Raw genomic sequence first — 461373 nt, forward strand, 5'->3', positions numbered from 1 at the left:
AAGATGCTCTTGAAGAGAACGGTAAAATTGAATGGGCACTTGCTGAATCTTTAGCATTCGCTTCTATTTTACAAGAAGGTACGCCAATTCGTTTAACTGGTCAAGATTCACAGCGTGGTACGTTCGCACATCGTCATATCGTATTACATGATACAGAAACAAACGAAACATATTCACCATTACATCGCCTGCCGAATATTAACGCATCATTCTCTGTTCATAACAGTCCGTTATCAGAGGCTGCTGTTGTCGGCTACGAATATGGTTACAATGTATTCGCTCCAGAAACTCTTGTTATGTGGGAAGCACAATACGGTGACTTCTCAAATACTGCACAAGCATTATTTGATCAATATATTTCAGCAGGAAGAGCAAAATGGGGACAAAAATCAGGCCTAGTTCTTCTATTACCTCACGGTTACGAAGGTCAAGGACCGGAGCACTCTAGTGCACGTCCAGAACGTTTCCTACAATTAGCTGCAGAAAACAACTGGACTGTTGCAAACTTAACAAGCGCGGCACAATACTTCCATATTTTACGCCGTCAAGCATCAATCCTTGGTACAGAAGCAGTTCGTCCATTAGTCATTATGACGCCAAAAAGCTTATTACGTCATCCACTTACAGCTTCATCAGGTGACAAACTAAGTGAAGGACGCTTCCAACCTGCTTTAGAACAAGAAAATCTTGGTACAAAACCAAGCAAAGTAAAACGCCTTGTTTTAACGACAGGTAAAGTAGCAATTGATTTAGCAGCAGAAATCGAATCTGGTAAACACGAGTACAATTTAGATGAACTTCATATCGTTCGTATTGAGCAGTTGTACCCATTCCCTGCTGAAAAAGTTCAATCTATTATGAAACGCTTTAAAAACTTAGAAGAAATCATTTGGGTACAAGAAGAACCACGTAATATGGGTGCATGGCATTACATGGCTCCAATTCTGTTTGAACTTGCTGGAGATAAAGTGAAAACAGGATACATCGGACGCCCAGATCGTTCTAGCCCATCAGGTGGCGATCCATTTGCACACAAAGCTGAGCAAGAACTAATTGTTGCACATGCATTAGATATAAAGTATAACTTTCGACAAGATAAACAAGAAATAGAAGTTTTTAGCAACTAACAACGAAAGTGATGTGCTCTAGCTCATGCGGGCAGAGTTCCTTACAGCTCAATCTGTAAAGAATTTCTGCCCAATCAAGCTGGAAACTTTGAGATTACCGAAGAAAAAAAGACAAAACACACCGTTAGGCAAATAAGGGGAGGACATTTAAAATGATCGAAATTAAAGTACCTGAGCTTGCAGAATCTATTTCAGAAGGAACTATCTCACAATGGCTTATCAATGTAGGCGACAAAGTTGAGAAAGGTGGCAGCGTTGTTGAGCTTGAAACGGATAAAGTCAATGTAGAAATCATTGCAGAAGATTCAGGTATTGTATCACAACTACTAGGAGAGCCTGGAGATACAGTTGAAGTTGGCGACATCATTGCAATTTTAGATGCAAACGGCGCTGCAGTAAGTACACCTGCTCCAGCAGCAGCTCCAGAACAACCAAAACAAGAAGTTACTGAAGCACCAAAAGCTGAGGCTCCAAAAACAGCTTTACAAGGTCTTCCAAATACAGATCGCCCTATCGCATCACCTGCTGCTAGAAAAATGGCACGTGAATTAGGAATCGACTTAAATGAAGTACGCAGCACTGATCCACTTGGCCGTGTAAGACCACACGATGTACAAGCACATGCTGCTGCACCAAAAGCAGAGCCAAAACAAGAAAAAACAAGTCCAAAACCAGCAGCAAAAACTGAATTTGAAAAACCAGTTGAGCGCGTAAAAATGTCCCGCCGCCGTCAAACAATTGCAAAACGTCTTGTAGAAGTTCAACAAACATCTGCAATGTTAACAACATTTAACGAAGTTGATATGACTGCAATCATGGAATTACGTAAAGAACGTAAAGATTCATTCGAGAAAAAACATGATGTTCGTCTTGGCTTTATGTCATTCTTCACAAAAGCAGTTGTTGCAGCGTTAAAACAATTCCCATTGTTAAATGCTGAAATCCAAGGTGACGAGCTTATCATTAAAAAATTCTATGATATCGGAATCGCTGTAGCAGCTCCAGATGGATTAGTTGTTCCAGTTGTACGCGATGCAAACCAATTGAACTTTGCTGAAATCGAAAGCGAAATTCGTGAACTAGGTAAAAAAGCACGCGATAACAAGCTTACATTAAAAGAACTACAAGGTGGTACATTTACAATTACAAACGGTGGTGTGTTCGGCTCCCTTATGTCAACACCAATCCTAAACAGCCCACAAGTAGGTATTCTTGGAATGCATAAAATTCAAGTAAGACCAGTTGCAATCGATGCAGAACGTATGGAAAACCGTCCGATGATGTACATTGCTCTATCTTACGACCACCGCATCGTCGATGGTAAAGAAGCAGTTAGCTTCCTTGTTGCTGTTAAAGAAATGCTTGAAGATCCAAAATCATTATTATTAGAAGGTTGATAGCCTTTCGAAATACAAAAGGCTGTATGAAAGTATCGATTTATTCGATCTTTCATGCAGCCTTTTTTTATCATTTTAACCGAGAACCCCCCACCTCAAGCTCTTGTAGAGGTAAGTGGGGGTAGTTCAATAAGACTCTAAAACAATCGTAATTTTTTTGAGTTCATAAGGGACAACTCACAATACATACAATGATAATGTATGTCTAGAACAAATTTACTGATAAGGAGGAATACAATGAGTACTTTCACAGCTTCCACAAAACTAAAAATGAACAAGGATACCTTTTTCCTCCCCGACTCAAACGGGGGTGTCTATTTTCGAAACAACTCCAGTTCATTCCGAATGCAAGGTAATGGTATCTATGAATGGATTGAAAAATTAATGCCTATGTTTAATGGAGAACATACTTTGGAAGAACTAACAAGCGGACTCCCCCTCCCTTATCAAAATAGAGTTTTTGAACTTGGAGAACTTTTGCACCAAAATGGTTTTGTACGTGATGTAAGTCAAGATTCTCCTCATCAGTTAGAGAATGCCTTACTTGAGAGATACGCATCGCAAATTGAATTTTTAGAGGCCTACTCTCACTCGGGTGCCCTAAAATTTCAAATGTATCGACAAGCTAAAGTCCTAGCAATTGGATCTGGATCTATTTTCACTTCATTAATTTCTTCTTTACTTGAATCTGGTTTACCTGAGTTTCACTGTCTTATTACCGACTCTACCGCAACAAATCGCTCTCGATTAATTGAGATTGTACAAAAAGCCCACGATGCTGATCAAAATGTACTTGTTCAAGAAATAGATACAACGATAGATCGTTCCTTGCAGGAAATTTTTCAACATTTTGATTGGATTCTATATGTATCTCAAAATGGAAATATTGAAAAATTAAGAGCGATCCATGCGATTTGTAGAGAAGAAAAGAAAAACTTTCTTCCTGCTTTATGTTTGGAGCAAGTAGGCTTAGCTGGTCCTGTCATTACTACAGAATCTGAAGAATGCTGGGAATCTGCATGGCGACGCGTACATGAGACTGCCCTTCAAAAAGATCAACTATTAGAGCCTTTCTCTCCAATCGCTGGGGCTATGTTAGCAAACATTGTCGTTTTTGAGTTATTCAAAAATATTACAGGCTCTTCAAATAGAGAGCAAAATAAACAATTCTTTTTACTAAATTTTGAAACGCTAGAAGGCAGCTGGCACACTTCCATCAAACACCCGCTTATAACAACAAAAAACTTTACAATAGAAACGATACAAGACATTGATGAAACTCTCAAAAGACATTCAAACCAAAGCCCTTCGAATGAACTTTTTCGTTTTTTTGACCAATTAACTTCAAGAACCTCTGGAATTTTTCACATATGGGATGAACAAAATCTAAAGCAATTACCGTTGTCTCAATGCTATATCCAAGTTGCAAATCCATTATCAGAAGGACCTACTACGCTCCTGCCTACTATAATTTGCGGTGGATTAACGCATGACGAAGCACGCCGCGAAGCAGGTTTAACCGGAATTGAAACATATGTAACTCAAATGGTTCATTTCCTTATTCCTGAACAAGATGAATTCATTGGAATTGGGGCTGGGGAAACAATGGTAGAGGGCGTGTACCGTGCACTACAAAATCATTTAACACACACATTACAAACGAGGCAGTTGACCAAAACAGAAGAAATTACACAACTACAATTAACAGAGATTCACGACAAACACTGCCAATTTTATTTACGTGCACTCTCCGCGATACATGGGGAACCAATGGTAGGAATTGGTGAAGAGGTGCTAGGTTTTCCTGTTGTTTGGATCGGTGTACACAACCAGTGGTACGGTAGTACTGATTTAAATATAACATTAGCACTAAGAAATGCATTACAACAAGCACTACTTCATGTCCAAAATCAAGAAGTTCCCTATAAATCCAATATATTATTGGACTCCTCTATCCTTTTACACAGTGCAGAATCGTTTAGGGCTGAAATACAAAAAGAAGAAGAAATGCCACAATTAGAATCCTTGCAATTAGCCTTACAGAATTTAAAAGAACATAATCTTCATCCCTTCGTCCTCGACCTAGCAATTGAACCATTTTTAAAAGAAGGATTAGGCGGTGTAGTTGGTGTGGTAATCAAAGAGGAGGTAGAATGATGAGTCGGAAAATATTAATTGTAGGAGATGGCCTACTAGCAAACTATGTAAATCAGCAATTATCTGTTCACTACCCTATCATTCATCAAAATACAATTGAAGAGCCACTCCCTGAAAATATTCATCTTGCTCTCGTATTACACGATGGTTCTCCTTCCTCTATCCATCATGAAGCTGAAGAAATATTTCGCTCCGCTAACATTCCATGGCTTCGGGGCTTTACTTCATTTGGTGAGGGTATCATTGGTCCTTATGTTCAGCCAAATACAGCAGGATGTTCCCTTTGTGCTGATGCAAGACGTTTTATAGCTGGCTTTGACCAAAAAGAAATGTGGGAGCTACAGCGGAAATATTCCTTAAAAAAGGATGATGCCATACAACGAGATGTATGCGCAACCCAAACTGGATTACTACAAATGTGTCAGCTTATTCATGCTGAAACAGAAAGGATTTTAACAGAAGGGCATACCTCTTTAGCTGAGGAACTCATTTTACTTAACATGCAAACCTTTCAATGTTCACGCCATTCATTTCTTCCTGATCCTCTATGTCCAATGTGTAGTACAATACCTGACGATACTGAAGCTGCTGCTTGCCTTTCCCTACAACCGAGCTTTAAAACGAACGCTGAAAGTTATCGATGTCGTTCTATTGAAGATTTAAATACATTTTTGACTAAAGATTACCTAGATTATCGGACTGGACTTTTAAATGGGAAAATGCAACATTCCTTATTACCATTCGCTGATGTCATTGTAAATATGCCGTTACTTTTAGGGAATGAAGGAGTTGCGGGCCGAACACATTCATTCAGGGCGAGTGAAGCAACTGCTATCTTAGAAGGATTAGAGAGATACTGCGGAATGACCCCTCGCGGGAAACGGACAAATGTTCATGGTAGTTACCGAGAGTTAGAAGATACAGCCATCAATCCTCTCACAATCGGTGTACATACAGATGAACATTATAAAAAAACAGATTTCCCATTTAAACCGTTTGATCCTGATTATCCTCAAGACTGGGTATGGGGTTATTCTTTATCACAAAACCGTCCCGTCTTAGTTCCAGAATCGATTGCATATTATAGTCTAGGACACAGGGACGCTTTTGTTTATGAAACTTCAAACGGCTGTGCAATTGGAGGGAGTTTAGAAGAAGCGATTTTCCATGGCATTTTAGAAATAGTCGAACGCGATGCTTTCTTGCTAACTTGGTATGCACAATTACCACTTCCCCGCCTGGATTTAGCTTCTGCGGACGATGTGGAATTACAATTGATGATTGAACGAATGCGCACGATTACAGGCTATGATTTACATGTTTTTGATGCAACGATGGAGCATGGTATTCCAAGTATATGGGCCATTGCAAAAAATACAAAACAAGATGGAATGAATCTCGTCTGTGCAGGTGGTGCCCACATGGAACCACTACGAGCTGTTAAAAGTGCTATCCATGAATTAGCAGGTATGTTACTTACTATGGATGAAAAACTTGAAGCAAACAAGCAAAAATACGAACAATGTTTACGCGATCCCTATCTTGTCACCCAAATGGATGATCATAGCATGTTATACGGATTACCAGAAACCGAAGAACGCCTTCAATTTTTATTGAATGATAGTCGACCTGTACAATCATTTAAACAAATGAATCAGTTAAGATCTATCGATAAGGATTTAACTTCAGACCTTCGCCATCTCTTAGATCAACTACATCATTCAGGCCTTGAAGTCATCGTCATTGACCAAACGGTTCCTCTCATACAAAAAAACGGATTATCTTGTGTAAAAGTACTGATCCCTGGTATGTTACCAATGACATTTGGCCATCAACTTACTCGCACAACAGGACTACAGAGAGTATTTACCGTACCAATGGAACTTGGATATATTAATAAGCCACTTACATTTGAACAACTTAATCCACATCCGCATCCATTTCCATAAGTCACAATAAGGAGGTAGATTGATGCAACTAGAAACATTTCTACACCATTTACATTTTTCTATCGATGAAATTATGCTCCAAAATAAAGAAGTCGACTGGGCTGATGCCCCCCTTCCCTATAAACTATACCGTAATCTACCTGTCATTCCTCTTTCTCTAGAGGTACCGCTAACATTGCGAGATCAAAATCTGTCTAAAGAACCTACTCTCGAGCAAATCGGACATTGTCTCTGGTATACATTTGGCCTAACTCAATTGTGCCAGCCTTCCCTCGGCTTAGAAGAACAAAATACAACAAATATATACCGAAGATTTATTCCTTCTGGAGGAGCTCTATATCCAAATGAATTATATTTGTATTTAAAAATGAATCATTGTCCACAGGGAATCTATCATTATGACGCAGCACATCATCGTCTCGTATTACTACGTGAAGGAAATTTTGACTCTTATCTCACAGAGGCACTTGGAAATCGCTGCAATCTATCTGCTTGCTTTGGCACCGCCTTTGTATCAACAATGTTTTGGAAAAATTTCTTTAAATATAATAACTTTTCCTACCGTCTCCAAGGTCTAGATACTGGTGTCCTCATCGGCCAATTACTAGAAGTCTCTAAACAATTCGGCTATACATCTGGTGTATATTTTCAATTTCTTGATAGAGCCATTAATCATTTACTCGGACTATCGGAGCAAGAAGAAAGCGTGTATGCAGTTATCCCATTATCTAACCACCCTGCAGAAGAATGGTTTCATCCAAATAATACAGGCGCAAACGTTACTTCTTATGAACTCTCACAGCGGCTTCCCGTTTTAGAGCATGAACACTTTGTTCGATCAAAGAACTTTACTGATCACCCTCTAATAACAAGAATGAATGCAGCATCTATGCTAGATTCAACTGAACAATTTCGAACTGTGACGGAAGAGGCAACTGTTCCACATCACACACAAACTTTGACACTCCCCAGAGTAGAGCGATTATCATACGATTTCGCAACAGCTTTTCAAAAACGTTATTCACCTGATTTAGATTTTGTCTTAAGGAAAATAAGCGATACGCAACTAGCTACTTTGCTTCAAGAAGCAACTCTTTCCTTTCCTTATCAAAATGATTTAGACGGAACACATATAAAGACAAAATCACGTGTCTTACTATACGGATGCTTTTATAACGTAGACGGTTTGCCAAATGGTGCCTATTCCTACGACAGTAATGCTCATACATTAGAAAAAATTCAATTAGGAGATCTCCGCTATCCTTTACAATCCGGTATGACAATGGACAATGTGAATCTCTTTCAAGTACCACTCTGTTTACATGTAATAGGAAATAAAGATTATTTAAAAAACGATTTAGGTTATAGAGGATATCGAATTCAACAAATGGAAGCTGGAATGCTCGTCCAAAAACTCGTCTTAGCAACCTCAGCTATGGATATGGGAGGTCACCCGCTCTTAGGATTTGATGCAAACTTATGTGACAAACTTTATGAAATTGATACAAAAAGAAAAACGACCCTTATTCAAATTCCCGTTGGTCCCTATCGCCATCGCACTTGGTTAAAAGGATATTTGCATAGCTAAAAACACGCCCTGCGCTTAGTACACTGTGCTAGCAAAGGGCGTGTTTTTGAAGGAATTTTAATTACCTAAATCGAATATACAAATTTAGGTAATTAATATATAAATCCATTTTGATTTTTCAACATGTAAATTGCTGCTACGAAGAACAAAAGGTACCTTACATTCGCTTTCTCCCTCTGTTTTCACTTGGCATGGGGCAGGAAAAGGATCTGACCGCTTCTATGCATGGCTGGATGTTCTCTCCTACCTAAAAAGAAGGGGTTTTGTCGTTTTTTAATTTGGATTTATATAAGACCTGCTTTCACTACTAAATTACTTTAAAGATACTCTTAATCTGTCTTGCAAACAACCAATTCTTCGTTCCGCAGTTATCATTTAAACTATCTAGCATAATAGAATTTCCATTAGAGAACTTCAACTCTAATGTTGTATTTTTATCATTTGTTTTTAGGCTTATATCTGTAATATTCTCATACTTTAATTTTTCAACTTTAATATACTCTTCTTGCACCTGACCAATGACAACATGATCTTGGAAAAAGAAGAACACTTCCGCTTTTTTTCCAAAGCAAAATACATTTTTCGGGTAAATTAAAGTAGCGTTATCAATCGCAACACATAGCTCTTTTATTTCTTGGACAATTTCTCCAAAGTCCTCCTCATGTCTTGCATTTGACTCCGCAATCCACTCTTCTACTGTTCTCATATTTATTGCCATTTCTTATCCTCCAGCATCATTCATTACTATCTTGTCTCTATCGTATTTTTATGTATGAAAAAATAAGTACTATATGAAAATATAATAGATACGTACTACACTTTTCAAGGACAAATATGATTTTATATATTTTTTTATAATTCGGCGTTTTCAAAATAAAAAATAGTACTTCTATAAGAAGTACTATTCCGCTCGCCGCGCTGCTTGTTGAACTGGATCCCAAACACTGTTATATGGCGGTGCATAACTTAAATCGACATCTTCTAAATCATGAATGCTCATTTTATGAAAGAGCGCCATTGCAATAACATCGATTCGTTTATCCACGCCTTCTTCTCCGATAACTTGTCCGCCTAATAGTTGTTTTGTATCAGAACGATACAACAATTTCACATAAAGTGCTGTTGCATTTGGATAATATCCAGCCATACTTGTTGTATCTACTTTCACCGTTTTATATGGTATTTTCAATCCACTTGCTTCTTTTTCACTTAAACCCGTTCTCGCTAAAGTGAGTCCCATAAATTTAATAATGCTCGTACCAAGAGTGCCTTTAAATGCTCTTCGTTTATCAACCATATTCAATCCTGCAAGACGCCCTTGCTTATTTGCAGTTGTACCGATTGGAATATGATCATGCGTTTCTTTTATGATGTGATAATGCGTTGCACAATCTCCTGCTGCATAGATATCTTCCACATTCGTTTGCATATAAGCATTTACTTCTATAGCCCCTTTTTTGTTCGTGCGAATCGCTGTTCCGTTAACAAACTCTGTGTTTGGCTGCACGCCAACTGATACTAGAACGAGATCCGTTTTATACGTTCCTTTATCTGTTTCAACAAATTCAACTTTCTCTTTCCCCTTAAATGCTTTTACATTTTCATTTATTAAAATTTCAATATTATATTTTGCTGCTTCTTCATGTATATATGCTGCCATATCAGCATCATAAATTGTGCCAACATGTTCATTTCGCTCAATCATTCGCACCTTTTTCCCAAGCTCTACAAATGTTTCAGCCATTTCAAGGCCAATTGCCCCGCCGCCAATAATTGTTACTTGCTCAACATTCTGTTCCTGTAACGTCTCCAATATTCTATGAGCATCCGGAATTGTTTTTAAAAGATGGACACCTTGCAGGTTGTTTCCTTCCCAGTCCGGCATAACAGGTCTAACTCCTGTCGCAATTAGCAAGCGATCATATTTATATTGAAATGCCTCGTTTTCACTTGTATGTATACCATGCACAATTTTGTTTTCAGTATCAATTTTCGTTACTTTATGGTATGTTTTCGCATCAATTCCATACTTATCACGAAATGTGCTAATGTCTCGTGCAATTAATTTTTTAGTAGAAGCAATTATACCGCTAATAACGTACGGAAGTCCACACTGCGCATATGAATATATTTCACCTTTTTCTAACGTTACAACTTTTGCTTCTTTATCATTTCTAATAATTTGCATTGCTGCACTCATGCCAGCTGCATCTCCGCCAATGATTACATAGTTCACTAAACCACTCCTTTGTACAGTCTCTATCGTTTACATTCTCCAGATTCACTGTAAATAAATCCTTTTTTCTATAAGTAGCTTATACAAAGTATATGTTTTCTCCATCTTGTTTACAAATAAAACCATTCCGTCCAAACATAACAACGCATACCTTTGTATATACATTTTGATTTTCCAACATATAAGTCGCGGCTATGCATACAAAAAGAGCCTTGCACTCATTTTCTCCCTTTGTCTTCACTTGGCATGGAGCTCAAAAAGGATCTGACCGCTTCTATGCTTGGCCCGACGCTCTCTCCCACCTAAAAAGAATGGTTTTCTGTCAGTTTTTCAATTTGTATTCATATATTTTTAAACACCCTTTGAACACTATAGGTAAAGCGTCGTGTCCCATAAACCTAATTATTAATATGCTATAACAATCGCAATGGAAAGTAGGTGAAAAGAATCAATGTGCAGTAATTTTCTTATCTCTACTCCTGCTGAACCAAAAGTTGTCCAACCACTGGAACAGGAATTCAGTATTAGTGCAACACTTTACGGTGCACAGGCTTGGTCGGCTGATAGCGATACCTTTTTTCAAGAAATTTGGAAATCTACCCTGTTTGCATCCACCTCTCAGCCTGACGATGCTGTCTATCCACTTGGTATTCTAAAGATTATCAACCTCTCTTACGACACAATAACAGTTGTAACATCAAAAAAATTAAACAGTAGACTGGAGATTACAGTTCCACCGAATTCGGAAGCCATACTTTCTTCCAGTTCTTTATCCGATGTCCAGGCTAGTACAACTGGCAGAGCAAGTACAGTCAACTTTCTCTTTCATATCTTTTTTTCTCGCGAACCAGCTAGAACTTCCCTCATGCCATTACAGAAATAACAAAAAGGTAATCTTCCCTTTAAATTCTTCTATATTTTTCAACCAGAATAAGGTAATCATTACCATGACACATAAAAGGATTTGTTACATGAAATGCAAACACATAAAGTGAAACTTTAATCAGTGAGGGTTTTCTTCATCCCCCACTGATTATTAGCCCTCACCAATCGGGCTTTTACGGGCAGTTAGTCCCCCACCTATCTTCCTCGTTTCTCTCTAAATCTTGAGGTGGGGGTCTTACTGCCGCGAATAGCGGGATAAATAAAAAAGGTACACCACCATGATTGTTGATGTACCTTTCATCTCTACAACATAAAAAGTGATAATGCCTACTCCTTTGACTTTATAAGCTCAACATTATACGTCTCCACATCATTCAACTCTCCTGTATAATATGGATTTTCACGATACCACGACTGCTTTAAAAAGTATGATTGTATATCTTTCGTTTGAAAAACATGCCCATGCCGAGCATATATTTCATTTCTCGCGATCCGCAATTGTTCTTTTGTTAGGGACTGCAGCTCTACATTTGTTAACTTACGAATATGACTATCAGGAAAGAAAAATCCGTTATATACATATTTTGTTGTCACAGTTGATGGAGAAGAAGATGTTTCTTGTTTTTCAGGCTTCTTCTGAAACGAAAGTGTATAATATTGACTTGTCGCTATATTTTCCACCTTTGTTTGTTCTTTTCCATTTGCACCTTCTTTTTCTAAATAAATAGAGACGCTTCCATCTGTAGCTACTGGTCCCCACTTAAATTCTTCTCCCACCAATGTCGTAATCGATTTCTGATTGGCATATAATGTTGCTCCCGCTACATTTGTTTGAATGGTAATGTAGTGACCTTTTAACGATAAGTCAACTGTTACATTATTTTGATTTTGTTTCATAAGTACAACCTTTTCTTCACGCGCTAGCTTCACATAATCGTTTTTAAACTCTGATTGAAACGTTTGAATACCTGGGAAAAATGGTCCATATTGCTTTTCAAACATTTTATCAGTTGTCTTATCTAAATCTTTTCCATTTATTTTTAACAATGCATCTTTTTCATTCGTAAGGAGCGTTGCATAATAGGTTTTTGCTTTCAATTTATATCGATCAAATAGAAAGAGGTATTTTCCATCCTTCGTTAATACAAAATCTACTTTTTCTACATCATTTTGCTTCTTCTTTTGCTGTTGTATAGAAGCTTTTAAATCATTAACATAGGACGGATATTCTTTTATATACGAAAACAACGGTCTTACACTCTCTTTATCTACTACAAATTGTGGGTCATCTGTTGTAACAATATCAATTAGTTTTTCCGTATCTCTGTCTTGTAAAATCGTAACCATTCTATCAATTTGTGCTTGTGCAGAATAATACTTTGTTCCATACAGGTATGCTCCGCCAAAACCAACAATAAAAAGAATGACAACCCCAATCCATATTTTCTTCCCCTTGCTTATTTTCTTTCGTATCTGTGGTTCCTTTTCGTTCCCTACTCGCCGATGCTCATCCCTTCTAGCCCCACACCTTTGACAAAATCCTACGCCATCCATTAACTGTGAACCACATTTTGCACAAACGTTCATCCATTCATCCACCTTTTCATTAGAAGTTTGTTAAACCTCCAGTTAAGGTATCAAGTATTGTTTTTATATAAGACCAAAGCACAATCCAGCTCGCAATTGAAATCAAAATATTTGCGATAATAAGTGTATATACTGGATCTAATCCACCTCTGTCTAACTTTAATATTGAAACAATTGTGCAAACACTCATACATATCACAGCAAGGCTTATAAATAACGGTAGTAGAAAAATTAATAAAAAACTAAATAAGAGTGCAATAACAAGGACAGCGACAGCTGGTGTCGATACTGTCCCCCACACCCCTAGCGTTTCTAAAAAAGAAAAAGATGATTTCATGAGTTTTCCACTTACAAAAATGATAAATCCAATAAAAAGAAATAAAATTAAGAAATAGAAAAAGACTTTAACAGATTCTCCAAAAAAAGAAGGGGTTGCTTCAGGTGCAAATCCAGCGCCTCCTATAATACCCGTTGCAATTAATGCAGTCGCACTCATCATCCGATAAAACATACAAGCAAATAAAAAACAAATGAGAACAAGACTTGTAATCCCATTCCTTACCTCAATATGTCCACTTTTCATAATTGCGGCCGGAGATTTTAATGCATTCTTAAAAAACTGAAAATATCCACTCGCAAATTGTTTCGCCTGCTCTACCGTTTCATTCGAACGATTCTCCTGGACAGGTGCTGGTTGAGACAACTGCTGTTCCCCTTGTTCTGCATGATGTTCTACAACTTGCTCTGTAAGTGAATGCCCACAATTACCACAAAATTTCGCTTCACTTGTATGCTCAGCTTTGCACTCTGGACATGTCATCCTATCATCTCCCTTGCATGTATCTTCTAAGCCGTTACAGATTCAATATATGTACGAGGAGAGGAAACATGACTACAAGAAAAAGTTATATATTCTATACTTTTCCACCATATATATTCTGGTAATCTGCTAACAAAATGTTATTATAAAAAATACCGAAAACCTAAATTGATAAAGTGAAACTTTAATTAGTGGGGGTTTTCTTCATTCCCCACTGATTATTAGTTGAACGCATCGGGCTTTTACGGGATAAAATAAATAGATTGGACGAAGATTATGGAACTAGCATACTCAATTTTTCATATACTCCTTACAAGTTTGATACAATTATTTTCTTTAATCGGTATCATCATTTTGGTTGGTTTTGTATTAGGTTATTTAGAATCTCTTACACGAACATATTGGATGAGAGCTTTTGGTAGAAAAGGTTTCCTTTTAACAGCGTGGATTGGTGTTCCTATTCATGAATTTGGGCACGCTTTTATGTGTTTATTATTCAGGCATCAGATTATAGCAATCCAACTGTTCCCAACCAATACAAATAACGGCTATTTGGGGTATGTAAGGCACCAATATAATCAAAGAAGTATATATCAAAGAATAGGGAATTTTTTCATCGGAATTGCTCCTATTTTTTCAGGAATGATTACATTAGTAATCTCTATGTATTATTTCGTACCACAGTCTTATTCCTTATTTATAAATGCTCTTAAAACAAATGCTCAAGCTGCTTCTATCAATATCGACACGCTGCAAAATATTTTCTTATCATCCATACTTTTATTAAAAAGCCTTTTTACAGTTAGCAACTTATTTAATCCTTTGTTTTGGCTTTTTCTTTTCATCGCAATTTGTATCTCTACACATATTGCCTTGAGCAAACCAGATATAGAGGGCTCATTAGATGGAATCATCACTATGTTCATTCTCCTATTTCTGTTTAATAGCATAGCAAGGCTTTTTCATTATGACAGTAATCAGCTAATAGGAAATGTAGTGAAATACAATACGTACTTACTCGCTTTCTCTAGCATAGCCATACTATTTTCATGTATCGCTGTATTCATCAGCTTTATTTGCTACAAAATTAAAACAGCTAGTTCGAAATGAACTAGCTGTTTTAATTAATTCTTCGTCTTATAATTGCAATGCTCCACAGGAACACGTGCATGTCCCTCTTCATCCGTACACCAAGACTGCGATTGAAACGCAAGAAAAATTCCTGCCCATTGCTGCTTTTTCTCAAAGTGGATTAATATCCCACCGTCTTGCCATGTACCATCATCATTCTTCCATTTCTCCACATTTCCTTGATTCATATGAATATCATGTATGCCGTTACCAGGTTTAAAATGAAAATATCGATCAGGCGCATTATCTTCCGGTCCCCATCGTTCTCCAAACGCATAAATAATTGCCTTTTCCTCTATTGCTCGTTTTATATAGTGTTCCATTTTTTCATTTAAATCATTATCCTGTCCTGACTTTTCAGGTGGCAGAGGGATCATCTCCTTCGAATCGAATAATTGTCCTCGCACATAATCTAACGCAATTCTCGGCTCATTATTTTTTATTTCCGTAAAACCAAATGGTAATGTCGGTAAAATTGTAATTGCTTCCGATCTAATATTTTCACTTGCAAAATATAAAACTTCTGATGGATAACTTTGTGATTTTACATTGATTGCGATCCGATACTCTACTTCAGCCTCCCCTTGCAAATGAACTTGATAATGAGGTGTCTTCCCTTTTCCAATCATAGATTGTAGTGCTGTACCTTTTAGGACTCCGTAGTTTTTTAAGGGCATGGGATCATCTCCTATTCATTGACTTAAAGCTCTTACTACTTTACAAATTACCCTAAAGCAAAAGAAAATCCTTCTAGAATAGAGGATTTTCTTTCAAACTTCTCATTGTAATACATACCACCCGGCAACCTCCACCACCACAATCAACACCGCTCCAAAAATCATAAGCGTTGTCTTCTTTAACAATTCATTCTCACGATACCGGATATTACATAAATAGGCCCCGAGTGTAATCCGTGATGGGCAAGCAATTGTCGCTACAGAAGAAGCTGTATTTTGAAGGGTTGTAACATATTGCCACGGAAGTCCTACATTCTGCGCTGTCTGCATTTGTAGTTTAATAAACATCGCATTTGATCCTGCGTTACTTCCCGTCAGAAAGCCACCAATTCCACCGATGAAAGGTGCTACAAAGACAAATAATGTTCCAAATGTTTGCCCTGCTGCGTCCGCTAATAATGTGTGCATACCCGCTGCACCCATTAATTCTGAAATCGCAATAAACATTGTCGTTGTAATTGCAAACGGTATCCATTGTTTGATCGTTTGAGATAAAGATTGTTTTATTATAGTAGATGGAATTCGAAAGAAAATGATGGCAAATAAACACGTAACACCAAGCCAAAAACCTGGTGAATACAATAGTTCTAGTTTGTAAGAATATGATGGTAAGTCGAGAACTGCATAAGATTGTAGCGTATGATGTAGAGACGGAATGAGACGAGATAGTAAGATACAAACCGTTAAAAATAAATAAGGACTTATAATTTTTAAAATAGAGGCTTCTCGTTCTACAGTTGCCGCATGTTCTGATAACATCTCCTTCCCTTGCCTCGTTGTTATTTTAATGATAAGAAAGCCAAATGTAATTGTTACAATCGAACTTAAAATCCCAGCTAGTTCAACACTTACGTATGCATTAGAAAGATAGATTGATATAGAAAATAAGAGAAAAAAACCGAACCCTTCCTTCCATTTTCCCTTCACTGCTTGCCAGCCGCCAACTACATACAAAGAAAGTATGACAAAGTATGCGAATATCGGAATACTTAATAATGCTGTACGAGATCCTAAGTTTACTAATGGCATGTTGATAAGCTGTGATCCAATAATCGTTCCTGTTGCCATTGCTCCCCAGGAACTCGCCAATAAACCGATAAACGATAATAAAACTGCTTGAAATGGCTTATAACCTAGCGAGAGAAAAATAGGAGCCGCTACCATAAAACCAATTCCAAATCCGCTCACTGATTCGATAAGTGGACAAATCCCAAAACACATCAAGAGCATTTGTAATAATCGATCATGTGTAACTTGTTCCATAAATCGCGCGACTTGATTGATATACCCCATTTTGTTCATCAGGTGAAATAAAAAAATACCAAAAAACAAAACATAGCCTACAATAAAACAAATTAGTCCGCCCTTAAATGTCGCATGCATCACCTCACCTATTTGCAAGCGAAATATCGGTGTTAGTAAAACGATTCCACCGCATACAATATAGGAAATTAACGATGCTTTAAGTGATGTTTGCTTAAATACAAATAAACAAATAAAAATCATCATAATCGGAATAAGGGCTAACAATACAGCCATACCATCATCTCGTTTCTTATAAGATACAATTGTAACTATTATATAACAGTTGACGGAATATTCAATTCATTTCACAACAGTTTTTTACTATTCTTTATCAAGTAAATGATCGAAAAAACGATACACTACAAGAAATACTATATTTCTCAAAAGGGGTTTTAGATATGAACAAAGAACAATTTTGGCAGCTGATTTCAGAAATGAATCAAAGAGAGGAAACGAGCGAATCGAATGAAGAGTATGTTTGCGTATGAGAAGATGACAAATGCAATTCTCAGTCGTGCAGATAAAATGGGCGTGGCTGTCTTTCAAGTGAATCCCGCCTACACTTCGATTGCAGGGAAAATGAAGTATATGCGGAAATTCGGTATCTCTATTCATCAATCCGCAGCTTTCACGATTGGACGCCGAGGGTTAGGATATAAAGAGAAAGTGCCCCAGGTGCTGCAGTCTTATATTCCAAAGAAAGAGGCGCACCACTGGAGCCATTGGCATCAATTAAACAATCGATTGGATATTCGTACGCCTCATTTCTATCAGTTATATGATGTGAATCAACCGAAAGAAGCGTTACAAATCGAGTGATTAGACTTATTTGAAAGTGAGAAGAAAAAACTAGCAAAATGATTTACATAAAGAAAAAAGAGCACCTTGTCCCAGTCTCTTACGCTTATTACCAGAGCAGATAACAAGTCTAGGAACTGGATGCATGACAAGGTGTTCTACGCCTCGATATAAGAACAAAGTAGCTATACCTATTTTGTTTTCCTAGGAAGACCGAATGGGTCGTCTCAGGGACACTACGGAACTTCTATATCGTTGTATCCTCTTTGTTGAACGAGGGGAACTGTTTTTGCTAGGGCCGAAACAGGAGAATCCCCCACCTCAAAGCTCGTGTAGAGGTAGGTGGAGGTAGTTCAATGTGCCACGGCTTGTTTGTTTTTTTTCATAGTTCTCATGGATTCTGCTACTTTAACCATCACGGAACATTCTACTCTCTTACGGAAGATGTCACAGCTAAAATCGTAGATTCCATTGATGGAGCCGGTTGCGTGCAATGCGTTGGCAGGGCAACCACCACTGCAGTAAAGTTTCGCCCAGCAGTCCTGACATTCTGGCTTCGAGTAGCAACTGCTCTCTTTAAATTGACATTGCATCTCTTGTTTTGTAATCCCATCCCAAATGTTTCCCATACTGTATTCGTTATCCCCGATGAACTGGTGGCAAGGGAAGAACTCGCCCCATGGTGTGACAGCGAAATATTCGGTTCCTGAGCCGCAGCCAGAAATTCTCTTTTGGATGCAAGGGCCTTCTGAGAGGTCAAGCATGTAATGGTAGAAAGTGAATCCATTACCTTCTTCCTCACGCTTTAGCATTTCCTGGGCGAGAATTTCGTACTGGTTGTAAATATCTGGAAGGTCCTTTTCGGTGAGTGCATATGGTTCCCGCGGATTACAGATGACCGGTTCCATCGAGAGCTTGTCAAAACCAAGATCTGCGATATGAAAAATGTCATTGGTGAAGTCAACGTTGTTATGAGTATAGGTTCCACGCACATAGTATTCTTTATCTCCACGCTTTTTGACGAATTCTTGGAACTTCGGAACGATATAATCATAGCTCCCCTTTCCAGTTACTGTTTTACGAAGGTGATCGTGGACTTCTTTTCTTCCATCAAGGCTCAATACGACATTGTACATTTCTTTATTCAAAAAATCAGTGATTTCATCGTTTAGCAACATGCCATTTGTAGTAAAGGTAAAGCGAAACGTTTTTTTGTACTCTTTTTCTTTACTTCTTGCGTAAGCGACAATCCGTTTTACAACTTTCCAGGCCATGAGCGGCTCTCCCCCGAAGAAGTCGATGTCGAGATTTCGGTGATGACCGGAGTTTTCCAATAGGTAATCGATAGCTCTTTTGCCAACTTCATAACTCATAATCGCTCTGCTTCCATTATATTTTCCTTGGCTGGCGAAGCAGTATTCGCATGATAAGTTACATGTATGTGCAACATTGAGGCAGAGGGCCTTTACATAAGTTTGGCGATTTCTTAAATCAATTGAGAGACTCTTATATTCATCCTCAGCAAAGAGTTTCCCATCATTTTTTAGCTCTTCGATATCTGCAATGGTTTCTCGAATGTCCTTCTCAGAGATATCGGAATCATGTACGTATTTTTCTAGCATCATTGTTATGATTTCTTCTGCAGCAGTAGTCTCATAAAGCGTGATGATTTCATAAGCGAGGTCGTCAACAACATGTACTGATCCACTGTAGGTATCGAGTACGATGTTGTATCCGTTTAATTTATATTGATGAATCATATTTAATAATCAAACTCCTTTTATCTATAAAGTAAAGCTTCCGTTAATGGGGCTTTTACTTCTTGTTCATGCGGGATAAAAATGGCCGCCCATCTGGGAAGCAGTTGGGCGGTACGTTTCTCATTTCCTATCTGTTCATTATGTTTTCACATTTTTGATTTGCAACTCCGCAAGACGTCTTGCAAGCTGATTGGCAAGATGTTTGACATGCACCACAACCACCATGTTTTACTGTATCTGTCAGTTTACGAGTACTTAGTGTTACGATTCTTTTCATGACGTATAACTCCTTTTAAAAATATTTTTAAGAAACAACCTCAACATTTGTGAAGTATTTCACATTAAAAACTACAATTTGTGAAATACTTCACATTAATTCCAGTAACAATTTTAACAACACCTTTGGTTTACGTCAATCATTCTTGATGTTTTCATATTAGTTTGGGAATCAACTGTCCGTAAAAGCCAATTCGCTCAACTAATAATTAGTGGGAGATGAAGAACCCCCCCACTGATGTGAAAGGCCTTAATGGTTTGAAACTTGCTCATATAATATAGAGGCCCCTTAACAGGCAGCCTCTTCTTCTTATTTCACTGCAGCAATCAGTTCACAAATTTCCTCTTCTTTTTCTTTTTCTAACAACTCAATTACCTTACTTCCCACAACCACTCCATCACATACAGTAATCATCTCTTCTATTTGATTAGTTGTTGATATTCCAAATCCAGCAACTACTGGAAGATGTACATGTGCTTTTACTTTTTCTAAGTAACTATGAATTTCTTGCTTAAAGTCACGTCTAACCCCAGTGACCCCCGCTACCGTTACCGCATAGACAAACCCTTGCGATTCACTCGTAATTTTTTCAATCCGTTCAACCGGACTCGTTACGGTAACAAGTGGAATAAGAGCAATATTTGCATCCCGAAGGAGGGGTGCAATAATATTCTGTTCTTCATACGGCAAGTCTGGAACGATAATGCCATCAACACCAGCTTCCAGACAACTTTGGGTAAACCGTTCTTTGCCAAATGCTAAAATTGGATTTAAGTAGGTCATAAGTACAAATGGAATGGTTACTTCTTGTCTTACTTCCGCTAATGCTTGAAAGATTCCTCCGAGCGTTGTTCCACTATCTAATGCTCGTTTTCCTGCCCTTTGAATTGTTGGTCCATCTGCAACTGGATCAGAAAAAGGGATACCAATTTCAACAATACTCGCTCCTGCTTCATCTAGAAAACGAATTTGCTCTTTTAACTTTTGTAAGCCGCCATCTCCCGCCATTATATAAGGGATAAATGCTTTTTTTCCATTTTGAAATGCCGCTGTAATTCTTTCTACTCCCATCGTTTACACCTCTTCCATATAACGTTTTATACTTTCCACATCTTTATCACCACGACCTGATAAACAAATAACAAGCCCTTCATCTTGCTTCATTGTAGGTGCGAGTTTTAATGCATACGCCACTGCATGGGAACTTTCTAATGCTGGAATAATTCCTTCTTTTTTCGTTAGTAACTGAAATGCAGCCAGCGCTTCGTCATCTGTAATTGAGTGGTAGGAAACACGGCCAATATCTTTTAGCAAGCTATGTTCTGGTCCAACTCCAGGATAATCGAGCCCTGCTGAAATGGAGTGTGCCTCTTGAATTTGCCCTTCTTCATTTTGAAGGAGATACATCATAGAGCCATGTAAGACGCCAACGCTTCCTTTCGTTAATGTTGCTGCGTGCTTCTCTGTATGAACCCCTTTACCTGCTGCTTCTACGCCGTAAAGAGAAACTTCTTCATCGTGTACAAACGGATAAAACATGCCCATCGCATTGCTACCGCCGCCGATGCAAGCAACAACCGCTTCTGGTAATTTCCCTTCTAACGCTTCATATTGCTTCTTCGTTTCTTTCCCGATTACACTTTGGAAATCACGTACAATTTGCGGGAATGGATGCGGTCCAAGGACAGATCCCATCACATAGTGCGTATCGTGCACATGTGCAACCCAGTAGCGAAGCGCTTCGTTTACTGCATCTTTTAACGTTCCACTACCTGCTGCAACGCTTTCCACTTTCGCTCCTAATAGTTCCATTCTGAAGACGTTTAACTTTTGACGTTTTACATCTTCTTCTCCCATAAAAATGACGCACTCTAAACCGAGTAAGGCACATACCGTCGCCGTTGCAACCCCGTGCTGTCCAGCTCCTGTTTCAGCTACAACCTTTTTCTTACCCATTCGTACTGCAAGAAGCGCTTGCCCAATTGTATTATTAATTTTATGGGCTCCTGTATGGTTTAAATCTTCACGCTTTAAATAAATTTTTGCTCCTTTGCAATACTTTGTGAGATTTTCAGCAAAATAAAGCGGTGTCTCCCTTCCAACATACGTTTGTAAATAATGCTCTAATTCTTGTTGAAATGCTTCATCTTGCATCGCTTCTTTATATGCTTCCTCTAATTCTAAAACGGACTGCATAAGTGTTTCTGGAACGTAACGTCCTCCGTATATACCGTAGTGACCTTTTTCATCTGGATATGCATATTGCATATTTAACACTCCTTCGCTTTTATAATAAATTGTTTTATTTTTTCGCTATCTTTCTTTCCATCCGTTTCCACTCCACTGCTGACATCCACCATATATGGCTTAACAGTTTCAATTGCTTCTGTAATATTTCCAAGATGTAATCCACCAGCTAATATGCACTTTTTACGAACTGTATTTGGCATACGCTCTAGTAACTGCCATGAAAATGTTTTTCCGTTTCCACCATGAAATTTGTCTTTCGGACTATCAAATAAGATAAAATCAGCTTCATAATTTGTTGCTTGTTTTATATCTTCGCTCGAATGTACACCAATCGCTTTTATAGACGGAATATTCAATCTTCTAATGTGATGATTTCCTTCATCCCCATGCAGTTGTACATGTGTTAAACCACAATCATTTACGATTTTCTGAATGACCTCTACCGATTCATTTACAAAAACACCAACTTTCATTACATCAGCTGGAAGCTCACCAATAATCTGTCTTGCCTTTTCAGGCGCAATTTCCCTTTTGCTTTTCGTAAACACAAATCCAATCGCATCTGCGCCATATTCACACGCTTTCTTTGCTGTTTCTACATCGGTAATGCCGCAAATCTTCACTTTCATGTTATCACCTTCAGCGATTGGAAGAAGTCTCTAACAGAAGGTGCAGTCATCAGCGCTTCCCCAACAAGAATTCCTTTTGCACCAGCCTGCTTCACACGTACGATATCTTCTTCCGTATGAATACCACTCTCACTAATCCAAAGCATATTTTCTTCATTCAATCGTTTCCCTAGATTTTCTGTCGTACTCAAATCCACTTCAAAAGTTTTCAAATTGCGATTGTTTATTCCTATCACATGAGGGTTTAGTGCTAACGCTACCTCTAATTCTGCCTCATTGTGGACTTCTACAATTGCCTCTAATCCTACTTTTTGCACGTATGCATATAACTCTTGTAACTTTTGCTCTGGTAGTGCAGCAACGATAAGTAAAATGAGATCCGCTCCCGCTTCGTACGCCCGGTCAATTTGAATCGTATCGATAATAAAATCTTTACATAGAAGTGGAATATTACTATTTGCTCGTGCTGTTTCTAAATCTTGAAAAGATCCTTTAAAAAACTGTTCATCCGTTAAAACAGAAACTGCTCCGGCACCACACTCTTCATACATTTTTACTTGCTTTGGTACGTCTACATGTAAATGAATATCTCCTTTAGATGGTGAAGCTCGCTTCACTTCAGCAATGACAGTGAAGTTTTGCAGTGCCTCTACAAGAGAGTGTGACTTCCGTTGTTTCTTCACCGGCGTATATGTTTCGTGCAGCGCTTCTACCTCTTTTTTCTTCTGCTCAACAATCTTGTCTAAAATGGTTTCCACTTAGTTCACCTTCTCCAATCTTTTATTACTTGCACTAATTAATAGATTCAATTTCGATAACGCTTTTCCAGAATCTATGCTTTGAGCCGCAATATGAATTCCTTCTTGCATTGTCCCTGCTTTTCCACTTGCAAAAAGTGCAAGACCTGCATTGAGTAGAACCGTATCACGGTATACACTCTTTTTCCCCTCTAGTACTTGCAGTGTAATATTCGCATTTTCTTTTGCATTCCCGCCTCGTATTTCTTCATTGCTCACACGAGAAAATCCATATTCTTCGGGAATAATACTCTCTTCTATAATTTTGTTATCTTTTAAAATCACTACATGATTTTCCCCTTGCAGAGATGCTTCATCTAAAAATCCACTTCCATTTACAACGAGCGCTTGTTTTCTACCAAGCTTTCGCAATACCTCTGCTACTGGCAACAACATATCTCGTTTGTATATACCAACAAACTGCGTTTCTAAATCAATCGGATTTGTAAGAGGGCCAATTAGATTAAAAATGGTCGGTACATTTAGCTCTTTTCTTATTTTCATAATGCGTTTAAGTGCTGGATGCATAGCTGGTGCAAATAGAAAAGCAATGCCGACTTTTTCTAATAAATAATCAATTTCTTTTGGTGTACATGCAATATTGACACCAAGTTCTTCTAATAAATCCGCACTCCCTGTTTTACTAGAAACCGCGCGATTCCCATGTTTCGCCACCTTTACGCCAGCCCCGGCAAGTACGAAAGCAGATGTTGTACTAATGTTGAATGTTTGTGCACCGTCTCCGCCGGTTCCACAATTGTCCATTGCTCCTTTTATATGACTTGCAAATGGTAATGCCTTTTCCCGAAGAGCACGAACGAGACCATATATTTCATTCGAAGTTTCGCCCTTTGCCTTTAACAATGCTAAAAAAGCTGCAATTTCACTTTCTAATATATCTTCACTTAAGAGTGCAAGGCCTGCTTCATACATTTCCTGTTCCGTTAAATCTTGTCCTTCAACTAATTTCCGAAGATAACTATTCATACTCGCTCCTCCTCTTTCACACTGGATAAAAATGCACGGATTAATTTCCCGCCCTCTTCCGTCGCAATTGACTCTGGATGAAACTGCAATCCGAAGAGTGGATAATAGTTATGGCGAACCGCCATGATTTCCCCATCATCCATCGCTGTTGCTAATACATCAAAACATTTTGGAATCGTATGCTTCGCCGCTACGAGTGAATGATAGCGCATCGCAGTGAACGGCTGTGTGACATATGAAAATATTGACGTACCATTATGTTTTACACGTGATGTTTTTCCGTGTTTAATGTGCTTCGCCCCCACAATTTCCCCGCCAAATGCTGAAACAATCGCTTGGTGTCCGAGGCAAATGCCAAGAATCGGAATTTGTTTATAAAAATGTTGAATTACCTGGATGCAAATCCCTGCATCCTCTGGTTTTCCAGGTCCTGGCGAAAGAATAATTGCTTTTGGTTTCATTTCTTCGAGTTCTTGAATCGTCACTTTATCATTTCGCAGGACAACAATCTCTTCCTCATATGCCCCTAACAATTGATACAAGTTATAAGTGAATGAGTCATAGTTATCGATGAGTACAATCATTTCATTACCTCCAAAAGCGCCTTCGCTTTATTTAACGTCTCCTCATATTCAGCAATTGGATCTGAATCATAGACAATGCCAGCTCCCGCCTGCACATATGCTTTCTGGTCTTTGACAACCATTGTGCGAATCGCAAGCGCCATATCAAGGTTTCCAGAAAAAGCTATATATCCTACCGCACCGGCGTACACATTTCTTTTTTCAGTTTCTAATCCATTTATAATTTCCATCGCCCTAATTTTCGGTGCTCCAGATACAGTACCAGCCGGCAAACAATACGCTAATGCGTCAAAACAATCCATTCGTTTTCGCAATGTTCCGTAAACTTCAGATACAATATGCATCACATGTGAGTACTTCTCTACTTGCATATACTTATCTAGCCCCACGGAGCCGACTTCGCTCACCCACCCGATATCATTTCGCCCTAAATCTACAAGCATCATATGTTCTGCACGCTCTTTTTCATTTGCTAAGAGTTCTTTCGCTATCTCTTCATCCTCTCCTTTTGTTTTTCCACGTGGTCTTGTTCCTGCGATTGGATTTGTCATCACTTTTTCATCTCGTACAGAAAGTAAACTTTCCGGTGAGGAACCAAGTACAACATAATCTTGGAAATCAATATAAAACATATACGGTGATGGATTTGCAATCCGAAGTTTGCGATATAGTTCAAATGAATCGCCTATAAATTCACTTTGCAGACGCTGAGATAACACAACTTGAAAAATATCACCAGCTCGAATGTATTCTTTTGCCTTCTCCACCATGTTGCAAAACTTTTCTTCTGTTATAGAAGAAGTAAAGGATAAGGAAGGCTGCATTTCTGTCACTTGTTCTTCTTTTCCATGTAAGACGTCTTGTTTATATGCCTGTAATCTCTCATACACTTCTTCAAAAGAGTCTGTATCATCTTCTCTGTATACATATACAAACGATAATTTTTGACGTAAATGATCGTATACAATAAACGCGCGGTACAGTAATACATGAACTTCTGGAATATTTATCGGGTCGAACAGTTCTCCTCCAATATCTTCATATTGCCGAATCACATCATAACCAATATATCCAACTGCTCCTCCGCAAAATGGAAATGGACTTTCCACCCCCGATGGCGCAAGGGTCTTTTTCAATACTTGTAATACATTTTCTTCTATCTTTTCAGTCCTACCATTTATCGTAATCTCTACCGCCGCGCCTACACTTTTGATTTCTCCGTATGGATCACATCCTAAATAAGAATAACGTCCCTTATCTTGATGAAGCTGCGAGCTTTCGAGTAAAAATTTTTTCTCACCTTTCATCTGGCGATATAAAGCAATTGGCGTTACACTATCTCCTTCTTCTTCATCAATTACCAAAAAGGATTTTCCTTGTCTCTTTTGCATATTAAATTGTTCTTTCGTTATCATGTCTGTCACCTCACTATTGGAAATAAAAAAAGTCCTCTACATATCGAAATATGTAGAGGACGATAAATTCACCGTGGTACCACCTCTTATTGGATGCAGAAGCATCCCGCTTTATTCAGGTACAAATATATACCTTATCCTTGTAACGGCGGAACCCGGGTTGCCTACTTCTTTCGGTTCAGCATACCTCTCGTAAGCCCATTCCGCATATGGTACCGCACCGGGCTCCCACCTATCCCCGGCTCTCTGGAACGTCTCCAATATACGTACTCTTCTTACTTAAACGATTTAGTTTATTCAGCTCATTTATTTTTATACACAAAAAGGGAGTACTCATCCTATAGAAAGGACGGGTACTCCCGTGGTGCCACCTTAATTCGTTACAAATGTAACGCACTTTAACGTATCAAAATATAATACGTGTCTCTTGTATCGATGAGATCATGTCGCCAAAGCCTACTTCTTTCGGTTCGGTTTGGAAGCTCCGAAGGCCATTCCATATTAATTCCATACTGATTCGCACCAACCATCAGCTCTCTGACATGTTCATAATACGTACTCTTCTTCATCAACGCTTGCATTTTTTAAGTTGAAATCATTATATTCCTTTCCTTTTTCATAAGTCAATACTTTTTTAAAATTTTTATTTATCTCTCCATTCAATATTATATTGACAAAACAACCTGTTTCTATGTAAATATAATAAATACTCTATTAAAATTAAGGTTTTTTGTCAGAAAATTATATATTCTAAAAATAAAACATTGTCAAAAAACGCTTACATTTCAGAAAATTCGTATTTGTATATGGATTTTCTGAAATAATCATGATAGATTATAATTATGCAAAGTTCATCAAAAGACATTACAAAAGGAAGGGGAACTACATGAATTCGCAGATATTAGTTTTAATTTCTATCTCTATTTACATGCTCGGGATGTTAGTCATCGGCTATTTTGCTTATAAACGAACATCCAACTTAACAGATTATATGCTTGGCGGGCGTACACTAGGCCCCGCAGTAACAGCATTAAGTGCTGGAGCATCTGATATGAGCGGTTGGCTCTTAATGGGCTTACCAGGTGCGATGTTTAGCGTTGGATTAAGTAGTAGCTGGATTGCGATTGGCCTAACACTCGGCGCCTACGCAAACTGGGTCTATGTCGCACCTCGCTTACGTACCTACTCTGAGATTGCAAACAACTCTATTACGATTCCAGAATTTTTAGAGCATCGTTTCCATGATGCATCTCATATGCTACGTCTTGTTTCTGGACTTGTTATTATGATCTTTTTCACATTTTATGTAGCTTCAGGATTAGTTTCAGGCGCTGTATTATTCCAAAATTCATTTGGCATGAATTATCATGTTGGATTATTCATTGTCGCAGCAGTTGTTGTAGCCTATACATTATTTGGTGGCTTCTTAGCTGTGAGCTGGACAGACTTCGTTCAAGGAATCATTATGGTAGTTGCTCTTATTCTTGTTCCAGTCGTAACAATTATGAATGTAAATGGTCTTGGACCAGCATTTGATACGATCAAATCAATTGATCCAACATTTTTAAATATTTTTAAGGGGACCTCTGTATTAGGTATTATCTCATTATTCGCTTGGGGCCTTGGTTATGTTGGACAACCTCATATTATCGTTCGCTTTATGGCCATCTCTTCTGTCAAAGAAATCAAAAGCGCACGCCGAATTGGTATGAGCTGGATGATTTTCTCTGTGGTAGGAGCTATGTTTACTGGTCTTATCGGTATTGCTTACTATTCAAAAGAAGGATTAAAGCTATCGAATCCAGAAACAATCTTCCTAGAACTAGGGAAAATTTTATTCCACCCACTCATTACTGGATTTTTATTAGCAGCTATTTTAGCAGCGATTATGAGTACAATTTCATCTCAGCTTCTTGTTACATCAAGTGCGGTAACAGAAGACTTATATCGAACATTCTTTAAACGTTCTGCATCTGATCGCGAGCTTGTATTTGTCGGTCGTATGGCTGTTCTTGGCATTGCACTTATTGGATGTGCATTAGCATTTAAACAAAACGACACAATCCTAGCGCTTGTTGGCTATGCTTGGGCTGGATTTGGTTCTTCATTTGGTCCTGTCGTTTTACTAAGCTTATACTGGAAACGTATGACAAAATGGGGCGCGCTAGCTGGTATGCTTGCTGGTGCTGCAACTGTTATCACGTGGACACAATTTAAGTTTTTAAAAGATTTCCTATATGAAATGATTCCAGGTTTCACAGCAAGTTTACTAGCAATTGTTATTGTTAGTTTACTAACAAAACCTTCAAAAGAAGTTGAAAAGCAGTTCGAGGAATTTGAGAAAATTGCATAATATTTTTAGACTAGGGAACCTCCGCTTTCATCATAACAGCGGAGGTTCCTTTCTTTTACTCACCTTTCGACAATTTCCTCTTTGAATTTAACAATTTCTTTATATTTCGTTAAATTTATCATAACACTACTTCGTTATAGTATGAGTATCGACACTCATACAGAAAGGGGAATAACGATTGATGGCATCACTAAGACACCAAAATACAAAAAACTTTTCACCTATCACAAATACTTCTTGTCCAAACATACAATCAAATTCACCTCAAATCTCACTTGCTCCTTCTGTTGTATCTGTAATTGGTGTGCATATACAAAAAAACAAACTAAAAATAAAAGTAGGACAAAACGCTGAATTATCTGTCTTTGTACTCCCAATTCAAGCAACAAACCAAGAGCTTATATGGAAAAATATGAATCATGACGTCATAGCAGTTTATGCAGATGATAACAAAGCAATCATAACTGGAATGAATCCTGGGCGAGCTGTCGTAATCGTAACAACTGCCGAAGGAAAATTTCGTGATTTATGTATCGTTCATGTTTATCCTTTTATAACAAATCCAAAATAAAATCCCTTGCTAACACGTTTATCAAGACCTAATTTTATAAAATGTTTTAATATAAATCTCTTCAACATATTATATATGTCTAATATGTTGGGGGATTTTATTATTTACATTCGTTCTTCGTTATATGGGGTCCCACCACATTGCTATCAAGCTAAGGTTGCGCCAGGGAAACTTCAGAAGAAAAGCTCACTCCTTATATAAAAATAGATAAGGAGTGAGCTTTTTTTGGCTATCGATAATGATAGGTTAATTTTACATGTATACGAGATTTATCATTATTCATCATGAATTTTTATTGATGGTATTTTTATATATATTTACTCATAAGAATGGAACTAGCTTAGTATTTACTGGGGGGATTAAGAATGAATAGGGATGAAACCTCATTACATCCTGATACGGGTGTTACGTCTGTAATGTTTGTTGAACGATCATTAAATGAAATTCGTTTTTGGTCTAGAATTATGAAGGAGCATTCTTTTTTTCTCCGATTGGGGTTTAGATGTGAGGATACTCAATTAATCCAAGAGGCTAATCAATTTTATCGATTGTTTGAACATATCGAACAAATAGCGTATTCCTATACAAATCAAACAGATCCTGAGCAAATAAAAAGATTTAATTCAGAAGTACAACAAGCTGCAACTAATATTTTTGGATTTAAACGAAAAATTCTAGGATTAATTCTCACATGTAAATTGCCAGGACAAAATAATTTCCCACTGTTAGTTGACCATACAAGTAGGGAAGCTAATTATTTTAGAAAACGTTTAATTGAATTAAATGAAGGTAAATTAGATGCCCTTCCTGATGCTATTATTAAAGAAAATGTGTTCTTTTTAAGGATTATGGCAGACCATGCTAAATTTATTGGTCATCTTCTTGATCCATCGGAAAGAAAGCTTGTAGATACAGCCCGGAATTTTAGCAATGATTTTGATGAATTGATGTATCAAGCAATTGACTTAGAATCTATGAAACCACAATCCCAAACAGTTCCTCTTTTAGATCAATTTTTAGATCAAAATCGTGTGTCAGTTACATCTCTTCGGGATTTTAAGAAAACGGCACGTGATTTAATTGAGCAATGTAAAATAAAGAGTATCATTCATCCATTATTAGCAGATCATGTTTTCCGTGAAGCTGATAGATTTCTTGAAATAATTGATATGTTTGATGCTCATCTTACAAATATTAAATCACAATCTAGATAGTAGAAGATAAGGAAAGATACTATTTTTCCTTAAGCTGAGAAGTTAACAATTTATTGTTAGCTTCTTTTCCTTGTGATAGATTCATACATTATTTTATTAAATATTCCCAAAGGGATTTTTAACCCCTTTGTTTATAGTCTTTTGAATGTATAATTTCTTTTTATAAATTGAGGATATTAGGAGAATTGACGGGAAGGCAATGGTTTCGGGAATTTGAAAGTAAACTAATATTCAAAAGTTTACATTCGTATTTATAATAAATAAAAAGCACTTTTTAATGTTTTAAAAGTGCTTTTAACTTGATGTTGATGTGAGGAAACTTCAAGTATGTAGAAATTAAAAAAAGTCCCTTCATAATGCTAAAGGGACTTTGCTCACACAAATGATCTGCAAATCAATTCATCTTTGATATACAGATCATTTGTATGATAATTTTTATAAATAATTGCGGGATAATGAACTTACATTACTGCTTTTAAAAGCTCTCCTACTAATGGGATGATTCCACCTAAGAATGATAAAACTGCCATTGCGATTGCCATATTATTTCCTCCTCTTATTTCGTATTAAGATATGATAATTTTTATAAATAATTGCTAAATAATGTACTTACATAAATGCTTTTAAAAGTTCTTGAACGAATGGAAGTGCTCCACCTACAAATTTTAAAACTGTCATTGCAATTGTCATATTATTTCCTCCTCTGTTGTTGATGCTAAGATGTGATTTATCTTTATGCTTTTATTATAGTAAGCGCTTACATTTATATCAATATATTTTTATATGTAATATTGCATATGAGGGTAAGGTCACGAAATATCATATTTTCGCATTAGGAGTAGGACACACATTTTAACGTTTTTATACGCTAAGGGATTCTCAAAACTCCATAACACGAGTTGAATTGAGAATTTGATTTAAAGATGAGTTTTGAGACACTATTTAAGCTCTTTTCAGCACCTTTTACATTGAAGTGCATTTGTCTCAAATACCTACTGGTGATATCGCTTAGAGTAGTAAAATCAACGTTTTCTCATGTCGAATTTTGCTTAGCGTATATTTTCGTTAAAATGTTGGCGGTACGCCATTAAGACATGTATTGGAAATTAATTGTTTCCTTGGGTCCTACCACATCGCTATCAAGCTAAAGTTTTGAAGTATCCCCAAAACGAAAATTTTGTGGCTTTTATAACAAAAAAATTTATTTATATCGTTTTTGGGAAGGTTATTCTGATTGGGTTGGTGGGCATAGGGTACTATTCCTAAAAGACTGCAAAACTTGATAATCTGTTTGCATAAAAGCTCCTTTTTTTATGAAATATACAATATACCATCAATCTGTGATTTTAAAAACACAAATAAATTTAAAATATTTTTTATTTTATTTAATTATATATTGAATAATTTTTAGGTTGAGTTTAATATTATTAAAGCAAGGGGGTGTTTTTTTATGGAAAGAGAAGAAATCCCTTCATGGGTTCTCTCGTTAGATAAAGAGTCTTTAGAATTTATTAGAAAGTTTATATTGAATTCTGGCTCTTTAAAAAATATGTCTAACTTGTATGATGTTTCTTATCCAACAGTACGTGCCAAATTAGATAGGTTAATCAAAAAGATTGAAGTACATAGTAAAGAAGATGATGTAGAGTTTGTAAATATGATTAAGGGATTTGTTATTGATGAACGAATTAGTCTAGACATCGCTAAAATCATCATAGAAAAATATAAAAAAGAAAGGGATGTTTAATTATGAGTCCTGTAGTTGGAATACTAGTTATTATTGTTATTATAGTTACTCAAATCTTTTTATCATCTCGAAAAAACCCTTATTTAGGTGGAATTCTTCCTGTAGCATACATAGGTTTTATTAGCTTCTTTTTTAATAAACTACTAATAGCTAAAGGTGATTATTTTTCTACATGGATAATGATAATAGCTGGTTTATGCGGATTTTTAAGTATATGGGCTTCAGGAAGAAAACGTTTTAAAAAAAAGAGACAAAAAGAATTAGATCTAATTGAGTTACAGAATCTCTAATTTTAAGAGATCTTTTTGTTAAGGTCTCTTTTTCGTTTTATAAAGCAACATGAGATATTATCACATTATCAGAAAACCTAATGTAAATTAGTATCCATACAACAAAAAAAACGCCATCCTTTCTGTATATTTCTACAAAAAGAATAGCGTTTTTGAGGTCAAATTAATATGAATTTATATTGGTTTAATAATATTTTTTAAATAAATCTTCTTGTAAAGTTTAATTTTTGAGAAAGGCATTATAATTTATAAGGGTTATTTTTTGTTAAACTTTCCAATTCATTTTTGAGGGAAAGCTTAAGACTTTTCTTTTTCTTTTCAATGGATGTAATCTTATGAAAAGTCAAGAAAGATAACATAGAGAATAACTTATAATATATTTCTGTAGATCCGTTCTTATTATTTGAAATAATTTGCTCCATAGTATAGAATCTCCTTTTTTAATACAGTCCTGTTTCTAATTTCAATACTTGGTTATTATTTTACCGATTTTATTTGAAAGCTTCTACATTACTAATTATTAATTCTTGATAATTTGCACTCTAATTCTATATTTACCTTTGACAGTACAATTTTTTTCGTTTGGGGGATACTTCAAAATGTTAAGTTGATGGGCATGGGGCGGGCCCCCGTTAAGACTTAAAAAACTAACTTCCTGTAAGTGTTTTAAAAGGTAAAAAACAGCTATTTTCAGCACAAAAATAGTGCTATTTCCAAGAGGGATTTTTTACTTCTCTTTAGGATAGCACTACACTACATTAAATAACTTTATTGTCATTTTATACGTCTTTCGTTTTTCTTTTAGAACAATGCTTTAATAAAAATGTTTTATAAATTTACGCATATTTAGGGGTTAGCCCCTTGCTTCGCTCCCCCAATCTTTGCCTCACACCCAAAAATAAGGGAGCAGATCCTACTTTCGTCGATTCATGGTAACCCAAGTGGCTGTAAACAATATCATTAATAGTATTACAATGATATACAATCCGGTTTGAGGTATCATGATACCAATCATTACGCCCATTAATCCTCCCATTGCTCCTGCTACAATCCCGTTTAATATGAGGATCATATCTTGAAATGGAAAACTGATAATACCACTAACAAAAACACCAATCAGGAGTCCTAAAACATAGGCCGTACTTAGATGGTGACTCATAATGGCTCCAATAACTACACAAACTGTCATTGTAGAAACCATTCCTAAGGACATCGGAAGTGAATGGACGATTATATTAGATTGTTCATTGAATTTGTATAAACGATTTCGTTGCTTCCAGAGTGTAAAAATAATATGACAAATGAGCAGTGCACAAATAAATAAGATAACAACGGCAAAGAGCCACGATATACCCACAGTATTCATATGGTTCATTTCATGTCCCAATTATATTTCCCTCCCACTTGGTATTTCAGGCAATATTCGGGTTTTTTTGAGGTCCTTTCTGCCCTATTAAATATATATGTAAAACATTTTCGGGAACTGCTTTACAATTGCAATCGTTATTGTGTCCGCCATTTGTAAGGCTTCTGCTTCAATTTTGTCAAATACAGTAATACTGGATTTAAAATCACCTTGGAGCATAAGTACTGCCTCCGTTTTAGTAAGTGTCAGATGCTCGAAAAACATTTTTTGGAATCCCTCTCTTGAAATAAAAGGATTTATTCTATTTAGAAATTGGGAAATTTCAGCTCCATTTACGTACCACTTTCTCTCGGCAGCCGTTGCAGTCTCTTGATTGCCGGCTTTTGCAGCTTTGACAAGTTCCGCAGCAATTACCAGGTGTTCCCTTATTAAGTTGTTGTACATTGTTGCTATTTCATTTCCATAATAAGGTTTTAGCAAATCCCCCATATCTACAGCATTGCGAAGTAGACGAGCGGTAACAACGTCTATATCTGGTAAACCAAAAGCTATGCTAATGATTGTCATCCTAGTCCAATATACATGTTGTTCCCAAACTGAACGCATAGAATTACTTAAATTAACTTTCTGTTGCGTATAAACAAGGTTGCCTCCCCCATGACATTGATGGTTATGGTCACACCTACAATTTTCTCCACACTGACAATAGGGATTCAAACAAGCTGAATTGGAACAATTACGTTGATAATAAGGATAACCACCGGAATATCCTTGTTCATTTTGCCACATCTTTATCCCCCCGAAAAACTTTAATTTCCATAAAAATATAGGTATTTATAGTCATCATCAAATGTAATTTTTAGCTGATTTAGAATTGCAAGAAGAAGATAAAACGGTGTTGAAAGAAATCAGGGGAATGTAGATTTAGGATGTTCAGATATTGGTATGAGTCTTAGGAGACATTATATTGATATCTTAAAGTCCATGCAAGAGTAGATAAAATTCAGAGAAAATATAGCTTATCCAGACCTAAATTGAAAAAAGATAGATAAAAGACATAACATATTGGTCGTATAAAATATGTTATGTCCTTTCTTTTTCAGCTTATCCCCCTGTTAACTTAATAAAAAAACATTAAATCTTTTCTAAAATTGATTTAACGAAAGCAGTTTTCTCTTCTACGTATTTATTTTTATTATTTTTATTTAACTTTGCTAAATTAAGTTTGAGCTGTTCATAATCAATTCTTGCTTCATCGTCAGGGTTACTAGTTTCAGAGATAATGAATTTATGATTCGCGACAGCGTGAGAAATCCTCGGCGTTTCAAGAATACCAGTTAAATAATAATGAATGTTTAAAATAATTTTGGATCTCGCTATAAGTTCATTTCTGAGAATTCCCCATACATTGCTTTTAAAAATAATATTTAAATCTGGTGCAAGCTTTTTTAACTGATCAAAAACTGCTTTACGGCGCTCATTCATAGCACCGATAAATAATACATCAACGTCTTCAGAGATAGGCTTTATAAAAGTATCTGTTTTAAGTTTGCACCACCGATAAAGTTGGCTTCAATTTTTTGTCCCAATGGAAAGATTGTGAGACACCGCTCTGGTATCCACTGGAGCGGTGCTACTAATTAAATCTGGACGTATTCAGAAATTAAAATACTTCGATATACCCTTCTGTTCCATGCACGCGAATTCGTTGCCCATCTTTTATCAGTTTGGTAGCATTTTCCACTCCGACAACTGCTGGTAAGCCATATTCACGTGCGATAACTGCTCCATGGGTCATCAGTCCACCAACTTCGGTGACTAGGCCTTTTATGGATACAAACAATGGTGTCCAGCTAGGGTCAGTAAAGGAGGTGACTAATATATCTCCATCTTCTAGAACAGCATCTTCCATGTTTAAGATGACACGTGCTCGTCCCTCTATAACTCCGGAAGAAACAGGTAGACCTACAATCGCTTCGGCTGGGAGATTTTCTCGTTTGTACTCACCTACAATGATTTCACCATCAGACGTGATAACACGTGGTGGAGTTAGTTTTTCATATAATTTGTACTCGTCTTTTCGTTTGCTGATGATCTGGTAATCTAGTTTATTTGTGCGTACGACTTCGTGAAGTTCTTCAAAAGTGAGATAGTATATATCTTCTTTTTCATGAATAACGTTGGCTTGTACGAGTTGTTCGGCTTCTTTCAGTAAAGCCTGCTTATAAACGAAGTAGCGATTAACCATGCCGTATTTTGGATATTCCCGATAACCGATAAAATTCCGGATTAGGTCGATCATTCGTTTTGTTTCTTTGGCTTTTTGTTCACCATCCGGTAATTGCTTCAATCGATCTAATAACTCTTGTTCTTTTTTCAAAGCTTTCTGTCGCCCTTGCTCAAATTTCCGATTGCTAGCATTCGGCTCAAAGTTTTTGATATTACCAAGAATCATGGGGACAAGTGTAGTTGGTTTTTCGCTCCAACGAGTTTTAGTAATATCGATTTCTCCGGTACATCGCATTCCGTATTTGCTGAGATAATCATAGATAGCGTCTTGGGTTTCCTGTCCACCATCAAACTTAACCAGTTCATCCAAAAAGTCATCATCTTTTACTTGTTGTAAATAATCAATTACTTCTAGATAAGGACGAATCACATCTGCGACATCCAATAGCGCCAGACCCATTTCCGAAGTAATATTGTTTGGTACAGATTGAGAAAGCGTATCTGCTACGTTTTTTTCACCTAACCACTTGTTCATTTTTTCATTGATCCATGTTGAAGCATCCATAGCAGCCATAATCACACCCAAACTTTGTGGGTCAAATAAAATCTTCTTTAATTGCTGGATATCTTCTAGAATAAAATCAAATAAATCTGATCCTGATTTCGTTTGGATGTTTTGTTTTAACTCTTCTATCGATGTTTGACTACTCTTAATCAAATTAGAAACGATTGTCGGATCGTTTTCGATTTGTGCTTGAAAACCCGAAGATGATATACCTTTATTGCTTTTACTGGGACTCGGTACTTTTTTACCATCTGGTGACGATTTTATAAAATCTTCTCGCTCTATTATAGTCATGAGTGCGTCTTTTATGAGCGGATCGGATTGTCCCAATGTATCTATTATCGTTTTTCTGCTGACAGGTGAAGCCAGATTATGCGTGATATCAACAAATAACCTTCCACCAGCTTTAAACCTGGGTCCAAAAGATGTTAACTGGAATAAAGACATTCCCAATGGTTTCAAGGGGTCGGTCATCATTTGTTGATGACCAACAGATACATAGACGTGATTTTCTTGATCATTCACTTCAGGGATGGGGTATAAAGTAGTGATTGGACGACTCTGGACAATATAAAATGTATCATCAACCAAACACCATTCGATATCTTGTGGGCAACCAAAATAAGCTTCGATCTGTCTTCCTATGCGTGCTAGTTGTAATATCTGTTGTTCAGTAAGTGTTTGAGTCTTTTGCTGATCAGGATCAATTTGCCGCGCTTCTGTTCCGCCTTCTTTTCGTGCATAGATAGCCAATTTTTTGGTTGCTATCATCTTATCGACGATTTTATCTTCCTGTACTTTATAACAATCGGCAGATACCAAGCCAGAGACCAGTGCTTCTCCAAGTCCAAAACTGGCATCGATTGATAGCAGCTTTCGGTTAGAAGTAATCGGATCAGCGGTAAATAAAATCCCTGAAGCCTGTGGAAAAACCATCCTTTGGACGATAACGGATAAATAAACTTGACTGTGGTCAAATCTGTTTTGCATTCGGTATATTACCGCTCGATCCGTAAATAGGGAAGCCCAACATTTGCTGATATGCTGCAAGATTGCTTCTTTTCCGATGATATTTAAATAAGTGTCTTGTTGACCAGCAAAAGAGGCATGTGGCAAATCTTCAGCGGTCGCACTAGAACGCACTGCATAAGCATGTTCATCGCCAAACTGGGAGAGATAGTCAGCAACTGCTTTCACAACATCGGAAGGAATTTCTACTTCCATAATAATTTGTCGAATCTTCCTACTGATTTCACTAATTTGATTACGATCCTCTACTTTTAGCATTGTTATTTGATCCAACAATGCTTGAAACGTTTCGTTTTGTTCGATGGCTTTTTGATATCCTACTGTTGTAATACAAAATCCTTCTGGTACTTGTATTCCTTGAATTTTTGATAATTTCCCTAAATTTAACCCTTTTCCGCCAACGAGCAAAAGCTGTGTTTCTTCTATCTCCTGAAAACCGAGAACCAAAGGACTCATTCTACATCTCTCCTAACCATTAATGTTCTATTGATTTTAGCAGTAGTAAATGAGAATAAAAAGTCTATATTAACCATTTTTTAAATGCTATAATTAAATTAGGAAGAGTTCAAAAAACAGCTAAACCTTACCATACAGTGGTAAACTGATGCCTCGGTTCATCCAATCGAAAGTAGCTCATATGCCTTTTAGCCCACAATGGATATGGTTAAAATCAACTTTTTTCAATTTAATCTGTTTATTTTCCCTAAAATATCTTATATTAATATGAGATATCACGTTCTTAATAAACTAACCTGCCCGCTGGCATAAGTACAGTTCTTCACAATCTCCATTTTCCTTATAAAGAGTTATTCAACAATCTGGCCCTTTTACGCAAAAGAGCACTACCCTTTTTCAAGGATAGCGCCCGATAGTTGAAGAATGAAATTAAAACTTTTCCCTAGGTGATCCGTTCTCAAATTCAAATTTAGCTATCTGTGCAAAATTTAAACCCTTAGCGAACCACGAAAACCCCTGGCGGCATAATAGGATTCTGCTCCATTGTGATACACAAAGACGTGCCCGAAGCGACAATCGCAAAAAAGGGCACCGCCGAGTTCTCTAATATCAGAGGGTGTTTGCACCCAACTCGACGTTTTCATATCGAAATTTTCAAGTTTTTGCAACGCCCGATATTGTTCTTCCGTTAATAGTTCAACGCCCATGGCAGTTGCCATATCAATAGCGTTATTTTCTGGTTTATGTTTTTTTCTTGACTCTAGCCCTTCACGATCATAACAAACACTTCTGCGACCTTTAGGACTTTCCGCTGAACAATCATAAAAAATGTATTCGCCCTTCTCTTTATCATGACCAACAACATCCGGTTCACCGCCAGTTCTTTCCATTTCATTGAGCGACCACAGTTTTTCAGTATTAGCATCCAGCTTTGCTTGGACTTTAGCCCATTCAAGACCTTTATGGCGGTTCATGTTTTTCTCAAAACGGGCTTTCAATGCTCTGAGTAATTCTTCACGTTGTTCTAGTAACAACTCCTTTTCATTGTTGATTTTACTTCTCTTCGTCATGTTAGTTCCCCCCTTATTGTTTTTACTCATAATGGTTTAAGTATATATAAATATTTGTTTTATAATAAATCGTTTAAATAATTGTGTGGATTCAGTTTACAATAAATTATATGATTTAGTAAATCCATTTCTCCACAATCTGGCCCTTTAATGGCATAACATGACTGACGTCTTTAAACATCTTTATTGTAAATGTAACGATTTTATTTGTAAGTAAACAATTTTATTGTTACTCAACAAAAAGGAGATCTTCACTCGTTTTCTCTCTTTGATTCCACTTGGCATGAGGCTAAAAAAGGAACTGACCGCTTCTATACAAGGCCGGATCCTCTCTTCCACCCAAAAAGAAAGGTTTTTATATCATTTTTTCAATTTATGTAGAAAAAAGCTGCTAGGATTGCCCCTAACAGCCTACTAATTATCTATAAACACACTACAGCTCTTGCGTAAATGCTGCACTTTGTACTGGTTCCTTCTGCACACGTTTTTGCTGTTGCAACAAGAAAATAAACACACCACATAATACGAGAACGCTACCAATAACTTGCATACTATTCAGCTTCTCACCTAGTAAGAAGAATGCTAGAATTGATGCCCCAACAGGTTCTCCTAAAATACTCATTGAAATTGTTGTCGCATTCACATAATTTAATAACCAGTTATTAATCATATGTGAAGCAGTTGGTACAATCGCAAGCAAAATGAAAATCCACCAGTCCCATGTAGAATATCCTGTAAAAGGCACATTCATTACTACGTTATAAATAGCGATGAATATCCCGGCAAATGCAAACACGGTAAAACTATAAATCCAGTGCGAAACTTTTTTTACTGTTGTTTGCCCAATAAATAAATAACCAACAACTGCAATTACACTTAAAAAGGATAAAATATCCCCGAATATCGCTTCTCTGCTTAACCCTAAATCGCCCCATCCAATGCACATTACACCAAGGATAGCAATCCCCATTGTAGCAATCGCTGAATAAGTCGTTCTTTCTTTAAACAGAAAAAAACCTCCAACTAGCGATACGATTGGCTGGAGCGCTAAAATAATGGTTGAGCTGGCAACAGTTGTAAATTTCAAAGATGCAAACCATAAAAGAAAATGCAGTGCTAAAAAGAAGCCTGATCCTATTAAGAAATACCAGTCTCGCTTTTGAATTCCGCGAAATTCTTCACGCTTTTTCCAAACAATCGGAAGCATAAAGATTACAATAATCCATAACCGATACATGCTTAAAATTGAAAATGGTGCTGAGGACATCTTAACGAAAACAGCTGCAAATGAAATAGCTATAATGGAAACTGCTAACGGTAGTGCAATTGATTTTTCTTGTTTCAAAGTTATTTTACCCCTCTCTCTGTAAAAATCCCCACTTCATTATATATAAACCCAATTTAATCTTTCAACATATAAAGTGAAACTTTAATCAGTGGGAGGGTTCTCCATCAAAAGTCCTCGCCAATCTGGCTTTTGATGGAGAACTCCTTTTTTTAGGTTTTCACATATAAATCACGACTATGAAGAAAAAAGAGGCGCTGCTCTCATTTTCCCCCTTTGTTTTAACTTGGCATGGGGCTAAAAAAAGAACTGACCGCTTCTATGTATCGGCGGACCCTCTCTCCCATCTAAAAAGAAAGCTTTTATATCAATTTTTCTTTTATCATATAAATACTAATTTTTTAGATTCTTCTTACCATTATGGTAAAATAGAAAATGAGAAGCACAGTAGTAGATGCATCCTTACATCTTCACTACCTGCGCTACCCTCACAGGGCAACTACAGCATATTTTTATTTAGGGGGATCATATATGAATCAAGCAACAGGGAGAATAGAAGAACTTTCATTTTACAGTACATCACTTCAAGAAGACGTTACGCTTCTTGTCTATTTACCAGTTAATTATACGCCGCTGCACAAGCACACCGTTGTCATTGCACAAGATGGCAGAGATTATTTTCAGCTTGGTAAAGCGCACCGCGTAATTGAACGTCTTCGTGAAAATGAAGAAATTGACCGAACAATTATTGTCGGTATTCCATATAAAAATGTACATGATCGTAAAGAAACATACTTTCCAAACGATGTAAAGAATGCAGCATATATTCGCTTTCTTGCTCACGAACTCGTTCCATATATTGATGAAAATTATCCAACCTATCAAATGGGAAAAGGACGTGTATTAATCGGTGATTCCCTTGGCGGTACAGTGTCCGTTATGACAGCACTTATGTATCCGCATACATTCGGTAAAGTCGTTATGCAATCCCCGTTTGTCGATGAAACAGTACTTAGCCTTGCAAAAGATTTTAAAGAAACGCAGGCATTAGAAATTTATCATGTAATTGGGACGGAAGAAACCGCTGTAAAAAGAACGGATGGACAAGTTTCTGATTTTGTAGAGCCAAATCGCGAGCTGCATGCATTACTTACAGAAAGAAACTTCATCACACATTACGAAGAATTCGAAGGAAATCATACATGGAAATATTGGCAAAATGATTTACCAAAAGCATTTTCTTATATTCTATCAATGAAATAATAGGAAGCAGTGTTCAGAATTATTTGATATAATAGAAAAAGAGATTTATTTTCTCGAAATCTAACTAGACTTACAAAGGGAGGAATATAAAGATGAAACTAGGCATTGTAATTTTTCCATCAAAAATGATTCAAGATAAAGCAAACGGATTGCGTAAGCGTTACGATCCGCATTATGCATTGGTTCCACCACATATCACATTAAAAACACCCTTTGAGGCACCAGATGAACAATTAGAAGCGATTGTACAAGAACTACATGCAATTGCAAACAAAACAAATCCGTTTACCCTTCATGTTGGAAAGGTAAGCTCATTTGCACCTGTTAATAATGTTATTTATTTTAAAGTAGAAAAAACACCTGAACTCACATTCTTAAACGAAGAAATGCATAAAGGATTCTTCACACAAGAACGCGAGTACGCTTTTGTACCACACTTAACAATTGGACAACACTTATCAGATGCAGAGCATGCTGATGTATTAGGTCGCTTACGTATGAAAGACTTTTATTACGAGCAACCAATCGACCGTTTCCACCTTCTATACCAATTAGACAATGAAACATGGACAGTTCACGAAACATTCCACCTTGGAAAGGGGAATAGCTAAGTTGCAAGCACAAATCGTACAAACAGACGAACAACTAAGAGACGCATTCTCTGTACGTAAACAAGTATTTGTCGAAGAACAACATGTGTCTGCCGAAGAAGAATACGATGAATTTGAAGAAACTTCTAAACACATCGTTATATATGATGAGGATATTCCAGTTGGGGCAGGTCGCTTTCGCATCGCCCAAGGCTTCGGGAAAATGGAACGGATATGCGTTCTCGCTTCCCATCGCAAAAAGGGAGTCGGAAAAATCATTATGGACTCACTCGAGGCGTATGCCAAAGAGGAGTCGCTACCAAAATTGAAGCTTCATGCTCAAACGCAGGCGGAATCCTTTTATAAGAAACTCGGATATCAAACTGTTTCTGATGTATTTATAGAGGCTGATATACCACATGTTGTGATGATAAAAGAATTATGATTTTCTAAACAGGAGGTACCCCCTCCTGTTTTTTACATTGCTATTTTCTTTTTCTTCCGCTAAAGTTAAAAGTTGATGCTATAGTTTTGAAGGTGAATATATGACTCAAGAAAAATTTTCACAAAAATCATTAACACACGCTAACGTTCCGCAAGCAACATATCATATTCCAAAAACTTCTGCCAATTTAATTGTAGAGAAAGATAACGATGCGGCTTATTTTCGCGCCCTAGAACAGCAAGGTGTGTATTTAAATGAAAAACAATTAGAAGCTGTGCGAACGACAGAAGGTCCTGTTCTTACACTAGCCGGAGCTGGAAGCGGGAAAACATCTGTTTTAACAACGCGCGTTGGCTATTTAATCAATGTAAAAAATGTCCACCCACGCAACATTTTACTGCTTACGTTTACACAAAAAGCTGCTGAAGAAATACGAAGCCGCGTGGCAAACTTACCTGGTATGAATCATGCTGCAAGCCGCTATGTTGTCGCAGGTACATTCCATTCCGTCTTTTTAAAATTACTTCGTAGCCAAGGATACAACCAGCAGATTTTAGCAAATGAAAAACATAAACAAATTATGATAAAGAAAATTTTGAAAGAATTGCGCTTAAAAGATGATTATGACGCTGAAACGATGCTCGCAATGATTTCACTCGAAAAAAACAAATTAAATCGTCCAAAAGATGTACAAGCAAAAACACCCGTTGAACAAGAATTCCGTGAAGTATATGAACGCTATGAAGATGTAAAACAAAGATACGGATATATAGACTTTGATGATATCTTACTAGAAACATTCTATATGCTTGAAAATAACGCACCTTTATTAACACAATTACAAAATAGATTCCATTACATTGAAGTCGATGAATTTCAAGATACGTCGTATGCGCAATATGAGATTGTAAAACTGTTAGCTTCGCCGCGAAATAATTTATTTATCGCGGGAGATGACGATCAAGCGATATATGGCTGGCGCGGTGCAAGCCATCAAATTATTTTATCCTTTCCAAAAGAATTTGATGATACAACCATTATTGCGTTAAATACAAATTATCGTTCTAATCCATTTATCGTTGGACTTGGAAACGAAGTCATTAAACTGAATCAAGAACGCTTTAAAAAAGAATTATATTCTGTTCATGAAGAAGGTATACAGCCATTTTATGCACGCCCTGCAACTACTCTTGATGAGGCAAATCAAATTCTGCAACTCATTCAAGATAAAGTAGCGAGCGGCGAACGAGAATACAAAGACTTTTGCTTATTGTATCGTACACATTCTGTCAGCCGTTCTTTACTCGATCAACTGACGATTCATAAAGTCCCGTTTATCAAACACGGTGCAATCCAATCGTTCTATGAGCATTCTTTAATTAAGCCAGTACTCGATCATCTACGTCTCGCATATGAACCGTTTCGAATCGAATCGCTCTCAAGTATATTACCAACGATGTATATTGGCCGTGATGAATGCATCTCATTTATTGAACGTGAACAATGGAAATACGGTGAAGGAAGATTCCCTTCCCTTCTTCATTTTCTATTGCTAAACCCGAGTTTAAAACCATTTCAAGTCAAAAAAATAAACGACCGGATTGACTTCATTAAATTCATAAAAGAATTAGAACCAAAGAAGGCACTAAAAGAAATTATTAAAGGTAAAGGCAAATACTTAGAGTACTTACAAAGCAATGACCGTTCTTCCTTTACGATGCATAAAGACATACAAGAAGAAATGCTCGAAGAATTAATGGAATCGGCTACTCGATTTACCGATATCCCTTCCTATTTAGAATTTGTAAGCACGGCGATTCAAAGCCAAAAAGAAATGGAAGCATTAAAAACAATGCAACAAAAAGATGCTGTGTCCCTTATGTCTATTCACAATGCAAAAGGACTGGAATTTCCATGTGTCTTTTTACTTGGAGCAAGCGACGGCATACTGCCTCATTCGTCTTCTTTAAAAGATGCGAATGACCGTGTAACTGATACTTCTGAGGCGTTAGAAGAAGAAAGAAGGCTCATGTATGTCGCCATCACGCGCGCAAAAGAAGAACTATACATTTCCTCTCCGCAATTTTTTAGAGGGAAAAAATTAGATGTATCGAGATTTTTATATATTGCTCGAAAAGATTTACCGAAAAAATCAGCGCCTTAACATGTGGTGCTGGCTTTTTCTATTTTCTTATGAATAACAACACCCTAATTGTTGTTATTCATAAGAAAATATCAATTGCCTTAACAGAAATCAGCTTTGTCTCCCGTAATATCGACTCGTCTTGACTCATATTCTAATAGTGTGAACTTGAGAAATAAGGAGTGAACAATATGAGTCGCAATTGCAACAACGGGCACGATACATACTTTGATGAAAGCTGTGTATGTAATGTCGTCAAATTCATATATGAATTACAAGAATGTGTACCCACTGCTTATTCATCACAATATAATGCCCCATTCCTCGGTCGGCACTATGTCGCAAAAGCAGCAAACACACGTCCATTTATTTTATTCACAAAGTCAGGAAACCCATTCGAAATATATGTTCCTTCTACAAATAAATATTGCCTTTCACCTATTTTCCGTGTAGAAAGTGTAGATGAAGATTGCTTTGCCGTACTTCGAGCGTTAATCGTTGTTGTAGGCAAAAAACCTGACACTAGTCCAAATCCTGTGTGTACTTACTTAACTATCCCTCATGCTGAATTACATGCAACACCGTCTTGTATCACTGTTGATTTAACTTGTTTTTGTGGTATTCAATGTTTGCGTGATACGTTTGTTGGAAACTGCTGAATTCCGATGATTATTAGCAATCGTTTCTCAATATATCTTCAAAATGGGTACAATTATGTGCAACTGAAGAATGATTTTGAATATAATTAGTTGCCTTTTCCTCACCTCTCCTCTTCCAATCACATCGTATGTTAGGACAAAATACAACTTGCTAGTACATTTCTCATATACCCCATAACGATAAAAGAAATCACTCTAACCATCCGAAGCCATTATAGCTTCATCTTCTTCCCTGCAAATATTTGTATACAAAAAACACTCACAGTAACATGAGTGTTTTTTCAACCTTGGTTTTGCTGATCAGAAATGTTCTTTTTCTTACCGCCACAGTTACAATTTTTCTTTTTCACATATCCTTGTTGCTCTAATAACTGTTGTTGCTGCAGTTGCTGTTGTGCTTGTTGATTCTTCATATGTTGCTGCATTTGATGCCAATATTGAAGGTTATGATACGGATTAGGTTGCTGATAATTTGCCATCGCATACATCTCCTCTATTTTTACGCTCGATTTACTATATGAACAATCCCTATGTTTCGTTCTCTTATTCCTTATTCTTCCACCAATCGACTAACAATTGTCTCAATAATCGCCGCAACTCCTGCAACTGTTAATAATAATATAATTGGTTCCATTATTTTTGGAATCCAATTATGACCTAACAATAAAAAGGCGCTCGCCCATACCCCTGTACACCAATAACAGCTTAACAATTCCCCTATCCATTTTCTCAATCCCGTTCCTTTTATCTTCATATAGGTGGAAATATTACCATCAGGTTCTGTGATTTGTACCTCTTCAATAAAAGGCGCCCGTAAAAATGCTGTGATTTTATCATAGACAATAAGCCTCGTTAACCGGAAAGCCGCACATGCAAAAATAAAAAACATAAGCCAACTTGTAAATAACATTTCCCTCTCCTGCCTTTTCATTACTTCTACCCATATAAAAAAAACTCTGTAAGAGGAGTAACCGATTCAATCCCACTTCAATATTCTATTAATGTAAATCAAAACTTAATGATAAGGAGTGTATATAATGAGTTGCAAAGATGACAAAAAGCATAGTCACGATACTAATTGTGTATGTGACGTCGTGAATTTTATTAACGAACTACAAGACGTACAACATGATAATTTCTGCCCAACTGGTTGCGAGAATCCAATTCTAGGCGCAAACTGTGGCGGTACTTCTCCACTAGCTAATACTCGACCTTTCGTACTGTTTGATAAAAAAGGTGGAATTTTCCTACCAGCAAGCTGCTTTAACATTATTAATCCGGGATCTATGACATCCGATGCTTTTGAGCTGCCTATCCCAGTTCCTTCTCCGTTTTTACGAGTGGAAGACGTAGATTGTGATTGCTGTGCAGTTCTTAGAGTACTAGTACCAGATGTTTCAAACCTTAGCTCTGGTGCCTTAGATGATCTTATAAGAGAGCTTTCACTGTTCTTGCCAACTACAAACCACCCATCAACACAAGCCGATTTCCAAGCAATCGCAAGAACCTTAATTTGTAAATATCAAAATGGTATCACTTTCAGAGACACTGGAGGAGGTTCAGGAGTCTCGCCTAGACTTACTACAGAATTCTTCGGTCTAGCATCTACTAACTTCTGTATTACAGTTGACTTGCAATGTTTCTGTGCAATTCAATGTTTGCGTGACACTTTCATTGGAAGAGTGTAATTTTATTGTAAAACTAAAAAACTATGAGGTGACAGAGTATCTGTCACCTTTCTATATTTATTCCTATAAACCCATCATTTTAATGTGAACGATATCTTCGAATTTAACTTTAATTTCTTTTGTTTTCTCCATCATTTTGATTGCTACATATCCTTTTTCATAAGAAAGTACATATCCATTCAACTTCTCCTCTAATGTTATGATTTGACATTTTACTTTCGGAATATATTTAGGCCGGTGTATTAAAAAATTAAGTTTTTCTTCATTATTCATATCTTTGAAGGGCTTTCTTTTCTGCACTCCTTTAGATAGACCCTCTTCAACTACTTCATTCTTTTTTGCAGCCATTCCCCTTGTTTCAGGTTGTTCACCTTCAGCTTGTAGCTCTTTTGTAAATTCCCCCTCCGCCTTTACTTCTTCAATGACTTCAGCTTCTGCTATTACAGCCTCTTCTTCTCTGGTATTTATTCCCTCTCCTTCGATAGTTATTTCCTTTTCCTCTTCAACTACTTCATTCTTTTTTGCAGCCATTCCCCTTACTTCAGGTTGTTCATCTTCAGCTTGCAGCTCTTTTGTAAATTCCTCCTCTGCCTTTACTTCTTCAATGACTTCAGCTTCTGCTATTATAGCCTCTCCTTCGATAGTTATTTCCTTTTCCTCCTCCGATACAAATTCTACTTTTTTTTCCGGCTTTATAACAAACGTCTTTTGCATGTTCAAATTACCCTCATTAAATGTAGGTTGTGCAATATATATTATCGATTGCTTATCTTTATCCTTGCTCTGCTTCCGTTTCAAGTCACTTCCCTCCTATTCTTACAAACTCCCACTGTTAGATGTATATTCACGTGATACGGAAATTTGCTTTATTTTTTATATGCAGACATGCGATTTCATGTATCTTATCATCTGATACAATATGAATTGATTATCAGCTTCCCTTATTCCCTTCACCTATCATGAGTTCTGAGATTATAAATCTTAAAGCATTGGACTACATCGCTATCATTAAACAACTACTGCTTTAAAGATTCTGCTTTTATTATTCTTTACATATCCGGCAGCCTTGCCATGAGAAAAAACAGTCATAATCAAATTCAATATTGTATAAAGAAAATGTGCTTATATATGAAATAGATAACGATATATCTATACATCCTCAAGTTTTTCATAACTTTATCTTTTAATATCTGCTCAAATGTCCTGTCTCAAATTAAGCTGAATTTTCGGGATGAACTATAGGAGATCGGACGCCCTTATCATAAAAAATAGGAATTTGTCCATTTCAAATCTACTCCTGTTTGCATTAAATATAATGTACTAAATAAGAAAAGAAGGTGAAAATATGTTTGATTGTTGTGGATCACATCATCATGGTTCCCATTTTAAGAAAGCTGTTTCATGTCCTACCCCTGGCACTATCTCTGTTCCTTTTCCAACTAATCTTTGTCCTCCTTGTGTTGCTGGGTTTTTAGCTAGAACCGCAGCTTTAAATACTGACCTAGAGAGAATTGTTACTACTGGATCAGTTGTGGATATTCCACTAGATGCAGCTAGTATTGGAAATGGTATTGGTTTTAACGCCGGTACCGGTAAACTTGTAATTCTAACAAGCGGATTCTATAACTTATTTTACCAATTTAAAGCTTTTTCTAGAGGAGGAAATCTTGACGCTGCATCAACTCAACTGACTGCCGGCGGAATCGCTATTCCTGGCTCTCAAGCTACAGCGGTCCTTAGCCTCATGGGTAACCCTAAAACAGTTGAAGTCCCATTCGCTCAGCGACCACCTGCACCTGTCTTTTTAGCTGCGGGAACTGAAATCGGAATTCAGCTTTTTGGCATTGTTACTCCTGGCAATTCGCCAGACTTGCTTACTATTACGACTGCAGTATTAACAATTGAGTCCGCTATTTAATGAAAAAGCAATGTATAGAGGATTTTCTATACATTGCTTTCTTTTTCATCTCCCAATATAACATTTGAAGACTACATAAACGTTCTCACCTATAATGCCTCTCTATACTAATCCTATATACTATCATTCTCCATTCAACGCTTTTTCAAGAAAAAACTATGCCAAGCAATTCTAAGATTCTATGTGAAAAAGTATGTTCATTTTGGACTCTATTTAGAGCTCTTGACGCTATCATTTTTCTTTCTTGTTCATTTTCTAGATAATATTCTATCTTTTCTATGAGTTCCTTAGGTGTATGATATGTGTCAATATCATAGCCAGGTTTATAAAATTCACTTAAATCCGGACGAATATCAGTTAGTTGAAAAACTCCGCAAGCAGATATTTCGAATGTTCTTGGATTAAGAGATAAAGCTTCTATCTTTTCACTATTTTTATTAATAGTCAGGTCATCATGTGAACGATGTAGGTTAAGCACAACTTTCGCTCCATTGTAGTAATTCGCTGTCTCTTCAGGAGATAACCAATGATTGGCATTGATTCTTTGCTGTAGTAAATGATAATTCTTTAAACTTTTCCAACCGACACCAGAAATCAGTGTATTTTTACTTGCCAAATAGCCAGCAATTTCATCAAAAATTTTTACACGATTTGAAAATGCAACCCCGATAAACAAAATATCTGTTTTATATTTTTCATCAACATCTTTCGGATAAAATACGTTAGGATCTGCAGCAAGCGGTAAATGATAAACATTTTGACAACCTATCGATTTATAAAAAGAAATACAATTGATTTCTTGTGTAAAAACAAAATCATAATAAGGAGCAATTTTTTTACTTTGGTCTATCACATATGGATCATCCGTCATCCATACAGCTGTTTTTATACCAATACTCTTTAGCATTTCGACCTGGTAGTAAGGTAACTTGAATCCGCTAAAGACAAGGACAAGATCTGGTTTTACTTTTTGGGAAACTCGCAGTAAATCTTGCTTTGGTGATACTACATGTAGTTCTCGAACCACCTTTTTTAGGCTATCAATAATTCCCTGCTCTAATGGCCAATATGGTACATCGTATTCAGAGGATACGAATATGATGATGAGATTTTTGAATTTATCCTGCGAGGGGAGATTAGGAACATTTCCAGAAGAATCTCCGGAAAAATATTGGTATTCATTGGCATCTTTCATATATTTCTATACACTCCTTCCCCAGCACATCAAAGTTATAAAATTAGCTTTCACATGAAACTTAACAGAGTACATTTCATTACTTTAGTGATCTTACTACAAATTTCATTTTTTATTTATTATTACACTAATTTATTTAAACCGTTATAACGAACATAATTCTTTGGACTAACTGCTCCTAATTATCCTAACCTATGTCATTGTATTCGATGAACGTTTGTCGTAGAACTAAAATTATTATTTACTATATAAGTGAAGCTTCCATCAGTGGAGATTTGATTGCTCCAAAGTAGCGGGATAAATTGAAAGATTCCTTGAAAGTAATGATTAATCCATTGCATATTCTCAGTCTTCATTATTCAGAAAATTACAAAATTAATCTTTCAACCTAGTATTAGTAAAAATCAACTATCCCTTTATACATTCAAACAAGAATAAAATCTTATTATGAAAATTAAACAATATAAAAACATGTTTATGAGGATATTTTATTCCTTACTTAAATCACAAATTTTATAACAAAATTAATCTAATTATTAAAATATGATTATAAGAAATGTATAGAGCTTGCCGCAAAATGTATCTCGATATAAAAATACACATAAAAATTTCAAAAAAACGATGATGAACTATCCTCGTATAATTTGCAACATGCTCCAATACCTGATAAATTTAATTATATTTACTCTTGATATTTTAATAAATAGCATAAAAGAATTCAGCCTCACTATAGTATAAAATCTTTATACTTTTCAATAAATATTTTTCTATCTTTTTCGTACCCGGAATCATTTGTAATACCCGTATCATGTAAACACCAAGGTCCTCTTTGTTTAGGAACACCCACCTCATATCCAGCTTTTATAAACTCTAAACATTGAGAAATATCATAAAAGTGCCATCCTTGAAATATATCTTCTCTCCATTCCAAATCATACTGGGTCATCATGATTAATCCATCAATTGCCAATATCTTTTCATAATCGTTCCTTACACTACTATATGACATCAAGTCTATGTTACCTTTACCTGCAAGTGTATGATACACAGTACCATATAAATTTAAACTTTGCCACCATATCCCTTTTGGTAATGTCTTTGAACCTATGACTCCAAGCATCCCTAATTTAGGATACACCTCAAATAATCTGATTATTTCGTATATAAAGTTTACATTCAAAATATAAGTATCCTGATGAAGATAGACCTTGTATTTCGCATCACTTTTGTTCATTGCTTCATTATATCCAGATGTAAGACTGTTAGCTTTTTCAATAGCTATCGTTTCAATTTCATACCCATAAGGAACCCTCAAGTTATTAATATAACGTAACGCTGTATTATACTCTTCAAAATTATTAACACAAGATATAAAGCTTAATTTTTTATTATTCATCTAACTTTCTCCTATAAATTCAGAATTAAAGTTATTTTCTATGCTGATTTTTCACATTTTAAGCTCCTTTCTTTAAATTATGCAGCAAGTTCCTCTTGGTTGATTAAACTGGAAAACTTCTTTATAATTTTATTTAAAATAACGATATTCCTTTAATATAGCTAAAACATTATTTCATCGAGATGAGGAACGATAGACATTTATGAGAAATGATAATTCTTAAATATGAGGGTAAACATTTTAAAGGTAAGAAAAGCTGACATTAAATCAGCTCTTCTTACCTTAATGAACCAATCTTTTTATTTCCGCCAATATACTGAGTGATTATCAATCGGAACAAGTGAGGCCTGAATACCACATTTTCTATGGAAATCTGTAACAGCTGCTTTACACGGAGGTAAGAAATAATCATCTACAATGATAAAGCCTCCATCTGAGACCTTATTGTATAGATTGGTTAGACTATCCATTGTAGATTCATAAAGATCCCCATCAAGGCGCAAGATCGCTAACTTTTCAATCGGTGCGGTAGGTAATGTATCCTTAAACCACCCCTTTAAAAATCGAACATTTTCATCCAACAAGTCATATTTTCTAAAATTATTCTGTACTTCTTCTAAGGATACACATAAATAATCAATTGTGTGTAGCCAATTCAGTAATCTATCACTTGGATACTTTTCTTCATTTGAAGCTGGCAGCCCCTGAAACGAATCTGCTAGCCATACTTTGCGGTTTTCAATTTCGTGTACCTTTAGGAAGCCACGCATAAAGATACATGAGCCTCCTCGCCATACACCTGTTTCAATAAAATCCCCCTCTATATTATCTTTTAAAACCGTCTCCATACACATCTGTAAATTATCCATACGTACATGGCCAATCATACTGTGAGCAAATTTCGGCCAAATTTCTCCCATTCTATGTTTTTCAGGATCTACTGCCCTATTCTTGACAGGATATTTCTGTAGATCCGAAACAAGATCTTGTTCATATTCTTGCCAAATTTCAAACAAAATTGTCTTCTTCAGTAACTCAAGATACATTTCTCTTCCTCGTTCTATATACACTCTATCCTCTCCCTTATAAGATATTCTATATAGAACTATACTTATTTCTACAATTTCCCCCATTATTACAACACTACCGTCGTGTAACCCCCCTCTTAATTAATTCCTTTTATATCCCTCCAATATATTCAAAAAAAAATCAATAATTACTTTAATATTTCTAAAATTAAAAATATAACAATGAATATAAACTAACTAAATCTTCTCATTCACTAAAAAATATAGTAATTTAAGTTACATATTTTTTAATGTACCTTGTATAAAAAACCTTTAGGATGGAAAGTTACAAAAAATTTATGTTTACTCTCATCTATGATAAACTCATTATTTTCCTTCAAAAATTCTGTTAGTGCCTCCATTGGCCCTGGCCCCCAATTTGGTAATACAGGATGACCATTTATGTTTGTATCTTCTACAACTAAATAGCTTCCTATAGTAACTACCTTACTATATAGTCTTAATTCATTTAATACATGATTTTTGCTGTGATCAGAGTCTAAAATTACCATTACTACATCTCTAGGATTAATCATGCTTTGCACTTTTTCCATAGCTTCAAGGGAGGTTGAAGATGCCTGTAAATAAGTCAATCGGGGGTGAGTAGGAAGATTGGGTTGAGGTGCTATATCAATAGAAAGAACTTGCCCCTTTTGAATTAAATCCAACATTGATGAAAAAAATAACGCACTTCCTCCACTATGTGTCCCACATTCAATAATAAGATCAGGCTTAATTTGATAAATTATTTCTTGATATAAAAATAAATCCAAAGGACATTTGTAAATTGGAGTACCCAGCCATTCGGTGTTTTCAGCCCATACTAAGCTATCATAGTAATGTTTATGAAACGCTTGAATAAAATCACTCATATAAAACACCCCTTTTAAAGGATTTAGCGTAACATCTATCTGTTTTCAATTAATATATGGCCTATAATTCTGAACGAAAATCTTTCTATTTTCTTCATAACCATCCCAGTTTATAATACCCGTATCATGAAGGCACCAAGGATTTTCTTGTTTCACAACTCCAACCCCATATCCCGCTATCCCAAATTCTAAACTTTGGGAAACATCATAGAAATGCCACCCTTGAAATAAGTCTTCTCTCCACAAAAGATCATACTGAGTAATCATGATTACACCGTCAATAGCTAATACATCCTCATAATCTCTTACTACATTACGAGCTAGCGTTAATTCTATATTACCTTTCCCTTTAAGCGTATGGTACATCCCCCCATATATGCGCGGACTATGAAACATGCATCCATTTGGTAATGATTTCGCACCTGTTATTCCCAGCATTCCTAATTTAGGGTATTTCTCAAATAACGTAATCACATCGGATATAAAATTTTCATTTAGGATATAAGCATCCTGATGAAGATAAACTTTATACTTCGCATCACTTTTTTTCATAGCCTCATTATATCCAGATGTAATACTAGCAGCTTTTTCAATCGCTATCGTTTCAATTTCATAGCCATGAGGAACCTTCAAATTATGAATATGACGTAATGCTGTATTGTACTCTTCAAAATCATTGACACAAGATATGAAGCTTATTTTTTTATTATTCATCTAACTTTCTCCTATAAATTCAAAATTATTTGCCATTCTGATTTTTTCACATCTTTAAGCGCCCTTCTTTAAATTATGCGACCAGCTTTTTTTGGTTATCAAAATGATAAATTCCTTTATAATATATGAATTATATCTATGATAATGGAATTTTCACGGATATTTATCTTTACCAACAAGATAATACTAAAGATCCGTTCCTCCGTTCTCCCCATGTGATGTTTCGTTAAATAGCTAATCGCGATCATATCTTTCCTTTTATATTGAGAAGAACTATTGTCCTTCGCTCCTAAAACTACCGTTAGAAGTTAGCATTATTTTTAGTGCAGCATGCTTTCGGAGCTACGCAAATAACAACTTCACAGTCTACTCGTTCCCCTTTCTTTCAAATATTCCCCCAACCCATCCTTCCAAGATTTCATTAATCCAAATCCATTCAACCTCAGCGCACAATGCTCCATCACCGAATAAACAGGACGCGGTGCCCCTGCACCAAACGCCTTCGTAGAAATAGGTGTTGTATTGACATTAATATCACATAAAGAAAATATCTCTTTAGCAAACTCATACCACGTACAAGCTCCAGTATTAGATACATGATACGTTCCATATAGTTCGGTTTCCATTAATTCTTGCACACATTGCACTAAATCCTTTATATGGGTTGGAGATCCTGTTTGATCATTTACTACTTTAATTCCAAGCTGACTTTTTGCAAGCTTCAACATCGTTTCAACAAAGTTATTTCCATACTTTCCATACAGCCAAGAGGTACGCACAATAAAATAACGTGAATGAAAGCTCTTAACAAAATTTTCTCCTGCATATTTAGAAGCTCCATACACATTTATCGGGTTAGGAGTATCAAACTCATCATAGCCAGTTTCTTTTTTTCCATCGAACACATAATCCGTACTAATATAAACAAGTTTAGTCGAAATCTTATCCGCTACAACAGCAACATTTCTTGTTCCAAGAGCATTTACAAGAAACGCTTGCTCTCTTTCCTTTTCAGCTACATCTACCTTTGTATAAGCAGCACAATGAATAATAATATTAGGGTTTATTTTTCTTAAAACCAAATCAACCCTTGAAAAATCCGTTATATCCATCTCTTCCCGGCTTAAAGCACAAACTCGATAACCTAAATCATGTAAATCCTCCGCAAACTGTCTACCTAATTGTCCATTCGCTCCGGTAATCGCTATTACTTTCTTCATAACTCTCTCCCTCTGCTAAGGTGTACCGTATTTTAAAGGACTCCACCAATTTTCATTATGGATATACCAATGAATGGTTTCTTGAAGACCGATTTCAAACGTATATACTGGCTTCCATCCAAGCTCTTTTTTTATCTTTTCAGCATCAATAGCGTATCGCCAATCGTGTCCTAACCTATCTTTTACAAAGGAAATTTTCTCTTTAGAGGTATCTAACTGTTCAATAATGAGCTCTACAATTTCAATATTGCGCTTCTCATTGTTTCCTCCAATATTATATATTTCTCCTTTTCTTCCTTTATGCAATACTAAATCAATAGCGGTACAATGATCATATACATGAAGCCACTCTCGAATATTTCTACCTGTTCCGTATACAGGTAAAGTTTTATTCTCCAAGGCATTTGTAATCATAAGAGGAATCAATTTTTCCGGATATTGATAAGGACCATAGTTATTTGAACAGCGTGTAATATTTACATGTAAATTGTATGTTTTACAGTAAGCCAATGCGATCAAATCAGCACTCGCTTTACTAGAGGAGTAAGGACTGTTAGGATTCAAAGGCGTATCCTCTACGAAGAATCCCGTTTCTCCCAATGAACCATACACTTCATCAGTAGAAATCTGAACAAATTTTTCAATCTGATTTTTCTTCGCAGCTTCTAATAACGTTGTTGTTCCTAATATATTTGTAGAATAAAAAATTTGTGGGTTTTCAATACTACGATCAACATGTGATTCTGCGGCAAAGTTAACAATACTGTTAATTTTGTATTGATTTATTACATAATGAAGCAATTCTTTATTTTGAATATCCCCTTTGATAAACATATAATTCTTTCTGTCTTCTATCTCTTCTAAATTCAATAAGTTTCCGCAATAAGTTAATACATCATAATTAATAATGTTATAGTACGGGTATTTCTTTACTAAAAATCTTATAAAATTACTGCCTATAAAACCAGCTCCACCTGTTACTAAAATATTCATGTGCGTTTCTCCCTAAAATAAAAATTATGATTGCCATCTTGCAAAGACGGTAATGACTGGTCCTTGTCGGATAAAATCGGATATTTAACTGGCCAATCAATTTGTATTTCTTCGTCATCCCAGCGTATTCCGCTATCATGTTGAAAATCGTAATGTTCATCGACCTTATACATGACAATTGTGTTAGGGACTAATGTACAAAATCCATGTGCGTACCCTTTTGGGACAAGCAACTGTCGGTGATTATATTCACTCAAAATAAAACCTTGCCATTTCTTATATGTGGGAGACCCCTTTCGTAAGTCTACGATAACATCAAATATAACTCCTTGTATCACTTGTACGAGCTTCGTTTGAGCTTTAGGATTTATTTGAAAATGCAAGCCTCTTATTGTCCCTGCTTCCACCGATTTTGATATATTGTCCTGAACGAATTGATATGGCACTTGTAATTGTCCAAAGACTTTTTTGTTATAACTTTCTTTAAAGAATCCTCTATAATCCTTATATACGTCTGGCTCTACAATGTTTACATTATCAAATACAGTTTCAATTACGTTCATTTTCGCCATCACCTCCATTATTCAGTTTTTGCATCAAATTCCTTCCCGAATCGGATTTCTTTTGCAAGCGTATTGGCACGATAAAGAGATTCATGAGTCCCTGCATCACTCCACCAGCCTTGCAATATATCGTAAGTCAATGTTCCTCTCCGGAGATACTCGTTATTTAAATCGGTTATTTCCAATTCACCACGCGCAGAAGGATTCAACTTGTTAACAATATGAAACACATCAGAATCATACATATATATTCCAGTCACTGCGTAAGAGCTTTTAGGATTGTGAGGTTTTTCTTCAATTCTAATGATACGTCCATCCTTTAATTCAGGAACACCAAACCTTTTAGGATCAGCAACTTCTTGTAAAAGAAGTTTGGCTCCTTCTCCTTGCTGTTTATACTTTTCTACATAAGGTTTTAACGTATCGGAAAATACATTATCTCCTAAAATTACAACTATACCACTGGTTCTCACCAAAGGTTCACATAACCCTAAAGCCTGCGCAATTCCTCCCGCCTTTTCCTGCACCCGATAGGTAAATGAGACGCCAAATTCCTCTCCACTCCCTAAAAAATTCACGACATCTCCCATATGTTCTTTTCCCGTTACAATAATAATATCTGTAATATCGCATTCTTTTAGCCTATACACTGCATGATAAATCATTGGGTATCTTCCCACAGGAAGTAAATGTTTGTTTGTTACTTTCGTAATGGGATATAGACGTGATCCTGTACCGCCAGCGAGAATAACTCCCTTCATCTAATCCCCTCCTTCTTGTAAAAAGAAACTTTAATTTATAGTAGATAATTCCCTACGAATAGCAGTATGCACATACCTCTTTATCCATTTTACTTTTTAAGTATGATATATATACCGCCTATAGTGATACTGTACTAGCTGAATCCTGTACAAATTACATATTTATAAAGTAGACAACTGATTCTATTTGTTGTCCTCCATGCAACATAAATTGTTCCTCGTTAAGCTTCAACTTAGCATGCCACGCACAAAAAAACAGCCAGCTGTTTCCAGCCGGCTGCTTCCTCTTTAATTTAAATATATGAAATGTATTACCCTAAAATATGATACCCAGAATCCACATGAATGTTCTCACCAGTAACTCCGCTTGCTAGATCACTGAATAAGAATAACGCTGTGTTACCAACTTCTTCTTGCGTTACGTTACGACGAAGTGGTGCGCGTTCTTCGATTTGTTTTAGGATGCTGTTGAAGTCGCCAACACCTTTTGCTGATAGTGTACGGATTGGACCTGCTGATACAGAGTTTACGCGGATGTTGTGTTGTCCTAGGTCGTTTGCTAAGTATCTTACGCTTGCGTCTAGTGATGCTTTTGCAACACCCATTACGTTGTAGTTAGATACAACGCGCTCGCCGCCAAGGTATGTTAATGTTACGATGCTGCCGCCTTCTGTCATTAATGGCTTCGCCGCTCTTGCTACAGCTGTTAATGAGAATGAGCTAATGTTTTGCGCTAGTAAGAATCCGTCGCGAGATGTATCAACGAATTCACCTTTTAAGTCATCACGGTTTGCGAATGCGATGCAATGTGCTAATCCGTGAACAACTCCAACTTCTTCTTTAATAGACTGGAAGCAACGCGCGATATCTTCATCGTTTGTTACGTCACATGGTAAAACAAGTGATTGTTGTCCTTCTAATGATTCTGCTAGATCGCGTACGTTTTTTTCTAGACGTTCACCTGCATATGTGAAAATTAAGTTTGCTCCTGCCTCATGTAATGAACGAGCAATTCCCCAAGCGATGCTTCGTTGGTTCGCAACACCCATGACAATAATGTTTTTTCCTTTTAAGTTGAGAAGATTCATTTATTTATCCCCCTAAATTCATTAAGTAATATCAGTTATTAGTACCTGGTAATATATTTATATCATATCACAAATTCAAAATAAGGCAAAACAAAATTATTAGTATAACTGGTTCTTTACTTCTCTTTTGCTCTTTCACTTTCCTGCTACTACGAAAGTTCAATCTTTATTTCCTCTATTTAAAAGTACTTGCTGGATAAATCACGGCTATGAAGAATAAAAGGGAACCGCTCTCACTTTCTCTCTTTGTTTTAACATGGCATGGGGCTAAAATAGGCCCTGACCGCTTCTACCCATGGACGGATCCTCTCTCCCATCCCAAAAGAGTGGTTTTTTATTTTGTATTTATGTAAAATCACACTTTTCGGCTTTCGTATCTAAATTACTGCTATGAAAACCCAAAGAGATCTACTCTCACTTCCTCCCTTTGTTTTAAACTTGGCATGGGGCTAAAATAGGCCCTAACCGCTTCTACACACGGACGGATCCTCTCTTCCATCCAAAAAGAGTGGTTTTTTATTTGTATTTATACAAAGTCACACTTCCATCACCAATCATACTTTTCGGGTTTCACATATAAATTACTACTATGAAAACTCAAGCTGACCTACTCTCACTTCCTCCCTTTGTTTTAAACTTGGCACGGGGCTAAAATAGGCACTGACCGCTTCTATGCATGGTCGGACACTCCCTCCCATCTAAAAAAGAAAGGTTTTATCTCAGTTCTTCAATTTATATTTATATAATCTAACATCTCACACTCAAAATCCAAACAACATATTTGCAAACAGTCCAAAATCCGCTAATATGGTAATAGCGTCTTTTTTTTATTACGCAAAGAGCAATAGAAAGGACTACGTACGTTGAAAGATAAGAATTCTCAATATCGAATAGATTACATATTAATCCTGATTGTACTCGTAATCGGGGCTGTGAGTTGTTTTGCTATCGCAAGTGCACAACCATCTTTACCACCGGCTTTACAACAGGTAAACTTTGTTGCGAAACAAATTCAATGGTATGTCATTGGGGCCATCGCAATTTTTGCGATTATGGTGATTGATTTTGATCGATATAAACAAATCGCTTGGTACTTGTATGGATTTGCGATGATTTTACTTATTGGGCTTGAATTAAAAATCCCTGGAGCAGTAACTATTAAAGGGGCTACTGCTTGGTATAGCTTGCCGGGTCTTGGTAACTTCCAACCTTCTGAGATTATGAAGTTATTTTTAATCATTGTCGTTGGTCGCATTATCGTCAATCATAATGAAAAATATCCGTTTCGGACGCCGCGTGAAGATTTAATTTTACTTGGTAAAATATTTGGTGCAAGTTTACCACCACTACTTTTAATTGCGAAAGAACCAGACTTAGGAAATACGATGGTTATTTCAGCGATGCTCGCAGCGATGATTTTAGTTTCAGGTATACGCTGGCGCTTTATTTTCGGTTTAGCTACACTTGTTATAGCGGCTGGTTCTGCGTTAACGTACACTTACTTTGCGCATACAGCATTCTTTAAAGAACATATTTTAAAAGAATATCAATTAGATCGTTTCTACGGCTGGTTAGCACCTTATGAATATGAAACGCAAGGATATCAGTTAAGGCAAGCTGTTTTAGCAACCGGATCAGGTGAATTACACGGTAAAGGATGGGAGAATGGGCAAGTATATTTCCCAGAACCGCATACCGATTTTATTTTCACAAACATCGCTGAGCAATTTGGATTTTTAGGAGCAAGCGTTGTTATTTCACTGTTCTTCCTATTAATTTATCGTATGATTCATATCGCTTTAGAAAGTAATGATCCATTCGGTAGCTATTTATGTGCAGGAACGATTGGAATGTTTACATTCCAAGTATTCCAAAATATTGGGATGACAATTGGATTACTTCCGATTACAGGGATTACCCTTCCTCTTATGAGTTATGGCGGTAGTTCCTTACTGACATATATGATTGCGATTGGCTTTGTACTGAACGTACGATCGCGAACAAAAACGTTTATGTTTGATTAGACCATATCCAGCGGGTATGGTTTTTTCTATATCCAATTTAGGTATACTAAGTAAAAATAAGATGGAGGTTGTGAAATGAAGTACGATATTATCGGAGATATCCACGGCTGTTTAGAAGAGTTTCAAACATTAACAGCGCAGCTCGGTTATAACTGGGATAGCGGTCTTCCTGTCCATCCAGAGAAGAGACAACTTGCTTTTGTCGGAGATATTACTGACCGTGGTCCAGCATCCCTTCGCATGATTGAAATTGTATGGGAGCTTGTAATAAATAAAAAAGAAGCTTATTACGCTCCGGGAAATCATTGTAATAAGTTGTACCGATTTTTCATCGGACGTAACGTAACAATCGCACACGGATTAGAAACAACCGTCGCTGAATATGAAGCCCTTCAAACTCGCGAACAAAAAATAGTACAGAAAAAATTTATCGATCTTTACGAACAGTCACCTCTCTATCATGTGCTTGATAACAAAAAACTCATCGTCTGTCACGCTGGTATTCGCCAAGATTATATCGGAAGAAGTGATAAGAAAGTCCAAACTTTCGTATTATATGGGGACATTACTGGAGAAAAACAACCTGATGGTTCACCTGTCCGCCGTGATTGGGCGAAATATTATGAAGGAGAAGCTTGGATTGTATACGGACATACCCCTGTGGCAGAACCCCGTTTTGTCAATCATACGGTAAATATTGATACAGGAGCTGTATTTGGCGGGAAGCTAACAGCCCTTCGGTACCCTGAAATGGAGACCGTTTCTGTACCTTCTTCGATGCCGTTTGTGCCTGAGAAATTTCGTCCAATTACATAACTAAAAAATAAAGCTGCCCTCATGCGAAGGCAGCTTATTTTAATAATTCTTCCATATCTTCTGGCACATCCGCATGAAAGGTCATCTGTTTTTCTAAAATAGGATGATAGAAGGTTAAACTCGTACTATGGAGCGCTTGTCGTTTCATCTGCGACTTACTCCCCCCATACAAGTCATCCCCTAATAGCGGATGGCCTAAATATGCCATATGTACACGAATTTGATGTGTTCTTCCTGTTTCTAACTGCAGTGAGACTCTTGTTTTATCAGGAAATCTCTCTATCACCTGAAAATGCGTAACTGCTTTTTGACCGTCTTCACATACCATTCGTTCAATAATGCTATCGCCTTTTCTTCCAATTGGCGCATCAATCGTTCCCGACTCTTCTAGCAATTCTCCATGAACAATGGCTTCATATGTTCGTTTCACTTGTTTTTGCTGATGCTGTTTTGATAAAAGATGATGAATGAAACGGTTTTTCGCAATCAGCATAAGTCCTGACGTATCACGGTCCAGTCTCGTTACAATATGCACCGTACTTGCAAGATTCTGCCTGTCATAATGATAAAGAAGCGCATTCGCAACACTTCCTGCCGGATGTTCCCTTGACGGAATGGTTGACATGTATGGTTCTTTATTGATTACCAGTACGGATTCATCCTCATACAGGACAGTCAGCGGAATATTTTCAGCCAGCATTCCTTCACTTCTCTCCTCAACCGGAAAAAACACTTGCAATTCTTCCTCGGCCTGTAATACGTGCCGAACCGTCGCATGCTTACCGTCAACTTCAATTGCCCCACCTTGAAACTTTATATCTGTCAAAGCAGCTTTAGAAATCCCTTTCGTTTTTAGAAATTCCCGAATGAGCATTCCCTTCTCTGCTTCTGTCATACACCATTTTAATGTAAATCTTCTCAAATACATAAATCCTCTCTATTCACCCGCAACGAACGAATCGCGAACACGTTTCCAAAATGGGAATGGGCGAAAACGAACGAATCTCACCTTCTCGTTTGCAACGCGGTATTGAATTGACTTTACGTCTTGATGAACCATCGTTAAATGATCGACCGTAATTTGTAAATTCATTCCTGCCGATGGCTTTAAAACACATGTATGGTGCTTCGGTAAAACAAGCGGTGAACCGACTGTACGGAACACACGGTTATTAATCGAAGCCATTTCCGCAATTTGTATCGCTTCAATCGAAGGATGAATGATTGCTCCGCCTAGCGCTTTATTATAGGCTGTACTTCCAGAAGGAGTAGAAATACAAAGACCGTCCCCGCGGAACGTTTCAAAATATTCTCCGCGAATTTCCACCTCTGTTACTAATGTTCCTTCTGCGCTTTTTACTGTCGCTTCATTCATTGCTAAATACTGCGATTCCTTACTTCCATTCACATAGCGAATAATGACTTCTAAAAGCGGATATTCCACCACTTGAAACGGTGTTTTCGCAATTGCAATCACAAGTTTTTCTACTTCTGTTGGCAACCAATCTGCATAGAACCCTAAATGTCCCGTATGTACACCAACAAAAGCTGTCTCATCTAATCGATTATAGTAACGATGAAACGCGTATAAGAGCGTCCCATCCCCCCCAACAGAAATTACAATATCGGGTTCCGCCTCATCCATTGTAAACCCAAAATCTTGCAAGTAATCTGTCATTGTACTTGCAAGTGCGTTTGATGATTGATCTCCCTTTGACATAATTGCAAATTTCATCGCCCAACACCCTTTAGTTTATGATTCGGATTCTTTCGCTTCTTGTTTGCGCGAAAAAACCTTTTGTGCTTCTTGAATTTCAAGACGAATCGAAGACATTTCTTCATCTAATAAAAATGCTGCTTCTGCCGCACGCTGAAGGCGCACTTTAATATCTTCTGGAAAACGCCCACTATATTTGTAATTTAAAGAATGCTCAATTGTTGCCCAAAAATTCATTGCTAATGTTCGAATTTGAATTTCAACTAATACTTTTTTCTCTCCACAAATCGTTTGAACAGGATAACTAATTACAACGTGATACGAACGATAACCACTTTCTTTCTTTTGCGTCACATAATCTCGTTCTTCCACAATTTCAAAGTCATTTCGTTTTCGAAGATATTCGACAACAGGCTTAATCTCATCAACAAATTGACACATCATCCGAAGACCAGCGATGTCCTGCATTTCTTCTCCGAGTCGGTCAAGCGGTACATTTCTCTTTTCCGCCTTATCAATAATACTTGCAACCGACTTTACCCGACCTGTTACAAACTCGATCGGAGAGTGTTCTGTTAACATTGTAAACTGAGAACGCATTCCTTTTAATTTCACTTTTAGCTCTGCCACCGCTTGGTGGTACGGCGCTAAAAATTCTTCCCAATTACGATTCATTTCAACCACCACCAAAGTCAATCCATTTGCTTATAGAAATACTTTTTCTACAGCCGTTACCAGTTCTTCTCCGTAATTTGCATTACCTTCAATATTTTCAATTAAATATTCTACTTCTTCTTTCAATTGCTCTAACTCAATTTCAATATTGTTTACGCGAACGAACATTGCTTTATCACTCTTCATTGCACCGTTCATTGCTTCCCAGTATGTATGCGGAATGCTTACATAAATGAAAGCTGATTCGTTTTCTAAAATATATAAAAATGATAAATGATCTGAGTCTACAAGTACGTGATTACGCGCCTTTAACTCCTCCACTTGTATTTCAATATTTTCCGCACAAAAAATAAGAGCATTCTCTCTTTCTTCTACGCTCTTAACTTGGATTTTATTTTGCATGCTCTAACTCCTCCATATCAACTTCCTGTCTTACTTCACACTATTATTGTATCATAACATGGACGCAAACAAATAAAACATTGAACCAAATTTGCGAAAAAGCGATAATGTCTAAAGAATTACTCTTAAGAAGGAGCTTATACAATGACACAAGAAATTGAAATTGAATTTAAAAATATGGTCACAGAAGAAGAATTTCAAGCATTATGCGATGTGTTTTCTATCGAATCATTTACAAAACAAGTGAATCATTATTTTGAAACACCTCATTTTTCTTTAAAAGCAGCAGGCTCTGCTCTTCGTATTCGTCATAAAGACGGAGCTTATACATTAACTTTAAAACAACCAGCTGAAATTGGGTTACTGGAAACTCATCAACCTTTAACAGCACGAGAAGCACAACTAATGATGGAAACAAACGGGCTCATTCCAGGCCCTGTAGCAGATCAACTACATGCCCTGCAAATCCCTGTTTCTACTTTAGCTTATATGGGAAGCTTAACAACAGAACGAGCAGAAACTACATTTAAGGGCGGCACACTTGTATTTGATCATAGTTTCTATTACAATCACGATGATTATGAACTTGAATATGAAGTACAAGATGAAGCAGCGGGCAAAGCTGATTTCCTCAATTTATTGAACAAACACCATATACCTGTTCGCCATACAAAAAATAAAGTGCAACGCTTTTTTCTTGCCAAACAAAACAAAGCACGCTAAAGTGAAACTTCCATTAGTAGAAGTTTTTTCTCACTGACCGTAAGAGCCCTCACCAATCGGGCTCTTACGGTCAGTCCTTCCCTCTTTGTTTTTTCTTCTTTGAAAAGGAAGGTTACTGATTGTGAGTAGCGGGGTAAAATGAAACTTCCATCAGTAGGTGCTTTTCCTACTAATGGTTCACCTTTACCAATGTTGCACGTATATTTAGCTTTATCTTAAGGAAAAAATGGGCAAAGGATTACACGAGAGCTGTTTAGTTGCTCTTCGTGACAATCCATTGCTACAATAGATATACATTTGATGGAAAAAGGAGTTTATACAGGATGAACAAGCAACCGATGACACCATTTGAAGCAATTGGCGGTGAACAAGGCATTGCAGCATTAGTCGATACGTTTTATTCCTATGTCAGTAAACACCCTGACTTATCTCCCATCTTCCCAGACGATTTGACAGAAACAGCCAGGAAGCAGAAGCAATTTCTAACGCAGTATTTAGGTGGACCGAATTTGTATACAGAGGAACATGGTCACCCTATGCTAAGAGCACGCCATCTCCCTTTTGAGATTACACCAAAGCGCGCGAAAGCCTGGTTAGCATGTATGGAGAAAGCAATGGAAGATACAGGAGTACAAGGGCAGATTCGAGAATTTGTTTTTGAACGTTTAGCATTAACTGCTCAGCATATGGTCAACACTCCAAACGAAACAGGTGAAGCGTAATGGATAAACAGGAAGCAAAGCATATGCGCATTCCTTCTCTTTCCAAGTGCGAACATAAATCTGTGGAAGCCTATTTGTTTATTGATCCACTTTGCAAAGATTGCTGGGAAATCGAACCAGTCATCATTAAATTATGGCTCGAATACGGAAAATATTTTTCGATTCGGCACATATTAACCGGAAAAGTGGAAGGGGCAATCGCCTCCCCACACAAATGGAATAAACCTGCTAATATTCGATTTGTGTGGGAAAAGACAACAAGTTTGCACGGCTTTTCATGCGATGGAAAAGTACATATGCAGGACGCCTCATCTACACCGTATTTAGTTTCTATGGCAATTAAAGCAGCCGAGTTGCAAGGTCGAAAAGCAGGTTCGAAATTTTTACGGAAACTTCAAGAATACATTTTTCTTGAAAATGTATCAAAACCAGATTTGGAATCACTACTTGCATGCGCACAGCAAAGCGGTATTGATGTAGAGGAATTTAAAAAAGATTTGCATTCGATTAGTGCAAAAAAAGCATTCCAATGCGATTTAAAATTCACAAATGAAATGCACATCACCGAAATCCCTTCTCTCGTATTCTTTCATGCAAATTCAGATGAGGAAGGCATTAAAATTACAGGAATTTATTCATATGATGTATACGTACAACTCTTAAAAGAAATTGTAAAATGTGATATCGAGCCTGCTCCGTTGCCACCACTAGAGGGATTACTAGAAATGGTCCAATTTATGTCATCAAAAGAAATTGCATTTATTTATAACTGCTCAGAGCAAGAAATAGAACGAGAACTAAAAAAATTGTCATTGAAAAGAAAAGTACGAATGATTGAAGTGAAATGCGAACGTTATTGGAAATGGATTACAAAAGAAAAAGACCTGGTGTAAACACCAGGTCTTTTTCTTTACGGCTTATAAAAATATTAAAGGGGATGGGAGAAATTTTCACGTTCAAACAAAGGGGTATATGTTTGTATGTGAATTCGTTCACGCTTATTATATTACAAGATTCGACGTCAGATGACAACCCTTTTTGTCGAATTTCACACTTTTGTCACATTCTAAACGTTTTCATTACTGAATAAGCTTTAAAAAGAAGCTTTTTAGGAGGGATTTTATGAAAAAAACACATATCTTCTTTCTACTATTTGGCATTTGTATTTCTTTTTTTCTGTACATTCTTTCACTATTACAAGCATTTCCAAAGATGATTGCCTTGCCTCTTTTATTCGCAATCATTGTAATTAGCCTCTCGTATTTCAATCATAGGAACCATTTCAAAGGCTTCTAAAAAGAAAACTATGTTAAATTTCTCTATTGATATTCGAAAACAACGAACGATTGCTCTGCACACAAAAAGTACGAGAGCGCGTTGTTTCGAATGGCACTGAAGGAAATCATCTAAGAAATTAGAAAGTTAAGCACAGCAGATCAATACGGTCTGAAAGAGTTCTTTGACCAAACCAGGCCTCGAAATGACGACACAACAGTCAGTATAATGATGGTTGAAAACTGTCTGTTCTCAAAGAAAGCGACGTATGATAAACTTAAATTGTCAGAATTCACAAAACAATAATCGTTTAGTATTCCGTTAAAGGCAGTTTAATGGAATACAACGTTTGTAGGACTAGCAATATAGGATTTCAATTGTTAAACATTATTAAAAGTGGGTGGAAGGATTGAATTTTAGTAAAATGGGATTTGAAATGATAGACCTTGAAGAAAGCTTAGATTTTGGATTTGAAGATATAGTAGATTTATCCAGGAGATGTAAGTTTTCTGATTGCACACATACAAACGAGCCACACTGTGCAGTTAAAAAAGCCATTTCTGACGGTACTCTTTGTGAAGATACATTTAATGGCTATTATAGAAATAAAAACGAGGCAGAATATGTTTCTAAACAAAAGAATAAAACGAAGGCTGTTGACTATATGAAACAACTGAAACTCTTTCAAAAATCTTAGTTAAGATGAAATTGATAAAGTGAAACTTTAATCAGTGGGGGTTTTACGGCAGTTGATCCCCCCACCTACCTTCCTTGTTTCTCTCTGAATCTTGAGGTGGAGGTCTTACTGCCCGCGAATAGCGGAATAAATAATCAACACGATAGTTTAACATCGCCTTTGACTGATTTTTTTATTTAATAATCGGGGGCTTTAACGAAAAAAGGGAACTCCATAAATAGGTGTTCCCTTACTTTTTACTGAAATCAACAATATTATTTAACATAGCTAAAAAGAAAGAAGACGAGAATCTCCACTCCCGCCTTCCCTCTTTCGCTATTATTTACCTTCAAATAATAGCGCTTCTAATTCATTTAACTTCTCTTCAAATACTTGTAATGCCTCTTTAACAGGCTCTGGTGATGCCATATCTACTCCTGCTTTTTTCAATACTTCAATTGGATAGTCGGAGCTTCCAGCTTTTAAGAATTCGTTAATATAACGCTCTACGGCTGGTTTTCCTTCTTCTAAAATTTGTTTTGATAAAGCTGTTGCCGCACTAAATCCTGTTGCGTATTGATATACATAATAATTGTAATAGAAGTGTGGAATACGAGACCACTCTAAACCAATTTCTTTATCGATGACTAAAGCATCTCCAAAGTATTTTTTATTTAAATCATAGTAAATTTCCGTTAACATATCTGGCGTTACTGCATGACCTTCTTGTACCTTTTTATGAATGATGTGCTCAAATTCTGCAAACATTGTTTGACGGAATACTGTACCGCGGAATCCTTCTAAATAATGATTTAATAAATACAAACGTTCTTTCTTATCTTCTGTCGTTTTTAATAAGTAATCATTTAAAATTGCTTCGTTACAAGTTGATGCAACTTCCGCAACGAATATGGAATAGTCACCATATACATGTGGCTGTGTTTTTCTTGTATAGTAGCTATGCACAGAATGACCAAACTCATGTGCAAGTGTAAATAAATTATTTACATTATCATGCCAGTTCATTAAAATATACGGATTTGTTCCATATGCACCCGATGAATACGCACCGCTTCGTTTTCCTTTGTTTTCATATACATCTACCCAGCGGTTTTCATATGCTTCTTTCAAAATCTCAACATACTCATCACCAAGGACGTTTAATGATTTTAATAAAATTTCTTGCGCTTCTTCGTATTTCACATTCATTTTCACTTCTGGTACAAGTGGTGTATATAGATCGTACATATGTAATTCCTCTAGACCTAATGCACGTTTACGAATATCAATATAACGGTGCAATAAATGTAAGTTATCATTTACTGTCTCAACAAGTTGGTCATATACTGTTTCAGGAATATTATTATTGCTTAACGCAGCTTGGCGTGCAGAATCATATTTACGAACACGCGCGTTGAAATTATTACGTTTCACTGCACCATTAAGTGTGCTTGCAAATGTATTTTTATATTTTCCATACGTTTCGAAAACAGCTTGGAATGCATCATGACGAACACGACGATCATCACTTTCTAAAAATTGAATATAACGGCCGTGCGTTACTTCTACTTCCTCACCATTTTCATCTTTAATAGATGGGAATTTTAAATCTGCATTATTAAGCATACCAAATGTACTACTTGATGCACTCATGACTTCAGATGCTTCTGCTAACAATGCTTCTTCCGCCTCTGACAGTACATGCGGACGCTGACGTGTAATTTCTTCTAACGCATGTTCATATACGCTTAATTCTTTATTTTCTTGTAAGAACGACTGTAATTGTTCTTCTGAAATTGTTAAAATTTCAGGAACGATATACGCCATGCTGCTGGACGCTTGAGAATATAAGTTTGTTGCTCGATCATTCAGCGCTTGATAAGCAGAATTTGTTGTATCTTGGTCGTAACGCATATGAGCATATGTATATAATTTTCCTAATCTCATTGAGACTTCATCTTCATATTGTAAAGCTTCTAATAATGAATCAGCAGAATCACCAAGTTTCCCCTTAAATTCAGTTAACTTTGGTAGTAATTCTTTTACTGCTTGAAATTCTTTTTCCCATTCTTCATCAGTTTGGAAAACATCTTCCAAACGCCATGTGTTCATTTCTTCAATCTCACTGCGGTCTGGCAATGTTTTTGCTGTTTTTTGATTAGACATCAATAAAAACCTCCTTTTAATCTCTACTAGTACAATTCGATTCTGCTTATGTAATTCCTTCAGGATACTCCTTTATTATATCCGCTTTTCCTTTTCCCATGTTGTACTTTGTTTCGAATAAAGATAGCGCATGCGACAAACAAATCGCATCGTATTCTTTGATTTCTCCTTCTGTTTTCGGCATCATAAATTGCCTTATTTTTCGGTACTTATGCACATCCACCTTTTCAATCATTCCCGCTTTACATAAAAACGTTACATACTCTACGATTGCGAATTGCCATACATTTTGCGAAAAATACGGTAACGTGCGCCTCTGAATACTACGCTTTTTATTTACATAGTAAAAAACAGCATGTAATGAAAAATATTCTCCAATTTTAAATTTGCCAATAAAGTCTATACAAAGAAAAGCCTGCCATACAAAAGGATGCGTTTGAAATGCAAATGCATATGGAAGAGGAACACCAATTTCAGATGGAAAACAAGAGGGAGAAAGGTGATATTGATATAGAAGATGTAAAAGTGATTTATGACTATAATTCCATATTGGAAGGACATTCGTTCGAAAGTAGGTCTTTTTATTCTGCCATTCCCGCTCCAATCGTTCTTTCGTAATTGGTGCTTGGCAAAAGAGTTTCTCAAAAGTGATGGTACGTACCGGGCAATAAATGATCTGTGATAAATAAACCTTTGCAGAAAACGGGGTAAGAAGTTCGCATTTCAGAAATGATTTTTCATTTGGACAAAAAAAGAGAAGTGAAGGCTGAGGATAAGATTGTATGCAGAGAAAATGAAACGAGGATAATGAGATCCAATAAGCAGAGTGCCTTTTCAGTTGATTTCCACCTAATATCCAAATGATTTGTATCCCTATTTCCCAATAGGAACGCGTTCGTTTTAATAACTGCTCAGTGGATAAAGAGGCACATTGATATTCAATTGCAATCTGTCTTCCTTTCATTTCAATAAACAGATCGGGTCTTTGGCGAATCTCTGGGAGGTAATGTTCGATTTTTACATGAAATCCTTGCGACTTGAGCCATCTATATAACTGTTCCTTCCCGCGCATATGATAAGCGGATTCAGGCTCAGATGAAACGAGGCACTGATTTAATTTTTTATGAGCAAAATGCCATCTCTTTTGCTTCCCTAACTTGAGCTGCACCTCTCGCCTGCAAATCGGGCAAAAAAAGCGTTCCTTCTTTCGCATTGCAAGTAGCTCCTTTTCATTGCAGCTTTCAAGAAGGTGAACTTTCCCTCCATTTTCTCTCCTTGCAACAAACATAATACCACATCCTTTCTATACCGCTTTGTATTCTACAATTCATTACAAATTCCTTTTTAGACAAAAAGAGGACGTCCTTGTAAGAACATCCTCCTCATAATAAAGGTGATAATAAACGATATGCCGATTCTACAATTCGCTTATGAAGGCGGCGTTTATGAAAATGATCCACATGAATTTCACTGGATTCTTGCAAATCCTCTTCAAAATCCTTAACAAGCTTTCGAATACTATCTGTATCATATAAAAAGGCATTCACCTCAAAGTTTAAATGAAAGCTTCTCATATCCATATTCGCTGTCCCAATTGATGCTAAATCAGAATCGACAATGACAATTTTACTGTGAAGGAAACCTTTTTCATATTCGTATACCTTTACCCCTGCATCTAATAACTCCGGAAAATAAGACCTTGATGCATAAAACACCGTTCGTTTATCCGGTTTACTCGGCATTAATAAACGGACATCAATGCCCGCAAGAGCTGCTACTTTTAATGCAGATAAAATATCATCATCTGGAATAAAATAAGGTGTAGCAATCCATATAGACTTCCTTGCCGAAGCGATCATCGCAAAATAAAGATGCTTAATTGTCTCCCATTTATTATCTGGCCCACCTGCGACAAGTTGGACACCGCCCCAATGATCGCCATCCACTGCTTCCACCTGTAAATACTCAGGTGCTAATACTGCTTCCCCTGTCATATAGAACCAGTCTTGTACGAATATGAGTTGCAGGCTTTGAACGGCCTCACCTCGTAAATACAAATGTGTATCTCGCCAAAATCCAAAATATTTATTTTTCCCTAAATACTCATCACCAATATTCAGTCCGCCCACAAAACCTTCATTCCCATCAATGACAACGATTTTTCGGTGATTTCGATAATTAATTTTATCGTTCAAAATCGGAAAACGCACTGGAAAGAAAGGAATCATCTCGACACCTGCATCGTTTAATTCATCGATATAAGCATTTGACAGCTTAAAACTTCCAACCGCATCATATAAAAAACGGACGGTAACACCTTCCTGTGCCTTCTGAATTAAAATGTCTTTAATTTGTGTACCAAGCTTGTCATCACGTACAATATAATACTCCATATGGATATGATGCTTCGCTTTTTGCAATCCTGCTAAAATTGCTTGAAACGTTTCATCCCCATTCGTTAACACTTTTGTTTCTGTCTGAAATGAAATATTTAACGCACCAAGCCGATCCGCTAAACGAAATAGCAGTTCTTGATGTTTATGATTCTGTAAAATGCGTTCTTGATAATCTTCATGTCCTTTGTATTGTAAGAAAGCTTGTTCATCCAAAAGAGCCTTCTTTTGAAACATTCGTTTTCTGCGGAAATTTTGTCCAAACAATAAATACGCAAAGAAACCAAATACAGGAAAAATACCGAGTACAATTAACCATGTCAATGTTTTAGATGGATGCCGATTTTCCAAGAAAATAACACAGCCAATTAAAAATGCAGAAACAGTAAATACAATACTTATAAATCCTAAAAACGAAATATTCTTTATGCCTATAACATCCGAATAAAATGCTACATCAATAAACATTCGTAACGAAACAAACACTGTGAATAAACCTAGAAAAAAGAAAAGTAACTTTAATGTATTTTTCATTCCTACCCCCCTTACTTACATAGCTTTTCTACTCTTATCATACCCATCATATAAAAAGCCGATTTCATAATATTGAAATCGGCCTACGTTTTAGGAGGAAAATGACTGCGAATCGTCTCAAGTGCGTGTTCTTTAACAACCTGTTTACCGTACTCACTTACACGGTGAACCGTTAAAGTAGACTCTTCCCCATATTCTAAAATAACACTTAGAATACGGTCAATTTCTTCTTCATCGTGTAGCACTTCATCAAATTCAACATATACATAATAGCGGTCTTCAAACGAATACAATTCATCTTTTATATCTTCAAATATAAGACGATGACTTAACGAAATAACGTCTTCAAAATCATCAAATTTAATTAAAAAGCCAAATGTTCCATCTTCGTTAAAGTTTGTTCCCGCTTCCATCTCTTCCTCTAACTCTTGTTGAAATAGTGATTCAATCCGCTCATCTAGAGGAATATCAATGATTTTATCTAGACCTATTGGTAATTCTAATTTTTGTCCATCTTTTGAAAGCTGTGCTTTCGTTACAAGTACTTCAATGCCTTTATCCATCGCCTGTACTTGGATCCATAGTGGCCCATCAATAAAGAAATCATCATGATCGCGAGCTTCATCCATCATTTCCCAAAACAATTGTTCGCTTCGTTCACGATTGTACCAAATCTCTTCTCGATTAAACCCTCTATCTTCTATATCAACGTACGTAATAAAAAACTTCATCGTATGATCGTTAATTCTTTCAATGTCCAAAATCCAACTCTCCCTTCCTATTCGGAATTGTTATGAAGGGATTCCCCACTCATATGACAAATCAATAGATTCTTGTACTTTCATTTTATGATAAGATTCTCCAGAATGGAAATAAAATCGTTTCATTTTAGAAAAACAGTCATTCGCCTAGATTATTCTATGCTAATACATCATACTTCCTTCCTCTTATATATTCCATTATATACACTTGCGATATAAACTCCCTCATTCCTTCTTAATAAAAAATCGGACATACAATTCCACCTAGCGCCGTACAATTGTAATAGAGCTGGTCAAGCTTTTTCGTTTCATACATACAGCTGCACCTATATTACTGATTAAAACAGAATAAATGGAGGAAAAATGATGGAGTTAGATTTTTTGACATCTATACTAATGATTGTCGGTATCGATGTTGTACTAGGCGGTGATAACGCAATTGTAATTGCGCTTGCAAGCCGAAACTTACCTGAATCTAAACGGAATAAAGCTATTTTTATTGGTACGGTCCTAGCAATCGTGCTGCGAATTCTCCTTACAATACTTGCTGTATACTTACTCGATATTCCCTTCTTACAACTTATTGGCGGCATCTTACTTACACTGATTGCCGTAAATTTACTAACCGACAATAATAATGACCTTTCTTCTATACAAGGAAAAACGACATTATTTCAAGCAATCCGTACAATTGTATTTGCCGATCTCGTTATGGGTTTTGATAATGTCCTTGCGATTGCTGGAGCGGCTCATGGAAATTTTACACTCGTAATTATCGGATTATTAATTTCCATCCCTATTATTATTTGGGGAAGCAAACTCATCTTACTATTTATGGAGCGGTTTCCTTTTCTCATTTATTGCGGAGGAGCAGTTCTTGCTTACACGGCTGGCAGAATGATCACCCATGAAGCGAGACTTGCGAACTTTTTCCAGCATAACCCGACCTTTGCAACAAGTATACCCTTCCTCTTTATTTTCACAGTATTAACAATCGGGTTTATTGTTCAGCATATCAAATTAGGGAATGTAAAGTAAAACTTGTATTTCTTGATTTGATATAGATTTATATAAATCCAAATTGAAAAACCAACATCAAACCATTCTTTTTGGGTGGAAGAGAGCATCCGGCCATGCATAGAAACGGTCAGTTCCTTTTTTCGCACCATGCCATGAAAAAAACAAAAAGAGGAAATAAGTGGAGAACTGTTTTTGTTTTCATAACCGCAGCTAATGTGTCGAAAAATCAAAATGGAGTTATCTACAAATACTGAGACAACTACTTAATATATGAGAAAACCTTCTACTGTGAGGTAGAAGGTTTTCATATACAAAACTTTTAATATTAATTTACAAGACGCTGTGCCTCACGTAACTGAAATGTTCTTACTGTACGTGGTAAGAAACGACGAATTTCATCTTCGTTATAACCTACTTGAAGACGTTTTTCGTCAATCATAATAGGACGACGTAAAATGCCTGGGTAGTCACGAATCATCTTATATAAATCTTGAAGTGGTAAAGATTCTAAGTTAACGTTTAACTCTTGGAAAACTTTCGAACGAGTTGAAATAATCTCATCCGTTCCGCTTTCTGTCATACGTAAAATTTCTTTAATTTCCTCAATCGTTAATGGATCTGAGAAAATATTACGTTCTGTATAAGGAATATGATTTTCCTCTAGCCATAATTTCGCCTTTCTACAAGACGTACAACTTGGAGAACTATATAGTGTTACCATACAAGACTCACTCTCCTTAAAGAGTACAAATTCTGTACTAATTACAGTTTAAATTTCTATTTCCCAGCAATCCTTCACTATGACTTGTCTTACAACAAAATGAAAAATTGCTTTCGATGTAAACAACAACTTATGAGCAAGCAACTTTTATTAAACAACAATTACTTTAAATAAGTAACTTCTATAATCATTATACAATAGATTCAGAAAGAAATATACAGTAAATTTCCTTACTAATAGGGAAAACACCATATGTCTTTAACTGTTGCTTAGGACCAGTAAAGCTGGCATAACTACTTGAAGACATAAGCCCTATATCCCATTCGTATACGTCTTTAGAACTATTTTTTTGATAGACTCTCTTTCATATAATGTACTTCACCACATGTTTCCGATAGCGCTTTATTACCTTTTTCTGATAAAACAATGGTGAAATGTAAGACTTACTGCTATGTAAAACAGCCACGAAAAAGAACGTTTGTTCTTGTTAATTTTATCAAACCTCATTATTATTGTCTAGACTATTTTTAAGTAAAATAATTATTTTCTAACTTTTCTTTCTTTTTAACTTTTTTTCTCATACAATAATGATACAGACAGGCAAAGGGGGAATTTTCATATGGTTGCTTTTTTTATTGATTTTGCAATTGTCGCTGCCCTCGTCATCGGAATTACAGCATTGATTGGTGTCATTACGAATAGCATCGGTGAAAAGCTATTTGGTGGGAAAGAGAAAATGAAATTTGTTGATAAAAGTGCGGAAATACAATCTGGATGGAAGCAAGTTGGCGGCAAAGGGATTTATAAAAAACGGACATACTAAAAAGAAGCAGGAAATTCCCTGCTTCTTTTTAAATTATTTTCCGACAGATGCCCACTTGAAGCTTAAATCTCCGCCATAATTATGCTTATAAATATCTTTAACTGTTCCTCTTTGTAAATAAGCCGCACTACGTTGATATACAGGAGCAATTGCTGCATCATCCATAAGCATTTTTTCTGCTTCAAGTAAACTATTCCAGCGCGCTTTTACATCGCTTCCATCCGTCTTTGCTTTCGTGATAATTTCATCATATTTCGGATTAGAGTATTTCATTTTATTTTGCGCGCCATCTGTTATAAACATATCAAGGTAAGTTACTGGATCTGGGAAGTCTGGACTCCATCCAGCAAATGTCATGTCATAGTCTCCACTTTCTTCAAGTTTAAGCTTTTGTGCAAATGGCTGTTGCTTAATTTTCAGCGTGAAACCTGGTAAGTTCTTTTCTAACTCACCTTTTAAATACTCCCCTATTCTCTTAGATAAATCTACATCGTCATTTAACAACTCAACTTCAATTTTATCTTTACCTAATTCTTTTTTGCCTGCTTCCCAATATTTCTTTGCTTCTTTCGCATTCGCTTTTACTAACTCCCCATTTTCAGATCGGAAGTCTTTTTTATCTGGCCCTGTTATAAATTTGCTTGGAATTAATCCCGTCGCTTCAGTAGAGCCATTGTTTAAAATCGTATCAACAAGTGGTTTACGTTCAAAAGCAAGAGAGATTGCTTTACGTATATTTTTATTTGCTAAAGCTTCATTTTTCTGATTGAAACGAAGGAAGAATACAGAAGCTTCATTTGCAGTTTTAAAATCTTTGTCCCCTTTATATTTATCAACAAACTCAGATCTCAAAATAACACGATCTATCGCTTTTGTATCATATAAATTAATCGCTGTTGCCATGTCTTTTACAATATTAAAATTCACTTCTTCTAGCTTCACTTCTTTATTGTCCCAGTATGATGGGTTTTTCTTGATTTGGAAACTTCTCTCATGCTTCCAGTCACTTAATACGAATGGTCCATTATATAGTGTTGTGTTTGCCTCTAGACCAAACTTGTTCCCTTGCTCTTTCGCATACTTTTCATTTACAGGATAAAACAGTGGATAAATCATTAAATTTTCAAAGTAAGGAACTGGATGTTCTAATTCTACTTCTAATGTATAATCATCAATAGCCTTTACACCTAATTGATCTGGCGTCATTTCTTTTTTATTAATTTTCTGTGCGTTTTTAACATCAAACATAATATATGCTGATACTGCTGCTTTATCTGGATTAATTGCTCGTTGCCAAGCATATACAAAGTCTTTCGCTGTTACAGGATCTCCATTTGACCACTTCGCATCTTCGCGTAATTTAAACGTGTACTTTTTTCCATCTTCTGATTTTTCACTTGATTTCGCTACACCTGGAACGAGTTTATCCCCTTTATCAAGGCGGTATAGCCCTTCCATCGTATTATTCATTACTCGCGATGATACTGCATCAGCTGATAACGCTGTGTCCATCGTTGGAATTTCTTGTGTTTCAGTTAAATTTATAACTTGTTTCGCATTATTATTGCCGCTTTCCCCTTTTGCTTTCGCTTGCGACTCATCTTTTTGATAACTACATGCTCCTAAAACCATGCTCATCGCTAATGTCGACGCTACTAAAACTGGTACTTTTTTCTTCATTTTTTCATCCCCCTAAAAAAATGTTGGCCCTTTCATTTTCAAACAGAAAGAAATATTTATATGTTCTAATAATTCATATTATACATATAAATATATTATTTGTATATTTGTTTTTCTATCTTATTAAAATTTTCTATTAACATAATATTTTCTGTAAACGTTTTATATTACTTATTTTCCTGCCTGAAATGCTAAATATACCTGTTTTTATAATCACCTAAATTATCAGAGTATAATTAATTTTATATCACATAATATCTTTTGTATAATTATTCCCTTCTAATATGCACCATTTTGATCTTTCAACATATAAGTCACAGCTTTGAAAATAAAAGAAGATCTCCACTCCTTTTCTCCTTTTGTTTTCACGCGGCATGGGGCGAAAAAAGGGGATGATCGCTTCTACGCATGAACGGACGCTCTCTCCCAACCCAAAAAAAGGATTTTTATTGGTTTTTCAATTTGTACTTATATATGTCCTATTTTTTCGAAATATATATTTATCATTTCAACCGAGAAGACCCCCTCCTCTAAATGAAGTGAAGGTGGGGGTAGTTCAATAACCAAGCTGCAAAATGAATGCAAGTGTTGCTGAAGTGTGTTAAGATACATTTTGTTTCAAAAAGGATATCGGTAAAGTGGGGGATGATATGACAGAGATTACGTCCAAAAAAGGGCAGGGAGAAAAATTAAATTTATTTTTCTTAACATGGCCCATTTTTTTAGAGGTTTTTCTTTTTATGTTAATGGGGATTGCTGATACTTTTATGCTAAGTGCACTATCAGATGACGCGGTATCAGGTGTTGGGGCAGCGAATCAATACCTTCATATCGCAATATTAGTACTAGAAGTAGTCGGAAACGGGGCCGCAATTGTTGTTTCTCAATACCTTGGTTCTAAACGATATATGGAAGCATCAAAAATATCAGCTTTAGCGGTAACATTAAACTTAGGAGTCGGGCTCATCATAAGCGCCGGTTTTCTTTTATTTTCGAAAAATATGATGATGGCGATGAATTTACAAGGTGACGTATTAACTTACGCACAAAATTATTTATCAATTGTTGGGGGAGCAATCTTTCTTCAAGCCATTATCAATTCACTGGCTGCCATTATTCGTGTTCATGGATTTACAAAACAAGCAATGTTGATTTCATTAGGAATGAACATTTTTCATATTTCTGGAAACTATGTACTTATTTTCGGGAAATTCGGTTTTCCAGAAATGGGCGTTCAAGGTGCTGCTATATCATCATCTTTCAGCCGTTTAATCGCACTCATTGTCTTCTTCTGGTTACTATACCGCGTCATGGAATATCGCGTGAAGTTGAACTACTACATTACATTATCAAAAGAATATATCGGCAAGATTTTAAAGATTGGTATTCCAGCGGCTTTTGAACAAGTTATGTACCAAGCATGTCAAATAGTCTTTTTATATTATGCGACATACTTAGGAGCAGAATCATTAGCTGCAAGACAGTATGCAACAAATATTTCAATGTTTACTTACTTATTCGCTATCGCCATCGGAATGGGAACAGCAATCATTGTTGGGCGTTTAGTCGGTGGAAATGAGAAAGACGAAGCATATGTACGTGTATGGAAAAGTGTAAAGTGGGCCATTGGTGTTACGTTATGTATGGTCATTCTCGTCATAACATTTCGCACGCAGTTAATGGGGTTATTTACAGATAATCCTCATGTCATCGCTCTAGGAGCAACCGTTCTTTTATTAAGTATTCTACTAGAAACAGGCCGAACGATGAATATTGTCATCATTAATTCCTTGCGCGCAGCAGGTGATGCAAAATATCCAGTTTTAATTGGCGCATTCTCAATGGTATTAATGAGTTTACCACTTGGCTACTTTTTTGTATTTTATTTGCACATGGGACTGCCCGGCATTTGGTTAGCCATTGCGATTGATGAATGGACACGCGCCATCATTATGTTCTTCCGCTGGAAAAGCAGAGCATGGGAAAATTATGCACTTGTTAAACCGGAGACTTCTGAAGAATCAGCTCCTGTTCAAGCTTAATATTAATGTTGATATTCAGAAAAAACAGGTTGGAGAAAGCCTTCTCCAACCTGTTTTTGTGCTGTTCTTTATCGGAACGGCGATATATTTTGAGGAACGGGCGATATATTTGGATTTGCGCCGATAAAACTTCAGTTACTATTTTTCTATCACCCCACTCTATTGCTGAAATCTCTACTCCAGCTTTTCCTTCTCTCCTTTTGTTTTCACTCGGCATGGGGCGAAAAAAAGACCTGACCGCTTCTACGCTTGGACGGATCCTCTCTCCCATCCAATAAGAAAGGGTTTATATCAGTTTTCTTATTTGTATTTATATAAAAAAGAAGCGACCTCTCCAGCCGCTTCTTTTCTATTATTGATAGATTTCTTTATATTTCTTGTATTCTGCGTCTGAACAAAGAACAAAATGTCCAGGGCGAATTTCTCGCATAGTAGGCGTTTCATTACCATATTGATGCTGAGATGGATCATATACGATACGCTTACGATTGCGTTCATAATCCGGATCTGGAAGCGGAATTGCTGATAATAGTGATTTTGTATACGGATGAATTGGATTCTCGTATAGCTCATCACTGCTTGTTAATTCAACAATTTGTCCGCGGTACATAACACCAATGCGATCACTGATGTATTTTACCATCGATAAGTCATGGGCAATGAATAAATATGTTAAGCCTTTTTCTCTTTGCAGTTGTTTCAGTAAGTTTACAACTTGCGCCTGAATGGATACGTCAAGTGCTGAAATTGGTTCATCCGCAATAATAAATTCTGGTTCTACCGCAAGTGCACGAGCAATTCCGATACGTTGACGTTGTCCACCAGAGAACTCATGCGGGAAACGATTGGCATGCTCTTTATTTAACCCAACTGTGTTCAATAATTCATGCACACGATCCATACGTTCTTTTTTGCTTTTTGCTAAACCGTGAATATCAATGCCTTCTGCAATAATATCTCCAACTGTCATACGAGGATTTAATGATGCGTATGGATCTTGGAAAATCATTTGCATTTTACGATTAAATTTCTTTAGTTCTGTACGTGATTTTTTACCATGTACGTTTTCACCATCGAACAATACTTCACCAGCAGTTGCATCATATAACCTGATAATCGTTCTACCAGTTGTTGATTTTCCGCAACCAGATTCCCCTACAAGTCCAAATGTTTCACCGCGGTAAATATCAAATGAAATGTCGTTGACCGCTTTTACAACACCACCACTAACGTTGAAGTGCTGCTTTACATTTTTTACTTCAATTAATTTTTCACGTTGATTAGTCATGTTGTTCACCTGCTTTCATTTGAAGAATTCGTTTTTGAACGACTTCTGGCGGTTGTACTTCTGGTGCTTGCTCATGAAGTAACCATGTTGCCGCATAATGTGTATCACTAACTTTAAATAATGGTGGTTCCATTTCAAAGTCAATTTTTAGTGCCTGTGGGTTACGTGGTGCAAATGCATCCCCTTTCGGCGGTTTTAATAAATCTGGAGGTGTTCCAGGAATTGCATATAACTCTGCTTCTGAACCATCTAAACTTGGCATAGATGCGATTAATCCCCATGTATACGGGTGTTTTGGGTTGTAGAAAATTTCATCAACCGTACCAATTTCAACGACTTTACCTGCATACATAACAGCAACTCTGTCCGCAACGTTTGCTACTACACCTAAATCATGCGTAATGAAAATAATCGCCGCTTCTGTTTTCTGTTGAATGTCCTTCATAAGCTCTAAAATTTGTGCTTGAATTGTAACGTCAAGTGCTGTTGTCGGCTCATCCGCAATCAATAGTTTCGGATTACAAGCTAATGCCATCGCAATAACAACACGCTGTCTCATACCACCAGAGAATTGGTGTGGGTATTGCTTTAAACGCGCTTCTGGATTTGGAATTCCAACAAGATCAAGCAGTTCTAACGCAACTTTACGCGCATCCGCTTTGCTCATCCCTTGGTGTTTAATAAGACCTTCCATAATTTGATTACCGATTGTCATCGTTGGATTTAGTGATGTCATCGGATCTTGGAAAATCATTGCAATTTCTTTCCCGCGTACTTGCTGCATTTCTTTTTCCGTTAATTTTGTTAAGTCACGACCCTCAAAGACAATTTCTCCATTTTTAATACGTCCTGGAGGATTTGGGATTAATCCCATTAGCGCTTTCGAAGTAACTGATTTCCCAGAACCAGATTCTCCTACAATCGCTAATGTTTCTCCCTTTTTCAAATCAAATGTAACTCCGCGAACAGCTTGTACTTCACCAGCATGTGTATCAAAGGAGACTTGTAAATCTTTTACCTCTAACAATGTTTTCATTTTCACTTCTCCTCCCTCGTTTACTTACGCATTTTTGGATCTAACGCATCGCGTAATCCATCTGCCATTAAGTTAAATGCTAAAATTAACATACTGATGACAACCGCAGGGATGAACATCATATGTGGATACGTTTGAATTGACTTATATCCATCATTTACAAGAGAACCAAGTGATGCAGTTGGCGGCTGAATACCAAGACCAATGAAGCTTAAGAATGCTTCACCAAACACCGCTGTAGGAATTGTAAACATTGTCATAACGATAATTGGTCCCATTACGTTCGGAATTAAATGCTTCACAATTAATTGTGTGTTTGTTGCACCTAACGTACGAGATGCTAATACATATTCTTGGTTTTTTAATTTTAATACTTGTCCACGTACAATCCGCGACATTCCAATCCAACCTGTAATTGCCATCGCAAGTGTAATTGACCAAATACCTGAACCCATAATAATTACCATCAAAATAACGATAATTAAATACGGAATACCATTAATAATTTCCATGATACGCTGCATAATATTATCTACTCGTCCACCGTAGAACGCTGAAATACCTCCATATGCAACCCCAATTACTAAATCAATCGCTGCCGCTAACAGGGCGATATATAATGATACGCGTGTTCCTTCCCATGTTCTTGTCCATAAGTCACGCCCTAGATCATCTGTACCAAACCAGAAATACTCTTTAATATCACGTTTCTCATATTGATCAACACCATATTGATCTGTACCATCAAACGGTAACCAATGAATATTTTCGATCACTGGAATTTTTGGTGGCATTTTTGCACGGCCTAAGTCTTGTTCTTTATAGGAATGTTTACTTACCATCGGTCCTAAAATTGCCATAAGTGTAATAATAATCAGTAATACAAGACCAAACATTGCCCCTTTATGCTGGAACAAACGTCTTCTTACATCTTGCCAAAAAGTTAAGCTTGGACGGGCAATGACTTCATTATCAACATTGCTTTGATTGGCTGGTTGAAATAAATCTGGAGATAATTTTTGTACATCTTTCATCATTTTTTCCCTCCCGCTAGACGAATACGAGGATCAATAATTCCGTATAAAATATCCACAATAAAGATGACTAAAATAAAGATTGCACTATAGAAAATTGTTGTTCCCATAATAACTGTATAGTCATTTAATGTTATCGATTTAACGAATTGCTCCCCAAGTCCAGGTACAGCAAAAATTTGTTCAATAACAAGCGTCCCTGTAATTAATCCCGCAACCATTGGTCCTAAAATTGTAACAACTGGAATCAATGCATTACGAAGTGCATGTTTTATAATAATGACACCTTGACTAATTCCTTTTGCTTTTGCTGTTAAAATATAATCTGCTTGCATTACTTCAATTAACTCCGCACGAGCGAAACGTGCAATTGTCGCAGTAACTGCCATCGATAAAGCAACCGTTGGCATGACTGTAAATTCAGGACCTTTCCAGAATGCAACTGGGAACCAACCAAGTTTTACCCCTACAAAATATTGTAGTAACGCCGCAAATACAAAGGATGGTACCGACATTCCGAGTACAGAAATAATGGTTGCCCCGTAATCGACCCATGTATTATTACGAAGCGCTGCGATAATTCCTAAGATTAATCCAATAAATGTACCTAACAAGATTGCTTGTAAACCAAGCTGTGCCGATGGTCCAATACGATCAACAATCATATCCGTTACAGGACGGTTATCGTACTGGAATGATACTCCTAAATCACCTTTTGCTAAGTTTCCTAAGTAGCGCGCATATTGCACTGGTACCGGATCATTTAAACCGTATTTTTCCAAAATGATTTCTTTTTGCGCCGGAGATAATTTCTCTTGGTTCTTAAGCGGAGAACCCGGTAGTAATTTCATTAAAAAGAATGTCAACGTAGTGATTAAAAATAATGTCAAAGCCATGTACACGAAACGTTTTAATGCATAACGTCCCATAATCAAGCACCTCCCCATTTTTCTCAAAAGCAATAAGATAGTTTGAAATATTCTTACTTTTATTTTTTAAAATAAGAGCATATGCCCATCATAGGCATATACCCTTATTCATGATGGAAACCATTTTTATTTTTTGACTTCAACCCATTTGTAGCTAAATTCGCCACCATATTTATGTTCTAGCAACCCTGTAATAGAGCTGCGTTGTAAATATGCTTTTCCTGGTTGATATACTGGAGCAATTGCTGCATCATCCAACAATTGTTTTTCAGCTTTCAACAGTGCATCCCAACGAGATTGTACATCTGTCTCTACTTTTGCCTTCTTAATTAATTCGTCATATGCTGGATTTGCATAGTTGACTTTGTTTTGCGGATTTCCTGTTGTATACATATCTAGGAATGCCATCGGATCCATATAATCTGGGGCCCATCCTGCATACGACATTGCATATTCTCCACTTGCTTCAAGTTTTAATTTTTGTGCAAATGGCTGCATTTTCATTGAAATTGTTAAGCCTGGTAAATTCTTTTCAAATTGCCCTTTTAAATACTCACCGATTTTCTTAGCATCATCTGTATCAAAGTTCAGCAACTCTAAATCTACTTTATCAACACCAAGTTCTTTTTTACCAGCTTCCCAATATTTTTGAGCCTCTTTTATATCTTCTTTGATCAGATTTCCATTTTCTTCACGGAAGTCTTTTCCATTTGGTCCTTTCGCTAAACCTTTCGGAACAAAACCGTATATCCCCTGTGAACCATCGTTTAAAATAACTTTCCCGATATTTTCACGTTCAAAGGCCATTGATATTGCTTTACGGATGTTCTTATTCGCTAAGAACTTGTTCTTTTCGTTTAAACGAATAAACTGTGTAGAAGGTTTCTTAATTGTCTTGAAATCAGAATCTTTTTTGTATTTATCTACAAATTCTGATGTCAATACGACACGATCAATTGCATTTGTTTCATATAAATTTATTGCAGTTGAACGATCCTTTAGAATATTGAAGTTTACTTCTTCCAGCTTCACTACTTTATTGTCCCAGTACGTCTCATTTTTCTTAAGCTGGAAACTTTGTTCATGTTTCCACTCATTTAAGACGAACGGACCGTTATAGAGCGTCGTATTAGATTCTAATCCAAATTTATCCCCTTGTTCTTTTACGAACTTTTCATTTAATGGATAGAATGTTGGATATACCGTTAAGCTAACAAAGTAAGGAACAGGGTTGTCTAATTCCACTTCTAGCGTGTGATCATCAATTGCTTTTACGCCAAGTTCTTCAACTGGCAACTCTTTTTTATTAATTTTTTCTGCATTCTTTACATCGAATAATATGTAAGCAAATTTTGCACCTGTATTTGAATCGACAGCTCGTCTCCAAGAATATACAAAGTCTTTAGCTGTTACAGGTTCCCCATTAGACCACTTCGCATCATCACGTAATTTAAATACGTACTTCTTACCACCTTCCGTTTTCTCGTAAGACTTTGCCACACCTGGAACGAGTTTATCGTCTTTTCCAAGGCGATATAATCCTTCCATTGTGTTATTCATTATGTTAGAAGATGCCGCATCTGTTGATAATGTTGTATCCATTGTCGGAATTTCAGCAGCTTCAGGTAAATTTAGTACTTGTTTGCCTAAAGCACTGCCTTCTTTCGTACTCGCTTTCGTATCCTCTTGCTGATAACTACAAGCGCCAAGCATACTGACCGTCAATGTCGATGCAAGTATTAGTGGTATCTTTTTCTTCATATTGTACTACCTCCCCTAATTGCACCTCCTGTACCCCCACTTGATAAAAAGCAGAATTGAAAGAATAATCTCCAAGTTTCTACAATTTTCATTATACATATAATGTGACGATTGTGAATATAGTTTTTTGTTTTTTTGTTAAAATTTTTAATAAAATGTTTATTTTTTTTATTTTTTGTAAATGAGGTACTTAACATTGCTCTCATCATATTGAAAGAAAATACAAAATTGCGTATAATTTTCAAATAATTATCCCTAGTACTCATTATAACTTTTATAGTATAATAATTCTAGTAATATTTTGACGGAGGGGAACATTTTGAATAGACTTTATCTTCACACTTGTATATTAATATTATTAGCAATAATCGTTTCTAGCATTGGTGCATTCCTATTTCCAGCTCATTTTTTGTTGAATTTTGTCAATATCATGTTTTACATTGCATTATTTTTTATTATTTTGGGAGGTTTTTTATTTCTATTTCAAAGTGGATTTTTCAACATAACAATGTACGCTTTCCAAAAAGTATTTGGAACAAATAAAAAGGTAGAATCTTTAATTGAAGAAGAAGAATCAGCAATAGATAAAAAAGAAAGAATATATAAAACGTATTCTTTCACATGGACATACCCCATCTGCATTACAGGTGTTCTTTTAGGCCTCATCTCTACGGTCATTAGCTTTACTATTTTGATGTAGTTTGCAAACGTTTTTCCATATGATATAATAACTTGCAAAACATTTTGTTATAAAAAGCGCAAGTGGCTCGCTCAGAATGCGAGGGGGATGGAGCTCCTGACTTAGAGGCGCTTTTTGCCTCGCTGGAAGGCGCGAAGCCACCGAGTATTCTTGCCACTGGAGCTGGATTACTCAAAAGGCGCAAGTGGCTCGCTCAGCTGTTAAAAAACAGAGCTATATTATAATAAATTCATATGTATGCGATGAGAAAGAAGAGTACATATTGCAGCAATTTCAGAGAGCTTGTGGTTGGTGAGAACAAGTAATTGTACAGTATGGAATGGGCTTTTGAGCACCAAACCGAAACAACTTAGGAGTAGGCTTTGGCGTTTTATCCAGGCGTTATAATGGATAAAAGAGATTTCACTATTTGTGAAATAATTAGGGTGGTACCGCGGTCCATTCGTCCCTAGATCATTGGGGATGAATGGGCTTTTTTGTATTTAAAAGCGGAAGCGGCTCGCTTAGAATGCGAGGGGGATGGAGCTCCTGACGTAGAGGCGTTTTTTGCCTCACAGGAAGGCGCGAAGCCACCGATCATTCTTGCCGCTGGAGCTGGATTATATAAAAAGCGGAAGCGGCTCGCATTGACCTACTTCCCCCACTCTTCAACAATACATACAAATTTCAAGGAGGCATTATTATGTCAGTTATTTTTTCTGGTATTCAGCCAAGCGGAACAATTACGCTTGGAAACTATTTAGGAGCAATGAAACAATTTACAGAATTGCAAAACGAACATGATTGTTATTTCTGCATTGTAAACCAGCATGCGATTACAGTTCCTCAAGATTCTGTACAACTTCGTAAAAACATCCGCAGTCTTGCTGCGCTATATGTAGCTTGTGGTATTGATCCTGAAAAATCTACTTTATTTGTACAATCAGAGGTACCTGCGCACGCTCAACTCGGATGGATTATGCAATCTATCGCACATGTTGGAGAATTAGAACGTATGACGCAATATAAAGATAAATCATCTGGTAGAGAATCCGTTCCAGCTGGATTACTTACGTATCCACCATTAATGGCAGCTGACATCTTACTTTATAATACTGAGATTGTGCCAGTTGGCGACGATCAAAAACAACATATGGAATTAACTCGCGATTTAGCAGAGCGTTTCAATAAACGTTTCCGTGAAATTTTCACAATTCCAGAGATTCGCATTCCAAAAGTAGGCGCTCGTGTTATGTCATTAACAGAACCTACGAAAAAAATGAGCAAATCTGATCCAAATCCAAAATCAATGATTAGTATGCTTGATGAGCCAAAAACAATCGAAAAGAAAATTAAAAGTGCAGTAACTGATTCTGACGGTATCGTAAAATACGACAAAGAAAACAAACCTGGTATTTCCAACTTATTAACAATCTACTCTTCATTCTCAGGTAAAACAATTGAAGAACTAGAAGCTTACTATGAAGGAAAAGGATACGGTGACTTTAAAGGTGATTTAGCACAAGTAGTCGTAGAAGCAATTCGTCCAATTCAAGAAAAATATAACGAACTAATTAACTCCCCTGAATTAGATGAAATCCTTGACAAAGGTGCTGAAAAAGCAAACCGCGTTGCAATGAAACAACTACGTAAAGTTGAAAATGCAATGGGATTAAGCAGAAAACGTAGGTAACTAAAAAAGCGGGGGCGGCTCGCTTAGAATGTGAGGGGGATGGAGCTCCTGACGTAGAGGCGTTTTTTGCCTCATAGGAAGACGCGAAGCCACCGATCATTCTTGCCGCTGGAGCTGGATCAAATTAAAAAACCGCCAAATTGGCGGTTTTTTAATTTACCTTTTGTTCATTTTCCATTTCCCATAACTTTTCAAAGAATGGTTGCCCTTTTACAAGGCGTTCACATAGCTGTTCATGCTTTTTTGACCAACCATATTTCGCTTCCTCATAAAGGCGCTCCCAGACGGCTTCAAATTTCATATGTTGAACAGTCCCATATGCAGATGGATCCCATTCTGTATACCAATAGCGAATTTCAGCTGGATTTTTCGTTGTATGTAGTTGATCTAGTGCCATAAAAAGCAATTGTTTCAATTGTCGTTCTTTACGAGTTAAGCCATTCATAATATATGGCGATGGTGATAAAATATGATGCTCTTTTTGTGATTCTTCCACTTGAAACTCATACTTTTCTGCTTGGACATTTTCCACCATCTCATATACCATCTGCTCTTGACGGGGAATAAGCCTACTTTTTCGAATCGGTACATTGTACCCAATTGAATCCACTGCAATAATTCCTTTTCCATCTGTAACAACAAAACAATACTCTTGTTGCAAACGCTCATGATTTTTACGAATATACGCCTTATGATGTACGTCTTCCAATAGTTTTTGCGGAAGTTCCAATAATTCGTTCTCGATGTAATGATATAATGTAGAATCTACTTTTAATAATGGCACTTGATCTAATAATTCGATCGTATCATCCTTCCGCCATTCGTAAAAATGACAAACGTTATACCCATTTTCCTCACCTTCAAACCAATTTACCCATACATCATGTAGATATAACATTTTCTACCCCTCACTTCACTACTGTTTGTACATCTCATTATGTTCATTTTTTGTAAAATTTATTCCATCCAAGGGAATATATTCTACTTATTATTTCTTCACTACTTCTCACTTCCATTTTCATCATGCAAAAAAACTTGGCAGCGCCAAGTTTTTTATATTTATCACCTATTAAGAGGTAAAAATATTTGCTTTATTTAATATACATATGGCATCCATAGACAATAAAGAAAGCGTGTTATCTTTCTCAAATTCCACACAATCTTTTACAATATGAAATCCAACGCCATATCCAAGCATCTTCGGGTACATTTGCATTCCATTTAGTAAGCAGTCATGCTCCCTTGTTCCTCTCTTCATATCCTTTTTCTTTTTTACAACCTTCTCCCAATAATGAACCGCTTCCTCTTTTGTATAGTACGATGTCCACGGTGCATAACTCTTTTCTGAGTGCCTTTCATACACCGCTTGCTCTGCAAGCCCCTCCATTATCATTGTATCAAGTAATGTATAATCCTTTTCTTTCTTTTCAATTTGATGTAACCGACATATGTGATGATATTCATGGGTAAGCAATGCTTTTAATTCCTTCACTGTATTCCGTCCACAGACAAACAGGAAAATCACATGACGCATTGTTAAGCCAGCTTTTCCGTTATATTCCGCTTGTACCGTGCGATTATATGAATCTGATAACAAAATAAAGATAGGGACATCTGGCCCTTGTAACCAGTGCTTTAGTTCCTCATACTCCTCAGAAAGCTCTTTCCAAACCTGCTTTTCCTCTAGCTGCTCAATTTCTTTTTGTCCTTCCATCACTGGACGATACATACCTTTAGAAATTAAAAAACGGTACAACCTCTCCTTTGGCAATGGAATGTATTTTGTAAACTTCTCACAAAGCTTTTCTGGACGCCCATAATAAAGGTACAGCCAATCTGCCGTTTGAATAACCCCCATCTTCACTCCTCCCTTTTCTTCTATATATATGCAAGAAAAGGAGCGAACGCGAAGTGATAAAATGAAACTTTTGATTGGCTTTGATTTGTTTCTGATTGCACAGTTTCATCTTTCCTGTATGTGCTTGCTGAAGGGAACTTCTGTTGGAGCACTGTTAAACTGAGGGGACAAGGCGGGTATAAGAATTATAATTTGGTTTTTGTTCATACAAACAGGCCCCTCAAAAAAGAGCCTGTTTGTCGACAATCTAACATTTAATTCTTGTCAAAATGAAAGTACGGAAGTAACCCTTGTAAAAAAGTTTGGAAATCGTCCGCTAAGAACGTAATGATTGGATCTTGATAATTTTCTACATTCACATGAATTACTCTTGGTTCTCCTTGTTTTCCGCACTCGCTATAGTCTAACAAAACAGCATCGTGTCCAGCTGTAGGCGATTCTCCTACATATATACAAGAAGATGGATATTCAAATTCCTCTATCATGTAAATTCCCTCCGTATCAATTCCATGCTCTCCACCAATGCCATAGAACCCTGCTACGTAAATATGATCCTCAGCCCAAGAGGTAGGTACGGTAGTAGGAAAACAATTCTGTACAGGTGTACCACCGTTTTGCGATTTGATTAAGCGAATATAGGAATCTGGTAATTTATAACCTAATTTTTCTTCTGCAATCTGAATCATTTCATCTGTAACTGGATTTGGGTTTACGAACTCGTCAGAGTCCTCCCAAAAAGTGTGCAATATGTTCACCATGTGAATTTCACTTCCTTTTCATCGTGTGCTTTTTCTTTATACCCCAACCTAATAACTAAAAGGAGCATCATGTTTTTTACATTTTTGTAAACTTTAGAATGACTTCTGTTATATGTAACATAGGTATCTTGTTGTTTCCTTCCATCATACCGTTCATTATAAAAAAAGAGAAGAATAAGATAAATGAAAAAAGCCGATCGATTCTACGCATGATCGGACGCTCTTTCCCACCTAAAAAAGGGTGTTTTAAGAAGTAGCTCTCCTTTGCTACTTCCCAAAACACCCTCTTACTACATTATTTATAAGTTTTAAATACTAACACTGCGTTATGACCACCGAACCCTAATGAGTTACTTAAAACAGTGCGTACTTCTTGATGTCTCGCTTTGTTTGGTACGTAATCTAAATCACATTCTGGATCTGGTGTTTCATAGTTAATTGTTGGCGGAATCACTCCATCTGTAATAGATTTAACAGAGAAAATCGCCTCAACAGCGCCAGCTGCTCCTAATAAATGACCAGTCATTGATTTTGTAGAGCTAATCGCTACTTTATATGCATGTTCACCAAATGCTTCTTTAATTGCCATCGTTTCGTATTTTTCATTCGCATCTGTACTTGTACCATGCGCATTAATATAATCGATATCCTCAGGCTGAAGACCGGCATCTGCTAATGCTTGACGTATCGCACGAACACCGCCCTCACCGCCAGGAGCAGGCATTGTAATATGGAACGCATCACCTGTTGCACCATATCCGACAAGTTCAGCATAAATACGTGCACCTCGTGCTAACGCATGCTCCAACTCTTCTAGTATAAGAATACCAGCTCCTTCTCCCATTACAAATCCACTACGATTTTTATCAAATGGACGACAAGCAGTTGCTGGATCCTCATTAAATGTTAATGCTTTCGCTGAACTAAATCCTGCAAATGCCATACTTGTTAACGGCGCCTCTGCACCGCCTGTAATCATTGCATCTGCATCACCGCGCTGAATGACTTTAAATGCGTCACCAATTGAGTTTGCCCCAGATGCACAAGCTGTCACAGAACAAGTATTAATTCCTTTTGCACCTGTAGCAATTGAGACTTGACCCGCAGCCATATCAGGAATCATCATTGGTATCAAAAATGGACTTACACGGCGCGGACCTTTTTCCGTAAAGATTTTAAATTGCTCTTCATACGTTTCCATGCCACCAATACCAGAACCTATCCATACACCAATACGCGGTGCATTTTCTTCTGTAATGTCCAACTTTGCATCTTCAACTGCCATTTTCGCTGCTGCTACCGCATATTGTGTGAAGCGATCCATACGGCGCGCTTCTTTTTTCTCAATATATTTTTCAGCTTCAAAGTCGTTAATTTCCGCTGCTACTTTTGCTGGAAATTGTTCCGGATCTAAGCGTGTAAGCCGTCCGATTCCAGATACACCATTTTTAATGTTTTCCCAAGCTGTTTCTACATCTGTTCCGATCGGCGTAACAGCTCCTAGTCCTGTAATTACGACACGCTTCTTTTCCATACAAAATACACTCCTTTTTTTCTCTCAGTCCTTATTTGCCCCAACGAAGAGCGACTGCTCCCCATGTTAATCCGCCACCAAAGCCGACTAATATAATTAAATCACCGTCTTGAATACGTCCATTTTGCAATTCCTCTACCATCGCAATTGGAATTGAAGAAGCTGATGTATTTCCGAACTTCTCAATTGTTGTACTCATTTTTTCTTGTGGCAAACCTAATCGTTCCCTTGCCGATTCCATAATACGAATATTTGCTTGATGCGGAACTAAAAAGTCCACATCTTCTTTCGTAAGACCTGCTTTTTCTACAACACGAAGACAAGAATCACCAAGTTGACGAACAGCGAATTTAAAGACTTCTCTGCCATTCATCATAACATATTCATCTTGATAAAGGTGCTTGCCACCACTACCATCTGCCCCTAATTCGAATGAAAGAATACCCTTTCCTTCTGAAACAGCTCCCATTATAACAGCGCCTGCCCCGTCTCCAAATAGCACAGCTGTATTACGATCATTCCAGTCTACAATCTTAGATAATTTATCACTACCAACTACTAATACGTTTTTATAAGTTCCAGTTTGAATAAATTGCTGCGCTGTAATCATTCCGTACATAAAGCCCGCACATGCTGCACCTAAATCCATTGCTGCTGCATGTTTCGCACCAATTTGTTCTTGAATTACACAAGCAACGGCTGGAAAAGAGCGATCTGGCGTTACTGTTGCAACTAAAATAAGGTCAATTTCTTCTCCACTAATCCCTGCATTTTCAATAGCTTTCTTGGCAGCTTCTACCGCCATATATGAAGTATCTATTGTATCATCGGCAATGCGTCTCTCTGCAATTCCCGTTCTCGTACGAATCCACTCATCAGATGTATCCATGATTTTCTCTAAGTCGTGATTTGTGACTACTTTTTCTGGCACATATCTTCCGATCCCTAAAATGCCTACGTTCACATCGCAGCCCTCCGTTTTATATCAATTATTATGACTTGGTACTAATTCTAAAACATAAATGTTTATTTGTCTAGAATATATTTCTAAGTAAAAAAATAAAGCCGACATATTGTCGACCTTATCTCATAGTAGAACCAAAAGCAAACTACCTATATATCCCGCTCTTTTCCAATTGAACTCCCCCCTCCTTCACTTTGCTTAGAAGAGGGAGTCTTCTCGGTCAAAATGATAAAAATACTTCCGTATCTGCTTTTACTTGGCGCGGGGCAGAAAAAGGCTCTGGCTGTTTCTATGCATGACTAGATGCTCTCTTCCTCCAAAAAAAGGGTTTTTATGTCTAGTTCACTTTATTTTCCCGCTTTTCCAAGCTCATATGCTTCGTTCATTACTTTCATTAACAACTCTAGTACTGGCTGCGCTTTTTCCATATCAAGTGCAATCCCATTATCATCCAAAATGGCCTTTGCTTCCGGCAGGTGCTTCATAGCGATTTGTAAAAACTGCATATTTTTTTCGTTCATATTTCTTCATCCTTTCTATAAAGTGAAACTTTAATCAGTGGGGTTTTTTTCGCCCCCCACTGATTATTAGTTGAACCAATCGGGCTTTTACGGGCAGTTGATCCCATCACCTAACTTCTTTGCTTTCGCTGAATTTTGAGGTGGAGGTCTTACTGCCCGTTAATGCGGGATAAAAGGAGTAATAATCTCCTCATTTCTACATTAGTTTAACATGTGTTTTGTCCCTCGTATAACTCTTTATATCGTTTTAAATGTGTCAGTTGTTTATTTAAACCGAATTCTAACGGCGTGTTTTTCACAATACAAATACTCTTTATCTCTTCTCTTTTCACTTCTTTAACAGTTTTTTTCACTTTATGCTCAGCATTTAAAAGGATAATTCCTTTTTCCCATAGATTTTCTTTACCACTGATCATATTATATACACCTAAATTTTCTATGGTTTTACCTTTTTCCCATAAATATTCACACACATCTTCTACATAAAGAAGGTCCGCTCCATTTTCATTTTGAAGAAGCTCATATTCCTTTTCCATAAGTTCAGAAAGAATAAGCCTGTGGTACGTCATAAAGGAAGGTTGCCATGGGCCGTATAGAATTGGAACACGAAGTATACTATAGCGAATATTCGCCTTCTCCACTTCTTCCTCTACTTTCATAAATAATCGTTTATTTTCAGATAGATCTTGCACATTCGCTATTTCAATAGAAGAAAGTACATTTAGCTTCACTTGTTTTCTTTCGCACATATGAATGACACGCTTTAAATATTGTAAAATGATTCGTTCATTTCGAAATCCGCTTTGCCTGTTCGGTTCACATAAACAAAAGTAAGCCGCATCAAATCGGTCGGTTTCTACTGTCTTCCATCCGCTCTCATCTCTTATAGACGAATACATAAACAAATCATTCCGCCCAATTAAAAATAACTTTTCTTCACTTACTTTTGACATACTTTCCAGATCAGCAAAATCAAGGCCATATACTTCTACTTCTTCCGCAAGCATTTTATTTACAAGATGATAGCCTACAAACGAAAGTGCCCCTATAATTAGTACGCGCTTCATGTCACCAACCCTTTCTCCCTCTAAACAAATAGCTCCTCATTTATGTATATTGGAGCTTCATAAATCTTCTTCATATTTTTTAAAGAAATGACATGTATGTTGAACCATCTTATATTTTACATGTTGCAAATGAAAAGATAGTGCGGTCTCACAATTTTCATTTATCCGCTTTTTTTCATATTCACGTAACAATTGCTTGCGAGCTTTTTGTTCTTGTGTGGATACAAATATTTTTACAGGCACACAAGAAGGTAAATAAGAAAAAGACTTCTTAGCAATTTCCGCTTCTAACTGTGCTTCCTTCACATCATACGCAAGCAATAACTCTCTCACTAACCTTTTATAGAAAAATTTATGCTCTTTTTCAAATTCCACATGTGCAGGCAAATCTAGGCATGGAGTAAGCATCACTACAGATCGAATGCATTCTGGGTATCGATTCATCATTTCAAGAGCCACAAGAGCCCCCATTCCATCTGCAATGACATGAATTTGTTCGTTTAGTGTTTCTTTTTTCATAACAACATGATACAAACGCTTCGCTAAACGAACCGATTGATCATTCCCCCAATGTCTCCCGTATAAATTAGATGAAAAAACAGTATATCCATTTTCTATCAGCCCATTTAAAAAATGAGCGCGCCCCGCATGCTGCGTCCATAAACTTGTACCATTCTCAATAAAATAATTGTAATCACCAAGAAGCATGACACCAAATCCATTGGGCTTCTCTGGCAAATAAATCACACATGGTTCTTGTTCTAAGTAAAAAAAACGTTCCGTAACACTCATCATTCTCCCGCCTTATTTTCTAAACATAAAACTACTCCTTTATAATGTATGAAAGGAATACAATTTTGCGTTGAAAAATCTACAAATATTTTTTCTATATTCTTTTTTCAATTGTGTTACAATAAGGACAGATTGAACGAATAGGGGTGTGAAAAGATGCGTGTAATTTGGGCCTTTATTTGGTCGTTTATGCTTGTACATATGATGAGCTACGTAATTAGCTCTATGACTGGCGGTGTATACGATTTCGCGCTAGCGTCTAAATTCTCAATTGTTCTTGCTGTGCTTGTAATGGCAATTGCAGCAGCAATTCCAAACGAACCAGTAGAACAACACTAATAAAGAAAGAGCCCGGATTCAATCTCCGGACTCTTTTTTTACTCTACATGAACAACTAGTTCATTATTTTCCACATCAACAACTACATGACTATTATCAGTAATTGTTCCCGCAATCAATTCACGTGCTAACTTCGTTTCAATTTGACGCTGTACATATCGTTTTAATGGACGCGCTCCATACATCGGATCAAATCCAGATTCTACAACAAACTCTTTTGCTACTTCTGTTAATTCCACTGTAATATGACGATCTACTAAACGCCCTTGTAACTCTTTTACAATTTTACCAACAATTCCTTTTATCTCATTTGTTGTAAGTGGTTTAAATAAAATAATTTCATCCACACGATTTAAAAACTCTGGGCGAAAATGTCCTCTAAGCTGCCCCATAACAAGATCTCTTGCTTCCTCTTTAATTGTACCATCTTCTTGTAACCCTTCTAATAAATGCCCTGAACCAATATTTGATGTCATAATAATCACTGTATTTTTGAAATCCACTGTTCGTCCTTGTGAATCCGTAATACGCCCATCATCTAACATTTGTAATAAAATGTTGAATACTTCTGGATGTGCTTTTTCAATTTCATCTAATAAAATAACGGAATATGGTTTACGGCGTACGGCTTCTGTTAATTGTCCACCTTCCTCATATCCTACATATCCAGGAGGAGCTCCAATCAAGCGAGACACAGCATGTTTCTCCATATACTCGGACATATCAATGCGAATGATTTGCTCTTCACTATCAAATAAAGATTGTGCTAATGTTTTCGCAAGTTCTGTTTTCCCAACGCCTGTTGGTCCTAAGAAAATGAATGAACCGATTGGACGATTTGGATCTTTAATACCAGCGCGAGCACGAAGAACTGCATCCGCCACAAGACTAACTGCTTCCTCTTGCCCAATAACACGTTCTGATAAAATTTGCTCTAAACGTAGCAGTTTTTCACGTTCACCTTCTACAAGTTTTGCAACTGGTATACCCGTCCAACGTGAAACGATATTTGCAATCTCTTCTTCACTTACTTCTTCACGAAGTAAACGGTTCTCTTGTTCGTTATGTGCTCCCATTTCTTCCGCTTCTCTTAATTCTTTTTCCACTGCTGGAATTTTACCATGACGAAGCTCTGCTGCTTTATTTAAGTCGTAATTCCCTTCTGCTTCTTCTAATTCACGACGTAAACGTTCAAGGTGTTCTCTTAAGTCACGAACTTTATGGATTTCTTCTTTTTCTTTTTGCCATTGCGCTCGCATTCCATTTGCAACTTCTTTTAAATCAGATAGTTCACGTTGCAATGTTTTTAGTCGTTCTTGACTACCACGATCCGTTTCTTTTCCTAAAGCAGCTTCTTCAATTTCCAGCTGCATAATGCGGCGCGTTACTTCATCCAATTCTGTTGGCATAGAATCAATTTCTGTTCGAATTGTTGCGCACGCTTCATCAACAAGGTCAATCGCTTTATCTGGTAAAAAGCGATCAGATATATATCGATCAGACAATACAGACGCCGCTACAATCGCACGATCATGAATATTTACACCATGATAAATTTCAAAACGCTCTTTTAAACCACGTAAAATAGAAATTGTATCTTCTACCGTTGGCTCTTCTGCTAACACTTGTTGAAAACGACGTTCTAGCGCTGGATCTTTCTCAATATATTTTCGATACTCATCTAAAGTAGTCGCTCCAATACAATGAAGTTCACCGCGCGCAAGCATTGGTTTTAACATATTCCCTGCATCCATCGCCCCTTCTGTTTTACCAGCACCAACAATTGTATGGAGCTCATCAATGAATAAAAGAATACGCCCTTCACTTTTTTTGATTTCATTTAACACAGCTTGCAAACGTTCTTCAAACTCACCACGGAACTTTGCACCCGCCACAAGCGCACTCATATCTAATGCAAAGATTGTTCTATCTTTTAATCCTTCTGGTACATCTTTTCGCACAATTCGTTGTGCCAATCCTTCAACAATTGCTGTTTTCCCAACGCCTGGTTCACCAATTAAAACAGGGTTGTTTTTTGTTTTACGAGAAAGAATGCGGATAACCCGGCGAATTTCGCTATCACGACCAATGACAGGATCAATTTTCCCTTGTCTTACTTCTGCCACTAAATCACGGCCATACTTTTCTAACGCTTCATATGTTACTTCTGGATTTTGACTAGTCACTCTCTGATTCCCCCGAACTTCCATTAAAGACTGTAATAATGTATCCTTCGTAATGTGAAATGCTGTGAACAGGTGATTCATATCACCTTTTTCCTCGCAAAATGCGAGCAAAATATGTTCCACTGAAATATATTCATCTTGCAGTTTTTTTGCCTCTGCCTCTGCTTTAACAAGTAATTGCCCTAAAGCATTTGTCACATACACTTTGCCATCTTCTACACCACTTCCTGTAACAGATGGTTTCTGTTGAAGCAATCTTTCTACTTCTTTCGTTAATTGTTCTATATTGACATTCATTTTTTGAAAAATACGCACTGCTAATCCATCCTGCTGCTGTAATAATGCAAGTAATAGATGAACAGTATCAACTTCTTGATGATGATGAGATACCGCTAAAGATTGAGCACTCATAATTGCTTCTTGTGTTTTCGTCGTCATTTGATTTAAGTCCATCTTCACAAACCTCCAAACATTGGAATCCTCTTGATGTTTGACCTTTTTTGATTTTTTGACTTTATTTGACCTTTAATTTGATTATACGCCAATTGTCTTTTTTATACAATGAATTTGATTATGAAATTTGAACTTTGTTTCCCCAAAAAAGTATGTATACCTCTGCTCTTCAATCAGAAAAGCCGCAATATAAATTGCGGCTTCTCTTACGGTTTTCTTTTATATGTCCACTGGCGGTTCTGATTCGAATTCTCAGGAAACCTTTGACCAGCAGTTAATTTTACCATTTGTGGATCTTTAACCATACTTCCTGTTTCACCAATCTCCACATAAAGCCCATCATTTGGTGCTTTCTGTCCAGAACGAAACCTATGATTTTGTCCCATTTTCATTCTCCTTCCATGACATCTTTACACCGTTAGTATATCCATTTTTGAAAAAGCCTTTCTGTTATGTTTAGGAAACGAGTCATATTTTTTATTACTGTTCATATGTATGACTTTACATGATAAAGCAGGAGAAAAAGCATCACTTGTTGAAAAAAAAGAAACCGACCTATTCTAGGCCAGTTCCAAAGGAGAGTCAAACATATACGAGAAGATTACATTTTTATTATACGTCTTGCTGTGCGCATACTGTAACCCCTTTCACAATTTGTACAAAATGAAAGAAACATTATTTGAACTTTCGAAAAAATCATTGACTTTTCTGATTTTTAGTAGGAAATAGTGGACACTAACATGTTTCGCGACGTAAGATGAATATATAATGAAACTTCCATTCATGGTTGTTTCTCCCGCTATTGGCGGGCAGTAAGACCCCCACCTCAAGATTCAGAGAGAAATGAGGAAGATAGGTGGAGGATAACTGCCCGTAAAAGCCCGATTGGCGAGAGCTAACCATCAGCGGGGGATGGAGAACCCCCGCTGATAGAAGTTTTACTTTATCTATACACTTTCCAACCTCTTATTTCTGCATCTTAAAACGGAAATACAGATAGAAACAAAAATTTTTTCATAAGAGGTGAAAACATGAAAAAACAACATTTAATCGCATTAGATTTAGATGGCACTTTACTTACAGACAATAAAATTATTTCCGCACGAACAAAGAAAACAATTGAAAAAGCAAAAGAACAAGGACATGTTGTTGTCATTTCAACAGGACGTCCATTTCGCGCTAGCCACGCTTATTATAAAGAACTTGGTTTGAATACACCTATCGTTAACTTTAACGGCGCTTATGTTCATCACCCGCTTGATACAAATTGGGGAACGCATCATTCCCCCCTTGAGCTTTCTACTGCACAAGAAATCGTTCGCGCTTGCTTTGATTTTGGCGTTAAAAACATTTATGCCGAAGTAATTGATGATGTATATGTTCGCGAAATTGATGAGGATAAAAAGCATATCTTTGAATTTGGCTCTCCAAATATTTTTACAGGCGACTTACTAAACATTTTGCAAGATCATCCAACATGCTTATTAATCGATGCACTGGATGAGCAATCAACAGCTATTCGTAAGCATTTAACAGATATGCATGCAGAAGTGATTGATCATCGAAAATGGGGTGCTCCTTGGCCGATTATTGAAATTGTGAAAAGCGGCCTCAATAAAGCGATTGGACTTCAAAAAGTTTCTAGCTATTATAACATTCCACAAGAACGAATTATTGCGTTCGGTGACGAAGACAATGATTTTGAGATGATTGAGTTTGCAGGTCACGGCATCGCCATGGGTAATGCTATTCCTGAATTAAAAACATTAGCAAATCATACGACATTAACAAACGAAGAAGATGGAATTGCTCTTTATTTAGAAGAGGTTCTTGGATTGTAATCTAAAAATTCCCTACTTATAGTTTGGCTCAAAACGCTCATACTATAACTAGACACAGCGATGTGTCAGTTGTTTTCTGCTAAAAAAGGGGGAATTACGAATGGGTAAAAAGAACAAATCAAAACGTTTCACCCAACAAGGGGCCGATGCTGTTATGAAGCATGCTGAAAGATTCCCGTACCGCGGTACATTAGCTGATGCAGAAAAAGAACGAAACAACTCTTCTCTCGGAGGGGTTTAAATGGGTAACTTATTATTTCAGCAAGCACGAGATGCTGTTTCGGGCGCCGTTTCTTGTTCAAGCGGCACAGAACAGCAGGAACTCGTTTATAGAGCCAAAAATGCTTTGCAATCCGCTTATGCCAATTCTTCAACTGCTGAAAAGGTACAACTGCGTGAGATGCAACAGCAACTACAAAACATTACTAACACACATTAAAACAAGAGGACCGATTCCCGGTCCTCTTTAATCTTTCCGAAACAACCCAAATACACCGACTGTTTGAAGCACATTTGTAAATGCACCAGGGTCTACCTGTTTAATAATTCTCTCTAGTTCATATAGCTCGTAACGGGTAATAACGATCATTAACATTTCTTTATTTTCATTTGTATATGCCCCTGTCGCTGGTATAGTTGTAATACCGCGTACTAAACGTGCTTGAATCGCTTTTCGTACATCTTTACCATTCTTCGTAACGATAAATGCTGTAATTTTCACATGACGAGTATGAATTGCATCAATAATCCTCGATGATACATATAATGTTACTAACGTGTATAACGCTTTTTCCCATCCGTACAAATAGCCAGCTGCAATAATGATGATTGCATTAAAGAAAAAGAAATATGTTCCGACAGGCTTATCTTTTATTTTTGACAAAATCATTGCAATGATATCTAAACCACCTGTGGAAGCTCCCCATTTTAAGGCAATTCCTACCCCTATCGCTGAAATGAGACCACCAAAAATAGCATTCAATATAATATCATTTGAAACAGCCTTCACTGGTATAATTTCTAAAAACAGTGTCATAAATACAACACATAAAAAACTAAATAACGTAAACGCTTTTCCGACCTTTTTCCATGCTAAAATAACAACCGGAATATTAAATAAAGCAAAAAGTACTCCCGTCGATATGTGAATCGATGCAAAATCGCCTAACACTTGCGAAAGCAATTGAGATAATCCCGCGAAACCGCTCGCATATACTTTTGCCGGTGTTAAGAACAAGTTCATTCCAATTGCATTTAATAAACCTGCAATGATAACAACAATTAGTTTTTTCGTTAATTCGGCATAATTTAATTTTAAGTCCATACCCCATCCACCTTTATACATAATAGGTCACCACTACTCGTATACATAGTCTTTACGAAAACGGAAATGATAAACGTACAACTGTTTAGAAATGGAGTTGATATGTATGCCGCATACAAGCGATAATGACAAAAAAGCACGCGATAATAATGCAAAGCGCACACAAAAAAATGAACAAGAACAAAAAAATATCCAGCAAGGAAAACGTGCATATTCTAAAAAAACAAATCACCTTTAATCATTTATAAAAATACAAATTAAAAAACCGACATAAAACCTTCCTTTTTAGACGGGAGAGAGCATCCAGCTATGCATAGAAGCGGTCAGATCCTTTTCCTGCCCCATGCAAAGTTAAAACAAAAAGAGAAAACAAGTAGCGGTCACCTTTTGTTCTTCATAGCAGCGGATTATATGTCGGAAAATCAAAATGGATTTAATAGTACATCAACAATCTTGTTGATGTACTTTTTCATTTCACAAAAAACATATCAATTTCACTTCATGTTCACCTCGCTATTTTACAATAATAACAACATAATTAGATGAGGTGTTAAAGTGAAAGGAAAACAATTATTGATGGCCACAGCTGCGCTCGGAACGTTAATGCTGTCTGCTTGTGGTCTAAAAGATAACTCAGAGGCGATTGCAACATCAAAAGTTTCAACCATTACAAAAGGTGATTTTGACAAGCAGTTAAAAGAACGGTACGGAAAAGATATGCTATATGAAATGATGGCACAAGATATCATGACAAAAAAATATAAAGTATCTGATGATGAAGTCGATAAAGAATTCAAAAAAGCAAAAGATCAATTTGGTGATCAATTCAAAACGGTATTAGAAAGTAACCGCCTAAAAGATGAAGATGACTTTAAAAATCAAATTAGGTTCAAATTAGCAATGAACGAAGCCATTAAGAAAAGCATTACAGATAAAGATGTAAAAGCAAACTATAAACCTGAAATTAAAGCCAGCCACATTTTAGTAAACGATGAAAAAACGGCAAATGATATTAAGAAACAACTGGATGAAGGTGCTTCATTCGAAGAGTTAGCAAAACAACAGTCACAGGACCCAGGTTCAAAGGAAAATGGCGGAGACCTTGGATACTTCGGTCCAGGTAAAATGGTACCTGAATTTGAAGAAGCGGCTTACAAATTAAATGTCGGTGAAATTAGCAAACCTATCAAGTCATCACAAGGCTATCACATTATTAAACTTACCGATAAAAAAGAATTAAAACCATATGATGAAGTAAAAGATTCCATTCGTAAAAATCTGGAAGAACAGCGATTAGCAGATCAAACTACAGGCCAAAAAATATTACTAGACGAATTCAAGAAAGCTGATATTAAAGTAAAAGATAGTGATTTGAAAGATACATTCTCTCGTCTTTCCGGACAACAATAAAAAATCTAGCAACAGAGTGGGCTGGTAGAAGAATAGTAAATGAAATCCCCCCCCCCCGCATTAACGGGCAGTAAGACTCCCACCTCAAGATTCAGAGAAAAACGAGAAAGATAAGTGAGGAATCAACTGCCCGTAAAAGCCCGATTGGCGAGAGCTAATAATCAGCGGGGGATGAACCCCCCACTGATTAAGGTTTCACTTTATCGGCGCAAATTCGAATATATCGACGTTCCGACACATAACGACAAAAAACAGGAGCCTACTGACTCCTGTTTCCCAACACTCTGAAAATCCGAACAGGCATGAGCCTGTTCGGATTTTTTTATTTCTTGAAGTACGTCCAACCTTCTTCTTGATAAACCTTTTCTTCTTTCATCAACTTACCAAGCGCACGTTTAAACGCTGCTTTACTCATATTAAAACGTTCTTTAATGTCTTCCGGATGGCTCTTATCCCAAAACGGCATTGCTCCTCCGCGGCTCTCCATGTACTCATAAACTACCGCAGCATCATCTTCCATTCCCTCTTCTTTACGCGGAAGAAGTGAAATATTAATCGTACCATCATCTTTCACATCAATAATACGGCCCGTTACACGCTCACCAATACGAACTTGTTCTTTTCTTTCTGTGTGGTGTAAAAAAGCACGGAAATGTTCATCCGTTAATACAAACGAACCAACTTGAAGCGAGCGATATACACGTCCGTTCACATTTTTATTACGCATAGATGGCGTTGCCTCTACAATAATTTCCTGCATATCTGAATCTCTTGCCGGAAGAGCAATAAGACGGCCACGATTTGTTAATTTTAATGTACAATATAACTCATCGCCTTCTTCTGGCCAAACTGGTGTATAAATTGGAAACTCATCAGCTGGGATTAAGATATCCTTAGAAACACCAATATCAACGAACACACCTAGATCAGGTTTTACTTCTACAACTTTTACCCAATTCCAATCACTTATCGTAATAAGCGGCGTCTTCATCGTTGCAGAAATTCGCTCTTGATGATCAAGATATAGAAATACATCAATCGTATCGCCTTCCTCAATTTCTCCCGCTACTTCATTTTTATGTAAAAATACTTCCTCATAACCATCCTCATCGTCAAATCCAACCATATATCCAATTTCCGTTTCTCGTAAAACAGTTACCTGTTCAATCGATCCTGGCTGCAAATACATATATTTTAATTCCCTTCTATATATAAAGTATATTTTTATCATTCCAAAGAAAGCTTCATTATAACACGAATTTTCCTTTATTTGTCCAACTCGCAAAAATTCACTATAATAAGAGGTGGAATTTAATTTGGAGGTGCTTACTATGGCAAAAGATAGTTCTTTTGACATCGTTTCAAAAGTAGAATTACCAGAAGTAACAAATGCTATTAACATCGCATTAAAAGAAATTCAAAATCGTTATGACTTTAAAGGAAGCAAAAGTGATATTAAATTAGAAAAAGAAGTAATCGTTTTAACTTCTGATGATGAATTTAAATTAGATCAAGTAAAAGATGTTCTTATTTCAAAACTAGTTAAACGCGAAGTACCAATTAAAAACTTAGACTACGGAAAAGTAGAAAGCGCCGCTGGTAACACAGTACGTCAACGCGCAACGTTGCAACAAGGTATCGATAAAGAGAACGCTAAGAAAATTAATAACATTATTAAAGAGTTAAAATTAAAAGTGAAAACACAAGTACAAGATGATCAAGTACGCGTAACAGCAAAAAGCCGCGATGACTTACAAGCAGTAATCGCAGCAGTTCGTAGCGCTGATTTACCAATCGACGTACAGTTCATCAACTATCGTTAATAGAAAAAACTCTATAAAAGTACAATGACAGGCATAATCACCGTTTTGCAGGTGTTACGAAAGAAGTAATCCCAGTGCATAACAGTCATATCCATACAATATTTTTAAATACTAATTTTTTTAATCATCATTATGAAGTAATAATAACAAATTTTGTTATTCTGGTTGGGAATGAAAAAAAGATACATCCCAACCAGAATAACTACATTAGATGACAACTGCATTTATGAAGCAGAATTCATTACTTTAATCGGCCGATTTCTCTTATACATTCATAAATAGCACAGAAAAAGAATCTAAGTTTAATCCTACAGAGAGTTTTTATTGATCAGTAATAGTTACTACAGAATTTGCGTTAATTCTGTATTCAAAACTCGTTGTGCAGTAATAATAACACCCTGAGCAGTTACTCCATAAACACTGTATATGCCACCGTTTTGATTAGGAACAATTTCAACTTCATATTGGTCTGCTTGTCCCAAAGTAGAGTGAACTAAACTTAGAATTACAAGAGTAGAAGCATTAGCAGCTACAGTAAAGTTTCTCTGTTCGATTAATGTTCTTGTACCATCAAGTCTAAAAGATCGAAGTACCCCATTAAGTGTACCTCCAGTACGATTGAGGATTTTAACCTTAGCTCTATTTGCATTAGCAGGCTGATTTCCTACGTTTTCAATTGGCCCAGTAGTAAAAGGCATTTTAAATTCACCTCCTATTAACTAAAAAGATTCATAACCTGCAGATTACATATTCATCATATTCAATATTATGTTAGAATGCTTTAAACCAATTAATCAATTTACTTTAAAAAGATACATCCACATATTTTTTCGATGAAGGAAATCTCACACATACCTTTCTTGTTTCTATATACGCTATCAATCTGATCCACAAAACTCTAAGACAATTCCACCTTAATTCATCCTGTATCACTAATAAAAAACATATATTCTCGTCATAATATCTACTGTTGCATTTACAATAGAATAGATGTCATCTCATAAATAAAAAAGTACACTACTCACGAATTAATAGTGTACTAGAAAATATATATTATCCATGAATTGAAGAGATACACTGTCAATCTATCCACTTTCATTTTATAGAGTAGAAGATTTTTTCTTCTTTACAGCAATTAAAAAAGCAATAAATAACACATTCATACCAACTAACAAAGAGATAAAGATCCAATTAATCCCCGTTTTTTCTCTAACTTGATATACATTTGCTTCTTCTCGCTTCAATACGAGATAATAATTCCCATCTTCTTCTCTAATGATTTCATCTTCCAATAATCCCTTTAATTCTCGATTTTCTCCTATCTCATTTGCCGAAAGTGAAACTTTTTGTGTCTCTTTCGTGTTGTTAATTGCAACAAGTGTCACTTCATCTTTATACGTCCTTTTTAGCACACTCATCCCAGTCTTATCATATAGCAACTCAAATGTCCCACGGCGAAGAGAGGGGAATTTTTGACGAATCTCTCCCAATCTCGTTACATACTGTAAAAACTTTTCATCTGTTTTAAAATCCATTAAGCGGCGATTATCTGGCACTCCCCCGCCATCAAGCGCAATTTCCGTTCCGTAGTAAACAATCGGCATCCCTGGTGTTGTATATAAATAAGTAAGCGCAAGTTTTAAACGAGCCGGCGGATAATATGCGTTCTCTTTCGCGATTCTGACAAACCGCTTTGTGTCTTGATTATCTAAAAAATTACTTGTTACTTTACCATTTTCTATTAAACTAACGTCATAAAGTGGTTTAATAGGTGTATCCGTTTTCGTAAAGATATCTGTTATGTGCTTATAGTACTCATTATGTATACCCTCTCCCTCATCAGTCATAACGAGGAAATCTTTTTTTATTCCTTGAACACTTTGTTTTACTGTATTTAAAAAGGCACGAGATATTTCTTTACTATGCATAAGATAACTTCCATCTATGTTTGCTTCTTTCATCCACCATTTTATCGAATCAATAAGCGTTTCTTGCTCTTTTTCTATAACAAATTGAAACACCACTTTCATATCTCGTTTATGCGCTTCTTGTACAAGTTGTTTCACATCTTGCATTGACCCAAAATGTTCATTCACTTTTTGCAAATCAACCGTACCATACCCATCATACGTTTCACCTTTAAAAATTGGCGAAAGCATAATAGTAGTGAATCTCATCTCTTTTATGTAATCAATTCGCTTTACAATCCCTTGTATATCTCCCCCTTGGTATCTTTCTAAATTCCCTACATCAAGCTGTTTATCATTTTTTGCATCTCCATTATTAAAGCGGTCAACCATAATAGAATATACTACTTCATCTTGCCACTCTCTTTTTTCTTCCGCTAATGTATGTATAGGCGCTAAGAAAGCAAATACCATACAAAAACAAATCAACACTCCTCTTCTCCATATCTTCTTCACATAATATCCCCCAACTTCTTTTTAATTGTAAGAATAGTATATCAATTTTCCGAACAAACCGCACTTACACAAACACCATGTTAGGTTTTCTTACATGATATTTTAAATTTTCTGAAAAATATGTTGATTTTTTATTAATTATTGAATATGATATGAAAAATAACATTAAATGTAACATTTTATAACATTATAGGAGGGGAAAAGAATGAACATGGGAGATACTGTGTTTTTATTTTTAGCGACGGTAATGGTTATGATTATGACGCCAGGTTTGGCACTTTTTTACGGCGGGATGGTTCGTAGCAAAAACGTGCTGAGTACAACGATGCATAGCTATAGCGCGATGGCGATTGTTTCCATTCAATGGATTTTTATCGGTTATTCTTTATCATTCGGGCCAGATTGGAATGGCGTCATTGGTACATTAGATTGGTTCGGCTTACAAAACGTAACTTTTACACCAAACGCAGACTACTCCGCTACTATTCCTCACAATTTATTTATGATGTTTCAACTTATGTTTGCAATCTTAACACCAGCGCTAATTTCAGGAGCATTCGCTGAAAGAATGCGATTTTCTGCTTTTCTCATTTTTATCCTTCTTTGGACGACAATCGTTTATAATCCCGTTGCCCATTGGGTATGGGGCGTTGGCGGATGGCTTCGCGAACTTGGCGCATTAGATTTCGCCGGTGGTAACGTTGTCCATATCACATCTGGCGTTGCCGGGCTTGTACTAGCGATTTTTCTCGGTAAGCGAAAAGACGTAAACGGATCTTCCCCTCACCATTTACCATTTACACTTTTAGGCGCGGGCTTATTGTGGTTCGGCTGGTTCGGATTTAACGTCGGCAGTGCCCTTACACTAAACGACGTAGCACTGACCGCATTCATTAATACAAATACCGCTGCCGCAGCTTCTGCATTAACATGGATCTTAGCAGAGTGGTTCTTCCAATCAAAACCGACGGTAATGGGAGCAGCTTGCGGCGCTGTATCAGGCCTCGTTGCTATTACACCGGCTTGCGGATTCGTCACTCCTTTCTCCGCTCTTTTAATCGGGGCGATCGGAGGCGTTCTTTGCTTCGGAGCTGTCTTCTTTTTAAAGCATAAACTTGGATATGATGATGCACTTGATACATTTGGATGTCACGGCGTGGGTGGTACATGGGGTGGTATTGCAACCGGGCTATTTGCAACCACTTCTGTAAATAGCGGCGGCGCTGATGGATTGTTTTATGGAAATGCTGCACTTCTTTGGAAACAGTTCACTGCAATTGGAGCGACATATGCTTTTACAATCGTGATGACATACACCATTATTAAAGGAATTAGTTTCTTCCTTCCCGTTCGCGTACATGAACATGAAGAGCAAATGGGACTCGATATTTCGATGCATGGTGAGAAGGCTTATGAATATAGCGAGAAATCACTAGGCGAAGTGGCAATACAAAAAGAGGCTAAATGATGCATTTTATAAGTATATAACTTTTATAATAGAAAAAGGTTTATCTCTTTTTAATACGAGATAAACCTTTTTATTTGTTACCTCAGGTACTTATCGTCTATGTTTTATTAGAGTACGTATCCAAAAAGCAGACCTTCGGAAGGCTATGTCTGAAGGCGGAATGATCGGCCTCAATCCATGAAGACCATGAATTTCAGGGTAATAGACTGGGGCTTCTCCAGTTATTAATCTTTAATTTTAAGTTCCCTTTTCTTCTTCATAATAGCGATTTATATGTCGAAAAAACAAAATGGATTTATATAATCGATACACGATATTCTCATTCATCTCTTTTTAAATCCGCATTTAGAAAGTAAAAAATCTAATAAAAAATAAAGCTCTTATAAATATTTTAAAACAAAATACGACTGAAAATTCAGTCATCCTTTGTTATTCATCATATTTGTAGACACATACAGCAGTTTAAATTTGAGAATGTTATTACTTCGCAGGATTTCCTACGTACGCTGAAATATCAACGTTTAATGCTTTCGCTAAGCGCATACCATACTCACGATCTGCACGGAAGAAGTTACAGATTGCAAGTAATTTCGTTTGTTCATGCACATCTTTTAAATCATTTGTTAAGTTGGCAATTAAGTTGTCTTGTTCTTCTTTAGAGAATGAACGGTAACGCTCACCCGCTTGCTTAAAGTCGTTTGGTTTATCAATTTTTTCACGAGATACGTACCCTTCAAGCTTCATAGTTGAATCACGGTAATTAGGATCTTCAACTGGATTTTCAGCATGTCGACTTGGCTCGTAGTTAATTGTTGATGGTTGTTGATTCATTTGCATCGCACCATCACGTTGTTGATTGCGAACAGCTGCATATGGGCAGTTTACTGGAATTTGTAAGTAGTTCGCACCAAGACGGTAACGTTGTGTATCCGGATAAGAGAATAAACGTCCTTGTAATAATTTATCTTCAGATGGTTCAATACCAGATACAGTCGCACTTGGAGTAAACGCAGCTTGCTCTACTTCTGCAAAGAAGTTTTTCGGGTTACGATTGAGGGTCATTGTCCCTACTTCCATTAATGGGAAGCGATCTTCTGGCCATACTTTTGTTGGATCTAATGGATCAAAGTCTAAAGAATCCATTTCATCTAATTGCATTACTTGTACGTGAAGATCCCATTTCGGATAATTACCTTTTTCAATCGCATCAAATAAATCACGAGTTGCATGGTTGAAGTCTTTCCCTTGTACTTCTACCACTTCTTTTGCACTCAAGTTACGAACACCTTGCTGTGGTTTCCAGTGATATTTAATATAAACAATTTTACCTTCTGCATTAATCCATTTAAATGAATGTACTCCAAACCCTTCCATTTGACGATAGTTTGCAGGAGTTCCGTAATAAGAGAATACCCAAGTCATCATATGCGTAGACTCTGGAGACAATGTCATGAAGTCCCAGTAACGATCTGGCGTTTGAATATTTGTATCTGGTGCTGGTTTTAAGGAATGCACCATGTCAGGGAATTTAATTGCATCACGAATGAAGAAAACAGGTAAATGGTTACCAACGATATCATAGTTTCCTTCTTCTGTATAAAACTTCACAGCGAAGCCACGTGGGTCGCGAGCTGTTTCCGGAGAACCTTGCCCATGAATAACCGTTGAGAAACGAACGAATACAGGTGTTTCTGTTCCTTCATTTTGTAAAAATGCTGCTTTTGTATATGCTTTCATGCTATTTTTCGTTACGAAAACACCATGAGCACCCGCACCACGTGCATGTACAACACGCTCTGGAATACGTTCACGATCAAAATGAGCAAGCTTTTCTACTAAATGATAATCTTCTAATAATACCGGTCCACGACGACCAGCTGTACGAGAATTTTGGTTATCTCCTACTGGAGCACCTTGGTTTGTTGTTAAGCGATCATTTGGATTCATCAAGGGAAACCTCCTATTATTTCATAATAATAATTACTTATTTAAAATTATTATAAATTAATTATTATTCAAAATTATTTTTTTGTCAATTATTTTATTCGCTTTTTTGGAAACAATTTCTACTAAACAATCAATAAATGATTCTTTTGCATTTGGCATAGCCGGTCTGAAATAGCGTGCACCTAATTCATCTGTCACAACTTTACATTCATAATCGTTGTCATACAACACTTCTAAATGCTCAGCCACAAACCCAACTGGACAATACACAAAAGTGTTATAACCATGCTTTTCATATAAATCTTTCGTTAAATCTTGTACATCTGGTCCAATCCATGGATCTGGTGTATTTCCGGCACTTTGCCAGCCGATTGTATAATTTTGAATCTTCGCTGCTTCAGCAATTAAATCTGCCGTATGCTGCAGTTGCTTCACATATGGGTCTCCTGCTGCAATAATTTTCTCTGGTAAACTATGCGCTGAAAAAATTACAACAGCTTTCTCCCCGTCTGTAATTCTAGCAAATGTTTCTTTTATTTGATTTGCCCAATACACAATAAATTTCGGTTCTTCGTACCATTGCTCAATCGGCTCTATAACAGGACCATTTATGTTCTCAGAAATCTTTTTGGCACGCTCGTTGTATGCTTTAATACTAAAAGTTGAATAATGAGGTGCGAGCACCATACTAATTGCTTCCTCAATACCGTCCTGCTTCATCTCTTCCACAGCATCTTCAATAAATGGAGCAATATGTTTTAGTCCCAAATAACATACAAATTCAAATTCTGAAAAACGCTTATTTAACTCATTTGTTAATTTTCTAGCTTGTTCCTTTGTAATTTTCGCAAGCGGTGAAATACCACCAATCGCTTTATAACGCCCAACTAACTCATCAAGCGCTTCTTGAGATGGCTTACGCCCATGGCGAATATGTGTATAATAATATGCCTCTACATCCTCTAGTGACTCTGGAGTTCCGTACGCCATCACAAGTAAACCTATTTTCTTCTTATTCATCTATATTCACCTCAATATCGGAAATGAGAATCTTTTTCAAGAACATTCGTTTCCAGTATACCAATCGATAATGAGTATATCAAAATAATAATTATAAATAAATATTATTTATAATATGATTTTTAATTTTATTTGACAATTTATTTAATAAAAGTTACCACGTTTTCGTTTTATCATTTCTAAAATAAGGGGTAGCACCAAATTGCTAGCAAGTTAAGAAATTCGTTGTTTCCCATTAAACCTATATATTTCTATAAGTTAAAAGAACCCATTTTGAAAAAATTGATCAAAATGGGTTCTTCAATTTTCAGTACAGATGAATTTTTGTAAAAAAATCACGAAACTTTATTTCAAATCTACATTGGGATTAAAGCATCATTTTTGCACAGCGAAACATGTTGAGATCTCATTATAGACGGTACAACCCTCCAAAATGCCCATGTGCATATTGAAAACTAGATATATTATAAGGTTCGATAACCTCACTTATAACTATCTATCAAAGAGTTCTTACATATAACTCTAACTTTTTTAACATCCTATATCTCGCTTATTAGCTCCAGTGCCAAACTGTTGCAGTAATTGGGAATCATGCGTTTGCTAAATGAGGAATTGATTCATTAACTATATTTACGATCGGATAGATCTCTATCCTTAGAGGGCCTGTCCCTTTTTATTTCTCTTCTATTGATTCATAGAAAATAATAAAGAAGACACTCTAACAAGTGTCTTCTTTCATTGTAACAATCTCTTAAAATATGTATCTAGTATCATACATACTCATTTTTAAAAAACTTTCATTACATCATAACGCCATTATCTTTAAACGAATACCATTTTCCATCAATGAAATGTTTACCTATCGCCATTGCACCGCTAGACTGTAAATAATACCAATTTCCATCTTTTTGTAACCAGCCTGTTTTCATCGTGCCATCTGTATTCAGGTAGTACCATGTACCATTATCTTGCACCCAGCCTGTTGTCATCGGGCCATCATAAAAGTAATACCATTTCCCGTTATAACTTAACCAACCTGCGTGGCTTGCTCCACTTTTCTCATCAAAGTAATACCATTCACCATCCACTACTTTCCAGCCTGTTACCATGGATCCATCTGGATTGAAGTACCAACAAGTACCTCCTTCACACATTTTCCCTGTCCACATGGCGCCATTGTCAGCAAAAACGTAGCGCTTTCCTCCTTCATCTAACCAACCTTCGTCCCACCCATTTGCTGAACTTTTCATTGTGCCATTTGCATTTAAGTAGTACCAATTCCCATTATCTTCAATCCAGCCTGTTTGCATCTTACCACCAATGAAGTAGTACCAGCTTCCTTTATAGCTTAGCCAACCATTATAACTAAGCCCCTTATCGTTAAAGTAGTACCACTTATTATCAATTAAAGTCCAACCTATTGCCATTGATCCATCTTCGAGAAAATAGTTACCTGTATGATGTTCTCCAATCCAAGCTTTTGTAAACATCTGCCCATTATCTGGATTTAAAAAATAAGTTTTTCCATTATATTCAAGCAATCCGTGTTGTAGCTTTCCACCTTGATGTACATAATACCACTTTCCACCATACTGAACCCAACCTTTATTGGCATACATTGCACCGTCTGCTCCTAGTAAGTAACCTTCATATTGATATACAATATAACCTGTTTGCATTTTTCCGTTTCCATCAAAGTAATACCATTTTCCCCCATCACTTAACCAGCCTGTTTGCTTCACACCATTTTGATTATAGAAATACCATGTATTCCCCTCTTTTACCCACCCTGTTTTCTGCATTGCTTGTTCTGTTTTTGGAGCAATCTGTTTCACAGCTTCTTGGTTTTCAGCATGAGATACTGCAGGCACTACAAACATTGCAGACATTAAAATTGGTACAATAGCTTTCTTCATTTTATATTTCCTCCAAATAATAGATAATTTTTACTTTCATTTCCACAAGAAGAATTATATTATGATATATTAATATAATCAACACATTTTTGTAACGAAAATGTAATATTTTTAATTTCTCAGAAATAAAGATAGATGAATAACCAACATGCTAGAAAATTACCATGCTTCGAATTTTTCAATGAAAATAATCTTTACATTGATGCGGATATGATATCCCTCATCACTGTGGAACTTCAATCAGTAGAGTTTTCTTCATTCCCCTACTGATTATTAGCCCACACGAATCGAATTTTCACAGGCAGCTGATCCCTCATTTAGCCAAAGAAGATCTTACTGCCCTCAAATAGCGGGATAAACAGAAAAAAAGATACCTAACAAGTGTCTTCTTTCATTATAAAAGTCTCTTAAAATATGTATCTAGTATCCTACATACTCATAAAAAACTTTCGTTACATCATAGCTCCATTATTATTAAATGTATACCATTTCCCATCGATGAAATGTTTACCTATTGCCATTGCACCGCTAGACTGTAAATAATACCAATTTCCATCTTTTTGTAACCAGCCTGTTGTCATCGGGCCATCATAAAAGTAATACCATTTCCCGTTATAACTTAACCAACCTGCATGGCTTGCTCCAGTTTTATCATCAAAGTAATACCATTCACCATCCACTACTTTCCAGCCTGTTACCATGGATCCATCTGGATTGAAGTACCAACAAGTACCTCCTTCACACAATTTCCCTGTCCGCATAGCACCACTGTCATCAAAAAAGTAGCGCTTTCCTCCTTCATCTAACCAACCTTCGTTCCACCCATTTACTGAGCTTTTCATCGTGCCATCTGCATTCAGGTAGTACCAATTCCCATTATCTTCAATCCAGCCTGTTTGCATCTTAGAAGCCACAAAGTAATACCAGCTTCCTTTATAACTTAGCCAACCATTATAAGTATTAAAATGTATCCCACTTTCTTTGAAATAATACCATTCATTATTAATCAAATTCCAACCAGTTGCCATGGATCCATCATCAAGAAAATAGTTACCATCTGGATGTGAACCTAACCAAATGTTCTTTTGCATTTTGCCACTCTCTATAGCCATGGAATATGCCTTACCGTTATATTCAAGATAGCCCTCGTGTAGGTCTCCCCCTTGGTGAACGAAATACCATTCTCCTTCGTACTGAACCCAGCCTTCGTTCGTATATAACGCACCGTCTGCTCCTAATAAATAACATGAACCTTGATTAAAAATATTACCCGTTTTCATTGCTCCACTTTCATCAAAGTAGTACCACTTTCCTCCATCACTTAACCAGCTATTACTTTTCATTGCCCCATCCGCATTCAAGTAATACCATGTACCATTATCCTTTAACCACCCTGTTTTCTTCACACCATTTTGATCATAGAAATACCATGTATTTCCCTCTTTTGTCCACCCCGTTTTCTGCATTTCCTGTTCTGTTTTTGGAGTAAGTTGTTTTACAGCTTCTTGGTTTTCAGCATGAGATACTGCAGGCACTACAAACATCGCAGACATTAAAACTGGTAAAATATTTTTCTTCATTTTCCATATCCCCCAAATAATGAATAATTTGTATTTTTATTTCCATAAAGAGAATTATATTACGATATCCTAATATAATCAACACTTTTGTAATATAATTGCAATAGTTTTAATTTATAAGTAACAAAAACCACTTAAGGGTAATTTTAATTACTTTTTTGTTACATTCATATTTTAAAAGTCACTATTTCTTGGAGACACTAAAAGTAGATGGAAAGTTAGAGCAACAAATTGATATTAGTAAAATAACAGGTACAATGGATACGAATTACACAACAAAAATCGGTGTAGATGGCAAAGGAACTTTATTCGGCAACAACTTTAACGCAGCATTAGATGAAGTATCAATTCTAAAAAAAGCAGGAACAGCTGAAGATGCGCAAAAGATGTATCAGTCCGCTCCTCCTATCTCTGTTACTAACATTTCAATTGATCAACCAACTGTACAATTAAATGTTGATGGCTACACATATTTAAAAGCTGACATCAAACCTTCAGCTTCAGCTGCAACAAATAAAAAAGTGACTTGGAAAAGTAGTGACTCGAGTATCGTTGCACTTGAAAATCAAAATGATACGATCAACGCAAAAGCTTTGAAGCCTGGACGTGTTGTTTTAACTGCATCGACGGAAGATGGAAACTATAATAAATACGTTTATATTCAAGTTAAATAGCGAAAAAAAGCGGCTCACAATGATTGTAAGCCGCTTTTCACTACTCTTTAATATTTACTCCATACTCCTTAAACCACACATGAATTTGTGCCAAATGTGCCAATAGTTGTGGCCCGGTCATCAACTGGCCAAACCACGGCGTTTGAAACGCACTACCACCTGATTGAATCAACCCTTGTAATTGTTCTTTATCAAACAACTCATGCAAAATTGAGTTTTTATCCGTTAAAAGATTCTGTAACCATACTGTTACTGCTTCTGTGTAGTGCGGATTGTGCGTTTTGGGATACGGACTTTTCTTTCTATATAATATATCATTCGGTAATACACCTTCTAATGCTTTACGTAATAGACCTTTTTCGCGATTTTTATACATTTTCATTTCCCAAGGAATATTCCACGCATATTCGACAAGACGATGATCCGCAAATGGAACACGTACCTCTAAACTCGCCCCCATACTCATGCGATCCTTTCTGTCTAATAATGTCGTCATAAACCAAACCATATTCAAATAAAATAATTGTCGTCTTTTTGCTTCAATTGTACTTTCTCCTTCTAACACCGGTACTTCCTGTATTGATTCTTCATAACGCCGCTGTACATATTCTTGCAGTTTTAATTTATCACGCCATTTTTTTTTCAGAAGTTGTTCACGCGCCTCTGTAGAACGCATCCACGGAAATGCACTTGATTGCAAATCATCTTCCCGGTAAAACCATGGATAACCTCCAAAGATTTCATCGGCACATTCGCCCGACAAACCGACGACAAAATCTTGTTTAATTTCTCGGCAAAACCATAATAATGAAGAATCGATATCTGCCATACCAGGTAAATCGCGAACGAGTACTGCTTCTGTTAAATACTCCGCTAACTGTTCATTGGAAATCACACAACGGTGATGAATTGTACCAAATGTTTCTGTCATCAAATCAATAAATGGTGCATCTGAATTTGGTTGAAAAGCATTTGCTTTAAAATATTTTTCATTATCTTCATAATCAATCGAATACGTATGCAACTTCCCTTTCCCTTCTCTTTCATATGCCATTGCCGCAAACGCTGTAATGGCACTTGAATCTACCCCACCCGACAAAAATGTACATAACGGTACATCTGAAACCAATTGTCTTGTAATTGCATCCTTAAGCAGGAACCGTACTTGTTCTACTGTTTCTTCAAATGAATGTTCATGTTTTTTACTCTCAACATTCCAATAGCGCCATATACATAAACCATCTTTTGAAAAAGTAAGAACATGACCTGGACGTAGCTCTTGAATTCCTGCATAAATACCATGTCCAGGTGTTCGAGACGGTCCTAACCCAAATATTTCTGATAGTCCCTCTGTCGTAACTTCTGTCTTTACATCTGGATGAGCTAAAATAGCTTTTAATTCTGAAGCAAACAATAATCTTCCGTTTTCATATTTATAAAATAATGGTTTCACACCTAATCGATCCCGTGCAATAAACACTTGTTCTTTTTTCTCATCCCAAACCGCAAAAGCATATATTCCATTTAAATGATTCACACATTCTTCTTTCCATTCGATATAAGACGCTAATAATACTTCCGTATCAGAATGCCCTTTAAATCTATAACCTCTTTGCATTAATTCTTTACGAATATCTTCTGTATTATAAAGTTCCCCATTATAACAAATTGTGTAATACTCTTCTTCTTTCATACATGTACATGTCATCGGCTGTTTCCCACCTTCAGGATCAACCACAATTAAACGTTTATGCCCAAAAGCAACATGCCTTTTGATCCAGACATTCGTATCATCTGGACCGCGCTTTGCAAGTGTTTCTGCCATCTTCGTAACCGTTTCTCTTTCACCTTCTAACGACCGCTTATAATCAATCCATCCTGTAATCCCGCACATATAAATCATCCTTCCTATCCTATATCCGTATAACTTTACTCCGTTCAAAACCCAAATAGAACCAAAAAGGCTGAACTGAAACAACTGCACGTAAAAGCCTAATTGATGAGGGCTAACGATCCAGACGGAATTTCTCCGTCCAGATAAAAAATTCACTGTATGAAGCATGTTTTTATTCTATGCCCACCTTTCTTTAGGTGTTCCATAGTTATAAAGAATGCCTGAACTGTCTATAACAGGAATAACTACTTCTATAAAAGGAGAAATCACGAATGAAACAACGCAAACATATTTTGTATAATCAACCGCGTGCTCATACAATTGGGAATGTGGAATATATAAACAATGAATGGATATTCTTTGATGATGAAAATGATGAAGCATTTTTGCTTGAAGATATTATTGAAGATGGATTTGAAGTTTTATATAACAACAATTGGCTACCGGCAAGATTCTACGAACAAAACATATTACAAATTGCAAATGAACATCATCCATTGCAAAATGGTGAAATGATACGAATTCGTAAAAAATTACTACTCAGTTATCATGAATGGTTAGAAGAACTATCCGATTCCGCTTTTGCGTTATTTGCAGAAACATTGCAGTCCTTCAATTATTCTTTATATGACTGTATATATTGTCATAATTTCTTATCGTTTCAGCCGAAAGAAGGGCCTTGTGAAGGTGTAAACCTGCTATTATTTGATAACGAAAAAATGATTTGCTCGTTGCACCATCATTACGTTCGGTATTCCACTTGTAATAAGAATATATTTCAATTTACAAAAACAAACGGGGAACAACTACATATAGAATCTACGTGAATACAAAAATAAGAAGAATCACTCATTCTCTATAGAACGAGCGATTTTTTTATTTTTGTTACAATAGCTATACCTCGTCTCTATCTTTTCCGTAATCAAACCTCATAAATGTATTTCATTTCATATAAGTTCAAATTTGACAAACCATTAAAGAAAAACCATCTTATTCTCCTTTACAGAAAAATAAGATGGTTCTATTTTACGCAAATGGTGAAAATCCCATCGGTAATCGTAATCCAAGATATAGTACAATAACAAGCGCAATAATAAATTGAACCCAAAACGCCCCTGCCGGTTTCTTCTTACTTGTTTTCACAAGAACCATTTCCATTGCAGCAATAACCCAAACGCCAACTAACATTTTTAGGCCATACCACATATGCATGTTCCCTGTTGCTGTTTTCATAATGCTTTGATACAGTAAGAAACCCGTTACAATGATGATGATATACACAAGACGAAGCCCCATATGTACGCCTTTACCTTTTCTTCCTGCCGTATACATAGAATACGCCACAAAGAATAAAATAAGCCCTAGTGCCCACGCTGTAATATGCATGTGTGTTGTCACGATATCCCAACCTCCTCTTTTCCCACTTTTTCACTTTATATGATACCATGTCCACTTCTTTTCAGGAAATGTTTCGCTTTTTTACATTTAAATGATATAATATTTAGAGTATTTATAAACTTCTTGTAATAACAAAAGGGGGCACAATCATGATTCAAACAAAGGATATTATCGAACTAACAGACACATATGGAGCTCACAACTATCATCCGCTACCAATCGTAATTTCGAAAGCAGAAGGAGTTTGGGTAGAAGATCCTGAAGGAAACCGCTACATGGACTTACTTAGTGCATATTCTGCGGTAAACCAAGGACACCGTCATCCGAAAATTATTGACGCTTTAATTGAACAAGCAAACCGTGTTACGTTAACTTCACGTGCCTTCCATAGTGATCAATTAGGTCCTTGGTACGAAAAAGTAGCGAAATTAACAAATAAAAATATGGTACTTCCAATGAATACAGGTGCGGAAGCTGTTGAAACCGCAATCAAAACAGCACGTCGCTGGGCATATGATGTGAAAAAGGTAGAAGAAAATAGAGCTGAAATTATCGTTTGTGAAGATAACTTCCATGGTCGTACAATGGGGGCAGTTTCCATGTCATCCAATGAAGAATACAAACGTGGCTTCGGACCAATGCTTCCTGGCATTATTGTAATTCCTTACGGTGATTTAGAAGCATTAAAAGCTGCAATTACACCAAATACAGCTGCATTTATTTTAGAACCAATTCAAGGAGAAGCAGGAATTAACATTCCACCAGCTGGATTCCTAGAAGAAGCATACGATATATGTAAAAAAGAAAACGTTTTATTTGTAGCTGACGAAATTCAAACTGGTTTAGGCCGTACTGGTAAACTATTTGCATGTGATTGGGACAACGTAATTCCTGACATGTACATACTTGGTAAAGCACTTGGCGGCGGCGTATTCCCAATTTCTTGCGTCGCAGCAAATCACGATATTTTAGGCGTATTCGAACCAGGTTCTCACGGCTCTACATTCGGTGGTAATCCACTTGCATGTGCTGTTTCTATTGCAGCTCTTGACGTATTATTAGATGAGAAATTAACAGAGCGTTCTCTTCAATTAGGTGAAAAATTAGTAGGACAATTAAAAGAAATTGATAATCCTATGATCACAGACATCCGTGGTAAAGGATTATTTATCGGAATCGAATTGAACGAGCCTGCTCGTCCATATTGCGAAAAATTAAAAGAAGCAGGTTTATTATGTAAAGAAACACATGAAAATGTAATTCGTATCGCACCACCTCTTGTTATTTCTGAGGAAGACCTAGAGTGGGCATTCCAAAAAATTAAAGCGGTATTATCTTAATCAAAACAAGCTGCCTCTTACGAGGCAGCTTGTTTTATGAAACAATCATTTTTGAGAAAAGTAATATCCCAACGATAACCGGAAATAGAAGCAACACACCTGCTATACAGGAGACAATCACATGTTTCAATTCCCACCAATCATTTCTTATCCCTTTCCGAAACCAAAACAATGAAAAAGGTATAATGAATATCACTGCCGTTACCAATCCTGGAACATATCTTTCTGTCAAAATTGCCCCAGTGATATGAAACAACCCATTCATAAAAATCATCGCTTGTATAACGAGCAATATATAAAGCGTGACTTTCTTTTTAAATATAGAATGAATACACACAAGCAGAAAGACAATGCTTGTTAACAAACATAATGCAATGAAGAAATATTGTTTTTGCCCCGCGTTTTCTTCCATACGAATCGGTTGGAAATACTTCATTTCAGGGAAAAAGTAATATTCCTCAGCATTATGAAATGCAAATAGAATAGGGATGAGCCAAATATATAACGTACTATTTGACCAAGTTTTGAAGCGTTCCAACATGCTGCACCGTTATTGTCACTTCATCACCAGCGCTTAGAAATTTAGGTGGTATAAACCCTTTCCCAACTCCCGCTGGTGTTCCAGTTGCAATAATATCCCCAGGCTCTAACGTCATCCCTTTACTTACGATAGAAATAATATCTTCTATTGAAAACATCATATTTGCAGTATTTGAAGTTTGCCGAACCTCTCCGTTCACTCTTGTTTCAATATCTAATTGATTCGGGATTTCAATAGCCGTCTTATGAACTAAATACGGCCCCATTGGGCAAAATGTATCAAAACTTTTTCCTAAGAAAAATTGTTTATGTTTTCTTTGAATATCTCGAGCAGTTATGTCATTTACAATTGTATAACCGAAAACATATTCAAGCGCCTTATCTTTTGCAATTTGTTTTCCGCGTTTCCCAATCACAATTGCGAGTTCTCCTTCATAATCTAGTTCACTCGTTGCATGCGGATGACTGTGAATTTTCTCTCCATTCCCGATAACCGTCGTCGGCGCCTTTGTGAAAATCATGATATCTTTCGGAATAGACTCTTCTCCACCCATCTCTATCGCATGATCACGATAGTTTTTTCCGACGCAAAGAATATTCTTTCTTGGTCTTGGAATAGGTGCTAATATTTTAACGTCTTGCAATGGATAATACGCCGTCGTTTCATTTTCCTTTGCCCAATTTACAATTTCTACCACTTTTTCAATAAAAGCATTTCCTTTTTCGATACACTCTAGCATTGTAATAGGGACTGTAATCTTTTCGCCTTTTTGCCGCTGTGCTTCTCTAATATGCAGCACTTTTTCTTGATAATCATCCACAATGCCAACAAATACTTTCTCTTCCTTCTTCACTGTAACAAATCGCATGATTTCCACTCTCCATCCTAAAACTCATACAATGTAATTGTATTCGCATTCCTTTAAAAAAAACCTGCCAATACATTTTAATTTTTACAAGATTCTTCATTTTTTACACTGTCCGATGTTATTTTGGAATAAAATGTAGAATTTTTACTTTTTTTATCGAAGCTATTTCTTTTTTATGGAACTTTTGTATAATATGTACTACATATATACTTAAAATTTATAAAGAGATGGAGCCGATTCTATGTTTGAGCAAGCGATTGAAAAAAAACGTGAGAAAATGATGTATTTTGCTGAACGCTACGGAATAACTTCTCAAAAAACAGTGGATTGTAGCCAAGAACTGGACAGGCTCTTAAATGTTGTTTGGCTTTTGAAAGTAGATTTCACCTCAACTTATACTATAGACGAACACATACAATGAAGTGTGTGTCTTTTATTTGAAAAAAGACACATTTTAATGAACACGCCCATACAATAATAGAAAAGGATTTTTTTACGATCCTTTATTTTTTAATATTGAACACGCATAATAACAGCAATAAAAATTTTATTTATGAAAGGTGTTTGCTATGCCAGCGATGGTTGGACATATTCATATCGTTAACATTGGATCAAGTGGTATTTTTCATGTTGGAGATGTATTTGCAATTAGACCGATTAGTTACTCACGTGCTTTTGCAGGAGCTGGTTCTTTTAATGTTGGTGAAAATATTTCAGTATACAATTATCAAAATACGACAACAGTCAATGATACAGACATAATCGATCAAGCTATAATTGGATCAAACTAAAGGAGGCGAATGATAAGTGAACTTTTATGTACAGCAAAGTATTATCATTAACAAGATAAGAATCGAGAGCATTACAACATCATCTGTTTTTCAAATTGGAAGTGCCGGCAGCATTAAGGCACTATCTAAATTTTCCAATACCGGTGGATTTACAGCGCCGCTTCGCCCCTTGAAATCGAAAGGACAAATTATTTCTATTAAACCATGATGAGTTCTTCTTAAGCTCTTTATGTCATAAACATATAGAGCAAGCATATGTCCCTCCCTATTGAAAAGGAGGTTTCACACAGTGAATCAAGATGTATACATTTACCTACAACAATTTCAACAAGTTCTTCAAAAACAGCAAGAAACAATCCATGCATTAGAAGAGCAAGTACGGACATTAAAAGAAGAGCTTGATGAACTAAAAGGCCGGCCCTCCTCTTCTATAGGAAAAGTAGAATATAAATTCGATCAATTAAAAGTAGAAAACTTAAATGGTACGTTAAATATCGGCTTAAATCCATTCGCAACTAAAGGGCAACAAATTGAAGATTTTGAAGTAGATACAGAAACATTAAAAGTAAATCCAGAAACACAAACAACTCCCGATTTTTATCAAGGCATTATTCAAGAGATGCATCGCTATTTAGATGAAGAAGCATATAGCAGAATTCTTCATTTTGAACAAGAACAGCGGACGCCGCTCGATGATATGTATCGACAAATGATGATTGACGATATAAAAAAACAAATGGAGCATCGCCTTCCTTACTATTTATCACAAGTACAGCCGTATGAGGACATTACATCAAACCCCGAATATATGAAAGACGTAATTATTCAAGCTATGAAACAAGATATTGATAAAGCATTCCTTTCCTTTATTCAGCACATACCGAATAATTTTCGAAAGGAGTAAGTTTACATGAACTTTAACGTGGTTAATTGTGAAATGAAAGTTGGTCAGATTAAAATGAACGGGGTATCTTCATCTGCACTTTTTTTAATCGGTGATGCAAACCTCCTCATTCTCTCTTCTATTCTCGATACGCCTTTTGAATCAATGACTGAAGGTCCATTTGTACCTCTCGTAATTGCCGCGCCTACTACTCCAGGTTAAGGAGGGAGCTTTATGCTTCAGCACATTTCAGTTGTTCATCAATCCAATATTATCTCTATGGGGATTTCTGGTGTTTTTCAAGTTGGCGACGCAAAACAGATGGAATTAAAAAGCCGAGCGCTTATTGTACACCGTGAAATTCCTTACTATTTAAAAGGCGAAGGAAAATTAGAGGCTTATGAAATCTTTACAGATGATGAAATCACAATTCCCACCCGATCAACCGATGTCAAAATGAATATTATAAATGAATGTCCCTTTATTGAAGTAGGTGATGTTACGATTCGGTCCTTATTAAATTCTGCTTGCTTTCAAATTGGCTCCGTTGACTACGCATTTAATAATTCACGTATTCTCCAAATCCGCCAATATATCACAGATGAACCTTTGAACAAATAAATCATATAGTAATGTTAAAGAAAAGTGTTTAGGTAGGTGAATAACATGCCCTCTGTCGTTGGAAACCTCGTTGTTCAAAATAGTAATGGCTCTTTTAACTTAGGTGACTTCTATAATGTCTCTCCTAAGGAAAATACAAAGGCATATAACGGTTCAGGAGCATCAAATGTTGCTTTTGTTGTTAATACATTTAACGGTGTCAGCGCAACAAATACATTCGATTCAGATGTTGCGGATCAAGATCAAATTGGAACGGCTTAAAAAAAGTAGGAGAATTGTCTCCTACTTTTTTCGTTCTTTTGATTTTCTTGTTCGCGCTTCAATAAGTGTAATCATTCTTATTGTTTAACCTTTGAATGATAACCCACTTTCCTTCAAAGCAGTTCTAAGTTTAGGTAAAGATGCTGGCCCCATACCGTGCAGTTGTAAAATCTCTTTCTCACTACATTTTGAGAGCTGCTGCAAAGAAGTTATTTCATTGTGTTCCAATGCTCTTCTTGCTGGTGCCGAGAGAAGTGAAAGAAATCCACTCTCTGGTTTTCGTTCTTTCTCACAGATCGGGCAAGAAGAGCAATTGCTACTTTTATAATATTGGTGTCCATTGTTGCAAGTTCTTAAACTTTTTTTGGAAGTAACCATTTTACATACTCCCTTCCTAAAGTTACATCTTTCCTCTGTTTCACATTTATACTTTGATGTATGTTTCACTCACTTTGTTAATCAACATGTACTATGTGATTTCCATCAAAGAAATATAAGCACTTTTCTTTCACTGGATGATGTAAACTTTTCTCTAACGCTTTCGCATATAATGAAAGCTGTACTTTATAACGTTCTTCTAAAATCGGCTTTGCTTGGTCGAATCCACCTGGGAACTTTCCTTCAATTGTATCTGTTTTAAAATCAATTAATACAACTCCGTCTTCCTCTTCTATCATACAATCAATAACTCCTTGGACAAGTACAGATTCTCTGCTCTGATTTTGCCAATCTTGATACGCTTCTTCCGCTGAAAGCATCATCGTAAACGGCACTTCACGTTCTACACTTTTCGCAGCTAACACACGCTTACCAAGATCCGTATCAAAAAACGCTACAATTCGATCAATCGCAATTTCTTCTGCTTGCTCAAATGTTAGTAATTCTTTATTTACCATTTCCGCAATTTGCTCTTGAACGGTTTCAAGCGTGATCGGTTTTTGTAAATTAACATGTTGCATTACGGCGTGAACAGCTGTTCCCCGTTCAGCATAAGTTAACCCCTTTTTCTCCATAAAACGAGGACGCGTTTTTATAGGAGTACGAAGTTTTTTAATAAAGGCATTATCACTTCCATCTTCCGATTGATAATTCCGCTTTATCTCAGTAACAGACTGCTTCGCCCGATGCGCTGTTGCACCTTCATACGCATATTCCCAAGTTAAACGAGCATACACCTCTTCTTTTCGTTCACTTTCTAGAGGAACAGGTTTTTTCTCACGAAGCGCTTCTAACAATTCTTGCTTTTCTTCTTGTACTGGTTCCGGTGCAAGTAAAGTGCTACCATCAATCACTTCCACTTTCCAGCTCGCATCGTATTCATAAATTTCATTTGGTATATTTCCTTGTCCAAGTTCAAGAAGCATTTCGCTATCACGATGTCTATATAGTGACGGTGCAATCCAATCTAAGTAACAAGATGCTCCTGCACGAACGTAACCCGGTAACAACCAATCTGTATGCTCACGTGGGTCAAGCCACTTTTCAATCTCTTTTTCTTTATCTTTCACCGTACCAATTAAAATCAATTTTTCTTTTGCACGCGTTAGAGCAACATATAATACGCGCATCTCTTCCGCAATTAGTTCCATCTTCATTTTACGTTTAATGGCTAGTTGTGATAACGTTGTATATTTAATTCGTTTACGAGGATCAATAAACTGTGATCCAAAACCGAAATCTTTGTGTAATAAGAATCGTTTCATTAAATCTTGTGTATTAAAACGGCGCCCAAGCCCCGCTACAAATACAACTGGGAACTCTAACCCTTTACTTTTATGAATCGTCATAATTCGAACCACATCTTCTTGTTCACTAAGCGCTCTCGCTGTTCCCATATCATCCCCGCGCTCTAAAATACGTTCAATAAAGCGAAGGAAACGGAATAACCCGCGGAAAGATGTTGCTTCGTACTGCCTTGCGCGATCGTATAGTACGCGTAAGTTAGCTTGACGCTGTTTTCCCGCTGGAAGACCACCAACGAAATCATAATAACCTGTCTCACGATATACTTTCCAAATTAAATCAGAAAGAGACTGCTGGCGCGCAAATTCACGCCATCCTTGCAAGAGATTATAGAACCATTGTAATTTCCCATGTAATTCTGCCTCTTCTTCAAGCGGCGCGCCTTGTAAAAAGGAACGCATCACTTCATAAAACGAGCCTTTTTTCTCATGAGCACGTAACATCGCAAGCTCTTCATCATTTAACCCAACAATCGGGGAACGAAGCACAGCAGCAAGCGGAATATCTTGCATCGGATTATCAATTACCCGAAACACATTCATCATAACGGTCACTTCTGTCGCTTCAAAATAACCTGTCGCGAGCTCAGCGTAAACAGGAATGCCTTGTAATTTTAACTCTTCCATAATTTGCGGAGCCCACGGCATCGAACGAAGTAAAATGACAAAGTCACGGTATTTCACAGGGCGCATGCTATCTGTTTTACGATCATATACTTCATAACCTGAATCAACCATCGCTTTAATTCGCTGCGCCATTAAACGTGCTTCAAGCTGTGCTTTTTCTACTTCTACACCGTCTTCTCCCTCTACCGATTCTTCTTCCTCAGACTGATGAATACATAACAGTTCGGCTGCTACATCTTCTCCTTCTGGGTAGCTCGCACCTAACTTTAGTTCAGCATCAGCATCGTAATCGATTTCCCCGACAGTTTCGCCCATAATTTGTTTAAAAATAAAGTTCGTACCTGCTAGTACTTCATGACGACTGCGGAAGTTTTTGGCTAAATCAATCTTCATCCCGCCGTCTATTCCTTCAGGTGTAAAACGTTTATACTTTCCTAGAAATAAGCCAGGCTCTGCTAATCGGAATCGGTATATCGACTGTTTTACGTCGCCGACCATAAACAGATTACCTTCTTGTTCAGAGTCTTTCGTTACAAACTTAATAATTGACTCCTGCACAAAGTTCGTATCTTGATATTCATCGACAAGTACTTCGGCAAATTTATTCCGATATTGAAGCGCAACTGGTGATGGACGAAGCTCGCCATCGTTCGTACATTCACTTAAAATTTGTAAGCAAAAATGCTCTAAATCTGTGAAATCAACCATTCCTTTATCACGCTTTATCGTTTGAAAACGTTCAGTAAATACTTTTACAATCTGAACAAGCTTTTCTAGTACAGGGTGCATATCCTTGAAATCACGTAAAAAGCTTTCTGGTTTCCGGCTAAACAACTCTTCTTGTAGCTTCTTCACCTCATCTTTCGCTTTATTTCTAAGTGAATCTACTTGTTTGACAATCTCTTCATTATAATCACTCTTTTTAATACGCTTTAACGTCTGCCACGAAACATTTTGCATCGCTTCATATACACTTGCCCAAGACTGATGTGCTGCACTAGATAACGTCCCGAGTAACACAAGGTCCGCTTGTAATGTCTCCATGCGAGGCGCTGGCCCATCCGAAAGCATAGCTAACTCAATTGCTTTCCGAATATGCTTTTCAGCAGTTTCCAGCTGAAACTTCACATCTTCTAATAAATAAGTTGCATACGTTAAGTCTTCAATTGATTTCCCTTCCACATCATATGCTTCGACAAGCTTATCTAGCCACTTCTCTGGATCTGGATGCGCCCTCGATTCCGTATGAAGCGCTAAAATCATACGCTGCAGGTCATCATCACTACGATCGCTCGTATATCGGTCAACTAGTTCAAAGAAAATGTCATTTCCTTCGATTCCATATTCCTCTTCTAATATGTCATCTAATACTTCTTCTTTTAATAATTCATTTTCTGTCTGGTTAGCAATGCGAAAACGGGGATCAACATCGAGCATATAATAATACGTTCGAATCACTTGTAAACAGAACGAGTGAATGGTTGAAATTGATGCTTTATTTAATAAGCTGAGCTGTTTCCGAACATGCCCTGATCCTGGCTCATCAATTAATACTTTTTCTAACGCTTCACCAATTCTGTTTTTCATCTCTTGTGCCGCTGCATTTGTAAACGTTACGACAAGCAAGCGATCCACATCTACTGGATTCTCGGCATTAATAATTTTGCGAATAATTCTTTCTACAAGTACAGCTGTCTTTCCCGATCCCGCTGCCGCCGCTACTAAAATATCACGGCCATCTCGGACAACTGCCTTCCATTGATCATCTGTCCATTGACTACCTTCAGGTTTCTTTGGCCAATTCTCTATCATTCTCCGCCAACCTCCTCTCTCATTTTCTCCATCGCTTCACTATCTTTCATATCTTTCAACGTACGAAACTGATTGTCTTCAAGTGATTCATCAAATTGACAAACAGAACGGAAATTACAGAATGTACAAGCTGCTTTTTTCCCCATTTTATACGGTGCGATATCAATAACACCTTCTGTAATGTCTTTCCCGATGTTTTCAAATGTATGATGTACATATTGCTGTAAAGTTGTAAATTCTTGCTCACTTGCAATACTAGAACGCGCACTAAAGCTACCATCTTTTTTCAGACCTGCAGAAATAATGTCTGAACTTCCCGTTGAAAGCTTGTTATCCATCAATCGAACAACATCCGCATCTCCTAGTACGAGACCTTTCATTTTAAATTTCTTTAAAATTTCCTTTTCAATCTCTTCTTCTGAAGCGTCGCCCTTCATCTCCACAATCGGATTATGGATATGGAAATATAAAACGCCAGCAGGTGATGCCGTTCCATCTTTTTTCATCCACGTATTCGCATTTGAAATAACAACGTCTAAATACGTTAACATTTGAAGTGCTAACCCATAATATACTTCTGTTAAATCTAAAGCTTTTGTGCTCGATTTATAATCAATAATGCGAAGGAAGGTACCATTTTCGTCTTCCGCTTTATCTACACGGTCAATCCGGCCAACAACTTCCATTTTCACACCGTTCGGCAACGAAAACTCCATCGGCGGAAGTGAGCCTGTCCCGCCCATACCAAATGGAACCTCTAAATCAACTGGCACAAATCCACTGGACTTCGCATGTTCACGAAGGATAAGTGACGTACGGAAAATGATTTGCTGTAACTTTTGTTTCAAATAATAATTCCGATTAGAACTTAATAAAATTTGTCTTTGTAATAACGGTGCGATTTCTTCAATTACTACGGCAGAAAGATGCTCACACTCTTTTATCGATAAATCAGCCCAAGTACGATTTTCCCTAAGTAACTTGTCTGCAATTTTCTTTAATGCTGCATGGAATAATTCGCCGATATCCGGTGCATCTAACTTGAAAATATCACGCTCTCTCAGCGATAATCCATGCTGCGCAAAATGAGCATATGCGCATCGATTAAATAATTCCATGCGAGAGACGCTTCCTTTAATTTTATCTCCGTATAGATCTCTACTTACAACCGAGCTAAGCTTCTGCGCACGGTTTCGATAAAATAAACTAGATAGTACACGACTACTTTTTTGCTTCCACTCGGGCGATGTAACATAGAAGTTGTAAACATCCCACCAAAAATCAAGGTTCCCTTCAAAACCATATCGTTTCCAATTTTGTAATTGCTGCGTTACATATGACAAGGTAACCTCTGGCGTTGCTACATACGAAATTTGTACCTGACGAGATAAATCATTCACATCATTCGTTACAAATACTTCTTTAACAGAAGGAAACATTCTTTTCACTTTCTTAATAAAGCTAGATGAAAGTAGCGTCTTTCCTTCTTCATCCGCAAGGGGACAAGAAATATACAACTTCTCAGATGCACGAGTTACTGTTTGATAAATAACAAATTGCTCTTCTAATAACGTCTGCCTTGTTGTTGGTGCTAATTCTACACCAGCCGTAACGAGAAATTCCCTTTCTTCATCCGATAACATCCCTTCATCTGAAGGAGCTGCCGGAATGATTCCTTCATTCGCACCAATCACAAAAGCCGCGCGAATATCCGATAACCTTGAACGATCAATGTTCGCAATGAGCACTTGATCTAAAGAAGGCGGGATATTTGCAAATTGAAGTGCCTCAAGTCCCGTTGTCATTACATCGATAAACATTGAACGAGACATCTTTTCCTCACCAAGCATTTCTACAAATGTATCAAGAAGATTCATTACTTCTTCCCAAACTTGATCATGGTCACTTGCAAATAGAAAATCCCCTTCTGCCTCAGCACGCATACGCAAATCTTCCAGTTTTTTAGGAACATCTAATTCTTCTAAAAACAAATAAACCGCTTCACACATTTGTACAACTGAACTTGCACGTTTTAAACGCTTCTGCAAACGAATAATTGGTGTCCTTACCACATCACGAAGGCGGTTTATTTTCTCTTCCATTTCACGTTCGCTATCTGTTTGCATTCCGTTTACTCCATCTAGCGAACGATAACGACGATACGTCCACGGCTCATCTGCCGTCCATCTCTTTCCTTGTACGCCATATGCTAAACAGTAATTTTCAAACTCATCCATTTCTTCGCGCATTGATTCTTTTCTCATATCCAACGGATATAATAATTCCGTTTTTATACAGCGAAAAATAGCATCATAACGCCAATTCCCACTAATGACTTCTAGTGCAGAACGAATGCATTCAATCAATGGATGATGTGACATTGGACGCTTTTCATCGATAAAGTGCGGAATATCGTAATCAGTAAACAATGTTTTCATTACATCATAATAGCTTTCTCCATTACGAAGAAGAACCGTAATATCTCTGTAGCGATACTTCTCTTCCGCAACAAGTCTGCGAATTTCCCTAGCTACACCTTCAACTTCCGCTCGCAAGTTTGCCGCTGTATATAATGTAATGTCTGGTTCACTTTGGAACTTCTTAGACGGACGAGATTCAAACTCAGCTTCTAGATGTGCCAATGCTGGCGAAAGAAAACGTGGCTGTTCTCTCATTGAAATTGTACTTTCAACTGCGATTTTCTCCTCACGTGCCAGTTGTTTTACCTTTTCATACGTAAGTACTGTTTGATAAAACAAATCTAGTTCACTTGTTGGCTGCGATAATGTTTTTTCATCTACTGTTAACGTAATTGTTATTCTTGCTCCGCAAATCATGAGCTGTCTAATAATCTCTAATTCCCCAGGTGAAAATGAATGAAATCCGTCTATATAAATTTCTGCGCCTTTTACATAATCAGAATCCGGAAGCTTTTCTACAAGCAACTGTAAATAATCTTCTGAATCTAAATATTTACCAATTAAAGCCCGTTCAAAATCATCATATAAAAGCTGAAGGTCGTACATTTTATTTGCTAATAATTTTTGCTCATCACCGCTACTATGAGCATCTAACTGTTGCCACATCTCATATACATTCGATGGCGTTACATTATAACGTTTAAACTCGGCAATCATGCTGCCTAAATGTTCAAAAAAGCCATTTTGTTCTGCTGCTTTTTGAAACACATACAATCCTTCTTTACGCGCTTCTACAATTTTACGTAGTAACATATGCACGCCAGCCTCATCAATATGAAGGCGGCTTGCACCACCAACTTCTTGCAAGACCTTCCACGCTAACCTTGAAAAACTAAAAACTTGCGCCCTGATGGAGGCGCTAACTCCTTCATTACCTATTAAAGCTTGCTGCGTTTGGAACGTCATTTGTTCCGGTACAAGATATAAAATTGTTTCGCCTCTTGGACGCTGCCCTAATTCTTCTTGCACTTCATGTAAACAAAATGTACTTTTTCCACTTCCAGCTCGTCCAATCACAAATCGAAGCGACATGTAATCCCCACCTTTCACTTACATAACGAACGTTAGTTTGCTGTCATCATTGTATTATAGGACAGGAAAAAAGACAAACAGAGGCTGCTTGTCTTTTCCTTCCCTATAAGCTGTAAAGTGAAACTTTAATCAGCCCTCACCAATCATGTTTTTACGGGCAGTTTATCCCCCACCTAGCTTCTTTGATTTCCTTAGAATCTTGAGGGTGGGGAACCTACTGCCCGCAAATAGCGGGATAAATCATTTCATTATCCTTTTGAAAAATTCGTTTGCACTTCATGAATCGGCCAATAGCGTAAATCCACTTTCCCGACAACAGTATCTGCTTTTACAAATCCAAAATGCCTGCTATCCCAACTGCCGAGACGATTATCACCAATCACAAAAATATACCCCTTCGGAACAGCCTTTTCTCTCGTTAATTCTTCTAACGTAAAATCACCTGTCAACTGCCGGCCTTCCGCTTGCCTCTTATATGTTTCCAAATAAGGCTCATCAATAAATTGACCGTTTATATACAATTTGTCATGCTTATATTCAATCCGATCACCTGGTAAACCGATAATTCGCTTTACATAGTCTTCCTTTTTATTCGCATGAAACACGACAACATCAAATCGGTTCAACTCCCCAACTTGATAGCTAACCTTATTCACAACAAGCATATTTCCATCTTGAAGTGTCGGCATCATTGACTTCCCCTCTACAACATACGTTGAGAAGAAAAACGTTCGAAAGAAAACAGCTAATAGCACACCTATAAAGATTGTTCTCATCCACTCTAGGCCTTCTTTTTTCAAAGCTCGCTTCATCTGTCTCTCCCCTCACCCTTTTCTATACTGGAGCCCTAATTATAGCGAAGACTAGTCTTAATGTAGTTCTAGCTTTACCTCAATCTTCTTACCGACATACCATAAAATAAAAATGACACCTATGACAATAATTGTTTTCACAGGCTTATGGATAAAAGAAGTTAAATCATGCCCAATATAACTTAAAATAAGAATCATGACTAACTTTCCAAGCGCTAACGCTAACACAAACTGCCTTATACTAATACGTGATAAACCAGCCACAACATTAATAAGTGCAGACGGCGTAAAAGGAAAACAAAATAATATAAAAATAGGTGCGAATCCTTTTCGCTCAATCCATCCCATCGCTTTACGCACTTTCGGATGTTTATTCACAAACGAGAAGAATCGACTTCGTCCAAAACGACGAATAACTGAAAATACAATTAATGCACCGAGAACCGATCCAAGCCATGAATACAAAAAACCAAACCAAAACCCGAAGGCAACTGCATTTGCCATCACAAACAAAATAAGTGGCAGTGCCGGGATAAGCGCCTCTACCATCGGCAAGCCAATACCAAGGAGTGGTCCAAGTGCCCGATAACTCTCTACAATCTGGTCCATATTTTCTGCTGAAAAATACTCTTTGATTGTTTGAAAATCCATTCTACAATTTACCCCTTTGCTATATTCCTATCCCTACTTTATCATCGCTTATTGGAAAGAGGAAATGGTAGATACGACATATGGAGATATATCTATTAAAGTTCCATAGTTTTATGTAAAAATCCTTCATTATTATTGCGTGATAATCTATCATTATTTGACAGGATGTTACATATTGATAAATAAAGTGCAACTTTAATCAGTGGAGTTTTCTTCACCCTCCACTGATTATTAGCCCTCACCAATCGGGTATTTACGGGCAGTTATCTCCCACCTATCTTCTTCGCTTCTCTCGAAATCTTGAGGTGGGAGTCTTAATGCTCGCAAATAGCGGGATAAATTTATATCCCCCAAAAACGTCCTTTATCTTCCTTCATATTGTAAATTATCAATCCAGTTTTCAACTAAAATCAACAACCGTATTATTATAAATGGGCAAAAATACTATAACAGTGGTTCCTTTCCCTACTTGGCTTCTTATGTTTATTTTTCCACCATGACTTTCACTAATTTGATAACTAATCATAAGCCCAACACCCGTTCCCTTTTCTTTTGTACTATAGAAAGGTTCGCCTTTGGAAAATATAACATTTTGATTATTATCGAGGAGACAGTATGGAACTTTAGTTAAATTATAAAATTGTTCTGTTATGTTCTTGAACTCGTTTATATTTATAAGGTCTTTAAGTGTATATCTCATTATTTAACCTATCTCCTTTTTATTTAATATATTATTATAATTCTCTAAAAATTAATTATTCCGAAAATAAGATGAACACTTTAAACAGTTTCCTAATACAACGATAATTTTGTTCTACATTGTGATTTAGATATTTCACCTGTCTTTTCGTAATGCCTGCTGGTATCTTTTTCTCTTTCTTCGACTCTGCACATAGATAGGCCAGATACTTGTCTAGAGTGATAACATACGAATTTGAAATATGAAAAGACCGCAAAGCTTTCTTGAAAAAGCGCTTTGCGGCCTTATGATCTCTTGTTTTTCCTAAGTAAAAATCAGTTATATTTCCTTCCGAATCAACGGCACGCTATAAAGTGAAACTTCCACCGGTTGAGGGCTTCATCTCCCACTGATGGAAAGCCCTCAACAATCGGGATAAATACATCCATTACCCTGTTACTTTCATATGGATTATTTAATTCTGATTCATACTGATGAACCCAGTTTATAATCGTTGTATACGCATTAGATAATCTATGTTCTCCTATTATCTTCACTAAGTCACTTACTATTAACAAGATAATACCTTGATAGTTTCTATTTGAAATCATTTGACTTTGATATACATAATCTCCAGCCTTTCTAAGTTACTAAGATCAGCATGTCCAAGTCTGATAGATTTCTTGCACCAGAACCAGTTTTTTATTATCTCATTCGTTGACGAGCGAATAGGAATCCACCTAAAACGAACAATACCATACCTCCAATAATTGAAATCATTTCCGTTGGTGTTCCACCTGTTTTAGGAAGTAATGCTGTCGTCTTATCATTTTCTTTAGTAGGTGGAACTTTTGAATCGCTATTTATGTTTGTGTTTGTATGTGTATTTGGATCTTTGTTTGGATCTTTGTTTGGATCTTTGTCTGGATCTTTGTCTGGATCTTTGTTTGGATCTTTGTTTGGATCTTTGTTTGGATCTTTGTCTGGATCTACACCTGGTTCGTCCTTGATTTTTGTATTCGTGATGTCATAACCTTTGACTTCTGTTTGATATCCATCTACCGCTTGTTCTTTTACTTCATACTTGTAGGCTTTTCCGTCTGCATCATAAGCTGCTAAATCTGCAAATGTATATTTCCACCCTGTTGCTTCACTTACTTCTTTCGTATCAACCTTTTGACCGTTTTGAAGTAAGTCTACTTGAATTGTTTTCGGACGATCTGTTGCATTGTCGTCTTTCCACGTCTTCGTTCCTTCTACTTTTGTCTTTCCTACTTTTGTATTCGTGATGTCATAACCTTTGACTTCTGTTTGATATCCATCTACTGGTTGTTCTTTTACTTCATATTTGTAGGCAGCGCCATTCGCATCGTAGGCTGCTAAATCTTTAAATTCATACTTCCAGCCACTTGCTTCACTTACTTCTTGTGTCGCAATGACTTGGCCATTTTGTAGTAAGTCTACTTGAATCGTTTTCGGACGATCTTTCGCATTATCGTCTTTCCACGTCTTCGTTCCTCCTACTTTTGTTTGACCTACCTTTGTATTCGTGATGTCATAACCATTCACTTCTGTTTGATATCCATCTACTGGTTGTTCTTTCACTTCATACTTGTAGGCTTTTCCGTCTGCATCGTATGCTGCTAAATCTTTAAATTCATACTTCCAGCCACTTGCTTCACTTACTTCTTGTGTCGCAATGACTTGGCCATTTTGTAGTAAGTCTACTTTGATTGTTTTCGGACGTTCTTTCGCGTTATCGTCTTTCCATGTCTTCGTTCCTTCTACTTTTGTTTGGCCAACCTTTGTATTCGTGATGTCATAACCTTTGACTTCTGTTTGATATCCATCTACTGGTTGTTCTTTCACTTCATACTTGTAGGCTTTTCCGTCTGCATCGTATGCTGCTAAATCTTTAAATGTATATTTCCACCCTGTTGCTTCACTTACTTCTTGTGTCGCAATGACTTGGCCATTTTGTAGTAAGTCTACTTGAATCGTTTTCGGACGATCTTTCGCATTATCGTCTTTCCACGTCTTCGTTCCTCCTACTTTTGTTTGACCTACCTTTGTATTCGTGATGTCATAACCTTTGACTTCTGTTTGATATCCATCTACTGGTTGTTCTTTCACTTCATATTTGTAGGCAGCGCCATTCGCATCGTAGGCTGCTAAATCTTTAAATTCATACTTCCAGCCACTTGCTTCTGTTACTTCCTGCGTCGCAATGACTTGGCCATTTTGTAGTAAGTCTACTTTGATTGTTTTCGGACGATCTGTTGCATTGTCGTCTTTCCACGTCTTCGTTCCTTCTACTTTTGTCTTTCCTACTTTTGTATTCGTGATGTCATAACCTTTGACTTCTGTTTGATATCCATCTACTGGTTGTTCTTTTACTTCATACTTGTAGGCTTTGCCGTCTGCATCATAAGCTGGTAAATCTGCAAATGTATATTTCCACCCTGTTGCTTCACTTACTTCTTTCGTATCAACCTTTTGACCGTTTTGAAGTAAGTCTACTTGAATCGTTTTCGGACGATCTTTCGCATTATCGTCTTTCCACGTCTTCGTTCCTTCTACTTTTGTTTGGCCAACCTTTGTATTCGTGATGTCATAACCTTTGACTTCTGTTTGATATCCATCTACTGGTTGTTCTTTCACTTCATATTTGTAGGCAGCGCCATTCGCATCGTAGGCTGCTAAATCTTTAAATGTATATTTCCACCCTGTTGCTTCTGTTACTTCTTGTGTCGCAATGACTTGGCCATTTTGAAGTAAGTCTACTTGTATCGTTTTCGGACGATCTTTCGCATTATCGTCTTTCCACGTCTTCGTTCCTTCTACTTTTGTTTGGCCAACCTTTGTATTCGTGATGTCATAACCTTTGACTTCTGTTTGATATCCATCTACTGGTTGTTCTTTCACTTCATATTTGTAGGCAGCGCCATTCGCATCGTAGGCTGCTAAATCTTTAAATTCATACTTCCAGCCACTTGCTTCACTTACTTCTTTCGTATCAACCTTTTGACCGTTTTGAAGTAAGTCTACTTGTATCGTTTTCGGACGATCTTTCGCATTATCGTCTTTCCACGTTTTTGTTCCTTCTACTTTTGTTATTTGTACCACTTTTGTATTTATAATGTCATAACCTTTGACTTCTGTTTGATATCCATCTACTGGTTGTTCTTTTACTTCATACTTATATCCTTTGCCATCTGCATTGTATGCCACTAAATCTTTGAATTCATACTTCCAGCCTGTTGCTTCGCTTACTTCTTGCGTTGCGATGACCTGACCATCTTGTAGTAAGTCTACTTTGATTGTTTTCGGACGTTCTTTCGCATTATCGCCTTTCCATATTTTTGTTCCTGTAATGAATGTAGTTTTCACTTTATTCGAAATCGGCAACTTAACTCCATTTACAGCACCTGATTTAACTTCAAAACTTACTTTTTCCTGAGGATTGAAATCAATATACTCTGGAGCTGAAACCTCTTGCACATAATATTTACCTGATTGTAAATTAGGAATTTCAATTATTCCTTTTTCATCCGTTACATATACATCTCCAACTTGTTCACCTGACTCTTTATACAACTTAAACGAGACATTCGGTATTACTTTGTCTTCATCCGTTCCAAGGTGCTTAACAATTCTTAATGTTCCTTTAGGAGGTAAATCACCTTGAGCACCACCACCAGATGTTATATTTGCGACTGTGGCACTACCCGACTCAGAAACCGGTTGTTTGTATAGAATTTGATAATCAATCTTATAATCATTCTTAAAAGATTCTTGGCTCTTTCCGCTTTCCGTTATAGTACTTGTATAAAAAACGGTAAAAGACCTAGCACTTCCCATATTCCAATTAATCACGACTTTAAATGAATGACCGTCGTCATTAAACTGAACATATCCATAACGTTGATCTTCAAATTGTTTAATTGATAAAGACTCTCTATCATTAACTGTTATTCGAAAACTATCTTTATTAAGTGTTTGACCTTCCTGCAAACTGTCAGACACAACAATATCTCTACTTAAATATTCTTTGTTTAAGTTTATACTCAAGAACCAACGCACTTCATCCGGGTTATCTGGTTGAATATCACCAGTTTTATAGAAAAACGGTTTAGAGCCTGTACCACCACCACTGGTTGGACCGGTAATCGTTACAGTTTGCTTATCTAAAGTTGTGCCTAAATTTGTTTCAACATCTTTCGTTTGATCCGTTCCTACATTAGTAGCTTGAACTGTAAAATTAAAATGCCCTTTAATATTGTGGAGTTTCTCAACCATATCATTAAATGTACATACCACATTACCTGCATTTACTTGACAAGTACCAAAATTCTTACCTTGCTCATCATTTAATGGAATCGCTCCCTTGAATCCTTTTAATTCTGGGGGCAGCGTTAATGTTAGTGTGTCTCCAGACTTCATCCTATTTCCAGATTTATCACTAAAAGTTACATTTATTTTAGCCTGTTCGCCGTAACTTAGTTTTGTTTTATCAATCGTAAAACTATCCACAAATCCTGTTGTATTTAACTCTTGTGCATTTGCTATTATAGGCATCAAACTTTGACCTATTGTAAACATAAAAAGCATTAGAATTGAAAAAATCGAAGTTACTCTTTTTACCATATCATTCTCCTATCAATTATATTTAGATGGCTTCTAATATGAATATGCTATGACAATGACTCAATAGGCTGATGGTATTTTTCTCTTTCGACTGTTATAAGCTTAAAAGCTTGAAAATAGATCTCTATAAATGATTCTTCTACTCTCCATACATCTTCATTTTTTCTAATGTAACACTAAATCTATTAATTTTAATATTTACATTCCTAATATATCGTGATAGTATTACAACTAGGAAAATTATATTCTCTCACCATTCCTATCAAATCTCAAAATCTTAAATTGTATCATATATGCCATCTTATTGTGAGCATAAATTTCTGATTAATAATGTTTTCATTTAAGTGCTATTGGTTTATTTATACTACTTTCCGTTAGTATTAGATTCATAACATCATTATGTCCAAATTTGATAGCACCTTTTTAATGATTCACAATTTTATTTACCAGAACCCTTCACCTCCCTCTTAAAGGCATTTTTCATGCTCTCACTCGTAATATTAGGGCTATTTCAACAATAAAAATAGTTTTTGTAACTTTTGTAACCAATTTTGTAATTAAAGAAACCTAACAGTTGTTCCAACATGGATAAATACCAATTTTGAGATAGACCTCCTATTTTATAGTCCCTCCTATCTGTACCGAAATATCAATTTTTAATGCTGAATATATATAAAAGAAAGAGTAGTAAACATACACGTCAATCAAATGAAAAATAATAAAGCTGAATTTTCAGTCTTTTTATTTTAAAGGAGGATATTTGCAACTACTCTCTCTTTGTGATTATGAGTTTAACACTAAACATAAGGTATAACAAGACAAATATATACAATTTTCTGATAAATTCGACACTTATTTGGAAGTTAATATAACACCACTTATCGTTAATTAATATGTAATACAAAGAGGCTATTTCAACAAAAAACATTTAAACATTAAAATATATCGAAATTAACAAAGAAGGAAAAGATAATATACTTGATATATTTCATATTCAACTAAAATCTGAATTTTATCTCCCACTTCAAACAGTCCGTTAAGTGGTGAGTAGTTTAAAAAATAACTCTTACAGTAATTATCTCATTAAGCATAAAACATTAAAAAAAAAGAACCCTCACTTACTGAAACTCTTGAAGTGGCTCATAAGCGGATTGAGACAACTGGTGTTTCCCTTTCTTCTGATGGTTTGAATCAACATTTTACTTCTCATACCTATATCTAACAAAAATAAACCAGATGCTGAAAAACATCTGGTTTATTTTTGTTAACTTCATGACCATGGATGGTTGTCCCATCCTTTCCACCTATCAATTATCATTCCTTTTCGTCTTCTTCTTTCACAAGATATGCTTTTTCATACGCAGGCTTCAATGTAGATATATATTCCTTATCGACTTGCTTAAAATGAAGCCCCCTTTGTTTATCTTTACGCTCCTCATACTCTGTCCGAAGTTTTGCGGTTCGATTTTGCTGATTCTCGAAACTACTCTTTGATATTTCTAATTTCACTGCGAGGCCATTGATAAATCGAATGATTAAGTTACCATCTGCTAATTCTTTATTGTTTTCAATATGGAAGTGAGACAACCAGGCACATTCCTTTCTAGAATAAGAATACGTAGGAAAAAAGTAAAGTTGATCTGTCGGGCTAATCGCAATGGGTGCTTTGTGCGTAATACGTGTTAACTCTTTTGTACCGTCTTTTCTACCTAAAAAACTAGATCCGTGCTTGCGGCAACTTCGTTCGACAATATCAAGCGGCTTTTGAAACATGAAAAAAGAGTCTTCTACCTCAACCACTCGCGTTACAATACGTTTTTCTCCTAAAATAACTGGAAGTAAGGCCATAGTGTTCTTGTTTACGACATAGTTTTCAACGTAGCGTTCTACTTGTTCACCCATCTTACATTCGCTCCTTCATTATTTTTTCTTACAATCCATAACAGCAGCTGCATGGATAATTGTACCATCCAAAACCCAAAATAGTTAATATTTTCAAATATTTTACATTTTCTTATAAAACTTTAAAAATTCATAATATTCCTTCATATAAATATCTATATAAAATCTCCATATTTCTCTACAGGAAAAAGATATATTGTTATATAAAAACAGAAATTTTCTTTTTTGAAATATTTGTAACATAACAAAATCTCATTTCACATATATGATTCAATAAACTTGTACAAAATTACCTATTCCCTATATATTTCCACACCCATTTACGTATCTCTCTTACGGGAAAAATAAAACTTTTATCATTTTAACCGAGAAGACCCCCTCCTCTAAATGAAGTGAAGGTGGGGGTAGTTCAATAATAAACAGCTTTCCGCACTTACTGACAGAAATCCTTATCAATCAGTCCTTTACGAATAATTTACTTCTCATCTAAACCCTTTACTTTCTGTACAATTTTGAAGTAGAAGTATTACTGTCTACTAATAGAAAATAGATTCACTTGTTTTTTCATTTAATATTTACATGAAAGGTACATGTTCAATATTAAAGATCGTAATATAAAAAGTTATTCTAATATTAAATATATCCATTTGTATTGTTTATTATTTTTTCGGTAGATGTTTTACAATCGTCGGCTTAATTGTAAAGGAAGTTTTTTTGCTACGCTCAAACTCGAATGGAAAGATGATTACAAAATTCTCAACAAAAAAAAGGATGGCATATGCCATCCTTTTTTATCACGTACTATAAAATTATAGTTTTACAACGTTTTTAGCTTGAGGTCCGCGGTTGCCATCTTCGATTTCGAAGCTAACTTTTTCGCCTTCTTCTAAAGATTTGAAACCTTCAGTTGTGATTGCAGAGAAGTGAACGAATACATCGTTTCCGCCTGGAACTTCGATGAAACCGAAACCTTTTTCATTGTTAAACCATTTTACTTGTCCTGTTACTGTCATAATTATTTCCTCCTAAGAAAATATAAGTTTTTTTAGTCTGCATACATAAAAAAAGAATCCACACATTATCAAATACGAAACATAAAACAGTTCTCACATACTTTTTCTCGTTCGTTTTCAGCACTTGATAATATATGGATTGCTTGATTTAGTTATTCAACTGAGATAATCATAGCATATTTAAAATAGAATGTACAATATTTTTTGAAATTCTATTTTTCTAATTTTTGGTATCCCTCATAAAACAAAGCATTACTAGTACAAATTTTACTTCATAATAAAATGAAACTTCCCTCAGCGGGATACATACAAAAGAAAAGCAGGTGCCCTTAAAGGACACCCGCTCCCTCACTTACTTCGTAAACTGCGCCTCTTCCGTAGAACCTTTCAAGGCCGTTGTAGAAGATGTTCCACCTGTAATCACTTGTGCCACTTCATCAAAGTAGCCTGTTCCAACCTCTCGCTGATGACGCGTTGCAGAGTAGCCGTGCTCTTCTGCTGCAAATTCTGCTTGTTGTAATTCAGAATATGCTGCCATACCGTGCTCTTTATAGCCACGTGCGAGTTCAAACATACCGTAGTTTAATGCATGGAATCCTGCAAGTGTTACGAATTGGAATTTGTATCCGTATGATGCAATTTCTTTTTGGAAGTTTGCAATCGTTTTTTCATCTAATTTTTGTTTCCAGTTAAAAGATGGGGAACAGTTATACGCTAGTAATTTCCCTGGATATTTCTCATGAATCGCTTCCGCAAAACGCTTTGCATCTTCTAAATTCGGTTCAGATGTTTCACACCAAACAAGATCTGCATACGGTGCATATGCTAAACCGCGCGCAATTGCTTGGTCGAGCCCCGCGTTTGTACGGTAGAACCCTTCTGGTGTTCTCTCTCCTGTAATAAATTCTTGATCAACTGGATCAATATCACTCGTAATTAAATCCGCAGCATCTGCATCCGTTCTTGCTACAATAATTGTTGGCACGCCCATTACATCCGCAGCAAGTCTAGCAGAAATTAGATTACGTACCGCTGTTTGCGTTGGTAGTAATACTTTTCCGCCTAAATGTCCGCATTTTTTTTCTGAAGATAATTGATCTTCGAAGTGAACGCCTGACGCGCCTGCCTCAATCATACCTTTCATTAATTCAAACACGTTTAACTGTCCACCAAATCCTGCTTCAGCGTCCGCAACAATTGGTACAAAATAATCTGTATCACCGCTTCCTTCCATATGCTGAATTTGATCTGCACGCTGCAGTGTTTGATTAATACGCTTTACAACAGCTGGTACACTGTTCGCTGGATATAAACTTTGGTCCGGATACATGTGCCCGGATAGATTGGCATCCGCTGCCACTTGCCAACCGCTCAAATAAATTGCTTTTAATCCTGCTTTCACCTGCTGCATCGCTTGGTTTCCTGTTAACGCACCAAGCGCATTAATATAATCTTCTGTATGAAGTGATTCCCAAAGCCTCTCTGCCCCGCGGCGTGCTAATGTATGTTCAATATCAATTGACCCGCGCAGACGAATTACATCCTCAGCAGAATAAGGACGCGTTACCCCTTTCCAACGTTCATCTAACTCCCAGCTTTCTTGTAAATTTTGTACTCTTTCGTTTTTCATCTCTTCCATCCCCTTTTCCTTTTATAAAATCTCGTAACCTGGTAATGTTAAAAATGTTTCAAATTCATCATTACGCACCAAATTAGTAAAAAGCTTTGTTGCTTCTACAAATCTACCTTTCTCAAACTGTTCCTTGCCAATCTCTCGTTCTATTTTCGCTAGCTCTTCCGATTTAAACTCTTCTACTAAAGCAAATGTAATCTTGCGACCATCGTTTAGCTTCCCGCCTTCATGACGAATCCATTGCCACACTTGCGCACGTGAAATTTCTGCCGTTGCCGCATCTTCCATCAAATTATAAATCGGTGCTGCCCCGCGGCCACTTAACCATGATGCAATATATTGAATGCCGACGCTAATATTCATACGAAGCCCTTCTTCTGTAATCGTTCCCACCGGTACTTCTAACAAATCCTTTTCTGTTACATCAATCTCTTCACGCTTTCTAAAAATTTGATTCGGTGTTTTCATAATGTGATTAAACACTTCCCGCGCAACCGGTACAAGTCCCGGATGGGCAACCCAAGTCCCGTCATGTCCATCTAAAGCTTCACGTTCTTTATCAGCACGCACTTTTTCAAAAGCAGCTTCATTTGCTTCCGGATTATTTTTAATCGGGATTTGTGCTGCCATTCCGCCAATCGCTGGTGCATTCCGGCGATGGCACGTTTGAATCACTTTTAAAGAATATGAGCGCATAAAAGGAGCCGTCATCGTAACTTGCGCTCTGTCCGGAAGTAGAAATTCGTTATGGTTACGAAAGCTTTTTAAGAAACTAAAAATATAATCCCACCGCCCACAATTTAATCCTGCTGAGTGGTCACGAAGTTCATATAAAATTTCATCCATTTCAAAAGAAGCGTGGATTGTTTCTAATAACACTGTTGCTTTAATCGTTCCATTCGGAATCCCGATATATTTCTGTGCAAAAATAAAAACATCATTCCACAACCTGGCTTCTAAATAGCTCTCCATTTTCGGTAAGTAAAAATATGGTCCGCTTCCTTTTTCTAATAATGTTTTTGCATTATGGAAAAAGTACAAACCAAAGTCAACAAGACTACCTGACATATTTTCTCCATCAACTAACATATGTTTTTCTTCTAAATGCCAGCCGCGCGGACGAACAATAAGTACAGCTGTTTTATCATTTAAACGATATTCCTTTCCATTAGGATTCTTATATGAAATCGTTCCCTTCACTGCATCTCTTAAATTAATTTGGCCATCCATCGCATTTTGCCACGTCGGCGAATTAGAATCTTCAAAGTCTGCCATAAAGAGATGTGCGCCCGAGTTTAAAGCATTAATAACCATCTTACGATCTACTGGTCCTGTAATCTCCACACGACGATCTTCTAAATCTTTTGGAAGCGGGGCAATCGTCCAATCTCCAGCACGTATATGTGCTGTTTCTGGTAAAAAGCTTGGAAACTCCCCTGCATCAATTCTTTTTTGCTTTTCCACACGTTTTTGCAGTGAATTTTTACGGCGTGTATTAAAATTCTCATGCAGCTCTTTTAAAAAAGTAAGCGCTTCCGGTGTCAAAATTTCTCCATACGCCGGTAATACTTCTAAAGCGAGTGTAACCCGTGAAGTTTGCGTCGACATATTAGCATCCCCTTTATAAACTGTTTTATAACAGATTTGATTTTATGTTTTATATTATATAACAAATCTTCAGAAAAGGAAGGAGTTTTTTGAAAATTAATTCTCTTTTATAACATCCATTTATTCAAAGTCGGCACTTTTCTTACTAATAAATGAAGTATCATCGTATTTTGCAGCATATTTAAAGCTCTTACCTGTTACCCTTTACTAAAACAAAACGAGTGCGGTTGTTATATAACAACCGCACTCGTTTTGTTGGTTATGTTTTACTTTCATTTTCTCCTAGTACTACTGTCTTTGTTTTGGATTTTCGAAAAGTAAGTGCCATTCCAGCAAAAATAAGGATAATCCCCGCTGTCTGCATTGTAGTCGGGCGAAATCCCGTAAATACTGTATCCAATAGAATGGCTACACCTGGATCCAAAAATACTAATACAGAAATAAGTCTTGTTGGTAAATCTCTTAAACTATCAAAAAATAAATAATAAACAAAGCCAGTATGAATAAGTCCCGTCGCTGTAATCGCAATCCAATTACTCTCTGTTAACCCTTGAAACGCTCCAAAGTCTACAAATGGTAGTAACAGAAATATCCCTAAAAAAGTTTGCAAAAATGTCATTGCATACGCACTCGTCTGTTTAATCCCTTTCCCTAACAAAGTGGTAAATGCGTAAAATAATGCTGCAAGAAGTGCCCAAACCATCCCGGAAGACATCAGTTTTTCTATAGATACACTCCCATCCATACCTGCGACTAACACAGTACCTACAAAACAAATCAGAATTGAAATAATAGACAGCACTGTTAATCTTTCTTTAAACACGACACTTCCAATGATTAATACAATAATTGGTGCAAGATGATACACAGAAATCGCAATCGTCACTGACATGACTTCAAAAGCTTTAAATAGAAACACCCAGTTAAAAACAAGAAAGACACCACACGCTAATATTTGCAGTATTTCTTTTCGATTCCACTTTTCTTCTTTAAACTGACCTGTTGCAATCCAACATAACGTTAAAAATATAGTGGCACAAATACAACGAACAAATACTAATTCAAATGATGGTAAATTTGTTTTTACTGAAAAAAATCCGATTGAGCCAAAAATAGACATCGATATGATCATTTTTATAGCTGGCAATGATTTTGTTTGGAATAACCTATTTGTGGCGCTCCTTTGAAACAATCTAAACAACCCCCATTAGTTTAAAACGCACATTTACATTTCAAATTTCGTAATATTCTCAATTTTAAATATACACTAAGATGAATGGCATGTAAAAAATCGTAAAGATACTTAAAGCCATTTATTCTCACGAAGTGGCATTTGCAATCCTCATTCCTTTTACAATGTAAAGCATCCTTGTAAAAAATAAAACAAAAATAAAGATGATAAAAGGCAATATAGAAATACTCGTTTCTCCCGTTATAGCCACCTGTATATTTTACCATATTTTACATAAAAATATTTTTTCCTTAACAATCTATTTTGATTTTCTAACATATACATCACGGCTATGTAAACAAAAAGTGACATCCTCTCTTTTGTTTTCACATGGCATGGGGTGAAAATAGGCTCTGACCCTTCTACGTGTGGACGGATCCGTTTGTAGCTTTAGAATAAAGTTTGATCAAAAACATGTTGTTTATTTTAGAATTGACATGAAATTATATTAAGGTTATACTGCCAGTAACATATAACTGTTAACGACAGTATAATGTTACTAACAGTATAATGCTGTTTGGATAACAAAACTATTTTTTACATTTCATTAAGGAGGTTAGATGTTTTATGAAACACACAGGGAGACATACAGGTGCATTTCTTTTACTGTTTTTAACAGAGGAAGATAGTTATGGAGGGAAACTTCTGCAGAAATGTGAGGAAGAGCTTCCCATCAATCCAATTGATAGTGCCATTATATACCGCACCCTAAAAAAATTAGAAAACGAAGGTGCTGTTGAGTCTTATTTGGACACATCTGATCAAGATAAGCCGAGAAAGATGTACAAAATTACTACAGTGGGAAAAAAACAATTAGAAGAGTTTCAAATAGATATTGAAGAAAAAATGAAAAACTTATCATTTTTCTTAGACAAATATAAAGACTGGAAAGAGTCTAATCATGATTAATGGCGCTCTCCTTTACTCTTTAGCCATTATTCTTATCAGTATTTCTTTTGTAAAGGATCGGAATAAAACAAAAGATGCTCTATTAAAGTCATGGAAAATGTTTCGTAATCTTATACCTTCCATGCTATCAATTATGCTTTTCGTTGGACTATCACTATCTATATTAACGCCTTCCTTCATTTCTTCCATCATTGGGGAAAAATCTGGATTCATCGGTATTGTTTATTCAGCAATAATTGGCTCTGTTGCACTCATTCCAAGCTTTGTTGTGTTTCCTCTTGGAAATGCATTAGTCCAAAATGGTGCGGGCCTCCCTCAAGTTGCGGCATTAATGTCTACATTAATGTCAGTAGGAATCACAACTTTACCGATGGAACAAAAGATATTTGGGCGAAGTTTTGCTTATTCTCGTAATGCATCTGCATTGTTAATGTCTCTCATATTCTCGTATATTATTTGGGTGGTGATGGTATGAATGAATTAAAAAGATATCGTTTTTTTTTCATTTTACTATTGGGACTCATTATATTAACTTTTATAAACCATTCGTTGGGATGGAGCGCATTTCAATTAACAGGAAAAAGCATTTTAGATATGCTCTTTCTACTTCCTCCTGTCTTAATATTCGTAGGTTTGCTTGACAAATGGGTGAAGAAAGAAACATTAATTAAATATATGGGGAAAAAATCTGGCATCTATGGCATCTTGTTCTCCCTATTATTAGGAGGAATTGCAGCCGGTCCCCTCTATGTCGCTTTTCCAATCGCAGCACTTTTATTAAAAAAAGGAGCGAGCATACGATACATTGTATTTTTTCTAGGAGTTTGGACAACTGCAAAATTACCGGTTATTGTATATGAATTGGCTTCATTTGGAGTTAAGTTTACACTCATTCATATTTGTTTTGGTCTATTATTTTTCTATTTAATGGGTATTATTTATGAGAAGTTCTACGACCAACGACAATTGTTGAAATATGATATAACTAAAGAAATATAGATCTCGAGGAATGATTTTTTAAGCCTCTCAATCCTAGACCCTTTTGTATTTGATCAAAAAGACTTCATAAACTAGCATTGTAAAATAAAGAATATGGCAAATTAATAAAAACCAGTTGTATCTAAACAGATACAACTGGTTTTTATCCTTCATGGTTCATTATTGATTTAACACATTGTACAAAAAAAATGAATTTAATTTGCTGTTTATAAGTAGTCTATTTTTTCACTTCCATCTTTTTTGGTTTCCACATATAAATCACGGCTACGTAAACAAAAGAGCCCTTCCTCTCTTTTTCTCTTTTTGTTTTCATATCGCATGGGGCGAAAATAGGCTCTGACCGCTTCTACGTATGAGCGGATCCTCTCTCCCATCCCAAAAAGAAAGGTTTTATCTCTCCCCAATTTGCATTCACATAAATAAAGAAGCAGCGTCACCGCTACTCCTCATTTCTTCCGCTTCTCATACTGCTCAAACACATGAATTCTTTCAAAAATTGGCGGATGTGTATACAAGAAAAATTTCACTAACGCCGGTGGATTCACTTGACTTAAACTTGTTTTCGATAAATACTGGAACGTCTTTACACCAGAATTTCCATCCTTCGTCATATCTAAAGCATATTGATCGGCTGCCCGTTCTTCTATACGTGATACGTAGTTTGATAGTGGGCTTACTGCAAAAGACAACACAGAGGAGATAAGAAAAAATAATGGGATAATCGATAAGCACGCCACCTTTGATAGGCGCAATGTATCTCCCCATTTTCTGAGGCACATATTGATAATACGGCTAATCAAATACATCCCTATAAACGTTAACACAATATAACTCGCCACACCCCAATATATATGTTTCATCACGTAATGTCCCATTTCATGAGCCATAATAAATAAAATCTCTTTATCTTTTAACTGCTGGAGCGTTGTATTCCACAATACAATTCGAGAATTCAATCCAATTCCTGTCACATATGCATTTAGGGCCGTTGTTTTTTCAGACATGTTCACTTCATATACATGCTCAGCTGGAATATCTGCCCTGTCCGCAATTGCTAAAATTTTCTTCTCCAAGTCTTTATTTTGCAATGTAGAAAAATCATTGTATAACGGATCAATTACAACGGGCTGTACAAAGGTTAAAAAAATTGTAAACGGTACTGACAAAGCCCAACCAGCTAGCCACCACCGCTTCGGAAATTTATAAATCAGCCATAAAAGAACAGAAACACTGAGAAACATCATAATATAATTTATCCAAAAATCAATTACATGATCTTTTATCCAACTCGCTGTGGATTGCGTTGAAATACCGTAATCAATTGAGATTTGATGCCCCATCCATTGCAGAGGTAATGCAAGAACGGTTGTAAGCAATGATAAATAAAAGAGATAGATAGCAACTTGAATAACCCGTACTTTCGTCGTTTCTTTTGACCATTTTTCAAAACGATTTGATATACCTAAAACAAGCACAAACAATAAAATAATCCATTCAAGAGGCGTCGCTAAAAAAAAGAGTAAATTTTTCACACGCGAATAATCTTGACTTAATGTAAGTTCCTTTGCATTCATAAACGTCTGTGGATCAGCACTCGTTCCTTTATACATATCTGGAATAATTTCATGATTCCATCCAAATAAATACCAATATATAAATAATGCAAAACCAACGTACAAAAAAAGCGACCACTTCACAACCTTCTTCACGGTATCTCCTCCTCTATGCTGCCTGTCTCTTATTATTGTAAGTTCGTTCCTCCTAAAATAGAACAAGCTAATACATCGAATTGTCATGCAATTTTCAATCCCTCCCCATAAATTTTCGGATTTTTCTTATAAAATAAAATTAGGAGGAGGATGGAAATTGAAAAAAATTTATATTACGTTTACATTAGGTTTAGTTATCGTAATTGGAATTGGAATTTACTATTTTACAGATTATCGTAAAGCTTCTGCTGAAATACCACGTGGAATCGTTATGGAGGATGTAAATGGTACAACGTTATCTTTTGATCAACTACCAAAAAAACTTAAACTCGTAGAATTTATATACACAAAATGCCCTGATATTTGTCCCGTTACTACATACAAAATGAAGCATTTACGAGACGAACTAGAAAAGGATAAACTATTTGGTAAAAAAATTGAATTTATTACAATTACCATTGATCCTAAGTTCGATACAAAAGAAATATTAACTACATATGCCAACACATTTGAAATGAAAAAAACGAAAGGGTGGCACTTACTTCGCGGTAATGAAGATGAAACGAAAAAACTAGCAGATACATTTAACTTTCAGTACCGCGATCCAGGAAGCGGGCTCTATATTCATACTTCTAATTCCTATTTACTCGATGAAAATGATCGTTTAATTGAAGTCTTCGGTATGGGAGAACGTGGTTTTAACAGCAAAAAAGTGCTTGAGAAAATTAAAAATGCATTATAAAAACCTCTTCATCATTCGAAGAGGTTTTTCACACATATTATTCTATATAAACTATGCTACGAAACTTTAAACCTATCCATTCTACACTCTCTATTTATCCAGCATTAACGGGCAGTAAAAGCCCGATTGGTGAGGGCTTTTACTCAGCGGGTGATGAAGCCCCCCACTGATTAAAGTTTCACTTTATCTCTCTGTATGTTTCTTCGGCTCATATGTTGGAATAAGAAGCGCACTCGCAATCCAGCAAACAAGACCGAAACCACTTATATATTTCCCGTATTCATAATGGTTTAGATAAACCTTCCCTACAAGAATTAAGATAAATCCAAGTAAAACAACTACATAGCCAACTTGTTTTTTCGACAATGCCAATCAGCACTCCTTATTGAAAAATATTAATAAAAAAACTTAAATCCCGAAAAGAAATGGAGCTATATTTCATAATTCCTTGTACAGCTAGAAGTAGTATAAGACCAAGTACACATATATAATTAATCCCATCTTCACTTCTTTTCTCAACTACAATACCGCCCCCAATGCATAGTAGCCCTAGAAGATGAAGTGCTAAATAAACAAAAAAGTATGCTTCATTCCAGCGAAAGCCTACATTCACTGTTGTAATCACAATTAAACTCACCATAATCACATAAAACAATTTATTTGATTGAATTGTTTCATTCATAGAATCATATCCATTCCTTTCTATATAAATCTTTTTTGATTTTCCAGCATACAAATCGCCGCTATGAAAACAAAGGGTGATCTGCATTTTTATTTTCACTTAGCATGAGGATGAAATAGGCTCTGACCGCTTCTATACATAGACGGATTCTCTCTCCAGCCTAAAAAAGATAGGTATATCTTTTTTATTATTCAATAAATTCTACGTTCTCTAACCTATAACTCTCTCATTTTATTCATATATACTACCGGCACCTCTTTATTCATATAACGACGATTCACGAACAAAAAGACTAGTACTAAATTTAATCCAATGATAAAAATAATAAGTCCTGTAAAAAATGGAGTTTGATTAGAAAAATCCGCAAAGCTTATCATTTCTTCCTTACTGAACATAAAAGATGTAATAAGTACGATTGCATTATTTAACATATGAATACTAATCGGCATCAGTAAGCTTTTCGTCCGAATATATACAATTGATAGTACGATACTAAACATGACAGCACTAAGGAAATCAATATGAAAACATCCAAAAAGAAGCGCTACAATAACCATTGCTTTACCGGTTCCCCATTTCGCTGCAAAACGCTGAAATAGAAATCCCCTAAATACAAATTCACATACAATAGGAGCTACTAGTACGATTATTATAAATTGATATATGTATCCGCCCGCACTCCCTATAATTGGTTCATGTAATATATTTATAATAAAATCCGGTGTAATCCATACAAAGCTATACATATACAATACAAGATATCCATAACTAAAAAGGCATAGCATTCCCGTAATCATTAAAACTTGTAAAAGATTAAATGATTCTCTTCTATTCACAAATAAAGTAAATGGAATACGATGGCGCTTACATTGATACCATAACCAAAGTGATGGAAATATGTAGAGTACAAGTATGCTTGCAAAAGAAGAAATTGATATATGAAATGTATTCTCTAACAATTGTTTACTAATACGTTCAATCAAAACAAGTAGTGTAAATACAATCAAAAAATATCTGGCTCGCATCGAACAAAACGGATTCACACTCATCTCCTCCCCTATGTTACATTTATCATATCATTCGAATCTTATTTTTAAGCAAAGAAAACCTTAAATTTTCCTTAAAAATCCCATAACTTACAAGAAAATGTTATGATATTCGATGAAAATAGGGGGCGATTCAGATTGTATAATGCAAATGTTTTACTTGTTGATGATGAAACGGCAATTTTACAACTATTAACTACTATTCTACAAAAAGAAGGATTTTCTCATATTACAACTGCTACATCCGCAGAAGAAGCTTTACTATTCGTAGAACAAAATCGTTATGATTTAATGATTCTAGACATCATGCTTCCAGGACAATCTGGTTTTGACATTTGTCCAATCATTCGTCAAAAAACAGATTGTCCAATTTTCTTCCTAACAGCAAAATCATCTGATTTAGATAAAGTATCTGGCTTCTTATACGGGGCAGACGACTATATTACAAAACCATTCAATCCGCTTGAGGTCGTCGCTCGTATAAAAGCTCAACTTCGAAGACATATGAAACAAACTACACAACCTATGAAAGAGACACACTTTATTTCATTTGGGAGATTTCAGGTCGATAAACATGCAGCTGAATTGCAAGTAGATGGAAACGTTGTTGAATGTTCAGCTCAGCTCTTTCAACTACTACTCTTTTTCTGTGAACATCCTAATTACGTATTTTCAAAAGAAGAAATATACGAAAAAGTATGGGGGGCTCCTGCTTATAATGGCGATGACAACACAGTTATGGTTCATATTCGAAAACTACGTGAAAAAATTGAACTTGATCCAAGTAACCCACAGTACATCAAAACTGTTCGCGGACTTGGTTATAAGTTCATCGCAAAGTAGGTAACGACGATGAACTTAAGTAGAAGGCTTATTATTCAATTTATTATCCAGCACATTTTCGTCTTGTTTACTCTACTCATTGCAGTCATCGTCGCTTTCGTCTACCTGGGGCATCTTTTTAGTACGACCCTTTATGAACCAAATGTTCCAGAGTTTGATAACTTTACTGTGTCTCAGCATGTTTCTTCAGAAAACGGACGTATTACATTAAGTTCTGAGGTAAAAGAAATGATTGAGGAGAAAAATGATTGGCTTCAAATTGTCGATAAAAATGGAAAGGTACTCTATGACTTCAATACTCCTGAAGATGTTCCTGGTTCTTATACAAAAACAACATTAGTTGCTTATTTGCAGCATCATATACAAAGCCCTTACAAATTTACATATTGGGACATTGAAGTTAAAGAGAAGGAAGCAATTGTGATTTATGGCGGGAAGCTAAAAAGTAATACTTTACTGCAAGAGTTAAAAGAAAAACACAGTTCACCATTATCAGCTGAATTTTCTTTAACAGAAAAAGAAAAGAAACAGTTTACCGCAGAAGGTGCTACGCTGCAAATATTTAACGCACAAGGAGAAGAGATTTTTGCTTATCCGAAAACAAAAAGAAACTCCTTTTCAGCCATTCAAGCTGTACTTTCTGAAAAAGAGCCTTGGAATCACAAAGAAAATATCTCGAGTTTATATAATCCAGAGGACCAAACCTTATTTACCATAACAGTAAAAAATGATCATTACTATCCATCTGATATGAATGAAGATTTATTAACAAAAAAAATATTCATAGGATTTGGAGTTATTATTCTAATCGCTTTTGTCTACTTAGTTATTCTTTCTATTTGGTACGGAAGAAAATTTGGTAAACCATTATTACACACAATGCGTTGGCTCAAAAATATAGCTAGTGGAAAATATGAAGAACCGGTAAGTAAAAAAGGAAGAACAGTTCGCTTCCGGCGCTCAGGTAAAGAAAAATGGTCATTCAGACTGTTTAAAGATGTAACAAATGCTCTAGAGCACCTTTCTATTACACTTAAAAAAAATGAGTCCATACGACAAGTTATTCAACAAACACGTGAGGAATGGATTACTGGCCTCACTCATGATTTAAAAACACCACTCAGTTCCATTTATGGGTACTCTCTATTACTAGAATCGAAACAATATAACTGGGATGATAACGACATTCAACAATTCGGTCGTATTATACGCGAAAAATCTCAATATATGACAACATTAATTGATGATCTAAGCTTAACTTACCAATTAAAAAACAACGCAATTCCCTCTCAGCACGTTAAAGTTGAGATTAATCAATTTGTCCAAAAAGTCTTGTTACAATTTATTAATAACCCGACACTTCAAAATCAAAACATAGAATTTGTTCCTAGTTCCAATGCAATTCATTACTCTATTGAAGAAAAATGGTTCCAACGTATCATTGAGAATTTATTAACAAATGCAGTAAAGCATAATAATGAAACAACAAATGTTATTGTAAAAATCGGACAGAATAAACAATCTTTTACACTTTCTATTTCTGATAATGGAAAAGGAATGGATGAGCAAACGAAAGAGCTTTTATTTGAACGATATTACCGCGGTACAAATACTGAAGAAAACAACGCAGGAACAGGTCTTGGCTTAGCGATTACAAAACAACTTGTTCTTGCACATAACGGTACGATTTCCATTGAAAGTGAAATTGGAAAAGGAACAACCATTAATATGGTATTCCCTTTCTCACCTAATGATAAAAGAGGGTCTTACCATAAATACATGATACAGAAATAGGCATACAAACACGCCTTTTTAAAGAAAAAAGAAGTATATCGTACACAATATGTCAGATTTGAACAGGCAAATCTAGCACTATTTCAATATATTGAGGGATTTTATAACCGCAAGCGAATCCATAGTAGCATTGGTTATAATCCCCCTCAAATAATAGAAGATCTGGCTAAAAAAGCAGCTTAGATTTAACTTTTTTGTGTCCAAAATGTTGACTCAAATCCACTATTACACCTGATTATTTTCTACAACGACGTTATCATCGTAACAATTCAAAAATAATATTGTAAATAATCGTTTCACCGATTTATTTATGTGAATGTTCTTTGGAGGCTTACATCCTGAATCCATTTAATAAGCCATAGGTAAGCCGAAATATAGTTGTTCCTTCCGAAAATTAGAAGGGAGATGATGATTTCGTTTCTATAGAAGAATGTAACATTATACGTCATCATCCTCTAATCGTTTTTTTTGTAAATAGTGAACAAAAGAAAAAGGGATGAGAAAGCAAACAAAAACGACACTTCCTACGAGTAAGGCTTGACTGTTATTACTATGATCTGGACCGAATTTTGCCAGAAATGCAAGAACAGCGCCAACCAATGCAGAAAGGATTACAATTCGGTAATAAGGACGCGGCTTTTTCTGTTCGTTTGCATTATCATACACATCAACAGAAATTTTGAGATTCAGCCAACTTAGAACAGCCACAGTAAGCATAAATACTAACCATAATGGATTATCTGCAGCCTCCATAACCCCTTCTGTTATCGCCTCATAAAGTAAAATTGCAAATATCCCTATCGTTTGAACAATAAAGGCGATCCGAATGTTTTTCAAATTTTGCATTTGTAATCGTTCATCTTTAATCTTCTTCATGTATCTGCTCCTCCTGGCCAATCCAAAATATTTCATCCAACGTCTTATTCACTGCATAACAAATCTCCAAGCACAATTTTAGCGTAGGGTTATATGCGCCTTTTTCAATCAAGCTAATGGTCTGCCGAGTGATACCTACTTTCTGTGCCAATTGTTGTTGTGTTAAGTCTACTTGAACACGAGATATCTTTACTTTATTTCTCAACTATATTATCCCTCCTCAACCCTATTGTAACATGTATATTACATTATTCAATATATATATTACATACCAGGCGTTAAAATTATTGCTATGTAATTTTCTGTTTCATTTATATAATACGATTCATCTGAAATCTCATACAAAAAAGTTTCCTAGAATCTAGGAAACTTTCTCCTCTTCTTATTGTTGTTTCTTCTGCACTGGCAACCAAATCTCAACTTGAGCAAATTCACTCTTATCTTCATGACAACGCTCATCATACAGCTCGAACTCTGTAACGCCCGCATGTTCATACCCTGAATGCGGGAACCATTCTGAGAAAATGCTATTCCATGTTTGCTGGATGGACGATACCATGTCTTTGTGCGGTACTTTTGGTGTTGTAAATACGGCATATGTTGCTTCTGGGAACGTGCGCTGCGCTAATTCATTTGATACCCCATCAAAACTTGTAACTTCCATTCCAATAATATACGTGAACTCCCCTGTTTCCAAATGAAAATCCGTGCACATTCCAAGCTCTACATATTGATCTGTATGTTTACGGTTTGTAATGTTACTCGCAAGATTGTTTTGTAAATAACGGTCCCAAAATGCCGGAATATCTTTAAGGTTTTTCCCTTCTTTACTAGACGTCTTCATCTCATATCCAGCTACAAAAAAAGCTGGTTTTTTTTCAATACGAAATTCCATTTGTATTCCCCCTAAATATGGATTGAACTTCCGCTGCTTCACATTTGCTTTATAATACATCGGTGTCTTAATTCCTTGCCTTCGGTAGCTACTTGGCGTCATCTGAAACAACTTTTTAAAGGCTCGAATGAACGTTTCATGAGATTGAAAGCCATGTTCTAATGCGATATCAAGAATTTTTTCTTCCGTATGAGAAAGCCGATAAGCTGCCCTGGCTAGCCTCCTCTTACGAACATACTCCATGACAGTATCGCCTACTAGTGCTTGGAATACGCGATGAAAATGATACTCCGAGAACCCTGCAATACGAGCCAAATTACTTAATGTTTGCTTCTCCATTACATCTTCTTCAATATAATTAATTGCTTTTTGAATTTGTGTTTCATAGCTTTCCATCTCTGTTCACCCGCCTTATGTATTATCATAAAAGAGAAGACAATTCTTTTCTTGACGTTTTTTGCTTTTATTTTGCAGAAATTTGTAACTTTTTCATATTACATTCGTTGTTATAAGTAAAGGGGGAAAGATTAGTGAAAAAACATGGTGTGAAAGTGTACGGTATTGTCATTACTGGCCCATCGAAAGAATTAGTAAAGTTACAAAATTCTCCTCATGTTCGCGACGCTACTCTTGGAGATATTGAGTTTTGGAATTGGCTTGAGCGTCCAAGTGGTTCTCGTCACTAAAGTGAAAACAACCATTCGAAGTTGAATGGTTGTTTTCATTTTTCCTCACCCAAACGTAACCTCAATCTGAATAACTTCCGACCGGCTACCAAGTCTTAGCGGCGGTCCCCAAAAACCGAATCCAGAAGACACAATCGCATGAAATACACCCTTTTGCACATATCCCCAATCTAGTTCATACATTCTTCTCGTAATAAGATGATTTGGTGCCATTTGTCCTCTATGCGTGTGACCGGATAGTAATAAATCAACACCTGACTCCTCCGCCTGCTTTAATGCAAACGGCTGATGATCCATCGCTATAACGGGAAGTGATTTATCTACTGTGCTCATTAACTCTTCGAAACTTTGACGATCTCGCTCCGTTTTATCTCTTCTTCCAACGAGATAAAAACTATCTTCAATTTTGATTACTTCATCTAACATGATATGAATATCAATTTTCTTCATCTCTTGCAGAAACTCTGGAATTGCCCCGCCGTAATATTCATGATTTCCGAGTACTCCATACACACCAAGAGGCGCCTGCATTTGTTTCATAACTTGTCCCATGTTCTTTTTTATAAATTCTCCTGGATGATCGTCAATGATATCACCAGGTAGTAAAATGATGTCCGGCTCCATTTCATTTACACGGTGGACTAATCTTTTTAAATGTGAGACACCTGATAACTTGCCGAAATGCATATCGGAAGCCATCGCAATGCGAAGTGCTTTCCGCCCTTTCGCTTCTTTTGGTATGTGAATTTCATACTTTCGAACAACTGGACTATAAGCATTGAATGTTCCATAACCAAATATGAAAAGAAACATAATAAGGGTAACAATTCCTGTCCAAATAATAGCTGTATCTCTCGGCACCGCTACCAGTTGTAAAATAAATACTGCTATATCAGCTAGCGGCAGCAAAATAAGTGCATATTGCATTACCGCAAACCAATAGGAACCAATTGTCCTTAAGAACGGAAGGAATTTGAAAACCTGGACGATTACATACGCATATGAGAATAATGCAACTAACAAAGCATAATATCCCCAAGATTGCCAACCAAAACTTGTTTGAAGCCAAACCCATCCATTCCATCCGATGTAGAACATCAGTAATGTATATAGAATCAAAATAGTAACTATATTAAAATATCGACGAATTTTCACAGCGTGCCTCCTTTTCTATTTCTTCTATTATAACTCGGCAGCTATTCAAACTATAAATATTACGTATCATAAACTGCTAACAATTCCCTTTCATTTCATAAAATGAAACTTTAATCAGCGGGGTTTTCTTCATCTCCCCCTAACCTCTTTGCTTTTGCTGAATGTTGTAGTGCTTACTACCCAAAAAAGTTTGCTCATTTTAGGATACGTTTTGTTGAGCAGGGACATTTTCTTTTATTGCAAAGTTTTATTACCTTCTGCTATATTTAAAAAGAAACTAAAGGAAGTGCTACTTGATGAAACAGGCTCTAGTAATCATTGACATGCAAGAAATTTTCTTTAATTATCCCCAAAACTATTTATTTAATAATGAGCAATTAGTTACAAATATAAACGAACTAATTAAGCAAGCTCATGAAAAAAATATACAAGTTATCTTTATTCAACATACTAGTCAAAACGAACAAGACGAACTTTTTGAAGGAAAAGATGACTGGAAACTTCATAAAAATTTATTCCTATCCCCTACCGATAAAATTATCCAAAAATCAAAATGGGATTCATTCTATCAAACTGAACTCTTAGATTACTTAAAGACCAATGAAATAGAACAACTTATTTTCGCAGGAGCACAGACTGAGTTTTGTCTCGACACGACTATTAGAGCTGCCTTTAGTTTAGGGTATCAAAAAAATCTACTTTTCAAAGAAACACATAGTACAATAGATGGTGCTATTTTAGATGCGGGTGATATTATTAATCATCATCAATCTATTTGGAATAACAGATTCCTAACTGTCATTGATGGTAAAATAAAATTATAAATATAGAATTCTATTATAAAAATAAAACGAACCATCCTTATTTACGGACGGTTCGTTTTATTTTCCCTAACAGTTATCCATGTTTTATGCTTGCACTGCCTTTTCCCTTAACGCTCTTCTAAGTAGTTTACCAGTCGTATTCTTCGGCAACTCCTTCAAAAACTCGATACTCTTTGGCACCTTATATTTTGCAAGATGTAAAGAACAGTAATGCGTTAACTCTTCTTCTGTTACCACACCATTCTTCAGAACAACATAGGCGCGCACTGCTTCTCCTAAATTTTCATCTGGAACACCAATCGCAACCACTTCCGCAACCTCCTCATGTTGGTATAATACTTCTTCTACTTCACGAGGATATACGTTATAACCACCTACAAGGACAATATCTTTTTTACGATCAACAATATAAAAGTAACCTTCATCATCCATTCTTGCTAAGTCTCCTGTATACAACCATCCATCACGAAGCACTGCCGCTGTGTCTTCTGGTGCATTATAATATCCTTTCATCACGTTTGGACCACGAACAATTAATTCACCTACTTCGCCTACAGAAACTTCTTCCCCAAGCTCATTCACAATTTTATTTTCCACATGCCAAATATTTGTTCCAATAGAACCTGGTTTACGCGGACGATCTAATGGATTAAAGCAAGTAACTGGTGAAGCCTCTGATAATCCATATCCCTCTGAAACAATAACATTAAAGCGATTTTCAAAGTTTTTCAGGAGAGCAACAGGCATAGAAGCCCCGCCAGAAATACATAGACGAAGTGTCTGAACATCGTCTGCGCTTGCTTCCTCATATAAATATAAATAATTGTACATTGTCGGTACACCGGCAAATATTGTCGGTTCATACGTACGACAAATACGAAATACTTCTTTCGGACTAAACTTTGGTAACATTAAAATCGTTGCACCGTTAACAATTGGGGCATTCACTGCAACTGTTAAACAAAACACATGAAACATTGGAAGCGCAGCAACAACGCGATCATCCGCAGTATATTGTAAATACGATGCTACATCGCTAGCATTACTATATAAATTTTTATGTGTAAGCATAGCGCCTTTTGGCTTTCCAGTTGTTCCTGACGTATACAAAATAACAGCTACGTCTTCTTCAGTTAGCTCAGGACCTTCATAAGATAGATCACCGGTTCCTATAAGACTAGTAAACGTTTTCATTTTTTCAGTTTCTGTATGATTAAAATCTGCTGAGGTTTCACATATGATGATATGTTCAAGAGAAGGAAGTCTTGTTGTAAGAGATTGTATAACAGGTAGAAGAACGTCGAGTGTGATGATTGTTTTTACATCTCCATTTTGTAAAATATAATGCATTTCGTCTGCTGTATAAATTGGATTAATTGGAATGACAGTTGCTCCAGCTTTCATCGTCCCATATAAACCAACTAAAAAATGTGGTGAATTACCAACAATTAATGCGACATTGTCCCCTTTCCCAATGCCCATTTTTGCTAAATTACCAGAAAACCTTGTGACCGTTTTGTTTAATTGGTCATATGAGACCGACTGATCCATAAATATATACGCCGGTTTCTCTCCTTTCTGTTTTGCTGTTTCAGCTAAAGATTGAACGAGATTCACACAAACCCCACCTTTATAAAATTTAGAAAATTTAAAAATTCTAAATACATTATATTAAAAGAAAATTAAAACAGCAAGTAACATTTAATTAACTGCATATAAATGAGCATTCATTCATTTTTTAATTAGAGACTCTATTTCTTGTTTTTATGCGCTTTTTTGCAACAAAATAAAAAACAGTCATACGGACAATATGACTGTTTTTACGAGTTAAAAGAATAACGCTAAGAAATCTTCTTTTGTTATATTACCAAAGTAGCGTTTTACATCTACATCTTCTAAAGCCGCGGCAAAAGCTTCTTTATCAAACTGTACTCCTGTTAAACACTCTTCAATATCATGAACATCTTCCACGCCAAAGAAATCACCGTATACTTTACATTCTGTCACTGTTCCTTTTGTTACCTCTAGGCGAACATCAACTTGTCCAACTGGGAAACGGTGTGAATGTTGTAAGTTGAACTTAGGAGACTTTCCGTAGTTCCAATCCCAATTACGGTAGCGCTCTTCAGAAATTTTGTAGATTTCTTTCCAATCTTCTTCTGTTAATTCATACGTTGGAATTTCTGTTTCGCCTTCAAAAATCGTCGCTAGAAGAAGCTGTTTAAATTCTTCCGTTGTCATTTTTTCATTTAAAAATTCCGTAATGTTCGCTACGCGGCTACGAATTGATTTAATCCCTTTTGATTGAATCTTATCCATTTTTACTTTGAGTGCAGATACAACGTGATCGATTTCAGAATCAAATAGTAATGTACCGTGACTAAACATACGACCTTTCGTTGAAAACTGCGCATTACCTGAAATTTTTCTACCTTCAGCTAAAATGTCATTTCGACCGCTAAGCTCTGCATTTACACCTAATTTTCCAAGCGCTTTCGTAACAGGCTCTGTGAACTTTTTAAAGTTATGAAAACTATCCCCATCATCTTTCGTAATAAAGCTGAAGTTTAAGTTCCCTAAATCATGATATACAGCGCCTCCGCCAGACAAGCGTCTTACGACATGAATACCTTTTTCTTTTACATAATCAGCATTAATTTCTTCTACTGTGTTTTGGTTTTTTCCAATGATAATAGAAGGTTCGTTAATGTAGAACAAAAGGTATGTTTCGTTAATATCTAAATTTTTCACGCAGTATTCTTCAATCGCTAAGTTAATTGTTGGATCTGTAATTCCTTTATTATCAATAAATAACATCATATCTCACCTCATGAATTCCAAACATAACCGCTATGCGCAAGCGTAATGCGGCCGTCAAAAATTTGTTTTGCTTCTTCTACTAAATCAGATGTGTTTCCTGTGTGCGGCAGATGCGTTAACAGTAATTCCTTTACATTTGCATTCTTTGCAATATCCGCTACTTCTGTACTATTCATATGCCCTGCTTTCGCAGCTTCCTGATGTGCATACATATTGCACTCACAAATAAATAAATCTGCATCTTTTGTAAATGGAATAAATTCAGGAATGTAGCTAGAATCAGCACTATATACGATGACTTCATCTCCCACCGTAATACGCATCGCATAGCATATAACAGGATGCACCGTCTTTAAAAATGAAATAGAGAACGGTCCAATCTGTAATGTTTCTTCCGGATTGTACACAATCCCTTTCGTGTGTGGTGCATGTGTTAAGGAAGAGAATCCTTGCACATCAAATCCATGTCCATAAATCGGTAGTTCTGGTAATTGCCCTTTTGCCATGCTTGTAATTAATCTTGCATATTGCAATACCCCAATATCCGCAACATGGTCGTGATGATAATGTGATAACAGAACCGCATCTATATCAGATGGTGTTATATATTTTTGAATCTGTGCTAGTACACCACTACCACAGTCAACAAGTAAACGAAAACCATCGTGTTCAAACAAATACCCCGACGTTGCTTCTCCCACTTCTGGAAAGCCGCCCCAAAAGCCAACAACAGTCATTTTCATATGTATCCATCCTTTCTAAACCACTAGAAATGCAGTATTCTTCCTCTAATGAGAAAGATTTTTACTTACACTCTACATTGTTAACTATAATCCATTTCCTAAACTTTTTCATTATTTTTCACTTTGTTATAAAACAGTTGTTGACATTTTATTTTTGTACTAATACAATGATACTAAGAAATGGAAATGGAGGGATTTACATGATCGATCAACCGATGGAATTTTTCAGAAATTTACCAACAAAAACGTGTGCGCACTGCGGGAAGGAAATTGATGAGCAACACGAAGCATATCATAATAAATGTGACGATTGCGTTCACGAAGAATAATAGTTTGTAAACATAAGAAAAACCTAGCAGACATTGTCTACTAGGCTAGTAACATCGTATTTTTCATCGTTGAACCTTTCACCAAGAGCTCCAGTTCAAACTCATACAACTCTTTTTTGCGATAATTTTTCGTATGGATTTTATCCATCATTAAATCAACAACTTTATGAGCCATTTCATCAATTGGCTGTTCAATCGTTGTAATACCCGGCTCTGTAATCTGTGATAAAATTTGATTATCAAAGCCAACTACAGCTAAATCATCAGGAATACTCCAGCCATGGCGTTTCGCTTCTGCGATAATTCCAGCTGCGACTTCATCGCCTCCTGCCAAAATAGCGGTAGGATTTTTTTTGTCCTTTAATACTTCATGGAATATTCTTTTTCCATCTTCCCAAGAGAAAGCGTTTTCAAGAAAATCAATCGCTTCTACTTCTTTGCTCTTTTCAGTGATTGCACGTAAAAAGCCCATTTTTCGCTGTTGGCTCACTACTTTTGTTTCATTTCCACGGCAAAAAATAAGGTTGCGATAATCTTGTTCTAGCACATGTTTCGCAGCTATGTATGCCCCTTGTGCATGATCAAATTTAACCGTTGGAATATTTGCTTCTTCAATGTATTCATTACATAACACGATTGGACCGTGTTGTAAATATGGCTCCACGTTCTCCCATGGATTCTCAAGTGAACATAAGATAATACCATCAACTTGTTTTGTTGATAACAGTTGTAAGTATTCCATCTCTTTTTCTGGTAAGTATCTTGTTTGGCAAATAATCAGTTTATATTTATGTTCAGAAGCAGCAATTTCAATTGCTTCAATAAATCTACTGAAAAAAGGATTTGTAATCCTTGGAACAAGAACTGCAATTGTTTCTGTTTTCTGTTTACGAAGTCTTCTTGCTGCAGAATTAGGAACGAATCCTAAATGCTTCATCGCCAATTGAACTCTCTTTTTCTTCTCATCTGATACATACGGATGGTTGTTAATCACCCGAGAAACCGTTGTTCTTGATAACCCCGCTAATTTCGCCACGTCCTCGATCGTTGACACGAAATTCTCCCCCTTTGTATGAAAACGTTTTCTTAAGTAGATTATATAGTATATTATTGGAAACTGCAATACGAGTTCGGATGATTTTACTATATTAATATTATACATAGGGAAAAGTCTGTTATTTGCAGGAAGATTTGACTCCTATTTAGAACATCACAATAAGGATATTTATTACATATGAAGGATGATATTTCATGAATCGAACAGATCGTTTACTCTCTATTCTCATTGAGTTACAGAGAAAACAAATTGTTACAGCTCAAAGTTTAGCGGGAAAATTTGAGACGTGTAAAAGAACAATATATAGAGACATGCAAGCACTCAGTGAATCAGGTGTCCCAATCTTTTCAATGCCTGGACAAGGTTATTCTTTAATGGATGGTTATTTCTTGCCGCCCATTCAATTCAAACCAGAAGAGGCAGTAACTCTTCTATTAGGAAGTGATTATGTCGAACAAAATCTCGACTCAGCTTTTTCTATACATGCAAAATCTGCTAAAGAAAAATTAGAAGCAATCCTCCCTTCTGAACAGCAAAAGAAGGTCAAGAAGTTAAGAGGAACTTTTCGTTTCCTCTCCGGTACCTTCTCTCATCAAACATTTGCTCAAGAACAACTAGAGAAACAACTTCTTCTATTACAAGAAGCTATTCAGGAACAACAATGTGTTTCTTTTTCTTATCGTAAACCGAATCAAAGTGAACAAAATAAACGTACGGTAAATCCTTATGGTTTAGTCAATATTTCAGGGATTTGGTACATTGTTGCCCATTGTCTACTTCGGCAACAAATACGTCATTTCCGTTTGGATCGTATGGACAACTTACAGCAAGAGCAAACGTTCTTTACTAAACCGGAGAACTTTTATTTACCAGACTATCAACCTGAAAATAATCGAACCATTATCATTCATTTATTATTTCCATCCCATATTGCACACAAAATTATTGAGTCTCGCTACTTTTTTATAGATTCCTATGAACAAAAAGATGATAGCTTTCATGTATTTTTGAAATCAAGAAATATAGATGAAGTATTTTCTTGGATATTGAGCTGGGGAAGCCAAGTAAAAGTGTTAGAACCGACTATTCTTTCGGAGAAAATTCGAGAAGAAGCAAAGAAAATGCTACAAATGTAATTTTTTCTTTCACTACTGACATAACGGTGTCAACATCATTCATTTATAGTAGTCCTTAAGACCGAAATCTTATACAAGAAAAGGAGTTAATACGATGAATCCAAATGTCATTTTAGAGAAATTCGAAAGTTTAGCAATGTATTACATTGAAGAATTGGAAAAATACTCCCTTGAACAGTTGAGAAGAAAACCGTCCGAAGACGAATGGTCTCTTGGACAAATGTATAATCATTTACTTGCAGCTTCAAATATGCAATTAGACGCCATTGCAAAATGTACAACTGATTCTGCAACTATAGATGGTAAAAAAACAAAAATGGGTGAAAAAGTATATAAGGAAGGTGCTTTTCCTCCGATACAAATAAAGGTACCTAATCGCCCTGGATACACGCCTGAAAATCCTACAGATAAAGAGGAAATTAAACAAGCATTGTTACAGATCATTGAGAAAATGAAAGAGATTGACCCGCAACTCCCTTCAATTCTAGCCAATTATAAAGTGGAACATCCAGGACTTGGGTACTTAAATGCTGTAGAGTGGTTTCAATTGATTTATATGCATTTCTCTCACCACCTTCATCAGAAGGAAAGGCTGGAGCAGCATATTATTCTAAAATAAGTGATACTTTATTACTAGAGATATAGTTGCTCATTAATGTGAATGACCCCTCCTTAACACTCTTACGAGTTGTTTGAAGAAGGGGACTTCTGTTGGAGTGCTGTTAAATAAGAAAAAGGATTCCCTATATTTTAGGAATCCTCTTTTTCATCTGGAACAGAAGTAAACTAGTACACTTAGTTAAAGATTGTTTTCAAATTAATTTAACCCGATTTATCCCGCATTAACAGACAGTACCAATCCTTTTAGGCTAAGTCCTTAGTTACTAACATAGAACGGTTTTGAAGGCCTTTGGAACGCAGACTATACCCGACTACTTTTTTCTTGTATTGTTTGATTACATCAACGTGATCGTCGTAACTGTACACAGAAAAACGAACATCGGTTTTTCCTCTCTTCGTATTAATAACTACTGGAGTCCCACTGCTCTGTGGAGGAAAATAATATTTCTCTAAAAATATCGCTTCATTAAATTGATCAATAATTTGAGCTTTATCTTTACCTTCTAATTGCTTTCCATCGATGGTTACAGTGACAGCCGCATCACTAAGTTTTGGATGCAATTCAAATTTGCTGGAAAGCGACTTCACAACAGAGCTTGGAAGGCTCGTCACTATTATTTTAATACCACCGAGAATAATTAACATAACTATAAAATATGTCGTCATATTGTATCATCTCCATTACGCTCTAAATTAATATGATCACATTATTAATATTACCATAGTGTAAATGGTTATTTTTTGTACATTATGTGAAACTTGGTAAAACAAAGAAACATACTAGGATTAGTCTGTTTTTCTATAATCTATAAATCCCCCCACTTATTCCACGCTTCCTTGGCATTTACATGATACATACTTTTATTCCGATCCATAAATCCATGAATGATGAATTCTCTTCTAATTGTACAAAAATCTTCATGATACTGTTTATTAAAAAACCTAGAGGATCACTCCCCTAGGCTTCTATCGATTTTTCTTCTACTAAATTCCGAAATTGTCGCTTATGCATCCAAGTTAACGAACCAATTGTTCCAAGTGACAACAGAACAATAAAGATCGTTAATATACCTGCGTTTTGCCACATAAACCCGAAGTCTCCACTTGATACAACTGCCTTAAATCCTGATACAGAATATGTCATTGGTAACCAAGCGTTAAAGTGTTGTAAAAATTTCGGGATTAACTCAAGTGGGAATGTACCTGCGCTTGTTGTTAACTGCATAATTAATGTTAAAATCGCAATAAAACGTCCTGCATCTCCAAAAGCTGTTACTAAACATTGAATTAACGCAATAAATGCTAAGCTTGTAAGAATACTAAACAGAATGAAATATGGAACACTCTGTACTTCCACACCTAACCCTAGCAATAGCACTAAATCCGCTACTAAAGCCTGAATAATACCCACTGATAATAGAACACCAAATTTACTAATAAACCAGCTAAATCCTGATTTTGGAACACCAACTGTATCACGTAATGGATACACAATCGATAATAAAAGTGCCCCAACAAATAAACCTAGAGATAAGAAATATGGTGTAAATCCTGTTCCGTAGTTTGGAACCTCTGACATTTTCTCAGTTTGTACTTTCACCGGATCTGCAAACATATCATATGTTTTATCCGTTCCTTTTACTTCATTTGTTTTCTCTGCGCCTTCGCCGAGTTTTGTAGCTAATTCACCAGTTCCGTCGTTTACTTTTACTAAGCCATCTGTTACTTTTCCGGAGCCGTTTGCTAGTTGATTGATGCCGTCTATTAATTTACCAGAACCGTCTGATAATGTATTTAAGCCGTTTGTTACTTTTCCGGAGCCATTTGCTAATTGATTAACACCATCGATTAACTGGCCTGAACCGGCAGATAATTTACCTAAACCACCGTTTAATTTACCAGCTCCTTCTGTTAATTGATTAACACCATCAACTAATTGTGGACTACCACCCGCTAACTCGCTTATACCACTATTTAATTGCTTACTTCCTCCTGCTAATTCACTAGCACCATTCTTCGCTTCTCCTAATTTTTCACCCAATGTTTGGAAGTTAGCAACAAACCCAGTTTTTGGATATGACAATCCATTTGCCAATTTGTTTGCTCCTTCAGCAAGCTGTTGTTGACCACCTTTTAGCTTATCAACACCATTTTTCAGTAAAGCTTGACCATTTTGAAGGTCATTTGCACCATCAGCAAGTTTTTGCGCACCTACTTGAATTTTCCCCGCACCCTCTTGACCTGCAAGTCTTTTTGTACCTTCTGCAATTCCGCCTGTGCCACCTACAACTTTTTTACTCCCCGCTATTAGCTTCTCCATAACAGGTTCTAATTGTTTTCTAGATTCTTCAGGTAAACTTTTAATTTTTTCATTCAATACTGCTAAACCATCATCCACTTGTTTGGCACCATCTGCAGTCTGACTAGCCTTAGTATATAGACTATCTGCGTTTGCTTTCCACTGTGATACACCTTGTGCCAGTTCATTGGCTCTCTTACTAATTTGTTCAGATCCATATGTTAGCTCTGGTAATTTATTTTGCATATCGGTTACACCAGCTAATGATTCCTGTAAACCACCTTTTAAATCATTCGCACCTTTTTGAATATCTTGTACGCCTGCCGCTAACTTTCCGTGACCATCTTGAAGCTGACCAAGACCTGCTTCTAATTTATCCGCTCCTGTTTGCAACTTAGCAGCTCCATCAGAAGCTTTTTGTAAACCATTATTAAATACTAACGACTTACTAGCTAGCAATTGTAAGTTTCGATATATTTCCGAAGAACCATTTGACAATTCTCCAATACCATTTTTCATTTCACCTGACTTACTGATTAACGTATTTAAACCGTTTGTTACTTGACCAGATCCATCTAATAACTGGCTAACTCCATCCTTCATCTCACCAGACTTCCCTTGCAGCGTATGCAAACCATCTGTGACTTTGCTAGAACCATCGTGTAATTCTCCAGCACCATTATGTAACTTATTCGCTCCATCCGATCCATCAGTAAACCCTTTGGAAACATCTTTTATAGAATCAAACATTTTCTCTGCATACGTTTTTGTTAGCGTATTAGAAACTTCACCTTTAATTTTTTCAATAGCTGTTCCGCCGATTTGTGAAGATAAGAAGTTCAAGCTTTCATTTGGAATATATTCTAAGTTTAATGGTCTTGGATTTTCTTTTAACAGCGTTGTCGCATTGTCTGAGAAATTTTCTGGAATCCGAACTAACATATAATATTTTCGATTTTCCATTCCCTCTTTTGCTGTTTTTTCACTGACAAACTCCCATTTAAAACTTTTATTGTCTTTTAATTCGTCGACTAATCCTTTACCAACTTCAATTGGTTTCCCATCAAATACTGCACCTTTATCAAGATTGACTACTGCAACCGGCAAATCATCTAATTGTTCATACGGATCCCAAAACGCCCATAAAAACATGCCCGCATATAAGAGTGGTACAAATAAAACAGCAATAATAGGTATTAAGATTTTTTTGCTTTTTATAATTTCCGTAAATTCCTTACCAAGCAACTTGAATCCTCTCATTATTTCTCCTCCTTCAATTAATGACCAAAATGTTCAGTTGGTCATTTTTAAGTAAATAAAAAGGTTATATTCTGTTATATATATTACCTAACCCTAACTTTTATTCCGCTATTTGCAGACAGTAAGACCTCCAAAACAAAGAAGATATCAACTTTCCATAAAAACCCGATTAGTGAGCGCTAATAATTAGCAGAGGATGAAGATTAACATTTCACCTTATCTCTATACTCTATGCACCTTTTTATTTTGAATGACTATTAAATTCATTTGGTCAACGTGAACGTATTCAAAAATTATCTTTTAACAACCTTACATACGTAATCTGATTTTTTCTTTACATCCTCCTTTTTAAACTTATGACCAATTTGTTCATTTAGTCATTTTTAACTATAGTAAAAGGATTATCTTAGTTTGACAATCCCTTTAACAAATAAAGTTCAAATAATTCTGCAATTCTTTCCTTTTCTAATGGTTCATGATTCTTTTCCCAATCGAAAATAAGTGATACATATAGTCGAAGCATGATAAACGCCGTAATTTCTGGATCACACTTACTAATTTCACCTTTTTCAATCGCAATTTCTAAATAAGATTGAATAACAGATACAATTTCAACATCTACTTGTTGCATAACATCTTGTACTTCTTTTGTTCCCATATCTCGCTCTTCTTGAATCAGTTTAATCATGAGCTGATGTTCTTTTCTAAATTCTAAGATGCTATATAATGCTCTATGTACATTTTCAAAAAATGAAACATCTGGACGAATTGCTTCTTTTGAAACTTGCTTCATTTCAGTAATTAAATTAGAAATAATTTCGCCAAATAATTCTTCTTTATTTTTGAAAAAAGTATAAATTGTTCCTTTCCCTACATTCGCTAATTTTGCGACTTGATCCATTGTTGTCGCCTTATAACCAAATGCTGAAAAAGATTTTGTTGCAGCTTCAATAATAGAACGTTTTCGATCGACTGCCACATCTTCACCTCCAAAAATGACCAATCGGACAATCTAGTCAATTAGTACATTTTTGATATTATCACGGTTTTCCATTGTTTACAAGTTCTCTTTTTATTTATTTCCAAGTATAAAACATTTAAATCTATACATCGACTTTTATTTAAGATACTACTGTCATAGTGTATCAAAAAAAGGGAGAAAATGAAAAGGTAAAGAAACGTAGTAACATACATTAGCAAATATCAAGCAATTTTATTCACTTGAAATTGGAACAATACCTTGATTTCCTTTACAATCGGGCTCTTCCTCTAATATCTATTCGTATCAAAAAAGTGTTCTTATTTCAACATAGAAAGCAGGGTTTTCTCCATTTCTGCCTTATTTAAATCATCATCCATTGTTTCTTTGTATTCAGCTTCACCTCTAGTAAAAATATCATTAACTATTACAATTTGATAGGCACTATTCTTGCCTTTTGCAGGAATAAGTACTTTCATGCCTTTTAATTTACTAGGCGGACTATAAGAAGGAGGCGTAATAAAGACTACTTGGTCTCCTTCTAATTCATATTTTTCTATACCGTCTTCCCAAGGAAGCATGTAACGAAGTGGGTCCTTGTTCTTCTCAAAAACCTGTGATTGATAAAGTGAAACTTCCATCAGTGGGGGGATTCTTCATCCCCACTGATGGTTAGTTGAACAAATCGGGCTTTTACGGGCAGTAAGACCCCCACCTATCTTCCTCGTTTCTCTCTGTATCTTGAGGTGGGGGTCTTACTGCCCGTTAATGCGGGATAAATTGTATAACCATATTTTGGAAATTACTACTATAGTAAATAAAAAATTAAGCAACGAAAACAATATCTTTTATGAATTTTCCCTCTTTTTTAAATTATCAATTGAAAAAACAAGAAAACCTTTACAGTTAATGGTAATATAAAACATAGATATATTTATTAAAAATAGTGGGGGCTCTTTCAATCATGATGCGTGCACTTAGCTTACATATAAAACAAGCCTTTTTAAATAAGATTTCTCTCACTCTCTTGTTTAGTTGGCTGATTCTTGTTTCAATTTATCATTATTTCTATATTTCAAAATATTTAGGAGGGGTACCTGACGAGCTTTTAGCAACGGCTTATAAATGGATTGGCTTTCGTGATGATGAAATGGATGTGTATTTGCTTTTAATGCCTGTACTAGCAGCACTCCCCTTTAGTACAAGCTATAACTCTGATAAAGCTGATAAATTCAAATCATTTGTAAGTAAAGAAGTTCCCTTTTTTCCCTATGTATGTACGAAATATATCGTTACCTTCCTAATCGGGGGGCTTCTTTATATTCTCCCATTCGTATTTTCATTGCTCTTTTGTAAGCTGACAATCCAAGATGGCATTCCTACACCCGCCTTAGGTGTTATAAAAGACAACGGTATGTTTGCATCATTGTATTTCTCTTCTCCAATTACTTATATTTCCCTATATATTGGGATTAATTTTTTGTTTGCTGGTCTTATGGCAGTTTTAGGTTTAGCTGCATCTATATGGTCACAAAAAGATTATATGGCCATTTTATTTCCGTTTGCTGTTACCTCTCTTCCATATGTGATTTTAAATATTATATTCCCTACAATTGGAGGAGCACCTATTCATTTATACGACCCAAAACAGCCGCTCCAAGGAATGTCGCCTTACATTTTAATCATGCAATGCACCTTATTTTTTGGAATTAGTTTATTTATGTATATGAAAGGTGTACAGAAAGATCGGAAGAAATATATGCGGAGACTTCAAAAAAGAATGCGATGTAAAAAATCCATTCAAAAATCAGTTAGTATGTAATGTAAAATATCCCTCAGCAATTATGCTGAGGGATATTTATACTTATGAAGCTTTTTTCAAATCAATTTGAGCCAGTACCGGATCATGATCACTTACACGACCTTGTTCCTTCATAATATTTGAATTTAAATGTACAGGATCTACAACTGTATGAGGTGCAATGTTATTTGTCACTAAAATATGATCTAACACTTGTGCATTTCCTTCATGAATATATGTGTAACGATTTTCTTTCGAAACCGTTTCTAACATATCTTGCATGTTTTCTGCTTTTAATGCTTGCAGTGGTTTCGAGAATTCGAAGTCATTCATATCACCAACTATAACAACTGGTGCATTCACATCTCGTTTTTGAATTCCTTTTACAAAATTGTTTGCTTCTTGCGCGAGCTGAATTCGTTTCTCTTCACTCTTTAATACAAGTGGTTGAATTTTCCCGAACGGCGTTGCATCACCAAGTTTTGAATTTAAGTGATTTGAAACAACGACAATATTTTGTCCTTGGAATGTAAACTCAGCAGCTAACGGTTTACGAGTATTATCAAATAACGGATTGTCTTGTCCTATGCGCATTGGATTTGTTTCTAACAACTTTGGCTTATCTGCTAACTTCACACGTGATGCATTATAGAAAAAGCCAACGCGAATATTCGCTCCAGGTGCCCCGCCATCTTGGTTATTTTGCGGCGCAACTTCTACATATTCATATTTTGGTCCATGAATCTCTTGTACCGCATCAATAATACGCTTTGCACTTAAAGAAGCATCCGTTGTTCCATCATTGATTGATCCATTATTATCTTGCATTTCTTGTACACCAATAATGTCTGGCATCTTTAAATTATATTTAATAGAATATGCCATCGCTTTTACCTTTTCATTAGATGTTTCTTTTGCATTCGCTGAAAAGTTTTCAATGTTATATGTTGCTACTGTTAATTTTCCAAGGCGAGGTTGAATATTTGCCCCTACTTGTTTAAATCCACCATCTGTTACTGATGGTAATTCTGTTACTGGTGAAATTCGATACGCACCATAGTCATACCCGACTACACCTGTTATATCCCCAGTAAACTTGTCTCCTGCTTTCGCTACATAATCACGAGGTACTTTTAAAGATAGACGCTCTGGATTGAATTGGTTCTCGCCTAATAACGGCGTTCCATATTTCGTAGTTACTTTATCTCCACCATTTGCAACTGTTACATATAAATTCCCATTTTTCTGCGGTCCAACAATTTGAGGAGTCGGCATTGTAACACGCATGCCTTCTAAACTTTCATAAAAATCAATTGCATCTTCATTTGGATCGAATACACCAAATGCATCATTATCAATGATTTGATCTGGAATCTTTACGCCTTTTTCACCTAACACAACCGCAGGAGGCAATTGTTGATTATTTGCTTTCACAGCAACTCGACTTGCTTTAATTTCCGTAATCGCCAAATCTGTTTCAAATTTCTCAGCATATCCAGGTCCAATGAACTCTTCAACTTCTCCATCAACTTGCACAAGATCTCCGGTTGCTATATTTGCATCTTTCTTATAAACATAAATACCTTCTGAAGTCGCAGGATCATTATCAGGCTGCGGATCTTCTATATAAAAGCCATACTTATCTAACGCAGTTACCACGCCTTCTACATTTCGCACTTTCTTCCCGTCATAAGGAGAGACATGGGATTTCCCTTGAATATCATGAATACGAACTTGCTCACTTGTTACAACTGTAAAAGAAAAAGTAGCAACGGCTGAAGATGAAAGACCTTCTTTTACTCCAATTGCTTTTAGAACACTGTTTTCATTTAAAACAATCGGTTCATTATAACGAATGCTTTTATCTGTTGGGATTGAGCCATCTAATGTATAATAAATCGTCGCTCCCTCTGTACTAGTTGTTAATGTAACTGCCGTTCCCTTTGCAATTTCTCCACCATTTGGTGATGCAGTAACATCGCTAACACGATTTTCTGTTTCACCTTGAAATTTATATGCTGTTACTGATTTTAAACCAGGACTATTAAAATATAATTCAAGTGTCCCTGTTAATTGAACCTTCTTCCCGACATTTTCAGGATGATCCTTTACATTCACAGCTGTTCTTACGTCACCTTTTGGCAACTGGACAGGCATAATCTTCTCTGGATTTGTCTCATTTGGAGAATCTGCAATCGCAACATTCGTATCTCCAAACTTTGCTGGATCCTTCGTATACTTAGAAGAGCTTTCTGTATATCCAACAATATACCCTTCCACTATCCCTTTACTGCTTCCTTGCTGCTGAAACAATTGAATTGCTTCATTTACTGATAATACACCCTTCTCTTCTGCTTTTGCTGTGATACTTGTGAATGAGATTAGTAGCATCAGTGATAAAAAGATACTCATTAATTTCTTCAAATCCATCTTCCTCCCTTAATTTTATATTCTCTCAGCATGTACTATCATAACAAAATGTTCTCTATAAAGAATCAAATTTCGACAAATTTTACAAAAAATTAATTTCATCCTTTTGTATGAGATTTCCATTCTGATTCTCTACTATTTTCTTACAGTATTCCATTCCTTTTAATGTTCTCTTTTTCTAACCTTTTTTTATATAACGACAAATATAATGGCTCTCGTAAATATCAACCCCTGTAGGCAATTGGGACCCCTGTTTTTCAATTACACCAGTCGGTGACAGTACCACTGCACCCTTTTGTAACTGTGAGTAAAGGTTTCTTTAACTACGACTCGAATTTTCAACATAAAGAGACAGGAGCTCGTTGCCCACTGTCTTTTATGTTGAATTATATATTTAGTTGTATTGCATATTACCGATCCATAGCTAAACATGTTATTGATGTTCTATTCTTCTAAAAAATCACATTTGCACCAGAACTAGATTTCTTCTTTATGATGCTTTGCGAATATTTATTTTTTTCCCTTCTTTACGCCACTCTTTAAATTCAGCTGTTGCTGTGAAAAGTACGTCTGTGGATGAGTTAAGTGCCGTTTCAAAAGAGTCTTGTAAAACACCTATAATAAAGCCTACTCCAACTACCTGCATAGCAACATCAGATGAGATTCCAAATAAACTACATGCTAGAGGAATCAGTAATAAAGATCCACCGGCAACCCCTGAGGCACCACAAGCGCATATAGCTGACAATACGCTGAGGATAATTGCTGTAGGAAAGTCCACTTGAATACCAAGTGTATGAACCGCTGCAAGTGTCAAAACAGAAATAGTAACAGCGGCACCACCCATATTGATCGTTGCACCTAATGGGATGGATACTGAATAACTATCCTTATTCAAACCTAGATTTTCACATAATCTCATATTTACAGGAATATTCGCAGCTGAGCTACGTGTAAAGAATGCTGTAATACCACTTTCCTTTAAGCACTTAAAAACAAGCGGGTAGGGATTTTGACGTATAAATGCGAACACAATGATTGGATTGACAATCAGTGCTACAAAGAACATACAACCAATCAAAACAGCAAGTAATTTTCCATAGCTTAGTAATGATTCAATTCCATTTGTAGTAATAGAATCCACTACTAGACCCATGATTCCTAATGGCGCAAACTTAATAGCCCATGTAACCATTTTGGATACAGCATCTGAAAAATTTGAAATCATCGTTTTTGTCGTATCAGAAGCATTTCGTAAAGCCAAACCAAGGAGTGTCGCCCAAGCTAAAATACCGATATAGTTCGCATTATAAATTGCTTTAACTGGGTTATCAACAATGTTCAGCAGTAAAGATTTGAGAACTTCTACAATACCGCCAGGAGCAGTCACACCTTCAGCACCCTTTGCAAGTGTTAAGGTTACAGGAAAAATAAAACTTACAACAACGGCGATTAATCCAGCTAAAAATGTTCCTAAAAGGTATAGGAAGATAATGGACTTCATATTCGTTTGTTGACCACTCTTGTGTTGTGCTATGGCCGACATAACCAAGAAAAGTACCAGCACAGGCGCAACTGCTTTCAAAGCCCCTACAAATAAAGTGCCCAAAATTACAACAGGTTTTGCTACTTCTGGAATTGTCAAAGATAGAATAATACCAATAATCAAACCTACAATAATTTGTTTTACCAGACTCACTTGACCCCACTTTTTCAGTATACTGTTCATAGATATTCCCCCTTTAGTTTAAGATAAAATTGCAACATTGCTACTATGGAGCTATTCATTTCTCATAACCCTACAATAAAATTAAATCTATTCCACATAGATTCCGTTGAATAATAGAGGACTTTTATTAAAACCAATTTCTATCCTAGGGTTGTGCTTTTGATTTTCTCCTCCCACACTATTTCAGAATATCTCCAAAGTTTTTCATACTAAAAAAATTCAGATAATTTCTTTAATGGATGGCCCCTTCTATCACATTCTACTCCATAAAAACAACTATCTTATCAATAAGTAGTATTATAATGATTCTTTTCATATATAACAATATTATTTACTTTATTTTTGAAAATATCTTAATTGTCAAATTATTACAAGACTAAACAATACATATCAATAATCTCTGCATGAATCATGCTTTCATAGCTAAAAAAAAGCAGTGCTTTACTTATGTAAAAACACTGCCTATTTCCTTCTAGATCATTTTCATATGTTGGTTTGGAATAAAGTTTAATTAAAAATATTAATTGTACTTGTATTGTGCAACAAACAAAAATAAACCATTTTGAAAAAAGATTGATCAAAATGGATTCTTATCCAGCAGGTTATGTTTCGGTTTTATAAAATAGTTTGTTCATTTTCTGCCTGTTTTATTCCACAATCGCGTCCTATAACGGAACAACTCTATGTCACTCAATAATTCCTTAATTCACCTTTTATTCAGATGTTCTTTTTCTTTTAGTCATAAAAAACACCCCTTCAGACAAAAATATCCAAAAGGGTAAAGCTTCACAACTTTTTTCAAAACATCGCGACTTTATTTCAAATCAACATTAGCTTGATAGCGATGTGGTGCTACCCCATATATAACAGCCTATATATCATGCAAAAAAGAGGATACTATGTCCTCTTCTAATTATATAAAATGAATACAACTTTCTATTAAGTTGATAATCTTACTGCACAAGGCTTCACAATATTAAAGTGTCTGTCCATTATCAATTGTAAATATCTGTCCTGTAATAGATTCCTGAGTCAATTGAAAAAGAATCGCCTCCGCAATATCATCTGGTGTTGAAATTCTTTGAAGTGGTAAGTTCCCCGCAAGTTGGTACATCTTATCCTCATTACCTAACCACCATCTCGTATGAACTGCACCAGGAGAAATACTATTTACTCTGATGTCAGGTGCCAATGCAATAGCGAGCGACTTTGTCATTGTATGAATTGCTGATTTTGTTGCTGCATACGGTATAGATGATCCTAATCCAGTTATCCCTGCAACACTCCCCATATTCACAATGGCGCCCAATTTTTTCTCCTTCATATAAGGAACAACAGCTTTTATACAATGAAACATTCCTTTCACGTTTACGCTAAAAAGCGAATTCCAAACTTCATCAGTTACAGACTCTAAGTCATCCATTGGTATTTGGGCTGTTATACTCGCATTGTTCACCAAACAATCTACTGTTCCAAAAAAGTTAACAGTTTGAGATACCATCGCCTCTACTTCTTCTTTTTGTGCTACATTAGCTTTAACAGCGATTGCCGTACCTCCTTGCTGCTGAATTTCATCAACTGTTTCTAACGCTTCTGTTTCTGAACAACTATAATTAATCACAACTTTTGCTCCTACACTAACTAACTTCAAAGCAGTAGCCCTTCCGATACCCGTACAGCCACCTGTTATAATAACTACTTTATCTTTTATGTCCATTTTAAAATCTCCCCACTGTATCTGATTCCATTTCATTTTATCTTCGTTCATTTGAGGAGTATAATACTGAATAATGAAGCCGATATCATTTTAAATGATACCTAGTGGAGGGATCTATTCTTGGAAAGCCATGACTTATGGATTTTTAAACATGTTGCAGAACTACAATCAATATCTAGAGCTGCTGAGAAATTAGGATATGTACAACCGAATATAAGCCAGCGCATTAAAAATTTAGAAGATGAATTAGGCGTTAAAATATTTAAGCGTAATAACAGGGGTGTCACATTAACTGAACAAGGAAAAGTTTTATTAGATTATACAAATCAAATTATGTTTTTAATGAATGAAGCGAAATCAAAAATAAATCCCAAAAAGTGGAGAGAATCTTTAACACTTGGAGCATCTCAAACCATTTCTGCGGTGAAAGTTCCTCAGCTATTCTCCTCTTTTTTGGCATGCTATAAAAATATGGATGTGAAAATAAAAACTACTAATAACGCAAAGTTACAAGAAATGCTTTTGTATGGAGAACTTGATGGAATTTTTTTAAATGGTGCATATAATGAATCACAACTGGATACTGTGTACAGTTATTTTGAAAATATGATTCTCATTTCACCAAAAGATACTCTGCTCGAAAATCAAACTTTACTTGTGAACAGTGATTCAAATTGTATCTATAGAAAGACATTATTAGATTATTGTCATATGAATAGTTTTGATCAAAAAACGATACTGGAATTTGATTCACTTGAGTCTATTATGCAAGCTGCTCATGCTGGACTTGGAATTACGATCATACCTGCTAATGTTGCGTATAGCCGGACAAGGGCAGAAACAATTCATTATGAAGAAATACCTGAAACGGTCAAAATTGATTTTGTAATTAAACGTAGAAAACAACAACCGCAAGGCTTAAAGAAATTTATTCGCTTTTTAAGAGAGTTATAAGTGTAAAACAAAGCCCCTTTCAATTTCGAAAGGGGCTTTTCGAATTCTGCACTCTTTATTTATAACAATGATTCAATTAATTTTAGCAGTTGCTTTTTTGTCTGACTTAAATAATTTCTTTTTTTAGAAGAAATACATAATCCTATCGGCATTTGAGGATCAAATCCTTTAACCTTAAACAATATATTTCCTTCTTTTAAATTAGTCCCCTTAGGAATAATACCTATCATCTCTCCAAAAATCGTTTGTGGAATGAGATGTAGTGCACTACAATTATAGACCTTTTTAAAGGATACGTTATTTTCCGATAAAAAAGCATTCACAGATTGATAATAATAACAACTATTCTCTCCTATTAAAATAGGATAATCAATGATATCTGATATTTCCACTGACTCTTTTTGTAATAACGGATGATGAGGATTATTAACAATAAATTGTATTTGTTCCTTACAAAGTGGGGTGAAGTTCACATTAGAAATATTTTTATTGTTTCCGCAAACTGCAAAATCAATTTTATTTTGGTCTACCATTTGTGATAAAAGTGCTGTATTCCCTACAACAAAATCACAATGTATATATGGTTTCTCCGCATTTAAATATTTTAATAGTGGAGGAATCAATTTTTCTGCAATCGAGTCTAATAGACCAATTCTTACCGTTCCCTTCTCCTCATTGCTTATACGCTGCGCCTGAGATATTGAATACTCCCAATGCATTAGCAAATGATCCACTTCTTCTGCAAATAATGCTCCTTCATCCGTTAACCTGGCATCCCACCCTCGCTCGAACAAAAGAAAACCAAGTTCCTTCTCTAGCTTTTTTATATGTGTTGTTACAGTTGACTGAGCATAGTTTAACTTTTTGGCTGCAAGTGAGAAAGTCCCTTCCTGAGTAATCATTTTGAACGTTTTCAACTCTTTTATTTCCATTTTTACACCTGATCTCTATCGGCATTATTGATAATTATATGATAATTTTTCAATTATCAAAATTAAAATTGTAGGAGTAAAATAAATCCATACGAAAGGGAGTGAAGAAGAAATGCCGTTTGTTACTGTTTATTATCCAGAAAATCAATTGAATAAAGAAAAGTTTAAAAAAGTAAGTAATGGTATTCACCTTGCATTAATGGAACATTTTCAGATTCCAAAAGATGATTACTTTCACATGTTTTTACCCTATCCATCTCATCAATTTTTTTACAATCCATATTATCTCTTAGAGGAGGAGAAAAAAAGAACAGATACAATGATACATGTTTCTATTACATGTGGACCAGGAAGAACAATACAGCAAAAAAGAAATTTGTATCAATCAATCTCAGAAGCTTTTTATAACCATTTAAACATCTCTACAACTAATATTTTTATTACACTAAACGAGACATCTGCTGAAAACTGGTCATTTGGTCAAGGAATAGCTCAAATGGTTACAATGAAGGAGGCAAAAGAATCATGAATGACCGTATCGAACTCAATGTTTCACAGAAAATGAGAGATACTGCTCCCGATTTTGTTGATTATAGTGAAAACGTATTATTCGAAAAAGTATGGAGAGACCCTACTTTAACATCAAAAGAAAGAAGTTTCATTACACTTTCTGCTTTAATTAGTATTGGTAATACAGAACAGCTACCATTTCATCTACAATTAGCCGAAAAAAACGGAATGACTCAGCAAGAAATTGTTGCTTTAATCACACATCTAGCCTTTTATGTTGGATGGCCGAAAGCAGCTGCAGCACTAAATGTAATACTCAACTAAAATCGAATACAAAACTCAAAAAATACTGTAAAATAATATGGTATATTTTTCAAAAGGTGGGGGATAACCAATGAATTACCATATTAGAGTAAGAGCTGGAGCAGTTATTATCGAAAATGATTCAATCCTCTTAATTGAATTTCATGACGAAAATGGCCTTCATTATAATTTACCAGCAGGTGGAGTTGGACCAAATGAAACAGTTATAGACGCTGTACAAAGGGAAGCAAAAGAAGAAGCATCAATTGATGTAGAAGTCGGTTCATTGGCATTTGCTTATGAATATGCGCCACATCTAAACGATAATAAATATGGCCCGACTCATTCTTTACATCTCATGTTTGAATGTAAAATAAAGAATGGTTCTACCCCAAAAATGCCTGCTAATCCCGATCCAAATCAAATGGATGTAAAATGGGTACCGCTATCTGATTTACATAATATTATTCTATATCCAAATATAAGAGATCATATTATTCATTATGCAAAACATAAAAGAAATATAGATATGATTGAAGAGCATGCCCTAGAAGAGTATCCTACAGCTATTAACTGAAGGGAATGACATACATGAAAATTAGAAATTCAGTTAAAGCCATACTTATACACGAAGATACATTATTAGTAACGACTTATGAAGATGAAGACGGCACATATCACCTGCTCCCTGGTGGTGGGCAAGAGATTGGTGAAACGCTAGATAAAACTTTGAAAAGAGAATGTCTTGAAGAAACGAGGATTGAAGTAAAAGAAGGTGACCTCTTATTTATAAGAGAATGTTTTATGGATCCTGAAGTACACAGAGTTGAATTTATGTATTCATGTACACCTGTCTCCTTTACAAATGTAAATTCCAAAACCCTACATATGGACAGCAAACAAACAGGTATTTCCTGGTTACCAATAGATGACTTGCTACGTTATCCTCTGTTTCCTATTGGCATCAGGAAGCTTATTCAAGACTTTCATGCTGGTAATCAGTCAAGTCCTGTTTATATTGGTGAGATCGAATAAATGCTTTCATCTAAAGAATTTCTAAAGATTATTTTTATCCTACACCAATGAAAGTAGCTGAAGGGATATTAGACTAGAAAAAGATTTCATGGCTCTTAGATGAAAAGAATTATGGATTAGATGAGATTATCCCTCACATTTTACCTAAAATTCTCGATAGCTCTAAAAATTTTATCAGCGCAAAATCAAATATATCAGCGATTTTTTGAATATATCAGCGTTTCGACAAAGGATATCGCCCCTCCGACAAGCAACGACAAAAAAACAGGAGCTACCAAGCTCCTGTTTCATTATTGCGCAATTAATTCCGTCTCATCTACTTTTTCCAAATAAGACAACACATGCTTTACAGCCGCCTCCCCTTGATCAATACAATCAGGAAGACCGGATCCAGCATAAGAGCTACCAGCTAAATAAACACCTGGCAATTCTTTATCCATAAATGTTGTTAACTTCTTCATTCGCTCTTTATGCCCCACTGTATATTGCGGCATTGCATCTTTCCAGCGGCTTACAACAGTAAAGTCTGGATCTGCCTTAATATCCATTGTTTTTTGCAAATCTTCTAATATAAATTGAACAATTTCTTCATCTGTTTGCTCTACGATTGCTTCATCACCAGGACGCCCAACGTAACAACGAAGAAGAACTTTTCCTTCTGGTGTTGTATGCGGCCACTTCTTATGTGTCCACGTACATGCTGTAATAGAAAAATCACTATTTCGAGATACAACGAAGCCCGTACCATTAATATCACGCTTGATTGCTTCTTTCGGAAAAGCGAGTGCAACATTCGCAACCGATGTTGATGGAATATTGCGGAAGAAGCGGAACTCTTTATACTGTGCAAACATAGATGGCAATACTTTATGAGACGCAGCAACAACGATGGAATCCGCCTCAATTTCTTTTCCATTACTTAATGTAATATGATAACCATCACCCATTTTTGCAACTTTTTCAATGCGAGTACCCTTCACAACAGTTCCATCTTCTAGCTGCTCTTCTATTTTTTCTACAATGGATTGTAAGCCTGTTTTTAATGTTAAAAAGATCCCTTTCGGCTTTACATCTTTTATTTTCTTCGGAGCCAACGTACGCATACCTAGTGAAATACTACGATATTTTTGCTCCACTTGATAAAATTGTGGGAACGTGGCCATTAAACTCATTTGATCAATATCCCCCGCATAAATTCCAGATAACAATGGTTCGATTAAGTTTTCAACCACTTCATTTCCTAGACGACGACGGAAAAATTGACCAAGTGATTGATCGGAAACAGGTTTTGAACGTGGCAATACAAAATCAAAACCTGCTCTTACTTTACCAATCGGAGAGAACAATCCTGAAAATAGAAACGGGGTAACTTGCGTTGGAATTCCCATCATAGATCCGCGCGGCATCTTATGTAATCGATTGTTCACGAGAACAAATGATTGACCAGTTGCATTGTTTACAAGCTCATCTCCAAGTTCGAGTTCTCTTGCTAGTCTAGCTGCACTCTCTTTTCTTTCTAAGAAAGAATCTGGACCACGCTCAATTGTAAATCCACCTTTTCGAACGGTTTGAATTTTCCCTCCAAGTTTACCCGATGCTTCTATTAACAATGTATCAATCGGCAATCCTTTTTCGCGAATTTCTTTTTGTAAGTAATACGCTGTTGTTAAACCTGTAATTCCACCACCGATGATAACAACTTTCTTCTTCAAAACGGCCCCTCCTTTCCCAAGGTATTACGAAACATCCATTTGTTTCTTTAACACTACATCTGCTAAACAAGAAATAAATGAATCTGATGCATTTGGCATTTCTGGACGATAATACTTTGCTCCAATTTCTTCTGTAACGATTTTGCATTCAATATCATTGTCATATAACACTTCTAAATGTTCAGCTACAAATCCAACCGGTGCATATACAAATGAAGTGTAGTTATACTTTTCATGTAGCTCTCTCGTTAAATCTTGTACATCTGGCCCAATCCATGGGTCCGGTGTATTTCCCGCACTTTGCCAGCCGACCGCATAATTCGGAACCTCTGCACCGCGTGCGATATAATCAGCTGTTTCGTTTAACTGTTCTGGATAAGGATCACCTAAAGCGATGATTTTTTCTGGCAAACTATGCGCAGATACAATTAAAACCGCCTTTTCACGTTCTTCTTCTGTCATACTGCTATATACTTTTTTCACTTCATCTACCCAGTACTGGATAAACTTCGGCTCTTTATACCAGCTATCGATACCATGAATTGTTAAGTTTCCAAGCTTATTTGCTTCTTCTTGCGCTCGGCCGACATATGATTTTACGCTGAACGTAGAATAGTGCGGAGCAAGAACAAGGGCAATTGCCTCTTCAATCCCATCGTTATGCATAGCTTGTACAGCATCCTCAATGAAAGGTTCAATATGTTTTAAACCAAGATACATGTGGAATTCTACGTTATCCTGCATTTCGTTTAAACGTTTTTCTAACTTTTTCGCTTGTTCTAATGTAATAGTAGCTAAAGGAGAAATACCACCAATTGCACAGTAACGTTCTGTTAGATCCTCTAACATTTCCGGACTTGGCTTTCTGCCTCTACGAATATGTGTATAGTAACGTTCAATATCTTCTTCTTTATACGGTGTTCCGTATGCCATTACAAGCAAACCAATTTTCTTTTTCATACACGTATTCTCCTTTACTTCGCTAACTGTGCTTTCGAATAATCATGAATAAACGTCGTCAAGCGTTTTAATGTATCTGGATTTACTTCTGGGAATACACCGTGACCTAAGTTAAATACATAACCAGGCTGCTTCATTCCTTGATCTAAAATTGTTTTTACATGCTCCTCGATAACGTCCCATGGTGCAAGTAAGAATGAAGGATCCATATTGCCTTGTACTGCTTTATGAATGCCGCGCCCGCGCGCTTCTTCAATTGACAGGCGCCAATCAAGTCCGACTACATCAAGAGATAAGTCATTCCATTCATTTGCTAAATGTCCTGCTCCAACGCCGTGCATAATCATCGGAACGCCCATCGTGCGAACTTCCGTGAAAATACGCTCCATTGCAGGTTTAATAAACAAACGATAATCTGCTACATTCACTGTTCCAACCCAAGAATCAAAGACTTGTACTGCTTTTGCCCCTGCTTTGATCTGTGCCTTCAAATATGTAACTACCATATCTGCAAGCTTATCCATTAAAGCAAACCAAGCTTTCGGTTCTGCATACATAAACGCCTTCGTTTTGTGGTAATTACGAGAAGGTCCGCCTTCGATCATATAACTTGCTAATGTAAATGGCGCCCCTGAAAAGCCAATTAGCGGAACATCTAACATCTCGTTTGTTAATAAACGAATTGTATCTAATATGTATGGAACATCCTCTTCCGGATGAATTTCACCAAGTTTTTCTACGTCCTGTAAAGAACGAATTGGGTTATCAATAACCGGTCCAATCCCAGATTTAATTTCAACATCAACGCCGATTGCTGGAAGTGGTGACATAATATCTTTATAAAGAATCGCTGCGTCTACATTATATTGATCAACTGGAAGCTTTGTAACATATGCACATAACTCCGGATTGTGTGTAATTTCAAATAAAGAATACTTCTCTTTTATCTTTCTATACTCAGGTTGTGAACGCCCTGCTTGTCGCATATACCATGCTGGTATATATTCTGTTTGTTCCCCCATACATGCTTTTAAAAATGTCTCATTTATATTTCTTACCAAGACCCTTGCTCCCTTCCTTACCTATACGAACCCTATCCTATTATTTATCTTTTTTTACTATACAGCTTGTAAAAACAAAATGCATAGCATTATGTACGTTGTTCATGAAATTGACACAAACGTTCGTAAAACCGCTTACTATTTTCACAACATTCTTATTATATCACAAGCAAAAATTACGGTTTAGCTACTTTTGTCTTTTCTCCTTCTCGATTTGTTTGTGGATTGTACGGAACTACATAAAAGCTTGGTTTAGAGAATATGTTAATAAACTTTTCCTCATACTCACCAATCCCTTTTACCGTTCCAACGTGAATATGCTTCCCTTGTTCTACTTTATAGATTCTATATACAACCCGTTTATCGGGAAGTGGAGTCCAGTGTAATTTTGCAGTAAACAAGCTAAATGGACTAAAAGATAACTGTGCTTCCACGTTCTCAATTTTACTTAGGCGGATTGGTTTTCCAATTGTTTCGACATCTTTTGGCCGCTTGAAATTTGAATTATCTTGTACATTTGCCTTCGTTAAAATCTTTTTAAATAATTCTGTTGCAGATAGCTTTCCATCATAAAGTTGGTGTTCTTTATCCGTACGATCATACCCAATCCATACCGCGCCTACTAAACTTGGAGTATATCCAACAAACCAAATATCCCTAGCGCCTTCACTTTGATTAGGAAGTGACGTTGTACCCGTTTTCCCAGCTAATGCACCGTTATATACTCCTGCTCTCGCTGTCCCCTCCTTTACAACCCCTTCTAACATTTTTGTCATATACCATGCTGTTTGTTTTGAAAAAACTTTCGTTTCGTTTTTAGGTGATTCTCCAATCACCTTTCCGTGTCGATCGAGTACCTGTTCAATAACATGCGGCTCAATAATTTTTCCATTCGCTAAGAACGCACGGTACATCTTTACAAGTTCAAATGGAGAGACCCCTTCTTTAAGTCCGCCAAGTGCCGTACTTAAACCAGATTCTGCAATATGAATATTTCCCTTCTCTAAATATTGCTTCCCTTGCTCTACACCCATTTCATGTAATAAAGATACAGCCGGTACATTCCCCGATTCTAAGAGTGCATCATACATCGTTACTTCTTTTGAATACCTATGATTATAATTTCGTGGTTCATACCCTTCAAAAGATGTTTGCTCATTTGTTAATAAAGAATACGGATTATATTTTTTCGTTTCCAGCGCTGGTGCATACACAATGAGCGGCTTTAAAACAGACCCTGGCTGTCTTTTCGCAAACACTCTATTAAATCCTCTTGGGACATACTCTCTTCCACCAATTGCGGCTTTAATTCCTCCAGTTGCATTATCCATTAATAAAAAAGCACCTTGTGCCCCGTTTTCTTTACCTGGAAAATTTCGTGCATCTTGAAATTGATCATAAGCTACTTTTTGAATTTTTTCATCCATAGATACAATAAATGTATATCCTCCGCGAAGCACTTCTTGATGTGACAAACCATATAAGCGTGCTGCTTCATCTACAACCATATCCACATACGGTATATAAGCAAGTTCTCGCTCATCTAAACTTTTATAAAGAGCAATTGTCTTTCCTTGGTAACGAACACTCTCCTCAGCTGATAAGTATCCTTGTTTATGCATAAGAGATAAAACTAAATCACGGCGCTCTTTGTTCTTTTCTGGATATAAAAAGGGAGAATATCCATTCGGTGCTTTCGGAAGACCTGCAAGCATCGCCCCTTCTTCAACTGTTAATTTTTCTACATCTTTATTAAAATACAATTTCGCCGCTGCTTGAATCCCGTAAGCACCATGACCAAAATAAATATGATTCATATACATTTCAAGAAGCTGTTGCTTCGTATATTTATGTTCCAATTGAAGAGCGATTGCCACTTCTTTTAATTTACGTGTAAATGTTTTTTCATGAGTTAAAAAAACATTTTTAACTAACTGCTGCGTAATTGTACTACCGCCTTCCACTTTCTCTCCTGCTAAAATGTCTTTATACAACGCGCGAAAAACAGAAGGATAATCGATTCCATAATGTTCATAAAATCTAGCATCTTCTACAGCTATAAACGCCTCTGCTACATGTTTAGGAATTCGCTCAATTGGTACAAGTTCTCTATTTTCTACATATAACTTCGTAATTTCTTTTCCTCGCTGATCAACGATACGTGATGAAGAGTGGAAAACAAGCCGTTTTTCATCCATTATATAACCACCAGCTAACACAATCAGTTTATAGAATACAATCGCAACTACAAACACTGCTACGCCGCCCATTAGGCTCCACTTTATTTTCTTCATACATCGTCCTTCTTTCCAAATGATGGTATGTTTATTATTTGAAAAACGACTATCTTTATGTATATAATCTTCGAAGTTTTTTGTAAGAGTTGCTATAATGAAATTAAACTCATAAAGGGGGCATTACAATGAAAGCAATTATTTCATACGCAACACCTCTAGAACAACCACATTTCACTGCAAAGAATGATGAGAAAGATATGTTTTATAAAGAAAATACCGAAGAAACTGTAGAAGGATCACTTCAATATGACGTGCTAGATGCTGTCGGGGAATTTAAAGGACAACCTGGCTATATTGTGTGTAACAACATTTCTGTTACGGATGAAGGCCGTCCTGTTTTTGAAAATCGTTTTAAAAACCGTGCAGGCCTTATTGAAAACGAACCTGGTTTCCAAGCAATCCGCGTTCTTCGCCCATTAAGTAACGATACATATGTCATTATGACAATGTGGGAAAATGAACAAAACTTTAAAGATTGGACAGAGTCACGTTCTTTCGAAAATGCACATAAAAAACGCCCTGCACAAACAAATGCAGAGCCGCAAAAGAGCATTTTTTCAAGACCTTCTTTTGTGACTACTTTTGATGTGTTAGCTTAAACAAAAAAGCTGTAACTCCGATTGAGGAGAAGCTACAGCTTTTTTCTCTGTCTTCCACGAACTCATCGCCCTTTTATCTTGAAATACTTTCCACTTCATTTCTACCACAGTAACTACATTGACCTCGTCTACGATAATAATAAGCGATAGAAGCAAGACCTAGCGCTATCCCCCAGAGAATCCATAAAAGCATTGGCCCTATTGAACCCCAAATGTGACTCAGCAACATATTATCTGTAGACACGAGGTGAAGTGTAACCGCGATAAAAGCGAAAGTAAAGGTGAAGCCAGCAGCGGTTACAGCAATCGCTACACACGATGCTGGAATCACCGCCAGCAGGATTGGCACCCTTTTACCGTTAACGAATGGGAACCATCGCGGGAAGGTTTCACCCCATTTCTGGATCAAACCCAGCGTAAGAATACTACCGGCGATACATATTGATCCGAAAGCCCATTCAGTAATATGATGCGCTGGGTTAACATTTGAAAATTCCTGCAAAAACTTCGCGTCAATTCCTAGCGGGATTTTCAATGCCCAAGCATAGCGCGTAATTGCGTATGGAATAGGAGCAAGAGCCGCAAGATAGGTAATCCATCGACTCCATCGCATGAGAAGAGATGTTTTCCCGTCCGCTTTCCTTCCGCAATATTCACATGCATGGCGTATTTTTCTTCGATAAGCTACAGCGAAAAACCCCCAAGATATTCCTCCTAGAACACATATAATTTGATTGAGCATCAGCCAGTCAAATTTAAATTTTAATAAAAAAGCATAAGCCATGGCCGCAATCAGACTGGCATCCGGTACAAAGAGGAGTAAAGCAGCCGCCCACCCCCAGGCATAAATGAGGATAAGCCGCTGTTGGAAAGTCTTTTCCACTGGCTTCCTCATTGAAAATCCAACCAATATACCTATCAGACAAAGAACAACAAATATGATACCTCCAACCTGGGACGGAAGATAAGTAACCTTTCCAGCAAACAAATCCATACCATCTTCATTCTTAAAAGGATACCCCTCTCCTCCAAGCAACCAGTAAAGATGCATCGATCCATAAAGAGCTGACCAAGCAATGGCTATATACCCAATCCAAGATGGCCATCGCTTTAGGCTCATTCCTTCTCTTTTCTTTGGTGAAGGCAATGCAGAATTTGTATCCATGTTAGATTTGTCAATGGAAGTCTTTGAATCCACTCAAAAAACACCCTTTCCTATTATTTTCTTGAGACTGATCTACCCCGTTTTTTTGTATACACATGCATCCAAATTTGACACTAACCTGCTCACAGCCCATTTCTTTTTTAACTCTCATAAAAAATCACCTCGATATCCATTGTATTGAGCGAATGGAAAATCGAGGTGACCTCAGGTTTAAATCTAGTTTAATTTTTGCCTTAAATAATGCCATGTACCTTGCGGAGAACTGGATACCTCCCAAAAAACATCCATTTCCCTGGTCATGAGCGAAACGATGGATAGCCCGATGCCCGCTCCTTTTGCTTCTGAGTGGTGCTCCATTCCCCGCCCTTTATCTCTGATGACCATAAATAAGTCGCCGTCACGATCAATTGTTTCTACACAAATATATCCGCCAGACCTGGCATGCCTAATGACATTTTGAAACAGGTTATCGAATATACTGCGCAGCCAGAGAGGATCCACCTGCCAAATCAATGAACAGTCAGCCAAATGGACATTCACTTCAAAACCTTCTTTCTCAAAAACCGGATACCACTCGGCGACAGCATTACGTAACTCTTCAATCACATCTATGTTTGTCTTCTCTAATGGATACTTTCCAGCTGAAAGTAATGTGTAAGTAAGAAGATTTTCAAGTAATTTTCCAACATCATTTAGTTTGTTGACGATAATTTGTACCGATGCGGTTGCTTTTAAGGATGAGGGGTTATTCTGAATAGAGTAGGCATGCTGTCTAATAACGGTTAAAGGCGTCCGTAAATCGTGAGAGATATTCGCAATCAATTGTTTTCGTAGATACTCTTCTTCCTTCTCGCGCTTCCGGCTGTCTTTTAACTGATCGATCATCCTGTTAAAGGCTTTTTCCAATTGTCCAATCTCATCACTGTTATTGACTGTAACCTTATCAGGTATTCCATCATTTACGGTATCTGACATTGCGCTTTGAAGTTGTACAAGTCTTTTGCGAATACCTAAAAAAAATAGCAAAGATACCACTACAATCGAAACACCTACGACAAAAATAATAAGGATTAAAAAGAGATCTCCATTTACTGGCTGAATCGCAAGCGTCGTAATAGATTTTTGGATATGAAATACCATAAATCCTTGTTCACCATCTTTACCAATCGTAGCTGTCACAGTGAATATATCTTGTTGCTTTTTCCTATCGAGATAGTTGATGAGGTTCAAAGGTGTCCATTGATCAGGAATCTCTACGATACGCTGATTGATCACATGGGTTTTCCCCGCCTTGTCGACCCAAAACAGCTCAGCTTTCGGATAATGTCCTTGTATCTTACCGAGCTTTTCATTGATTGTATTCTCATTAGCTTCATTTAGTTGTTCAGCTTCATGTTCCCACATTTTTTCTATTTCCAGTGGCTCATGTATCGTATCTTGTTTAAGCAAAATGTCAGGTAAATAATAGATTGCTGGCAAAATAGGCCACATGAATAAAGAGGCAAGGATCAATAATAAATATTTGGTAACGAGCGATCTTCGAATATTCATAACTTCAACCGATACCCGATGCCGCGAATCGTCTCGATAATCTGAGGATGACTGGGATCAATCTCTATTTTTTCACGCAAATGACGAATGTGGACCATAAGAGTCCGATCCCCTTTTATATAGGAATCTTCCCACACAGCTTCATATATTTGCTTTTGAGTCAAAATCTGATTTGGATGATTGAAGAGAAACATAAAGATATGAAACTGTTTACCAGTTAAGACAATCTCTTTATTCGTTTGTGAACTCAAAATACGGTTGGCTTTCCGATCAATACTTAAATGGTTCAACTGTATATGATCCAGAGAAACCACACCGAATCGCCTTAAGAGAACATGAATGCGGGCCTCAAGTTCATCAGGATGGTACGGCTTCGTCATATAATCATCTGCAAAAGCAAGCCCTTGCAGTTTATCTTCTATTGAAGCTCTCGCTGTGAGCATCATAATTGGTATTTCAGGGAACTTTTGCTTCATTCGCTGTCCAACCGTATAACCATCAAGCCCCGGAAGCATAATGTCCATAATAACAACGTCCGTTTGTTCCATGTATTCAAATGCATGATGGCCAGACTTCAACCAAATCACTTTATATCCCCGTTCAGTAAAAAACTCACTTACCCATAATCCAATTTCTTTATCATCTTCTATATGTAAAATTGTTAATCCCATCACATTTCTCTCCTCTACAATAAATCTTCACACATTTATTGAGGTTCCCTAACCACAACATATGCTTATAAGTGTCTATTTTTAACTAGATAACGTGAAACTTTAATCAGTGAGGGGCTTCTTTACGGGCAGTTAATGCAAGGGAAAAGAGGTGCTGTTTTCTATCATTTATATTCATCTAATTTGGTTGTCTCTAATTATAATCGCCTGCACTGAACTTCTAATTTCCACCTATCTCTTCCCCCTTTTACAATACTTGCGTCAAAAGCACTTCTATCTTAAAAATGACCATAAAATACATGCAATAACATACAAGAAACCCGAATAATAGAATTTTTGAATTATCCACTACCCGGGTTATATATCTAACTTTCTTTTTTATTTTTACTTATACCATTCATGAATACGGGCTACATCCTCTTCACGCACATGCTTTAATTCATAATGACGTCCCGCAGCACTGCAGGCTACTGCTACAATATACGTATACAACCTATCTTTCCGCTGAAAATACGATTGTTTTTTTGTCATTGCTTGTACATGTCTTCTTTTCACGAATCCTGTATACTTTGCAATGCCCCTGTACACAAGCGTTAACTGATCAGATTTTATCGCATATCCACCAGTTTTATACTTTCCATATCCAAGAATTATAAATGATAAAAATAATGGTACTAATACAAATAAAGCACTATATTGCTGAAAATATACACTCGCTCCTATGATTGGTACCAATGTAATCACAAAAGTAATCCAGCTCATAATCAAGTAGCGACGCAGCGCTGCTTTTGGCAAATGGACAAATTCCTCTTCCATTTCATATGGTAATTGTAAATATGTCAGCAATTGCTGCACATCCTTTTTCTTCATGAGCGGATGCAATATGACATTCATATTATCAGTTTCAATACTTTGAATAACTTCCACTTCAATGGAACAATACCCAAACGGTTGACGAAGGATTCCTTCTTTCATTGTCAATGCCTGAATCCGGTGCAGTTTTAACACAATCTCTTTCTTTTCCAGTAGCCCTTGTGAAATACGAATTTCATTTCCACTTCTCTGCACTGTAAAGTTCGCATGTTTTAAAGCATAGCCAATTGTAGAAATGACCCATGAGATTACAATTAAAATAGCGCCCATATATAACCAATCATATACTCCATTGTCTTTCACATACGTTTCTACTTTTTCTATGAACCATTTTGGAAGAACGTTATCAAACTGTGTATAAAGGACAAACAATCCTGAAAATAACAAGCCAAACTGACCAGATGTAATAGCTGCTAGCAAAATTTCTTTTGGCGTTAACTGATAGACTGTTGTATTTGTTTCTGGTAGCAAGCTTTCCTCTTCTTTTAAAGGTTTCTCGTCTTTTACTTTATTTAATAAGGCGATTAATTCTTTCGCTTGCTCTTCCTTAATGCCAGCTAACGTCACCTCCGGATCCTTTCCGCCACCAGCCGTTTCAATTTTGAGCTTCGTTAACCCAAATAACTGATAGATGATATTGGAAGCTGTACTAATTGTTTGCACACGCTCTTTATTTAAATAGCTTTCTTTTTTGACAAATACCCCGTGTTTTATATGTAAAATATTATTTTCAATCCAATGCACTTTAAAGTACCATTTCACAAACGAAAATATGGCCAAAATCAACAAGAAGCCTAAAATGAAAATGGGAAATAAGTACCAAGGCTCTACTTCATCTTTAGGACCAAATAAAACAATGATAATAAGGGGAAATAAACTAGAAATCCTTATATCAAATAATATAGTAATCGGATGTTGCCTCTTATACATCCTTATCACTCACTTTCGCAAGTTCCCCAATTTGTCGTTTCAACTGTTCTGCCTCTCTCTTTGTTAGTCCTGGAATACTATGAGAAGTCGCTGCCGTTGAAATTTGTAATTCTGCTAGTTCATATTTTCTCATAATCGGCCCTTGTTCAATCGTCACATGCTGAACGCGAATCATTGGAACTAACACACGCTTTACAACGAACATTCCTTTTTGAATTTCAATCTCTTCTTCATCTAATCGATAGCTATAATAACACTGACGTAGTTTCGGAAAGATAAAATAGTCTAGTGGCGTATATATAATCGTGGCAACGACCAATATACCGAACAACCAACCCCACCAATTAAACTTGATCATAAAAAAGAGATACGCAAGAACAATACTTACAAGTACTCCCGCACCAATCAAAGCATGGATCTTCCACACTTTGACCATATTAGGATGAATTTCATTTTCTAACGGCTGCATTTTATCACTCCAAATATACAATTCTATTAAATATATATACTTTGCAATATGCCATAATCATACAATACAAAACAAGGTAAAATAAACATTTTTTGTGAAAATAAAGCTTGTTATTTTCTGAATATGTAGAATACAACCAACAATAGATTTTACGTATTTTACTTTTCCAGTCATTGAAAATTCCCCTGGATTTGAGTCAATATATTTATGATAGGACTGAACCTTTTAACAACGTTAACTTTGAAAATTTAAGTTCTGTTTTTGGGATTATACAAGAAATAATTAGCGAAAATAATGAATAACAATTAAATTTATACCTAACATTCAAAACAACAAATGAGATATTTAATACAAGATAACTCATTTGTTGTTTACTAAAAAATGAAAGTAAACTTTTAAAAATAGATAAAAATAATTTGTTATCCATATCATCCGTAAACATAAAGTGAAACTTGAATCAGTGGGGGTTTTCTTCATCCCACACTGATTATTAGCCTTCACCAATCGGGCTTTTACGGGCAGTTTATCTCCCACCTAACTTCTTTGTTTTCACCGAATTTTGAGGTGGGAGTATTACTGCCCGCGAATAGCGGGATAAATAAAGAGATTAGAGCATCCGTGAACAAAAAAAGAGAAGAAAACAACGTTCCCTCTCTATAGCTTTCTTTATTAGTGTCAGTAATTTAATTGATTCTAATAAAATGCAGTTTACTACTCCTTAATATAAAAATCCTTTGTTTTTACAAATAATACTCAAACATTTTTGCAACCTTTTCTTTCATTTTTTCTTTTATAGATAATTGATTGACGTCAGAGGATGTTACTCGCTTTGAATTTTGTAAGTCTACATTAATGACTGGCTTTATTTTAGAAATATAGACAGGGTCATGGATATAACAGTTCATTTCTTCATTTAAATGAAACGAGCGCGAATCAAAATTCACGGTCCCAACCATCAATACGTTTTCATCAATCAAGAATGCTTTACCGTGTAACACTCCCTTTTTATAACCATATACTTCTATTCCCTGTTTTAATGCTTTTCGGATATATGGATACGCTGCTTCTTTAACTAACAGTGCATCCGAATGAGGTGAGAACAGAATTTTCACACGAACTCCCCTCTTTCTTGCATCTACTAATGCGTTCCAAATAGTTCTGTCTTTTGGTATAAAATAAGGTGTTACTATAATGATGGACTCTTTTGCTTGTTGAAACAGCATTGCATAATCTTGTCCAAGTTTTTCTCCGCTGTAATATGCAGTAAATCGATGCGAGGTTGTTCCCTTTTCCTTTGTCGCACTGTGTATCGGAATCGGTTTCTCTGAGTTTTTTTTCCAGTCTAACACAAATTGGTGTTCTAGATCTTGAACTCCTTCTCCTCGTATTTGAAGGTGATAATCTCTCCAGTGACCGAGTTTTGCTTTTTCTCCTAAATACTTCTTGCCAATATTAAATCCGCCAATGTACCCAATCCTTCCATCAATAACTGAAATACGGCGATGATTCCGATGATCCAAAGAAGCAGAAAGATAAGGAAAAGCGGGCTTATTGTAATACGTAAAATGCACTCCTTTTTTAACTAATAATTCTCTTTCCTTTTTCTTTAGTAAAATTCCTCCTAGCCTATCCACTGCATAATATACTTCTACACCTTCCTGACTTTTTTGCCTCAATAAATCTAGAAACTGATGACTTACTTTATCATCGGCAATAGAGAAGAAGCTAATATGCACGTAATGTTTTGCTTTCTTTATATCTGAGAATAATTGATTGTTTAACTGTTTCCCATCTGTATACATAGTAATATCACTTTGACGAATAGGGTATTGGCTAGGCTGCTGGTCAAATCTCCCACTTTTTTCAGCTGCTGTTCTGTCAATTTCATCCCAAACAAACAAAACAAAACATACGCCGATAAATACAAAGAGGAGCACTCGGAAAATTTTCCCTATCTTTTTCAGCATATCTAATCTCCTTTATATATTATCGTTTTTTTCTGTTAGTTTTTGTTATCAGGACAAAATTATTCCATAGCCATCCATGAAGCTAGTCTTTACCATAGAACATGTAAGTAAATTACGTTCTTACATGTTAGATTTTCTTATGAATTTTCTATTCACGTCAAGTTAACATACCCCCACTTATTGGTATTCAATTAAAACAAATACTACTCAACCGTCTATAATTCCCATATAATTGAAATACCCTATGTATAGAGGTGAAATTATGGATTCTTCTTCGTTTTACTCTATTGTGATCATAATTGCTGCGTTGGTCTTATGGCGTAGAATTAGGGCAATGCATCGTCCGATTAAAGGAAACGGAACCCGTCTCCTCTTACCCATACTATTTTTGTTATTACCCTGCATTCCCATCATCTTAAATCCAAAAGCACATGCCACTGGCTGGGAATGGATTTGTGCAGTTATCTTTGGGTTCCTTTTGTCAATTCCACTTATTTGGACTACTAACTATGAACTCCGATCCGATCTGCATATTTATGCTGTAAGAAACAAGAGCTTTATCATTACCTTTCTCACCATACTTATTATCCGATTTTTACTTCGTGATTATTTAAAATGGCTAGGTCCAGAAACAGAAGCGGCACTATTTATGACTGTAGCGCTGGGATATATCTTACCTTGGAGAATTATCTCTTTCATCAAATTTCGTCAACTATACAAAAGTCGAATCCAAACTAGCGACAACATTGACTTCCGATAACACCACTTATCAGCAGTCAATGTATCTCGAAACCTATAAACCCATAAACCCATAAACCTATAAACCTATAAACCTATAAACCTATAAACCTATAAACCTATAAAGATTCTACTCTTACAAACACAATTAACACAGTTCAAATAAATTGAACTGCGCTACTAAAGTTGTTTAATATTGTTTAACCTAATCCCATTTTGAACAATCGAATTACAGCATTTTATATATTTCAATTAAGTTATCGTCAGGGTCACGAAAATGTGCAACACGCGCTCGCCATTCCTCACGATCATGCGGTTCATTAACAAATTCAATTCCTTTTTCTTTGAAACGGTTATAAGTCTGATCGACATCTTCAACTTCAAATTGAAGCAAGAATTTTGATTGAGACTCAGCTTCTAACGGCTTATTTCCTTCTTCGACCAATTCGGCCATCACGTTTCGAGATACAAGCTCAATTTTCGTTTCTCCATTATTGAAAAGCGCATATTCCATGTCTTCCTCATACCAACTCACTGGAAATTCCAATAGATCTCTGTAAAACACGGCACTTTTCTTAAAATTTTTGACCAAAAGTCTTATTTGCAACAACTTCAAATCAATCATCTCCTAAAAAATATTATCGAAAAGCTAACACCATCGTCATCCATTGAACATTTCGTTACTGATTCGAATATTCCTTCCTGTTTCATGTAACTATCCTGCTGTGTTATCTGTATAACAAATGAAACAGCATTATTATCATTCAACACTTTCTATCGTGATACAGAAAGAATATTCTCTATATGGTTAAGTTTTGAGATTAAAGCTTTAGAAAATAAAATAAGGAAGCATTCTTCATCAATTAAAGTTGCTTCCTCCCCTCCAATGTACCATCAAATGCAGTTGCCTAGAAGTACAGTATATATTAGTTATGATTGTACTTCTTAAGTGCAGCCCCAATAGCCGCTACTATCGTGAAAATTGAATCACTATATATTCTATGTTTAGCTAGTTTTATTGATATATAATATCGAATATTTATTTTGGTTTTGCAACGCCCTCTACGTGAATACATGTACTTTTTCATACAGATATTACTCACCTTTATAGGTTCATCATATCCGTATGTCTAAGCAAGTGTATTAAAGTTTTTGTACCAAAAGATACAGTTTAACGTTTGATGACTTTTAAAATGTCCTGGTATTTCCATGATTTTGAGCTACCTGACTGGATTTTATTTGCTAATTCATTAGTGTAATTTGTTGTTGCTGCCGCAAATTTATTACGATCCCACTGATGATCTCTAGCGATTTGTTCATCAGACAAATTATAGTATGAATACATTACTCGTCCTTGCACATCTGGAATTGGATCATCAAAAGTTGTATCAAGATGGTACCATTTCCCTTCAATTTTCACTTGATTCCAAGCATGTGGTTGTCCATTTCCAGTTCCTGTTACAATATGATTTTCTATTCCAGCCTCTTTTAACAATTGGTACGTTAATAATGCATATCCTTGACAAACAGCAGAACGGTTTGCTAAAGCTTCATACGCTGTATAAGCTTGGAAAGAAGTATCATAAGAGACATGTTTTACAACATAATCATGAATTGCTTTTACTTTTTCGTGTTCATCCATACCAGCTTGAACAATGGAATTGATAATTGATTTCGCTTGTGTCTTTACATAGTTCGTTTGTTCTTTGGATTCACGGTATGTAATCTTTAATGTAAACGTGTAATTTCCTGGAATACCACGGATAGAGTATTGTGTATTTGCGATATTATAACTTAAGTATTCGTTAGATTCGACTGCCTTGTCGTATTCTTTAACAAGTGTATCCATAACTTCATTAATATTAGAGTTTTTGGATGTGTATGTCATTGTTATATTTTCTTCTTGATTATTAATATGCTTTTTTATTTCATTTTGAAATGCGTCTAATAGTTGCCCGTCAGGTCGTGAAACGTTATTTGCATTTGCAGCGTTTGGATTCCAAACACCATTACTTTCAAAGTAATACTTTTTCCCATTATCTTGGATCCAGCCTGTTTGCATTACTCCACTTCCACCAAAGTAGTACCATGCTCCGTTAATTGACTGCCAACCTGTTTGCATCGCTCCGCTTCCACCAAAGTAGTACCATGCTCCATTAATTGACTGCCAGCCTGTTTGCATTGCTCCACTTCCACCAAAGTAGTACCATGCTCCATTAATTGACTGCCAATTTGTTTGCATTGCTCCACTTCCGTTGAAGTAGTACCATGCTCCATTAATTGACTGCCAATTTGTTTGCATTGCTCCACTTCCGTTGAAGTAGTACCATGCTCCATTAATTGACTGCCAATCTGTTTGCATTGCTCCACTTCCGTTGAAGTAGTACCATGCTCCATTAATTGACTGCCAACCTGTTTGCATTGTTCCACTTCCGTTGAAATAATACCATGCTCCATTAATTGACTGCCAACCTGTTTGCTTCATGCCGTTTACATTGTAGTAATTCCATAACGATCCAGTTTGTTTCCATCCTGTATCAGCACTCGCATAAGTAGCTACTGTTGACCCCATAACTGTTAGACCAACTGCCATAGCTAACATTTTGATGTTTTGTTTCATAAATTCATATTCCCCTTCTGTTGACCTATTTATCTATCAAGCATTAACAGTGAGGGCGTTGCAAAACTAAAATAAATATTCAATATTATAAGTTTTTCGTTTTCATAGACAATATTAGCGACTAAACAACAAGATTTGAAGTGTACAATTATAATATTATAACAAAAATTCCAATCATTTTTCATGCGATATTGCATAAAAACGATTGGAAAGAAGATAGAGATTGCCATTCATTGAATATTTCATTACTGATTCCAATATTCCTTCATGTTTCATGTAACTATCCTGCTGTGTTATTCGCATAACAAATGAAACAACATGATTATCATTCAACACTTTCTATCCTAATACAGAAAGAATAGTATTTTTTCGTTTTTTGGGTAATGATTTGCCTTAACTTGATGAGCCCCTTTTTTACATATAATTCGCTGCTATGAAAAACAATATGAACTTGCACTCGTTTTCTCTCTCTGGTTTCACTTGGCATGGAGAAAAAAAGAGCTGACCGCTTCTATCCATGATCGAATCCTCTCTCCTACCCAAAAAGAATGGTTTTCTATCAGTTTTTCATTTTATATAATTTTGATTTCCAACATACAAATTACGGCTATGAAAACAAAAGCAGATCTCCACTCATTTTCTCCTTTTGTTTTCACTTGGCATGGGGCTAAAAAAGGATCTGACCGCTTCTACGCATGGCCAGATCCTCTATTCCCCCTCTAAAAAGAAAAGGTTTGTCTTTTTTCTATTTAGGTTTCTACTTATTCTTATACCAATCTAACATACACTCTGCATCTTCTAAACGCGTATGCTCTAATTTATAATTTGTGGATGCACTAGAGAAAGTCTGCGAACATAAATGCGCTCCACGCTGAAAATAAGATTGCGTTTTCTCGATTGATTGTACATGTCTTCTTCTTACTAAACCTGTGTATTTAGCAATGTTACGATACACCATCGTTAATTGCTCGCCTTCTACTCTATAGCCACCTGCACGAAATGTCGCATATCCAAGTGACATAAGTAATCCAAACAGAGGTAACAGCGCCCAAATTACAAAATATTTTTCAAAGTATATGCTTACACCTGTAATCGGAACTGCTAATATACAAAAGAAAATAAAACTCCCTAACAAATAGCGGCGCAGTGCCGTTTTTGGCAAAGCTGTAATATTAGAGTTTAGTTCATATGGCAACTGTAAATGAGCGAGCAATTCTGCAACGCGGTCTTTCCGAATGACCGGATGGAGTGTAACATTCTCCTCACCTTTTTCATGATTTTGAATGACTTCTACATGCACAGAGCAGTAACCAAATGGTTGACGGAATATCCCTTCTTTTATCGTAATTCCTTGAATACGATGTAGCTTTAACACAAGTTCTTTTCTCTCAAGAAGCCCTTGTGAAATACGAATTTCATCATTTTCCCGATGCACTGTAAAATTCGCATGCTTTAAGGCGTAACCAAATGTGGATACAATCCAAGAAACAACAAGTAAGACCGCAACCATATAAATCCAACCGTACACATCATGATTCATCACATATGTTTCTACTCTTTCTTTCATCCATTTCGGGATATATTCATCTACTTGGGAGTAAATAAAGAATAATAAAGAGAACAACAAACCAAATTGACCAGATGTAACGGATGCTAATAAAATCTCTTTCCACGTCAACTTATATTCCGTCCGATTTTCTTCTGTCAAACTAGCATTTACCGTATCCTCTTCTATTTCTGTATGTTTCTCTGTCGATTCAGTTAACATTGTAATTAATGTTTTTGCTTCGTCAGCTGTAATACCAGCTAAGCTAACCTCAGGCTCACCACCACCGCCAGCTGTTTCAATTTTGAGCTTCGTTAAGCCTAATATTTGATATAACATACTTGAACTTGTATTAATCGTCTGTACGCGCTCTTTATTCAAGTAACTTTCTTTTTTCACAAATAGTCCTTGTTTAATGTGTAGTACATTATTTTCTATCCAGTATACTTTATAGTACCATTCAACAATAATCGAGACGACTGAAATCACTAAGAAGCCGATCGGTACTAAATACCAAAATGGAAATTTTCCTTTTAAACTAAACAGAAAAACAATGAATGGTATAAAGTCTGTTATTTTTAATTCCAATAACATCGTGATTGGATGCTGCCTCTTATACATCCTCATCACTCACTTTCGCAAGTTCTCCAATTTGGCGCTTCAGCTGTTCCGCTTCTCTCATCTTTAACCCTGGAATACTATGAGAAGTAGCGGCAGTTGAAATTTGTAATTCTGCTAAATCATATTTTCTCATAATTGGACCTTGCTCAATTGTAACGTGTTGCACACGAATCATCGGAACTAATACACGCTTAACCGTAAACATTCCGTGCTGAATTTCTAATTCTTCTTCATTTAACCGATAGCTGTAATAACGCTGACGTAATTTCGGAAATAGAAAGTAGTCAAACGGTGTATACACAACCGTCAACCCAATAAGTACATAAAACAGCCAAGCCCACCAATTAAATTTAATCATGAAAAAGAGATAAGCAAGGATGACTAACACACTTATGCCTAGTTCAATTAAAACACGAGCTTTCCAAACTCTGACCATATCAGGATGAATTTCATTTTCCAATGGCTGCATCTAATCACTCCAAATTTAGTAATCTAATATATGAATTCTCTCATTTTACTATTTTACAGAAAATTACATGGAAATAGAAATGTTTTTATTATAATTCTTTCTTTTCATCATCTTTCTTCTCCGGAATGAAATACCCGAACCAAATGAACCAAATGAGCCCAATCAATGCTGTCCAATCCTTGTCACCTTGAAACGCATCAATTACATTCGGCAATTTATAAACACCAATAAACCCAAGGAGGCCTAGCCACCAGTCTTTTCGAAACTTCATACTCTCTGCTCCTCTCTACCGATTAACCGATTCTATCTATTTTCGATTCCAAATATCCACATCTTGGCTATGAAAACAAAAGAAGACCTGCACTCATTTTCTCTTTTTATTTTCACTTGTTGTAAAGTAAAATATAGTCCCATTTTTATTTGATTGTAACGTATATTTTATATCGAGCATTCTAGATATATCCTGAATGATTTTTAATCCTAGCCCCGCACTTTTACGATTCATATCGAAACCAATTCCATTATCCTTAATAGAAACAACATGATTTTCAATGGTTATCTCAAGTTTTTTAGCTTTTGAATGTTTTAACGTGTTCTGGAAAATGTTATCAAATAACCTTTGAATCCACAAATCGTTACTCGTCCATATTAAATCTTTATTTATTGGATTATATATTAATTGAATATCATGAATACTATACAAATAGTCCCACTTTTTAACCATATCTTCCAATAAATCGTGTATATTCACCTCATGATTTAAAACATAAGAGCTTTCTAATGTATCAGTGGATTGTAAGTTAAATTCATTGGTTAATTCAGCAATATACTGTATTTGTTGATATAACGATTCTAATATTGGTGCTTGATCATTATATTGACCTTCTAAATAGAATAATTGTAACCTAACAGCTGTTAAAGGAGTATTAATATCATGTCTTAATTTATTTAAAAGTTCCTTTTTTATTTCCTCTTGCTGTTTAAGTTCTAATTCTCGATATGTAGTTCTTTCAATTAATAAATTTACCGACCTAATGAGTTCCCCTATTTCATCGTCGTTTTTAACATCTAATTTATTCGGGATCTTTTCATCACTAGCTAAATTTCGAATAGTTTTATTTAATATATTTATTTTATTTAATAGTGAATTAATGGATTTCGAAAATAAAAAGGCTAACAATAATAACGATAAAAAAAAGACGCCTAGCATAGTAGGATATGCAAAAGATTCATGAAATGGAATATTATTATTTTTCGTTTTAAAGGCAATATTATAAATGACTGACATAGAGATACTAATCAATAGTAATAAAAATGGTACGCTTATAACAGCAGAAAACAACAATAACTGGTATTTTTTCTTTAATTTCATTTCTTTATATAGGTATTTAATCTATACCCTTCTCCATATATATTTTGAATAATTTCACCCGTGTTATCATTGATTTTTGTTCTTACTTTTTTTATGTGCACATTCACGATATTTTGATTTCTATCTTCGAGTTGCCATAAATAATCAAAGAAATGTTCTTTCGTTAAAATACGATTCCTATTTTCATATAAATAGAAGAATATTTTACGCTCAATCGCAGTAAACTCAATTTCATTATGTAAGTTATGATTGAAAACTTTTTTATGCTCAGCATCAATATATAAATGTTTGATTTGTGTAAAAGTACCATATCGATTATCTAGCATTTTCTGCATTCTTAGTAATAGTTCTCTAGGATCAAAAGGCTTTATCATATAATCCTCTCCGATTGTTAAACCTTGGAGTTTGCTGTCCATATCACTTCGAGCAGATAGAAAAATAATTGGAATATTTAATCCTAGATTTTTTATTTTCTTTGTAATTTGATAGCCATCTTCACCTGGCAACATAATATCCATTATGACTAAATCTATCTCGTGGATGATATCAATAACTTCTTTTCCTTCTTTCTTCCAACATACATAATACCCTTCGCGTTGCAAAATCTTTTGTAATAAATCTCCAATCATTAAATCGTCTTCAACAATTAAAATTTTATATCCCTTCATCACATAGACCTTCCATTTTCAAAATAAGAATCTCTTACTATTTTTCTACTTTTTTATTGATAAAATTCATGGCAAGATTATATATCTCATCAGGCTCATATAAATAAATGCTGTGCGTACCTTGAATTTTTATTACATCTGCTATCAATAGTTGCTCTGCAAACTCCTCATAATCTTTGTTTTTTTGTTTTGTATATTTCGAATTTTTATTTTGTTTAGCGATCGCATCTAAAAATAAAATAGGTGTTTCTTTTGGTATCGGTAGGTTAACTGATTTTTTACCATTATTGTAACTCTGTAAAAGCTCTTGCTCCATATCATTATTAAAAAATTGTTTATATGATAGTGCTTTATACATTTCTTTTTCATGTTCAGTTAAAAAAGATTGCCGGATCACCTCGGGATTATACGTAACAGAAGGAAAAAGACGATGTACACCCATTTTCGTTAACAGATTGAATCCTCTTACTTTTAATGAATCCACTAGGTTCATTTTATGAGTTACGTATTGCTTCGGTAAACCAATATCTAAAGCAATAATTCCCTTCACTTCATTTGGATACTTTTGTGCCCAGTAAATTGCTTCGATACCTGAGATAGAGTGTGGTACTAATACATACGGCGGTTTATTTCCACTTTGTATGAGCGCTTCTCTACTTTGTTCTAACATCGTATCAATATCTCTATCATCGTGAAAAGCCTCACTGTATCCATAACCAGCTCTTTCAATAACCGCAATCTTGTTTTCTTTTGAAAACTTGCTATATAGTCCTTTCAGTTCATAAACAGGAGCAGCTATCCCAGATCCAGACATAAATACATATGTATCCTCACCGCTCCCTTCCTTGTATACATTGATTTTTTTATTATTAAAATTAACTAATGTTCCCTCACTTTTGATTAATGACGATTCTTTACTTAATTGATAATTATGGTATATAAAAACAGATAGTAACACCAGTAAGATAACCGCAATCGACACAATACATATATTCTTTAATACTTTAAATAATTTTCTCATAGAATTCTCCTTTCAAATTATATTGAAAGGATACAATATAAAAATAAATTTCTAATAAATTTTCCTCTGTGTTTCTAGATAGAAGTCATTTGTTCAGCTCGAATGGTTGAAATTATATTTGTTTAAACTAGAGTTTTATCCACTTTTCAACTTCAGATGTTCTTCTTTTAGACATAAAAACCCCCTTTGGTAAGCATAACCAAAGGGGGGATACTTCTGGATTTCATTTCAAAGCCACATATTAAATTGATATTCCCTTCCGCTGAAGCAACCGCAAACGATAACAATTCATCGTCACTTCTCCAAGCCGTTGCAATAATTGATAATTTGCATACGCTCCGACCGGGGCACCAATAACCGGAACAAGCTGCAGCATCTTCGCTAAATCGATATAATCGCGATATTCTTGCTGAAATTTCTCCCAGTCAATATGATTTTCTTTTTGTGTGTCCCACGTTTCAATTACTTTCCATATTTCCTTGCGATGATCATCACTTGAAAAAGCTAATTGAAACACATGGAGAATAAAGAAACGCTCTTCTTCTTTGCTCGTATCAAATCCATACATAGTCGCTGCATCAAATAAAAATTTCATTTTAATGCTGAGTAAAAGCGGGAAATCTGCCAGGCCTAAGAGAAAACCACCCGCTCCCGTTCCTGCACCTTCTGCGGCCGCAACCTTTTTATACTCATCCATTTTCTTTAAAACCTCTGCATCTCTTCTTTCGAGCGACCAGTCTGTTTCTCTTAGCTTCGGTTTTATAAAATTCGATCCGACGCTAATACCTTGCACCATCTTTTTAATTGTTTCCGTTAATACATTCTGCACTTTTTCCGGAATAAGCTGTTGCACTTTCGTTTGTACCTTTTTCGAAAACCGGGTCATCATAGAAGAATTTTTCATGATTGTATGTTTCCACTGCTGCAACTCTTTTATGACCTTCCCTTCATATTCAGTCATAAGTTCATTCCTTTCAGTTTAAACGCTCAATGCGCTTTGCACCGTATTGATAGACAAAACCAATACTAAAAGCTATGCTAGCGGCGAATAAAATACAGGTCATGATGATATCTTTTGTTGCCAAAGCAAATATGATTGTAAATACGATACTGCCTATACATAAAATTGCATTTAACAGACAAAGAAAATCCTTTTTCTTTTCTTCTACGGTCACTGGATATAAATCAAGCCAAAGTTTTAAACGATGATGTTTCCAAAGGCTTAATAGTTGATAACCAATTAAGTATAGAAATACGATACTCATAATGAAACGCCCATATAAAAACGGTATAAAGTAAAGAATTACACCACCAATAGCAAGTAAGCGCATATATAAACCAAAGTAGTTGCCTGATCTTAAAAATGTACGTGTATACAAATATAAATATGTACGTTTTTCACCAATCATGGAAAGTACAAAATCAAGCCATTTCCGGCGTGACACTCGTTCTTTTAATGCTGGTACATCGACAAACATGTTGGCAATGCGGTACAGGCGCATCATTTTCTTTCCTTCTTCTGCAATTAAGTATTCCCAGTTTAACGGTTTTCCTTTTACTTTTTGATGCATGAAGGCAAGATATATAACCATTACAAAGAGAATCGCTCCTATATAAATTACTGAGATACGCTCGACAAGGAAATACACAAATAATCCGTTACATATAAAGCGAACGAACCAATCTGCACGCTGCATGCCTTGATCTGTTAAAAATGATTTTTCCCACGCTACAAATAAATTCCAAGCTTTGACTAAAACAAGCGCTACTACAACCCATATGTAAACCGCTCCTGTTTGCTTCATTTGTTGGAAATATAACGGAGCAAGCGCGGCCGCTACAATTGCTATCACATATAGCTGAATCATAAACGTAAAGAGAAATGCTTTTGTAAAGTATGGTTTTAATTTTTCTTCAACTGGAAGTAAATACACAAGATCCGCTTCTTTTAATAACGTTTGAATAGATCCTGCTGTTAATACAAACCCAAGTAAAACCGCCATAACAAGCGCGGCCGGAAATGAAGGGGTCAATGTTTGTAGCCATTGCTGATAATAATAGGCACCAGCACCGATGATAAATACGAAAATAAATTTCAAATGATCGTTAAAAACATATTTACTATATGTACGAACTTCTTTTAAAAAATGCCTGAATCGCTCTTTCCACAATGCTCTGCTATTCATAATCTTCTTCCTTTGTTAATGCAATATAAATATCATCTAGCGTCGCACCCGGCATGTTAAATTGTGATTGCAACTCAGATAACGTTCCTTTCGCACGAATTTCACCTTGATGTAAAATAATAAAGGAATCGCAGTAACGTTCTGCTGTCGCTAAAATATGGGTACTCATTAAAATACCAGCACCGCTCTTTTTCATCTTGTCCATCATTTGGAGTAATGATTGAATCGCTAATGGATCGAGTCCAACGAAAGGTTCATCGACAATATAAAGTGACGGTTCAACAAGAAAAGCACTCATAATCATCACTTTCTGCTTCATACCTTTTGAAAAATGAGCTGGGAACCATTTTAAACGATTCGTCATTCGAAATTCTTTTAATAATTGTTGTGCGCGTTCTTCATATTGCTTCTCATCTATACCATATGCCATCGCTGTTAACTTTAAATGTTCTTCCAATGTTAACTCGTCATATAATACAGGTGTTTCAGGAATAAAAGAAAAACTAGATCGATACGCTGTCATATCTTCTCGAATTGTTTTTCCGTTAATTGTTACCGTACCTTTTTTCGGTTCCATTAAACCGATAATATGTTTAATCGTTGTACTTTTACCAGCACCATTTAAACCGATTAAACCAACAAGCTCACCTTTATTAACAGAAAATGAAACGTTTTGCAGCACCGGCCGCTTCGTATATCCTCCTGTGACATTTTCCACACGTAATAACTGTCCCATATGACACCACTTTCTTATTCATTCACTTGTGCAAGCGTATTTTTTATAGAATGTATATATCCATCTTACCAAAAAACAAAAGATACTACATAGTACCGAATTTCTTCAAAAGAAATTTAATTTCTTTGCATACCTTTTCCGAAACGGGACATCATAATTAGTGAAGAAGGAACACATTGAAAAAGCAACCACTCAATTGATGAATACAGCTTAGCGAAATCATCATGAAATGGGGTGTCCATAATGGACAAAGAAAATTTACACGAAACCAGATAATTTGTTTCATTTTAGAAACGGGGTGTCTCGAGGAGAGTATATACTGTTTTATAAAATAAACAAGTTCATTTCATAAAGGATTATCATTTCATTGTAAATGGGGTGTCTAAGGCAGAATACGAGCCGAATTGTCACATATTTCCTAAATAAATGAGGTGTCTGCGAACGGTAGATTAAATTAAAATGCTTTTTCAATCCCTCTTCAGAAAACAGGAAGCTGAGTCAGCTTCCTGTTTTTCGTGTTTGTTCTCCTATGTAAATATGGTAAAATACGGCTAAGACTACTTGAAAGGATGAGAATAATGAATCATACAGCGGATAATTGTATTTTTTGTAAAATTATTGAAGGACAAATCCCTTGCTCAAAAGTATATGAAGATGAACATGTGCTTGCATTTTTAGATATTAGCCAAGTGACAAAAGGGCATACACTTGTCATTCCAAAGGTACATAAACAAGACATTTTTGCTTTAACGCCAGAAATTGCATCACATATTTTTTCTGTCGTTCCTAAAATCTCAAATGCGATTAAATCTGAATTTAACTCAGTCGGCTTTAACCTTTTGAATAACAACGGTGAAAAAGCTGGACAAACTGTATTCCACTTCCACCTTCACTTAATTCCACGCTACGGTGAAAACGATGGTTTTGGCGCCGTTTGGAAATCACACCAAAATGAATATACGACGGAAACTTTACAAAACATCGCAAGTACCATTGCAAATAGTGTAAAATAAGGGTAAGAATTCTCTCTATTTTGTACGAATTGTAAACCGTACTACAGAAACATATAAAATACGATTGTACATAACAAGCCTATTCCTCCAAAAGAAATGTACTGCATGGCTTGTTTCTTAACCCAAAATGCTGGAGGATACGATCTTTTTTGCTTTATAAATAACAATAAATGCATAGCACGTACAAGAAAGAAAAGACTTACGATAAAACAAATTGTTGTTACAAGTTTCACTTTTCTCCCCCCTTGTCTTAAGCATATGCATTGTTTTATACATCATGAATATGAACAAAAAATAAGGAGGTTTCCTTTTATGTCAAAAGCTAAATCCTTTGTAACAGGTATCATTTGTGGCGGAGCTGTCGCTGGACTAGCCGTTCTTTTTTCTACTCCTTCTTCTGGTAAAGATATGCGCAATAAACTAAAAGAAAAAGGAAATGGTATTAAAAAAACGCTGGCTGATATTACTGCTGATACAAAATTATTAAAACGTCAAATTGTTGAAACAGCTTCAGAAGGTAAAGAAGTTTTTCAAGAATTGAAAGACGATATGCAGGATACGTTTTCCACATGGAAACAAGATATTTCCCAAAACAAGCTTCATATTGAACAAGAGATTTTAGACATTCAAAAATCAATTGAAAAACTGCAACAAGCAGTTCCAGAAAAAGCGTAAACGATGTTTCATTCTTAGTTTTTGCATATAACAAATATTTTTTATAACTATTTCTCTTCCCGCGACATATCACATAGATATGTCGTGTTTTTATGCATTTACAATATATGTTATCCTCTATTACGTGAAGATAACACATATAGTTATGACACCTAAAACGCTTCCACAGTTATGCATGATTCGTACAAGAATATAATTTTTCCTAAAAATTTTCACAATTCTCACAAAAAGACTTTATTAATTTTTATTTTACTGGCATAATAGATACTAATGAATAAGAATGTAAAAGTGGGTGAGTAAATGAAAAGTGGAGAAAAAGATTATTCGGTAAAAGAAGCCATGATTTTCAGTCAACGCATTGCTCAATTATCGAAGGCATTATGGAAATGCGTAGAAAAAGATTGGCAACAGTGGATTAAACCATATGATTTAAACATTAACGAACATCATATTTTATCCATTGCTTATCATTTAAAAGGGGCCTCTATTTCTGAGATTGCAAAGTTTGGCGTTATGCATGTATCAACTGCATTTAACTTTTCCAAAAAACTTGAAGAGCGCGGCTATCTTGTATTTTCAAAAAAAGAAGATGATAAGCGAAATACGTATATTGAAATTACAGAAAAAGGGGAAACATTGCTGCTGCAATTAATGGAGGAGTATGACCCTGAAAATAATTCGGTCTTTAATGGCGCTCTTGCACTTCGCAATTTTTATGGTAAGTTCCCAGAAAATATCGAGTTAATCGCGATTTTAAGAAATATTTATGGACAAGATTTTATCGATATTTTTGAGAAATCACTAGAAAATATTGAGGAAAATTTTACGGAACACGATCAAAAATTAATTAAAAAATAATATTGATTATTTTTTCGCTGTCATGCGTAAAAATTCTTGCATAATTGGCTGAAATAAGCCCTGTCTATGTAGCGCTTCTGCAGTCTCGTTTACTTCGAGCTGATGTGGAAGCGCTTTTTCAAACTGCTCCAAAAGAGCATCAAACAAAAGTAAGCCTTCTTGTTTCTCTACTATGTATTGTTCGTTCAATTGTTCACAAAGATTCAGTATACGTTCAATATCTTTTTTACGAGCTTTATTCTTTATAATTAAAGAATAAAATGGACACTTATCTTCATCGATCATTTGGAAAAGAAGTTCTACATAATATTCAGCTTGCTCTAGTCGTTTTACAACGTCCATTTTTCCCCTCACTTTCTAACACAAGGTCTTCTATTTCTGAATTTTATAACACGAACAAAATATCGTATGATACAATATATAAAAGTATATGTATTTTGGCCAAAAGGAGGTATCTCCTCGTGACTCTTATAGAAATTGTTTTTGTCACATTTGCACTTATTGTTCTATTCTACACGAATTTCCTGACACATACACTGTGTGTGCGGAAACAACTATCCGAGAGCCGACAAACGAGCGCTTTTCGGGTTATTAATATATGTATTACCATTCTATTAATTTCTAGTTATATAGAAATTATATTTCATGCAAAGTGAGGAAGGAAAGCCCCTTCCTCATTTTTTCCTCTATAAGCAAATTATACCTATAATGACTAATAAAATAAACAGTACAACCAATAAAATAAGTGATGAATTCATTCACCCATCCCCTCTCCTCTTTCCTATATATGCTACACGCGCCCAATATGGTACTCATTCCCAATCTGACAATCTTTATAAACAAATGGGTAATTTTTCTTTATCAATAGGAAAAGACGTCGAAATATGGTATATTAAATTTTGTACATATTGCTTATACTATAGAATAAAATTACCTTCAGCTAGATTTTATCCTCAGCCTCGGTAAGCCCTGTTAAGCAGGCTTTTAACTTTATAAGAAAGCGAAACCAGTGAGACTTAATCGGGCTCTTTTGGACAAGCATCATCTGAAATGAGGACGCTTGCCATTTGTGCGGGATAAATTAAAAATACATAATAGTAGGAGTGTTTATTGAATGAAGAAAGCTATGCTTGCCTTAGCAGCAACAAGTTTGATTGCCTTATCAGCATGTGGATCATCTGACAAAATCGTTACATCTAAAGCGGGTGACATTTCAAAAGAAGACCTTTACAACAAAATGAAAGACAGAGCTGGTAAACAAATTTTACGTGGTATGGTACTTGAGAAAGTACTTGTTAAAAACCATAAAGTCGACGATAAAGAAGTTGACAAAAAAGTTGATGAATACAAAAAGCAACTTGGCGATCAATTTGACGCAGCTTTAAAACAACAAGGCTTTACAAAAGACTCATTTAAAGAAAGCGTTCGCGCTGAATTAGCGATGGACAAAGCTATTGAAAGCAGTATCACTGACAAAGAATTAAAAGAGAATTATAAACCTGAAATTAAAGCAAGTCACATCCTTGTAAAAGATGAAGCAACTGCGAAAAAAGTAAAAGAAGAACTTGGACAAGGTAAATCTTTTGAAGAACTTGCAAAACAATACTCAGAAGATAAAGGTTCTGCTGAAAAAGGCGGCGACTTAGGCTACTTCGGACCTGGTAAAATGGTAAAAGAATTTACAGATGCTGCATATAAATTGAAAAAAGATGAAGTAAGTGAACCTGTAAAATCACAATTCGGTTACCATATCATCAAAGTAACTGATATTAAAGAACAAAAACCATTTGAAGAAGAAAAAGCAAACATTAAAAAAGACCTAGTTGAGAAGAAAAAACAAGATCCTCAATTCATGGCTGAGCTTCAAGACAAAGAACTTAAAAAAGCTGATGTGAAGGTTGAAGATAAAGATTTAAAAGATACCTTTGAGACTCCAAAAGCTGAAAAAGAGAAGAAATAATTTAATTACAATAAGCTGTCAGTCGTCCCTGACAGCTTATTTTGCATTCATTGTGCTCCCATCCTGTCTAAGAAACGAGCTAAAAAAGCATCTAGCAAAAAGCTAGATGCAGATAAAAACACAAGGGAAGATAAAAATCTTCCCTTAACCCGTATGCTATTATAACCAAAAATCATGAAAAAGCATAAAAAATATTGTTTTTATTTCAACTAACATTGCAATTAGGAAAGTAAGGTTTATTTTTCAAACCTCACCAATGTTTTTTCAGGAATAGTAATCTTGTCTATATCAAAGCTATTAAGTTTAAGAGTGATCTCACCTTCTTCCCCAATCCAACAACTATACAGTTCAAAATAATCCACTTATTCCAGATATTCATTCATTATTGCACATAGTCTGTTTAGCTTCTCCTTTGATTCCGTGCAAATCCTTTGGTACGTATATTTCGAAATCTCAATTCCCCAACCAGTTGACACCTCATAAAGTGAAACTTTATGAGGTGGGAGTGTTACTGTCCGTTAATGCGAGATAACTTGCTAAACTCATTCTTCTCCCTCCTTACTATCTTCTCTTCCTACTTTCTCCGAATAAGTAATATTTCCATTCTTTCATCCCAAATTAACCTTACATATCATTTCGTATAACTAAAAAAAGTGCTTAAGGAGGGCATTCCCATTAAAGTAAGATGAAATAAGAATTCATTCAACTAGATTTTTTCTGTTTTGTAAAGAATGAATATAAATCTTAACAGGTTGCATTTTTTGCTACATACGAAATAAACCCTAGGAGGAATCGTAAAACAAAGTGTAAAGTTGCACCTATGTTGACAAAATTTCTTGTATAGTGTAATTTTACACTATACAAGAAAGGGAGATGCATAATGGATAAACAAGCATTTATTGAAATGGTGAATGCGAAATTAAAGCTCATCCGTGTTGAAAATGATTTATCACAGGATAAAATGGCTGAAATCATTGGTTTATCAAAGAAAACATTAGTGGAAATCGAAAAAGGTAGACGCACGCTCACATGGTCAGGTGCAGTTTGTGTTGTAACGCTTTTTGAACATAGTGAGACGATCCAAATGACATTTGGTGATGATGTGAACGAAATTATTAAAATGATTGCTTTTTCACATTACGATATGAGTTTCCCGAAGACTTTAGGAGGAAAAGTATGGTGGCGACAAATAAAGGAGTTAAACGGTTATAAAATACAACAAAATATTCTTTCACAGCATTATAGAATTTTAGACGCTGAAGACTGTAGAGTATGTAGTTCATTTGAGTTAGATGAAATTGAAAAAAGATTTACAGAAGTGACAAAACTGTCGCAGTAAAAAAGATGAAATTGATATGAAACAATGAAAGGAATTGAATGATATGAAAAAAATTATGATTGCAACATTATCCATTGGTATCGTAATGGGGTTATCAACGATTGCATTTGCAAATACAGGTACAAAAACTGAAATCTATAAAGAAGAGCTAGCACATTTCAAAACAATCAATCCCGATATTACAATACTAGAAGTTGATTTAGTGATGAAACAAAGAAAACAATTAGATGAATTATATGAACAACTAGAGAAATTAGAACTGAATTATGGAATTCGTGTTGATAACACAAAAGATCCAAATAAGGAACCAAAACACCTAGATGATTTAACAACAACGCAGCGTGAAAATTGCCTTCAGCTAAATATCAAAATTTGGGATGAAGAGCTTCAGTTTTTAGATGTTCAATATAAAGCTGGTCTCATAAAAGAAGATATGTATAGAACTGAAAAGAAAAACTTTACATATTTTAAAGACGAAAACGTAAAAGAAAAAAATCAATTACACACTAATTAACGCTATAACAGAAACTACTTACATATAAAATAAATCAAATGTTGGAGAGGTATTCAATTGAAAAAAGCAAACACGATTACTATTATAAATACTTTAATGATTAGCATGCTCGTACTAAATTTATTTATTTTCACATCACGAGTTGCAGCTTTACCATGGTTCATTGAGGATGGCTGGGGATATTCAGGATTAGTACTTACCTCTGTTGTTTTCTTATTCATCTTTTTTAAATCTTACCAGCTTCACAAAAATGGAAAAGTAACTACTTTACAGAAGTTCATTCCACTTGTTGCTGCACTATTTTCACTCTTCGTTATGTTAAGTTACTCAACGGATTTTATGACTATATTTGCTCTTATCGTCAATACGAGTATATTAATCATTTATATTTGGAAAATGTAAATAATGCGAGAGAAAAAGAGGTGTTCCATCGAACAACTCTTTTTCTTTCTATTCTACGTATAATAAACACTTACGCAAGAGCTGCCGCTTGCTCTTGCTGATCTACAGGCACGACAGCGTCTCTTAATGCTTTCTCTAATTCAGCTGTATATTTCATTTGTTCTTCTTTACTCCAGCCTAATTTCGCTGCCATATATGCAACGACTGCTTCTTTCCACTCATATACCCAGTGAATGTTAAAGAATACAGCTCCTCTGCGGCGTACGAAGAAGTCGACTGGTTTTGCTGTCATTTCATAGTCCATTGCGTATACAAGCGGTACAAGCACGTCTAACGGCATGTTATATTCTTTTGCTTCTGCTTTATGTTGTTTTGCTAAGTTAAAGAGAATATCTACGTTAGATCCATAGAATTTCGCAAACTCTTCTGCTTGCTTTGCTGTTAAACCATATTTTGTTCCCTCTTGTACTTTTTTCGCAACGAATGTTGGGAATTGTTTTGATCCACTTACATGTCCACCAGAGATTGGCATATGCTTCGTTTCACTTTTCGGATACGCACTATGTCCTTCTTTTTGTAATAATGACGTTACATAATCTACTACCATTTCAGCCATTTTACGATACCCTGTTAATTTTCCGCCCGCAATTGTGATTAAACCAGATTCAGAAGTCCAAATTTCATCTTTACGAGAAATTTCAGATGCGCTCTTACCTTCTTCATAAATTAATGGGCGAACACCAGCCCAGCTTGATTCAATATCTTTTTCTGTAATTTTTACGCTCGGGAACATATAGTTAATCGCATTAATGATATATGTGCGATCTTCTGTTGTCATTTGTGGTACTGCTGCGTCTTTATCATAGAACGTATCAGTTGTACCTACATATGTTTTCCCGCCACGTGGAATTGCGAAGACCATACGCTTGTCTGGTGTATCAAAGTAGATCGCTTGCCCTAGTGGGAAACGTTTTTGATCGATTACTAAGTGAACACCTTTAGATAATTGCAATACTTTTCCTCTTTTTGAATTATCTTTTTCACGTAATGTATCTACCCAAGGTCCAGCTGCGTTTACAATTTTCTTACCGTATACTTCATACACTTCTCCATCTAATAAATCGACGACACGTACACCACATACTTTTCCATCTTTATATAAGAAACCGTCTACTTTTGCATAGTTGACTGCTTTTGCACCATGTTCAATTGCTTCTTTCATAACTTCGATTGTTAAACGAGCATCATCTGTACGATACTCTACGTAATAACCGCCGCCTTTTAGTCCTTCTTGTTTCACAAGCGGTTCTTTTTTCATTGTTTCTTCGCGGCTAAACATCTTCCTACGCTCGCTTCGTTTTACACCTGCTAGGAAGTCGTATACACGAAGACCGATTGATGTACTGAATGAACCGAATGTACCGCCTTTATGGAACGGAAGTAACATCCACTCTGGTGTTGTTACATGGGGACCATTCTCATATACGATCGCACGCTCTTTCCCAACTTCTGCTACCATTTTCACTTCAAGTTGTTTCAAATAACGTAAACCACCGTGTACAAGCTTCGTTGAACGACTTGATGTACCTGCTGCAAAGTCTTGCATTTCAAACACAATTGTTGATAAACCGCGTGTTGCTCCATCTAATGCAATACCAGAACCAGTAATACCTCCACCAATTACGATCACATCTAACTCTTGTTTATTTACTCCGTTTAATACGTCTTTACGTTGTTCACTTGAAAATTTCATGGTAATTCCTCCCTTTGATAACGAAAAAAGAGACCACAAACTCCGCTATAGAATTCGCTTCTATAGCGTGTTGTGGTCTCTCCAAATCTCCTACCGAATTATTAACTTATCATCATTATAACACTGTTTATAATTATTTAAAAGCTTTTGTTGCTTCAATTGCCTTTTTCCAACCAGCATATAGCTCTTCACTTGTTTCCGCTTCCATTGCTGGTGCAAAGCGCTTGTCCATATTCCACTGCGCCTTAATTTCGTCTTGGTTTTCCCAATATCCAACTGCAAGACCTGCTAAATATGCTGCACCTAAAGCCGTTGTTTCATTCACTTCTGGACGCTCTACTGGAACATCTAACATATCACTTTGGAATTGCATTAAGAAGTTATTCTTAACCGCTCCTCCATCAACGCGTAATGTTTTCAGTTCAATACCTGAATCTGCTTCCATTGCACACAATACATCTTTTGTTTGGTATGCTAATGATTCTAGCGTTGCACGGATAAAGTGTTCTTTCGTTGTTCCGCGCGTTACGCCAAATACTGCTCCTCGTACTTCACTATCCCAGTACGGTGTTCCTAGTCCTACGAATGCTGGAACAACATATACACCGTCAGTAGATTCAACGCGAGATGCGTATTCTTCGCTATCACTTGCATCTTTAAACATACGCATGCCATCACGTAACCATTGAATTGCAGAACCTGCTACGAAAATACTTCCTTCTAATGCATATTCAACTTTACCATTTAAACCCCATGCAATCGTTGTTAATAGGCCATGCTCAGACGCAACTGCTTTTTCACCTGTATTCATTAACATGAAGCAACCAGTTCCGTATGTATTCTTCGCCATACCTTCACCGAAGCAAGCTTGTCCAAATAACGCTGCTTGTTGGTCACCTGCGATACCTGCGATTGGTATATTTTGGTTAAAGAAATGATAATCAACTGTATGGGCATATACTTCAGAAGATTGACGTACTTCTGGAAGCATGCTTTTCGGCACTTCTAACATGTCTAGAAGCTCATCATCCCACTGCAGGTCGTGAATATTAAACATTAATGTACGTGATGCGTTTGAATAGTCTGTTACGTGCGCTTTACCACCAGACAATTTCCATACAAGCCATGTATCAATTGTACCGAATAATAATTCGCCGCGTTCTGCTTTTTCTCTTGCACCTTCAACGTTATCTAAAATCCATTTTACTTTCGTACCAGAGAAGTACGCATCAATTAAAAGACCTGTTTTTTCACGAACCATTTCGCTATAACCTTTTTCTTTTAACTCTTCACAAATTTCAGCTGTTTGACGAGATTGCCATACGATTGCGTTATAGATTGGTTTACCAGTTTCTTTATCCCAAACAACCGCTGTTTCACGTTGGTTTGTAATCCCGATACCAGCAATTTGCTCTGGCTTTACGTCCACTTCACTTAAACAAGTTGCAATAACCGCTAAAATTGATCCCCAAATTTCTTGTGCATTATGCTCTACCCAACCTGGCTTTGGAAAATGTTGTGTAAATTCTTTTTGAGCTGAATGAACAATTTTACCTTCTTTATTAAAAAGGATTGCACGTGAGCTTGTTGTTCCTTGGTCTAATGAAAGAATGTATTTTTTCATAATCGGTTCCCCCTTATGCTACTTTTCTACTATTTGTATTATTTTGGCTCTTTTTACTTGTCATATAAGAGATTGCTAGTACAATCACAGTTGCAATTATCACATAAATAAGTGCTGCATTTTGTTTTCCTTCAAATACAACTTGATGGAATAGACCTGCAAGTGATCCACCTAAAATCGGTCCTACTACCGGAATCCATGCATATTTCCAGTTTGATCCACCTTTACCCGGAATCGGTAAGAAGAAGTGTGCAATACGAGGTCCTAAATCACGAGCTGGGTTAATTGCATAACCTGTTGTTCCACCTAATGATAAACCAATACTTACAATTAAGAAACCTACGATGAATGGATTTAAACCATCCGCAAATTTATTTGCACCAATTGCTAATATACCAAATACTAAAACGAATGTTCCAATCATTTCACTTAAAAGGTTTGCAAATGTATTCGGAATTGCTGGTCCTGTTGCAAAAACGCCTAATTTTGTACCTGGGTCTTCTGTTTCTTTCCAATGAGGTAAGTAATGTAAATATACGATAATTGCACCGATGATTGCCCCAATCATTTGCGCTGCGATATAACCTGGTACATCATTCCATGGAAGCGCTCCTTTAAAAGCAAGTCCAAGTGTTACTGCCGGATTTAAATGCGCCCCGCTAATTGATCCTACTGCATATGCTGCGATGGCAACCGCTAGGCCCCAGCCCATCGTAATAACAATCCAACCAGAATCCTTAGCAAACGACTTCTTTAAACTTACGCCTGCACAAACGCCGCCACCAAGAACGATTAACAACGCTGTCCCTATTAACTCCCCTAAAAATGCTGACATAAAATCCCTCCACAATCAATTTAAATGATTCCAATGTGATAGAGGTAAAATGAATGGCCATTCGTTTTTTTTCAAAAGAAAAAGATCCACACCTGGCATGCTTCTATATAAAAAATATAGAAACAATGAAATGTGGATCTCTTCTTTTCTCCGTCACGTTTATTAACTTATCTATAATGTTAACCTCAAATGAAAGCGGTGTCAATACATTTTTTCACATTTTCGACACTTTTTATTTTTCTCAACATACAAGCCACTGTTACGAGAAAAAGCGGTCTTTCACTCACTTTCTCCCTTTGTTTGTACAAGGCATAAGGCGAAATTAGGTACTGACCGCTTCTATGCTCAGACGGATCCTCTCCCCCGCCTAAAAGAAAGCTTTTTCTATTTTTGGTAATGTTTCCAGAGTTCTTTTTTCGACGTTGTAATCGCCGTCGCACCAGCGGATAACGCTCTTTCTACATCATCAACCGTACGAATAAATCCGCCTGCTAAAATCGGTACGCCCGTCCGTTCTTTCACCTCAGCAATCACACCTGTTAAAGCTCCGGGAAGCACCTCAATATAATCTGGTTTTGTTTTTTCTAAAAGGTTACAACTCTTTTCCATCGCACTCGAATCAATTAAAAAGATACGTTGAATCGAGACAACACCCTTTTGCTTCGCCTTCATAATTACACTTGCCTTTGTCGACAATAGTCCATATGGCTTATACTCTTGGCATAAAAACTCTGTCGCATGGCCATCGCTTTGCAAACCGTGAATTAAATCGACATGTAAAAATACCTTTTTACAATGCTGCTTCGCCAGTTTCACAACACTTTTCAATTGACCGATATGAATGTCTAAAATAACAATATACTCATAAGAACTATATAGTAACTTTTCTAAGTCTTTTATTTGCCGAACAGCTGGCAAAATATTTTGTTCATGAAATTCCATTCAAAAATTCCCCTTCTTTACGTCATCCTACCTTTTATAGTACACAATTTAAGCGAAAAGAAAAGATGGTAGGAGAAACTTTTAGGTCTCTTGCTGCCAGATTTTGTCGAACGGTCGATATCCTATGTCGAAGCGCCGATATATGAAGAGAAACGATCGATATATTTTAAAAATCGCCAATATAATGATGGTGCAAAAAAAGAGTGAATAACCGATTAGTTACTCACTCTTTACTAGGATTAAAGCAACACAGAATCCTTATCATTCTCTTGATTACGTCGCTCTCGTTCTTCCTCTAAGCGCTTCATATATACTTCGCCTTCTTTTTCAATAAACTCATTATCCATCTCTTGCTCTTTTTTTGAAGTATATAAAACCATGTAGCCACTTACGACAATCCCGATAATAACAAGATAAATCCACCATGGTAAAGTTTCCACTTGATTTCCTTCCCTTCCTAAGACAAGCCTTGTTAGTTTCACTGTATGAAGGTAGGACAAGAGTTATGACAATTTCTTTTTCAAACAAGTAAAGCAGTACTCCCATCTACAATCACCGTAGATAGAAGTACTGTCTTTAAAATTCTATCGATGAATCCAAACTGCACCTGCAGACTTGTCTTCTGCTTGGCCTACTACTTCAAACTTTAAGCCTAGTTTCGGTAATTTACGTCCTGCATCTGGAATCATGCTGTTGATATACTGCTTAGAATCATCGAATTTCGCAACGCCTGGTAATCCTTTATAATCAAAGATACCGCGAGCTGGTGAATCTACTTTCCATGCTGGCGTTTGATCAAATGAGAATGCAGCATCTGCAATTTGATAACGCGTACTGCTTTTCACAGTCGGTTGTCCGTTTAATGTACCTACGATTGCCTCTGGATGAGAATCTACTACGCCTAAGAATCCTTCACCTGGATGAACGCCTACCCAGTTATCTGTAAAGCTTTGATCCGCATACCATACAACCATTCCTGTATTAAATACTGGGCCACGCGCATGTTGTAACGCCATGTCAGAACCAGCGTAATTTCTCCACTCTACATAATAGTTATGTTTTTTCTGTTCAAATCCGTTAGACACAGTAAATCCTTTTAACGTCATTGCTGGTTGTCCTTCTGCATCATCAGAGAAAACAACTTTTCCATCTACAGTTAATGCTGCATTATCTAACGCAAATCCTTTATAAGCTACTGCAATATCTGTTAAATATTCAAACTGCAGTTTTACTTTTTTCCCTTTGAATTGGCTTAAATCGTATGATTTATCAACCCACTTACCATCAGTTGTATCCATACCACCTTTTACATCTTTTTCGCCCATTCTATCAATACGTGTCTTCGTTCCATCTTCTGCAATAGCGTACACGTCAAGGAAATCATACTTCGCTTCAAGCTCATAGAATGCCTTATAATCAAACTTAGCATTCGCTGCATTTGTTAAATCAAATACTGGTGTCTCAAGTGTTGTATGAATGTCATTCCCTTTTGTACTGTAATAAAACTTCTTGCCAAATCCCACTTCAATATTTTTAATATCTTTGTCAGGCAAGTTAACGCGAACGATTCCTGGTCGTTTTGATTTTGTAACACTTTGATCTAAATATGTTGCAGCACCGATTCCCGTGCGAAGTTTATCATAATCTACCTCTAAAATATTCGCCCAGTTACCCTTCATATTCTTTTGGAAAAACTCTTTATTTTGTGGTGAAAAACTTGTTGGCTCTGTTCCTGCAATCTTTCCAGCCCAGCTTCCTCCACTCATAATAGACCAAGATTCAACTGGTTCACCTTGCCCAGTGTACTTTGTATCGTACTCATCCGGTAAGCCTAAATCATGACCGTACTCATGGGCAAATACACCTACTGCTCCATCTTCAGGCTCGATTGTATAATCGTATGCAGCCATCTTTCCGCCCCAATTCGGAACAGAAGCTTGTGTTCCATCAATTGCATATGGTTTTGATCCAAGTTTTGAACGATGAGACCAAATCGCATCATCTTTCAGTTTACCGCCGCCAGCTTCTTGTCCTACACCCGCATGAACAACCATTAAATGATCAATAATGCCGTCTGGCTCGTTTTTATTTCCGTCACCATCTTGATCGTACTGATCAAATTGGTCAAAATCAGCTAAGTTAATTCCTTTTGCTACTGCTGCTTTTAATGCTTCTTTCACAAAATCACGTGGCCCTAAAGGTCCTTTATTATCATGACCAGTGCCAGCATCTGAACCGTAATCGGAAGCCTTTCCTGGAACAGTCAACCATTCCGTTACAGTTCCATCAACTGTATAGCTACCACCAGATTGTTCTTCATAATATTGCTTAAACGTATTAATTTTTGACCCATCAAATAGCGTAAATGGCTCATCACCAAATAACATTTTTTGATAATGCTCACGATTAAAATCTTTCGAATACATATAGCCTGGTGCTTGATCAATATTATTATGTTTAAAATCACTAAACTCTGCGAGTAAAACAAGCACTTTATCTTTTCGAACAGCCCCATTATACTCTTCTTGCTTCGCTGGTGCAGTCGGAACTTTTCCATTTAATTTCCTAGGATTCAATCCTGCATCTTGTCCAGCTACTGGTCCTGCTGTTGGCTGCTGCGCCTGTTCATTTTCCTTCATTTTTGCATCTTTTACTTTTTTCATAAAATCAGAAGCTTCTTGCGTAAGACTATCCCCTGCAATTACTTCTTTCCCAGGGTTTTCCCCTTTCTTTTTCTCAACATACTTTTCAACAGCCTTTGATGTCTCAGCTTGTGATGCAGATTGATCAATTACTCCCCGTTGTTTTAGCGCTTCTGCCAAACGCTCCTCCGGTATTAAATGCTCATCTATTGGTAGAGATGATGTTGGTGTCTCAGCATACGCTGCATGACTTCCAAAAGCAAAAGTACTACTTAGCACTGCCGCTGTTGCTAATACTGACAAGGGTTTTAACTTCTTATTCTTTTTCAATGCATTTCCTCCCCGATGTTTGCGAATTATCGTTTTTTTTGTCGATAACAATATAATATTCGTATTATGATGAATATTCAATATTTTTCAATAAATAAAATGTTGAGAAATATTTTTTTATGCAGGGTGAAATACATAAGATAGCAAAATAAAAAAGTTCTGCCCTAAATAGCAGAACTTTCGTTCGAATCATCTTCTTAATTATGAAAGAAGGAACGGGTTTATAATTATAAAATTCTATTCATTGATAGATACAGCATGCTCTTCAAAAAAAGCTTGGACATATTTCATAAACTCTTCCGGCTCTTGACGGAACGGAGCATGATAACCTTTTTCAATAATATGGAATGTACTATTTTTAAATAGTTGATGATACGTTTCACCATTTTTCCACGGAACGCTTTTATCATTTCTACCCCAAATAATTAACGTCGGCACCTTAATCTCATCTGCATCCATCGCAATGCGGCGCTCCCTCATTTTCGTCAGTTCACTATAATGTTCTTTATCATCCCGTCTATTTTTCACTTCATTTTTATCATAATCCGTAATGGTAGATACCGTATTTACATCAACTGATAACTTTGGCTTTTGGAAACCTTCTTTTTGCTGGAAAGATTCTATCCCTGTCGAGTCCGCTAAAATAAGGTGCGTAATCGCCTCAGGATATAAGTACGTTAAATTAAGAGAAATCTCTCCCCCCATGGAATGACCGAGCAGCGCAAACTTATCATAGCCTAGTTTTTTCATTAACTTATAATATAAATTTGCTTGTGCAGGAAATGAATACTGGAAATCCATCGGCTTAGAAGAACGTCCAAACCCTAAAATATCAACTGCAATAATCGTATGATCTTTCGCTAATTCTGGATAAATATCACCAAATCCATCAGAAGAACCCCCAAACCCATGAAGCATGAGCAGCGGTGGTTTCCCTTCACCAATTTGTTTAAAATATATCGTTTGTCCATCTATTTCTGCCATTTTTTCTTTTGTGTTTAATTTTGTTGCAACAGTATTTTTTACTTCTTCTACTTTTGCTGTTGGTTTCTCAACGATATTACAAACCATTAATAATACAAGTGAAAGACCACTAATTATATAGAACTTTAATTGTTTCAAGTTAATTGTCTCCTTTCTGTTACTGTAACTATGAACAAATACACTTACAATAAGCTTTCACTTTTTGTCATTATTTTATAGCCGACACAGTTGTAACCATTTTAGTTACAACTGTGTTAAAAAAATATACTTTCCCTCTAAGTAAGCATTGGGATATTTCTTGTATTTGATTATTTTCGTACTGTTCAACCCTCTTGTAATCATTATAGTTACAAATAAAAAGTAGGTCAATCATTTTTCAAAATTTTTATATACTTATAGAAATGAAGAATAAAGAAAAAAATAAAAGAAGAACGTCCTGTTAGTTAGTTCAGGAAAACGTTCTTCTTTTTTTGATGTAAATTTAATTAAATTTCTTTTGGTGCTGAGAAATCTGCGTGGCTATTAGAAGGTGCTCCACCGTCACCCTTATTATAAGCAGGTGCTCCTCCTGTGTCCCCTTTGTTTAAAGTCACATTGTTAAAATCACTAAATCCAGCTGTAATAGATAACGTAAATGCAAAACCTACTGCTGTTAATATAATTTTTTTCATCATTTTAACGCTCCTTTTTTTATTTGTTTTTTTCTTGCTTCTTTACTCATGTGATAATATTTGCTTGCTTTTTCATGATTGTTTTCATTGTAGAATTTATCAGCTAAACGCTCTGCATACTCTTCAATACAATCAAATAATTCTTCTTTTTCAAAGTACATAATTCCTTTTAAAACAGCCTTTTCGAATGCATTTATATTAGTATTCATTTCTTTTAAAATCATAAAACGATATTGATACTCCTGACTTTTAAATTGATTACAAATATGCAATCCTTTTTCTATTAATGATTCAGCAATATCTGAACGATTTAATTTCAAATTTTCATCAGCTTCTAAATACAATGCTCGGAAATGATTTGGAGATTTCTTTGTTACTTCTGATAAGTGACGAATTGCGGATTCGGATACATTTTGATTTGCATACAGTAAACCTAAGTTATTGCGTACCATGAGGATATATTTTTCATGATTTGTTTTTTGGAATACATCTAATGTAGCATTCAATGTTTCTTCAGCTAACTCAAATTGTTTTAAATCAATACAACATAGTCCGTATATATTTTCACATAATGCAAGATTGATTTCATATCCTGATTGCTTAGAAAATTCCTCTTTTGCTTTTTGAATGAAATCAATTGCTTTTACTTGTTGGTATGAGTGATAATAAAATTCTCCTAACCTATAGTTAAATTCAGCCTTTTCGAATGGATTTGTAATGTATTGTAATAGTTTTTCAGCTTGATCAAACTGCTCTTTTGCTTCTGTATAGTTTGTGATAAGTCTCAAATGAAAGCCTTTAAAAAAATGATAATAATATGCTAGAAGCCCTTCTGTCGGAATTTCAAAAGATTCTACTCTATCAAAACTATCTTCTTTAACCGCAACCCAGTCAGTCAGGACATTGTATCTGAAATTTAATAATGCATAATACAATAATACATCCTGATTTGCTTCTACCTGATTCAGGTTATTATCAATTTCTTCTTTACATCGTGTCGCTTTTTCCACTTGTTGTTGCAACATTACTTGATACCAAGTGTCTAGTGAATGTTTCATTTGTTCTTTCGTTACTACATGTGTGCTCACAACAATTCATCCCCTTCATTTTCATCTACAATAAACTGAATGTTAACACAATTCCACAAATTGTATACAGAATCCCTCTTTTAAGTTGATTGAGAAATAATTGTTAGAATATTCAACTCGAAAGACACAATTAAAACCTACCTCATAAATAAAAAGCATTATACCGATTGGTGTAATGCTTTTTATTGGGGTGAAAAATTTACTTTAGGAAGAATATGCTTTTGTAAACTGTTGCTACTAAATGCACTTACTGTTTGTGTGTTTGGATCAAATTGCAATCCTAATGCTTTAAATATAACCTCTGTTTGTACAGGGGATACACTAAATGATACTGTGTCATTATCTAGGTAAATATTTAATTCAATGCTCTCAATCATTATCTTTCATCTCCAATTTTTTGATTCATTCTTGGCTATTTTTTGTTTTGGAATAGCTTTTTGTTTTTCTCTTAAAACCTCAATGGAATTTAAAGGTTTATCTTCTTCGTAATAACTTAATAATATTTGTCGTTTTGTATCGTTCCCTTTCATCATAATGTTAAGATTTACGATATAAACGCCATTTTGCTTTTTCTTGATGAAGTTGTTTGCTTGTAGCTTTCTCATTAACTTTGCAATAGTAGGCTCAAAAACCCCGACATCACTAAAAAACAAATTAATTAAAAAGTTAAGCATCTAAAATCCCCAAAACCATTGATATAACTGGGTTTTCCCTACTTTTTTGTTTAATTTACTCTCTTCTATAACCAAAGAGGCTTTTCATAAAATACCTTTTACTCTATATGTTTATGACACTAGAAGGGGCTAGCCCCCCGCTTCGATTCACTTCAGCCACTGCGCTCACATCCAAAAACAAAGGGTAATACTTTTATGTTTGATATCCGCCTTATTAAAAATATTTTCCGTATAGGAAGTGAATAAGCTTCCTATACGGAAAATATTACATATTAATACTTTAGGAAATTTTAAAAGTAAAGAGGTGGTTTTTAAATGTATAATGGGTCAATATATTTTCCTTATATAAATTATAATCAATACTTCGATCGTCAATTCCCTGTTCCTCAGATTCCAAGTATACCGGGAATGCCAAGTTTTCCGAGTGCACCAGGTTTTCCGGGAATGCCAAGTTTTCCGGGTGCACCAGGTTCCCCAGGGACACCAGGTTTTCCGGGTGCACCAGGACAGCAAAGTTCACAAGCTCCAACATCTCCTCCTCCATCATTTATTCCTCAACAATCAACTGCTTCACCATTTGCTGTTGATCCAGGAGCAATTTCATTCTGTTTATTTCGAAATACCTATATATGGCTTAGTAATGGTGAACAGTTTTGGTATTATCCGATTTTTGTAGGACCGAGGTCTGTTGCTGGTTTTAGATGGAACGGTAGGTTTTGGGTTATTTTTGGAATTGATACGAGAAGGATTATTTCATTTACATGTTTTTAAAAATTATAGAGTAACGATAAAAGTTTAACTATATAAACAAAAGAGGTATTAGAATGAAAAACTTTCAATCATTTGATGGTACAATCACTATGATTAACGATTTTGTAACAGGATCAAATGAAGAAATAGGATGTAATAAATTAATATCCGTAGATAATGGTTATGGGACTCTAGTAAATTTTGTAGTGAAACCAAATACTTATTTTATTGACTACGCAGCGGTAGTAGTAGGAGATAAAGTAACTGGATTTTACGATGCTAACGTCCCTGTTCCTCTCATTTTCCCACCACAATTTCAAGCAATTGTTATAGCGAAATATATACCCTCTCAAAATGTAAAAGTAGATAATTTTAATGAACAGTTAGAGAGTAGTGATGGAAAATTAAAATTAAATATTTCTCCTTCTACTCAAATTTTATTAACAAATGGCCAATTTTTTACAGGGAATCTTGCGAATCGAAATTTAATAGTTATTTATGGTCTTACAACAATGAGTATACCAGCTCAAACTACACCATATAAAATCATTGTTTTGTGTCAAAAGTGATTTTTATTTTAAAGGGTCTCTCGGTTTATTTGAGAGGCTTTTTTTGTTGCATGTTCAGCTAGTTTTTTCGGTTCATAACATTGCATATTTATTTTAGTTTTGCAACACCCTCGATATAGTTTGTATATACAGTATGCTTGCACTTTTTCGATTCTATCAGGTTATAAAAAATACGAAAAAGTGTTGTTTTTTAAGGAATATTTAAGGTTATATATGTATAATAAAAATAGATATGAAGATTGAGAGTATAATGTTTTTACTGATGCGAGGTGAAACAAAGAAACGAAAAGAGGGAATAAATTGCATTTGGATTTTGTAGCTCAGAAACAAAGAAGAAATGAATTGCGTTTTAATTTTTCTGTTCAGCAAGCAAGAAGGAACCCATTACTTTCTTTCATTATTAGCGGAATGTGGACCATTTTTTTAGAAATGTTGTTTTTTATCACGCTAGGCTATTTCGAATTAGAGAAGACTAAGCTATTTTTTAATGAGGGAATCACATTAAGTATAGTTACTATAATTTTATGGAGTATACTATTTTTTATTGTTTATTTGAATAAAGGGATAACCAATAGACTTAGACCATCTATAAGAATTCATATTTTATTGTTTGTAATAGCTCATTTAATAGCTTGGCTTTATATATTCATACAAGAAAATATGAATTATTCACTTGTGAATAATTGGATTTATTTGCAGTATGCACAGTACCTATTCAGCTTGGTATTCATTTATATGGTGTATATTTTAGTTTATAATTTATTTGGTAAAATTTTACCAAGTGTAATATTAACTAGTTGTTCTTTAATTATTTTAGCGATTGTTAATTATTTCAAAATTATGTTCAGAGGAGAGCCGCTTTATCCGTCTGACTTTACACAAATCGGGCATATGCAGTCCGTTATACCGATGGTTATGGATTATTTTAGTTTGAAAAATATATTGATAGTAATCATTAGTATAGCTTTATTTATATTTGTAGTTTTTTATATTCGAAAACACATTAACTCTATAAAAATCCATATTAGTATGAGGATTGTTTTAATATGTGCATCCGTGTTTATGGTATATTCGTTTAGTAATTACCCTAATACATTTGTGAATAAGTTATTTGCAAATGGGGGGATATACTTCCCTTTGTGGAATCAAAATATGAACTATGGTCAAAATGGTTTGGTTTTGGGGTTTTTAAGTAACTTAGATACAACGGTCATCCAGGAACCAGAAGAATATTCAAAAGAAAATATGCTTCAAATTGCAGAGAATATAAAGAAACAATATGGCGATAATGTGGGAGAACAAAAAAAAGCAGAGAAACCGAATATTATATTTCTTATGAGCGAGGCTTTTTGGGATCCTACAAAACTAACGAACCTTTCATTTAGTGAAGATCCGGTGGCGAATTTACATCATTATATTGAGAGTTTTCCAGGTGGACAAACAATAGCTCCTACATTTGGGGGAAATACAGCGAATACAGAATTTGAAGCGTTAACGAGTTATTCAATGAGTTTGTTAATGCCTGGTTCTATACCATATCAACAAGCTGTTACAGGTCAGAAAGAAATTCCATCCATCGCAAGTGAATTGAAAAAGCAAGGGTACTATGCGAGTGCAATTCATGCTTTTAATCGAGCGTTTTATAAACGGGACGATGTATATAATACATTTGGATTTGATAACTTTAATGCAGAAGATACGATGAAAAATAAAGAATTAGCTGGAGACAATATTAGTGATTTATCTATGAGTAAAGAAATAATAGATGAATTGAATAAGAGAAAACAGCCTACATTTATTCATGCGGTGACGATGCAAAATCATTTTCCATATAATCCAGAGCGGTTTGAAGAAAATAAAATAGAAGTTAGTGGATTAACAAATGAAGAATCAAAAGCAGAATTAGAAATCTATACGGAAGGTGTAAGGCGTTCCGATGAAGCTCTACAATATTTAATAGAACAGCTTAATGGGTTAGAAAGACCTACTTTATTAGTCTTCTTTGGGGACCACTTGCCAGTGTTAGGAACGAATAAGGCTATTTATAAAGAGGCTGGATATATAGAAAATGAAGAAACTTTAAGTGAAAAATTAACTATGTCAGAAACGCCATTACTAATGTATGCAAACTTTGATTTGCCAAATGATAACTTAGGCTTAGTAAGTCCGATTTATTTTTCAAATCTTGTTCTTGATTATGCTGGATTAAATAAATCACCATTCTATCAGTTTTTATCGGAACTACACAAAGAAATACCAGTGCTTAAAGATGATTTAAAGGTCGATAAAAATGGAGAAGAAATAAAAGATTTAACGCATAAACAAAAAGAAATGTTAGAGCAATATAAACTTATTCAATATGACTTACTTGCTGGAAAGCAATATAGTAAGGACATATTATTCAAATAAGCGAAAAAAAGAACTTGTATACGATACAAGTTCTTTTTTTATAGTATTTAACGGGGTAACCAGACAAGCTGGGTTAATTAGGGAGTATTACCTGTACATTTAGTATAAATTAAAATGTAATCGTTTTATTGAAATGAATCTTTAAGCTCAGGTGAATCAGAATAGAATTTCGCTTTTGATGGTTGAACACTGCAAATAAATAGTGTAATAGATACCAAAAACATTATAAATGCTCCTGAAACTACAACAAATCGTATAGATATAAGCTCGGAAGAAATACCAAAGATTGCAGTAACGGTAATAATTAAAAAAGCCTCAATAAACCCGTAAATACTTACAACTCTCCCCATCACATCAACAGGTATATTGTTTTGATAAAATGTGTAAAAACCAGTATTAGAAAAGGCAGTAGCAAATGACAAAACAAAAGCTCCTATAGATGCTATAAAAAAGGTATTAGAGGATGTAAAAACCACATAACCTACTGCAGTTATTAAGGAACCCATACCAATAAGCCATGAGGTAGGTATTTTTTCAATAATTATTGCATTGGATAAAGAACCTGCTAATACTCCTGCTCCAGCAATGCTGACTAAGACTCCATATTCACCTTCAGATAAGGAAAGTATCCTAGTTGCAAAAGCAGCTTCCAGCGAATCTGTAGCTGTCATCATGACTATCATCGCACTAAACAAAAGATAAATCATCATGATATATAGATACTTACGACTAAATCCAATAACAAGCTTCCAATCATCTATTAATAGCTTAAGAGATAATTTTGTTGTATCTGATGTTTTTTCTAATTGTGCAGCGGATTCTACATTAGGCATTCCTACTGTAATTAATGCAGATAAAAATAAAGCTACAGCATTGATATAAATAGCCATATTAGGTGTACCAATTGTAAACATCATTCCTGCTATTGCTGGTCCAGTCAAAAAAGCTCCGGAATCAAGTAGGCTACGCAAAGAATTGAAACGTTTTCTTTGCCCTGTTGGTATTAACTTCGTGATATAAGTTACCGATGTTGAGTGGTACATAGAACTCGCTATTGTAATTAGAAAGACCATAGTATATATAAGCCCTAAAGAAGAGAAGAAAGGTAATAATGCAATTAGAACAGTCTGAAAGACATCTAGTGCTATCATGAGATATTTTTTATTTAAACGATCTACAAGACTTCCTGACCAAATATTAGTAAACAACGTTGATAAAGCCCTAATAATATATAAACCAGAGACAGCAATAGCCGACTCTGTTATGTTAAGGACGATAAGGTTTAGAGCGATAAAGTAAACCCAACTTCCAACACTTGAAACACCAATGCTAAACAATAAGATAGATGGATACCGCCAAGTTTCCAATGTTTTTTTAAAACTCAATTGAATTCCTCCTAAAATATAATCAGATAGAATGCAACACTTAAAACAAAATAAAAAAATCCCACCCCCAAGACTTAAGTGTCTTGAGGACGAGATTTTAGATCCCGGTACCACCCCAGTTTATTAATATGTCACCATATTAACCTTATCAGGTACAACAAAAATACTTATACCCTAGCTCTATAACGGGAGCGCCCGTCACACTATCCCCCTATAGCGGGTTCCAATGTGCTGCTCTGAGCCTTGCTTCAATAAAGAAATTCTAACCCTTTTTCAGCTACCAGGGTTCTCTGTATAGAATTCACTTTATTTACTCTTCTCTTCATTGCATTTAATTTCATATACAATAACATTATTGGATATATATTGTAAATGTTTTTTTATATCTCATATACAAACTTAGTTAACATAACCCTACTTATTGGTAGTAGCCGAAACGATAAAAATGAACTTCATTGCTATAACAGATACCAAATTTTCGTTTAGGGGGTACTTCAAAATCTTAGCTTGATGGCGATGCCACTTTTAAAAATAAAAAGGGCAAGCAACCCCATCTATACGCTAAAATCACTTGCCTCATAAGTATTATTTAGTTATGAAAAGTAGGCTTATAAAACGAACGATTATCAAGCGCAAAGACACGTTCTGTGTATTCACCTGGTTTCGTGCGTCCAAGCGCACGGTCCATCATGTTCATCTTCGCATCTAAATTATCGATGTAATGCAGAATTTCCGCTTCTTTTACTAATGGCGGTTTTGGGCTACCCCATTCAGCTTTGCCGTGATGAGATAAAACGATGTGCTGAAGAATTAATACTTCTTCTCCTTCAATTTTCAGTTCATCGGCTGCTTTTCCAATTTCGTTTACCATGATGGAGATGTGACCTAGTAGGTTTCCTTCCAATGTATACGTTGTTGAAATTGGACCAGACAATTCAATTACTTTACCAAGGTCATGTAAAATAACACCTGCATACAGTAAATCTTTATCTAAAGATGGATATAGCGTAGCAATGGCTTTCGCTAAATCAAGCATCGATACAACATGATAGGCAAGCCCTGATACAAACTCATGGTGATTTTTCGTTGCTGCTGGATAGTCTAAAAATTCACTTTGATGCTTATTTAATAAGTGTCTTGTGAGACGCTGAATGTTTGAGTTTCTCATTTCAAATATGTACTGTGTAATCTTTTCTACCATATCTTCTTTTTTCACTGGTGCTTTTTCAACAAAGTCTGATATATCTGTTACTTCATTCGCATTTGCAACGCGAATTTGCTTCACACGAAGTTGAATGCGCCCTTTATAGTTTTGAATATCTCCAGCTACCTTAACAATCGTTTCTGCTACATATTGTTTCTCAACTTCTGGTGATACATCCCATAGCTTCGCTTCAATATCTCCAGTTTGGTCTTGTAAGATTACTGTTAAAAATGGCTTTCCATTACTCGCGATACCTTTTGTCGCTGTCTTAATTAACAAGAAGATATCGACTTGTTCACCAACTTCATATTCTGCAATTTTCTTTTTCATTCTGATTCCTCCACCAACTTAAGTACTTTTAGTATAGCACATTACACCTTATTTTCTTTACGCTCATGTGTTAATTTTATAATCTGTTTTTCCGCAAAGAATGATAATAGATGGGCATGACATGTAAAGAAAATCACTTGTCTATCCTTCGCAATTTCTTTTATTAACTGGGTTGTTCGTTTTGTTCGTAGTGCATCAAAATGCACAAAGCTGTCATCAATAATAAATGGATAATCATGCTCAAACGTCCGCGCTAACGCAAAGCGCAATGATAAATAGAGCTGTTCCGCTGTCGCTTGACTGAGTTCATGACTATAAAAACGAATACCATCACTCCGTTCTACAATAAACGGCTCTGTTTCTGATGGTGAAAAAATCTTACTATACTGACCACCTGTTAAATATACAAAATACTCCTCGGCCTTTTGTAAAATGCGCGGCAGCTGCACTTCATGATAGTATTGCTTCGTTTTTGTTAATACTGTTTTTGCCGCTGCATACGCCGCCCACTTCTTCACTTGCTCACGTACTTGAGACTTTTTCATTTCCCATTCATGGAGTAAATCACCGTACGTACTACCTTCTTCTAAGTTCGCAATTTCCACACGGTGCTCCGCAATGCGCTCGGTCAGTTCCTTCTCTTGCGAAAGGAATTTTTGTATATGAAGCGCTTCTTGCTTCAGTTTTCCTTCATACCCTTCCACTTGATAGTGTTCCGCTAATGATAAGCTCTTTAAACGTTTTTCTAACATGTCAATCTGAGGTGATAGCCGCTCTACTTGCTTCTCTGCATCTTCACGCTTTTCTGCTCGCTTGCCCGCTTCTAAAAACGTTTCTTCATCAGTAGCTGCTGCCACGTTCCATAGCGCATCTCTTTCTAATGTAAGTTGCTCTACTTGATGCTGTAATAGTGCTTGTTCTTCTTTCCAATCAGCTAGCTTCCCTAAAAGCTGCTCCCTCTTTTGTTTCTTTTCTTTTTCCTTTTGAATACGATTACTGATCATATGAAGATGATCAAAATCTGTATTTTCCATAACGTTTTCTAGTCTATGTTCAAACTGCGAAATCATTTCATATAATATTCCTTTTCGCTCCGCCAGCTTTCCTACCTCACGATATAACTGCTGCATCTTTTCAATGCGTTCAAATGCCGGCAATACATGTGCATATGTATAAAAAGTCGGGAAAGAATAACGCGCATTATATGTATCCACTTGCTCTCCCACATGAAACGTATCTCGCTCCCATTCTTCATATGCAGAAACACCTTTATCATAGGTTCTTTCAATTTGTTGTAATTTATAAGACTCTCGCTCAAATAATTTACGGATTTCTTCATCTTTTTCTAATTGATAACGAATGGATAGCGCCTCTTCATTTTGCCTTCCGCCTGCACTTTGCTGCAGCGAGAGCAGTTCTTCTTGTAAACCATCGGAAGAAGTATCTTTATACAAAACAAGTGCAAGTACAATTAGGACAAAGACGATAACACTCGTAAATAACAGCGCACGGTTATCTAAAAATACACTTGTCAGCAAAATCACTGTATTAATAGCTAACAAAAGGAAACAAACTTTCTGCCAACGCTTTTTCTTTTCCTGCGCATTTTTCATTCTTTCTTCATACTTACTGCTAGTACCTATAAAACCTGCACCGTGAAACGATTTTTCCTTTTCTACAAGTTTTTGTCGCTCTTCATCCGCTAACATCTGCTTTCGAATGTGCCCTACATTCTCTTCCTGTTCTTCTAATTGCTCCTGGGCCACTTTAAAGCGCTCATCAAGCTGCTCTTTCCGATTATCTAATTCTCTTGCCTTTTGCACAGTTTGCGTTATCATTTCTTTCGCTGCAAGGCTTGTATCAAATGAAAGCACACTTTCTTTCTCAAAAGTAGCACCAATTTGCTGCTCAAGCTCTTCTATCTCTTCTTTCATATTTCCAATACTTACTGTAATATCGCGCATTTCTTGACGTGCATTTTCATATGACATATGCTGCATACGAAGTTCTTCTACATAGCTATCCTTTTGCAAGAGCTCTTCTTGTACTTCTACCCCATCCACTTCCGTTTGCACCATTTCCATCCTTTTTTGGATGGAATCCAAGTGCACCCCGAGCGGCTCGAGTTTTACTTTTATCATTTCATAACGTTCTACTCCTCGAACAGGAAACGGATTCTTCTGTTCTTCTAGCGCTTTTTCATATGCATGTTTTTCAATCACAAGAGGTTGCAATGCAGCCAATACTTCATAGTCTTGCTTACGCTTTTCTGCCATCTCTTTTTCATTCCGAATATGAGCAAGACGCCCTTCATTTTCTTTTAACTGCCCCATTAACTTTTCATACGTACCAATCTTCCCTTGCCACGCCCCAAGCTTTTCTTGGAGCTTCTTTATTTCTTGAAGTGACGTATTGATCTCAGGCTTACGACCATTTGGCTTAAAACGCTGCTCCATTTCTTTTTCTAACTTTTTATCTAACTGCAGCAGAGCATCGCTCCCAACTGCACTCGCCGAAAATAAATAATTTCCGATTTCAGCTTCTCCAATATGATGAATATTTTGAAGACCGTGCATATCAAACGAAAAGATAGAATCAAACAGGCTCTCATTCATCCCGCTCAGCACAGTCTGTAACACTTCTTCTCCAGCTGTTTTTCCATCTTCAAAGTAAACCGTTACTTCCCCGGCAGCCGTTTTCGGCAAGCGCTCGATTTTGAGTCTCCCATACTGCTCCGTCATAACAGTCACCCTACCGCCGTACTTTCCGCCTTCTTTCGGCTCATAACGCCTTTGTCCCCTTATTGGGAACCCAAACAAAATACTCTTCATAAACGAACGAATCGTTGATTTTCCTGCTTCATTTTCACCGTACAACACCGTCAGCAATGAAAGATCCATTTCCACATTTTCTAATTTTCCATAACCATAAATATGGAGTTTTTCAATTTTCATTTTTTATCCCTCTCTTGCTGGAATAGTTGCTCTAATATAATATTTTCCGCTTCCTTTTGAATCTCTGCTTTTTCCTCATCTGAAAAGGATTCAATTACATTACGCGCAACAGAAGATGTCCAAATCGTCCTGAGCACCGTATCCATATTCGTAAATGATTCCAATTCTTGCAATACACTACCAACAAAATGATTCTCCTTTTTTAATCGCTGGATTTCTGCAAATGAAACCGTTTCATTCTTCCACTTCATCACATACACAAAATCTCTTCGTTCTTCTCCCGCTGCTAAAATATGAAAAATCTCTTCCACACGTTTTTCATCACGCAAATAAGGAGATAATGGTCCTTGTCCGATGAATACAACTGTCAAAAGAGTTCCTTCCTCTTCCTGACGCCATTCATTCATCACTTCCGTACAAGCTATCATAAGGTCATCAACCGTTTGCAATTCATCAATGCTAATTTCCGTCTCTCCCCAAACTACATCCGCCGCACCGAAAAATGAACACACCGTTCCCTGCTCTGTTATCTCAACAAGATACGCCCCCTTCTCTCCTGTTTCCTTCCGGTGGCGTCCTTGTATATTGCCTGGATAAATGATATACGGCTCCTCTGCTAAAATCTCTCGCTTATGTATATGCCCAAGAGCCCAGTAATCAAATCCCTTTTCTTTTAACTCACGAATTTGAAACGGCGCATAGCGATTATGTTCCGCATCGCCTTCCACACTCCCGTGAAGCATGCCAATATGAAAAGGCGCATCGCTCATTTTTGCATACTGCGCCGTCATATTATCCGTTACAGCCTGCTGCAAATAACTAAACCCATAAATAGATGCAAGCAGTTCACCATCTTTATAAAACGGCTTTTCTTCTACATATGGCTCTGCAAACACATGAACATTTTCAGGAAACTCAATTGCTGCCCAGCTTCCCCCTAAATGATCGTGGTTACCATGAATGATATAAACCGGAATCTCATACTGCGAAAGGCGCTTCATCTGCTCCCTCACAAACACTTGCGCCCTAAGACTTCTCGTTTCCGCATCATATAAATCTCCTGCTAGTAATACAAAATCAACGCGCTCTTGAATTGCTTTATCGATAATACGCTCAAACGACTGAAACGTACTTTGCTTCATTCTCTCCCAAACAGATGACGGCACATTCATTTCCATCCCTTTAAACGGACTATCCAAATGCAAATCTGCCGCATGTATAAACTTTACTTGTTTCACAAATAAACGATCCTTTCTTTATCCGATAAAAGTTTCACTCTATTTTACCACGCTATGTCATATATTTCTTTGCATATTCTAGCGATTTATGACAAAATAGTTATAAGATTCTGATTTTAATTTTTGGAGGGAATTTTCATGGGAGTATACGTTCTAACAGTCTTTGAAAAAGATGGTTCAAAAATGCTAGACGAATCATTCGAGGCGGCAACAGAAGCAAAAGCGAAATCAAAAGGAGCATCCATTTTACAAGAAAAGGGATTGCATAAGCACACACATCGCTGCACATCTTCAGCGGGAAAACTCGTTTTATTCCAGCGCTAAAAAAAGAAGCGTCATCCGCTTCTTTTTCATTCTATATCTTCATCACACCACGTAAATACCACATCTAGAATCCGGTTACCAATACGCACGCGTCTGTTCCACTTTCCAGTTTGAATTTGGCGCTGCAATTCATCTTTCATCTTTTCCGTCCAGTCGTGAATGGTTCCATTCCCGTCGTACGGATATACGCTAGGAAACTCTTCCTGCAGAAGACTCAGGCTCTCTGCATCCAAATGAAAATGGAAATAGTAGTTAGCCGTAAGCGATGGCTCTTGCAATCGTAAAAACGGATCGTCAATTTGCTTTCTATTTCGGTAGAAAGTAAATATATTCACCTTTCCGCTCGTAATTTGGTCAATTTGAATTTCGTGCTTCTCTATAATCACGTCGTGCTCACCTCGTTATATACTACCCTTAGTATATATGTCTTTTGCACCAAAGTTAACCATTTTCAAACGAAATTCATTTCCTTCATCTATTTCCCGTACCTCCAAGTAACAATCAGAACACATAAAAAAACAAATTTGAAGGGGAGCGATTCTATGTATTTCGGTAGCAAAGGTTGGTATGTAAAAGAACTAAAAAAATTAGGTATCCGTACTTATGAAGGTAAAAAACTAGAATCCTATCGTACGCATGTGTTGGCTAGTTTGCTTGAGAGAATGAAGAAAGAGTCGGCTTAATACTAATACAAGGAAGAAGTAACGTTTGTTTTTGCGTTGCTTCTTTTTTATTTTTCATAAAGGCTGTTTTCGTATATATTGGAGACACAAAATCTTGAACGCATTAGGAAGTCTTGGTTTTAATCAATTACAAGGCATCATAGTGAGCGACGAAGCTTTCTTTCGATAATCTTTAAAAGGTCATCGTGAAATCGCTCATAGGAAAGACAAAAAACGTGGTGAGAAAGACAAAAAAACAACTTGAATTAGTCCAAATTATTTCCCCTTAAGAATTGTATAATTTGTCCTTTGTGGTGGTTATCGTGGTCTGTAAATTCCTTAACAATATATATAAGTGAGTAAGGTGCTCCAGTATGCGGACAATGAGTTACACCATTTGCAGTTAATGACTTGCTTAACTTTTCGATTGGAAATTCGTTAAGTTCTTTTATAAGTAGTTCCCTTGTATTTTTTGCTTCTTCAAGAAGTTTTGACTGTGATATTCCTGATTTTGCATAGTCTGATGCCTTTTTATTATGTGTATCAAAATTTGGAAACTCCATTCCCTTTTCATTTTGTACAGATGGGAGGACTTCCTTTAATAGATGATTATCCCAATTCATAATATGGGCTATTATCTCACTTACAGACCACTTACCTTCGGCTATTGGTTTAGACCATAATGTATCATCAATTTCTTCTAAAGTGCTTAACCAAGATGAATAATGACTAAAATTGCTAATTATGTTTTTTACCTCACTCAATTTAATCCCTCTTTTCTAAATTAATTTAATATAATTATAACATTAAACTCACAATAAACAAACATATGTTCTTGTTGATATTTTCAGTTATAAAACCAACAACCTTTGATAAAAAAAGAAACCGATGATATGCATTTCGGTAGCAAAGGTTGGTACTTAAAGAAATTAGGTACCCGTTCCGATGCTTCGCCACATGACTTGGATAGTGATGTAGCAATGTTTACCTTAGTTCTGTATAAACATCTGAATTTGACAACTATAGGATTCTGTATTAAAGAAATCATTAAGTAACTCCACTTCAATAACACTTTTAATTTTTAAATTATTTTCTTTCACATATTTAACTATTTTTCTTCTACGTTCCTCTTCATTCTCTTTACTATAGGCTAAAGTTACATACTTTCCCTTTGGTAATATTTTTATATTTTGTTCAGCTTCTATATTAAACTCCCCTTGAAATCCACTAAAAACATACTTTGGTTCTACATTCCACTCTGTATTAACGTTATAGAGGATTCCTCTTTCCATTGACATTTTTCCTTCCTTCTCTTGAATGATTTTCTCTAAATCTGAATAGGAAAGTAACTCCTGTAAACTTCCTACTTCTTTACATGGCGCTACAATGACATACCGCTCTGCAAAGAACTGAGTAGATATCTCATCATTATTGACTATATCTTTAGAAGTCTCTACCTTCATATGTAAGCTATCAATGGTTTTGATGATTTCTTGCATTTTCTTTATGTTTTCTTCTGCTTCTTCTCTTTTTAATTGTAAAAATTGTAGTAATTGATCCGTATCACAGCCCTTAAAAATCTCTTGAAGTTCTACGATACTAGTCCCTAACTCTCGACAGCTTTTTATGATATCTATATGAATAAATTGATCTATAGAATAATATCTATAACCTGTTGTTTCATCAATATATCTTGGAATAAGTATCCCCTTTTTGTGATAATATCGTAACGCTTTTATTGTAATGTCCTTTATTTTAGCAACTTCCCCAATCGAAAATAAATTTTTCACTATAATCACTTCCTTTATATTTTTTCTTATACCACCGTTGACTCTACCCTTAGAAGAGACTTTATTATCATAATAAGATATTCACAAGAAAATACTATATAAATCCATTTTAATTTCTCGACATCTAAATCTCTGCTACACAGAATAAAAAGTAACCTACGCTCGCTTGCTATTTCTGCTTTTACTTCGCATGTGGCAAAAATAGGCCCTGACCGCTTCTATGCATGGCCAGATGCTCTCGCCCACCTAAGAAGAAAGGTTTTTATGTCGTTTTTTTAATTGGAGTTTATATATAAAGAGGAGTTTATAAACATGAACCAAGTAATATATAGAAACCTAGTTAAAGAAGATTATGAAGCTGTTAAAATTTTAATTGGTGAAGCATTTGGTTTCAATGAATTTATCGAGGATAAAAAATTTTTAGATTCAGTATTAAACATGTACTTGCAAAGTTGTATTTTAGGAAGTTCATTTAACAAAGTAGCAGAAAAAGACAATAAGATTATCGGCGTTATTTTGGGCGATTCCAAAAAAGATAAAAATCGTTTAAAGAAAGCTCATAATACTCTAAGTCTTACCTATAGTATGCTTAAAGTATTCATGGCTAATAAGGAAAATAAAAAATTCATGAAAGAATTCGCAAAGGTTCAAGATGCATATAAAGAGCTTATCCAAGAAAAAGAAGATGATTTTCAAGGGTGTATACAGTTATTTATTGTATCAGGAGAATCAAGAGGCCTTGGAGTTGGTAAGGCGCTAATGAATCATTTGTATGATTATATGAACTGTATGAATGTAAAATCTTTATATTTATATACGGATAACAGATGTAACTATGGATTTTATGACAGTCAACACTTTGAGCGTATCAATGAAAAAGAAATTTATCTTGATTCCATAAAAGCAAACCTTAATGTATTTTTATACTGTTATGAGTTTTAGCGAATGGTAAAACCGTATCCCTTATTAACATGCCTTAAAGTTAATATAGTCATATGGACACAACTTAGTTAAAACCTTACAATATTGTGTCCGTATGACAACGCTTGTACCGAGTCATTTCACGCCATTTCACATAGATAGGTCATCCGTTTAGATCATGTTTATTTTATAAACGGGTAACGTTAGGAAAATGCGGATTTACAACGTTAAGGAAATCTCAATATAAAAAATCCCAATTAGTACTCAAATCATAAAACCCATATTTCGGAAATTTGCACACTAAGGAACCGACTTTTTAGATTAGCTTTTTTACTTGTTTGATACTTTCATCAACAAAAAGTAAAATCATCTATATAACAAGGGCAAGGGAATGCTTGTATATTGAATCTATACTGCATTCCCTTACTTCTCCATTGTTTACTTGTTGTTAAAATGAAACCATATCAACAACAATATATCTAGAAAATCAAAAGAATCTCTTCAGGTCCTATGAAGAGATTCTTCTTTCATGTAATAAATATTATTTAAAGTAAAAAAACAGTATATGTAAAAAATAATAATGGTAAAAAGATAATATTTTATTTATAGTATTAGCCCCACCTACGCTAAATACCATGACAGCCACTCGTGCCATCCAACCCATTATCATTATAAAAGAAAACGCTTTCAATGTAAACGATTTCCTGATTATTTAGATCTAAATACTTTATATGCAATATTACATGAAAATACATATGTATAATCTACTATAATTTACAGTGAAGTTTATAATATACTCCAACATGTGAGAATATACCAATTTAGTTATACCCCTAAACCAAAAAAAGAGATCCTTTTATTTTTTAAGGACCTCTTTTTTTAATAAAATCCATATAAACGATCCATATAGAGGTACCGCCACATCCATCAACTTAAGAATATTTACTACCCATTATTGTTAAAAACGTTGTTCTTTCTAGATTAATAAGAAGGGATAACCACAAAAATCCCCTTAGAGTATGTCTACTCTAAGGGGATGATCCTATCATTTCATGAGATGCTTTTTTTATTTTATATACGTACAGCAGTACCACTTACAGCAACCATTAACATTCCGTCACGAACAACCTCGTAGTCTACATCAACGCCAACAATTGCGTTTGCTCCCTTTTGCTTCGCAAGTTGTTTCATTTCTTCCATTGCAATATCACGAGCTTCTTTTAATTTACTTTCATATGCACCAGCACGGCCACCTACAACATCACGCACAGAAGCGAATAAATCGCGGACGATATTGGCACCCATAATTGCTTCACCATTTACAATATCAACATACTCAATAATTTCTTTCCCTTGAATTCCAGACGTTGTTGTTACAATCATTACTGACACTCTCCTGCAATTTATAATTTTGATTAACATTTCTTATGTCTTTATTATTACATTAAAAAAGGTAATAAACTATCTCATAACCTTACAGAAAGGTGACAGTTTTGTAAGGATTCATAAATAAAAAGAACAGAATCACTTTCATGGACTCTGCTCTAATCATTTTAGTTTATCCCGCATTAACGGACAGTAACACTCCCACCTCAAAATTCAGCGAAAGCAAAGAAGTTAGGTGGGAGATGAACTGTCCGTAAAAGCCCGATTCGTTCAACTAATAATCAGTGGGGGATGAAGAAAACCCCTACTGATTAAAGTTTCACTTTATTTTTCCTATTAAACACTCGCTCTATTTTTTCGAATCTCAATTGTGTATAAACTATAGAGGAGCACTCCTAGACCTAGCATTTTTTCATTCTTAGACGCATTGGAACCTAATGTAATAGTAGGCACATTTAATCCCATAAACCTTTCGCTCCATTCTATAGGCATATACCCTTGCTTACCGATTGCTAATGTACGTCCATCTGTTGTGCGGAGAGTACTTTGAATAAAATCAAACTCGACTTCTACATCGGACAACTTTGTGGCTTTATCAGTCATCAAGGAACCACGTATCATGGTAAATCCTTGTATCATCTTTTCCTTAAACATACCAATCTGGTTATAATTCGAATCATAGATTACCCAATCATACCCGTCCGCTTCAGTATGAAAATATGCAAGAATTTCCCCGGTACTCGTTTCTAATCCATAAACATCTTTATTATTTAAAAAAGGTATCACTGAAAAAAGAATGTTAGATGAAATGATCTTTGTTCCAGCAACATATCCCCCATCAGGATGATATAAACCAAATTGCTTGTTCCGTTTAGGTAATTCTAATACGACAAACGTATCAACATCCCAAAACGTTACATTACTTTTAACAGTATTCTTTTGTATCAAATTTCCTTTTCTTACCTGCCAAAATCCAATTCCGAAAAAGACAGAAGAAACAAGAACAATAAAGATAATCTGTCCCCAATTCACAAATCCCCAAGTCCCATATACACACCACAGCGCAAATAGAAAAATACCGGCTCCGATAAAGAGTTTAAACTTCCCTTTCCGCTTATAATAATCAAATAATTCCATTTCTGCATCTCTACCCCTTATTTGTATTTCCCAACTATTAATATATCAAAAACAACTTATATCCTCTAGAAAAAAATGGCTTCGTTGCAATACCGAAACCATCTTCTAAATATATAATTTTAAGGCCCTTTCTATAAAACTGCCCCTCGCATTACAATAGTTCATTCATTTTATTCCCGTACCTTCAGTAATATCCGAAAATAAAGCATCGGTAATATTTTCAGGATTGATAATATCCTCACCATCTAAACAACAAGGGATAACTGTTCCGTTTGCTAAAATACCCGCTTGATTTCGAAGGTCATAACAGAAGTCCTTCCCATCATCCTCTTCTTCATGTAACGCAAGCCACTGAAATTCGTAATCTTGATTAATGAAGATGTGGTCCGCAATATCGTTCATCTTCATTTTGAGTGACAAATACACCTAGTGCAAATTATAATGAATTTTTGAAAGCGTATTAATTTACGCGAAAAAGTAAGCTACAATAGAAAAAGAAAATAAACTACTATAAAACGAGAAGAAATAGAATTTATCGTCATGAATTTGAAAAACTATAGGGGTATAAGAAAATGAACAATAAACTTCATGAACTCAATAAACAAAAAAAACCACTATTCGTCATTGTGTATGACCAATTGTATAAATTAATCATGGATGGAACATTTCCTCTAGGCAGCCAACTTCCAACAGAACCCGAATTGGCCAAAATATTTGGTGTGAGCAGAATGACATTAAGACATGCTTTGGCACTTTTACAAGAAGATGGATTGGTTAAAAATATCCATGGAAAAGGAAATTTCATTACAAGATTTCATCATAATGAAAGTAGCGATGGCTTAGAGAAGCTGGGGAATCCCTTATATAAATGCTATACGGAAAAAATAGATGATATCGAACTTAATTTCCGAATTGACCTAGTAACGGACTATGCAATGCAAGTATTAAATCAACAGATGACTGCAGTGGTTGCGTTGGAACGCTGGTATAAAAATCACGATAAGATAGTAGCTTTTGCTTTTACTATGATGCCAATAGAAGCCGTTTCCAAATTGAACCTTGACTTACATAACGAGAAGCAAGTATTGGAAATGTTGGAGGAGAAAGTATATGAACTGGCTAACTCCTCTACCATTGAAATTAAACGTTCTAATTCCGCCAATACTCCGTCATTAAAATACCAAATTTTCCACGGGGAGGAATTTGATTTAATTTTAGAAAGTGTATATATCAGCGACAAATACCCTGTGGTTTATAATAAATACTATATACCAATAGAATTTAGTCAAATTAGGATTAAAGCATCTAAATAATCGAATGAACAATCCATTATCTCTTAGAAATTTCCATTCGTGGAGAGCTATAAGCGATAAAGTTCTATATTTAATTTAGAAGGAGCTGCCTCAAAGGTTCTTTTAAATGACTAAAACCCACGGAGAAAATAAATTTTCTCCGTGGGTTTTGTTGTTTTGGAAGTTTTGCCCTCAAACAAGTGCTTCTTTTAATTTCTCCAAATGCGGTATGAAACAACGTGTATCTGTCGGAATTTGGTGAAGAGAGTATCCTACAATAAACTGATTTTCTGTTCCTACTTGCACATTATATCCAGCTTTCAGTTGACCGTTTTTCATGTGGTCTTCTTTCATTCTCATAAACGTGGCATCTGGATCTGTCTTCGAGAAGCTATTACGATCACCGAAAGTCTCTTGATGTGACTCATATTTTTGTAGTCGTGGTAAATAGTCTTCTTTCAGTTTCTTATGTATTTTTCGTTTCTCTTGATACACTTTCTTTTTCTCTTTTTTTGCTCCCTTATCTTGTTCCTGTTCTACTTCCGTTTTCGCTTGTTCCACCTGTTTTTCTACTTGTTTTACCACTTGTGCTAATTGTTCAAAGGTGACCTTTCGAATAGGTTTTTCTGAACTCACTAGTAATCTATTTTTTGTTTGTGTGGTTACTTACAATTATAATGGGTGGGCGATTTTTTTGTAACAAAAAAGACAAATTCCAAAAGAAAGATGGGTTGTGAGCAAAGGAAAGGTATGATATCCTTTTCATTGTTCAGATGTATACAAGTTTTTAGACAACTATACAATATTGTATATCTCAAAGAGTCATCATGCATCGTCATGAAAGCGTAATCAAAAGGTAAGATGTTTTTGGTGTTCATGAAAATGCTTCCTTGTAAGCATCATAAGAAGGAAAGGCATGATATCCTTTTCAATATTCGGGTGCATACAAGTTTTTAAATAACCAGACAATATTATATAGTTCAAGGAGTTATTATGCATCACCATGAAAGCGTAATCAAAAGGTAAGATGTTTTTGGTTGTTCATGAAAACGGTTCCTTTTTAAACCCCATAAGAAGGAACGAACAAAAATCGGTACAACTGTACACAAGGAAGCCTCGCATATGAAACAAAAGGTGTAGAAATTACTGAAACCATCCTTTACAAAAGGATCAATTGGTAGTTAAAGGCCAGACAATCATGACTCAGGAAGAAAATTCCCTGAATAACAAGAAAAGAGGAATATAGCTATGTCTACAATCAATGAAGGTGTGAGCATGAAGAAAACTCAGGAATATAGTGCTAAGAAAGCAGTACCCGTTACCTTACTGTTATTTCTATTATGTTTGGTAATTGACAATTCGTTTAAGATTATTTCTGTTGACATGGCAAAGGATTTTCACATTTCAGTGACAACAGTTAGCTGGCAAGCAACCCTAGCTGGCCTTGTAATTGGAATTGGGGCAGTGGTTTACGCAGCTTTAGCGGATTCCGTTAGTATCAGAAAACTTTTTAGCATTGGTATTATTTTAATATGTGTCGGTTCAGCCATGGGGTATATTTTTCAACACTCGTTTTTACTAGTTGTTATCTCACGAATTATCCAAACTGCCGGTTTAGCATCAGCTGAAACCTTATATGTGATATTTGTAACAAAACATTTACCTGCAAATGAACAAAAGAAATTTTTAGGATTAAGTACAAGCAGTTTTGCTCTTTCACAGCTTATCGGTGCATTAACTGGAGGTTATGTTTCAACATATTTCCATTGGACAACTCTATTTTTACTTTCTTTAGTAACACTTTTCACTCTTCCTTTTATTTTAAAGTATCTTCCTAAGGAAGAAGCGAAAAACAGTAATGTAGATGTATTAGGATTATTTCTAGTTGGAATCATTTCAGCATCCCTACTACTATATATTTCAGATTTCAATTGGATGTACCTTCTCTTGTTTATTGTTGCAATAGCCTTGTTCCTTACTTATATCAGTAAGAACTCAAAAGCGTTTATCGGAATCTCATTCTTTCAAAATAAACAGTTTATCTCATTGCTTGGCGTTGCTTTTGTAATTTACTCTGTACAGTTAGCATACATTTTCTTATTCCCATTCTTGCTTGAAAAGATTTATGGTTTACAGCTAGATACCATTTCCCTACTATTGATTCCAGGCTATATAGCAGCTACTATAGTCGGAGCTCTTTCTGGAAAAGTTGCAAAAGTTATGGGAAGCAAGCAATGTATTACACTCGCTATGTCTAGCATTATCGTCAGCTTACTATTAGGCGGATTCTTTATAAACACTTCTGTTGTTGTATTCGTAATATCTATGGTTCTATTCTCTAGTTCATTTGCATTCATGTATGCACCATTACTTGATTCTTGCATTTGTACAATTGAGAAAGAAAAAACAGGAACAGCAATCGGATTTTATAATTTAACACTTAATGTCGCGATGTCAATCGGAATTGCCTACACAGCGGCAATGATGGACCATTCCGCAATGCGAAAAAGCTTCATAGGGATTACAAGTAATTTGGATGCTTCCATGTTTAGTAATATCCTATTCATCCTCGTACTCGTTACCCTTTTCAGTTTATCTCTGTACTGGGTATTAGTAGGACGAAAAGCGACAAAATAGCTTTATAAAGGTTCTGTTGCAAAGTTACCCAAAACATAGAGAATCTAGGGTTGCATCGTTAAATGGTTATGCAACAATTCCTGTAATTCGTTATACACCGAAAAGGCGGAGTCTATTTGAAGACTTCGCCTTTGTTTGTATAGGGCATGAATGGTTTCAATGCCTTTTATTGTACGAGAATCATGCCGGAGAGTTTGAAATCCCGATGACCTAGCAAGAGGAAGTTTTGCTATGTTTGAACCCCAAATGAACTAGGAGTACCCGTTATCTGTTGATAATGTTTTTCCTTCTGAATTCATTGTTACTCGCTCCTTCTACCATTTTGCTTTTCCCATTTTTAAACGATTCAAACAAACCACTTTCTCTTACACCTTGTAGAGATAGATTACCGTTTCCTTGTAACATACTAGACATAGGATTATCTTCTGCGGATCCAGATGGTTCGATATACTGGAATCCATCAGCAGTTCCACCAGATGCCAAAAGATAATTATAATTTTTAACATACTTTGATTTGGCTAATTTTTCTGTAAGAGGAGTAAATTCATCCTCTTTTCCACTATTCATTAGGCCCATAAAATCAGGAGATAATTCAACATCAGCCCCTAATTTTTTTCTTGCAGCATCAGTTGCTTTTTGAGATGCATGCTGGATTGTGAATCCTGCCAGCACTAAATTTGTAACAATCAAAAAGATTACCACCAAAATGAATGATGTTTCTTTTCGTTTTTTCATACTGAGAATTGCTCGTTTTATCCCGCATTAACGGGCAGTAAGACCCCCACCTCAAAATTCAGCGAAAGCAAAGAAGTTAGGTGGGGGATCAACTGCCCGTAAAAGCCCGATTCGTTCAACTAATAATCAGTGGGGGATGAAGAAAACCCCCACTGATTAAAGTTTCACTTTATAAAATTCATTTTTTCTAACCTCCTTGATAGCTTTTATTCTATATACGCTATCTGGAGTCTGTATGGAGATATTCAGTAGTTTATCTAGAGGGATACGGAGTTTATATGTAGTTATTCATGTATATATTTCTAACGGGTTCTGTTGGAGAAGAAATTACAAAACGTTTAGTTTGAATGAGACAATATAAAAACAAAAAAGGTACCTGCTGCTTCATGAGGCCACTGAAAAAGTCCACTTCATAAAAAAAAGGAGTCCATCACCTACTATATACAGGTGATGAGCTCCTTTTTTTCAACATATTGATAAAATGCGTGTTATTTTTTCAAAGCAAACACTTTTTCAGTACCTACTGCTTCATAAGGTACCTTTTTTATCGGACTTTTCCTCTTTCTTATTTTCCTTCTATTCACCTACACAATTGAGAGTTTCCAGTATCCAGAAACACCAAACTGCCATTATTTTAGGCTGCGAGAAAGCTCCGTAAATATAATCCCTAATGCAAAGGCACCAGCATCAGGATAACCTAAGCTTCTTTCACCAACCGTACCAGCGCGGCCCATTCGAGCGACGATTTCTTTTGTATATTCTGCTCCCTTAACGGCAGCCTCTGCTCCTTTTTCAAAAGCAGTCTTAAAGTCCACGCCAGCTGCAGCACTTTCTGACCAAGAATTGACACAAGGTACAAGCGCATCTACAAGCGTCTTATCGCCTACTTCTGCTCCTCTTCCGAAAGAGCGCTCACCGATAGACTGTATACCATGAAGTGCAGCTTGCAACATTTCAGCAAACTCTCCAACTGTTAATTCCATTTTCCCTTCCATCGCCTTACCTGCAGCTCGGAAAGCTCCACCCCAAATTGGACCAGAAGCTCCTCCGCAATGTTCCATAATCACCATAGAGCACGAATCAAGGAAAGTCCCTATATTTAAACGTTCTTGATCTAAAATCGAGCTCCATTCACGCTTTAATTGTTTAAATCCTTTCGCAACGCTCATTCCAAAATCACCATCACCTGCATGCGTATCCAATTCGCAGAATGGCACTTCGTTCTTAATAATAACTTCGCTCATTTTATCTATAAGATAAATCATATTATTTAATGTGATTACCTCATTTTTAATGATCGCATGTTCTTCCGCTGTTTCCGTCTCAAAGAAAACAGGCTTCTCTTCTTCGTGCTCCGCAATATCAACGTATTCTACACTCTCAATTGGTCCATCTACTTTAAACGCAGGTGTATTACATTCTTTCGATAGCAATGTCTTCAGCTCATCGTCTAGTTTCATCACTGTTAGAGAAATTCCAGCCATATCGATACTCGTCATATAATTACCGACAAACGTTCTATTGATTCGTATATTTCTTTTACTTAACTCTCTCGTAACTGCATTGTTAAACAGATACAGTTCTTGAAGCGGTGTACCGCCAAATCCATTTACTAGAACAGCAATTTCAGCATCTTCATCTAGTTCTAAATCTTTCACAAGGTCATTTGTCATGCGTAAAGCCAATTCGTCTGCAGTCGCAATTTTTTCACGTTTTCTGCCTGGCTCTCCATGAATGCCAACGCCATATTCCATTTCATCTTCACCTAATTTGAAAGTAGGTGATCCACTCGCCGGAACCGTGCAGGAAGTTAATGCGAGACCAATTGTTCGAACATTTGCCGCTGCTTTTTCCGCTACAGCTTTCACCTGCATCAAATCCATACCTTCTTCCGCTGCTGCACCGGCTATTTTATGTACCAACACAACTCCTGCAACACCGCGGCGCCCTACTGTATAAAGACTATCCTCTACCGCAATATCATCATCTACGCGGACATATTCTACTTGAATGCCATCCTCCGTAGCTAAGTGAGCACCATTTTTAAAGTTCATGATATCTCCACTGTAATTCTTAATAATTAGTAGCGTACCTTTTTTACTAGCTGTTGCCTTAATTGCCTGATATACCTGTATTTGCGTCGGAGAAGCAAATACGTCTCCGCATACCGCAGCATCCAGCATTCCTTTTCCTACTAACCCCGCATGTGCCGGTTCATGTCCACTACCGCCACCGCTGATTAAAGTTACCTTATTTTCGTTCATTTCTTTTTTCTTAATGACCTTATACTTTTTTAATAACTCGAGTTCCGGATGAGCCATAACCATCCCATTGCACATCTCCATAACGAGAGTTTCAGGTTTATTTACAATTTTTTTCATTTGTTATTCCTCCTCTATAAGTTTTGTTACATGCTTCGCAAACCAATTCGTATCCACACTTCCATAATTTTATTAATTCATAGGAAATTCCTGCCACGGTACATTCTCTTCTGAATTATGATATATTCGAAAGCGCATTCTTATTAACTATAGTAAAATGAAAGCGTTTTATGGTAAACGGACAAAATGAACGATTTGTCTAAAGACACCCACTTCATTTATAGGTAGGATGTTAATTATTAAAAACGAATAAAGCTGTAGGGATGATTATAATGACCTCTTCTATCATTTCAAAAAAAATCATAGCCAACTCATTAAAAAAATTAATGGAAACTGAACCTTTCCATAAAATATCCGTGAGTGACATTATGTTAAATTGTCAGATGCGCAGGCAAACTTTTTATTATCACTTTAAAGATAAATTTGAATTGTTAAGTTGGATTTATAAAGAAGAAACAAAAGAGAATATTATAGACTTTCTTGATTATGAAAAATGGGAAAATATTTTCGACCTATTATTTGATTACTTTTACCAAAACCAATGCTTCTACCGAAATGCATTTAAAGTAATCGAGCAAAATTCATTTAATTATTATCTCTTTGAACATACGAAAAACTTATATCTCAAAATCATCGATGAACTATTAATTGGCTGTAAATTAGCAATTTCTGCGGTGAAAAAAGATACACTGGCCTCTTTTTATAGTCACGGATTTGTTGGGACAATAAAAGATTGGATTGAGAATCATTGCGCTATTGATCCGTCTATCATGTCTTCGATGATGAAAAATATGATAAACAACCAATTAGTCCTTTTACTAAAGCAATCAGCAGACAAATCATAAGGTGGAAAAACAATGAAAAAAATTATGAATGATGTTCAAAATATTGTTCAAGATATGTTGCATGGTTTTTATTTTGAACATAACGATAGAATATCTTATAACCGAGAACACAACATCATTTATCAGAAAGACCTTGCCGAAATTGGGCAAGATGTTTCCATTATAAGTGGCGGCGGTAGCGGGCATGAACCAGCTGATGTTGGTTATGTCGGAAAAGGCATGCTTTCAGCGGCAGTCAATGGAGAAATTTTCACCCCTCCTACACCAGAACAATTATTAGCGGCTATTCGCTTAGTACCCAAAGACAAGGGCGTCCTATTAATCATTAAAAACTTTCAAGCTGACGTGGAAAGCTTTTTAACTGCTGAATCTTTAGCAAAAGAAGAAGGAAGACTTGTTGATCATGTAATTGTGAATGACGATGTTTCCATTGAAGATGATGCTTCCTTTAATAAAAGAAGACGAGGAGTAGCTGGTACGGTTTTCGTTCATAAAATACTCGGAGCAGCAGCTCTTGAAGGCTATTCATTACAACAATTAACAGGCATCGGCCATTCTGTTATTCGGAATCTGCATACATTAGGAGTTGCGCTCTCTCCAGCAACCGACCCTATCCAAGGAAAGGCTTCTTTTACCTTACAAGACAATGAAGTCTTTTACGGAGTCGGCATCCATGGAGAGAAAGGATACCGAAAAGAAGTATTATCTTCTTCTGAAAAATTGGCAATCGAGCTTATGAATAAGCTCAAAAGTATTTACCGCTGGAAAAAAGGTGATAAGTTTGCCATCTTGATTAATGGATTAGGTGCTACTCCATTAATGGAACAGTATATCTTCGCAAATGATATTCGCCGTTTGTGTGAGCTTGAAGGATTAGATATTCGATTTGTCAAAGTCGGAACCCATCTAACCTCCTTAGACATGCAAGGCACTTCATTAAGCTTACTTAAAATAGAAGATCCACTTTGGGAAAAATGGTTAAAAGCGGATGTTGAGGTGGCTAGCTGGTAGTTTCAATTAGCTTGAAAAGGTGTTTTCCATATGTGAAAACACCTTTATATTGTTTAGAATCCTTTGTTCTTCTTTAAATTGTAGTGCCCATTCTGGTGTATGCTCCTCAATAACAACTTGCTTATCCATAGTTCTGTCTCCCTACTCGTTTTTTGCTTGAATATAACACCAACTTAAGATACATAAAACTATTAGATCCCGTATATACATGAAGCCTACATAACATTTCATTATCAAAATTTCAAATTAACTTTCTGGTCTAAAACTTTATTTTAATAAAAATTCTTTTTCCTAAATAAACACTAATTTTGCCCATAGAAAAATCCCCTCCATAGTAAACAGATTAATGTGCTTTCTTTTTACTGTCTACAATAAGGGGATCATATCATCGTACCACCTTCTTTTTTATATCACTCTTTAATCCCCGCTATTCGTGGGCAGTAAGTCCCCCACTGACGGACTCTTTCTTTCGTTTAATAATATTTCAGTTCACTCTCCGGTGTTTGTACAATCACAGGACTTTTAGCAGGATTTAACCATCTTAAAACAGAAAGAACATTTTCCCGAGATATTGCTGTGCAACCGTATGTATACATATCTGAAATATGGAAGAAAATCGCCGAGCCAGCTCCAGCTATTCGTTCTGTATTATAGTTAATCACAAACCCATAATCATATTGAGGAATATTCATATTTTCGGCACTGCTCCAACGGCCATTTGCTGGTTTTTGCTGCCACGTGTTATATAAAGATGAATTAGAATCATCCACCCAAACATCATTTGATGTAATTTGTCGATATGGTAGTTTTGTTCCTGGATTACCGTAGCGACCAAAAGCTGTTCCAATTGTATATTTACCGCGCGGAGAACTTTTTCCTCCTTCTGCCATTGTATAAGCAAATCCATTACGTCCAATATATCCTTGCATAGCAGCATACACTGGATACCATTTATTATTTCGCTTCTCGAATGTTTGAATTTCTGCCTTACTAGTTCCATAATCATTTGCCGTCACAAGAATAAGCTGTTGATTTTCTCCTATTGTATATAAATAGTCAGCATCATTGCTTGCAACCCATACACCGCTATTCTCAAAGTAATACAATGCCCCGCCTATTTTATTCCAACCAATCTCCATTCCACCATTGCTATTCATATAAAACCAATTCATTCCGTCAAAATACCAATCTGTTTTCATTACGCCATTACTCTCAAAGTAATACCATGTTCCCTGAACCTTTTTCCATCCTGTCTCCATTCCACCATTGCTATTCATATAAAACCAATTCGTTCCATCAAAATACCAATCTGTTTTCATTACGCCATTACTCTCAAAGTAATACCACGTTCCTTGAATCTTTTTCCATCCGCTTGCCGGCACATTATTCACATAGTAATACCAATTGTTTTGTTCAAACACCCAGCCATCTTTTACGATAATTTGCTGATTTCCACCTGTATTTACTCCTGCAAAACTTTGTATAGGTGCTATTAATAAGCTTCCTGCTACACATATTGATGCAATCATTCGCTTCATTACATTTCTCCTCTTTTTCTTTACAGAATATACACTTACATTTTTAAAATATCTAACAAAAAAATTTTCTAGCATCCTATGAAAAATGCTAGAGAATCAAAACCACATTGCTAATTTTTACGAATTTCTTCCTTCTATAATAGAATGGAAAAGAAACAGCTAGCAAGAAGGATTTTAAAACTCCTTTGCATACTAATGATAATAGTGATTTTATTCCTTATTAACAGATAATAAGGAATAAGACCCTTACAGAAAGAAATGATTCTGATACTTTCGTAACATCTTTGTAACACATTCGTAATAAAAGTATTGAATTTGTTTTATTATTCAGATATATTAGTAGTAGAGAAAGGCATTTTTCTAAAAAAGGAGCAGATTATTATGAAAAAACAAATCGTTAGTATGTTATTTGTTGCAGGTATATTGTTTAGCGGAATACAACCTCATGTTTATGCAGAAACAAATAAACAGTCTACTCCAATAACGGGTTGGGTACAAAAACAACATGCATGGTATTACTACATAAATGGAAAAATGGAAACAGGATGGGTAAACACAAATAACAATTGGTATTTCCTTGAAAAAAATGGTGTCATGAAAACTGGATGGTATCAAGAAGGACCACATTGGTATTTTTTAAATAAAGATGGCGCTATGCACACTGGATGGCTAAACCAAGATGAAAAGTGGTACTTCTTCAATAAAAACGGTGCTATGCAGTATGGATGGGTTTCCGACAGTGGGAAATCGTATTTTCTTGGAAAAAATGGTGTCATGAAAACTGGATGGCATCAAAGCTCACCATATGAATGGTACTACTTAAATAAAGATGGCGCTATGCACACTGGATGGGTTCTTGATCAAAACAAATGGTACTTTTTAAATGCAAAGGGTATTATGCAAACGGGTTGGGTACTCGACCAAAACAAATGGTACTTCCTTGATAAAAGCGGTGCAATGAAAACTGGATGGTTTGTCGACGATCGATTACAATGGTACTATCTCGATAAAGACGGTGCATGGAATCCTGATGCAAAACCAACTTCTATTCTATACAACGTTCAAGGAACATGGTCAGAACAAGAACTACCGACGAAACCACCGTATATCGGCCCAGCTTTCACAATGATGAAGATTAGTCCTATTTCTGAAAACGAAGCAGTTGTCGGTGTATCTTCTTATTCCGATAACGCTGAAGATATAGCATATATAGACGGTACTGTAACATTCAAAAATAATAAAGCAACTTTAATTTTTGATCAATTTGGTAAAAAAGGGCAAATTGATATTGAAATCTTAGATGACAAAGCATTGTTAAATATTAAACTTCTAAGAAGTTCGGATGAGTGGAACTTAATTCAAGGGAAACATACATTGCCTATTTATAGAAGATAAGATTTCATAAAAAAGAGGAGAACCAATATATGAACTGTACCCTATAAAATGGACAGTTTAATAAAAAGACCTTTAAAAATTAAGCACTTAAAAGATGGTTCCGGTATTGTACCGGAACCATCTTTTTGAGAGTCCATTGATAACGATCATAATTATAATCTTGTATATAATTCTCGATTACTAGTTGAAGAGATTGAAACGTTTGACAACACTTATAGTCTAATTCATCTTTCATATGACCAAAAAAGGATTTCATTGAGGCATTATCTAGACAGTTTCCTCGGTTTTCTTTCACAGCTTTTATTTTAAAATCAGAACCATAGGTAATAGAACGTTCCTATACCTTCACGACATTTTCATTCTTCTCTAGTTGTTCATTTGTATTTCATTAAAAATAATTTTACTCATTTCCCGTACCTCACTTTTATCCCGCATTAACGGGCAGTAAGACCCCCACTGATTAAAGTTTCACTTTATCATTGTTTCCATTATAACTATTAAAGTATTATATTATGATGACATTTTCTTCAATATTTCTTTAGACTGAATATCTTTTTTAATAAACAATCCAGTGTATAAGAGGAATGTGCCAATTATCACAATGATTCCAATGTAAACGGACATTATCGTAGGAATCAAGAAAGCACCAACGATAATGGTAATTCTTGCAATCAGGTCAGCACCAATATCTGATAGACCTGCAAAAGCTGAATAAGATCCTCTTTTATCAGCCGGGATCATATTAGCTTGTTCTGCATTTCTGACAGGCGAGTAGACAAGTTCACCAACAGTAGCAATAAAATTAAAAATAATAAGTACGTACCAAGTGTTTGCAGATGTTACTGTTACATATCCTACACCATAGAGAACCAGACCTAAGAGTAACGCCTTCTTTCCACTTAAACGATCTGTAAATTTATTCACAATAAACGTCAAACATACCACTAAAAGCATATTTTGTATGTTAAGAATACTCAGCATCCTTACTCCTACTATTTCAAAGTTCCCAACGTTTATTGTATTAAATGTTTCTGAAAGTCGTATACCTATATAGCTATTTAAAGAGAACTCTGCCGCAAATATGCATGTAGATCCTATTACAACTTTTAAAAATGCTACATCTTGAATAGCAATTTTATAGTTTTGGATTAGATCCAATACTATACTTTCATGTTTTTGTTCTAAGAAATTATTAAATTCAGCAACTAACCACAATTTATAGGTAATTGGTAGTGTAGCAGAAACCAAGGTTAGTAATATAAATAACTCTTTTTGGTGATTCATGTATAAAAAACCACCTAATGCAGCACCAATTGCCATCGAAAGATTCATAAGCCAATAGTCAATTGTATAAACAGCCTTTCGATTTTCTGGTGTAGTTGAATCTATTATTATAGCGTGCATGGATGGACGACCAAGACTACTAGATATTACAAAACCTACATAAGCAATTGCAAATAACCAAATCAACTTATCTGTAGGATATAAACTTAAGGTCATTAATAAAAACATTACAGCACTAGAAGAAGAAGTTAACAATAAAACTTTCTTCCGTTGAAAACGATCTGAAATGTAACCTCCAATTAAACTTGAAAAAAAACTTAAAATAACAGTCGAGATTAAAAATAACCCGGCCCATACTTTATTTATTTCTTGAGCAAAAAACAATGCCATGAAAGGCATTACTGCTGATGTAACAGCACGATTAAAAAATGATGTAATTAAGCGTACTTTTATATTTTGCTCAAAGTCTTTCCAATTCATAGTATCTCCTCCTTTTATCTAATGTTATATTAAACTAGACTTATTAAACTGAAAATGGACATATCTAGAAAAATATGTCTACTTATAGAAGGAGATAGGAAAATGGATAAAAATTTATTGGATCTATGGCAATCATTTTCTTCAGGACACATAAAAATAAAAGACCTAGCAGACTTTTTAAGTTTAAGTACAAAGCAAACAGTACGTTACTTACATAAATGGATGGATGAAGGTTGGCTAATTTTCAATTCTGGAAAAGGAAGAGGACACACTTCCTCTCTTCAATGGCTTAAAAATATAGAACAAATCTATGAGTCACAAGTGATGGAGATTATGGATCAACAACCTGTTGAAAAAAGCAGTAAATATTTACTATATAATTGGTCTCCAAACGGTAAACTACGTTTGATGACTAAGTTTCACTCAAAATTTGGCTATATACATAATTCGGATGATAAATTAATTATTCCTAGAAGAAAGCCCTTTTTAACAACACATCCACTAGAGGCTGCCGATGTACATAGTGCACACATTGTCGCAAACGTGTTCAATCGACTTGTTTATATGGATGAAAAGGGGAACATATTTCCTGAAATAGCTCATAGTTGGGATTTAACTCAATCTAAGCTTAGACTATACTTAAAAAAGTCCATAAAATTTCATGATGGATCCATCTTAACAGCGACTGACGTGAAACTATGTCTCTCAAAACTACGGAGTCATAAATACTATAAAGACTTATGGGCACCAATAGAGAAAATAGATATTGTATCACCATTAATTATTGACATACATTATCCGGATGGTTGTAGCTATTGTTTACAAATGTTATGTATGATAAATACAAGCATTTATAAAGAAAATAACGGTCTAATTGTAGGAACTGGTGGTTTTTATATAGGAGAGAATAACCAGGAAAAGACATCCTTGATAGCATTTAATGATTATTTTCAGGAAAGGCCATTGCTAGATACAGTAGAATTCATTCAGGTTCCTCTAGAATTTGATACTATTTATCAATCTTCCAAGCGCAACGAGAACACTTCCACCTTTCAAGTAGAAAGAAATTCTGGCTTTGGCGTTATAATTATGAATGCCTGGCGTAATTCATCTATTCAACGAATCGATGTTCGTAACTACTTACATTATATTATTACTAAGAATATCAATCATATCCATGAATATGACTTTAATAAGATCCCCAACCCTACGAGTTGCTTGAAGGAAATAGATCATCAAATCGATATGCGACAAAAATCACGCCCCACATTTAAAGAACCACTTATTATAAAAGCTACTCAGTATACAGAAAAACTGACAAAGTGGTTAATGAATGTCTTAGAAAAAGAAAATATACCTTTTCTAGTCAAATGGGTTCCTTTTGAAAGCTATCTGAGAGATGAAAAACTTAATGAGCAAGTTGATCTCTTTATTCATGGTGAGGTATTCGAGATGAATCAAGAGATATCATTTTATTATTTTCTAACAGCTAGATATTCACCGTTGGCTAAGATTGTAAAAACAAATGAAACAATAAAAAAACACCTTGATAGATACAAACGTACACATTTTGAAAAGTGGCCCTCATTAAATAAAAACCTTGAAAAAGAACTGATAGAATCCTCTATTATGATTCCCCTATATTATGATAAATGTCAGATTCCTTTTTCATCAGATCTAACGAATATTAGGATGAAATATTTTGGATATGTGGATTTTTCTCAACTTTGGGTAAGGCCTTTAGTTTAAAAGCTACAAGAAATCTGATACACCTGTAATAATTATCACCCAATTTTGGGTACGGAAACATCGCCATCAAGTTAATAAAAATCCTCCAGATGCTGAAAGCATCTGGAGGCTGTGGGGATCTCATTTAGCGAGTCATATTTATAAAAAATAGATTTTTTTTGATGATTAATAACCTTTGTGGCCATGACTGTCAAATGTATAGGTTTTTCCGTTAATTTCAATCTTCGTATCTGTATAAATTGAACCATCCTGTTTAGCATAATACGTAAAGTATCCGTAATAAGGGAAATGATACCCACCACCAACTGAGAACCATCCTATCTTAGCTGCTCCAGATTCATCGAAGTAATACCATTTACCATCGATTTCTTGCCAGCCCGTTTGCATTACGCCTTTATCGTCATAATGGTATATCTTACCATCAACTTTATCAAATCCTGTTAGCTTAGCTTCTCCGTCATGATTAAAATAATATCTTTTTCCATCAATGGTTTCATGTCCATCAAAAGTATAGTGTGCGCCATCTTTGAAATGATATTTCTTTCCATCAATCGTTTTCCAACCAGAATAAGTAGCTCCTTCTTCTAAGCTATAATAGTGGATTGCATCCTTCTCGCTTCCATCCGGTTGAGGGAAAGCTCTCTTTTCAGTCACTCCTAATTTTCTAATAGCACCGTTTTTCTCAAAGGCTAGTTGTTTCTCGTTCAAAATAACAGTTGTAGGAGTAGTTAGTGCGTTTCCATTCAGATCAGAAGCTCTCTCAAGCATGCCTTTATCGGAAAAGTGAAGAATGACACTTTGATCTTCTAGACGCAGTTTATTTTTAGTAGGTTGGTAATTTTGGAAATCGTAAATTTTACCATCGATTTCCCGCAAACCTTCTTTAACCAACGCTCCAGAAGCATCAGAATAGTAATTATCTCTCCATGCTGATCGTTGCAAAGCACCAGAATCATTAAAGTGATAGTACTTACCCTCAATTTGTGAATTTATTCCTGAAGCCATCATGTTAGACTCCGGATTAAAATAATACGTATTCCCCTCAATTTTCTGCCAACCCTTCAAGAGAACTCCTGAAGCATCTGCATAATACCAACCAGGATTTTGCGTACCTTGGTTTACCCAACTATTTTTAATCAATTTTCCAGTAGAATCATATGCAGTCCATATAGAGCTATCACCTTTATCATTACTTCTGAACTCTATTCCGTCATAATTCTGTTTCTCATTTTCTTTCCCAGGGTACCATTCCCTTAACCAGTTATGAATTTCATTGTTAGTTTTTGCAGTGAAACGAATTTCGGATTTGAAACTCCAATCAGTACCAAATTGTTGAACATAAGAATTACCAGCCAAACTTACTCCATTCTTGTTTTTTAAATAGAATTGGAATTTATTATCATGAGAATTACCGGTCTGAACAAGTTCAAACACTTCATCATCACCAATCGAATCAGAATATTGAAGTGCATTTCCTTCTTTCCCTGAAAGATATTTTGAACCTGTTTTTACCAATACTTTATTCGTCCCTTTTTTATAGGGGATAATTTGATAAGGTTTACCGTCATTTAGTATACTAAATGGTAGTGTAATAGGTGTCTCTAGGATTTTTGTAGATTCCGCCAATATATTAGTTGACCGGTTATTAAAATCCGCACGAGCTTCAGGGTTATTCGTAACATAATTAGAAAGAACTTCTCTGCCTACTGGATGTGAAGTCAATGTTGCTATCTTCTTTTCTTCTTCTGTTAAATAAGAGAATAGGTCAGTAAATAAACCTTTAAATCCGTCAAGAGAACGTTCTCCAAATTTTTTCTTATAAAATTCGTCACGAAGAATTACATTTTGACCAGATGTTTTTTCTACATATATAGTATTAACTTGGTTAAGCGCAACTCCCGTTTTTCCTTCATTTAATTGCGCTTGTGTAATATAAAGAAGATTGTGTTCTGAAACAGATTCTGCATCAGGATTTAGATCTACAATGGTACCCGCTTCTGTAAGCTTAAGCTGCTGTCCTGATTTTAATTTATGAATTTCACTTTTTCCATCTGGATAAAGTACTTTAATCTGCTTAGTAAAATTCGAATCATTTTTCGTATGATGCATAGAGATATTGAATTCCCCAGATTTAAAATTAGGAGCTCTGTAAGATACATTCTCTGCATAGGGACCAGTGTAATCAGTTAAGTCGGGATCCCCTGTAGATATTCCAAGTCCTTCATAAATGTCTTTCACTATACCTAATGAAGTAATCGTCACATCGAGTACGGTACCTATCCCTGCGCTAGCCTTGTTTTCTGCAATAGGAGCTACTGAAAAAAGAATACCTAATGCCGCTGCGGTAGGAATGACTTTCTTTCCAATTCCAATTGTATTAAATTTTTTCTTCATTTTTATTGTCCTCTCTTAGTAAGATTTAGCCTAGATTGCTTACATGTAACACTGTGAAAAATAAATATATAAAGACTGTCGTATGTTGATTTAAAAATATAAAATCAATATTTATAAGTTCATCTTAGTTTAAATACCTTTCATTTTTCTTGCGGAAGTGTTACAAAACTCTTTCGTTAGTATCTTATAAAATTCCGAATTTTATAAGATATTCTGTATTTTTCAGCTTGGCCGCTATACAGAAAAACACCCAAGAAATAACAAAGATTCTAATCCCCCTATTCCACCTAGTACAGAAAAATGGTCGGAAATCTCATCGATATGAGAAGAAAACAGTCTTTGATATTATGGGTGTTGTCTATGCGTATGATGGATTGAGAAGACAAAAGAAAGCTGCATCATTTTTAAGGACAAAAAGTATCTTAAGAGTTTTTTAGTTCATTTGAACGAAAATTTATTTTGTTTTCGTTCTTAAGTTAATGGGCATGGGGCATGTACACACATCCATCAACTTAAGGTATATTTTTATACAAAATGGGGTCTTTTCACGTAATATTTTATTATCGTTTATAGATGTTATAAAAGTAGGCATATCAAATAAACCCTGACGGGTTTGAATTTTTTTACTATGCTACCTGATGAGTAGAAGTGGTATACTCATACACAACACCCAAAATGTCAAAGACTGTCTTTTTCTCGTATCGATGAGATTTTCGTCCGTTGCGCTGTAGGAGGTTAAACAGACGAAGGAGAACCTTTGATAGCTCTTGGGTGTTTTTGTGTAATGCTTGGTGAAAAAGTGAAAAATAATCTTTAATTATGTACATCGCTTTATATTCACTTAGCTCTTTCTGTTTCTTACGTAATAGGAGTTCTCTCATCTTAAACATTGTAGAAGAACATAATAGGATACTAATGAGTTGTCCATAAAGATGACATTCTAATCGCTCTTGTTTAATAGATTTACAACGATGAATTTGAAACCAGGATTTCCATATTTTAAATAACAGTTCAATTTGCCAACGTAGTGAATATAAATCATAGATTTTCTCTTTTGGTACCCATTCCGTAGGAATGTTTGTCATATATACCGTAATTCCTTGTAAAAGTTTCGTACGCTCTGTATATGTAATTCCTTTTTTCTTTTCACGAATAGCTCGATCACGTAGGCGTTTTTGTTTTTGCTCCTCCGTACATTTATAAACCACAATGCGAGTAGGTAGTTTGTCTTTGCTCCCTACATATACATCATGTAATTCATACACTTGGCCAGGTTGTAATTGGTTCATAATGTCTTCCAAATGAATTTGTATATATACCGGCCTCAGTTGAGCGGGTTTTGTTTTAAATATGACTGTTTCGAATTCCTTTCTATATATCTTAGTTGGTAACTTAAGACGTGATAAATAATATCCTTGCTTATCTTGAATAGACTTAAAGTCTTGTAAACGAAAATATCCTAAGTCACGAATATATAGTTCATTCTTTTGTGCCATACCTGTTCGAGTCGCACCATACGCTTGATCACTTCGTTTTCCTGGTTCAATTTTCACATCAGAAAATTCTCCACTCAACAAGTCATACTCCAGTTGAATTTTTACACCAGCTTTATGACTACATCCTCCGGCACCAGGATAAGTAGATGCAAATCGATCCGGCACTTGAAATGTTGTAGAATCAAGGATAAGAATACGCTCAAAGTAAGTAGAAAGAGCATGAGAAATCTTAGATAATCCCCCAATTTTAGCTTGTAGAAGTGTAGTAAATACAGTTCGAAAGAAGGCTACAGAAGCCGAGTTAAATCGCCGATTAAGTCCCTCAGGACTTAATAAAATTCCTGTTGAAGTTTCTAATTGACTACAAAGTTGAGTAAGAGAGGTAGTAGCGATTTGTTGATTTAACCATACACACAAAGATAAAAAATGGTGCCCATGGCACTTACGTTTTCGTTTCATTCCGCCTGCTTCTATAGCTAATTGATTAAGTGTAGCAGGAGACATATAGCGATATAACTCTTCGGCAAATAAAGACAACTCTTGTTTTTGATGCATATTCATAAAAAGCACGTCACCCTTTCTCATTAACATAAGAGAATAGTAACGTGCTTTTAACTTCAAGAATAGTCTAAATCCTTAAGTTGATGGATGTGGGGCATGTACACAAGCCTCATTTGTATGTTCTTTCTTACTTTTCAAAATAAGCCGCACCAAAGTTTTCATTAAATCTCTTACACCATATAGAAACCGAACCGTATGTGCTTACATCTATCCCTTCAGGAATTTCATAGTTTTGGTCTCCTTTGTTTCCCTTTAACTTTCCTAATTCAATATACTGATGGTTTTTAACATCTTCATTATTTTTCAAACGATTCGTAGGAACTAATACAACTCGAACATCTGGCCCATTAGAAGTTGAAAAATTTGAAAGTCGTAAAACACGTTTTCCCTCCCCTAATTGATGGATCGTTGCCGTTCCAGTTGTTTCATGAACACCGTTTTGAAACTGACCTGTACTTATTACTCGTTCTTCTTGTTGTTTTGTTTTGTTTGATTGTATTTCTGTTTGTGGCAATGCTTCATTCACTTGCTTATCAATAAATAATTTCTCGGGGCGGAACAATGACCATAAAATTCCCCCAACAATTATGGAACCCCCTATAAGCAATACATATTTTCTTTTCATAAAGTAAAAGCCCTCCTGTAGTATATTGTTTAATGGTATGATAACAAGAAAGTCTTTCGTTTCTATAATATAAATATTACAAAAGTCTTTCAGCAGTCTTATTTTTTTCTGATGTGATGGGAAGAGTAAACCAAAATTCACTTCCCTGTTTTCCATCTGAGCGATCTCTCACACCAATTCCTCCTTTGTGTATTTCAATTCATGATTTTGTAATGGCTAGTCCGAGACCGGAACCTTCAGATTGTGAACTTCTGGATTGATCTGTTCTAAAAAAGCGTTCAAATACGCGTAATTGGTCATCGGGAGTAATTCCTTCTCCTTCATCACGCAAAATAAATTGGACTTGTTGCTTCTGCTTATTTTCCTCTACAATCAACTCAATTGTTCCGGAGACAGGAGAATACCGAATCGCATTATCTAACAAATTACTGATAACCCGAGCTATTTTACACGGCATGATTAAAAGCCGAGGTAATGTATCAGGAACATGCAATTGCAAATGGATCTGTTTGTCCGCTAATAAGACAGAATGTGACTCTAGTACTCTAATAGGGGTCACCATACATCTCCATCAACTTAAGAATTTTATCCCGCTATTTTAGGACAGTAACACTCCCACCTCAAAATTCAGCGAAAGCAAAGAAGTTAGGTGGGAGATGAACTGTCCGTAAAAGCCCGATTCGTTCAACTAATAATCAGTGGGGGATGAAGAAAACCTCCACTGATTAAAGTTTCACTTTATAACGCTCCCAAAATCAATAAGTCTAAAAAAATGGCTTTTTTCTCAAAGGTTTTAGCATAGGAAAGGATACGATTCCCAAAATGATACACAGAATTCCGCTTAATAATTGTCCAATTCCAGAAGCTTGTCCAAGAATCAACAAATTAAAAAGTTTTTTTCTTGTTGGGTTATTCCATGTTTTAAACGCAACTCTTTTATTCTATTTTTCATAGAAATCACCTATTATATAAAAGAATATTTCTATAATTATCAGTAGATCCCCACACTACATCCCAAACTAAGTTTGTATTAGCTGCCAAATGAATAGTATGATATTCATTTTTCTCTGGAGCTGCTGCTTCACTTGAAGGAGCCCAGATAGATAGCCCCATTGCTCCTGCAGCTAATCCTGTCATGACTTTTTTTGATATTGATTTCATACTAATTCTCCCCTTCTTCTAATATTTCTACAAGATTACAAAAAATGATCTGATACTGTACATTGCTTATACTTTTATTGCGAAATAAAATCACTTTTGCTATGTAGAAACTTAAAACTCTTAACTTGATGGGCATAGGATAGCAACAACAAATAGCATTTGGTTGGCGAGATTCCAATTATGTAGAAACCTAAAAAAGCCCCTTTAGTAAGATCTAAAGGGGCTTTGCTCACACAAATGATCTACATATCAAAGATGAATTGATTTGCAGATCATTTGTATAAATAATTGCTGCAGAATGAACTTACATGAATGCTTTTAAAAGTTCTTGAACGAATGGAAGGGCTCCACCTACAAATTTTAAAACCGCCATTGCGATTGTCATATTATTTCCTCCTCTTTTGTTGGTGCTAAGATGTGATTTATCTTTATACCTCTATTATAGTAAACGCTTACATTTTTATTAATACACTCGTATATGCAATATTACATATACGAATGTATTAGGTTCCCTTTGCATTGTTAATAAGAATAGCTTGAATCATAAGGATGACGTTTTTTATGAATCTTTCAATTCAAATTGAACTACAATTATTTGCTGAAGATTTACATAAACAGCTTACTCCTTTATTTTTAGAAAAGCTTGCTAGAACAACGTATTAGGGGGCACTATATCATTTCGGGAAAATTGTACACACTTTAACTAGAAAGAGGAGCTTGACTATATATCTTAGCTCCTCTTATTGGCAAACTATTTAATTACCAAGGATACAATTCCTAAAATGATACACAGAATTCCGCTCAATAATTGTCCGATTCCAGAAGCTTGTCCAAGAATCAATAAATTAAAAAGATTTTTTCTTGTTTGGGTTTTCCCCACAAAAGCATCATCCGTTTTCATTCTATATATACCCCATAAGATTAATACTACTCCAAAAACGATAAGTCCTAATTTTAAAGCCATTTGTTTGCCTCCATTGATTATATACATATTGAATTTTTCCTACTTATTAATCTCAAATTAATGTTCGGAAGTTCATCTTAGTTTAAATACCTTTCAAAAGTCTTGCGAAAATGTTACAAAAGTCTATCGATATAATATATTGTGTCACTAAGTAATGTATGTTTCAGTAAATGCTGAGGATGAAAGTTTTGGAAATTAATAAAGAAGTTTTGAAAGGTCATATTGATACAATAATCCTTTCTTTATTGCATAACAGAGATATGTATGGTTTCGAATTAGCAAAATTGGTACGCGAAAAAAGTAATGAACAATTCGAGTTAAAGGAAGGAACATTATATCTATCTTTAAAGCGACTTGAAAAGAATAAATGGATTGAATCTTATTGGGGAGATGAACAAGGCCCTGGTGGAAGAAGAAAATATTATAAAATCACTTCAATAGGTAAAGATGGGTTCGAAGAAAAGCGTTTAGAGTGGCAATTTGTAAAGAAAATAATTGATTCGTTTTTAGAAGGAGGAAAAAAACTTGAAGGAAATTGATGTATTTATAGATTCTGTTTATCAAAATGTTGGCGGTAATAAAAAAGAGATACAAGATTTAAAAGCAGAGATGAAAAGCCATTTGATAGAAGCTGTTCACGAATTAAAAGCAAAAGGAAAGACTGAGCAAGAAGCGATTGAAATTGCTATTAACCGATTTGGCGGAGAAAAAGTTATATGGAGGAAATGGAATACTAATAATCGTAACGATTATTTTATTGATTACATGTATTATTTTTGTGTGTAATCCACTTATTTTCTCCAATTGGGGTTCAGCCGCATGGGACTGAACCCCTAATACTTTATTTTAATAATGACTCTTTGCATGAAATAAAACTCAGTTATCAGTCTAAACCATTTTTTAGATCTAACAATAACAAGTATGCATTTTTACCTTTCAGATAGTCTCTTTTATTCTAATTTCTTCATTTCTTTCAGCCGTTCTATATCCTTTTCTGAAGCCTTTTCTATTTTATACAGTTCATAGCTACCCTTTATCTCATTTATCACTACAAATTCACTTTCATTCCGAACATAGCTTTTAGTTTTTCCCTTTTTATAACCAATAACATTATCTAATATAGTTTCCCCACTATCTTTTTTATATAAATTATAGCTAACAGGTGGACGACCAATTACATACTTATTATCAGAAAATCCGACTATATCATCCCTCCCTAATCCTGTCGAAACACTCCAGACAAAAATAATCTGAAATATAGAATAAACAACAATACCGCATAAGAAAAAAAATAGGATTGATTTAAAAAATAACTTTAAAGGTATCCTGCCCAAAAAACATTCCCTCCCATTTCATCTTGGGATAGCAAGAACAAAACGTGAATTTTGTACGCTAAGGAACCGAATTTTTTAGATTATTGAACTCAATCCCCCGTCAGTGCTATAAGAAAAAGAGTTACCGCAGTAACCCTATTATTTATAATACACGTCATTGGGAGAAGCTATGGATGAATAAAGTCAATCTATGAAATTTCCCACAATCTTTTAACCTCCACCAATTCCTGTCCATTGAATTCCATTCTGTATATATCTGGTTTTGATGTCTGTAGTAAAAAATTCAAATCATACTTACTGTCATAATATCCCATCACCAAAGTCATAACAGCTCCATGAGTGCCTAATACTACTTTCTGTCCTCGATAGGTGTTTAATAATTCTTTTAAGACTTTTATAGCACGTTTCTGACAGTCGACATTAGACTCTCCTCCCGTTAAAGCAAAGTCGGGGTCTAAGAATGACTTTTTTATCAAAGGGAATAATTCTTTATCCGACATTCGTTCCTCTTCAGCAATAAAAATTCTCTCTTTTAAGTCTTCAAATACTAAAACTTCTTGTCCTATTTGCTTCGCTAACTGCTGAACAGTTAGAATTGAACGATTGTATGGACTTGAGATAACAACGTCAATTCCCTCACCTTGTAATGCATCTGTTATTCGTTGAACTTCTAATTTTCCTTTTTCAGTTAATCCTCTTGTTCTTTCTTTTCCAGCTTTTGGTGAATCTCCGTGTCTCACCATATATATGAAAGTTTTCATAATTACCTCCAATTTTTTTAGGTTTCTTTATTCCATATATAGCTTATATTAATTAAAAAGAACTTTCCCAATGACCATAACTAGTACTCACTATAAATCCTTCTGCATACGATATCTTAAATACGTTTCTTTACAATCCCTTCTCTATATTAACATATATATCCAATTCGGTCCCCTTAAAAAGAACAGAAAACTGTGAATTTGAAATAGAGTCACGATATTTGTAAGAAAGACGCGAAGTTTTCACTATCCTCAGGTATAAAAAAGGACAAACTCTCCAAGGTGAGAAGTTTGTCCAAAACCATGATATCTTTGGTTTAACAACATAAAATTCAATTCCGCTAGGAATCTTTCGTTCTTTTTTCATATCCCACTATTTTTGCACCAGAACCAACAATAGTGAATTAAAATAATGAATTAATACTTGCTAGGACAGTAAGTATACCTATAACAATGACAAATACATTGCTCGCTTTCCCTTTGTATTTAGCTAGTACTGGTACTTTATGGATCGCATACATTGGTAATAGACATAAGATAGCAGCAACTAATGGACCGCTAAGGGCATCAATGATTCCAAGAATACTTGGATTTGCATAAGCAACATACCAGCATGTTAATACGACAAAAGTAAGGATCATTGTCTTAACTGTTTTTTCTCCCATATCTTTTCCGCGTTTTTTACCGGACTTGATAATCATGTCGCGCATTACCTCATATGCTCCTATATAATGGCCAAGGAAGGATTTTGTTATAGCCATAAAAGCAATGATAGGAGCTGCAATAGTGATTATAGGCGAATTAAGCTCATTAGCAAGATATGATAGGATTGACAAGTTCTCTTTTTTTGCCATTATAAGATCATCTGGAGTCAAACTCAAGGTACTGCTCCAAACAAAGAACATAACAACAGCGAATGTCATGATATAACAAGCTTTTTGTATTTGAGCACATTTGGCATCAGTAGCTTCTATTCCATAGGTAGCTCTCTGTTTCATAACAAATGATGAAATCATAGGCGAATGATTGAACGAGAATACTATGATTGGTAGTATCATCAATATCGTTCCGAAATATCCTGTTCCTGTTGAAGCAGTAGAAGCACTTGAAAAACTAAGCATTGACGTATTCCACTGTGGAATCAAAGATATTGCGATAAAAAGTAGAGAAGCTATGAAAGGATATACTAGCATACTCATTATCTTTACGGTGATATCTTGTCCAAAATTTAGTATAGCTATAAGACCGAGTACTAATACAAGCGATAAAATGGCCCTTGGAGGCTCCTGCATGTGCAATTGATTCACGATAAAACTACTTGCAGTATTTGTAAGTGCAACCGAATACATCAGCACGATCGTATAAATTGAGACGAAATATACTATGTTAAAAATTATACTTGCCTTATTTCCGAAATACTCTCTTATTGTACCTGTAATCCCCTCATCAGCAGATTTGGAAGCGTATATCATTTTAGCAAGCGCCCTATGTGAGTAATACATAACAGGATATGCAAGTATGGTAATTAACAGTAATGATAATAAACCACCTGAACCTGCATTAATAGGTAAAAAGAGTACTCCTGCTCCAATTGCTGTTCCAAAAAGGCTCAATGCCCAGGTAGTATCCTGTTTATGCCACTTTTTAGGGTCTAGATATTTCTCATTTTTTACTGCAGTATTTTCAGCTTGAAATTCTATTTTTTTTGCAGTATTCCCATTCATATAATAATTCCTCCTTGTATCCTATTCTTACGTCTCTTTTTAAGGCTTAGGAATATAGACCATTCTTGAAAAATGAATTGCTTACAAGATGCGCCACATCGTGTGTCCAACCTGATGAATTTGTTAGCGTTTACAAAGCATTTCAATTATATATTAGTATACTTTAATTGTATAGTAGTATATTTTAGTGATAATGACTTTTAATATACAGACACCCTTAGGAGAACAATAGAGAATAGAATTGTTAACTATTTCACAATATTTCCAATAACTGTTTATTTATTTAATTGTTTCTCTCCAAAAATTTTACTTTTAATGGCAATCCCTGTAGGTGTGGCTGCAATTCCGCCTAAACCTGTCTCTCTTAATTCGCGAGGCATCTGTCTTCCAACTCTATACATCGCTTCAATAACTTCGTCAGCATTGATGATATTGTTTACGCCGGCTAATGCGATGTCCGCTGCTGCTAAAGCATTTGCCGTTCCAATGGCGTTTCTCTTTACACAAGGAATTTCTACCAAACCAGCGACCGGATCACAAACTAAACCGAGTAAATTTTGTAATGCGGTTGAGAAAGCTTCAGAAGATTGCTGTGGCGTTCCTCCGGCAGCTTCTACCGCTGCTGCAGCCGCCATTGCTGAGGCACTGCCTACTTCAGCTTGACATCCTCCGTACGCTCCGGAAATACAAGCGTTATTTGCGACTATCGTTCCAAATAACGCTGAAGTGAATAGAAAATGGATCATATCTTCATGACTTAACTGCAACGTATCTTTAATACTAAATAGGACTCCCGGGATCGTCCCACTCGCACCTGCTGTTGGAGTTGCACAAATAGCTCCTAATGAAGCATTTACTTCATTAACACCGATAGCACTTTGAATCCCTAACACCATCAAATCTCCAGAAAGAGTTTTTCCATTTTCTCGATATTTTTTTATTTTAACAGCATCACCTCCGGTTAAACCGGTCGGAGAAAATACTCCGTTGCCCTCGATACTTTTATTTACGGAATTTTCCATAGTCGCTAAGTTTTTTTCCATTTTACTCCAAACTTCTTCATAAGAAGTTTTAGTTTGTTCGATTTCCTGTTCGATTGCTAATTCATAAATTGGCTTTTGCCTTTTATTAGCTGCATCTACAATTTCTTTTATGGTCATATACATATTTTTTCACCCCTTAATGTAACTAAAGAATAATGATATTAGCTATACTGCTTAAACTTCCCAATTCCTTCTGAACATCACCAGGCAATAGCGAATCCAAAGCGAATGCATATAAATATTTTCCATTTTCCTTCAAACTATGAAAGGTGTTAATTTCCAGATCATATTGTTTAAAGATCCTGCGTAAGACAAATTCAAAGTCAGCTCTTTCGGAAATCGCAATAATAACTGGCAATGGCCCCTGCAGATCTAAGCTAAATCCGTCAATTTCAACATGTTTGATTTCAATTAATCCGCCGCCGACCGAAATACCCATCGTTCTAATACTTCGACTTTCATCCTCTAAATATACATCTGCCGTATTTGGATGACCAGCAGGACTATCACCTGCCTTTTCAATAAAGGTAATGTCAATTCCTTTAGATTCTGCTATTTTAATAGCATCTGGCACTTTGCTGTCATCGGCAGCAAATCCTAATATCCCAGCAATAATTGCAAAATCAGTTCCGTGTCCTTTATGGGTTTCAGCAAATGATTCATAATACCTTACCACGACTTTTTTTGGAAGACCTTGAAATAATTTATTGGCAACTGTTCCAATAGCCAAAGCACCTGCAGTATGTGAACTTGAAGGACCGATCATTACCGGCCCAATCACATCAAAACAACTTTTGTATTTAACAACCTTTTTTTCTTTAATAGATACTACATTCATGTTCATATAAGCACCCCCATAATTTATTATTTTTAATTGCAGTTGAATCTAAGTTATTAGAATAACCAATTCAAAATAAGATCTGGCTGATAACGCTTCCATTTTCATATTGAATAAATTCCCCTTCTGATCACACACCTTTCTTAGAGTAATCGTATCAGTATGTCCAATTTTAGAAGATTACTTGCAAGGTCTTTAGAATTTTTGCATCAGAACCAGGTTTGATATTTTCTCCGGGGGTAATAGATTATTTCTCGACGCCCTCATTATAACTTGTATATTTATGAGTTTAATATTTTTTTATTTTTAGAAAGATTGAATAAACAGAATCTTGAATGGATAATAAATTACACTTGGCATGTAGCAATTGTGTCCATTGTTTGAAGCTGTATTAGTTAGTAGAAAAGCAAAAATAACACAGCGTTCCTTTGATTAACACATTGATTATATTGGAAAACCATTATAAAGATACTTATATTTTCCTTTGTTGAAACATCTTATTTTAGACGTGAAAGCTGTTGTAATAAATGATTAATGTAGATGGAAAGGAATAAATTAAGGAAATATAAAATCCTTTTTGGATATTTATTATTTACGTTGCGTTTATATACATTTTTCAGAAAAAAGGAACTTCTTTTTTATAAATCTTGGACATACTGATATTATTACTTTACAAAAAGTGTGTGATTAGTATGGAAAAAGAACAGTTATTTAGGCTCTGGTGCAAAAAAGAGAATAAAATGCATATATCCCTAACAGAATCGTATCTTATGCTATAAAGCCCAGTACCAGAGTTCTTGCAACCAGGGGCAAAGTAGCAATTAAGTGTAGAAAGTTAGTCCTATATGGGGGCACCATACATGCCCATCAACTCAAGAGATTTTAATACCCTCAAACACCAAAAAACGTTATCCTTTCTAAACAAGCTAAATTAGAAAGGATGACGTTTTCTTATGAATCTCTCGATTCAAGATGAACTACTACCATTTGCAGAAGAATTATCACGGAATTTTGGTTTGAAATAAGAAATATTGTAATTTCTATAAAAACACAATTGGCCATGCAACTTATGTTGTATAACCAATTGTGTTTTTTAATAAACAAAGAGAACTTATGAAAGTAAACTAATATTCATTAGTTTACTTTCATACTTATTTTATTAATAACTAATTTAGGAATAATTTTCTCAATATAGATATCATACTCACTTACGGTTTTAATATTCAAAATTTACAGAAATTATAATATAATACAATTATGATCGTTATTACCCTTTTGTTCTCTCCTTATGCTAAAGATAAGATCGAGTCTTCGGTCTTATCTTTTTTTCTGTGAAGAAAGTGAATTATAAAAGTACGTTTTAAGGACATAGTTTTTATGATGGGTTTTGGTGATATTTTTTGATTTAAATTAGAGAAAAAGCACTTGAGATATAAATGTCCCAAAAATAATCGTTTTTGAAGCGATATTATAAAGTTATTATTTAGTTGAGTCACCATAATTGAAAGCTCATTTTCCAATAATAAAAACCCGTTATATCTACGGAAAGTGTATGATATAACGGGTTTTTATCAATTTTCTATTTTCATACTTTTGTAAAACTCATACTCATTAAGGGGTACGGAAACGATTCAGGGAATGAGAGGCCTCTTTGGAAAAATATGTAAAGAGAAAATTCCTATTCTACAAACAGAACAAAGCACTTTATAAAAGTGCTTTGGGAAAAGCAAGATCTATAAGTAAAAAATATTCTATATGATAAGATATCTGGCCCATTTAAATGTGGAAAAAGTCGGTATTTTGGATGTTAATAATAGTTAACAAAAAGAAATTGGGTTTGCTTACTGTTATATAAGATACGAGAAATTTGTTATTTGTTGATTTATTACCTAAAGAAAAAGGAGAAAATTAAATCATCTCTTTTCAGTTAGCCTAAAAAAGTATAAATACTTTCTAGATATATAAATCTAATCATGATACGAACTCTGCCAAAAGTCTGAAGATTACTGCGTTTTATTGATTATACTGAGCCTCCTCTTGTTGAACTTCCTGAACACGTGGTTCTAAAGAATCAATAACTGTCTGCGCTTGCTGAGCTGCATTTTGATACAGTTGTTTTGCCTGCTGATTGTCAGTATCAAGAACAAATCCTTCTAAACATGCTTGAGCACTTTTTAATCCAGAAATAGTTTGTTTAAGCTTAGTAATTACTGTCATAATTAAATTCCTCCTTATAATCATGAATTCACTATTTAGAATAGCTATTTTCTACCCAAAATATGATTTCTAAATTTTGGTTATCTTTATAGAATGAATACATTGACTAAGATATAAACGTACAAGATAGAATCCGAAAATCAGCTTCGCGAATGTGAATATTTACTAGAATTCTATTTTGTGTATGTTAGAATTCAGGATGTTCTTGCATTTTCTAATATTTCGTTTGATTTGCTGATTTTCAAAAAAATAAATCTCTGTACCTGACCAAACAAAAACCCAACACATGATGCTTAAAACTCCTGCAATATAGGCATGATTGCTTGAAAGCTTCAAGTATATCAACCCAACAATAATACCAACCACAAACAAAACAATAGCCTTATTGACATTTCTAGCATATGTATATTCCTCTTCGTTCAAGATGTTAGAAAAAGTGTTAAATGTGGCAGTCTTCAGTAACTTTTCGTCAAAATTATTCTGACCTAAAAAAAATATTTCAACTTCTTTTCTTTTGCCACTGCGTAGCTTTGACAAAAGAAAATCTTCAAGGTCAGAGCTTAGGTGAACATCATCTGAGCTATAATATCTTGAAAACGGAGTATCAGTTTCATCTAAATAGATATTTATACTTAATTCATCTTTCATGTTACCCCTCCTTTAACTCCAATGTACTAGTTGAAAGTCAACCTTTTATCAGTATGGTCAAGATAGCAACAATTCTTACGAAAACAGGGAAAGTCAAAGAAAGACTTTTGTAACAATTACGAAAGAAATTTGAAAGAGGTTTAAATTAAGATAAACTTACCGATATTAATTTAAACATGTTGGTAACAGTATATTTAGAAAGTAAGGAACAAAGTCATGAAAGAAAAGATAAAGAGAAGTATTAAAAAAATTTCCCCTGTAGGAATAGCGATGGGAATCTTATTCAGTTTCAATCCAATTACAAAACATAAAGCGAAAGCAGACGTTGATACAAGAGAAACGATTCTTACAACATTTGGAGATACCTATGATACGTTTCTAAAAGAGCCTTTTGTTATTCTTTTATCAGAACAAAGTGCTAAATATGATTATACAGCTAACAATGAAAACCGTTCTTACAAAGCTCCTACTTTTAACAAAGGAGAATTTGGTATTAGTGTGTATGATTATTATAAGAACCAAAACTTTTCTAAAAAAATTAAAGTTTTCTATGAAGATGGGAAAGTTGAATATAAAACGATAAAACATGGTCAACAACTTCTGATTAAGCAAGCTGGTATAATAGTGGACTTAAATCCCGATGCCTCAGATCTATATGAACATGATACGTATTATATTACACAAAAACAATTAGATGCAGGGAATACTGGTATTGCGCTGACGAATTGGCAAACATATTACTTAAAAAGTGACAATAATGGTCAAATGAATGGTCCTTTAGCTCTAAAATATATTAAACAGGAATTTCCAAATATAAAACCAGGTAGTGCTTCTTTTGACCTAAATAAACTTTTTCATGCACTACCGGGAGAGAAGCGAAAACTCGCAACGATAACTTCGAATCCAGTAAAAGCATCTGGAATTTTTAGTTATACCTCTGATGAGCTTGCTGAGATAAAGAAACATAAAGTGAAACTTTAATCAGTGGGGGTTTTCTTCATCCCCCACTGATTATTAGTTGAACGAATCGGGCTTTTACGGACAGTAACACTCCCACCTAATTTCTTTGCTTTCGCTGAATTTTGAGGTGGGAGTGTTACTGTCCTAAAATAGCGGGATAAACTCGCCGTCGTTACACAATATAAAAATGAAAGTCACATGTGAATGAATTCATTAAGAATTGTTACAAAACATTGTTTTTTGGTAAGCAATTTTATGTTTAACGTACAATTAGGACACATTCCAACCGATTCCCTATACGTTAGAGCATTCGTTTTTATACTGAAAGGGTATATGGACTTAACGATCTATTGGAATAAAAAAAACCAGCTCATAGCTGGTTTTGATTCAGTGTACTTTCATATTCCTTGATTATTTTGTAAAAAGTATTTTTCTTCAGTTCTAACAGTGCCATAAATCGAACTCCGGTTAGTTCTCTATTTTTCCACTTAGGATACGATTCTTCTATATTCTATCTATTTACACACGTACCGCTTACAGCCACCATTAACATTCCATCACGAACGACTTCGTAGTCTACATCAATACCGACAATTGCATTTGCACCTTTTTGCTTCGCAAGAACTTTCATTTCTTCCATTGCAATATCACGCGCTTCTTTCAGTTTACTTTCATAAATGTTACAAAAGTCTTTCAAAGGTCTGATGTATTTGCTGATGAAACTAACAAACAAAAAAGAAAACCCGCATGTTCATTAGATTTATATTTCATCTTTTCAATTAAATATATAAAATATATATATATGTAATATTTCATAAAACATTGGTTGTTTATTTTATTATAATATTCAAGGGAAGTAGCCAAAATGCAACATAATAATTTATCAGACGGAGAGAGAATAATTATATGTATCCAAAATTCATTGACAAAATGGCGTTTTCGAAGGCGCATAAAGAGTTATTAATTAAACTGTATAATAAAGAAATTTCAAGAAGCGAGTATGATCAATTGGTAGATGCTTTTTATCGTCCACAACAAAAGTAAATATGAAGTAAGTGTTTATGGTTTTATGTCTTTTATAGCAACAAAATTCATTTTTATCATTTTTGGGGCAAGCTGTTCTGTTAGGTTGATGGATGTGGGGTACCGCCACACATCCATCAACTTAAGAATATTTACTACCCATTTTTGTTAAAAACGTTATTCTTTCTAGATTAATAAGAAAGGATAACACACAAAAAAAGACACCCTCACAGGTGTCTTTTTTTATTATAGAAATATCTTAAAATAGATATCTAGTGACATATATTCAGTTTAAAAGACCTTTTGTTACATCATAACGCCATTATCTTTAAATGAATACCATTTTCCATCAATGAAATGTTTTCCTACTGCCATAGAACCATCAGATTGTAAATAGTACCAATCTCCATTTTGTTGTACCCAACCTGTTTGCATCATTCCCTTTTCATTCATGTAGTACCATAAATCATTAACTTTTACCCAGTCTTTTGCCATAGAGCCATTTTTGTTAAAGTAATACCAGTTTCCGCCAAAGGAACCTTGAAGTTTCTTCCATCCTGTCTGCATAGTTCCATCTTCATTAAAGTAATATGTTTGTCCGTCAATATTTTTCATATACTTAGCCATTACGCCATCTTCATTATAATAATACCATGTTCCTGAATAAGGTCCGCCACCTTTAATTACTTGCCAACCTATCTGCATTGTTCCATCTTCATTGAAGTAATATGTTTGTCCCTTGATAGTTTTTTGACCTTTCGCCATGACACCATCTTCTTCAAAATAATACCAAGAGCCATTGATTACTTTCCAATATTTAGCCATAGTTCCATCTTTGTTAAAATACCATGTTCCTGAATAAGGTCCATCTTTAAATTCTAACCAATCTGTATGCATTGTTCCATCTTCATTGAAGTAATATGTTTGTCCCTTGATAGTTTTTTGACCTTTCGCCATGACACCATCTTCTTCAAAATAATACCAAGAGCCATTAATGTCTTTCCAAGATTTAGCCATAGTTCCATCTTCATTATAGTAATACCAGTTTCCTTTATCTTGAACCCAACCACTCTTTTCTTGAACTTGTTCAATTGTATCCGTATTATTTTGAGAAACTACATTTTCTTCTGCATGAGATACTGCAGGAACGATAAACATTGTAGACATTAAAATTGGTAAAATAATTTCCTTCATTTTCCATACCACCCAAATAATGAATAATTTTAGTTTTTATTTCCACAAACAGAATTATATTATGATATTTAAATGTAATCAATAGTTTTTGTAATAAAAATGTAATATTTTTTATCAAACAGAAACAAAGATTATTTTAATGTAATTTTTATTACCTTTTTGTTATGATTTTATACCATAAATTTTCAAATCATTTATTTCTTTGAGAGATTAAAAGTACATGGAAAGCTAGCATTCTGGAAGGAAGGCGAAATCAGAAATGAGAGTTTATACATTAATAGATTAGAATTAAATCTTTTCGAGCAGATAAAGAGAAAATGAAGATGTTAAGTATAACAGAATCGAATATTATCAGTTTCAAGATACACTTTATATTGCAAACTACAAGAAAAAACATACTAAAACGTGTTTGGTGAAATTTCACAGCTCCCCCAAAACGAAATTTTCGTTTTGGGGAACAACCAATTTCTTAACTTGATGGAAAAAAGACAGGTTGTTTTTAAAGGTTAATTTGCATAGTAAATAACACGCAAAAAAGCTCAAAGTCTCTATATGACTATGAGCTTTACTTTTGTATAAGACTTATTTCATTAAATCCACTCTTTTCCATGTTCACGAATGAACTTAATATCGTTTTGATAATGTTCAAGGTGTCCTTCATCTATCATTTTTTGAAAATTTATATCGCCTTCTTTGGCTTTTCTTTTCATGTATTTACATAATCCTTCTAATCGTAGCAATACCATCTCCAAATAATCTTCTTCCATACCCTCACCGTAGGATTCAAAAAACAATTTAACTCTTTGTCTTATACGGTCGGCATGCTGTAATAAATTATAATAAACTGCCTCACCTGTTTCAGTATGATAAACTCTACTTAAGGGGACACAAGTGTAAAGAGTATAGGCTATGTCCCAAAGTCTTGGACCAGGACCAGCAACATCAAAATCAATAATACCTACTGGTTTTTCGTGATTAAAAATAATGTTGTATATTGCAAAATCATTGTGGCATACAACCTCTATTTTATTTGGAGTATTATCCATTGGTTTCCAATCATCTGATAATGGAAAGTCACTCACAGCATCATGGTAAAGACGGAGCATCTTCGCTATTTCTTTTAAAACATCATTAGACCAAATATATTCTTTTAAAGGATAATTACCAGCTTCTCCTTCAATAAATGATAATATCTCTCTATCTTTTTCATCAATACCTAAAAACTTTGGTGCATAACTAAACCCTTTGTTTTCCAAATGATTTAATAGCTTATGAATTTTGTTACTGTCTGGCTTTAATTCTCGTCGAACAGTACCTTCCGAACGATATACATTTGAGACATTCCCTCCCGTTAGCATTTCTTCGTTTTCGTAGTTTGACATCTGATAATTCCCCTCCATTATTAGAAAACTAGACACTCTTAAAACAAATGCCCATTGTTCAACAATCCTGCTCGTTAACGGAACAGGAACCACTTTGCTTGTCTTTATATTTTAACATAAATTTCCTATTCCTTTTTTCACCACCTCGAATAGCAACTTTAATCGCATCAAAAATAACGAAATGACAATGGTTATGGTCATCCTGATAATTGATGTGCTATTGCACTTGTTAATTCAACAGTGAAAACCGGATAAACCTTTACATATCAACAAAAAAATCGAGTATAAAACCTTTGTGATTTTATACTCGATTTAACCTGCCATTTATAGGGTTTCTTCATGTTATCTGAACTACTTAAAATTAATAGGACTCTTTTTTAGTTTTGAAAGTAAACTTTAGTATAGAAGTTTACTTTCATTACACTTGTTAACTAAATATTTTTCTTTAGCAAAATAAATTGATTTTTTCTATCCCTCGTGAATTTCTTTAATACTTTTTCCTTCTAAAAACGCATGTCCCGTTTTAATTTTTTCTACTGTTTCAAATCCATACTTTTCATACACTTTTTCTACTGTTTCGTTAATTGGGATCACCCAAAGATTATCTAGTCCTCTATTCATTACTTCACTTTGAATAAAGTGAATAAGTTCACCTATTAACCCTTTACCTCTAAACTTTTCAATTGTAGCTACACTTTCCATTCGGGCTTGTTTTTCATGTTCAAAAATACAAGCGATGGAACATGCTACTCCATTGTATCTAAGTAGATAGTGAGTGAATGCTGGATGTTGGAATTCATCTTGAAAAGCTTTTTTTCTAACTTCGCCTCCTAACTCTTTTATACTACATTCAATATCTAAAGCTTCTTCAAAATTTAATTCAGATACCTTTTCAATAGTAACCTTTTCATTTTTATCTTTTTTAGTTAATTTCTTATTCCATAATTGGACTGGACTTATTAATTCTTCAAATCCAAAATTCTTTATTTGTAATTCAGAAATCAGTTTTTCTTGCATATCTAAGTTGTATATATAAAATCTAGGTACTATATTTTTAGTCTTATAGAAATGGACTACTTCATCTACTATCATTTGTGGATTTAAACTTACTACACTTACATGTGCATGATTTGCATCATAATAATATGGGTTACTTTCATTACAAAATATAGAACCCCATGATTTCTCTATTCGGCTAGTAAAGGTTTCAAGATATGCAAAATCAAGCTCAAGAACATTTTTTAAACTAGTCATACGATATTCCCTCTTCTCTATTTATTTCTTCAATATCTCCTGTACTTTATTATACATTTAAATATTTTAATTTTCAGTTTTTTGGTTAAAATATATTTCATACCCTTCAAAAAAATATTTTCAATAAAAATGAAAGTAAACTTTTTTGTTATTAGTTTACTTTCAATATCCCTAAATCATTGACTTTAAACCGAATCCTCTAATATCTTCAAAATACCCAACAAAGGTATACATTCAAAATACTATAAATAAAGAGTTTAGGACATCCATAAACAAAAAAGAAAAAACTAGATCTATACTAAGGATACCTCCAGCATTTCAGAAAAAAACCACGCTAAGCAAATTCAGATAAGAAAAGAGCCGAGTTTTACCCTGTTAAGAGTAAATCGAAAAAGAAGATTGATGGTTCTTTTTGCTATGATAATGAACCTATGATTGATGAATTGATTTAACTAAACATAGTCCCTGCACAATGTGTGGGGATTTTTTCATAAAAAAGACACTCATAAGAGTGTCTTTTCTCATTGTTTTTTTAGCAGAAGCAAGCAGCTCCAACTATGATTAATAATATAAAGAGCACAACGAGTAAGGCGAATCCTCCAGCAAAGCCGCCACTGCCACAACTACCACCAAAGCCCATAATAGTTCCTCCTTTACCTAGGAGGGGAAAACATTGGGTCATTCATGTGTTTTAACGGTTTACATTACCTTATGTTTTTAAAGGATATATGAGCAGGTCCTTTAAAAAAAAGACACCCAAAGGTGCCTTTCTCCGGCTTGAACCACTCTACTTTTAATAATATAAATTGAATTCCCATTCGCTTGCCATTTTACCATATTTATCTATATTCGTTATTGAGAAAAAATAAAAAGCTCCTTAAATCAGATCTTCTATGCTAAGTTCCCTAAATTATTATTTTTTTATACATAATCATCATTCCATGGGGTACCGTTCATATTTTACTAGAGGGAATATATGATTTTCCTGTTTTGCTCATGGGTAAGATATGTATTACTATGAGGGTGTTCACCTGAAAGTGTTATTTTACACTTGGCCCTGCACAATGTGTGGGGATTTTTTCATAAAGAAAAGACACTCTTATGAGTGTCTTTTCTCATTGTTTTTTAGCAGAAGCAAGCAGCTCCAACTATAATTAATAATATAAAGAGTACAACGAGTAAAGCAAATCCTCCAGCAAAGCCACAACCTCCACAACTACCACCAAAGCCCATAATAAATAGTTCCTCCTTTAAGTAAGAGGGAAAAACATAGGAGTTCACATGTAACGGATTCGGTTTATTTTATGTTGTTACGATCTAATTGAGCAGGTCCTTTCTTTAAGAAAAAAAAAAGACACCCTCAGGTGCCTTACTCCAACTTGAACCACTTTACTTTTAATAACATTTTTTCTTCATAAATGTATCTTACAAGGTTTATTTTACTATATTTATATATATTATTTATCGATAAAATAAAAAACACTCTTTCGAGGGCCTTAATTAGGGGTACAGACCGCAAATCGGAAAAAACCACGCTAAGCAAGTTTCAACATGAAAATAAGTGAGGTTAACATAACCCCACTTACCGGTAGCAAACCAGAAAAAAACGGAATCTACATAATGTTACTTGCAACTTTACTGCACTTTTATTAGTACAATCTTCTCCTCCCCCTTGAGTGGTCATACCAATTACACCTTTATTAAAACATTAAATTTTTTATGCGTAAATAGTAGAATTTTGTCGATTATATTCAACAATTTAGTTATAGCGTATTAATGTAAGTGAAAATATTATACTTCTAAAATTATTGTTTAATATCATTCAAGTAATTATAATGGTTACACCTTGATATATCTGGTTAAAAAATAACTATTTTAATCTACAAAAAAACATTAAATACAATTTAAATATTTTTAACATAATTTAATCACCCTCCGTATACCGATTCCCTTTATTTGGATATGGAAAATTGCATATTCAAGTAAAGACGTAAATACGATTTGCTCTTATAAATAACTAGCTATAGAGAAAGAAAAATTATTGTTGAGAGTGATGTATGGTGACCCCTATATCTAATCACATATGATCAACATAAAAAAGAAAGTGATACCATTTCTTTTCATTACTTGCTGCAACTATCTGTTTTACCTCTTGAAGTTCACGCATAACAGTCATAACAGCTTTATCACGATCAGTAACCTGTTGTTTTTCTATAAGTATAAGTAGGAGAAATTGATAAAGTCTTGCCGTGGCCAACGGATTTACCGTCTAGATACAGAGTGCTGAAAAAAAGTGAAGTAAACGTAAAATTGATGAGCATGTGTTGTGCCAGAACCAACTGGAAATGGAAACGGCAAGCGGGTACACTCCGCTTGCCGATTTTTCATAGCTTCGTATGTATTTGAATTCCTTTCGCTTTCTCTTCTTCACCCTTCACGCGTACAATTAAATCATATGATCCGGATTTTGGCGCTTCAAAAGAAAGCAAACCTTCTTTTTGAGAAGTGACTTCTTCTTCATAAATGACCTTATCGTCTTTTGTGACTTGCAATAAAATCGTACCTTCTTCAACGGCTGCCTCATAAGGTATTTCCACATTTCCTTTTTCAGCTTTAATCGTTTGCACATCGTGATACCCTTGCAGGGAGCCAATTTTTAAAGTCGTTTCGCCATTTTTTTGAACCTTTGTGACTTTTGTTGCTGTATTGCATGCGCTTAACAATACAACAAGAGTGAGAATGAGAAATGAACGTAGCAATTTCATAGAGATTCCCCTTTCTTTTTTATCATTATAAAATTTTACCATTGCGGTAACTATTTTATCATTTTTTGATAAGCCAACATACTCATCAAAATTAAAAATTGTTATTTACTGATAACCTGTATGACATCCGCATCCTTTCAGCCTAATAAACTCCCGTAAATTTACTTGAACTACATTTCTTTTTATAAATTTTAATACAGATTCTCTTGAACGTTCGATTTCATTTTTATTTTCATTATAGAACTTTGACACATACGTTATAACAGTCATATTTGTATCATTAACTGTCCGGGGTAACACGCACATTTTAATGTTTTTACACTCTAAGGTATTCTCAAACCTCAATAACATAATTTGAATTGAGATTTTGATTTAAAGATGAGTTTTGAGACAATATTTAAGCTATTTTCAGCACTTTTTACATTGAAGCACCTTTGTTTTAAATACCTACGTTTTTGAGATTGGTGATATCGATTAGAGTAGTAAAATCAACGTTTTTTCATGTCGAAATTTGCTTAGCGTATATTTTAGTTGAAATGTGGGCGCAACCCCATCGCCATCAACCTAACGAAATTAAATCCCCCCATAACGAAAATATTGCGATTGAAGGCAACAAAATGAAATTACCTAAACTTGCCCTTGTTCGCTTTGCCAAAAGTCGTGAAGTAGAAGGGCGTATTTTAAATGCAACGATTCGGCGCAACCCGAGGTTAGTTTAAAAGTCGGTGAACAGTTTGACTTGGAACAGGCCAATATAAAAGTAAAGCGCCGATATACTTGTGACCAAGTAAAAAAGCGCCCTGTAAACAGGGCGCTTCACTTTTACCTAATGACTAATATTAGCACTTGGATATAATGTTGTTCCTCCAATTGAAACTTTCATTTCATTTGTTAATGGAACATTTTGTTCATTAATAATTGTTCTCCACCATTCCCATGCAAGACCTGTACATTCTCTTGCTACGACTTTTACATTTTTTGAATTCGGCGGAAGTGGTATGACTGTATTGAAATGAGCAGTTCTGTCTCTGCCGTTTCCTTCCCAAGTTTTATGGGTTAGTACTTCTTTACCATTTTTATCATATGAGAATTCATCCCAAGATACATCAAATTGAGCAACATATCCACCAGTATGATCAAGCGTCATTTTAGCACTAGAATATTCTGTAGTTGTAGTCTCAATATAATCTGTATTGTTATGAACAGCAGCAGTTGCGTTATCTTTTAAGAAAGTGCTTGTATATGAAATTGGGTATGCTGGATTTTTAGAACTTAATTCTGCATTATCTTTAATGATATTTCGGATTTCATTAAAATCTTTTGTAACAACCTTGTTATGCTCTTTTGCATCTCCGCCTAATACTACAGCGGTAAAGGTACTGTCTTCAAAAATGTCTTTGTACTGTCCACTCGCTTCAACGCCTTGACCCTTAATTAAGGCTTTAAAAGCAGTTTGTACATCTTTGCTCTTAGAACTTGTTTCTAATTTCACGTAAATTGTTCTACCATAAGCTACATTAGACACCATAACAGGCGGAGCCACATTGCTTACCCCTTTACGAGTTAACTCGTCAAAAGTAACACTATTATCAAAAAGATCTGATGGATTGTTTGGTAGTTCTGCACTTACGGTATAAAAGATTTGCTTATATGCCGCAACCATTACTTTTTTCTCTCCATTTGCAACAGCATTAAAGTCGATATTCAGTGAATTGTCAAGGTATTTAGCGTTAACATTAAGAGCACTTGCTATTTGAGATTTACTATACACCATAGATTCTGTATACTGCATTCTTGCAGGTAACGTATGTGTTTTTGAATACTTTTCATTCCAAGTAGATACTAATTCATCTACTGCTCCAGACACATTACCATATGTAGGATTTTGGACAGTAATTGTATTGTCTTTTCTCATGCCAGGTAAGTCTATACTAATATTCAAAGGTTTTCTCTTAGCCACTAATAAACTAGGTTGATTATCCGCAAAAGATTTATTTGCAAGTTGTACTGCTCCTGGATAAGTACGATTAGCCACAGAATCAATAATCGAAATATCCACTGGTGAAGTTGTAAGTGATTTTTTCTCACGTTCAACTACTACAAATTTACCATTTGAATTTATACTGTCTTTCGGAACAAAACTCTCTACTTTATCACCATTTACTGCTAAAATATCTCTACTATCATACTTTAAATTTGCTATGCCAGTATTAATGCCACTAGCATTTTTTGTTGTATCAGCTGAATTACCTGTTTGTGTTTCCGCGAAGGAAATAGATGAATAATTAATAGTGCATAAACTAACTAATAAACATGTAAGGAATTTTATTCCTTTATTATTTTTCGTAATTTTCAAGAAAATCAACTTCTTCCTTTTTTTCGTATTAAGGTATGATAATTTTTTGTAAATAATTGCCAAATAGTGAACTTACATAAATGCTTTTAAAAGTTCTTGAACGAATGGAAGTGCTCCACCTACAAATTTTAAAATTGTCATTGCGATTGTCATATTATTTCCTCCTCTTTTGTTGTTGCTAAGATGTGATTTATCTTTATACTCTTATTATAGTAAGCGCTTACATTTTTATCAATACATTCTTATATGCAATATTACATATAAGAATGTAGCAAGCTCCCTTTGCATTGTTAATAAGAGTAGCATTAATCATATTTTTTATACCGATTATGAAAAATGAAAGTGATAATGTAAAGTTGTTATTACAACATATTTTCCACTTTCAACTTAGTTTTCATTAGAATGTTTTTCTACAAAATCAAGGATCCTAGCATTAACTTCGTTAGAGAACTCACCATTGATTGCGTGAGATGCATTTTTCCAGTTAACTATATCGATACCTTTAACATATTTTTTCCCAGTTTCAACTGCTTTTACTGAATTGTGCATTGTACTTTTTTCGGCCATTAATGCAAGCACTGGAACATTGATATTTTTTAAGTCTTCTTTACTAAATAGATCAGGCGCTGGCGTTTTAAGTTTATAGTTACGCATACCCGACTCGATTAATTTAGCAATAGGCTCATCGTCATTTGTTTCTGCTCCTCCAGAAACATAGCTTAACATCTTTTCTCTTATAAACTTAGGTACAATAGGGACGGAAGCTGGAATAGATGCTAGAATCATCTTTACGGGCATTTGCGCAAATACAAAGACTGGGTCCAATAAACTAGCCGAAGCAATATGCTCTGGATTATATCTGGCCAAATTCATTGTTGTCCAACCACCAACTGAGACACCCACGATATGCACTTTTTCTAAACCTAATCCTTCAATCACTTCATTTAACCATTCTGCTTGTTGTTTTTGGTTTTCAATCACCTTCGTTTGCACACTCATTCCAGGTTCACCAAGTAAATCTATCATGTAAACAGGCCTTTCCTCCCTTAGCCCTTCTAAATTGGGTGCCCACATTGGAGTAGATGCACCACGTCCAGGGAGTAAGAGTATTGGTTCCTTATGTTTATTTTCCTCTTTAGTAAAGTAATAAGCACGAACTGTGCCATATTTAGTTTTTATATCTTTCGTATCGTTAGGCTTTGGAAGAAGTGCCATTGATTCATCGTAAGCAATTTGAAAGTCTTCCTTTCCTTTTTCAGATGTAAAGTGACCAATCTTATTATCATCTCTCTTCATTTTAATTCCTCCTTTCGACAAAAATATTGATGAGTTTTATCAATATAATCATGGCAATAATCCATTAAAAATTTATCTTATTCTGGCCAAAACTCACTTTGGTTTAACAATTTAGAAACGGTAATATGATTGCTCGAAAAGCAGGAACAGGGCGTGTCAAAGCCGAAGAAATTGACACTGTGATAGGTGAATATATTCACCCATCTGCTTTGTTATGCACAGATACAGCCACTAACTACAAGAAATTCGCAAAACTTAAAGGATTACTACACGAGACTGTAAATGAACGACAAAAACAACAGCCTTTTAGAAAACAACCTTTAGAAAAAAGAAACAACCTCTACTATAATTGACGTTGTATGAGCTTAGCTTGATAGCGATGGGGTAGCGTCACACATCCATCAACTTAAGAAATTCTCTGTTCCCCAAAACGAAAAAAATAAGATGAACCCTTATAAGGGCATGCCCATCAACCTAAGATAAGTATACTTACCCAAAACAAGTAAAAAGAAAAATTTATGCAGCTAGGATCTTAATAACATCTTTCATACTGAAAGATGTTCAGGCTGTGGAGAAAGTCTTCTCCACAGCCTATTTTTGTGTCTGAGCCTCTTTTTATCTGTCAACACTGATAAAAAAGAGGAAAAGGAGAGATTTCTGATGATGGATGCATTAAAAAATCATCGCGATGAACGCGTATCAGTTTCTGTAGAAGAGTTAGTTCCACACGATCATTTTCTTCGTGCAATTGAAGCCACTATTAATTTTGATTTTATTGAGGAGAAGTTACGTCCCTATTACTGTGAAAACAATGGTCGTCCCTCTATTCATCCTATCGTTTTATTTAAAATGATGTTTATTGGTTATTTTTACGGTATTCGATCGGAACGTCAATTAGAAAAAGAAATTAAAACAAATATTGCGTACCGCTGGTTTTTAGGGTTTTCTTTATCAGATTCCGTTCCAGATCACTCCACAATTAGCTGGAATCGTCGCACTCGTTTTTTTCATACAAACATTTTTGAAGAAATCTTCGATGAAATCGTACGTCAAGCGATGGAACATCGTATGGTGGGAGGACGTGCATTAATGACAGATTCCACTCACGTAAAGGCGAACGCAAATAAAAATAAATTTGTGCACCAGAACCGGATTACGTGTAAGTGATTTACTTAAAATGGAAACGACTGAGGTTTTAAAACTGAAGCGAAAAAAACGGAAAGAATTTAAAGTTAAAGAAGGAAAAACAAAAAAGGAGCGTATCATAAATATTACATCTATTTTTGAGGAAGTATTTCCATACGCTGAAGATCTAAAAAGTACCTGGTTATTTCCTTCTCGAAAAGGTGATAAACCCATTAGTAAAATTCAAGCCTATCGACAATTACAAAAAGCCGGAAATTTTGCCAAAGTAGAATCTATTGGTACTCATACTATGCGTAAAACATTTGGATATTGGTTTTACAAGAAAACAAAGGATATTGCTATGCTACAAGAAATACTAAATCATAGCACACTACAAATTACATTGAGATATATCGGAATTAATAAGGAAGAAAAAGATAATGTACTTGATATATTCCGCATCTAATTTAAATTAGATGCTTTTTTATTTTGTTGAAAATATATGAGGTACTGTCAACAAACGTTAAAATGTTGATGGTACCTCATATAGGGCGGATTAGCATTTTTCTTAGTCCCCTTTATAGGGTGTTTTTTTATAAACTGGACTTTAATTTAAGACTCTTTTTCATACCTCTTTCGGACGGGAACACCAATTGACCATTTGTAATCAATAAAAAACGCTCCATTTGTGGAATTAGTACATGTATGATTTTTATACCATTGGAAAACTCTTTGACTGGAGAATAATAGATAGAAAAATGTTGTTGGTGTAATCGTTCTTGCAGTTCTTCGATGTAAAGTATTAAATTACGTTCTGAAAATCTCGGTAAATCCTCAAACGAAACATAAGTGGCTGGAAATTGATTAAATACGGAACACATATTCATTTCTGCACAAGCATAGTGACGAGGATACGGCTGTAAATGATTCAAAAAATGCTCTCGATGTGCTAGCTCATCACCAATATTTGCAGAAGCGATATGATTCACCTGAATCAGTTCTGTAATACTTCGCAAGATAGCATATTCAGGGTATAAAGATGTACCGAGCCCAAATATACCAGTATGCTTTTTATTTTTTGTAACAGCTAATATAGTTGGAATTGCAACTTCCGTTGTAATATCCAATAGTATAATTTCCTCTTGTAATTCCTCTTCTGCGTGTACAATCGTTTCTTTTAGGGATGGTGGAAGCGTATTTGGATGAATTATCTTTAATGTATGATCTGGCATATCATAATAGAAATGCTGAAGTAGGAATAAAGAAAAGGCATCCCTTTCAATGACTTCATTCGTTGCATGAATAATTGCTTCATGTAAAGTGGAACCAATGGCTGTGCCACTATTAGAACTGTATCGTTGTACTTTCTGATACTGATAAGTATCCGTTTCAATTGGATGTTGCATATAATGTGGATTAGCAATAAAAAATGGATACCATACATGTTCTTGTGTATCATTCAAAGCATAGTATTTTTTACAAAGTAATTGTTGATCTGGTTCTTCTACTATCAATTGCATAACACGCTCTCCGTCAAATATTGGGTTCTTCGCAATATGATGAGAAGAGAAAAAATCACACTCTTTCATTGATATGTTCTCCAGAGTATAATGCTCTAAGGCCTCAAACAATGCGCCTAATTCATTGTACTTCCCTTTTCCTACGCCGAATGATTCAATCTGTTGATTTAAATTAAATAATTCCACGTATGTGGTTTGTATTTTATCTCCAAAAGCTTTTTTTTTCACTGAAAAATTTAATTCTTTGAACGTATCCATAATACGTTGATGCGCAATTTCTTCTAAGGTTTCTCTTTCCCAAGAATATAGCATTCTAATAACCCCCAGTTAAATATAAAGTAAATGAATACAAACTTTCATGGATTTATGTATAGATAAAGAGGACATCATAAGATTGTCCTCTTTATCTTCTTTATTTTTTTTCTTGTAGTTTCTGTAATTCTTTTGTTTCAGACACTGTTAATTTAGGTTCATGCTTTTCACTTGTTACTATAATCCAACGTCCCATAATGAACTCCTCCTTCATTATATAATCATGTGGTACATCCAAATTATAGAGGGGAAATATTGGAAAAACAACCTATTATTATGAAAATTCAAATTTCTCAACAAATTCTATTTCTATAATTACACTTTTGAGTGTAATTATAATTTTTATGTATTTAGTGATAAGGAGAACTCTCAATATGTCCATATAAGTATACCTTTATAAACGATAATGCATTTTCCTTATTTTTGAATGAGTATTAGCAAGTGAATTTTTAGTATAAGGTAGTGAAGTAGGTATCAGCACTCGAAGGGGTTCTTTTATTTTCTCAATAACCGATATAGATAAATATGGTAAAATGGTAAGTGGATGGGAGTCCAATACATATTATTAAGATTAAGATGGTTCAAGTCGGAGAAAGGCACCTTAGGGTGTCTTTTCTTTTTTCAAAAGGACCTGCTCATATATCCTCTAAAAACATAAGGTAATGTAAACCGTTAAAACACATGAATGACTCAATGTTTTCCCCTCCTATTGAAAGGAGGAACTATTATGGGCTTTGGTGGTAGTTGTGGTGGCTTTGGCGGCGGATTCGCTTTACTAATTGTACTGTTCATCCTGCTAATTATCATTGGTTGCAGCTGTTGGGGCGGAGGATTCGGCGGAGGTTGCTAAAAACAATTAGAAAAGGCACTCATATGGGTGTCTTTTCTTTATTTCTTAAAGGACCTGCTCATATATCCTCTAAAAACATAAGGTAATGTAAACCGTTAGAACACATGAATGACTCAATGTTTTCCCCTCCTATTGAAAGGAGGAACTATTATGGGCTTTGGTGGTAGTTGTGGCTTTGGCGGCGGATTCGCCCTAATCATTGTGCTCTTTATATTATTAATCATAGTTGGAGCTGCTTGCTTCTGCTAAAAAACAATCAGAAAAGACACTCTTATAAGTGTCTTTTCTTTATGGGGTCTCGCCACACATCCATTAACCTAAGATTTTAAAGTACCTCCTCCTGTTGGTTTGAATTGAACTACCCCCACCTACCTCTAACAATTGGGGTGCACTTCACTTCGTTTAGAGGAGGGGGTCTTCTCGGTTAAAATGATAAATTAATGCTGGGCTAAAACTCCTTTATAACTATCCATATCAATAATCTTTCAGCTTTATCCCGTTAGCAGCTTTCGCTATCATTTTCGAAATCATCTTAAATTGTACAACCATAATGGTTGGTATACGCAGCATTAAATTGCGAAGAAAGATTTTGAAGTTTGATTTTTCAATCATACTCCCGGCAGCTATTAGTCCTATTTTTTGATTTTTCTCAACAAACTTTCTCATTTTTTGTTCGTAGGCAACAAATGCACGGGCGAAATCGCCATCTGCAGCTTTGAGTTCACCAGCTAATACAAAAGCCCCGACAAGCGCCAGGCTAGATCCTTGACCCGATAGAGGTGATGGGCCATACGCCGCATCGCCTACCAATGTAATCCGCCCCTTTGACCATGTCGGCATGTGAATCTGGCATATCTCGTCAAAATAAAAGTCTGTCGCATCTCTCATGGTTTTGAGTAGATGCGAGGTTTCCCAACCTGTATGGCCTAAGAAGGCATTTTCTACAAATTTCTTTTGAGATTCTATATCATAGCGGTCGTACTTCAATGCCTCTGATTGGAACAAGAACATACCCCTTGCTTCGGTATTGTCACGAGCGCTATACATACCTACTGTTTTGCCTGGTATCGTATAAAGCAGCTGGCGGTGGTCGAGGTTGAGGTAATTCTCGAGGGTGAAAATCGAGATATAACAGCCAAGTGTACGTTTAAACTGTGCTTCGTCGCCAAAAGTTAAGGTGCGCACATTAGAATGGAGCCCGTCCGCACCGATGACCAGGTCAAATGTCTGTGGCTTGCCATGAATAAATTGAACTTCTGCACCAGCTTCAGTCTCATGTATAGCGGTAATCGAATCGCCCCAAATGTATTCAACCGTATCCTTGGTTAAATCGTACAAAATGTTACTAAGATCGTCACGCATGATTTCGATGTCCAGCCCCTGCTGGTTCCCCATACTCGCTTCGCTTATTTGACCTTCGAACTTGCCTTTGCTGTTCACAAAGTAAACACCAGTCAAGTTCGTGTCAGCTGCACGAACTTGATCAAGTATACCCATCCCCTTAAGCACCGTAATGGCTGCACCACGGATATCAACCCCGTAACCACCCGTGCGCAATGCTGGTGCACGTTCTATTACAGTCACGTCGAATCCGTGGCGGTGAAGCCAGTAAGCGAGTGCCGTGCCGGCAATGCTCGCACCAGAAATAAGGACGCTCATCGTTTGTATCATAATTGCTTATTCACTCCCATCCTAATTAAAGTCTTAACATATCCACAGTATATTCACGACCTATTCTACTTATTTACCACAACAAAATAATAGGAATTTAATTATTCAACAAAATGGCCCAATTCAAAAAGATACGTCTTTTTATATGCATGCCTCGATTTTGATTAAAGATTAATTTCAGTAGCTTTCAAAAATATTTAATATAAAAATCGTGTCTCAACTTTCCGCTCAGCTGAGCATATATTCTCGTGGTTTCACTCTTCTCATGACCAAATAAGCTTTGTATTACTTCAAGTGGCGCACCGTTGTTAATCATATGTGTAGCATAGCTGTGACGTAATTGATGAGGATGATGTCACCGAAATAACGTAATAAGAGATTATATTGAAAACAATATGTTTTTAAAGTCAAAGGTGAATATCCCTCAATTTTTTTATCTAATTGATACTGTTCCCAGGCCTCAGATAATAACATTATTCTTCACGCTTCCATTCTATAAATCAATTAATCTAGATTCTATTATATTCAAGGAGAGTCTCTTTTATACGCTAGTTATTCAACAATCGTAGAAAACAAAAAAATTACTTAACTATGAGAACACTTGAAATACAAGAAAAAGACGCTTTCTCTATAAAAGAATAGCGCCCGATAGTTGAACAACGACTACTTAATTATTTATTGTTTTTGGTTTGAGAAATAAGTGAAATATTATTCAGAATCAAGTGCTGAAAAAGGACAAGTCCTAATTGGACCAATATTGAATCAAGTTGATAGTTAAAAAAGAAGAGGTGAGACTAACAGTATGCTTTCTCTAATAAATAAATCAATCTTTCTTTTACTGACTCCCATTCATCATTAATAATACTGTAAAATATATTGTCTTGAATGGTTCCGTCTGCCTTTACTCTATGTTTACGAAAAGTTCCCTCTTTTGTTGCTCCTATTCGTTCAACAGCTTTTTGAGAACGTATGTTTTCTCCACTAACTGAAAATTGGACACGATTTACTTTTAATTCTTCAAAACAATACTTAAGTAATAAGAATTTACATTCTGTGTTTACTTTTGTTCTCCAAACTTTTGGTGAAAGCCAAGTCCAACCTATTTCCACATTACGATTTACTTTATCAATACCACAAATTTGAGTTGTCCCTAATACTTGACCTTTCAGTTTATCCTTAACAATAAAAGGTATATGTTTCCCACCTTTTTTATTATTAACAGCTATCATTAATATTTGCTCTATATCCTCCACTGTGGTAACTTTTCGCCAGGAATATTTCCATACTTCAGGGCTTTTTAAAGCTTCAAATAATTGTTCCTTATGCTTCACCTCAAGAGGAATAAGCGAAATTGAATTTCCTTCTAGAGATATATCTGTTTCAATAATCATAGTATTACTGTCTCCTTTTTAAACAGAATATTCTTTAGTTCATTTGAGTTAGGACAGCACCACAACACATTCCTTCACAGCCTTTGCAAGGCAAGTTTCATTCCATCACCTCCAATAATTTAATGATTTTTACTAGCATTCAAACTTGCGGGAACAACAAAAAAGCCTTTAGAACGGCTTAAAGATAGCTCTTTAAGCGACTGTCTAAAGACTCGAATCTGTATGTCTTATATGATTACAAATGAGAAAATTCAAATAATTCGTACTATAAGTGTACCATTTGATGAAGTCTATAGCAATATTTTAAATTTGCTACTATCCAATTTTCTTTTAAAATGATCCTCCTGTTACTTTAAAATAAAGTTTGATCAAATCGATACTAATAACCTTGATAAACGATCTTAGAAAAGAGCGTTTTTTTTTAAAAGATTGATCAAAACACGCTCTTAATATTTTCAGTTGGTTCATTCTTTTATAAAAAAGTTTGGTCATTTCCTATCTATGTTGCTCAACAATCGCGCCCGATAATTGAAGATGTAGCTTTTGAATAAAGTTTGATTAGAAATGTTTTGAAAATCCTTATTTAGTGAGAACCAAAAAGAATTTATTTTGAAAAAAGTTTGATCAAAAACAGAATAATCATTGTGAATTAGTGTACAAATTTTATAAAAAAGTTCGATCAAAAGTTTTCATAAAACTTGCTACAACAATGTTTTCTTTAAAAATCCCCCTCTAAAACGGTTAAACTTTTTTCAAATCATCGCAACTTTTTTATAAACGGTGCAACTTTCTTCAAAACGGTACGACTTTCTTTTAAATCTACAGAAGATCATTCACGTGATTTTATAATTCAAACCTTTTTGACACTATTTCAGCTACTTCTGCAGCACTCAAATTTGTATTATTAATTTTTATGTAGTTCTCATTTTTAATTTCACCTTTATGGGAGTTCAATCTGTATTTTTCCATTGATTCTCTTAGTTCATTCTCCGACCAAGCAACGTTTCTTTTGGTAGGTTTATGCTCAAGTCGATGCGGACTTTTATTTCTTTCCAGCCTCTCGTCCATATCGGCTTCTAATTCCACAAAATAAATAGTGGCACCCTGGGATTCAAAGATTTCACATGTCTGGTCTACGAAGTCCCAATCCTCTTGTTGATCAAAAGCCCACACATATGTAAAAATCAAACCTTCCAGTTCACTCTCAGCCACTGCCTTGAATATTTCTTTTCTAAATAAAGTTGACACCCTCCACATTTCCGGGCTAAAGCTGAATAAGGGCTCAAGTAATTCAATGGTCATATGGTTATGAAATAGTTTCAATCCAGTTACTTTAGCTAACTCTTGCCCTACTGTCATTTTACCAACTGCTTGCGGACCAAATATAAGTACAAATTTCATAGACTTCCTCCATTAATGATTTTTTATTATTATATCAGTAATTTCAAGTACCCTTTTTCACAAACTTCATACTATCTGAAAAATTTTAGGCTGTTCAGTAAATACATTCCACATTAACGTTTTTAATTTGTTTACCTGAAATAGTTATGCTGTTAAATGGCCCTTTTCATGAAGAAAGACGCTCTCCTTATTTCAGAAAAGCGCCCTATTCTGGAATAAGCTAAATACCCATGTCAGTGTAAAGTTTCCTTATTAAATTAATGTAAAGAAACTTTAGATTCAATTCTAAATGAAACTACTTGATATCAAATTTTTACGTCGATACACACTTAACACGATACCCATTAAAAACGCATTAAATAGAATTGGCATCAATCCATAGCTAATAAAAGGTAATGATATAGAAGCGATCGGTAATAAGCCTATGATCATTCCAACGTTATAAATGAACTGGACTACAAAAAGAGTCATTCCACCAACAAGAAGCAATTTACCATACCGAGCATTTATTTTATAAGATATGACCATTATCCTTGCTACAAAAAGAGAAAGAATCAAAACAAGGATTAGCGCAAACAAATACCCATAATAGTAAGTCAAACTTGCAAACACAAAATCAGTATCTGCAGCAGGGATAGACTTTACATTTCCAGATGTACCAAACCAACCTGCTGATGACATTACCTCTTTTAAACGTATATACATAAACCCTGCGCCACCTGCATCTTGCTCTGGATTTATGTACCCTAAAATTCTAGCCATCCGGTATCCTTTTACTGAGGACCAGGAATAGAATACTCTGATAATAAATAAACAAATTGGTACAATTGTAATGATCCATGCCTTTTTCTTTCCTAATTTACTCCACCAAAGCATAACGAATACCATCGTGATATAGATAAAAATTGGTGAAAGAATTGATATAGTTAAGAATAGATACAAAGAAAATAAGTACAATATCAGAAGATGCATAACTTTTAACCTACTGTTATTGAAAAAAGAAGCCCAAGCTAGAAGAAAGAACGGCACTGCCATTAAACATTCAATTGCGATGGGACCAATTTTTATTAATGGCTCTCCATTCATGGAAGCGTTTTGAAAACAGTATAGCATTAAAAGGATGAGTACTCCGATTGTGTAAAACAGCCATCCTAGTCTCTCTAATTTCCGATAATCAATCAGCATCATCCCAAGAGCCGTTGCAACACCGAGAATAACAAATATCACCTTATTTATTAGTAAATCATTCGTATGTCCAAAAGCTACAACTGGCAAAAAGCCTAGCCCCATAGCAGTCACTAATAAAATAATAATGAACCAATCGACCTTTGGCTTATGAAGTTTGTTAAGTTCTTGACCAAGTTTGATTGGACTTCCCATTTGTTCAACAGCCTTGTCTTCAGCAACTTCCTCACTTAACCCTTTCTCTATCCACATATTCTTCGCCTGTTTCAAGTGAAAATCCAGTTCAGTTTCCACAAGGTTCTTCGCTTCTTTTGATTTAATATGATTGGTAACTTCTTTTAAAAAACGCTCCCCTTTTTTATTCAAATTTGTCTCACCCCTGTACTAATCCTTTTAATATAAATCGTGCCTTTGTAGAATTTTTTTCTGCCTTTCGTAGCATCTTTCTTCCCTTATCATTTAATTGATAATATTTAGCTCCTGAATGATCCCAACTTGATTGGATAAAACGATTCTGTTCCAGACGATGTAATAAGGTGTATAAAAAACCTTCATTTCCTTCGAATTTTTGAATCCCTCTCCCACGCAATAGCTGTGCCAATTCGTACCCTGTTTTTTCATTCATGAGAAGTTGCAAAACTGCTAAAAGGATATCTTCTTCATTTTCGTATGATTGATTAATTTTTTCGTGTACCTGCTTTCGATGCTGATCAGAAAAACTCAAATGTTTAAAAGTTGTATTCTCCATTGATTTTCGTAGGCCTTTTAATCGATCTTCCATTTGATTATTCCTCCAATCCTTTCTTCAAGAGTTCCTTGGCTCTTTTCAGTCTTGTTTTTATCGTGTTTTCCTTCACTTCTATTACCATAGCAATATCTTTGATTGGCAATTCTTCATAATAAAAGAGATAAATCACTTCCCGATATTTTATCGGTAAATTCATTACTGCAGAAGCCAGCCTACGGTCCTCTGCATTTTGAATAACAGTTTGTTCAACACTTTCTTTTTGAATCCCAATATACGTAGATTCATCCTCTGTAACGATTACCTTTTTGTTATACCAACTTTTTATATAGTCCTTACAATGATTAATGGCAATTCTCCACAACCATGTTTTTACATTTGATTTCCCTTTGTATGTATGAAGAGATTTATAACATTTAACAAATATATCTTGCGTTAAGTCCTCAGCGACCTCTTTATTATTCACATATGAATAAACAAGCTGTAAGTGGTGTGTCAACACGAAACTAGACAATTTTTTTAAGGTGCTCCTGCCTGTACTGAACAGGGCTCAAATAGCCTAATGTGCCATGGATTCTAACATTGTTAAACCAGTTTACGTAGTCGTTCAATTCTAAAATCAATTCTTCTAAACTTGTGAAATGACGATCGCGAACGAACTCTGTTTTAAAGATTTTGTAGGTTGCTTCCGCTACCGCATTATCATATGGACAGCCTTTCGCACTTAATGAACGCTGGATTTTGAAGGTCTCTAACGTGTCATGGATCAGCTTGTTTTTGAACTCATTTCCTCGATCTGTATGAAATAAGGTAATCCGATTTAAGTTTGTTTTCACCGTTGCGAAAGCTTGTGAAACAAGCTCGGCATCTTTCTTTTGGCCTGCGCTATGGCCTATGATTTCTCGATTAAAGAGATCGACTAATAAACATACGTAATTCCACTTTTTGTTCACACGGACGTATGTTAAATCACTTACGACTACAGCCAGCTCTTCTTGTTGGTTGAACTGACGATTGAGTTCGTTTGAAATGTTTTCTTCGTTACAGCTAACTCTCTTCGGCTTAAATTGTGCAATCGTATAGTTCGATACTAAACCTTGGTTCTGCATGATTCGCCCAATACGGCGACGTGAAATCACATATCCTACCTTTTTTAGTTCTACTTTTATCTTTCGTGTTCCATAGTTCTGACGGCTCTCTCGGAAGATTTCTTTCACGAGTGGTGACAATTCATCTACTGTATCTTGTGCTTGTTTGGCTTCATAATAATACGTTGCTCTTGATAATTGTAGGACATTGCACATTGCTGATATTGAGTATTTATGTAGGTTATTCTTCACTACTTTTACTTTCGTCCTAGTATCAGCGCTGCTTGCTTTAAAATATCATTTTCCATAAGAAGTTGTTTGTTTTGTTTTCTCAACGCTTCCAACTCTAGTTGTTCAGCGGTCTTATTATCTTTCTCTTTAAACGAGCCAGACGTATGATTTTGATTGATCCATCGATCCAATGATGATGGTGTTAATCCATATTCCTTAATGATGTCTTTCCTTGGTTTACCATTCTGATACAGTTGAACCATTTGGTGCTTAAATTCCGCTGTAAAGGTTCTTCTTTCTCTTTTATTGTTCGTCATAGTAGATTCTCCTCAAATATATTAGTTGTAGTCTACTTGACCTTAATTTTTTTGTCTAGTTCAGTGTAGCCTATCCAAAGATTTCCTGTCCATACTTGTTCATTATCTCATCTATAAGGTCCTCCTTATCTTCTATTTCAAACGCCTCTGCTGTTAATTCATCCACATCAGTTCCTCCTTCCCATTTATTAGACGACGCACTCCATTGAAAAGTTTTATAAATCCCTAAAAAAAAAACGGTTTGCAATGTCCATACCGTTTTTTAAACCTTTATTTCAAGCTTAATTTTTCTTTACTAAAAATAAATCTTTTATTTTAACAAAGGCATATCCCTTTTTGTTTTCTAAATAATTCTCTACTCTAATTTCTTATTTTACTCCATGAAATTCATTATCCTGCCACCGTTCGTTTAATAAGACTTATTCAATTAAATGGCCCAATAAAAGAAGACGCCCTCTTACTTAAGAATGGCGCCCTTTTCTTGAATAAACAAAAAGCTGATATTAACTGGTATTGTTCAATTAAAAATCCTCAACTGTTAGTGATCAAGGATTGTAATCATTCTTGTCCCTTGTAGTAGAGTACCGGCGATCATGTCAGTGCCCTACGACTTTTTGGCGAGTATTGGATCGAGAAACTTAATTCATTGGGCTTCCTCGTCGGCCGAGGGGCCGTAGATGCCCGGCACCGGAATATCGAGAAGTCGCAAATAAACCCCGAGCTGCGCCCGGTGATGAACCATGTGGCTTAATCCGAAGGTGCGGAGCGCGATCGCCCGCGGCTCTCGGAGGATGATATGGTCGCCGTGGCGCAGCGTCCATTCCTCGCCGAGCGTTTTCTCTTCGCATTCGGCGAGCAGCTTTTCCAACTTGCCGACGTTTGCGTCGAACTCCTCCAGAACGTCAGCGCGTTTTTCTAAAGGCTCGCGCCTCAGCGGCACGGTCGAAAGATCAAACTCCGGGTACTGAAAAATCGCGACTTGCCAGTTTAGCAGGTTGATCAGGTGCGTGGCCAGCCCGCCGAGCGTCATCGATTTCTCATGCGGCTTCCACGACATATGCTCCTCGGGCAAGCGTTCCAGAATGCGGCGCGTAGTGGCCAGTTCATACGTTGCGTCGCCGACGATCAGTTTTTTGACCATAAATTCCTCTCCTCCCTTATGGGGTATTGTAAAAGCAATTAACTTATTCTAGCTGCTAATGTTAAATATCATAGAAGAGTCAGATCATTTTAGATCAACAATTGTTTGATTAAAGCTATCTGTTAGCTGAAAGATAGAGCTGTGTAAACAGATCTCGTTCTCAACAAACGTCACCTTTTTGACGAAAAAATGGATTACTCTTCTCTTACCTATTTCTGATGAATCACATTATCAGAATACCAATAAAAAGCATAATCAGTCATAACTGAAGAATCACCCAATTGATGCAACATAGCTGAAATATTCCCTCTATGATAGGTTCCATGATTTACAACATGTAAGATCATTTCAGATAGACTTGTTTCTCTTAAACTTGCCCATGGATTATCCAGCATAATTCTCTTTTCTATATCCTCCTGACTTTTCAAAAAGGATTTAAACCGAGTTGATAAAGTGTGGAATTCCATTTCTAAGTCTTCAATGGGCAGTTTCTCTATCTTTTCTTGAAGTTGTAATGAAAATTGCATTGCTTCGTTCATATTCTGACCTTCGAGGATATTAAGCCATCCATAGTCCACTAAATAGATATGTGACAAAACCTTTGAAACAGAAGAAAAGACACTTTTCATTTCCTTTTGATATTTCTCAGGAGAAAGTGTCTTAAGATGATCAATAATCCGTTGATTTGCCCATACATGATAGTTATATAGATTTTCCACATGATTAACCATACAATCGCCTCCTTATCATCACATTTTTTAATATTCTTTATCAGAATGAATTATGCCTTTAAATATTATTACTTATCTGATGAGATCTTCAACTAAATGGCCCTTTTCATGAAGAAAGACGCTCTCCTTATTTCAGAAAAGCGCCCGATTGTGAAATTGGCAAAGGCAGTCTAATTATCGAATAGCCCTCTTCCTCTCAGATTTGCAGAAACAGGCTCCTTTCCTATTTCACGTGCCCATATAGATATCTGGCCGATATGGTGAATTTCGTGGACAATGACATGACGTATGATCTCTCCGTGTGTACATTCAATGACTCGGCGCCTAATTGGTGCATCTCTAGAGCTAATCGGTTCTTCATTGAAATCAGTTTCTGAAAGTTTCCGAGAATCCATTTCATTTGTCCAAGATGTTACAAATGGCTTCACTTTCTCGTGGTATTGAGCTGAAAGATTTTTCACTTTTTGTAAGTTAGCATAATCTTCAAACAATGGCTTCTCAGGCACTGGTTCACCTCGCAAACCTAAGATCCACATATATTCCACATCTACAATGTGAAATAGGGTATGTAGGATACTGCCGAACCCACCGATCCGTTTCTTTAATAGTTCTTCATCCGGTATGTCTTCGCACAATGTAAACCAATCATCACGAACTTGCCAGTTATATTGAAACAGTTTCAACATCACAGTAACCTCCATCTTTTAGATTAACATTTAATATTCACCAAAAAACTTCAAAATCCCTATTTAAATAATAACTCTAAAAAACCTGTTAAAATCCTCTACAAACTGGCCCTTTTCATGAAGAAAGACGCTCTCCTTATTTCAGAAAAGCGCCCGATTGTTGAAGAAGTGACAATTACTATCGAGTATTTCCTAATGATATTTATTGTATTTTATCTTTGAAATGTGCAATATTATTAATTCCCATTCAAATGATAGATTAGTTGCACAACGCCAGACGAGAACGTTCTGGTATTAACCATTTTTAAATTCAACCTCTGTTTTATATCAATAAACAACGGTCTTCCTTCTCCCAAAATAACAGGATGAACAGATAATCTAAATTCATCAACAAGCCCTAAATTGATAAAAGTTGTAATAAGGCTTGCTCCACCATATATCCAGATGTCTTTACCAGGCTTATTCTTTAATTTATTTACTTCTTCAAGAATATTATCATTTATGAATATTGCTTTATTATCAGTCCCTTTTTGCGTTCTGGAAAACACATATTTTTCTTTACTATGAACTAACTCCCAAATTTCTTTTTCAGTATCAGTATCTTCAATTTCTGGAGTAAATTGTCCCCATAAATCATAGCTTTTTCTTCCATATAAAATAGTATCAATTTGATTTAAGAAATTAATAAATCCCATTTCAGGGTCCATGATGCACCAATCAACTTCCCCGTTTTTCCCTTCAATAAAACCATCTAAAGTAACTGCTAAATCTAAAATTATTCTTCTTGGTCTTATGTCATTGGACATAATTCTTCCTCCCTTTAATCATTTAGATATTGTTTCTCCCGCCAAGTTTTTTTATATTTTCATTATTTACAGCATTTATTTCTGAATAAAGTTACTGATGTTATTAAACTGCTAACCTACCCTTTAACTTAATAACAATCATCTCAAATTCCTATTATTTCCACAATTAGTTATTCAAGAATATGGCCCTTTAGTGGAGTAACTTTATTGCTACTCAACAGTTCCTTAATCCGCCTTTCAGTTCAGATATTCTTTTCACTTTTCATTATAAAAACACACCTTTAGATAAACAAATCCAAAGGGGTAAAACATCGCAACTTTTTTATAAACGTCGCGACTTTATTCAAAACATCGCGTCTTTTTTATAATCACCGTGACTTTATTTAAAAGCGACACCTCCATAACAAAAATTTTATATCTTTGCAGATATATTTGAGTATTAAGCTCATTTTTCCATTTTGTGGGGTGATAAATTACTTAGCTTGATAGCGATATGGTGCTACCCCAAATAGGAGAAATAAAAACAGATGCTGGTTTCTAGCATCTGTTTTTATTGTAAGAGATTTCTAAGAAATAATACTTTACAAACACAACACCTTTAATTAGAATAGTTCATATAATTCGACAAAATACGACGAAAAATAGGGGTTTAAATTTCAGAAAAAGGAGAACATTCACGACTTTCCTGCTGTATCGTCCCTATAAATCTAATAGTTGGATAAGATAATAAAATTAGATACCCAATATGGGACAGTGTTAATGGAATCGATTCCCATAGAGATTTTGAAAAGAATATCGGTAAATTTATCGCATATTTCAATCCCTTATATTGCAAAGTTAATAGTTTTGGGTTAGCTAATATCTATATAAATTTATGTATACCACAAGCATTAGAAGAACATACCTTACTTTTTAAAGGGGATACAGAGAATATGAGTAAGTTATTAAAAAAGAAATCTGTTACACAACTGTTAGAGCATAATAAGAGTAAGACCTTAACGAAAACATTAGGAACATTTGATTTGATTATGTTAGGGATAGGTTCGATAATTGGAACGGGAGTTCTTGTGTTAACTGGATTAGTAGCAGCGAGAGATGCTGGTCCAGCAGTTATTTTTTCATTTATACTTGCAGCGATTGTTTGTGGATTTATAGCTTTATGTTACGCAGAAATTGCTTCTACACTCCCGACTTCAGGTAGTGTATATACGTACTCCTATGCAACAATCGGTGAGTTTGCAGCACATTTAGTAGGTTGGACGTTATTCTCAATATATATCGTAGCAACAGCAGCTGTCGCTAGTGGATGGACAGGATATTTCCACAACTTAATAAGTGGATTGGGATTAGAGATACCCAAAGCTCTGTTAACGATTCCATCACAAGGTGGTATTATGAATCTACCAGCGGTAATCATTACATTGATAATAACATGGATGTTATCACGTGGTACAAAGGAAAGTAAACGTATCAATAACATAATGGTGTTAATTAAAATTGGAATGGTTATATTATTTATTGTAGTTGGTGTATTCTATGTAAAGCCAGAGAACTGGGTACCGTTTGCACCATACGGTTTAAGTGGCGTTGTAACTGGTGGGGCAGCCGTATTCTTCGCTTTTATGGGATTTGATATATTAGCAACTTCGGCAGAAGAAGTGAAAAATCCACAACGTAATCTTCCCATCGCTATTATTATATCGTTAATCATATGTACACTTATTTACGTTATAGTGTGCCTTGTTATGACAGGGATGGTTTCCTGTACCTGAGGCAATGGCTTATGTAATGGAAGCCGTAGGGCAAGGGAAAGTCGCTGGTGTAATTGCTGTAGGAGCTGTAATTGGTCTTATGGCTGTTATTTTCTCGACTATGTACGCAGCAACACGAGTATTCTTTGCAATGAGTCGTGATGGACTGTTACCAAAATCACTTGCGAAGATTAATAAGAAGACTGGAGCACCAACCTTTACAATTGGATTGGCGGGAATAGGAAGCTCTGTGATAGCTGGATTTATTGATTTAAAAGAATTAGCGAATTTAGTTAATATTGGTGGTTTGGTAACGTTCGCACTAGTTAGTGTATCGGTTATTATCCTTCGTAAAACACATCCAAATTTAAAACGTGGATTTAGGGTACCGTTTGTACCCATATTACCAATCATTTCAATTATATGTTGTGTGTTCTTAATGCTAAATTTACCATTAAGAACATGGGTGTACTTCAGTATTTGGATAACTATTGGAGCAGTAATATATTTCATTTATTCGATAAAGCACAGTAATTTAAATGAAGAAACGATTTCAAAAGCACATGATAAAATGGCGAGATAATAGTCACAAGCAATTCTATTAATAATCATATCGATAGTTGAGTAACATAGATATCAATGAAATTTAAAGAAGCTGACTTCTGTTGAATACAGAAATCAGCTTCTTTATGTTACATAACTTTTTTCGAAATGCCCTTTACAAAAGGGACAGATTAGTATTATCCCTTACTGATTTGATGTTCATATAAATAATTTTATACGCAATCACTTTAGAATCCTTCGATAAAAAAAGATAAAGCATCGTATCTTTTTTATAAACATTACAACTTTATTCAAAACATCGTGACTCTGTTTCAAATTCACAGTTGGAAATAATGCATCACCCGAAGGAGTTTAAGCTCCTTTATCCAAATCCAGATATACCTATGTATCTTGCTAAAATCCCTCTAAGGGGTCACCATACATGCTCATCAACTTAAGAATTTTATAACGCCCCCCCCAAAACAAAAAATTGTACATTTTCACCTGGAGATGCCAATTTTCTCGTTTTGGGGTATTTGCTTTTCTTAGCTTGATAGCGATGTGATGGGTTTGAACCAGAAAGGTATATGTTTAACCATAAAAACTATGAAAAAATTTATCCGATGTCACTTGTTGCCTACTTGCTAAATTCAGCAAGTAAAATATTTTTAAAAGGATCAGGACTGTTAGCTCTACCCATACTGTTCAAATTGACGGCCAACGTATGCTTGCCTCCAAGTGTACCTCCAGCAAAAGTAACAAACCCTGGAATGCTACCTCCGTGTCCCCATATTGAGACACCGTTTGGAAGCTTAGTTTCATAGATTCCAAGACCATATCTGCCGAGTTCAGCTTCTCCTGTAGGAACTGTAGTAAGCATTTGCTTTAGTTGCTGTTCCTTCAGTAATTTGCCACTGAGTAAGTGAGAGAAGAATTTGTTTAAGTCGTCAGCAGTAGAAATCATATCTCCAGCCGAGCTACCCATACTTGGGTTATAATAAGTAACGTCTTTTAGCTCACTTGCTCCGTCTGGTAGGAAATATCCACGGGCATGCTTGGTGCCTGGAATAACGCTTGAATTGCCAGGTAGGAATGTATTCGACAATTCAAGCGGTTCAATAATCCGATTTTCAATCTCTTCCGCATAGCTGTTTCCGGTTACTTTTTCAATAAGGATACCCAGTAATACGTATCCTGTGTTTGAATAAGACCAGCCCTTTCCTGGGGCAAAGTCTGGGGGCAGAGAAATCCCCATCTTTACTAATTCTTCAGCCGTATACGATTTTTTTGTATCCATAATATCAAAGTCTTTTGACCTTGTGTATTCAGCGATACCACTTGTATGGTTCAATATCTGCCGGATGGTAATCTGTTTACCATCATATCCGTTTCCTTGAATGACACCAGGCAACCATTTTTCGATGGAGTCGTCTAGATTCAGGCGGTTCTCTCCAGCTAATTGAAGTACAACCGTTGCGGTGAACGTCTTCGTCACGCTGCCAATGCGAAAGCGAAAATCTGTTTCCATTGGTTTCTTGGTGCTCAGATTCGCTACCCCAGCGGCATAACTCCACGTTTTTCCACCCTCGGAAGTTTTAGTAAGTATCCCCGGGAATCCAAGATGCAATGTATCCCGCATTGCTTGTTTGACGGAATTACGATCTCGCTCAGTGCTTGTTTGTAACGAACTAGATACATTTTGATTGGGCTCTGCTTTTACAATTGAGGTGGGCGTTGTGTATAACAGGGAACTTCCAGCTATAAAAAGGGCCAGACTTGCAAATGTAATTTGACTACGTGTTTTCATAAGGCATTCCTCTCCTCTATTCATATTGTATAGGTGGTTGCTTGCTGTTTCATACTAACCACACAGCTATCATCTCCACCAATGACAAAAGGTCAACATTGAATTCGTAATCATCTTCATAATTATTATTTTTACAAACGCCATTCTCTCCTAACAAACGGTAAATCCCTCTTTTTCCACATGTATGTTAACCCCAGAAATTACTTCTTTTCCTTGAAACACTCTTGTTACTGGTTTGTTTTTCATATATAAGTCATATCTGTTCCGCCTTTCACGCCTCTTTATATTTTGATCATACACAATGAAAATCTCTTTTTCCTTACCCATTCCTTACAAATTACTTACGTTCAAAATAGCTTCTATAATAGGGTAGAAGGAGAATCTGTGCCGGAAAGTTCAAAATATTTTCCAATAAATATATGAATCAAAAAGAAACACAGAGGGTTTTTGCTTCTGTGTTTCTTTTTTTCGTCCTTTAAATATTAAGGAGTCGGTTTACTCTTAACAGGGTGAATTCCGGCTCTTTTCTAATGTGATTTTTCTTCTTGTGATACAACACAAATGACATTGTGTTGTATGAAACACTCCTAACGTTGTTAAAATCACTTGTTTCTAATTGGAAATTTATTTAACCTAGGGGGGACTCCATATCCATCAGCTTAAGAAAAATAAACGCCTGGATAGGCTACACTGAACTAGACAAAAAAAATAAGGTCAAGTAGACTACAACTAATATATTTGAGGAGAATCTACTATGACGAACAATAAAAGAGAAAGAAGAACCTTTACAGCGGAATTTAAGCACCAAATGGTTCAACTGTATCAGAATGGTAAACCAAGGAAAGACATCATTAAGGAATATGGATTAACACCATCATCATTGGATCGATGGATCAATCAAAATCATACGTCTGGCTCGTTTAAAGAGAAAGATAATAAGACCGCTGAACAACTAGAGTTGGAAGCGTTGAGAAAACAAAACAAACAACTTCTTATGGAAAATGATATTTTAAAGCAAGCAGCGCTGATACTAGGACGAAAGTAAAAGTAGTGAAGAATAACCTACATAAATACTCAATATCAGCAATGTGCAATGTCCTACAATTATCAAGAGCAACGTATTATTATGAAGCCAAACAAGCACAAGATACAGTAGATGAATTGTCACCACTCGTGAAAGAAATCTTCCGAGAGAGCCGTCAGAACTATGGAACACGAAAGATAAAAGTAGAACTAAAAAAGGTAGGATATGTGATTTCACGTCGCCGTATTGGGCGAATCATGCAGAACCAAGGTTTAGTATCGAACTATACGATTGCACAATTTAAGCCGAAGAGAGTTAGCTGTAACGAAGAAAACATTTCAAACGAACTCAATCGTCAGTTCAACCAACAAGAAGAGCTGGCTGTAGTCGTAAGTGATTTAACATACGTCCGTGTGAACAAAAAGTGGAATTACGTATGTTTATTAGTCGATCTCTTTAATCGAGAAATCATAGGCCATAGCGCAGGCCAAAAGAAAGATGCCGAGCTTGTTTCACAAGCTTTCGCAACGGTGAAAACAAACTTAAATCGGATTACCTTATTTCATACAGATCGAGGAAATGAGTTCAAAAACAAGCTGATCCATGACACGTTAGAGACCTTCAAAATCCAGCGTTCATTAAGTGCGAAAGGCTGTCCATATGATAATGCGGTAGCGGAAGCAACCTACAAAATCTTTAAAACAGAGTTCGTTCGCGATCGTCATTTCACAAGTTTAGAAGAATTGATTTTAGAATTGAACGACTACGTAAACTGGTTTAACAATGTTAGAATCCATGGCACATTAGGCTATTTGAGCCCTGTTCAGTACAGGCAGGAACACCTTAAAAAAATTGTCTAGTTTCGTGTTGACACACCACGCCCTCAAAACGAAAAAATGAGCTGACTTCTCAAAGTAACTACCTGTAGAAAAAGAAAATGTTCATTTAGGGGGTATATTAAAACCTTAGCTTGATAGCAATAGGGTACCGCCACATCGCTATCAAGTTAAGAAATACATTCTTCCCCAAAACGAAAAAAACGAACTAAATTTCTATGGACAACTATGAAAGGATGAAATTTTCGTTTTGGGGATACTTCAAAATCTTAGGTTGATGGGCATAAGGTGCTACCCCTTATAAAAAAGTTTGATCATATCTCAAAAATTTCTTCAATCCCCTTCATTACTTCAAAGGATCCTGAACTTTTGTTTGAAGGTATCGCTATCTTGATTCCTGATTTAGGATAAAAAGCAGAATGGAAGCTCACGCCAGGGTCATATCCCATTACATGATACTTAATTATAGATTTTTCCCTTTTAGTGATCCAAAGTCCATATCCATAATCTACCCCATCTTTAACATGGATTTGCGAATTTAAAAGTATTTCTGTGTATTCTTTACTTAAAAGCTGATGATTTAACAATGCTTCCCAAAATTTGATCATATCTGATGGTGTAATAAAAGCCCCCCCATCAGCTCCACCTTTTATTGGAATCGAGTAGGTATTTGTTCTCCATGTTTCATCTTTATTATCTATGTACCCATAGGCAGTGCTTTTAGGGAGTCGATCTAAAGGAAAATATCCTGAGTCATTCATTCCACATCGTTGGAAGAGATTTGCTTCAATATAGTCGGTAAAAGAAAGTCCTGATTGTTGTTCCACGATTAAACCTAAAACAATAAATCCTGCATTATTGTAGTGGAATTTCTCTCCAGGTTGGAACATCATCTCCCCATTTTGAAATAAAGGAAGAAAATCTTTTGCGTCATTCAAGAGATACATAGGTATTTGTTTCCAAAGGTCTTCAAAGTCATCCATTACTTGTTCATCAAAATAGTCCGGTATTCCAGAACTGTGGGTCAAAAGGTGATGAATTGTTACGCCTTTGTTAAAATGCGGAAATTTTATGTTCAAACAATTTTCAAGACGAGTTTCAAATGATAGTAAACCCTTTTCAACGAGTTGGCAAATAGCAACAGCTGTAAACAACTTACAGCCAGATGCAATTCCAAAACGTGTATGAACAGTATTCAATTTTTTATCCGCCCTGTTCGCATAACCAAATGCTGATTCAAATAAGAGTTCATTGTTAGCCTTGATGTAAATAGCTCCAGAAAATTGTTCATCTATTATGTTATGAATTGCTTTAGTAAGGTTTAAAACTCGATTGCTCAAAATAATCCCCCTTATTCATAGATAGTAATGTATTATTCCCCATTTTAGTACGAATTTCCTTTTACTCATTAATACCAGAAAAGAATAAAGTCCAGTTTTTCAGGACAAGATTTTGAGATGCCCCCATTGCCATCAAGCTAAGATTTTGAAGTACCCCCAAAACAAAAACTTTATCTCACCACAGTTGTCTATGAGAATCCAGTTCATTTTTTTCGTTTTGGAGAACGATGAGTTTCTTAACTTGATAACGATGTGGCGGGACCCCACATCCATCAACTTAAGGATTTAGACTATTCTTGAAGTTAAAAGCACGTTACTATTCTCTTATGTTAATGAGAAAGGGTGACGTGCTTTTTATGAATATGCATCAAAAACAAGAGTTGTCTTTATTTGCCGAAGAGTTATATCGCTATATGTCTCCTGCTACACTTAATCAATTAGCTATAGAAGCAGGCGGAATGAAACGAAAACGTAAGTGCCATGGGCACCATTTTTTATCTTTGTGTGTATGGTTAAATCAACAAATCGCTACTACCTCTCTTACTCAACTTTGTAGTCAATTAGAAACTTCAACAGGAATTTTATTAAGTCCTGAGGGACTTAATCGGCGATTTAACTCGGCTTCTGTAGCCTTCTTTCGAACTGTATTTACTACACTTCTACAAGCTAAAATTGGGGGATTATCTAAGATTTCTCATGCTCTTTCTACTTACTTTGAGCGTATTCTTATCCTTGATTCTACAACATTTCAAGTGCCGGATCGATTTGCATCTACTTATCCTGGTGCCGGAGGATGTAGTCATAAAGCTGGTGTAAAAATTCAACTGGAGTATGACTTGTTGAGTGGAGAATTTTCTGATGTGAAAATTGAACCAGGAAAACGAAGTGATCAAGCGTATGGTGCGACTCGAACAGGTATGGCACAAAAGAATGAACTATATATTCGTGACTTAGGATATTTTCGTTTACAAGACTTTAAGTCTATTCAAGATAAGCAAGGATATTATTTATCACGTCTTAAGTTACCAACTAAGATATATAGAAAGGAATTCGAAACAGTCATATTTAAAACAAAACCCGCTCAACTGAGGCCGGTATATATACAAATTCATTTGGAAGACATTATGAACCAATTACAACCTGGCCAAGTGTATGAATTACATGATGTATATGTAGGGAGCAAAGACAAACTACCTACTCGCATTGTGGTTTATAAATGTACGGAGGAGCAAAAACAAAAACGCCTACGTGATCGAGCTATTCGTGAAAAGAAAAAAGGAATTACATATACAGAGCGTACGAAACTTTTACAAGGAATTACGGTATATATGACAAACATTCCTACGGAATGGGTACCAAAAGAGAAAATCTATGATTTATATTCACTACGTTGGCAAATTGAACTGTTATTTAAAATATGGAAATCCTGGTTTCAAATTCATCGTTGTAAATCTATTAAACAAGAGCGATTAGAATGTCATCTTTATGGACAACTCATTAGTATCCTATTATGTTCTTCTACAATGTTTAAGATGAGAGAACTCCTATTACGTAAGAAACAGAAAGAGCTAAGTGAATATAAAGCGATGTACATAATTAAAGATTATTTTTCACTTTTTCACCAAGCATTACACAAAAACACCCAAGAGCTATCAAAGGTTCTCCTTCGTCTGTTTAACCTCCTACAGCGCAACGGACGAAAATCTCATCGATACGAGAAAAAGACAGTCTTTGACATTTCTTACGATTAGTCAATTGTTTTTTATAGATTTTTCACAGAGTAAAGGCTAGAGAATTCATATCATATATCCATAAATAAAAAGTCATACGAAATACCCCTAATATCTTTTAGTTTTTTTACTAGGGGAGAAATATGTTATGATAAATTAGGCTATGGTTTCAGGTAGTTAACCGATAATCATAGTGTGTATTATGTGTAATAAGGTAGAAGAGGAGCTTCAATAACTTATTTACACATGCGATAGACGCGACTTTATGACACTTGTTATAAGGTTGCGTTTTTAATTTATCATAATACTCGACAATATGGTTCTGTCCGTAACGCCGTTGTTTAATCATGTTCTGGATAATGAGAAAAAGAAGTTTCCGCAAGTGTTTATTTCCACGCTTATTAATCTTATCTTTGAAAAAAGTTTTTCCTGATTGAAAACGGCGTATATCAATACCTGCAAATGCATTGAGTTGTTTGTTATTTTTGAAGCGAGTAATATCCCCGATTTCAGCTAACAAACGTATAGCCGTATTGGGACCGATTCCTGGAAAACTAAGAATAATTGGATACTCTGTGCGACTTTCAGCTAATCGTACCATCTTCTCGATACACTGTTCTTTTTGATGAAGGAGCTCCTGATAGCGTTTTGCGTATGATTTGAGTTGTTCACATAAAACGTCATCCTGACGTACGGCTGGATAGGAATCCTTGGCAGCATCAAGTACTTTCATGGCTTTCTTTTCCGCAATGCTGATTGATATGTTTTTATTGGTATTCGTACGAATCCGATTCTTTATGACCGTTTTGGAAAGATTTTTAATAAGATCTGGGTGAGGGAACAACTGAACAAAGTTTAAAAATAAATCTGATTTAATTGTAAAAATCTGTTCCAATTCCGGAAATGTCAACTGAATGACTTTATGCATACGACTACGAATCACGGATAATTCGTCATCCAGTTCACTGTAAAACCTTGAGAGTGATTTTAATTGATAAAATAGGTGATCTGTACTTACCTTTTCTCTCCGGGAAGCCGTGAAATGAGTGAGAGCTAATTGATGTGCGTCGCTTCTATCGGTTTTATGAATCCGTAAGGAATCACATTGTAATTTCGCTTCTAAAGGGTTCAACAGACAGTATTCATACTTGTTATCTTGCATAAAACGCTCTAGTTGCCTGGAGTAAACACCGGTTGCTTCGAACACAATATGAGGTGATTTTCTATTTTCATTCGTAAGTTGGTCTATTCGTTTTCGTAGTTCCTCAAAATCAGGCTTAGAATGATTTATTTCACTTTCAAAAATACATTGTTTTTGAACATTATAAATAACCATATAACTCTTTCCCATACTAATATCAAACGCAATCACATGTCGCATATTTTGCCTCCTCATGTAGAGTTGAAGTCTTCACCTTACTCTTATCGATTCCCATTTCTTATACACGATCTCAGGGACCAACATACTAAACTGATTCAAATAAGGTAAGTGAAGAAGGTCTGTTTTGGGTACGGATTCGAGATCCCAATATCAAATCGACCTACTCTTCACTTCTACTATAAAAAAATAGTAGTGCAAACCAATGCCTTGGTCTACACTACTAATCTTAGTATGTTTTGGGTGTTGTGTATGAGTATACCACTTCTACTCATCAGGTAGCATAGTAAAAAAATTCAAACCCGTCAGGGTTTATTTGATATGCCTACTTTTATAACATCTATAAACGATAATAAAATATTACGTGAAAAGACCCCATTTTGTATAAAAATATACCTTAAGTTGATGGATGTGTGGCGGGACCCCATGCCCATCAACCTTTTATTATGAAGTAACCCCTGAACGTATTATATTATTGTTTTTTTATTAACAGACATAAAAATGATTCATTTGTTTTATTGATAATTCCCAGACATAATTGTAATATGTTTGTATATATTTAAACTAAATTGATTTACGTTTGATTTTCCAGAAAGAGATGGGAAATATTAATAACAATAAAATAATGGGTATATCACCTACAAAGAGCTGCAAAAAGAACGGAACCAGTACGGAAAAGATGCTTTCGTGAAAAATTTCAAAAAATAAGCATTATTAGCTCTTAAAGAAAAATGACTAGAAAAGTTACAACCATATGGAGAATAAGGTTATACAAAAAAAGTCCTAAAAGGGGGACAAAATTATGGAACAAAGAAAGTATTCAGTAACACCTCAAGATCGAATGAATTATTTATTAGATCTTTATTCTGCAGATCAACAAATTAATGCAGTTCTTTATTTTCCTGTAGGTATATCAAAGAAAATACTTGAACAATCAGTAAGGATAACGTTACAATTGCAGCCAGTTTTGAACAGCCGGTTTGTAGAAAATGATATTCCTTACTGGGAGGAACATTCATCTGGCACTAACTCACCTATTTGCCTTTTTGCAGAAGGAAATAATCAAGAACTTGAAAAAATGGTAATAGATTTTATTAAGGAACCTGGTGATCGTATTCAGGGGCCTATGGTTCAAACAAAATTATTACGAGGCACTACAACAGATATGTTAGTTGTGAAATTATCTCATCTATGTTCAGATGGCACAGGAGTCAAGGAATATATTAATTTGCTTGGAGCAATTTATACTCACCTTTCCTTGGGACGATCTAAGGATCAAATTATAAAGGAATTTGGTGAGGGAAATGAGAGTTTTCGAGATCAATCACATGTATTCAAATATGCTGGAATATCGGACGTAAAAAGTGCGTATCGTCCTAACCAAGAACAACAGGCATCGTTATGGTCTTTTCCATCTCAACCCAACAAAAATAAATCCCCCCAAATGTCCGTACGGCGGTTGAGCCATGAGCAAACTCTACGTCTAACCCAATGGACAAAAGCACAACAGGCTACCTTGAATGATGTAATCATGACTGCATACTTCCGGGCTTTATCACATTTCACTGTGTATGCAGAACCTCGCACCGCAGAAAAAATGATCGGTTTGACAATTGATTTACGTCGATATCTGCCTAATTATACAACTGGTGCTATTTGCAACTTATCCGGTATGGAAATGCCAGTGATTAAAATGGAAGATGATGAATCATTTAATCAGACTCTTGTTCGAGTTAAACAATCAATGGATAAAATAAAGTCTCAAAATCCAGGTCTTTCTTCAGCAGCAGGAATGGAGCTACTGGCAGGTATGAAGCTATCTACGATGAAGGAAATGTATAATCAGCAATACGAACAGGCTTTACAGATGGGGATGGCGTTGCCATTACTGACAAATTTCGGGGTGATCGCTGATGAACCTATTCAGTTTGGTGAAGTTCAAGCTGAGGACGGGTATATGACATCACCCATTATGTATGCACCATTCTTTTCAATGGGTGCAAGCTTTTATAATAGAAGACTTACATTTACGATTGGTTATCATGCGCCGGATACATCAAAAGAAAAGGTAGACAAATTTTTAGAAAGTGTTGTTAATCAACTATCATAAATAAAATAAAAGAGAATATAGCGCAAAAATTTCTAGCGGAATTGTATTTTAGGGGCTCGTCTCATGTACGGCTAATCTCTTTTATAAACTCTATATTTACCAGACAGGTCTTACTCCCGATAAAAATTTATCTTCGCTTGCTTCATAAACTATTTTTGTTAAATCTTCTCTGATCGCACCTATCTTTATGTTTTATATTTATGGAAAATCGTAGTGAAAAACAATTTGCACCGCGAGAAAAACAAGATATATCGGCATAAAAGTACTAAAAAAGAGAAAAAAGAGCTGATTTAAACTACACTTTGAATCAGCTCTTTTTATTATTTTTTTGAAATGTTTCATACATATTACTCATAATAGGAGTACCGTCCATGCTCATCAACCTAAGATTTAAATATATCCTCAAAACAAAAATTTTATATCTCTACAGTTATTTATGAGAATTCAGCTCATTTTTTTCGTTTTTGGGAAGAGCGTATTTCTTAAGTTGATGGATGTGGGGTACCGCCAATATTTCGGGAATTTTGTACGCTAAGGAACCGACTTTTTTAGATTGGCTTGTTCAAGAAAAGTGTACCTTTCAGCAAAAAGCCAAAGGGTACACTTTTGTGTGCAGTATTTTTCTTTTCTTAACCGGTAATGCGTAAGCCTGTTATACGGTAGTTTGCTTATACTCTACGAATCACTTTTTTATTTTTTCCATTTTAAATTGTTTGTTTGAGTGTTACCTGCGATCTAAAAGGAGTTCGAATGAACTCAAAGTGAGGTAATATCTTAAAGTTTGATTAATTTATTTTTTTATCGAATGACTTGTGCGAGCCGTCACAGTTGGGCTGCTTTTGAGATAGTCCACAAGTGCAATCATTTAATCCCTTTCCATTGAGAATTTGCTCGATATATTTTTCAACCCTTGACTCTCGAGTTTTGGATTGTTTGGGTTGAGAAAAATAAAGAATGTATGCTCTTTGCCGTCCCGGCGTCAATGCTTCAAAAGCAGTTTTCAACGCGGGGATTTCATCGAATTTATTTTGAAGTTCTTCAGGAATTATGAATTCTTTATGCTCTTTCATTTTCACTTCTAAACCGGTTTTTTCAACTTCAATGGCTTCATAAATATAGGCTTTTAAGATGGTTTCCATTTCAACTATTTCTTGAACATTGGTGAACCGAATCTGGCGCGCCGCCTGTACATTCTCCGTTTGTTGGATTAGAATCCCATCGGCATCCTGCAACAAGGCACCTTTTTGAAACAGAAGCGCACAATATTCTTTAAATCCATGTATTAAAACTATGTTTTTTTTCTCAAACGTGTAACAAGGATGCATCCACTTAAATTCTTCGGTCAGCTCACAGTCAAGAACGATATTTCTCAACTTCTCATATTCTTCCTTCCACTTTTTAGCTTTACTTAAAAATTCATCAACTTTAGGATTCATTTCACTATTTGTCACCAAGGAACACCCCTCTTCAATTTTTCGATTAGCTGACAGTCAAGAATGATCATGCTCAATTTCTCCAATTCTTTCTGTCACTTTTTGACTTTAGCAAAAACAAAATACCATAACAAATACTAAATATCGTTTATGGAACCTTCTTAACGTATGGTAAAATCAATTTTTTTAATTGATGTATATATAGTTTAAAATTCTTTAACAAATTCATTATGAAATTCTACACCCTAAAAGTTGCATCATATCTTCACAGAGTCATAGAATTAATCTGTGGTCGAAAGTATGTAAAGAGCTGCTAGAATTCATTACTGAGAATACGAAGAATAAAGGAAGGAGCCGAAGTAAAAGCTAAAAAAATTAGAAAAGGAAAATGGAGAGATGAATTAAATGTTAAAGATCATCAAACATTTAAAACCATTTGTTGCCTCAATCATTGCAGTTATATGTCTATTATCCATACAAGCCGTATGTGATTTATCACTGCCAGACTATATGTCTAACATTGTAAATGTAGGTATTCAACAAAAAGGTGTAGAAAATGCAGTACCTGGGGTTATCCGTAAAAGTGAGCTCGATAAACTTACACTCTTTATGAATGAAAATGAGAAGAAAAAAGTAGATGACAACTATGTACTTTTAGATAAGAACAATCTTTCTCAAAGTGAGCTGAAAAATGACTTAAAAGATTATCCGCAGCTTGATAAAGAACCGCTTTATAAGCTACATACAGAGGATAAAAATACAATTGACAAACTTAACGATATATTCGGGAAACCAATGTTAATTACACAAGGAATTGAAAAAGGCGGCTCATCTGCTTTCACTGCGCCAGGTAATAACAAAGCACCGGCGAAGCTTCCGCCAAATACAGATCCGTTTGCAGTAATTGCTAAACTGCCTCAAGATCAAATCGATGCAATGAAAGAAAAGGCGGATGAAAAGTTTAAGAATATGCCAGGCAGCATGGTAACACAGTCAGCCGTTTCATTCATTGAGAATGAATATAAAAAGATCGGTATCAATACAGATAAGCTTCAATCCAATTATATTCTTACTTCTGGCGGAAAAATGCTGCTTTTATCCTTAGTAAGTATGGCAGCTACCGTTATCGTGAGTTTACTTGCTGCAAAAGTAGCTGCTGGATTAGGTAGAGACCTTAGAAAGAAAGTATTTCGGAAGGTTACAAGCTTTTCTAATGCAGAGTTTGATAAGTTTTCCACTGCATCTCTAATCACAAGAAGTACAAATGATATTCAACAAGTGCAAACACTTATGGTTATGCTGCTTCGTATCGTATTCTATGCACCGATTTTAGGCATAGGCGGAATTATTAAGGTACTTACTACAGACCTTTCAATGGGATGGATTATCGCAGTTGCAGTTATCGCGATTTTAAGCTTAGTCATTGGTCTATTTAGCATCGCGATCCCCAAGTTTAAGAGTATCCAAAAGTTAGTAGATAAAATTAACTTAATCACTCGTGAATCTTTAACAGGTATGCTTGTGATTCGTGCTTTTAATAATCAAAAGCATGAAGAAAAGAAATTTGAAAAAGGAAATCAAGATTTAACAAGAACCAATTTATTTGTAAGCCGTTTAATGTCATTTATGATGCCGATGATGATGCTTATCATGAATGCCGTTACTGTACTTATTATTTGGGTAGGATCACACCAAGTGGATATGGGACATATGCAAGTTGGTGATATGATGGCGTTTATGCAATATACAATGCAAATCATCATGGCCTTCTTAATGATTTCTATGGTATCCATTATGGTTCCGCGTGCTTCTGTATCCGCACAGCGCATTGCAGAAGTTTTAGATACTGACCTTTCTATTCATGACGCAGCGGAGCCAAAAACATTTGCTTCTGACAAGAAAGGCTACGTTGAATTTAAAAATGTTAGCTTTAAATATCCAGGTGCAGAAGAAGATGTGCTTTCCAATATTACCTTTACCGCAAAACCTGGAGAAACGACAGCTTTCATCGGAAGTACAGGTAGTGGTAAATCAACATTAATCAACTTAATTCCACGCTTTTACGATGTCACAAGCGGCCAAATATTAATAGATGACACGGATATTAGAGAAGTATCTCAAAGCGAATTAAGAGAGAAAATTGGTTATGTACCGCAAAAAGGAGTTCTATTCTCAGGTACGATCGAAAGTAATTTGAAATACGGTAAGAAAGAAGCAACTGAAGAAGAACTCGCAAAAGCGGCAGAAATCGCGCAAGCTATGGAGTTTATTAACGCGAAATCTGAAAGCTTCCGTACAGAAATATCACAAGGTGGTACGAACGTTTCAGGTGGTCAAAAACAAAGACTTTCTATTGCGCGTGCTCTTACGAAAAAATCGGAAATCTTCATATTTGATGATAGTTTCTCAGCTCTTGACTTTAAGACAGACGCAGCCTTGCGGAGGGCTTTAAACAATGAGATTGCGGGAAGTACTATTCTACTTGTTGCCCAAAGAATAAGTACAATCATGAATGCAGATAAGATCATTGTACTTGATGAAGGAAAAATAGTCGGAACTGGTACTCATGAAGAGCTTATGGAAAACTGTGAAGTTTATAAGCAAATTGCTTTATCACAGCTTTCAAGAGAGGAGTTGTCATCATGAGTGATAAAAAAATAGAAAATAACAGACAAGGTGGCACTGGTCCTGGCGGCGGTCATATGGGCGGCGGCATGAGAAAGATTGAGAAGGCAAAAAATTTCAAGGGAACGATGAATAAGTTACTTCAATACCTAAAGCCATATAAGTTCTCGATCGTAATCGTCATTATTTTTGCAATCGGTAGTGCGGCCTTCGCAATCGTAGGTCCAAAGATTTTAGGTAAAGCGACAACAAAACTTTTCGAAGGACTCGTAGACAAAGTAACAGGCGTGCACGGTGCTGCCATTGACTTTACCTATATCGGAAACATTGTCATTTTACTCCTTGGATTATATATAGCGAGCACTGTGTTTGGCATTATCCAAGGATATATCATCTCAGGAGTCGCACAAAAGGTATCTTATAACTTCAGAAAAGAAATTGATGAAAAGATCAACCGTATGCCGCTAAAGTACTTTGATAAAACGACACACGGAGAAGTATTATCTAGAGTTACGAATGACGTAGATACTGTGAGCCAAACTTTAAATCAAAGTATGTCGCAAATCATCACATCCGTTATTACAATCATTGGTGTACTCATCATGATGTTATCCATAAGCTGGCAAATGACATTAGTGGCGCTGTTAATACTGCCAGTATCCATGATGCTCATCATGGGAGTCGTAAAGAGATCACAAAAATACTTCAAATCCCAGCAAGAATATTTAGGGCACGTGAACGGTCAAGTTGAAGAAATTTATAGTGGTCACAATATCGTAAAAGCCTTTAACAAAGAAGAAGCAGAAGTGAAAAAATTCGAAGAGGTGAACGATACTCTTTACCACTCCGCATGGAAGTCTCAATTTTTATCCGGTATGATGATGCCAATTATGATGTTTATCGGGAATATCGGTTACGTCGCTGTCTCGATTTTAGGCGGCTGGCTTGCGGCAAAGAGAACCATCGCAGTTGGAGATATTTTAGCCTTTGTGCAATATGTTAGAAACTTTACGCAGCCAATCGCTCAAGTAGCTCAAATCGCGAACGTACTCCAATCCACAGCAGCTGCTGCAGAAAGAGTTTTCGAATTTTTAGAAGAAGAAGAGGAAATGCCAGAAGCAGAAAATCCAGTGAGGCTGCAAAAAGTTCAAGGAGAAGTTACATTCAAGGATGTTCAATTTGGGTATAATCCAGATAAGATTATCATCAATAATTTCTCAGCTCATATTCAGCCTGGACAAAAAGTAGCAATCGTCGGACCAACCGGAGCAGGTAAAACAACAATCGTAAAACTGTTAATGCGTTTCTATGACGTAAACAGCGGTGCGATCTGTATAGACGATCACGATATAAAAGACTTTACGCGAGAAGACCTGCGCAGCATGTTCGGCATGGTACTGCAAGACACTTGGCTATTTAACGGTTCCATCATGGAAAACATACGTTACGGTAGACTGGGTGCAACCGACGAAGAAGTGATTGAAGCAGCGAAAGCAGCTCACGTTCACAGCTTCGTAAAAACATTACCAAATAAATATCAAATGGAACTAAACGAAGAAGCAAGCAACGTATCCCAAGGACAAAAGCAACTACTAACAATTGCCCGCGCCCTTCTAGCGGATCCGAAAATACTCATACTCGACGAAGCAACAAGCTCCATTGACACTCGTACAGAAGTGCTGATTCAAAAAGCCATGGAAAACCTCATGGAAGGCAGAACAAGCTTTATCATTGCTCATAGATTATCAACAATCCGTGATGCAGATTTAATCCTTGTCATGAAAGACGGGGATATTGTAGAACAAGGTAATCATGAAGAGTTATTGAAGGCTGATGGTTTCTATGCTTCGCTTTATAATAGTCAGTTTGAAGGTGCGGATGCCTCTTGAGTTAGGTGGGATTAGGGTGTCCCAAAAGTCCATTTAAATGACTAAAACCCACGGAGAAAATTCATTTTCTTCGTGGGTTTTTATCATTGTAATCACTTTTTCAGTGCCTTCCTATGCTATGCATAAGTGTATTTTGTTATTTGTTATTCACATACGTATCAAACCATAAATGAATATATCCAGCTGTAATACGCTGTGCTTCCATTAAACGTTTTCCTGTTACCGGTGTTACTTCAGCACGCCATTTGTCAGCAGAGTCTTGTGATACCGTTGCTTTTAGGAACCAATTTTTTGTATTATCATTAACAATTGATGGAAAATCAGCCTTTGCTGCTGATGCTGATGCATGAACCCACTCTTCTGGATTTGCACTTTTCCAATTCCAATAGCCATCTCCATCTGTTACTCTATAATTGTCCTTCACTGTATCAACGAAGTTTTCATATTTTGAGTGGAAGCCAAATGGATGCGAAATGTTAGTAAAGTTTGCTGCATGCATTGGTTGGTTGACATCCCCTAAATAATGAAGTGATAATCCTAAATAAAAGAATGCATTTTTCATATCTTTATTTTGATAAGCTTCACCAGCTAATTTAAAATACTTTGCTCCTGTTTGCTTTGCTTGTTTAGCAAATGGAATATACGTTTTTCCTGAATCAGGATCATAGAAGTGTGAAGCGAATGTGGAATGATCATAGTATGGGTTTTTATAATCTGCAGAATAAATACCTTCCTCTAGATTAGTACGCCATTCATTTAATAGAGCTGTCTCATTTTGCTTCACTACAGTCGTATTTTGGGACATAATATCAATAGCTCTGTTGACAATCCATAAATGAGAACTTACTCCTTCATTATGTATAGATTCTGCTGACCATCTTTGAGCAATAGGTGGATCAAATTGCCCATCATTTTCATGTGCGAACGCCACGCTCTGAACAGGAGCTGTTAAAGCAATTACAGAAGCTATAGCAAAAATTTTTCTTTTCATAAATATTCCTCCATTTGATATATAATTTAAATTTATTTCATAGGGTCTTCTCTTACCTTACTGAAAGACACATTACATATTAATAAGTACAGTTATATAAATCTAAATGTAATAGATGCTCTATGGTAAAGGTACTAATTCATAACCAGCAACGCTTTTAGGAGCAGAAATCGCCCACCTTTTCTCGTGATCTGAGCCTGGGTATTGTGCTATCTGTACTTGGAAAGTTGATGTAACCCCATAATAAGAGTTCTTTGGATCTGCACTGTACCAATCACAAGGTCTACCAAATTTATCTCTAAGAATCTCGGTGGTGCCTGTTGCTAAGTTTATTTCCTTCGAATTTACTTTCTGAACGATTAACTTGCTTTTTGATTGGTCGCTAAAATAAATCCAGCCAGCATCCTTTGCATTTATATATTTTTTTACTCCTCCTGCCTCAGCATTTGGTCCACCAATCCACATTGACATGGTAACTGGCGTATTATGTCTTATATATCCATCACTGTTTAATCCATCTGGAGTTTCAAAACTTATAGGTGTACCATAGTACTCATTGCCTTTTGTATCTTTATGTATTTCCGCTGATCCATAATAAGATGCTTTTCTATACTGAATTGCATAATGCCAACCAGCGTACTTCTCATAAGTTACTCCAAATCTATTCTGACCTACAGGTGCTATACGTTGTGAAGGATGAACTCCCACCACGTCCAAGTACTTATTTATTAATATATAGTCTTTATTTGTAGTAATTGGATCACCATAAATATCAAGTATACGATCTTCTTCCTCTGCATAAGCAGAATTTGTAGGAAAAACAGTAACTATCAAACTAAATATTAGTGCTAAAAATGCAAATATAGACAGTTTTCTTTTCATAAACATACCTTAACTTCTCCTTATTTTCACTAATGGTTTTACTATCTGCGCGCATCTTCTACTAGTAGATAAGCCTCATCCTAGCTAACAAATCTTTCATTTCTCTTTCATAAATGTTACAAAAGTCTTTCAAAGGTCTGACGTATTTGCTGATGAAACTAGCACACAAAGAAGGAAACCTGCATGTTCATTAGCTTTATCGTTAATTTATTTAATTATATATATAAATTATATATAATTATGCAATATTGCATATCGAAATGTATTGATATTAATGTAAGCGCTTACTATAATAAAAGCATAAAGATGTACCACATCTTAACACATAAAAAGAGGAGGAAATAACATGGCAATCGCAATGGCAGTTTTAAAATTTGTAGGTGGAGTACTTCCATTCGTACAAGAGCTTTTAAAAGCATTTATGTAAGTTTATTATTCCGCAATTATTTATAAAAATTATCATACAAATGATCTGTATATCAAAGATGGATTGATGTGCAGATCATTTGTGTGAGCAAACTTTAAACAAGAAAAAGAATCCCAAAAGGAATTAAGGGATTCTTTTTTATTTAATTCAATTTTTTCTCGAATATTAAATTATTCTTTGTTAAACAGATGAACAAGGAATAGCAAAAGTCTCTTATTCATTACTTTTCGTCGTTATATACGATTAAACGAATTTACTTTACTAATAATGAATATGTTCCCTTTCTGTTTTCCTCTTCAAAAAATGCAACTACATAATACTTCCCAGGTTTCGCTTCAAATTTCCCTTTCATATTATTTCCATCCGCTTGACCCGTAATGACAGGATTTCCTAAATCTGATTCGTAATATACATCCCATTTTATTCCAATTCCCTGTTCATCTATAAAGGAAATATCTACTTCTTTTGGAGATGTAACATTGAATGTGTACATATACGCCATATTAGGCATATCCATATTTCCTTTGAAAAGCTTATTAAAACGAATTGCCTTTGCGCTGTCATATCCATGACCTACTGGCTCATCCTTTTTTACGGTAACCGTTGTTTGTCCTCGGCCTACGTTTCCTTTATTATCTTTCACTGTTAGCCTTGCAGTATATGTTCCCTCTTTTCCATATACATGAGTAGGATTTGCTTCTGTACTTGTTGTACCATCGCCAAAATCCCAGAGATACGAAACAATTTTTCCACCTGTGCTTTCTGTACCATCGCTATGAAACTCAACTTTTTCATTTAACATCTCATTGTATGGTCCATTCATATTTACTTTAATCGTCTGTTTTTCTTCTTCTCCCGTTGCAACACCATGGAATACAACATCGTATTCAAATTGATTGTTCGCATTCACACGATAATTAACAAAATACGCTGTAACTGTTTTGTAGCCGCTCCATTCTTTTTGCGCTAACTGTTCTAAAGATTGATTGATTTGCTTGCTCATCGCTTTCCAATCTTCAGATTCTCCTTTTGTTACGCCACCTGTATATGTTCCTTCTAATGTAAACGTATCAAAGAATTGAGACTTATGCTTTGTCATTGTTGCATCTTTTATACGTGCCACATTTTCAATTTCTTTCTTTACATCAGCTAGTGGCTTTGGTGCATGTTCAGCTAAATAATCATCTGATACTTGTGGGGTATTATATGTATCTTGATTATCAATTAACTGCTTCATATAGTCTTGGTATTCTTTATTTAAATTTGGATCCTTACTTAAAGCTTCACGATATGCATCGTAACCCTTCACATCATTTGCACGAATTAAATCTTGAATCTTATCGAAAGTTTCAAATTGATGAGTATATAAGTAAGACTGCAGTGCAAAAGAATAATTATAAAAATCCCATGATCCATATTTCGAAAATAATGTTCGTTCTGCTGTATAACGTTCTGCAGGATTAGATGATAATCCTTTAATTACACTTTTGCGCGGAACAACGTTATTCGTACGAGTAGATCCCGCAAAAAATTCTGCATTTCCTTCATCAAACCAAGTCATACGTTCATTTTGATATAATTCTCCTTGTCCCCATGCTCCTGGAACTTCGTATCTTGCCTGTAAATAGTGTGTAAATTCATGACGGAACAATTCTTCTAAAGTATAACTACTTTGCTGTGGTGTACGTTCATATGTAAAGAACGTTCCTTTTCCTTCAATGTAAATGCCACCATTATTCGTATCATATCCATATAGTTGGCTATTTCGTTTATATTCATATGGATCATTATAAATTACGATTGTCAGTACATCATCAGCTTTCCCTGATTCTAACGCCGCATCATTTCCAATTACACGATGATATTGCGCTTTTACTTCTTTAGCAGCCCAATATAATCTCTTAACCTTTTCTTCCGTTACTTTATCTCCTGTTTTAAATACAATAGAACCGTCATCGAATGTATACGTTTTTGGTAAGTATTGCTGTTGGCCTTCTTCACGTATTTTCTGTAAATCTACTGTATTTCCGTTATAATCTTTTCCACCATAGTTTGTTGAAATTTGCTCTACCGCATTAAAATAAGCTTCACTTAAACGAGGGTACATATGCATTGCTTGTGTAAGTACTTCTAAAGGTTTATTTGGATTACTATGGAATTTCCCTAGACGACCAGCATAATAAACACCATTATTAATTAACCAGCTATTTTCTGGTGTTACATGATTCAGAAGAGCCATTCGACTGATTTCATTTATGAAACTATCAATTTTCCCATACCATATTGTTTCATCCGCTTTTTTACGTGTCTCATTCAAGTAAGACTGCATATCATCATCAATCCCTTGTATGAGATTATACATGGCAGCCCCTTTGTTCGGATCACTTACATATGTAGAAATATTATCGTTATATTGTTTTAATATATTCCCTGCATATTGAACTGTTTCAGCATCACAAGAAGCGTTATGAATTAATTTACCATATGCAGATACCACTTTATCCTGTTTATCTGTACCAAGTTTAAAATTCGGATTTCTTCCAATTTCTTTTAATGCCGGTAAACATTTATCATGGAAGCTTCGCTCATTTAAATAGTTTAACTCTTTATTATTAAAGCCTAAATAAAAACCGCAATATAATACTTCAACAAACGTCTCAATCCCTTTTGTATCATCTTTTGTAAATGTGCTTCCACGGCGACCTAATTCATCAATAATAACTTGTATTCGCCCTTTATTTTGATAAAACGCTTTTGTTTCTTGATTAAACTGAGATAAATCTGTAATTTGATCCCAACTAACATTTGCCAATGTATCAATTAATTCGTCATCACTCATTCTATTCAGCTCTGCCACAGAATACTTTTGCTGAAATTGTTTTGCCGCTGCTCGTTTCACGACCGGAGCTGGACGTTGTGAAAAATCGCCTACTTTTAAACGTTCTTCATAAGACAACGTTTCGTCTGCTTTTGTAGAATGTGCAATTTCATCCGTTGAAGTTTCTATCCCAATTGGTTTCTTTTGTAACACATTATAAGGTGTATTTTCTTCCGCTGATACTTGTGTTTGAATACTTCCAAATGATAAGGCCACTGTACTAATGCCGAGCATCATTTGGGTAAACTTTGATTTCTTGTTCATAACATTTCCTCCATTTATAAAATCCTTAAAAACACATTATTAATATAACATAATATAAAATATGATATTTCATATTATTTCTGTACACTAGAATACTATATCAAAAAGAAAATGATACGTTTTGATATAATTCGAACAAAAAAAGGCACTCTACTGAGTGTCGAATGAGTACCTTTCTGTGGTTTATAATCTTATTGTTTTAAATCAAATTGAATATGCTAAATGATAAATATTTTGTAAATTACTTGAGCCTTTTGTAAATTATTTAATCCTATAGATTTAGTACGACCAGGTTCATTGTAGTAATATAGATCAACAATATCATATCTGTATAGGAATCTACCAGGATAATAAAAGTTATCTCTATATGCTAGTGATAATGAAGCTGAGCTTGATTTTCTGTTTTTCACTTAGATATAAGAGTTAATAAAATACCTACTGGATAATCATATGTTTTTCTTAAATTAGATTTATGCAATCTCTCCCTTTTTTTATCATCTCTACATGAATACAAAAGATGAAATTATACTATACATTGCTAATACTTTTTACTTCCGACTGAAATAAAATCACCTTCGACATGTACATCTTAGTTTAAATATGTTTCAAATGACTTTCATAAATGTTACAAAAGTCTTTCAAAGATCTGACTTCTTTTCTGATGAAACTAATAAACAAAAAAGGAAACCTGCATGTTCATTACCTTTAATGTTATTAATATAATTCAATCACACTCTGTATATAGATTCCCTTTATTAGGATATGCAAAATTGCATCAAAATATAGGTTTAAATAAGAGGCGCTCTTATAAATAACTAGCTGTAAAGAAATTTTTTTGTTTAGGGTCTACTTAAAACTCTTAAGTTGATGTAAATTCATCTACAATTCTATTGCTCTAACTGGTGCGATTCTGATGATTTAATTTAAAAAACAAAAAAGGATGTAAATAATAATTCACATCCTCTTTTGTAACTCTAATTTTCATTAGAACACTGCATTCTATTATCTTCTTTCAAACAGATTTCTATGAATTCAAATAAACCTTTTGCCTCAACAGAACGTTTTCCCCAATCATGCCAAAAATATAGCACTTGTCCTACTACTCCAGATTCTGATGGATCTGTATCAATACAAAGATAATCCCCACCACCATTTTCTGCAATTGGAATCCACTTAGAATTCCAAAGAACAGGTTTAAGTTCATTTTCAATATTCGACTCTAAATCATCTGGATCGAATTCATCCTGTAGAAATGTCCAATTGTCTATAATTTGAGAAGTTGGGGAAAGAACCAAATTTCTTACAAAAGATTCAACCCCAGGTTCCCAAATTTGTCCGTTATACACCCTGTAAAAACTTTTCATTTCTTTAGGAAGTGTAATACCCAGTGTAGTTTCAATTAACTGAAAATCTTCATCACTTGCACCCGGTTGGAGGTTTAATGTTTTTTGAAAGTTCACTTCAAGGCTTGAACCTCTATTAATTATACGTTTCCATAGTAATTCAGCTTGATTTATCATGTCTTTTCCCCTCCGCTTATATCTCAAAAAATCCAATATAAAAAACACACAATTACTATTAATCTAAGGTTTTGAATTATCCCCATAACGAAAACTTAATTAATCGGTATATACTTCTTGAATCCCTTACTTATAGTGCCATTATAACCATTTTTAGAAAAGAATTTATGTGCTTCTATTCTATTTATACTACTTAATAGGATAATTCTTGTGGATTCCCTTGCAATTGATAGCCGTTCTACATGTTTTAGTAACTTTTCACCTATCCCATTACCTCGAAAATCTTCATTTACAATCACATACTCTAGAACGGTATATGGTCTAAATTGATATCCAGGATCAAGACAAAAAGTCATAAATATACTTCCTTTAACTTTACAATCTTCCTCATACACAAATAAGAAATTATTAGAATCATTCCTTATCTGCTCAATTCTTTCTGGTAAAACCTTAATGTTTTTACTATGTGGTGCTAATTTTTTATATAGATTTTCAATTACATGACTGTCTTTTGGTTCAGCTTCACGAATCATATAATTCCCCCCTCTATTAACATAGATATATCAACGATTCGATCTATTCTAATAGTTCATCTTTTGACTCTATTGTATCCTAAAACAATGCTTTTTTAGTACAATTCAGATAATAAGATGGTAAAAAAAAGAGAATAGAAGGGATGGCATTTTTGCTTTGGGGTATTTGTTTTTCTTAACTTGATGGGCATGCGGTAGGACCCCTAATGGAAGGTAGGAATTAGAATAACTCTCCAAACAGATCTTTTAGATTAACCTATGTATTTCCGCGGTTAATCTATTACCTTCTACCTTCATAAAGATCTGTACCAGTACATTATTCGCATTTTCAAATACTAAATCGAAATAAGGATACGCTATAGTTGCATCTCTGCCTATAGGTACATAGCCAACTGGCTTTGAATGACTATATCTTTCTATCATTTTTAATCCCGCTTGATCCGCTGCATTATAAAGTGTAGAAGAAGTTTGACAAACCCCTCCTCCATAACCATCTACTAATTTTCCCGCAACGATTTCTTTTCCAAGCTGATATCCTTTATCAGGTGTTGTATCTCCTATTAAAGCATTAAAGGAAAAACGATCACCTTTTCCTAATATTACACCATTAATAGTATTTGCCGACAAACGAATGTTTTCTATCTTACCATTAGCTGTGCCAACTATGTCCGTCACATATTTTCCAATTACTTCGCTATTTCGATTTGCATCTTTTGATTGAGCAATAGGCCGTTTCTTAACAATTGGCAATGCACGGGAACGTTCCCACATTCCCACATCCATTAAATCCTCTACTAACTCTTTTTCAAATAATTCATATGAAGGCTTTCCTTCTTTCCATATTCCATCACTAGTCATACGAGAAGGTATCATTTTTTGATCAATCTGTTTGCCTATTTCATTAGCGATTTTTTTAATATTTAATTTATATTGATTTTCATCTTGAAAATATCCTAATGAAGTTAAATTTATTTGTTTGACCATTTTTCCACTAGTAGGATCTACTAAATTTATCTGTGTATCCCCAATGTCTTTTATTCCTATAGATTTCTCGCCTATATCACTTACTAAAGATGCTTCTTTAACCTGAGATTTACATCCAACTAATATAATGGCGCAGAGAGCACTAAGCACATACAAATGTCTTTTACGTAACAATTGATTCCCCCATTTCATTATAATGTTTTCTCGTTTTTAATTATTTGATTAATTATTTTTTATATTGTGTCTGTTCATCGATTCTATAAAAAAAGACATCCTCAAGGGCGCTTTCTTTCAGCTATTTGCATGAGAACCCAAAATAATACAACTAAATACCACAATTAGAAATAAAATTACTAAACATATTGAGAAATATTTCATAAGAGACTCCTTTTTGATATGATGTGCAAAATATATTCTCATAAATTAAGTCAGGAAATAACCACAAAAAAGAATTATTACCCCTATATTCTTACGTTTAAAGTCCTATTACTTTTACTTATTAAAGCTACTAACTAATCAATTCCATTGCTACCTCTTTCGCTCTGAACACTTTTTTGTATTGTTTAAATTCTTGTTTATCAACTCGAAATTTTTCACCAGTATCCATGTTTTTTACTAGATATGTTTTAGCAGTATATTCCTTTATTAAAAAATAAAAGAAATATATCCAGAAAGATAATGTGAAAGTCGAGAGAGCTAAGAATACTCCCGTAATAAACATTACAATTTCCAAACCTGAATTTACTCGTTTTAAAACATCTTTTTGTCCTGTTGCTGCTTGCTGTAGTCGTTGCATGCGTTGTAAAGATGAAACAGTATCATAGCTCATGAAAAACCTCCTTTAAACGAAATGCTATTTAGAACTTTGATTTGTCTTTAGGGATGAGGAGGCAAGATACTTAAATTGATAATTATTTTTCTTACTTTTTCTCTTTTATTTTAATCTTCGCGTCTTCATAGAATTTTAGTTTTCCCTCATTATACTCTTTAGTATATTGATTGAATTTTTCTTTTTCTTTTAGCGTTTCCTCGTTTAATGTATTGATAGTTTTAACTTTCTCACCAATCTCTTTTAGTTTTGTTTCTTTACCTTTTAACTTTTCATAAAGTTCTTTTTCAGCTATTAATTCCTCTTTATAACTATTATTTATTTTTTGAAAAACTTCATAGCGATTTTTATAAACTTCTTCTACTTTTTCCGCTTGATTTTTTAACCTTTTGTCCTCAATTTTATCTATATAACTATGAACTGATGCGGTTTCTTTTTGGGCTTTTTCTAATACATCCTTTTCATCTTTTACCAATTTTTCACGTTCATTTACAGTTGCAATGGCTTGCTCTATTTTTTGTATTACTCCCTCATTTTGCTCTTTCCCTTCTTGTATAATTTGATTATACAATTCCTGTTCTTTTGTTTCTAACTGCTCAAATGTTTTTACATTATCAAATAATGCTTTTTCTTGATTTGCTGCATTTTCAAAAGCTACATATAATTGATCTTCGGGTTTTGCCCCCAAACAACCACCTAGAAATCCAATTGATAAGATTCCTATTAATACCATTTCCCTATAAATCAATGTTAATTCCTCCTATGATGTTATATACGTTTATCATGCCAAAAATTCACTGAAAAATGCTCGTCTTCATGATACGCTTCAAACTCATATCCTTTTTCTTTTAATCCTTTTATAATAGCTAGTACCGCAGCAACAGATTGTGGATGAATATCGTGCATTAGAATCACTTCTTTGGACTGGTTTGCATTTGTTAGGACATTTTGAACAATCTGAGATGAAGCGGCATCAACTGGCATCTTATTATACTTCCAATCTAAAGAATCAATAGTCCAATCCCATACTTTTAAATTAGCTTCTACTGTTCTATTTCGAAGTGCTTCATTTAATCCTGGCATGGATCCATATGGAGGACGAGTTAGTTTTGGGGATTCTTTAATAATATTTGCTATTAAACCTTGATCTTCTTTCATTTCATTTACATATTCGCCACTTGTATATAATTTTTTAAAATCATGTGTCATACTATGCATGCCCACATAATGCCCTTCTTCCTTTTCACGTTTCACCAACTCTGGAAACTGTTTTACATTTTCGCCAATTAAGAAAAATGTTGCTTTCACATCATTTTCTTTTAAGATGTTTAACAAATCAGCCGTATATTTACCTGGTCCATCATCGAAAGTAAGATAAACAACCTTTCTCTCCTTACCATTAAAATGGGTTGGTGTTGCTTTTTTTATTTTAATTTTTGGTTGTTCACTTGCTAGCTGTACAGTATTTTCTTGCTTGGCCACAGCTTTTGCAGGTGAATTAATCGATTGAAACATATAATAACCAATTGCTATTGCAACAATTGCTACTATTGTAATTATTATTTTTTGGGTATTACAAAAATTTCTCATGAATCAAATCCCTTTCTTGATAAATCTCTATATCAACATACACACATACATAAGTGTGTATGATATCTCCAATCACTTTTAGCTAACAATACATATGATGTAACTTAAAAATTTTTGAGTTATTTTGTTGCGATATAATTATAAAGTGCTTTTTTCTTTTTTCTCATCGTGTAGAAAAAAGAAAAAAGCAGCATCCTTTTGTGGAATTTCACAAAAGGATGCTGCTACATGAATTTTTGTAACTTAAGATCCAAGTATAGAACCATTTTTTGATTCGGATCTTTTAAATCGATTTCACTGATTTCACAGATTCTTTTAAGTCTATAGCTTAGTGTATTGACGTGAATATTTAAAACTTTAGCTACTTCGCTGGTATTACTGTCATTGTTTAAAAATATTTCCAACGTTTCAACAAGATTACTATTATATTTACAATCATACTTATGGAGCTTCTGCAATGCTTGGTTTTCATACTCCTCCTGCTTTCTTTGCTCAAGTAGAAGGTCAATTAATTGATAAATCCCCATGTTTTGATAGCCATGAATATTAGCTGTGTCGGAAGGAAATTTTTCCTTTATAGATAATACGATTAATGTTTCTTTATAAGCTTTACTGATTTTTTGATAATCACTATATACACTGCTGAACGCTGGTTTGATAGATTTAATTTCATATCGTTTTTCCATCGTGTTAACAAATCTTTCGACGAAATTGTTAATTTCATGAGAAGGTTGACTGAGATTATCTAACGAAGTAAGAAGAATTAACTTGTTACGATCAATTGTATAAAGTAGAATTTTCAAATGTTCGCTTGTTTTTAACAAATAAGAAATTTGTTTTTCTTTTTCACTCGTAATTTCTTGTTCAAAATGAAATACGACAACGTTAAATAAGGAAGCCGGCGTAATATGAAGTACCTGAAAGTTTTCAATAATTTCCTCATTTGTTTGTATATGATTAGTTAGTAGCTTCCAAAAAAATTCTTGTGAACGTTCGTCCTTTTTATTTTTTCTGGTTTGGAGCTGAAGAAGCTTACTTTTTACAGCTTCAGCAGATTTTTTCATCAAGGCATAATCTTGTTCAGTTAAAGAGCGCTTGATTTCTAAAGCCCAAATGAATCCCAGTACGTCCTCTTTATTCCAAATGGAAATCGCAACTCTGTCACCGAGGCCAATATTATCTATCTTTTTTACGTGAATAGGTTCACGACTTTTTAAAAGAGTAGGAATAACCCCCTCTTTCCATAAGTTATTAATTACTTTTTCAGGTACACGCCTACCCATAATAGTTGCAATTCTTGCAGAGTCTGTTCTTTCGTCATGGGTACTATATGCAAGGAGACGATGATTTACATCTTCTACTGTAATAGGGCATTGCAGAATTTCACTGATTATATCAGCAAACTCTTCCAAATTATCGAAGGTGACTTTAAGAGAATTATTTTTCATATATGTCAAGATCCATCCGTTCTATTTAAAATATATTTTCGTATTTACTTTAAAAGAAATTATCTCTTGTGTAAATTACTAAAATAATAACATAATCCCGTTAGCTTTTTGCAAATGTAACGAGACCGGGTTTTATTAACATGATTTTTTCAACAATAGCAATATTTCTATTTGTTTTATTGTGTAGGATTGAACTTTATTCTTTTTAGATTTGAATTGAGGAATGTCATTCTGCTTCTTAAAAAACGTAAAAAAGCAACTGCGAGGTTTCTCAATATTGACACCTCCAGGTGAAAATGTACAATTTTTTTGTTTTGGGGCGTTATAAAATTCTTAAGTTGATGGGAATGTGGTGCTACCTCTGTAATACTATTTGCTTTATATATTTCCAATAAGGATTCAATGATACGAGTAGATTACGTTCTAGGCTACGTAATGATAGTTTTGTTTTTCACTACGATGTTCGGTTTGAGGATTGTAAAGAGATTTGACCAGTAATCGTGAAAAAGGAACTACAATTTATTTGTAATGATTTATATAATGAGGTGTTGGTATTATGACTAAAATTCAAATAAGCGAACTTCCTAAATCTGTTTAGCACGTACTTAGAGTAATGCGTGGCGAAGAAAAATTAAAACAACGACAACGGATCCAGCCAGTAGATTTTCATTCTTATAAAGCTGAAGAGATATTCCCAAATAGTCCTGAAATGCAAAAATTCTTTAATAAACAAAAGAAAATGAAAGCCATCAAGTAAAATAAGCTTGGTGGCTTTCATATTTTGTCACGGACAAGAAAGAAGCTTCTTTTGTAATCATCAGAAGAATGTTAAAATTAAGATAAAAATGTAAAGGTTGGTGAAAAATGAGAATCGTAATAGGATATCTTCTATTAATCATTAATTTTATTCTGTTATTGCCATTATTAAATCGGATTATTTTTGAAAGAATCAGCCCTTGGGACACCATTTCTTTTTTCTGTCCACTTATAACGGTGTTAGTTATAACTTTTCTGTTAGGAAAGAATAGAGTCCGAAACATTCATTGGAGAGTCAACCTTATAGGACATATTATCATCGGTTTAACCCCAATTTTCTATTTCTTGTATATTTTTATGTTGCTCAGCTGATCAAATCTTCCCAAACAATCCGGAAATGCAAAAATTCTTTAAGGGGTAGCACGCCATGCCCATCAAGCTTAGAAAAACAAATACCCCAAAACGAGAAAATTGACATCTTTAGGTAAAAACATTCCACATTATATGTGATAAAAAGAGGATAGATAAAGTAGAAACCTTATCTATCCTTTTCTGTACTACAAATACTTAAGTTTGCTACCCCTTACAGAAAAAACTGAATGAGTTTTTAAATGAGCATAGTGACAAATAACGATAATGAGTGAGCATAGATGAAAAAAATAGGTGAATATTACAAAATTAATACGTTATAATAATTATATGTCCTATGTGACAATGATATCATTTATTGGAACAATAGATAGTTTATTTATAAGTGAAATTATGAAACTAGTTCCATGTAGTTTATGTTGGTATCAAAGGATATGCTTATATCCGATTTTCATAATGTATATTGTATCTTTAATAAAAAAATATTCTCATGCAAATGAGTATATTAAGTATTTCTCTGGGATAGGATTACTTATTTTTTCGTATCAATACACAATACAGATGACGCATACCAAAAGTGCTTTTTGTCATTTGTATGAAGATTTCTCAGCTGTTGATTTTATTTTTCAAAAATTTATAACCATCCCGTTTTTAGCAATATTAGCTTTCTTGTTAATATTTCGTCTCACGTTTTTTGTGAAAAATTCAAAATGAATTTTAATCTAAGGAGGTATTTATATGAGTTTAAGAGAACATGCAATGCAAGAATTTCAACAGAAAATGTCTTCAAATGAGAATATACAAGGTATGATTTCAGCTTATTATGAAATGCAAAGCGGTATATCTGGCTATGGGAGTTCTACACCTATGAGAGGTATTCTAGCTTACACGGAACGACAGCTTTTATTTTATAGCGAAATATTTGGCGAGCTTCCTATTTCATTACAGATACCTTACCATAAAATTCATAAAATAAAAGAGAAAAAACAACCTTTTGCCTTTTTTAAAACGATTCCTTCTATTGTTGTTTCCCATCAAGATCAAGATGTTTTTTCAACCCGCGGAAATGAAGAGGAATTTATACACTTAAAAGATTTTTTTGAAAAAGTAAAAGCTCTGTCCAATTAATGGGGTAGCGTCAGGATTTTGTGCTTTTACAACGTTAAGCATATTTTTCTAGCAATTATCCCAGTTACTGTAACCTGACTACTTATAAATCCTTTTATTTATATGTATAATTATATAAAATTACAACATTTTGAATCGAGGTGACAATTATGAGAAGTTTAGGTTCATTAGTAACCTCTACTATATGTTCAGTAATCCTTATAACTTGGAATGCCTATACCTTCTATGACAAATTCACAACCGGAAATACATATTTTTGGATTAGTGGCATCATAGGTATAATGTTCCTTCTATTCTTTATCAGAGACATGCGAGATATCATCAAGAAGAACTATAGAACTTCAACAGATTAGGAGCGAATACATATGTGGAAAGAGCTTAGTAATTACAAATATCATTGTATGGGGATTCGTTTTATCTGAAAACATAGTAAAATGAAAGCGTTTCGAAAATAAATCCGATTATGAAACATAGAAAAACCCCCTGCTTTTTGAACAAAAAGCAGGGGGTTTTTCTATTTATTTCTTCTCCATCACAGCAAAGTAATTCTCTTCATGATCCGCAAAATTAAACACTCTACCGGAAGGCATATTTACAATTTCTCCGACTGTGATATTTTTATTTAATAAGTTGCTACGTAATTCATCAAGATTTTCTGTGAAAAACATTAGAGAAGGTGTACCAAGATTTAACCCAGGTGACATTTTAGCAACCAATTCCTTATTGTGCAGAATGATGCTTGTTTCTGCGCCCTTTGTTGGAGCAATTTCAATCCATCTCATTCCTTGACCGTTATTTTCTTCAGAAACTACAGTAAACCCTACTTTTTCTGTCCAAAAATCCACTGCCTCATCTTGGTTATTTACATACAACATAATTTGACCAACTTTATGAATCATAGACTTCCCCACTCCCTTATATAAGTAAATACCAAACCCGATGCTTCTAATTCTTTCCATCGCCAAGGTTTCTGAAACCCCGTGACAACTTAATAGATACGCCAAGAAATGAAAACTTCCTTCTAAAAGAAACGGAGCATTTTCGTTTAAGTAGGAGATTATAAAAGAAAGATAGAATATTAACAAAATATTTTATAAGGGGGTATATAATTGTCAATTTCAAAAGATACTGCCAGCTACATGATTCGCACAGGAAAAATAGAAGATTCCGAGGCCATTTTAGACATACAGAAATCCGTTGTTTCCGAAGGCAAGTTTCTCATTTCGTTATCCGAAGAATTTAATAAAACGTCATCCGAGCAAAAGGAATGGGTACAAGGCGTATTGGAGAATGAAAGAGAAACATTACTTGTTGCTGAAAAAGATGGTGAAGTGGTTGGCTGGATCGTTTTCCTTAGCGAAAATAAAAAACGATTGTCTCATACAGGTTCCTTTGGAATCATGATCAGTAGAAATTACAGAGGACTAGGAATTGGGACAATGCTACTACAAGCTTTATTAGACTGGGCAGAGAAAAATCCTCTCATTGAAAAAGTAAGTTTAGGAGTTTTCTCAACAAATCATAGTGCAATATCGTTGTACAAAAAGATGGGTTTCATTGAAGAAGGACGTAAAATTAAGGAATTTAAAATGAATGATAATGAATATGTAGATGATATTCTTATGTATAAATTCGTTTAGTGAAATTTTAACCACAAGACAATCACAGGTACCACGCAATAAAAGCCGTTCTCCTATAAACTACGGAAATCGGCTTTTATCATTTATATTGAACACCTTTATTCATGTAAAAAGATTAAGATTTATTAGCGATTATCATAAAACGTTTTGAATTTGTACGGATTCCTTTTTCCGTTTTATTTGTTATGATGAATTTTTCCAAAATACCAAAGTCCTCTTTCTCTTCACCAAATCTTGGTATGATAGGTGTGTGTGTTAATAGGAATAAGAGGTCTTCAGGTGTTTGGTAATAATCAATCGCATCATATTCTAATATTTGCACATCAGTAAAGCCTGCAGACTTCAACTCTCGAACATACTTTTCTTTTAATGTGCCGTCTTTTTCCCCTAAGCATTGTCCTCTTCCAAACGCTGCTTTTAAGTTCCATTTATCATGTTCGCTGACTTGCTGCGTCAAAAAGATACCACCCTTTTTTATTACTTTTGCTACTTCTGCTGCAACAAAAGGCGCATGACAACAAGACACAATGTCAAAAAAAGAGTGTGGAAACATCAAGCCTTCGGACTCCATTTTGAAAAATCTAACGTTTGATACACTTGCTTTTTCCAAATTAGACTGTGCTGTTTCTATCATTCCACTTGAATTATCAATCCCAATCATGAATAAGGCTGCCGGTGCAATTCTTAATACATTCTCTCCCCCGCCTGTACCAATATCCAGCAAAACATCTGAGGGTTTGCATCTCTCTATTACTTCTTCATAAAACTCCCACATCGCACCTTCAGTTACGTATTTCAGTTTACTAAAATCCCAGCCGTTTAATTTTCCAACTTTATCATAAAAATTTTTGTAATCTAATTCATTCATTTTGTATATCCACCTTCCAAAAGAGTGTAAAAACTAAGTTTCTGAGACTTGTTAATGAAATCGTCCAGTCCCTTAGCTTGATAAGAACAGTGACTACCGAAACAGATTCAAAGCCTATATTTCCGAAAAAGGGCAGACTTCTCCCTTGATGGCTGGTACGCGTTTTTTTCCAACCCGAAAACTAGTTACTTCGAACAATACGGAAAGTCATCTACTTCACCTCATTTGAAAGATTATATTTCATTATACGCCATAACAATTTTTGTATATATCGTGGAATGCAGACTATTAGATGAATTCTATTGAAACGTATTTTTAATTCTATTTCGCACTATTAATATAATTCCACCTAAAATTGATAACATCCCTAAAGGCATTGTATTGGATTCTGTACCTCCGGCGTTAGGAAGTTCCCTGTTATCGTTTTTCATTTTAAGAGGAGTGTTAGTTTGTTTCGTCTGTGTTAATTCAGAGACTTTCTTGTCTACATTTTGCTTTGTCTGTGTTAATTCAGCTATTTTCTCTTCTACATTTTTCTTCGTACGTGTTAATTCAGTTAATTTATTTTCTACATTTTGCTTCGTCTGTTTCAATTCAGAGACTTTCTCTTCTGCTACATTTTGCTTCGTACGTGCTAATTCAGTTAATTTATTTTCTATAGTTTGCTTGATCTGTTTTAATTCAGATACTTTCTCTTCTATATTTTGCTTCGTACGTGCTAATTCAGTTAATTTCTCTTCTATATTTTGCTTCGTCTGTTTCAATTCAGAGACTTTCTCTTCTGCATTTTGCTTTGTCTGTTTTAATTCAGACAATTTCTCTTCTGCATTTTGCTTGATCTGCTTTAATTCAGATAATTTCTCTTCTGCATTTTGTTTCGTCTGTTTTAATTCAGACAATTTTTCTTCTGCATTTTGCTTGATCTGCTTTAATTCAGATACTTTTTCTTCTGTATTCTGCTTCGTCTGTTTTAATTCAGAGACTTTCTCTTCTGCATTTTGCTTCGTCTGCTTTAATTCAGAGGCTTTCTCTTCTGCATTTTGCTTCGTCTGCTTTAATTCAGAGACTTTCTCTTCTGCATTTTGCTTCGTCTGCTTTAATTCAGAGACTTTCTCTTCTGCATTTTGCTTCGCCTGTTTTAATTCAGAGACCTTCTCTTCTGCATTTTGCTTCGCCTGCTTTAATTCAGATACTCTCTCTTCTGCATGTTGTTTCGCCTGCTTTAATTCAGATACTCTCTCTTCTGCATGTTGTTTGATAGAATCGTGTATTTTGACGGTATCAGGAACTTCAGCATTAATGGTATCAGCTCCTGTTATCATTGCTAAAGCTAGTGTGGATATTGCTACTGTTTTTTTCGTACTCATCATTTTGTACCTCTTTTCTTTCATGAGTAATGAACCATTATGTATAAATCTAAAGATGCAAATATCATAATACCAGTATAACATTATACCAAATGTTTACAAACAAAACTAGAATAGTAGGTCTATGTGTAATTGGAGCCAGTATAGTCATGTGGACATAATGTAGTTCAGTCTTTACAATGGATTTCAAGGAGAAAGTGTCCGTATGGCAAATACGAAATTTCAGGAAAAATTCACCACATTAACTATCCCGTAAGAAAGGAAGGTATACATATGACAGAGATATTGAATTTATCTTTATACTTCATTTTGTTTATCCTAATTATATCCATAGTCTGTTTCATCTTATTAGTACTCATGAAGATTTTCGGAAAACAAATGAATAATCGTCGCTCTGTTGAAAAAGAACTAAAAAAACATTCTTCAATAACAGATACAGCAGGACATAAAGACTCAAACATAACTACCAAAGATGCTGAAGCAGATTGGATGAATGCAGTGATGACAACATCTTTTCTTGCTGCAGCTATGAAAAATGCTAATGAAGATTCAAATATCGACCATGATTCAGGAACTAGCAACGATAGTTCCGATGCAGCAAGCCATACTGATTCATTCGATAGTGGGGACTCATAGGGTGAATCACTATGAAGAATACTTAGCTTTAAATGATAACATCCGCTCCGAGCTCTTTAAGGAAAACATGATTTACAGAGCTAGCGGTTGTTGTGACATGTGTACCAAATGCTTTCGCAATCAGAATCGCAAAACTCCCGATCCCGCCTGCTCCTGCATGAATGAACACTCGATCACCCTTTTGAATTCGTCCATAATCCACTAAGCTTTGCCAAGCTGTTAATCCAGCAAGAGGAACAGAGGCCGCCTGAACAAAGCTAAGGTTCTCAGGCATCTTTGCTATATGTTCTTCTTTTGCAATCACATATTCTGCATAAGAACCCTTACCTACATTCGCTAGTTTTGTATACACTTCATCACCAGGCTTATATTTTGTTATATTTGTACCTACTTTCACTACAATACCTGAAGCATCTAATCCTAAAAATAATAGGGAATGAAAAAGGCAATTTCTCTTGTAATTCTCCCTTTCTCGTTTTCCAATCAACTGGATTTATCCCGCATTAACGGACCGTAACACTCCCACCTCAAAATTCAGCGGAAGCGAAGAAGTTAGGTGGGAGTGTTACGGTCCGTAAAAGCCCGATTGGTGAGGGCTAATAATCAGTGGGGGATGAAGAAAACCCCCACTGATTAAAGTTTCACTTTATAGCTGCCGCACAGCATATCAAGAAAATTGCCAACTACTTAGCCTAGCTAGGCTAAGTGGTTGGCAGGCCTTTTTGATTCTTTTTTAGTTTAGCGAGAATGCTTTGTGAATAGATGAATTGCTTTTTCAGGTACATAGAATTTCCCATTGCTTTCTACAACGATGCTTCCTAATTCATAATCTTTTCCATCGATACGGATCATATTTTTATTAACAAACAATTGAGCCTGCGCTTTATTGTGTTTTACTACAAGCACCGGGTTTGCTACATCTTTTTTGTCAATCGTTACAGTTGCACCAATTTGTTTAAAGGCTATTTCAGCATCTAAGAATAATTTGTTTGTTAATTCTCCTAAGTTAAAGCCCATTGCTTTGGCCATTGTCTTCGCAATGTCCGTATTTTGGACGAAACCGTATGGCTTCCCGGGGCCGTAAGAGTATAAGAATACATCTTCACCCGTATGACCACCTGTTGTAAAACCGATGTTCGCACGGTTGGCCAATAATTTAGTAAGGATTGGACCTACATCGGCTTTCTTTTGTGCAGCTTTTAACTTTTCTTTTTCATCATCAGTTAGGTTGTCTAAACCGTAAAGTGCAGCTACCTCTTTTATATTAGATAAATCATCTTTTAGTTTATTTGTAGCACCTTCAAGTGTCATTTTTGCCTTTTTCAGTGGAGCAATGTAGGCAGATACCGGTGTGGTATCATATCCTTTTGTAGTATTTTTATTACCAATGGAAATACCGCTATTACCATGGTCCGCTAAAGCAATGACCATCGTGTTCCCATCTTTTTTCGCAAACTTTAACGCTTCTGCAACCGCATCATCAAATGCCAATACATCGCTAATCATCCCGATTGGATCATTGACATGTGCTGCCCAATCTGGCTTACTACCTTCTACAAATAAGAAGAAACCATCTTTATCTTTTGATAATGTTTGAATTGCTTTTCTCGTCATTTGGGAAAGTGTTGGCTGCTCAGGGTTGGTCGCTTCACGATCCATATCAAACGCAAGTGCAGTATTTGAGAACGAGCCCCAAATTTTATCGGATTTAGAGTTTAACAGGGCATCCTTTGTTTCCACAAAGTCGTACCCTTTGTCTTGAATCACTTTTATTAAATCTTCGTTGTCTTGCCGGATTCCACTGCTTGCCGCAGGCTGAAGTACTGCCTTTCCCCCGCCTAACACGACTTCCATATTTTGATACACTTGCTGCTCACCAATCACCTCAAAATTTTTGCGAATAACATGGTGAGCAGAAAAACCAGCCGGAGTTGCATGCTGAATTTCCGATGTAGCAATGATTCCTGTTGCGCGGCCTGAACGCTCTGCGCCTTCTAAGACGTTGGCAACTGGGCGACACTTGTCTTCTTCTTTGATTGGTTCTAAGCCAGGTGAATTCACAACAGAAGGTAATACACCCACGTAGCTTGAATTTGATTTATTTCCTGTCGCTAAAGCTGTTGCTGCTGGCGCTGAATCCGTAATGGCTGATTCTGCCGAATAAGTACGAACACCTCCTGATACGATTTGATCTAGTGCAAGAGGTGCACCTTTATACCATCGAGCCAATGTTGTGGCTGAAGAGCTTGTCCCATCCATAACCATCATAATGACATTTTTGGGTTGCTTCCCTACTTTTTTTGCCTCAGCTTTTACCTCGTTATCGTTCATCATGATTCCTGCACCTAACAAACCTAGTGCTACCGTTCCAGCTAATGTTAGTCCCATCATCTTTTTACGAAAATTAGTCATTGTTGTCCCTCCATAGGTTGTTTTCGACATCCCCAATCTAACATTCGTATGTAAACAAGCTTTTGATTTTTTATTAAGTTTATGCAAGCTTATATATTTTCTTTTGCTTTTTGTTAGTAGTACCCTATTGTCACGAAGCTAACACTTGAATCCCCCCCACCCTTGCATAATAGCAGGGAATTTCTTGATGATGTAGAAAAAGGTCATATGCTATACGAATCGTATAGTGAATCAAATGATATAAGGGGGGAGTTATTGTGTTAAGAAAACCAAAGAGATTACAACCAGGAGATCGAGTCGCGACAATTAGTCCTTCTTGGGGAGGCGCAGGCGATCCGGAACTTAGATGGCGTTATGAGCAAGGGATAAAAAGATTAGAAGAAGTTTTTGGTCTTGTGGTTGTACCTATGCCAAATAGTTTGAAAGGTTCAGATTATATTTATGAGAACCCACAAGCTCGTGCAATAGATTTAATGACGGCATTTCAAGATAAAAGTATTACAGGCATCTTTGCGAATATTGGTGGCGAAGATAGTATTCGCTTGCTTCCTTATATTGATTTTGATGTTATACGTGAAAACCCAAAAGTTTTTATGGGTTACTCTGATGTGACAGTTTCACATTTATTTTGTCATAAAGCAGGCATTTCTTCTTTTTACGGTCCAGCCATTTTAACCGATTTTGCTGAAAACGTTGAGATGGATCCATATACGATTGAAATGGTAAATCGAACACTCTTTTCAAATGAGATGATTGGTGAAATTGGACCGGCTAAAGAATGGACAAGTGAGCGTTTAGAATGGATAGAATCGAACAAGAATAAACGGCGGACCATGCAGCAGAACACTGGATATGAACTACTTCAAGGCTCCGGTATTGTACAAGGCCGTTTAATTGGAGGTTGTATTGAAGTACTGGAATTCGCAAAAGGAACAGAACTTTGGCCTGAGAAAAAATATTGGGAAAACAGCATTCTGTTCTTTGAAACATCTGAAGACAAACCAGATCCAACTTATATAAGATATTGGTTACGAAATTATGCTGCGCAAGGCATTTTACAAAACACGAATGGACTCATTTTCGGCAAACCGAAAGACGAGAAATATTATGAAGAATATAAACAAGAAATTGTAACAGTTATGAAAGAATATGGTTTAGAAGATTTACCGATTCTTTATAATTTAAACTTTGGTCATACCGAACCTAAGTTTATTTTACCTTATGGTGTAATGGCAGAGATTAATTGTGAAAGGAAGACATTTTCGATTTTGGAGAGTGGCGTGCAATAGAATTGCCAATTCTCCTTTGCTGATGGGTTTCAGGATATATTTTTACAACTGAAAAAGGTTCCTTAACATTTACACTTCGTTTGTTAAGGAACCTTTTTATCATTTATTATTCCTGTTTACTCTTTGCCTTTATTTGTTCCTCATACACAAACTTAGCAGTCATAAAATCATTAGGAAAATCACCTAATGCTTTTTTCATAACATTTAATTCCTCTTGTGATTTAATTTCAACACCATTTAAGAAATCGAAAGCCTTAGATTGTTCACCCGCAACGAAGTTCTGCGTCATGTAATCATCTGGGAAATCTTGTTTTGCTTTTTCTTTCACTTTATTCATAGCACCTGCCTTATCAATGCTTTTCATAGGATTTGTGAAAGCACCTGTAGCTTGTTGCGGTTCCTTTTTAGGTTCTTCTTTCTTTTCTGGTTGCGCAGCAGGTTGCTTCGCTTCTTGTTTTGGCTCTTCTTTCTTAGGTTGTTCTTGCTTTGCAGTTTGAGCCGCCGGAGTTTGGACATTTGCCTGTTCTTTCTTCGCCAATTCCTCTTTTAATTTTTTCACTTGTGCATCAAGAACTTTATTTTCTGATTCTAATACAGAAATATCCCCTTTTAATTTTTCTTTAAAGTGCTCATCTACTAATTTATTATACTCCGCTTCCGTATACGTATTTTTGCTACTTGTTGTTGAGTTTTCTGTCGTAGTAAAGATAAAGATACTACTAATGCCAATAATGACAATAAATGCAATTACAACACCTAGCACACCGAAAATCAGTTTTTTATTCATCCTAAACCTCCCAAAATGTAAGATTTCCAAAGCGATCCTAACAGATTGAATTACAACTTTTTCGTCATATTATGTCGAATAAAAAACAAAAAGAAAGGAGATAGAATATAACATTAGTAAATTATATACATGTATTGAATATGTTATGTATTTTAGGAGATGACGTATGCTAGATGAAAATGAAATTAGATACCTTGTTACATGCTTTTTTCTCCTATTTTGTACGGTTACAAATATTAATGAATCGAGGAAATCACAAACAGTTTTACACAGAGGATAGTAAATATTCTTAAGTTGATAGGCACATAGAAAATACTGGGGTATCAACATTTCAAAGTTCTATACATGTGAACGGGCACGTTGTCACGGAAGATATTTTCCTTCCGATAACGTGTTTTTTTATTTACATAATGTTCCTTGGTTTTAGAAAAAGATATAATATAAATCTCGAATATACATTGAATTCTTTATATTACAGCTAAAAAAGGAGAGTGCATGTTGAAAAAACGAACAATAATAATAGGTATTACTGCATATGGCTTGTTATGCATGTCATCTGTGTATATATATACAAAACAGATCGCCAATCCTGTTATGAGTGATGTAGGTAAATTACTTCCTACAAAGATTAAGCGGGTTGAAAATGCGGAGGATGAGCATGCCTTACAGAAGCTAGTGAAAGATGCGAATACTTCAGGTGAGAAGATTTCAATTGCCGGAATGCAGCATAGCCAAGGCGGACAAACTTATTATCCAAATGGTACGGTGCTAGATATGAAAGGTTATAACAAAATATTAGAGTTTGATCCAGAGAAAAAGAGAATTCGCGTGCAAAGCGGTGTGACATGGGATGATATTCAAAAGAAAGTAAATCCATATGGTCTTGCTGTGCAAGTGATGCAGTCTCAAAATATTTTTACAGTTGGCGGTTCGCTAAGCGTAAATGTACATGGACGTGATATTCGTCATGAAGCACTCATTGATACAGTAGAATCATTTCGATTGTTAATGGCAGATGGTACGGTTAAGAATGTAAGCAGAGAAGAAAATGCTGATTTGTTTCCTTATGTTATTGGAGGTTACGGATTATTCGGTGTGATCTTAGATGTGACGCTTAAGCTAACGGATGACGAACTATATGAAATGCAGACAAAAACGCTAGATTATAAGGAGTATACAGCATATTTTAAAGAGAAGGTGAAAAAGGAAGAGAATGTTCGAATGCACCTAGCGCGTATTTCCGTAGCTCCAAACTCATTTTTAAAAGAAATGTATGTAACAGATTATGTTGTAGCAGAGAACCAAAATAAACGGGAAGAATACAGCAAACTAAAGGAAGAAAATATTATTGCTGCACCGAAATTTTTCCTTGGATTATCAAGGTATAGTGACTGGGGAAAGAATACGTTTTGGGATATACAAAGGAACTACATGGAACGCATAAATGGAACATATGAAACTCGAAATAATGTGATGCGATCAGATAGTACGTTTATGGAATACGAAAATCCAAATCGAACAGAGGTTTTACAAGAATATTTTGTACCTATCGATCACTTTACAGCGTATATAGATGATTTGCGAAATGTATTAAACAAAGAAGAATTAAACCTTCTTAACATTACGATCCGTTATGTAGAAAAAAATGAGAATGCGGTTTTATCCTATGCAAAAGATGATATGTTTGCACTTGTGCTTCTTATTAATCAAGGACGTTCTGAGAGTGAAATAAAGAAAACGAAAGCAGTGTTAGGGAAGATGATAGATGTTACTTTAAAGCACAATGGAAGTTATTATTTACCTTATTATTCCTATCCGACGAAGCAGCAGCTTGAGCAAGCATATCCTCGTATAGAAGAGTTTCTTCAAAAAAAGAAGGAAAGTGATCCGCAAGAACGTTTTGTAAATTTATTTTATAAGGAGTACAGTGAATGACATATAGAAGATTTGTAACTTCGCAAAGTATAATCATGATGGCCGGTAGTATGGTATTCCCCTTTTACATACTACTGCTTCGAAATGTTGGAGATAGTTTCTCTCAATTTGGTTGGGCATATGGCTTATTTACGTTAACTTCAGCTTTAGTGTACCCACTAGTTGGAAAGATATCTGACAGGTTTGGGGATAAAAGGCTATTAATTGTATATGCTTGGTCTATGGCGGTATTAATGCTCTTTTTTCCCATTGCTACAGAAGTTTGGCATGTTTATATTCTGCAAATTATAATGGGCTGCTTAGGTGCCGTGCAACGCAACACAGAAAAAACATCACTTGCACGAAAAGTAGAAAGTAAAGAAGCAGGCTATGAAATAGGAAAATACCATGTATGGACTTCAATTGGTGGTGCAGTAGCTGTTATTGCAACAGGGTATCTAGTAGATTTTTTAACGATTGGTACCATTTTTTATATTGCTTCAGCTTTATATATGGTGAGCGGTATTGTAATAGGGAGGCAGAATAAATAAATAAATAAATAAAAAAAGAGCATTACTAATGCTCTTTTTTACAGAGTATTGAAAAACAATTTTGTCATGAACAAAATCGTTTTATTTCTTGCTAAATCGGCGTAATCCTTACGCTATCCCATTATATCATGTTTATTAAATTATACTTTATGGCATATTGAACAAGTTCACTTTTTTTAGAAAGATTAAGTTTGTTCAACATTCTCGTCTTATGAGTATCAACCGTTTTTATACTGATAGTTAATTCTCGAGCAATTTCAGACAATGAAAAACCTTGCACAAGAAGTTGCAATACCTCTCGTTCACGTGGACTTAAAATTACATACGGATTTCGAGAATCTGTTTCGTTTTGCATTTTTTTAAGCATCGTTGAAATTTCCTTTGGGCGAAGGTATATGTACCCATCCATAACGGAATCAATGGCATTGTATAACTCTTCATCCACAGCTGCTTTCGGGACGTAACCTGAAGCTCCCGCGTTCATGATTGATGTTATATAATCCTCATCTTCATGCATGGTAAGCACTATGACTTTCGCTTGTTCATAACGTAATTTAACCTCTGTTAGAACCTGAATTCCATCCATGCGTGGCAAAGATATATCCAATATTAGAATATCGGGCCTTAAAATGCCGTAAAGTTGAAGTGCTTCGAGTCCATCAGAGGCTTCACCTACAACTTTTAAGGACGGTCTTTTTTGTAATAGTAGTTTTAAACCCGCTCTCATCAAAGCGTGGTCATCAACTAGCATTATGCTGATTGTCTTTTCCATCTTGACACCCTTCTCTCTGTTTTAATGGGATAGACACCATAATCTCAGTCCCGCCGATATTGTGCGTTCTGATAAAAAATGAACCACCTAGTAATTCTGCTCTTTCTTTCATTCCATATATTCCGATTCGATTTTGCTGGCGAGCTTTTTCAAAATCGTTCTCATTTATACCGTGACCGTTATCACGGATGTTCAACAAAGTAGAACAATCCCTTATCTCCATGTTAATCACAATCTCAGTGGCTACTGTATGTTTCACTACATTGGTAAGACTTTCTTGAACGATTCGGTATAGCGCTACAGCAATATGACTATCTATGACAGCAACATCGTCATTAGGAGCGTGTAGAATTACCGTAAGAGCGAATTTTTCTTCAAATTTTCTTACGTATTTCCTTAATGCCGGAATTACTCCCATATCATCAAGGATGGGTGGCCTTAATTCTACTGCTAAATCTCTAATTTCTCGTAAAATACCTGCCGCAGTCTCTCGACTTACATTAAGTAACTCCAGTTGCTCGGCATCTTTAGCTTCATTAGCCAAAATACGCATTGTAACCATTAGAAAAGTAAGAGCTTGGCTTGTTTCATCATGAAGTTCACGAGAAATTCTTTTTCTCTCCTCTTCATGAGCGGATAATAATTTCAAAATCAACGTATCTCGAAGGGCATCCTTTTCTTGAAGTTCCTTCAATAATTTTTCTACTGCAGTCCTAGAACTAATTAGATTGTCAGCCATTTCATTAAAAGCACGCGCAAGTTTTCCAACTTCATCGTCACCCTCCGCTTTAGCCCTTAAGGATAAATCACCCGCTGTTATACCTGCTGCTGTATCAACTAAACTATTGATTGGTCGAGTAATGATACGAGTCACATAATAAGCTATACCTGCCGCTCCCATACAGACCAAAAATGTAGCAACAACCAATTCTATTATTTTAGTAAAAATATAGCTTTTCGCCTGCTTTTCTGCCATTCCAACTCTAACAAATCCTACACCTCCCTCTTCGATTGGAACCAGTATGTCATGGATATTTCCTTCATCTGAAGTTAGGATAGCGTAATTTTCAGTATTGATACCATCAGGCTTATGTGCGTTTACTATTCCTTTCGGCAGGTGTTTGGAGAATGTATTTCCGACAAGGACATTATTATTGTTAATGACCAGTATATAACGCACATCTTTGTTGGCTTCCTGTGCCCGGGTAATGAGAAGATGAATCGAATAGTAATCGTCAGTCAAAATGTAATCCGAGGACAATGCCGCAATATTATCGGCAATATTTACACCACGTTTTTTTAGGTCCTCTGTCATGATTTTTGTGAGTGATTCCCAAATGATACATCCTAATACTAGGGCGAGAAAGAGTAGCGAAACGAATATAGCTCCAAATATCTTCTGGTTTATTTGTAATTTATTCAGCCATTTCATAGATGACCCTCATATAACCTTGGCTCAAATGGAACAAAACGATCAATAAACAGTCCCTGAAACGCTGGTTTTATTATTTCTTGTTCGTGCATAGAAATGAAACTTTCTTTGATAATTCGCTTCTCTTCATCAGGTAAATTACTGTTGATGACAACAGGACCGGTACCAATCGGTTCCGTTTTTGCAATAACTTTTAAATCCTTAATCAGTTCTGGATTTTTAAGTTTGGTACGCTCAAAGACTAAGCTATCAACAGCTGCAGCATCAACAACCCCATTTATCACAGCACTTAGGGAGCTTTCATGATTATATGTAAAAACATAACGACTAAAGAAATGTTCTGGCGTTTCACTTAATTCAGCTAATTTTTTCCTCACAAAAATATATCCGGAATAACTGGTTGGATCGCTAAAAGCAATGTTTTTCCCTCTTAAATCATATATACTAGATATTTCTTTTTTGCTGTGTACGACGACATAACCATAATAATATGGAACCCCCATTCGCTCTTGCATGGCAATTGCTTCTAGACCTTCAACATGTCTGTAGGTAATATATGCTCCTGTTGAAAGTATGGCTATATCAGCACCTCCATTCATCATCAACATACTAATCTCATTATAACTCTTGCGCTGAATGAGAATTACAGGTCTATGGAGCTTCTCTCCAATATAGTTAGCTATTTTCCTGTAGTACATAATTGTATCAGCCTTTGATAACACACTTGAAATTGCGATTCGTACAGGAGAGGGCTTGTCATCTTGTGAACCAACAGGCGTGGTGTCAGATTCGGAGAAAACAATTTGAGGGCTTGAACGCTCATGCTGACATCCTATTAAAAGTAAAGTAATAAGCAATATTAAAAAAAGCCTCAAACAATTTATCATACTTTCCTCCATTCTTGTAGGCGAGGAATTTATCCCCCTATTCCTTTTGGATCCTCACCTCAACATCGAGAGACAAACAAAGAAAACAGATAGGGATAACTACCCGTAAAAACTCGATTGGTGAGAGCTTTCCATAAGTGGGAGATGAAGCTCCCACACTTATGGAAGTTTCACTTTATGTATTAATCCGATTTACTGAATCATGCTTGATTCAATGTTTTTGAAGTTTATATTTATATATTACTTCAGAACAATCTATGAAATCTACGGAAGATCGTATACAACACTACTTTTCGTGTCAGAGCTGTGACAGAAAAGTAGTGTTGTATACAAATAAAAAACGATGACTTTCTTTTTAGGGAGAGCAGAGCAGTTATCTATGTATATATAAATACAAATTGATTTTTCAACATATAAGTCGCTGCTATGCAGAACAAAACATGACCGCTACTTGCTTTCTCCCTTTGTTTTAGACTTTGCACGTGGCAGGAAAAGGAACTGACCTCTTCTATGCATGGCCAGTTGCTCTCGTCCTCCCCTAAAAAGAAAGTGGTTTTTATGTCATTTTTTCAATTTGTATTTATATATTGTTGAAAAATTAAAACAGGTTTATATAGCCATGAATATTGTTTGTAAGATAATTTCTGACAGACTCTACTATTTTATCTTACATAAAATCAGATATTTACTGATAGTTTAACGAATTGCCATATAAGATAATGTAACCAAGGAGGTATATAACACAAGTATTTTTGAAAACGTCTCCACCAAATTGGCACTCTATTGAAATGCTAAATTTCATGCTAATCTAAGTTTTTTCTGTAAATCAAAGTAAAGAAATCGAGGTAGATAGTATGTTCTCATTTTTGAAACCTAAAATCGCTACTACAAAAATAGCACCAGATCAGGTTCAAACAACCTATAAGCTTTTCCGGCTTCAATCTTTATTAGGAGTATTCTTTGGTTACATAGCTTACTACATAGTACGCAACAATTTCGCCTTATCTACTCCTTATCTGAAAGAACAACTCAATCTTAGTGCTACAGAAGTAGGGCTATTAAGCAGTTCCATGCTTATTGCTTATGGAATTAGTAAGGGCTTGATGAGTAGTATAGCGGATAAAGCTAACCCTAAAAGGTATATGGCGCTCGGGTTGCTTCTGTGCGCTATGGTTAATATTATGATGGGATTCAGCACCGCATTTTGGATGTTTGCAATTCTCGTTATTTTCAATGGATTTTTTCAAGGAATGGGAGTTGGACCTAGCTTTATTACTATTGCAAACTGGTTTCCTCGTAAGGAAAGAGGAACTATCGGTGCCATATGGAATATTTCTCACAATATAGGTGGAGGTATCGTAGCACCTATCGTTGGTATGAGTTTTGCTATGTTAGGCTCCAATCACTGGCAAGCGGCAAGCTATCAAGTTCCGGCTGCTATAGCCATTGTTATTGCACTAGTAATACTAACCCTTATTAAAGGCTCACCGGTAAGTGAGGGCTTGCCTCCGTTAAGCGAAATCATCAAGGATGAATCCGATTCGAAAATGCAACAAAGCGCTGACTCAAAACCGCCAGTAGACATGAGTGCCTGGCAGATTTTTAAGAATTATGTTTTATTTAACAAAAATGCATGGTTCGTTTCCTTCGTAGATGTTTTCGTTTACATGGTTCGTTTCGGCATTATAAGCTGGTTGCCTATTTATTTGTTACATGTAAAACATTTCACTAAAGAAGAGATGAGTGTTGCCTTTTTATTCTTTGAATGGGCAGCTATTCCTTCTACTCTGTTGGCTGGTTATCTATCAGACAAATTATTCAAAGGACACCGCATGCCGCCAGCAATCATTGCTATGACAATGATACTCGTCTGCATCATTGGTTACTGGCAAAGTACATCTTTACATTGGGTAACTATCTTCGCTGCCATTATTGGATGCTTGATTTACATTCCACAGTTTCTAGCTTCAGTACAAACTATGGAGGTAGTTCCATCTTTCGCTGTTGGCTCTGCAGTTGGCTTGCGAGGTTTTATGAGTTACATTCTAGGTGCATCTTTAGGTACTACCCTCTTTGGTGTAATGGTTGACAAAGTAGGATGGAATGGTGGTTTCTATGTATTACTAGCAGCAACCGTCTGCTGCATCATATGCTGTATATTCGCCCATCGAGGAGCAAAAGAGCTGGAACTCAACAGAAAGCAGGGGCTCCAATCCTAAGATAACTATATTCTGAGGATATTATAGACAAAAAAAGATTGCTGTTTAAGCAATCTTTTTTTCAGGCTGTAGAGAAAGCCTTCTCTACAGCCTGTTTTTGTGTCTGAACATCTTTTTATCTGTCAACACTGATAAAAAAGATGTAAAGGAGCGATGTTTCATGATGGGAGCACTGAAAAATCATCGTGATGAGCGTGTAACAATTTCTGTAGAAGAGTTAGTTCCACACGATCATTTTCTTCGTGCAATTGAAGCCACTATTAATTTTGATTTTATTGAGGAGAAGTTACGTCCCTATTACTGTGAAAATAATGGCCGTCCCTCTATTCATCCTATCGTTTTATTTAAAATGATGTTTATTGGTTATTTTTACGGTATTCGATCGGAACGTCAATTAGAAAAAGAAATTAAAACAAATATTGCGTACCGCTGGTTTTTAGGGTTTTCTTTATCAGATTCCGTTCCAGATCACTCCACAATTAGCTGGAATCGTCGCACTCGTTTTCTTCATACAAACATTTTTGAAGAAATCTTCGATGAAATCGTACGTCAAGCGATGGAACATCGTATGGTGGGAGGACGTGCATTAATGACAGATTCCACTCACGTGAAGGCGAACGCAAATAAAAATAAATTTGTGCACAAAGTAAAAAAAGAGCGTCCTAAATTATATATAGAAGAATTAGAAGCGGCAGTCATGGGAGATCGGGAGAAACACGGAAAAAAGAATTAAAACCAAGAAAGGAAAGTGATACCCCAATCAAAAAAACACGTGTAAGTACAACGGATCCTGATAGTGGCTTTTTAATGAGAGATGGAAAACCAAATGGTTTTCATTTCTTAGACCATAGAACAACTGACGCAAAATATAATATTATTACAGACACTTTTATTACGGCTGGAAATGTAGCGGATGCCAAAGAACTACATGGCTATCGATACGCGCTCGTTTTCAAGGGCTGAAGTCTGTCCAAATGCAGGCTTAGCTCACCGCAACCTGCCAAAATATGGAAAAAATAGCCCTTCACCCGCCAAAAAAGGGTCAGGTGAAGGGCTATTTTTCTTATTTCTATCATTTTTTAGTGTTTTTCACTCATTGGAAATTCAATTTTTACCTACTGAAACTTTCATGTTCATTAGCTTTTCCGCACATCGAAAAATGCTGGAGAATTTCCCTTTTCCATTATAGCAATAAAACCAGCTTATATCATATGAAATATTGCATACGAGAATATATTGATATAATGTTATGCGCTCACTATAATAAGAGTATAAAGATTTACAACATCTTAATACTCAAAAAAGAGGAGGAAATAACATGGCAATCGCAATGGCAGTTTTAAAATTTTTAGGTGGAATCATCCCATTCGTACAAGAACTTTTAAAAGCAGTAATGTAAGTTCATTATTCCGAAATTGCAATTATATGTAAAAAAATATCACACAAATGATCTGCACATCAATTCATTCTTGATATACAGATCATTTGTGTGAGCAAACTTTTAACAAGAAAAAGAATCCAAGAGAAATCATAAGGGATTCTTTTTCTTTATGTAGAGGTTCAGCCGGATACGTGTAAAACCAGGTCATAGAAATACATTTTTTACCAATAGTTATTTATCGAGGATATTTGTAACATAAACGTTCATATTCTAACCGTTGAACTAGCGTAATCAACCCATAAGTTTGAACCAGTCTTTTCATAAAAGCATATGTCGCTTGTGTATCTCTCTTTTTACGCAGTTGAATATCAAGCGTTTGTTCCTCTTTGTCAATGGCGCGATATAAATAGTACCACTTTTCGCTTCCTCAATTGAGTAATAAAAAATGATTCAATGTGTTTTCATATTATATAATTTTTAAGTTCTTCCCAAGCTGCATGTACAATGAATTCCACTTCTTCTTCTGAAGAATAGGTTCCAATGTTTAGATACGTTATTTTATCTAAATAACAAGACAATCTCTCTTTTCTAAATGCACCCTTCATATCATCTTTTATAACTAAATGTAAATTCCACTGTTCATTCCCAGCGTTTTCAATGAGATAATCTGAAGGATGAATCTCTTTATCTTCGAAACCTGATTGATTCGCTTCCATCAATTTCATATCTATTTTCTCCTTCAAATGCATTTATTTTTATCGTTGCAGTTCCATTTATTTCTTATTCTATTTCTTTCTTATTCCATTTCTTTATATACAATAACAACATTACTCATTAAATATAATATTGTTATACATTCGTTACTATCTAAATACATGACAAAAAGCTTACAAATGTGTAAGAAAACGAAGCGTTTATGCCGCGAAATATTGGTGCTACCCCATGCCCATCAAGCTAATATTCTGAAGTGTCCCCAAAACGAAAATTTTATTATTTTACAGTTATTTATGAGAATTCAACTCATTTTCTTCGTTCTGGGGAACTACCAATTTCTTAAGTTGATAGTAGCTATGCAATATTTATACGGGAAATAAGAACAATTCTGAGAAAACATACGTAATAAAACAAGAATGTATATATTCTTGCATAAATCTTTTAAAAGAGAAATAGGTCTAATCCTTGATGAATATAGAGCTAGTCTCTGTGTTTACTGCGTATAATGATGCGTTATGTTAACTTCACATGTATAGAATATACAAAAGAAAAAGTGAAGAAATGTAGAATACCTCACTATTTATAATGGTGAAATTTGTTACATATGGAGAGGAGAGAGATTTTATGATGATCTGGATACCAATAGTTACAGGAATTATAATTGGTTTGGCGATTTTAGGAATCACCTTTTTACTTAAAAAGATGTTTAAATCAAAAGTGATTTTATTTTCACCTGCAATTTTATCCATGTTAGGTTCAACCTATTCGATATATTATGGTTTAGTAGTAATTAGGGGGTTTGAAGGCGTAGCATATTTATTTATAGTTTTTCCAGTTTATTTATGTGCGATAGATGCAATTGTTTATGCTACTAAAAACAAAAACACCTAATTCAAGAATTACTTCCGATAACACTGATTATGTGAATGGAAGGTCCCTTCAGTACTTGAAGGGACTTTTAAAGGTTTTGTGATACTTTATGTTAGCGAAAAGTGCTTTCATGTGCAGAAAACACCTTTTCAGTCTACAACTATTTTTTAACAGTCTAATACTTTTTTCTATAGTCTAAAACATTTTTTAATGAGACAGAAAGAACTAGCAAAATATATAAATTACTACAACAACAAACGAATTAAAGCAAAACTAAAAGGCATGAGCCCTCGTACAATACCGAACTCATGCCCCAAAATCCGCTTAATGAAATGACATGTCTAACTTTGTGGGGTCACTTCAAAGGAACGAGGGATTCTTTTCTGTTTTATCTTTTTATCAGAACCACATTAAATAAAGAGCTTTCTACTAATAAACTTATTCATAACGAAGGGCTTCAATTGGATCTAATTTTGCTGCTTTGTTCGCTGGAATCAACCCGAAAATAATACCAAGTGTCATAGAGAATAACACACCACCAACGACTACTTGCCATGAAACAAGTGGTGGCCATTCTGCAAATGTTGACACAATATATGCACCGCCATAACCAAGGCCAATTCCAATTAGTCCTCCAAGAAGCGTTAACATAACAGCTTCAATTAAGAACTGTAGTAAGATTTTACTACGCGTTGCCCCAAGTGCTTTACGTACCCCAATCTCACGAGTACGCTCTGTTACAGATACAAGCATAATGTTCATAACACCGATACCACCAACGACTAGTGAGATACCAGCAATACCACCGATAATCATCGTCATGATATTTGTCATTTTAGAAATACCCTCTTGAATTTCTTTTAAGTTTAGTACCTCATATTTACCTGTAAACTCACTTGGCTTACGACTATTTAATACATCAGCTGCTTTCTTTCCAGCGGCATCTAAATTATCGACTTTTTTCGCTTGAACAGAAATACTTTGAATTTCATCTGTTCCATACAACGTTGGCCATAACGTTAATGAAATTAACGCCTCGGAATCTCCCATTCCCATAAATCCGCTTGCCGCCTCATATACACCAATGATTTGCATTGGCTGGCCTTTCATTTCGATGATTTTTCCAATGGGATTCTCTTTTTCAAATATCTTTTTTTCTAAACCAGTGCTAATCATGACAACATTATTTCCTTGTTCAATATCTGTATCATTTAAAGAACGACCTTTTTTTACCTTAACTTTATTTACAGCAAAGTATTCATCGTCTAGCCCTTTTATATTTACCATTTCTTTTTTATCATTAACATCAAGTGTTTCCATATTTGAATTTGTCTTAATTACATGTGCAATCTCTGGAATCTTCTTAATTTCAAAAATATCTTCTTCCGTCAATTTTGGTTGTCCTATTGATTCCATACCGGATGGATCATTCATGTCGGCCTTATAATGAATAGAAATCACACCATTTCCAGAACCAACAAATTGTGATTTTAATGCAGCTTCCCCGCCCTGCCCAATCGCAACAACGGTAATAATAGAACCTACACCGATAATAATCCCAAGCATTGTAAGGGCTGAGCGCAGCTTATGAGCTAGAATAGAAGATAGGGCAATTTTGATACTATCTAGTAAACTCATACCACACACCTTCTGTCTTCTGTAATTTTTCCATCTCTTAACACAATACGGCGTGAAGAATATGCAGCAACTTCCTCTTCATGCGTAACCATAACAATCGTCGTACCTTCTGCATTTAACTTTGTAAAAATATCCATAACTTGTTCCCCTGACTTCGTATCAAGAGCACCAGTTGGCTCATCGGCCATAATAAATGTTGGATCATTCGCAATGGAACGTGCGATAGCAACACGCTGCTTTTGCCCACCTGAAAGTTCGCTTGGCAAGTGATGCACACGGTCGGATAATCCGACTTTCCCAAGTGCTTCAAGAGCTCTCTCGCGGCGCTCTGCTTTCTTTACACCACCATATATAAGTGGAAGTTCTACATTTTCTACTGCTGAAAGACGTGGCAATAAGTTGAAATGCTGGAATACAAAGCCGATATATTCATTACGAATGAGTGCAAGTTTTGACTCGTCTGCTGTTAAGATATTCACAGCGTTCAATATGTATTCACCCTCTGTTGGACGATCTAAGCAACCGATAATATTCATAAGTGTTGATTTTCCTGAACCAGAAGGCCCCATAATCGACACAAATTCACCACTTTGAATTGTCAAGCTAATGCCATGTAAAATCGGTACCGCAAGCTGCCCTTGATAATATGTTTTATGAATGTTATTTAACGTAATCATTTTTCTTTCACTTCCATTCCGTCATACACGTTGTCGGAAGGATTTTTAACCACCTTTTGCCCCACTGTTACGCCTTCAAGAACTTCTATCCAGTCTCCATCAGTAGAACCTTTTTTCACATTTTGTTTACGAAGCTTTCCTTTTTCTTCTACATAAACAAATGCATCTTCGCCTTTTTCTACAATGCTCTTGCTAGGAACAGCAATCATATTCTTGTTTTCTAAACTGACTTGTAAGGATACATGATAGCCTGGAGACAATCCTTCTTGTCCATCTAAACTAGCTTTATATGTATACTGAGACATATTTTGTGTTGCTTCACCGCCTGCGCCAGCTGCTGCCATTTCTGCACTCGTTGGGAACTCACTTACTTCTATGATCTTCCCTGTCCACTTCTTCTTACTATTCGTTTTTGTAGTTACAGTGAATGTTTGATCTTTTTGAATTTTTGATTTTTGAATTTCTGTTAATGTCCCTTGAATTTGGAATGGATCTTTAGAAGCAATTTGTAAGAATGCTTTTCCTTGTCCGCCCATTGCTTGCGCTGAGCTTTGTGCTGCATCTTTATCTAGCTTTTGTACAACACCCGAAAAATTACTATAAATAGTAAGTTCATTTTGTTTTTTCTTTAACTGCTCTGTTTGTAATTGACCTTTTTCTTTCTCTAGGCCAGTTGTTTTTTGCTGCATCTCTAATTCACTTACTTGTTCTTCTAAAGGGTCTGTTACTTCTTTGCCAGCACCGCTATCTTTTGCTTTCTTAATCTCTTTATTTAGTGACTCTATTTTCTTTTCCCCTTGATCATAGCGCATACTTGCCATTTTTTGATCAAGCTCAGCCTGCTTCAATTGTAGATTAATTTCTTCATTATCATAGGAGAATAATTTCGTTCCTTTTTCTACTTCTTGCCCTTCTTTCACCACAATATCCTTTACTTTTCCTTTTGTCGGTTCTGCATAGAAGCTCTCAATATTCCCAGGCTTTACTTGTCCAGAAATCAATTTTGTATTATTAAGTTTACGTTCTGTTACTTTTTCGAAGCTAACAGCATCTGCCTTTGCCTCACCTTTTTTCTTACCTTGCATCACAAAAATATTGATGGCTGCAATGACAATAATTAATGCAATAACCCCAATGATAATCCATTTCTTCTTCTTTTTCTTTGGAGTACGAACGATATTTGGTAACATAATTTATCTCCTTTTTTATTAGTCTATATTTTTATCGTAAATTATTAATATAACATGAAGTAAATATAAGCACATTATGTAATATTGCATAATATGGGTTCTGGTGCAAAATTGTTAGTTAGAAACATACGAAAAAGCCAAGGCTTTCTTGAAAAAGCGCTTGGCTGCTTGTGTATCTCTTGATTTACTTAGGTAAAAATCAATGGTATTTCCTTCTGAATCGACTGCACGATATAAGTACATCCATTGATCTTTTACTTTCATATAGGTTTCATCGACTCTCCACGAGTCATTTGTTGATTTAAGATGATGTCGTACTTTCTCTTCTAATTGAGGTCCATATTGATGAACCCAGCGCATAATCGTTGTGTGAGTAATTGATAATCCTCTTTCCTCCATCATTTCCACCAGGTTACGGAAGCTCAAATTGTACCGTAGATACCACCTTACTGTTAATAAGATTATTTCAGGCTGATAATGCTTCCATTTAAACAAATTTTCCTTTTCCCTACTGATCACGCACCTTTTTTAGAGTCATACTATCAGTATGTCCAAGATTAGGAGATTACTTGCAAGAGTCTTGGGATTTTTGTACCCGAACCCTTTTTCTTGTTTAAAGTTTGCTCACACAAATGATCTGCACATCAATTCATTCTTGATATGCAGATCATTTGTATGATAATTTTTAAAAATAAGTGCGGATAATTATATTACATGAATGCTTTTAGAAGTGTTGCTACTAATGGAATTACTCCACCTAAGAATGATAAAACTGCCATTGCGATTGCCATATTATTTCCTCCTCTTATTTTGTATAGTAAGATAACAAACTTACATTACTGCTTTTAAAAGTTCTGCTACGAATGGGATGATTCCACCTACAAATTTTAAAACTGCCATTGCGATTGCCATATTATTTCCTCCTCTTATTTTGCATAGCAAGATAACGAACTTACATTACTGCTTTTAAAAGTTCTGCTACGAACGGGATGATTCCACCTACAAATTTTAAAACTGCCATTGCGATTGCCATATTATTTCCTCCTCTTATTTTGTATAGTAAGATAACGAACTTACATTACTGCTTTTAAAAGTTCTGCTACGAATGGGATGATTCCACCTACAAATTTTAAAACTGCCATTGCGATTGCCATATTATTTCCTCCTCTTATTTTGCATAGCAAGATAACGAACTTACATTACTGCTTTTAAAAGTTCTGCTACGAACGGGATGATTCCACCTACAAATTTTAAAACTGCCATTGCGATTGCCATATTATTTCCTCCTCTTATTTTGTATAGTAAGATAACGAACTTACATTACTGCTTTTAAAAGTTCTGCTACGAATGGGATGATTCCACCTACAAATTTTAAAACTGCCATTGCGATTGCCATATTATTTCCTCCTCTTATTTTGTATAGTAAGATAACGAACTTACATTACTGCTTTTAAAAGTTCTGCTACGAATGGGATGATTCCACCTACAAATTTTAAAACTGCCATTGCGATTGCCATATTATTTCCTCCTCTTATTTTGCATAGCAAGATAACGAACTTACATTACTGCTTTTAAAAGTTCTGCTACGAACGGGATGATTCCACCTACAAATTTTAAAACTGCCATTGCGATTGCCATATTATTTCCTCCTCTTATTTTGTATAGTAAGATAACGAACTTACATTACTGCTTTTAAAAGTTCTGCTACGAATGGGATGATTCCACCTACAAATTTTAAAACTGCCATTGCGATTGCCATATTATTTCCTCCTCTTATTTTGTATAGTAAGATAACGAACTTACATTACTGCTTTTAAAAGTTCTGCTACGAATGGGATGATTCCACCTACAAATTTTAAAACTGCCATTGCGATTGCCATATTATTTCCTCCTCTTTTGTTAGTGCTAAGATGTAATTTATCTTTATGCTTTTATTATAGTAAGCGCTTTCATTTTTATCAATACATTCTTATATGCAATATTGCATATAAGAATGTAGCAAGTCCCCTTTGCATTGTTATTAAGAATAGAATTAATGGTTCTGGTGCAAAAACTTCAGGGTAATTACAAGTAATCTCTAAATCTTGGACATACTGAAACTATGACTTTAATAAAGGAGTGTGATCAGTATGAAAACGAAAATTTGATTTTTTTATAGTTATTTAAGAGAAATGCTCTTATATATTAAAAGAAATTACTAATTTCTTAACATCAAGAAAATCTATTTTTCACACTCTCAAATTATGTTTGTAATTGAAATCTATATAGAAATGCTCTTATATTTCGTTTCATTTCCATATATAGGTTAAATAATAAAAAAGCTAGCATTTTGCTAGCTTTTTCATTATTTCGAAGTAAGAGCAACTAAAACATCTACTGGATAATCAACTGATTTTTTCACTTTATATTCTACTGCATTTCCTTTTCCAAAAGCGTTAGACATTTGATTTAAAAGATCATTTGCAGTTCTATCAGACATCCATTTTTGTAATCCTGCGCCTGGAACAACAGAATAGTTAGCTACTTGTTGATATAATGCAGTTCTATATTGGTCATATGCATAATCAGACTTTGGATTAAAATCAAATGTCTTCGTAACTGTACTTTCTTCTGAAATTGTATTTTGATAACCAAAACTCCAAGTTAATGAAGCTGACATTTTAACAATATCTCCAAAACCTGCTTCCATCCCAATTGTTTGAGATAAACCTACAGATATATTATGAGAAACACCACTTGTAACAGCTTTACTCCAGTGATAACCTGAATTTTTATCTATTACATTTGAATCAATTAATTTCCAATCTAGTTCTTTTTTTAATTTCGTATCCGCTACTACTGGATCCGTTTTAGGAATTGCTATTGAATATAGTACACTTCCTTCACTTCCTGCTACTGGAATTTTTTCGCCGGATTTAAACCAAGTACCATCTGGTTTTACAGCCTTATATCCTGATAAATTTAACACATCTCCTGATGTATTCCCCTTAGCAACAACATCTACATATGCATAATCAATTAACTTTCCCTCATCTGTAGAAACATGCCATTGACCAGGGAATTCTTCATAAGGACCCGTAGGAACGTAAGGAAGTTGTGTACCATTTTGAGCAACTTGTTCTGCTGACATAGGTGCTTTTCCTTCTTGAGAACTGATTACTACCGGAAGATTTCCTACATTCGTAGTATCAGTAGCTGCCGAAGAAAATCCTGGGGCTACAAGTAAAGCTGAACTTAATACAAAAGCTGCGGGAATGATTTTTTTCATACGTTTCATAATATCTCTCCTCTTCTTCCATTATTTCTACAAGATTACAAAAGATGAAATTATACTGTACATTGCTTATACTTTTGCTATGTAGAAACATAGAATGCCATTTTTTTATAAATATGCTACTTTTGTGATTCTAAATTATCTCCACGCTAAATAAACTGATTATTGAAATAATTAACTTGACATAATGTTACTTGCAACTTTACTGCACTTTTCTTAGTACAATCGTCTCCTTTTTTAGTGGTCATACCAATTACACCCTTATTAAAACATTAAATTTTCAATGCGTAAATAGTAGAATTTTGTCGATTTCATTCAATAATTTAATTATCACGTATTAATATGAGCGGAAATATTATACTTCTAAAATTACTATTTAATATCATTTAGGTAATTAAAATAGTTTCAACTTGATATATCTGGTTAAAAAATCACTATTTTAATCTATAAAAAAATAATAATACCAATTAAATATTATTAACATAATTTAATCACACTCTGCACAACGATCCCCTTTATTTGGATATGCGAAATTGCATTAAAATATACCCTCTTGGCAACCTTAGCTTGATGGTGATGGGGTCACGCGAATTTCGTACGCTAAGGTACAATCGAGCTTGATTCCCTTCTTAAAAGCACAAGTCGTGGAACAAGCTATTCTATCGTATCGAAGAAGTTAATTAGGAGTTCCTTATCTTGTTTTATTGAAGCGTTCGTTCAATAAAACATATAAAAGGCAGACCATTTTACTGGTCTGCCTTTTGAAGTATCATTTAAGCTTTCTCGTTTTCCCAATCTTTTCTAAGTAACCCCATAATATGAATGTCATGGTAACTACCGAACCTAAATAATTCTTCTTTTAAATTCCCTTCTACGGAAAATCCGCATTTTTCATAAGAAGCGATAGCTCTTTTGTTGTAACTAAACACTTGGAGCTTGACTTTATTTACATTCATATAATTGAAAATAAAGTCAACCAGTATTTGCATTGAATCAGTTCCATAACCTTTCCCTTGATATTCAGGACCTATTGAAACGCCAACGTGACAAGTACCATTCTTCCAGTTCACTAAGTAAACAGCTATTGTCCCAATAAAGATTTTTTCATCTTTAAGTTCAATCCCAAACATGTAATCCTCTTTATCAGAACTTATTTCATTAAGGAATTTTTCATGGTCACGTTCGGTAGGAGGAAATGGTATTCCATCATTCATTAATAACCGGCTCTCCATTATATCTTCAATGTTAAAGTAGTTTCCGTAATCCTCTTTTGTTATTTTTCGTAGAGTGACTTTATTTCCTGTTAAAAATCTTTTACTATATTGCTTAATCAAATTAATATCCCCCAATTAATACGCAGGGGTATGCAGTAAGGGTTATTTTACTGTACCCTTGCGACGTTTTTTTGTTCCTTTAGTTTTTTTAAAACATCTACTGCAATGCTCGTTAACATAGGCTTATCTCCCTTTTCTCAAGATAATAAAAGTATATATTGTATTATAAGAATTTTCAATCATTTGATCGAGGCTAATGAAAGAAGTAAACATTAAAGGGGTAGCTAAAAAAATGATTGTTCCTAAAAACGACCGTTTATGGTACTTTATTTATTTTTAACGGAACTGACAGAAATACGCTCAAAAACCGGTTCTAAAACTCATTACAAAAAAAAGTACCATAACAAACATTAAAAATCGTTTATGGAACCTTCTTAACGTACAGTAGAACCAAGTTTTTCAACTGAAAAATTCCTTAGCGTACGTTTAGATACTATTTGGACACAAATTAGCCGATTCCCTGTGCGATTAAGGAATCGGCTATTTTTTTTACATAATTCTGGTTAGTGAACATCGCCATCAACCTAAGATTTTGAAGTACCCTCTAAACGAAAATTTGGTATCTGTTATAGCAATGAAGTTCATTTTTATCGTTTCAGATACTACCAATAAGTGGGGTTATGTTAACTTTCATTTTTTTCTATGTACATGCATGTTAAAAAATGAAAGTATAGACTGCAACAAAGATAATAAATCCTGATGCTAAAAATAGTGTATATGCTGAAGCTTTTCGATTTTCTTTTAAGTCAGAAAGTCCTGTCATTAAAATCATCAATCCCATAAATAAAGACATAAAAGGCATTATTTCAAACTTATCAGTTATTAAAGAGTAAACCGCTAAAATACAACTAATTAATCCAAATATAATCTTTAATAATGTCAGCAAAGAACAACCTCCTTAGTTAAGTCTAATATAAGTATAGAAAATATTTTATAGGATACCATCATTTTTACCATTTATTAACACATAAAAGGGAAGGAAGAGTATTAATGTTGCTTTATAAAAAAGTTTGATCAAAACGGATTCCTTTTTTGTAATCTAGTATTCGTTTTTTACAAAAAAGTTTGATCATTTTATGCTGCGTTTTAAACAAAGAAATGCAATCGTTAGTTTAATTAGAAATGTCTTTCCTTTTAGCCAAGAAGTAGGTGCTACTACCCATTATCATACCTCCAACAACACCCATTAATGTGCCGATTATAACCCAATAAGTGGATAGATATATTCCTAACATAAACAGTATTAATCCAATAAAAAACAAAATTATCCCTTTTTTCATACTTATCCTCCATTCTCGATATATATATCAGTATTTTTTGATGCCAAATCATTCTCCTTGTTTATTAATTTCCTATATTTCGCCATATCCCCTGAATTAACCTGCCCCGTAAATTGAAGAAAAATCCTGTATTAAACAGGATTTTAATCAAACTTTATTACAAATCTACAGTTACAAAACATTTATAAACGGTTATTAAATCTATATGACCTTTATAAATTTCTTAGCGTACAAAATTCTCGAAATGATATGGTGACCCCATGCCCATCAAGCTAAGGCAAATCATTACCCCCTAAACGAAAAAAGCGCTATCCTTTCTGTAATATGATGGAAAGGATGGTGCTTTTTATGTCTCGAGATGTTTCAGATGAACTGAACCTCTTTTCACTGGAATTGCAACAATCTTTGTCTCCTTATGTCCTCAAACAATTGGCCAAAAAGGTAGGTTTTGTTCAGAGGTCCAGTAAGTATCAAGCGAAAGATTTAGTTGCTTTGTGTGTATGGTTAAGCTAAAAGGTAGCGTATACGAATCTTGGACTCTACTACGTTTCAACTTCCAGATGCTTTTGCTTCAACTTACCAAGGATCAGGAGAAAGTAGTCATACAGCTGGCGTGAAGATCCAATTGGAATACGATCTTCTCAGTGGCCAATTCCTGCATGTGCACTCTGGCCCAGGTAAACAAAATGATCGAACCTCTGGTTCCACGTGCTTACAAACAGTGCAAACAGGTGACTTAGGATATTTTGACCTGGAAGATCTCCATCAAATGGATGAGAAAGGAGCCTGTTATATTTCTCGCTTAAAATTAAACACCCGAATTTATCAGAAGAATCCTAATCCAGAATATTTTAAGGACGGACGAATGAAAAAACTGTCGGAGTATGTTCAATTAGACATGGAAGATCTCATGTTGCAGCTACAACCTGGACAAACCCACGAAATTCATAAAGCCTATACCGGATTGTATCGAAAGCTTCCAACTCGAGTGGTCCTACATCGATTGACAGAAGAACAAACACGAAAACGCTGGGAAAACCAGGCGTTAAAAGAGAAGAAGAAGGGCATTGTCATGAAAGAACGAAGTAAGCGTTTAAGTGCGATGAACGTTTGTATTTCAAATATTCCATTTGTTTGTAAAATTATAGTTTATCGTTTGGTTGCTGGTTCTGGGCCTAATTGCTTGAGGAACTAAAATATAGTCGTGTCCAAATTGGTCACAGGGCTTCAACCTTAGGATTTCTCCACCAGTTGCCTGTCAGCTACGAGGCGACTTGGCTCTTACCTCGGTTGGACTTTCACCAACTAACAATTAACGGCTTGCTGGGCACACAACATAAAAAACCGCTCCTTTTCGAGCGGTTTCCTCTTAGAATGAAGGTTATCCATTCTATGTGGCAATGTTTGCATGAAAACAATAAAAATTAATAATTTCCTACACAAAAAAACAGAAACAGAAAAACACTATCCAGCATTACGTTCCATTACGAGAACCAAACAACCCTTTTCAGACCATGGTTCATGTTCTGTATTAGGTCCATAACAGAGATAAGAACCTGCTCCATACTCAACATCATTGCTGATAAGAGCTCCATCTAATACGAACAATTCCTCGGTATCCTTATGCGTATGTTGAGGGAATTTTGCCCCCGGTGCAAATCGCACGACATAACGCAGTTCACCATTCTCATCTCGTAATGGAATTTGTTCTATACCATCCATAACAAATTTCCACTCACTGTTTGTGATATCAACGGAAAATAAATCTTTCATGTTATCATCTCCTTCTATACAAATAGTAATTTACGATGATATATTAGTCAATATGAACAAAAATGAACTATTCTTCAGGAGGAATGAATTATGGAAATTCGTTTGTTACAGACATTTCAAGCTGTTGTCCAATGTGGTAGTCAGATAAAAGCAGCAAATCTGCTGCAATACGCACAATCTACCATCACCCTACACATCAATCAATTAGAAGAAAAACTCGGCATCGAACTGTTTGAGCGTAAAGGAAAACAAATGGTGCTAACCGAAGCCGGAAGACTTGTGAAAGAACAGGCAGATATTTTATTAAATCAAGTGGATGTAATCACCGAAACCGCAAAAGAATTTTCAATCGGTCAGAAAGGACTTATTCGGATTGGAGCAATTGATTCCATTGGCAAAACAAATTTGATTTCCGTACTAACAACGTTTATGAAAGAACATCCACAAATTTGTCTTTCCATCGAAAGTGGCGTAACCCAACAATTTAGTCAACGGATTATCGCTAACGAACTTGATATTGCCTTATGTCCCCCTCCATCACCAGAATTAAATCTTGAATTTTATCCGCTATATGAAGAAAAGCTTTGTTTGATACTGCCAATCGACCATCCATTATCTACACAAGAAAAAATTCACATGTGTGATTTGGAAGATGAAAGTTTCATTTTAACTGGACAATTGTGTGATTATCGGCGAAAAATAGAGCATGTTTTTCTTCATCATGGCTTTCATTTACACTCTAATTACGATGCAGCAAACATGGAGATGGTTTTAAATCTTGTATTACAAGGGTTTGGTATTGCTATGCTACCTAGCAATTTCGTTGCCAATTCACATCAATACGCTATTCGTGACATCGATGATATTTCATTCGCTTTACCTGTTGGATTAATCCGCAAAAAAAATAAAGTCCTCAGCCCTGCTACAGAAAAATTGGTAGCTAACATATTTTCATCCTGCTAAACAAGCACAAAAACCAGCTAATGTTTGTCAAGCAGATCTGCCTTGGTACCTAAAAGATTTTTTGTGATAATGTTTATGGAAATGACAAATAAACCTCCATCGGCGTGGAGGTTTATGGGATTTATTGGTTATGTGCGATAGGGCTCGCCTCGGGTAAGGATGGCATAAACGTGATGTAGAAGCTTGTTGGCGCAGGTGATCACGGCAACCTTGTAGGGCTTGCCCTCTTTCTTTTTCTTGTCATAGTAGGCCTTGATCCGCTCATTATTTCCTTTGCGCAAGCCACACTGCACTGCTATATATAAAGCTCGCCTTGCTTCCGGATTAAAACAGTCAGCTATCGCGAGAATTGAAGGCGCTAAAGTAATTCCGCGTATCGATACAATACAATTACTTGCAAAAACTCTGGGATTGAAATTGGATATTGTTGTCAATGAACAAGCTTCAGCATTAGCTATGGTATAAGAATGTTAAAAAAGTAGCCATGTGGTTTATTAAAACCATGTGGCTACTTTTCGTATCACGCAATATGAACTGTTTTTGTTGGCCAGCTCGAGCATCTGCAGCTCATGTTCCTGGTGTTTCTGGAAGAAGTGCAACTTTGCGATCATTGTTTGCAAATAATAAAGTTATAGACGGGGTACCGACCCGCATCCATCAACTTAAGAAATTGGTAGTTCCCCAGAACGAAGAAAATGAGTTGAATTCTCATAAATAACTGTAAAATAATAAAATTTTCGTTTTGGGGACACTTCAGAATATTAGCTTGATGGGCATGCGGTGCTACCCCGGCATTAACATTTTCGCAACAGAATCGGTTTCTTTTGAAGCTGAAGGCAATTTTAAGAATATGTTATTATTCACTTCCCGTTAGTTTGATAGCGATGTTGTCGTAACCCAATTACACGAAAAATGACATAGAATATGAATTCTATGTCATTCTTACAAAGTGATTTCAAAAATAAGGGGAAGGGGGCGCTCAAGCTTATTTTTCTAGCATATCTGAGCGAATTCATTGTAAATCATCTGTTTTAATTTCACCTGTTGAGGTAGATGAAACTATAAGGCAGAAGATTATACTGTACATTGCTTATACTTTTTACTTCAGATGAAAATAAAATCACCTTCTATATATTTATCTTATTATACAAATCTTTCAATTCTCTTTCATAAATGTTACAAAAGTCTTGCAATCATCTTATTTCGTTTCGGATGTAACGGGAGCGTAAACCAAAATTCACTCCCTTGTTTACCATCAAAGTTTTGAATCTTGTAAGGTAAGTCTCCTTTTTCTTTTTTGATAGGAATTTGGGATTTCTATAGATTTTCTTGCTGCTACTTTAAAGATAAAATCTTTTGCTAATACCCTGTCATCCACCTTGAAATTTGTTTGTTGATAATCAACGAGAAGAAACATTTTACTGAAGAATCTTATAAAGAACGACTATATTTTTCTTCATCCTTTCCTTTCCTAGTTAAATACCGCCCAAGGTTTATGCAGGGTTTTTCAATAAATAGATACCCCAATGAAGATAGTAAAAAAGAAAGAGAAAAGGAAAGAAACACTATTAGTATGGTAGGTAGTTTATCATAAAATAAATACATAACTGAGAATAAGGAAACAAGATGATATAAATAAAGACTATAAGAAATCTTTCCAAGAAAAATAAATACTTTCGTTCTTAATAACGCACTCAATGTCCATGAAGCGACACTCATAATCATTACTATACAAACCCCAAATGAGACAACGTAGTCTCTCAATATATAATTGTTCAAAAAATCTACTTCGCCAATCATTCCTTCATACATAAAACAAATAATCGCAATCAGCAACAATGCAATTTTTACCACTTTTTTCATATTTAAAGCGTAATGAAAAATTAAAGAACGATACTTGGCTAATAGAGCTCCCATAAAAAAAAGAGTGATATAGTGAAAACTTAAAAAAACACTAGTTATGCTTCCACTAGAGTTAAACAAATATACCCCCATAGTCGAAGAAAAACTTAAAACAATAAACCACAGTAAGGAACATCTGAGCCTTTTGCCTATAAAAAAGAAAGTCAGAAATGGAAATACAATCGAAATTCTCATTTCATGAACAAGAGACCATATAACATTGTTATATGCGTCTGTGTTATACTCACCGATAAAAACAAGATGTTGTAATAATAAAGTTAGTGTATCTGCAGTGGTCCATGATTTACTAAACCAATCACTAATAAATGGCATATCATTACGACTAAAAAGCATTTTAGCAATAATAGAAATGCTGATTGCTACTAAATATGGTATATAAATTCGGCAAATCCGTTTTATTATGTATGTATCATAATGAAATTTCTCATTATTAATAGATAAATACAAAACAAAACCACTCAATACAAAAAAGAGAATAACAGATTCGTTGCCGCTACTAAAAAAAAGACGTAAAGGAGTTTCCTTGAATAAATAAATTATGAAGGGACTGTTTAACTCATACTGATAATTTTCATACGCAGGCAATAGCATCATATGATGCCCGATTATTACAAGAAGTGCTGCTAATCCCCTTAGAGAGTCAAACTCCTCATATCTTTTCATCATATTACACCTACTAAAAAGATTTTTATTAAAATACAAGGTGACTTCAATCTTGTTGCTTACAGAATTATAATGTTACTTACAGTTGCAGGAGAATAATGGCGTTCTAAAATGCGTTCTATATGTACTCATTTCACTTTGATACATACGAATACTAGCCACCCATCTCTACGGTGATATGGGGCGAATGATTACGTTTGAAAGTCTTCGTTTCAATTACGTGGAACAGCTAGATCTTACATTTTCCCATATTTTGTATCGATTATTCGTTGGTAGCAGTCATTTCGATTATTTGCTATGTCTCCCTACACATGCGAATAAAATTGGTACATCTCCTCTTTCTTGTAAAAATTTTTATACTTTTCCGGTTTCCTATATAAATTCATTTGTAGTGCACTCTCATTCATTAAAGAAGGGTACTTTTCTCTTAATTTGTTGAGTCCTAAATCCCCCTATATTTTTCCTATTCGCAAGATAAATGTATTTACACAAAATATTTTATGCTACCAAATATAACATGAATTGGTAATAAATGAAAATACAAAATGATTATTTTTTAATAGACAAATAAACAAAGAACAATATTGAGAATTCCACCCGATCATTCAAATGGTATGTAGAATCAGAAAGATTTAACATGAGTAAATACAAATCATATGACATATCTTTGTTAGGCAAAATAATTAAAACTGCACCTTTAGTTAGGCTTTATACTGGAGTCAAAGAGCTCTATAAAAAATAAAAGAGAATCCCCCTAAGGAATTCTTTTTTATTCCGAACATTCATTTTATCCTCCCTAAGAAGGGAAACATGAAAAAACAAAAGTTTCTTAGCTATCGCATTCTATATATATGCCAAAGTATTACACGTATCTTACCTAACTGTTAAGATATCAAGCCTATATCACGGTATGTTTTTCGCGATATTGTCTAGGAGTCATGTTACATATTTTTTTGAAAACTCTTGTGAAATAACTTTGATCATAAAAGTTAAGCCAAGCACAAATATCTGATAATGGATATGTAGTTAATGTTAATAGTTTTTTTGCTTCTTCTACTCGTTCCCTTTGAATATATTCACTTAAAGGAATTCCTACTTCTTTTTTAAACAATTTAGATAAATAAGTAGGATTAATGTCAAGCAGCGTAGCGAGATTATTGAGAGATATTTCATGGTAAATGTTTTTGCTAATATGATTTAAACATGTAGTAATTGTATTCGAATATCTTTGAATACAATATTCTTTAACGCGATCAGCAAAAGCGCATAAAGCGTCCTCAATTAATCGATTGACAGAATACATGTTATCTAGTTGTTCAATGGTCTCCATATAGAGAGAACTAAGCGAAAAAGCAATTTCTGGCGGGAGATTCCCCTCTATTGCATAACGAGTAGCTAAAGTAATGGCCATAATTCCATTATTTTTTTGATTTCTTAGTTGATTCCTTTTTGATGAAATTGCAGCATCTTCTTGCGGGAATGCATATGCATATTTTATTAATTTTTCTTTGTCTCCTTCTTTAATGCTTGTGAAAAATTTCCGTTCTAATGCTATATCGTAATGATCAGGATTATTTTGACGACGGGCTGAAATATATAAGTCAGGATTCGCAATTTCATAGGGAGTTTTCTCCAATAACTTATTTTCTCTCCAAACAGCACTTACATCTAACTTTTCTTTAAAAATCATGTAATGCAATAAAATTCCTATATCAATTAAAGTTATTTTTTTTATCACAGGTATGGAATGATAGTATTCAATTCCGTCTCGTATTCTAGCATTTTCCCCAAATTCATTCATAAGTCTAATGGCCATATCTTCTGATACCTTTGGATATGTAGAAGGTCCAATAACAAAGGTTCCTTTTATATATTCATGATCTACTATGCGAATGAAAACGAAATTTTCCAGATAACTGTTTCCTCTCATAAGCGGAAAATTATAGAGATCATTTTCTTGAAAAAGCTCACTAAGCTGTTCTTCCTTAGAAGAATAAAAAGGACTGCAAATATCATTAGAAGTAGATTTATATAAGATTTTTTCATCTGCAGATAAAAATTGAATAGATATTTGAAATGTTTTATATAAAATATCACACAAATATTGTATATCCATAGAATGATTCATTATATTCTCCTTTTAACTAGATAAGATTATAAAGCTTCATATAAAAAACCAAACATTTTAATTCATACATTTATGTAATACATTTGTGGATTTATAAATAAATTCATGAAGAGTTGAATCTGCCTAAAAATTGTATTTTTTTCAATAAAATACAATTTATATCAAAATATTACCATAAATTTTCAGAAAAAACACTTATTATTTAAATTTATAAGAACAATAGCATAATGATCGACTTCTTTATTTAAGTATCCATTCGATTAATTTATTTGTTATGCACACCTTTCTTGTAGTTATAGAAATTTCAAAAAACATACTCACATATACCCTCTTGGCACTCTTAGCTTGATGACAATGTTGCTATTCCCTACATAGTAAAAATTTAGGAAGAAGAATTCTGTTCAATTTTTGTTCAGGTGCTAGGTTTATAATTTTTTCACCCTAGTATAAATGTTATAAGGACCTTTTCAAAATCAAAGGTGATAATTCCCATTCGGAAAATCACGCCAAAACTCTACTATTAAATTGAAAGAGTGGTGAACTAGATGAATGAAAAAGTAAAGATAAAAGAGTTTATACAAATTTTAAAAAGGCGACTCTTAATCATTATACTTACGACAATTTGTACTAGCGGGTTCATTATTATTTCATCCATGTACCTTATGAAACCGACTTATCAGTATTCCACCCAAGTTCTTGCTGGATCTTTAGGCGTAGAAAAAGAGGAAAATCCAGTAAATAGAGTGCAAGATAACAAACAGCTAGCTCTTTCATATATGGATATTATAAAAAGCCCATATATCATGATAGGCGTAAAAGACGAGTTAAACCTGACCCGTTCAAGCTATGATTTGCTTAAACAGGTTTCCGTTACCAATAGAAATGATTCACAGATTATTACGATTTCAGTGAAAGATTCTAATCCACAATTAGCTAAAAAAATTGCACAATCTGTCGTAAATCAATCCATATCTAAATTTAAAAACTATGCAAATGAAAATCGACTTAATATTCTTAATAATTCCGTGACAACAGAAGAAGCTGAACTACTTTTTCCAAAACCTAAATTCATTATAGCCATTTCAATCATAATCAGCCTTTTTGCCGGAATTGGCTTGGCAATTCTACGGGAACACTTTGATAATTCAACTTACAACAATCGAGAACTCGAACATCTTGGCCTCCCATTATTAGGAAGAGTGAACTTAAATACCAAAAAAAGAAAAAACAAACAAAAAACAGCTTATAAAAGCTTACCTTCTATGAAACGAGGTGAACATAATGACTATCAAATTTAAGAGGAAATATTTCTTTAACCCATACGATATCACCATCAAAGAACGGTTTTATAGCATATGTAACAATATTGAGCTAAACCTTCAAAAGGAAAAGCCAATATTAATGATTTCTTCACTTGTACAAACACAAAATATAACCAATGCTACTGCTTATTTGGCCCTAGCTTTTTCAGAACAACGAAAACGAGTGTTGGTAGTGGATGCGAATCTGCGTCAACCTTCTTTACATCATGTGTTTAATATCGATCATTCATTTGGTCTAATCAACTTACTCTTAAGAGAGCAAAATAAAGATACTACAATAAAAATAACGGATTATCTATCTTGTTTATCTACAGGTGAAGACCTTTATGAGCCAATGACATTGTTAACATTAGAGACTTTCCCAGTCCTAATTGAGGAGTGGAAAGAGCATTTTGATATCATTCTATTTCACACATCCGATTTCCTAAACGCACCAGATGCACAAATTGTCGCAAAACATTGTGATGGCGTTGTTTTAATGATACAGGAAGGCCGTGATAAGTCAGAAAGAATTGCAAATGCAAGAAAGCAACTCGAACATAACAAATGTGAAATACTCGGTGCAGTCATTATTTCATAAAGGGGGGTAACTTTTGGACCCAAAAATAAAGATTGATAGTCAGGTAGAAATACAAGTAAAACCTCTATCAACTTCATCCTACCTTCTTGTTAAACGACTTATAGATTTTGTTGTTTCGCTTTTCATGCTGTTACTTTTATCACCCATTTTAGTTCTTTTTTGCATCCTTATCCCAATTGAATCAACCGGTTCTCCCTTCTTTTATCAACAGCGCCTGGGGAAAAACGGAAAAGATTTTAAATTAATAAAGTTACGCTCCATGTTTTTAGATGCTGAAAAAAACGGTCCTCAGTGGGCAAGTAAAGAGGACCCTAGGGTTACAAGAATAGGTGCGTTTATAAGAAAAACTAGAATTGATGAAATCCCTCAAGCTATTAACGTGTTAAAAGGAGATATGTCACTCGTTGGCCCTAGACCTGAAAGAGAATATTTCTATAAAAGGTTTGATAAGTCATTGCCTAATTTTAAACATCGTTTACTTGTAACGCCTGGAATAACAGGATTGGCGCAAGTGAATGGTGGATATGATTTAACTCCCGAAGAAAAATTAGCATTCGACTTATACTATATCCAGCATAGATCATTCGCTATGGAAATCAAGATTTTATGTCAAACATTGGCCATTGTATTTACTGGAAATGGGGCCAGATAAATATTGAAGGGAAGAATAAAAAATGAAGAAAGTGCTCGTAACGGGGGGCTTCGGATTTATCGGATCCCATATTGCAGATAAATGAATTCATAATAATTATGAATTGGCTGTGTATGATAACTTATCCACCGGATCCGTAAATAATGTCCATTCGAAAGGTATAGCTTTCTTTGATAATGTAGAAGATGAAAGATCATTAGAAAAAGCGATGAAGGCGTTTAAACCTGACTTTGTAGTTCACCAACCTGCAAAAAACGGTAACGTCAAAGAAAGTTTGCTTTGTAATAAAAAGAGTATTCAAAAATTAGGTTGGCAACCTATATATGCATTGGAAAAAGGTCTTGCGAATACATATGATTATTACCTTAAGCAAAAAGACTCTATTTTACCTAGTGGAAAAGAACCTACATCTGTACTTAAGTGACTTTACAGTTGTGAATTGGGAGAGAAATAAGTGAATAAGAAAACAAACTCAATTATTAAAAATATATTCCACTTACTTTACAGCACGATTTTAGCTAATGTTTTAAATGCAGGTACGCTCATACTATTGGCAAATTACTTTAACTCAAAGAACTATGGAATATTTAGTGTAGCACTAGCTCTTTCCATGGTCATGCATTTTTTTACAGATTTAGGAGTCAGTAATACGTTCCTTCGAGAAGGAGCAAAAAAGGAAAACCTCGACGCTACATTTTTTTCTTATATAAAAGTTCGAGTGGCATGTTTACTTTTAACATTTGTTATTTTTTCTTTCGGTATCCATGTCTTTTATCATGAACAACAAATTCTTTATATGATGTATAGTTTAATGATTCCTTTAATCATCGGCCTAGTGCTACAGAGCATAGGAATAACCTACTTTCAATTATCTGAAAGAATGCAATTTATTGCATCCATAAAAATCTTCTCGGCCATTGTATTAGTCACATTAACTATTTTGTGTATAAGCTTAAAAGTGAATATACATGTAACAGCTTTTTTATATGGTTTTTCTTATTTAGCCGGGGGTATTTACTGCCTGTATTTACTCAGAAAAAACATAGAATTTAAATGGAAATTCCCTTTTCAAAAAAATTTACTGATCAATATTAGTCCGTTCTTAATGAGTGGGTTATTTATTATATTGACTCCTCAACTAGGTCCATTAGTATTGGAAAAAACACTTCCCTTAGGGCTTGTTGGGCTCTTTGCAGTAGCTTACCGAATCCCCTCAGCCCTCTATCAAATACCAGGGGTTATTGCAGGTGCATTTTTCCCACTGTTATTTAAGAGTTATAGTCATGGGGAGGTAAAGAAACATACACAATTAAATATCCTGCAAATGAAATTTATGTCCTTGATTGGAATGTGTATGACAATAGCTTTATTCTATTTATCCCCCTATCTGATCACGCTTTTATTTGGAGATAAATGGGGATCTGCGGTTCAGCCTTTAAAAATATTATCCTTTATTATTGTCTTACAAGGATTTAACATCGCCATTGCTGATGGTCTCACAACAAGAGGACTGCAAAACCGCCGTACTATGGTTCAATTTATAACCATCTCTATTGGCTTAGTGTCTTTTTATTATCTGAGTGTTACTTATGCAATAGCGGGAGCAGCTTTTTCTGTTTTAACGATGGAAATCGTATCATTTATTGGTTATATATTAGCTAATCCAATCAGAAAAACAGTATTAACCAAAGTCGTTGTTCCATACGTATCCTACTTTTCGGTAAGTTTTATCCTATTACACTACTTATTATATAAGTTTCCTTTTATAGCCATGTTTTCTACCATTATCTTAATGTCTACGATGGTTTTACTATTTGATCAAGCCACTCGGGACTTGATTAAAGATTTTATAAGAAAGAAAAAACAACAGAATATTAACCATTTAAAAGACGGGAGACAACGAGGAAATGGAAAGATTACAAATTAAAAGAAATACTTCTACTTTAGAAGTCTTTCTTTTATTATTTTTCATTACACTTAGTAAATATAATTTGTCCATCGGTTTTTCATTAAAAATTTATATGATTTTTTTAGTCATTTTTTTCTGTATTTATTTTCGAGACTTTTACTTTCGTCCCCTTTATCATTATGAAATTTTATTGCTTTTATTTTATTTTACCTATTGTCTAAGCGGTGCTTTTTCACAGTATCCAGAATCAAGTATTCGCGTCATTCTAGGAGTAATACTTGTCCTTATTTGTTATTTCATCATGAGATATATGTTGGAGCAAGCTTCAATTCCTGCTATTGAGGCTTCCATTGCAAATGTCGGGATACTATTTAACATGATTAGTTTGTTATTATACATGATTGGACTACAGATAACTGGGGGATCCCCAACAGGCGTTGAGATCACCTCTTACGGATTACTATTAGATAGAGATTATCCAAGATTAATTGGACTACTTGATGACCCAAACATCTTCATTTTTTATAATACCTTGTTTTTTTCTTTTTATTTAACACACTTAAAAGGATTTAAGCATTCATTTGGATTCATCTTATGTATAATTACCAACCTTCTTACTTTTTCTCGAGGCGGTATTGTCGCCCTAATACTCGTTGTCATTTTATACATAATATTAGCGGATTTTCTAAAAAAGGTAAAAATGATACTGATTGCTCTGTTATGCCTAGTTGTAATCTACGCCGCATGTTCTTTTATGCAAATTGATTTGAATCAAATCATTTCCAGCCGCATCAATGACTTTTCTTCTGATAAAGGAAGTGGTCGATTTGAATTATGGGAACAGGCGATTAACTATTTTATGTCTCATCCCCTTTTGGGAATCGGTGCCTTTAATTTTTCGGATTATTACGCATTTGAACATAATGAAAAACTATATGTTCATAATACATATCTAGAGATCTTAGTAGAGGCAGGAATTATTGGTTTTCTTTTTTACCTTTCTTTTTTATTCCTGTTCATTATCAAGCTCTTTAAAACGAAATTGCATAATAAAGAACCCTTTATTATCCTTACACTTTTTGCTTTTTTATTGCAGATGGTATCTCTTTCCCTCATGATTAACGAAGCGCTTTTTTCCTTTTTAGCAATTGCTTTAAAATATATTTCTGTATATGAAAGAAAAGAGGCTGGTTTTTATGATATACACCAAAAAAGATAGCGAATCATTAGTTTCTGTTATAACTCCCTCTTATAACAGCTCCCCTTTTATAAAAGAAACCATTGAATCCGTTCAGGCCCAATCATATTCTAACTGGGAAATGATTATCGTTGATGATAAGTCGACAGATGACTCCGTTCATGTCATCAAACAATATATAGAAAAAGATCCACGCATTAAACTTATTACTTTAACTCAAAATGTTGGCGCCGCTAGAGCTAGAAATATAGCATTAAAAGAAGCTCAAGGAGATTATATTGCCTTTTTAGACAGCGATGATCTCTGGTTACCTACTAAACTAGAAGAACAAGTCGCTTTTATGCAAAACGGGAATCTTGCTTTTTCTTTTACCTCTTATTCTTTAATTGACGAACAAGGCAATTCAATGAATATTAAAGTTAATGCACCGAAAGTTGTAGATTATAAATATCTGCTGGGAAATACGACGATTGGCTGTTTAACCGTGATGTTAGATAGGCATCAATTGAAACAAATTGAAATGCCCGTTATCCAGCCTGAAGATACTGCCCTATGGTTAGCATTATTACGGCTAGGATATCAAGCCTATGGCTTACAAAAGATTTTATCTAAATATCGTATTGTAAGTAACTCTACTTCAAGGAATAAATTAAAAGCTGCCTACCGATATTGGAAACTCTTACGAAACCAAGAAAAGTTAAACTTTGTAAAAACCAACTTTTATTTTAGTCAATATGCCTATCATGCATACAAGAAAAACAGAGGAGACCGACCTCCTTCTATGACCAGTGGAGGGAAATAAAAAATGAACAATATTCTACTATTAACCGATAAACTCATAACAGGTGGCGCTGAGATGTATTTTTGCAAATTAGAAAACTATCTCAAACATGAAAACATGACGTTTTATTCAGCAGCTGCCACAGGTGAGTTGTATCATCAAATTCATAATAAGCATCATTTTATTCCTTTAAGTTTAAAAAATCATCCTGCTAACCTCTATACATTAAGTAAACAAGTGATGAAATTGGACATTGATGTTATCCATGCAAATAGTTTCAGAATGTTACTGTATTCCATTGTAATAAAAAAAATTACGGGAAGAAAAATTAAGCTAATTTATACAAAACATAATGTTACAATACTTGAAAAAAAGTTTCCCGCGCTATTTAAAAAAGTGTTAAATCAACATGTTAATCAAATTATCGCAGTGAGTAACTTCGAGAAAGAGAGATTACTGCAATTAGGTATAAGAAAAGATCTTATTCGAACGATTTACAATGGTGTTGATGTAAAACATTTTTCTTTTCAACAAATACAACCTAAAGAAATCCTCAATATCGGAATTTTAGCCCGATTATCAAAAGAGAAAAACCATGAACTTTTTTTAAAAATTGCAAATGAGTTAAAAGATGTACGTAACGTAATGTTTTATATTGCTGGAGATGGACCTGAACGGGATTTGATTGAAAAAATGATTCGTGATTTCAAGTTAAATCATAAGGTGACGCTTTTAGGTAATACATCTAATCCATATGAATTTATTTGCAGTATGGACTTGCTGCTTCTAACGTCCCTAAGAGAAGTGTTTCCAATGGTAGTCCTTGAAGCAATGGCTTCTGGAACACCTATTATTTCTGTAGATGTTGGTGGTATCAAAGAAGCCATTATAGATGATGAAACCGGCATTCTCATTTCCCATCATTCTGAAAAAGAATTTGCAAAGAAAATCCAGTTACTTCATGACAATCAAGACTTCAGAAAATGTTTAGGAAAAGCGGCAAGAGACAAAGTAGAAAAATCCTTTTCCCTCTCAAATATGATTCATTCTACACTTAAAACCTATCAATTTTAAAAAACAAACGAGGCCATCGTTTGTTTTTTCTTTTATATATATGCTTTTTTTCAAACATGCATATTATATAATATCCCACATATAAGGAGTGTTATAAGTTGACAGAACCTCTTAATTTTGCTGAAGACTGCCAAAATCAAAGTGTTGTTAATATTGATTGTTTTGGTGCCAGTCCAGATTTACTCGATAATTCCCAAGCTATTCAAGAAGCCATTAATTATTGCGCGGCCAACAATTATTCCAAAGTTGTCATCACCGGGAAGAAACAATATACTATATCCTCTCCTATTGTTATTAAGTCAAATGTACATCTTGAAATGGATCCCACTGTAACATTAATCGTCAAAGGGGATTTCCAAGTGTTTGAGCTTCAAAAAAACACTTCAATCTCTGGTGGTTCGATTGAAATTGTGGATAATAACTTTAACTCATCCGTTCTTTACCTTTCTGGTGCCCAACAAATAGAAATTCATAATCATACTTCTATATCAAATATCAATATTATAAACCGTACAACAACTTACCAAGGTATCGCAATTCATCTATCCTGTAAAAAGGCATGGGATTTCATAAGTTTCTTTAAAGCATACTCAATCCAAATCACAAACTTTCATACGGCTATCTATTTAAAAACAGAAAAGCTTGCGGATATAAACAATCCTTGTTGGATGAATGCAAACTCCTTCCATTCTATTTTTATAGATGGTTGTCAGTATGGTATCGAGATTATAGGAAATGGTGCATTACCTTACGAAATTTCAGGGAACACCTTTGCAGGAATCCAAGTTCAATGCCGGAAACAAACAAAAAAAGTAATCCGCTGTTCAGGTGCCTATAATATGTTTGAAGGAGTAATATGGGACGTCTTTCGTATGGATGCTGCTCCCCTCGTTATCGAATTCTCTTCCACTTCTCATCATAACTACCTATTCTCAAATCAAGTTTCCACATCTATTCTCGATCGTGGCCTATACAATCGGTGTACCTCACCACATGAAGAATCCCTTCCTATATTTCCTCCTCTTGCATTAGGAAAAGCACATCTAGCTGGGAATCAAGATGATATATTAGTAAATGCAAATGTCCGCTACGCAGTGCGCCAACTTTCTGGAAAAGCCCCTTATGCAGGACATATTAATAATTGTTTTAACCTGCTCGATGAACAAAGTGTGAATTACGTGGATGTTCCTAGTACTCAACCAATTGTAATCGAGTTAGATTTTTCTAAGCAGCCTATTAACATGCTGAATTGCATCGGTATCTATTTTGGATGGAATGAAAGCCCAAGTCGTATTTTAATTGAATATCAACAGAGCCTAAATGGACCATGGGAAGTGGCCAAAAATCTCCCATTTAATGTCGGAGACACTGTGATTTCAGAAGTAAGATCAGAAATGTTGTATAAAGTTAAGCTAACACTAAGCGGATATACACAAGATCACAAACGATTTCGGATAAATCGAATATTCGCAAAATCATCTTTACAGCATGGCTCCTCATGGTTGCCAACTACTGGTGGCACATTATATGGGGATTTAGAATTTCAAAAAGGGAATGCTGTGACGTTGACTTCTCCAAATGGAACAAAATGGAGATTGAGTATAAATGATCAAGGGCAAATTAGCACATCTAAACTATGAAAATAGTACAAATTAAGATTCATTTACTTCCATTAGTAAATATTAAAATGCTCCCCTTCGATATCTTCAAATGTTAACGATTCAAAAAATTTTGCGTAGCTATCACCTCTTATACAAAAACACGAAATACTCTAACAATTAAATCCACATCATCATGCCCCCAGAAGATAAATTTCAACTTATACGTTATAATTATCGCAGTCTCGACATGAATCTAGGGGGCTCCTCCTAAAAAAGCAATGTCCGATTGCGAGAACCTTACAGTTACTGCTTCACTTTATTTGCTTGTCCCCTATCAGAGATTCTGCTCGTAGGCATAGAAGAAATATCAATGGTCGTATCCATACTCTTATCCGTAAGCTCAACAATAGTGTTTCCATGATTGATTTGGTTCAAATCCCACAACATCCCATGAAACTCATTATGTTGCCCGCTCACCGTCAAAACACTTTTTGTTTTGCTTGAAGGTTGTATCTGTAAATTGGTAAATTGATTCCCACTAGCCTCATTCGGTATCGTTGAATGACTATCCATGTAAATCATGTTTACACAATCCTCTAAAGAAAAGTTCAGAAACCGATTAGCATTTATCCAAGCATATCCAGAATCCGGTTTATCCACTTTTAACTTTACTCCATTCTTCATTCCTACTACCTTAACGTTTTCGAAGTTAACAAAAGAAATCTCATGTTCTCTTCCACCAGCGTATAACGATATCCCTGTCCCCTTGTTCGTTTCAGACCAATTGATGATATTTATATCCTTTATATGTGTTTTGTTCCAAGTATTATAATATTTATGTTTACCATCTAAATAGATCACTTCCGAATTAAAATTCGCATCATCAATGGCAATATAGGCCCCTTCAATGGAAGCATTCTTCTCAAGTTCAATCACCCTGAAGTCACCATCAACAATAAACTGTGTTCCATACCCGAATAACAACTTAACACCTTGCTTCACAACGATAGGGGAAGTAATCTTGTACTTTTTGTCATCAAGCAAAACAGTCTTTATTTTATTATCCTTTGCTTGATTGATCGCTGATTGAATTTTATCAGAATCATTATCCCCTTTGAAATTCTCAACGTATATCTTCTCTTCTCGATCTGAATTAAAATGATTCTGATAGTAAAGAACAAAAACGATTAGTACTATACCTAAGAAGATTAAACCAATCATTTTTTTCATCGTACTCATCCTCATATTTAGTTTCCTTTCTTCGGTTCGTTATATATGAATACTCTATCGTTGTCTTCAAATATTAATACTGTCATGAAACAAGATTAAAAGATAAAGTGAAACTTTAATCAGTGGGGGTTTTCTTCATCCCCCACTGATTATTAGCCCTCACGAATCGGGCTTTTACGGGCAGTTGATCCCCCACCTAACTTCTTTGCTTTCGCTGAATTTTGAGGTGGGGGTCTTTCTGCCCGCGAATAGCGGGATAAAAAAGACTACCATACATTCTTTATGACCTGATATTATCTCACCTAAGCAGGAAGTATAAAAATCCACCTTTTTATAAAGTGGCTTTTAAACTTTATTTATAAGGGATATTTTACTAAAAAGATAATAATTGGGCTTTATAGCATTATTTACAACTCTTACCTCTTTTATTTTCTTGCAGATAGATGTTTTTTGCAAGAAAAAGGTGTATAGGTTTACCATTTTCTTTTCCTTAAAGATCTACGTCCGAAGTATCAGCAGAAAACATATGACTCAACCGATCACTTTCTCTTGTAAATGCAATAATCTGAGCATGGTGGACCAACTAGTTCACCATATATGCTAGATAAAGTGAAACTTTAATCAGCCCGACCAATCAGGCTTTTACGGGCAGTTAATGCGGGATAAAAGATATCATTTCAATAAAAAGACACTCGATGAAGTGTCTTTTTTGTATTCCTAATATAGACCTCAATTCGATTACATTACCTACTGCTTGAAGAAATTTTAATTAGCAACCTCTTAATCTTATCTAAACTGTTTGAAAAAAGAGTCAAGATTATTTTAGGTATGGAACTCACCAGGCTATTTTTAACCATCCTCTACAAACTTCCCAAACTCCTTCAAAAACCTTAGCTTCATCCCTCCAATAGGCCCGTTCCGATGCTTCGCTATCTGAATTTCTGTCACATCTTTATTCTCCGTCTCCTTATCATAATAATCATCCCGATACATCAGCATAATGACATCCGCATCCTGCTCAATCTGCCCCGTCTCCCTTAAGTCAGACAAAAGCGGACGCTTATCTTGACGTGACTCTACCCCACGAGACAATTGCGACAGCGCTACGACGCACACGTTTAAATCACGTGCCATGAGCTTCAGCTTACGAGAAATTTCACTCATTTCTTGAAACCTGTTTCCCCGATATTTCGAATCACCTGTAATGAGCTGCAAGTAATCAATAATCACAAGCAACTTTTTATCCTCATACTTCCGTTTCAGCTTCCGCACTTGCACCCAAATCTCCTGCGTTGTAACGCCTGCCTTATCATAAATCTCTAGCGGCAGATCCCCAATTTCTGCAAATGTCCGGCTCGTTTTCCCCCAGTCCTCTATCGTAAAACGATGCTTCGGATTTTTCAGCCTTTTCCCAGATACCTCACCCAAGCAAGAAACCATTCGTTTCAATAGTTGCTTGTTGCTCATCTCCAGAGAAAACAATCCAACTGCCGCATCCGATTTCGCCGCATGAAGCGCAATGTTTAAGGCAAACGCCGTCTTTCCCATCGAAGGCCGTGCCCCAATCACAACAAAATCCCCTTCCTGCAGACCACACGTCATCTTATTTAAAGCTGAAAAACCTGTCTCAATACCAGTAAGTTCTTCTGTATCTTGATGCAGCTCTTCATAAAGATCGACTAACGTATCCTTCAAATCAAAATCAAGTGTGCAATCCACCTCTTCCAGTTCACAAAGTCTTGTAATCGTCTCTCCGATTACTTTCTCATCCTTCTCCGCAAGAAGCCGTTCACACATGCTGTGCGCCATACTTCCCGCCTGATTCATTTTCCAGGCATTCCGAACAAGCCCCTCATAATAGGAGAAATTAGCAGTAGTAGGCACACTCTCAATTATATTTACAAGGTATTCCATACCACCAATTTGCGCCAAAAAAGCAGGTTCCATTTTTGAAACAAGCGCAACAAGATCCAGCGGCTGTCCTTCCTCCTCTATTTTCCGAATCAACTTAAAGATAGCTTGATGCACAGCCGTAGAAAAGTGCTGATCGGTCAGCCTACACTCCTTAATCAGTTCACCATCAAGCAGCAAGGACCCTAATACCGTCTGTTCGGCCTCAATATTTTGAATGCTCATGGCCGCCAGCCCTCTTCCTTGAGGAACTTCTGCAGCTCTTCTTCAGATGGCACGTTTTTCTTCCACTCTTCACACTCCTCTAGAAACTTCTCAGTCTCATGCATAGCAGTCGGATCCTTCTTCCGAAACTTCGCTGCCGCTTCCTCTACTTCAATAACCTTCGTATATCCCTTACCGTGCCAATCCCGTAAAATCCCCTTCACATAAGCAAGCGTCCGCTTATTATTTTCAAAAGCGATCTGGAGCGCTTTTAAGACAAGCTCCTCCGATAAATCTGCCATCCACTCACTTAATTCCCCCGCCGCATAAGACGACAAACTACCGAAAGTTTGCTCATAAAACATGAATACACTGCTGCCTGGCTCCGTCTCTTCTACTTCCTCATCCTCTTCATAACTTTCAATAGATGCTTGCGGAATCATCTCAGACAACTCACCCGGCATACCGAAATGCTCTAAAAGTAGCGGAATATTCATCTCTTCCTCCAAACATTTTTGCAAAAACATATGTACAAACTCTTTACTTTTCACCGTCTTCAGCTCACGTAACACACACTTCTCCATATTCGTATTCGTAACCGGGTTATAGCGCAGCCAATTTAAAATACATAACTCCTTCGTTTCCGCATCATATAATATCTTTCCATACTCGACAAAGCGTTGCAGCAACTTCTCAACAGTCTCCCGGTTATAACCTGTCTCCATCTCCGCCAAACGCTTCGGTAACGGATAAATCCCGCATTGCGTCGTCTTCGAACAAGTCAGCAAATAAATATAAAAATACCGCTCCTCCGGTGTTAAATCGAGTACAAAATCATCCTGCCAAAAATTCACCTGTACATTACGGTATACTGCCATGTTTATTCCTCCTATCCCTTAATGAAACATATGTAATTGACGGTTCCATCATGTATATAGGGATAAGGGAGGAAGTTTGGCGGAGTGATTTCATATTTTTTACGATTACTACGACTACTGTTTTTTTTTGAGGGACTGCTTGTAGTAGTTTTTTGTTTTTTATTTTGTTTCTTTTTAGTGATTTATTTGTTGGTAGGGGGTTGTAAGGGGCTTGGGAGGGATTCTTTTAATCTGTACATGGCCGACTTCCGCACTTATGAACAAGAAGTACAGTGTATCATTGCATGTAGCAAAGAGCATGCATTTTTAAATTGTGTTAACTTAACAAAATTTTAGTTTGGGAATAGTTAGTTTGAATAGGTAACTACATGTCCTCTTTTTTCAATCATTACTCTATTTTTTTGTAAAGAATGAATAGTAAGAAAAATATGATATATTAGTGCTATCTAATCATTTTTTTAGGGAGATGGGGCAAATGTCAATGAAAGATGAAACAGTTAAAAATACAGAACTAACGATTTTTAACCACACAGGGAACACCATTGTGACAGAAGACAGAGAAATACAAATTATTTCAAGACTAGAAGAGCCTCTTATTGTCGTTTTAGCAAATGTATTAAGTGATGAAGAGTGTGAAACGTTAATTGAAATGTCTAAAAATCAAATGAAACGTTCTAAAATTGGTGTTTCGCGCAAAACAAATGACATTCGGACGAGCAGTGGCGCATTTTTAGAAGAAAGCGAGATTACTACTAGAATCGAAAGACGAATCGCTTCGATCATGAATGTTCCTGCCCCACATGGAGAAGGGCTGCAGATTTTAAAGTATACAGTTGGCCAAGAATATCAAGCGCATTATGATTTTTTTGTAGAAAATAGTGCGGCAGCAAGTAACAATCGTATGAGCACACTTGTGATGTATTTAAATCATGTAGAAGAAGGTGGAGAGACCTTCTTTCCAAAACTCAACCTTTCCGTATCTCCGAAAAAAGGAATGGCGGTATATTTCGAGTATTTTTATCAGGATGAATCAATAAACAAACTTACTTTACATGGCGGTGCACCTGTTATCAAAGGTGAAAAATGGGTTGCGACGCAATGGATGAGAAGAAGAGCATTGTTGTAACAAGTAAATTTTGTAAAATTCATTGAAAATATACAAACAGCCATCGTTTCATGGAATGATGGCTGTTTCTATTTACCATTATACATAATCTTAACTTGATAGCTGCGTTATTTATAACAGCCAATCAATCCCCCTCCTATACAATAGAAAACATCAGATACACTCCAACAACGAAGAAAACAGCAGCCGTCTTAATTAAAGTAATACCAAAAATCTCTTTATAAGCTTCTCGGTGCGTTAGCCCTGTAACTGCAAGCAAAGTGATAACTGCTCCGTTATGAGGAAGAGTATCCATACCGCCTGCTGCCATTGCGATAACGCGATGCAGCACATCTAATGGAATACCGAAGTTCGCTGCTGCTTCAATATATTTGTCTGCCATTAAACCTAATGTAATACTCATTCCTCCTGATCCTGATCCCGTCAGCCCACATAATATATTCGTCATGACCGCTCCACCGATTAAAGGATTGGAAAATGTCCCAGTCAAATAATTTTGAATCATAACAAATCCAGGTAAAGCAGCTATAACAGCACCGAACCCATACTCGGCTGCGGTGTTCATCGCAGCTAAAATGGAACCACTTACCCCCACGCTTGTAATCGATTGAAACTGTTCTTTTACCGCTTGGAAGTTTAATAATATAGCGCTCAATATACCGATAAGAAGTGCCAATTCTACTGACCAAATACCCACGACTTGTCCCATATCAATCGTTCCGTACTCCTTCAAACCGATGGATGCAAAATCAAATCCCTTTGTATACCAAACGGGGATGAATTCTGTAAAGACTTTATTCACCACTCCAACCAGTACAAGCGGTAGAAAAGCCATCCAGTAACTAGCTGGAATAGCATCACTTGAAACAATTGGCGTCGGTGCGGCTTGCGTGCTAGTTGTAGCGGCCATTTCAGAAGTAGCATCACCTTTTCCGAAATACCCCTCCCCTTTAGCTGCCGCCTTCTTCCTACACCTTTCCAAATACAGCATGCCGCATGTAAAAATAAACAACGCTCCAATGATCCCTAATATAGGGGCTGCATAAATATTTGTTTTAAAAAACGTAGTTGGAATAACATTTTGAATTTGAGGCGACCCAGGAAGTGAATCCATCGAAAATGTGAATGCACTAAATGCGATTGTCGCTGGAATGAGACGCTTCGGAATATTTGCTTCACGAAATAATTGCGCTGCAAATGGATAAATCGCAAATACCGCGACAAATAAACTGACGCCGCTGTATGTAAGAATCGCTCCCATTAACACGATGGAAAGAATCGCTCTTTTCACACCTATAAAACGGATGATAATTTTCGCAATTTTTTCTGCGATTCCAGTGACTTCTACCACTTTACCGAATATCGCTCCAAGCAAAAACACAGGAAAGTATAATTTTATAAATCCGACCATCTTCACCATAAAAACATTGGAAAAGAACGGTAAAACTTGCGCTGGCTCCGTCAAAAACACAGCCAGCAAAGCACATAACGGAGCGAATAAAATGACCGAGAACCCTCGGTAAGCCACAAATATAAGCAAGCCGAGCGATAACAACACAATCAATAAATCCATATCTGCAATCCCCCCTTAATAAAATGGACTTTCTCAAATTTGTTTTTCATTCTTTTATGCTTGCATATATTGTTACGATGCCTACCAAAGGCAGACATCGTATTCTTTTTATTTATGATGAAAAAGCGGCACTCTCTTTTCTATAAAAGCCTCCACTCCCTCTCTTACATCACTCGTTTGAAATACACGGCCAAAATTTTGAGCTTCTACTTTTAGCCCTTCCTCAAGAGAAAGAGATAACCCCTTATTGATAGATTGCTTCATCAAAGATAAAGCAGGAAGAGAAAACCGAGCCATCTTCGCGGCTAATTCCTTCGCCTTATTCAATGCTTCACCGCGCTGAACAACATGATTCACCAAACCAACTCGCAGGGCTTCTTCGGCAGTGAGCGGTTCACCAGTGAACATCATTTCTTTTGCCCTTGCAGTTCCTATTAAGCGAGGCAAACGCTGCGTTCCTCCCGCACCTGGAAACAAGCCTAGCTTTACTTCCGGAAGTCCAATTTGGGCATGTTCTTCTATAATCCGTAAATCACACGATAAAGCTAACTCACACCCGCCCCCAAGCGCCAATCCGTTAATCACAGCGATTGTAGGCTTCGGCAATCTTTCTATTTTATTTAATGGGTTCTGAAGCCACAATGATTTTTCTTCTGCATATTCACTCCCTTTCCCAATCCATTCTGGAAATGACTTGATGTCCCCTCCGGCAACGAAGGCTTTTTCTCCAGCGCCAGTTAGAAGTACAACAATGACTTCATCATCCCGTTCAATTTCATCAACCGTGGCCGTCAGTTGCTCAATCACCGCATAACTCAGTACATTCACAGGAGGATTATCAATGCTAATAGTCGCGATTCCTTTTTCTTTAGACCATGAAACAACCCGCTTATTTTCCAATGCAATCCCTTCTTTCTAATATGTAATGAGACAATCTTCAACTCGTTCTTTTAATGACATACCCCGCCTGTTCGCGATCCCAAGCAGTACCGATTCCTTCTTCCTGCAACTTGAATTTTTGAATCCGTTCCGTTGCTGTTTTTGGGAAAGATTCACGAAACTGAACGTATCGCGGCACCATAAAGTAAGCCATACGTTCTTGACACCAATCTATAATCTCTTCATGAGACATCATTTCTCCTTGCTTTACAATCACATATAATTTGACATCCTCTTCCCCCACTTCTGACGGGACACCGATAGCCGCTGATTCAAGCACTTTCGGATGATTATTTACGACCTTTTCAATTTCCCAAGAAGAGATGTTTTCTCCACGTCTTCTAATACACTGTTTGATCCGATCGCAAAAATATAAGTAGCCTTCCTCATCTCGATAACCGCGATCCCCTGTATGGAACCATCCTCCCTCCATCGCTTCCTCTGTTTTATCTGACATTTTATAGTAGCCTTCCATGAATGTTTGTTCTTGTAAGGAACGGATGAAAATTTCACCGATTTCACCTGTCCGTACTTCATTTCCATCCTCATTGACAATCTTCGTCTCTACGTAGGAATACGGTTTCCCAATAGAAGGCGGCTTATTGGCGTTCAATGGATTCGTTACACAAAATCCTGTCGTTTCCGTTAATCCGTAGCCTTCCACAAGCTGGACGCCAAACCTCTCCTCAAACGGCTTCCAAAATTCCTTAGGCGTAGCAGCACAAGCCGTCACCCTTGCCGGATTTTCATAATCGTTTTCCTTTTCCGGCTGCTTGCAGAGAATAGGAATCATCGATCCTAAAGAATTAAAAATGGTTGCGCCATGACCCCGAATTTCATCCCAAAAACGAGAAGCACTAAACCGCTTTCCAAGAGCAATCGTCGCATTGGAAGAAATGGCACCGAGCACTGTATGGGCCTGGGCATTAATATGAAATAACGGCAGCGCTGTAAATAAAATATCTTGCGAATTCGCACCAACCATATAGGTAGCGAATGACTGTGCAGAATTGACATAGGCAGAATGACTTAACATGACCCCTTTAGGCAATCCTGTCGTTCCAGAGGTGTAAAGGATACTATTAATAGAAGAGGAGGAAACAGCTTCATTTGGAAGATAGTGATCATTTGCATGCAATACATCTTTCAATCCGATTACCGGCCGTTCTTTACCATCATCTACAATGATTACGCTTTCATTATTGTCGTGAACAACAATCCCAATTTCCCTTTGTATAAATGGTAAACAAGAAGCAATTTGAGGAACAAATTCCTTATCAATGATCATTATCTTACAATCAGAGTGGGATAAAATATACTGCAGACCTTCTCCTTTTAAATGCACATTAAGAGGCACCGCAATTGCTCCCATAAAAGATAAAGCAAACCATACATCCAGATATTCAGGGTTGTTATGAAGCATAATACAAACCTTGTCACCTTTTTGGATACCGAGTTCACAAAATCCCGCTGCGGCCCTTGTAATCCGATGATAGAGCTCCTCATACGTAACCCTTTGTTCTTCAAATTGTAAATACACCTTATCAGGCGACTTTTCGATACTTTGCATAATAAAATGCGGCAAACTATGATTCTCCAGCACTAGATTCCATCCCCTTCCTATTAAAATTCTTTTTATTTATATAGCAAGAAACATGCCAAAAACCGACTCATTCCCTATTCCCTTATTCCTTCAGGGACATGCCCCGAGTCTCCCTTACATGTCCACCTTCACATGTCGCATTTGCGCTACAAATGATAGCGATCATGTCGCATATATAAGAAAGTGTCGCAAAAACACGATAACATGTATTACTGCAAACCAAACAAAAAAAGGGCCTGTTTGCCCTTTACATCCCTTCATCACATTCCGTATCTTTCTATTTTTCGATATAAACTGGCCCGATGAATTCCAAAAAGCTCAGCTGCCTCTTTTCTATTTCCAGCTGTTTTTTCCAAAGCTCTCGTAATCACCCGTTTTTCAGCGGATTCCACTTCCGTCTGCAGTGAATAGCTCATCTCATTCTCCCCTTGATCCGCTGTAAATATTTCATGATATAACTCTTCTTCCAAATCTTTTTTCCGCAAATAAACAGGAAGGTGATGCACTTGAATAATCGTTCCTTCCACAACATTCATCGCTCTTTCCAGCACATTCTCCAGCTCCCTAATATTCCCTGGCCAATCATGCTCCATGAATATATCCCTTACTCTCTCATCTAATAAAAGAACGTTACTACCAAGCTCCTCATTCAATTTCCGAATTAAAAATTCCGTTAAATGTACGATATCTTCCTTTCGTTCTCTTAGCGGAGGAATATCAATTGCAAACACATTTAGCCTATAATATAAATCCTCTCTAAATTCTCCTCTTTGCACCATTTCACGGAGATTCCGATGCGTTGCCGCAATAAAGCGGACATCAATCTTTTGAGTTTTTGTGCCACCGATTCTTTCAATCTCTTTCTCTTGCAGCACACGAAGCAACTTCACCTGCATGTCCAAAGACATATCACCGATCTCATCTAAAAACAACGTTCCCTTATGGGACAACTCAATCTTCCCAGGCTTACCTCCTTTTTTCGCTCCTGTAAAAGCACCCTCTTCGTATCCGAACAATTCAGCCTCCAAAAGATCCCTCGGAATCGCAGCACAATTCAAACGAATAAATGAACCCCTAGCACGCGGACTCGCATGATGAACCGCATTGGCAAAAAGCTCCTTCCCCGTTCCGCTCTCTCCTCTTATCAAAACCGTAGACCGACTTTTCGAAACCTTCAAAGCCATCGTTTTCACTTCTTCCATTTTCGCACTCTCTCCTACAATACTTTGAAATGAAAACCTCCCTGCTTGCAGCCGCTGTAATTCAGTTTGATAGTAAGATAACTTTGATTCCATTGCACGAATCTGATCCCCCAAAGCTTTAAATTGTTGGATATCATGGAACATAATTTTACCGATCGCACCAGTAACCTTACCGTCCTTAACAATAGGTATACGAGTTGCGATAATATTCTGATTATTTATATGTTGAATATGCCCAATTTCCACCTGTCCCGTCTTCACGACAATATGCATCCTCGTATTCTCAACAACTTCCGTACAATGCTTCCCAATCGCTTCCCTCGGATCATCAATTCCTAAAAATTGCGCATAAGCACCACTAAAAAAATTGATGATTCCTTGCTCATTCACCCCTAGAATACACTCCGACAGTAAATTCAAGGCATTTTCATACCGACTAATAATCGTTTCCAAGGACTGCACGCTTTTTTCCTTGTTTTCCAAAATGACAATCGATCCTTCTTCTTTCCCACCCTGGTACACATAAGATTCATTCACGATGAACACTTGGTTGCCAATCTTACACTCGTACTTATGCAAACCATCATTTTGATTCATTACTGGCTGTTTATGATTAGGAATAATCATCGATATGTGCTTACCCGTTATTTCATTTTCTCTTTTGTTTAACATGCTGCAGAATGATGGATTGCTGAACATAATCGTTCCATCATGACTTGTAACCGCAATCCCGTTATTCATTACCTGAAGAGCCTGGCTCGTTAACTGCAGATTAATCCCTTCATCTATATGCATTTGGAAGCCTCCCTATCAAATCGTGCTCTTTCTCGCATGTCATATATATCTATTTTATAACACCTTGTGAAATACTTGGAACTTCTAAAGCAGTTTAGAGCAGATATATAATCTCGAAGTTCAACTAAAACATAAGAAGGGTATTAGGTGAAAATATCCAATTGATAAAGTAATTAATAAAATCTCCAAAAATATTATAAAGAATTTAGGTGCTACATGTATTGAAAACGTTATTTGGTATATTTCTCTGTATATTAGGAGCTTTTTTAATGAATTTAACAGTTAATAGTCTCGGAGACATAGGTAACATCCTAATGAGAATAATAGGAGTTGTATATGTTGCATTAAGCATCAAAATAATAAGAAACAAGGATAAAAAATGAAACTCGACTGTTCAGGAACAAGACTGTCAATAGACGGCCTTATTTTTATGATTTCATTGTCATAACTAAAAAGATTCGCTCCTGAAAACCACCGTGTTTTTCTGCTTTTTGTTTCCGTACTTTTTCCACATCTTCAAGCGTTACACCTTCATACTGTGCTAGTGCGTTTATGAGTTCTAATAAATCTGCTAGTTCTTCAACCTTATGGTCTTTACTTTCTGCTTCTAAATACTCTGTTAACTCTTCCCCTATTTTCTTACCTATTTCTTCTATGTATTCTTGTTCGTCTAGTATTCTTGTTATCGGTGTTTTTCCGTTATGTTCGATTATTTCTGGGATGCGATCACGTACTAGTTTGTTGTAGGTTGGCATTTGAATTCCTCCAATATTTTCGGTTTGATTTTATTATTATATTACACGAAAATCCCCTATTCTTTTGAAGTGAATAGATACGAATTACACATCTTCTCCAAAAATATAAGGAATTCTTGTAATGTACTGAAAATAGAAATCGAATGTATACTCCAATTACTACAAAACACAAATATTGATCTACTTTATAAAAGTCATGGCTCGATTTCTGAACAAGGGGATTTCACAAAATGACTCATCAAAAAGTGATGGCTAACGATAAAATCGATTTTATCGCAAGGCCTCCCGATAATATAAAAAAACTCCGTCAACTGTTAAATGACAGCGATATGTTAGCAGACAAAGAAAAATACAGCCAGATCTTAGACTGTTGGGAAAAAGGGGATTTCTCACAAGCTGTTGAGGAGCATAATGACATGTGGGAACGAGCAGGTGGAAGCACGAATGGGAAGGCGTACCGTTTAGCTACTCCAGAAGAAGAGAAAGCATATCTTGAGGAACAGAGTACAAAGGAACAAAATAAAGGAAATAATTGAAGCTTCTACTTCAGAGAAAATTTATCAGGTTACTTTTTCAACATTATATACCAAAAACAAACTCTGATTAACCTTATATTTTTTGAATATTTTGTATTTTGTTGAAACATTTTACAAATCCCCTCCTATTTCCATTAAATTCTGCTATCCTATTATTAAAAGAGAGTGCACGATAAATATAGGATGAGGAGGAGTATTATGGATGTTTCAGTTAAAGATAACAAGATGATACTAGATTTACTGAATAACTGGTACGTAGCAATTCTTGCAAGGCGTATTGAAGATGCACATCAGCTAAAAGAAGAAGTTGATTCTACAATCAATGGTACAACACATGATCAAAACATACTGCTTTATTATGCACTTCTAGATTTCCGATATCAATATATCGTTGATAATCTGGGAGTTTCTAAGGACAGTTTTGATAAAGTTGAAGCTTTTGAGATTCCTAAGAATAGTCTTTTAACATACTATTATCATTTCTTCAAAGCTATTCATGCTAGTACAATTGGGAATTACAATATTGCTAGGGAACATTATGAAAAAGCTGAGATTCTACTTGATACTGTATCAGATGAAGTTGAACGAGCTGAATTTTATTATAAGCTTGGTGCATTTTATTATGATATTTACGAGTCCCTTCAATCCATTAAATATACAGCCAAAGCAAGAGAAATATTCTTACAAGAAACTGAAAAAGAAGGTAATAAATTCGAACGAAATATAGGATTTTGTGAGAATCTTTATGGAATGGCATGTACAAACTTAAGAGAGTGGGTATTAGCAGAAGAACATCTTGTTAAAGCGATGGATATATTCCAAAAACTTAAGGAAGAGAAGTTCATCTTAATGGTTCGTCATAATCTAGGATTGTTATATGCAAGTCAAAACTTATCAGAACTTGCTATTCGATATTTATCAGAAGTCTCCGAAAAGAAACCTAACCATTACAAGGCAATGTATGTTGAAGCAAAAGAGCACTTGAAATTAAAAGAATATGATCCAACAGCGTCATTAATTGCCAAAGGGCATAAAATATGTACTGAATTAGGAAACGAAGAATATCATCACCATTTTGAGATTTTAAATGCTCTTAATGAAGGTATACCAGCTGAAAAGCTTGAAAAAATTATTTTAGCAGGAATTTCATATTTCGAAAAAGAAACACTATATGAGTACATTCAAGAATGTCAGGAGCAATTAGCGAAAAAGTTCTATGAAGAAGGCAATCATATAAAATCAAGCGAGTACTTTTATTTGAGTACACAAGCAAGGCAAAAAGCTTTTGATAAGGAGGCATTAAAATGAAGAAAATAACATCTAGTTTAATCGGTATTATTACAGTTTTAACCTTAACGTTTGGTGTGCAATCTCCTACCCATATTCAGGAAGCCCCTGACCTTGTTCAATATGCACACGGAGACCACGGTGGTTGATATTAACTCTGACCCAGAATATATTTCTGGGTCTTTTTATTTATAAATAAGGGGGATAGGTTTATATAATTTCGATTCATAGACCTTCCTTTACCTCTATAGCCGTTGCAAGTAGCGCCTTTTAAAAGGACAAGCGCTCAGAAAAGAATTTAACTTTGGTTTAAAAGAGTTAATTAAGCACTGAGAAACCTCACTGTTTTATTAAGTTATTTTCTTTTATATTCCTCACTTTGTGCTTACTTTTCTCAATATAATTCATCTAATCTACTAAAAGTATAAAAGAAAGATACAGAACTACTGTAATATACCTAAAATAGTGATCAAATGTATACGCCGATTACTATAAAATGCAAATATTGTTCGATTTCTTAACAAGGAGGGATTCAAAACATGAAGAGACGGGCAAAATTCTCAATAATCACAATTGGCACCATGCTATTTGGTGTATTTGTAGGAAGCATGGTCGGGACTTCTTTAAATCCCGGAAGTGACAACAAACAAGTCGCGAAAGGTGAAGAAATTGATGATGTAACTAACGCTGAAGGAATTATCATCGACTCTATGCACAAAATGACTCACCAAAAAGTAATGGCTAACGAGAAAAACGGTTTTATCGCAATGTCCCCTGATAATATAAAAAAACTCCGTCAACTAGTAAATAACAACGATATGTTAACAGACAAAGAAAAATACAGCCAGATTTTAGACCACTGGGAAAAAGGGAATTTCTCACAATCTATCGAGGAACATAATGACATGTGGGAACGAGCAGGTGGAATCACGCATGGGAAGGCGTATCGTTTAGCTACTCAAGAAGAAGAGAAATCGTATCTGGAGGAACAGAGTGAAAAGGAGCAAAAGAAAGAAGATAATTAAAATATCTATCTACTCGCTCAAAAGGCCCACCCTGATCTACTACTAATGCATCACGATACCTGTGCATCGTGTTAATGTCTTCTTCCATTGGACCAGGAGTTCCATACTGTCTTTTATAATGTGAACTACTTTTAGCAAAATCGATTCGGTATTTGGCGTCAAAAATATATTGATATTGATAGTTTTTCCCTTTCTTCTCAATCGCAAGCATTGTATCTGGCTTTTGAGTGACAGTTGGTAATGCTTTATTTCTTTTTTGAAAATAAAGCTCAATCACTTCATCTGTTTCAGGGTGCCTAAATGTTCTTTTTGCAGTTTTACTTTCATCAAGTGTCACATATAATCCATCTTGCCGAACTTTAATAATATCTTGATTCACCGTTACGTACTTTTTAGATAAAATTTGCCCCAGCTTTAAATACGTCCAATATTCATATAATCTCGCGACGTCTTTAACAGACATTTTGAAAATCTGTCCTCTTAGTGTTAGACCTCTCGATAACATTAGAAAAATTCAATACGCATCCCTATAACCAGATGCCATTTGAATGACAAGCGAAAAGACGGAACGATCCAGTTTTCCGATCCCATTCCAAAATGGATCATTCAACTCATTTTTCATTCGAGATTTCATTTTTCTTACGTTTTGAATAAGACCGTCATCAATTGGTAAACTCTTAAATCCAGAATCCTTTTCCAAAGATTTAAGTAAACCATCGATTTTATGTACCACTCTCTGAATCATCCACTTAACAAACCGATTTTCCAATGTATCGTAGGATACTTCCTTATAAGCTGTGATTCCTTTAGATGGAACCATATTTGCCTCTACCCCTTGAAACAAGTGAGGCCTTTTCCGTAAGTAATTCATTCCAACAGAATCAAGCCTACGAATCTTCTCTCCTTGTACGAGCTGATGACGCGTAGTAAGCGTATGATGCGGCTGTCTTTTAATATGAGAAATTGCCTTCATAAATCTATGAAAAGAGTCATTTAAAATTCGATAAAACTCACTTTTAGATGGACTAGTCGCATAGATTGTTGATGCTCCTAAGTAAGTCCTTTTCAATAAATGAAATGCCAAATTATAAATTTCATCGTTTACTTCTTCCAATAGCGCTCGATAGTCATCTTTATAATCAAGCTTTGATGGAAAAATCTCTAATGTGACTGTTAGTAGCGATTTTTTATTATCACGAATTTCAAACGTTGTATAACCTACTTCATTTGGAAATAAAAGATTTCCCATTAATATTTTCAATGAACCCATTTGAGTAGAGCTGATTGCCTTTCGAAGAGATGGATGTTCATGGTAAAAAGACAATTCTTGATCATTTTTAGGAACGATAACGAGCTGATAACTTCTATTCTCGAAAAAGATAGGAGGGTGCTCGGTTAATTCGCTAAGCTTTTGTAACCGAGCATCATATATCATGACAGAATCACTTGTCCCAGACACATGAAAATGCATCATTTCATCTGAAGCAATGGATTGATGTTTTTTTAAGCTTTCATATTTTTCATGATAGGGATTCCCTTTGAGAGTCAATGACAAATCTGCTGTCTCAATCTTAACTAGTTCTATATCGCCGTTAGATCCAGAAAGAGGTGAAGCCATCATACTCGAACCTCCTTAACATATGAGACAGCTTCTTAGCAGAACGAGGATACTTCGCATAAGACATAGCATCTTCGTTATCAAACTCTTGATTTGTACATAGCGTATATAATTTCTTTAATGCCTCTTCTGTCCGTCCATCACTTCCTGCAATACGCGGTAAGATCTTTTGATACATCTGATAGTCTAACGCCTCATCAAACGATAATAGTTCACTTTTTTCATTGTAAGCCATGTAAAAGCAAATTTCGTCACGTATCCGGTACCCCACTTGTGCTCCAATCGGTTCAAGAATTTCATTGATTTCAATTAAAATATGAGATACTTTCTTCACGAGATCTTTATTGAGCTGAAAACATTCTTTTAAATGAAGAAACGTGGCTGTCAAGGAATTATTAGAAACACGCTTTGCCTGCACTTCTTCTGCATCCATTAAAAAATCAAAGGAATCTAACTTCACTTGATTAAATTCAATCGTATTCGCACGATCCAGTACTTTTTTACTTAACGGATGTGTTGTTTCATCCATATTGACAGTTCCAATAACGTACACATTTGACGGAATCGTAATTCGTTTCCCAACAATCGATTCAGGAAGAACAGCCGATGTAACAATCTCTCTCCCTTCCCATTTTCGGCTTTCAATAACACTTAGAAAATCACTGAAATAGTACTCTACACGTGCTAAATTCATCTCATCAAGCACAACAAAATAAGGCTTGTCCGGATTCTCTGCTGCTTTTTCAAGAACTTGAATTAACGGTCTTTCTTGAAATTCCCCTTGAATATTCACATAGCCAAGTAAATCCGAACTATCACTCCAATCAGGCCGCACAGGAATCAACGTGAACTGTCCATTTTCCTCAGTTGCCCCTAAACTTTCAGCGAACCACTGAACAATTTTTGTTTTTCCTGTCCCTGAAATACCAGACAAAATAACAAAAGGCTTCGTTTTTAAAGAAAGGAAAAAGTTAATAATATCTTGCTTATCGTAATAGAAACCTTTGCTTTTCATATAAGAAGATACATGATCTACAATTTCCTTCCCATTCAAATCCATTTCTTTTTGCTGCTCGTAAATCATTGCACGATTATTCCCTTTCTCTCTAAAGGCAATGTATCCCTCATAATAGCTAAGCATTTCTTTTAAATCTTCCACTAATTCTGCTTCACTTGGTATTTGATTACCATCATATACAATGTATGCCGCTGTTGAATTTGCATAGCCTTTTGCTTTTGGACTTGTACCCAGGAAAATCCCATCATCTTTTTTCACTTTTGTAGACATATGTATATGTTGACGGATTTCTTGTTTAATTTCTTCCATTTCCTCTTTAGAAGTTTCAGTTACTCCTTGCGCTAGCGTTAAATATAATTGTTTCATATCTTCGCTAAATAAATAAACGATATAATACCCTCGCTGCGTCGATGTCGTAATGTCTTTATTCATGATAGCAAGCCATGGCACAGCGGCCCAATTCCCTTGTCCAACTGAGCCCGTAACAACGTACTGATTATGATCGATAAAAGATAAACGAGTTATCTCCGTTGTTATTTCATTTCGAACAACTGAACCAAGTTTATGACCTGCAAATTTTTCTGTTCTCGCTTTTAAATATTCATGCATAACAGTTAAAAACTTTTCACGTAAGTTACTATCCATCATATCGTCCTCTTTACTATTCTCTTCTAAATATTGTTCAACTGGAACCCAACTATCGTTAATTAATCCTACCTTCTCAAGCCACATTAACAAATTATGAGTGCGTTCCTTGGCTACTGATTCAACCATTAAATTATCCCCTCGTGAATTTCGAACAATCTTCATTCCTAAATTCACTAAAGCCTCTTTCTTTTCAACCTTTGAATAACTACTTAAAAGTTCGAGTACAAATAGGGCAATTTGAAAATATTCCTGTTTCAAAATCAAATTGCGAATAAAAGCATCCTTATTTTTTGATTCAATATATTCATTTAATATAATTGTATTAATCTCATGATCATCATTTAAAAAACCTAACAATCTTAAGTCTTGACGTCCACGAGATTTCACTCTATATAAGTTCCCATCAATTTGGTGACTGAGATTTTTCGGATCATATGTATTATCCATTACTTCTTTTAAAAATGTGATCACTTTATGACATTGCTCACATGGTAGATCATCTGTTTGAAATTCTTTGAATATAATAGCTTTCGAATTATTAATCGTTGTTACATTTACAAAAGGTAATTCTGCAAATAATGATATAAGAAAAGCATTACGCTCCTCTTCCTGCACAAAATCCGTAATGTTTATTACTCGGACATTTATGAATTTTTGACAAGCTTGTTGAAGAGCTTCATAATTCACACTAAAGTGTGAAAACTTCTCCGATCCTTTTTCAGGTAAGTATTCTCTTTCAGCATATATCTCTTTTTCACCTATCTTCGTACTCCAACTAAAGTCACTATCAACGATATCAGCAATTCGCAGTCTAATTTTGGCAATTTCAATGATTATTTTATCTAGCATTTTTATCCCCCGTAGCGACAATTAATTACAATTACTGTTATTTTATCAAACTATCATAAAAGAAAACATCATTCGGATAAAATGATATCATCCCAATAAATATATCGACTTTCCAATACATTACTCCCTAATATTAATCATTTAAACAAGTTATTTACTCAAAGGTACTAACAATACCTACACTCTTATATCCTGGGAATTTTTACTTATATGGTGAAATTAATTCATAATTTGTATTTATTATCTATAGGAGGAGGACCTTCATGCTGAACATTGATAAGTATGCTCCAAGAAAAATATTTAAAAATAATCGGAAAAAGTATTTTTTGATCCGATAAGAAAGAAGCTTATTCTACAAACACCAGAAGAGATAGTTAGGCAAAAGTTTGTCCAATATCTAATTTTAGAAAAAGATGCACCAAAAGATATGATTGAGTTAGAAGTACCAATGTCGTATTTTGTTCCAAAAGCAAAAGGGCGGGCAGACATTATAGTCTACACCTTAGAACATAACAATCGTGTTCCTATTTTAATAGTCGAATGTAAATCACAAAATACTCCGTTGATAGATGACGTATTTGATCAAGTATATAACTATGAAGAACTTCTATATGCTAACACTGTTGCAGTCACTAACGGTGTTGAAGTTTTTGTTGAGGCGTGGAATGAAAAATCTAAGTGTTACATGCCGTTAAAAGAATTACCTAATTACATAGATTTAGTTAATGCGAATAATTTTAAATACATTACTAATGAGCCCTTTGTTTATCAAAAAAGGAAGTTTGAATATTTCACCCAAAAGGATGTTATTGATTTTTATAAAGGGCATTTTGGGGGAATTGCAAATGAAAACCTATATTCCTTTATTATTAATCTTAATGAATTACTTTGGGATGACACTGTGAAAATTCCATACAAAGAGCTATATGGAGTAAAGTATCTAGAAGATGTTGGTATAAGATATACAAAATTCGGGAACGTAGCAGGATATGATTGGACTGGCCAATACCGTTCGATAATAAATGAAGATACCAGCCATTTCTATATCATCACGATAAATACGAATCATGTGCTCTTTTACTTCTAATACCTCAGCCAACTCACTAATCTTCATTTTTCCTCTTGCATGAAGAAGTTCAATCATGCAAAGACAATTACTTAGTTTACTCATATATTTCCTTCTTTCTATTCATAGGTACTTATTTCTACCGTACCGTAGAAACCACTATAAAAATTAGAAAAAGAGAACGAAACTGTTCTCTTTTCAAGAAAGACTTTTAAATTTTCACGCTTTAAATCAACTAAGGTACGCGCTTATTTATCTTTTCATCAGAGATATCAAACAAGAAATAAATCCCTATATTTTGTAACACTTCTCTGCTCACAGATTCTTCTAATTTATTACGTAATATTTAAATGACTTTAGCAATCCGACTTGTAATCTATAATACTCAGACGCTCGTATCATTTTCAATTAACTTTGTCACTTTATTTTCTACGTATTGTTGTGTATCAATAGAATATTGTTTTTTACTTCAAATGATTATAGAATAAGCCTGTTGTATATAAAACGGTTACTCCTATTTTATCATCTTTCTGAAATTTTTTATTTGTTATCCTCAAGCAGAAACTCTACTACCAACACCGAATGATCTGAGTATCCAAGCAACCGCTCCCGATGCGAAAAATACCCTTCCAAAATTGCATCCTTTAAAGAAGGAGACACAAAAGCGTGATCGATACGGAAACCATTTCCCTTCGTGCTATACCATGAATATCCGGCAAACGATCCATGCGTATGTCGCCACACATCCCTCCAGCCAAGATCAATCAGTTCTTTCATATACTCGGCACTATAAAACGGAGCACCTTGCGCATCTTCCGGCAAGCCGGTGTTAAAGTCTCCGATAATAATAGATTTCGTATTACTGTGCTCCCTGGCAAATACGTTGACTTCCTTCCAAAAGTCCAGTTTCTCTTGCGGGTTATGGTTGTTCGTAGGAATGTGAACGGCAACGACATGCAGACCCTGTTTAACGAGTTTAATTTCCAACCAGCGTTCTTTGTTCATTTCTCTTTTATAAAAAGAAGGTACGACTTCAAATTGGTGTAAAGATGCAACAAGGATGCTGTTTTTCTTGAATTGCCCACCGCTTGTCTTCATATACACATATCCAGCATCTCTCAATAGCTCCTGCAGTCTGTCACCTTTTTTTCCTTCCCAATACTCCGTTACAACCAAAACGTCAGGTGCATGTTTCTGAAGCTGCTCCGCAATTTGAGGTATGCGTTTCTCAGAGCCGCCTTGTCTAATGTTCCATGTTAAGATTTTCAATGGTATTCTCCCTCTCACCCATTTTATAGAAGGTTACTTTACAACTTCCATCCTTTTTCTCACAACCTCACCCAAGCACCTTACTCCCCGCTATCTCAGTTAATAAACTTATAACACCCTGACATTCCTCTTGACCAAACAACTCATTCATCACACCCACTACTTCTTCGTCATTTGACCAATCGGAAATATTAAACGTGCTCGTATAAATCCGTGTATAAGCCGCTTCCGGCTTTTTAGCCCTTGCACTTATTTTTATCCCTCTATCTTCGAGCCTTGTTAGTAAGGCTATTCTTTTATGAAATTCAAGCGGGCCAATTTCTATTGTGAATTTCAATCTGTTATCTTTTAAACGTTCAAACCACATAACGACACAATTATTGAACCACCAATTCCATTTTGGTACACCAAATTGTTCTTCGAGTAAACGGAACTCTGGCATAATGAATGATGGAAGTCTATGATGGATATTATAAAAGTCTCCTTGAAAGCCTTGTTGATGAACGAATAATTGAAATGCATTCGCTAAAGTATCCTTTTCTGTCTGATTACTTTTCAATCCTGCATTTTCTGAGACAGGATCTTCCTCATTCTCCTGTTCATATATGATACCCTGTATCGTTTCCGATACCGCTGCGATGACTTCATTGAAGCTACTGTCATTATACATTTCATTCATTACACGAAGAATTTCATCTTGATCTGCCCAATCACTTATCTTTTCATATCCTGCATAAATTCTTGTGTACATTGATCCAGATTCTTTAGATCTTCCTTTAATATTGATTCCGTTTTCTTCTAACTTACATAATAACTTTAATCTCTGTTTGTATTCTAACGGCCCAACTTCAATAATAAGTTTCATGCGCCCATCTGCTTTTCTTTCAAACCAAGTAATGAGAGCGTTATTTAGCCACCACTCATGAGTTGGGACGCCGACAACATCATCAAGTTGTTTCCATTCTGGGAAAATAAAAGAAGGAATTCGAATATGTTCGTGATAGCAGTCATTCGGAATTTGATTTTGATCTACAAATTGTAAAAAGGACTCTCTCATTACACTATTTCCTGCCTCACGTATAAAGGTGAGAGTTTCAGCGTAATTCATATAAATTTTACGAAGGTCCTCTTTCTCTTCCACACTTAAGCCTTTCACCATATCTAACAAATTATTATTTGCAAACTTCCCAGCTACTTTTCCATCACCGCTTAGGCATAGAAAATCAACGGCATCTTTATGATTTTTATATATAGTTAGCGCTAGTTCAATATCTTCCTCATCGCGAACGAGTTCGCCTTCTAATATATCAATATAATAGGAAAGAAAATCTTTAATCGTACTAGACGTATACTCGCTGTTAATTTCTAGTTGGCCTTTCAATATATTTAATATATCTCCATAATCTAAAATAAAATATTCCTTATGACTTGGAGTGCTACCATCTAAACTTAAAAATATTGGAATAATAGTATATCCTTCATATTTATCATTAACAAAATCTAAGTAATTCTGTAATTGTCCATCTGATTCCGATGACTTATATTTATTTTCAATCAGAATCACAATCTTTTGCGACTCTGATATTGCTAAAATATCAATTCGCTTATTTTTACTCGTCTGTACTTCGCGAAAAACTTCCAAATCTTCAAGGGATTGCTTATGTAATTTAATGAAATTATACTTACTAATTAAATCTTCATTTTCTATTTTTACAAACGTTTTAGAAAGCAACTTATTTACAAAGAACGAACTTAAATGATGATTTCCCTTTGGATCAAGTAACCAAGAAATCATGTTAGAATGCCTAATCTCAAACTTATCTACCTTTAATATTTTAAAAGGATTAAAACGATTAAACTTACTATGCAACTTCTCAAACTCAATGGAATTATCTAAAAGCGATAAAATCTCAAAATTGTAATCCATTTCTAGCACCACCATTTATAAGATTATAAAACAAAAGAGTTATTATAACTGAATTATACCTTACAATGTGGCACTATCTACGTCGTATATCTCATCTTTTATATTACTCTTCAAATATATCAGCAATTCAATATAGAATAGTAATCACTCAACACACTCCAAACAAAAAAGCCCCCCTCAAAAGATAACCACCGAGAGACTCACTCGATCCACCACTAGATCTACCATGTTTCCATGCAATAGAATAGCCGTAACTCTGACACCAGCATACGTTGAGACGATGTCTTTTTCTATAAGTTCTGGAGATTAAGCTCTACAGGATTAATTCCAAACACTTTACTTAACTAAAAATAGAGTTAATTTTCATTATATTGAGACTTTTTGAACAAAAGGATATAATTTATTTATATTTATACGCTTTCATTTTTTATTCCGTAATAATGCTTTCCAAATCATTTCAATCAAATAAGGAGGTCGATAGATTAGCAAAGACCAACGCTAGCACGAAACTAGAGCGTACACATACACAATAGTTTTCAAGTGCAGGAAAAGAAATTTGTTCAAAGGAGGGTTTTTATAATGTCTCAATCCACCCAGCGCGCAAATACGCGACGCATTACAGGTAACATCTTTAAAGGTTCAGTTGGAAATCTGATTGAATGGTACGACTGGTACGTCTATTCTGCTTTCGCCGTGTATTTCTCAGCAGAGTTCTTCCCTAAGGGAGATTCGACCAGTCAACTGCTCAACACAGCAGCAATCTTTGCCGTTGGCTTCTTGATGCGCCCGCTCGGAAGTTTGTTGATGGGTCGTTATGCGGATCGTCACGGACGCCGTGCTGCATTGACGCTTTCTATCACTGTTATGGCTAGTGGTTCTTTAATTATTGCCTGTACCCCAAGTTATAGCACCATTGGTATCATGGCCCCTATTATTCTAGTTCTCGCACGTCTGCTTCAAGGGTTGTCATTAGGTGGAGAATATGGAACTTCGGCTACATACCTGTCCGAGATGGCCAGCAGCGGCCGCCGCGGTTTCTACTCAAGCTTCCAGTATGTAACACTCGTTGCTGGACAGCTGGTAGCACTAGGCGTTCAGATCGTCCTTCAGCAAATACTCAGCGAACCGGATATGAAATCTTGGGGCTGGCGTATTCCTTTCATTATCGGGGCAATGGGAGCAGTAGCTGTATTGTGGCTGCGTCGCACGATGGATGAATCGGAGCAATTCTCAAAAATGGGTTCTGAAAGCCGGGAGAACGCTGGAACCATTCGGGCTCTAATGAAACACCCTAAGGCAGTGCTGACAGTGGTCGGACTAACGCTCGGCGGAACTGTTGCCTTCTATACTTACACGACGTATTTACAGAAGTTCATGGTGAATACTGTAGGCCTTCCTAAGGAAGTTGTCAGCTGGATTAACTTTACCGCCCTATTGGTATTCGTCGTACTTCAACCGCTCGCTGGTATGTTATCCGATCGGATTGGACGACGTCCGCTATTGATTGGTTTCGGCATCCTCGGAACTTTACTGACAGTGCCACTGTTCCTAATCATGGAGCAAACGAAATACCCTATCGTTGCTTTCTTACTTATGATGGTAGGTCTCATTATTGTCACCGGTTATACTTCCATCAATGCGATCGTGAAAGCCGAGCTCTTCCCAACTGAAATCCGCGCCCTTGGCGTGGGATTCCCCTACGCAATCACTGTTGCAGTGTTCGGCGGGACAGCGGAGTTCATTGCGTTATGGCTGAAGAGCATTGGACACGAGTCGCTCTTCTACTTCTATGTAGCTGGTTGTATTGCGATAAGCTTCATCACTTATTGGCGTATGGCTGAGTCTTCGAAAACTTCTCACATTGAAGCCGAATTGGATGATGAAAATACGCTAGCTGCTCGCAACTCTGGTTCAAGGCACTCATAAGTATCATAAATGTCTATTTTAAAACAAAGATTCACCCTGAAAAATCCCTTGATAAACAAGGGATTTTTCAGATAAGAAGTCTTTCTCTAACATATTCGACTGACTGAACTTTATTGTTACCTCAACAGATAACCTCTTTATAGAAGAAAAGAATCCACACTAACGAAAAGAAATACTTTCTACGTAGAAAACATCACCCCAACAAAAACCCCTGCTGTAACGGATCTCTCGGATCCATTACAAATTGATGGAATCCTGTAATAAATGCCTGCCCAGTAACTTTTGGAACAATTGCCTCATATTCATCTACTTTTGTCACGGACAATACTTCACCGATAAATTGTCCGTCAGTGATACATTCATGGATGAAACTTTCTTCCTTCTGCAAGGCACTCTTTTCAAAAAGAGTGGCAAGTCTTGCGGAAGTACCAGTTCCACAAGGAGAACGGTCTACTTGCCCATCAGCAAAAATGGTCACATTTCGTAACGTTGCATCTTTTCCATTTGGCTCATCTGAAAAGATAACGCCGTATATTCCTTTTAAATCTTCTTCAAGAGGGTGTGTTACATCCATTTGGCTTTCAATGTAGTGTTTAATTTTCCCACCCCACGTTTGAATAGCTGATAAATCTTTAAAATTCACTTTCAAATCAAGTTCTTTACTGTCGACAACGGCATAAAAAGCCCCTCCAAAAGCAATATCTACTTGAAATTCATAGCCATCAATTTTTATCGGAATATCTTTCTTGTAAACAAAAGAAGGAACATTTTCAAATGACACGGATTCTACTTGGTTTCCACTATATGTTGCGTACGCAATAACCTCTCCTGCAGGGCTATCAATAATAAACTTTTGCTTTTCGCCTGTCACTTCGAACATACCCGTTTCAATTCCTACTGTGACGACAGCGACAATTCCATGGCCGCACATTGTACTCCAGCCTTCATTATGCATAAACAATACCCCAAAATCAGCATGAGGACTTGCCGGCGGTGTAATGATACAACCATACATTCCATGATGCCCTCTTGGTTCATATATCAAAACTTCGCGAAGATGGTCCAAGTGCTCCATACAATAAGCTCTTCTTTCTAATTGCGTTTTTCCTTTTATCTCTGGCACTCCGCCTGTAATAATACGTAATGGTTCCCCCGCTACGTGTGCGTCAATTGTTGTATATATTTTGCTAATCTTCATTTCTATCTCCTCCGTGTTTGTATTTTAAAAGTGTCTTGCTTTTTTATTAGCAAGTATTATGCCAACGTAAAAAAACGAATATTCAGTCATTTTATTTACATTTCTTTTCAAAAGTTGTATCCTTTTAGCGACAAAACTGTCTACAAGTGTCTACTTTTGTGTACGACTTAAAGGGGGATTCTATGAAACAATTTGATTTTTTTGCGGGGCCTACTTTACATACATTACTCTCTTATGTAGAAGAAGCGATTTCTATCGTAAATACGCAAGGTGTGATGCTGTATTGGAATGAAGCGGCGGAAAAAATGTATGATATTAAGAAAGAAGAGATTATCGGAAGGAATGTTCAAGAGTTTTTCTTAAAAGAAGATATTATGAATTTAAAAGTTTTGAAAACAGAGCAACCGGTTCGAGATATTTATCACTTCCCGCGGCCAGATAAGCATGTATTGATTAGTACAACTCCCATTTATGATGAAAATAACGAACTGATTGGCTCGATGTCCGTAGAAAAAGATATTACTGCGACGATTAAATTAAACGAAAAGTTATCCTCTACATCTGAAGAACTCCAGCAACTCAAACAACAAATGATTCAAAATAATCGAGACGATCCCTTCAGTAATATAAAAGGAAATAACTTGGCAATCCAGCATATCATTCACGACATGAAAAAGGTAGCGAAGACAGATGCGACGATTTTAATTACTGGGGAAAGCGGTGTTGGAAAAGAGATTTTTGCACAAGCGATCCACGAGGCAAGTTTGAGAAGTAAGAAAACATTTATTCCGATTAATTGCGGTGCCATTCCTAATGCTTTGTTTGAGAGCGAGTTATTTGGTTATGAATCAGGAGCATATACCGGAGCTGCTAAAGGGGGCAAACCTGGAAAAATAGAATTAGCAGACGGCGGTACTTTATTTCTAGATGAGGTAGGCGAACTCCCACTTGATATGCAAGTGAAACTACTGAGAGCTTTACAAGAAAAAGAGATTTATCGAATCGGAGGACAAACACCGAAAAAAATTAACGTCAGAATTATTGCCGCAACGAATCGTATATTAGAAGATATGGTATTAAACGGAACGTTCCGGTCTGATTTATTTTATCGGCTCAACGTATTTACTGCCTGTATTCCGCCGCTTCGGGAACGAACGGATGACATTTCTTACTTAGCTCATCATTTCTTCAGAGAATTTTCGTTCAAATATAACAAACCAACCCCTTTCGTTCATCAAAAGGCAACTGAGCGATTACATGCATATTCTTGGCCAGGTAACATCCGCGAGTTACGTAATTTCATAGAACGACTGATTGTTCTTCACGAAGGTAGCGAAATATACGAATCAGACATTCTCAAGCTACTGCCGCAAGCAAAATCTTTTTCAGAGCCCGTTAGCCAAGCTACACTTTCACTTACTGAAGAAAGAGAAAGTCTAGAAAAAACACGCATTCTTCAAACGTTACAAAAGACTTATGGGAATAAGAGTGTTGCGGCGAAAAAATTAGGAATGTCACGGGCTAATTTGTATAAGAAGATGAAGAAGTATGAGATTACTTTTGATAAAACGGATATTTAATATATTAATCCCCGAATCATAGGCTTTTTTAAAGCGCCCTTTTATGGAATAACTGAGTAACTTCTATTAGCTGAGGCTGAGGGACTACGGGGATACCTAATCAAATAGAAACCTTAGTTATTAACCGTATAAAAAATAGTTTCATAAGATACTTTGTGACAAATAACTAAAAGGTGTGATTCAAATGATTAAGGAAGAAGTTCAAAAGCTGCTTAATAATTTAATTCAACTCGAAAATTTATCGTCTTCCATCTATTTAGCCATGTCTGCCGATGCGAATCGTAAAAACTATACTGGTATGGCACATTGGCTAAAGCTTCAGTCGGACGAAGAGCGAAAACATATGTTGAAGCTTATTGATTACTTAGCAGGAAAAGATGGAATCGTACAAATACTTGCAATACCAGCACAATCTGCAGATTTTGGTACACCACTAGAAACTTTTGAGAAGGCGTTAGAACATGAACGTTTTGTAACAAACGCATACCGGCAAGCTTATGATTATATTACTCAAGTAGATTCTCAAACCCTGATTATTATTCTAGATTTTTTAAGGGAACAAATTGAAGAGGAAAATCAAACCTTAACCATCGTAGAACGGTTAAAAATAGCAAAGGATAATCCAGCTGCTTTATTGTTATTAGATCAAGAGTTGGGACAAAGGAAGAACGGTGGAGCAGTAGAAGCAAACGGATAAAAATCAAATCTTTCTTTTGAACATTGGAAATGACTCAAACTTCATGCCTAAAGATGCATGCAAAACTAATTTAAGCCAATTGAAGAATGTGTATATGGAGTATCATCAATATTTTGACATAAAACCCTCCCTAGAATTATTAATGGAACATAATACTGTTTAAATACATCAAGAGATACCATAACAGCCAAACGCTTTTTTGAAAAAGTATTGGCTGTATGGATTATCTTCTGATAAATTTAACCAGGTATCCTTTAATGATTTTAAACTGGCCTTTTTTCTCCGTATGCAATCGATTAACTCAAATAAATCCTGTGTACTGCGAGTGATTCGAGTTAAGTCTGTAACATAAATAATGTCATCTTCCTGTAAATCCTCTAACATTTTTTGGAGTTGTTCGCGATCCTTTGTTGCTCCAGAAACTTTTTCTTCAAAAATAATATCCATTCCGATTTCGTTCAGTTGCTGAAATTGTCTTGAAGGATTCTGGCTAGTAGAACTGACACGTATATAACCGATTTTCCGCAAAATATCACCTCATTTTTGATACAAGTCTTATGAGACACTCCTAACTATGATTTTTTCAGTCTACTTCATTTATATCAATAGAGTACACTCTATTGATACAAGTCTTTCAAACCCTTAATATGACTAGGTTTGTTTCGTTATCGTTGTAAATCCGCATAATCCTGACGCTACCCCATTTATGAAATCTTACAAGATTGTCATATTTATGTAAGGTTATTAGATAGTTCATTTACTATTTCAATGTGATAATAAATGTATAAGAAATACATAAAATCACTTATTTTAATATCAAATAGCTCTTACATGTGGAGGTTTTAAAATGAAAAAATATATTTTACCTTTAATACCATTTATCCTAGGGATAGGATCTCTAGTTAGTTATAATACTATCGGATCTAAAGTTGCATCGGATGGCACTCTTGTAGAACCATTCTATTTACTACCAATGGGTTATGTATTTTTAGCTATCAGTATAATTAGTCTTTTGGTAAGTAAAATGAAAAAAGTTAACAAGTAGATAAAAAAAGATCCTTAATAAGGCTCTTTTTTTATGTTTCCCTCTTGTTTTGAAAGTAAACTTTTAAATATTTGTTTACATTCAAATACCTGAAAACATTGACCCCATCTCAAATCTTCTGATATCCTCAAAACACAAAACAAAAGTATACATTCGAAATGCTGTAAATAAGCAAGTTATGGATACATACTACTAGTTCTCATAAAACAACTTATCAGCAGCCAATCTATCTAGAAACCTAAAAAAATCCCTTCAGAAGATCTGAAGGGATTTTTCGTTCATATAATCTGTATCATTAGTAATTACTCACTATTATTCTTCCTATTTTTTGTAAAGTCTCTTCAAGGTGATACCATTCAACATCTGTATCAGTAGTTTTAATTAGACCTATTACAATAATCTTTCTATCTTTAAATTTGAAATATCCTATGTCATTACAGACCCCATCGAGACCACCAGTCATATGATACCAATTATAATGTTTATTTAACTTAAAACCATCTTCATCATTTTGTTGTTCTAAGCTCTTTATAATCAAATGATTAGAAATACTGTCCAAAAGTTCTCCTTCTAATAAAAGTGACAAGATTTTATATATTCCATTAGGAGTACCTAAGTTATTGGCTATGTCTTTATTATCATCATCAACTTTTATTTCTATATTTAACTCTACAAGTTGGCGATTTATTTCTTCACTTGATATTTTTTCCAATAACCTTTTATAAGAACTACCGCAATGCTTACTGATGGCATTAAAAATATCTTCTTTTTTTATATTGGCATTTTTAGCTAAAGCGAAAATGGCTGTAATTAATTTTGAAACGCTTGCTAATGGAAACCAATCATTTTCATTTATCACTATTTGCTCTTTTGTTTTAGTATCTAGTAAATAAAACCCTAATTTAACATTTGACGGTATTAACTGTGTGATCTCACTCTTTAAAATCATTGCTCTCTCCTATTCCAACTTCTATTTTTTACGCAATGCTTAGAATCAATATATTTTTTAGTTCAGTCGGATAAGCGAGGGGCATCACTGCCTCTAACTCTCCTAAGAACCGTACGTGACAGCTTTCCCGTCATACGGCTCAAGCCTTCTTTTTATCCAAACAACTTCTTACTTGACGCAAGGTACATGTACTAGCTTTGTAACCTTATTTGAGTGTACTGGTAAATCACGTATAATAACCTTTTCTCCATTTTGTAGTGGTTGTCTGCATAACGCACAACGATACCCTTGTTTTTTCGCCAGTTTAATTCTATCTAAGGTATTAGTTCCATCAAAGACCTTACGGTCTCGCTTTTCCCAGTATTCTTTAAGAGTAGGGTCATCGGGACTGTTCTTATATAAGACCATCACATGCCGTTTGATTTTAAACCAAGGCATTTGTAAGAGCTGGATATTTGTTAGAGGACAGGTCGGAGTCCAAGATTTCTTGCCTCCGTGATGAGGCTTTTTGAAGTAAGTCTTCTTTATCCATTTCCATGATTTCTTAGGGTGCAATCGGATAAGATGTTTACATATTTTCTCGAAAATATAATGACCGATTTTATCATATGTCTTTTGAGATACGACATGTCTCCAATATTGTCCATACCCTCTAATAATTGGGTTTAACACTTTAATGAGTTCCCTAATAGGCTGTCCTCTCATGATGCGGAACGTATCCCTTATCTTTTCCTTTGCCTTCTTAACGCTATCTTTGCTGGGTTTAATCAGTAATTTATTCCCTTGCCACGTTTTGTACTGACGTACGGAAAAACCTAGGAAATCAAATCCCTCTTCAATGTGAGTCACCTTTGTTTTTTCAATACTCAGCTCAAGTCCTCTTTTATTCAAGTACGGTTGTATCTTTTCATATATGGATTGAGCCTGTTGTTTCGTTTCTGTTAAGACAACGAAATCATCCGCGTATCGAACAATCGCTATTTTGCATTTAGGATGAATTGTGTAGCTTTCATTGAATTTATATGTCTTTCGATATATAACGCCAAGTTCCTCCTCCATTCCGTGTAATGCAATGTTAGCTAGAAGCGGGGATATAATTCCTCCTTGCGGAGTTCCTTCCTTTGTTTCAGAGAAAGAATGTTGATCTATATATCCAGCCTCCAACCATCGCTGAATCAGTGTTTTTCCTGGAAAACTATAAGTTTGTTTTCGTATCCAATGATGACTTAGATGGTCAAAGCATCCTTTAAAATCACCTTCAAATATCCACTTTTTCTTACTGTTTGTGTTAATCTTATTAAAGATATTACTAATGGCATCGTGTGTACTCCGCTTCGGTCGGAACCCGTATGAGGCGGGTTCAAATCGTGCTTCCCATTGCGGTTCTAGCGCCGTTTTCACCATATTTTGATAGACTCTGTCTTTGATAGTTGGAATACCGAGAGGTCTCAGTTTTCCGTTTTTCTTAGCGATATAGGTTCGTTTCGCTGGCTTGGGAAGATGTTGAAATATACTGAGCCTCTTTAGCTGTCGGTATAATTCGTTTCTTTTGCCAGAATGAAGTGCTGTATAACCGTCTACTCCAGAGGTACGCTTTCCATTATTCTGTTGTGTTACTTTTCTAATGGACAACAGTAAGTTAGCTTCACTCCGTAGGAGTAATCGTTGAAGTTTCCTGACTCTTCTAAGTTTCTTTTGTTGTTCGGCACGATAAATTCTTTGTCGTAGCTTCATCACATACTTTTGGACTGTATGCCAATCTACTGAATTCCAATTTGTATATGAAGCGTGCGCCGACGCTCTTTCTGAGGTGTTCATAACTGCACGCTCCTTTTCATCAGAAGTTAACCACAAATGTATTTATGTGTTGAAGACCTATGGGAAGTGGGCCCTCTTTCAAGTCTGTCATAATGTGTCCAAAAGGACGACAGTATCCGTTCAGTTATACATTTTTTGCTTTCCTGTTACCTTTCGGTATAACGGCATTTGCTTTCTCCCATATCCCATACCCTCTGTTACATCGTTTGACCTTTCGATCTCTCTACTGTTTATACAGATAACATAGGGCTTACCAAGTTCCACATTCCACAGATGCGATAGGGTTAGGCAGGTTCTTTACTCCGAGCAAGATGCGGGACGCAGCACAGTAGTATTATGACCCTACTTTTCCTCTTGCCAATACCCAAGCAAAGCCATGCATTATCTTGAGCTAACGTTTACGAAGCTTACAAACCTTCACTCTCGTTTACCATACCTATCTTCTCCTAGCAGTGTTCCGGACCATGCATTTGTCCTCTGTTTCCGCATTTCCTCATGCAACCTACATTCCCGTTACCAGAAATACAGTTTCGGATGGAGACCTTCTTTGCGTCTAGAGGGGTAGCGTAAGCTACACTGTGGGAATGCAACTTCTTGTCGCACCATAATCATCGTTATTGGTAGTTAGGCTTCTTTAGTTGAATGGGAATGTTTTGATCCAGTAGAAGAATGCAAAACCTCCAGCTACAAATAAAGCAGCTAAAATGAATGTTATTAGAGGTATTTTATTTTTCATGCTTTTTCCTCCAATGATTTAATCTTAAGCTAATTTAGTTAATATAACATGCGTTATTGGAAGTTGTAATGTGGTCTCTTGTTTTAAACGGTTAACTAACTTTAAATTTTTTCCATTTTGACGACATGCTCAACGCCGCGAAAAAATAAGTTTATTTTCTGTTCCTGAAAGTAACCTTTTTATATTTTCTCTATGCTTGAAAATAACTATAAACGTCATTAGGAAAGCAAATATATAAAAATATATGGTATTCCCAAAAATTGGAACGAATGAGATAGCTGCAAAAAGCATTGTAGCGCATATTGTGCCTAAAGAAACATAACGGGTAAAAACTACTATCATCACAAAAAAACAAATGCATAAAATGGCCATAACCCAGTTGATCATAAACATCACAGCTACTCCCGTAAGTGCTCCTTTGCCCCCTTTAAAACCAAAATATATCGGCCAGTTATGCCCTATAATCACTCCTGCGCCTGCCGCTAAAAGGCTTACGCAATCTTTAGCCTCTTCTGAATAAAAGTAAACGCTAAGGAACAATCCTATAAAACAGGCAATTATCCCTTTTAATATATCTCCAGCAAGAACAAATACTGCAGCAGATTTACCAAGTACCCTCAGGGTATTGGTAAGCCCGGCGCTTTTGCTTCCATGGTTTCTTATGTCCTTTCCGTATATTTTCCCTACAATCACCGCTGTATTAAGGCTGCCTAAAAAGTATCCCAAAGCTAAGGCCGCAAAAATTTTAAAAATATCAATCATCACTCTACTCCCTTTAAATTATTCTAATTTTCTTTTATTTCATTTTATCAGAATATAGTATGTAGCAAACTATGAATATCGTATACATGCTTGGTTAACATAACGTCTCATTATCGGTAGTATCCAAAAAGGCTCGTTATTGGTCAAAATAACCCTCAGCGCAAGAAAATTCTGGCATCTTAATAATAATTGAATTAGTTACAAAAATTATGGTTTTTGGTAAATATCTATTAAAATCATTGCTTGAATCATGCGGAATCGAATGGGTTATTACATTTTATGTAAGTTACTTTTCACTTCACGGTACGATTGCTCCTTCTACCCCTATAATAAGAAAAGGAGATTTATTTAATTATATATAAGTGTAAAACAAGTGTCCGACGCTCGTTCCACACTATAATATATGCTGTCCTATTCAATATAGTGCAATGAATTTTAAGTAATCTAATTTAGTTTTTCTTATTTCAAAATGAGAAAAATAACTATTATACAAGCCCGCACACAAATAGATATATTAAATATCATATTAAAGTAGGTATGGAAACACTCAAAAAACAAAAATAAACGGAGGTTTTTTAATTGAGTGAACAAGAAAACAAAAACAATCACCATAAAGATTGTAAGGTTAAAGCGGAAACACAAATTCCATTCAGTGATACTCCAGCAACGCCTCTTCTTACAAGAAATCCAATAGTTAAAATTCCAGTTGTATTAGCAGAAAGAACACTTCAAATTGTAGTAGAAGCAAATATCCCACTTTGTCCACCAGCAGTAGAAATTAAAAGAGTATTAAAAGATGTATTTTTACAACAATGTAAACTAGTACCTGTTGAATATGAACCAATTGATGGAACAGGGTATTTACGAGTAACAAGAGCAAAATTATTTGTAGAAGGTTTTATTCGTAAAAATATTGAATATGCTGCTAAAGACTGCAATGGCGTGATTCATGATAAAATTGCAAAGGTTCGATTCTCTGGTTTTGCTGACTTAACTCGAAATGACTTTTCTTCTAACCCAATCATAGCTTTTTCTTCAGAAAATAAAGCTCGTTTTATTAATCCAAAAAACACTGATGTTCCTCGTTTAGACAAATTCTTCTTTGAAAATAATGTTTTCTATAATGAACAACCATTTTGTGAAATAATTAGTGCAGAATTTTATGAGCTTGACTTCTCACCATGTCATAATGATCATGATAAACATCATGGAGAATCATGTGGTAAACCTCATGAAAAAGCATTTGACCACTTACGTGAAAAAATCGTTCTTGATCTTACTTTGAAAGTATTACAAACTCAACAAGTAAGAATTGGTGGAACAACTGGACAATCTAGCTGCTAATTAAAAATTCCCATTAATATTCTTAAATCAAGTCAGTTATTTTGCAACATTTCATGCACTAAAAAAGGAGAATCCCATATTCTTTTTGGGATTCTCCTTTTTTATTTAAAGATTGCTCACACAAATGATCTGCACATCAATTCATCTTTGATATACAGATCATTTGTATGATAATTTTTATAAATAATTGCGAAATAAACAACTTACATAAATGCTTTTAAAAGCTCTTGTACGAATGGAATTACTCCACCTACAAATTTTAAAACTGTCATTGCGATTGCCATGTTATTTCCTCCTCTTTTTTCGTATTAAGGTATGATAATTTTTATAAATAATTGCGGAATAATGAACTTACATTACTGCTTTTAAAAGTTCTCCTACTAATGGAAGTACTCCACCTAAAAATGATAAAACTGCCATTGCGATTGCCATATTATTTCCTCCTCTTTTTTGAGTATTAAGATGTGGTAAATCTTTATACTCTTATTACAGTAAGCACTTACATTTATATCAATATATATTTATATATATTTATATACAATATTACATATAGAGGGCAACGAAATATCACATTTTCGCATTAAGACATGTATTGGAAATTAATTGTTCCCTAAAACAAAAAAATGAACTGAATTCTCATAGACAACTGTAGTGAGATAAAATTTTTGTTTTGGGGTACTCCAAAATATTAGGTTGATGGGCATGGTATTTTAAAATCTTAGCTTGATGGGTATGCGGCAGAACCCCTACAAGAACAGAAGCATCCTTAACGAATTGAATCGTAGGTAGTAGGATACTGTACATACCCCTTACACGGTTTATAGCATGTGATTTGAAAATAAGACGCTAGTTTGTTACATATAACTTTCCGCCAATCGCTTCGTGTTTTCTAAAAGGACTATATTTATTTTTTTTCATACCAAAGTCTTTAAAATCAATAATTGCATTCGCTTTCCGCTCCATAACAACTCTTTCCCCTTTAAACAAATCCTGTTGTTCTAACTGCATCACTATCCCCGCCCTTTCCTTTCAAATTTCACATTTTTCTACACAACTTGATTATACTCATCTTTTTCCATTTAGAGAGTATAAATTTTAAGCTGAACAATAGAATCAAACAAAAAATTTCATATAATTAAAATGAACGAAACAAAGTGAAACAGAATAAAGAGAAAGGTGACTTTTCGTTCAAAATTGAATGAAAAGTCACCTTTCTTGTTTTGTATTCAGTGGCCTCCTTTAATAGGAGTCTTTTTTTATATTGAAAATTCAAACAATCATTATTACAATTGTCTCTCTGCTTCAATTTCCAGAGATTCTTCATGCCACCAAAGTGCTTCTTCTGGGTCTTGCTTCGCTATTTCGTGTGCTTCTTTTTTCGTTTCTACAGTCGGGTACGAACCTTTCAATGCACGACCTGACGTTGTTATAAATAGTAGGCTAAATACAATTAAGCCGATTAAGCTGACACCAGTTAAATAAAATGCGGGTGCAAGTGCATTTCCAGTAGCATGAACTAAATATGAACATACGAGCGGTGTTGTTCCACCAAATATGGATACGGAGATATTAAATGATATCGAGAGTGCACGATAACGTACATCTGTGAAAAAGAGAGATGGTAATAAGGAAGGCAATGTTCCTTCATAAAAACTAAGGAAGAAACCTAAAATAAAGATACCTATAAAAATAGCCACAATATGTCCATTACCGATTAGTAAAAAGGCAGGAATTGAACATAATGTCAAACCCAGTAATCCGAATTGTACTACACGTTTATTACCAACTTTATCGCTTAATTTCCCGAAATAAAGCGCCAGTGGAATCATGAGTGCCATCGTAATTGAAATAATGATTAAACCAGTCGTTTCTTTGATTTTTAATACTTGTGTTAGATAAGAAGGAATATAAGAAAGGATCATATAGTTTGTAATATTAAAGAAGGCAACAATTACTGTGCTTAAAAGAAAGTCTTTTTTATGATATTTCAAAATATCAATAAACGGAATTTGTTCATCTTCTTCAGAGTCTCTCTGCGCTTTTTCCATCTCTTGGAATATAGGAGATTCATCTAAATGACGGCGTAAATATAAACCGACCAAACCAATTGGCGCAGCAATTAAGAACGGGATACGCCATCCCCAGCTAAGCATTTGTTCATCTGTTAACACTACCGTCAAAACGGTAACGATTACCGAAGCGGCGATGTAACCAGAAAGCGTCCCAATTTCAAGACCACTACCGAGTATACCACGCTTCTTATCGGGGGAAGATTCAGCGATATACACCATCGCTCCTGAATATTCGCCTCCTGTGGAAAATCCTTGAACCATACGAGCAACTAATAATAAAATCGGTGCCCAAATTCCAATTTGTTCGTAGGTTGGTAGTAGCGCAATAAATAATGTGGAAAGTGCCATTAAAATAATAGTTGTACTTAACACAATCTTTCGGCCATATTTATCACCAATTCTACCGAAGAAAATACCACCAATCGGCCTAACTAGAAAGGCGGCAGCAAATGTACCAAATGTAAGTACAAGTTGGAGACCACTATTGTGGACACCAGAGAAGAATAATTGACTTAAAATAACCGCTAAATACGCATATAAGCCAAAGTCGAACCATTCCATTGCATTCCCAATACCAGTGGCAACAACAGCTTTCCTAGCTTGTTTAGGATTAACAATATTAACATCTTGAGGTCCAAAATCTAAATCGTTTTTTTGTTGCATATAATAAAAACAGCTCCTTATTTCATTTAAAATCATTAAGCACACTTTCTCTTATAGAATAAATTCAATACGAAGCACTTAAGGAAAAGCACCCTCTCCTTACCTGTTATTATTGTTTCATAAAATTAATTCCCTGTCTAACGACATGGATTGTAGGTTAATGAATAAAGCGCTTTCATAGAGGGATTTACACCTCATAAATATTTCGAAAATATCCGTATACCTCATATTTCATACAGAAATATTGAGTATCCTTCTCCTATACCATTTATTTTCCAAATATATCGCTTGTTTCTCAACATATATCCGTAATTCAACAAATTTTGTTATTTACAAAAAAAAAATAAAAAGCTACTTCAAAAAGTAGCTTTCGACAAGGAAATTCGGTCCACAATCACATCCGGCACTTTACTTACAATCTCCTCCCCAATCTTCAAACTAGCCGTTGCCGCTGGAGACGGAGCATTACAAATATGCATAAAGTTTATGCCCGGGATAATACAGAAGTCATCTACCATGTTTCCATTGGATAGAATGGCCTGTGCTCTTACGCCGGCATGAGTCGGAACGATGTCTTTTTCTGTAAGTTCTGGTATTAGGTGCTGCAAGCTTTTGAGAAAGGATTGTTTGCTGAAAGAACGAATCATTTCCTTCATGCCTTCTTTCATGTTTGGCATTGCCATTTTCCAAAAGCCGGCGTATGTCATTGTTTCCATGAAGTCTTTTATGTCAAAGTCTTTTTTTGTGTAGCCTTCGCGTTTGAAACTTAGTACTGCATTTGGCCCTGCATGTACGTCCCCATTTATCATTCGTGTGAAATGAACGCCTAAGAACGGAAAGTCTGGGTTTGGAACAGGATAAATTAAGTGTTTTACAAGATGGCGCTTTTCTGGAACGAGTTCGTAATATTCGCCTCGGAACGGGACGATTTTCATGTCTGTTAGTATTCCTGTTTTTTTGGCGATTCGGTCGCTATGTAATCCGGCGCAGTTAATGAGAAATCTTGCTTCAAAGACGCCTTTGTTTGTTTCGATTGTAACGAAGTCTTTTTTCTCAAAGATATGTTCTGCTTTTGTGCCTAAGTGTACTTCTCCTCCGCTTTCTTCAATAAAACGTGCAAATGTATGACTGACTCCTTTATAATCGGCGATGCCGCAAGAAGGAACGCGAATAGCTCCTAATCCTTTTACGTGAGGCTCGATTTCCGCTAGTTCTCCTTGGTCGATTTTAGAAATGTTCAGCTCATTTTGTAGACCTCTTTCATACAAGTTATGTAAAAGAGGAAGTTCTTCTTGTTCTGTTGCGACAATCACCTTGCCGCACATGTCATAGGCGATGCCATTTTCTTTGCAGAACTCAACCATCGCTGCGTTTCCCTCTTTCGCAAATTTCGCTTTATAGCTGCCCGGTTTATAGTAAATGCCGGAATGAATGACACCGCTATTATGTCCTGTTTGATGATGCGCAAGTTCGTCCTCTTTTTCGATGACTGCGATTTTGGCATGAGGAAATTTTTTCGTTAACGCCATTCCAGTTGAAAGGCCAACAATTCCTCCGCCGATAATTAGAAAATCATACATATAAAACTTCCCCCTTATGTTTGTATCCCCTATATTAGGAAAGGCAGGCCTTATTGTAAGACCCGCCGCATCTATTATTTAGAAAAGCAACCACGCTGACGCATAAGCTCTCGATATAAATCTTTGTTTTTCTCAAAAGGAGCGCGCCCGTGCATCCAAAATAGATTGTTTAATAGAACTAAATCTCCAACTGGTAATTTTAATGCATGCGTTGCTGGAGAGTTCTCCACAGAGTGTGATAATTCCTTCAAATATGTTGCCTGTTCAATATTGTCTGGATAAGCGAATTGATCAATAAAGCAAATACACGGTGCATTGTTTACATCAAAAAATGTTTCACGATAGACGATTTCCTGCGCGTTTTTACTTGGAGGTGCTTTGTACGTGATTTTGACAGATGCGAGTGGATGTTTTCGAAACTTCTCAAGTCCTTCCCAATCATCTAAATGAAGTAAACGTGATTCGCCCCCTACCGCATTCTTTTCCTCAAATTTCATCATAAGGAGCCAATCTGTCGGTTCGTCAACAAATGTCCCGTCTGTATGAAGAGTAAATAATCGATATGCTTGGCGAAGGTAAGAATCACTGCCATCTGTATCTTTCACATTAAACCTCGCGTAGTACGTTCCTGTCATTGCATCAAAATTAGGTGTACCAATTAAATGTGTTAATGCCGTTGCAAATTTCACGTAGTCTCCTGCATCTATCGTTTCGCCTTGTACACCAATTGTAAACCCGCCCGTTTCCCGGTCGTGAATAATACCACGAACATTTTCCATAAACGATTCACCAAAGAATTTTTTCATTTGATCAGCAAGGATAAAGCGAGAATACGGAATATATTGTAAGGATTGCTCCGAATGTTCTTTTACCTCTGCGAAAAATTGTTGAAGCAATTGCTGATCTAATACAATATGATACAACCGTTTATGTTCTGGATGAGGAACAATTTCATACCCCTCATATTTCTTTGCAAACTTCATCTTCACTTCTTGTTTCGTAATCACTGACATTTTATTTCCTCCTTTAGTTTAAATAAACGAAAAAGCCAGTCATACGCATCTACAATGTAAAAAATGTAGAAAACGTACAACTGGCTTTAAATTACGAGTGTTCTTTAATCTCTTAAAGTACAGTAATAATAGACAGTTTTTTTATGAAAATATGTGCAAAACAGAAAATGAAGATCGGATATAGAGAAGGCTAATTTCTCGTATGGATCTTATCATTTTATAATTAAATGATAATTCAAAATATTTACACTGTCAATATGTTTTTATCAGTTATTTTATCGTTCGTGTACTGTGTAAAAATAATAAAGTCGTTGTTTAACTCTTATCCACCTAACACTTCATTATCCATAATACTTAATTTCAGCGTTTTCTTTCTTTGCTCGAATCGTAATTCTTCCAGTGAATTGTGGTGGATTTTCATAATCTTTTTCAACTTCATCAAACATGGCTTGTAAAATTGATTCCAACTCACCTAATGTAGTATCTTTTGATAAACCATTTACTCTTGCAATTTCAATACTTTTATAAGCACCATCAACATTTACTAGCTCTTCTTCACCGAATCCTTTAACTTCAAACTCTACTTTCATTTTCTCCATATCATTCCCTCCTTCTGAAAACTGCCCTTTAGTAGAAGAGCAATCCTACTTTTATTGTATATGAAGCGGTAAGAGCTAGCACTATATTTATTTATTATAATTCTTGTATTTTAAAAACCTTTCTTCTCCTTTGACATGTACTTTTCATTTTCTTTCTCCCGGCCACATGCTTTACACATGTTACAAGGTTTCACCACACCATTTTCCGTACATCTTCTTTTTTGTTTTCCACCTTGATTTAACTTTGACATTTTTTAGCCTCCTCATGTTTTAAAAATAAAAAGCCAGCTATATTCCGCTCACCAAATAAGCAGAAATATAACTGGCTCTCGTTTATGAACGTTCTTTACAAAGTAAAGTGCGATACAGTGAAACTTTAATCAGTGGGGGATTTTTCATCCCCCACTGATTATTAGTTGAACCAATCGGGCTTTTACGGGCAGTTTGTTATAGATTTGTTTCTTCATATTCTTCTTGTGGCTTTTCGCCGTTTACATAGCTTGTATATTGGCGGTACAAATCTTTTAACGCGCTAATAATCGCATTTTGTGCTTTTCCTTGATAATGATACGAGATTTCTTGCGTGATCTCTTCAATGCCATCTTGTAAACTATGTCCTCTTAACATTTGAGCAATAAAGTCTCTCCCATGTTCAGTAGCAAGGGTACATGACGCTTCAATAATAACGTGATATTTGAGATCTGCCTCTATTGTAATTGTTAATGTTTCATAGACACTGCGTACAGCCATCCCTTTCGGAAGTCTTGAGTGTCCTGCCATGAAAAAAGTACCTTTACGCATGTTCATCCCCCATTATTATGTGTTTATTCTATAACTCATACTTGATCGATATATACTGTCTTCACTCGTGTATAAAATTCTGCAGCTGTTTTTCCTTGTTCACGCGGTCCATCGCTAGAATTTTTCATGCCGCCAAACGGAACTTGCGGCTCCGCTCCTGCTGTTTCTGAATTGACATGGACCATTCCAACTTCCATATCATCAATAAACTGCTGGGCTAGGCTGAGATTATTTGTACAAACAGATGCACTCAGTCCGTATTCTGTATCATTCGCTAAATGAATCGCTTCTTGATAATTGTTCACCTTAAACAAACAGATAACAGGACCGAAAATTTCTTCTTTCGCAATTCGTGCATCTTGCGGTACGTCTTCAAAAATAGTCGGTAGAACATAATATCCTCGTTTTAACTCATCTTCTTCTGGTGCGCTACCTCCGCAAAGTAAAGAAGCCTCTTTCTTTCCTACTTCAATCATCGCTAAAACAGAGTGCTGCTGGTTCTCGGATACGCATGGCCCCATAAACGTAGCATTTTCTAATGGATTTCCAACTTTAAGAGCCTTTGTACGTAACAGGAGCTCATTTCGAAATTCCTCATAAATGTCATCTTCAATAATTACTCTGCTTGTCGCTGTGCATTTTTGTCCTGTTGACATAAATGCACCTCTTATCACAATATCGACTGCTTTCTGGGTATCAGCATCCTTTAATACGACTAATGGGTTTTTTCCTCCCATTTCTAACTGCACCTTTTTCCCGCTTGCAATCGCGGTTTGCTGAATGGTTTTTCCGACGCTATTCGAACCAGTAAAGGATATCGCTTTTATATCAGGATTTTCTGTTAATTCCGTTCCAACGACTGAACCTTTGCCAAACACACAATTGATAACTCCAGCAGGAATTCCTGCCTCGTGAAAAGCATTCACAAGGTGATAGACTGATTTCGGCGTAATTTCAGCTGGCTTTATAACAACCGTATTTCCATAAATCAGCGCCGGAGCCATTTTCCATGCTGGAATCGCAATTGGGAAATTCCACGGTGTAATGAGTCCCACTGGCCCCACTGCGACGCGTTTGCTGTAGAGCATCGTTTTCGGATTTGCAGAAGGAATCATTTCTCCTACCGGCTGATTTGCTTCCCCCGCATAGTACTCCAGAATACTGATTGCTCGCTTCGTCTCCCCGATTCCTTCGGCAAGTGTCTTTCCTTCTTCACTCGTTAAATCTTGACCAATTTCTGCCACTCGTTCTTTTAAAATCGCTGCTGCTTTCCATAAATAACTTGCCCGCTCTTGAAACGATAGCCCTTGCCAATTTTGAAAAGCTTCTTTTGCAGATGCGATAGCTGCCTGTGTATCATCTGCTGAACTTAGTGGAAATTCCCCTAACACGTCTCCGTTATGCGGATTATAATTTTTCGAATATTGATTCGTAGATGGCTCTTTCCACTGGCCATTTATATAATTTAAAAACCTCATTACTCTGCCTCCATCATCGTTTCCTATTTTGATAGTTTCGCAATTGCCGTTTCAAGAATATGAAGCCCTTCTTCAAGCTGTTCATCTGTAATAACAAGCGGCGGTAAGAAACGAAGGACATTACCATAAATACCAGCGCTTATTGTGATTACACCTTTGTTATGTGTTTCTTGCATAATCGCTTTTACTTCTTCTGCTGCTGGTTCTTTCGTATTTCGGTCCTTTACAAGCTCGATCGCCGTCATCGCCCCAAGGCCTCTCACATCTCCAATACATTCGTATTTCTCCTTCCAGCTATGGAATACTTCCATCATCCGGCTTCCGATTACCTCAGCACGTTTTACTAACTGCTCTTCTTCAATTACATCTAAAACAGCAAGTGCAGCTGCGCAAGCAACCGGGCTTCCCGAAAAAGTGCCGCCAAGTTGTCCTGGCCCAGGCGCATCCATCAATTCCGCTCTTCCTGTTACTGCGCTAAGCGGCATACCTGCAGCAATTGATTTTGAAAATGTCATTAAATCAGGAGCAACGCCAAAATGATCCATTGCGAACAAACTTCCAGTACGAGCAAAACCCGTTTGAATTTCATCAGCAATCATGATAATTCCATATTTATCACAAAGGTTTCTGACGCCTTGTATAAACGTTGCACTTGGAACAATAAATCCACCCTCACCTTGAAGCGGTTCCAAAATAATGGCAGCGATATTATCACTTGCCACTTCCTCTAACATAAAACGTTCGAAATACGCTAAAATTCGCCCATCTACTTCTTCTTTCGTCATGCCGTCTTCCGCGCGGTAATAATACGGATAAGGCAACTTGTATACATCTGATGCAAATGGACCAAATCCATGCTTATAAGGTTTTACTTTACTCGTAAGAGACATTGTCAGAAGTGTCCGCCCGTGATATGCACGTTCAAATGAAACAACGGCACTGCGCCCAGTCGCTTTCCTAGCGATTTTTACAGCATTCTCTACTGCTTCAGCCCCGCTATTTGCAAACATTGTTTTTTTCTTAAAATCTCCTGGCGTTAATTCATTCAATCTCTCAGCCAACTCAATATAGCTTTCATACGGCGCTACATGAAAACAACTATGAATAGAAGATGCCACCTGGCTTTGAATGGCTTGTACTACTTTCGGATGACAATGCCCGACATTTTGCATACCAATCCCGCCTGCAAAATCTATTAATTCATTGCCATCTACATCCGTAATGATTGCCCCTTTTGCCGACCCGACATATAACTGCGTAATATTATAAGGACCCTCAGGCACCGCATTGTTTCTTCTCTCATGTAGACTATCAGATTTTGTCGTTACAATATTTTGCTTTTCTTTTAACATGGAACATTCCCCTTTCTTACTCCTTCTCTAAACTAACTTTCGAATCTTGTATAATCGTAAAATCTTCTTTTATTGGCACTCGCTTATTTCTATCTCTTAGGAAATAGATTACGATTACTACGGCAGTCGCTAACATCGTCATATAAAATTGCATACGCATATCCGCTATAAACGCTTGTGCAACAAATATCGTAATGATCATCGCAAGTGTTGCATATGTGAGATAAGGGAATAACCACATTTTCACCTTTAGTTTCCCTGGGTCTTCTCTTTCAGCTTTTCTTCTCAACCTGATATGAGAAACGGCAACGAACATATACATCAGCATCGTAACGCCGCCTGAGCTATTCGCTAAAAAAGCAAATAGTTTATCAGGAGATATAAACTTTAGCATGGCACAAATGAATGCGAATACGATACTTGCATAGATCGCCCAAACTGGTGTCCCTCTACTATTTAACTTGGAGAACATTAGAGGGGCATCTCCTTTTTTCGCAAGTGAAAATAACATACGAGAACTCGTGTATATTCCGGAATTCATAACCGAAAGGAGCGATAGAAATACGACCCCATTCATGATTTCCGCAGCCGCAGGGATTCCTGCCATCTGAAATAAACTTGCATAAGGCAATTTCAATAATTCTGCATTGTTCCACGGCATAAAAATGACCAAAATCGATACAGACCCTACAAAGAAAATCATAAGACGCCATACAACACTGTTAATCGCTCTTATTACATTCTTCTCTGGATTGTCAGACTCTCCGGCCGCAATCGCTGCTACTTCACTCCCCGATAAAGAGAAAGAAATAAACACAACGCTAAGTAGTACTGGCATAATTCCTTTTGGAAAAAAGCCCCCGTTTTCAGAGATGATTGAAAGATCCGGTCTATCTACATTAGGTACAAGTCCAAAAATCATAGAAACTCCTAAAACTAAAAATGCAAGAATCGCTACCACTTTAATAAGCGCTAACCAATATTCAAACTCCCCGTATAACTTCACTGAATAAACATTTGTCATTGTCATCATGATAATCACGAACAAACTCGCTAGCCATGTTGGTATGGAAGGAAACCAATTATTGATCATCACTCCTAACAATACCGCTTCGATTGCGATAATAATGAGCCAATTGAACCAGTATAACCAACCGATTGTGTACCCTGCCCAAGGTCCAATTGCCTTATGTGCATATGTTGAGAATGAACCACTATCAGGGTTTACCGCAGCCATCTCCCCGAGCATCCGCATCACAAGTACAACCATTAAAGCGCCAATGATATAGGACAAAATGGCCGCTGGGCCGGTTGATTGAATAATTGTCCCACTTCCTACAAATAATCCGCCCCCGATCACCCCGCCAATTGAAATCATTGTGATATGCCTGGTTTTCAAGTCTTTTTGCAGTTCCTTTTTTTCTTTCACCAAAAAGATCACCAACCTATAAGTATTTATTTTCATAAATCCTTCTATTAGAGTGAACATACATAAGATCGAAACATCGCCCATGATTGATAACGCTTTCTTAACATCTTCTTCTAAATCGGTCTTCTAATAAGCATATGTAACGCTCACCCTTTTCCTATTTATAGGAAAAATAAAAAGAGCCAGAAAAACAATGTAAAGAATTACATTGGATTTTACTGTCTCTATCCTTATGGCTCGTCTTCCTGCTAAGGAAGTTCAAGTGGAAAGAAGCCAATCATCCTCGATTAAATTGAACGAAATCATATCCGGGCATGCAGAGAGGCTAATCACTGTCATCCGATAATAAACTAATAATAATACAAATAGACTGAATATTCAACATTTATTTTAAATTCAGTTATATAGTATAAAAAAAGAAATTTATAAATTCTAAAACATATACTGTTTAAAAGCAAAAAGGAAGTGATCTCCATGTATTTTGGAACAAAAGGATGGTACGTAGCAGAACTAAAAAAATTAGGAGTTCGTTATTTGGACGGAAAAAAATTAGAAAGCTATCGTGCCCATGTTTTACGTAATTTATTAGCGGAAAAGCAAGAAGAACTCAAAGAAAAGTAATCTATTATGATTCATCAATAAAACGATATCGACTGTTCTTTCGAATATATCGACCGTTTCTCACCATATTCGGAATGCGTTTGTCCCGTTTGGCAACAATCAAGCAGAGCGTGACTTGCGAATGGCCAAGGTAAAGGAAAATATCTCTGGTACCTTTCGAAACGAACAGGATGGCGTTGTATTTTGTCGCATTCGCAGTGTAGTTTCTACGATTAAAAAACAGAAACAATCCGTACAAGGCAACAAAAGAAGGCATGCCTCCTTTTGTTGCCTTCCTAGTAAACTATCTAACACTAGGCTAAGCAGTTACTACAAAGCTTAACAAGTAAATACCCTTAATCCTAGAATAGAAGATTTAACAATTCCTTTGAGTAATAAAGAAAAAAGTGATTGGCATATATACCAATCACTTTCCTTTTTTCATTACAAAAGACTTTCTCTATTCACAAACAAGAATTTCCCTAGAAAATGTCCCTTTTTTAGCTATACAGCGGTCTGTAATTTCAAATCCAGCTTCTTTAATCATGTGATCCATTGTCTCAATGGTTACAACAATTACTTTTTTCGCAAAACGACGCGCATGTGTAAGAATTGAGAATTGATCTTCTGGTGTCGCATGTGTAAATAAATTGTACGGCATATCGATAATTGCTACATCGTAATTAGTTGTGACATCCGCAATCGGCCCTACCGTTACGTCTCCTTCAAATCCAAAATGCGCAATATTCTCTCTAGATCCAATTACAACAAGAGGATTTATATCCCGGCCCACGATGTCAATTCCCATGGACAGTGCCTCTACCAGTACCGTCCCTATACCACAACACGGGTCAATCGCCTTGACTCCATCAGGATTTGGCACAGCGATATTCGCAACAGCTCTCGCAACACGTGTGCTAAGTGACGTAGAATAGCTGCGTGGTTTTTTCACGTGATGATACCAAACAGCTTCACTTTCAATATATTCTCCAAAATACCAACGACCACCAAGAGGAACAATTCCAAATACACGCTCTGGATGATGCACGTCCGCTTCCCCTTCAATCTGCATGCCGATTTCTCTCTCAATTACACGCCGCTGTCCGTATTCTATTTTGTTCGATTCATTGAGATCATTAATTTTAACAAAAATAACTTTGAATGTAGCTCCTGCCAAATCAATTTGTTCTACTTGTTCTAAAATATTTGCCAAGTCGTCTCCTTCATACATCACTTCGATTCGTTCTTTCATAAACGGACTTCGACTCGGCTCAATTTTGACCTTACTTTTCAAAATGTTAACATGAGACTCAACTCCAAAAAGAGAGCGCATCTCCATATAACATAAAGATCGTTCATCTTCGCGGAATGCATACGTATATATAAATGCCGGTGTTGTGCTGTGATTATTCAATCTGTTCGCATCCTTTATCATTTTAAATTGTTCTTCCCTATCATTCTCAGTAGCACCATATAACATGAAATATATGAAAAAGGGACGAATAAGCCGAGGCAACTTTGTCTCTTTTTATTAGTTCTTTTCATCGGATTCTTTACTTATTAAAGAATATTTTATTTCTAGGAATTAGCTCGTATTCCTAACTCCTTACAATCGCTCACATACTTTTTTAATAAAGTTAAATGATATCATATGATTCAAACAAAGTGAAACTTTAATCACACTCACCTATCCTCTTTGCTTTTGCTGAATTTCGAAGCGGGAGTCTTACTGCCCGCGAATAGCGGAATAAAAAAAGTATTTCTTTCTACTAGTCATACAGAGAGAAATACTTTTTTATTTTGGAGAATTGGTTACTGGACATCTATAGTAATAATTCTGGCGTTGCCTCTCTAGTTATTAGGATATCTTTTCTTAATATATACATACTAAACATACTATAGAAGGCACGTAGAAAGTGAGGGAGTCATGGCTAAATTTCTGAAACGGTTAAAATATAGAGGTAATCCTAAGTCATTTTCAATACAAGACAATACTCATTTTTCGAAAAAAAATATAGAGGCCTCCCTCTTAGACGCTGATTTATCGAAAAACATAGCTGATATTCAGAATGTATTTCGTCAAGCACCTGATTTAGTGATTCGTCGGTTTCAAATGACAGCAGATGGATTAGAAGCAGCTTTAGTGTATTTGTCTGGATTAACAGATAAACAATTGATTCAACATCACGTTCTAAATCCTTTAATGAATAGTGCTTTTGATACGAATACGGAACTTCCAATTACATTAGGACAGATTAAAATTATTAATACGTGCAGTCAGATTGAAAATGCTATTTTTGGAGGAGATAGTGTTTTATTAATCCACGGCCGAACAACAGCGCATCAATTGGATACGAAAGGATGGCCACAAAGAAATATTGAAGATGCTCATAACGAGATAGCTCTAAAAGGTGCGCATCAAGGATTCACAGAAACTGGAAGTCAAAATATCGCAATGATTCGAAGATATATTCCTCATCGCGAATTAATGATAAAAGAAATAATAATTGGTATACGAAGCAAAACGAGGATTTCTATTTTATATTTGGAAGATGTAGCTTCTGAAGATGTGCTGAAGGAATTAGAAACACGGATTCAAGATATTACGGTCGACGCTATTGAAAGTACTGGTGAACTTATCGAATTCATTGAAGATAACCCGTACTCACCGTTTCCACAATTTATGTTAACTGAAAGACCCGATGTGGCTGTATCTCATATTCTCCAGGGAAGATTTGTGATTGTTGTGGATCATTCCCCTAGTGTATTAATTGCCCCGACAAATTTTATATCTTTTTTTCAAGGAATTGATGATTACGGGACACGTTGGTTAGTTGCCTCATCTATTCGTATACTTCGTTTCGTCGCTTTTATGATTGCTCTATTTTTACCTGCGAGTTATGTTGCGTTTATTTCCTTTAATTTTGAAGTCATTCCTGTAGAGCTTTTTTTGTCTATTGCGGAATCAAGAACGCGTGTACCATTTTCTCCAGTTATGGAAGCACTGCTTATGGAAATGACATTGGAAGCGATGAGAGAAGGGGCTTTACGGCTGCCTACTCCGATCGGTCAGACAGTTGGAATTGTGGGCGGAATTATTATTGGACAGGCTGCTGTTCAGGCGGGAATTGTAAGCAACATTATGATTATCGTTGTTGCTATTACAGCCATCGCTTCTTTTATTATCCCTAATTATGATATGGGAGCGGCAGTCAGACTTTTACGCTTTCCAATGATGCTATCAGCTTCCTTATTTGGAATTGTAGGACTTGTTATCGGGTGGATGACATTAATTGCGCATCTCATCAGTCTTGAATCGCTAGGTACCCCTTACGGAACTCCGTTAGCACCGTTTCGCTTTGCAGATATGAAGGATGCTTTTGTACGCTTTCCTTTATGGGCGATAAGAAGTCGTTCTAAAGGTACGGGAGCCACTCAATCTATTCGACAAAGAAAAAACCATAATAAAAGGTGAAACTATGAAAAAATATGCCTATAATGACATCACTCTTATGCAGTATATTTTTTTAATCAATGGAATGCAGGTGGCCACTGGAGTTTTATCTCTCCCACGATTGCTTGCAGAAAAAGCTGGAACAGATGGATGGATAGCTATACTTATCGGCTGGGTATTCTCCACAATATCAGGTATTTTTATCGTGAAAACAGCTGCAAGATATCCCGAGGACACGCTTTACGACATTCTTATACGATTATTCGGAAAAATAGTAGGGAAAGCACTCGTTATTATTTACATGATATATTTTGCCTTTTATTCCGGTACTATTCTTGTGAACGCTATGCTTTATCTTAAGGGATGGCTTCTTCCGAAAACGCCTGACTATATCATTATCTTTTTGTTTTCGATTCCTACCTTTCTTGTTGTACGCAACGGCCTTCGTATTATAGGGCGGTACTCTGAACTTACTTTTTATATGATGCTTTGGATTCCGCTGTTTTTTTTGATACCGCTAAAAGATGGCGGAAGCCTGATGCCCTTCTTTCCGCTCTTAAAAGAAGGGTGGAAACCTGTATTAACAGCTGTACCGACCACTATTTTTGCTTATTTAGGGTTTGATATTGCGTTCTTTTTATATCCCTTTTTACAAAAAAAACAGTATGCAGTCCATGGAATGGTTATTGCAAACACTTTAACGATGTTATTTTATTTATTTGCTACTATTATTTGCTTTTCCTATTTTAGCCCCGATAGCATTACACAATTTAACCAACCGGTACTAAATTTACTTAAAGTAATTGAATTTCGTTTTTTAGAACGTTTTGACATGATTTTATTGGCTGTTTACTTAACCGTTGTTTCCACAGCCTGGATTCCTTGCATATACTGCGCTGTATTTTGTTCGAGCCAATTACTTGGGAAACAAGATCACAGCTCTCATGTCGTTGTTCTATTATTGCTCATTATCGGCTTCGCATTTTGGACTCGTCCTAGTTGGAATCAAGCCGAAACTTGGCAACAGGTAGTATCGAATGCTGGATTAGGATTGACGTATATATCACCTATCATTTTATGGATGTATAGCTGGGTATATGAGAAGTCTCGCTAGGGGGGGATACATTGAAAAGAAAAGTACTATGTTGTATTTTGTTATCGGTGTTCATGATGACTGGATGCTTTGATCAGACAAATGTTGAAGATGTTTCCCTTACCCTTATCCTTGGTATCGACTTAGATCGTAATAATAATTTATTGGTATATATATCAAGTCCTGTTTTTAATAAAGAAGCAAAAGTAAAAGAAGAAACTACTGGTGTGAAATCTGTTACAATTCGAAATTCTAGAGACAAATTTGATGCTACAGTTATGGCGCTAACCTCGGGAAGTAAAACACAGGTTATTTTAGTTGGAAAGCGGCTAATGAAACAAAAAAACTGGGAAAATTACCTCGATCCATTTTATCGAGACCCCAAAAATACAGTTACCACACGAGTTGTTGCTGTAGATGGACCTGTTTCGGACGTCATCTTTTATCACCCAAAAGATAAGCCCCGACTTCCTTTATATTTAACAAAACTAGTTGATACCGCCTATTTAAGAAATATCGCAGTAAAAACAACTCTTCAAAAATTACATGAACAAGTAGCAGACAAAGGGATTACAGCAAGTATTACTGAGATGAAAAAAAAGAATAAAATATGGGTGACAGGTACAGCTTTGTTGGATGAAAAAGGAAGGTATAAATTAACGCTAAAATCTGATGAAAACAAACTATTACGCATTTTGCAGCAAGAAACGAAAGGTGAGTTTCCATTTACAATTGCAATTAAACTAATGTCGGATAGCAAGGATAAAGATTGGATAAGCTTTAGTGCCCAAAATATTAAAGTAAAGACAAAGGTTAAGTATAATAATCATTTTATATTTAATATAGATGTAAAGATGAGAATCGGTATTACAGAACGACTTTTTTCGTTCAATACAAGAAAGGACGCAGCAAAATTACAAAAAGCTATTGAAACTAAGCTGGAAGCTGATTTCAAGCAATTAATAAAGAAAATACAAGCTACCAAAATCGATCCGATTGGGCTTGGGCTATATGCAAGAACTTACACGTATCCAGAATGGAAAAAAGTCCAAAATAGATGGAATAAGGCATTAGCAAAGGGCGATGTAAACGTCAAGGTAAATGTAGAAATTGGTGGGATGGGAACGATTAAGTAACATGAGCTCAACTAAGATTCGTACCAAAATTGCAAGCCCCTTCAATTTTAGAAAGGTTAATTTCTTTACTAGCTGTTTTTTCATAAAAAAACCTTCACATGTAGTATGTAAGAAGATTCCCTCATAAGTTATTTACAAATTGTAGGTGAGGAATATTTGATGCTTACTCCGACAACATTCGCCATACAAAAGAGGTTACCCGATACCAGGTAACCTCTTTTCGTTATTCTCCAATCAACTCCGACATTACATAAGCAAATACAAGCGCCTCCGTATGTGCAATCGAACTCTCATGTGTACGCTCAAATGCATGAGAAGAATCAATTCCCGCTCCAATTAGTGCGTGTTTCACATCAAATCCTGCGCAGATTGCTGCGGATGCATCTGATCCGTAGTATGGGTAAATATCTACTTTATATTCAATGTTGTTTGCTTTCGCAAGTTCAACTAAATGCTTGCGTAAACCGTAGTGGTATGGCCCGCTAGAATCTTTGGCACAAATCGATACTGTGTATTCATCTGATGCTTGACCATCTCCTAATGCTCCCATATCGACAGCTAAGTATTCTACTGTTTCTTCTGGGATGTTGGAATTACCACCATACCCGATTTCTTCATTATTAGAGATTAAGAAATGTGTTGTGTATGGCAATGTAATGTTTTCATCTTGTAATCTTTTAATTAATTTTAGTAGAATTGCCACGCTTACTTTGTCGTCTAGGTGACGTGATTTTATGTAGCCGCTCTCTGTAATTTGGACACGTGGGTCGAATGAGACAAAGTCCCCTACTTCGATTCCTAGTTCACGAACTTCATCTGCTGAAGATACGCGCTCATCGATACGAACTTCAATATTTTTTTCATCACGTTTTGCTTCACCTGCGTCTTTGTATACATGGACAGATGTTTGGTGCATTAAAATTGTACCCGTATATGTTTTTCCGCTCGCTGTTTCGATTTCGCAATATTCTCCTTCAACAGAGTTCCAGCGAAATCCGCCAATCATCGATAAGCGAAGGCGACCGTCAGATTTTATTTCTTTTACCATTGCACCTAAAGTATCAACGTGAGCAGTTAGTAAACGATGCTGCTCATCGTTCTTCCCTTTTAACGTTAAAATAAGAGCACCTTTATTGTTACGCTTCGTTTCTACATTCCACTCTTTTACGTGGTTTTCAATAAAGTTAATGATTTTTCCTGTATTTCCAGATGGGCTTGGAATGGAAACAAGCTGTTTAATTAATTCCATTGTTTCTTTTGCATGATGTGCCAATGCAGTCCCCTCCACTTTGTTTTTCTAATATTCAGTATACCTAAATTATTACAAAACCTCTACTAATAACGATGGAGATTTTTGTATATTTTACTTTTACAATTACATAATTATGGTAAAATGTTTTATAGTACATTTAACAAAGGGGATTAATTATAATGAAAGTAACGAAAAAACATGTAGAAATTGCATTAATTTGGTTTTTATCATCTTTGCTTTGTTTACAGGTTTCTTATGTTCTTCATACCTCTACTGCGATTACAATTGGATGGATGCTAACCGGAATATTTTTTATCATTGGTCTTTTTGTAACGAAAGTAAAACTAGCAAAAGCAAAACAGCAAAAAGCTCAACCTTTCTAGAAAAGGGTGAGCTTTTCATCTATATATAGTTATCAATTATCTTAACTACTTATTTTCCTGCTCTACTGGCTTGCTGAAAAAGTCGTTTAACAGCCGATCGTACAATTTCGTGTTTTTCGGTATGTTATACAATTCTCTATTCCCGTCAAGTTTCATTTGTAAAGCCCCTGTTTCTGTGTTTAGCCATAGACGATAATCCCCAACTTGATACAAATGTTTGCTGTTTTCCATGTAATGTTCTCCCTATCTAAAATAGATACTCTCTATCAAACTACTCCTCCGAAACATCCAGCAAATAAATTCCTCTTTGGAATCCACCGCGTTCTTCTTCTTTTTGCTTACGAAGACGCTCAATATCTTCAAATGTTGCGCCTTCTGCACGCGCTAGTGAGATGATGACTTCTAGTGCATCAGCCAGTGAATCTAATGCGTGTTCACGTTCTTTCATTGAGGCGAATTCACGAATTTCCTCTGTTCCGATTTTCGCTAATGCTTGTATGTATGCTTGACCAGTTAATTTTTTTGAAGTATATGTTTTTCCAGACATTAAAATCTTTTCTGGAACGAGATCTCTAACTAGTTTATTATAAGTTGACATAGTTCTACCTCCACCAAAATATCATACTTATACTATAGCATAGCTTCTTCCTCTATTTAGTAGCATCCGAGCTCTGCTTGATAGAAAAACCATCTCTTCTTTACACACGCACTAATCATATCAATCCCTGTTCCATGAGCTTGTACATGCGGAAAGAAGTAATGGTCTGATTCATTATTTTCTGTTCCATACAATGTTTGATAAGCTGCAGGAAGTGCTTCTTTCTCTATATTTCTTTCTTTCGTAATCTCCCCTCCTATAGCGACCTTTGGATACCCTTCAAAGAATAAAGCTGTGCGAACAGCAAGCGTTGGTGTGCTATGTAGAGCAAAATAAATAAGTGGTAGTAAACTGATTATACATATAATTTTTCTTTTCATCTTTTCCCTCATTACTTAAAAAAGTGCTAACACAATTATACTAAAATGTGTTAGCACTTTCTTCCTTTTTTATTCCCCTTTAAACACTGGCGGACGTTTTTCTAAAAATGCAGTAATTCCTTCTTTATGGTCAGCTGTTTTTCTCATCGCGTATTGTCCGCGCTTTTCAAGCTGAAGCGTTTGTTCTAAATTCGAACGATTGACTTCACATAGAATTTGTTTTGTTTGAATCATGGATTTAATTGGTTTTTGAAGCCATTCATTTATTTTTTGTTTCACAGCCCCTTGGAAGTTTTCTCCGATAACTTCGTCAATTAACCCAAGCTCTAGCGCTTCTGTTGCTGGTAACTTTTTACCTTCCCAAATGATTTGTTTTGCCATATTTTCACCAAGACGTTTTTGTAAGAAGAAATGCCCCCCGCCGTCTGGTATTAAAGCGATTCCAATAAAATTCATCGCAATGATAGATGAAATGTCTGCCAATACATAATCAGCTGTTAACGCAATACTTAAGCCAAGCCCCGCAGTTGGGCCATGAATTGCACTGATCACAAGTTTTGGCATTGTATATAACGTTACAACAACTTCTGAAATAGTATTCATAATACTTTCAAAGCGGCTTTCATCATTACTTGAAAGCATAGATTTAATGTCTCCACCCGCAGAAAAGCCACGTCCATTCCCGCATAATACGACAATATGCACTGAACTTTCAGCTACTTCTTTCAGCTTTGCTAACAATTCTTGCAGCGTAGGTTCATCTAACGCATTTAATACTTCTGGGCGATTCATCATAATCGTTGCTACTCGTCCTTCATATTTCACAACTACAGACTCGGCTTTGCTTTTTACTTCCATTATATATCCCTCTTTCTTCCTTAAAGATTATACTTATATAATTAAAGAAAAGAGGTGTAAAACCCTTCTTTTTTCGTAATTTTCTGTCTAATGCACTCGAAAATTTATATATTCCCTATTATAATGAAAGAAAATAACTTCTTTTCAAGAGATTTTCCGCATAGCCTCGTCTATTTACCATTATAATAAAATGGTGTATTCTTATGTTGATGTATCAAATAGACATAGAAATTCGTTCATCCAATCACGCGAAAATGAAGAAATGGAGGAAAACATGGTTAACAAGTTGAAACAAACGAATAACTACTTCCCACATTTCCTGTTACTATTCATCGTGTTGCAACCAATTTTAGATTTATTAACATCTTTCTCTATCTATACATTACATATGAGTGCGACAGTCGGAATTGTAGTAAGATTTGCCTTTATGACTCTCGCTTTAGGATATCTACTTTTCAATTGGAAACAACCTGGTAATAAGAAATATATTTTCTATCTAGTCTTGCTTGGTATCGTACTTGCTGCTGGGCTTGTCAACAATATGATCGTCAAGCACCCCGTTTCTTTTGGCGAGGAAATTAAATTCATTTTGAAAAGTACATATCCAGTCGTTTTATTGTTTGGATATATTCTTGTATTTAAAGAACTAAAAGATAAACAGTATGCTTCTGATAAACTCATTACATATTTCTTATATGCAACGTTAATTGTAAGTATGGTTATGATTGTATCTATAGCATCCGGAACAGATTTCTCAAGTTATTCATACGAAAAAACCGGCTCTAGAGGATGGTTCTTCGCGGGAAATGAATTGAGTTCTATTTTAGCAATCACGTTCCCAATGGTTGTACTCTACTCTGTACAGAAAACAACTTCTTTTTCTAAAGTATACTACTGGATTCCAACAATTTTAGCGATGTATGCCAGTATTATGGTCGGAACAAAAGTGGGCTATGGAGCAATTATCCTTACACTAGGCGTTGCACTTCTCTTTTCTATTATTGAATATATGATGCAACGTAAAAAAGTAGGTAAAGGAATTACACATCTTGTTAATATCTTTGTTGCTCTTGTTGTACTAGGTGGTTTATTGGCAGTCACACCACTTACTCCTATTGCAAAAAATATGGGCATTCATTTACAAATATATGAAGATAAAAAATTAGCAAGCGAAGAACAAGCAAGAAGAGAAGGTAAAGTAATTACAGAGGATCCTGAAGAAGCCAAAAGACGTGCAGAAGGAAAATTAACAAGTGGAGAAATGAATAGTTTAATTTATAGTGACCGTGATAAATTCTTACAAGTGTATAAACAATACTATAAAGAGGCCCCTACATCACAAAAGTTATTCGGTATGGGATACGCAGGAAACTATAAAGATAAAGATGCAGTTAAACTAATTGAAATGGACTTTCATGATTTATTCTTTTCATTTGGAATCATTGGTTTTCTGCTTTATCTGTTACCATTTGTTTATTTCGGCATTCGATTATTCATTCGCATCATTACGAATTTCAAATCCATTATAACTGTAAGATATATGCTCCTTGCCAGTGTGCTAGTACTAGCACTAGGTATTGCCTTTACGGCTGGACATGTATTAACCGCACCAGCTGTTAGTATTTTCTTTGTCGTAATATTAGCCTATGTCATTGTTGATTTGAAAGCAGATTAAGAAAACTCTACAAGCAGCATCCAATTATGTGGATGCTGCTTTTCATCATTACAATTCTACTTTTCTTTCACCATTTGTAACTTTTTTCTTTGTTCATCATTTGCCAAACTTAGCAGCGTCTTTTCAACATGCGGTTGTAAGCGCTCAAGCGTTACACTTGCACCCATTTTCTCCGTATGATCCACAAAGTTTAATAGCGCCATCGCTCCTGAAGTATCCATATACTGCACGTCATTCAAACGTAATGTCAAATGAGATTTCACTTCTTGCAAAGAAGAGAAAATACGGTCAACAGATAAAAAGGAAAGCGGTCCCCGAATCATATACATTGCCTCTTGCCCTTCTTCTTTTATAATAGAAGCTTTTCGTTCTTTACATTGCACCATATATAAAATGAAGGAAAGCACTATGCCAAACGCAACCGCAATCATTAAATCAAATTTCACTGTAATCACCATCGTTAAAAGCATAACGACAGTATCACCTTTTGGGGCTACACGCATCTTTTTCATGCTATCCCAGTCAAACATTCCGATACCTGTCAAAATTAAAATACCCGATAGTACTGCAAGTGGAATATATTGTACAACTGTACCAAGCCCCATAATGAAAATAAATAAAATGATGCTATGCATACAAGCTGACAATGCTGTTTTCCCGCCACTTCTTATATTCACAATCGATCTTACAGTTGCTCCTGCTCCTGCTAATCCGCCAAATAATCCACTCATGATATTCCCTAACCCTTGGCCAATCAATTCTTTATTACTTTTATGGCGCGTACCTGTTACGTTATCCATCACAACAGATGTTAATAAAGAGTCAATTGATCCTAATAAAGCAATACTAAGCGCTGGAAAAATAAGTTCAAGAACTACTGATCCACTAAAAGGTGGTAAGTGAAGAGAAGGCACCGCTTCTGGAATTGCTCCAATTTTTTCAATCATCTTGTTTAGCGGAATCGTTCCCACAATAGGTAATTGAATCGTAAGTCCTTGTAATACATGCGAAAATAACGGCAACGTTGCTGTAACCCCAACTAATGCAACTAAGCTCGCCGGAATCGCTTTAATCCACTTTCCTGCAACAAGCATAACGAGAATGGTCAAAAGAACCAGTAAAAAACTATTCTTCACATGCTTCATTTCACCTAAAATAATAATAAGTGCAATTCCATTCATAAACCCTGAAACGACGGAATATGGAATATAGCGTATATAAGATCCAAGCTTGCATACACCAAATAAAATTTGAAACAACCCGCCCATCATAAATGCGATAAAACTCGCTTCGAGTCCATGAGTTGCGATAACTCCTGTCGCAATCACCGTAATTGGACCTGTAGGACCTGTTACTTGCCCTGCTGTGCCACCAAACAACGCTGCAAATAATCCCGCAAAAATCGCACCATACAATCCGACTAACGCCCCTTCAGATGTCCCCGTTGCGGCAATCCCAAATGCAATTGCGAGCGGCAGTGCAACAATCGCCACGGTAAAACCCGCTAAACATTCTTTTGCTATTTTTTGAACCATAAAAAAACCACCTCTGTATAATGTCCACGTTCCATTGTAACGGGAGAAAGGCGCATTCGTCAGTACCTTTTAGAATAAACTCTTTACAGTATCGTGAAGTAACCGCCTTCATTTTTCACATTCCCTTCTCGCTAACGCTTTAGAAAAAAATCCCCCTATGCTATAATGAACGGATTAAATCTTTTACTATATATTTGGAGGCAATATGCTAACTTTTGAAGAAAAATTATCGATTATCGAATCTTTCCCGCAATTAGAAAGAAAAAATGTATCATTAAAACGTGTGAACTTTCACTTTGAAGAAAGTCGCTTAGACAAAAAGAACGTTGTTTATCATTTACATCCAAATGGGAATGGTTTCGTATACGCTAGCGGCATTCGCGGCTATAAAACAGACGATAAAGGCATGGTTAACATCCGTGAATTTTCAGCAGACGAACTACGCTCATTAATCCAAAAATCAATTGAACTTCTATCCCAAGAGCCCGAAGAAGTAGTCGCACAGGCTGCACCTACTAAAGAAGAAGAATGGCATAATGAAGACGGCCATATTCTTACTCTTATCCAAGAAGACGATATGTGGAATGTGTACGCAGGTAATAACTTAGACGGAACATTCAATTCTTATCCAGAAGCTGCAGAATACCTTGATGAAGAAGGTTTCTCACGCAAATAAAAAAATGCCTTTCCAAATTGGAAAGGCATTTTTTTTATTGTTTAGCACCTTTTAATGACTCTCTAAGTACAAATTTCTGTAGCTTCCCACTCGCATTACGAGGAAGTTCATCTGCAAATACGTAGTGGCGTGGTCGTTTATAGTCTGCTAATCCATCACTTTCTTTACAATATTTTTCTAAATCTGCCGCTGTAATATGTTCATCCTTTTTGACCACTACCGCAACAACACGTTCACCCCATAGTTCATCCGGTTCACCAAGTACTGCAACATCCAGTATACTAGGATGACTATGCAAGAAATCTTCAATTTCACGCGGATAAATATTTACTCCACCACTTATAACCATATCGTCAACACGATCTGCTACATATAGATAACCATCTTTGTCAAAATAACCGAGATCACCTGAATGGTACCATCCTTTATACATAGACTTTGCTGTTGCTTCTTCACGATTATGATATCCTGCCATCATAGTTGGTCCACGTGAAATAATTTCTCCCACTTCATAAGGTGGTAACACGTCATCTGGTTCTGCCGGCCCCTCTTCGTTCGGTTTTACAATTCGAATTTCGTGACTAAAACAAGGCGTTCCAGCTGAACCAGCTTTCGTAATTTGATCTTCTTCTACTAAGAATGCAATAACGGGACCCATCTCTGTCATTCCATAAATTTGAACAAGATCGATATGCAGACGCTCTTTACATTCTTTTACGAGCGCTGGTGCCATCGCAGCTCCGCCATATACTCCAATTTTCATCGACCGTAATTCATATTGTGATAAATCCTCTTGTAACAGCATATTCCACATCGTTGGTGCTCCAAAAAATGTTGTAATCTTTTCCTTTTGAATTGTATGTAAAACCGTCTCTGTATCAAAGTGATGTAAAATGATATTTTTCCCGCCAACTTGAATTCTTGGTATGATACCAGCATTTAATTCACCGCAATGGTACAGCGGTGCTACTACAAGGCCAATACTATCACGGTTATATTTTAAGAAATACGTACAAATCATACTATGTTCAGCCATATCACGATGACGATGTAGCACCCCTTTTGGATGACCCGTCGTACCGCTCGTATAGAGCATCGAACAATAATCTGTTTCCTCAACGACAATATCCACTGCCTCAGATGAAGCTGCATTTACCTTTTCATGATAAGAAGCAGCGTATGAAGGCGCGTCATCTTCTATGTACCAAAAAGAACTATTTGGGAAATCCCGTTCAATGGCAGCAACTGTCTGTTCAACGTCTTTTTCAAATACAACGACTTTTGAGGATGCGTCCATGAGGATATAAGCTACTTCTTTTGCTTTTAAACGGAAATTAATCGGATTGAAAATCGCACCGATTTTAGCACAAGCGAGATAAACGTTTACAAATTCATGACAGTTATATAAATAAACAGATACAGTATCTCCTTTTTTCACACCTTCTGCTAATAATGCTTGCGCCGTCTTATTGATCTGTTCATCCCATTCTTTATATGTCCAACGAATGTTCTTTTCTGGTTCTACTAACGCTTCTTTATTTGCATATTTCCCTACCGTTAAATCAAAAATCCTCCCAATCGTCATATACATGTCAAAATATGCCCCCTTTTAACTTTCATAATTCTATCATTTCGTCTATAAGTAGACATTTCCTCTACATTTTTACCTTCTTTTTCTGATCATTCTCGACATCGTTTTACAAATATATATCCATTTTGATTTGTAGGCATACACGTATCTGCTATGAAAACAAAAGGAGTTCTCCGCTCATTTTCTCCCTTTTCTTTTACTTGGCTTGGGGCTAAAAAACAATGATCTCTTCTATGCATGGACGGATTCTCTCTTCCATCCAAAGAATGATTTTGAGTTACTTGTTAACAAATTTGGACATTCACTTGACCCGTATTTTCCAAAAGATTGGGATGAGCGACTTAAACTTTTTAAAATATTATTTAAACAATAGCTCATTTATATAAAAAAGAGACTGAAACCTAAAAACTCGCAATATGCGAACCTTTAGGCCAGCCTCTTACCCCGCTTTAACGGGCCGTAATACTCCCACCTTAAATTTTAGCAGAAGCCAAGAAGTTAGGTGTGAGATAAACTGCCCGTAAAAGCCCGATTGGTTCAACTAATAATCCATGGGGGATGAGAAAAACCCCCACGGATTAAAGTTTCACTTTAAGAGAATAGCTCTTTTAAAATTTCAAGCTTATCCTCTGTATATTTGATATAACCATCATTATATGATTTCGGATCTTTCGGATTTGCAAAATGCGTAATTGCTCCTGTCTCTGGATGAACAAATTTACTTGATGCACCGCAGCCAAGACCGATAATAGATTGTACTTCTTCCATAATCACGATATTATAAATACTTTCTTGCGATGGCATCGCATAGCCAACATTTTCTAAGTTACCTAAAATGTTCTTTTGGCGGTATAAATAATATGGTACGTAGTTATGATTCTTCGTCCACTCTTCAGCCTCATGCATCATCGCTGTAATTTCTTCACGACCTGCCACTTTATATTTACGCTTATTTTGCGTCATTTCAGAAGCACGCTTAAATGATAATGTGTGAACTGTTAATGATTCCGGCATTAACTTTTCCGTTTCATCTAACGTATGTTTAAAAATATCTAGCCCTTCACCTGGAAGACCAATAATTAAGTCCATATTGATATTGTTCATTCCCATTTGACGTGCTAAATGATACTTTTCAATCGTTTCTTCCACCGTATGATGGCGCCCGATTGCTTTTAACGTTTCTTGATGGTACGACTGTGGATTAATACTAATGCGGTCGATATTCCATTTATTTAATACTTCTAGTTTTTCTGGCGTAATCGTATCAGGACGACCTGCCTCAACTGTTACTTCGCGTACTTCTTTCACATCCGGGAACGATTGGTACATTTCTTCATACAACATGTCCATCTCTTCTGCTGTAATACTTGTTGGCGTACCGCCTCCGTAATAAATCGTTGTAACCTTAACACCTTTTTCTTTTAGGAACTTACCAATTTCACGGACTTCGTAGTGTAAGCCTCCTAAGAAAGAATCAACCGATCCTTGACGTCCATTAATCGCATACGCTGGGAATGTACAATATGCACATTTTGTCGGACAGAACGGAATACCGATATAAATACTTACTTCTTCTTTCAAACGATATAAATCTGGAACAACTGCTAATTGACAGTCCACGATGCGCTGCAGAAGTTCAATTTTTTCTTCATGAATTAAATAGCTTTCACGAAGTTCTTTATGCGCTTCTTCTTTTGACATGCCATTTTGAAGCATTTTATGAAGAAGTTTCGTTGGACGTACTCCTGTTAAAATCCCCCAACTTTGCTCAATTCCAGTTAGCTGTTGCAAGACAGAAAGATACACATATGAAACAACATGTTTTACTTGTTTCACACGTTCTTTTTCTACTGTGAAGGAAGATAAATCTTTTTCAAACGTTTCTTCATATACATTTCCAGTTGCAACGTCTGTTAAACGTGCTGAAGCTGTCACGTTTCCTTCTATCTTTATTTCAACAATAAGATTCGCATCTTCTTTCTCAAATCCTATCGTGCTTTCTTCAAAAAATAAGCCGCTAATATTTTGTAGCGGACGTAAAAAACGATCATCTTGTAACGTTTTTATTGAAATTAACAACACTTATCACCTTTTCATTTGTAAACTCTCTTTAGTTTACTTGAAGGGTGACTAGAGGTCAATATAGAAGCTTTTCCTCATTTTCCCGGAAAGACAAACACTAAGAAACGCAGCTTTCAGGCTGCGTTCTTTCGTCATCTTGTCACCATTTATGAACCTGCGAGTGATTTTTTAAAAATGGAAGTGGAAATTGCTTTCGAAAATGTTCCTTAATCATATATTCCACTCCGTTTTCACTATTGGAACGTGTAATCCAATCTGCTGCTTGCTTCAATGGAATAGGTGCATCTCCCATTGCAACTCCTAATCCAACGCCCGCGATGACATCTAAATCTTCCAAACTATCTCCAATTGCCACCATTTCATTCAATTCAATCCCAAGGTGTTCCCCTAATAATTGCAATCCTCTTAATTTCGATACATGAAGCGGAAGAATTTCTACCCTTCCCCCATCGGATTCTATATACTCGACATTTTCAAATGCTTTTTTCAACGTTTTAAGCGCGCGTTCTCTTTCTCCTCTACTTGCAAAGACAACATCAATTTTCGGAGCTGTAACAGGTTGATCACGCAGTACGTCACCTAATGAATCTACAAATTGAACAGGATAAAATAACGGATCCGAACTTGATAATACAGTGCGCGCAATTAAGTTTGGTGTATTCCGCTCACGGTTACCAATAGAAAAACGTTCATGTGAAATACGGATATTACATTCAAAATGTTCAAGCACTTGCACGATATTAAACGTTTTTTCCTCTGATAATCGGTTTTGAACGAGTGGTTTATCTAATGAAGCAGAAATAAAAGCACCGCTATGCGTAATTAATATAGAATCTAGTTTTAATGACTTTGCTATTTTATGAGCCGATTGAAAGTGCCGACTTGTAAACAGCGTAACATATACACCTTTTCGTTTGACAAAATCAATAGCTTCTCGTGTTCCTTTTGATATCTTCCCATTTTTCTGCAGGAGCGTCCCATCTATATTAAGAGCCAACAAGCGATAAATCACGTCGCATTCCTCCTCTTAGCTGCTTTTACTCTATCCATAATTTATGAACTAAATTTGTTAATTAGAACGAGTTAGAATTTCGTACACAAATTTGGTTTAATATATACGTATATCATCAGTAAAGGAGATACCAATATGAAAGCACCTCCTTCCTTTTATGAGGGCGATACATTAGAAATTGCTAAAAATTTACTTGGTCATAAACTTGTACATATAGTAGATGGAATAAAACGAAGTGGATTCATTGTAGAAGTAGAAGCGTATAAAGGACCAGATGATAAAGCGGCACATAGCTATGGAGGAAGACGAACCGAGCGAACGGAAGTTATGTTTGGCGCACCAGGACATGCTTATGTATATCTCATCTATGGTATGTATCATTGTTTTAATGTCATTACAGCTCCAGTTGGTACCCCGCAAGGCGTTCTGATTCGGGCATTAGAGCCAGTCGATGGAATAGAAGACATGAAAATGGCACGTTACGGTAAAACAGAGCTTACGAAATCACAATACAAAAATGTAACGAACGGACCTGGAAAGCTATGCCGCGCACTTGGCATTACTTTAGAAGAACGTGGCTTATCCTTACAAGGTGATGAATTATATATTGAATTGGTGCCAGAAGCAGAACACCTATCTTCTCAATATGAGATTGTAACAGGCCCACGCATCAATATTGGCTATGCAGAAGAAGCTGTTCATTATCCTTGGCGGTTTTATTTTAAGGGACATCCATTTGTCTCTAAATGAAAAAGAAGCCAAATTGGCTTCTTTTTTTACTCTGCACCTTCCGCAGTCGCAATATCATTTTCAAGATTTTCTCTAGATAAATCAGCTGCCATAAAATCAGCTGTTTCTGGAAGTGCTAAATGCATATGTGCTTTTTGACAAATTTCGATCGTACAGTTTTCTACAGTAAAATCAAAAACATGTCCGCCTCCGCTTCGTTCATCATCAATATAATGTAGATGGAAACCGGCTACTCCAATACCTTGCGCATAATCTGGTGTCCAAAATCCTGCCATTGTTCCTTTCGTATGAGAGAAAGAAAAAATCGGCTGTGATTTTGTCACTTTTACAAGTGGTGTATATGGTTTTTCTTGACGCGGAACGGTTCTTGTTCTTACTTCACGGAATGTTCCATCCATGCGAATACCATAAAATAAGTTTTTACTTGGCATTAATTCCTGTAATAAAGATTCTACTTCTTCACGATTCATTGGACGATCAATTGTATAACTCATTTCTTTTTCAAAAAATGTTACAGTGGCAAACGGTGTTGTTTCTTCCGGTGCTACCATTTCTGCAGAACCATCGGAACGTAAATGGTAAAACTCCCCATCAAAAGCAATCATTTCACCATCTAATTCATCAAACGTACCGATGCCAAAATCGCCGTGCTCTTTTAATTTATCAAAGTTGATAATGCCATCATATATACCATCCAATAAAGCTAGCATTGTTGATGTTTGATATACCTCATTATTCGTTTTCATCTTTTTCGCATCAATATCTAATAATTGTGCAATACTCATGTCTATTCTACTCCTTTACCATTAGTTCAATTGGTTTGGTAGTAATTTTTCACTTAATTTAATGTTATCGCGGTAATCAATTGGAATATCAACAATAACAGGGCCTTCTGCTTTCAATGCTTCTTGTAATACCCCTTCTAACTCTTCTGGAGAATTCACACGAAGTCCAATAGCACCGAAGCTTTCTGCATATTTTACAATATCAACATCACCAAATTCTGTCGCTGATGTTCTGCCGTATTTCATCATTTGTTGGAAGGCAACCATATCATATGTACCATCTCTCCAAACAAGATGTACAATTGGAGAATTCAAGCGTACTGCCGTTTCTAATTCCATTGCAGAGAATAAGAAACCACCATCTCCAGAAACAGAAACAACTTTTTTACCTGGTTCCACCAATGTCGCTGCAATTGCCCAAGGAAGTGCAACACCTAACGTTTGCATACCGTTACTAAACAATAAACGGCGTGGCTCATAAGAACGGAAGCATCTCGCCATCCAAATGTAATGTGAACCGATGTCACATGCAACAGTTGTTTCATCATCAATTAACGAACGAAGTGTACGAATGACTTGCAGTGGATGTGTAAGCCCTTGTGAATCGCGAACTGGCACTTCGGCTTGCTCTGATAATTTCGCACGTAATTGATCTAAAATAGCTTCTGATTTTGTTGACAAGATAAGTCTTGGTAATTGCTCTGCAATGCTATCTACCGTTAATGCAATATCACCAATTAATTCACAATTTGGTTGATAGTCATGGTCAATATCAGCTTGATGATCGTCAAGATGAATAATCGTTCTGTCCCCTAACTTATTCCAAAACTTCGGATCATACTCAATTGGGTCATAACCGATAGATAGAACAAGATCAGCCTCTTCTAATAAAATATCGCCTGGTTGATTACGGAATAACCCAACGCGTCCAAAGAAATGACCTTCTAATTCACGTGAAATTGCTCCAGCTGCTTGATACGTTTCAACAACCGGCAATTGTGTATCAGCAATTAACTCACGAACTGCTTTCGTTACTTCATTTGTGCTCGCTCTCATACCAAGTAAAATAACTGGTAATTTTGCAGATTTAATTTGTTCTACAACTGCTGCAATTTTATGTGTGGGAGCGATACCAAGTTGCGGCTGAGAAAGCGTGCCAATAGATGACACGGACGTTTCAGCAGTCATAACATCTTGTGGCAGACTAACAAGCGTTGCTCCCGGATGAGTAGAAGTTGCACTGCGGAATGCATTTGTAAGTGCTTCTGGCACATTATCAGGATGCTCTACTTCTACGCTATATTTTGTGATTGGTTCGAATAGTGCAGCATTATCCATAGATTGATGCGTACGTTTTAAACGATCTGTACGCGGCACTGCACCCGCTAAAGCAACAACGGGATCACTCTCTGCCGTAGCAGTAACAAGACCTGTCGCTAAATTTGATGTCCCTGGTCCCGATGTAACAAGACATACCCCTGGTTTCCCTGTCAATCTCCCAACAGCCGCTGCCATAAATGCTGCGTTTTGTTCATGACGACAAACGATTAACTCAGGTCCACGCTCTTGCAACACATCAAACACAGAATCAATTTTTGCACCTGGAATACCGAAAACATGTGTAACTCCTTGTTCGATTAAACAATCGACAACAAGATCGGCTCCTTTTGTTGTTGTTTTCACGTTGTTTGCTTTTACTTCTGTACTCAAACTAATCATCCCTTTATGTCAAAATCGTGTACAATAAAGCTAGTTATTATGTAAATCACTCATATATTACATATTGTTAATTAACTTGGTGTAATATATCTTGTTGATTATTATATTATAAACGTATTACTTTTCCAACAATATGAATTCGAAATTATTTTGACAATAAAAAATGAAAACCCTTACATGCATCTTCTTATATCAAAATAATATTTTTTATAAATTTTTCCATTTATATTACATATTTTTAAAGGTTTTCTCAACAAATATTCCTTGCCCTATCTTTACTTTATTCCCTGTAAAACTTTCTTTTTATGCAATTGATTGAGAAAAGGAACTTCTGCGAACTCCATAAAAAAAAGACGCTTCCCTCTCAGGAAACGCCTTTCTCATTAAGCTTGATATGCAGTATATAATTCTTCAAGTGGCTTCATAATAATTTTGTTAATATCGCCGATTACAACATTTAAGCGTTGCTCTGCTTCCATTAACTTTACGATTTTTGGATCTTGTTGAATAAGCGCTACAACTTCTTGTGCTTTTTGGTTATCTTCGTCTGTAATTTCTTGTCCTTGCATCATCTTTTGTTGTAAGCCCATTTGCATTGTACGGAATTGATCAAACAGTTGTTTTGATGCCGCATCCCCTTGTACTTCTGCATAACTTGCTTTTAAAGCTTGGAAATCTGTATTTTCTGCAATTGCTTTTTGTAATTCATATGCAACATCATGAATGTTTTTTGTCATTGTATTTTTCCTCCTTTAACGGGCTTGGTCTATTGTCCCCGCCCTTTGAGTGCCTTTTGATACGCACCTTCTTACAATAACAAACTATGCACGAGATGTGAAGAATTTTCACTTTATTTATTAGTATGTATAAGTACAAATTGAAAAACAGATTGAAAACCTTTCTTTTTAGGGTGGAGAGAGCATCCGCCCATGCATAGAAGCGGTCAGTTCCTTTTCCTACCCCATGCCAAGTAAAAACAACAGGAGAAGGCGAGTGGACATCTCCTGTTGTTTTCATAGCCGTAACTGAGATGGTGAGAAAGCAATATATATTGAAAAAACCGATTGAAAACCTTTCTTTTTAGGAGTGAGGGCGTCCGTTCATGCATAAAAGCGGTCGGCCCCATGCTATGTGAAAACAACAGGAGAACATAAGTGGATGTCTCCTATTGTTTTCATAGCCGTGATTTGTATGTTGAAAAAGTAACATGGATTTATATAGACAAAGCGTTACATTAGAAAAAGCAACACTATACCTTGAATCAAACCTATTGTTCCCCCTAACAACGCTCCCAAATATGTAATCATCTTCAATTCACTCTTCGTAATTGATAACACAAGATCTTCTAATCTCTCTGTTGAGAATGTAGATACTTCTTGTTGTACGATTTCAGCAAGACGTAAGTTTTTCAAAATCTGTTCAGTATTGTTTATCCCCCATGCTAAACCTTTTTTCACTAAACTTGGAATCATTGTTTGTACAACTTTTTCCCGAACTGGTTCACACACTTTTTGAACAGACTGATTGAAAAATCCTCTTACAGTTCCCTCTATTTTAACTGTTGATAGGATTGACTTTACAATCGTTTCTTTCTCTATAAAGGAATCTAGTTCCTTCACTTCTCTTCCCTTTAATTTCTCCCACTCTTTTTGCAGTACATCACTTAAAAGTTGCTTCGTTCCTTCTTGTCCTAAAAACTTAATCACTTCTGGCTGCAGACGATCGACTAAACTTACATTCCCTAAAAACATACCTACTAAATTTAATAATGTACCTCGTGAAACAAAAAAGTCATCAATCATTTTGGCAAGACGCTCTTTTCCCTCTTCACTTTCAAAAAAGCTTTTACCTCTTTCTAAAATAAATGATGCTACATTCGGAAGCATTTGCTCCACTTTTTCATGAACAGAACTAGGCAAAGCTTGTTCCCACGTATATGTATAATATTGTGATAAAAACGTCTCAATTTTTTCCACAATCATACTTTCAATTTTTTGAATTGTCTTCCCTTCCACATGCTCCAAGCCCCATTTTTCTAAAACCTCTCGTAATGATTGCTCATTCACCAAAATTTTATCTATCTCTACTTGTCCCCACTGAATAAGCTCTTGCTGAAAGTTTTCATCTGTTAATTTCTTCCCGATCCCTTCCGGTGTTAACAAATGATCCACGACCATTTTTCCTAATTGAACAGCAAGTTCATCACGACGCTTCGGAATCAATCCTGGTGTAAACGGTACTCGAAACTTTCCAATATAAATAGGGCGATGCGGGCGAAATAACATTTTTATCGCTAAATGATTCGTATACCCACCAATTATTGCTCCTAATCCTGTCGTTGTTAACATATTTAACCACATATTCATTACACAATACCAGCCTTCCATTTCTCCAAATATATATATCTTACTACAACCTGTTACAAAAACAATACACAACCAGCCATTTATCTTGAGATACACTGATTTTCTCCATCCATCAGCTACCTTTTGCGATTTCTCACGGCTTAAGATGCAAACTAACTACCACAATTCCCCAAAACCCAATCACTGCCATGACGAACAAAAGATGACCTCCACTCGTTTTCACTTGGCATGGGACCGAAAAAGAATCCGACCGCTTCTATCCATGGACGGATCCTCTTTTCCCTCTAAAAAGAAAGGTTTTTCCATTTGTATGTACATAAATCCATTTCGATTTTTCCATACATCAGTCACTGCTATGAAAACAAAAAGTGACCTCCACTTATTTTCTCCTTTTGATTTCACGTGGCGTAGGGCTAAAAAAGGCCCTGACCGCTTCTATGCTTCATCGGATGCTCTTACCTCTAAAAAGGAATGTCTTTCAATTTGGCTTCTCTCGTCCTAAAACATAGATCATCCAAAAATAGAATATCGTTATCCGGACAACAGTATAATGATATGGAAGCATGTTTGCAATGTACTGAAGCTATTCTCGCAATTGCACAATAGAAATACAAAACAATTGAGCAGTTCTCTCTTCTCTTTTTACATAATGGATAAACTAGAGCACTTAGGATTATATATGCGAATGCGAAAACAGCATGATTATTCACTGGCCGAAGAAGCTTCCCACGGCCCATTACGGTTTAATCGATTTACACCGTAACTGAAAAAGGAGTGACTATTACATTGAAAGATCATATTTACACATTACAAATTTCTATCGATCATCCAAGATCGCTAACATTGCCCTATATATTTTCTAGTACTTCTCCCCTTACATTTCTTTCCTTCGGCACACGAAATACGACATGTGAAAATATTGAAATTCATTATACTTATGCTCACGAAATTATAATTGGCGAACAAATTGCGAAAGAACTTTATCTTCCATTTCCAACTACCGTGCATGCTTTCATTCAAAATCAAACACTTATATTTGGACCATTGATTGGTATTTTCACAACAGGTTTTACAGAATCAGCTGCTAATCCAATTGGCAATCGTTCCATCAGTTTCAAGGAGTTACTGATCCCACCTCACTCTTTACATCCATTTGTTTTCTTATTTGGTGCACAACATATAAACTGGGATGAGGAAACAATTGATGGATACTTTTTTAAAGGGGAAAACTGGATACAATATAAAGTTCCTTTTCCAAACGTTATTTATGATCGGCTACCTAATCGAGAAGCAGAACTTTACAAACCTATTATCAGAACAAAAAAACGATTACAAACGAAGTACACCATTCCATGGTTTAACCCAGGTTTTTTTAACAAATGGAATATACACCAGCTGCTTACAAATGAAAAAACAGTCGCTTCTCTGTTACCTCAAACAGAAACATTTCAGCACTTCGAGCAAGTAGAGAATTTCTTATCATCATATAAACACATTTATATGAAACCTGTGCATGGTAGTTTTGGACGAAATATTTATCAAATTTTTTATTCCACTTCAGAAAACAGTTATTATTGTCGTTACCGCGAGGCAGGGCAGAATAAATTACGAAAGTATCACTCTTTAGAAACACTTATCAATCATGTTATGCAAGGCCATGATTTAAAAACATTTATTGTTCAACAAGGAATTGTATTATTACGTATAGGTGGGCAGCCAGTAGACTTTCGTATTCATACAAATAAAAATCGTTTTGGAAGTTGGAGAGTCAGTGCCATCGTTGCAAAAATCGCCGGGAAAGGCAGTATGACAACTCATATAGATAGCGGCGGAGAAGTAAAACTACTCCAAGATATTTTTTCTGATGCAACGGAGCGTGTTCGAATCACGAATAAATTGACAGATGCAGCCTTGCGACTAAGTTCTATTTTAGATCAGCAAACGGAAGGAAATATTGGAGAAATTGGTTTTGATTTAGGCTTAGATAAAGATGAGAAGATTTGGCTATTTGAAGCCAATTCCAAACCTGGAAGAACTATATTTCAATCCGAAACACTACAAGAATATAGTGAACTGACGAGACAGCTATTTTACGAGTACGCCATGCATTTAACAGAACATCATCTTTCTCGTCCGAAAGGGCTATTACCAGAAGATAAAACTTCCACCCTATAATAGGTGGAAGTTTTTTTATTACACCAGTTTCACCGTTAATTCAGTTTGTGTACCACACGTCCCGCAATAGAAAACATGAACACAATATTGCTGAGAATTCTCCCCTGTTAAACTGTCTACCTCTATTAATAAATCTTGATCCATATATGCGCTATAAGCATCTGTATAATCTACAACTTTTCCATAATCTTGGAGTACATTCAGGCAACTTTGACAAGAATATACTTGAGCTTCCAGTGCATTGCAAAGTGGACATATTCCCATTTATAACTCCTCCAATCCTAGAGGTTTCATATTTACGATTAGTGTGACCTTCTTTTAGAAAAATACAAATTAAAAAAACGAAATAAAATCCTTCTTTTTAGGTGAGAGAGAGCATCCGGCCATGCATAGAAGCGTTCAGATCCTTTTCCTGCCCCATGCCAAGTGAAAACACAGAGAGAAAAAGAGTGCAGGTCACCTTTAGTTATCCATAGCTGTAACTTATATGCTGAAAAATCAAAATCGGTATATATTTTTACAAAATTTACAAATTATTAACTCGCATATCTTTCTACGTAACATCCATACTATGAGTACATTCACTTCAAACGATGGATTAGCGCCAAACGAGGCGATAATCTGGTTCAACTCCAGCTAATCCAACCAAAAAAATTTCTATACTTTAAGGAGGATATATTCCTATGGCAAACCAAAACAATCCATTAGTAGTACCAGGTGCAACAGCTGCAATCGATCAAATGAAATATGAAATCGCTCAAGAATTTGGTGTACAATTAGGAGCAGATTCTACAGCTCGTGCAAACGGTTCTGTTGGTGGCGAAATTACAAAACGTTTAGTAGCAATGGCTGAGCAAAGCCTTGGCGGATACCAAAAATAAATATATATGGCAAAAAAGGTCTCAAGCATTCGCTTGAGACCTTTCTTTCTACCCTAGCATTTGTAAAAATCGCTTCGTTCGTTCTTCTTTCGGATTTGTAAATACCTCTTCTGGCGTACCTTCTTCCACAACAACGCCACCATCCATAAAGATAACACGATTCGCAATTTGATGAGCAAAGCGCATTTCGTGCGTTACAATCACCATCGTCATTCCTTCTTGTGCAAGTTCCTTCATTACCTTTAGGAACTCTTGTACAAGTTCTGGGTCTAACGCTGATGTTGGTTCATCAAATAATAAAACTTCTGGTTCCATCGCAAGCGCACGAGCAATTCCAACGCGTTGTTGCTGGCCACCAGATAGTTGGAATGGATATAACTCCATTTTGTCACCAAGTCCAACCTTCTCAAGGAAATATGTCGCTTTTTTCTTCGCTTCTTCTTTCCCTACTTTTTTCACTGTAACAAGCCCTTCCATTACATTTTGGATTGCTGTTAAATGAGGAAATAAATTATGATGCTGGAACACCATACCTGTTTGTGTACGAAGATTTACAATATCTTTCTTCGTTACTTTTTTAGAGAAATCCAGCTCTTTGTCACCAATGCGAACAATACCTGCATTTGGTGTTTCTAATACATTCAGGCAACGTAAAAATGTTGTCTTACCAGATCCAGATGGCCCAATAATGACAACAACTTCACCTTTCTCCACTGATAAATCAATATGCTTTAGTACCGTGTTATCACCGAAACTCTTTTGTAAATGTTGAATTGAAATCATAAAAACAAAAACTCCTTTTATAAAAGGATTATTATTTAAGCGTATAACGCTCTGAACGTTTTTCTAATATTTGTTGCACGATAGATAATAAGAAACAAATCGCCCAATAAATAAGACCTGCTTCAAAATAAACAATTAAAAATTCATAGTTCATTGCTGCAATTTCCTGTGCTTTTCGAAACAGCTCTGTTACTAAAATTAATGATGCTAATGAAGTATCCTTCACTAAGCTAATAAACGTATTCGAAAGCGGTGGAATCGATACACGTGTCGCTTGTGGTAAAATAATGCGTTTTAGCGCCTGTGGATATGTCATCCCAATTGTATATGCTGCTTCCCATTGCCCTTTTGGAATAGACAAAATAGAAGCACGAATAATTTCAGATGCATATGCACCAACATTTAATGAAAAACCAATAATAGCTGCTGGATATGGATCAATCTCAATGTTAAGAGTTGGAAGTCCATAGAAAATAATAAACAATTGTACAAGAAGTGGTGTTCCGCGAATAATAGATACATAGATACGAGCAATCCATTGTAGTAGGCGGCTACTTGAAATACGTGCTAAAGCAGTAAATATCGCCAATATAATACCGATCACAAATGTGATAATCGTTAATGGGATTGTCGTGAAAAGAGCACCCTCTAGCATAGGCATGAAGGATGCTTGCATAATATCTACCCATGTAGATAATCGATCTGTAATCAATGCATTACTTAGATACATTTTCACCGAACCATTTTTTCGTTATTTTGTCATACGTACCATCTTTTTTCATATCTTCTAACGCTTTATCTACTTCTTGTACAAGCTTATCGCTACCTTTACGGAATAAGAACCCACTTTGTGACGCTTCTTTTTCTGTTGCTGCAATTTTAATGTTTGCATCTTTTTTCGTTTGTAAATAGTTTAACACTGATAATTTATCATTGATTGTGAAATCAACGCGACCTGTATTAAGTAGTTCTACTGCTTGACTAAAGCCTTCTACCCCTTGAATCTTCGCACCATTTTTCTTTGCAAGATCCGCATAGTTACTTGTTAAAGACTGTGCTGCTGTTAATCCTTTTACATCTGTAAATGAAGCAGGTTTATCTTTATCCTTTGCAACGACAAGTGCTGCTGAAGAAGAAATATACGGTTTAGAGAAATCATACTTCTTTTGACGATCTTCACGAATTCCGACTTCATTCGCAACCATATCGAAACGTTTTGCATCAAGCCCTGCAAGCAAGCTATCCCATTGTGTTTCTTTAAATACTGGTTTCACACCGAGACGTTTTGCAACTTCTTCTGTTAACTCAACGTCAAATCCAGTTAATTTTCCACCTCCATCATGGAATGTAAACGGTGGGTATGTACCTTCTGTACCAACAACGAATTCACCGCTTTTTTTAATTTGTTGCAATGCATCTTGACTAGTAGCTGTATCTTTTTTCTCTTCTTTGCCACAGCCCGCCACAATACCGACTGCTAGTGTAGCTACTGCAAGCACTGAAAATAATTTCTTCATGATATTAGTCCTCCAAGTATTCTGATAGGAATTTAAAAACTATATTGATTGTATGCAATCTTGAACAATTTTTCAATGAAAATGTTCGTCATTAGTGTATCCTTTTTTTTCATAATCAAACAACATGATATAAAATCGCCACATACAAAAAATAAGTAACATTTTTAAATATAGCACTTCTAAGAAAAAAGGTAAAACAATACTTACTTTAAAACAAAAAACCTTTCTTTTTGGTTGGGAGAGAGCTTCCGCCCATGCATAAATGCGAGCAGGGCCTTTTTTGCCCATGCCGTGTGAAAACAAAAGGAGAAAATGAGTGAAAATCTGCTTTTGTTTTCGTAGCACCGACTTATTTGTTGAAAAATCAATATGGATTTATATATACAAAAAAGAACTTGCTACCATAGCAAGTTCCTTTAAGAGTCTAATACACAATACCCGATCATTCCGCACAGTAATAAAAAGAAAGCAATGTTAAACGTCACTGATAATTCTTCCATCTCTATCTCCCCCTTGCTTCCAACATATCACATGGATAAGGAAAGAGATGGGAGCATTTGTAAACATTGCTTTAAAGTTTTCTGAACATTTCGTGAAAGTTACGCACTTTGACTTCCTTCTATTTGCGTTTTATACATTTCATAATAACGACCCTTTTTCTGCATTAATTCTTCATGTGACCCTTTTTCAAGAATCGTGCCCCGATCGAGCACAATGATTTGATCTGCACTCTTAATTGTGGAAAGACGATGTGCAATGATAAATGTTGTTCTTCCTTTCTTTACAACTTCTAGTGCCCCCTGAATCATCGCCTCAGTCTCTGTATCAATACTTGAGGTCGCTTCATCTAACACTAAAATAGCAGGATCAAATGCTAACGCACGCGCGAAAGATATAAGTTGGCGCTCCCCAGTCGAAAGTGTGCTTCCTTTTTCCGTAATTTCTTCTTCTATATTGTTAGCAAATCGCTCTGCCCCTACATCGTGCAGTGCTTTTACAATTCGAGCCTTTGAAATCTTTGGATGTTCTAAGCTTACATTCGATGCAACTGTACCACTAAATAGAAATGGATCTTGCAGTACAATCCCCATATGCTCACGGAGTGCCTGCTTTGGTATCTCTTTCACGTCACGCCCATCAATTGTCAGTTTTCCTTTTTGAAACTCATAAAATTGGAAGAGTACATTCATAATAGAACTTTTCCCAGATCCCGTATGACCAACAAGGGCCACCGTCTCTCCTTTTTTTGCCTCGAAAGAAATATGTTTTAACACTTCATCTTTCCCATTATAAGAAAATGAAACATCATCAAATCGAACATTTCCATTAAGACGTGGTATACGTTCCTCTTCCACTACTTCGCCCTTTTCATCCAGCAGTTCAAATACACGTTCCGATGCAACGCGCGCTTGCTCTAAATTCGCAAGCTGGTTTACCATATTTGTAATTGGTGAGAAGAGCCTTGTTAAATAATCGACAAATGCATACAGTATCCCTAAAGAGATAATCCCAGCAGCGCTCAAAGAGGCACCGCCAAAATACCAAATAACCGCCGTAAAAGCAATGTTGCGTAAGACACCTACTAAATTATGCGATGTCGCTGCATTTAAATTTAAAATTTTATTTTGGTACTTAAAGTAATCTTCATTTAATTCTTCAAATTCTTTCTTTGTTGCACGTTCTTGACGAAATGCCTGGATGATAGGCATTCCTTGGATGGATTCATTCACTGTTCCATTAATATCTGATAACCGAGAGCGCATCTTATGATTGTACACAGAGGCATATTTTCTATATACAACAGCCCAAACAATTAAAATTGGTACGATAATTAAACATAACAGCGCTAATTTCATATCAAGTAAAAATAAAGCAATAAAGATTCCAATAATATAAATAAAACTAGAAACAAATGTCGCTAAAACTGTTACATATAACTCCCGAATGGCCTCCGTATCATTCGTTACACGCGATACAATTTTCCCTGCTGGTAAATGGTCGAAATAACGAATCGGTAATGTTTGAATATGAGAAAAGACATCTTCACGCATAATTTGAATGATTTTATTAGATGCTTTCTGTAAGAAAAACTGTTTACCATACGCAAATAAAGATACAACTAACAATAGTGCAAAATATCCTCCGCCAAGCAAAAGTAATCGTTTCATCTCAGGTTCATAAAACGAATACACTTCTTTGGTTGTTAACATTTTCGCTTTATACACTTGCGTTGCTTTTCCACTTTGAACTGTAATAATATCTCCCTTTACAGAACGTGTTCCCTCTGCTGCAACCTTATTAGGTACAAAATAATAAGTGAAACCAACTTGTATAATACGAACTTCTTTTCCTTTTTGTTCACCTTGTTCAAAGCGGTCGCTTCGCTTATACCAAGCTCCGTTATAAAGTACGGCATCGTCCCCTTGCACTGTTTCATGCCATGGTTTCTCAATACCGACAATATGATCATCAATCATTGTCTTTGCTACAAATGGGCCTGCAAGCTCTGCAATAACGAAAATAAATAACATTGCCAGTGCCACAAAAATGGTTCCCTTTACTTTCATAGCGTATTGAAATAACCGTTTTCCAACACTCATATTTTTACCTCACCCTCTACGTTTTCGCCCTGCTGTCTTTCAAACTGCTCCGCATACCAGTCACCATTCAAAACGAGCCTATCATGTGTTCCCTCTTCGATAATTTCACCATTATCCATAACGAGAATCCAATCAGCATGCTGCACAGCTGACAGGCGGTGCGTTGTTATAATTGTTGTTTTTCCGCTTCTTTCTCTTCGTATATTTTCAATAATTGCTGCTTCCGTCCTGGCATCCACAGCTGATAATGAATCATCTAAAATTAAAATTTCTGGATTTTGAATAACTGCTCGTGCAATCGAAATTCGCTGTTTTTGCCCACCAGATAAAGAAACACCTTTCTCTCCAACAAGCGTCTCTAATCCTTCTGAAAGGAACTCCAAATCTTTTTTGAATGCTGCGATTTCAATAGCCTTTTCAAGTTCCTCCTGACTTGCTTCCCTGTTTCCAAATAAAATATTTTCACGTGCTGTTTTTGAAAATAGAATATGCTCTTGTGGTACATACCCAATCCAGCTTCGTACGTTTTCAGTCGAAATTTCACCTAGCGTAACGTCTGACACTGTAATATCCCCTTCTCCAAGTGGATACTGGCGAAGAAGCTGACGAACAAGAGTCGTTTTACCACTTCCTGTTTTCCCAACAATGCCAAGCGTTTCTCCTTGTTTTAATGAAAAAGAAACATTTTTCAAATTCAGCTCAGGTGAAGCCGGGTACGAAAAGGAAACTTTATCAAAGTCGATATACTCTGGTTCGTGTACACGCGTCGGTTTTTTCACGTTCTTCACGTCAGGCTCATACGCCAACGTTTCATTGACACGATCTAACGAAGCATTTCCGCGCTGCATGACATTAATTAATTCACCAATCGCAAACATTGGCCAAATCATCATCCCAAGGTAGACGTTAAAAGAAACAAGTTCGCCAAGCGTAACCTTCGATTGGAAAACTAAAAACGCTCCATATACAAGACCAATCAAATAACTAAGACCAACTAGCATCTTCACCGTCGGCTGAAACAGTGCATCAATTCTTGCTACTTTCATATTTTTTTCATATACATCTGTTCCTAGTTGATGAAATCTTTGCTCATCAGCTTTTTCCTGTACATATGCACGGATAACACGCACGCCT

402 protein-coding genes, 34 pseudogenes and 4 other annotated features (2 of these 440 running past the window's edge) are annotated in these 461373 nt (G+C 35.7%); of the genes and pseudogenes, 155 read left to right on the forward strand and 281 right to left on the reverse strand.

Going from position 1 to position 461373, the window contains the following annotated elements; translation table 11 throughout:
* The 5 genes from MHH45_RS09925 to MHH45_RS09945 all read left to right on the forward strand — a co-directional run.
* Positions 1-1127, forward strand: partial view of a 2-oxoglutarate dehydrogenase E1 component gene (locus MHH45_RS09925; protein ID WP_016132601.1) — the end only. Its footprint begins 1741 nt before the window's first position; 1127 of the gene's 2868 nt are visible here — the last part of the coding sequence; the start codon falls outside the window, past its left edge; its stop codon occupies positions 1125-1127.
* 152 nt (positions 1128-1279) lie between these two features.
* The gene (gene odhB / locus MHH45_RS09930; protein ID WP_006094002.1) at positions 1280-2524 is read left to right on the forward strand and encodes a 2-oxoglutarate dehydrogenase complex dihydrolipoyllysine-residue succinyltransferase; all 1245 of its coding nucleotides are present in this window, start codon (positions 1280-1282) and stop codon (positions 2522-2524) included.
* A 237-nt stretch (positions 2525-2761) separates the two neighbouring features.
* Positions 2762-4681 (forward strand): putative thiazole-containing bacteriocin maturation protein, encoded by a 1920-nt coding sequence (locus tag MHH45_RS09935; protein WP_088093981.1) that lies wholly within the window; start codon positions 2762-2764, stop codon positions 4679-4681.
* Entirely contained in the window at positions 4681-6630 is a 1950-nt protein-coding gene (locus tag MHH45_RS09940) for a TOMM precursor leader peptide-binding protein (protein ID WP_088093980.1), read from the forward strand. Before MHH45_RS09935 ends, MHH45_RS09940 begins: the two co-directional genes overlap by 1 nt.
* A 22-nt stretch (positions 6631-6652) precedes the next feature.
* Entirely contained in the window at positions 6653-8218 is a 1566-nt protein-coding gene (locus MHH45_RS09945) for a SagB family peptide dehydrogenase (protein ID WP_088093979.1), read from the forward strand.
* A 307-nt stretch (positions 8219-8525) separates the two neighbouring features.
* Here the strand turns inward: MHH45_RS09945 and MHH45_RS09950 are convergent, their stop codons facing one another.
* Positions 8526-8936: a DUF3908 family protein gene (locus tag MHH45_RS09950; protein WP_088093978.1), complete on the reverse strand. Its 411-nt coding sequence runs from the start codon at positions 8934-8936 to the stop codon at positions 8526-8528.
* A gap of 183 nt (positions 8937-9119) precedes the next feature.
* Positions 9120-10454: an FAD-dependent oxidoreductase gene (locus MHH45_RS09955; RefSeq protein ID WP_088093977.1), complete on the reverse strand. Its 1335-nt coding sequence runs from the start codon at positions 10452-10454 to the stop codon at positions 9120-9122.
* 451 nt (positions 10455-10905) lie between these two features.
* On the opposite strand from MHH45_RS09955, the gene MHH45_RS09960 reads away from it, so the two are divergent.
* Positions 10906-11337 carry a hypothetical protein gene (locus MHH45_RS09960; RefSeq protein WP_088093976.1) on the forward strand — a complete coding sequence of 144 codons (432 nt, stop codon included), beginning with the start codon at positions 10906-10908 and terminating at the stop codon, positions 11335-11337.
* Positions 11338-11666: 329 nt separating this feature from the next.
* Here the strand turns inward: MHH45_RS09960 and MHH45_RS09965 are convergent, their stop codons facing one another.
* A complete protein-coding gene (locus MHH45_RS09965; protein ID WP_088093975.1) occupies positions 11667-12926 on the reverse strand; it encodes a TcaA 3rd/4th domain-containing protein in 1260 nt (419 codons plus the stop codon).
* Between the two features lie 19 nt (positions 12927-12945).
* Complete coding sequence (locus MHH45_RS09970; protein ID WP_088093974.1) at positions 12946-13746, reverse strand: zinc ribbon domain-containing protein; 801 nt, start codon at positions 13744-13746, stop codon at positions 12946-12948.
* Between the two features lie 276 nt (positions 13747-14022).
* Between MHH45_RS09970 and MHH45_RS09975 the strand changes: the two genes are divergently transcribed.
* The gene (locus MHH45_RS09975; protein WP_088093973.1) at positions 14023-14856 is read left to right on the forward strand and encodes a hypothetical protein; all 834 of its coding nucleotides are present in this window, start codon (positions 14023-14025) and stop codon (positions 14854-14856) included.
* Positions 14857-14870: 14 nt separating this feature from the next.
* Here MHH45_RS09975 and MHH45_RS09980 read toward each other — a convergent pair whose 3' ends face one another.
* A complete protein-coding gene (locus MHH45_RS09980; protein ID WP_016113842.1) occupies positions 14871-15554 on the reverse strand; it encodes a DUF2278 family protein in 684 nt (227 codons plus the stop codon).
* Positions 15555-15656: 102 nt separating this feature from the next.
* Complete coding sequence (locus MHH45_RS09985; protein ID WP_088093972.1) at positions 15657-17153, reverse strand: L-lactate permease; 1497 nt, start codon at positions 17151-17153, stop codon at positions 15657-15659.
* A gap of 231 nt (positions 17154-17384) precedes the next feature.
* Here MHH45_RS09985 and MHH45_RS09990 point away from each other — a divergent pair, with 231 nt between their 5' ends.
* On the forward strand, positions 17385-17738 hold the full coding sequence (locus MHH45_RS09990; protein WP_088093971.1) for a transposase: 354 nt from the start codon (positions 17385-17387) through the stop codon (positions 17736-17738).
* A gap of 332 nt (positions 17739-18070) precedes the next feature.
* Here MHH45_RS09990 and scfB read toward each other — a convergent pair whose 3' ends face one another.
* The 9 genes from scfB to trpE all read right to left on the reverse strand — a co-directional run bounded on the left by scfB (position 18071) and on the right by trpE (position 26416).
* On the reverse strand, positions 18071-19477 hold the full coding sequence (gene scfB / locus MHH45_RS09995; protein ID WP_088093970.1) for a thioether cross-link-forming SCIFF peptide maturase: 1407 nt from the start codon (positions 19475-19477) through the stop codon (positions 18071-18073).
* A gap of 127 nt (positions 19478-19604) precedes the next feature.
* Entirely contained in the window at positions 19605-19754 is a 150-nt protein-coding gene (gene scfA / locus MHH45_RS10000; protein WP_016113838.1) for a six-cysteine ranthipeptide SCIFF, read from the reverse strand.
* A gap of 309 nt (positions 19755-20063) precedes the next feature.
* The gene (gene trpA, locus MHH45_RS10005) at positions 20064-20825 is read right to left on the reverse strand and encodes a tryptophan synthase subunit alpha (protein WP_088093969.1); all 762 of its coding nucleotides are present in this window, start codon (positions 20823-20825) and stop codon (positions 20064-20066) included.
* A 3-nt stretch (positions 20826-20828) separates the two neighbouring features.
* Positions 20829-22022, reverse strand: a complete 1194-nt coding sequence (gene trpB / locus MHH45_RS10010; protein WP_088093968.1) for a tryptophan synthase subunit beta — start codon at positions 22020-22022, stop codon at positions 20829-20831.
* 2 nt (positions 22023-22024) lie between these two features.
* On the reverse strand, positions 22025-22633 hold the full coding sequence (locus tag MHH45_RS10015) for a phosphoribosylanthranilate isomerase (RefSeq protein ID WP_088093967.1): 609 nt from the start codon (positions 22631-22633) through the stop codon (positions 22025-22027).
* Positions 22630-23391, reverse strand: coding sequence for an indole-3-glycerol phosphate synthase TrpC (gene trpC, locus MHH45_RS10020; protein WP_088093966.1), 762 nt, complete (start codon positions 23389-23391; stop codon positions 22630-22632). The genes MHH45_RS10015 and trpC overlap by 4 nt, the downstream gene beginning before the upstream one ends.
* Entirely contained in the window at positions 23392-24417 is a 1026-nt protein-coding gene (trpD, locus tag MHH45_RS10025) for an anthranilate phosphoribosyltransferase (RefSeq protein WP_088093965.1), read from the reverse strand.
* Positions 24414-25001, reverse strand: coding sequence for an aminodeoxychorismate/anthranilate synthase component II (locus MHH45_RS10030; protein WP_016113832.1), 588 nt, complete (start codon positions 24999-25001; stop codon positions 24414-24416). The genes trpD and MHH45_RS10030 overlap by 4 nt, the downstream gene beginning before the upstream one ends.
* Positions 24998-26416, reverse strand: a complete 1419-nt coding sequence (gene trpE, locus MHH45_RS10035; protein WP_140386014.1) for an anthranilate synthase component I — start codon at positions 26414-26416, stop codon at positions 24998-25000. Before trpE ends, MHH45_RS10030 begins: the two co-directional genes overlap by 4 nt.
* A 52-nt stretch (positions 26417-26468) precedes the next feature.
* Positions 26469-26709 (reverse strand) — a binding site (T-box leader).
* 49 nt (positions 26710-26758) lie between these two features.
* Positions 26759-26997: a binding site (T-box leader), on the reverse strand.
* Positions 26998-27302: 305 nt separating this feature from the next.
* On the opposite strand from trpE, the gene putP reads away from it, so the two are divergent.
* From putP to MHH45_RS10060, 5 genes are all read left to right on the forward strand, one after another.
* Positions 27303-28769 (forward strand): sodium/proline symporter PutP, encoded by a 1467-nt coding sequence (gene putP, locus MHH45_RS10040; protein WP_016113830.1) that lies wholly within the window; start codon positions 27303-27305, stop codon positions 28767-28769.
* A gap of 181 nt (positions 28770-28950) precedes the next feature.
* On the forward strand, positions 28951-29340 hold the full coding sequence (locus MHH45_RS10045; protein WP_016113829.1) for an Ig-like domain-containing protein: 390 nt from the start codon (positions 28951-28953) through the stop codon (positions 29338-29340).
* Positions 29341-29705: 365 nt separating this feature from the next.
* A complete protein-coding gene (locus MHH45_RS10050; protein WP_016113828.1) occupies positions 29706-30554 on the forward strand; it encodes a DUF2935 domain-containing protein in 849 nt (282 codons plus the stop codon).
* 1450 nt (positions 30555-32004) lie between these two features.
* Positions 32005-32301, forward strand: a complete 297-nt coding sequence (locus MHH45_RS10055; protein WP_016113827.1) for a DUF2089 family protein — start codon at positions 32005-32007, stop codon at positions 32299-32301.
* A 2-nt stretch (positions 32302-32303) separates the two neighbouring features.
* A complete protein-coding gene (locus MHH45_RS10060; RefSeq protein ID WP_016113826.1) occupies positions 32304-32591 on the forward strand; it encodes a hypothetical protein in 288 nt (95 codons plus the stop codon).
* Between the two features lie 239 nt (positions 32592-32830).
* On the opposite strand, the gene MHH45_RS10065 is transcribed toward MHH45_RS10060, so the two are convergent.
* From MHH45_RS10065 to MHH45_RS10095, 7 genes and pseudogenes are all read right to left on the reverse strand, one after another.
* Positions 32831-33013, reverse strand: coding sequence for a hypothetical protein (locus MHH45_RS10065; protein WP_016113825.1), 183 nt, complete (start codon positions 33011-33013; stop codon positions 32831-32833).
* A gap of 491 nt (positions 33014-33504) precedes the next feature.
* The gene (locus tag MHH45_RS10070) at positions 33505-33978 is read right to left on the reverse strand and encodes a hypothetical protein (RefSeq protein ID WP_016113824.1); all 474 of its coding nucleotides are present in this window, start codon (positions 33976-33978) and stop codon (positions 33505-33507) included.
* A 66-nt stretch (positions 33979-34044) separates the two neighbouring features.
* Positions 34045-34746: a TCR domain-containing protein gene (locus tag MHH45_RS10075; RefSeq protein WP_016113823.1), complete on the reverse strand. Its 702-nt coding sequence runs from the start codon at positions 34744-34746 to the stop codon at positions 34045-34047.
* Between the two features lie 345 nt (positions 34747-35091).
* Positions 35092-35508 (reverse strand): annotated as a pseudogene (locus tag MHH45_RS10080) (glycosyltransferase family 1 protein); the annotation flags it as partial.
* 112 nt (positions 35509-35620) lie between these two features.
* A complete protein-coding gene (ppsA, locus tag MHH45_RS10085) occupies positions 35621-38236 on the reverse strand; it encodes a phosphoenolpyruvate synthase (RefSeq protein ID WP_088094193.1) in 2616 nt (871 codons plus the stop codon).
* A gap of 488 nt (positions 38237-38724) precedes the next feature.
* Positions 38725-39306 (reverse strand): DUF4256 domain-containing protein, encoded by a 582-nt coding sequence (locus tag MHH45_RS10090; protein WP_016113820.1) that lies wholly within the window; start codon positions 39304-39306, stop codon positions 38725-38727.
* A gap of 433 nt (positions 39307-39739) precedes the next feature.
* Positions 39740-40651, reverse strand: a complete 912-nt coding sequence (locus MHH45_RS10095) for a DMT family transporter (RefSeq protein ID WP_016113819.1) — start codon at positions 40649-40651, stop codon at positions 39740-39742.
* Between the two features lie 471 nt (positions 40652-41122).
* Between MHH45_RS10095 and MHH45_RS10100 the strand changes: the two genes are divergently transcribed.
* The 5 genes from MHH45_RS10100 (at position 41123) to MHH45_RS10120 (ending at position 45691) form a co-directional block, all read left to right on the forward strand.
* Complete coding sequence (locus MHH45_RS10100; protein WP_088094192.1) at positions 41123-41854, forward strand: alpha/beta hydrolase; 732 nt, start codon at positions 41123-41125, stop codon at positions 41852-41854.
* A 92-nt stretch (positions 41855-41946) separates the two neighbouring features.
* A complete protein-coding gene (locus MHH45_RS10105; RefSeq protein WP_088094191.1) occupies positions 41947-42465 on the forward strand; it encodes a YjcG family protein in 519 nt (172 codons plus the stop codon).
* Between the two features lies 1 nt (position 42466).
* Positions 42467-42889, forward strand: a complete 423-nt coding sequence (locus MHH45_RS10110; RefSeq protein WP_088094190.1) for a GNAT family N-acetyltransferase — start codon at positions 42467-42469, stop codon at positions 42887-42889.
* Between the two features lie 100 nt (positions 42890-42989).
* Positions 42990-45053, forward strand: a complete 2064-nt coding sequence (locus MHH45_RS10115) for an ATP-dependent helicase (RefSeq protein WP_088094189.1) — start codon at positions 42990-42992, stop codon at positions 45051-45053.
* A gap of 170 nt (positions 45054-45223) precedes the next feature.
* Positions 45224-45691, forward strand: coding sequence for a CotY/CotZ family spore coat protein (locus MHH45_RS10120; protein ID WP_088094188.1), 468 nt, complete (start codon positions 45224-45226; stop codon positions 45689-45691).
* A gap of 281 nt (positions 45692-45972) precedes the next feature.
* Here the strand turns inward: MHH45_RS10120 and MHH45_RS10125 are convergent, their stop codons facing one another.
* Positions 45973-46179, reverse strand: a complete 207-nt coding sequence (locus tag MHH45_RS10125) for a cytochrome C oxidase subunit III (RefSeq protein ID WP_140386064.1) — start codon at positions 46177-46179, stop codon at positions 45973-45975.
* 62 nt (positions 46180-46241) lie between these two features.
* A complete protein-coding gene (locus MHH45_RS10130; protein ID WP_088094186.1) occupies positions 46242-46601 on the reverse strand; it encodes a DUF1360 domain-containing protein in 360 nt (119 codons plus the stop codon).
* 127 nt (positions 46602-46728) lie between these two features.
* Between MHH45_RS10130 and MHH45_RS10135 the strand changes: the two genes are divergently transcribed.
* The gene (locus tag MHH45_RS10135; RefSeq protein WP_088094185.1) at positions 46729-47379 is read left to right on the forward strand and encodes a CotY/CotZ family spore coat protein; all 651 of its coding nucleotides are present in this window, start codon (positions 46729-46731) and stop codon (positions 47377-47379) included.
* Positions 47380-47442: 63 nt separating this feature from the next.
* Here MHH45_RS10135 and MHH45_RS10140 read toward each other — a convergent pair whose 3' ends face one another.
* Positions 47443-48177 carry a CotO family spore coat protein gene (locus MHH45_RS10140; RefSeq protein ID WP_088094184.1) on the reverse strand — a complete coding sequence of 245 codons (735 nt, stop codon included), beginning with the start codon at positions 48175-48177 and terminating at the stop codon, positions 47443-47445.
* A gap of 547 nt (positions 48178-48724) precedes the next feature.
* Here MHH45_RS10140 and MHH45_RS10145 point away from each other — a divergent pair.
* Complete coding sequence (locus tag MHH45_RS10145; protein WP_088094183.1) at positions 48725-49297, forward strand: hypothetical protein; 573 nt, start codon at positions 48725-48727, stop codon at positions 49295-49297.
* A gap of 145 nt (positions 49298-49442) precedes the next feature.
* On the opposite strand, the gene MHH45_RS10150 is transcribed toward MHH45_RS10145, so the two are convergent.
* The 10 genes from MHH45_RS10150 to fabI form a co-directional block, all read right to left on the reverse strand.
* Positions 49443-50492 (reverse strand): CgeB family protein, encoded by a 1050-nt coding sequence (locus MHH45_RS10150; RefSeq protein ID WP_088094182.1) that lies wholly within the window; start codon positions 50490-50492, stop codon positions 49443-49445.
* Positions 50493-51219: 727 nt separating this feature from the next.
* Positions 51220-51888, reverse strand: coding sequence for a glycosyltransferase family protein (locus MHH45_RS10155; protein ID WP_088094181.1), 669 nt, complete (start codon positions 51886-51888; stop codon positions 51220-51222).
* A 299-nt stretch (positions 51889-52187) separates the two neighbouring features.
* The gene (locus MHH45_RS10160) at positions 52188-52958 is read right to left on the reverse strand and encodes a TylF/MycF family methyltransferase (protein WP_416076103.1); all 771 of its coding nucleotides are present in this window, start codon (positions 52956-52958) and stop codon (positions 52188-52190) included.
* Positions 52959-53203: 245 nt separating this feature from the next.
* A complete protein-coding gene (locus MHH45_RS10165; RefSeq protein ID WP_088094179.1) occupies positions 53204-53827 on the reverse strand; it encodes a CmcI family methyltransferase in 624 nt (207 codons plus the stop codon).
* A gap of 45 nt (positions 53828-53872) precedes the next feature.
* The gene (locus MHH45_RS10170) at positions 53873-54541 is read right to left on the reverse strand and encodes a glycosyltransferase family protein (protein WP_088094178.1); all 669 of its coding nucleotides are present in this window, start codon (positions 54539-54541) and stop codon (positions 53873-53875) included.
* 359 nt (positions 54542-54900) lie between these two features.
* Positions 54901-55761, reverse strand: a complete 861-nt coding sequence (rfbD, locus tag MHH45_RS10175) for a dTDP-4-dehydrorhamnose reductase (RefSeq protein WP_088094177.1) — start codon at positions 55759-55761, stop codon at positions 54901-54903.
* 15 nt (positions 55762-55776) lie between these two features.
* Positions 55777-56754, reverse strand: a complete 978-nt coding sequence (gene rfbB, locus MHH45_RS10180; RefSeq protein ID WP_088094176.1) for a dTDP-glucose 4,6-dehydratase — start codon at positions 56752-56754, stop codon at positions 55777-55779.
* Complete coding sequence (rfbC, locus tag MHH45_RS10185; protein WP_088094175.1) at positions 56751-57317, reverse strand: dTDP-4-dehydrorhamnose 3,5-epimerase; 567 nt, start codon at positions 57315-57317, stop codon at positions 56751-56753. Before rfbC ends, rfbB begins: the two co-directional genes overlap by 4 nt.
* Before the next feature lie 17 nt (positions 57318-57334).
* The gene (locus MHH45_RS10190) at positions 57335-58078 is read right to left on the reverse strand and encodes a sugar phosphate nucleotidyltransferase (protein WP_088094174.1); all 744 of its coding nucleotides are present in this window, start codon (positions 58076-58078) and stop codon (positions 57335-57337) included.
* Positions 58079-58389: 311 nt separating this feature from the next.
* On the reverse strand, positions 58390-59166 hold the full coding sequence (fabI, locus tag MHH45_RS10195; RefSeq protein WP_001050746.1) for an enoyl-ACP reductase FabI: 777 nt from the start codon (positions 59164-59166) through the stop codon (positions 58390-58392).
* A gap of 863 nt (positions 59167-60029) precedes the next feature.
* Between fabI and MHH45_RS10200 the strand changes: the two genes are divergently transcribed.
* Both MHH45_RS10200 and prpE read left to right on the forward strand, forming a co-directional pair.
* Entirely contained in the window at positions 60030-61190 is a 1161-nt protein-coding gene (locus MHH45_RS10200) for an FtsW/RodA/SpoVE family cell cycle protein (protein WP_016113799.1), read from the forward strand.
* Between the two features lie 75 nt (positions 61191-61265).
* On the forward strand, positions 61266-62006 hold the full coding sequence (gene prpE / locus MHH45_RS10205) for a bis(5'-nucleosyl)-tetraphosphatase PrpE (protein WP_088094173.1): 741 nt from the start codon (positions 61266-61268) through the stop codon (positions 62004-62006).
* Positions 62007-62040: 34 nt separating this feature from the next.
* Here the strand turns inward: prpE and MHH45_RS10210 are convergent, their stop codons facing one another.
* The 4 genes from MHH45_RS10210 to MHH45_RS10225 are packed head-to-tail and all read right to left on the reverse strand — an operon-like array spanning position 62041 to position 64800.
* Entirely contained in the window at positions 62041-62928 is an 888-nt protein-coding gene (locus MHH45_RS10210; RefSeq protein WP_016113797.1) for an RluA family pseudouridine synthase, read from the reverse strand.
* A gap of 15 nt (positions 62929-62943) precedes the next feature.
* Positions 62944-63741 carry an NAD kinase gene (locus MHH45_RS10215; RefSeq protein ID WP_016113796.1) on the reverse strand — a complete coding sequence of 266 codons (798 nt, stop codon included), beginning with the start codon at positions 63739-63741 and terminating at the stop codon, positions 62944-62946.
* Between the two features lie 18 nt (positions 63742-63759).
* Positions 63760-64398 (reverse strand): GTP pyrophosphokinase, encoded by a 639-nt coding sequence (locus MHH45_RS10220; RefSeq protein ID WP_016113795.1) that lies wholly within the window; start codon positions 64396-64398, stop codon positions 63760-63762.
* Positions 64399-64428: 30 nt separating this feature from the next.
* Positions 64429-64800 carry a UPF0738 family protein gene (locus MHH45_RS10225; protein ID WP_016113794.1) on the reverse strand — a complete coding sequence of 124 codons (372 nt, stop codon included), beginning with the start codon at positions 64798-64800 and terminating at the stop codon, positions 64429-64431.
* A gap of 144 nt (positions 64801-64944) precedes the next feature.
* Here MHH45_RS10225 and MHH45_RS10230 point away from each other — a divergent pair, with 144 nt between their 5' ends.
* From MHH45_RS10230 to MHH45_RS10250, 4 genes are all read left to right on the forward strand, one after another.
* Positions 64945-65523 (forward strand): CYTH domain-containing protein, encoded by a 579-nt coding sequence (locus tag MHH45_RS10230; RefSeq protein WP_016113793.1) that lies wholly within the window; start codon positions 64945-64947, stop codon positions 65521-65523.
* 323 nt (positions 65524-65846) lie between these two features.
* Positions 65847-66245: a globin domain-containing protein gene (locus MHH45_RS10235; protein WP_016113792.1), complete on the forward strand. Its 399-nt coding sequence runs from the start codon at positions 65847-65849 to the stop codon at positions 66243-66245.
* On the forward strand, positions 66245-67138 hold the full coding sequence (locus tag MHH45_RS10240; RefSeq protein ID WP_016113791.1) for a ClpXP adapter SpxH family protein: 894 nt from the start codon (positions 66245-66247) through the stop codon (positions 67136-67138). Before MHH45_RS10235 ends, MHH45_RS10240 begins: the two co-directional genes overlap by 1 nt.
* 782 nt (positions 67139-67920) lie before the next feature.
* Positions 67921-68217, forward strand: coding sequence for a hypothetical protein (locus MHH45_RS10250; protein ID WP_170927945.1), 297 nt, complete (start codon positions 67921-67923; stop codon positions 68215-68217).
* A gap of 318 nt (positions 68218-68535) precedes the next feature.
* On the opposite strand, the gene pepF is transcribed toward MHH45_RS10250, so the two are convergent.
* From pepF to mecA, 4 genes are all read right to left on the reverse strand, one after another.
* The gene (pepF, locus tag MHH45_RS10255; RefSeq protein WP_016113788.1) at positions 68536-70362 is read right to left on the reverse strand and encodes an oligoendopeptidase F; all 1827 of its coding nucleotides are present in this window, start codon (positions 70360-70362) and stop codon (positions 68536-68538) included.
* Positions 70363-70408: 46 nt separating this feature from the next.
* Positions 70409-71650: a competence protein CoiA gene (locus tag MHH45_RS10260; RefSeq protein ID WP_088094172.1), complete on the reverse strand. Its 1242-nt coding sequence runs from the start codon at positions 71648-71650 to the stop codon at positions 70409-70411.
* A gap of 94 nt (positions 71651-71744) precedes the next feature.
* Positions 71745-73289: a cardiolipin synthase gene (cls, locus tag MHH45_RS10265; protein WP_088094171.1), complete on the reverse strand. Its 1545-nt coding sequence runs from the start codon at positions 73287-73289 to the stop codon at positions 71745-71747.
* An 83-nt stretch (positions 73290-73372) separates the two neighbouring features.
* Positions 73373-74050 (reverse strand): adaptor protein MecA, encoded by a 678-nt coding sequence (mecA, locus tag MHH45_RS10270; RefSeq protein ID WP_016113785.1) that lies wholly within the window; start codon positions 74048-74050, stop codon positions 73373-73375.
* Between the two features lie 366 nt (positions 74051-74416).
* Between mecA and MHH45_RS10275 the strand changes: the two genes are divergently transcribed.
* On the forward strand, positions 74417-75088 hold the full coding sequence (locus MHH45_RS10275) for a TerC family protein (RefSeq protein WP_016113784.1): 672 nt from the start codon (positions 74417-74419) through the stop codon (positions 75086-75088).
* A gap of 307 nt (positions 75089-75395) precedes the next feature.
* Here MHH45_RS10275 and spx read toward each other — a convergent pair whose 3' ends face one another.
* Positions 75396-75791, reverse strand: a complete 396-nt coding sequence (gene spx / locus MHH45_RS10280; RefSeq protein WP_000258267.1) for a transcriptional regulator Spx — start codon at positions 75789-75791, stop codon at positions 75396-75398.
* A 619-nt stretch (positions 75792-76410) separates the two neighbouring features.
* Here spx and MHH45_RS10285 point away from each other — a divergent pair.
* On the forward strand, positions 76411-76614 hold the full coding sequence (locus MHH45_RS10285) for a hypothetical protein (protein WP_016113783.1): 204 nt from the start codon (positions 76411-76413) through the stop codon (positions 76612-76614).
* 33 nt (positions 76615-76647) lie between these two features.
* On the opposite strand, the gene MHH45_RS10290 is transcribed toward MHH45_RS10285, so the two are convergent.
* The gene (locus MHH45_RS10290; RefSeq protein ID WP_088094170.1) at positions 76648-78294 is read right to left on the reverse strand and encodes a peptide ABC transporter substrate-binding protein; all 1647 of its coding nucleotides are present in this window, start codon (positions 78292-78294) and stop codon (positions 76648-76650) included.
* A gap of 650 nt (positions 78295-78944) precedes the next feature.
* Between MHH45_RS10290 and MHH45_RS10295 the strand changes: the two genes are divergently transcribed.
* Positions 78945-80336 (forward strand): MATE family efflux transporter, encoded by a 1392-nt coding sequence (locus MHH45_RS10295; RefSeq protein WP_088094169.1) that lies wholly within the window; start codon positions 78945-78947, stop codon positions 80334-80336.
* A gap of 352 nt (positions 80337-80688) precedes the next feature.
* Here the strand turns inward: MHH45_RS10295 and MHH45_RS10300 are convergent, their stop codons facing one another.
* The 6 genes from MHH45_RS10300 to MHH45_RS10325 form a co-directional block, all read right to left on the reverse strand.
* Positions 80689-81624, reverse strand: a complete 936-nt coding sequence (locus MHH45_RS10300; RefSeq protein ID WP_088094167.1) for an ABC transporter ATP-binding protein — start codon at positions 81622-81624, stop codon at positions 80689-80691.
* The gene (locus MHH45_RS10305) at positions 81617-82660 is read right to left on the reverse strand and encodes an ABC transporter ATP-binding protein (protein ID WP_016113779.1); all 1044 of its coding nucleotides are present in this window, start codon (positions 82658-82660) and stop codon (positions 81617-81619) included. Before MHH45_RS10305 ends, MHH45_RS10300 begins: the two co-directional genes overlap by 8 nt.
* A 20-nt stretch (positions 82661-82680) precedes the next feature.
* Complete coding sequence (gene opp3C, locus MHH45_RS10310) at positions 82681-83697, reverse strand: oligopeptide ABC transporter permease (protein ID WP_016113778.1); 1017 nt, start codon at positions 83695-83697, stop codon at positions 82681-82683.
* On the reverse strand, positions 83694-84623 hold the full coding sequence (gene opp3b / locus MHH45_RS10315; RefSeq protein ID WP_016113777.1) for an oligopeptide ABC transporter permease: 930 nt from the start codon (positions 84621-84623) through the stop codon (positions 83694-83696). The genes opp3C and opp3b overlap by 4 nt, the downstream gene beginning before the upstream one ends.
* A 126-nt stretch (positions 84624-84749) precedes the next feature.
* On the reverse strand, positions 84750-86384 hold the full coding sequence (locus tag MHH45_RS10320) for a peptide ABC transporter substrate-binding protein (RefSeq protein ID WP_088094166.1): 1635 nt from the start codon (positions 86382-86384) through the stop codon (positions 84750-84752).
* Complete coding sequence (locus MHH45_RS10325) at positions 86381-86593, reverse strand: hypothetical protein (RefSeq protein ID WP_033671046.1); 213 nt, start codon at positions 86591-86593, stop codon at positions 86381-86383. The genes MHH45_RS10320 and MHH45_RS10325 overlap by 4 nt, the downstream gene beginning before the upstream one ends.
* 155 nt (positions 86594-86748) lie before the next feature.
* On the opposite strand from MHH45_RS10325, the gene MHH45_RS10330 reads away from it, so the two are divergent.
* Together MHH45_RS10330 and trpS are read left to right on the forward strand one after the other, a co-directional pair.
* The gene (locus MHH45_RS10330; protein WP_375337739.1) at positions 86749-87084 is read left to right on the forward strand and encodes a DUF3899 domain-containing protein; all 336 of its coding nucleotides are present in this window, start codon (positions 86749-86751) and stop codon (positions 87082-87084) included.
* A gap of 233 nt (positions 87085-87317) precedes the next feature.
* Positions 87318-87537: a binding site (T-box leader), on the forward strand.
* A gap of 229 nt (positions 87538-87766) precedes the next feature.
* Positions 87767-88756: a tryptophan--tRNA ligase gene (trpS, locus tag MHH45_RS10335; protein ID WP_016113774.1), complete on the forward strand. Its 990-nt coding sequence runs from the start codon at positions 87767-87769 to the stop codon at positions 88754-88756.
* Positions 88757-88907: 151 nt separating this feature from the next.
* Here trpS and MHH45_RS10340 read toward each other — a convergent pair whose 3' ends face one another.
* The 8 genes from MHH45_RS10340 to MHH45_RS10375 form a co-directional block, all read right to left on the reverse strand.
* Positions 88908-89654 (reverse strand): YjbA family protein, encoded by a 747-nt coding sequence (locus tag MHH45_RS10340; protein WP_016113773.1) that lies wholly within the window; start codon positions 89652-89654, stop codon positions 88908-88910.
* A 171-nt stretch (positions 89655-89825) separates the two neighbouring features.
* Positions 89826-90614 carry a DUF2268 domain-containing protein gene (locus tag MHH45_RS10345; RefSeq protein ID WP_016113772.1) on the reverse strand — a complete coding sequence of 263 codons (789 nt, stop codon included), beginning with the start codon at positions 90612-90614 and terminating at the stop codon, positions 89826-89828.
* 254 nt (positions 90615-90868) lie between these two features.
* Positions 90869-91372, reverse strand: a complete 504-nt coding sequence (locus MHH45_RS10350) for an SMI1/KNR4 family protein (RefSeq protein WP_016113771.1) — start codon at positions 91370-91372, stop codon at positions 90869-90871.
* Positions 91373-91667: 295 nt separating this feature from the next.
* Positions 91668-92906 (reverse strand): beta-ketoacyl-ACP synthase II, encoded by a 1239-nt coding sequence (fabF, locus tag MHH45_RS10355; RefSeq protein WP_016113770.1) that lies wholly within the window; start codon positions 92904-92906, stop codon positions 91668-91670.
* A gap of 31 nt (positions 92907-92937) precedes the next feature.
* Positions 92938-93870, reverse strand: coding sequence for a beta-ketoacyl-ACP synthase III (gene fabH, locus MHH45_RS10360; protein WP_016113769.1), 933 nt, complete (start codon positions 93868-93870; stop codon positions 92938-92940).
* 347 nt (positions 93871-94217) lie between these two features.
* Positions 94218-94391 carry a ComZ family protein gene (locus tag MHH45_RS10365; protein WP_003195910.1) on the reverse strand — a complete coding sequence of 58 codons (174 nt, stop codon included), beginning with the start codon at positions 94389-94391 and terminating at the stop codon, positions 94218-94220.
* Positions 94392-94597: 206 nt separating this feature from the next.
* On the reverse strand, positions 94598-95458 hold the full coding sequence (locus MHH45_RS10370) for an NAD-dependent epimerase/dehydratase family protein (protein WP_016113768.1): 861 nt from the start codon (positions 95456-95458) through the stop codon (positions 94598-94600).
* 57 nt (positions 95459-95515) lie between these two features.
* Positions 95516-96250 carry an alpha/beta hydrolase gene (locus MHH45_RS10375; RefSeq protein WP_088094164.1) on the reverse strand — a complete coding sequence of 245 codons (735 nt, stop codon included), beginning with the start codon at positions 96248-96250 and terminating at the stop codon, positions 95516-95518.
* 156 nt (positions 96251-96406) lie between these two features.
* Between MHH45_RS10375 and MHH45_RS10380 the strand changes: the two genes are divergently transcribed.
* Complete coding sequence (locus MHH45_RS10380; protein WP_016113766.1) at positions 96407-96589, forward strand: YjzD family protein; 183 nt, start codon at positions 96407-96409, stop codon at positions 96587-96589.
* A 38-nt stretch (positions 96590-96627) separates the two neighbouring features.
* Here MHH45_RS10380 and clpB read toward each other — a convergent pair whose 3' ends face one another.
* Complete coding sequence (gene clpB / locus MHH45_RS10385) at positions 96628-99228, reverse strand: ATP-dependent chaperone ClpB (protein WP_088094163.1); 2601 nt, start codon at positions 99226-99228, stop codon at positions 96628-96630.
* Positions 99229-99434: 206 nt separating this feature from the next.
* Positions 99435-99614, reverse strand: a complete 180-nt coding sequence (locus MHH45_RS10390; protein ID WP_016113764.1) for a YjzC family protein — start codon at positions 99612-99614, stop codon at positions 99435-99437.
* A gap of 645 nt (positions 99615-100259) precedes the next feature.
* Here MHH45_RS10390 and MHH45_RS10395 point away from each other — a divergent pair.
* From MHH45_RS10395 to MHH45_RS10405, 3 genes are all read left to right on the forward strand, one after another.
* The gene (locus MHH45_RS10395) at positions 100260-101069 is read left to right on the forward strand and encodes a Cof-type HAD-IIB family hydrolase (RefSeq protein WP_088094162.1); all 810 of its coding nucleotides are present in this window, start codon (positions 100260-100262) and stop codon (positions 101067-101069) included.
* Positions 101070-101169: 100 nt separating this feature from the next.
* Positions 101170-101310 (forward strand): hypothetical protein, encoded by a 141-nt coding sequence (locus MHH45_RS10400; protein WP_003195901.1) that lies wholly within the window; start codon positions 101170-101172, stop codon positions 101308-101310.
* The gene (locus tag MHH45_RS10405; RefSeq protein WP_016113762.1) at positions 101311-101508 is read left to right on the forward strand and encodes a DUF3813 domain-containing protein; all 198 of its coding nucleotides are present in this window, start codon (positions 101311-101313) and stop codon (positions 101506-101508) included.
* A gap of 27 nt (positions 101509-101535) precedes the next feature.
* Here MHH45_RS10405 and MHH45_RS10410 read toward each other — a convergent pair whose 3' ends face one another.
* The gene (locus tag MHH45_RS10410) at positions 101536-102393 is read right to left on the reverse strand and encodes a YitT family protein (RefSeq protein ID WP_016113761.1); all 858 of its coding nucleotides are present in this window, start codon (positions 102391-102393) and stop codon (positions 101536-101538) included.
* A 106-nt stretch (positions 102394-102499) separates the two neighbouring features.
* On the opposite strand from MHH45_RS10410, the gene MHH45_RS10415 reads away from it, so the two are divergent.
* Both MHH45_RS10415 and prsA (MHH45_RS10420) read left to right on the forward strand, forming a co-directional pair.
* On the forward strand, positions 102500-102631 hold the full coding sequence (locus MHH45_RS10415) for a DUF3941 domain-containing protein (RefSeq protein ID WP_016113760.1): 132 nt from the start codon (positions 102500-102502) through the stop codon (positions 102629-102631).
* A gap of 317 nt (positions 102632-102948) precedes the next feature.
* Complete coding sequence (prsA, locus tag MHH45_RS10420) at positions 102949-103803, forward strand: peptidylprolyl isomerase PrsA (RefSeq protein ID WP_016113759.1); 855 nt, start codon at positions 102949-102951, stop codon at positions 103801-103803.
* Between the two features lie 322 nt (positions 103804-104125).
* Here the strand turns inward: prsA (MHH45_RS10420) and MHH45_RS10425 are convergent, their stop codons facing one another.
* The gene (locus tag MHH45_RS10425; protein WP_006093927.1) at positions 104126-104992 is read right to left on the reverse strand and encodes a CvfB family protein; all 867 of its coding nucleotides are present in this window, start codon (positions 104990-104992) and stop codon (positions 104126-104128) included.
* A gap of 142 nt (positions 104993-105134) precedes the next feature.
* On the opposite strand from MHH45_RS10425, the gene MHH45_RS10430 reads away from it, so the two are divergent.
* Both MHH45_RS10430 and MHH45_RS10435 read left to right on the forward strand, forming a co-directional pair.
* Positions 105135-105626 (forward strand): YajQ family cyclic di-GMP-binding protein, encoded by a 492-nt coding sequence (locus MHH45_RS10430; protein ID WP_016113758.1) that lies wholly within the window; start codon positions 105135-105137, stop codon positions 105624-105626.
* A 74-nt stretch (positions 105627-105700) separates the two neighbouring features.
* Positions 105701-105841 (forward strand): hypothetical protein, encoded by a 141-nt coding sequence (locus MHH45_RS10435; protein ID WP_229161490.1) that lies wholly within the window; start codon positions 105701-105703, stop codon positions 105839-105841.
* A gap of 126 nt (positions 105842-105967) precedes the next feature.
* Here the strand turns inward: MHH45_RS10435 and MHH45_RS10440 are convergent, their stop codons facing one another.
* Positions 105968-106324, reverse strand: coding sequence for a hypothetical protein (locus MHH45_RS10440; protein ID WP_016113757.1), 357 nt, complete (start codon positions 106322-106324; stop codon positions 105968-105970).
* A 402-nt stretch (positions 106325-106726) separates the two neighbouring features.
* Positions 106727-108007, reverse strand: coding sequence for an alpha-amylase family glycosyl hydrolase (locus MHH45_RS10445; RefSeq protein WP_044880790.1), 1281 nt, complete (start codon positions 108005-108007; stop codon positions 106727-106729).
* Positions 108008-108254: 247 nt separating this feature from the next.
* On the opposite strand from MHH45_RS10445, the gene MHH45_RS10450 reads away from it, so the two are divergent.
* Complete coding sequence (locus MHH45_RS10450; RefSeq protein WP_016113755.1) at positions 108255-109517, forward strand: ammonium transporter; 1263 nt, start codon at positions 108255-108257, stop codon at positions 109515-109517.
* Positions 109518-109997: 480 nt separating this feature from the next.
* Here MHH45_RS10450 and katB read toward each other — a convergent pair whose 3' ends face one another.
* From katB to MHH45_RS10470, 4 genes are all read right to left on the reverse strand, one after another.
* Positions 109998-111464, reverse strand: coding sequence for a catalase KatB (gene katB, locus MHH45_RS10455; RefSeq protein WP_088094161.1), 1467 nt, complete (start codon positions 111462-111464; stop codon positions 109998-110000).
* Positions 111465-111521: 57 nt separating this feature from the next.
* Positions 111522-112484 (reverse strand): ferrochelatase, encoded by a 963-nt coding sequence (hemH, locus tag MHH45_RS10460; protein WP_088094160.1) that lies wholly within the window; start codon positions 112482-112484, stop codon positions 111522-111524.
* Between the two features lie 800 nt (positions 112485-113284).
* On the reverse strand, positions 113285-114400 hold the full coding sequence (locus MHH45_RS10465) for an N-acetylmuramoyl-L-alanine amidase family protein (protein ID WP_016131244.1): 1116 nt from the start codon (positions 114398-114400) through the stop codon (positions 113285-113287).
* A 452-nt stretch (positions 114401-114852) separates the two neighbouring features.
* Complete coding sequence (locus MHH45_RS10470; RefSeq protein ID WP_016131243.1) at positions 114853-115980, reverse strand: N-acetylmuramoyl-L-alanine amidase family protein; 1128 nt, start codon at positions 115978-115980, stop codon at positions 114853-114855.
* Positions 115981-116171: 191 nt separating this feature from the next.
* On the opposite strand from MHH45_RS10470, the gene MHH45_RS10475 reads away from it, so the two are divergent.
* On the forward strand, positions 116172-116654 hold the full coding sequence (locus MHH45_RS10475) for an Ig-like domain-containing protein (RefSeq protein WP_229161488.1): 483 nt from the start codon (positions 116172-116174) through the stop codon (positions 116652-116654).
* 40 nt (positions 116655-116694) lie between these two features.
* On the opposite strand, the gene asnB is transcribed toward MHH45_RS10475, so the two are convergent.
* Entirely contained in the window at positions 116695-118548 is a 1854-nt protein-coding gene (gene asnB, locus MHH45_RS10480; RefSeq protein WP_016132587.1) for an asparagine synthase (glutamine-hydrolyzing), read from the reverse strand.
* Positions 118549-118820: 272 nt separating this feature from the next.
* On the opposite strand from asnB, the gene MHH45_RS10485 reads away from it, so the two are divergent.
* Complete coding sequence (locus MHH45_RS10485) at positions 118821-119375, forward strand: DUF2777 domain-containing protein (RefSeq protein WP_016113749.1); 555 nt, start codon at positions 118821-118823, stop codon at positions 119373-119375.
* 199 nt (positions 119376-119574) lie between these two features.
* Here the strand turns inward: MHH45_RS10485 and MHH45_RS10490 are convergent, their stop codons facing one another.
* Positions 119575-119934: a YisL family protein gene (locus MHH45_RS10490; RefSeq protein WP_033671045.1), complete on the reverse strand. Its 360-nt coding sequence runs from the start codon at positions 119932-119934 to the stop codon at positions 119575-119577.
* A gap of 161 nt (positions 119935-120095) precedes the next feature.
* On the opposite strand from MHH45_RS10490, the gene rocD reads away from it, so the two are divergent.
* Positions 120096-121286, forward strand: coding sequence for an ornithine aminotransferase (gene rocD / locus MHH45_RS10495; protein ID WP_016113747.1), 1191 nt, complete (start codon positions 120096-120098; stop codon positions 121284-121286).
* 34 nt (positions 121287-121320) lie between these two features.
* Here rocD and MHH45_RS10500 read toward each other — a convergent pair whose 3' ends face one another.
* Together MHH45_RS10500 and MHH45_RS10505 are read right to left on the reverse strand one after the other, a co-directional pair.
* Entirely contained in the window at positions 121321-121827 is a 507-nt protein-coding gene (locus MHH45_RS10500; RefSeq protein ID WP_016113746.1) for an HXXEE domain-containing protein, read from the reverse strand.
* Positions 121796-122695, reverse strand: a complete 900-nt coding sequence (locus MHH45_RS10505; protein ID WP_140386060.1) for a fumarylacetoacetate hydrolase family protein — start codon at positions 122693-122695, stop codon at positions 121796-121798. Before MHH45_RS10505 ends, MHH45_RS10500 begins: the two co-directional genes overlap by 32 nt.
* Positions 122696-122936: 241 nt before the next feature.
* On the opposite strand from MHH45_RS10505, the gene MHH45_RS10510 reads away from it, so the two are divergent.
* The 7 genes from MHH45_RS10510 to gerPF all read left to right on the forward strand — a co-directional run bounded on the left by MHH45_RS10510 (position 122937) and on the right by gerPF (position 125251).
* On the forward strand, positions 122937-123116 hold the full coding sequence (locus MHH45_RS10510; RefSeq protein WP_016113744.1) for an aspartyl-phosphate phosphatase Spo0E family protein: 180 nt from the start codon (positions 122937-122939) through the stop codon (positions 123114-123116).
* A 148-nt stretch (positions 123117-123264) separates the two neighbouring features.
* Complete coding sequence (locus tag MHH45_RS10515; protein ID WP_016113743.1) at positions 123265-123486, forward strand: spore germination protein; 222 nt, start codon at positions 123265-123267, stop codon at positions 123484-123486.
* A gap of 16 nt (positions 123487-123502) precedes the next feature.
* Entirely contained in the window at positions 123503-123694 is a 192-nt protein-coding gene (locus MHH45_RS10520) for a spore germination protein GerPB (RefSeq protein WP_016113742.1), read from the forward strand.
* An 81-nt stretch (positions 123695-123775) separates the two neighbouring features.
* The gene (locus MHH45_RS10525) at positions 123776-124390 is read left to right on the forward strand and encodes a spore germination protein GerPC (RefSeq protein ID WP_016113741.1); all 615 of its coding nucleotides are present in this window, start codon (positions 123776-123778) and stop codon (positions 124388-124390) included.
* A 6-nt stretch (positions 124391-124396) separates the two neighbouring features.
* The gene (locus MHH45_RS10530; protein ID WP_016113740.1) at positions 124397-124591 is read left to right on the forward strand and encodes a hypothetical protein; all 195 of its coding nucleotides are present in this window, start codon (positions 124397-124399) and stop codon (positions 124589-124591) included.
* A gap of 12 nt (positions 124592-124603) precedes the next feature.
* Positions 124604-124990 carry a spore germination protein GerPE gene (locus MHH45_RS10535; protein WP_016131239.1) on the forward strand — a complete coding sequence of 129 codons (387 nt, stop codon included), beginning with the start codon at positions 124604-124606 and terminating at the stop codon, positions 124988-124990.
* Between the two features lie 45 nt (positions 124991-125035).
* Entirely contained in the window at positions 125036-125251 is a 216-nt protein-coding gene (gerPF, locus tag MHH45_RS10540; protein ID WP_003195867.1) for a spore germination protein GerPF, read from the forward strand.
* Positions 125252-125335: 84 nt separating this feature from the next.
* Here gerPF and MHH45_RS10545 read toward each other — a convergent pair whose 3' ends face one another.
* The 13 genes and pseudogenes from MHH45_RS10545 to MHH45_RS10605 all read right to left on the reverse strand — a co-directional run bounded on the left by MHH45_RS10545 (position 125336) and on the right by MHH45_RS10605 (position 147021).
* Complete coding sequence (locus MHH45_RS10545; protein ID WP_016131238.1) at positions 125336-125629, reverse strand: RNA polymerase alpha subunit C-terminal domain-containing protein; 294 nt, start codon at positions 125627-125629, stop codon at positions 125336-125338.
* 77 nt (positions 125630-125706) lie between these two features.
* Entirely contained in the window at positions 125707-129432 is a 3726-nt protein-coding gene (addA, locus tag MHH45_RS10550) for a helicase-exonuclease AddAB subunit AddA (RefSeq protein WP_088094158.1), read from the reverse strand.
* Positions 129429-132944: a helicase-exonuclease AddAB subunit AddB gene (gene addB / locus MHH45_RS10555; protein WP_088094157.1), complete on the reverse strand. Its 3516-nt coding sequence runs from the start codon at positions 132942-132944 to the stop codon at positions 129429-129431. Before addB ends, addA begins: the two co-directional genes overlap by 4 nt.
* Positions 132945-133192: 248 nt before the next feature.
* Positions 133193-133756 (reverse strand): signal peptidase I, encoded by a 564-nt coding sequence (gene lepB / locus MHH45_RS10560; protein WP_016132584.1) that lies wholly within the window; start codon positions 133754-133756, stop codon positions 133193-133195.
* A gap of 57 nt (positions 133757-133813) precedes the next feature.
* Positions 133814-134407: a TVP38/TMEM64 family protein gene (locus tag MHH45_RS10565; protein ID WP_016113735.1), complete on the reverse strand. Its 594-nt coding sequence runs from the start codon at positions 134405-134407 to the stop codon at positions 133814-133816.
* 400 nt (positions 134408-134807) lie between these two features.
* Positions 134808-135107 carry an ATP-binding protein gene (locus MHH45_RS28050; protein ID WP_016132583.1) on the reverse strand — a complete coding sequence of 100 codons (300 nt, stop codon included), beginning with the start codon at positions 135105-135107 and terminating at the stop codon, positions 134808-134810.
* 88 nt (positions 135108-135195) lie between these two features.
* Positions 135196-135453 (reverse strand): annotated as a pseudogene (locus MHH45_RS10575) (DDE-type integrase/transposase/recombinase); the annotation flags it as partial.
* Positions 135454-135791: 338 nt separating this feature from the next.
* Entirely contained in the window at positions 135792-139733 is a 3942-nt protein-coding gene (locus MHH45_RS10580) for a Cna B-type domain-containing protein (protein WP_340862334.1), read from the reverse strand.
* Positions 139734-141047: 1314 nt separating this feature from the next.
* Positions 141048-141635: a competence protein ComK gene (locus MHH45_RS10585; RefSeq protein WP_088094105.1), complete on the reverse strand. Its 588-nt coding sequence runs from the start codon at positions 141633-141635 to the stop codon at positions 141048-141050.
* An 809-nt stretch (positions 141636-142444) separates the two neighbouring features.
* Positions 142445-142648 carry a cold-shock protein gene (locus MHH45_RS10590; RefSeq protein ID WP_003195857.1) on the reverse strand — a complete coding sequence of 68 codons (204 nt, stop codon included), beginning with the start codon at positions 142646-142648 and terminating at the stop codon, positions 142445-142447.
* A 352-nt stretch (positions 142649-143000) separates the two neighbouring features.
* Positions 143001-144278: an isocitrate lyase gene (gene aceA / locus MHH45_RS10595; protein ID WP_077295449.1), complete on the reverse strand. Its 1278-nt coding sequence runs from the start codon at positions 144276-144278 to the stop codon at positions 143001-143003.
* 21 nt (positions 144279-144299) lie between these two features.
* Entirely contained in the window at positions 144300-145889 is a 1590-nt protein-coding gene (gene aceB / locus MHH45_RS10600) for a malate synthase A (protein WP_016113728.1), read from the reverse strand.
* A gap of 259 nt (positions 145890-146148) precedes the next feature.
* On the reverse strand, positions 146149-147021 hold the full coding sequence (locus MHH45_RS10605) for a DMT family transporter (protein ID WP_033671042.1): 873 nt from the start codon (positions 147019-147021) through the stop codon (positions 146149-146151).
* A gap of 666 nt (positions 147022-147687) precedes the next feature.
* On the opposite strand from MHH45_RS10605, the gene MHH45_RS10610 reads away from it, so the two are divergent.
* The 3 genes from MHH45_RS10610 to MHH45_RS10620 are packed head-to-tail and all read left to right on the forward strand — an operon-like array spanning position 147688 to position 149028.
* Positions 147688-148029, forward strand: a complete 342-nt coding sequence (locus tag MHH45_RS10610) for a PadR family transcriptional regulator (protein ID WP_016113726.1) — start codon at positions 147688-147690, stop codon at positions 148027-148029.
* Complete coding sequence (locus MHH45_RS10615) at positions 148022-148504, forward strand: hypothetical protein (protein WP_088094104.1); 483 nt, start codon at positions 148022-148024, stop codon at positions 148502-148504. Before MHH45_RS10610 ends, MHH45_RS10615 begins: the two co-directional genes overlap by 8 nt.
* Positions 148501-149028 carry a permease gene (locus MHH45_RS10620; protein WP_016113724.1) on the forward strand — a complete coding sequence of 176 codons (528 nt, stop codon included), beginning with the start codon at positions 148501-148503 and terminating at the stop codon, positions 149026-149028. The genes MHH45_RS10615 and MHH45_RS10620 overlap by 4 nt, the downstream gene beginning before the upstream one ends.
* Before the next feature lie 446 nt (positions 149029-149474).
* Here the strand turns inward: MHH45_RS10620 and MHH45_RS10625 are convergent, their stop codons facing one another.
* Positions 149475-150737 carry a M48 family metallopeptidase gene (locus MHH45_RS10625; RefSeq protein ID WP_016113722.1) on the reverse strand — a complete coding sequence of 421 codons (1263 nt, stop codon included), beginning with the start codon at positions 150735-150737 and terminating at the stop codon, positions 149475-149477.
* 157 nt (positions 150738-150894) lie between these two features.
* On the opposite strand from MHH45_RS10625, the gene MHH45_RS10630 reads away from it, so the two are divergent.
* Positions 150895-151479 (forward strand): SCO family protein, encoded by a 585-nt coding sequence (locus tag MHH45_RS10630; RefSeq protein ID WP_016113721.1) that lies wholly within the window; start codon positions 150895-150897, stop codon positions 151477-151479.
* Between the two features lie 183 nt (positions 151480-151662).
* Here the strand turns inward: MHH45_RS10630 and MHH45_RS10635 are convergent, their stop codons facing one another.
* The 3 genes from MHH45_RS10635 to MHH45_RS10645 all read right to left on the reverse strand — a co-directional run bounded on the left by MHH45_RS10635 (position 151663) and on the right by MHH45_RS10645 (position 153204).
* Positions 151663-151851, reverse strand: a complete 189-nt coding sequence (locus MHH45_RS10635) for a hypothetical protein (RefSeq protein WP_016113720.1) — start codon at positions 151849-151851, stop codon at positions 151663-151665.
* A 10-nt stretch (positions 151852-151861) separates the two neighbouring features.
* Positions 151862-152161: a hypothetical protein gene (locus tag MHH45_RS10640; protein ID WP_016113719.1), complete on the reverse strand. Its 300-nt coding sequence runs from the start codon at positions 152159-152161 to the stop codon at positions 151862-151864.
* 215 nt (positions 152162-152376) lie between these two features.
* Positions 152377-153204 carry a CPBP family intramembrane glutamic endopeptidase gene (locus MHH45_RS10645; RefSeq protein ID WP_016113718.1) on the reverse strand — a complete coding sequence of 276 codons (828 nt, stop codon included), beginning with the start codon at positions 153202-153204 and terminating at the stop codon, positions 152377-152379.
* Positions 153205-153345: 141 nt separating this feature from the next.
* Between MHH45_RS10645 and MHH45_RS10650 the strand changes: the two genes are divergently transcribed.
* From MHH45_RS10650 to MHH45_RS10660, 3 genes and pseudogenes are all read left to right on the forward strand, one after another.
* A complete protein-coding gene (locus MHH45_RS10650) occupies positions 153346-154050 on the forward strand; it encodes a response regulator transcription factor (RefSeq protein WP_016113717.1) in 705 nt (234 codons plus the stop codon).
* 9 nt (positions 154051-154059) lie between these two features.
* The gene (locus MHH45_RS10655; protein ID WP_016113716.1) at positions 154060-155844 is read left to right on the forward strand and encodes a sensor histidine kinase; all 1785 of its coding nucleotides are present in this window, start codon (positions 154060-154062) and stop codon (positions 155842-155844) included.
* Positions 155845-155853: 9 nt separating this feature from the next.
* Positions 155854-156027: pseudogene (locus tag MHH45_RS10660) on the forward strand (IS3 family transposase); the annotation flags it as partial.
* 255 nt (positions 156028-156282) lie between these two features.
* On the opposite strand, the gene MHH45_RS10665 reads toward MHH45_RS10660, so the two are convergent.
* The 3 genes from MHH45_RS10665 to MHH45_RS10675 all read right to left on the reverse strand — a co-directional run bounded on the left by MHH45_RS10665 (position 156283) and on the right by MHH45_RS10675 (position 158011).
* On the reverse strand, positions 156283-156720 hold the full coding sequence (locus tag MHH45_RS10665; protein ID WP_016113715.1) for a hypothetical protein: 438 nt from the start codon (positions 156718-156720) through the stop codon (positions 156283-156285).
* A complete protein-coding gene (locus MHH45_RS10670; protein ID WP_016113714.1) occupies positions 156707-156925 on the reverse strand; it encodes a helix-turn-helix transcriptional regulator in 219 nt (72 codons plus the stop codon). Before MHH45_RS10670 ends, MHH45_RS10665 begins: the two co-directional genes overlap by 14 nt.
* 177 nt (positions 156926-157102) lie before the next feature.
* Complete coding sequence (locus tag MHH45_RS10675; RefSeq protein WP_016113713.1) at positions 157103-158011, reverse strand: AraC family transcriptional regulator; 909 nt, start codon at positions 158009-158011, stop codon at positions 157103-157105.
* Between the two features lie 134 nt (positions 158012-158145).
* On the opposite strand from MHH45_RS10675, the pseudogene MHH45_RS10680 reads away from it, so the two are divergent.
* Positions 158146-158301: pseudogene (locus tag MHH45_RS10680) on the forward strand (anti sigma factor C-terminal domain-containing protein); the annotation flags it as partial.
* Between the two features lie 45 nt (positions 158302-158346).
* Here the strand turns inward: MHH45_RS10680 and MHH45_RS10685 are convergent.
* On the reverse strand, positions 158347-159456 hold the full coding sequence (locus tag MHH45_RS10685) for a metallophosphoesterase (RefSeq protein WP_016113711.1): 1110 nt from the start codon (positions 159454-159456) through the stop codon (positions 158347-158349).
* Positions 159457-159752: 296 nt separating this feature from the next.
* Between MHH45_RS10685 and MHH45_RS10690 the strand changes: the two genes are divergently transcribed.
* A complete protein-coding gene (locus tag MHH45_RS10690) occupies positions 159753-160280 on the forward strand; it encodes an isochorismatase family protein (RefSeq protein ID WP_016113710.1) in 528 nt (175 codons plus the stop codon).
* An 84-nt stretch (positions 160281-160364) separates the two neighbouring features.
* Here MHH45_RS10690 and MHH45_RS10695 read toward each other — a convergent pair whose 3' ends face one another.
* The 3 genes from MHH45_RS10695 to MHH45_RS10705 all read right to left on the reverse strand — a co-directional run bounded on the left by MHH45_RS10695 (position 160365) and on the right by MHH45_RS10705 (position 163843).
* Positions 160365-161897: a fatty acid--CoA ligase family protein gene (locus tag MHH45_RS10695; RefSeq protein ID WP_016113709.1), complete on the reverse strand. Its 1533-nt coding sequence runs from the start codon at positions 161895-161897 to the stop codon at positions 160365-160367.
* 210 nt (positions 161898-162107) lie between these two features.
* Complete coding sequence (locus MHH45_RS10700; protein WP_029427577.1) at positions 162108-163097, reverse strand: lipoate--protein ligase; 990 nt, start codon at positions 163095-163097, stop codon at positions 162108-162110.
* Positions 163098-163108: 11 nt separating this feature from the next.
* A complete protein-coding gene (locus MHH45_RS10705; protein ID WP_016113708.1) occupies positions 163109-163843 on the reverse strand; it encodes an MBL fold metallo-hydrolase in 735 nt (244 codons plus the stop codon).
* A gap of 200 nt (positions 163844-164043) precedes the next feature.
* Between MHH45_RS10705 and yhfH the strand changes: the two genes are divergently transcribed.
* Positions 164044-164172 carry a protein YhfH gene (yhfH, locus tag MHH45_RS10710; protein WP_000567010.1) on the forward strand — a complete coding sequence of 43 codons (129 nt, stop codon included), beginning with the start codon at positions 164044-164046 and terminating at the stop codon, positions 164170-164172.
* Between the two features lie 40 nt (positions 164173-164212).
* Here the strand turns inward: yhfH and MHH45_RS10715 are convergent, their stop codons facing one another.
* Positions 164213-165226 carry a LacI family DNA-binding transcriptional regulator gene (locus MHH45_RS10715; protein WP_016113707.1) on the reverse strand — a complete coding sequence of 338 codons (1014 nt, stop codon included), beginning with the start codon at positions 165224-165226 and terminating at the stop codon, positions 164213-164215.
* A gap of 197 nt (positions 165227-165423) precedes the next feature.
* Here MHH45_RS10715 and MHH45_RS10720 point away from each other — a divergent pair, with 197 nt between their 5' ends.
* Both MHH45_RS10720 and MHH45_RS10725 read left to right on the forward strand, forming a co-directional pair.
* Positions 165424-166365, forward strand: a complete 942-nt coding sequence (locus MHH45_RS10720; protein ID WP_016113706.1) for a helix-turn-helix transcriptional regulator — start codon at positions 165424-165426, stop codon at positions 166363-166365.
* Positions 166366-166459: 94 nt separating this feature from the next.
* Positions 166460-166984, forward strand: a complete 525-nt coding sequence (locus MHH45_RS10725) for a DinB family protein (RefSeq protein WP_016113705.1) — start codon at positions 166460-166462, stop codon at positions 166982-166984.
* A gap of 245 nt (positions 166985-167229) precedes the next feature.
* On the opposite strand, the gene MHH45_RS10730 is transcribed toward MHH45_RS10725, so the two are convergent.
* The 5 genes and pseudogenes from MHH45_RS10730 to MHH45_RS10750 form a co-directional block, all read right to left on the reverse strand.
* The gene (locus MHH45_RS10730) at positions 167230-167652 is read right to left on the reverse strand and encodes a YfmQ family protein (RefSeq protein ID WP_016113704.1); all 423 of its coding nucleotides are present in this window, start codon (positions 167650-167652) and stop codon (positions 167230-167232) included.
* A gap of 140 nt (positions 167653-167792) precedes the next feature.
* Positions 167793-167924, reverse strand: a pseudogene (locus MHH45_RS10735) (DUF2087 domain-containing protein); the annotation flags it as partial.
* Between the two features lie 20 nt (positions 167925-167944).
* The gene (locus tag MHH45_RS10740; protein WP_088094103.1) at positions 167945-170545 is read right to left on the reverse strand and encodes a YhgE/Pip domain-containing protein; all 2601 of its coding nucleotides are present in this window, start codon (positions 170543-170545) and stop codon (positions 167945-167947) included.
* Between the two features lie 406 nt (positions 170546-170951).
* Positions 170952-171524, reverse strand: coding sequence for a TetR/AcrR family transcriptional regulator (locus MHH45_RS10745; RefSeq protein WP_016113702.1), 573 nt, complete (start codon positions 171522-171524; stop codon positions 170952-170954).
* A 320-nt stretch (positions 171525-171844) separates the two neighbouring features.
* On the reverse strand, positions 171845-172165 hold the full coding sequence (locus MHH45_RS10750; RefSeq protein WP_229165993.1) for a hypothetical protein: 321 nt from the start codon (positions 172163-172165) through the stop codon (positions 171845-171847).
* A 323-nt stretch (positions 172166-172488) separates the two neighbouring features.
* Here MHH45_RS10750 and MHH45_RS10755 point away from each other — a divergent pair, with 323 nt between their 5' ends.
* Positions 172489-173346, forward strand: a complete 858-nt coding sequence (locus MHH45_RS10755; RefSeq protein WP_016113700.1) for a hypothetical protein — start codon at positions 172489-172491, stop codon at positions 173344-173346.
* Positions 173347-173388: 42 nt separating this feature from the next.
* Here the strand turns inward: MHH45_RS10755 and MHH45_RS10760 are convergent, their stop codons facing one another.
* The 3 genes from MHH45_RS10760 to MHH45_RS10770 all read right to left on the reverse strand — a co-directional run bounded on the left by MHH45_RS10760 (position 173389) and on the right by MHH45_RS10770 (position 179201).
* A complete protein-coding gene (locus tag MHH45_RS10760; RefSeq protein WP_033671013.1) occupies positions 173389-175755 on the reverse strand; it encodes a DUF6359 domain-containing protein in 2367 nt (788 codons plus the stop codon).
* Between the two features lie 490 nt (positions 175756-176245).
* On the reverse strand, positions 176246-177484 hold the full coding sequence (gene sstT, locus MHH45_RS10765; protein WP_016113698.1) for a serine/threonine transporter SstT: 1239 nt from the start codon (positions 177482-177484) through the stop codon (positions 176246-176248).
* A 976-nt stretch (positions 177485-178460) separates the two neighbouring features.
* Complete coding sequence (locus MHH45_RS10770) at positions 178461-179201, reverse strand: SDR family NAD(P)-dependent oxidoreductase (protein ID WP_016113697.1); 741 nt, start codon at positions 179199-179201, stop codon at positions 178461-178463.
* A gap of 120 nt (positions 179202-179321) precedes the next feature.
* On the opposite strand from MHH45_RS10770, the gene MHH45_RS10775 reads away from it, so the two are divergent.
* On the forward strand, positions 179322-180155 hold the full coding sequence (locus tag MHH45_RS10775; protein ID WP_016131223.1) for a LysR family transcriptional regulator: 834 nt from the start codon (positions 179322-179324) through the stop codon (positions 180153-180155).
* Between the two features lie 59 nt (positions 180156-180214).
* Here MHH45_RS10775 and MHH45_RS10780 read toward each other — a convergent pair whose 3' ends face one another.
* Positions 180215-181087, reverse strand: a complete 873-nt coding sequence (locus MHH45_RS10780) for a LysR family transcriptional regulator (RefSeq protein WP_016113695.1) — start codon at positions 181085-181087, stop codon at positions 180215-180217.
* Between the two features lie 112 nt (positions 181088-181199).
* Between MHH45_RS10780 and MHH45_RS10785 the strand changes: the two genes are divergently transcribed.
* The 4 genes from MHH45_RS10785 (at position 181200) to MHH45_RS10800 (ending at position 182935) form a co-directional block, all read left to right on the forward strand.
* Positions 181200-181616, forward strand: a complete 417-nt coding sequence (locus MHH45_RS10785) for a tautomerase family protein (protein WP_016113694.1) — start codon at positions 181200-181202, stop codon at positions 181614-181616.
* Positions 181613-181921 (forward strand): carboxymuconolactone decarboxylase family protein, encoded by a 309-nt coding sequence (locus MHH45_RS10790; RefSeq protein WP_016113693.1) that lies wholly within the window; start codon positions 181613-181615, stop codon positions 181919-181921. Before MHH45_RS10785 ends, MHH45_RS10790 begins: the two co-directional genes overlap by 4 nt.
* A 70-nt stretch (positions 181922-181991) precedes the next feature.
* Positions 181992-182477 (forward strand): NUDIX domain-containing protein, encoded by a 486-nt coding sequence (locus MHH45_RS10795; RefSeq protein WP_016113692.1) that lies wholly within the window; start codon positions 181992-181994, stop codon positions 182475-182477.
* A gap of 14 nt (positions 182478-182491) precedes the next feature.
* Positions 182492-182935 (forward strand): NUDIX domain-containing protein, encoded by a 444-nt coding sequence (locus MHH45_RS10800; protein ID WP_016113691.1) that lies wholly within the window; start codon positions 182492-182494, stop codon positions 182933-182935.
* Between the two features lie 290 nt (positions 182936-183225).
* On the opposite strand, the gene hemY is transcribed toward MHH45_RS10800, so the two are convergent.
* The 4 genes from hemY to MHH45_RS10820 all read right to left on the reverse strand — a co-directional run bounded on the left by hemY (position 183226) and on the right by MHH45_RS10820 (position 188962).
* A complete protein-coding gene (gene hemY / locus MHH45_RS10805; protein WP_016131221.1) occupies positions 183226-184647 on the reverse strand; it encodes a protoporphyrinogen oxidase in 1422 nt (473 codons plus the stop codon).
* A gap of 24 nt (positions 184648-184671) precedes the next feature.
* Complete coding sequence (gene hemH / locus MHH45_RS10810) at positions 184672-185607, reverse strand: ferrochelatase (protein WP_016113689.1); 936 nt, start codon at positions 185605-185607, stop codon at positions 184672-184674.
* A gap of 14 nt (positions 185608-185621) precedes the next feature.
* The gene (gene hemE, locus MHH45_RS10815) at positions 185622-186668 is read right to left on the reverse strand and encodes a uroporphyrinogen decarboxylase (protein ID WP_016113688.1); all 1047 of its coding nucleotides are present in this window, start codon (positions 186666-186668) and stop codon (positions 185622-185624) included.
* A 176-nt stretch (positions 186669-186844) separates the two neighbouring features.
* Positions 186845-188962 (reverse strand): transglycosylase domain-containing protein, encoded by a 2118-nt coding sequence (locus MHH45_RS10820; protein ID WP_016113687.1) that lies wholly within the window; start codon positions 188960-188962, stop codon positions 186845-186847.
* 128 nt (positions 188963-189090) lie between these two features.
* Between MHH45_RS10820 and MHH45_RS10825 the strand changes: the two genes are divergently transcribed.
* Positions 189091-189564 carry an antibiotic biosynthesis monooxygenase family protein gene (locus MHH45_RS10825; RefSeq protein WP_016113686.1) on the forward strand — a complete coding sequence of 158 codons (474 nt, stop codon included), beginning with the start codon at positions 189091-189093 and terminating at the stop codon, positions 189562-189564.
* A gap of 73 nt (positions 189565-189637) precedes the next feature.
* Here the strand turns inward: MHH45_RS10825 and MHH45_RS10830 are convergent, their stop codons facing one another.
* From MHH45_RS10830 to MHH45_RS10855, 6 genes are all read right to left on the reverse strand, one after another.
* A complete protein-coding gene (locus MHH45_RS10830) occupies positions 189638-190762 on the reverse strand; it encodes a DUF3995 domain-containing protein (protein WP_016131219.1) in 1125 nt (374 codons plus the stop codon).
* Between the two features lie 183 nt (positions 190763-190945).
* Positions 190946-192208, reverse strand: coding sequence for a HAMP domain-containing sensor histidine kinase (locus tag MHH45_RS10835; protein WP_229161479.1), 1263 nt, complete (start codon positions 192206-192208; stop codon positions 190946-190948).
* A gap of 68 nt (positions 192209-192276) precedes the next feature.
* On the reverse strand, positions 192277-192951 hold the full coding sequence (locus MHH45_RS10840; RefSeq protein WP_016113682.1) for a response regulator transcription factor: 675 nt from the start codon (positions 192949-192951) through the stop codon (positions 192277-192279).
* A 384-nt stretch (positions 192952-193335) separates the two neighbouring features.
* Positions 193336-194754, reverse strand: coding sequence for a PH domain-containing protein (locus MHH45_RS10845; RefSeq protein WP_016113681.1), 1419 nt, complete (start codon positions 194752-194754; stop codon positions 193336-193338).
* Positions 194747-195223: a PH domain-containing protein gene (locus tag MHH45_RS10850; protein WP_016113680.1), complete on the reverse strand. Its 477-nt coding sequence runs from the start codon at positions 195221-195223 to the stop codon at positions 194747-194749. The genes MHH45_RS10845 and MHH45_RS10850 overlap by 8 nt, the downstream gene beginning before the upstream one ends.
* Before the next feature lie 740 nt (positions 195224-195963).
* Positions 195964-197190 (reverse strand): phospholipase D-like domain-containing protein, encoded by a 1227-nt coding sequence (locus MHH45_RS10855; protein WP_016113679.1) that lies wholly within the window; start codon positions 197188-197190, stop codon positions 195964-195966.
* Positions 197191-197452: 262 nt separating this feature from the next.
* Here MHH45_RS10855 and MHH45_RS10860 point away from each other — a divergent pair, with 262 nt between their 5' ends.
* Complete coding sequence (locus MHH45_RS10860) at positions 197453-197950, forward strand: CcdC protein domain-containing protein (RefSeq protein WP_016113678.1); 498 nt, start codon at positions 197453-197455, stop codon at positions 197948-197950.
* 207 nt (positions 197951-198157) lie between these two features.
* On the opposite strand, the gene MHH45_RS10865 is transcribed toward MHH45_RS10860, so the two are convergent.
* From MHH45_RS10865 to ecsA, 11 genes are all read right to left on the reverse strand, one after another.
* The gene (locus MHH45_RS10865) at positions 198158-198544 is read right to left on the reverse strand and encodes a VOC family protein (protein ID WP_033671011.1); all 387 of its coding nucleotides are present in this window, start codon (positions 198542-198544) and stop codon (positions 198158-198160) included.
* Between the two features lie 555 nt (positions 198545-199099).
* Entirely contained in the window at positions 199100-200548 is a 1449-nt protein-coding gene (locus MHH45_RS10870; RefSeq protein WP_275857267.1) for a transglutaminase domain-containing protein, read from the reverse strand.
* Positions 200549-201305: 757 nt separating this feature from the next.
* Complete coding sequence (locus tag MHH45_RS10875) at positions 201306-202715, reverse strand: PH domain-containing protein (protein ID WP_016113674.1); 1410 nt, start codon at positions 202713-202715, stop codon at positions 201306-201308.
* Positions 202708-203184, reverse strand: coding sequence for a PH domain-containing protein (locus tag MHH45_RS10880; protein WP_016113673.1), 477 nt, complete (start codon positions 203182-203184; stop codon positions 202708-202710). The genes MHH45_RS10875 and MHH45_RS10880 overlap by 8 nt, the downstream gene beginning before the upstream one ends.
* 88 nt (positions 203185-203272) lie before the next feature.
* Complete coding sequence (locus MHH45_RS10885) at positions 203273-203455, reverse strand: hypothetical protein (protein WP_016113672.1); 183 nt, start codon at positions 203453-203455, stop codon at positions 203273-203275.
* Positions 203456-203548: 93 nt separating this feature from the next.
* The gene (locus MHH45_RS10890) at positions 203549-204556 is read right to left on the reverse strand and encodes a HAMP domain-containing sensor histidine kinase (protein WP_016113671.1); all 1008 of its coding nucleotides are present in this window, start codon (positions 204554-204556) and stop codon (positions 203549-203551) included.
* The gene (locus MHH45_RS10895; RefSeq protein ID WP_016113670.1) at positions 204553-205224 is read right to left on the reverse strand and encodes a response regulator transcription factor; all 672 of its coding nucleotides are present in this window, start codon (positions 205222-205224) and stop codon (positions 204553-204555) included. The genes MHH45_RS10890 and MHH45_RS10895 overlap by 4 nt, the downstream gene beginning before the upstream one ends.
* Before the next feature lie 37 nt (positions 205225-205261).
* A complete protein-coding gene (locus MHH45_RS10900; protein ID WP_016131215.1) occupies positions 205262-206245 on the reverse strand; it encodes an alpha/beta fold hydrolase in 984 nt (327 codons plus the stop codon).
* A 241-nt stretch (positions 206246-206486) separates the two neighbouring features.
* Positions 206487-207206, reverse strand: coding sequence for an EcsC family protein (locus MHH45_RS10905; protein WP_016113668.1), 720 nt, complete (start codon positions 207204-207206; stop codon positions 206487-206489).
* A 13-nt stretch (positions 207207-207219) separates the two neighbouring features.
* Entirely contained in the window at positions 207220-208431 is a 1212-nt protein-coding gene (locus tag MHH45_RS10910; RefSeq protein WP_088094100.1) for an ABC transporter permease, read from the reverse strand.
* Positions 208424-209167, reverse strand: a complete 744-nt coding sequence (gene ecsA / locus MHH45_RS10915) for an ABC transporter ATP-binding protein EcsA (RefSeq protein ID WP_016113666.1) — start codon at positions 209165-209167, stop codon at positions 208424-208426. The genes MHH45_RS10910 and ecsA overlap by 8 nt, the downstream gene beginning before the upstream one ends.
* Positions 209168-209745: 578 nt before the next feature.
* On the opposite strand from ecsA, the gene MHH45_RS10920 reads away from it, so the two are divergent.
* Positions 209746-210180: an HIT family protein gene (locus MHH45_RS10920; protein ID WP_016131213.1), complete on the forward strand. Its 435-nt coding sequence runs from the start codon at positions 209746-209748 to the stop codon at positions 210178-210180.
* A 41-nt stretch (positions 210181-210221) separates the two neighbouring features.
* Here the strand turns inward: MHH45_RS10920 and MHH45_RS10925 are convergent, their stop codons facing one another.
* Positions 210222-210413, reverse strand: coding sequence for a hypothetical protein (locus tag MHH45_RS10925; protein WP_016113664.1), 192 nt, complete (start codon positions 210411-210413; stop codon positions 210222-210224).
* Positions 210414-210492: 79 nt separating this feature from the next.
* On the opposite strand from MHH45_RS10925, the gene MHH45_RS10930 reads away from it, so the two are divergent.
* Together MHH45_RS10930 and MHH45_RS10935 are read left to right on the forward strand one after the other, a co-directional pair.
* Complete coding sequence (locus tag MHH45_RS10930; protein WP_016113663.1) at positions 210493-210855, forward strand: YtxH domain-containing protein; 363 nt, start codon at positions 210493-210495, stop codon at positions 210853-210855.
* Positions 210856-211155: 300 nt separating this feature from the next.
* The gene (locus tag MHH45_RS10935) at positions 211156-211713 is read left to right on the forward strand and encodes an HTH-type transcriptional regulator Hpr (RefSeq protein WP_016113662.1); all 558 of its coding nucleotides are present in this window, start codon (positions 211156-211158) and stop codon (positions 211711-211713) included.
* Between the two features lie 6 nt (positions 211714-211719).
* Here the strand turns inward: MHH45_RS10935 and MHH45_RS10940 are convergent, their stop codons facing one another.
* Entirely contained in the window at positions 211720-212055 is a 336-nt protein-coding gene (locus MHH45_RS10940) for a DUF1878 family protein (RefSeq protein WP_016113661.1), read from the reverse strand.
* A 119-nt stretch (positions 212056-212174) separates the two neighbouring features.
* Here MHH45_RS10940 and MHH45_RS10945 point away from each other — a divergent pair, with 119 nt between their 5' ends.
* The gene (locus MHH45_RS10945) at positions 212175-212369 is read left to right on the forward strand and encodes a hypothetical protein (protein ID WP_016113660.1); all 195 of its coding nucleotides are present in this window, start codon (positions 212175-212177) and stop codon (positions 212367-212369) included.
* Between the two features lie 30 nt (positions 212370-212399).
* Here MHH45_RS10945 and MHH45_RS10950 read toward each other — a convergent pair whose 3' ends face one another.
* A complete protein-coding gene (locus MHH45_RS10950; protein ID WP_224796251.1) occupies positions 212400-212471 on the reverse strand; it encodes a YjcZ family sporulation protein in 72 nt (23 codons plus the stop codon).
* Between the two features lie 356 nt (positions 212472-212827).
* On the opposite strand from MHH45_RS10950, the gene prsA (MHH45_RS10955) reads away from it, so the two are divergent.
* The 4 genes from prsA (MHH45_RS10955) to MHH45_RS10970 all read left to right on the forward strand — a co-directional run bounded on the left by prsA (MHH45_RS10955) (position 212828) and on the right by MHH45_RS10970 (position 215928).
* Positions 212828-213673, forward strand: a complete 846-nt coding sequence (gene prsA, locus MHH45_RS10955; RefSeq protein WP_016113659.1) for a peptidylprolyl isomerase PrsA — start codon at positions 212828-212830, stop codon at positions 213671-213673.
* An 880-nt stretch (positions 213674-214553) separates the two neighbouring features.
* A complete protein-coding gene (locus tag MHH45_RS10960) occupies positions 214554-215012 on the forward strand; it encodes a helix-turn-helix transcriptional regulator (protein ID WP_088094099.1) in 459 nt (152 codons plus the stop codon).
* A gap of 43 nt (positions 215013-215055) precedes the next feature.
* Positions 215056-215526 (forward strand): hypothetical protein, encoded by a 471-nt coding sequence (locus MHH45_RS10965; RefSeq protein WP_016132562.1) that lies wholly within the window; start codon positions 215056-215058, stop codon positions 215524-215526.
* A gap of 57 nt (positions 215527-215583) precedes the next feature.
* Positions 215584-215928, forward strand: a complete 345-nt coding sequence (locus tag MHH45_RS10970; protein ID WP_088094098.1) for a hypothetical protein — start codon at positions 215584-215586, stop codon at positions 215926-215928.
* 70 nt (positions 215929-215998) lie between these two features.
* Here the strand turns inward: MHH45_RS10970 and glpD are convergent, their stop codons facing one another.
* From glpD to MHH45_RS11025, 11 genes are all read right to left on the reverse strand, one after another.
* The gene (gene glpD, locus MHH45_RS10975; RefSeq protein WP_088094097.1) at positions 215999-217681 is read right to left on the reverse strand and encodes an aerobic glycerol-3-phosphate dehydrogenase; all 1683 of its coding nucleotides are present in this window, start codon (positions 217679-217681) and stop codon (positions 215999-216001) included.
* Between the two features lie 133 nt (positions 217682-217814).
* On the reverse strand, positions 217815-219305 hold the full coding sequence (glpK, locus tag MHH45_RS10980) for a glycerol kinase GlpK (RefSeq protein ID WP_016113654.1): 1491 nt from the start codon (positions 219303-219305) through the stop codon (positions 217815-217817).
* Between the two features lie 13 nt (positions 219306-219318).
* Entirely contained in the window at positions 219319-220140 is an 822-nt protein-coding gene (glpF, locus tag MHH45_RS10985) for a glycerol uptake facilitator protein GlpF (RefSeq protein WP_016113653.1), read from the reverse strand.
* Between the two features lie 384 nt (positions 220141-220524).
* Positions 220525-221082 carry a glycerol-3-phosphate responsive antiterminator gene (locus MHH45_RS10990; protein WP_016132558.1) on the reverse strand — a complete coding sequence of 186 codons (558 nt, stop codon included), beginning with the start codon at positions 221080-221082 and terminating at the stop codon, positions 220525-220527.
* Positions 221083-221321: 239 nt separating this feature from the next.
* Complete coding sequence (locus MHH45_RS10995) at positions 221322-221522, reverse strand: sporulation YhaL family protein (protein ID WP_088094096.1); 201 nt, start codon at positions 221520-221522, stop codon at positions 221322-221324.
* A gap of 144 nt (positions 221523-221666) precedes the next feature.
* On the reverse strand, positions 221667-224054 hold the full coding sequence (locus MHH45_RS11000; RefSeq protein WP_088094095.1) for an immune inhibitor A domain-containing protein: 2388 nt from the start codon (positions 224052-224054) through the stop codon (positions 221667-221669).
* A gap of 237 nt (positions 224055-224291) precedes the next feature.
* Positions 224292-225176, reverse strand: coding sequence for an alpha/beta fold hydrolase (locus tag MHH45_RS11005; protein ID WP_016132556.1), 885 nt, complete (start codon positions 225174-225176; stop codon positions 224292-224294).
* A gap of 347 nt (positions 225177-225523) precedes the next feature.
* Positions 225524-225712: a hypothetical protein gene (locus MHH45_RS11010; protein ID WP_016113629.1), complete on the reverse strand. Its 189-nt coding sequence runs from the start codon at positions 225710-225712 to the stop codon at positions 225524-225526.
* A complete protein-coding gene (locus tag MHH45_RS11015; RefSeq protein WP_088094094.1) occupies positions 225709-226797 on the reverse strand; it encodes a response regulator aspartate phosphatase in 1089 nt (362 codons plus the stop codon). The genes MHH45_RS11010 and MHH45_RS11015 overlap by 4 nt, the downstream gene beginning before the upstream one ends.
* A gap of 182 nt (positions 226798-226979) precedes the next feature.
* Positions 226980-227174, reverse strand: coding sequence for a hypothetical protein (locus MHH45_RS11020; RefSeq protein WP_016132552.1), 195 nt, complete (start codon positions 227172-227174; stop codon positions 226980-226982).
* Positions 227175-227180: 6 nt separating this feature from the next.
* Positions 227181-227471 (reverse strand): replication/maintenance protein RepL, encoded by a 291-nt coding sequence (locus MHH45_RS11025; RefSeq protein WP_016113626.1) that lies wholly within the window; start codon positions 227469-227471, stop codon positions 227181-227183.
* A gap of 315 nt (positions 227472-227786) precedes the next feature.
* Here MHH45_RS11025 and MHH45_RS11030 point away from each other — a divergent pair, with 315 nt between their 5' ends.
* The 3 genes from MHH45_RS11030 to MHH45_RS11040 all read left to right on the forward strand — a co-directional run bounded on the left by MHH45_RS11030 (position 227787) and on the right by MHH45_RS11040 (position 231199).
* Positions 227787-228242 (forward strand): collagen-like protein, encoded by a 456-nt coding sequence (locus MHH45_RS11030; RefSeq protein ID WP_016113625.1) that lies wholly within the window; start codon positions 227787-227789, stop codon positions 228240-228242.
* A 53-nt stretch (positions 228243-228295) separates the two neighbouring features.
* The gene (locus MHH45_RS11035; protein WP_016113624.1) at positions 228296-228790 is read left to right on the forward strand and encodes a hypothetical protein; all 495 of its coding nucleotides are present in this window, start codon (positions 228296-228298) and stop codon (positions 228788-228790) included.
* A 300-nt stretch (positions 228791-229090) separates the two neighbouring features.
* A complete protein-coding gene (locus tag MHH45_RS11040) occupies positions 229091-231199 on the forward strand; it encodes an LTA synthase family protein (protein WP_140386037.1) in 2109 nt (702 codons plus the stop codon).
* A 125-nt stretch (positions 231200-231324) separates the two neighbouring features.
* On the opposite strand, the gene MHH45_RS11045 is transcribed toward MHH45_RS11040, so the two are convergent.
* From MHH45_RS11045 to MHH45_RS11060, 4 genes are all read right to left on the reverse strand, one after another.
* Positions 231325-232584, reverse strand: a complete 1260-nt coding sequence (locus MHH45_RS11045) for an MFS transporter (protein ID WP_016113622.1) — start codon at positions 232582-232584, stop codon at positions 231325-231327.
* Between the two features lie 82 nt (positions 232585-232666).
* Positions 232667-232919, reverse strand: a binding site (T-box leader).
* A 254-nt stretch (positions 232920-233173) separates the two neighbouring features.
* The gene (yhaM, locus tag MHH45_RS11050) at positions 233174-234118 is read right to left on the reverse strand and encodes a 3'-5' exoribonuclease YhaM (protein ID WP_003195696.1); all 945 of its coding nucleotides are present in this window, start codon (positions 234116-234118) and stop codon (positions 233174-233176) included.
* Between the two features lie 41 nt (positions 234119-234159).
* A complete protein-coding gene (locus MHH45_RS11055) occupies positions 234160-237072 on the reverse strand; it encodes an ATP-binding protein (RefSeq protein ID WP_088094093.1) in 2913 nt (970 codons plus the stop codon).
* Entirely contained in the window at positions 237069-238310 is a 1242-nt protein-coding gene (locus MHH45_RS11060; RefSeq protein ID WP_016113620.1) for a metallophosphoesterase family protein, read from the reverse strand. The genes MHH45_RS11055 and MHH45_RS11060 overlap by 4 nt, the downstream gene beginning before the upstream one ends.
* Before the next feature lie 138 nt (positions 238311-238448).
* Here MHH45_RS11060 and MHH45_RS11065 point away from each other — a divergent pair, with 138 nt between their 5' ends.
* Complete coding sequence (locus MHH45_RS11065; RefSeq protein WP_088094092.1) at positions 238449-238634, forward strand: YhzD family protein; 186 nt, start codon at positions 238449-238451, stop codon at positions 238632-238634.
* A gap of 26 nt (positions 238635-238660) precedes the next feature.
* On the opposite strand, the gene MHH45_RS11070 is transcribed toward MHH45_RS11065, so the two are convergent.
* On the reverse strand, positions 238661-239020 hold the full coding sequence (locus MHH45_RS11070) for a hypothetical protein (protein WP_016113619.1): 360 nt from the start codon (positions 239018-239020) through the stop codon (positions 238661-238663).
* A gap of 156 nt (positions 239021-239176) precedes the next feature.
* On the opposite strand from MHH45_RS11070, the gene MHH45_RS11075 reads away from it, so the two are divergent.
* The gene (locus MHH45_RS11075) at positions 239177-239317 is read left to right on the forward strand and encodes a YflJ family protein (RefSeq protein ID WP_016113618.1); all 141 of its coding nucleotides are present in this window, start codon (positions 239177-239179) and stop codon (positions 239315-239317) included.
* A 76-nt stretch (positions 239318-239393) separates the two neighbouring features.
* Positions 239394-239552 (forward strand): annotated as a pseudogene (locus MHH45_RS11080) (IS1595 family transposase); the annotation flags it as partial.
* A 10-nt stretch (positions 239553-239562) separates the two neighbouring features.
* Here the strand turns inward: MHH45_RS11080 and MHH45_RS11085 are convergent.
* Together MHH45_RS11085 and MHH45_RS11090 are read right to left on the reverse strand one after the other, a co-directional pair.
* The gene (locus MHH45_RS11085) at positions 239563-240060 is read right to left on the reverse strand and encodes a DinB family protein (protein WP_088094091.1); all 498 of its coding nucleotides are present in this window, start codon (positions 240058-240060) and stop codon (positions 239563-239565) included.
* 225 nt (positions 240061-240285) lie between these two features.
* The gene (locus tag MHH45_RS11090; protein WP_088094090.1) at positions 240286-241116 is read right to left on the reverse strand and encodes a MerR family transcriptional regulator; all 831 of its coding nucleotides are present in this window, start codon (positions 241114-241116) and stop codon (positions 240286-240288) included.
* A 282-nt stretch (positions 241117-241398) separates the two neighbouring features.
* On the opposite strand from MHH45_RS11090, the gene MHH45_RS11095 reads away from it, so the two are divergent.
* Positions 241399-242028, forward strand: coding sequence for a GNAT family N-acetyltransferase (locus tag MHH45_RS11095; protein WP_088094089.1), 630 nt, complete (start codon positions 241399-241401; stop codon positions 242026-242028).
* Between the two features lie 1050 nt (positions 242029-243078).
* Here the strand turns inward: MHH45_RS11095 and MHH45_RS11100 are convergent.
* The 3 genes and pseudogenes from MHH45_RS11100 to MHH45_RS11110 form a co-directional block, all read right to left on the reverse strand.
* Positions 243079-243390, reverse strand: coding sequence for a heavy metal-binding domain-containing protein (locus MHH45_RS11100; RefSeq protein WP_088094088.1), 312 nt, complete (start codon positions 243388-243390; stop codon positions 243079-243081).
* A 339-nt stretch (positions 243391-243729) separates the two neighbouring features.
* Positions 243730-244530: an ABC transporter ATP-binding protein gene (locus MHH45_RS11105; RefSeq protein ID WP_140386034.1), complete on the reverse strand. Its 801-nt coding sequence runs from the start codon at positions 244528-244530 to the stop codon at positions 243730-243732.
* Between the two features lie 183 nt (positions 244531-244713).
* Positions 244714-244923 (reverse strand): annotated as a pseudogene (locus MHH45_RS11110) (SPASM domain-containing protein); the annotation flags it as partial.
* Between the two features lie 179 nt (positions 244924-245102).
* Between MHH45_RS11110 and MHH45_RS11115 the strand changes: the two are divergent.
* Positions 245103-245843: a GntR family transcriptional regulator gene (locus MHH45_RS11115; RefSeq protein WP_016113611.1), complete on the forward strand. Its 741-nt coding sequence runs from the start codon at positions 245103-245105 to the stop codon at positions 245841-245843.
* Between the two features lie 251 nt (positions 245844-246094).
* Here MHH45_RS11115 and MHH45_RS11120 read toward each other — a convergent pair.
* A pseudogene (locus MHH45_RS11120) lies at positions 246095-246293 on the reverse strand (IS5/IS1182 family transposase); the annotation flags it as partial.
* Positions 246294-247070: 777 nt separating this feature from the next.
* On the opposite strand from MHH45_RS11120, the gene MHH45_RS11125 reads away from it, so the two are divergent.
* Complete coding sequence (locus MHH45_RS11125; RefSeq protein WP_088094087.1) at positions 247071-248459, forward strand: MFS transporter; 1389 nt, start codon at positions 247071-247073, stop codon at positions 248457-248459.
* Positions 248460-249025: 566 nt separating this feature from the next.
* Here the strand turns inward: MHH45_RS11125 and MHH45_RS28055 are convergent.
* Positions 249026-249194, reverse strand: a pseudogene (locus tag MHH45_RS28055) (ABC transporter permease); the annotation flags it as partial.
* A 629-nt stretch (positions 249195-249823) separates the two neighbouring features.
* On the reverse strand, positions 249824-251575 hold the full coding sequence (gene dhaK, locus MHH45_RS11135; protein ID WP_088094086.1) for a dihydroxyacetone kinase subunit DhaK: 1752 nt from the start codon (positions 251573-251575) through the stop codon (positions 249824-249826).
* Between the two features lie 272 nt (positions 251576-251847).
* On the opposite strand from dhaK, the gene dhaS reads away from it, so the two are divergent.
* Together dhaS and dhaQ are read left to right on the forward strand one after the other, a co-directional pair.
* Positions 251848-252420 (forward strand): dihydroxyacetone kinase transcriptional activator DhaS, encoded by a 573-nt coding sequence (gene dhaS, locus MHH45_RS11140; protein WP_088094085.1) that lies wholly within the window; start codon positions 251848-251850, stop codon positions 252418-252420.
* A 12-nt stretch (positions 252421-252432) separates the two neighbouring features.
* Positions 252433-253431, forward strand: coding sequence for a DhaKLM operon coactivator DhaQ (gene dhaQ, locus MHH45_RS11145; protein ID WP_088094084.1), 999 nt, complete (start codon positions 252433-252435; stop codon positions 253429-253431).
* A gap of 6 nt (positions 253432-253437) precedes the next feature.
* Here dhaQ and MHH45_RS11150 read toward each other — a convergent pair whose 3' ends face one another.
* Complete coding sequence (locus MHH45_RS11150) at positions 253438-253560, reverse strand: hypothetical protein (protein WP_003205188.1); 123 nt, start codon at positions 253558-253560, stop codon at positions 253438-253440.
* Between the two features lie 344 nt (positions 253561-253904).
* Positions 253905-254969: a cell wall-binding protein gene (locus MHH45_RS11155; protein ID WP_088094083.1), complete on the reverse strand. Its 1065-nt coding sequence runs from the start codon at positions 254967-254969 to the stop codon at positions 253905-253907.
* Positions 254970-255350: 381 nt separating this feature from the next.
* Between MHH45_RS11155 and MHH45_RS11160 the strand changes: the two genes are divergently transcribed.
* Positions 255351-256364 (forward strand): N-acetylmuramoyl-L-alanine amidase family protein, encoded by a 1014-nt coding sequence (locus MHH45_RS11160; protein ID WP_016113603.1) that lies wholly within the window; start codon positions 255351-255353, stop codon positions 256362-256364.
* 79 nt (positions 256365-256443) lie between these two features.
* Here the strand turns inward: MHH45_RS11160 and MHH45_RS11165 are convergent.
* Both MHH45_RS11165 and MHH45_RS11170 read right to left on the reverse strand, forming a co-directional pair.
* Positions 256444-256647 (reverse strand): annotated as a pseudogene (locus tag MHH45_RS11165) (IS3 family transposase); the annotation flags it as partial.
* A gap of 227 nt (positions 256648-256874) precedes the next feature.
* Positions 256875-258128: an MDR family MFS transporter gene (locus MHH45_RS11170; RefSeq protein WP_088094081.1), complete on the reverse strand. Its 1254-nt coding sequence runs from the start codon at positions 258126-258128 to the stop codon at positions 256875-256877.
* A gap of 102 nt (positions 258129-258230) precedes the next feature.
* Between MHH45_RS11170 and MHH45_RS11175 the strand changes: the two genes are divergently transcribed.
* Entirely contained in the window at positions 258231-259877 is a 1647-nt protein-coding gene (locus MHH45_RS11175; protein ID WP_016113601.1) for an ABC transporter substrate-binding protein, read from the forward strand.
* Positions 259878-260042: 165 nt separating this feature from the next.
* Here MHH45_RS11175 and MHH45_RS11180 read toward each other — a convergent pair whose 3' ends face one another.
* Positions 260043-262271: an N-acetylmuramoyl-L-alanine amidase family protein gene (locus tag MHH45_RS11180; protein ID WP_016113600.1), complete on the reverse strand. Its 2229-nt coding sequence runs from the start codon at positions 262269-262271 to the stop codon at positions 260043-260045.
* 230 nt (positions 262272-262501) lie between these two features.
* Between MHH45_RS11180 and MHH45_RS11185 the strand changes: the two are divergent.
* Positions 262502-262708, forward strand: a pseudogene (locus tag MHH45_RS11185) (hypothetical protein); the annotation flags it as partial.
* Positions 262709-262897: 189 nt separating this feature from the next.
* On the opposite strand, the gene MHH45_RS11190 reads toward MHH45_RS11185, so the two are convergent.
* From MHH45_RS11190 to MHH45_RS11210, 5 genes and pseudogenes are all read right to left on the reverse strand, one after another.
* A complete protein-coding gene (locus MHH45_RS11190) occupies positions 262898-264328 on the reverse strand; it encodes an IS4 family transposase (RefSeq protein WP_051124587.1) in 1431 nt (476 codons plus the stop codon).
* Positions 264329-264455: 127 nt separating this feature from the next.
* Positions 264456-264953 (reverse strand): DM13 domain-containing protein, encoded by a 498-nt coding sequence (locus MHH45_RS11195; RefSeq protein WP_016113599.1) that lies wholly within the window; start codon positions 264951-264953, stop codon positions 264456-264458.
* Positions 264954-265029: 76 nt separating this feature from the next.
* Positions 265030-265497, reverse strand: a pseudogene (locus MHH45_RS11200) (sensor histidine kinase); the annotation flags it as partial.
* Positions 265498-265910: 413 nt separating this feature from the next.
* Entirely contained in the window at positions 265911-266114 is a 204-nt protein-coding gene (locus tag MHH45_RS11205) for a hypothetical protein (RefSeq protein ID WP_016113597.1), read from the reverse strand.
* Between the two features lie 751 nt (positions 266115-266865).
* Positions 266866-267078 carry a hypothetical protein gene (locus MHH45_RS11210; RefSeq protein WP_016113595.1) on the reverse strand — a complete coding sequence of 71 codons (213 nt, stop codon included), beginning with the start codon at positions 267076-267078 and terminating at the stop codon, positions 266866-266868.
* A 188-nt stretch (positions 267079-267266) separates the two neighbouring features.
* On the opposite strand from MHH45_RS11210, the gene MHH45_RS11215 reads away from it, so the two are divergent.
* Together MHH45_RS11215 and MHH45_RS11220 are read left to right on the forward strand one after the other, a co-directional pair.
* On the forward strand, positions 267267-267617 hold the full coding sequence (locus MHH45_RS11215; RefSeq protein ID WP_016113594.1) for a PadR family transcriptional regulator: 351 nt from the start codon (positions 267267-267269) through the stop codon (positions 267615-267617).
* Entirely contained in the window at positions 267604-267864 is a 261-nt protein-coding gene (locus tag MHH45_RS11220; RefSeq protein WP_016113593.1) for a permease prefix domain 1-containing protein, read from the forward strand. The genes MHH45_RS11215 and MHH45_RS11220 overlap by 14 nt, the downstream gene beginning before the upstream one ends.
* 164 nt (positions 267865-268028) lie before the next feature.
* Here MHH45_RS11220 and MHH45_RS11225 read toward each other — a convergent pair whose 3' ends face one another.
* The 7 genes from MHH45_RS11225 to MHH45_RS11255 all read right to left on the reverse strand — a co-directional run bounded on the left by MHH45_RS11225 (position 268029) and on the right by MHH45_RS11255 (position 275643).
* Positions 268029-268412 (reverse strand): hypothetical protein, encoded by a 384-nt coding sequence (locus MHH45_RS11225; protein ID WP_016113592.1) that lies wholly within the window; start codon positions 268410-268412, stop codon positions 268029-268031.
* Positions 268413-268600: 188 nt separating this feature from the next.
* Positions 268601-269173 (reverse strand): histidine phosphatase family protein, encoded by a 573-nt coding sequence (locus tag MHH45_RS11230; protein ID WP_016113591.1) that lies wholly within the window; start codon positions 269171-269173, stop codon positions 268601-268603.
* Positions 269174-269577: 404 nt separating this feature from the next.
* Positions 269578-270897 carry an amino acid permease gene (locus tag MHH45_RS11235; protein ID WP_016113590.1) on the reverse strand — a complete coding sequence of 440 codons (1320 nt, stop codon included), beginning with the start codon at positions 270895-270897 and terminating at the stop codon, positions 269578-269580.
* A gap of 275 nt (positions 270898-271172) precedes the next feature.
* The gene (gene sdaAA / locus MHH45_RS11240; RefSeq protein ID WP_016113589.1) at positions 271173-272063 is read right to left on the reverse strand and encodes an L-serine ammonia-lyase, iron-sulfur-dependent, subunit alpha; all 891 of its coding nucleotides are present in this window, start codon (positions 272061-272063) and stop codon (positions 271173-271175) included.
* A gap of 22 nt (positions 272064-272085) precedes the next feature.
* A complete protein-coding gene (gene sdaAB / locus MHH45_RS11245) occupies positions 272086-272784 on the reverse strand; it encodes an L-serine ammonia-lyase, iron-sulfur-dependent subunit beta (protein ID WP_016131640.1) in 699 nt (232 codons plus the stop codon).
* Positions 272785-274791: 2007 nt separating this feature from the next.
* Positions 274792-274995 carry a DUF1657 domain-containing protein gene (locus MHH45_RS11250; RefSeq protein WP_016113587.1) on the reverse strand — a complete coding sequence of 68 codons (204 nt, stop codon included), beginning with the start codon at positions 274993-274995 and terminating at the stop codon, positions 274792-274794.
* A gap of 165 nt (positions 274996-275160) precedes the next feature.
* Positions 275161-275643: a hypothetical protein gene (locus tag MHH45_RS11255; RefSeq protein WP_016113586.1), complete on the reverse strand. Its 483-nt coding sequence runs from the start codon at positions 275641-275643 to the stop codon at positions 275161-275163.
* A gap of 216 nt (positions 275644-275859) precedes the next feature.
* Between MHH45_RS11255 and MHH45_RS11260 the strand changes: the two genes are divergently transcribed.
* The gene (locus MHH45_RS11260) at positions 275860-276624 is read left to right on the forward strand and encodes a hypothetical protein (protein WP_016132961.1); all 765 of its coding nucleotides are present in this window, start codon (positions 275860-275862) and stop codon (positions 276622-276624) included.
* A 349-nt stretch (positions 276625-276973) separates the two neighbouring features.
* Here MHH45_RS11260 and MHH45_RS11265 read toward each other — a convergent pair.
* A pseudogene (locus MHH45_RS11265) lies at positions 276974-277111 on the reverse strand (recombinase family protein); the annotation flags it as partial.
* A gap of 3 nt (positions 277112-277114) precedes the next feature.
* Positions 277115-277279 (reverse strand): annotated as a pseudogene (locus MHH45_RS11270) (heavy metal-binding domain-containing protein); the annotation flags it as partial.
* A gap of 230 nt (positions 277280-277509) precedes the next feature.
* On the opposite strand from MHH45_RS11270, the gene MHH45_RS11275 reads away from it, so the two are divergent.
* Positions 277510-277647, forward strand: coding sequence for a hypothetical protein (locus tag MHH45_RS11275; RefSeq protein ID WP_016113583.1), 138 nt, complete (start codon positions 277510-277512; stop codon positions 277645-277647).
* Between the two features lie 285 nt (positions 277648-277932).
* Here the strand turns inward: MHH45_RS11275 and MHH45_RS11280 are convergent, their stop codons facing one another.
* The 7 genes and pseudogenes from MHH45_RS11280 to MHH45_RS11310 form a co-directional block, all read right to left on the reverse strand.
* On the reverse strand, positions 277933-278820 hold the full coding sequence (locus MHH45_RS11280) for an N-acetylmuramoyl-L-alanine amidase family protein (RefSeq protein ID WP_077295699.1): 888 nt from the start codon (positions 278818-278820) through the stop codon (positions 277933-277935).
* A gap of 590 nt (positions 278821-279410) precedes the next feature.
* Positions 279411-280202 carry a phosphotransferase gene (locus tag MHH45_RS11285; protein ID WP_016113581.1) on the reverse strand — a complete coding sequence of 264 codons (792 nt, stop codon included), beginning with the start codon at positions 280200-280202 and terminating at the stop codon, positions 279411-279413.
* 468 nt (positions 280203-280670) lie between these two features.
* A complete protein-coding gene (locus MHH45_RS11290; protein WP_016113580.1) occupies positions 280671-281456 on the reverse strand; it encodes a GNAT family N-acetyltransferase in 786 nt (261 codons plus the stop codon).
* A 532-nt stretch (positions 281457-281988) separates the two neighbouring features.
* Positions 281989-282096: a YjcZ family sporulation protein gene (locus MHH45_RS11295; protein ID WP_077295697.1), complete on the reverse strand. Its 108-nt coding sequence runs from the start codon at positions 282094-282096 to the stop codon at positions 281989-281991.
* Positions 282097-282581: 485 nt separating this feature from the next.
* Complete coding sequence (locus tag MHH45_RS11300) at positions 282582-282689, reverse strand: YjcZ family sporulation protein (protein ID WP_000505670.1); 108 nt, start codon at positions 282687-282689, stop codon at positions 282582-282584.
* A gap of 844 nt (positions 282690-283533) precedes the next feature.
* Positions 283534-283671, reverse strand: a pseudogene (locus MHH45_RS11305) (DUF3967 domain-containing protein); the annotation flags it as partial.
* Positions 283672-283840: 169 nt separating this feature from the next.
* The gene (locus tag MHH45_RS11310; protein ID WP_016113579.1) at positions 283841-284221 is read right to left on the reverse strand and encodes a BA_1872 family lipoprotein; all 381 of its coding nucleotides are present in this window, start codon (positions 284219-284221) and stop codon (positions 283841-283843) included.
* 587 nt (positions 284222-284808) lie between these two features.
* On the opposite strand from MHH45_RS11310, the pseudogene MHH45_RS11315 reads away from it, so the two are divergent.
* Positions 284809-284928 (forward strand): annotated as a pseudogene (locus MHH45_RS11315) (IS200/IS605 family element RNA-guided endonuclease TnpB); the annotation flags it as partial.
* Positions 284929-285047: 119 nt separating this feature from the next.
* Here MHH45_RS11315 and MHH45_RS11320 read toward each other — a convergent pair.
* Together MHH45_RS11320 and MHH45_RS11325 are read right to left on the reverse strand one after the other, a co-directional pair.
* Complete coding sequence (locus MHH45_RS11320) at positions 285048-286586, reverse strand: thiol-activated cytolysin family protein (RefSeq protein WP_340862335.1); 1539 nt, start codon at positions 286584-286586, stop codon at positions 285048-285050.
* A 378-nt stretch (positions 286587-286964) separates the two neighbouring features.
* Complete coding sequence (locus MHH45_RS11325; protein ID WP_016113577.1) at positions 286965-287873, reverse strand: alpha/beta fold hydrolase; 909 nt, start codon at positions 287871-287873, stop codon at positions 286965-286967.
* A 107-nt stretch (positions 287874-287980) separates the two neighbouring features.
* Here MHH45_RS11325 and MHH45_RS11330 point away from each other — a divergent pair.
* The 3 pseudogenes from MHH45_RS11330 to MHH45_RS11340 all read left to right on the forward strand — a co-directional run.
* Positions 287981-288157, forward strand: a pseudogene (locus MHH45_RS11330) (IS1595 family transposase); the annotation flags it as partial.
* Positions 288158-288533: 376 nt separating this feature from the next.
* Positions 288534-289013, forward strand: a pseudogene (locus MHH45_RS11335) (transposase); the annotation flags it as partial.
* A 1-nt stretch (position 289014) separates the two neighbouring features.
* A pseudogene (locus MHH45_RS11340) lies at positions 289015-289464 on the forward strand (tyrosine-type recombinase/integrase); the annotation flags it as partial.
* A 127-nt stretch (positions 289465-289591) separates the two neighbouring features.
* Here MHH45_RS11340 and MHH45_RS11345 read toward each other — a convergent pair.
* The gene (locus MHH45_RS11345) at positions 289592-290830 is read right to left on the reverse strand and encodes a YcaO-like family protein (protein ID WP_016113574.1); all 1239 of its coding nucleotides are present in this window, start codon (positions 290828-290830) and stop codon (positions 289592-289594) included.
* 727 nt (positions 290831-291557) lie between these two features.
* On the opposite strand from MHH45_RS11345, the gene MHH45_RS11350 reads away from it, so the two are divergent.
* Positions 291558-291680 (forward strand): YjcZ family sporulation protein, encoded by a 123-nt coding sequence (locus MHH45_RS11350; protein WP_077295728.1) that lies wholly within the window; start codon positions 291558-291560, stop codon positions 291678-291680.
* A gap of 150 nt (positions 291681-291830) precedes the next feature.
* On the forward strand, positions 291831-291929 hold the full coding sequence (locus MHH45_RS11355) for a YjcZ family sporulation protein (protein ID WP_077295726.1): 99 nt from the start codon (positions 291831-291833) through the stop codon (positions 291927-291929).
* A gap of 225 nt (positions 291930-292154) precedes the next feature.
* Here the strand turns inward: MHH45_RS11355 and MHH45_RS11360 are convergent, their stop codons facing one another.
* The 13 genes and pseudogenes from MHH45_RS11360 to MHH45_RS11420 all read right to left on the reverse strand — a co-directional run bounded on the left by MHH45_RS11360 (position 292155) and on the right by MHH45_RS11420 (position 303073).
* The gene (locus MHH45_RS11360; RefSeq protein WP_088094271.1) at positions 292155-293351 is read right to left on the reverse strand and encodes an FAD-dependent monooxygenase; all 1197 of its coding nucleotides are present in this window, start codon (positions 293349-293351) and stop codon (positions 292155-292157) included.
* 187 nt (positions 293352-293538) lie between these two features.
* A pseudogene (locus MHH45_RS28060) lies at positions 293539-293703 on the reverse strand (tyrosine-type recombinase/integrase); the annotation flags it as partial.
* Between the two features lie 442 nt (positions 293704-294145).
* A complete protein-coding gene (locus MHH45_RS11370; protein ID WP_016131646.1) occupies positions 294146-294742 on the reverse strand; it encodes a GNAT family N-acetyltransferase in 597 nt (198 codons plus the stop codon).
* A gap of 843 nt (positions 294743-295585) precedes the next feature.
* Positions 295586-296143: an AAA family ATPase gene (locus MHH45_RS11375; RefSeq protein WP_088094272.1), complete on the reverse strand. Its 558-nt coding sequence runs from the start codon at positions 296141-296143 to the stop codon at positions 295586-295588.
* Between the two features lie 285 nt (positions 296144-296428).
* Positions 296429-297694: an FtsW/RodA/SpoVE family cell cycle protein gene (locus MHH45_RS11380; protein ID WP_016113566.1), complete on the reverse strand. Its 1266-nt coding sequence runs from the start codon at positions 297692-297694 to the stop codon at positions 296429-296431.
* Between the two features lie 7 nt (positions 297695-297701).
* Positions 297702-298109 (reverse strand): PadR family transcriptional regulator, encoded by a 408-nt coding sequence (locus tag MHH45_RS11385; protein WP_016113565.1) that lies wholly within the window; start codon positions 298107-298109, stop codon positions 297702-297704.
* Positions 298110-298113: 4 nt separating this feature from the next.
* Positions 298114-298560, reverse strand: a pseudogene (locus MHH45_RS11390) (sigma-70 family RNA polymerase sigma factor); the annotation flags it as partial.
* A 19-nt stretch (positions 298561-298579) separates the two neighbouring features.
* Positions 298580-299709 (reverse strand): IS3 family transposase gene (locus MHH45_RS11395; protein ID WP_088093830.1). Its coding sequence is split into 2 segments (ribosomal slippage): positions 298580-299454 and positions 299454-299709, totalling 1131 coding nucleotides; the frame shifts between segments, so codons are not numbered across the junction.
* A 79-nt stretch (positions 299710-299788) separates the two neighbouring features.
* Positions 299789-299932 (reverse strand): annotated as a pseudogene (locus MHH45_RS11400) (sigma-70 family RNA polymerase sigma factor); the annotation flags it as partial.
* 420 nt (positions 299933-300352) lie between these two features.
* Complete coding sequence (locus tag MHH45_RS11405; RefSeq protein ID WP_016132967.1) at positions 300353-300850, reverse strand: DinB family protein; 498 nt, start codon at positions 300848-300850, stop codon at positions 300353-300355.
* Positions 300851-301059: 209 nt separating this feature from the next.
* Complete coding sequence (locus MHH45_RS11410; RefSeq protein WP_016113562.1) at positions 301060-301581, reverse strand: DinB family protein; 522 nt, start codon at positions 301579-301581, stop codon at positions 301060-301062.
* 170 nt (positions 301582-301751) lie between these two features.
* Positions 301752-302267 carry a DinB family protein gene (locus MHH45_RS11415; protein ID WP_088094707.1) on the reverse strand — a complete coding sequence of 172 codons (516 nt, stop codon included), beginning with the start codon at positions 302265-302267 and terminating at the stop codon, positions 301752-301754.
* Positions 302268-302503: 236 nt separating this feature from the next.
* On the reverse strand, positions 302504-303073 hold the full coding sequence (locus tag MHH45_RS11420; protein ID WP_016131648.1) for a dihydrofolate reductase family protein: 570 nt from the start codon (positions 303071-303073) through the stop codon (positions 302504-302506).
* 932 nt (positions 303074-304005) lie between these two features.
* Between MHH45_RS11420 and MHH45_RS11425 the strand changes: the two are divergent.
* Positions 304006-305407: pseudogene (locus MHH45_RS11425) on the forward strand (amino acid permease).
* A 597-nt stretch (positions 305408-306004) separates the two neighbouring features.
* Here MHH45_RS11425 and MHH45_RS11430 read toward each other — a convergent pair.
* Complete coding sequence (locus MHH45_RS11430) at positions 306005-307174, reverse strand: serine hydrolase domain-containing protein (RefSeq protein ID WP_016131650.1); 1170 nt, start codon at positions 307172-307174, stop codon at positions 306005-306007.
* 754 nt (positions 307175-307928) lie between these two features.
* Here MHH45_RS11430 and MHH45_RS11435 point away from each other — a divergent pair.
* A protein-coding gene (locus tag MHH45_RS11435) for an IS3 family transposase (RefSeq protein ID WP_088093830.1) occupies positions 307929-309058 on the forward strand; the annotation gives its coding sequence in 2 pieces (ribosomal slippage) (positions 307929-308184 and positions 308184-309058; 1131 coding nt in all).
* Between the two features lie 290 nt (positions 309059-309348).
* Here MHH45_RS11435 and MHH45_RS11440 read toward each other — a convergent pair.
* Entirely contained in the window at positions 309349-310374 is a 1026-nt protein-coding gene (locus tag MHH45_RS11440; protein ID WP_016113387.1) for a serine hydrolase domain-containing protein, read from the reverse strand.
* 356 nt (positions 310375-310730) lie between these two features.
* On the opposite strand from MHH45_RS11440, the gene MHH45_RS11445 reads away from it, so the two are divergent.
* Positions 310731-312125, forward strand: a complete 1395-nt coding sequence (locus MHH45_RS11445; RefSeq protein WP_340862336.1) for an IS4 family transposase — start codon at positions 310731-310733, stop codon at positions 312123-312125.
* Between the two features lie 148 nt (positions 312126-312273).
* On the opposite strand, the gene MHH45_RS11450 is transcribed toward MHH45_RS11445, so the two are convergent.
* Positions 312274-313485, reverse strand: a complete 1212-nt coding sequence (locus MHH45_RS11450) for an IS110 family transposase (RefSeq protein WP_016132771.1) — start codon at positions 313483-313485, stop codon at positions 312274-312276.
* 799 nt (positions 313486-314284) lie between these two features.
* On the opposite strand from MHH45_RS11450, the gene MHH45_RS11455 reads away from it, so the two are divergent.
* Complete coding sequence (locus tag MHH45_RS11455; protein ID WP_088094456.1) at positions 314285-315592, forward strand: condensation domain-containing protein; 1308 nt, start codon at positions 314285-314287, stop codon at positions 315590-315592.
* A 785-nt stretch (positions 315593-316377) separates the two neighbouring features.
* Here the strand turns inward: MHH45_RS11455 and MHH45_RS11460 are convergent.
* A complete protein-coding gene (locus MHH45_RS11460; RefSeq protein WP_088094455.1) occupies positions 316378-317043 on the reverse strand; it encodes a YdeI/OmpD-associated family protein in 666 nt (221 codons plus the stop codon).
* A gap of 387 nt (positions 317044-317430) precedes the next feature.
* Here MHH45_RS11460 and MHH45_RS11465 point away from each other — a divergent pair, with 387 nt between their 5' ends.
* Together MHH45_RS11465 and MHH45_RS11470 are read left to right on the forward strand one after the other, a co-directional pair.
* Positions 317431-319671, forward strand: a complete 2241-nt coding sequence (locus MHH45_RS11465; protein WP_016131654.1) for an ABC transporter ATP-binding protein — start codon at positions 317431-317433, stop codon at positions 319669-319671.
* Complete coding sequence (locus tag MHH45_RS11470) at positions 319668-321539, forward strand: ABC transporter ATP-binding protein (protein ID WP_088094454.1); 1872 nt, start codon at positions 319668-319670, stop codon at positions 321537-321539. Before MHH45_RS11465 ends, MHH45_RS11470 begins: the two co-directional genes overlap by 4 nt.
* Before the next feature lie 136 nt (positions 321540-321675).
* Here MHH45_RS11470 and MHH45_RS11475 read toward each other — a convergent pair whose 3' ends face one another.
* On the reverse strand, positions 321676-322530 hold the full coding sequence (locus MHH45_RS11475) for a phospholipase C (protein ID WP_016113382.1): 855 nt from the start codon (positions 322528-322530) through the stop codon (positions 321676-321678).
* 120 nt (positions 322531-322650) lie between these two features.
* A complete protein-coding gene (locus tag MHH45_RS11480; protein ID WP_016113381.1) occupies positions 322651-323418 on the reverse strand; it encodes a hypothetical protein in 768 nt (255 codons plus the stop codon).
* Positions 323419-323652: 234 nt separating this feature from the next.
* Between MHH45_RS11480 and MHH45_RS11485 the strand changes: the two are divergent.
* Positions 323653-323839 (forward strand): annotated as a pseudogene (locus MHH45_RS11485) (hypothetical protein).
* A 253-nt stretch (positions 323840-324092) separates the two neighbouring features.
* Here the strand turns inward: MHH45_RS11485 and colA are convergent.
* From colA to MHH45_RS11525, 8 genes are all read right to left on the reverse strand, one after another.
* Positions 324093-326981, reverse strand: coding sequence for a collagenase ColA (gene colA, locus MHH45_RS11490; RefSeq protein ID WP_016113380.1), 2889 nt, complete (start codon positions 326979-326981; stop codon positions 324093-324095).
* 974 nt (positions 326982-327955) lie between these two features.
* A complete protein-coding gene (locus MHH45_RS11495; protein ID WP_003195646.1) occupies positions 327956-328501 on the reverse strand; it encodes an SMI1/KNR4 family protein in 546 nt (181 codons plus the stop codon).
* A gap of 95 nt (positions 328502-328596) precedes the next feature.
* Entirely contained in the window at positions 328597-329034 is a 438-nt protein-coding gene (locus MHH45_RS11500; protein WP_016113379.1) for a GNAT family N-acetyltransferase, read from the reverse strand.
* Positions 329035-329280: 246 nt separating this feature from the next.
* Positions 329281-330210: a VanW family protein gene (locus MHH45_RS11505; protein WP_077295245.1), complete on the reverse strand. Its 930-nt coding sequence runs from the start codon at positions 330208-330210 to the stop codon at positions 329281-329283.
* A 316-nt stretch (positions 330211-330526) separates the two neighbouring features.
* Positions 330527-330847 carry a hypothetical protein gene (locus MHH45_RS11510; RefSeq protein ID WP_003195641.1) on the reverse strand — a complete coding sequence of 107 codons (321 nt, stop codon included), beginning with the start codon at positions 330845-330847 and terminating at the stop codon, positions 330527-330529.
* A 91-nt stretch (positions 330848-330938) separates the two neighbouring features.
* On the reverse strand, positions 330939-331580 hold the full coding sequence (locus MHH45_RS11515; RefSeq protein ID WP_374220972.1) for a YkyA family protein: 642 nt from the start codon (positions 331578-331580) through the stop codon (positions 330939-330941).
* 35 nt (positions 331581-331615) lie between these two features.
* Positions 331616-332437 carry a peptidoglycan-N-acetylglucosamine deacetylase gene (locus MHH45_RS11520; RefSeq protein ID WP_016113376.1) on the reverse strand — a complete coding sequence of 274 codons (822 nt, stop codon included), beginning with the start codon at positions 332435-332437 and terminating at the stop codon, positions 331616-331618.
* 224 nt (positions 332438-332661) lie between these two features.
* Positions 332662-333885 carry a PucR family transcriptional regulator gene (locus MHH45_RS11525; RefSeq protein ID WP_016113375.1) on the reverse strand — a complete coding sequence of 408 codons (1224 nt, stop codon included), beginning with the start codon at positions 333883-333885 and terminating at the stop codon, positions 332662-332664.
* Positions 333886-335355: 1470 nt separating this feature from the next.
* Between MHH45_RS11525 and MHH45_RS28065 the strand changes: the two genes are divergently transcribed.
* The 3 genes from MHH45_RS28065 (at position 335356) to MHH45_RS11540 (ending at position 336491) form a co-directional block, all read left to right on the forward strand.
* Entirely contained in the window at positions 335356-335724 is a 369-nt protein-coding gene (locus MHH45_RS28065; protein ID WP_414848195.1) for a disulfide bond formation protein B, read from the forward strand.
* A gap of 24 nt (positions 335725-335748) precedes the next feature.
* On the forward strand, positions 335749-336138 hold the full coding sequence (locus MHH45_RS11535) for a GRAM domain-containing protein (RefSeq protein WP_016113374.1): 390 nt from the start codon (positions 335749-335751) through the stop codon (positions 336136-336138).
* Between the two features lie 149 nt (positions 336139-336287).
* Entirely contained in the window at positions 336288-336491 is a 204-nt protein-coding gene (locus MHH45_RS11540; RefSeq protein WP_077295241.1) for a hypothetical protein, read from the forward strand.
* 165 nt (positions 336492-336656) lie between these two features.
* Here the strand turns inward: MHH45_RS11540 and MHH45_RS11545 are convergent, their stop codons facing one another.
* Positions 336657-337037 carry a VOC family protein gene (locus MHH45_RS11545; RefSeq protein ID WP_016132973.1) on the reverse strand — a complete coding sequence of 127 codons (381 nt, stop codon included), beginning with the start codon at positions 337035-337037 and terminating at the stop codon, positions 336657-336659.
* A gap of 210 nt (positions 337038-337247) precedes the next feature.
* On the opposite strand from MHH45_RS11545, the gene MHH45_RS11550 reads away from it, so the two are divergent.
* Positions 337248-337778, forward strand: coding sequence for a GNAT family N-acetyltransferase (locus tag MHH45_RS11550; protein ID WP_016113372.1), 531 nt, complete (start codon positions 337248-337250; stop codon positions 337776-337778).
* A 115-nt stretch (positions 337779-337893) separates the two neighbouring features.
* Here MHH45_RS11550 and MHH45_RS11555 read toward each other — a convergent pair whose 3' ends face one another.
* Positions 337894-338646, reverse strand: coding sequence for a class I SAM-dependent methyltransferase (locus MHH45_RS11555; RefSeq protein WP_088094452.1), 753 nt, complete (start codon positions 338644-338646; stop codon positions 337894-337896).
* Between the two features lie 299 nt (positions 338647-338945).
* Complete coding sequence (locus MHH45_RS11560) at positions 338946-340013, reverse strand: LPXTG cell wall anchor domain-containing protein (RefSeq protein ID WP_249922730.1); 1068 nt, start codon at positions 340011-340013, stop codon at positions 338946-338948.
* 273 nt (positions 340014-340286) lie between these two features.
* Between MHH45_RS11560 and MHH45_RS11565 the strand changes: the two genes are divergently transcribed.
* Positions 340287-340649, forward strand: coding sequence for a hypothetical protein (locus tag MHH45_RS11565; RefSeq protein ID WP_016113368.1), 363 nt, complete (start codon positions 340287-340289; stop codon positions 340647-340649).
* A gap of 31 nt (positions 340650-340680) precedes the next feature.
* On the opposite strand, the pseudogene MHH45_RS11570 reads toward MHH45_RS11565, so the two are convergent.
* Positions 340681-341146: pseudogene (locus tag MHH45_RS11570) on the reverse strand (NADP-dependent oxidoreductase); the annotation flags it as partial.
* Positions 341147-341387: 241 nt separating this feature from the next.
* Entirely contained in the window at positions 341388-343061 is a 1674-nt protein-coding gene (locus MHH45_RS11575) for an alkaline phosphatase (protein WP_088094450.1), read from the reverse strand.
* Between the two features lie 257 nt (positions 343062-343318).
* Between MHH45_RS11575 and MHH45_RS11580 the strand changes: the two genes are divergently transcribed.
* Positions 343319-344350 (forward strand): S66 family peptidase, encoded by a 1032-nt coding sequence (locus MHH45_RS11580; protein WP_016113365.1) that lies wholly within the window; start codon positions 343319-343321, stop codon positions 344348-344350.
* 106 nt (positions 344351-344456) lie between these two features.
* On the opposite strand, the gene MHH45_RS11585 is transcribed toward MHH45_RS11580, so the two are convergent.
* A complete protein-coding gene (locus tag MHH45_RS11585) occupies positions 344457-345137 on the reverse strand; it encodes a hypothetical protein (RefSeq protein WP_088094449.1) in 681 nt (226 codons plus the stop codon).
* 495 nt (positions 345138-345632) lie between these two features.
* Between MHH45_RS11585 and MHH45_RS11590 the strand changes: the two genes are divergently transcribed.
* The gene (locus MHH45_RS11590; RefSeq protein WP_016113363.1) at positions 345633-347072 is read left to right on the forward strand and encodes an FAD-binding oxidoreductase; all 1440 of its coding nucleotides are present in this window, start codon (positions 345633-345635) and stop codon (positions 347070-347072) included.
* Positions 347069-347602, forward strand: a complete 534-nt coding sequence (locus MHH45_RS11595) for an MFS transporter (RefSeq protein WP_016113362.1) — start codon at positions 347069-347071, stop codon at positions 347600-347602. The genes MHH45_RS11590 and MHH45_RS11595 overlap by 4 nt, the downstream gene beginning before the upstream one ends.
* Before the next feature lie 121 nt (positions 347603-347723).
* Here MHH45_RS11595 and MHH45_RS11600 read toward each other — a convergent pair whose 3' ends face one another.
* The 3 genes from MHH45_RS11600 to MHH45_RS11610 are packed head-to-tail and all read right to left on the reverse strand — an operon-like array spanning position 347724 to position 350693.
* Complete coding sequence (locus MHH45_RS11600) at positions 347724-348374, reverse strand: response regulator (protein ID WP_016113361.1); 651 nt, start codon at positions 348372-348374, stop codon at positions 347724-347726.
* On the reverse strand, positions 348343-349806 hold the full coding sequence (locus tag MHH45_RS11605) for a sensor histidine kinase (RefSeq protein ID WP_016113360.1): 1464 nt from the start codon (positions 349804-349806) through the stop codon (positions 348343-348345). Before MHH45_RS11605 ends, MHH45_RS11600 begins: the two co-directional genes overlap by 32 nt.
* The gene (locus MHH45_RS11610) at positions 349803-350693 is read right to left on the reverse strand and encodes a substrate-binding domain-containing protein (protein WP_016113359.1); all 891 of its coding nucleotides are present in this window, start codon (positions 350691-350693) and stop codon (positions 349803-349805) included. Before MHH45_RS11610 ends, MHH45_RS11605 begins: the two co-directional genes overlap by 4 nt.
* Before the next feature lie 854 nt (positions 350694-351547).
* Between MHH45_RS11610 and pgtP the strand changes: the two genes are divergently transcribed.
* Positions 351548-352912: a phosphoglycerate transporter PgtP gene (gene pgtP, locus MHH45_RS11615; RefSeq protein ID WP_016131658.1), complete on the forward strand. Its 1365-nt coding sequence runs from the start codon at positions 351548-351550 to the stop codon at positions 352910-352912.
* A gap of 160 nt (positions 352913-353072) precedes the next feature.
* Positions 353073-353833, forward strand: a pseudogene (locus MHH45_RS11620) (transposase); the annotation flags it as partial.
* Between the two features lie 755 nt (positions 353834-354588).
* Here the strand turns inward: MHH45_RS11620 and MHH45_RS11630 are convergent.
* Both MHH45_RS11630 and MHH45_RS11635 read right to left on the reverse strand, forming a co-directional pair.
* Positions 354589-354711, reverse strand: a pseudogene (locus MHH45_RS11630) (DDE-type integrase/transposase/recombinase); the annotation flags it as partial.
* 43 nt (positions 354712-354754) lie between these two features.
* The gene (locus tag MHH45_RS11635; protein WP_088094713.1) at positions 354755-355018 is read right to left on the reverse strand and encodes a hypothetical protein; all 264 of its coding nucleotides are present in this window, start codon (positions 355016-355018) and stop codon (positions 354755-354757) included.
* A 613-nt stretch (positions 355019-355631) separates the two neighbouring features.
* Here MHH45_RS11635 and MHH45_RS11640 point away from each other — a divergent pair.
* The gene (locus MHH45_RS11640; protein WP_088094711.1) at positions 355632-355898 is read left to right on the forward strand and encodes a hypothetical protein; all 267 of its coding nucleotides are present in this window, start codon (positions 355632-355634) and stop codon (positions 355896-355898) included.
* A 207-nt stretch (positions 355899-356105) separates the two neighbouring features.
* A pseudogene (locus MHH45_RS28070) lies at positions 356106-356205 on the forward strand (IS3 family transposase); the annotation flags it as partial.
* A 110-nt stretch (positions 356206-356315) separates the two neighbouring features.
* Here the strand turns inward: MHH45_RS28070 and MHH45_RS11645 are convergent.
* From MHH45_RS11645 to MHH45_RS11675, 7 genes and pseudogenes are all read right to left on the reverse strand, one after another.
* Positions 356316-357515 carry an ABC transporter permease gene (locus MHH45_RS11645; protein WP_088094710.1) on the reverse strand — a complete coding sequence of 400 codons (1200 nt, stop codon included), beginning with the start codon at positions 357513-357515 and terminating at the stop codon, positions 356316-356318.
* Positions 357512-358192, reverse strand: a complete 681-nt coding sequence (locus MHH45_RS11650) for an ABC transporter ATP-binding protein (protein WP_088094709.1) — start codon at positions 358190-358192, stop codon at positions 357512-357514. Before MHH45_RS11650 ends, MHH45_RS11645 begins: the two co-directional genes overlap by 4 nt.
* The gene (locus MHH45_RS11655) at positions 358189-359382 is read right to left on the reverse strand and encodes an efflux RND transporter periplasmic adaptor subunit (protein WP_088094708.1); all 1194 of its coding nucleotides are present in this window, start codon (positions 359380-359382) and stop codon (positions 358189-358191) included. The genes MHH45_RS11650 and MHH45_RS11655 overlap by 4 nt, the downstream gene beginning before the upstream one ends.
* Positions 359383-359502: 120 nt before the next feature.
* A pseudogene (locus MHH45_RS11660) lies at positions 359503-359901 on the reverse strand (IS6 family transposase); the annotation flags it as partial.
* Between the two features lie 1825 nt (positions 359902-361726).
* Positions 361727-362659, reverse strand: coding sequence for a hypothetical protein (locus MHH45_RS11665; RefSeq protein WP_016131662.1), 933 nt, complete (start codon positions 362657-362659; stop codon positions 361727-361729).
* A 770-nt stretch (positions 362660-363429) separates the two neighbouring features.
* Complete coding sequence (locus MHH45_RS11670; protein WP_016113346.1) at positions 363430-363990, reverse strand: GNAT family N-acetyltransferase; 561 nt, start codon at positions 363988-363990, stop codon at positions 363430-363432.
* Between the two features lie 655 nt (positions 363991-364645).
* A complete protein-coding gene (locus tag MHH45_RS11675) occupies positions 364646-364876 on the reverse strand; it encodes a DUF3953 domain-containing protein (protein ID WP_016132979.1) in 231 nt (76 codons plus the stop codon).
* A gap of 742 nt (positions 364877-365618) precedes the next feature.
* Between MHH45_RS11675 and MHH45_RS11680 the strand changes: the two are divergent.
* Positions 365619-366399 (forward strand): annotated as a pseudogene (locus MHH45_RS11680) (IS4 family transposase); the annotation flags it as partial.
* 335 nt (positions 366400-366734) lie between these two features.
* On the opposite strand, the gene MHH45_RS11685 reads toward MHH45_RS11680, so the two are convergent.
* Positions 366735-367043, reverse strand: a complete 309-nt coding sequence (locus MHH45_RS11685; RefSeq protein ID WP_002094998.1) for a cupin domain-containing protein — start codon at positions 367041-367043, stop codon at positions 366735-366737.
* Between the two features lie 90 nt (positions 367044-367133).
* Here MHH45_RS11685 and MHH45_RS11690 point away from each other — a divergent pair, with 90 nt between their 5' ends.
* Complete coding sequence (locus tag MHH45_RS11690; protein WP_016132983.1) at positions 367134-368006, forward strand: LysR family transcriptional regulator; 873 nt, start codon at positions 367134-367136, stop codon at positions 368004-368006.
* A 128-nt stretch (positions 368007-368134) separates the two neighbouring features.
* On the opposite strand, the pseudogene MHH45_RS11695 reads toward MHH45_RS11690, so the two are convergent.
* Positions 368135-368257 (reverse strand): annotated as a pseudogene (locus MHH45_RS11695) (IS110 family transposase); the annotation flags it as partial.
* Between the two features lie 22 nt (positions 368258-368279).
* Here MHH45_RS11695 and MHH45_RS11700 point away from each other — a divergent pair.
* Entirely contained in the window at positions 368280-368471 is a 192-nt protein-coding gene (locus MHH45_RS11700; protein ID WP_229161740.1) for a helix-turn-helix domain-containing protein, read from the forward strand.
* A 966-nt stretch (positions 368472-369437) separates the two neighbouring features.
* Here MHH45_RS11700 and MHH45_RS11705 read toward each other — a convergent pair.
* Together MHH45_RS11705 and MHH45_RS11710 are read right to left on the reverse strand one after the other, a co-directional pair.
* Entirely contained in the window at positions 369438-370595 is a 1158-nt protein-coding gene (locus tag MHH45_RS11705) for an acyltransferase family protein (protein ID WP_088094389.1), read from the reverse strand.
* 895 nt (positions 370596-371490) lie between these two features.
* Positions 371491-372720, reverse strand: a complete 1230-nt coding sequence (locus MHH45_RS11710; protein WP_088094390.1) for a helix-turn-helix domain-containing protein — start codon at positions 372718-372720, stop codon at positions 371491-371493.
* Positions 372721-373265: 545 nt separating this feature from the next.
* Here MHH45_RS11710 and MHH45_RS11715 point away from each other — a divergent pair.
* The 9 genes from MHH45_RS11715 (at position 373266) to MHH45_RS11755 (ending at position 381876) form a co-directional block, all read left to right on the forward strand.
* Positions 373266-374018, forward strand: a complete 753-nt coding sequence (locus MHH45_RS11715; RefSeq protein ID WP_016113343.1) for a YveK family protein — start codon at positions 373266-373268, stop codon at positions 374016-374018.
* Positions 374002-374622 carry a CpsD/CapB family tyrosine-protein kinase gene (locus tag MHH45_RS11720; RefSeq protein WP_088094391.1) on the forward strand — a complete coding sequence of 207 codons (621 nt, stop codon included), beginning with the start codon at positions 374002-374004 and terminating at the stop codon, positions 374620-374622. The genes MHH45_RS11715 and MHH45_RS11720 overlap by 17 nt, the downstream gene beginning before the upstream one ends.
* Positions 374623-374635: 13 nt before the next feature.
* Positions 374636-375274 carry a sugar transferase gene (locus MHH45_RS11725; protein WP_088094392.1) on the forward strand — a complete coding sequence of 213 codons (639 nt, stop codon included), beginning with the start codon at positions 374636-374638 and terminating at the stop codon, positions 375272-375274.
* Between the two features lie 109 nt (positions 375275-375383).
* Positions 375384-375698 carry a hypothetical protein gene (locus tag MHH45_RS11730; RefSeq protein ID WP_088094393.1) on the forward strand — a complete coding sequence of 105 codons (315 nt, stop codon included), beginning with the start codon at positions 375384-375386 and terminating at the stop codon, positions 375696-375698.
* A 30-nt stretch (positions 375699-375728) separates the two neighbouring features.
* Positions 375729-377201, forward strand: a complete 1473-nt coding sequence (locus MHH45_RS11735) for an oligosaccharide flippase family protein (RefSeq protein ID WP_088094394.1) — start codon at positions 375729-375731, stop codon at positions 377199-377201.
* Complete coding sequence (locus MHH45_RS11740; protein ID WP_016113338.1) at positions 377182-378402, forward strand: O-antigen ligase family protein; 1221 nt, start codon at positions 377182-377184, stop codon at positions 378400-378402. Before MHH45_RS11735 ends, MHH45_RS11740 begins: the two co-directional genes overlap by 20 nt.
* Positions 378380-379183, forward strand: a complete 804-nt coding sequence (locus MHH45_RS11745) for a glycosyltransferase family 2 protein (protein WP_016113337.1) — start codon at positions 378380-378382, stop codon at positions 379181-379183. The genes MHH45_RS11740 and MHH45_RS11745 overlap by 23 nt, the downstream gene beginning before the upstream one ends.
* A 3-nt stretch (positions 379184-379186) precedes the next feature.
* A complete protein-coding gene (locus MHH45_RS11750) occupies positions 379187-380236 on the forward strand; it encodes a glycosyltransferase family 4 protein (protein ID WP_016113336.1) in 1050 nt (349 codons plus the stop codon).
* A gap of 98 nt (positions 380237-380334) precedes the next feature.
* Positions 380335-381876 (forward strand): hypothetical protein, encoded by a 1542-nt coding sequence (locus MHH45_RS11755; protein WP_016113335.1) that lies wholly within the window; start codon positions 380335-380337, stop codon positions 381874-381876.
* A gap of 264 nt (positions 381877-382140) precedes the next feature.
* On the opposite strand, the gene MHH45_RS11760 is transcribed toward MHH45_RS11755, so the two are convergent.
* From MHH45_RS11760 to MHH45_RS11770, 3 genes are all read right to left on the reverse strand, one after another.
* Entirely contained in the window at positions 382141-383082 is a 942-nt protein-coding gene (locus MHH45_RS11760) for a hypothetical protein (RefSeq protein ID WP_033671276.1), read from the reverse strand.
* A gap of 834 nt (positions 383083-383916) precedes the next feature.
* On the reverse strand, positions 383917-385203 hold the full coding sequence (gene dnaB, locus MHH45_RS11765) for a replicative DNA helicase (protein ID WP_098157001.1): 1287 nt from the start codon (positions 385201-385203) through the stop codon (positions 383917-383919).
* Positions 385200-386060 carry a DnaD domain-containing protein gene (locus MHH45_RS11770; RefSeq protein ID WP_016113332.1) on the reverse strand — a complete coding sequence of 287 codons (861 nt, stop codon included), beginning with the start codon at positions 386058-386060 and terminating at the stop codon, positions 385200-385202. Before MHH45_RS11770 ends, dnaB begins: the two co-directional genes overlap by 4 nt.
* 475 nt (positions 386061-386535) lie before the next feature.
* On the opposite strand from MHH45_RS11770, the gene MHH45_RS11775 reads away from it, so the two are divergent.
* Positions 386536-387186, forward strand: a complete 651-nt coding sequence (locus MHH45_RS11775) for a 2OG-Fe(II) oxygenase (protein WP_077295182.1) — start codon at positions 386536-386538, stop codon at positions 387184-387186.
* Between the two features lie 136 nt (positions 387187-387322).
* On the opposite strand, the gene MHH45_RS11780 is transcribed toward MHH45_RS11775, so the two are convergent.
* From MHH45_RS11780 to MHH45_RS11800, 5 genes are all read right to left on the reverse strand, one after another.
* Positions 387323-388759 (reverse strand): GntP family permease, encoded by a 1437-nt coding sequence (locus MHH45_RS11780; protein ID WP_016113329.1) that lies wholly within the window; start codon positions 388757-388759, stop codon positions 387323-387325.
* A 108-nt stretch (positions 388760-388867) separates the two neighbouring features.
* Complete coding sequence (locus tag MHH45_RS11785; RefSeq protein WP_016113328.1) at positions 388868-389659, reverse strand: enoyl-CoA hydratase; 792 nt, start codon at positions 389657-389659, stop codon at positions 388868-388870.
* 37 nt (positions 389660-389696) lie between these two features.
* Positions 389697-391301 carry an ATP-dependent acyl-CoA ligase gene (locus MHH45_RS11790; RefSeq protein WP_077295176.1) on the reverse strand — a complete coding sequence of 535 codons (1605 nt, stop codon included), beginning with the start codon at positions 391299-391301 and terminating at the stop codon, positions 389697-389699.
* Between the two features lie 260 nt (positions 391302-391561).
* Positions 391562-393298 (reverse strand): sigma 54-interacting transcriptional regulator, encoded by a 1737-nt coding sequence (locus MHH45_RS11795; RefSeq protein ID WP_088094396.1) that lies wholly within the window; start codon positions 393296-393298, stop codon positions 391562-391564.
* Positions 393299-393726: 428 nt separating this feature from the next.
* Positions 393727-394053, reverse strand: coding sequence for a nucleoside triphosphate pyrophosphohydrolase (locus tag MHH45_RS11800; RefSeq protein ID WP_088094397.1), 327 nt, complete (start codon positions 394051-394053; stop codon positions 393727-393729).
* A gap of 230 nt (positions 394054-394283) precedes the next feature.
* On the opposite strand from MHH45_RS11800, the gene MHH45_RS11805 reads away from it, so the two are divergent.
* From MHH45_RS11805 to MHH45_RS11820, 4 genes are all read left to right on the forward strand, one after another.
* Complete coding sequence (locus tag MHH45_RS11805; protein WP_088094398.1) at positions 394284-394589, forward strand: DUF6241 domain-containing protein; 306 nt, start codon at positions 394284-394286, stop codon at positions 394587-394589.
* A 198-nt stretch (positions 394590-394787) separates the two neighbouring features.
* Complete coding sequence (locus MHH45_RS11810) at positions 394788-395897, forward strand: response regulator aspartate phosphatase (RefSeq protein ID WP_088094399.1); 1110 nt, start codon at positions 394788-394790, stop codon at positions 395895-395897.
* Positions 395894-396025, forward strand: coding sequence for a Phr family secreted Rap phosphatase inhibitor (locus MHH45_RS11815; RefSeq protein ID WP_088094400.1), 132 nt, complete (start codon positions 395894-395896; stop codon positions 396023-396025). Before MHH45_RS11810 ends, MHH45_RS11815 begins: the two co-directional genes overlap by 4 nt.
* Positions 396026-396415: 390 nt before the next feature.
* Positions 396416-396901 (forward strand): DUF6241 domain-containing protein, encoded by a 486-nt coding sequence (locus MHH45_RS11820; protein WP_088094401.1) that lies wholly within the window; start codon positions 396416-396418, stop codon positions 396899-396901.
* On the opposite strand, the pseudogene MHH45_RS11825 reads toward MHH45_RS11820, so the two are convergent.
* Positions 396888-398519: pseudogene (locus tag MHH45_RS11825) on the reverse strand (DUF2357 domain-containing protein); the annotation flags it as partial. The gene MHH45_RS11820 and the pseudogene MHH45_RS11825 overlap by 14 nt on opposite strands.
* Positions 398494-401034: an MrcB family domain-containing protein gene (locus MHH45_RS11830; protein WP_088094402.1), complete on the reverse strand. Its 2541-nt coding sequence runs from the start codon at positions 401032-401034 to the stop codon at positions 398494-398496. The gene MHH45_RS11830 and the pseudogene MHH45_RS11825, both read right to left, overlap by 26 nt.
* Before the next feature lie 370 nt (positions 401035-401404).
* On the opposite strand from MHH45_RS11830, the gene MHH45_RS11835 reads away from it, so the two are divergent.
* Positions 401405-402121 carry a type I restriction enzyme HsdR N-terminal domain-containing protein gene (locus tag MHH45_RS11835; protein WP_283936165.1) on the forward strand — a complete coding sequence of 239 codons (717 nt, stop codon included), beginning with the start codon at positions 401405-401407 and terminating at the stop codon, positions 402119-402121.
* Here the strand turns inward: MHH45_RS11835 and MHH45_RS11840 are convergent.
* The 3 genes and pseudogenes from MHH45_RS11840 to MHH45_RS11850 form a co-directional block, all read right to left on the reverse strand.
* Positions 402056-402205 (reverse strand): annotated as a pseudogene (locus MHH45_RS11840) (helix-turn-helix transcriptional regulator); the annotation flags it as partial. The gene MHH45_RS11835 and the pseudogene MHH45_RS11840 overlap by 66 nt on opposite strands.
* A 435-nt stretch (positions 402206-402640) precedes the next feature.
* A complete protein-coding gene (locus MHH45_RS11845) occupies positions 402641-403369 on the reverse strand; it encodes an endonuclease/exonuclease/phosphatase family protein (protein ID WP_249922725.1) in 729 nt (242 codons plus the stop codon).
* 67 nt (positions 403370-403436) lie between these two features.
* The gene (locus MHH45_RS11850; RefSeq protein ID WP_088094405.1) at positions 403437-405296 is read right to left on the reverse strand and encodes a PDDEXK-like family protein; all 1860 of its coding nucleotides are present in this window, start codon (positions 405294-405296) and stop codon (positions 403437-403439) included.
* A gap of 579 nt (positions 405297-405875) precedes the next feature.
* Here MHH45_RS11850 and MHH45_RS11855 point away from each other — a divergent pair.
* The gene (locus tag MHH45_RS11855; RefSeq protein ID WP_088094406.1) at positions 405876-407222 is read left to right on the forward strand and encodes an MFS transporter; all 1347 of its coding nucleotides are present in this window, start codon (positions 405876-405878) and stop codon (positions 407220-407222) included.
* 193 nt (positions 407223-407415) lie between these two features.
* Here the strand turns inward: MHH45_RS11855 and MHH45_RS11860 are convergent, their stop codons facing one another.
* The gene (locus MHH45_RS11860; RefSeq protein WP_088094407.1) at positions 407416-408420 is read right to left on the reverse strand and encodes a proline racemase family protein; all 1005 of its coding nucleotides are present in this window, start codon (positions 408418-408420) and stop codon (positions 407416-407418) included.
* A gap of 182 nt (positions 408421-408602) precedes the next feature.
* On the opposite strand from MHH45_RS11860, the gene MHH45_RS11865 reads away from it, so the two are divergent.
* Positions 408603-410000: a sigma-54 interaction domain-containing protein gene (locus MHH45_RS11865; RefSeq protein ID WP_088094408.1), complete on the forward strand. Its 1398-nt coding sequence runs from the start codon at positions 408603-408605 to the stop codon at positions 409998-410000.
* Positions 410001-410184: 184 nt separating this feature from the next.
* Entirely contained in the window at positions 410185-410697 is a 513-nt protein-coding gene (locus tag MHH45_RS11870; protein WP_088094409.1) for a ferritin, read from the forward strand.
* A gap of 207 nt (positions 410698-410904) precedes the next feature.
* On the opposite strand, the pseudogene MHH45_RS11875 reads toward MHH45_RS11870, so the two are convergent.
* A pseudogene (locus MHH45_RS11875) lies at positions 410905-411225 on the reverse strand (recombinase family protein); the annotation flags it as partial.
* 319 nt (positions 411226-411544) lie between these two features.
* Between MHH45_RS11875 and MHH45_RS11880 the strand changes: the two are divergent.
* On the forward strand, positions 411545-411742 hold the full coding sequence (locus tag MHH45_RS11880) for a DUF3955 domain-containing protein (RefSeq protein WP_088094411.1): 198 nt from the start codon (positions 411545-411547) through the stop codon (positions 411740-411742).
* 295 nt (positions 411743-412037) lie between these two features.
* Here the strand turns inward: MHH45_RS11880 and MHH45_RS11885 are convergent, their stop codons facing one another.
* From MHH45_RS11885 to plsY, 3 genes are all read right to left on the reverse strand, one after another.
* A complete protein-coding gene (locus MHH45_RS11885) occupies positions 412038-412691 on the reverse strand; it encodes a serine hydrolase (RefSeq protein WP_088094412.1) in 654 nt (217 codons plus the stop codon).
* Positions 412692-412859: 168 nt separating this feature from the next.
* On the reverse strand, positions 412860-414509 hold the full coding sequence (ltrA, locus tag MHH45_RS11890; protein WP_088094673.1) for a group II intron reverse transcriptase/maturase: 1650 nt from the start codon (positions 414507-414509) through the stop codon (positions 412860-412862).
* An 865-nt stretch (positions 414510-415374) separates the two neighbouring features.
* The gene (plsY, locus tag MHH45_RS11895) at positions 415375-416007 is read right to left on the reverse strand and encodes a glycerol-3-phosphate 1-O-acyltransferase PlsY (RefSeq protein WP_088094754.1); all 633 of its coding nucleotides are present in this window, start codon (positions 416005-416007) and stop codon (positions 415375-415377) included.
* A gap of 579 nt (positions 416008-416586) precedes the next feature.
* On the opposite strand from plsY, the gene MHH45_RS11900 reads away from it, so the two are divergent.
* Positions 416587-417351, forward strand: coding sequence for a CsxC family protein (locus MHH45_RS11900; protein ID WP_340862337.1), 765 nt, complete (start codon positions 416587-416589; stop codon positions 417349-417351).
* Between the two features lie 846 nt (positions 417352-418197).
* Here MHH45_RS11900 and MHH45_RS11905 read toward each other — a convergent pair.
* The 10 genes from MHH45_RS11905 to MHH45_RS11950 form a co-directional block, all read right to left on the reverse strand.
* Positions 418198-418359 carry a hypothetical protein gene (locus MHH45_RS11905; RefSeq protein ID WP_170927937.1) on the reverse strand — a complete coding sequence of 54 codons (162 nt, stop codon included), beginning with the start codon at positions 418357-418359 and terminating at the stop codon, positions 418198-418200.
* A 275-nt stretch (positions 418360-418634) separates the two neighbouring features.
* Positions 418635-420086, reverse strand: a complete 1452-nt coding sequence (locus MHH45_RS11910; RefSeq protein WP_077295167.1) for an MFS transporter — start codon at positions 420084-420086, stop codon at positions 418635-418637.
* A 356-nt stretch (positions 420087-420442) separates the two neighbouring features.
* Positions 420443-421666 (reverse strand): L-2-hydroxyglutarate oxidase, encoded by a 1224-nt coding sequence (gene lhgO / locus MHH45_RS11915; protein ID WP_088093926.1) that lies wholly within the window; start codon positions 421664-421666, stop codon positions 420443-420445.
* Between the two features lie 74 nt (positions 421667-421740).
* Positions 421741-422679 (reverse strand): glutarate dioxygenase GlaH, encoded by a 939-nt coding sequence (glaH, locus tag MHH45_RS11920; RefSeq protein WP_077295163.1) that lies wholly within the window; start codon positions 422677-422679, stop codon positions 421741-421743.
* Positions 422680-423020: 341 nt separating this feature from the next.
* Entirely contained in the window at positions 423021-423278 is a 258-nt protein-coding gene (locus MHH45_RS11925) for a hypothetical protein (protein ID WP_077295161.1), read from the reverse strand.
* Positions 423279-423388: 110 nt separating this feature from the next.
* Complete coding sequence (locus MHH45_RS11930; protein WP_016133150.1) at positions 423389-423529, reverse strand: hypothetical protein; 141 nt, start codon at positions 423527-423529, stop codon at positions 423389-423391.
* Between the two features lie 196 nt (positions 423530-423725).
* Positions 423726-424079: a DUF3870 domain-containing protein gene (locus MHH45_RS11935; protein WP_016113297.1), complete on the reverse strand. Its 354-nt coding sequence runs from the start codon at positions 424077-424079 to the stop codon at positions 423726-423728.
* 35 nt (positions 424080-424114) lie between these two features.
* Positions 424115-425557: an aldehyde dehydrogenase family protein gene (locus MHH45_RS11940; RefSeq protein WP_016133151.1), complete on the reverse strand. Its 1443-nt coding sequence runs from the start codon at positions 425555-425557 to the stop codon at positions 424115-424117.
* A gap of 23 nt (positions 425558-425580) precedes the next feature.
* Positions 425581-426909, reverse strand: coding sequence for a 4-aminobutyrate--2-oxoglutarate transaminase (gabT, locus tag MHH45_RS11945; protein ID WP_016133152.1), 1329 nt, complete (start codon positions 426907-426909; stop codon positions 425581-425583).
* 16 nt (positions 426910-426925) lie between these two features.
* Positions 426926-428374 carry an amino acid permease gene (locus MHH45_RS11950; protein ID WP_033671806.1) on the reverse strand — a complete coding sequence of 483 codons (1449 nt, stop codon included), beginning with the start codon at positions 428372-428374 and terminating at the stop codon, positions 426926-426928.
* A 438-nt stretch (positions 428375-428812) separates the two neighbouring features.
* On the opposite strand from MHH45_RS11950, the gene MHH45_RS11955 reads away from it, so the two are divergent.
* Positions 428813-428959, forward strand: a complete 147-nt coding sequence (locus tag MHH45_RS11955; RefSeq protein WP_016113293.1) for a YflJ family protein — start codon at positions 428813-428815, stop codon at positions 428957-428959.
* Positions 428960-428972: 13 nt separating this feature from the next.
* Positions 428973-429281: an IS66 family transposase gene (locus MHH45_RS11960; RefSeq protein ID WP_255254996.1), complete on the forward strand. Its 309-nt coding sequence runs from the start codon at positions 428973-428975 to the stop codon at positions 429279-429281.
* Between the two features lie 117 nt (positions 429282-429398).
* Here MHH45_RS11960 and MHH45_RS11965 read toward each other — a convergent pair whose 3' ends face one another.
* A complete protein-coding gene (locus MHH45_RS11965; RefSeq protein ID WP_033671809.1) occupies positions 429399-430352 on the reverse strand; it encodes a TRM11 family SAM-dependent methyltransferase in 954 nt (317 codons plus the stop codon).
* A gap of 513 nt (positions 430353-430865) precedes the next feature.
* Here MHH45_RS11965 and MHH45_RS11970 point away from each other — a divergent pair.
* From MHH45_RS11970 to MHH45_RS11980, 3 genes are read left to right on the forward strand one after another with little or no spacing between them, the layout of a single operon-like run.
* Positions 430866-432413, forward strand: coding sequence for a spore germination protein (locus tag MHH45_RS11970; protein ID WP_016133155.1), 1548 nt, complete (start codon positions 430866-430868; stop codon positions 432411-432413).
* A gap of 4 nt (positions 432414-432417) precedes the next feature.
* Positions 432418-433506 carry a GerAB/ArcD/ProY family transporter gene (locus MHH45_RS11975; RefSeq protein ID WP_016133156.1) on the forward strand — a complete coding sequence of 363 codons (1089 nt, stop codon included), beginning with the start codon at positions 432418-432420 and terminating at the stop codon, positions 433504-433506.
* A gap of 11 nt (positions 433507-433517) precedes the next feature.
* Complete coding sequence (locus MHH45_RS11980) at positions 433518-434621, forward strand: Ger(x)C family spore germination protein (protein ID WP_016133157.1); 1104 nt, start codon at positions 433518-433520, stop codon at positions 434619-434621.
* A gap of 223 nt (positions 434622-434844) precedes the next feature.
* Here MHH45_RS11980 and MHH45_RS11985 read toward each other — a convergent pair whose 3' ends face one another.
* On the reverse strand, positions 434845-435894 hold the full coding sequence (locus MHH45_RS11985; protein ID WP_016133158.1) for a M42 family metallopeptidase: 1050 nt from the start codon (positions 435892-435894) through the stop codon (positions 434845-434847).
* Positions 435895-436052: 158 nt separating this feature from the next.
* On the opposite strand from MHH45_RS11985, the gene MHH45_RS11990 reads away from it, so the two are divergent.
* Complete coding sequence (locus tag MHH45_RS11990; RefSeq protein ID WP_016113287.1) at positions 436053-436256, forward strand: hypothetical protein; 204 nt, start codon at positions 436053-436055, stop codon at positions 436254-436256.
* 45 nt (positions 436257-436301) lie between these two features.
* On the opposite strand, the gene MHH45_RS11995 is transcribed toward MHH45_RS11990, so the two are convergent.
* The 4 genes from MHH45_RS11995 to MHH45_RS12010 all read right to left on the reverse strand — a co-directional run bounded on the left by MHH45_RS11995 (position 436302) and on the right by MHH45_RS12010 (position 438092).
* Complete coding sequence (locus MHH45_RS11995; protein ID WP_000431742.1) at positions 436302-436487, reverse strand: hypothetical protein; 186 nt, start codon at positions 436485-436487, stop codon at positions 436302-436304.
* Between the two features lie 40 nt (positions 436488-436527).
* Positions 436528-436854 carry a nucleoside triphosphate pyrophosphohydrolase gene (locus MHH45_RS12000; RefSeq protein WP_003195533.1) on the reverse strand — a complete coding sequence of 109 codons (327 nt, stop codon included), beginning with the start codon at positions 436852-436854 and terminating at the stop codon, positions 436528-436530.
* 56 nt (positions 436855-436910) lie between these two features.
* Complete coding sequence (locus tag MHH45_RS12005) at positions 436911-437234, reverse strand: hypothetical protein (RefSeq protein WP_016113286.1); 324 nt, start codon at positions 437232-437234, stop codon at positions 436911-436913.
* A 69-nt stretch (positions 437235-437303) separates the two neighbouring features.
* Positions 437304-438092: an enoyl-CoA hydratase gene (locus tag MHH45_RS12010; RefSeq protein ID WP_016113285.1), complete on the reverse strand. Its 789-nt coding sequence runs from the start codon at positions 438090-438092 to the stop codon at positions 437304-437306.
* Positions 438093-438366: 274 nt separating this feature from the next.
* On the opposite strand from MHH45_RS12010, the gene MHH45_RS12015 reads away from it, so the two are divergent.
* Complete coding sequence (locus MHH45_RS12015) at positions 438367-439767, forward strand: O-antigen ligase family protein (RefSeq protein WP_016133160.1); 1401 nt, start codon at positions 438367-438369, stop codon at positions 439765-439767.
* 56 nt (positions 439768-439823) lie between these two features.
* Here the strand turns inward: MHH45_RS12015 and MHH45_RS12020 are convergent, their stop codons facing one another.
* Entirely contained in the window at positions 439824-441302 is a 1479-nt protein-coding gene (locus MHH45_RS12020; protein WP_016113283.1) for a SulP family inorganic anion transporter, read from the reverse strand.
* 205 nt (positions 441303-441507) lie between these two features.
* On the opposite strand from MHH45_RS12020, the gene MHH45_RS12025 reads away from it, so the two are divergent.
* Positions 441508-441978, forward strand: coding sequence for a hypothetical protein (locus MHH45_RS12025; protein WP_016113282.1), 471 nt, complete (start codon positions 441508-441510; stop codon positions 441976-441978).
* Positions 441979-442012: 34 nt separating this feature from the next.
* Here MHH45_RS12025 and MHH45_RS12030 read toward each other — a convergent pair whose 3' ends face one another.
* The 3 genes from MHH45_RS12030 to MHH45_RS12040 all read right to left on the reverse strand — a co-directional run bounded on the left by MHH45_RS12030 (position 442013) and on the right by MHH45_RS12040 (position 446663).
* Positions 442013-443569 (reverse strand): fatty acid--CoA ligase, encoded by a 1557-nt coding sequence (locus MHH45_RS12030; protein WP_016113281.1) that lies wholly within the window; start codon positions 443567-443569, stop codon positions 442013-442015.
* Positions 443570-444160: 591 nt separating this feature from the next.
* The gene (locus MHH45_RS12035; RefSeq protein ID WP_016113280.1) at positions 444161-445651 is read right to left on the reverse strand and encodes a coproporphyrinogen III oxidase; all 1491 of its coding nucleotides are present in this window, start codon (positions 445649-445651) and stop codon (positions 444161-444163) included.
* A 139-nt stretch (positions 445652-445790) separates the two neighbouring features.
* Positions 445791-446663, reverse strand: coding sequence for a Cof-type HAD-IIB family hydrolase (locus tag MHH45_RS12040; RefSeq protein ID WP_016113279.1), 873 nt, complete (start codon positions 446661-446663; stop codon positions 445791-445793).
* Positions 446664-446798: 135 nt separating this feature from the next.
* On the opposite strand from MHH45_RS12040, the gene MHH45_RS12045 reads away from it, so the two are divergent.
* On the forward strand, positions 446799-447413 hold the full coding sequence (locus tag MHH45_RS12045) for a DNA-3-methyladenine glycosylase (RefSeq protein WP_016113278.1): 615 nt from the start codon (positions 446799-446801) through the stop codon (positions 447411-447413).
* A 26-nt stretch (positions 447414-447439) separates the two neighbouring features.
* Here MHH45_RS12045 and budA read toward each other — a convergent pair whose 3' ends face one another.
* From budA to MHH45_RS12065, 4 genes are all read right to left on the reverse strand, one after another.
* Complete coding sequence (gene budA, locus MHH45_RS12050; RefSeq protein ID WP_016113277.1) at positions 447440-448198, reverse strand: acetolactate decarboxylase; 759 nt, start codon at positions 448196-448198, stop codon at positions 447440-447442.
* Positions 448199-448219: 21 nt separating this feature from the next.
* Positions 448220-449908 (reverse strand): acetolactate synthase AlsS, encoded by a 1689-nt coding sequence (gene alsS / locus MHH45_RS12055; RefSeq protein ID WP_016113276.1) that lies wholly within the window; start codon positions 449906-449908, stop codon positions 448220-448222.
* A gap of 392 nt (positions 449909-450300) precedes the next feature.
* Positions 450301-450654 carry a YlbF/YmcA family competence regulator gene (locus MHH45_RS12060; protein ID WP_016113275.1) on the reverse strand — a complete coding sequence of 118 codons (354 nt, stop codon included), beginning with the start codon at positions 450652-450654 and terminating at the stop codon, positions 450301-450303.
* Between the two features lie 492 nt (positions 450655-451146).
* Positions 451147-452304 carry a DUF445 domain-containing protein gene (locus MHH45_RS12065; RefSeq protein WP_033671373.1) on the reverse strand — a complete coding sequence of 386 codons (1158 nt, stop codon included), beginning with the start codon at positions 452302-452304 and terminating at the stop codon, positions 451147-451149.
* A gap of 765 nt (positions 452305-453069) precedes the next feature.
* On the opposite strand from MHH45_RS12065, the gene MHH45_RS12070 reads away from it, so the two are divergent.
* Positions 453070-454458 carry a YheC/YheD family endospore coat-associated protein gene (locus MHH45_RS12070; RefSeq protein WP_077295151.1) on the forward strand — a complete coding sequence of 463 codons (1389 nt, stop codon included), beginning with the start codon at positions 453070-453072 and terminating at the stop codon, positions 454456-454458.
* 18 nt (positions 454459-454476) lie between these two features.
* Here the strand turns inward: MHH45_RS12070 and MHH45_RS12075 are convergent, their stop codons facing one another.
* Entirely contained in the window at positions 454477-454722 is a 246-nt protein-coding gene (locus MHH45_RS12075) for a hypothetical protein (RefSeq protein WP_016113272.1), read from the reverse strand.
* Between the two features lie 419 nt (positions 454723-455141).
* On the opposite strand from MHH45_RS12075, the gene MHH45_RS12080 reads away from it, so the two are divergent.
* On the forward strand, positions 455142-455339 hold the full coding sequence (locus MHH45_RS12080; protein ID WP_003195499.1) for an alpha/beta-type small acid-soluble spore protein: 198 nt from the start codon (positions 455142-455144) through the stop codon (positions 455337-455339).
* A gap of 48 nt (positions 455340-455387) precedes the next feature.
* Here the strand turns inward: MHH45_RS12080 and MHH45_RS12085 are convergent, their stop codons facing one another.
* The 5 genes from MHH45_RS12085 to MHH45_RS12105 form a co-directional block, all read right to left on the reverse strand.
* Positions 455388-456122, reverse strand: coding sequence for an amino acid ABC transporter ATP-binding protein (locus MHH45_RS12085; protein ID WP_077295149.1), 735 nt, complete (start codon positions 456120-456122; stop codon positions 455388-455390).
* Positions 456123-456153: 31 nt separating this feature from the next.
* Positions 456154-456852 carry an amino acid ABC transporter permease gene (locus MHH45_RS12090; protein ID WP_016113270.1) on the reverse strand — a complete coding sequence of 233 codons (699 nt, stop codon included), beginning with the start codon at positions 456850-456852 and terminating at the stop codon, positions 456154-456156.
* Positions 456839-457639, reverse strand: a complete 801-nt coding sequence (locus tag MHH45_RS12095; protein ID WP_077295147.1) for an amino acid ABC transporter substrate-binding protein — start codon at positions 457637-457639, stop codon at positions 456839-456841. Before MHH45_RS12095 ends, MHH45_RS12090 begins: the two co-directional genes overlap by 14 nt.
* Positions 457640-458238: 599 nt before the next feature.
* Positions 458239-460239, reverse strand: coding sequence for an ABC transporter ATP-binding protein (locus MHH45_RS12100; protein WP_088093928.1), 2001 nt, complete (start codon positions 460237-460239; stop codon positions 458239-458241).
* Positions 460236-461373 carry the 3' portion of an ABC transporter ATP-binding protein gene (locus tag MHH45_RS12105; RefSeq protein WP_016133168.1) on the reverse strand. Its footprint extends 617 nt past the window's final position, so the window shows 1138 of its 1755 coding nt (coding positions 618-1755); its start codon lies beyond the right edge, outside the window; its stop codon occupies positions 460236-460238. The genes MHH45_RS12100 and MHH45_RS12105 overlap by 4 nt, the downstream gene beginning before the upstream one ends.

Origin of the sequence: Bacillus sp. FSL K6-0042 (assembly GCF_038006685.1) — a bacterium.
In the GTDB taxonomy this organism is placed as follows: Bacteria; Bacillota; Bacilli; order Bacillales; family Bacillaceae_G; genus Bacillus_A; species Bacillus_A pseudomycoides.

Excerpts from the sequence above, each read along its gene's own strand:
- MHH45_RS11515 (WP_374220972.1), bottom strand. The coding sequence starts at position 331,580 with ATGGTATTAATAGGAATCTTATCAATTGGATTTCTAGGTGGTTGTTTG.
- yhaM (WP_003195696.1), bottom strand. The coding sequence starts at position 234,118 with ATGAAAAAGAAAATTGCAGAATATGAAGTTGGTGAACAAGTCGATATC.
- MHH45_RS10375 (WP_088094164.1), bottom strand. The coding sequence starts at position 96,250 with ATGAGTGTTACGGAACGTTTTTTTTACTTAGAACAAGAACCATGTGTG.
- MHH45_RS10055 (WP_016113827.1), top strand. The coding sequence starts at position 32,005 with ATGGAAAGAGAAGAAATCCCTTCATGGGTTCTCTCGTTAGATAAAGAG.
- MHH45_RS10935 (WP_016113662.1), top strand. The coding sequence starts at position 211,156 with ATGAAAAGTGGAGAAAAAGATTATTCGGTAAAAGAAGCCATGATTTTC.
- MHH45_RS11930 (WP_016133150.1), bottom strand. The coding sequence starts at position 423,529 with ATGTCAAAGTTAAATCAAGGTGGAAAACAAAAAAGAAGATGTACGGAA.
- MHH45_RS10760 (WP_033671013.1), bottom strand. The coding sequence starts at position 175,755 with ATGGATTTGAAGAAATTAATGAGTATCTTTTTATCACTGATGCTACTA.
- MHH45_RS11940 (WP_016133151.1), bottom strand. The coding sequence starts at position 425,557 with ATGAGGTTTTTAAATTATATAAATGGCCAGTGGAAAGAGCCATCTACG.
- MHH45_RS10165 (WP_088094179.1), bottom strand. The coding sequence starts at position 53,827 with ATGAGTGATTTTATTCAAGCGTTTCATAAACATTACTATGATAGCTTA.
- MHH45_RS11665 (WP_016131662.1), bottom strand. The coding sequence starts at position 362,659 with ATGAAACGTATGAAAAAAATCATTCCCGCAGCTTTTGTATTAAGTTCA.
- MHH45_RS10930 (WP_016113663.1), top strand. The coding sequence starts at position 210,493 with ATGTCAAAAGCTAAATCCTTTGTAACAGGTATCATTTGTGGCGGAGCT.
- MHH45_RS11495 (WP_003195646.1), bottom strand. The coding sequence starts at position 328,501 with ATGATAAATCAAGCTGAATTACTATGGAAACGTATAATTAATAGAGGT.
- MHH45_RS11295 (WP_077295697.1), bottom strand. The coding sequence starts at position 282,096 with ATGGGCTTTGGTGGTAGTTGTGGCAGTGGCGGCTTTGCTGGAGGATTC.
- MHH45_RS11885 (WP_088094412.1), bottom strand. The coding sequence starts at position 412,691 with ATGATTTTAAAGAGTGAGATCACACAGTTAATACCGTCAAATGTTAAA.
- MHH45_RS11350 (WP_077295728.1), top strand. The coding sequence starts at position 291,558 with ATGGGCTTTGGTGGTAGTTGTGGTGGCTTTGGCGGCGGATTCGCTTTA.
- MHH45_RS12045 (WP_016113278.1), top strand. The coding sequence starts at position 446,799 with ATGAAAGCACCTCCTTCCTTTTATGAGGGCGATACATTAGAAATTGCT.
- hemH (WP_088094160.1), bottom strand. The coding sequence starts at position 112,484 with ATGAATAAGAAGAAAATAGGTTTACTTGTGATGGCGTACGGAACTCCA.
- MHH45_RS10845 (WP_016113681.1), bottom strand. The coding sequence starts at position 194,754 with ATGTATAAGAGGCAACATCCGATTACTATATTATTTGATATAAGGATT.
- MHH45_RS11870 (WP_088094409.1), top strand. The coding sequence starts at position 410,185 with ATGATTAAGGAAGAAGTTCAAAAGCTGCTTAATAATTTAATTCAACTC.
- MHH45_RS10875 (WP_016113674.1), bottom strand. The coding sequence starts at position 202,715 with ATGTATAAGAGGCAGCATCCAATCACGATGTTATTGGAATTAAAAATA.
- MHH45_RS11025 (WP_016113626.1), bottom strand. The coding sequence starts at position 227,471 with ATGCTTAACTTTTTAATTAATTTGTTTTTTAGTGATGTCGGGGTTTTT.
- MHH45_RS11505 (WP_077295245.1), bottom strand. The coding sequence starts at position 330,210 with ATGAAATGGGGGAATCAATTGTTACGTAAAAGACATTTGTATGTGCTT.
- lepB (WP_016132584.1), bottom strand. The coding sequence starts at position 133,756 with ATGAAGCGAGCTTTGAAAAAAGAAGGCCTAGAGTGGATGAGAACAATC.
- MHH45_RS11955 (WP_016113293.1), top strand. The coding sequence starts at position 428,813 with ATGTATTTTGGAACAAAAGGATGGTACGTAGCAGAACTAAAAAAATTA.
- MHH45_RS11865 (WP_088094408.1), top strand. The coding sequence starts at position 408,603 with ATGAAACAATTTGATTTTTTTGCGGGGCCTACTTTACATACATTACTC.
- MHH45_RS10585 (WP_088094105.1), bottom strand. The coding sequence starts at position 141,635 with ATGGGTGAACAAGTAGAACGCTACGTTGAAAACTATGTCGTAAACAAG.
- gerPF (WP_003195867.1), top strand. The coding sequence starts at position 125,036 with ATGCCCTCTGTCGTTGGAAACCTCGTTGTTCAAAATAGTAATGGCTCT.
- trpD (WP_088093965.1), bottom strand. The coding sequence starts at position 24,417 with ATGAATAGTTATCTTCGGAAATTAGTTGAAGGACAAGATTTAACGGAA.
- MHH45_RS11850 (WP_088094405.1), bottom strand. The coding sequence starts at position 405,296 with ATGGATTACAATTTTGAGATTTTATCGCTTTTAGATAATTCCATTGAG.
- dhaK (WP_088094086.1), bottom strand. The coding sequence starts at position 251,575 with ATGAAAAAAATTGTAAATAAACCTGAAACTCTCGTTATGGAGATGTGC.
- MHH45_RS11800 (WP_088094397.1), bottom strand. The coding sequence starts at position 394,053 with ATGCCAACCTACAACAAACTAGTACGTGATCGCATCCCAGAAATAATC.
- MHH45_RS10405 (WP_016113762.1), top strand. The coding sequence starts at position 101,311 with ATGGGTAACTTATTATTTCAGCAAGCACGAGATGCTGTTTCGGGCGCC.
- MHH45_RS11655 (WP_088094708.1), bottom strand. The coding sequence starts at position 359,382 with ATGTTACCAAATATCGTTCGTACTCCAAAGAAAAAGAAGAAGAAATGG.
- MHH45_RS11230 (WP_016113591.1), bottom strand. The coding sequence starts at position 269,173 with ATGAAAACTTTCATATATATGGTGAGACACGGAGATTCACCAAAAGCT.
- MHH45_RS10220 (WP_016113795.1), bottom strand. The coding sequence starts at position 64,398 with ATGAATCGTAATTGGGAAGAATTTTTAGCGCCGTACCACCAAGCGGTG.
- MHH45_RS09965 (WP_088093975.1), bottom strand. The coding sequence starts at position 12,926 with ATGAACGTTTGTGCAAAATGTGGTTCACAGTTAATGGATGGCGTAGGA.
- addA (WP_088094158.1), bottom strand. The coding sequence starts at position 129,432 with ATGATAGAGAATTGGCCAAAGAAACCTGAAGGTAGTCAATGGACAGAT.
- MHH45_RS10100 (WP_088094192.1), top strand. The coding sequence starts at position 41,123 with ATGAATCAAGCAACAGGGAGAATAGAAGAACTTTCATTTTACAGTACA.
- MHH45_RS11155 (WP_088094083.1), bottom strand. The coding sequence starts at position 254,969 with ATGAAGCGAATGATTGCATCAATATGTGTAGCAGGAAGCTTATTAATA.
- MHH45_RS11585 (WP_088094449.1), bottom strand. The coding sequence starts at position 345,137 with ATGAATAAAAAACTGATTTTCGGTGTGCTAGGTGTTGTAATTGCATTT.
- MHH45_RS10170 (WP_088094178.1), bottom strand. The coding sequence starts at position 54,541 with ATGAATAATAAAAAAATAAGCTTCATATCTTGTGTCAATGATTTTGAA.
- MHH45_RS11475 (WP_016113382.1), bottom strand. The coding sequence starts at position 322,530 with ATGAAAAGAAAAATTTTTGCTATAGCTTCTGTAATTGCTTTAACAGCT.
- lhgO (WP_088093926.1), bottom strand. The coding sequence starts at position 421,666 with ATGTATGATTTTCTAATTATCGGCGGAGGAATTGTTGGCCTTTCAACT.
- MHH45_RS10150 (WP_088094182.1), bottom strand. The coding sequence starts at position 50,492 with ATGAAAGATGCCAATGAATACCAATATTTTTCCGGAGATTCTTCTGGA.
- MHH45_RS10610 (WP_016113726.1), top strand. The coding sequence starts at position 147,688 with ATGAAACACACAGGGAGACATACAGGTGCATTTCTTTTACTGTTTTTA.
- MHH45_RS11285 (WP_016113581.1), bottom strand. The coding sequence starts at position 280,202 with ATGTCAAACTACGAAAACGAAGAAATGCTAACGGGAGGGAATGTCTCA.
- MHH45_RS12100 (WP_088093928.1), bottom strand. The coding sequence starts at position 460,239 with ATGAGTGTTGGAAAACGGTTATTTCAATACGCTATGAAAGTAAAGGGA.
- rocD (WP_016113747.1), top strand. The coding sequence starts at position 120,096 with ATGATTCAAACAAAGGATATTATCGAACTAACAGACACATATGGAGCT.
- MHH45_RS11125 (WP_088094087.1), top strand. The coding sequence starts at position 247,071 with ATGTCTACAATCAATGAAGGTGTGAGCATGAAGAAAACTCAGGAATAT.
- MHH45_RS12060 (WP_016113275.1), bottom strand. The coding sequence starts at position 450,654 with ATGACAAAAAACATTCATGATGTTGCATATGAATTACAAAAAGCAATT.
- MHH45_RS10750 (WP_229165993.1), bottom strand. The coding sequence starts at position 172,165 with ATGGAAGTTTCACTTTATCAATCACAGGTTTTTGAGAAGAACAAGGAC.
- MHH45_RS12005 (WP_016113286.1), bottom strand. The coding sequence starts at position 437,234 with ATGAAAAGAAAAATTATATGTATAATCAGTTTACTACCACTTATTTAT.
- MHH45_RS11250 (WP_016113587.1), bottom strand. The coding sequence starts at position 274,995 with ATGACAGTAATTACTAAGCTTAAACAAACTATTTCTGGATTAAAAAGT.
- MHH45_RS10240 (WP_016113791.1), top strand. The coding sequence starts at position 66,245 with ATGGATAAACAGGAAGCAAAGCATATGCGCATTCCTTCTCTTTCCAAG.
- MHH45_RS11975 (WP_016133156.1), top strand. The coding sequence starts at position 432,418 with ATGAAAAAATATGCCTATAATGACATCACTCTTATGCAGTATATTTTT.
- MHH45_RS11195 (WP_016113599.1), bottom strand. The coding sequence starts at position 264,953 with ATGAAAAGAAAATATGTATTGCTTATAGGGGGTTCCATAATTGTTGGG.
- MHH45_RS10390 (WP_016113764.1), bottom strand. The coding sequence starts at position 99,614 with ATGGGACAAAATCATAGGTTTCGTTCTGGACAGAAAGCACCAAATGAT.
- MHH45_RS11345 (WP_016113574.1), bottom strand. The coding sequence starts at position 290,830 with ATGCTATATTCTTGGGAAAGAGAAACCTTAGAAGAAATTGCGCATCAA.
- MHH45_RS11750 (WP_016113336.1), top strand. The coding sequence starts at position 379,187 with ATGAACAATATTCTACTATTAACCGATAAACTCATAACAGGTGGCGCT.
- hemH (WP_016113689.1), bottom strand. The coding sequence starts at position 185,607 with ATGAAAAAGAAAATTGGTTTGCTTGTAATGGCATACGGAACACCGTAT.
- ltrA (WP_088094673.1), bottom strand. The coding sequence starts at position 414,509 with ATGAACACCTCAGAAAGAGCGTCGGCGCACGCTTCATATACAAATTGG.
- MHH45_RS10730 (WP_016113704.1), bottom strand. The coding sequence starts at position 167,652 with ATGACGACATATTTTATAGTTATGTTAATTATTCTCGGTGGTATTAAA.
- opp3b (WP_016113777.1), bottom strand. The coding sequence starts at position 84,623 with ATGGGACGTTATGCATTAAAACGTTTCGTGTACATGGCTTTGACATTA.
- MHH45_RS10130 (WP_088094186.1), bottom strand. The coding sequence starts at position 46,601 with ATGTTATTTACAAGTTGGCTTATGTTTTTTATTTTTGCATGTGCGGCT.
- MHH45_RS11355 (WP_077295726.1), top strand. The coding sequence starts at position 291,831 with ATGGGCTTTGGTGGTAGTTGTGGCTTTGGCGGCGGATTCGCCCTAATC.
- dnaB (WP_098157001.1), bottom strand. The coding sequence starts at position 385,203 with ATGAGCATTCAAAATATTGAGGCCGAACAGACGGTATTAGGGTCCTTG.
- MHH45_RS11020 (WP_016132552.1), bottom strand. The coding sequence starts at position 227,174 with ATGATTGAGAGCATTGAATTAAATATTTACCTAGATAATGACACAGTA.
- MHH45_RS12000 (WP_003195533.1), bottom strand. The coding sequence starts at position 436,854 with ATGTCAACTTATAATAAACTAGTTAGAGATCTCGTTCCAGAAAAGATT.
- MHH45_RS11520 (WP_016113376.1), bottom strand. The coding sequence starts at position 332,437 with ATGAGAAATTTTTGTAATACCCAAAAAATAATAATTACAATAGTAGCA.
- MHH45_RS11480 (WP_016113381.1), bottom strand. The coding sequence starts at position 323,418 with ATGTTTATGAAAAGAAAACTGTCTATATTTGCATTTTTAGCACTAATA.
- MHH45_RS11385 (WP_016113565.1), bottom strand. The coding sequence starts at position 298,109 with ATGGAAGATCGATTAAAAGGCCTACGAAAATCAATGGAGAATACAACT.
- dhaQ (WP_088094084.1), top strand. The coding sequence starts at position 252,433 with ATGAAAAAAATTATGAATGATGTTCAAAATATTGTTCAAGATATGTTG.
- rfbB (WP_088094176.1), bottom strand. The coding sequence starts at position 56,754 with ATGAATATTTTAGTAACAGGTGGAGCTGGTTTTATAGGCAGTAATTTT.
- MHH45_RS11970 (WP_016133155.1), top strand. The coding sequence starts at position 430,866 with ATGGCTAAATTTCTGAAACGGTTAAAATATAGAGGTAATCCTAAGTCA.
- MHH45_RS10295 (WP_088094169.1), top strand. The coding sequence starts at position 78,945 with ATGACAGAGATTACGTCCAAAAAAGGGCAGGGAGAAAAATTAAATTTA.
- fabF (WP_016113770.1), bottom strand. The coding sequence starts at position 92,906 with ATGGAAAAGAAGCGTGTCGTAATTACAGGACTAGGAGCTGTTACGCCG.
- MHH45_RS12090 (WP_016113270.1), bottom strand. The coding sequence starts at position 456,852 with ATGTATCTAAGTAATGCATTGATTACAGATCGATTATCTACATGGGTA.
- sstT (WP_016113698.1), bottom strand. The coding sequence starts at position 177,484 with ATGAACAGTATACTGAAAAAGTGGGGTCAAGTGAGTCTGGTAAAACAA.
- MHH45_RS10620 (WP_016113724.1), top strand. The coding sequence starts at position 148,501 with ATGAATGAATTAAAAAGATATCGTTTTTTTTTCATTTTACTATTGGGA.
- MHH45_RS10700 (WP_029427577.1), bottom strand. The coding sequence starts at position 163,097 with ATGTTATTTATTGATAATAAAGGAATTACAGATCCAACAATTAACTTA.
- MHH45_RS11260 (WP_016132961.1), top strand. The coding sequence starts at position 275,860 with ATGAAAGAAAAGATAAAGAGAAGTATTAAAAAAATTTCCCCTGTAGGA.
- MHH45_RS10145 (WP_088094183.1), top strand. The coding sequence starts at position 48,725 with ATGTTTGATTGTTGTGGATCACATCATCATGGTTCCCATTTTAAGAAA.
- MHH45_RS11470 (WP_088094454.1), top strand. The coding sequence starts at position 319,668 with ATGAGTGATAAAAAAATAGAAAATAACAGACAAGGTGGCACTGGTCCT.
- MHH45_RS10060 (WP_016113826.1), top strand. The coding sequence starts at position 32,304 with ATGAGTCCTGTAGTTGGAATACTAGTTATTATTGTTATTATAGTTACT.
- MHH45_RS10395 (WP_088094162.1), top strand. The coding sequence starts at position 100,260 with ATGAAAAAACAACATTTAATCGCATTAGATTTAGATGGCACTTTACTT.
- MHH45_RS11635 (WP_088094713.1), bottom strand. The coding sequence starts at position 355,018 with ATGAAATTGATGGAAGCGAATCAATCAGGTTTCGAAGATAAAGAGATT.
- MHH45_RS12015 (WP_016133160.1), top strand. The coding sequence starts at position 438,367 with ATGGTTAACAAGTTGAAACAAACGAATAACTACTTCCCACATTTCCTG.
- budA (WP_016113277.1), bottom strand. The coding sequence starts at position 448,198 with ATGAGTATTGCACAATTATTAGATATTGATGCGAAAAAGATGAAAACG.
- MHH45_RS11650 (WP_088094709.1), bottom strand. The coding sequence starts at position 358,192 with ATGATTACGTTAAATAACATTCATAAAACATATTATCAAGGGCAGCTT.
- MHH45_RS10965 (WP_016132562.1), top strand. The coding sequence starts at position 215,056 with ATGAAAAAAATTATGATTGCAACATTATCCATTGGTATCGTAATGGGG.
- MHH45_RS10325 (WP_033671046.1), bottom strand. The coding sequence starts at position 86,593 with ATGATGAGAGCAATGTTAAGTACCTCATTTACAAAAAATAAAAAAAAT.
- MHH45_RS11075 (WP_016113618.1), top strand. The coding sequence starts at position 239,177 with ATGTATTTCGGTAGCAAAGGTTGGTATGTAAAAGAACTAAAAAAATTA.
- MHH45_RS11600 (WP_016113361.1), bottom strand. The coding sequence starts at position 348,374 with ATGGAAAAGACAATCAGCATAATGCTAGTTGATGACCACGCTTTGATG.
- MHH45_RS10075 (WP_016113823.1), bottom strand. The coding sequence starts at position 34,746 with ATGTGGCAAAATGAACAAGGATATTCCGGTGGTTATCCTTATTATCAA.
- MHH45_RS10860 (WP_016113678.1), top strand. The coding sequence starts at position 197,453 with ATGGATTCTTCTTCGTTTTACTCTATTGTGATCATAATTGCTGCGTTG.
- MHH45_RS11510 (WP_003195641.1), bottom strand. The coding sequence starts at position 330,847 with ATGAGCTATGATACTGTTTCATCTTTACAACGCATGCAACGACTACAG.
- MHH45_RS10050 (WP_016113828.1), top strand. The coding sequence starts at position 29,706 with ATGAATAGGGATGAAACCTCATTACATCCTGATACGGGTGTTACGTCT.
- MHH45_RS12065 (WP_033671373.1), bottom strand. The coding sequence starts at position 452,304 with ATGGAAGGCTGGTATTGTGTAATGAATATGTGGTTAAATATGTTAACA.
- scfB (WP_088093970.1), bottom strand. The coding sequence starts at position 19,477 with ATGATTCATCAATATAAATTAAACGGATACAACATCGTACTCGATACC.
- MHH45_RS11910 (WP_077295167.1), bottom strand. The coding sequence starts at position 420,086 with ATGCAACAAAAAAACGATTTAGATTTTGGACCTCAAGATGTTAATATT.
- MHH45_RS11925 (WP_077295161.1), bottom strand. The coding sequence starts at position 423,278 with ATGGAGAAAATGAAAGTAGAGTTTGAAGTTAAAGGATTCGGTGAAGAA.
- MHH45_RS10530 (WP_016113740.1), top strand. The coding sequence starts at position 124,397 with ATGAACTTTAACGTGGTTAATTGTGAAATGAAAGTTGGTCAGATTAAA.
- MHH45_RS09980 (WP_016113842.1), bottom strand. The coding sequence starts at position 15,554 with ATGCCCTTAAAAAACTACGGAGTCCTAAAAGGTACAGCACTACAATCT.
- MHH45_RS11590 (WP_016113363.1), top strand. The coding sequence starts at position 345,633 with ATGTTGAAAAAACGAACAATAATAATAGGTATTACTGCATATGGCTTG.
- MHH45_RS11950 (WP_033671806.1), bottom strand. The coding sequence starts at position 428,374 with ATGAAAATAAATACTTATAGGTTGGTGATCTTTTTGGTGAAAGAAAAA.
- MHH45_RS10755 (WP_016113700.1), top strand. The coding sequence starts at position 172,489 with ATGATGCGTGCACTTAGCTTACATATAAAACAAGCCTTTTTAAATAAG.
- trpB (WP_088093968.1), bottom strand. The coding sequence starts at position 22,022 with ATGCAATATGCATATCCAGATGAAAAAGGTCACTACGGTATATACGGA.
- MHH45_RS11160 (WP_016113603.1), top strand. The coding sequence starts at position 255,351 with ATGAAAAAACAAATCGTTAGTATGTTATTTGTTGCAGGTATATTGTTT.
- opp3C (WP_016113778.1), bottom strand. The coding sequence starts at position 83,697 with ATGATGAAAGATGTACAAAAATTATCTCCAGATTTATTTCAACCAGCC.
- MHH45_RS11535 (WP_016113374.1), top strand. The coding sequence starts at position 335,749 with ATGAGTTTAAGAGAACATGCAATGCAAGAATTTCAACAGAAAATGTCT.
- MHH45_RS10505 (WP_140386060.1), bottom strand. The coding sequence starts at position 122,695 with ATGCGATTTGTTACAGTGAAGAAGGAAGAGAAAGTATTTGTTGGCATT.
- fabI (WP_001050746.1), bottom strand. The coding sequence starts at position 59,166 with ATGAATCTTCTCAACTTAAAAGGAAAAAACATTATTGTCATGGGTGTT.
- MHH45_RS10430 (WP_016113758.1), top strand. The coding sequence starts at position 105,135 with ATGGCAAAAGATAGTTCTTTTGACATCGTTTCAAAAGTAGAATTACCA.
- MHH45_RS11325 (WP_016113577.1), bottom strand. The coding sequence starts at position 287,873 with ATGAAGAGAGATGATAATAAGATTGGTCACTTTACATCTGAAAAAGGA.
- MHH45_RS11860 (WP_088094407.1), bottom strand. The coding sequence starts at position 408,420 with ATGAAGATTAGCAAAATATATACAACAATTGACGCACACGTAGCGGGG.
- plsY (WP_088094754.1), bottom strand. The coding sequence starts at position 416,007 with ATGATTGATATTTTTAAAATTTTTGCGGCCTTAGCTTTGGGATACTTT.
- MHH45_RS10855 (WP_016113679.1), bottom strand. The coding sequence starts at position 197,190 with ATGCTGAAAAAGATAGGGAAAATTTTCCGAGTGCTCCTCTTTGTATTT.
- MHH45_RS11255 (WP_016113586.1), bottom strand. The coding sequence starts at position 275,643 with ATGAAAGATGAATTAAGTATAAATATCTATTTAGATGAAACTGATACT.
- katB (WP_088094161.1), bottom strand. The coding sequence starts at position 111,464 with ATGAATCCAAATGATCGCTTAACAACAAACCAAGGTGCTCCAGTAGGA.
- MHH45_RS11645 (WP_088094710.1), bottom strand. The coding sequence starts at position 357,515 with ATGAGTTTACTAGATAGTATCAAAATTGCCCTATCTTCTATTCTAGCT.
- MHH45_RS10785 (WP_016113694.1), top strand. The coding sequence starts at position 181,200 with ATGCCGTTTGTTACTGTTTATTATCCAGAAAATCAATTGAATAAAGAA.
- MHH45_RS11500 (WP_016113379.1), bottom strand. The coding sequence starts at position 329,034 with ATGATTCGTGAAGCTGAACCAAAAGACAGTCATGTAATTGAAAATCTA.
- MHH45_RS09985 (WP_088093972.1), bottom strand. The coding sequence starts at position 17,153 with ATGGCTGTATTGTTAGCCCTTATTCCGATTATGATGATTTTTATTTGT.
- MHH45_RS11640 (WP_088094711.1), top strand. The coding sequence starts at position 355,632 with ATGATGATCTGGATACCAATAGTTACAGGAATTATAATTGGTTTGGCG.
- MHH45_RS11095 (WP_088094089.1), top strand. The coding sequence starts at position 241,399 with ATGAACCAAGTAATATATAGAAACCTAGTTAAAGAAGATTATGAAGCT.
- MHH45_RS10425 (WP_006093927.1), bottom strand. The coding sequence starts at position 104,992 with ATGTATTTGCAGCCAGGATCGATTGAACAGGTAACTGTTTTACGAGAA.
- addB (WP_088094157.1), bottom strand. The coding sequence starts at position 132,944 with ATGTCGCTTCGATTTGTGATTGGACGAGCTGGAAGTGGAAAAAGTACA.
- ecsA (WP_016113666.1), bottom strand. The coding sequence starts at position 209,167 with ATGGGACAGTTATTACGTGTGGAAAATGTCACAGGAGGATATACGAAG.
- clpB (WP_088094163.1), bottom strand. The coding sequence starts at position 99,228 with ATGGACTTAAATCAAATGACGACGAAAACACAAGAAGCAATTATGAGT.
- MHH45_RS10580 (WP_340862334.1), bottom strand. The coding sequence starts at position 139,733 with ATGGTAAAAAGAGTAACTTCGATTTTTTCAATTCTAATGCTTTTTATG.
- MHH45_RS10235 (WP_016113792.1), top strand. The coding sequence starts at position 65,847 with ATGAACAAGCAACCGATGACACCATTTGAAGCAATTGGCGGTGAACAA.
- MHH45_RS11525 (WP_016113375.1), bottom strand. The coding sequence starts at position 333,885 with ATGAAAAATAATTCTCTTAAAGTCACCTTCGATAATTTGGAAGAGTTT.
- prpE (WP_088094173.1), top strand. The coding sequence starts at position 61,266 with ATGAAGTACGATATTATCGGAGATATCCACGGCTGTTTAGAAGAGTTT.
- MHH45_RS11560 (WP_249922730.1), bottom strand. The coding sequence starts at position 340,013 with ATGAGTACGAAAAAAACAGTAGCAATATCCACACTAGCTTTAGCAATG.
- MHH45_RS09975 (WP_088093973.1), top strand. The coding sequence starts at position 14,023 with ATGGAACTAGCATACTCAATTTTTCATATACTCCTTACAAGTTTGATA.
- spx (WP_000258267.1), bottom strand. The coding sequence starts at position 75,791 with ATGGTAACACTATATAGTTCTCCAAGTTGTACGTCTTGTAGAAAGGCG.
- yhfH (WP_000567010.1), top strand. The coding sequence starts at position 164,044 with ATGATCGATCAACCGATGGAATTTTTCAGAAATTTACCAACAAAAACG.
- MHH45_RS11360 (WP_088094271.1), bottom strand. The coding sequence starts at position 293,351 with ATGATACAAACGATGAGCGTCCTTATTTCTGGTGCGAGCATTGCCGGC.
- sdaAA (WP_016113589.1), bottom strand. The coding sequence starts at position 272,063 with ATGTATATGACCATAAAAGAAATTGTAGATGCAGCTAATAAAAGGCAA.
- MHH45_RS10045 (WP_016113829.1), top strand. The coding sequence starts at position 28,951 with ATGGCATCACTAAGACACCAAAATACAAAAAACTTTTCACCTATCACA.
- MHH45_RS10960 (WP_088094099.1), top strand. The coding sequence starts at position 214,554 with ATGGATAAACAAGCATTTATTGAAATGGTGAATGCGAAATTAAAGCTC.
- MHH45_RS11450 (WP_016132771.1), bottom strand. The coding sequence starts at position 313,485 with ATGCGACATGTGATTGCGTTTGATATTAGTATGGGAAAGAGTTATATG.
- MHH45_RS28050 (WP_016132583.1), bottom strand. The coding sequence starts at position 135,107 with ATGAGATATACACTTAAAGACCTTATAAATATAAACGAGTTCAAGAAC.
- MHH45_RS10230 (WP_016113793.1), top strand. The coding sequence starts at position 64,945 with ATGACACAAGAAATTGAAATTGAATTTAAAAATATGGTCACAGAAGAA.
- MHH45_RS11995 (WP_000431742.1), bottom strand. The coding sequence starts at position 436,487 with ATGGAAAACAGCAAACATTTGTATCAAGTTGGGGATTATCGTCTATGG.
- MHH45_RS11760 (WP_033671276.1), bottom strand. The coding sequence starts at position 383,082 with ATGAGGATGAGTACGATGAAAAAAATGATTGGTTTAATCTTCTTAGGT.
- MHH45_RS10065 (WP_016113825.1), bottom strand. The coding sequence starts at position 33,013 with ATGGAGCAAATTATTTCAAATAATAAGAACGGATCTACAGAAATATAT.
- aceB (WP_016113728.1), bottom strand. The coding sequence starts at position 145,889 with ATGTCGACGCAAACTTCACGGGTTACACTCGCTTTAGAAGTATTACCG.
- MHH45_RS11555 (WP_088094452.1), bottom strand. The coding sequence starts at position 338,646 with ATGAATGAATTAGATTACAAAAATTTTTATGATAAAGTTGGAAAATTA.
- MHH45_RS10260 (WP_088094172.1), bottom strand. The coding sequence starts at position 71,650 with ATGTTTGTTGCAAGGAGAGAAAATGGAGGGAAAGTTCACCTTCTTGAA.
- MHH45_RS11300 (WP_000505670.1), bottom strand. The coding sequence starts at position 282,689 with ATGGGCTTTGGTGGTAGTTGTGGAGGTTGTGGCTTTGCTGGAGGATTT.
- MHH45_RS11405 (WP_016132967.1), bottom strand. The coding sequence starts at position 300,850 with ATGGTCAAAAAACTGATCGTCGGCGACGCAACGTATGAACTGGCCACT.
- MHH45_RS09960 (WP_088093976.1), top strand. The coding sequence starts at position 10,906 with ATGTGCAGTAATTTTCTTATCTCTACTCCTGCTGAACCAAAAGTTGTC.
- MHH45_RS10940 (WP_016113661.1), bottom strand. The coding sequence starts at position 212,055 with ATGGACGTTGTAAAACGACTAGAGCAAGCTGAATATTATGTAGAACTT.
- MHH45_RS10115 (WP_088094189.1), top strand. The coding sequence starts at position 42,990 with ATGACTCAAGAAAAATTTTCACAAAAATCATTAACACACGCTAACGTT.
- MHH45_RS11880 (WP_088094411.1), top strand. The coding sequence starts at position 411,545 with ATGAAAAAATATATTTTACCTTTAATACCATTTATCCTAGGGATAGGA.
- MHH45_RS11905 (WP_170927937.1), bottom strand. The coding sequence starts at position 418,359 with ATGCAGTTAGAACAACAGGATTTGTTTAAAGGGGAAAGAGTTGTTATG.
- MHH45_RS09935 (WP_088093981.1), top strand. The coding sequence starts at position 2,762 with ATGAGTACTTTCACAGCTTCCACAAAACTAAAAATGAACAAGGATACC.
- MHH45_RS10445 (WP_044880790.1), bottom strand. The coding sequence starts at position 108,007 with ATGGTATTTGCTTTCTTAGCGCCTATACATACATTAGCGGAAGAAAAA.
- MHH45_RS10510 (WP_016113744.1), top strand. The coding sequence starts at position 122,937 with ATGTTTGAGCAAGCGATTGAAAAAAAACGTGAGAAAATGATGTATTTT.
- MHH45_RS10790 (WP_016113693.1), top strand. The coding sequence starts at position 181,613 with ATGAATGACCGTATCGAACTCAATGTTTCACAGAAAATGAGAGATACT.
- MHH45_RS10850 (WP_016113680.1), bottom strand. The coding sequence starts at position 195,223 with ATGCAGCCGTTAGAAAATGAAATTCATCCTAATATGGTCAAAGTGTGG.
- MHH45_RS11280 (WP_077295699.1), bottom strand. The coding sequence starts at position 278,820 with ATGAAGGAAATTATTTTACCAATTTTAATGTCTACAATGTTTATCGTT.
- MHH45_RS10190 (WP_088094174.1), bottom strand. The coding sequence starts at position 58,078 with ATGAAGGGAGTTATTCTCGCTGGCGGTACAGGATCACGTCTATATCCC.
- MHH45_RS10740 (WP_088094103.1), bottom strand. The coding sequence starts at position 170,545 with ATGAGAGGATTCAAGTTGCTTGGTAAGGAATTTACGGAAATTATAAAA.
- MHH45_RS10415 (WP_016113760.1), top strand. The coding sequence starts at position 102,500 with ATGCCGCATACAAGCGATAATGACAAAAAAGCACGCGATAATAATGCA.
- MHH45_RS10885 (WP_016113672.1), bottom strand. The coding sequence starts at position 203,455 with ATGAAGTTTCGAAAAGACTGGTGGCTAGGCCTCCTTGGGTTTATTGGT.
- MHH45_RS10285 (WP_016113783.1), top strand. The coding sequence starts at position 76,411 with ATGGTTGCTTTTTTTATTGATTTTGCAATTGTCGCTGCCCTCGTCATC.
- MHH45_RS11720 (WP_088094391.1), top strand. The coding sequence starts at position 374,002 with ATGACTATCAAATTTAAGAGGAAATATTTCTTTAACCCATACGATATC.
- colA (WP_016113380.1), bottom strand. The coding sequence starts at position 326,981 with ATGAACAAGAAATCAAAGTTTACCCAAATGATGCTCGGCATTAGTACA.
- MHH45_RS11545 (WP_016132973.1), bottom strand. The coding sequence starts at position 337,037 with ATGATTCATAAAGTTGGTCAAATTATGTTGTATGTAAATAACCAAGAT.
- pgtP (WP_016131658.1), top strand. The coding sequence starts at position 351,548 with ATGTTCTCATTTTTGAAACCTAAAATCGCTACTACAAAAATAGCACCA.
- MHH45_RS11430 (WP_016131650.1), bottom strand. The coding sequence starts at position 307,174 with ATGAAAACACGTAGTCAAATTACATTTGCAAGTCTGGCCCTTTTTATA.
- MHH45_RS10300 (WP_088094167.1), bottom strand. The coding sequence starts at position 81,624 with ATGACTAATCAACGTGAAAAATTAATTGAAGTAAAAAATGTAAAGCAG.
- MHH45_RS11455 (WP_088094456.1), top strand. The coding sequence starts at position 314,285 with ATGGAACAAAGAAAGTATTCAGTAACACCTCAAGATCGAATGAATTAT.
- MHH45_RS11540 (WP_077295241.1), top strand. The coding sequence starts at position 336,288 with ATGAGAAGTTTAGGTTCATTAGTAACCTCTACTATATGTTCAGTAATC.
- rfbC (WP_088094175.1), bottom strand. The coding sequence starts at position 57,317 with ATGAACGTAATTGAAACTGTATTTGATAATGTAAACATTGTAGAGCCA.
- MHH45_RS10090 (WP_016113820.1), bottom strand. The coding sequence starts at position 39,306 with ATGACGAAGAGAAGTAAAATCAACAATGAAAAGGAGTTGTTACTAGAA.
- MHH45_RS11190 (WP_051124587.1), bottom strand. The coding sequence starts at position 264,328 with ATGAATATGCATCAAAAACAAGAGTTGTCTTTATTTGCCGAAGAGTTA.
- asnB (WP_016132587.1), bottom strand. The coding sequence starts at position 118,548 with ATGTGCGGGATTACAGGATGGATTGATTATAAGCGGTCGTTAGAAGGT.
- MHH45_RS11010 (WP_016113629.1), bottom strand. The coding sequence starts at position 225,712 with ATGATGAAAAAAATTATATTAACAGCAGTAGGTTTTGCATTTACGTTA.
- dhaS (WP_088094085.1), top strand. The coding sequence starts at position 251,848 with ATGACCTCTTCTATCATTTCAAAAAAAATCATAGCCAACTCATTAAAA.
- MHH45_RS10135 (WP_088094185.1), top strand. The coding sequence starts at position 46,729 with ATGAGTTGCAAAGATGACAAAAAGCATAGTCACGATACTAATTGTGTA.
- MHH45_RS11605 (WP_016113360.1), bottom strand. The coding sequence starts at position 349,806 with ATGAAATGGCTGAATAAATTACAAATAAACCAGAAGATATTTGGAGCT.
- MHH45_RS10725 (WP_016113705.1), top strand. The coding sequence starts at position 166,460 with ATGAATCCAAATGTCATTTTAGAGAAATTCGAAAGTTTAGCAATGTAT.
- glpK (WP_016113654.1), bottom strand. The coding sequence starts at position 219,305 with ATGAAAAAATACATTCTTTCATTAGACCAAGGAACAACAAGCTCACGT.
- MHH45_RS11105 (WP_140386034.1), bottom strand. The coding sequence starts at position 244,530 with ATGGAATTATTTGATTATTATAAGCGGAAAGGGAAGTTTAAACTCTTT.
- MHH45_RS11445 (WP_340862336.1), top strand. The coding sequence starts at position 310,731 with ATGAATATGCATCAAAAACAAGAGTTGTCTTTATTTGCCGAAGAGTTA.
- trpS (WP_016113774.1), top strand. The coding sequence starts at position 87,767 with ATGTCAGTTATTTTTTCTGGTATTCAGCCAAGCGGAACAATTACGCTT.
- glaH (WP_077295163.1), bottom strand. The coding sequence starts at position 422,679 with ATGTCAGTGATTACGAAACAAGAAGTGAAGATGAAGTTTGCAAAGAAA.
- MHH45_RS11595 (WP_016113362.1), top strand. The coding sequence starts at position 347,069 with ATGACATATAGAAGATTTGTAACTTCGCAAAGTATAATCATGATGGCC.
- MHH45_RS11805 (WP_088094398.1), top strand. The coding sequence starts at position 394,284 with ATGACTCATCAAAAAGTGATGGCTAACGATAAAATCGATTTTATCGCA.
- MHH45_RS10770 (WP_016113697.1), bottom strand. The coding sequence starts at position 179,201 with ATGGACATAAAAGATAAAGTAGTTATTATAACAGGTGGCTGTACGGGT.
- MHH45_RS10795 (WP_016113692.1), top strand. The coding sequence starts at position 181,992 with ATGAATTACCATATTAGAGTAAGAGCTGGAGCAGTTATTATCGAAAAT.
- MHH45_RS10990 (WP_016132558.1), bottom strand. The coding sequence starts at position 221,082 with ATGGAATTTCATGAACAAAATATTTTGCCAGCTGTTCGGCAAATAAAA.
- MHH45_RS11715 (WP_016113343.1), top strand. The coding sequence starts at position 373,266 with ATGAATGAAAAAGTAAAGATAAAAGAGTTTATACAAATTTTAAAAAGG.
- MHH45_RS10880 (WP_016113673.1), bottom strand. The coding sequence starts at position 203,184 with ATGCAGCCATTGGAAAATGAAATTCATCCTGATATGGTCAGAGTTTGG.
- MHH45_RS10655 (WP_016113716.1), top strand. The coding sequence starts at position 154,060 with ATGAACTTAAGTAGAAGGCTTATTATTCAATTTATTATCCAGCACATT.
- MHH45_RS10780 (WP_016113695.1), bottom strand. The coding sequence starts at position 181,087 with ATGGAAATAAAAGAGTTGAAAACGTTCAAAATGATTACTCAGGAAGGG.
- MHH45_RS11820 (WP_088094401.1), top strand. The coding sequence starts at position 396,416 with ATGAAGAGACGGGCAAAATTCTCAATAATCACAATTGGCACCATGCTA.
- cls (WP_088094171.1), bottom strand. The coding sequence starts at position 73,289 with ATGAAAAATACATTAAAGTTACTTTTCTTTTTTCTAGGTTTATTCACA.
- MHH45_RS10290 (WP_088094170.1), bottom strand. The coding sequence starts at position 78,294 with ATGAAGAAAAAAGTACCAGTTTTAGTAGCGTCGACATTAGCGATGAGC.
- scfA (WP_016113838.1), bottom strand. The coding sequence starts at position 19,754 with ATGAAAAGAATCGTAACACTAAGTACTCGTAAACTGACAGATACAGTA.
- MHH45_RS12085 (WP_077295149.1), bottom strand. The coding sequence starts at position 456,122 with ATGATTTCAATTCAACATTTACAAAAGAGTTTCGGTGATAACACGGTA.
- gabT (WP_016133152.1), bottom strand. The coding sequence starts at position 426,909 with ATGTTAAAAGAAAAGCAAAATATTGTAACGACAAAATCTGATAGTCTA.
- sdaAB (WP_016131640.1), bottom strand. The coding sequence starts at position 272,784 with ATGAACATGAATGTAGTATCTATTAAAGAAAAAAAGGTTGTTAAATAC.
- MHH45_RS10030 (WP_016113832.1), bottom strand. The coding sequence starts at position 25,001 with ATGATTGTACTCATCGATAACTATGACTCATTCACTTATAACTTGTAT.
- MHH45_RS11210 (WP_016113595.1), bottom strand. The coding sequence starts at position 267,078 with ATGGCTTTAAAATTAGGACTTATCGTTTTTGGAGTAGTATTAATCTTA.
- MHH45_RS10590 (WP_003195857.1), bottom strand. The coding sequence starts at position 142,648 with ATGACAGTAACAGGACAAGTAAAATGGTTTAACAATGAAAAAGGTTTC.
- MHH45_RS11310 (WP_016113579.1), bottom strand. The coding sequence starts at position 284,221 with ATGAAATTGCTACGTTCATTTCTCATTCTCACTCTTGTTGTATTGTTA.
- MHH45_RS11745 (WP_016113337.1), top strand. The coding sequence starts at position 378,380 with ATGATATACACCAAAAAAGATAGCGAATCATTAGTTTCTGTTATAACT.
- MHH45_RS10800 (WP_016113691.1), top strand. The coding sequence starts at position 182,492 with ATGAAAATTAGAAATTCAGTTAAAGCCATACTTATACACGAAGATACA.
- aceA (WP_077295449.1), bottom strand. The coding sequence starts at position 144,278 with ATGAAAAACGAAAGAGTACAAAATTTACAAGAAAGCTGGGAGTTAGAT.
- MHH45_RS11370 (WP_016131646.1), bottom strand. The coding sequence starts at position 294,742 with ATGATTATTGAAACAGATATATCTCTAGAAGGAAATTCAATTTCGCTT.
- MHH45_RS10545 (WP_016131238.1), bottom strand. The coding sequence starts at position 125,629 with ATGGTTACTTCCAAAAAAAGTTTAAGAACTTGCAACAATGGACACCAA.
- MHH45_RS11065 (WP_088094092.1), top strand. The coding sequence starts at position 238,449 with ATGGGAGTATACGTTCTAACAGTCTTTGAAAAAGATGGTTCAAAAATG.
- MHH45_RS10450 (WP_016113755.1), top strand. The coding sequence starts at position 108,255 with ATGAACATGGGAGATACTGTGTTTTTATTTTTAGCGACGGTAATGGTT.
- MHH45_RS09945 (WP_088093979.1), top strand. The coding sequence starts at position 6,653 with ATGCAACTAGAAACATTTCTACACCATTTACATTTTTCTATCGATGAA.
- rfbD (WP_088094177.1), bottom strand. The coding sequence starts at position 55,761 with ATGAAGAAAGTAATAGCGATTACCGGAGCGAATGGACAATTAGGTAGA.
- MHH45_RS10465 (WP_016131244.1), bottom strand. The coding sequence starts at position 114,400 with ATGAAGAAAGCTATTGTACCAATTTTAATGTCTGCAATGTTTGTAGTG.
- MHH45_RS10720 (WP_016113706.1), top strand. The coding sequence starts at position 165,424 with ATGAATCGAACAGATCGTTTACTCTCTATTCTCATTGAGTTACAGAGA.
- MHH45_RS11100 (WP_088094088.1), bottom strand. The coding sequence starts at position 243,390 with ATGATTGTAACAACAACGTCTGGAATTCAAGGGAAAGAAATTATTGAG.
- MHH45_RS10490 (WP_033671045.1), bottom strand. The coding sequence starts at position 119,934 with ATGCATATTACAGCGTGGGCACTAGGGCTTATTTTATTCTTTGTGGCG.
- putP (WP_016113830.1), top strand. The coding sequence starts at position 27,303 with ATGAATTCGCAGATATTAGTTTTAATTTCTATCTCTATTTACATGCTC.
- trpA (WP_088093969.1), bottom strand. The coding sequence starts at position 20,825 with ATGGGAGTAGAAAGAATTACAGCGGCATTTCAAAATGGAAAAAAAGCA.
- MHH45_RS11705 (WP_088094389.1), bottom strand. The coding sequence starts at position 370,595 with ATGATGAAAAGATATGAGGAGTTTGACTCTCTAAGGGGATTAGCAGCA.
- MHH45_RS11740 (WP_016113338.1), top strand. The coding sequence starts at position 377,182 with ATGGAAAGATTACAAATTAAAAGAAATACTTCTACTTTAGAAGTCTTT.
- MHH45_RS09950 (WP_088093978.1), bottom strand. The coding sequence starts at position 8,936 with ATGGCAATAAATATGAGAACAGTAGAAGAGTGGATTGCGGAGTCAAAT.
- MHH45_RS10675 (WP_016113713.1), bottom strand. The coding sequence starts at position 158,011 with ATGGAAAGCTATGAAACACAAATTCAAAAAGCAATTAATTATATTGAA.
- MHH45_RS10340 (WP_016113773.1), bottom strand. The coding sequence starts at position 89,654 with ATGTTATATCTACATGATGTATGGGTAAATTGGTTTGAAGGTGAGGAA.
- MHH45_RS11935 (WP_016113297.1), bottom strand. The coding sequence starts at position 424,079 with ATGCGTAAAGGTACTTTTTTCATGGCAGGACACTCAAGACTTCCGAAA.
- MHH45_RS10905 (WP_016113668.1), bottom strand. The coding sequence starts at position 207,206 with ATGACTGAATATGAAGGGAAGGTCATAAAAGAGTTGCAGCAGTGGAAA.
- MHH45_RS11565 (WP_016113368.1), top strand. The coding sequence starts at position 340,287 with ATGACAGAGATATTGAATTTATCTTTATACTTCATTTTGTTTATCCTA.
- MHH45_RS10370 (WP_016113768.1), bottom strand. The coding sequence starts at position 95,458 with ATGAAGCGCGTACTAATTATAGGGGCACTTTCGTTTGTAGGCTATCAT.
- MHH45_RS12020 (WP_016113283.1), bottom strand. The coding sequence starts at position 441,302 with ATGGTTCAAAAAATAGCAAAAGAATGTTTAGCGGGTTTTACCGTGGCG.
- MHH45_RS11710 (WP_088094390.1), bottom strand. The coding sequence starts at position 372,720 with ATGAATCATTCTATGGATATACAATATTTGTGTGATATTTTATATAAA.
- MHH45_RS10470 (WP_016131243.1), bottom strand. The coding sequence starts at position 115,980 with ATGAAGAAAAATATTTTACCAGTTTTAATGTCTGCGATGTTTGTAGTG.
- MHH45_RS09990 (WP_088093971.1), top strand. The coding sequence starts at position 17,385 with ATGAAGAGTATGTTTGCGTATGAGAAGATGACAAATGCAATTCTCAGT.
- MHH45_RS11290 (WP_016113580.1), bottom strand. The coding sequence starts at position 281,456 with ATGACTAGTTTAAAAAATGTTCTTGAGCTTGATTTTGCATATCTTGAA.
- MHH45_RS10640 (WP_016113719.1), bottom strand. The coding sequence starts at position 152,161 with ATGAATGAAACAATTCAATCAAATAAATTGTTTTATGTGATTATGGTG.
- MHH45_RS09970 (WP_088093974.1), bottom strand. The coding sequence starts at position 13,746 with ATGACATGTCCAGAGTGCAAAGCTGAGCATACAAGTGAAGCGAAATTT.
- MHH45_RS11830 (WP_088094402.1), bottom strand. The coding sequence starts at position 401,034 with ATGCTAGATAAAATAATCATTGAAATTGCCAAAATTAGACTGCGAATT.
- MHH45_RS11205 (WP_016113597.1), bottom strand. The coding sequence starts at position 266,114 with ATGAAATCAATATCAAAAAAAGTCATGACAGGATTAGCTGCAGGAGCA.
- MHH45_RS10500 (WP_016113746.1), bottom strand. The coding sequence starts at position 121,827 with ATGTTGGAACGCTTCAAAACTTGGTCAAATAGTACGTTATATATTTGG.
- MHH45_RS12075 (WP_016113272.1), bottom strand. The coding sequence starts at position 454,722 with ATGGGAATATGTCCACTTTGCAATGCACTGGAAGCTCAAGTATATTCT.
- MHH45_RS10410 (WP_016113761.1), bottom strand. The coding sequence starts at position 102,393 with ATGGACTTAAAATTAAATTATGCCGAATTAACGAAAAAACTAATTGTT.
- MHH45_RS10665 (WP_016113715.1), bottom strand. The coding sequence starts at position 156,720 with ATGAAGAAGATTAAAGATGAACGATTACAAATGCAAAATTTGAAAAAC.
- MHH45_RS11815 (WP_088094400.1), top strand. The coding sequence starts at position 395,894 with ATGAAGAAAATAACATCTAGTTTAATCGGTATTATTACAGTTTTAACC.
- MHH45_RS10120 (WP_088094188.1), top strand. The coding sequence starts at position 45,224 with ATGAGTCGCAATTGCAACAACGGGCACGATACATACTTTGATGAAAGC.
- pepF (WP_016113788.1), bottom strand. The coding sequence starts at position 70,362 with ATGTCTAATCAAAAAACAGCAAAAACATTGCCAGACCGCAGTGAGATT.
- MHH45_RS12095 (WP_077295147.1), bottom strand. The coding sequence starts at position 457,639 with ATGAAGAAATTATTTTCAGTGCTTGCAGTAGCTACACTAGCAGTCGGT.
- MHH45_RS11775 (WP_077295182.1), top strand. The coding sequence starts at position 386,536 with ATGTCAATGAAAGATGAAACAGTTAAAAATACAGAACTAACGATTTTT.
- MHH45_RS11235 (WP_016113590.1), bottom strand. The coding sequence starts at position 270,897 with ATGAATGGGAATACTGCAAAAAAAATAGAATTTCAAGCTGAAAATACT.
- MHH45_RS10825 (WP_016113686.1), top strand. The coding sequence starts at position 189,091 with ATGAAAGCAATTATTTCATACGCAACACCTCTAGAACAACCACATTTC.
- MHH45_RS10900 (WP_016131215.1), bottom strand. The coding sequence starts at position 206,245 with ATGAGAAAATTATTTAAAGTATTAAAGAATATATGTATTGTGTCGATT.
- MHH45_RS10485 (WP_016113749.1), top strand. The coding sequence starts at position 118,821 with ATGAAACAACGCAAACATATTTTGTATAATCAACCGCGTGCTCATACA.
- MHH45_RS10215 (WP_016113796.1), bottom strand. The coding sequence starts at position 63,741 with ATGAAATTTGCAATTATGTCAAAGGGAGATCAATCATCAAACGCACTT.
- MHH45_RS12030 (WP_016113281.1), bottom strand. The coding sequence starts at position 443,569 with ATGTATATGACGATTGGGAGGATTTTTGATTTAACGGTAGGGAAATAT.
- MHH45_RS10820 (WP_016113687.1), bottom strand. The coding sequence starts at position 188,962 with ATGAAGAAAATAAAGTGGAGCCTAATGGGCGGCGTAGCAGTGTTTGTA.
- MHH45_RS11690 (WP_016132983.1), top strand. The coding sequence starts at position 367,134 with ATGGAAATTCGTTTGTTACAGACATTTCAAGCTGTTGTCCAATGTGGT.
- trpE (WP_140386014.1), bottom strand. The coding sequence starts at position 26,416 with ATGATAACGAAAGAACAATTTAATATGCAAAAGAGACAAGGAAAATCC.
- MHH45_RS11685 (WP_002094998.1), bottom strand. The coding sequence starts at position 367,043 with ATGAAAGATTTATTTTCCGTTGATATCACAAACAGTGAGTGGAAATTT.
- MHH45_RS11150 (WP_003205188.1), bottom strand. The coding sequence starts at position 253,560 with ATGGATAAGCAAGTTGTTATTGAGGAGCATACACCAGAATGGGCACTA.
- MHH45_RS11420 (WP_016131648.1), bottom strand. The coding sequence starts at position 303,073 with ATGTCCAATGACATAAGACCAAGAAGAATAATTTTAGATTTAGCAGTT.
- MHH45_RS11575 (WP_088094450.1), bottom strand. The coding sequence starts at position 343,061 with ATGACTAATTTTCGTAAAAAGATGATGGGACTAACATTAGCTGGAACG.
- MHH45_RS10705 (WP_016113708.1), bottom strand. The coding sequence starts at position 163,843 with ATGAAAATGACTGTTGTTGGCTTTTGGGGCGGCTTTCCAGAAGTGGGA.
- MHH45_RS10535 (WP_016131239.1), top strand. The coding sequence starts at position 124,604 with ATGCTTCAGCACATTTCAGTTGTTCATCAATCCAATATTATCTCTATG.
- MHH45_RS12010 (WP_016113285.1), bottom strand. The coding sequence starts at position 438,092 with ATGGAAGTAAAAAGCAAAGCCGAGTCTGTAGTTGTGAAATATGAAGGA.
- MHH45_RS10105 (WP_088094191.1), top strand. The coding sequence starts at position 41,947 with ATGAAACTAGGCATTGTAATTTTTCCATCAAAAATGATTCAAGATAAA.
- glpD (WP_088094097.1), bottom strand. The coding sequence starts at position 217,681 with ATGAAATTTTCAAGTGAACAACGTAAAGACGTATTAAACGGAGTAAAT.
- odhB (WP_006094002.1), top strand. The coding sequence starts at position 1,280 with ATGATCGAAATTAAAGTACCTGAGCTTGCAGAATCTATTTCAGAAGGA.
- MHH45_RS11415 (WP_088094707.1), bottom strand. The coding sequence starts at position 302,267 with ATGTTGAAACTGTTTCAATATAACTGGCAAGTTCGTGATGATTGGTTT.
- MHH45_RS10895 (WP_016113670.1), bottom strand. The coding sequence starts at position 205,224 with ATGAAGGGATATAAAATTTTAATTGTTGAAGACGATTTAATGATTGGA.
- MHH45_RS11795 (WP_088094396.1), bottom strand. The coding sequence starts at position 393,298 with ATGCATATAGATGAAGGGATTAATCTGCAGTTAACGAGCCAGGCTCTT.
- MHH45_RS10870 (WP_275857267.1), bottom strand. The coding sequence starts at position 200,548 with ATGAAACAAAACATCAAAATGTTAGCTATGGCAGTTGGTCTAACAGTT.
- MHH45_RS11035 (WP_016113624.1), top strand. The coding sequence starts at position 228,296 with ATGAAAAACTTTCAATCATTTGATGGTACAATCACTATGATTAACGAT.
- MHH45_RS10920 (WP_016131213.1), top strand. The coding sequence starts at position 209,746 with ATGAATCATACAGCGGATAATTGTATTTTTTGTAAAATTATTGAAGGA.
- prsA (WP_016113659.1), top strand. The coding sequence starts at position 212,828 with ATGAAGAAAGCTATGCTTGCCTTAGCAGCAACAAGTTTGATTGCCTTA.
- MHH45_RS10350 (WP_016113771.1), bottom strand. The coding sequence starts at position 91,372 with ATGGTGAACATATTGCACACTTTTTGGGAGGACTCTGACGAGTTCGTA.
- MHH45_RS10015 (WP_088093967.1), bottom strand. The coding sequence starts at position 22,633 with ATGAAAGTGAAGATTTGCGGCATTACCGATGTAGAAACAGCAAAGAAA.
- MHH45_RS10515 (WP_016113743.1), top strand. The coding sequence starts at position 123,265 with ATGCCAGCGATGGTTGGACATATTCATATCGTTAACATTGGATCAAGT.
- MHH45_RS09940 (WP_088093980.1), top strand. The coding sequence starts at position 4,681 with ATGAGTCGGAAAATATTAATTGTAGGAGATGGCCTACTAGCAAACTAT.
- MHH45_RS10345 (WP_016113772.1), bottom strand. The coding sequence starts at position 90,614 with ATGGGGGTTATTCAAACGGCAGATTGGCTGTACCTTTATTATGGGCGT.
- MHH45_RS11780 (WP_016113329.1), bottom strand. The coding sequence starts at position 388,759 with ATGGATTTATTGATTGTGTTGTTATCGCTCGGCTTGCTTATATTTGTG.
- MHH45_RS11275 (WP_016113583.1), top strand. The coding sequence starts at position 277,510 with ATGTATCCAAAATTCATTGACAAAATGGCGTTTTCGAAGGCGCATAAA.
- MHH45_RS10320 (WP_088094166.1), bottom strand. The coding sequence starts at position 86,384 with ATGAAGAAAAAGATACCACTAATACTTGCATCGACATTGACGGTCAGT.
- MHH45_RS11990 (WP_016113287.1), top strand. The coding sequence starts at position 436,053 with ATGAAAGTAACGAAAAAACATGTAGAAATTGCATTAATTTGGTTTTTA.
- MHH45_RS11115 (WP_016113611.1), top strand. The coding sequence starts at position 245,103 with ATGAACAATAAACTTCATGAACTCAATAAACAAAAAAAACCACTATTC.
- MHH45_RS10615 (WP_088094104.1), top strand. The coding sequence starts at position 148,022 with ATGATTAATGGCGCTCTCCTTTACTCTTTAGCCATTATTCTTATCAGT.
- MHH45_RS10365 (WP_003195910.1), bottom strand. The coding sequence starts at position 94,391 with ATGAACGAAAAAAATATGCAGTTTTTACAAATCGCTATGAAGCACCTG.
- MHH45_RS11170 (WP_088094081.1), bottom strand. The coding sequence starts at position 258,128 with ATGAATTGGAAAGACTTTGAGCAAAATATAAAAGTACGCTTAATTACA.
- MHH45_RS11770 (WP_016113332.1), bottom strand. The coding sequence starts at position 386,060 with ATGGCAGTATACCGTAATGTACAGGTGAATTTTTGGCAGGATGATTTT.
- MHH45_RS10605 (WP_033671042.1), bottom strand. The coding sequence starts at position 147,021 with ATGATCATATCGATGTCTATTTTTGGCTCAATCGGATTTTTTTCAGTA.
- ppsA (WP_088094193.1), bottom strand. The coding sequence starts at position 38,236 with ATGAGTCCTTTGGTTCTCGGTTTTCAGGAGATAGAAGAAACACAGCTT.
- MHH45_RS11180 (WP_016113600.1), bottom strand. The coding sequence starts at position 262,271 with ATGAAGAAAAAATTTAATACAATTGGAATTGGAAAGAAAGTCATTCCT.
- MHH45_RS10400 (WP_003195901.1), top strand. The coding sequence starts at position 101,170 with ATGGGTAAAAAGAACAAATCAAAACGTTTCACCCAACAAGGGGCCGAT.
- MHH45_RS10910 (WP_088094100.1), bottom strand. The coding sequence starts at position 208,431 with ATGAATAGCAGAGCATTGTGGAAAGAGCGATTCAGGCATTTTTTAAAA.
- MHH45_RS10690 (WP_016113710.1), top strand. The coding sequence starts at position 159,753 with ATGAAACAGGCTCTAGTAATCATTGACATGCAAGAAATTTTCTTTAAT.
- MHH45_RS11055 (WP_088094093.1), bottom strand. The coding sequence starts at position 237,072 with ATGAAAATTGAAAAACTCCATATTTATGGTTATGGAAAATTAGAAAAT.
- MHH45_RS11855 (WP_088094406.1), top strand. The coding sequence starts at position 405,876 with ATGTCTCAATCCACCCAGCGCGCAAATACGCGACGCATTACAGGTAAC.
- MHH45_RS10440 (WP_016113757.1), bottom strand. The coding sequence starts at position 106,324 with ATGCCTTTTACTACTGGGCCAATTGAAAACGTAGGAAATCAGCCTGCT.
- MHH45_RS11810 (WP_088094399.1), top strand. The coding sequence starts at position 394,788 with ATGGATGTTTCAGTTAAAGATAACAAGATGATACTAGATTTACTGAAT.
- glpF (WP_016113653.1), bottom strand. The coding sequence starts at position 220,140 with ATGTCAGCATTTTTAGGGGAGTTAATAGGGACAGCGTTGTTAATCGTT.
- MHH45_RS28065 (WP_414848195.1), top strand. The coding sequence starts at position 335,356 with ATGATATCATTTATTGGAACAATAGATAGTTTATTTATAAGTGAAATT.
- MHH45_RS11175 (WP_016113601.1), top strand. The coding sequence starts at position 258,231 with ATGGATAAAAATTTATTGGATCTATGGCAATCATTTTCTTCAGGACAC.
- MHH45_RS11465 (WP_016131654.1), top strand. The coding sequence starts at position 317,431 with ATGTTAAAGATCATCAAACATTTAAAACCATTTGTTGCCTCAATCATT.
- MHH45_RS10225 (WP_016113794.1), bottom strand. The coding sequence starts at position 64,800 with ATGCAAAATAAAATCCAAGTTAAGAGCGTAGAAGAAAGAGAGAATGCT.
- MHH45_RS11375 (WP_088094272.1), bottom strand. The coding sequence starts at position 296,143 with ATGAAATTTGTACTTATATTTGGTCCGCAAGCAGTTGGTAAAATGACA.
- MHH45_RS11410 (WP_016113562.1), bottom strand. The coding sequence starts at position 301,581 with ATGGTTAATCATGTGGAAAATCTATATAACTATCATGTATGGGCAAAT.
- MHH45_RS10155 (WP_088094181.1), bottom strand. The coding sequence starts at position 51,888 with ATGAATAATAAAAAATTAAGCTTTATATCTTGTGTTAATAATTTTGAA.
- MHH45_RS11610 (WP_016113359.1), bottom strand. The coding sequence starts at position 350,693 with ATGATAAATTGTTTGAGGCTTTTTTTAATATTGCTTATTACTTTACTT.
- MHH45_RS10275 (WP_016113784.1), top strand. The coding sequence starts at position 74,417 with ATGGAGTTAGATTTTTTGACATCTATACTAATGATTGTCGGTATCGAT.
- MHH45_RS10565 (WP_016113735.1), bottom strand. The coding sequence starts at position 134,407 with ATGGATTTTCAAACAATCAAAGAGTATTTTTCAGCAGAAAATATGGAC.
- MHH45_RS12080 (WP_003195499.1), top strand. The coding sequence starts at position 455,142 with ATGGCAAACCAAAACAATCCATTAGTAGTACCAGGTGCAACAGCTGCA.
- MHH45_RS12025 (WP_016113282.1), top strand. The coding sequence starts at position 441,508 with ATGCTAACTTTTGAAGAAAAATTATCGATTATCGAATCTTTCCCGCAA.
- MHH45_RS10380 (WP_016113766.1), top strand. The coding sequence starts at position 96,407 with ATGCGTGTAATTTGGGCCTTTATTTGGTCGTTTATGCTTGTACATATG.
- MHH45_RS10890 (WP_016113671.1), bottom strand. The coding sequence starts at position 204,556 with ATGAAATTAAAGAAAAAATACCAGTTATTGTTGTTTTCTGCTGTTATA.
- MHH45_RS10305 (WP_016113779.1), bottom strand. The coding sequence starts at position 82,660 with ATGAAAACATTGTTAGAGGTAAAAGATTTACAAGTCTCCTTTGATACA.
- MHH45_RS11030 (WP_016113625.1), top strand. The coding sequence starts at position 227,787 with ATGTATAATGGGTCAATATATTTTCCTTATATAAATTATAATCAATAC.
- MHH45_RS10125 (WP_140386064.1), bottom strand. The coding sequence starts at position 46,179 with ATGTATGCGATGGCAAATTATCAGCAACCTAATCCGTATCATAACCTT.
- MHH45_RS10840 (WP_016113682.1), bottom strand. The coding sequence starts at position 192,951 with ATGGGATTAACAATTTTACATATAGAAGATGATAAAGAAATTGGATTA.